Below are 449,104 nucleotides of genomic sequence, written 5' to 3' on the forward strand. Positions count from 1 at the left end.
TGCCAGGGCGAGCAGTGGCAGACGAATCTTCATGGATGAAAGCTCCTCGAAATACCGGCTCCGGCCGGACTGAGCCTTTAGACGTCGAATTCGCCTGTGGGTTGCAGTGGCCCCCTCGAACGTGGTCTGTTAGCAGCAGTACTCTCGGCAAGCAGGATGCGTATGGATTACCACAGCCCCTACTTTTTCGGTTACGTGCTCGGTCTGATTCACCTGCTCGGCCTGGCCGCCGCGCTGCATGCGGTGTTCACCGTGCGCACCGCTCAAGGTGCGATCGCCTGGGCCATGTCGCTGCTGTTCATCCCCTACCTCACCCTCATCCCCTACCTGGTTTTCGGCGCCCGCTCCTTCTATGCGTACATCCAGGCGCGGCGCCAGGCCAACCAGGAAATGCATGTGGCCATGGCCAACCTGAACTGGCGCCCATGGGTGGAGGAAGCGCTGACCGCCCGCGAGTCGGACAGTTATGCCGCCCTGCGCGCCATGCCCAAGCTCGGGCGCATGCCATGCCTGGCCAACAACGAAGTGAAACTGCTGATCGATGGCGCAGCCACATTCGAGGCGATCTTCTCGGCCATCCGCATGGCGCGGGATACCGTGCTGGTGCAGTTCTTCATCATCCACGACGATGCCCTGGGCAAGGAGCTGCAGCAGTTATTACTGCGCAAGGCCGCCGAAGGTGTCCGGGTTTTCGTGCTCTACGACCGCGTCGGCAGCCACGCGCTGCCGGCCAGTTACAGCCAGGTGCTGCGTGACGGCGGCGTGCAGATCGAAGCGTTCGCCACACGCCGTGGCTGGTTCAACCGTTTCCAGGTCAATTTTCGCAATCATCGCAAGATCGTGGTGGTCGATGGCTTGCAGGGTTTTCTCGGTGGGCACAACGTGGGCGACGAATACCTCGGGGCACACCCCAAGCTCTCGCCGTGGCGCGATACCCACGTGCAGATCAGCGGCCCGGTACTGGCCTGCCTGCAGGAGTCCTTCGCCGAGGACTGGTACTGGGCCACGCGCCAGCTACCACCGCTGATCCTGCCTGATGCCTACCCCGAGGATGGCGTGCTGTGCCAGGCGCTGGCCAGCGGCCCGGCCGATCCCCAGGAAACCTGCGCGCTGTTCTTCCTCGAAGCGATTCACTCGGCGAGCAGCCGGGTATGGATCACCAGCCCCTACTTCATTCCCGACGAAGCCATCTTCGCCGCCCTGCGCCTGGCGGTACTGAGGGGCGTCGATGTGCGCATCCTGATTCCCTCGCGCCCCGACCACCGCATCGTCTACGCCGCCTCCAGCCTGTTCGCCTTTGAAGCGGTGCGCGCCGGGGTGCGCATGTTCCGCTATCAGCCAGGGTTCCTGCACCAGAAAGTCGTGCTGGTGGACGACGAGGTCAGCGCCATCGGCAGCGCCAACCTCGACAATCGGTCGTTCCGGCTGAATTTCGAGATCACCTTGCTCACGGTGGATCGTGCCTTTGCCGATCAGGTCGAGCTCATGCTGGTGAATGATTTCGAGCAGGCCAGGGAGATCACCGCTGAAGACAGCCGCGACACCCATCGTCTGCAACAGCTGGGAATGCGCATCGCACGCCTGATTTCACCGATCCTGTAGCGCGCAGCGGCGTGCCGGACGAGCACGCCGCTGTACAGGTCAGCGATAAAGGTCCTCACGGGTCCATGGCAGGTCGTGGTGACCGTCGGCGTAAGGCTTCACTGCGAGAATCTGATGGAGGTTGATCCAGCCCTTGGTGAAGGCATAGGCACAACCGGCCAGGTACAGGCGCCAGATGCGCAAGGTCTTCTCCGGCACCAGCGCGGCGGCGCGATGCAGCTGGTTCTCGAGGTTCTCGCTCCAGTGGTTGAGGGTCTTGGCGTAGTGCAGGCGCAGGCTCTCGATGTCGACCACCTCCAGGCCCGCTTCGCAAATCCGTGCAGTGATCATCGAGATATGCGGCAGCTCGCCATGGGGGAACACGTAACGGTCGATGAAGTCGCCCGCACCTCGGCCGACGGGGCGGCCATCGACATGCTTGGCAGTGATGCCATGGTTCATCACCAGGCCACCTTCGCGCACGGCACCGAACAGCCGTTGGCAGTACAGCTCGAGGTTGGCGTGTCCGACATGCTCGAACATGCCTACGCTGACCACCTTGTCGAAGCGACCATCCTGGGGCAGGTCTCGGTAGTCGAGGATCTGCAGGTCGATCTTGTCAGCCAGGCCCTCCTCCTTGACCCGCTGGCGGCCCAGCTTCAGCTGCTCCTTGCTCAGGGTGATGCCAAACACCTTGGCACCATACTCACGGGCGGCGAAGCGCGCCAGCCCGCCCCAGCCACAACCGACATCCAGCAGGTAATCGCCAGCCTGCAGGCGCAGTTTGCGGCACAGGTGGTCGAACTTGTCCTGCTGAGCCTGGGCCAGGGTGTTGTCCGGCTCCTTGAAATAGGCACAGGAATAGACCATGTCCGGGTCGAGCCACAGTTGGTAGAACTCGTTGGACAGGTCGTAGTGATAGGAAATGGCTTCGGCATCGGTGGTCTTGTCATGGGCAGTGCGTGCCGGCAATACCTCATCTTCATCCTGCAGCAATGCATCGCTGAGTTCGTCGCAAACCCGGATGACTTCGCCTATATCGCCTTCCAGCTCCAGCTTGCCCTCGACGAAGGCCGATCCCAGCTCATTGAGGTTGGGATGGGTGAGCTGGGTAATGAGCTGGGGTTCCTTGACCACGATGGTGACTTGCGGGCTCGGCCCCAGATCGAACTGGTTGCCGTCCCACAGCTTGACGCGCAAAGGTAAGTGCAAGCTCTGCAACGCAGGTGGAAGTTGCGCAAGCATTCATGACCCTCCCTTTCGTTGATACGGGACGCCACGCTTAATGTGTCGGACGTCACCGCATCAGGGTAGTTCATTCGTACGAAGTTTCCGGTAATCACGACCATAGTCTAGAACTATCTGGCGCAGCCTATTCAGCGGATTGTATACAATCCTGCCCGCTCAGATTAACCTTGTGCCCTCTTCGCTTCCTCACACTCTCGGAGTAACGAAACCCATGAAATCCTATGACGTGGTGATCATCGGCGGCGGCCCCGGCGGCTACAACGCAGCGATCCGCGCGGGCCAGCTGGGCCTGAGCGTGGCCTGTGTCGAGGGTCGCTCGACCTTGGGCGGCACCTGCCTGAATGTCGGTTGCATGCCTTCCAAGGCATTGCTGCACGCTTCCGAGTTGTATGAGGCAGCCAGTGGCGATGAGTTCGCCCATCTGGGGATCGAGGTCAAGCCGACCCTCAACCTGGGCCAGATGATGAAGCAGAAAGATGAAAGCGTGACTGGCTTGACCAAGGGCATCGAATACCTGTTCCGCAAGAACAAGGTCGACTGGGTCAAGGGCTGGGGCCTCCTGGACGGGGTCGGCAAGGTAATCGTCAAGGCCGAGGACGGCAGCGAAACCACCTTGCAGGCCAAGGACATCGTCATCGCCACCGGCTCGGAGCCCACGCCGCTACCTGGCGTGACCATCGACAACCAGCGCATCATCGACTCCACCGGTGCCCTGTCGCTGCCCCAGGTTCCCAAGCACCTGATCGTCATCGGCGCCGGGGTGATCGGCCTGGAGCTGGGTTCGGTATGGCGTCGCCTGGGTGCCGAAGTGACGGTGATCGAATACCTGGACCGCATCTGCCCAGGCACCGACGAAGAAACCGCCAAGACCCTGCAGAAAGCCCTGGCCAAGCAAGGCATGACCTTCAAGCTGGGCAGCAAGGTGACCCAGGCCACGGCCGCGGCCGACGGCGTCACACTGACCCTGGAACCCGCCGCCGGTGGTACCGCCGAAACCCTGCAGGCCGACTACGTGCTGGTAGCCATCGGCCGCCGTCCTTATACCCAGGGCCTGAACCTGGAAAGCGTCGGGCTGCAAACCGACAAGCGCGGCATGCTCGCCAACGACCATCACCGCAGCGCGGTGCCAGGCATCTGGGTGATCGGCGACGTCACCTCCGGCCCGATGCTGGCGCACAAGGCCGAAGACGAGGCGGTGTCGTGCATCGAGCGCATCGCCGGCAAGGCCCATGAGGTCAACTACAACCTCATCCCGGGCGTCATCTATACCCGGCCGGAACTGGCCAGCGTCGGCAAGACCGAAGAGCAGCTCAAGGCCGAAGGCCGTGCCTACAAGGTCGGCAAGTTCCCCTTCACCGCCAACAGCCGCGCCAAGATCAACCATGAGACCGAGGGCTTCGCCAAGGTCATCGCCGATGCCGAGACCGATGAGGTGCTGGGCGTGCACCTGGTCGGCCCAAGCGTGAGCGAAATGATCGGCGAGTTCTGCGTGGCAATGGAGTTCTCGGCCTCGGCCGAGGACATCGCCCTCACCTGCCACCCGCACCCGACCCGCTCCGAAGCCCTGCGCCAAGCGGCGATGAATGTGCAAGGGATGGCGATGCAGATCTGACCGGACCTTTCAGCACCGCCCGTGGGAGCGGGCTTGCCCCGCGATTGCGTCATGCCTGCCAACGCGATCGCGGGGCAAAGCCCACTTAGCCATGGGCCCGCTGTTTATCCCCAGCGCTGTGAAAGCGCGACGCCAGGAATGGCGTGATATCCAGCGGCAGCGCCTCATTGTGGACAACCTTGTCCAGCAACACGCCAGTAATCGCCGAGGTCAGAATCCCGGTACGGAAATGTCCACAGGCGTTGAAATACCCTTGGACATTATCCACAGGCCCGAGAATCGGCAGCTCGTCCGGTGACCCAGGCCGCAGGCCGGCCCAGGTGCGCTTGAGGTTCACCTGCGCCAGCTGTGGCACGCAGCGAATCGCCCCCTGCACCAAGCCGTTGATCTCCGGGAAGGTATTGGTGACATCAAAGCCCTTCTCCTCGGTGGTGCTGCCGATCAGGATCTCGCCGTTATCCTTCTGCGCCATGTAGCAATCGCTGGTGGTGATGCAGCCATCGAGCAGCTTGGGCAGACGCTCGGTCAGCACGATCTGGCCTTTCACCGGCTTGACCGGAATGCTCTCCCCGGTCGCCCACTCGCTCAGTTCCGCCGCCCAGGCGCCAGCGGCATTGATCAATGTGCCGCAATGGAAGTCACCGGCCTCGGCAGTGCGCACGCCCTTGATCCGTGAGCCTTCATGCAGCACGCCGGTGATATTCACGTTCGGATACAGGTCGACGCCGTTCTGCCGCGCCGCCTCCATGAACGCATCGCCCAGGCGGAACGGGCTGACCTGGTGATCGCAGAGAAACTCCAACGCGCCATTGGCCTTGAGCGTCACCGCCGGCTCCGAAGCGCGCAGCGCGTCGCGGTCGAGCCAGCGCACCTGGTCGGCCAGGTGCGGGATCTGCTTGACGATGTGCTCGGCGTACAACTGGTCTTCTTCATCCTGGATGATGTACTTGAGCCCTGTGCGCTCGAACTTGAAGTCCATGCCGTGGCGTTCGATCAGTTCCTGGTGCAGCTGTGGATAAATCGCATTGGACTGCAAGGCGAAGTCGAAGAAGCATTCCGGCAGGATGTGCGGCGTGCTCGAATCGACCACCACCGCCGCGCCGTTGGCCTCGCGCTTGCTGCGCGAGGACATCATGCGAAAGAAGATTACCCCGCAGCCCAGACCCACCGATTCGCCGATGGCCCACAGGCCGCCGGCCGAGGCGCGGGTGGCATTGCCCGGGCGCTTGCAGTCGATCAAAGCGATCTTCAGGTTGCTGCGCTTGGACAGCTGGTAGGCGCAGGACGCGCCGATCACTCCACCACCGGCGATGATGATGTCGTAGTGCTTGTTCATGTTCAGGCCTCCGTGCCGAGTTGTTCGAATGCGGAAAACGGGATCGGGTCCACCGGGAAGCGCGGGCGCAGCCAACCCACGTCCTTGCGCCCGGTGGCGCTGCGCAGGCGGTCGCTGCAGTAACCGACGCACATGCGCCCCTGGCAGTCGCCCATGCTCACCCGGGTACGCATCTTCAGGCTGGCCATGTCTTGCACACCCTGCTCCAGGGCCAGATCGATCTGCTCGCGAGTCACGTGTTCGCAACGGCAGATCACCGTGTCGGCCTGTGGCAGTGCCACCTGTGCGGCGCCACGGGCGGTGTAGCGCTCAACCCCGGAACGGAAGCGCTTGATCGCCGCCAGCTTGCCCAGGTAGCGCTCACGGCGCTCGATCGCCTGCTCGGCGTCGAGCTTGCCCATCTGCTGGAGCATCGAAACCGCGGCGATGCGCCCGGTCAGCATGGCCGCCTCGCCACCGCGGATCCCGGCCATGTCGCCCGCCAGGTGAATATTCGGCTGGCTGCTTTGCTGCCACACGTTGCATTCGGCGCGCAGGTAGCCGTCCTCGCTGAAACCATGGGCCAGGCCCAGTTGCTGGCTGAGCTGGGTACGCGGGATGAAGCCATAGCCCACTGCCAGGGTGCGCACCTGCTCGCGCTGGACACGGCTCATGTCCGGTTGCCAGTCCTGGGTGTAGGGTGCGACCTCGACTTCCTGCAGCTCGCCTTCCCCCGTGGCGCCCACCACGCCCCAGCCATAGTGCATGGGGATGCCGTTGAGCTTCATGTAGGCGAGCATGCTCAGGCCATCGAGGAACAGCTGCGGCTTGTTCATCAGCGCCAGGCTTTCCTTGGCGATGCGGTTGAACGAGCAGGCCTCGTAAACCCCCGCCACCTTGGCACCGGCGGCGTGCAGCTGGCAGGCGACCAGTGGCAGCAAAGGCCCGGTACCAGCAATCAGGGTACTGCCCAGTGGCTTGACCACACCGCTCTTGATCTGCAGTTGCAAACCACCGAGCAGGATCACGCCCGGCAAGGTCCAGCCAGGGAACGGCACGTTGCGTTCATGGCAACCGGCGGCCAGCAGCAGGTGGGAATAGTCGATCTCGTGCAGGCGCTCGTCGCCATCGAGGACCATCAGCCGCTGCTCGTCACCGCCCACCACGCGATGGTTCAGACGCAGGTCGATGCGCTCGGCGCAGGCGGCGAAATCTTCGTGCAGCTTGGTCAGGGCCTTGGTGTAGCGCGGGCCCAGGTAGCCCAGGTCGACGCCGGCGCGCAACGGGCCACGATAGACCACGCCACCGGGGCGCGAGGCTTCGTCGAACAGCAGGCAATCCACGCCATGTTCGGCCAGCTCGATGGCCGCGCCCATGCCGGCCGAGCCGCCACCGACGATCACAGGACGAAGGCTCATGGATGGGCCTCCTCGTGCACGCGGTTGACCTCGGTCTCGATGTGCATGCCCGGTTTGACGATGGTCTGGCAGGCGCGACGCTTGGGACGACCGTCGATCTGCACCAGGCAGCAATGGCAGACGCCCATGCCGCAGTAGGCACCGCTGAGCTGGCCATGATCGTTACGCGCCAGCTGGCGCAGGCCAACGGCGTTGAGCACGCTGAGTACGGTTTCACCGGCACTGGCGACTGCGGGCAACCCATTGACCAGGAGGGTCATTTCATTGCCTTCCAATGGCTGGATATCGTGCTTTCGTTGCAGCGTCTGCATTTCCTGTCGTCCTTGATGACTGATGGGTCGGGGGACGTTAGGGCAAACCCGGAGATAAAACATTGATCCATGCCAGACGCTGGTTGTAGAAACGTCCTACAACGACGAACTGCTACGGATTTCACATTGCGCCGAAAATGCTTACCTGCAGAACTTAAAAGCCCCCGCGAGTGCAGGGGCCTTTTTGACTACAGCACTGAGACCTTAGCGTCAGAACGCCCAATCCAGGGTCAGGCCGACCCCGTGGCTCTTGTCGCGACTACCCAGCAGTCCGTTGTAGTCCAGGTTGACCCGGGCCTCGCGGCTCAGGGCAATCCCCACCCGTGCACCGACCACCGCCGCATCACGGTCCAGTGACAGCGCCTGAACCTTGTAGGTATCGCCCTGGCCCGCGAAGGCCAGGTGCTGGTCGGCCCCCGTGGAGCTCAGGTTGTGCTGCCAGCCCAGAGTGGCAGCAAGCTCAACCGCCTGGCCGCTGGACAACTGCAGTTGCTTGCCAGCGCGCATGCCCAAGGTCGAGAGCCAGGCATCGCGGTTATCCTGCCCCCCCTTGAGCGCGGCAGCGCCGCCATGCTCCCTGAAGCTGTCGCTGGCGATATGCACGTAGGCCAGATTGGCGAACGGCTCCAGCGCCACGCTCGGCAGTTCGACCTTCCAGGCCGCCTCGCCGAACACCTGGGTGCTCTGGGCATCACGCTTGCTCTTCTGACGATCGCTGACCTCGTTGTACTGCAGTTCGCGCTTGGTCTCGATACGGTGCCAGCTGTGGCTGGCGCCCACGCTCAGGCGCAGCTGCTCCAGTTCCTTGCCGGCATAGGCGCCCAAGTGGTAGCTGTCGACGCTGGCCGAGGAATGACGGCCATCGCCCATGCTCAGCGAGCTGTCGCTGTAGCCGGTGAAGACGCCGACACGGGTGTCCTCACTCATCTGCCCGTCGATCCCCAGCAGCATGCCGCCAATCGAACTGCTATAGCGCGCATGTCCGGAATCACCGTCGGCTTTGCCCCAGGCGCCGAGGGCCTTGACCCACAGGCCGTTGTCCTGACCTTCCACACCCTGCAGCCGGGTACGCTCGCCCACGGCGTCGCGCAACTGGCGACTGTCGTTGAGCAGCAAGTTACCGACCGCCGGGTGGATTTCGCCGGACAGCTGATCGAATGCCTGCTGGGCGCTGGCGGCATCGGCCGACAACAGCAGGCTCTCGTAGACCGGGTTGCCCGCGCCGAGCCGATCGGCCGCCGCGGCCACCGAACGCTGGTTGGCGGTCAGGCCGACACTGGCGAACGAGGTGGCATTACGCTGCACCGCCAGCCGCACCCCACTGCCGGTATACGCCAAGCCACCACCGAGGAACAACGCGTTGGACTGCACTTGGGCAAAACTGCCTTGCACGCCGCCTGCGGCATCCAGTATGTCGAACTGCCGCCCCACCAGGCTGGTGGCTTGCTGGGACTGCAGCGAAACGCCAGGGTTCTGCAGGTCCAGGGCCAGGTTCGCACCGCCCACGGCTATCTGGCCATCGCTGACCAGACGGTCGCTGCCAGTGCTATCTACCTCCACCGCATAGGTCGAGCCTGGCTGGAAGGTCACGTCATTACTGACGCGCAAGGTGCCGATGGAATTGCCAGGCGCCACCACGCCGCCGCGATTGACCACCAGCGCGCCGATCCGGCCATTGCCGCCCAGCACGCCACCGTCGTTGACCGTCACGGTCGATTGCAGCGAACCATTGACCGCCAGCCGCCCCTGGTTGACCAGCGTCGGACCGGCGTAAGTGTTGTTGCCGCTGAGCACCAGAGTGCCGATGCCCTGCTTGGTCAGGCCGCCATGGCCGGAGATATCGTTGCTCCACAGATCCAGCACGCAGCTCAGATCGTTGCAGCGCCTTTCGGTAGGCCTGCCAGCATCCACCAGAGCGCCGACACCCGGCAGATCAGCGACGAACTGGCTCGGGCCGTAGCCGCCGGCGATCCGCAACTCCTCGGGAATGTCCTGCTCGGTAACCAACATGCCGGGGCCGCGGATACCCTTGTCCAGGTTGATCATGCCCCAGCCATACAAGGAATCGATGCCGGGCGCGCCCATGTCGGTGGCAGTGGTGCGCAGCACGCTGGCGATCTGCGCGCCGCTCATGTAGGGGAAACGCTCCATCAGCACCGCCGCTGCGCCAGCGGCATGGGGCGCGGCCATGGAGGTACCGTTCTTGTTGGCGTAACCCTGGGTCAGGTCCTCCAGGCTGGTACCGCCAATCACCGCGCTGTAGATGCGGGTGCCGGGAGCCGATACGCAGAAGCTTGCGGTATAGCCGCAGCGCGAAGAGAACGTGCTGATCACGTACGGGTTGGCGCTGCTGGTGTCGGGGTTCTGCTGCAACGCCGCCACGGTCATCCAGTTGGGGGCGATCTCCGGTACGAAATAGCCCAGCCCGGCAATCGCATCGGGGTTGTTCAGGTTGTAGTCGTTGCCAGCGGCGAAGATCGTCAGGACCCCGCTGCGGGCGGCGGCGATGGCCCCGTCGTAGGCGCCACCGGGCAAGGTGCCCAGCAGCGGCTGGATCTGCGCGAACTGCGCCCGGGCATCATCCACGGTGAAATGCGGGAAGTCCGGATTGCGCCCGCCCTTGGCGAAGCGGTCGGTGATGCCGATGCCCCAACTGTTGTTGATGATCCGCGCGCCACTGGCCACCAGGCTGTCCCAGCCGGCCTTGTACACCGCCCCATCGTTGCCCAGGACGATGCCATCCTCGGGGCCGGGGTCGCCATTGTCGGCGCTGATGATCTGCGCATTGAAGGCCACGCCATGCATCTCCACGCCGTCACGGTTGCCGGCGGCGATCCCGCCGACGTGGGTGCCATGGGAGCCGAGCTTGCCATCCGAACCTACCGACGGGCTGCCGTCGTAGCGGAAGGCATCGCCGGCTTTTACCGGAATGTAGGGGTCGGTGTATTGGCGGATGCCGCTGGTGACCAAAGTCACGATCTTGTCCTTACCAGCGAACTCGGGGTGCGGGGCATACACAGGCTGGTCGAAGATCCCCAGCTTTACCCCCTTGCCGCTGTAGCCGGCGGCATAGGCGCTGTCGGCGTGAATCGCCCCAAGCCCCCAATCGGCCTTGAATTCGCTGCTGCGCCAGCTGCTGGCGTCGCCGAGGCGGCCACTCTCCACATAGGGCGCGGCCTGGGCCGTGCCCATCAACGCCGCCCAGCCCATCAATACCCGCCCCAGCGGCGCCAGGGCCCAGCCCTGCCCAAGTGCGCTGTCATCCTGTCTGACTCGCTTCACTACGACCTTCCTTAGTTGTATGGATTGAATACCGCGTTGGTCGAACTCCGTATTGCAACAACTGGCGCCACGACGCCTCAGAAACGCCATTGCAGGTTGAGCCCCGCGCCATGCTGTTGTTCACGACTGGCCAGACGCCCCTGGTAGTCCAGGCTCAGGTCCAGGTCGCGGGTCAGGCCCACCCGTGCCTGGAGCCCGACCAGCGCGGCATCGCGCAAGGCTGGCGCCGTCTCCACCCGGAACGGCAGGTCACTGCCGGCAAAGGCCAGGTGCTCGCGGTCCTGGGTTCCGCTCAGCCGGTGCTGCCAGCCCAGGCTTGCCGCCAGTTGCAGGTCCTGCTGCGGGCCCACTTGCCATTGCTGGCGCCCGCGCAGGCCCAAGGTGCTTAACCAGGCATCACGCTGCTCGTCGCCCGCCTGCAACGCTGCGGCATCGCCCTTCTCATGGAAGCCATCACGGTCCAGGTGCTGGTAGGTCAGGTTGGCGAACGGCTCCAACTGCACCGCCGGCAACGCCAGGCGATAGGCCGCCTCGGCAAACAGCTGCTGGCTGCGGGCATCGATCCGCGCGCGCTGGCGGCCGGACACCTCGGCATAGGCCAGGTCGCGACGAACTTCGGCGCGGTGCCAGCTGTAGCTGCCGCCCAGGCTCAAGCGCAGCTGGTCGACGTCGTGGCGGACATAGGCGCCCAGGTGGTAGCTGTCGACCGTGGCCCGGGAGTGGCTGCCGCCCATGCCCAGGGAGCTGTCGCTGTAGCCGGCAGCCAGGCCGGCGCGGGTCTGCTCGTCGAAGTCCCGGTCCAGGCCCAGCAGCATGCCGCCCAAGGAGCTGGTATAGGACTCGCTGCCCTGCGCGCCCTCGATGCGCCCCCAGCTGCCCAGGCCTTTGAGCCAGAGCTGGGTCGAGCCTGTCTCGGGCGCCGTCGTCCCAGGCGCATTGGCTGGCAGTGCGGCGCCTTGCACACGCTCGGCCAAGGCATCACGCAACACCGAGCCCTGGCTGAGCAGCATCGAGTCCAGCGCCGGATAGATCTCCCCGGCGAGCTGGCGCAGGCCGTCCCTGGCCTGGTCCGCCGAGGTCGAGAGCAGCAGGCTTTCATACACCGGATTGCCCGGCCCCAGACGCTCCACCGCGGCGCCGCTGGCGAGCTGGTTGGGCGTGGCCGCGACGCTGTCGAAGGTCGTGGCGCTGCGCGTCACGTCCAACTGCACGCCGTTGGCCGAATAGTCGAGCAAGGGCCCAAGGAACAGGTAGCCGGGCTGGACCTGGGCGAAGCGCCCATCGACGCCGCCTGCCGCCTGCAGGATGTCGAACTGGCGCCCCACCAGGCTGGTGACCGGGCCACCGGCCAGCAGGTTCGGCCGAGCCTGGGGCACCAGGCTGAGATTGGCGCCAGCGACGCTGGCCTGGCCATCCACCACAAGTCGATCACTGGCCGTGGGCGACAGCTCCACCTGATAGGTCGAACCCGGCTGCAAGTCCAGGTTGCCGGCGACATTCAAGGTACCGATGGAGTTACCCGGGGCCACCACGCCCCCAGCGTTGGCAATCAGGGCACCGACCCGGCCATTACCGCCCACTGTACCGCCAGCATTGACCGTCACCGCTGATTGCAGGCTGCCGTTAACCGCCAACAACCCGCCATCGACGCGGGTCCGGCCGCGGTAGCTGCTGTCACCCGAGAGCACCAGCCAACCGGCCCCGGACTTTACCAGGCTGCCCTGGTAAACCCGCTGCGCAGCCGCTGCGTCACGGGCCATGCCCAGGGCATAGTCGCTGCGGTCCTGCTGGCTGGCGCCAGCTGCCAGGCCATGCTCCCAGCCGCGATCCTTGAGGGTCTGCTGCCAGGCCTGACGTTCCGCGACGTCCTCGGCCTGACGCTGCACCAGCGCCTGGTCGGATATGCCGTTGCTCCAGCTATCGCCCTGCCCACGCTCCAGGTTGACGTTGAACTCCCCCAACAACTGCCCTGGGCCGTGCAAGGCCCGGCCCAGGTCCGGGACGCCCCAGCCAACCCGCTCGCTGGGCGCCTGGGTCGGCGAGCCATCGAGCTGGCGCGAAGTGGTCAGCAGCACTTGCAAGGCCTGCTGGTTGTTCAGGTAGGGATAACGCTCCATGACCAAGGCCAAAGCCCCGGTAGCATGGGGCGCGGCCATCGAAGTACCGTTGTAGGTGGCATAGCCGTCACCGGGCACGGTACTGGTGATTGCCGCCCCCGGGGTCGCCAGGCACCAGTACTTGGCGATGCCGCACTGGTTGTATTTCTGCTGGTTGTTCTTGTCCAGGCCCGACACCGCCAGCCAGTGGCCTTCCAGTTCCGGCTGGAAGTACGGCAGTGCCGAGCGCGCGCTGGCATTGGCATAACCGCTGTTGCCGGCGCTGAACACATTGATCACACCCCGACGCGCCACATCGCCAGCGGCATCGAGCCAGGTCGCCTGCTGGAAATGCTGGGCGTAGGCCGTGCGCAGGTCGCCGAGGGTCTGGTAGCTGACATCCTTGGGCTGGCTGCCCCAACTGTTGTTGATCGCCCTCGCCCCGGCATCCACCAGGGCGTCGTAGACCGCCTTGAAATACCGCGGATCGGGATCGGTGCCGAACAGGAACTTGTCATTCTTGTTGGTGTTGCCCACGTATACCTGGGCATTGAAGGCCACGCCGTGCATGCCCACGCCATCACGGGCCGCGCCCATGGTGCCGGTGACATGGGTACCATGGCTGTCGTTGGCGCCATTGAGCACCCCGGACACACTGAACGGAGTACCGTCCAGGTACTGGCCGGTGGCGGTGACCGCGTGGAAACGCCCGGGGCTGGCTTCGGGATGGGCGGGATCGAATCCCGAGTCCAGGGCGCCGATGCTGACCCCGGCACCGGTAAACCCGGCGGCATAGGCCTGGCTCGCCTGCATGCGCTCCAGGCCCCAGTCCTGCTGGTATTCGACCGAGCGCCAGCTGGCGGGGTCGCCCAGGCGGCCAGGGTCCTGATAGGCCGCCGCAGCCGACAGCGGCAGGCCGCTGGCAAACGCCAGGCACAGCGTGCCCGTCAGCGTCTTGAGCTGATCACATCTCACATCCATGTCGATGACTTCTCTTGTTCTTGTTGTCGGATCGCCCATCCTGGGTCGACCAGTGTGTCGCTGCATCGCCAGGCCGCAAGGCACGGCTTCATCGAGCAGCAGAAGGATATGACGTTTCTCGATTAAACGATGCGCCATCGCTGCATATCGAATATGCGTTTTTACCTGCTTGGACAGGTTGCAGGGGGAGGCTTTGAGAGGAAGGAAGACAACATAAAGGGAGGGCGCCTGTGCGGCGCCCTCCTGGTTTTTGAGAATTAAAACTGTCACAACGGGGCCCGAAATCCGCGGGCTCCAGCGTCATGTTGAGAAAGGGCAAAACTGTCGCAACCGCCCAAACAGTTGGTTCGGCTCGATACGCTAGAGAATTAAAACTGTCGCAGCCAGCACTGACGCGGCTTTGAGCAGTTTTTAACGCAGCTCTTGGCCTGATCGGGACTCCCACGTCGCAAGCAGAAACATTGCCATAGAGCCAGCTAGGTTTACGGCCAGTTCGGCATGCCGGGGTGCTGCCTTCGCACCATTTTTACCCTTTCCGTGCGCATCGCTAAGGCGATTTCTCAATGACCCCAGTCCTTCCACAACTGCAGTGCAACCTCCCAATATTTGCTTAAAAACCACCTCTTCATGCTGCGCCTTTGTCAGGTTGAGCAAAGAGGCTGTTTGCTTGTAGAGCTTGTTGAGATCAGGGTTTGCTTCATGCTCGCTGTCGCCCGCTTCTTCCAGGATATGCTTGCAGACGGATTCAAGAAGCGTCCGGGCCATGGTGATAGCCCCCTCTGGATCCGAAGCACGGCGTTCAATCGCTTTAGTCCAAGCACCACGTACATGCTCGGCGTCGAAGCGGTTCATCGCCTCAGAAACCACCGCATCAGACGGATGCGCATCGGCGGACTCTGCGTAATCAGCAAGTGCTCTGAACTCATCCCATATGAAGCTTCTACGCTCCGCGTACGACCCAAATTTTGGCTTTATGAAGCCCCAGAACTGATCTAGATTCCGCTGCCGCTTCACCCAAGCAGGAGCAAGCGAAGCAGCACGTGGGTCGTCCAAGATGCTTTGACGGTAAAGCGGATAGTCTCGCTCGTCGTCGTTGTTACCGAGTCCGGTCGCGCGGTTTACGTAAATAGCCTGTAAAGCATCAACTTCGTCGATCAGAGACACTGGCGTCTTACCTCCAATGTAAGCCCATACTGACAGCGATTCAGGAGCCGCTCCATCGTGCTTCATTCTGGAGCGTATTATAGAAAGGCACCTCTCCACAGTACGAAGATATCATTGGGCTAGGCGCTTGGTGGCAACCCTCGGGCGCCTAACCATTGATTTCGTCCTACTCTGGCCTGGTGCTTCCAGCTTTGCATCCGTACAAGGAGTCTCCATTGCTTTCATGGATTAAGCAGTTGATCGAGCAACCAGCCCACGACTACGAAGAACGATTTGACCAAGCCTTGAAGCGCAGCAAAAGCTGGGGCTTGGCACCCTCAGGTTTTAGGCGCACCGACGAGCGCTTTGTCAGCGGGCACAACCTCCAAATCTTTCAGCAAGTGACGTCAGCGCATCTATCCCATTTCCATGCTGAAGATGTTTCTCAGCAATGCTTCGCCGTAACCGCAATGCTAAAAACCCCATTAGAAGAAGCGCTGGGGGTGCCGCTTACGTTCACCCTAGGTTATGTGGAGTACCACGGGCGCAATGTTTTCCATAGCGAGACTCGTGAACTAAAGACGATGCTGAAAAACGGCGCACCGTCCTTAGCTCTGAATCTGCATGCATGGCTCACGCTGCCAAGCCATGAGGTAATTGACATGACATTTGGCACAACCTACGGGGTGGTCAATGAAGTGCCGGAGGTCATTGGCCGCATGTGTTTCCTGCATCCGGATGACATGCCCGCCGATATGCAGTATTACCCGCAGCTGATTGGGTGGGATTATCTGGAGCGTATCGGTGCTACGCACATCTTGCTAATGCCGTCTTGAGCATCAATCACGCCGTAAAGCCTGCTGATCATCGGAAAACGCTGGGCAGTACTCCTGACCTTGATATCAATGAACTCACGTCGAATCATGCTTCATCAAGCTTGAGTACACCGAGGAGGTCGCCATGCAAGACAAAGCCCATTGGGAACGCGTCTATACCGAGAAAAATGCTGACGCCGTCAGCTGGTATCAAGAGCATGCTGAGAGTTCCCTCGCGCTTATTCATCGCACGGGCATTGAGTCATCGGCAGCCATCATTGATGTTGGAGGTGGTGCATCGACGCTGGTCGACGATCTGTTGCAGGAAAATTTCTGCGATATCACCGTGCTCGACCTGAGCGCCGCATCCCTCCAGGTCGCTCGATCCAGATTAGGGCCGCGGTCAGACGCCATAAGCCATAAATTGGTTAGAGGCTGACATCACTCGCGCAGCACTGCCCACGCACCGCTTCGATCTTTGGCATGACCGGGCAGTTTTTCACGTTCTCACTGATCCCGCTGATCGAGACCGGTACCTTCAAACGGTAGAACACGCAGTCAAACCCGGCGGGTTCGTCATCGTCGGCACATTCGCCGAGGATGGTCCAGATCACTGCAGTGGGCTTCCTGTGCAGCGCTACAGTGCCCAGGCTTTGCACAACACCTTCGGTGTCCAGTACGAACTGCTAGGCCAGGCGAAAGAGGATCACCGCACCCCGTTTGGTACGGTGCAAAAGTTCATCTACTGCTACTGCCGTAAGGTGAACTGAAGGATCGCTCCACCCTATTTTTTCAGCAACCGCAGACCGTTGAGCACGACAAGCAAGCTCACGCCCACATCCGCGAATACCGCCATCCACAAGGTGGCGAAGCCGAACAGGGTAAGCAACAGAAACGCGGCCTTGATGCCCAGGGCGAAGAAGATGTTCTGCTTGAGGATGATGGACGTGTCGCGGGACAGCCGCACGAACGCGGGAATCTTGCGCAAGTCGTCATCCATCAGCGCCACATCTGCCGTCTCGATTGCCGTGCCCGTCCCTGCGGCACCCATGGCGAATCCGATCTGGGACTTGGCCAACGCCGGTGCGTCGTTGATGCCGTCGCCGACCATCCCCACCACGTGACCAGCGCCTTGCAGTTCACCGATCACGTTGAGCTTGTCGGCCGGCAACAGGTTTCCACGGGCCTGATCAATGCCCACCTGCCGGCCAATGGCCTCGGCCGTGTGCGGGTTGTCTCCTGATAGCATCGTGGTTTTGATGCCAAGCTCGTGCAACTCATCAATGGCCGCCTGACTCGACGGTTTGATCGTGTCGGCTACCCCGAAAATGGCCAGCACGGAGTTGGAAGCACACAGGGCCACCACGGTTTTGCCTTCACGCTCCAGCGTATCCATGGCATCTATAAGTTCTGGCGTACCCAACCCCAGCTCATCAAGCAAGCGCTGGTTGCCCAGGTAATGCATCTGATTGTCGATGCTGCCTTTGACACCGCGCCCCGGCAGGGCTTCGAAGCGCTCGACTTCGCTCAGCGTGAGCGACAACGCCGATGCGGCTTTGACAATAGCCTGGGAAACCGGATGGTCCGAACGTGCCGCGAGGCTGGCAGCGAGCACTTGCGGATCGTCGCCTGAGTGCGGAGCCCAGGCGCGGTAGTCGGTTTGCACCGGTTTGCCGTGGGTCAGTGTGCCGGTCTTGTCCAGTGCCACAAAACTCAGCTTCGCGCCCTGCTCCAGGTAAACGCCGCCCTTGACCAGAATACCTTTGCGCGTAGCGGCAGTCAGCCCACTAACGATGGAAACTGGGGTGGATATGACCAACGCACAGGGGCAAGCGACCACCAGCAGCACCAGCGCACGGTAGATCCACTCTGTCCACACACCGGCCATGAACAGAGGCGGCACCACGGCAATGGCCAAGGCAAGGAAGAACACGGCCGGGGTGTATATACGAGCGAACTGATCCACAAAGCGCTGCGTCGGTGCTCTTGAATTCTGCGCTTCTTCCACTGCATGGATGATCCGCGCCAGCGTCGTGTTGCCCGCCTTCGCCGTGACCCGATAATCGACCGAACCCGCCTCGTTGATAGTGCCTGCGTAGACAGCATCGCCCACGGTCTTGTCCACCGGCAGGCTCTCGCCGGTGATCGGTGCCTGGTTGATGGCAGAGTTACCGGCGATTACTTCGCCATCCAGCCCGATGCGCTCGCCGGGGCGCACTCGTACCACAGCGCCGAGTTCAACGCCCTTGACCGGGACCTCACGCCAGCTGCCATCGGCCTGCTGCACTGTAGCCCGCTCGGGGGTCAGGTCGATCAAACCCTTGATCGCATTGCGCGCGCGGTCCAGGGACCGCGCTTCGACGCGCTCGGCAAGGGTGAACAGCACCATCACCATCGCCGCTTCCGGCCATTGGCCGATGAGCGCTGCGCCGGTCACGGCAATGCTCATCAACGCATTGATGTTCAGATTCAGGTGCCGAAGGGAGATCCAGCCCTTCTTATAGGTCGACGGCCCGGCCAAGGCGATGGCCAGCAGCGCGACCAGCGCCACTACCCATTCGGGCGCAGCGGCGGTGAAGTGCAGCAACTCGGAAAATACGGCAGCCACCCCGGCCACGCCGATTGGCCACCAGCGCTGCGCATGGGCAGCAGGCGCAGCCGCCTGTATCTCGGTATTGCTGGCTGCCGTAGGTGCAAGCGGCACCGCCTCCATGCCCAAGGCACGCACAGCTGCCACGATCGGCTGAGGGTCCGGCAGCTCGTGCCAGACACCCATGGTCCGATTCATCATGTTGAATTCAAGGCCATGAATGCCTGCAAGCTTCTTCAGCTTGGCCTCAATCATGGTCTGCTCCGATGGGCAGCACATCTGAGCGATGCTGAACGTGTCGAGTTGCCCGCGCTGCTCGGCATTGATTGCACAGGTTGCTTCGACCTTGCCCGAGCAACAAGTTTCGGCGATCGGGCTTGTCGGTCGTGCGGTGGCAGAACCCGGCTCGGCCAAGGTGTAGAGCCCGCTGGGCTCAGTCACCTTTACGGACGATGAAGCAGCACAGCAACCGGCGGCACATCCATCACCGCCCTTCTCCAACGTGCCGGGGAGGGCTTTTGATGAACAGCACGCATCCGCATGCTCGGGCTCCTGGGACTGGCTTGCGCAACCTGCGGGTTCAGCCAGGCTGTACAAGCCGGTCGATGGCGCGGATGGCTTCGACTGGCTGCCCTGGCAACATGATGAAGCTCCATCTGCACTGGATGCCGTCGAAGGATCAAAAACCTCGACAACGCCCGTTCCAGTGGAGGGTTTATCCCCGCAGCAGCTTTTCATAGGTCTCTACCTAATTATCAATGCGCTTCAGTACACACCCTATAGCGGCTATAGGGTCAAGCCTGCACGGCCAGATTGTCGATCACGCTTAGCGCGACAGGTTGATTTCGCTTTTGATCAAGTCGTACAACGGCTGAGCACCGAACGATGGCAACGGTTTGCCATTGACGAAAAAGGTTGGGGTCCCTTTTACGCCCAAGGCTTGCGCATCCTCTGCATCCCGCTCGATGGCTGCGGTGATGTCTGGCGCCATTGCCTGCTCACGTGCCTTTTCCACATCAAGCCCAGCTTGGGCAGCGGCCTCCCACGCTGCAGCTGCCGTGGCGTCGTCATGCCATAGCGGTTGGGATTCCAGCACCGCTTCCAGCACAGGTACGAACACGCCTTGCTTGCGGGCTGCCTCCAGCAAACGGATGGCCTCTTCAGAGCCCACATGCAGGCGTTTGTACCGCAGGACAAGCCGCAAGTCCTCGGGGTGTTTGGCCATCATCTGTTTCACGATGGGATAGAACGCCCGACAGCTTTCACAGGAGGGGTCGAAAAACTCCACGATCGTGACCGGCGCCTTGGCGGGGCCAAAGCTCGGTGCGTTGAAACGCACGAGGGCGCTGTTGGCTTTGACCGGCGCAGCCACCTCCGGAACGGACTGGTTACCTTTATAAAGAAGAGCTGCCGCCACGAAGCCTGCGATGGCAAGAAGGCTGATGACGATGACTGCGGTGCGTTTGCTCATGGGCGGGCATTCCGGCGAGTGGTCAGAAGAAGGATGATCAGCAGCGTGAAGACGGCCAGCGAGAGGGATGGCAACGGCAGCGCGCCGAGCACGGTCATGTCCGCGCCGGAACATGATGGGCCCGCGCCACAGGGTTTGATCGCCTCGGGGATCACGGCGAAGTAGAGCAGGTTGTGGTACAGCGCCAGCAGCCAACCTGCGCCGGCCAGCGGCAAGGCATAGATCCAGACCGACGAATCCGACCGTGCGGCGGCAATCCCCAGGACAATCACTAGCGGAAACATGAACGCGCGCTGGTACCAGCACAGCAAACACGGCTCCTGCCCCATCACTTCGCCAACGAACAGGACGCTCAACGTCGAAACGAGAGTAAGCAACCAAGCAGCGAAAAGCGCCAAGCTAGCGGCAGGTGGAGAGGGTCGGTTCGCATCCACGGAAAGCAGCCTTCTATGGTTCATGGAATAGGCTCGGCAGTTGATCTGACGTCCCACAGCGGTCAGTTTCAAGCTTCTAGCTGCTATAAGGTCAAGTACGGTGTGTGGTCTGATCGGCACACTGCATATTCCAGTACGCCAAGAGTTGGCAGTAGAGCAGGCATAGGTAGATCAGCAACACGAGCAGCGCCGTCGGTAGAGGCCCAATCGACTCAGCGCTGCGCACCCAGTGCATGCTCTGGAATAGCTGGGCGCTGCCGCCCCCAGGGTGCACATAAATCATTAGATCTAAGGTGGTCACTACGGCACCTAACGCGCCTACCAACAGGGCGCGATACCCGGTAACCGGCATCTGTCTTAACAAGGCTTTGAAAGTCAGGAATAGCAACGGCAGCAAGGTTCCCAGTTGGGCGAGACACACAATTCCAGGCACCCGGTCCAGCCACAACTCCTGTCCCCATAGCATCAGGTTCAGCGTAAGGGCCATCAGCCAGGCGACTGCCAAGGGCACAGTGGAAGAGCCCGTGGCTTTCCATCGCCGGTCATGTTCCATGGTGCTCACTCGCAACAATCAATTTCGCGTAGACTCAGGGTTATAGCGACTATAAGGTCAAGCCCATGAGCGAACTGTCCCTGAGCATCGGCGAACTGGCCAAGACGACCCAGACCAAAGCCGTCACCATCCGCTACTACGAGCAACTGGGATTGCTGCCACCCAGCAGGCGCACCGCAGCAGGCTACAGGATCTATGGGGAAGCCGAACGTGATCGGCTGTTGTTCGTCCGCCGCAGCCGAGGCTTGGGTTTCAGCCTTGATGATGTCCGTGAGTTACTCGGCTTTGCCGACCATCGCGAGGCCTCTTGCGCGGCTGTGGATGAAAAGGTTGCCCTTCAACTGGAGCAGGTTCGGGGACGCATTCGCGATTTGCGAGCACTGGAGCGCGAATTGGAACGGCTACTCAATTGTTGCCAAGGCGGCGTCATCGAAGAATGCCGCATCATCGAGTCACTGAACCGTCCCGATGCCTCCTGACCTACTCAACAGCGAAAACGCAGGCAGACGCGTGTGCCTTGCGGCTCAAGGCTGATCAGCGATGCCTCTCCACCAAAGTGCTCCATGACCTGCCGCACCATGGCCAAGCCAATACCCAGCCCCCCCTGCTTGGTGGCGTAGAACGACTTGAACGCCGAAATTTCCTGTTGCCGGGAAAGACCGGAGCCAGTGTCATCAATCAACAACATCACTTCATTGCGGCTAACGCGCTCAAGCGCCAAATGCAACTCGCCACCGTCCGGCATCGCCTCAATCGCGTTGGCTAACACACTGTTCAGGATCTGGAGCAGCAACAGGCGGTGGCTGATGACCAAGGCCAACCCGCTCAGGCTCAAAGATGCTGTGATCTTCGACTGGCGAAGCTTTGGCTCGAAGGTGGTCACCGCCTCGCGCGTGACCGCTACCAGGTCAACAGCTTCAGCCTCACCCTTGAGAGGCCTAAGGTATTGCAACAGGTCACCCACCCAACCCGACATCCTGTCCACCTGAGCGATGATGTCGGTAATGTTGCGAACCGCAGGCTGTCCTTGCATCTCCTGGGCCAGTTCGGCACTGGTGCGTATGCTCGCCAAGGGGTTGCGCAGACTATGGGCGACTGCGGTGGACATTTCCACGAGGCCGCCATAGGTCTTGTTCGCCACCAATTGGTCTTGTTGCGCAGTGAGCAGCCGCGCAGCTCGCCAGACGATCCAGAACAATCCGAAGTAGATGAGCAGGCCGCCAAAAGAAGTGGCTATCCAGATGAGTCTGCGCCCCCGCTCCAATCGCTCGATGAGGTCGACTGGTTCCTTGTAAATTTCTACCATCGCCAGGACCTTGCCCTGGGCATCCAACAGCGGAATATAGTTCTCGACGAAGAACATCTTTGGGTCCCGGGTGAACTGCTGCTCCGGACGCCCCGGCTGAACCTCGTCATAGCGAGCACTGACCCGCCCGCCTGAGCTGAAGGCCCTTTCGAGTACATCGTCGTCATACAGCTGGCGTCCCACCAAGGCGGGATTGGTGGACCAGATGACCACTCGTTGTGGCGAAATGATGGTGGCCAATAGCAAGTCGGGAAGGTTGGACAGATGGTCCAGAAATTCCGACCGTGCTCGCTGGCGGTTTGCGCTGGTCTGGGAGGTGAGCATGCTGTAACGCACAGCAGAAAGGACATCACCCATTTCCATTCCTTCCAGATCATGGTGGCGTATTTCCCCCACCGCAATCGACTGGATGAACTGTGCGGACAGCAACGCGTCGCGCTCAAGGCTTTCATTCACCAAAAAGCGCGTTGAAAACCAGGCCAACCCGATCGCCACGGCACTGATAATGACAAAGCTCGTCAACGAGAACCGCCACATCAAGTTGAACGGTTGAGCAGGTGCCGTGAACAAGCCGGCAAGAAATCGCAGCCCTATCATGCCTGTTCGTGTTTGCATCGCGCCTCCGAGGGCTCAGGCGGGGCCTGAGTGCGCTACTGCGTACTAGGGTGGATACCAGACACTGTGGTAGTCACTACCTCTGACTCCCCAGTGTTGGGGAATAATTGCCATCGAGCTTGACCCTGAAAGGAGTCCTAACCGTACCCAAGGGCCAAAGGGCTCTGTTCGACTTCGCACAAAGTCCCCATATCGGTGAGAGAGCAAATTTGGTGCCTAAATCACTCATCGATTTTCCTAGATCTCTGAGCTGCATCATGGGGCTCAAAGCGTTGCGAATCGTTCCGCGCCGAACGTTCATGAGCGCTTGAACGAAGCAATTCATCGGGTTGGATTCGCAAGCGCATTTGGGCGGTGAACAGGCTCGGGTTGACGAGGATAAACGCAAGAAGGATCACCGCAGCGTAAATCACGCCTATCTGGAAGGCTCAGTAGCTGAGTGCACCAGATGCCTGCCTCAAGAATCACCGATCTTGAGTCTCTAATGTGGCGAGTTCCGCAGAGAGCCATTTTGTTTTCCCAGTGGCCGATGTTCCTACCTCCAACAAAAAGGTCAGCCCATCGAGTCCAGGTTGTGAAAAATCGATACCGTCATCCGCGGGAGAATAACGCCGCGAAGCCGATCTATGGGGACGGTATGCGGAGAGTAGATAGCGCCGCCCATCCGCAAGGGATGTGAAGTAGCATCCAAGACAGCCTGGAGCTGGTTTATCTGCCCAGACTTTAAAGTCGAGTTGAGCAGTCCAGGTTCCGGTAGGAACATCCCTCCAAGAGTAGGAATTAGGCTCAAAACCTGCGTCCACAGCCCCGTTGTAGCTCCATGCGCGTCGCGAGTCTGCGGCCGTGGATTTAATCGTTTCTTCCATTTCCTTCCCCTTAGATGGGTCATGCCCTGCCAGTTTTTGAGCCTGCTTACTCACCCACTCGCTTGTGAGCTTAAACCGCACCGGGAACGAGACCGGTGCGGCCTCATGTTGTCGCAACAGTAAACAGTGCTGTCAACGGCTGATCCCACGGGAGCGCAATGTCTGCGCAACCAACGCCTCTTCAGCCCGATGGAGCTTGGACAGGTTGCGGGGGAGGCTTTGAGAGGAGGGAAGACAACATAAAGGGAGGGCGCCTGTGCGGCGCCCTCCCTTTGCAACAACAGTAGCGTTACTCCACCGTCACCGACTTGGCCAGGTTGCGCGGCTGGTCGACGTCGGTGCCCTTGAGCACGGCGACGTAGTACGACAGCAGCTGCAGCGGGATGGTGTAGAGGATAGGTGCCAGCGCATCGTTGATGTGCGGCACGTTGATCACATGGGTGCCTTCGCCGTTGCTCATGCCGGCGTTCTCGTCGGCAAAGACCACCAGCTCACCACCACGGGCGCGAACTTCCTGCAGGTTCGACTTGAGCTTTTCCAGCAGCTCGTTGTTAGGAGCCACGGTCACCACGGGCATATCGTTGTCCACCAACGCCAGAGGACCATGCTTGAGCTCACCGGCCGGGTAGGCTTCGGCGTGGATATAGGAGATTTCCTTGAGCTTGAGCGCACCTTCCATGGCCACCGGGTACTGGGCACCGCGGCCAAGGAACAGGGTGTGGTGCTTGTCGGCGAACAGCTCGGCGATCTTCTCGACCACGCTATCCATCGCCAGCGCTTCGCTCAGGCGTGCCGGCAGGCGGCGCAGCTCGTCCACCAGTTCGGCTTCGACACCGGCCTCGAGGGTACCGCGCACCTGGCCGAGGGCCAGGGTCAGCAGCATCAGCGAGACCAGCTGGGTGGTGAAGGCTTTGGTCGAGGCGACGCCGATCTCCGGCCCGGCCAGGGTCAGCAGGGTCAGGTCGGATTCACGCACCAGCGAGCTGATGCCCTTGTTGCAGATGGCCAGGCTGCCGAGGAAGCCCAATTCCTTGGCATAGCGCAGGGCCGCCAGGGTGTCGGCGGTCTCGCCGGATTGCGAGATGGAGACGAACAGGGTGTCCGGCTGCACCACCACCTTGCGATAGCGGAATTCACTGGCGACTTCCACCTGGCAAGGGATGCCGGCGAGGCTTTCGAGCCAGTAACGGGCGACCATGCCGGCGTGGTAGCTGGTACCGCAGGCGACGATCTGCACATTGCGCACTTTGCCGAACAGCTCGGCGGCCTGGGGACCGAAGGCCTGCACCATCACATGGTCATTGCCCAGGCGACCTTCCAGCGTGCGCTGTACCACGCCGGGTTGCTCGTGGATCTCCTTGAGCATGAAGTGGCGGTAGTTGCCCTTCTCGGCGGCTTCCGCACCTTCGTGGTACTGCACCGTCTCCCGCTGGACCGGCTGACCGGCCTGGTCCCAGATCTGCACCTGAGTGCGACGAATCTCGGCGATATCGCCCTCTTCCAGGTACATGAAACGGTCGGTGACCTGGCGCAGGGCCAGTTGATCCGAGGCCAGGAAGTTTTCACCGAGGCCCAGGCCGATCACCAGGGGGCTACCACTGCGGGCAGCCACCAGACGATCGGGCTGGCTGGCGCTGATCACGGCAAGGCCGTAGGCGCCATGCAGGCGCTTGACCGCTGCCTTGAGCGCGTCGGTGAGGTCGGGGATGGTCTTGAGCAGATGGTGGATGAGGTGCACGATCACCTCGGTGTCGGTCTGCGAGACAAAGGTGTAGCCCAGGCCCTTGAGCTCTTCGCGCAGTTCCTCGTGATTCTCGATGATGCCGTTGTGCACCACCGCCACTTCATGGCCAGAGAAGTGCGGGTGGGCATTGTGCTCGGTAGGCGCGCCATGGGTGGCCCAACGGGTGTGGGCGATGCCCAGTTGGCCAGCCAGCGGGTCGGCGGCAACCGCGCCTTCCAGTTCGCTGACCTTGCCGATGCGGCGGCGACGCTCGAGCGCGCCTTGCTGGGTCAGGACGGCCAGGCCGGCGCTGTCATAACCACGGTACTCCAGACGCTTGAGGCCTTCGATGAGAATGGCTGTGATATTGCGCTCAGCAACGGCACCGACGATTCCACACATAAGATGTTGCTCCTAGCTGATAGCGGCGCAGATAAGGGTGATGCCGCGGGCTTGAATCCGGTCGCGTGCCTCGGCGGGCAGGCGATCATCAGTAATCAGGGTGTTCACGCTGCCCCAGGGCAGCTCGAGGTTGGGGATCTTGCGGCCGACCTTGTCCGACTCGACCATGACGATCACCTCGCGGGCCACTTCGGCCATGACCCGACTCAACCCCAGCAGTTCGTTGAAGGTCGTGGTGCCACGCTCCAGATCGATGCCGTCGGCACCGATGAACAGCTGGTCGAAGTCGTATGAGCGTAGTACCTGCTCGGCCACCTGGCCCTGGAAGGACTCCGAGTGCGGGTCCCAGGTACCACCGGTCATCAGCAGGACGGGTTCATGCTCTTGTTCGCTGATAGCCCGGGCCACATTGAGCGAGTTGGTCATCACCACGAGGCCTGGCTGGCGCCCGAGCTGCGGGATCATCGCCGCCGTGGTGCTGCCGCTGTCGATGATGATGCGCGCGTGTTCGCGGATGCGTTCCACCGCCGCACGGGCAATGGCCTGCTTGTAGAGGGACACCGGCTGGACCGTGTCGCCCAGCAGTTCCTGGGGCATGGTCACCGCGCCGCCGTAACGGCGCAGCAGCAGGCCGTTGGCCTCCAGGGCGTGCAGATCCTTGCGGATGGTCACTTCGGAGGTTTCGAAACGTTTGGCCAAGGCATCGACACTGACCTCGCCCTGCTCATTGAGCAAGGCCAGGATATTGTGGCGCCGTTGTGGTGTATTTCGTTTCGACATGTCGATTTAAGTTTCGATTCGAAAGATAAGTGTTGCAATCAAAACCTAAGTCGATCGATTCGTCAAGTCGGGCATTAACCGGCAAATAAAAAGGCCGACTTATTCACATAAGCCGGCCCTGTGCAAAAAGCGCTGTGGATAACTCAGCTCTTCTTGATTTTCTCCGGCCGCTTCCAGCCTTCGATATTGCGCTGGCGTGCACGCGCAACGCCCAACTGTCCGGCTTCAACCGTCTGGGTGATGGTCGAGCCCGCTGCGGTAGTGGCCCCGGCCTGGATTTCCACAGGGGCAACCAGGGAGTTGTTGGAGCCGATGAACACGTCCTCACCCATCACCGTGCGGAACTTGTTGGCACCGTCATAGTTGCAGGTGATGGTGCCGGCACCGATGTTGCTGCGGGCGCCGATCTCGGCGTCGCCCAGGTAGGTCAGGTGGCCGGCCTTGGCGCCCTCGCCCAGGTGGGCGTTCTTCAGCTCGACGAAGTTACCCACATGCGCCTTGGCCTCCAGCACGCTGCCTGGACGCAAGCGGGCGAACGGGCCGGCATCGCTGCCCTCGCCCATCACCGCGCCTTCGATATGACTGTTGGCCTTGATGACCACGCCTTTGCGCAGGGTGCTGTCCTTGATCACACAGTTCGGGCCGATCTGCACGTCGTCTTCGATGACTACCTGGCCTTCGAGAATGACGTTGATATCGATCAGCACATCGCGGCCGACGATCACTTCACCACGTACATCGAAGCGCGCCGGATCGCGCAGGGTGACGCCCTGGGCCATCAGGCGACGGCCTTCGCGCAGCTGGTAGTGACGCTCGAGTTCCGACAGCTGGCGGCGGTCGTTGGCGCCCTGCACTTCCATAGGGTCGTGGGGCTGCTCGGTGGCGACCACCAGGCCATCGTCCACGGCCATGGCGATCACGTCGGTGAGGTAGTACTCGCCCTGGGCATTGTTGTTGGACAGACGGCCCATCCAGTCGGCCAGGCGTGCGGCCGGCATGGCGAGGATACCGGTGTTGCCTTCCTTGATCGCCTTCTGCGCTTCGCTGGCGTCCTTGTGCTCGACGATCGCGGTTACTTTGCCTGCGGCGTCACGCACGATGCGACCGTAGCCGGTCGGATCTTGCAAGGTTACGGTCAGCAGGCCCAACTGTTGTTCGCTGACCTTGGCCAGCAAGCGCTGCAGGGTCTCGACCTCGATCAACGGCACATCGCCGTAAAGCACCAGCACGGTGTCGGCGGTAATCGCCGGCAACGCCTGGGCCACGGCATGGCCGGTGCCCAGTTGCTTGTCCTGTATGACGAAGTTCAGATCGTCGGCCGCCAGGCGTTCGCGCACCAGCTCCGCACCGTGGCCGATCACCACGTGAATACCTTTTGGCTGCAACTGGCGTGCGCTGTGGATAACGTGGCCGAGCATGGAGTTGCCGGCAACCGGGTGCAGCACCTTGGGCAGCGCGGAGCGCATGCGGGTGCCTTGGCCTGCGGCGAGAATGACGATATCGAGGGACATTGACTGGCTACCAATCCTGGGCGGTCAGGGACGTGACCAAAGGGGAAATTCAGAAAAGAAAAAGGGTAGCCGAGGCTACCCTTTAACTCAATCGCATTGGAAGTGACCGGCCAAAGCCAGGTTACTTGCCCTTGCGCAATTGCTGGACAGTACGCAGCTGAGCTGCAGCTTCGGCCAGACGTGCGGCAGCAGCACCGTAGTCGAAGTCCGAGCTTTTCGCGTTCAGCGCGTTCTCAGCAGCCTTGAGGGCTTCCTGAGCCTGAGCTTCGTCCAGGTCGGCAGCGCGCTGCACGGTGTCGGCAAGAACCTTGACCATGTTCGGCTGCACTTCGAGGAAGCCACCGGAGATGTAGAACACCTCACGATCGCCACCTTGCTTGGTCAGCGTGATCGGACCAGGCTTGAGATTGGTGATCAGCGGCGCGTGGCCTGGAGCGATACCCAGATCGCCCAGGTTGCCGTGCGCTACTACCATCTCGACCAGGCCGGAGAAGATCTCTCCTTCCGCGCTGACGATATCGCAATGGACTGTCATAGCCATCTGCTTGCCTCAACCTGATTAGCGCCCCTTGCGGGGCGCCGGGATTACAGTTTCTTGGCTTTCTCGATCGCTTCGTCGATGCTGCCGACCATGTAGAACGCTTGTTCTGGCAGGTGGTCGTAGTCACCTTTGAGGATGCCGCTGAAGCCAGCGATGGTGTCCTTGAGCGAAACGTACTTGCCTGGCGAGCCGGTGAAGACTTCGGCCACGAAGAACGGCTGCGACAGGAAGCGCTGGATCTTACGAGCGCGGGCAACCAGTTGCTTGTCGGCTTCGGACAGTTCGTCCATACCCAGGATCGCGATGATGTCCTTCAGCTCTTTGTAGCGCTGCAGAACATACTGAACGCCACGAGCGGTGTCGTAGTGCTCGGTGCCGATCACGTTCGGGTCCAGCTGACGCGAAGTCGAGTCCAGTGGGTCGACCGCTGGGTAGATACCCAGGGAAGCGATGTCACGGGACAGAACGACGGTGGCGTCCAAGTGGGCGAAGGTGGTCGCTGGCGACGGGTCGGTCAGGTCGTCCGCAGGTACGTATACGGCCTGGACGGAGGTGATCGAACCTTCCTTGGTCGAAGTGATACGCTCTTGCAGAACGCCCATCTCTTCGGCCAGGGTCGGCTGGTAACCTACTGCCGAAGGCATACGGCCCAGCAGTGCGGATACTTCGGTACCGGCCAGGGTGTAACGATAGATGTTGTCGACGAACAGCAGAACGTCGTTACCTTCGTCACGGAACTTCTCAGCCATGGTCAGGCCGGTCAGCGCTACGCGCAGACGGTTTCCTGGTGGCTCGTTCATCTGACCGTAGACCAGCGCTACCTTGTCGAGAACGTTGGAGTCCTTCATCTCGTGGTAGAAGTCGTTACCCTCACGAGTACGCTCACCCACACCAGCGAACACGGAGTAACCGCTGTGTTCCATGGCGATGTTACGGATCAGTTCCATCATGTTGACGGTCTTGCCGACGCCGGCACCACCGAACAGACCAACCTTACCACCCTTGGCGAACGGGCAGACCAGGTCGATAACCTTGATGCCGGTTTCCAGCAGGTCGTTGCCGCCTGCCTGGTCAGCGAACGAAGGCGCTGGCTGGTGGATACCGCGACGCTCTTCTTCGCCGATCGGGCCGGCTTCGTCGATCGGGTTGCCCAGGACGTCCATGATACGGCCCAGGGTTGCCTTGCCGACAGGTACCGAGATGGCAGCCTTGGTGTCGACGACATCCAGACCACGCTTCAGACCTTCGGTCGAGCCCATCGCAATGGTACGAACCACGCCGTCGCCCAGCTGCTGCTGAACTTCCAGGGTGGTTTCCGCGCCTTGTACTTTCAGCGCGTTGTAAACACTCGGCACGGCGTCACGTGGGAATTCCACGTCGATGACGGCGCCGATGATTTGAACGATACGTCCGCTACTCATAGCTGGATCCTCTGAATTTTTGAACCGTTAAACCGCGGCAGCGCCGCCGACGATTTCCGAGATCTCCTGGGTGATCGCAGCCTGACGCGCCTTGTTGTAGATCAACTGAAGCTCTTTGATCAAATCACCGGCGTTGTCTGTGGCGTTCTTCATGGCGATCATCCGGGCCGCTTGTTCAGCAGCGTTGTTCTCGACCACCGCCTGGTACACCTGCGACTCCACGTAACGCACCATCAAGCCGTCCAGCAGCTCTTTTGCGTCGGGTTCGTACAGGTAGTCCCAGTGGTGCTTGAGTTCCTGATCCGGGGTTGCCACCAACGGTACCAATTGCTCGACCGTCGGTTTTTGGGTCATGGTGTTGATGAACTTGTTCGAAACCACCGAGAGGCGATCGATACGGCCGTCGAGGTAGGCGTCCAGCATCACTTTGACGGAGCCGATCAGATCGTTGATCGATGGCTCTTCGCCCAGGTGGCTGATCGCGGCTACGACGTTGCCGCCAAAGATGCGGAAGAAAGTCGCACCCTTGCTGCCGATCACGCACAGGTCGATTTCAACGCCCTGTTCGCGGTTTTCGCCCATGTCCTTGACCAGGGCCTTGAACAGGTTGGTGTTCAAGCCACCGCACAGACCACGGTCACTGCTCACCACGATATAACCAGCGCGCTTTACAGGGCGCTCGATCATGAACGGGTGGCGGTATTCCGGGTTGGCGTTGGCCAGATGACCGATCACCTGGCGGATACGCTCCGCGTAAGGACGGCTAGCAGCCATGCGCATTTGTGCCTTGCGCATCTTGCTGACCGCCACTTTCTCCATGGCGCTGGTAATTTTTTGCGTGCTTTTGATGCTCGCAATCTTACTGCGAATCTCTTTTGCGCCTGCCATGTATCACCTATCAGGTTAGCAAGCGGGGGCCGGAGCCCCCGCTGCGGCTTACCAGGTCTGGGTGGCCTTGAACTTCTCGATACCGGCTTTCATGCCAGCGTCGATTTCGTCGTTGAAGTCACCCTTCACGTTGATCTTGGCCATCAGTTCGGCGTGATCACGGTTGAAGTAGGCAATCAGAGCTTGCTCGAAGCTGCCAACCTTGGAGACTTCTACGTCGGTCAGGAAACCACGCTCAGCGGCGTACAGCGACAGGGCCATGTCGGCGATCGACATTGGCGCGTACTGCTTCTGCTTCATCAGCTCGGTAACGCGCTGACCATGCTCCAGCTGCTTGCGGGTAGCCTCGTCCAGGTCCGAAGCGAACTGGGCGAAGGCCGCCAGTTCACGGTACTGGGCCAGGGCGGTACGGATACCACCGGACAGCTTCTTGATGATCTTGGTCTGGGCGGCACCACCAACACGGGATACCGACACACCGGCGTTAACGGCAGGACGGATGCCTGCGTTGAACATGGCCGATTCCAGGAAGATCTGACCGTCGGTGATCGAGATCACGTTGGTCGGAACGAACGCGGAAACGTCGCCAGCCTGGGTTTCGATGATCGGCAGAGCGGTCAGCGAGCCAGTCTTGCCAGTTACAGCACCGTTGGTGAACTTCTCGACGTACTCTTCGGAAACGCGCGATGCACGCTCCAGCAGACGGGAGTGGAGATAGAACACGTCGCCTGGGTACGCTTCACGTCCTGGTGGACGGCGCAGCAGCAGGGAGATCTGACGGTAGGCAACGGCCTGCTTGGACAGGTCATCGTAAACGATCAGGGCGTCTTCACCGCGGTCACGGAAGAACTCGCCCATGGTGCAGCCGGCGTAAGGCGCCAGGAACTGCAGTGCGGCGGATTCCGAAGCACTGGCAACGACCACGATGGTGTTGGCCAGGGCGCCGGCTTCTTCCAGCTTGCGAACGATGTTGGCAACGGTGGAACGCTTCTGGCCGACGGCAACATAAACACAGAAAATACCGGAGTCTTTCTGGTTGATGATAGCGTCGATGGCCATGGCGGTCTTGCCGATCTGACGGTCACCGATGATCAGCTCGCGCTGGCCACGGCCGACAGGGATCATGGCGTCGACGGACTTGTAGCCAGTCTGTACAGGCTGGTCTACCGACTTACGCCAGATCACGCCTGGAGCTACTTTCTCGACCGCGTCGGTCTGGGTATTGCCCAGAGGACCTTTGCCGTCGATCGGGTTACCCAGTGCGTCGACGACGCGACCCAGCAGTTCCTTACCAACCGGAACTTCCAGGATGCGGCCGGTGCACTTGGCGCTCATGCCTTCGGCGAGGGTGTCATAGGCACCCAGGATCACTGCACCTACGGAGTCTTGCTCCAGGTTCAGGGCCATGCCGAATACGCTGCCAGGGAACTCGATCATTTCGCCGTACATGACGTCGGCCAGACCGTGGATCCGCACGATGCCGTCGGAAACCGAAACGACGGTACCTTCGTTACGGGCTTGGGAGCCGACATCGAGGTTGTCGATGCGGCCCTTGATGATTTCACTAATTTCGGAAGGATTGAGTTGCTGCATTGCTCTGCTGCCCCTTCAAACTCAAGATTTCAAGGCTTCGGCCAGTTTCGCGATTTTCCCGCGAACCGAACCGTCGATTACCAGGTCGCCAGCGCGGATGACGACGCCGCCGATCAGGCTGGCATCCTCCGACGCGTGCAGGCGCACTTCCTGGCCTAACCGTGCACTGAGAACCTTGGCGAGTTTGTCTTGCTGTTCTTGGTTCAACGCAAAAGCACTGGTGACTTCCACGTCCACGGACTTCTCTTGCTCGGCCTTGTACAGGTCGAACAGAGTCGAAATCTCCGGCAGAAGCAGGAGACGTTCGTTTTCCGCGGCAACATGAATGAAATTCTGTGCCTTGGCGTCAAACTTGTCACCGCACACTTCAATGAATGCGGCGGCCTTTTCTGCGCTAGTCAGTTGCGGGGCCTTGAGCAGGCGCTGCATGGTGTCGTCTTGCGACACCGCAGCAGCCAGGCCGAGCATGGCTGACCAATTGGCCAGTTGCTGATGGGCCTGGGCATGCTCGAAGGCAGCCTTAGCGTAAGGTCGGGCCAACGTGGTCAGTTCTGCCATGATCGCCCTCGCTTAAATTTCAGCGGCCAGTTTGTTAACCAGCTCCGCATGCGCGTTTTGATCGATTGTGGCGCCAAGGATCTTTTCAGCACCGCCAACAGCCAGGGCACCCACTTGGGCACGCAGGGCGTCTTTGACGCTGTTCAGTTCCTGTTCGATCTCGGCTTGAGCCTGAGCCTTCACACGGTCAGCTTCGACGCGAGCCTGTTCACGGGCTTCCTCGACAAGCTGAGCAGCGCGTTTCTTGCTTTGCTCAATGATTTCGGCTGCCTGTGCCTTCGCTTCACGCAGTTGCTGACCCGCTTTCTCTTGGGCCAGCTCCAGGTCGCGAGCTGCGCGGTTGGCAGCGTCCAAGCCGTCGGCAATCTTCTTTTGGCGCTCTTGCAGGGCAGTGATGACCGGAGGCCATACGTACTTCATGCAGAAGAGTACAAAAATCAGAAAAGCAACGGATTGGCCAATCAGGGTTGCATTAATGTTCACGCCAACACCTCGCTCGGTCTTTGTCCATCACACCAATCAACTCGTAGGAACGAGTGATTAGCCGGCGATCTGACCAACGAAGGGGTTCGCGAAGGTGAAGAACAGAGCAATACCAACACCGATCATGGTTACGGCGTCGAGCAGACCGGCAACGATGAACATTTTGACCTGCAGCATTGGAACCATTTCTGGCTGGCGAGCAGCGCCTTCCAGGAACTTGCCGCCCAGCAGGCCGAAACCAATGGCGGTACCCAGAGCACCCAGGCCGATCAGCAGAGCAACAGCGATAGCGGTCAGACCAACTACAGTTTCCATCTTTCCTCCCGACTTTTACGTCGTATTGGTTAGGTTTTTAGTTTGAAGCGGTAAAACAAATCGTTTGGTACAGCATGCCCTTGCGGACTTTTTAAGCCCTCCCCCCAAACGGGCGGGGAAGGCTATCAGACACGCCAGGCGGTCTTAATGGTTATCTTCGTGAGCCATCGACAGGTAGACGATGGTCAGCATCATGAAGATGAAAGCTTGCAGGGTGATGATCAGGATGTGGAACACAGCCCACGCCCACTGCAGCACCACACCCAGGCCGCTGAGCCAGAGGATGCCGGCGCCGAACATCACCGCGATCAGGATGAACACCAGCTCGCCGGCGTACATGTTGCCGAACAGACGCAGTGCCAGCGAGATCGGCTTGGCGATCAGGGTGACGAACTCGAGCAGGAAGTTCACCGGGATCAGCAGGATCTGCACGAAGATATTCTTGCTACCGAACGGGTGCAGGGTGAGCTCGCCGATGAAGCCGCCGATACCCTTGACCTTGATGCTGTAGAAGATGATCAGCGCGAACACGCTCAGGGCCATGCCCAGGGTGGCGTTCGGGTCGGTGGTCGACACCGCGCGGAACGGAATGTGCGGATCACCGGAGATCAGGATGGCCAGCTGAGGAATCCAGTCGACCGGTACCAGGTCGATGGCGTTCATCAGGAATACCCAGACGAAGATGGTCAGCGCCAGCGGGGCGATCACCGGGCTGCGGCCGTGGAAGGAATCCTTCACGCTGCCGTGGACGAAGTCCACCAGCACTTCGACGAAGTTCTGCAGGGCGCCAGGCTGGCCGGAAGTGGCCTTTTTAGCCGCCATGCGGAAGATGAACAGGAAGATCAGACCCAGCGCAACGGACCAGCCCAGGGTGTCCAGGTGGAACGCCCAGAAGCCCATTGCCTTGGCTTCTGCAGCCGAATGGGCCAAGCCCCAGCTGCCGTCTGGTAGTTGACCGTAGGTCAGGTTCTGCAAGTGGTGCTGGATATAGCCCGAAGCGGTTTCTGCTGCCATGGTTGCCTCAAACGCCCTAAGGTCTCGAAAGTCTTTTATTCATCAGCAGGGGCGCGAACCAGCTGACCAAAAGGGTCAGCACGAAGACGCCGAATACTGCCAACGGCGCCAATGGCTTCACTCCTGCAAAGGTCAGTGCAAACAGCACTGCCGTCAAAATCATCTTGCCTGCCTCGCCCGCGTAAAACGACTTGACGATGGCCTGCGCCGCCCGGGCTCCGCTGAAGCGAAAAGCCTTCCAGGCGAAATACACATTGGGCAGCCAGGCAATCAAACCTCCGCAAAGGCCTGAATATCCACTGACCACCCCTTTCCACTGCCACAACACCAGCGTTGCCAGCAGCAGTACGACAAATTGAGCCAGCAGTACCGGAAAAACCGCCCAGCGATGGAAAGGCAGGCGGTTTGGCGTGCGGATTTCCATCACAACTGCTCCTCGAAAGTCGACCGCCTCGTCAACAATGACTTGGCATAATTTGTGCCGACAAAATGCGCGCAGAGTATAGGGGTGGATTAACCCCTATTCAACTCTTGGGTAGTGATTTCCGACTGCGCGCTACAACAGGAATTGTTTCAGCGGATGTGAGCAAGCACGCCTTGCAACTCGTCAAGGGAGTTGTAGCGAATAACCAACTGGCCTTTGCCCTTGTTGCCATGGCGAATTTGTACCGCCGAGCCCAGGCGCTCTGCCAGACGCTGTTCAAGACGCGTGATATCCGGATCAGGTTTGCTCGCCTCGACCGGCTCAGGTTTGCCACTGAGCCACTGACGCACCAGTGCCTCGGTCTGGCGCACGGTGAGGCCCCGTGCGACAACATGACGCGCCCCTTCTTCCTGCCGATCTTCCTCAAGGCCGAGCAAGGCGCGGGCGTGGCCCATCTCCAGGTCGCCATGGGCGAGCATGGTCTTGATCGCCTCAGGCAGCGAGATCAGCCGCAACAGGTTGGCCACGGTGACCCGCGACTTGCCGACGGCATCGGCCACCTGCTGCTGGGTCAGTTCGAACTCCTGCTGCAGACGCTGCAGGGCGAGCGCCTCTTCCAGCGGGTTGAGGTCCTCGCGCTGGATGTTCTCAATCAGCGCCATGGCGATGGCGGCTTCGTCGGGTACTTCGCGGACCATGGCCGGAACGGTATCCAGGCCAGCCTGCTGGGTGGCGCGCCAGCGGCGCTCACCAGCGATGATCTCGTAGCGGTTGTCACCGATCGGGCGAACCACGATCGGCTGCATGACGCCATGGGTACGGATCGAGTGCGCCAGTTCTTCCAGCGCCTCGGGATCCATGTCGCGACGCGGCTGGTACTTGCCGCGCTGGATCAGCTCGACCGGCAGGTGTTGCAGTTCCTTCTGGTCGATCTTGACAGCCTGCGCTTCGAGCGCGCTGACGGAAGGACCACTGAGCAGTGCATCCAACCCACGTCCGAGACCGCGTTTCTTGATGGCCATGCGGATTCCTTAAGTTGTTTGTGCAATGCGTGATGGGCGGCGCTGACGACGGACCAGTTCCCCGGCCAACGCCAGATACGCCAGCGCGCCACGGGATTGCTTGTCGTAGGCCAGTGCCGGCATGCCGAAGCTCGGCGCCTCCGCCAGGCGGATGTTGCGCGGAATCACCGTGTCGTACAGCTGCTCGCCAAAGTGCTCCTTGAGCTGCGCCGAAACATCGTTGTTCAGGCTCAGGCGCGGGTCGTACATGGTCCGCAGCAGGCCTTCGATCTTCAGCTCCGGGTTCAACCGGGCGGCGATACGCTTGATGTTATCCACAAGGTCGCTCAACCCTTCCAGCGCGTAGTACTCGCACTGCATGGGGATGATCACGCCATCGGAGGCGACCAACGCATTGAGCGTCAGCATCGATAGCGACGGCGGACAGTCGATGAGGATGTAGTCGTAGTTCTCGCGGATCGGCGCCAACGCGTTGCGCAGGCGGCTCTCCTTCATCTGCATTTCCAGCAGGACCACTTCGGCGGCGGTCAGGTCGCGGTTGGCCGGCAACAGCTGGTAACCACCGTGCTCGGAGTAGTGCATGGCCTGGGCCAGGTCGCATTCCCCGATCAGCAGGTCGTACACCGAATGCTCGAGCTCGTGCTTATCCACACCGCTGCCCATGGTGGCGTTGCCCTGTGGATCGAGGTCGATCAGCAGCACGCGACGCTTGGTCGCGGCCAGCGATGCGGCGAGATTGATGCAGGTGGTGGTCTTGCCCACACCACCCTTCTGGTTCGCGATTGCGAATACCTTAGCCATTGTTGCTCGTGTTCCCAGTCATGCCTTGCGGCGCAGTATCAGCAGATGGCGCTGGCCCTGGCAACCTGGAACGGTCAGGGCCTGCTCGCTTTCCACTGTGAAGTCTGCGGGCAATGCTACCAGTTCATCGGCAGGATGCAGCCCCTTCATTGCAAGCCATTGCGTGCGGCTGTCACCCAGGTGGCGGGTCCAGTTGGTGAAATTCTCCATGCTGCTGAAGGCCCGGGAGACGATCCCGCAGAACGGCTGCTCGGGCTGGACCTCTTCCACCCGGCTGTGGATAACCGTGAGGTTGTCCAGTTTCAGCTCCATCTTCACCTGGGTGAGGAAGCGCGTCTTCTTGCCGTTGCTGTCGAGCACCGTCACCTGCTTGTGCGGGTGCAGGATGGCCAGCGGAATACCCGGCATGCCGCCGCCGCTGCCGACATCCAGCCAACGCTGGGTGTCATTGTGGATAAACGGCATGACGCTGAGGCTGTCGAGCAAGTGACGCGAGACCATCTCGTCGGGGTCGCGCACGGCGGTCAGGTTGTAGGCCTTGTTCCATTTGATCAACAGGGCCAGGTAGCCCAGCAGCAGTTCGTGCTGCTGCGCGGTCAGCTCGACACCAAGCTGACGCGCACCTGTGGACAACTCTTCGGCATGTTGCGGGGTGACCGGGGAACTCAAGCGCTTTGCTCCAATTCGCGGCCTGCGCCGCGTTTTTTCAAGTGAATCAGCAACAGGGAAATCGCCGCCGGGGTGACGCCGGGAATACGCGAAGCCTGGCCCAGGGTCTCTGGCCGGGTGTCGCCGAGCTTGCCCTGGATCTCCTTGGACAGCCCGGAAATGGTCGTGTAGTCGATATCCACAGGCAGACGCGTGTCTTCGCTGGCGCGCAGGCGGGCAATCTCTTCCTGCTGGCGGTCGATGTAGCCGGCGTACTTGGTCCTGATCTCGACCTGTTCGGCGACCTGTGGATCGATGTTCTCGCCGCCGGTTGCCTCGATCAGGCCAGCGTAGTCGATTTCAGGGCGGGCAAGCAGGTTGAGCAGGCTGTACTCATGCGCCAATGGCGTGCCGAACTTATCCACAATGGCCTGGCCTTGCGGCGTGTTCGGCCGCACCCATGTGCTCTTCAGGCGCTGCTCTTCACGCTCGATGCCTTCGCGCTTGGCGCTGAACGCCGCCCAGCGCTCATCGTCGATCAAGCCGAGTTCGCGGCCCTTCTCGGTCAGGCGCAGGTCGGCGTTGTCTTCGCGCAGGATCAGCCGGTACTCGGCTCGCGAAGTGAACATGCGGTACGGCTCCTGGGTGCCGAGGGTGATCAGGTCGTCGACCAGCACGCCGATGTACGCCTCGTCGCGGCGCGGGCACCAGCTTTCACGGCCCTGGGCGCGCAGCGCCGCGTTGGTTCCGGCCAGCAGGCCTTGGGCACCGGCTTCTTCGTAGCCGGTGGTGCCGTTGATCTGGCCTGCGAAGAACAGGCCGCCGATGACCTTGGTCTCGAGGCTGTACTTCAGGTCGCGCGGATCGAAGTAGTCGTACTCGATGGCATAGCCTGGGCGCACGATGTGCGCGTTCTCCATGCCGCGGATCGAGCGGACGATCTCGAGCTGCACGTCGAACGGCAACGATGTGGAAATGCCGTTGGGATACAGCTCATGGGTGGTCAGGCCTTCCGGCTCGATGAACACCTGGTGGCTTTCCTTGTCGGCGAAGCGGTGGATCTTGTCCTCGATCGACGGGCAATAACGCGGGCCGATGCCTTCGATCACCCCCGAGTACATCGGCGAACGGTCGAGGTTCGAGGCAATGATCTCGTGGGTGCGGGCGTTGGTGTGGGTAATCCAGCAGCTCACCTGGCGCGGATGCATGTCGGCATTACCCATGAACGACATTACCGGGATCGGCGTATCGCCCGGTTGCTCGGTCATCACCGAGAAGTCCACCGAACGGCCATCGATGCGCGGCGGGGTACCGGTTTTCAGCCGGCCGACACGCAGCGGCAATTCACGCATGCGGTTGGCCAGGGCATTGGCGGGCGGATCACCCGCGCGGCCACCGGAATAGTTCTGCAAACCGATGTGGATAAGTCCACCGAGGAAAGTCCCGCTGGTCAGTACCACGGAGTCGGCGAAGAACCGCAGGCCCATTTGCGTGACCACGCCCTTGACCTGGTCCTGCTCGACGATCAGGTCATCGCACGACTGCTGGAATATCCACAGGTTGGGCTGGTTTTCCAGGATTTCACGTACCACGGCCTTGTAGATGGCGCGGTCCGCCTGTGCACGGGTGGCGCGTACCGCCGGGCCCTTGCGGTTGTTCAGAACGCGGAACTGGATGCCGCTCTTGTCGGTGGCCAGCGCCATTGCGCCGCCGAGCGCATCGATTTCCTTGACCAGGTGGCTCTTGCCAATGCCACCGATGGCCGGGTTGCAGCTCATGTGACCGAGGGTTTCCACGTTATGGGTCAGCAGCAGGGTTTTCACACCCATGCGTGCGGACGCAAGCGCAGCCTCGGTACCGGCATGGCCGCCGCCGATGACGATCACTTCAAAACGGGAAGGGAAATCCACCACGCACCTCGTGCCTGTTTTTGCGAATAGAGAAGGTAAGCGGACAAGTATAGGGACTTCCCGCCCTCCAAAGAAACCTTCTGAGCAAAATTTGACCAGGCTGTGGATGAGTGGCAGGTAAAAGAAAACAAAGAGGAAAAATTTAAAAAAGCTTTGTTTTTATGTTTATGTTTAGACACCCACCTGTCTGTGCATAAGTATCTACAGCCCATATATTTCAATGTGTACAGAGAATCATAACCCTGTGTCCAGGTGGCCCTGGGGGCTCTGGATACCGCTGTTTAACCTGTGGATGAATCGTGCTGTTACCCACAGACAGGTTTGTCCTCAGAAAAAAAGCCTGGTTATCAACGGAGCTGAGGTCGAGTTTTCCACAGAGCTTAGCCAGGCGTGCGGAACGCTGTTGATGAAATATTTTCCGCAGCGCTTGTCGTCCGTGGTGGCTGGCTTGCTTGCAATGACCCGTACCGACACGAATCGCAGGCAAAAAAAAGCCGCTCCAGAGAGCGGCTTTGTTGCGAATCGAACCCTGTGGGATCACTTGCCAATGCAGAAGCTGGAGAAGATCCGCCCCAGCAGGTCATCCGAGCTGAATGCTCCGGTAATTTCACCCAGCACTTGCTGTGCCTGGCGCAGGTCCTCTGCCAGCAGCTCACCGGCACCGGCGAGGGTCAGCTGCGCGCGGCCATGCTCGAGGTGGGCACTGGCTTGGCGTAGCGCCTCCAGGTGCCGGCGACGAGCGCTGAAGCTGCTTTCGGCGGTTTGTTCATAGCCCATACAGGCCTTGAGATGCTCACGCAGCAGATCCAGGCCCATGTCGTTGTCCCGGGCGCTGAGGGTGATGGTGACGTGCCCATCGTCGCTTTGCTCCAGGCCCACGACCTCGCCACTGAGATCCGCCTTGTTGCGAATGAGGGTGACCTTTGCCACGTCGGGGCGCTGATCGAGAAACTCTGGCCACAAGGCAAACGGATCAGTGGCTTCCGGTGCCGTCGAATCGACTACCAGGAGCACACGGTCGGCCTCTCCGATGGCCTTGAGCGCCCGTTCCACACCGATCTTTTCCACATGGTCATCGGTGTCGCGCAAGCCTGCGGTGTCGACCACATGCAGCGGCATGCCGTCGATGTGGATATGTTCGCGGAGGATATCCCGGGTGGTGCCGGCGATATCGGTGACGATTGCCGCTTCACGCCCGGCCAACTGGTTGAGCAGGCTAGACTTGCCGGCGTTCGGCCGACCTGCGATGACCACGGTCATGCCGTCGCGAAGCAATGCGCCTTGTCCTGCTTCGCGCTGAACTGTGGATAACGTGTCACGTACTTCATCGAGCATGCGCAGCACATGGCCATCGGCGAGAAAATCGATCTCTTCCTCTGGGAAGTCGATGGCGGCTTCGACATAGATGCGCAGGGCGATCAGAGCTTCGGTGAGGCCATGCACACGCTTGGAGAATGCCCCTTGCAGGGAACGCAGGGCATTGCGCGCAGCCTGTGTGGAGCTGGCTTCGATCAGGTCGGCGATTGCCTCGGCCTGGGCCAGGTCGAGCTTGTCGTTGAGGAACGCTCGCTCGCTGAATTCGCCTGGACGTGCCAGCCGGCAACCGAGCTGCAGGCAACGTTGCAGCAGCATGTCCATGACTACCGGGCCGCCGTGGCCCTGCAGCTCCAGCACATCTTCGCCTGTGAACGAGTTCGGCCCGGGGAAGAACAGCGCGATCCCTTCATCCAGCACCAGGCCATCGTCATCGCGGAACGGGCCGTAATGGGCATGCCGCGGGTTCAGCGTATTGCGCCCGGTGATGACTTGCCCGGCCTGGCGGGCCAGCGGGCCGGACAATCTGACGATGCCTACCCCGCCACGGCCCTGGGCGGTGGCGATGGCGGCAATGGTTTCACGCACTGTGTTCATGCTCGAACCTCTACAACGAATACGACAGATAGCAAAAACGCCCCAGGGGGGCGTTTTTGTTCACAGGCTAGCGTAGCAGCCCGTCAAGCGGCTGCGTTCTTGGTCGCAGCCTCGATACGACGAGTGATGTACCACTGCTGTCCGATCGACAGGCAGTTGTTCACAACCCAGTACAGCACCAGACCAGCCGGGAACCACAGGAAGAAGAAGGTGAAGATGATCGGCATCATTTTCATTACCTTCGCCTGCATCGGATCGGGCGGGGTCGGGTTCAGGCGCTGCTGGATGAACATGGTGGCGCCCATGATGATCGGCAGGATGAAGAACGGATCCTTGATCGACAGGTCGGTGATCCACAGCATCCACGGGGCCTGGCGCATCTCGACGCTTTCCAGGAGTACCCAGTACAGGGCCAGGAACACCGGCATCTGCACCAGGATCGGCAGGCAGCCGCCCAGCGGGTTGATCTTCTCTTTCTTGTACAGCTCCATCATCGCCTGGGACATCTTCTGGCGATCGTCACCGAAGCGTTCCTTGAGCTGGGCCAGTTTTGGCGCCACGGCACGCATGCGCGCCATCGAGCGGTAGCTGGCGGCCGACAGCGGGAAGAACAGGCCCTTGATCAACATGGTCAGGACGATGATCGACCAGCCCCAGTTGCCCAGCAGGCTGTGGATATGTTGCAGCAGCCAGAAGATCGGCTGGGCGATGAACCACAGGAAGCCGTAGTCGACGGTCAGTTCCAGGCCTGGGGACAACTCCTTGAGCTTGGACTGGATCTTCGGACCGGCATACAGCATGGCGCTGGTTTCGACCTTGCCGCCGGCAGGGACGTTAAGCGCCGGGCCGGTGTAGCCGATGATGTAGTTGCCCTGGCTGTCCTTGCGGGTCTGGACGGCGTTGTTGTCCGAGTGGGTCGGGATCCAGGCGGTCACGAAGTAGTGCTGCAGCCAGGCGACCCAGCCGCCGGTCACATTTTCTTTCAAACTACCTTTGTCGATGTCTTTCATCGACACTTTCTTGTACGGCTCGGAAGCTGTCCACAGGGCCGCGCCCAGGTAGGTGGCGGTACCGGTGGCGGTGCTCGACGACGGGTCGGAGCTGGCGTCACGCTTGAGCTGGGCAAACATGTTGCCGGTCCAGGCCTGGCTGCTCTGGTTGTCGATCAGGTAGCTGACGGTCAGGTCATACTCACCGCGCTTGAAACTGAAGCGCTTGATGTAGTTGACGCCGTTCTCGCTGAACTTCAGGTCGACCGACAGTTGGTCCTGGCCGTCGGCCAGCTGGAAGCTCTTCTGCTCTGCGGCGTACAGCGGGCGACCCGTGGAACGGGCGTCCGGACCGTTGGCGCCGGTCAGGCCACTCTGGGCCAGATACACACGTTCGCCACCGTTATCGAACAGCTGGAACGGAATATCCGGATGATCCTGGCGACGAGGGTACTTCGGCAGGGTCAGTTGGACGATGTCACCACCGACCGGGTCGATAGCCAGGTCCAGGACGTCGGTCTTGATCCGGATCAGGTCCTTGCTGAGCGCCACTGGCGCCAGTTCGGCTGGGCTGGATTCAGCATTGGCGCTCGGCACATCGGCACTTGCACCGGAGTTGCCGGCCGGCACGGTGTCCGGCAGGGCCGGGGCAGCATTGCTGGCAGCAGCATTCTGAGTCGGCAGGGCAGCCTGGCCGTAGTCCTGGTTCCACTTGAGGACCATGACATAGGACACGATTGCCAGGGCGACGATCAGGATCGTGCGTTTAATATCCATGATTACTCGGCTATCGAAGAAGTTCGGGAGGAAGGAGCAGGTGGAACGGGATCGAAACCGCCGTCGTTCCACGGATGACAACGCCCCAGGCGACGAACGGCCAGCCACCCACCACGCAAGAGGCCATGGTTTTCAATGGCTTCATAGGCGTAACAGGAACAGCTGGGATAGAAACGACAGTGACTGGCCATCAGTGGACTGATGGCGTAACGGTAAAACTGGATCGGAACGAGGGCCAGTTTACGCATTGTGACTGTCTACCCCTGCGGAATTGGCGACCGCTGGAGAGGGCCGACTGCGGACCAGTCGCTTCCAGAGCTTGCCAAAGTGTTGGTGCAATTCTGGGTTTTCCACTTCGCCCAACCCCTTGCGCGCGACGATCACGATGTCCAGGCCAGCCAACAGCTGCTGGTTCAGGCGAAACGAATCGCGCATCAGGCGTTTCAGGCGATTGCGTTGAACGGCGAGCTTGACGCTCTTCTTGCCGATCACCAGGCCTAGGCGCGGATGATCGAGGCCGTTCTCGCGGGCAAGGATAAGCAGGTTTTTCCCTGGAACCTTGCCGGTTGGGGAGTCGAAGACCGCTTTGAAATGCCGGGGTGTAAGCAGTCGCTTTTCCCGACTGAAGTCCTGACTCACCACCTGTGCCGAAAAATCAAATTGCCAGACGCTTACGGCCTTTGGCACGGCGACGCGACAGTACGGCACGGCCGTTCTTGGTAGCCATACGGGCACGGAAACCGTGGGTGCGGGCGCGCTTGATGGTGCTTGGTTGGAAAGTACGTTTCATGGCGTGTTACCTGGGTTGGTCGACAACGGGCCGGAAGGGCCCCCTTTTTAAGAGATCGGCGATTCTAGAGAAAGCAAGGCAATAGGTCAATTTCCAACCAGCCATTCCTTATGGAAGGTCGAATCAGGGTAGATCGAATCTCCCTCGAACGATGACCGTTAACCCGGGGACAAAACGCAGGCAAACAGAAAAAACAAAGAGGCATATAAAAAGCTTTTCTGAAGAACTTATAGATCTTAGCTGGACAACCTTCTGTGGATAAGCCTGCCAAAGCCACGTTTTACAAGCTGTACAGAGCTTCACAACCTTGTCGGTAAAGGGTGCTCTGTCTGTGCGGGCCATGAGGACAAGCTGTGGGCTGAATCGGTGTTTATCCACAGAGGTTTTATCCACAGATCTCAACCCAGGGTTGTGCATAGCCCACAGGTGCCGTTATCCACAGGGCTTATCAACACCGCTTGAGTGATGTAAACGTCAGTTTTTGGCAGTTTTACCGTGATCGCGGACGCCACCACGTGTGGATAACTGGCCGCCTGCCCGGTACAATGGCGGTTTGTTTTGCCTCATCCGGCTTTCAACTCAGGGGATATCCGTGTCAGTGGAACTTTGGCAGCAGTGCGTGGAGCTTCTGCGCGATGAACTGCCTGCCCAGCAATTCAACACCTGGATCCGTCCGCTACAGGTCGAAGCCGAAGGCGACGAGTTGCGCGTCTATGCGCCCAACCGCTTCGTGCTTGATTGGGTCAACGAGAAGTACCTTGGCCGCCTGCTCGAACTGCTGGGTGAACAGGGCAGCGGCATTGCCCCTGCGCTTTCCTTGTTGATCGGTAGCCGTCGCAGCTCCGCAGCGCGTGCCGCCCCCAACGCACCTGTCAGCGCTGCCGTTGCCGCGACCCTTGCGCAGCAGACGCAGGCGCAGCCGTCGGTGGCTGCGGTGCAGCATGCAAATGCTCCAGTGGCTGAGCCTGCGCAGGTCGCCGAGGTCGAAGAGCCTTCGAGCCGCGACAGCTTCGACAGCATGAGCGACACCACCACGGCGCCGAAGGTCAACGGGCGTACCGAGCAGCGCACGGTGCAGGTCGAAGGTGCCTTGAAGCACACCAGCTACCTGAACCGTACCTTTACCTTCGAGACCTTCGTCGAGGGTAAATCCAACCAGCTGGCCCGTGCCGCGGCCTGGCAGGTCGCCGACAACCCCAAGCATGGTTACAACCCGCTCTTCCTTTATGGGGGCGTGGGCCTGGGTAAGACCCACTTGATGCACGCTGTGGGTAACCACCTGCTGAAAAAGAATCCGAATGCCAAGGTGGTCTACCTGCATTCCGAGCGCTTCGTGGCCGACATGGTCAAGGCGCTGCAATTGAACGCGATCAATGAGTTCAAGCGTTTCTACCGCTCGGTCGATGCGCTGTTGATCGATGACATTCAATTCTTCGCCCGCAAGGAGCGCTCGCAGGAAGAGTTTTTCCACACCTTCAACGCCCTGCTCGAAGGTGGCCAGCAGGTGATCCTCACCAGTGACCGCTACCCGAAGGAAATCGAAGGCCTGGAAGAGCGCCTGAAGTCGCGTTTTGGCTGGGGGCTGACGGTCGCCGTCGAGCCGCCGGAGCTGGAAACTCGCGTGGCCATCCTTATGAAGAAGGCCGACCAGGCCAAGGTCGAGTTGCCGCACGATGCCGCCTTCTTCATCGCCCAGCGTATTCGCTCCAACGTGCGGGAACTGGAAGGCGCCCTGAAACGGGTGATTGCCCACTCGCACTTCATGGGCCGCGACATCACCATCGAGCTGATCCGCGAGTCGCTCAAGGACTTGTTGGCGCTGCAGGACAAGCTGGTCAGTGTGGATAACATCCAGCGCACGGTGGCCGAGTACTACAAGATCAAGATCTCCGATCTGTTGTCCAAGCGTCGCTCGCGCTCGGTGGCGCGGCCACGGCAGGTGGCGATGGCGTTGTCGAAAGAGTTGACCAACCACAGTCTGCCGGAGATCGGCGACATGTTCGGCGGCCGCGACCACACCACCGTGCTGCACGCTTGCCGCAAGATCAATGAATTGAAGGAATCCGACGCGGACATCCGCGAGGACTACAAGAACCTGCTGCGTACACTGACGACCTGATGGCCGTCTGCGCAGCTATTTGAAGGCAAGGGACTAGACCATGCATTTCACCATTCAACGCGAAGCCCTGTTGAAACCCCTGCAACTGGTCGCAGGCGTCGTCGAGCGCCGCCAGACCTTGCCGGTTCTGTCCAACGTCCTGCTGGTCGTGCAAGGCCAGCAGCTGTCGTTGACCGGTACCGACCTGGAAGTCGAACTGGTTGGCCGCGTACAGCTGGAAGAACCGGCTGAACCGGGCGAGATCACCGTCCCGGCGCGCAAGCTGATGGACATCTGCAAGAGCCTGCCCAGCGATGTGCTGATCGATATCAAGGTCGACGAGCAGAAGTTGCTGGTCAAGGCCGGTCGCAGCCGTTTCACCCTTTCCACTTTGCCGGCCAATGACTTCCCGACCGTGGAAGAAGGTCCAGGCTCGCTGACTTGTCAGCTTGAGCAGAGCAAACTGCGCCGCCTGATCGAGCGCACCAGCTTCGCCATGGCCCAACAGGACGTGCGCTACTACCTCAACGGCATGCTGCTGGAAGTATCCCCCGGTACCCTGCGTGCCGTGGCCACCGATGGCCATCGCCTGGCACTGTGCGCCATGCAGGCACCGATCGACCAAGCTGATCGTCATCAGGTCATCGTGCCGCGCAAAGGTATCCTGGAGCTGGCGCGCCTGCTGACAGACCCGGAGGGCATGGTCAGCATCGTTCTGGGCCAGCATCACATTCGTGCCACCACCGGTGAATTCACTTTCACCTCCAAGCTGGTGGACGGCAAGTTCCCGGACTACGAGCGCGTTCTGCCTAAAGGTGGCGACAAGCTGGTAATCGGCGACCGTCAGGCACTGCGCGAAGCGTTCAGCCGCACCGCGATCCTCTCCAACGAGAAGTACCGCGGCATTCGCCTGCAACTGGCCGCTGGCCAGCTGAAGATCCAGGCCAACAACCCGGAACAGGAAGAGGCGGAAGAAGAAATCAGCGTCGACTACAGCGGCAGCTCGTTGGAGATCGGTTTCAACGTCAGCTACCTGCTGGACGTGCTGGGTGTCATGACTACAGAGCAGGTGCGCCTGATTCTGTCGGACTCCAACAGCAGCGCCCTGTTGCAGGAAGCCGGCAATGACGACTCGTCCTACGTTGTCATGCCGATGCGTCTGTAACCCGTAGCAGGCGACATGTCCCTTCGACGTCTCTCGGTCACCGCGGTGCGCAACCTGCACCCGGTGACCCTCTCACCCTCCCCTCGCATCAACATCCTTTACGGCGCCAACGGCAGCGGCAAGACCAGCGTGCTCGAAGCTGTGCACCTGCTCGGTCTTGCGCGCTCGTTCCGCAGCACCCGGTTGAACCCGGTGATCCAGTACGATCAGCCGACCTGTACGGTGTTCGGCCAGGTCGAATTGGCTGAGGGCGGTATGAGCAACCTCGGTGTATCGCGGGAGCGCCAGGGGGATTTCACCATTCGCATCGATGGACAGAACGCACGCAGCGCCGCGCAACTGGCAGAGATGCTGCCTTTGCAGTTGATCAATCCGGACAGTTTCCGGCTGCTCGAAGGTGCGCCCAAAGTGCGCCGGCAGTTCCTCGATTGGGGCGTGTTCCACGTGGAACCCCGCTTCATGGCTACCTGGCAGCGCCTGCAGAAGGCCCTGCGGCAGCGGAACTCATGGCTCCGGCATGGTACACTGGACGCCGTTTCGCAAGCCGCCTGGGATCGAGAGTTATGTCTCGCCAGTGCGGAGATAGATGAATACCGTCGCAACTATATCAAGGCCTTGAAGCCTGTCTTCGAGCAGACCCTGAGCGAACTGGTCGAACTGGACGGGCTGACCCTGAGCTACTACCGAGGCTGGGACAAGGACCGGGAACTCAATGAAGTTCTCGCCACCTCCCTCCTTCGCGATCAGCAGATGGGCCACACCCAGGCCGGGCCACAGCGTGCTGATCTGCGCCTTCGATTGGGCGCGAACAATGCGGCCGACATTCTTTCGCGTGGGCAGCAGAAGTTGGTGGTCTGCGCCCTGCGCATTGCTCAGGGGCACCTAGTCAGCCAGGTTCGTCGCGGTCAGTGTATTTATCTGGTGGATGACTTGCCGTCCGAGCTGGACGAGCAGCACCGCCGCGCCCTGTGCCGCTTGCTTGAAGAATTGAACTGCCAGGTGTTCATCACCTGTGTAGACCACGAATTTCTGAGGGAAGGCTGGCAAACGGAAACGCCAGTTGCCTTGTTCCACGTGGAACAAGGCCGTATCACCCAGACCCACGACCATCGGGAGTGAAGGCATGAGCGAAAATCAAACGTACGACTCCTCCAGCATCAAAGTGCTGAAAGGGCTGGATGCCGTACGCAAACGTCCCGGCATGTACATTGGCGACACCGATGACGGCAGCGGCCTGCACCACATGGTATTCGAGGTGGTCGACAACTCGATCGACGAAGCCCTGGCCGGACACTGTGATGACATCACCGTCATCATTCACCCGGACGAATCCATCAGCGTCCGTGACAACGGCCGTGGTATTCCGGTCGATGTGCATAAAGAAGAAGGCGTTTCTGCGGCCGAGGTCATCATGACCGTGCTGCATGCCGGCGGTAAGTTCGATGATAACTCCTACAAGGTGTCCGGCGGTCTGCACGGTGTAGGTGTATCGGTAGTGAACGCACTGTCCGAACAGCTGGTGCTCACCGTTCGTCGTAGCGGCAAGATCTGGGAACAGACCTACGTCCATGGCGTGCCCCAAGCGCCGATGGCCGTAGTGGGTGACAGCGAAACCACTGGTACCCACATTCACTTCAAGCCTTCGGCTGAGACTTTCAAGAACATCCACTTCAGCTGGGATATCCTCGCCAAGCGTATCCGCGAGCTGTCGTTCCTGAACTCCGGTGTCGGTATCCTGCTGAAGGATGAGCGCAGCGGCAAGGAAGAGTTCTTCAAGTACGAGGGTGGCCTGCGTGCGTTCGTTGAGTACCTGAATACCAACAAGACTCCGGTCAACTCCCAGGTTTTCCACTTCAACGTCCAGCGTGAAGATGGCGTGGGTGTTGAGATTGCCCTGCAGTGGAACGACAGCTTCAACGAAAACCTGCTGTGCTTCACCAACAACATTCCCCAGCGCGACGGTGGTACCCACCTGGTTGGCTTCCGCTCCTCGCTTACCCGTAGCCTGAACAGCTACATCGAGCAGGAAGGCCTGGCGAAAAAGAACAAGGTTGCCACCACCGGTGACGACGCTCGTGAAGGCTTGACCGCGATCATTTCGGTCAAGGTGCCGGATCCGAAGTTCAGTTCGCAGACCAAGGACAAGCTGGTTTCCTCGGAGGTGAAGACCGCCGTGGAACAGGAGATGAACAAATACTTCGCCGACTTCCTGTTGGAAAACCCCAACGAAGCCAAGGCTGTGGTCGGCAAGATGATCGATGCCGCACGTGCCCGTGAAGCGGCGCGTAAAGCGCGCGAGATGACTCGTCGCAAAGGCGCCCTGGATATCGCTGGCTTGCCGGGCAAACTGGCCGACTGCCAGGAGAAGGACCCTGCCCTTTCCGAACTGTACCTGGTGGAGGGTGACTCTGCGGGTGGCTCGGCCAAGCAAGGCCGCAACCGTCGAACCCAGGCGATCCTGCCGCTGAAGGGTAAGATCCTCAACGTCGAGAAGGCGCGCTTCGACAAGATGATCTCCTCGCAGGAGGTCGGCACGCTGATCACCGCACTGGGCTGTGGCATCGGCCGCGAAGAGTACAACATCGACAAGCTGCGCTATCACAACATCATCATCATGACCGATGCTGACGTCGACGGTTCGCACATCCGTACCCTGCTGCTGACCTTCTTCTTCCGTCAGTTGCCGGAGCTGGTCGAGCGCGGCTACATCTACATTGCCCAGCCACCGCTGTACAAGGTGAAGAAAGGCAAGCAGGAGCAGTACATCAAGGACGACGAGGCCATGGAAGAATACATGACCCAATCGGCCCTGGAAGATGCCAGCCTGCACCTGGATGAAGCAGCGCCAGCGGTCTCTGGTGTTCAGCTACAAGCACTGGTAAACGAGTTCCGCGGTGTGATGAAAACGCTGAAGCGTCTGTCACGCCTGTATCCGGAAGAGCTGACCGAGAACTTCATCTACCTGCCCAAAGTTACTGTCGAGCAATTGGCTGACAAGGCGCAGATGGATGATTGGCTCAAGGCGTTCCAGCAGCGCCTGGACAACAGCCAGCGTTCTGGTTTGGCCTACAAGGCTGACTTGCACGAGGACAAGGAACGTAATATCTGGCTGCCAGTGGTGGAAACCACCTCCCACGGCTTGGCCAGCTACGTCACCTTCAACCGTGATTTCTTCGGCAGCAATGACTACCGCAGCGTTGTCGCCCTCGGCGAAAACCTCGGTACGTTGTTGGGTGACGGTGCCTACGTTCAGCGCGGTGAGCGCCGCAAGGCGGTCACCGAGTTCAAGGAAGCCCTCGACTGGCTGATGAACGAGAGCACCAAGCGCCACACCATCCAGCGATACAAAGGGCTGGGTGAGATGAACCCGGATCAGCTGTGGGAAACCACCATGGACCCAACCGTGCGCCGCATGCTCAAGGTAACCATCGAGGACGCTATCGCCGCCGACCAACTGTTCAACACCCTGATGGGTGATGCGGTCGAGCCACGTCGCGACTTCATCGAAAGCAACGCGTTGTCGGTGTCCAACCTGGACTTCTGATCAGTTGTCGTTCGGCACATCAAAGTGCCGTGAATGAAAACCCCGGCCTTCGTGCCGGGGTTTTTCTTTAGGTGTGCGTAGCTTTCTTGTGCGGTTCACGATCTGTATGAACAGCTTCAAGCCGCTTTCACTGGTTTGATCAGGCTTTCAGCTGGTATGCCGAACAGATCGTGCAGCTTCCAGATCATAGGGAGCGTCAGCGAGCGCTTTCTATTCAGTACCTCATAGACACGATTCGTCTTGCCAATGGCCGGTACAAGATCGGCTGCTGTAAGGCCTGATTGTTCCATTCGGAACTTGATGGCTTCTATCGGGTCTGGCAGGTCTACCGGAAAATTCTTTGCTTCGTAAGCTTCGATCAAGGTGATCATCACTTCAAAAGCGTCACCCTCGGCAGTTCCAGGCTGAGGCTCATTCTCGAACAGTGGAGCGAGCTCCTTGAGTGCTGCCCGGTATTCATGGTCGGTACGGATTGGGCGGATATTCATATTGGGTCACTCCATCTCCACAGTATTTGCGTCGATCTTGTCGTACGCCTTGTGGGTACCAATAAATTTAATGTAGACAGCGCCAAACTGATAGGCAATGGCTACCACTAGCCTGTAGTCATTGCCCTTGATATTGAACACGACCCGTCTGCTTTTCAGGATGCTCGCGTTTCGGTACTGAGTTTTGATCGTATCCGGGTTAACCCATGTAGCTTTCCGGGCTTCATCGACCCAGGCGCGCAATGGCTGTTCACAGTCCGGATGGATTTCCCAAAAGGATTTCAGTTGGCTAATGGCGATAATCTTCATGACTTTTAGTTTAGTCCCAAGGTGGGACCATGTGCAACGACGGTTTAGCGCCAGAATGTTTCACGTGGAACATTCACAGCCCGAGGGTTTTGAGTCGTCGATACAGCGTGCGCTCACTCATGCCCAGATGTGCTGCCAGCTCGTTACGTGATCCTTTGAAAGTCTCCAAGGCATGCGCCAGCTCGGCCATTTCATTACGTCCGCGACGGCCGAAATGACTCTGATCTGATACTGGATGGATGTCTTCGGGCAGATGTTCCGGACGAATGAAACCATCATCGGCAAACAGCCGGGCCCGTTCCAGGATGTTCCTGAGCTCGCGAATGTTGCCTGGGAAGGTATGCAGGTTGAGGCGCTCAAGGGCTTCGGCGGTAATCTTGGGCGCGTGCTTGCCGGCCATGCGTTGCAGCAGGCTCTCACAGAGCAACGGCAAATCCTCGACTCGCTCACGTAGTGACGGCAGGCGAATCGGAAATCCGCTGATGCGGTAATACAGGTCTTCGCGGAATGTTCCTTCGGCGGCCATCTCTTTCAATGGCTTGTGCGTTGCTGAGACCAGACGGAAATCTGAATGGACTGTGCGCGTGCTGCCGACCGGACGGAAGCTTCCGGACTCGATCAGACGTAGCAACTTCACCTGCATGGCCAGCGGCACCTCACCGATCTCGTCGAGGAACAAGGTTCCCCCGTGAGCCGCTTCTGCCAGGCCGATCTTGCGCTGGGTCGCGCCGGTGAAAGCACCCTTCTCATAACCGAACAGTTCACTTTCGAACAGCGACTCGGTCAGCCCGGTGCAGTCCACCACCACCAAGGGGCCATTGGCTCGGGGGCTACCCAGGTGCAATGCCCGGGCGAACAGCTCCTTGCCCGTCCCGGATTCACCCTGGAGCAAGACCGGGATCTGCGCGGGGGCGGCACGTTGCAGACTGGAAACGGCGCTCTTGAAGGACGGAGCCCGGCCAACCAAACCCTGTTGTTGAGGTTGTGCCGATGCCAGGGTGACGCTGGTCAGCCGCTCGACGAACGCCACCACCCTGCCCTCGTCGTCGAGGATCGGACGCAGCTCTACATCCACATGTTCCGGCCCGCGCGGAGTGTGATGGATGTGCAGCACACGCTCGGGCACCTTGCTGTCCAGCGACTTGCGCAGCGGGCAGTGCTCACCCGCCTGGTCGCAGGGAACGGCGTAGTGATGGGAAACTCGATGGCACTTATCGCCGATTGGCGCGTGCTCCTCATTGCCGAACTGGCGACGGTAGGCCGCGTTGGCGGCGAGGATGTTGTAGTCGGTGTCCAGCACGATGCTGGGCAGCACATCGTGTTCAAGGTATGACACCAGCGCGATGATCGCGGGATGGGAAGCGGCTAGCATGACAGCACCAGAGGAAGGACCTGGCGAGCGTAGCAAGGACTGCCAAACACTGCCATCGACTGACAGTCGACTGCCAGGAACTGTCACCTTTGGGTTGCTGGAATGAGGGCTGCTGCGCGCCCTTCGCGGCTCGAGACCGTTCCTACGGGGGTAAGGCGTCTATCTGAAAGGCTGGCATGCATCTTGATAAAGCACCTCCCACTGCCTATGCCTTCAAGGAGGCTTGGGACAACTGGAGAGTGCAATGATCATCGGCAACAACCTTCACGTCGAAGAGTTCTTCGACAAGGCGACCTGGACCATCAGCTACCTGGTCATGGATGGCGAGACGCGGCAATGCGCGCTGATCGACAGCGTGCTGGACTACGACCCCAAGTCCGGGCGTACCTGCACCGATTCGGCGGATAAGCTGATCGCCCGCGTCGAGGCGCTGGATGCCAAGGTGCAATGGATCCTGGATACCCATGTGCACGCCGACCATCTGTCCGCGGCGGCTTACCTCAAGGCCCGGCTGGGCGGCAGCATCGCGATCGGTGCGCAGATCACCCAGGTACAGAAAGTCTTCGGCACCCTGTTCAACGCTGAGCCGGGCTTTGCTCGCGACGGCAGCCAGTTCGACGTTCTGTTCGAAGATGAAGAAGGATTTCGCATCGGCAATCTGCATGCCCGTGCACTGCACACCCCTGGGCATACCCCAGCGTGCATGAGCTATATGATCGAGGATGCGGGTGAGACCGCCGTGTTCGTCGGCGACACCTTGTTCACTCCTGACTATGGCACCGCCCGTTGCGACTTCCCGGGCGCCAGCGCAAGAACCCTGTACAAGTCGATCCGTCGCCTGCTCGCCTTCCCGGACCAGACCCGGCTGTTCATGTGCCACGACTACCTGCCTGGTGGCCGTGAGCTGTGCTTCGTCACCACCGTGGCCGAGCAACGCGCCAACAACATCCATATTCATCAAGGGGTCAGCGAAGACAGCTTCGTGCAGATGCGCGAAGCCCGTGACAAGACCCTCGACATGCCCGTGCTGATCTTGCCGTCGGTGCAGATCAACATGCGCAGCGGGCAATTCCCCGAACCTGAAGAAAACGGTGTGAGCTATCTGAAGATCCCGCTGAACAAGCTGTAAGTCACGCCGTACCCATAACGAGATTTCCAAGGAACACCGCCATGCCTGCCCTGCCCCCTGCCGATTCCTCCCGTGCCGACCACCACAAGGTGGTGATCGTCGGCGCCGGTGCCGCCGGTATCGCCACCGCCTCCAGCCTGATCGCCCGTGATCCTTCGCTGGATATTGCCCTGATCGACCCCGCCGATGTGCACTACTACCAGCCCGGCTGGACCATGGTCGGTGCCGGTGTGTTCAAGGCGTCGAGTACCGCCCAGACCATGGCCGCCACCCTGCCCCGTGGTGTGCGCTGGATCAAGGCAAGGGTGGACGGCTTCGATCCCCAGGGCCAACTGGTGCTGCTCGAGGGTGGTCGCGCTGTCAGTTATGAACAGCTGGTGGTCTGCCCGGGCTTGAAGCTCGATTGGAATGCCATCGAAGGCTTGAGTGAGACCCTCGGGCGCAACGGCGTCACCTCCAACTACCGCTATGACCTGGCGCCCTATACCTGGCAACTGGTACAGAACCTCAAGCAGGGGCGCGCCCTTTTCACCCAGCCGCCGATGCCGATCAAGTGCGCCGGGGCGCCGCAGAAGGCGCTGTACCTGTCATGTGACCACTGGCTGCGCAGCGGCCACCTGGGCAACGTGAGGGCCAGTTTCTTCAATGCCGGCGCGGTGCTGTTCGGTGTGCCGGATTATGTGCCGGCGCTGATGAGCTACATCGACAAGTACGACATCGACCTGAACTATCAGCATCGTCTGACGGCGGTGGATGGCGCGAACAAGCGCGCTACGTTCGTGCGCACCCTCCCCGACGGCACTACCGAGACCCGCGTCGAAGCCTTCGACATGTTGCATGTGGTTCCGCCCCAGGTGGCGCCTGAATTCATCCGCCAGAGCCCGCTGGCCGACGCGGCGGGTTGGGTGGACGTCGACCCGCACACCTTGCGCCATCGCCAGTTTGGCAATATCCATGCCCTGGGCGACGTGGCCAATACCACCAACGCCAAGACCGCCGCCGCCGCCCGCAAGCAGGCACCGGTGGTCGCCAACAATGTGCTGGTGGCGCTTGGTCGGCTAGCGACCCTCGCGCAATACGATGGCTATGGCTCCTGCCCGCTGACAGTGGAGCGTGGCAAGATCGTCCTGGCCGAGTTCACCTACGGCGGCAAGCTGGCACCGAGCTTCCCGCGTTGGCTGCTCGATGGCCGCAAGCCAACCCGCCTGGCCTGGCTGCTCAAGGCGCAGATCCTGCCGCCGCTGTACTGGAAAGCCATGCTCAAGGGCCGCGAGTGGCTCGCCCGGCCGCAACCTCTGGTGGTCGAGGCGCAACAGTGATCGAGCACCAACTGCTGGGCGCCGGGCTTGGCGCGATCATTGGTGCGGTGTTGGCTTTGACCGGCGCCGGTGGCGGCATCCTCGCGGTGCCGCTGCTGGTGTTCGGCTTGGGGCTGAGCATGGTCGAGGCGGCTCCGATCGGCCTGCTGGCCGTGGGGTTGGCGGCGGCAGTCGGTGCGGTGCTCGGCCTTCGCCAGGGGCTGGTGCGTTATCGGGCGGCACTGTTCATCGCCCTGATCGGGATTGCCTGTGCGCCGTTCGGCTTGATGCTCGCTCACCGTGTGCCGAATATACCTTTGGCCTTGGTCTTCGCCGGGGTGCTGGTGTACGCCTGTTTGCGGATCTGGCGCAAGGCAGCACGTGAGCTGCGTGGCGAGTCACCCTGCGGCGAACGGGAGATCATGCCTTGCGTGCTCAACCCGTTGCAGGGGCGTTTGCGCTGGACCCTGCCCTGCGCCCGCGCGCTGGCGTTTACCGGAATGCTGTCGGGGTTGCTGTCTGGCCTGTTGGGCGTCGGTGGCGGCTTCGTGATCATTCCGGCCTTGAACCGCTACACCAACCTGAACATGCAAAGTATCGTCGCCACCTCACTGGCGGTAATCGCCCTGGTGTCCACTGGCAGTGTGGTCAGCGCCAGCGTGGCGGGTGTGATGCATTGGTGGGTCGGCGCACCGTTCGCCGCAGGGGCGGTGCTGGGTTTGCTGCTGGCGCGGCCGTTGGCTAGCAAACTTGCCGGTCCGCGCCTGCAGCAGCTGTTCGCCGTGGTGGGCTGCGGCGCTGCCGTGCTGCTCGCCGGCAAGGCGCTACTCGGCTAGCAACTCATCCTGTTCGGCGGCGCACAGCGCCAGCAGGTAGTCCCACACCACGCGCAGGCGCACCGACTTGTGCAGCTCGCGGCGAGTGCAGATCCAGTAGCTGCGCTGGATGGTCTCGCCGGGCAACACGCGTACCAGCTTCGGATCGTGGCGGGCCATATAGTTGGGCAGCACGGCGATACCCAGCCCGGCCTGGGCGGCGTGCTGCTGGGCGATCACGCTGGTGCTGCGGAACACCACGTTGGGCGCTCGGCAGAAGCTGTTGAGGAACAGCAGTTCCTGGCTGAACAGCAGGTCGTCGACATAACCGATCCAGTTGTGCCGGGCCAGATCTTCACGTGTGTCGAGCGGTGGCGCTTGATTCAGGTATTCCTGGCTGGCGTACAGGGCCAGGCGATAGTCGGTGAGCTTGCGGGTGATCAGCAGGTCGGCGTTGGGTCGTTCCAGGTGGATGCTGATCTCGGCTTCGCGGTTGAGGATACTCACGAACCGCGGCACCGCCACCAGTTCCACCTCCAGCCCCGGGTAACGCTGGAACAGTGCCTTCATGCGCGGAGTGAAGAACATGATGCCGATGCCTTCGGTCACGCCAAGACGGATCTTGCCCAGCGGCGTGATGGCCTGGGTGATCTCTTCCTGCGCCAGCAAGGCGACGTTCTCCATGGCTTCGGCATGCTTGAGCAGGGCCTGGCCCGAGGGGGTGAGCTCGTAGCCCTGAGCGTGCTGGACGAACAGCGCGGTGCCCAGGTGCTTCTCGATGCTCTCGATATGCCGGGCGACGGTGCTGTGGGTAGTGTTGAGGCGCTTGGCGGCGCTGAGCAGGCGGCCGCTGCGCTGCAACTCGAGGAAAAACCGCAGATCGTTCCAGTCGAACATGGGCGTCCTTGGATGTGCTGGCTGTCGAAGCCATCGCGGGGCAAGCCCGCTCCCACAATTGGTTAGTCGCTGTGCTAAAACGCACAACGGCTGCGCGAAATCTCGTGTTTCCTCCGCGAAATTAATCAATAAGATGGATCGGGACAAGAATAATAATCAGGCGCGAGGTTGCACATGCCATCAGCCGATTCTGTCTACGACTACGTGGTCGTGGGTGCCGGTCCCGCCGGTTGCCTGCTGGCCAATCGCTTGTCCGCCGATCCATCCTGCCGCGTGTTGCTGCTCGAGGCGGGTGGCCGTGACAACTATCCCTGGATTCATATCCCCGTCGGTTACCTCTACTGCATCGGCAATCCACGTACCGACTGGTGCATGAAGACCGAGGCCCAGCCTGGGCTGAACGGGCGTGCCCTGGGCTATCCGCGGGGCAAGGTGCTGGGTGGCTGTTCGTCCATCAACGGCATGATCTACATGCGCGGCCAAGCCGCCGACTATGACCGTTGGGCCGAGCAAGGCAACGAGGGCTGGGCATGGAAGGATGTGCTGCCGCTGTTCAAGGCCAGCGAGAGCCACTATGCCGGTGCCAGCGACAGCCATGGCGCCGACGGTGAGTGGCGGGTCGAGCAGCAGCGCTACAGCTGGCCGATCCTCGATGCCTTTCGCGATGCGGCCGAACAGAGCGGCATCGCCAGGATCGACGACTTCAATACGGGCGACAACGCCGGCTGTGGATATTTTCAGGTCAACCAGCGCAGCGGTGTGCGCTGGAACTCGGCCAAGGCATTTCTCAGGCCCATTCTCAAGCGCCCGAACCTGACCGTGCTAACCGGCGTGCAGGTCGACCAGGTGTTGCTCGGCAACACCCGCGCCCGGGCTGTAAGGGCGCTGTGGCAAGGTGCATGGCATGAGTTCGCGGCACGCCGCGAGATTGTTCTCTGTGCAGGTTCGGTCGGTTCGCCCGGGATCCTGCAGCGCTCGGGGATCGGCCCACGCAAACTGCTCGAAGGGTTGGGCATCGCTGTGCGTCACGATATGCCTGGTGTCGGCGGCAACCTGCAGGACCATCTGCAGCTGCGGTTGATCTACCAGATCCAGAACACGCGCACCCTCAACCAGATGGCCAACAGCCTGTGGGGCAAGCTGGGCATGGGCCTGCGCTATGCCTACGACCGCAGTGGACCACTGGCCATGGCGCCGAGTCAGTTGGGTGCTTTCGCCCGTTCGAGCCTCGAGCAAGAGACAGCCAATCTTCAGTATCACGTCCAGCCCTTGTCGCTGGAGCGCTTCGGCGAGCCGCTGCACCGGTTCCCGGCCTTCACCGCGTCGGTATGTAACCTGCGCCCGGCCAGTCGAGGTCGAATCGATATCCGCTCGGCGGACATGAACGCCGCGCCGCTGATAGACCCCAACTACCTCAGCGTCCCCGAGGACCTGCGCGTGGCCGCCGACGCCATCCGCCTTACCCGGCGCATCGTCCAGGCCCCTGCCCTGGCCGCCTTCGAACCCCGCGAGTACCTGCCAGGCCCTGCCCTGCAGAGCGAAGAAGACCTGCACCAGGCCGCCGGCCAGATCGGCACCACCATCTTCCACCCGGTAGGTACCTGCCGCATGGGCAGTGGTGCGCTCGATGTTGTGGATAACCAGCTGCGCGTGCACGGTATTCCGGGCCTGCGTGTGGCGGATGCCTCGATCATGCCGCAGATAGTCTCCGGCAATACCTGTTCACCCACGTTGATGATTGCCGAAAAGGCGGCACAACTGATCCTCAAGGGGGCCAACACCCAGACCAACCTCAGCGACAGCAACGCGATACCGACGCCCTGACCCGGGTGTGTGCAACAGCGGCAGCGCGGTCAGCGGCTGCCGGCAGTGGAACAACAAGAATAATCACTGTGGCCCCAAGGGCCGAGGACAGCAACGATGTCGGATTACATCCAGGAACAGGGTGCGGTGGCGAGCAGCCCGAGCCGCCGTGAGGAACGCAAGATCATTTTCGCGTCATCCCTCGGGACAGTGTTCGAGTGGTATGACTTCTTTCTCTATGGCGCCTTGGCGGCGGTGATCAGCAAGCAGTTCTTTGCAGGGGTCAACGACACCACCGCGTTCATCTTTGCCTTGATGGCCTTCGCCGCCGGTTTCCTGGTGCGCCCGTTCGGCGCTTTGGTGTTCGGCCGTCTGGGGGACATGATCGGGCGCAAGTACACCTTCCTGGTGACCATCGTACTGATGGGCCTCTCGACCTTCGCCGTCGGTCTGCTGCCCACCTATGCCAGCATCGGCATCGCCGCGCCGATCATCCTCGTGGTACTGCGCATGCTCCAGGGACTGGCGTTGGGCGGCGAGTACGGCGGTGCGGCCACTTACGTGGCCGAACACGCCCCGCCCGGCAAGCGCGGTTTCCACACCGGTTTCATTCAGTCCACCGCCACACTCGGTCTGCTGTTGTCGTTGATCGTGGTCCTGGCCAGTCGCTACATCAGCGGCGATGAGTTCGAGACCTGGGGCTGGCGCCTGCCGTTCCTGCTGTCGATCGTCCTGCTGGCGATCTCCACCTGGATCCGCATGAGCATGCACGAGTCGCCGGCGTTCGTGAAAATGAAAGCCCAGGGCAAGATAAGCAAGTCGCCGATCCGCGAATCGTTCACCTCCTGGCCGAACCTCAAGGTGGTTCTGACCGCGCTGTTCAGCATCAACGCCGGGCAAGCGGTGACCTTCTACACCGCACAGTTCTATGTGCTGTTCTTCATGACCCAGATGCTCAAGATGGACCCGGCCCAGGCCAATACCCTGTTGATCATCAGCGTGGTGATCGGCGCGCCGTTCTTCGTGTTCTTCGGCTGGCTGTCGGACCGTATCGGGCGCAAGCCAATCCTCATGGTCGGGCTGTTGCTGGCCACCGTTTGCTACTTCCCGATGTTCAAGGCGCTGAGTCATTACGCCAACCCGCAGATCGACGCCGCCAGCCGGGAAGCGCCCATCGTCGTCAGCGCCAACCCGCAAGGCTGCACCTTCCAGTTCGACCCGGTGGGCAAGGCCCGTTTCGACAGCCCCTGCGACAAGGTAAAGACCTTCTTGGTCAAACAGGGCCTGCCCTACAGCTCGGTCGAGGCTGCCGGCAGCGAAGTGCAGGTGAGCATCGGTGACAAGACCATCAACGGCTTCGACGAGGCGGCCATGCGCAGCGCCATCGAAGCGGCTGGCTATCCGGCCAAGGCCGACCCGGCGCATGTGAACCAGGTGATGGTGGTGGTGCTGATCGTTGCCATGATCCTGATCGCCACCATGACTTACGGGCCACTGGCGGCGGTCATGGTCGAACTGTTCCCGACGCGGATCCGCTATACCTCGATGTCCCTGCCCTACCACATCGGCAACGGCTGGTTCGGTGGTTTCCTGCCAACGGTGTCGTTCGCGTTGGTGGTGTACACCGGGGATATCTTCTATGGACTGTGGTATCCGGTGTTGATCACCGGGGTGAGCCTGGTGGTGGGGATCTTCTGCCTGAAAGAGACCAAGGACGTGGATATCGACAAGGTGTGAGGATTGCTCTCGGGCAAGCCCGCTCCCACGCGTCTGAGAAGGGCACAAAAAAACCGGCGTAAAAGCCGGTTTTTTTATAGCGCGAAAAAACTTATGCACGATTTTCGCAAAAACGTCATACATGGAAATAAACAGCTAATTCAATCACTTAGCATGTCTTCACGATCATCCATGCAAAACTTGCTAACAAGTTATCCACAGATCGTCAGGCTGGCTGCTGCTCCGGGTTTTCCGCCAGCGGCGGCAGCGAACCCATGGCTCGCTGGGTCGCTTCGTTCCAGGCCTGGGCGCGGTCGTTCAGCTCGGCGATGGCACGTGGGCCAGTACCCACTGCATACATCGGTTCACCGATCACCACCTCGATGGTGCCCGGGCGCTTGCCCCAGCCTTCACGCGGCCAGAACTTACCGGCGTTGTGGGCAATCGGCAGTACCGGCAGGCCGGCGTTGACCGCCAGGGCGGTACCACCGCGGGAGAACTTGCCGATCTGGCCATGGGGCACGCGGGTGCCTTCGGGGAAGATCAGCACCCAGGTGCCTTGCTTGAGCAGCTCGTCGCCCTGGCTGGCAACCTGGCGCAGCGCTTCCTTGGGATTCTTGCGATCGATGGCGATCGGCCGCAGCATGGCCATGGCCCAACCGAAGAACGGCACGTACAGCAGTTCGCGCTTGAGCACCTGGCTAAGCGGCGAGAAATACGCGGAGAGCAGGAAGGTTTCCCAGGTGCTCTGGTGGTTCGACAGGATCACGCAGGGTACTTTCGGCACGTTCTCGGCACCGGTGATCTTGTAGTCGATGCCCAGGACCGTGCGCACCAAAAACAACGCGCAGCGGCACCAGTACACGTTGATGAACTTGTAGCGCTTGGGGAACGGCAGGAAGGGCGCGACGAAGAAGCTCAGCGAGCACCACAGCAGCGAACTGGTGCCCAACAGCAGGTAAAAAAGAAAGATTCTGATCGCCTGCAGGATCGACATAGTGGCATGTACCGTTGCGGGGCGTGCCCGCCTAATGAAAAGTGCGCCGTTCCTGGCGCACTCATTTAAATAAGTTCTCTGGCGATGGCTGCCAGATCGTCGAAAATCAGTGTAGTTTGCGGGACGCCTTTTTCCAGGGTCCTTTCGCCCTTGCCGGTTTTTACCAGCACGGGTTGTGCATCGACGGCCAGGGCCGCCTCCAGGTCACCTTTGCTGTCGCCAACGAACCACACGCCGGTCAAGGGCACCTGGTAATGGTCGGCAATGGTCCGCAGCATGCCGGGCTTGGGCTTGCGGCATTCGCAGCCCTCGTCCGGGCCGTGCGGGCAATGCACGATCAGGCCGACCTCGCCGCCCTGCTCGGCCACCAGTGCGCGCAGGCGCGCATGCATGGCCTCGAGGGTTTCCAGCGGGTAGTAGCCGCGGGCAATGCCGGACTGGTTGGTGGCAATAGCCACCGTCCAGCCCGCCTTGCTCAACTGCGCGATGGCCTCGATCGAGCCGGGAATGGGGATCCACTCCTCCAGCGACTTGATGTAGGCGTCGGAGTCGTGGTTGATCACTCCGTCTCGATCAAGAATCAGCAGTTTCAACGACTTACCCCAGCAGCGAGATATCGGCCACGCCCAGGAACAGACCGCGCAGGCGGCTGAGCAGGGCATAACGGTTGGCGCGTACCTTGGCGTCCTCGGCATTGACCATCACCGCCTCGAAGAAGGCGTCGACCGGGTCACGCAGGGCGGCCAGGCGGGCCAGGGCTTCGCTGTACTGACGCGCGGCCGCCATCGGTTGCACGGCCTGGTCGGCCTGCTGGATGGCCGAGTACAGGGAGAACTCGTTGGCGTTGTCGAAGTACTTCGGCTCGACCTGATCGGCGATGGCGCCTTCGGCCTTGCCCAGCAGGTTCGAAACGCGCTTGTTCGCCGCCGCCAGAGCTTCGGCTTCCGGCAGCTTGCGGAAGGCCTGCACGGCCTGCACGCGCTGGTCGAAGTCCAGCGCCGAGCCCGGCTTCAGGGCACGCACCGACAGGTAGGTGGAGACGTCGATGCCTTCGTCCTCGTAGCGTGCGCGCAGGCGGTCGAAGACGAACTCCAGTACCTGCTCGGACAGGCCGGCGGCCTTGACCTTGGCACCGAACTGCTTGACCGCGAACTCGACTGCGACATTCAGGTCCAGGTCCAGCTGCTTCTCGATCAGGATACGCAGCACGCCGAGGGCGGCACGGCGCAGGGCGTATGGGTCCTTGCTGCCGGTGGGCAGCATGCCGATGCCGAAGATGCCGACCAGGGTGTCGAGCTTGTCGGCGATGGCCACGGCGGCACCGGTGAGGGTCTGCGGCAGCTCGGCGCCAGCGCCGCGCGGCATGTACTGCTCGTTCAGCGCCAGGGCGACGTCTTCCGGCTCGCCATCGTTGAGGGCGTAGTAGTAGCCGGCGATGCCTTGCATCTCCGGGAACTCACCGACCATTTCCGAGGCCAGGTCGCACTTCGACAGCAGGCCGGCACGACCAGCGTTGGCGGCGCTGCCACCGATGTACGGGGCAATGAAGGCGGCCAGCTTGGAGACGCGCTCGGCTTTTTCGAACACGGTACCCAGCTGAGCCTGGAACACCACGTTCTTCAGGCGCTCGTTGAAGCTTTCCAGGGGCTGCTTCTTGTCCTGCTTGAAGAAGAATTCGGCGTCGGTCAGGCGCGGGCGCACGACCTTCTCGTTACCCTGCACGATCTGCTTGGGATCACGGCTCTCGACGTTGGCCACGGTGATGAAGCGCGGCAGCAGCTTGCCTTCGCTGTCCAGCAGGCAGAAGTACTTCTGGTTGTCCTGCATGGTGGTGATCAGCGCTTCCTGCGGCACCTCGAGGAAACGTTCCTCGAACGAGCACACCAACGGCACCGGCCACTCGACCAGGGCGGTTACTTCGTCCAGCAGCGCCGGTGGCACGATGGCCGTGCCTTCCTGCTGCATGGCCAGCTCTGCGGTGCGCTTGCTGATCAGCTCGCGACGCTCAGCGAAGTCAGCCAGCACGTGGGCCTTGCGCAGGTCCTCGACGTAGTTGGCCGGGGTGGTGATGAGTACGTTTTCCGGGTGGTGGAAGCGGTGGCCACGGGATTCACGGCCGGCCTTCTGGGCCAGGATGGTGCAGTCCACGACCTGATCGCCCAGCAGCATCACCAGCCACTGGGTCGGGCGCACGAACTCTTCACGGCTGGCGCCCCAGTGCATGCGCTTGGGGATCGGCAGGTCGTTGAGCGAATCCTCGACGATGGTTGGCAGCAGGCTGGCCGTGGCCTTGCCCGGAATGTGCTGGGAGAAGCGTAGCTTCGGGCCGCTCTGGTCGATGTCCGACAGCTCGACGCCGCACTTCTTGGCAAAGCCCAGGGCGGCCTGGGTCGGCTGGCCTTCGGCGTTGAATGCGGCCTGCACGGGCGGGCCATCGATGTTGATGCTGCGGTCCGGCTGCTGCACATCCAGTTGGCGGATCAGCACGGCCAGGCGGCGCGGCGCGGCGTAGACCTGCTTGCCGCTGTAGTTCAGGCCGGCGGCCTGCAGGCCTTTCTCGATGCCGGCGAGGAAAGCGTCGCCCAGCGTGGCGAGGGCCTTGGGTGGCAGCTCTTCGGTGCCCAGTTCAACCAGGAAATCTTGAGCACTCATTGTGCAGCCTCCAGCTTAGCCAACACTTCGTCACGCAGTTCAGGGGTGGCCATCGGGAAGCCCAGGCGTGCGCGAGCTTGCAGATAGCTTTGCGCCACGTCCCGGGCCAGGGTACGTACGCGCAGGATGTAGCGCTGGCGCTCGGTCACCGAGATGGCGCGGCGGGCGTCCAGCAGGTTGAAGGTGTGCGAGGCCTTCAGGACCATTTCGTAGGTCGGCAGCGGCAGGTCCAGCTTGATCAGACGGTTCGCTTCGCTTTCGTAGAAATCGAACAGTTCGAACAGCTTCTCGACGTTGGCGTGCTCGAAGTTGTAGGTCGACTGCTCCACTTCGTTCTGGTGGAACACGTCGCCATAGGTGACCTTGCCGAACGGGCCGTCGGCCCACACCAGGTCGTAGACCGAGTCCACGCCCTGGATGTACATGGCCAGGCGCTCCAGGCCGTAGGTGATTTCACCAGTGACCGGGTAGCACTCGATACCGCCGACTTGCTGGAAGTAGGTGAACTGAGTCACCTCCATGCCGTTCAGCCAGATTTCCCAGCCCAGGCCCCAGGCGCCGAGGGTTGGCGATTCCCAGTTGTCTTCGACGAAGCGAATGTCGTGAACCAGCGGGTCGATGCCGATGGCCTTCAGCGAGCCGAGGTACAGCTCCTGGAAGTTCGCCGGGTTTGGCTTGAGCACCACCTGGAACTGATAGTAGTGCTGCAGGCGGTTGGGGTTTTCGCCATACCGCCCGTCGGCAGGGCGACGGCTGGGCTGCACATAGGCGGCGTTCCAGGTCTCCGGGCCCACGGCACGCAGGAAGGTAGCGGTGTGGAAAGTGCCGGCGCCTACTTCCATATCGTAGGGCTGAAGCACCACACAACCTTGAGCTGCCCAGTAGTTCTGCAGGGCGAGGATCAGGTCTTGGAAGGTACGCACGGCTGGCGTAGGCTGGCTCACGAAATTCACCTGTATCTGGGGATGCGGATGTAAAGAGCGGGAGTATACCCGATTCGCCTCGCCCTCTACGTTATTGGAGCCTTATGCCACGCTGCTTTTGGTGTTCCGACGATCCGTTGTATCAGGCCTATCACGACCACGAGTGGGGAACGCCGCAGCGCGACCCGGCGTTGCTCTTCGAGATGCTTTTGCTCGAAGGGTTCCAGGCGGGGTTGTCGTGGATCACGGTATTGAAGAAGCGCGAGCGCTATCGCGAGGTGCTGCACGGCTTCGATCCGCTGAAACTGTCGCAGCTCAGCGATGAACGCATCGAGGAGCTTATGCTGGATGCTGGCATCATCCGCAACCGCCTCAAGCTCAAGGCCGTGCGCCGCAACGCCCAGGCCTGGCTGGCTGTGGATAACCCCGCCGAGTGGCTATGGTCGTTCGTCGGCGGCGCGCCGAAGATCAACCATTTCCAGGGCCGTGGCGACGTGCCGGCGGTCACCGACGAGGCCAAGGCGATGAGCAAGGCCTTGCAGAAGGCTGGCTTCACTTTCGTCGGGCCGACCATCTGCTACGCCTTCATGCAGGCCACCGGCATGGTCATGGACCACACCACCGACTGCGATCGCTACGCCGCGCTGGTGCGCTGACGGGGTACAATGCGCGCCTTGCTGAAATAAGGAATTCGCCTGTGGAAAAGTTCAAGGGCGCCCTGATGGTCGGGGTGCTGCGCCTGTTTGCCAAGCTGCCCTGGGGCGCCGTGCAGCGCGTCGGCGCCGGTATCGGCTGGCTGATGTGGAAAATCCCCAACGGCTCGCGCAATGTCGTGCGCATCAACCTGGCCAAATGCTTCCCAGAGATGGACCCGGCCGAGCGTGAGCAACTGGTCGGTCGCGCGCTCAAGGACATCGGCAAGTCGTTCGTCGAAAGCGCCTGCGCCTGGATCTGGCCGCCGCAGCGCTCGCTCGACCTGGTCAAGGAGGTGCACGGCCTGGAAGTGCTGGAGCAGGCCCTGGCCTCGGGCAAGGGCGTGGTCGGCATCACCAGCCACCTGGGCAACTGGGAAGTGCTCAACCACTTCTATTGCAACCAGTGCAAACCGATCATCTTCTACCGCCCGCCCAAGTTGAAGGCGGTGGATGACCTGCTGCGTGAACAGCGGGTGCAGATGGGCAACCGCGTGGCGCCTTCGACCAAGGAAGGCATTCTCAGCGTGATCAAGGAAGTGCGTCGGGGTGGTCAGGTGGGGATTCCCGCCGACCCGGAGCCGGCCGAGTCGGCAGGGGTGTTCGTGCCGTTCCTGGGGACCCAGGCGCTGACCAGCAAGTTCGTGCCGAACATGCTCGCCGGCGGCAAGGCGGTCGGGGTGTTCCTGCACGCCCTGCGTCTGCCCGATGGTTCGGGCTTCAAGGTGTTCCTGGAGGCGGCGCCAGAGGCCATGTACAGCACCGATGTGAATGAATCGGCGGCAGCCATGAGCAAGGTTGTCGAGCGTTATGTGCGTGAGTACCCGAGCCAGTACATGTGGAGCATGAAGCGCTTCAAGAAGCGCCCGGCGGGTGAGGCGCGCTGGTATTGAGATTTTTGGGGGCGCTTTGCGCCCCGGCAATCTCAGACCTTGTTCAACTTCTTCAAGAACACCGTCATCTCCTTCTCGGCCTGCTTGTCGCCATGGGCCTGCGCCGCGACTATCCCCTCTTCCCAGGCCTTGCGCGCGCCAGCCAGATCTCCGCTGAGCTGATACGCCTTGCCCAGCAGCTTCCACGCCGCCGAATACTTGGGGTCCTGCTTCACGCAGCTGGCCAGGTGCACCGCTGCCTCTGCGCCATTGCCCTCGTCCAGCCAGGCCTTGCCCAAGCCAAAGCGCAGCAGCGGGTTATCCACACCCTTGGCCAGCATCTTCTCCAACGATTCACGCATGTCCTTCCCTCCTAGAAGAAACTCAGGCCCACGTGGAACAGCTTCTCCACGTCCCGAATATGCTTTTTATCCACAACGAACAGGATCACATGGTCGCCCGACTCGATCACCGTGTCGTCGTGGGCGATCATCACTTCGTCCTCGCGGATGATTGCGCCGATGGTGGTGCCCGGCGGCAGGTTGATGTCCTCGATGGCCTTGCCGACCACCTTGCTCGACTTCGAGTCGCCATGGGCCACGGCCTCTATGGCCTCGGCCGCGCCACGGCGCAGCGAATGCACGCTGACGATATCGCCACGCCGCACGTGGGCCAGCAGGGTACCGATGGTGGCCAGCTGCGGGCTGATGGCGATGTCGATGTCGCCGCCCTGCACCAGGTCGACATAGGCCGGGTTGTTGATGATGGTCATCACCTTGCGTGCGCCCAGGCGCTTGGCCAGCAGCGACGCCATGATGTTGGCCTCGTCGTCGTTGGTCAGGGCCAGGAAGATGTCGGCGTCGGCGATGTTCTCTTCGAGCATCAGGTCCTTGTCCGAGGCGCTGCCCTGCAGCACCACGGTGCTTTCCAGGGTGTCGGAGAGCTGGCGGCAACGGGCCGGGTTCATCTCGATGATCTTCACCTGGTAGCGGCTCTCGATGGCCTCGGCCAGGCGCTCGCCGATCTGCCCGCCACCGGCGATGACCACGCGCTTGTTGCTCTCGTCGATGCGGCGCAGTTCGCCCATCACCGCGCGGATGTCCTTTTTCGCGGCAATGAAGAACACTTCGTCGTCGGCTTCGATCACCGTGTCACCCTGTGGAGTGATCGGCCGGTCGCGGCGGAAGATGGCCGCCACGCGGGTGTCGACGTTGGGCATGTGGGCGCGGATCTGGCGCAGTTGTTGGCCGACCAGCGGCCCGCCGTAGTAGGCCCGGACCGCCACCAGCTGGGCCTTGCCCTCGGCGAAGTCGATCACCTGCAGGGAGCCGGGGTGTTCGATCAGGCGCTTGATGTAGTTGGTCACCACCTGCTCGGGGCTGATCAGTACATCCACCGGAATATGGTCGTTGTCGAACAGTTCTTCGCGGGTCAGGTAGGCCGACTCGCGCACCCGGGCGATCTTGGTCGGGGTGTGGAACAACGAGTACGCCACCTGGCAGGCGACCATGTTGGTCTCGTCGCTGTTGGTCACCGCCACCAGCATGTCGGCATCGTCGGCGCCGGCCTGGCGCAACACCGTCGGCAGCGAGGCGCGGCCTTGCACGGTGCGGATGTCGAGTCGGTCGCCGAGGTCGCGCAGGCGCTCGCCATCGGTATCGACCACGGTGATGTCATTGGCTTCGCTGGCCAGGTGTTCCGCCAGCGTGCCGCCCACCTGCCCTGCGCCGAGGATGATGATCTTCATCCACTACTCCCTACATTCTTGTGCTTACCGCGAGGCGGCGATCTTGATCAGCTTGGCATAGTAGAAGCCGTCGTGGCCGCCTTCCTGGGCCAGTAGCTGGCGCCCGTGGGGCTGGCGCAGACCGGCCTCGGTGGCCAGGTCCAGCTCGCGGGCACCGGGGGTGCGGGCGAGGAAGGCGTCGATCACTTCGGTATTCTCGGTCGGCAGGCTCGAGCAGGTGGCATAGAGCAGCATGCCGCCCACTTCCAGGGTCGGCCACAGGGCATCGAGTAGTTCACCTTGCAGCGCGGCCAGGACCGGGATGTCGTCGGCCTGGCGGGTCAGCTTGATGTCCGGGTGGCGGCGGATCACGCCAGTGGCCGAGCACGGGGCGTCGAGCAGGATGCGCTGGAACGGCTTGCCGTCCCACCAACTGGCGGTGTCGCGGGCGTCGCAGGCGATCAGCTCGGCATTGAGCTTGAGGCGGTCGAGGTTCTCGCGCACGCGGGTCAGGCGCTTGGCCTCGAGGTCGATGGCGACCATGTGCGCCAAGCCCGGTTCGGCTTCAAGCAGGTGGCAGGTCTTGCCGCCCGGGGCGCAGCAGGCGTCGAGCACGCGCTGGCCGGGGGCCAGTTCCAGCAGGTCGGCGGACAACTGCGCGGCTTCGTCCTGCACGCTCACCCAGCCGTCGGCGAAGCCTGGCAGGCCGCGCACGTCGCAAGCCTCGGCCAGGACGATGCCGTCACGGCTGTACTGGCAGGCGCTGGCGCCGATACCGGCCTCGGCCAGCAGCGCTAGATAAGCGTCGCGGCTGTGATGGCGGCGGTTGATGCGCAGGATCATCGGCGGGTGGGCGTTGTTGGCGGCGCAGATGGCCTCCCACTGCTCAGGCCAGAAGGCCTTGAGCGACTTCTGCAGCCAGCGCGGGTGGGCGGTGCGCACCACCGGGTCGCGCTCCATGTCGGCCAACAGTGCCTCCCCTTCACGCTGGGCGCGGCGCAGCACGGCGTTGAGCAGGCCCTTTGCCCAAGGCTTCTTGAGCTTGTCGGCACACCCGACGGTTTCGCCGATGGCGGCGTGGGCCGGGATGCGGCTGTAGAACAGCTGGTATAGACCGACCAGCAGCAGCGCCTGCACATCGGCGTCGGCGGCCTTGAACGGCTTCTGCAACAGTTGCGCGGCCAGCAGGTCCAGGCGCGGCTGCCAGCGGGCGGTGCCGAAGGCAAGGTCCTGCGTCAGGCCACGGTCGCGCTCATCGACCTTGTCCAGTTGCGCCGGCAGCGAGCTGTTCAGCGAAGCCTTGCCGCTGAGCACAGCGGCCAAGGCACGGGCGGCAGCCAGGCGTGGATTCATTGGCCGAGCACCTTGCCACTGGCGAATTTCTCGCGGCGGCTGTTGAACAGGTCGGCGAAGTTGAGGGCCTTGCCACCCGGCAGTTGCAGGCGGGTCAGGCTCAGGGCCTGGTCACCGCAGGCGACCACCAGGCCATCTTTGCTGGCCGACAGGATTTCGCCGGGGGCGCCCTGGGCTGTGGACAAGTTGGCGGCCAGTACCTTCACGCTTTCGCCGTCCAGGGTGCTGTGGCACACCGGCCAGGGGTTGAAGGCGCGGATCAGGCGCTCAAGCTCCACGGCCGGGCGGCTCCAGTCGATGCGCGCTTCGTCCTTGTTCAGCTTGTGGGCGTAGGTGGCCAGGGCATCGTCCTGCACTTCACCTTGCAGGCTGCCATCGGCCAGGCCGGCGATGGCCTGCACCACGGCGCCCGGGCCCATGGCGGCGAGGCGGTCGTGCAGGGTACCGCCGGTGTCCTCGGCGCTGATCGGGGTGACCACCTTGAGCAGCATCGGGCCGGTGTCCAGGCCCGCTTCCATGCGCATCACGGTCACACCGCTCTCGGCGTCACCGGCTTCAACGGCGCGCTGGATCGGCGCGGCGCCACGCCAGCGCGGCAGCAGCGAGGCGTGGCTGTTGATGCAGCCCAGGCGTGGGATATCCAGCACAGCTTGCGGCAGGATCAGGCCGTAGGCGACCACCACCATCAGGTCCGGCTTCAGTGCGGCGAGCTCGGCTTGGGCGTCGGCGTTGCGCAGGGTCTGCGGCTGGTACACCGGGATATCGTTGGCCACAGCCAGCGCCTTGACCGCGCTCGGCATCAGCTTCTGGCCGCGCCCGGCCGGGCGGTCGGGCTGGGTGTAGACGGCCACGATCTCGTACGGGCTGTCGAGCAGGGCCTTGAGGTGTTCGGCGGCAAACTCTGGAGTGCCTGCGAAGACGATGCGCATGGAGTTCTCGCTTCTTGAAAAAGAAAAAGGCTTGCCGGAGCAAGCCTTCTGGAAGGTGTGGATCAGGCTTGCTGGCGGTGCTGCTTTTCCAGCTTCTTCTTGATCCGGTCACGTTTGAGCTGCGACAGGTAGTCGACGAACAGCTTGCCGTTGAGGTGATCGAACTCGTGCTGCACGCACACCGCCAGCAGGCCCTCGCATTCCAGCTCGTATGGCTTGCCGTCGCGGTCCTGGGCCTTGACCCGGACGCGCAGCGGGCGGTCGACGTTTTCGTAGAAGCCCGGCACCGACAGGCAGCCTTCCTGGTACTGGCCCATGTCGTGGGTCAGCTCTTCGACGCTGGGGTTGATAAAGACGCGTGGTTCGCTGCGATCTTCGCTCAGGTCCATCACCACGACTTGCTGGTGCACGTTGACCTGAGTCGCCGCCAGGCCGATGCCCGGGGCCTCGTACATGGTTTCGAACATGTCGTCGATCAGCTGGCGCAAGGCGTCGTCAAACACCGTTACCGGTTTGGCAATGGTACGCAGGCGCGGATCGGGGAATTCGAGAATGTTCAAAATGGCCATGGCGGTCAGGCAGTCACTGTGCGGTCGGTTGAAAAGTCGGGTGGGAACCGGCCATTACTGGCCAGCTCCCCCCTAAGAACCGTACGTGCGCCTTTCAGCGCATACGGCTCAAGCCTTCACCAAGCTTCCAATGGAAGCCGGTTTGCTCACGTGCAGACCACGCGTGTGGAGCTGGTTGTGACAATTAGGATGCAAGAGTACCCGATTGGCCAAAGCGTCACCACCGTCTACGGCCCGGTGGATGATGTGGTGGTCGTGCCACCCTGTTTCCTTGGTGATCGGTTGTTTGCAAAGCAGGCACAGGCCGTTCTGGCTGGCGAATAAATTTCCGATTTGTTTCCGGTACTTCAGCTTATTCAGCATCCGGTCCATCCGGAGTTTCTCGCCCATGGCCTCCATGGCTGGATCGTAGGGGTTATATTCCCCACTCACCTTTCTGTGCCGCTCGATCGGAGTACTCGCAAGCGAGTACAACTCGAACTCCCGTTTCGTCCCATTTTCCTCCAATACTGTGGTCGCGAACACCCATTTCCTGTCCCCTGAGGCCCGAAAATACTTCTTCCTGACCCAGTCGAGGGACTTGTTTGGGTGCCGCCTCTTTGCCCATCGCCAGAGTTTGATAAACACTCTGTTGTCCATACGGCTGTACGCTTGTTTGGCAACTACTGGCTGGTGGTACAGAGCCCACCCTCTCAGCATCGGGTTTAGCATTCGGATCAAGTCGCCCTGCTTCACCGTCTTGTGAGAGTCGATCACCTCTCGAACCTTGCTATAGAACGCCTTAACGTTCTTCTTGCTCGGCTTGATCAGTAACGTTCCGTCGTATTTCCGGAAACTCCATCCAAGGAAGTCGAAGCCTTCGTCGATGTGAGCAACACGCGTTTTCTTGAGTGACAACCGCAGCCCTCGCGTCGCGAGGAACTGTTCTACCCAAGGTTTTACTTCGTTCTCAAGCACCTCCGAGGAGGTGCCAGTAATCACGAAGTCATCTGCGTATCGCACCACATTCACCTTCAGTTTCTTCGCCCTTGCCACTCCTAGGTATTGCTTGAGGAGTGTTTCCAGACCATCCAGTGCCAGATTTGCCAACACCGGGGAGATAATTCCCCCTTGTGGCGTGCCTGCGTCCGTTGCGTGCAACTGCCCCTTGTGGATGACTCCAGCCTTTAACCACTGCTGAAGCATCCGGGTATCCGTAGGGGCATTCCTTAGCAGCCATTCGTGGTTGATGTTGTCGAAGAACCCTTCGATGTCTGCGTCCAAAACCCAACAGGCGGAAGCCTGTTTGGAAAGACACAGGAAGAGCTGCGCCATCGCATCCGCCGTACAACGTTCGATCCTGAAGCCGTAGCTATTAGGATCGCCCTGGGTTTCGGCGATGGGAGACAGGGCCAGCATGTACAGCGCTTGCATAGCCCTATCCGTCATGGTCGGTATGCCCAATGGGCGTTCCCGTCCATCCGACTTCGGGATGTAGACTCGCCGTAGTGGCCGAGCCCGGTAACCCCGCGTCTTCAACTGACCAACCGCATTCCATTTCGCGTTGGGTGTGTCCCAGAGTTGCCTATCGACTCCCGCCGTGCGGCTTCCCTGATTTTCCGTGACTCTCCGTACGGCCAAGTATCTGGCCGACTTCGAGTGGGTAAGCATCCGTTGCAGGGATTTAACCTTGCGCCATTTGCCTACACGACAAGCCTTCGCAATTCGCACCTGCATTCCCCGGACATTCCGCTGAACTCGACGCCAATCGACGTCATGCCACTGCTGCGGAGTGCCGGAAAGCGCAGACTCACCTTGCTGGCTGAGCTCTTTCATGCTGCTTTCCTCTCAAAGTGATACCACCCGAGCGGAAGGCGCACGTACCCCTGAGGGGCGTATGCACCCCGTCAGGGTTGGATAATCAAGGGCCAATGAAGCCAGCCCTGAAGTTGATGAGACGGTCTAAGTCAGAGTCATTGCGACAGAAGACCACGCAGAAGTCTGCCCGGTTTCCCGTGGGGTGATGTTCCAACCCCTATCCAAGCCATTACAGCCTGGCGTTCGCTTTCTCTGCGATCCCATACCCGCACCGCCAACAGTGTTCCTTACGGTTCACCTGCCCAAAGGGCAGCGATACGGGCTTACCACGTTCCCTGTCTGTCACACGACTGGGTTAGGACCTACCTTTTTCACCGGTGATCTCGGAAGACGACGTATCCCCAGCTCAGACGGGAATAACCGATCACGTACCTTTTGGTTCAAGCCTGTCAGCAGCTTTGGCTTGGCTATGTTTACGGTGTTTATCAGTAGTTCACATATGTTGCCCATACCAGTCAGCCTAGCGCCTTAACCCGGCACTGCTCCGAGTCTCTGCACCCCTCCTCGCGGAGAGAATGCACCCGAGATGGGGGCTACATTGTCAGACGGGCTTCACACACCACCGTTGCCAGTAGTGCATGCCGTCGTAGGCTACCGTTGGTCGTACAACGAGTCCGCTACTGCTCCGTGTGGGCGGCAGTTGGACAATGACAGACAGAGCTTCCGCTCATGTCTCCTGAGGAAAAGCCGAGCCAAGACGGTAATGACCGTTGGTCGGTTATTTGTTACCTCCTGCAATGAAAACGAGCAGGAGGTGACCCCTGCGGGGATCTTCTCCCCCGCTTGGGTTGATGTGTAGAGAGCTCTCCAAAACCGGGGGTTACCGGTTCTGCGGTCGTGCTACCGAGAGCTGAACGACCTTGGGGTTTGCCATCCGCCGCAGCGGTAAGCCCTTGAAGGCAGTGGACTTCTGGGTTGGTTTTGTTTCTTGGGGATGGATACCCAAGTATTCGATTTCCTTGCAGAAATCCCATCAAGCTGGCCATACAGCTTGGTGGAGGAGACACGCTACGCGTGTCGCACCTGAGCACACATAATAAAGGGAAACGGTGGCCAAGGCACCTGTGAAAGCTCGGCTAGGGTCTTTATGGGCTTGATAGCTGCCATTTAATAGACAGCTTTTCAAAGTATTACCCACAAAGTTATCCACAGGCTGTGCCACGCCGATGGCCCCCTGTCGATCAAGGAGGATCACCCATGAGCACTCTCCGTTCGTCGCCTTGCTCGCCTGCCGAACTGGAGGCGCGGCTGCGTCTGCATCGCCTCCCCGACATCGGCCTGCGCCGCTTTCTTACCCTGATCGAAGCCTTTGGCAATGCCTCATCGGCACTCAGTGCGCCGGCCAGTGCCTGGCGTGCGCTGGGGTTGCCAGCCGCCAGTATCGATGCCCGTCGCAGCCCTGAGGTGCGCGACGGCGCATTGGCTGCAATGGCTTGGTTAGAGCGCCCGGGCCAGCATTTGCTGATGTGGGACGGGCCTGGCTACCCCGCATTGCTGAGTGAAATCGACGACCCGCCACCCCTGCTGTTCGTCGCCGGTGACCCCGCTTTGCTGGAGCATCCGCAGCTGGCGATTGTGGGTAGCAGGCGTGCTTCACCACCGGCGCTGGATACCGCGGCTGCGTTTTCGCGTTGCCTGGCGCAAGCCGGGTTCACCATCACCAGCGGGCTGGCGCTGGGCGTTGACGGTGCCGCTCATCGGGCCGCGCTGAAAGCCGGAGGGCAGACCATTGGAGTGCTCGGCACGGGGTTGCAAAAACTTTATCCACAGCGCCACCGTGACCTTGCCCGGGCGATGCTCGACAGTGGCAGCGCGCTGGTTTCCGAGTACCCGCTGGATGCCGGGCCGCTGGCCGGTAACTTCCCCAGGCGCAACCGCATCATCAGCGGGCTGTCGCTCGGCGTGCTGGTGGTCGAGGCGAGCATCGCCAGCGGCTCATTGATCACCGCGCGCCTTGCCGCGGAGCAAGGGCGCGAGGTGTATGCCATTCCGGGTTCGATCCACCACCCCGGCGCCAAGGGCTGCCACCAGCTGATTCGCGACGGCGCGCTGTTGGTGGAAAGCGTGGAACAGATCCTCGACAGCCTGCGAGGTTGGCAGAACCTGCCGGGCGCGCCTGTGGGCAAAGCCGACCATCCCCTGCTCGCCTTGCTCCACGCCGCACCCCACACCAGCGAGGGCCTGGCGCACAGCAGCGGTCAGCCGTTGGCCCAGGTATTGGCCAGCCTCACCGAGCTGGAGCTCGAGGGCCGGGTCAGCAATGAAGCCGGGCGTTGGTTTGCCCGTTCCGGCTAAGTACACTGCGCACACGGCGTTTATGCGGAGAGACGGAAATGGTGAGCAGTTGGCGTGTGCAACAAGCCGCGCGTGAGGTGAAGGCGGGTGCGGTGATCGCCTATCCGACGGAAGCGGTCTGGGGCCTGGGCTGCGACCCGTGGAACGAGGACGCGGTGTATCGCCTGCTGGCGCTCAAGTCGCGGCCTGTGGATAAAGGCCTGATCCTGGTCGCCGACAGCATCCACCAGTTCGATTTCCTGTTCGAAGACTTCCCCCAGGACTGGATCGACCGCATGGCCGCCACCTGGCCGGGGCCGAACACCTGGCTGGTGCCGCACCAGGACCTGCTGCCCGAGTGGGTGACCGGGCAGCATGACAGCGTGGCATTGCGGGTCAGCGATCACCCACAGGTGCGTGAGCTGTGCGCGCTGGTGGGCCCATTGATTTCCACGTCCTGCAACCCGGCCGGGCGCCCGGCGGCCAAGAGCCGGTTGCGGGTGGAGCAGTATTTCCACAAGCAGCTGGACATGGTGCTGGGTGGGGCGTTGGGGGGGCGGAAGAATCCAAGCCTGATTCGGGACCTGGCGACCGGCGAGGTTGTGCGCCCGGGTTGATACCGCTGGCGAGGGCTTCGCCCTCGTTTCGCGGCACAAGGCCGCTCCACAGGCAAGCGCGATCCCCTCTAGGAGCGGCCTTGTGCCACGAAAGGGCCGCAAAGCGGCCCCAGAAACCGCGCAGATTCTCCTGATTTTCTCTCAAATGGTTGCCCAGTAATCCAATTGGGAAACGTCCTACTACCCCCGTCCTAAGCCACCACCTTCACTACAGGAACCCCTACCTCTAGCTTGCTCGCCGTGCGTCGCAAATCGGCGGGAGCATCTAGAACAATGCCGCTATTCGAGAATGCCGAGTACCTGATAAGGGCGAATCTGGAGCAGCTAGCGTCCAATCATCGGGTCAGGGCGGTGGAGATAGGCAGATTTACCGCAGATCAGTTCGAAGCGATCAACAGGCAGAAAGCAGGGCAGGATTTACCCCAGCTTGAGGATCCGGGCATCGTCTTCATTGGCAGTCATGCCTACAGAAGCCGGGTGATACGCGACGGATACACCATTGATGACATGATTCTGCAAATCAAGGCAGCGCTGGCAGCGACATCGGTCTGGAAGAGTGCCACCCACATGACTGCCCTTCGCAGCACGATTGGCCTAAATGATGGCTATGGCAATGAAATCTATGATGAGGCGATTTTTGAACTGACGGTCCGCAAGCCCAAGGCGGAGCTCTATTCCATCGTGCCCAAAGGGGATAGAAACAAGCCCAAAAAATAATGGCCGCTTAAGCGGCCAAAGAGTAAGGATGCGCTCGCCCGGATAACTTGAAACTCAACCGGCGCACCAGCACAACCTCAGGGAGAAAGGCTACGCCTCAGAGCCGGCACGGTCAAGCGAGGCCCTGCCCCTCGCGTGTCGCTCCCACAGGGATTCTCTGCACCCTCAGGACTTTCTGATTTTTCCTCCCAAGGCTGCCCATCTCGAATTCAGAGAATTATCCTACGCAGTCTGTCGACTGCCATTACCTTCTCAGTGGGAACGCCTGCCTCTAGGCTCCAGACCGTCGCCGAATAACTTGGCGATCGGGTGTGGTAGCCCGGGTATTCGATTTCCCATGTCAGTCCATGGCGGCTGTGCGTGGGAGGCTTTCGAGCCTGCCTGGTTTGGGAATCGCCCGGGTCTACCACCTCGCGTACAGTCGCCACCCAATTCGCGTGGTAGCGGGGGCCGGTGGTTTCTTTAAGGAGCGAATTCCCATGAATAGAAAGCTTGTTCCCGATCCACCACTCCCCAATACCACAACCCACCCCTTCGGCCGCTGCGACGCCGGCCACCCACCGCTCTTCACCGTAAATCCCAACATCGAAGCCCACGATGCCCTGGTACACGTTGCGCTCTATCTGCGCTGCGCCTACGACACCGGCATCAAGGCCCTCGACCACCTGCGTGACGAGGGGCGCGGCATGTACTGGTCGAGCCTGCATTCGCTGGAAATGGCGGAGGGGTTGGTGGAGGCGATGCTTGAGGGCATTGAGTCAGCGTCTGTAGCCGAAAGGCCCGCTGGCTGAACTGACGCCATCGCCGACAAGCCGGCTCCCACAGGTACAGCGTCATCTAGGAGGTTTGCGCGGTCCCTGTGGGAGCTGGCTTGCCAGCGAATGGGCCGCAGAGCGGCCCCAGGATTTCAAGGCAGCAGAACAGTCGAGCCCACCGTCCGCCGCGCCGACAACTCACTCTGCGCCTTGGCCGCCTCACTCAACGGATACCGCTGCTGGATATCCACAACCAGCTTGCCACTGGCGATCATCGCGAACAGGTCATCGGCCATGACCTGGGTGTTCTCGGCATTGTTGGCGTAGCTCCCCAGCGTCGGCCGGGTGACATACAACGACCCCTTCTGCGACAGGATCCCCAAGTTGACCCCGCTTACCGCGCCGGAGGCATTGCCGAAACTCACCATCAACCCTCGCGGCCTCAGGCAATCCAGCGAGGTCAGCCAGGTATCGGCCCCCACGCCGTCATACACCACTGCGCACTTCTGACCGTCTGTCAGCTCCAGCACACGCTTGGCCACATCTTCATGGCTGTAGTCGATGGTCGCCCAGGCTCCGAGCGCCTTGGCCCGCTCAGCCTTCTCGGCGGAACTGACAGTACCGATCAGCTTCGCCCCCAGTGCCTTGGCCCACTGACAAGCCAGCGATCCGACACCACCGGCAGCAGCATGGAACAGCACGAAATCCCCAGGCTGCACGGCATAGGTCTGCTTGAGCAGGTACTGCGTGGTCAGCCCCTTGAGCATCACCGCCGCCGCCTGTTCGAAGCTGATCGCATCCGGCAGCTTGACCAGGTTGGCCTCCGGCAGTGTATGCACCTCGCTGTAGGCCCCCAGCGGCCCGCCGGCATAGGCCACACGGTCGCCGACCTTGATCCGGCTGACGCCCTCGCCCACGGCTTCGACCACCCCCGCCGCTTCGGTACCCAGCCCGGAAGGCAGCGACGGCGGCGCATACAGCCCGCCACGGAAATAGGTGTCGATGAAGTTCAGCCCGATCGCATGGTTGCGTACGCGCACTTGCTGCGGGCCGGGCGGGGCCGGGTCGAACTCCACCAACTGCAACACTTCCGGGCCGCCATGCTGGCTGAACTGGATACGCTTGGCCATCACACACTCCTGTTATTGGGGCTGCAAAGGCCTTCTATCGGACGCCTTTGCTTGATCGCCGTCAACTGCGGCGCGGGGTTTGCCGGTGGTATGCTACGCGGCGAATTTTCCCCGCTCCTTCCAGGTGACCCGATGACCAGCCGCACCGAGGCCGTGAAAGCCTACCTGCTCGACCTGCAAGACCGCATCTGCACTGCCCTCGAGACCGAAGACGGCGGCGCCCGCTTCGTCGAGGATGCCTGGGTGCGCGATGCCGGCGGCGGTGGTCGCACGCGGGTGATCGGTGACGGCAAGGTGATCGAGAAAGGCGGCGTGAACTTCTCCCACGTGTTCGGCAGCGGCCTGCCGCCGTCGGCCAGTGCCCACCGCCCGGAGCTGGCGGGCCGTGGTTTCGAGGCGCTGGGCGTGTCGCTGGTGATCCACCCGCACAACCCGCATGTGCCGACGTCCCACGCCAACGTGCGGTTCTTCATCGCCGAAAAAGAGGGCGAAGAGGCGGTGTGGTGGTTCGGTGGCGGCTTCGACCTGACCCCCTACTACGGCAATGAAGAAGACTGCGTGCACTGGCACCGCGTGGCCGAGCAGGCCTGCGCGCCGTTCGGCGCCGACGTGTACCCGCGCTACAAGGCCTGGTGCGACCGCTACTTCCACCTCAAGCACCGTGGCGAGCCACGCGGCATCGGCGGCCTGTTCTTCGATGACCTGAACGAGTGGGACTTCGATACCTGCTTCGCCTTCATCCGCGCCATCGGTGACGCCTACGTCGAGGCTTACTTGCCGATCGTCCAGCGCCGCAAGGACACCCCGTATACCCCCGCCCAGCGCGAATTCCAGGAATACCGTCGTGGGCGCTACGTCGAGTTCAACCTGGTCTACGACCGTGGCACCCTGTTCGGCCTGCAGTCCGGTGGCCGCACCGAATCGATCCTGATGTCGCTGCCACCGCAAGTGCGCTGGGGCTACGATTGGAAACCCGAACCAGGCAGCGAAGAAGCGCGCCTGACCGAGTACTTCCTGCAAGACCGCGACTGGCTCGCCCAGTAAGCCTGTGGAAACCCGAGGATCATCCATGGACCAGTACGTCGTTTTCGGTAACCCCATCGGCCACAGCAAATCGCCGCTGATCCACCGTCTGTTCGCCGACCAGACCGGCGAGGACCTGGAGTACGCCACCCTGCTGGCGCCGCTGGACGAGTTCAGCGACTGCGCCCGTGGCTTCTTCAAGCAAGGCAGCGGCGCCAACGTCACCGTGCCGTTCAAGGAAGAGGCCTATCGCCTGTGCGACAGCCTCACCCCGCGTGCCCGGCGTGCCGGCGCGGTGAACACCTTGAGCAAGCTGGCCGACGGTACGTTGCAAGGCGATAACACCGACGGCGCCGGGCTGGTGCGTGACCTCACCGTCAACGCCGGGGTCGAGCTGGCCGGCAAGCGCATCCTCATCCTTGGTGCCGGCGGCGCGGTACGTGGCGTGCTGGAGCCGATCCTGGCGCACAAGCCGCAGTCGCTGGTGATCGCCAACCGCACGGTGGAGAAGGCCGAGCAGCTGGCCCGTGAGTTCGATGAGCTGGGGCCGGTGGTGGCCAGCGGTTTTGCCTGGTTGCAGGAGCCGGTGGACGTGATCATCAACGCCACCTCGGCGAGCCTGGCTGGCGAGCTGCCGCCGATTGCCGAGAGCCTGGTCGAGGCGGGGCGTACCGTGTGCTACGACATGATGTATGGCAAGGAGCCGACACCGTTCTGCCAGTGGGCAAGCAAGCTGGGCGCGGCCAAGGTGCTGGATGGATTGGGGATGCTGGCGGAACAGGCGGCCGAGGCGTTCTTTATCTGGCGTGGGGTTCGGCCTGAGACCGGGCCGGTGCTGGATGAGCTGCGTCGGCAGCTAGCTCGCGGCTGAGTTCGAGATTTTGGGGCCGCTTTACGGCCTTTTCGCTGCGGTTCGTCGCACGACAAGCCAGCTCTCACAGGTACCGCACTAGTCTTGAGCAAAGCGCGGTCTATGTGGGAGCTGGCTTGTCGTGGCGACGAACCGCAGCGAAAAGGCTGCAAAGCAGCCCCTGGATTTCAAAGCTCATTCCTCAAATCGAATGGGGCACAGTTCAACCCCCTCCAGCTTCTGCAACTCCTCCATCACTTGCGGCCTTGCCCGCTGCAACGTCAGGCTCCCGCCACTGCGCATCAGCCGTCGCGCCTCGCGGTGCAACATATCCACACCCGAGTAATCGATGAAGTTCACCTGCCTTGCATCGATCACCACATGCGGCCCCTGGCAGCGCTGCAGGCGCACTTGCAGATAATGCGCCGCGCCGAAGAAGATCGACCCGCCCACCCGCAATACGTCCGCCTCCCCTTCCCGGCTTTGCTGCACCCGTGGCCTAGAGGTGCGCTTGAGGTAGAAGAACAGCGACGCCAGCACCCCGGCATAGATCGCCGTCTGCAACTCCAGCAGCAGCGTCGCCGCCGCCGTCAGCGCCATCACCAGGAACTCCGAGCGGCTGACCCGGAACAGCGCGCGAATGCCGCGATGGTCCACCAGTCCCCAGCAGATCAGAAGGATGCTCCCTGCCATCGCCGGGATCGGCAGGTGGGCGATCAGCCCGGCGCCGGTCACCGCGAACAGTGCGACCCACAGCGCTGAGAACACCCCGGCCAGTGGCGAGCGGGCGCCGGCATCGTAGCTCAGGCCCGAGCGAGTGAAGGAACCTGCGGACAGATAACCGGAGAAAAACGCGCCGCCGATATTAGACAGGCCCTGTGCACGGATTTCCTGGTCAGGGTCGATCAATTGCTCCGAACGTGCCGACAACGAGCGGGCAATCGACAGGCTGGTGACCAGCCCTAGCATGCCCACCGCCACAGCGCTGGGCAGCAGGCGCAGCATCAGTTCCACATCCAGCAGAGGCAGCGGGCTGAAGGGCGGGAGCTGTCCGGTGAACGCAGCCACTCTGGGCACATGGCCGAACACGCCGGGCAGTAGCCAGGCCACCAGGCTGACCAGCAGCAGGCTTATCAACAGGCTTGGCCAGCGCGGGCGCCATAGTTTCAGAGCTATGCCGATCACCAGCGTGGCCAGGCCCAGGGCCAGCGATGGCAGATCCACTTCGCCCATGTGCCCAGCCAGGTCCTGCACGGTCTTCAATGCAGTGGCCTGGCTCGGTAAGTCCATCCCCAGCAGGTTCGGCAGTTGCCCAAGGGCGATGACGATGGCGGCGCCGAGGGTGAAGCCCAGCACCACCGAGTGGGAAACGAAATTGACCAGCGCACCGAAGCGCAACAGCCCCAGCAGCAACTGGAAGACACCGCCGAGGAAGGTCAGCAGCAGTACCAGGGTCACATAGTCGGCGCTGCCGGCCACGGCCAGGGGGCTGATGCTGGCGTAGAGGACGATGGAGATGGCGGCCGTGGGCCCGCAGATCAGGTGCCAGGACGAGCCCCACAGGCAGGCGATCAGCACGGGGACGATGGCGGCGTACAGGCCGTACTCGGCGGGCAGCCCGGCGATCAGGGCGTAGGCGATGGACTGCGGCAGGGCGAGGATGGCGCCGCTCAGGCCCACCAGCAGGTCCTGGCGCAGGCTGCGACCCGATTGGCGGGGCAGCCAGGTGAGGAAGGGCAGCAGGTGGGTCAGGCGGGGCATGGGGCAACTCGCTCAGGGTCCGTTCTTGTACTGGCCTTGCTGGCCTCATCGCCGGCAAGCCGGCTCCCACGGGGATACCACAAGCCTAAAGGCTGTCGCTGTACCTGTGGGAGCTGCGGTTCGCCGCTGCGACTTGCCAGCGATGAGGCCGAGACTGGCAGCAAGGCTCTAGAGTCTGTCTTTTACGGCTTCTTGGGCGCTGCCACCGGCTTTGGTGGTCACTCCAGCCAACCACCCATCCAGCACCTGCGGATGCGCCTTCACCCAAGCCTTGGCCGCCTCATCAAAGCTCACCTTCTTATCCACAACCTCGGCCATGATGCTGTTCTCCATCTCCAGCGAGAACTTCAAGTTCCCCAGCAGCTTCGCCGCATTCGGGCAGGCTTGTGGATAACCTTTGCGGGTCAGGGTGTAGACATCGCCCTTGCTGCCGAACCATTTCTCCCCGCCCGTGAGGTAATGCATCTTCAGCTTCACGTTCATCGGATGCGGAGTCCAGCCAAGGAAGGTGATGAACTGCTGCTTCTTCACTGCCCGGTCCACTTGAGCGAGCATCGCCTGCTCGCTGGACTCGACCAGTTTCCACTGGCCAAGGTCGAACTCATTCTTGTCGATGATCTCTTTCAGCGACAAGTTGGCCGGCGCGCCGGAGCCGATGCCGTAGAGCTTCTTGTCGAACTGCGCAGCGTGCTTGTGCAGGTCGGCGAAGTCCTTCACGCCCGCGTTCCATACATAGTCGGGCACCGCCAGGGTGAACTCGGTGCCTTCCAGGTTCTTCGCCAGTTGCTGCACATCGCCATTGGCGATGAACTTGTCATGGAAGCCCTGCTGCGCCGGCATCCAATTGCCGAGGAAAGCATCCACTCGGCCATCTTTCAGGCCGCCGTAAATGATCGGCACGGCCAGGCTGTCGATCTTCACCTGGTACCCCAGGCTTTCCAGGAGCAGCCGGGCCACGGCGTTGGTGCTGGCGATATCGCTCCAGCTGGGGTCGGCCATCTTCACGGTGCTGCATTGCGCGTCGCTGTCGGCGGCGTGTGCCGTGCCCAGGCTCAGGGCCAGGGTGAGCACGGCGGTGGAGAACTTCTGCATGGCGGCCTCTCTTCTCAATCCAGGGGTGCGGGCTGTGGATAACGTGCCTTGCGCTCGAGGTCGTCGAGATCGATATGGTTGCGCATGTACTGTTGGCTGGCGTCCACCAACGGTTGGTGGTCCCAGCTTTTCAGCTTGCCGATGGCCAGTGCCTCGGCCACCAGGCGGCGGCGCCGTTGGCTGGCCAGCACCTGCTGGCGCAGGGCCGGGATATCCCAGCGCTGCCTGGCTTCATCGGCAAATGCCTGCAGCAGCGCCTGGTGGTCCGGGCTGCCGGTGAGGTTCTCCCGCTCGTGCGGGTCGCGGCTCAGGTCGTAGAGTAGCCATGGGTCGTCTTCGCTGTACACGAACTTGTAGGGGCCACGGCGGATCATCATCAGCGGGCCGACCGTGCCTTCGGCCATGTACTCGCCTATTACCTCGTCATGCCCGCCCTGCCCTTGCAGGTGGCCGAGCAGCGAGCGGCCATCCAGGTGCAGGTGGTTATCCACAGCGCCGCCGGCCAGTTCGACCAGGGTCGGCAGCAGGTCGCAGGTGGACACGCTGGCGCCGATTCGCGCCGGTGCGAAGCGCTTGGGCGCATGGATCAACAGCGGCACCCGCGCCGCCATCTCGAACCAGTGCATCTTGTACCAGAGCCCGCGCTCGCCAAGCATGTCGCCGTGATCGCCCGAGAACACGATCAGGGTGTCGTCGGCCAGGCCGCACTCCTCGAGGGTTTGCAGAAGCTTGCCGATGTTGTCGTCGATGTAGCTGCAGGCGCCGAAGTAGGCGCGGCGGGCGTCGCGGATCTTGTCCACAGGCAGCGGCTTGTTCCACAGGTCGTAGACCTTGAGCAGGCGTTGCGAGTGCGCGTCCTGCTCGCCCTGAGCGATCTCGTCCCGCGGCAGTGGGATATCCACAGCCTCGTACATGTCCCAGTAGGGCTTGGGAATGGTGTAGGGGTCATGGGGGTGGGTCATGGAGACGGTCAGACAGAACGGCCGGCCGTCGTCCTCGCGCACATGGTCATAGAGGTACTGGCGCGCCTTGAACACCACCTCTTCGTCGAAATCCAACTGGTTGGTGCGCACGCAGGGCCCGGCCTGCAACACCGAGGACATGTTGTGGTACCAGCTCGGGCGCACCTCCGGTTCATCCCAGTTCACCGCCCAACCGTAGTCGGCCGGGTAGATATCGCTGGTCAGGCGCTCTTCGTAGCCGTGCAGTTGGTCCGGGCCGCAGAAGTGCATCTTGCCCGATAGCGCCGTGCGGTAGCCGAGGCGGCGCAGGTAGTGGGCGTAGGTGGGTACGTCGGCGGGGAAATCGGCAGCGTTGTCGTAGGCGCCGATACGGCTGGGCAACTGGCCGCTGACCAGGGTGAAGCGCGACGGTGCACACAGAGGGCTGTTGCAGTAGGCACTGTCGAACACCACGGCCTGTTCGGCGAGGCGGGCCAGGTGGGGCATCTTGATCGGCGACGGGGTGTAGATCGGCAGCAAGGGCGCGGCCATCTGATCGGCCATGATGAACAGGATGTTGGGTCGCTTCATGGGTGCCTTCCATCGTCGAGGGTTATGGGTGCCACTTGCAATCCAGCATGCGGCTGTGGATAACAGGGGTAAAGCCCATGCCGGGCAATGACTGGGATTAGCCAAGCTTATGTTTGAGCACCTTGCCGACCTGCCCCTCGACACCTTGCGCGTGTTCGAGGTCGCCGCCCGCCTGCGCAGCTTCACCGCTGCCGCCGTGGAGCTGGGCACCACCCAGCCGGCGGTCAGCCAGCAGATGAAGCGCCTGGAGGCGCAGCTGGGCACGCGGTTGTTCGACCGGATCTACCGGGGCATCGAGCTGACCGAGGCGGGGTTGCTGTTGTTCGAGCAGGTGCATCAGGGCTTGCAGGCGATGGACGATGGCGTTGCCCAAGCCAGTGGGCGCGGCCAGCGCGAGGTGCTGCAGGTGGCTACCGACTTCGCCTTTGCGGCGTTCTGGCTGATGCCGCGCTTGCAGCGTTTCCACGAGGCTTATCCACAGGTGGACGTGAGCCTGGTGACCGGCGAGCGCAGCCAGGCGATGCTGCGCCCGGACATTGATGTGGCGGTGCTGTTCGGCGATGGGCGCTTCCATCAGGGCGAGAGTCGCTGGCTGTTCGACGAGGAAGTTTTCCCGGTGTGCAGCCCTCGGCTGATTCATGGCAAACCCTTGTCAGCCGTGGCTTTGCAACGATTGCCATTGCTGCATCTGAAGGGTGAGCAGGCCAGTCGCTGGTTCGATTGGGCGGGGGTTTTCCGTGGTCTTGGTGTGGACAGCCCTCCTCCGTCCGGTCAGCTGCGGTTCGACAACTACACTCTGCTGATTCAGGCCGCGATTGCCGGCCAGGGCGTGGCGATCGGCTGGGCGCACCTGGTGGATGGGCTGGTCGAGCAGGGGCTGCTGTGCAGGCCGCTGGAAGGCAGTTTGCGCTCGAAGCGGGGGTATTACGTGGTGCTGCCGCCACGCAAGCGCCGCGGAGCGTTGATCGAGCGGTTTGTGGATTGGCTGGAGCAGGAGCGCCTGTAATGAGATGGCGTAGACTTCAACATGTTCGCATTACTGCAATCAGGAGCCACCGTGCAAAGGATCAAGGGCTATCACGCCCACGTGTACTACGACGCATCGACCATGGAACAGGCCCGTGAACTATGCGAGGAGGCGACGCGGCTGTTCCCCGTGACCATGGGCCGCATGCACCAGAAACCGGTCGGGCCGCACCCAGACTGGAGCTGCCAGCTGGCGTTCGGACCGGAGGTGGTGGGGGTGGTGCTGCCGTGGCTGGCGCTGTATCGCAAGGGGCTGGTGGTGTTCCTGCATCCGGAAACCGGGGATGAACTGGCGGATCACCGCGATCATGCGATCTGGATGGGGGCCATCAGGCCGTTGGATCTGTCGATCTTTGACAAGTGAAAGGGCAGCAGCTCAGTGCTGCTGCCCACCGCGCCATCATTTCTTCTGTGAAAGGCTCAGTCCACCGCCTTTGGCATCTGTGTAGCGGCAGATGACAGAAGTCTCAGTGGTTTTCGAGTCCGAGAGTTTCAGTGTGGCAAGGTCTACTTCTTTAGTGCCTTTGTCGTCGGCATTCGGCGCGAAGCCTTTCCAGTTACCACTTGCAACAGAATAGACGTAACCGTCCAAACCATCTTCCGATCCGGCAACTTCCTTGAGGCTCTTTGTTTCTGGGCAAGTGGCGGCGAAGGCGTTGCCCACCATGAAAAGGCCAAGCAGTGCAGCGATTCCGATCTTACGCATGACAGCTATTCCTTCAGCAGATTTGGAAGCCCATCATGAAATTCGTCGGTGGTTTACGCTACTGGCAAAAATACTAGGTAAGGGCAAAAAAGGAGCGGGTTGCCCGCTCCTTCTGCCGCGAGATGATTCAAGTCCTTGCGGCGCGCACACCTTCAGCCAGTGCTGAGCACAGGCTCAGCACATCAGCCACGGCCTGCTCGGCACTCTTGGCCTGGGCGATCTTGTCGACCAGCGCCGAGCCCACCACCACGCCATCGGCCAGGCGGGCGATAGCCGCAGCCTGCTCCGGCGTACGAATGCCGAAACCAACGCTGATCGGCAGGTCGGTATGCCGACGCAGGCGCGCAATGGCCTCGGTCACATGCTCGGTGGTCGCCGAGCCCGCACCGGTCACCCCTGCCACCGACACGTAGTAGACGAACCCGGAGCTGCGCTCCAGCACGCGCGGCAGGCGCGCGTCGTCGGTGGTCGGGGTGGTCAGGCGGATGAAGTCGATACCGGCGGCCTGAGCCGGGGTGGCCAGCTCGGCGTCATGCTCGGGCGGCAGGTCGACGATGATCAGGCCATCGACGCCGGCTTGCTTGGCTTCGGCGACGAACTGCTCCACGCCGAAGCGATGGATCGGGTTGTAGTAACCCATCAGCACGATCGGGGTGGTTTGGTTATCCACACGGAATTCACGCACCATCTGCAAGGTCTTGGCCAGGGTCTGGCCGGCTTCCAGGGCGCGCAGGGTGGCGAGCTGGATCGCCACGCCATCGGCCATCGGGTCGGTGAACGGCATGCCCAGCTCGATCACGTCGGCACCGGCGGCCGGCAGGCCCTTGAGGATTTGCAGCGAGGCATCGTAGCCGGGGTCGCCTGCGGTAACGAAGGTGACCAGTGCCGAGCGGCCTTCGGCCTTGAGATCGGCGAAGCGTTGTTCGAGACGGCTCATGCCTGTTTCTCCTGGGCGGCCATGTGGTTCATCACGGTTTGCATGTCCTTGTCGCCGCGACCGGACAGGCAGATCACCATCAAGTGGTCCTTGGGCAGCGTCGGCGCGCGCTTGATCGCCTCGGCCAGGGCGTGGGAGCTTTCCAGCGCCGGGATGATGCCTTCCAGGCGGCAGCTGATGTGGAAGGCGTCCAGCGCTTCGTCGTCGGTGATGCTGACGTATTCCACGCGCTTCACTTCATGCAGGTAGGCGTGCTCCGGGCCGATGCCGGGGTAGTCCAGGCCTGCGGAAATCGAGTGGGCGTCGGTGATCTGGCCGTCGTCGTCCTGCAGCAGGTAGGTGCGGTTGCCGTGCAGCACGCCTGGTACGCCGCCGTTCAGGCTGGCCGCGTGCTTGTCGGTGTGCACGCCGTGGCCGCCGGCCTCGACGCCGATGATCTTGACGCTCGGCTCTTCGAGGAACTCGTGGAACAGGCCCATGGCGTTGGAGCCGCCGCCGACGCAGGCAATCAGGCTGTCGGGCAGGCGCCCTTCCTTCTCGTGCAGCTGGGCGCGGGTCTCTTTGCCGATGATCGACTGGAAGTCGCGGACCATCGCCGGGTACGGGTGGGGACCTGCCACGGTGCCGATCAGGTAGAAGGTGTCGTCGACGTTGGTGACCCAGTCGCGCAGGGCCTCGTTCATGGCGTCCTTGAGCGTGCCGGTGCCAGCGGTGACCGGGACGATCTCGGCGCCCAGCAGCTTCATGCGGAACACGTTGGCCTGCTGGCGCTCGATGTCGGTGGCGCCCATGTAGATCACGCAGGGCAGGCCGAAGCGCGCGGCGACGGTGGCCGTAGCCACACCGTGCATGCCGGCGCCGGTCTCGGCAATCAGGCGTTTCTTGCCCATGCGCTTGGCCAGCAGCACCTGGCCGATGCAGTTGTTCACCTTGTGCGCGCCGGTGTGGTTGAGTTCTTCACGCTTGAAGAAGATCTTGGCGCCGCCGCAGTGCTCGGTCAGGCGCTCGGCGAAGTACAGCGGGTTGGGCCGGCCAATGTAGTCGCGCTGGAAGTAGGCCAGCTCTTCGAGGAACTTGGGGTCGGCCTTGGCGGCTTCGTATTCGCGGGCAAGGTCGAGTACCAGCGGCATCAGGGTTTCGGCCACGTAGCGGCCGCCGAACGAGCCGAACAGGCCGTTGGCGTCGGGGCCGGGGCGGTATTGGGTCTGGGTCATGGGGCGCTCCGTAGGCGAAGTAGAGATTCGATGGGCTTTACTCTAACCACGACGTGGCCGGCTGAAAACCGATAAGATTGCGCAAACCTGTCAGGAAAACTCACAAGTAAGATGGCTCAGGACCTTCCTCCCCTCAATGCGTTGCGGGCGTTCGAGGCGACAGCCCGGCTGAACAGTGTCAGCCAGGCAGCAGAAGCGCTTCATGTCACCCATGGCGCGGTCAGCCGGCAGATCAAGGTGCTTGAGGAGCATCTGGGGGTAGCCTTGTTCGTCAAGGACGGGCGCGGCGTCAAACTCACAGATGCCGGTGTGCGTCTGCGCGATGCCAGCTTCGAGGCCTTCGACCGGCTGCGCGGTGTCTGCGCCGAGCTTTCCCGCGATGCCGACGAAGCGCCGTTCGTGCTCGGTTGCTCCGGCAGCTTGCTGGCGCGTTGGTTCATCCCCCGCCTGGGGCGCCTGAAAGCCGACCTGCCGGAGCTGCGCCTGCACCTGTCAGCGGGCGAAGGTGACCTTGATCCGCGACGCCCGGGGCTGGACGCACTGCTGGTCTACGCAGAGCCGCCGTGGCCTGCGGACATGCGGGTACACGTGCTCGCCGAGGAGCGCATCGGCCCGGTGATGAGCCCGCGCTTTGACGCCTTCGATCGTTTGAAAGCCTTGCCAGCCGTGGCTTTGCAGCATGTTGCCGTACTCCATACGACCTCGCGGCCGCAGGCTTGGCCTACCTGGGCGCGACGGCATGGGCTGGCGCCCGAGGCGCTGAGCTACGGGCAAGCCTTCGAGCATCTCTACTACTTGCTGGAAGCAGCAGTGGCCGGGCTGGGTGTGGCCATTGCCCCGCAACCGCTGGTGGCGGACGACCTGAAAGCCGGGCGGCTGGCCGCGCCCTGGGGCTTCTCCCCGACCAATGCGGCACTGGCCTTGTGGGTACCCCGGCGCGCCGCGGACGGGCGCGCCGAGCAACTGGCGCAATGGCTGCGCCAGGAGCTGCAGCGACAGACGGGTTAGTTGCGGCGGCACATCAGGTAGGCGGCCAGCAGGCCCAGGGCGCCCACCGCGACACCTGCGGTAGTCCAGGGGTGTTCCTGGGCATAGTCGCGGGTGGCTACGCTGGTTTCGCGGGTGCGGGTCTTCACTTCCTCGTAGGCATCGCTGAGCAGGCTGCGTGAGTGCTTGAGGGCGCTTTCGGCGTTGCCGCGCAGCGTCTTCATGGTCTTCTGCGTTTCTTCCGACGCATCGTGCTTGAGGCCTTCCAGAGTCTTGAGGAGGCTTTCGATCTCGGCTTCCATGCTTTCCAGTGAGGTTTTGCGCAACGCATTGCGTGCCATGTCGACTCTCCTTGCTGAGTGGGGATGTACAGGTTGCGACTGCGCAGCTGGGTGAAAGTGCGATCGAACTTTCCCCTGCGGCGATCGCTCGCAGGTAAACCGGGCCTGTGCTGCTAGGCTCAAGCCACTACCCACTCAAGGAGAGCGCTCATGTCGGATCATCACACCTACAAGAAGATCGAGCTGGTCGGGTCTTCGCCCACCAGCATCGAAGAAGCGATCAACAATGCCCTGGCCGAGGCCGGCAAGAGCATCAAGCACCTTGAATGGTTCGAAGTGATCGATACCCGCGGGCATATCCGTGACAACAAGGCCGCGCATTTCCAGGTGACGCTGAAGGTTGGGTTCCGCATCGCCAACAGCTGAAACCAAGCTGGGCTAGGCTTGCCCGGCGTGTTGGGGTATCAAGGTTGCAGGGCGCGTGCTTCGCGCCCTTTTTGTCTTTGATCTGTACAAGGAAAGCGATCGATGAAGAAATTGATTCTGGCCGTGGGGCTGATGGTGTTGGCTGGCGGCGCGATGGCGGCGGGCAAGCCGTGCGAGGAACTCAAGGCTGAGATTGCGGCGAAGCTGGATGCCAAGGGTGTGAAGGGCTACAAGCTTACGATCGCACCCAAAGGTGATCCTGCCGACAAGGTGGTGGGTACCTGTGAGGGCGGTACCAAGGTCATCGCCTATAGCCGCGATTAGTAGCTGTACCGCGGGGCAAGGCCGTTACCCACAAAGGCTCTGCTAGTCCTGTGGGAGTGGGCCTGCCCCGCGATTGATATCACTCGGCCTTGAGCGCCTGCGCCATCAGCTCATAGGACTTGATCCGGTCGGCATGCTCATACAGGTCACTGGTGAAAATCAGCTCGTCCGCCCCTGTCTGCTCCAGCAACACCTCGACCTTCGCCCGCACCTTCTGCGGGCTGCCGATCATCGCCAGGCCCAGGAAGCTGCTCACCGCATCACGTTCATGGGGCAGCCAAAGGCCATTCATGCTCTCGACCGGCGGACGCTGCATCAGGCTCTGGCCACGGATCAGCGCGAGGATGCGCTGGTACACCGAGGTGGCCAGGTATTCGGCCTTTTCGTCGGTTTCCGCCACCACCATCGGAATGCCCAGCATCACGTAAGGCTTGTCCAGCGTCGTCGACGGTTTGAAATGGTCGCGATAGATGCGGATCGCCTCGTGCATGTAGCGCGGCGCGAAATGCGAAGCAAAGGCGTAGGGCATGCCGCGCATGCCGGCGAGCTGGGCGCTGAACAGGCTGGAGCCGAGCAGCCACATGGGCACCTCGGTGTCGTGGCCGGGCACGGCGATGACCTTCTGGTCGTCGGTGCGCGGGCCCAGGTAGCGTGACAGCTCCTCGACATCGTCCGGAAAGTCGTCGGCGCTGCCGGAGCGCTCGCGGCGCAAGGCGCGGGCGGTCATCTGGTCGGAACCTGGGGCGCGGCCCAGGCCCAGGTCGATGCGGCCTGGGTACAGGCTGGCGAGAGTGCCGAACTGTTCGGCGATCACCAGCGGTGCGTGGTTGGGCAGCATCACTCCGCCAGAGCCGATGCGGATGGTCGAGGTACCCCCGGCGAGGTAACCGATCAGCACGGCGGTGGCCGAGCTGGCGATACCGTCCATGTTGTGGTGTTCGGCGACCCAGAAGCGGTTGTAGCCGAACCGCTCGACGTGTTGCGCCAGGTCCAGCGAATTGCGCAGCGATTGCGCCGGGCTGCCGTCGGCGCGCACGGGCACCAGGTCGAGGGTGGAAATCTTCAGGTCTCGCAGGTGCGTCATTGGAGCCTCCGCTACAGGTGGTTGGCCATGGGCCTTCTGGACTCTGTATGGGCACATTCGCTGGATTCAATGCCTTCTTGCAGATTGATCTGAACTTGGCGTGGGCCTGGTCCTCAGAACCTTAGACACCCCAACCCTGTGACAGGAGGCAGCATGAAGAAGACAGCATCGGCGGTCTGGCAAGGTGGCCTGAAGGATGGCAAGGGCCAGATCTCCACTGAAAGCGGCGCGCTCAAGCAAGCGCCCTACGGTTTCAACACCCGTTTCGAAGGCACGCCCGGGACCAACCCGGAGGAGCTGATCGGCGCTGCCCATGCCGGTTGCTTCTCCATGGCGTTGTCGATGATGTTGGGCGAGGCGGGATTCACGCCTGAACGGATCGACACTCACGCCGAGGTAAGCCTGGACAAGCAGGCTGATGGCTTTGCCATCACCGCCGTTCACCTGACCCTCAAGGCCACCGTGCCTGGGGCCAGCGAGGCGCAGTTCCAGGAGATCGCCAACAAGGCCAAGGCTGGCTGCCCGGTGTCCAAGGTGCTGAACGCAACTATCAGCCTTGATGCCACGCTGCTTTCCTAGGAGGCGCAACGGCGGCGGTTTCCTGTAGTCTAACCAGCGTTGGCAGCTCGTCTGCCCTGCCTCAGGAGCCGTTCCATGATCCGCGTAGCATTTGGTGTGCTGGCTTCCCTGCTGGCCACCGCCGCACTGGCCGCGCCCAAGCCGTGCGAGGAATTGAAGGCCGAGATCGAAGCGAAGATCCAGGCGAACAAGGTTTCCTCCTACACGCTGGAGATCGTGCCCAATGCCGAGGTCAGTGACCCCAACATGATCGTTGGCAGCTGCGATGGCGGCACGAAGAAGATCATCTACCAGAAGAATGATCGGTAAGGCTCGACAGTCGGGGCTGCGCAGCAGCCCCACCATCGATCAAGGAATACAGGTGACGTTGCTCGGTTCGTTCACCACCACCTTGCGGTTGGCGTCGTACAACAGCACCTGCGGCTGCATGGCCGGAGCCCGGGCCTCCAGGCGGTAACGCTCGCCTGCCTTGAAATCGTTGTAGCGCACGGTCAGGTAGCAGGTCCGCTCGGTCGGGTCGGTACTGAAGCCACCGGCGTAGATCTCGTAGTCGAAACGCACCACCAGTTCATGCCGGCCCGGCGTCACCTGAAAGTAGCGGCCATCGTCCAGGCGCTTGCCGTCCAGGCGGTCGGCCATGAGGGTGCGACCGGGGGTGATGGTATACATGTCGATCCAGGCCTTGCCGGGGTCGGCGGGGGGCAAGGGGCTGGCGCAAGCCCCCAAAGCACTGAGGGCCATCAGCATCATGGGCTGGCGCATGGTGAAACTCCCGCTCGCGGTTCACAGGCTACAAGCATAGCGCCGTTCGCGGTGTTCAGGTGCGCTGGCAGCCTGCCGGTTCGCCCTGGCCGATCAGCTTCTGGCGCTGGTCGTAGAGTTTGATCCACGGCCGGAAGCCGATGCTGCCGGCTTGCATCTGGTAGCGCTGGCCGGCAGTGAAGTCCTTGAAGGTGAGGTTGAGCTGGCAGTCGCGCCACAGCGGCTGCTCCACCGGGCCGATGTTGCTGGGCGTCACGGCGAACTGATAGCGCACGGTCAGTTCATGGTTGCCGGGTTGGACCTCGAAGTAGCGGCTGTCGGCCCAGTCGCGTTCATCCACTTGCAGGGCGTGCAGCGAATCGTTGTCACCCGGTGCCAGGTCTACCCAGGCCTGATTCGGGTCCGGGTCGGGCAAGGTGGAACACCCGGACAACAGCACGAGCGTGCCGACGGCAAACAGTGTACGCATGGCAAAGCTTCCCCTTGGCGAGATAGTCTTGGTCGCATTCGGCCGACGAGCGAGATAGACAGCCTCGATGTTTGGACTTTTTCTTTTCATGCGCTGCAGCCGTCGGGCTCTCGACCGCGTTTTCACCCGGTTTGTTCCCGTGACGCTGGCTGTCCTGCTGAGCGGTTGCTCCAGCGTGGGCTATTACGGTCAGCTGGCCGAGGGGCAATGGCAGCTGTTGCGGGCACGCCAGCCGCTGGATCGGGTGATTGCAGACCCGGGCACCAGCCCGGCTTTGCGTCAGCGCCTGCTGTTCGCCGAAAAAGCCCGGGCCTTTGCCAGCGCGCAACTGAAGTTGCCGGACAACGGCAGTTATCGGGTGTATGCCGATCTCGGCCGGCCATACGTGGTGTGGAACGTGTTCGCCACCCCAGAGCTGTCATTGCAGCCGGTGACCCATTGTTTCCCCATTGCTGGATGCGTGGCCTATCGCGGCTACTACCGCCAGGGTGCCGCCCGCGGAGCGGCGGCGCTGATGCGCCAGGAGGGGCTGGATGTCTATGTCGGGGGCGTGGAGGCCTACTCCACCCTGGGCTGGTTCGACGACCCGATTCTTTCGACCATGGTCGGTTGGGGCGAGGAGCGCCTGGCTACGGTGATTTTCCATGAGTTGGCGCATCAACGCTTTTACGTACAGGACGATACCGAGTTCAACGAATCGTTCGCGTCGTTCGTCGAGCAGGAAGGCACCCGGCAATGGCGCGCGGCGCGCGGGATGGAGGCAATCGAGGATGGCGGCGTGGCGCAGCGCGAGCAATTTACCCGCTTGGTGCTGGCCAGCCGCGAGCGACTGCAAGCGATCTATGCGGGACCCTTGGATGAGGCAGGCAAGCGTGCGGCCAAGCAGGCTGAGTTCGAGCGGTTGCGACGGGAATACCGGGAGGTGCGGGATCGGGATTGGGCGGGGGATCGGCGTTTCGATGCCTGGATGTACGGGCCGATGAACAATGCGAAGTTGTTGCCGTTTGGCCTGTATGACCAGTGGGTGCCGGCTTTTTCGCAGTTGTTCAAAGAGGTTGGTGGGGATTGGCTGCGGTTTTATGAGCGGGTGGAGGCGCTTGGGAGGTTGCCGATCGAGCAGCGCAAATTGGCGTTGGCAGCGCTGGCCTCATCGCGGGGCAAGCCCGCTGCCACGACAGCGCGTGGGGGCGGGCCTGATCCGCGATAAAGCGGGATCAGCGCACGAATGCCTGGTGCAACTCGGCCAGCGTCTCGAAGTGGAACGCCGGCGCCTCGGCCTCGAGTTCTTCCCGGCTGCCGAATCCATAGCCCACCGCGACTGCTTGCAAACCGTTGCTGCGCGCACCGATCAGGTCATGCTTGCGATCCCCGATCATCAAGGTCTGCGTCGGATCCAGCCCCTCCTCGTCCAGCAGGTGGCGAATCAGCTCGACCTTGTTGGTCCGCGTGCCATCGAGCTCGCTGCCGTAGATCACCTTGAAGTGATGGTCGAAGGCGAAATGCCGGGCGATTTCGCGGGCGAACTCCCAGGGTTTGGAGGTGGCGATGTACAGGGTGCGGCCCTGGCCATTGAGCGCTTGCAGCAACTCGGGCACGCCGTCGAACACCAGGTTTTCGTACAGCCCGGTTACCTTGAAGCGCTCACGGTAAAAGTTCACCGCGTCCCAGGCCTTGGCCTCGTCAAAGGCATAGAACTGCATGAACGCCTGCAGCAAGGGCGGGCCGATGAAGTGCTCGAGGCGGGTAAGGTCCGGCTCGTCGATGCCCAGCTTGGCCAGCGCGTACTGGATCGAGCGGGTGATGCCCAGGCGCGGGTCGGTCAGGGTGCCGTCGAGGTCGAAGAGGATGTTCTGCTGGTGCATGGTGTTCTCTGCAGTCGAATTCATTCCGAGAGGTCGTAGCCTTCGGCCAGGTGCTGGTCCTTGAGCTTGACGTAGTTGCCGGCGCTGTAGGGGAAGAACGCGTGTTCCTGCTCGCTCAGCAGGCGCACCTGCTTCACCGGGCTGCCCATGTACAGGTAGCCGCTGACCAGGCGCTTGCCGGGTGGCACCAGGCTGCCGGCGCCGATGATCACTTCGTCCTCGACGATGGCGCCGTCCATGATGGTGCTGCCCATGCCGACCAGGATGCGATTGCCCAGGGTACAGCCATGCAGCATGACTTTGTGACCGATGGTCACCTCGTCGCCTATGATCAGTGGGTAGCCATCGGGGTTGAAGGGCCCGGCGTGGGTGATGTGCAGCACGCTGCCGTCCTGCACGCTGGTGCGCGCGCCAATACGGATCCGGTGCATGTCGCCGCGTACTACGGTCAACGGCCAGATCGAGCTGTCCTCGCCGATCTCGACGTCGCCGATGACCACCGCCGAACGGTCGACGAAGGCCCGTGGTCCCACTTTCGGCGTGTGTTCCCGAAACGTGCGGATGGCCATGATAGTGTTCCTCTGCAATGCCGATAGGCAGGCTGCCTGCTGCGGTCGGCGTCGATTGTAATTAAGATGGTCCCGTGTTTCTCCTGCCAAGGTACCCGAACCGTGAGTGCGAACAACCCGCTGCTGCAGTCCCATGATCTGCCGCCCTTCTCGGCGATCCGCGCCGAGCATGTGCTGCCGGCGATCGAGCAGATCCTCGCCGACAACCGCAAGGCCATCGCCGAGATCCTCGAAAAGCAGGGCAAGATCCCGACCTGGGCCGGCCTGGTGCTGGCGATGGACGAACTCAACGACCGCCTGGGCGCCGCCTGGAGCCCGGTCAGCCACCTCAACGCGGTGTGCAACAGCCAGGAACTGCGCGAGGCCTACGAGTCGTGCCTGCCGGCCCTGAGCGCCTATTCCACCGAGCTGGGCCAGAACCGTGCCCTGTTCGAAGCTTATGAAGCCCTGGCCGCCAGCCCTGAAGCCGCCAGCTTCGACGTGGCGCAGAAGACCATCATCGACCACGCCCTGCGCGATTTCCGCCTGTCGGGCATCGACTTGCCGGCCGACAAGCAGCAGCGCTATGCCGAGGTGCAGAGCAAGCTCAGCGAGCTGGGCAGCCGCTTCTCCAACCAACTGCTCGACGCCACCCAGGCCTGGACCAAGCACGTCACCGACGAAGCCGCGCTGGCCGGCCTGACCGACTCGGCCAAGGTGCAGATGGCCGCCGCAGCGCAGGCCAAGGGCCTGGACGGCTGGCTGATCACCCTGGAGTTCCCCAGCTACTACGCAGTGATGACCTACGCCAGCGACCGCGCCCTGCGCGAAGAGCTGTATGCCGCCTACTGCACCCGTGCCTCCGACCAGGGCCCGAATGCCGGCCAGTTCGACAACGGCCCGGTGATGGAAGAGATCCTCGACCTGCGCCAGGAACTGGCCGGGCTGCTGGGTTACAAGAACTTCGCCGAACTGAGCCTGGCCACCAAGATGGCCGAATCCAGCGACCAGGTGCTGAGTTTCCTGCGCGACCTGGCCAAGCGTTCCAAGCCATTCGCCGCCCAGGACCTGGAGCAGCTCAAGGCCTATGCCGCCGAGCAAGGCACCCCCGAGCTGGCCAGCTGGGACGCCGGGTACTTCGGCGAGAAGCTGCGCGAGCAGCGCTACAGCGTGTCCCAGGAAGCGCTGCGCGCCTACTTCCCGATCGACAAGGTGCTGTCCGGCCTGTTCGTCATCGTGCAACGCCTGTACGGCATCGAGATCAACGAACTCAAGGGCTTCGACAGCTGGCACCCGGACGTGCGCCTGTTCGAGATCAAGGAAAACGGCCAGCACGTCGGCCGCTTCTTCTTCGACCTCTATGCCCGCGCCAACAAACGTGGCGGTGCCTGGATGGACGGCGCCCGCGACCATCGCCGCACCGCCAATGGCAGCTTGCAGAGCCCGGTGGCCAACCTGGTGTGCAACTTCACCCCGGCCACGCCCGGCAAACCCGCGCTGCTTACCCACGACGAAGTCACCACCCTGTTCCACGAGTTCGGGCACGGCCTGCACCACTTGCTGACCCGCATCGAGCATGCCGGCGTGTCCGGCATCAACGGCGTGGCCTGGGATGCGGTGGAGCTGCCGAGCCAGTTCATGGAGAACTGGTGCTGGGAGCCCGAGGGCCTGGCGCTGATCTCCGGCCACTACGAGACCGGTGAGGCATTGCCCCAGGACCTGCTGGACAAGATGCTCGCGGCGAAGAACTTCCAGTCCGGCATGATGATGGTGCGCCAGCTGGAGTTCTCGCTGTTCGACTTCGAGCTGCACGCCACCCATGGCGACGGCCGCAGCGTGCTGCAGGTGCTCGAGGGCGTGCGTGACGAGGTCTCGGTGATGCGTCCACCGGCCTATAATCGCTTCCCCAACAGCTTCGCGCACATCTTCGCCGGCGGTTATGCGGCGGGTTACTACAGCTACAAGTGGGCTGAAGTGCTGTCGGCCGACGCCTTCTCGCGCTTTGAGGAAGAAGGTGTGCTCAACGCCGAGACCGGCCGCGCCTTCCGCGAAGCCATCCTGGCCCGTGGCGGTTCCCGAGAGCCGATGGTGCTGTTCGTCGACTTCCGTGGCCGCGAGCCTTCCATCGATGCATTGTTGCGCCACAGCGGCCTCACCGAGGACGCGGCGGCATGAGTGAGGTAGCCGTGAGCAAGAGCAAGCGACGCTTCATTGCCGGGGCGGTTTGCCCGGCATGCAGCGAGATGGACAAGCTGATGATGTGGAACGAGGACGGCGTGCCGCACCGTGAGTGCGTGGCCTGCGGGTTCACTGACACCCTGAACGAACAAGGCCTGTCGGTACCCAGCGAGCTCGGCACCCGGGTCAACCACCTGGCGCCGAAAGCGCCGCCGGCCAAGGTGCAGACCGTGCAGTTCTTCCCCAATCCGAAGCTGAAGAAGCCTTCGGAATAACGACCTTTCGGGCGCCCTCGGGACGCTCTTTGGGCTCAGAGTAGATATTGCTGCCTGTCCCGCTTGGGTGGGTCACTAAGGTGTAGGTCCCTTGACCCGCACCGAGGTGCACGATGACCCACCCATTCGTTTTTCTTCCTGGCGGGCTGCTTGATTACGCGTCGTTGCGGCCCGAGCAGCTCGAACCGGCTGTTCGCCAGATTCATGATGCCAATCTGACAGCGCTTGAACGGATCGTTGCCGATCAGGCGCATGTTCCTGGATGGAATGACCTGGTCCTGGCAATCGAGCGGCTCGACCAGCGGCTGGAGGACACTTTTCACTCACTGGTCCCCCTCGCTTACGAGGGCGGGGATTGGGCCGATGCGGTGAGTGCCTGCCATGGTTTGCTCGGCGACTGGAAGCGGCGTAAACATGAATGCCCGGGGCTGTTGCAGGCCTATCAACGCATCGACGAGGCGACACTCGACACTGAGCAACGTGTGGTGCTGTCGAGGCTTCTCAGGGACTTTCGCCTGGGTGGCTTTCAGCTGGGGGGCGCTGAACGGGCCCAATTGCGCGCGACCGAAGCTGCCATTAGCGGGCTCGAACGGCAGTTCATGAGCAATCTGAGAGGCGCTCGAAGTGCCGGGGCACGTTTGTTGACCGATGAATCGCAATTGAGTGGTCTTGACCGACCGCAACGGCGACGCCTGCGTGACAACGCCCAGGAAGAGGAGCTGGATGGCTGGCTGATCGACCTGGGGGAAACGACCGTCGAGGCGATTCTCGAATCGGCTGATGATCGCTCGCTGCGTGCCTGGGTCTACCGTGCTTCCCGGTCGCTGGCGACGGACCCTGACCACGACAATGCCCAGGTAATGCAAGCGCTGTTGCGTTTGCGACACGAGCGGGCCCAACTGCTGGGCTTGGCCAACGCTGCCGAGGTCGGGCTCGAGCTGAAAGCCGCTCGTACCACAAGCGAGGTCGAAACATTCATCGACGGTCTGATCGAAGAGAACCGTCCCAGGCTGCAAGCTGACCTAAAGGAACTGCAGGAGCGGGCTGACCAGTTGGGTATGGGGACGCTTGAGCCTTGGGATATCGCTTATCTGACCAGGCAGCTCAGGGACGATGCTGTCGCCGGGTTGCAACTGCGTGATCGGTTCCCACTCGATACAGCCCTGACCGCTTTGCGCGAGCTGCACGAGCGATTGTTCGATATCCGCATGGTGCCGCGTGCCGTCGCGGTCTGGCACGCAGATGTGCAAGTGCTGGAGGTATGCGAGCAGGGTAGCGTGCTGGGGTACATCTACCTCGACCTTCACGCGCGTCCTGGCAAAGTGTCCTGGCCGTACTGCTACCCCATGCGTCAGCGCCATGTCGATGCCGACGGTGCGCTGACTTTGCCAACCACACTGCTGTCCTGCTCCTTCGCACACGGCCCCGATGGATCTACGTCGCGCCTTGGCCACAGCGATTTGTGCAAGCTTCATCATGAATTCGGCCATGCGCTGCACCAGATTCTCGTGACCCATCGTCATCGTCGCCTCAATCGCACCCTGCCGGCGATGCTCGGCCCGGACAGCTGCGAGTTCGTTGGCATCCTGTTCGAGCAATGGTGCTGGTCCGCACCTGCTCTGCAAGGCGTCACTGCCCTCATGGCGGATACTGCCCCGGTTCCCCTGGAAGCCTTGCGGCGCTGGCTGGCGAGCCGGCGGCGGCTACGGGGTGTGGCCGAGGCCGAGAAGTTGCGGCGTGCCTGGTTCGACTTCATTGCGCACCGTGATGGGGATGCACGTCTCGACCTGCAAGACCTGGCCCGCCAGGCCAGCCATCTGGTCGGGCTTCCTGCGGCATTCGCGCAGGAGCGCTTCGCCGAGTCATTCGATTACCTGGTGACGGGCTATGAGGCCGGGTACTACAGCTACAAATGGGCGCAGGCGCATGCCATCGATGCGTTCACCCGTTTCGAGGAACAAGGTGTCGACCAGCGGGAGGTCGCGCGGATCATGCGGCGGGAACTCATGACCAAAATTGCTTTGCGCGGGCTTTCCGCTTCATTCAGCGCATTCGTCGGCAGGGGGCTTTCCCTGGCGGCCTACCGTGACTGGCATCAGCCTGCCTGACGGTACTGGTTATCGATGACGACTCATTGTACTGTACAAAAATACAGTAAATGGGTTGTCGTCATGTCTACTTCTCCCATCCGCGGCCGCGGCACCGCCAGCAACCCGCACAACCGTTTCGCCCCGAGTCGTGCGGTGGCCGAGGATGACGGGTGGTACCAGGAGGTGCCGATAACCCAGGGCACCGAGGTACGGATCGAGGTGGCGAAGACCATCATCGCGCGCAACACTTCACCCGACCTGCCTTTCGACCGCTCGATCAACCCCTATCGCGGTTGCGAGCATGGCTGCATCTACTGTTACGCCCGTCCCAGCCACGCCTACTGGGACCTCTCCCCCGGCCTGGACTTCGAAACCAAGCTGATCGCCAAGACCAACGCCGCCGAGGTGCTCGAGCAGCAACTGAGCAAGCCCGGCTATGTCTGCGCGCCGATCAACCTGGGGTCCAACACCGACCCTTATCAGCCCATCGAGCGCGAACAACAGCTGACCCGGCGCCTGCTCGAAGTTCTGCTGCGCTACCGCCACCCAGTGACCATCGTCACCAAGGGCTCGCTGGTGCTGCGCGACCTTGACCTGCTGAGCGAGCTGGCCAGCCAGCGCCTGGCGCGGGTGATGATCAGCCTCACCACCCTGGACGATGAGCTCAAGCGCACCCTCGAGCCACGTGCGGCCGCTCCAAAGGCGCGCCTGCGCGCTATTCGCGTGCTGCGTGAGGCCGGTGTTCCGGTGGGCGTGCTGTGCTCGCCGATGATCCCGATGATCAATGACAGCGAACTGGAGCACCTGCTGGAGGCGGCGAAGGAGGCCGGCGCGCAGAGCGCGGCGTACATGATGCTGCGCTTGCCGCTGGAGGTGGCACCGTTGTTCGAGCAGTGGCTGCACGATCACTACCCGCAGCGGGCCACGCATGTGCTGAGCCTGATTCGTCAGAGCCGTGGCGGCGAACTGTACGACAGCCGCTTCGGTGCGCGGATGCGCGGTGAAGGGGTATTCGCTGACTTGCTGGCGCAGCGCTTTCGCAAGGCGGCCAGGCGGCTGGGGTTCGAAGGGCGGGAGGAGTTGGCGCTTGATTGCAGCGCCTTCTGTCCTCCCGGTGCACAGATGGCACTGTTCTAGCCGGCGGCTCGTTCAATCGGGAAGTCGAGTTCTATCAGTACAACTAAAGCAACCCAACAATTTCACTCATGAAGCTTGGCATCTGATGCTTTTTTGCTATTATCCAGTTCTCCCCTCTCCTATCCAGAACGCCCGTTCTAGAGCCTGCGCAATTAAGTTTCAGTTAAGTTTCCTACGCTAGCGTGAGTCATGAGTCAGCGGTGACTGTGATTATTTACCCGTGCGCGTCATCTAAATCCCCGCGTCACCCTGATCTTTCCCCGGTAACATGGAATTCACTTTCAAACCGTCCAGAGGATGAATCATGCCCGTCAAGGACCCATCCAAGGTTGTCCCGGCCGCACCCGCCGAAAGCGCCGATGCCGCCCTCAAGCATATCGTCGACGGCTTCCTGCGGTTCCACACCGAAGTCTTCCCCGAGCAGCAAGAGCTGTTCAAGAAACTGGCCACCGCGCAGAAGCCGCGGGCCATGTTCATCACCTGCGCCGATTCGCGCATCGTCCCTGAGCTGATCACCCAAAGTTCGCCGGGCGACCTGTTCGTCACCCGTAACGTCGGTAACGTCGTGCCGCCGTACGGGCAGATGAATGGCGGTGTGTCGAGCGCCATCGAGTACGCGGTGCTGGCCTTGGGCGTGCACCACATCATCGTCTGCGGTCACTCCGACTGCGGTGCCATGCGTGCGGTGCTCAATCCGCAATCGCTGGCCAAGATGCCGACCGTCTCCGCCTGGCTGCGCCATGCCGAAGTGGCGCGGACCGTGATCGAAGACAACTGCTCCTGCGGCAGCGAGCACGAAAGCATGCAGCTGCTGACCAAGGAAAACGTCATCGCCCAGCTGCACCACCTGCGCACCCATCCTTCGGTCGCCTCGCGCCTGGCGGCCGGCCAGTTGCACATCCATGGCTGGATCTACGACATCGAAACCAGCCAGATCGAAGCCTACGATGCCGCCAGCGACCGCTTCCTGCCGCTGACCGCGGGTGAGTCGATCCCTTCTGCCACACCGAGAGGCCGCTACTAAGCGACCCCAACACGCTGAACAAGCCTTGATTGCCGGCTGCACCCGATGGGTGCGGCGCGGCCTTCGCCTGCCTTGAATCTTCCTGAATGCCGTGCCGGCGGACCTGCTGGCGGCCCACGCCTGCGCGTCGTTCAGGCTTCCCCGTGCTAGCGGCCAGCGGAATGGCCGTGAATCTAGAAAGGAGCTACATGGTGAACATGACACAGATAAAGGCGGCCCTGCCGCGTGAGTTGCTGGCTTCGGTGGTGGTCTTCCTGGTGGCCCTGCCCTTGTGCATGGGCATCGCCATCGCCTCGGGCATGCCGCCCGCAAAGGGGCTGATCACCGGGATCATCGGTGGCATCGTCGTGGGTTTTCTCGCCGGTTCGCCGTTGCAGGTCAGCGGCCCGGCGGCGGGCCTGGCGGTGCTGGTGTTCGAGCTGGTGCGCCAGCATGGCGTGGCCATGCTCGGGCCTATCCTGCTGCTTGCCGGCCTGCTGCAACTGCTGGCCGGGCGCTTGCGCCTGGGCTGCTGGTTCCGGGTCACCGCGCCGGCGGTGGTGTACGGCATGCTTGCCGGGATCGGCGTGCTGATCGTGTTGTCCCAGGTGCACGTGATGTTCGACACGGCGCCCCAGCCATCGGGCGTGGACAACCTGCTGGGCTTCCCGGCGACGCTGGCCTCGGCCCTGCCGCTGGAAAGCGCAGGTGCCGGTTGGCAGGCCGGCGCGTTGGGCCTGGGCACCATTGCCATCATGTGGGGTTGGGAACGTTTACGTCCGCAACGCCTGCGCTTCATTCCCGGTGCCTTGCTCGGTGTGGCGGCAATGACCGCTGTCAGCTTGTGGCTGGCACTGCCGGTCAACCGCGTGCAGGTACCTGCGGACCTGTCCGAGGCCATTGACTGGCTGCGCCCCGACGACCTGCTCAAGCTGGCCGACCCGACCCTGCTGGTGGCGGCCTTCGCCCTGGCCTTCATCGCCAGCGCCGAGACCTTGTTGTCCGCGGCGGCAGTCGATCGCATGCACAGTGGCCAGCGCTCGGATTTCGACCGAGAGCTGTCGGCGCAGGGTATCGGCAACATGCTCTGCGGCGTGCTCGGCGCATTGCCGATGACCGGTGTGATCGTACGCAGCTCGGCCAATGTCCAGGCCGGTGCGCAGACCCGCGCCTCGGCGATCCTGCATGGCCTGTGGTTGTTGGCGTTCGTCGTGGCGCTGAGCAGTGTGCTGCAGCAGATCCCGGTGGCCAGCCTGGCCGGGGTGCTGGTCTATACCGGCGTGAAACTGGTGGACTTCAAGGCATTCCGTGGTCTTGGCCGCTACGGGCGGATGCCGATGTTCACCTATGCGGCGACGGCCCTGGCGATCATCTTTACCGACTTGCTGACCGGCGTGCTGCTGGGCTTTGCCCTGACCCTGCTGAAGCTGGCGTTGAAGGCGGCGCGGTTGAAGATCAACCTGGTGGCGCTGGACAAGCCGGGGCACATGGAGCTGCGCCTTGGCGGTGCGGCCACCTTCCTCAAGGTGCCGGCGCTGACCCAGGTGCTCGATACCGTGCCTGAGGGGACAACACTACACGTGCCCCTCGGCAACCTGAGCTATATCGACCATTCCTGCCTGGAACTGCTGGAGGACTGGGGCCGCAGCGGTGCGGCCAAGGGCTCGCGGCTGGTGCTGGAGCAGCGGCGTCTGAAGCGGCGGGTCGAGGGACGGTTGCGGACTACGGCGGGGGTTGGCGTCTAAGAGGGCCGCCTAGCGGCCCATCGCCGGCAAGCCGGCTCCCACAATGACGGCGCCGGTATCAAATCCTGCGTTGTACTTGTGGGAGCCGGCTTGCCGGCGATGAGGCCAGTCGAAACACTCTAGATTCAAGCTCAGGCCGACTGGCTCAACTCCACGCCCAGCTGGCGCGACAGGCATGGCCAGCGTTTCCAGGCCTCTCCGGTTTCCGGGTTCGACAGCTTGTCGCGATAGCGCTCCACTGACTCCACGGCGAAGCTCTCGTCATCAAGCATCTCGTCCACCGAGTGATGCACCACTTCATCCAACTGGTTGGCGAAGGTCTCGCCGATCAGCTGGTGGGCGATCAGGTTGGCGACCGTGGTATCCACCGGAATCAGCGGTTGCTGGAAATGGCGGATATACAGGTCGTTGACCTCCTCGACCAGGCGATGCGCCAGGTAGGCCTCGTCCAACAGGCAATCCAGCCCGACCTGCCCGGCCATCACGCTCGGTGGCTGCAGGAAATAGGCCTCGGCAATCTTCAGCACCGGCTTGATCTGCGATTCGATGCCGGCCTCGAGGGCCACGGTGTGCGCGGCTTCGAGCAGTTCTGGAACCTCGTTGATATAGGCGCCGACGAAGCGGGCCAAAGTACCCTGGGCGTCCTGCTGGGGTAGGTGGATCGAAGGGTGCAGGTGTGGCAGTTGCTTCTCGAGACGGTTTTTCAGTTGGCCTGTGCGGCTCTCATGTTGATGGGCGTTTTCGATCTGCTCGCGTACAGCAGCGATGTTCATGACAACTCCAGGGACAAGGCGTTACAAACGGAAGACACTAAGTTAGCTTGCTTACGAGAATCGCTAAGACGCATTTGTTATATCTCTTAGGCACGTGTAGGAAATTGGCTATATCAATGTGCCATTATTGTGTCCCGACCCAGTATCCATGCGCCTTTCAGCGCAAACGTTTGGTTGCGTGAAGATCATTTCGATCCCTGCGTTGCGCCCCATTCGTCGGTGTCTATACTCCGCTTGAAACGTGATTCGTTGATGAGGCCCGACTGCCTTAAGCAGGGGGCTCGGTCGTCGAAGCCAGGCAGTCTTGGCCACCGTTCCCCCCTTTGTCGTAGCAGGTCGTCCACGCCTCCGGGACTACAAGAACGATAAGGGGAACCCGCAATGATGCGACATCCACATGTCTGGATGGGCCTGTTGCTGTGGTCATTGTTTGGTCAGGCACAGGCAGCATGGACGGTGAACATGGCGCCCGGGGCGACGGAAGTCTCCCACGCAGTGTTCGACCTGCACATGACCATCTTCTGGATCTGCGTGATCATCGGCATCGTGGTGTTCGGCGCGATGTTCTGGTCGATGGTCGTCCACCGCCGTTCCACCGGGCAGCAGGCCGCGCACTTCCACGAGCACACCTGGGTCGAGATCCTCTGGACCGTCGTGCCCTTCCTGATCCTCGTGGCCATGGCCATCCCGGCCACCAAGACCCTGATCGACATCTACGACGCCAGCGACTCGGACATCGACATCCAGGTCACCGGTTACCAGTGGAAGTGGCACTACAAGTACCTGGGCCAGGACGTCGAGTTCTTCAGCAACCTGGCCACCCCCGCCGAGCAGATCCACAACAATTCACCGAAGGACGAGCACTACCTGCTCGAAGTCGACCAGCCGCTGGTGCTGCCGGTGGGCGCCAAGGTGCGCTTCCTGGTGACCGCCGCCGACGTCATCCATTCCTGGTGGGTGCCGGCCTTCGCGGTCAAGCGTGATGCCATCCCCGGCTTCGTCAACGAGGCCTGGACCCGGGTCGAGAAGCCCGGGATCTACCGTGGCCAGTGCACCGAACTGTGCGGCAAGGACCACGGCTTCATGCCGGTGGTGGTCGAGGTGAAATCCAAGGCCGACTACGACACCTGGCTGGGCGAGCGCAAGGCCGAGGCGGCCAAGCTCAAGGAACTGACCAGCAAGGAATGGACCCTCGAAGAGCTGGTGGCACGTGGCGACAAGGTCTACCACACCACCTGCGTGGCCTGTCACCAGGCCGAGGGCCAGGGGTTGCCGCCGATGTTCCCTGCCCTCAAGGGCTCGAAAATCGCCACCGGGCCCAAGGACGCGCACCTGGGCATCGTCTTCCACGGCAAGCCGGGCACCGCCATGGCGGCATTCGGCAAGCAGCTTTCGGAAGTCGATATCGCCGCGGTGGTCACCTACGAGCGCAACGCCTGGGGCAACAACAAGGGCGACATGGTCACGCCGAAGGACGTGCTGGCGCTCAAGCAGGCCGAAGCGCAATGAGCCGGGCTACCCGCGGCAGTCAGTGGATTGCAGGAGACAGGACATGAGTGCAGTGATCGACGACCACGCCCACGGTCATGAACATGCCCACGGCCCGGCCAAGGGCCTGATGCGCTGGGTGCTGACCACCAACCACAAGGACATCGGCACGATGTACCTGTGGTTCGCCTTCACCATGTTCCTGCTCGGCGGCTCGTTCGCCATGGTGATCCGCGCCGAGCTGTTCCAGCCCGGCCTGCAGATCGTGGAGCCTGCGTTCTTCAACCAGATGACCACCATGCACGGGCTGATCATGGTGTTCGGCGCGGTGATGCCGGCCTTCGTCGGCCTGGCCAACTGGATGATCCCGCTGATGATCGGCGCGCCGGACATGGCCCTGCCGCGGATGAACAACTTCAGCTTCTGGCTACTGCCGGCGGCGTTCCTGCTGCTGGTCTCGACCCTGTTCAGCCCCGGTGGCGGGCCGAACTTCGGCTGGACCTTCTATGCCCCGCTGTCGACCACCTACGCCCCGGCCAGCGTGACCTTCTTCATCTTCGCCATCCACTTGATGGGCATCAGCTCGATCATGGGCGCGATCAACGTGATCGCCACCATCCTCAACCTGCGCGCCCCCGGCATGACCTTGATGAAAATGCCGCTGTTCGTCTGGACCTGGCTGATCACCGCGTTCCTGCTGATTGCGGTGATGCCGGTACTGGCCGGCGTGGTGACCATGATGCTGATGGACATCCATTTCGGCACCAGCTTCTTCAGCGCCGCCGGCGGCGGTGACCCGGTGTTGTTCCAGCATGTGTTCTGGTTCTTCGGTCACCCCGAGGTGTACATCATGATCCTGCCGGCCTTCGGCGCGGTCAGCTCGATCATCCCGGCGTTTTCGCGCAAGCCGCTGTTCGGCTACACCTCGATGGTCTACGCCACCGGGGCGATCGCCTTCCTGTCGTTCATCGTCTGGGCCCACCACATGTTCGTGGTCGGCATCCCGGTGGTGGGCGAGCTGTTCTTCATGTACGCCACCATGCTGATCGCCGTGCCCACCGGGGTGAAGGTGTTCAACTGGGTCAGCACCATGTGGGAAGGCTCGCTGACCTTCGAGACGCCGATGCTGTTCGCCATCGCCTTCGTCATCCTGTTCACCATCGGCGGCTTCTCCGGGCTGATGCTGGCCATCGCGCCCGCGGACTTCCAGTACCACGACACCTACTTCGTGGTGGCGCACTTCCACTACGTGCTGGTGCCCGGGGCGATCTTCGGCATCTTTGCCTCGGCCTACTACTGGCTGCCGAAATGGACCGGGCACATGTACGACGAAACCTTGGGCAAGCTGCACTTCTGGCTGTCGTTCGTCGGCATGAACCTGGCCTTCTTCCCCATGCACTTCGTCGGTCTGGCCGGCATGCCCCGGCGCATCCCCGACTACAACCTGCAGTTCGCCGACTTCAACATGGTCTCGTCGATCGGCGCCTTCATGTTCGGCGCCACGCAGATCTTCTTCCTGTTCATCGTCATCAAGTGCATTCGCGGTGGCGCGCCGGCACCGGCCAAACCCTGGGACGGCGCCGAGGGGCTGGAGTGGTCGATCCCTTCACCAGCGCCTTATCACACCTTCCAGACACCGCCGGAAGTGAAGTAGGAGCCCGCCCATGGACGGCTTGTCGCTCAAGCGCCTGGTCAGCCGCCTGCTGATGCTGACCGTGGTGATGTTCGCCTTCGGCTTTGCCCTGGTGCCGATCTACGACGTGATGTGCAAGGCCTTCGGCATCAATGGCAAGACCGGCGGGCAGTACGCGGGCACCCAGGTGAGCGACCCGACCCGTTCGGTGCGGGTGCAGTTCATGTCGACCAATGCCGGCGACATGAGCTGGGAGTTCCACTCCACCGCCGACCAGATCGAAGTCAACCCGGGGGCGGTGAACCAGATGATCTTCGTGGCCCGCAACCCGACCAACCAGCCCATGAGCGCCCAGGCCATCCCCAGCATCACCCCCGCCGAGGCCGCGGCGTACTTCCACAAGACCGAGTGCTTCTGTTTCACCCAGCAGGTCCTGCAGCCGGGCGAGCGCATCGAGATGCCGGTGCGCTTCATCGTCGACCGCGACCTGCCGGAGTCGGTGAAACACCTGACCCTGGCCTACACCCTGTTCGACATCACCGCTCGCCACCCCCCGGTCGCCCACGCCGCGACCGAGGGCGCCCGCTGAGGGAAGGAGATACATCATGGCAAGCCACGAGCATTACTACGTACCGGCGCAGAGCAAGTGGCCGATCATTGCCACGATCGGCATGTTCATCACCGTGTTCGGGCTCGGCACCTGGTTCAACGACCTCAAGGCCGGCCACCCGGAGTCCCACGGGCCGCTGATCTTCTTCGTCGGCGCGCTGTTCCTGGCCTACATGCTGTTCGGCTGGTTCGGCGCGGTGGTCAAGGAAAGCCACGCCGGGCTCTACAGTGCGCAGATGGACCGCTCGTTCCGCTGGGGCATGAGCTGGTTCATCTTCTCCGAGGTGATGTTCTTCCTGGCCTTCTTCGGCGCGCTGTTCTACGTGCGGGTGCTGGCAGGGCCATGGCTGGGGGGCGATGGGGCCAAGGGCGTGACGCACATGCTCTGGCCCAACTTCGAGTTCGTCTGGCCGCTGCTGCACACACCGGACCCGAAACTGTTCCCACCGCCCAAGGAGGTTATCGATCCGTGGCACCTGCCGCTGATCAATACCATCCTGCTGGTGAGCTCCAGTGTGACCGTGACCATCGCCCACCACGCCCTGCGCAAGGGGCATCGTGGCGCGCTGAAACTGTGGCTGGGGCTGACCATCCTGCTGGGGATCGGGTTTCTCGTGCTGCAGGCCTACGAGTACCACGAGGCCTACAACAAACTCGGGCTGACCCTGGGCTCGGGCATCTACGGCGCGACGTTCTTCATGCTGACCGGGTTCCACGGCGCGCACGTGACCTTGGGCACGCTGATCCTGTTCGTGATGTTCTGCCGGGTGCTGCGCGGGCACTTCGAACCGGACAAGCACTTCGGTTTCGAGGCGGCGAGCTGGTACTGGCACTTCGTCGATGTGGTGTGGGTGGGGCTGTTCATCTTTGTGTATGTGCTTTGAACACGGTGGGAACACTTAGAAAGGTGCGTGCGACACCAGTTGCCCACTGATCAGGCCCCAGGCCACCAGGGCGATGGTCAGGGTGGCGAGGGCGACGCGCACGGTAAGGGCCTTGAGCAGGCGGGTCGACTGGTCGTCGTCCTTGACCAGGAACACCAGGCCACTGAACAGGCTGGCAATTGTGGCCAGCAGCATCAGGACAATTGCGGCCTTGAGCATGGCGAAACTCCGGGGGATGCGGTGATGGATACAAGTATAGCGCTCGACCTCACGAGGCCCTGGTGAAGCCGTTTCGCCCAGGCCTGGTACCGACCCTGGTGGTGCTTGCGCTGCTGCCGGGGTTGATCGCGCTCGGCTGCTGGCAACTGCGGCGCGCCGACGAAAAGCGTGACCTGCTGGCTACCTACACCGAGCGCCAGATCGAGGCGCCGGTCACTGCTGACCGGTTGCGCCAGCTGCCGGACCCGGCGTTCTACCCCGTGCACCTGTATGGCCGGTTCGATGCCGGTCACAGCCTGCTGCTGGACAATCAGATGCGTGACGGCAAGGCCGGCGTCGAGCTGCTGCAGCCCTTCCACGATCAGGCCAGCGGCCTGTGGTTGCTGGTCAATCGCGGCTGGCTGCCGTGGCCCGACCGTCGTGTGCCGGTGCGCTTCGACACGCCGAGCCAGGCGCTGGCGCTGGACGCCACGGTCTACGTGCCACCGGGCAAGACCTTCCAGCTGCACCCGGACAACCCCGACGGCCAGTGGCCGCAACTGCTGACGGCAATCGATCCGGCCGGGCTCTGGCAGCAGCTGGGCCGTGAGGGCTTTGCCCAGGAACTACGCCTGCAGCCAGGCCCTGCCGCCTACCGCCTGGACTGGCCGGTGGTCGCCATGGGCCCGGAAAAGCACCAGGGCTACGCCGTGCAGTGGTTCGCCCTGGCCAGCGCGCTGGTCCTGCTCTACCTGTATTTCGGCTGGCATCACAACGACAAGGAGAACCGCCATGGCCGCCGCCACGAGTCCACTGGACGTGCCTGACCGCCGCAAGCCCCGCGGGCGCCTGCAACTGCTGTTGATCCTGTTCGTCGTGCTCGGGCCGATGATCCTCGCCACCAGCATGTACAAGCTCAAGTTCTGGGTGCCGGACGGTCGCAGCTATCACGGTGTGATGATCGGCAATGGCGAGGGCCGGGCCGATATCGGCATCGATGCCCAGGACGAGCGTTGGCAGCTGTTGGTCAGCTCTCCGGGCGCCTGTGTCGAGGAGTGCCAGCAACTGGTGTACCTGGCCCGGCAGATCCAGGTCGGCCTGGGCCGCGATGCCAGCCGCGCCAGCCATGCCCTGGCGGCGGCCCAGCCACTGGCCGCCGACTACCAGGCGCTGCTGGGCCGTGAGTACCCGCAGTTGCAACGCTACCCGCTGGACGCCCAGCGCTATATCCAGAAGGTCGGCGACACTGCCCCGCAACTGTGGATCGTCGATCCTCACGGCAACCTGGTGCTGCGCTACGACGCCAAGGTCAAGGGCAAGCATGTGCTGGACGACCTGCGTCACCTGCTCAAGCTGTCCAACATCGGCTAGGAGGCTGCCATGGCCAGACCCGGATTCCGCCTTGCTGTGTTCGCCACGCTGCTGGCGCTGCTGGTCGTGCTGCTCGGCGCCTACACTCGCCTGACTCACGCCGGTCTTGGCTGCCCCGACTGGCCGGGGTGCTACGGCTTCATCAGCGTGCCCAAGACCGATGCCCAACTGGCCCATGCCGAGCTGCACTTCCCAGAACACCCGGTGGAAGAAGCCAAGGGCTGGGCGGAGATGGTCCATCGCTATTTCGCCGGCACCCTGGCGCTGGTGATCGCACTGCTTGCCTTCCAGGCTGTACGCCGACATGCCCATGACGGCCAGCCCTACCGCCTGCCAGTATTGCTGCTGGGGGTGGTGCTGGCCCAGGCGGCGTTCGGCATGTGGACCGTGACACTGAAACTGTGGCCCCAGGTGGTGACCGCGCACCTGCTTGGCGGGTTTACCACGGTAAGCCTGCTTTTCCTGCTATCCCTGCGTCTATCCCGGGCCTTTGCGCCCTTGCCGAAACTGCCGCTGAGCCTACGGCGGATCGCCGCGCTGGCGCTGCTGGTGGTGATCGGCCAGATCGCCCTGGGGGGGTGGGTCAGCGCCAACTACGCGGCGGTGGCCTGCATCGACCTGCCCACCTGCCATGGCCAGTGGTGGCCGGCGGCGGACTTCAGCAACGGCTTCCACCTGACCCAGCATGTCGGCCCCAATTACCTGGGCGGGCAACTGGACAGCGATGCGCGCACGGCGATCCATGTCAGCCACCGGCTCGGCGCAATGCTGGTGCTGGCGGTTCTATCGATGCTCGGCTGGAAGCTGCACCGCCATGGCCTGAGCGGCCTGGCGCGCCTGGTATTGCTTGCGCTGGCGCTGCAGTTGGGCCTGGGCATCAGCAATGTGTTGTTCCACCTGCCGCTGGGCGTGGCTGTTGCCCACAACGCCGGCGGTGTGCTGCTGCTGTTGACCATGGTGCTGGTGAACTACCGCATCCGCGTGGTCGACAAGGTTCGCGTGGGCCATGGCTGGCGCCTGACACCGGTGGTCGGGGGGCAACTCACTCATCACATGAGGAACGATTCGTGGCGACGGTTCTGAGCACGGAACGCCAGCGCGCCGGGTGGCGTGACTATCTGGAACTGACCAAGCCGAAGGTGGTGGTGCTGATGCTGATCACCTCGCTGGTGGGGATGTTTCTCGCCACCCGCGCGGGGGTGGCCTGGAACGTCCTGCTGTTCGGCAACCTGGGGATTGGCTTGTGCGCGGGTGCCGCGGCGGCGGTCAACCACGTGGTCGATCGCCGCGTCGATGCGCTGATGGCCCGGACCCACAAGCGCCCGCTGGCCCAGGGCCGGGTCGCGCCCTTGCCGGCACTGCTGTTCGCCCTGCTGCTGGCCGTGGCGGGGATGGTTTTGCTGCTGGCGTTCACCAACCCCCTCACCGCCTGGCTGACCCTGGCCTCGCTGCTAGGTTACGCGGTGCTCTACACCGGCTTTCTCAAGCGAGCCACGCCGCAGAACATCGTGATCGGCGGCCTCGCCGGGGCCGCGCCGCCATTGCTGGGCTGGGTGGCGGTCAGCGGGCACCTGGGCGCCGAGCCGCTGCTGCTGGTGCTGATCATCTTCGCCTGGACACCGCCGCACTTCTGGGCCCTTGCGATTCATCGCAAGGAGGAGTACGCAAAAGCTGATATTCCCATGCTCCCCGTTACCCATGGCGAGCGTTACACGGCCCTGCATATCCTGCTCTACACCTTGATATTGCTGGCCGTGAGCCTGTTGCCCTACGCCATTCACATGAGCGGCCCGCTGTACCTGGCCTGTGCCCTGGTGCTGGGCCTGCGCTTCCTGCACTGGGCCTGGGTGTTGTACCGTGGCACCCGGCCGCACGCGGCGATCAAGACGTTCAAGTACTCTATCGGCTACCTGTTCGCCCTGTTCATCGCGTTGCTCGTAGACCACTACCTGTTGCTGAACCTATGACCCGAACCCAGAAAACCGTCTTCATCCTCGTTGCCCTGGTCGCGCTGATCATGGGCCTGACCGTCAACAAGGTGCTCAACGACCGTGGTCAGTTGAACCCCACCGAACTGATCGATGCCGGCATCATCCTGCTGCCGCAGAGCCGTACCGTGCCGGACGTGACCATGACCGACCAGAACGGCCAGCCGCTGGTGCTGGACCAGCTCAAGGGCAAGTGGTCATTGCTGTTCTTCGGCTACACCTACTGCCCGGACATCTGCCCGACCACCCTGGCCCAGCTGCGCCAGGTGAAGAGCGAACTGCCCAAGGAGGCGCTGGAGCGTCTGCAGGTGGTGCTGGTGAGCGTCGACCCGAACCGCGACACGCCGAACCAGCTCAAGCAGTACCTGGGCTATTTCGACAAGGATTTCGTCGGGGTGGCGGGCTCGATCGAGGATACCCAGAAATTGGCCAACGCCTTGAGCATCCCGTTCATTCCGGCCGATACCAGCAAGCCAGGGTATACCGTGGATCACAGCGGCAACCTGGCGGTGGTCGGGCCTGACGGGCGTCAGCGCGGGTTCATCCGTGCGCCGTTCAACAACCAGAAGCTGGTGGCGCAGTTGCCAGGGCTGGTCAAGCGCGATTGAGAAGTTTGGGCCTGCTGCGCAGGCCTTTCGCCGGCAAGCCGGCTCCCACAATCGTGCAGTCTCTGTGGGAGCCGGCTTGCCGGCGATAGGGCCTCGAAGCGGCCCCAGGCTGCAGGCTTAGAACGCAGGAACCACAGCGCCCTTGTACTTCTCGGTGATGAACTGCTTCACCTCAGGCGAGTGCAGGGCCTGCACCAGCTTCTTCACCGCGTCCGCGTCCTTGTTGTCCTCGCGGGTCACCAGGATGTTCACGTACGGAGAGTCCTTGCCTTCGATGGCCAGGGCGTCTTTTTCCGGGTTGAGCTTGGCTTCCAGCGCGTAGTTGGTGTTGATCAGGGCGGCATCGACCTGGGTCAGCACACGCGGGATGGTCGCGGCTTCCAGCTCCCGGAACTTCAGGTTTTTCGGGTTCTCGGCGATGTCCTTGATGGTCGACAGGATGTTCGTGTTGTCCTTGAGCTTGATCACCCCGGCCTTGTCCAGCAGCAGCAGGGCGCGGCCGCCGTTGGTGGCGTCGTTGGGAATGACCACGGCGGCGCCGGAAGGCAGTTCGTCGAGCTTCTTGACCTTGGCCGAGTACACGCCCAGCGGCTCGATGTGCACGCCGGCGACGCTTACCAGGTGAGTGCCCTTGGCCTTGTTGAACTCATCCAGGTACGGCTGGTGCTGGAAGAAGTTGGCGTCCAGGCGCTTTTCCGACACCTGCACGTTCGGCTGGATGTAGTCGGTGAACTCCTTGACCTTCAGCTCCACGCCTTCCTTCGCCAGCAGTGGCTTGACCACCTCGAGGATCTCGCCGTGCGGCACCGGGGTGGCGGCGACCGTCAGGGTCTCGGCGTGGGCCGAGAAGGCCGCGACCGCGGCGACAACAGCAAGCAGCTTCTTCATTGATCACTCCTTGTGAGGGCCGCGACGGCCCCCGAACGGGTCGGCCGGGCCGACCCCATTGGGGTTACTTACGGGAAAAATGCACGACCAGCTTGTCGCCGATCATTTGCAGTACCTGGACCAGGATGACCAGCAGCACCACGGTGACGATCATCACGTCGGTCTGGAAGCGTTGGTAGCCGAAGCGGATCGACAGGTCACCCAGGCCACCGGCCCCGACCACGCCGGCCATGGCGGTGTAGGACACCAAGGTGATGGCGGTCACGGTGATGGCGGCGATGATGCCCGGCATCGCTTCAGGCAGCACGGCCTTGAAGATGATCTGGCGGGTGGTGGCGCCCATCGACTGGGTAGCCTCGATGATGCCGCGGTCCACTTCACGCAGGGCGGTTTCCACCAGCCGCGCGAAGAACGGCGTGGTCCCCACCACCAGCGGCGGGATGGCACCGGCAACGCCCAGCGAGGTGCCGGTGATCAGCACCGTGATCGGGATCATCACGATCAGCAGGATGATGAACGGCACCGAGCGCACGATGTTGACGATGGTCGCCAGCACGGCGTAGATCTTCTTGTGCTCGAACATCTGCCGGGGGCTGAACAGGAACAGCACGACGCCCAGTGGCAGGCCCAGCAGGATGATGAAGGCCAGCGAGATGAACAGCATGACCATGGTGTCGTTGGTCGCCTGCCAGATCTCGACCCAGTCGACGTTGGCGAAATAGCTGAGGATGTCCATCAACGCAGTACCTCCATATGTACGTCAGCTGCAGTGAAGCGGGCGAATGCCGCCTCCATGTCTCCACCGATCAGGGCAAGGGTCAGCTGGCCATAGGGAATGTCCTTGATGCGGTCGATGCGCCCGGCAAGGATGCTGTAGTCCACGCCGGTTTCGCGGGCCACGGTGCCCAGCAGCGGCGCGTAGGTGGCGCAGCCCTGGAAGGTCAGGCGCACGATGCGCCCCGGCACATGGGCGAAATCGTCGCGTTGCTCGTTCTCGTCGACCTGCTCGTCTTCCTGGACGAAACGCTTGGTGGTGGCGTGCTGCGGGTGCAGGAATACGTCGGCCACCGGACCCTGCTCGACGATCTGCCCGGCATCCATCACCGCCACGCGGTCGCAGACCCGGCGGATCACGTCCATCTCATGGGTGATCAGCACGATGGTCAGCTTCAGCTCGCGGTTGATCTCGGCCAGCAGTTGCAGCACCGAGGCGGTGGTCTGCGGGTCGAGGGCGCTGGTAGCTTCGTCGCACAGCAGGATCTTGGGGTTGGTGGACAGGGCGCGGGCGATGCCGACGCGCTGCTTCTGCCCACCCGACAGTTGCGCCGGGTACTTCTTCGCGTGCTCGGAAAGGCCGACACGGGCCAGCAGCTCGGTGACGCGCTTGTCGATCTCGCCACGCGACAGCTCGCCCGCCAGCACCAGCGGCAGGGCGACATTGTCGGCGACGGTCTTGGAAGCCAGCAGGTTGAAGTGCTGGAAGATCATGCCGACCTGCTGGCGGAAGCGCCGCAGCTGGTTCGAGTCGAAGGCGGTGACGTCTTCACCGTCGACCACGATCTTGCCGCCGGACGGCTCCTCGAGGCGGTTGATCAGGCGCAGCATGGTGCTCTTGCCGGCACCGGAGTGGCCGATCAGGCCGAACACCTGGCCATCTTCGATGGTCAGGCTGGTCGGGTTCAGGGCCGGGATATCCCTACCGGCGACGCGGTAGGTCTTGTGGACATTTTGAAACTCGATCACTGAGCGAACCTTGTGGGGCGCATGGAATTTGGGTCAGCGGTTAGCCGGGGCGCGCATTTTAGCCTTTTCCCCTGCGTGTTCTTAGCATTTATTTCGTCACGCTCCAATCCAATCGGCATAACGCGACGGTCGGCAATCCGATTGAACGCATCCGACGGCAGCCCAGTCACTAATTGAACAAGCCCGAACGGGCAGCCTGATGACTGATGAGGAGAGCCGAAGATGCCCAGCAAGAAGCCCCAGGCGCCACAGCCCAGCCCTGTCGCCGGCACCGACACCCCCGACAAGGCCAACACCAATGCCAAGCTGCAGAGCCTGGAAGCGTTTCGCAGCGACGCCAGCGGCCAGGCGCTGCGCACCAACCAGGGGGTGAAGGTTGCCGACAACCAGAACAGCCTCAAGGCCGGCGCCCGTGGGCCTTCGCTGCTCGAAGACTTCATCATGCGCGAGAAGATCACCCACTTCGACCATGAGCGCATACCCGAGCGCATCGTCCATGCCCGCGGGACCGGCGCCCATGGCTACTTCCAGAGCTACGGCTGCCATGCCGAACTGACCAAGGCTGGTTTCCTGCAAGATCCCGAGAAAATCACCCCGGTGTTCGTGCGCTTTTCCACCGTGCAGGGCCCACGTGGCTCGGGCGACACGGTGCGCGACGTGCGCGGCTTTGCGGTGAAGTTCTACACCGATGAAGGCAACTTCGATCTGGTCGGCAACAACATGCCGGTGTTCTTCATCCAGGACGCGATCAAGTTTCCCGACTTCGTCCACGCGGTCAAACCCGAACCGCACAACGAGATGCCCACCGGTGGCTCTGCCCACGATACCTTCTGGGACTTCGTATCGCTGGTGCCGGAGTCCGCGCACATGGTCATGTGGGCGATGTCCGACCGGGCCATTCCGCGCAGCCTGCGCATGATGGAAGGCTTTGGCGTGCATACCTTCCGCTTGATCAATGCCCAAGGCGTGGCCAGCTTCGTCAAGTTCCACTGGAAGCCGCGCCAGGGCGTGCACTCGGTGCTGTGGGACGAAGCCCAGAAGCTTGCCGGCAAGGACACCGATTACCACCGCCGCGACCTGTGGGAAGCGATCGAGACCGGTCATTACCCGGAATGGGAGCTGGGCGTGCAGATCGTGCCGGAGGCCGACGAGCACAAGTTCGACTTCGACCTGCTCGACCCGACCAAGATCATCCCCGAGGAGCTGGTGCCGGTGACGCCGCTGGGCAAGATGGTGCTCGACCGCAACCCGGACAACTTCTTCGCCGAAGTGGAGCAGATCGCCTTCTGCCCCGGGCATATCGTGCCGGGCATCGATTTCAGCAACGACCCGTTGCTGCAGGGCCGGCTGTTCTCCTACACCGACACCCAGATTAGCCGCCTGGGCGGGCCGAACTTCCACGAGATCCCGATCAACCGCCCCGTCGCGCCCAATCACAGCAGCCAGCGCGATGCCATGCACCGCATGACCATCGACAAGGGGCGGGCCTCCTACGAGCCCAACTCGATTGATGGCGGCTGGCCGAAGGAAACGCCGCCCGCCGCGCAGGATGGCGGTTTCGAGAGTTACCAGGAACGTATCGATGCGAACAAGATCCGCCAGCGCAGTGAGTCGTTCGGCGACCATTTCTCCCAGGCGCGGCTGTTCTTCCAGAGCATGAGCCCTACCGAGCAGCAGCACATCATCAAGGCCTACAGCTTTGAACTGGGCAAGGTCGAGCGCGAGGCGATCCGGGCGCGGGAGGTGAACGAGATCCTGGCCAACATCGATCTCAAGTTGGCGGCAGCGGTGGCAGCCAACCTCGGCCTGCCGGCGCCGAAGGCCGGCACGGTCAAGGTCAAGGGCAGCAAACCGGCGCAGTCAAAGGCCTTGAGCCAGATGAACCACCCCGGAAATATCGGCATCAGTGGGCGCAAGATCGCCATCCTGGTGGCTGATGGCGTGGATGACGCGAGTGTCGACAAGGTGGTCAAGGCGCTGGAGGCGCAAAGTGCGCGCCCCATGCTGCTGGGGCCGACTTCGGCACCAGTGAAGACTGCCGGTGGCAAGCAGCTGCCGGTGGATGCGTCGATGGAGGGCATGCCGTCGGTGATGTTCGACGGTGTGTGGGTGCCGGCGGGCAAGGCTTCGCTGGAGGCGTTGGAAAACAGCGGCGTGGCCAAGCACTTCCTGCTCGAGGCCTACAAGCATCTCAAGCCCATGGGCATAGCCAGTGAGGGCAAGCTGCTGCTGAATAAGCTGGGGCTCAAGGAAGATGCGGGGCTGTTGCTGGGCGATGACCAGAAGGCGCTCGAGGCCTTCTTCAAGGCAGTCGAGGGGCACCGGGTGTGGGCGCGGGAGGCGGCGGCCGAAGCTGTTCCTGCGTAATCGGGGGCTGCTTTGCAGCCCATCGCCACGGTTCGTCGCCACGACAAGCCGGCTCCCACAGATTGTAGGCGGTCCCTGTGGGTGCCGGCTTGCCGGCGATGAGGCCCTGACAGGTTTATTGCTGATGGGGAATCAACACCACCTGCGCCGGCAATGAACGCTGGATCTCATGCTTCTGCTTCAGCTCGAAGCCACTGTCGAGCTTGCGCACCCGCTTCTCCAGCAGGGTCTTGAGCCAAGGCGCATCCTCGGTGCGCGGCACCTGGAACACCACCTCGCACTGATAACTCACCACGTCCGCCGCGATATCGTCCAGTTGGCGACGCATTGCACGGCTATCGGTGGTTTTCAGCGCCACGACGGTGGTCGGCGCGGTCGGGTCGATCACCCGGGCCTTGGGCTTGGACTCGGCAGCCTTGAGCGCCGCTTCGGCCTTTTCCAGTTCGGCCTTGCGTGCCTGGGCCACGGCATCGCCGCCGGTCAGGGCCGGTGCTTGCGGCATCAGCGCGCGGGCGCGGGCCAATGCCGTGGCAGCGGCATTCACATCGCCCTTCTGCAGGACGATCTGGCTACGGCGCAGGTAGGCCTCGGCCAGCTGGCGCTGATGCGGTTCGAGGCGGGCATCATCCGGCGCCTGGGCCTGCAAGGCGGCCAGTTGATCCTCGGCGGTGGCCAGCTCGTTGCTGGCGATGCTTTGCTCGAGCTGCTGCCAGGCATCGGGCTGGGCAGGCGCCACCGGCTGTTCGGCCGGCTTGCTGGAGCAGGCAGCCAGGAACAGGGAAAACGCGGCAACAAGCAGATAACGTGAGGCGAACGGCTTCATTCCTGCGACTCTCTATTTGCGCAAAAAGCGAGCAAGTCTACACCCAGGTGCGCACGCTCGAAAACAGGTCTTCTCAGACTCGAAACCTGCGAAAAGGTTGCAGGATGCGCCTGTGCGCACCCTGAAAATTCAGCGTTTCGGCAACGCCAGGCTCAGCAAGAATAGCACTGCCGCACAGACCACGATCGAAGGCCCGGCCGGGGTGTCCTTGAACCAGGACAGCGCCAGGCCCCCGCAGACCGCGGCAACCCCCAGCAGACTGGCGCCCACGGCCATCTGCTCTGGTGAGCGGGCGTGACGCTGTGCCGCGGCGGCCGGGATGATCAGCAGCGAGGTGATCAGCAGCACACCGACGATCTTCATCGCCACCGCGATCACCACGGCGATCAGCAGCATCAGTGCCAGGCGCAGGCCGGTCACCGGCAAGCCTTCGACCATCGCCAGTTCCTCGTGCACGGTCACCGCCAGCAATGGTCGCCAGAACATCGCCAGCAGCACCAGCACCAAGGCGCTGCCGCCGAGGATCCAGGCAAGGTCGGTAGGGCTGATCGCCAGCAGGTCGCCGAACAGGTAGGCCATCAGGTCGATGCGCACATCGTGCATGAAGCTCAGCACCACCAGCCCCAGTGACAGCGTGCTGGGGGCGAGGATGCCGAGCAGGGTGTCCGAGGCCAGCGGCTGGCGCTGCTGAAGGGTCACCAGCAGGATCGCCAGCAGCAGGCAGCCGACGGTCACCGCCAGCGCCGGGCTGACATCCAGGGCGAAGCCCAGGGCCACGCCGAGCAGCGCGGCATGGGACAGGGTGTCGCCGAAATAGGCCATGCGCCGCCACACCACGAACGAGCCCAGGGGGCCGGCGACCAGCGCCAGCGATACACCGGCAAGCAGGGCGTAGAGAAGAAAATCAGCCATGCTTGCAGTGCTCTCCGTGAACATGGGCGCCGGGGGCGATCACCGACCCGTGCAGGTCGTGGCTGTGATCGTGATGGTGGTGATAGACGGCCAGGCTCGGGGCGTTCTGGCCGAACAGCTCGACGAAGGCCGGGTCGTTGCTGACCTGTTCCGGGTGGCCCGAGCAGCACACGTGGCGGTTGAGGCAGACCACCTGGTCGGTGGCGCTCATGACCAGGTGCAGGTCGTGGGAAACCATCAGCACGCCGCAGCCGTGGCGGTCGCGCAGGCGGGTGATCAGGTTGTACAGCTCGGTCTGGCCAACCACGTCGACCCCCTGCACCGGTTCGTCGAGTACCAGCAGCTCGGGCTCGCGCAGCAGCGCGCGGGCGAGCAGCACACGCTGCATCTCGCCGCCGGAGATGGTCTGGATCGGGCTGTCGATCACCTGCTCGGCGCCGACTTCCTGCAGCGCCGCCAAGGCTGCCGCACGGTCTACACCGGGCACCAGGCGCAGGAAGCGCAGCACCGACAAGGGCAATGTGGCGTCCACCTGGATCTTTTGCGGCATGTAGCCGATGCGCAGCCTGGGCTTGCGCCACACCTTGCCGCGATGCGGCTTGAGCAGGCCCAGCACGGCGCGCACCAGGGTGGTCTTGCCGGCGCCGTTGGGACCGATCAGGGTAACGATCTGCCCCGGCGCCACCGCCAGGTCGATGCTGTCGAGCACCGCTTCGCCAGCGAAGCTGACACCGACCTGCTCGAGGCGGATCAGGGCATCGCTCATGCCTTGCCCCGGCAGTTGCCGCACAGGCCGACCACTTCGACAGTTTGCGTCTCGACCGCGAAACCCACGGCATTGGCGCTGCTGACGATGGCGTCGCTGATGCTGTTCTGCTCCAGTTCGATGGCCACGTGACATTCGCGGCAGATCAGGAACTGCCCTTGGTGCGCGTGCTCGGGATGGCTGCAGCCGATAAAGGCATTGAGCGAGGCGATGCGGTGCACCAGGCCGTTTTCCAGAAGGAAGTCGAGGGCGCGATAGACGGTCGGTGGCGCGGCGCGGCGGCCGTCCTGCTCGCTGAGCACGGCGAGGATATCGTAGGCACCCAGCGGCTTGTGGCTCTGCCACACCAGCTCCAGCACGCGGCGGCGCAGGGCGGTCAGGCGCAGGCCCTGACGGTTGCACAGCGCGTCGGCCTCGGCCAGCGCACTGTGGACGCAATGGGAGTGATCGTGGGGACGGTGGGCCAGCGGCGTGATGGACATGGGCAGCGACGGTTCAGGATGGAGACGTTATTATGTTACCTGTTTCTGACGACCCGAGTATCCACCGTGTCCCGAATCCTTGCCCTCTTTGTCGCTTTCATCGCTTTTTCGGCGCACGCCGACGTGCGCGTGCTGACCAGCATCAAGCCCCTGCAACAGATCGCCGCCGCCGTTCAGGACGGTGTCGGCAGCCCCGATGTGCTGCTGCCGCCGGGCGCCTCCCCGCACAACTATGCGCTGCGCCCCTCCGACGTGCGCAAGGTCGCCGATGCCGACCTGCTGTACTGGATCGGCCCGGACATGGAAGGTTTCCTGCCCCGCGTGCTGAAGAGCCGCGCCAAGCCGACAGTGGCCGTGCAGTCGCTGTCGGGCATGCAGTTGCGTCATTTCGGCGAGGACAGCCACTCCCATGACGAGGAAGACCACGACGATCATGACCACGACCACCGTCCGGGCAGCCTCGATGCACACCTGTGGCTGTCGTCGCTGAATGCCCGGGTGATCGCGACGAAGATGGCCGGTGACCTGGCAGCGGCCGACCCGGCCAATGCCCCGCGCTACCAGGCCAACCTCAAGCAGTTTGTCGAGCGCCTGGATGCCCTGGATGCGCGCATCAAGCAGCGTGTGGCGGGGATTGCCGGTAAGCCTTACTTCGTGTTTCACGAGGCGTTCGACTACTTCGAGGCCGCCTATGGCCTGAAGCACACTGGCGTGTTCAGCGTGGCGTCCGAGGTGCAGTCGGGCGCGCAGCACGTCGCCGCCATGCGCAAGCGCTTGCAGGCGGTGGGCAAGACCTGCGTGTTCAGCGAGCCGCCGCTGAGGCCGCGCCTGGCCGAGACCCTGACGGCCGGGTTGCCGGTGCGGTTGGCCGAGTTGGATGCGCTGGGTGGCACCGACAAGGTGGATGGCAAGGGCTATGAGCGCTTGCTGGAGAAGCTCGGTGGCGATCTGGTCGGCTGTCTGGAACAGCTGTAGGAGCGGCTTCAGCCGCGAAACGGGCGCCACGCTGTGTGGCACCCGCTTCGCGGGTGATCGCGGCGTTATCGCCCTTTAGAGCGCGAACGGCAGCTTCAGCGCCACCTGCTGGCGTTGCGCCAGACGCACCTCGAACTCGCTCGGGTCATGGATCATCACGTCCATCCCGGCGAACGCCTGCGCCGCGATCAGGCGCGATAGCCAGAAGCGCACGCACGCCACCCGCAGCATCACCGGCCACAGCTCCGCTTCAGCGGCGGTGAACGGTCGCAGTGCCGCGTAGGCACCCAGCAATGCCTGGGCGCGCGGCAGGTCGATACCACCCTGCTCGTCCAGGCACCAGTCGTTCACGGTGATGGCGATGTCATACAGCATCGGCCCGGAGCAGGCGTTGTAGAAGTCGATCAGCCCGGTCAGGTGAGTGCCTTCGAACATCACGTTGTCACGGAACAGGTCGGCGTGCAGGTTGGCCTTGGGCAGGGCGAGGATCTGCGCCTTGTGCGCGGTGATTTCCGCCAGCGCCGGTTGCAGCAGCCCGGTTTGCGCCTGGTTCAGGCTCGGCAGCAGTTCGGCGCCCGATTCCAGCATCCAGTCCAGGCCCCGGTCGGTGCGGCGCTCGATGATGCGCTCGCGGGTGGCCAGGTGAATGTGCGCCAGCAGCTCGCCGACCTGGGCGCAGTGCTGGTTGTTCGGCAGCTTGATGTGCTTGCCCGACAGTCGCGGTTGCAGCAGCGCAGGCTTGCCGCACAGTTCGCGCAGGCCATGCCCTTCGCGGTCGCGCAGGGCATAGGGCACGGGCATGTCGGCATCGTGCAGCACGTCGAGCAGTTCGATGAAGAACGGCATGTCTTCAGCCGGCCCACGCTCGATCAGTGTGAGGACGAACTCCCCTTTTTCCAGGCTGACGAAGAAATTGCTGTTCTCGGTACCGGCGGCGATGCCCTGGAAGTCGAGCAGGCGGCCCAGCTCGTATGGCGCCAGAAAGGTTTCCAGCTCAGGCCGGGACACAGGGGTGAAGACTGACATGTTGAAGAATTGCCCATGCGGGCACTTCCGCCGGAAGTGCCTGGTTGATAAGAACGATACGCGTTACTAGCTTACCACTCGAAGATCTTCCAGGACGGAATCAGCATGTCCGGCTGGTCGGAACGAATGAAATTGCCTTCGGAGCCATCGGCGCGTACCAGGAAATAAGGCTTGCCGTTCTTCGGCGTGACCTTGATCGCATACAGGAAACCGTTCTGACGGTACTCCTGGATGGTTTTATCGCCTTCCGTGCGAATGGTTACATCGGGATCGGCCGATGGGGCTTCGTCCGCCGCCTGGGTGACGACTGGCATGGTGGCCAGCAGACCGAGCAGTAACAGGCGATTGAGTGTGCGCATGATAACCTAGTCCTTTTGTCGTCATTGATCCGGCTATTCTAGCGCCGGACCCGTCGAAAAGGTTGATTCTCCTCATGAGCCAAGCGCCCCTCGTCCTGGTGGACGGTTCGTCCTACCTCTACCGCGCCTTTCACGCGCTGCCGCCGCTGACCACCTCCAAAGGCATGCCTACCGGCGCGGTCAAGGGCGTACTGAACATGCTCAAGAGCCTGCGCAAGCAGTACCCGGACAGCCTGTTCGCAGTGGTCTTCGATGCCAAGGGCGGGACCTTCCGTGACGCCATGTTCGCCGAGTACAAGGCCAACCGCCCGAGCATGCCCGACGACCTGCGGGTGCAGGTCGAACCGCTACACGCCAGCGTCCGCGCCCTGGGCTACCCGCTGCTGTGCGTCGAAGGCGTGGAGGCCGACGACGTGATCGGCACCCTGGCGCGCAGCAGCGCCGCCGCCGGCCGCCCGGTGATCATCTCGACCGGCGACAAGGACATGGCCCAGCTGGTGGACGGCCACGTTACCCTCGTCAATACCATGACCGGTAGCGTGCTCGACGTCGCTGGCGTGCACGAGAAGTTCGGTGTGGGTCCTGAACACATCATCGATTTTCTCGCCCTGATGGGCGATAAGGTCGACAACATTCCCGGCGTGCCGGGCGTTGGCGAAAAGACCGCGGTCGGCTTGTTGACCGGTATCGGTGGTGGCCTGAGCGATGTGTACCAGAACTTGGACAAGGTGCCGGGCCTGGCCATTCGAGGCGCCAAGACCCTCGCCGCCAAGCTCGAGGAGCACCGCGATGCGGCCTTCCTCTCCTACGAGCTGGCCACCATCAAGTGCGATGTCGAGCTGGACGTCGAGGTGGACGCCCTGGTCTGCGGCGAGCCGGACCGTGAAGCGCTGCTGGCGCTGTACGCCGAGATGGAGTTCAAGAGCTGGGTCGCCGAAGTCCAGCGCAGCGTGCCCCAGGCCAGTGATGGCGCCGCTGCCGCCGAGGCTCCTGTGGCCGAGAAGGTCGAGCCGAAGTACGAAACCATCCTCGACCAGGCTCGCTTCGATGCCTGGCTGGAAAAGCTGCGTCAGGCGCCGCTGTTCGCCTTCGATACGGAAACCACTGGCCTGGACGCCCAGCAGGCGCAGATCGTCGGCCTGTCGTTCGCCGTCGAGCCCCATGAAGCCGCCTATGTGCCCCTGACCCACGACTACGAAGGCGCTCCGGCCCAGCTGGACCGCGAGCGCGTGCTGCTGGCGCTCAAGCCGCTGCTGGAGGACCCGGCCAAGGGCAAGATCGGCCAGAACGCCAAGTACGACATCAACATCCTGGCCAACGGCAGCCCGGCCATCCATATGCGCGGCGTGGCCTACGACACCATGCTCGAGTCCTATGTGCTCGACTCCACGGCCACCCGTCACGACATGGACAGCCTGGCGCAGAAGTACCTGGACCACACCACCATCGGCTTCGAGGACATCGCCGGCAAGGGCGCCAAGCAGCTGACCTTCAACCAGATCCCATTGGACAAGGCCGGCCCCTACGCCGCCGAGGATGCCGACATCACCTTGCGTCTGCACCATGCGCTGCAGGCACGGCTGGCCCAGACCCCCAGCGTGCTGCCGGTGCTGATGGATATCGAGATGCCGCTGGTGCCGGTGCTGGCGAAGATCGAGCGCCAGGGCGCGCTGGTCGACGCCAGGCTGCTCGGCGTGCAGAGCGGCGAGCTGGGGGCGAAGCTGGTCGAGCTGGAGCGTGAGGCGTATGCGCTGGCCGGCGAGGAATTCAACCTGGGCTCGCCCAAGCAGCTCGGCGCGATCCTCTACGACAAGCTGGGCATGCCGGTGCTGAGCAAGACCGCCAAGGGCCAGCCGTCCACCGCCGAGGCGGTCCTGGATGACCTGGCCGAGCAAGGCTACCCGCTGCCCAAGGTGCTGATGCAGTACCGCAGCCTGAGCAAGCTCAAGAGCACCTACACCGACAAGCTGCCGGGGCAGATCAACCCGCGTACCGGACGCATCCATACCTCGTATCAGCAGGCTGTGGCTGCCACCGGTCGCCTGTCGTCCAGCGACCCGAACCTGCAGAACATCCCGATCCGCACCGCCGAGGGCCGGCGCATTCGCCAGGCTTTCGTCGCCAGCCCCGGCTACAAATTGCTGGCGGCGGACTATTCGCAGATCGAGCTGCGCATCATGGCCCACCTGGCCAAGGACGAAGGGCTGCTGCACGCCTTCCGCAACGACTTGGACGTGCACCGCGCCACCGCCGCGGAAGTGTTCGGTGTCGCCCTCGAAGAGGTCACCACCGACCAGCGCCGCAGCGCCAAGGCGATCAACTTCGGCCTGATCTATGGCATGAGCGCTTTCGGCCTGGCCAAGCAGATCGGCGTCGATCGCAAGCAGTCGCAGGACTACATCGACCGCTATTTCGCCCGTTACCCAGGCGTGCTGGCCTATATGGAGCGCACCCGCGCCCAGGCCGCTGAAAAGGGCTTCGTCGAAACCCTGTTCGGGCGTCGCCTGTACCTGCCGGACATCAACGCCAAGAACCCGGCCTTGCGCAAAGGTGCCGAGCGCACCGCGATCAACGCGCCGATGCAGGGCACCGCGGCGGACATCATCAAGCGCGCCATGGTGGCGGTGGACAACTGGCTGACCGAGAGCGGGCTGGATGCGCGGGTGATCCTGCAGGTGCACGACGAACTGGTGCTCGAGGTGCGCGAAGACCTGGTCGAACAGGTGAAAGCCGAGATTCGCGTCCACATGAGCGGCGCGGCGCAACTGGATGTGCCGTTGCTGGTGGAAGCGGGCGTTGGCTCGAATTGGGACGAAGCTCACTAAACGCCGCGTGAAAGCTGTGTAGGATCTGCGGCGTAGTGTCGCGGATCCGGTGCAGGCCTCGGGCCTTAGATCGAGAGTTTCATGAAACTATCGCAAATAGTTTCCAGGGGCTCGGAACTAAACCGGTGAACCGCCACTCAGAGGTACTGAATGGCTGGTGAAGCCTTTCGATGCTCCTATGTTGTGTTAAGTGTTGGCAGATATCTGGACCCCGCCCTAGCGGTCCGGACTTGGACCCCGAACTTCCCCCTCCCCATACGAAGTCCGGGGTTTTTTTTGCCCGGAATTCGGCGTCATGTCTGCCGGAACCCGTGGGAACGTGCCCCGGCAGGCCGCGAAGTCAGGCCACCGGCTTGTCTTCCAGCTCCATCCAGTCCGCCAGCACGCGATAGGCCTCTTCCAGGCCCAGGCGCTTGGGCGCCGAGAACAGCTGGATGGTCGCGGTGTCGCCCCAGCCCTTGCGAATCTCCGACTGCACCTTGAGCAAGGTGTTCTTGCCCGCGCCGTGGGTCAGCTTGTCGGCCTTGGTCAGCAGGATGTGCATCGGCATGCCGCTGGCCTTGGCCCAGTCGAGCATCATCTTGTCGAAGTCGGTCATCGGATGGCGGGTGTCCATCATCAGGATGATCCCGCGCAGGCATTCGCGGCTGCCCAGGTAGGCTTCCAGGTGTTTCTGCCAGTGCTGCTTGAGCGGAATCGGCACTTTTGCATAACCGTAGCCCGGCAGGTCGACCAAACGCCGTTCATCGTCCAGACTGAAGAAATTCAGCAGCTGGGTGCGGCCGGGGGTCTTCGAGGTACGCGCCAGGCTGGCGTGGGTCAGGGTGTTGAGGGCACTGGATTTACCGGCGTTGGAACGGCCGGCGAAAGCCACCTCGTAACCCTGGTCTTCGGGGCATTGTTCGACCTTGGCGGCGCTGAGGGCGAATTTGGCTTTCTGGCAGAGGCCGAGGATGGGGTTCTTGACTTGCATGGGATTTCCGATGTGGGTGTTGCCCAGCGCTGGAGGCGTAGGACCAGGCCTGGCAAGCGGTGTCGTTTCCGTTTGGCTGGCGGAAGTATATAATGCCCCAGTTTTTGTGTGCTCATTCGCCCAGCGAAGGCAATTGAGCATGGGGTGTCGAACAATAGCTCGCGCAACAGAACGCAGCGCGGCCCCCAACCCTGTCAGGTCGTTTCGCATGGCGAAATGGCTGCTTGCTGTCGGTATGTTCCTGCCGTTTTTCAGCGCACAGGCTACACAGGATCCCGAGGCGTTGTACAACCGCACGTGCGCGGCCTGTCACGCCGGACAACTGCCCCAGGCACCCAGAAGCGGTGACCGGGCGGCCTGGGAGCCAAGGCTGGCGCAAGGCATGGCGCAACTGGTGGTGCATGTTACACAGGGTTTCAAGGCTATGCCGCCGCGTGGATTGTGCATGGACTGCAGTGCCGAGGACTACCGTTTGGTCATCCTTTGGATGAGCGGCAGTCCCGATACATAACATTTCACCCTTAGCCGTGTTGGATTAGCTGATGAACAAACTAGTCGTGAGTCTGCTGTTGACCATGGGGGTCGCAGGTGCGGCAACTGCTGCGGGACCCATCAAAGGCGATGCCGCCGCCGGTCAGGCCAAGACAGCTGTCTGTGGGGCCTGTCACAACCCGGACGGCAACAGCCTGGCACCGAACTTCCCGAAACTCGCCGGCCAAGGTGAGCCCTACCTGAACAAGCAGCTGCACGACATCAAGGACGGCAAGCGTACCGTGCTTGAGATGACCGGCATGCTGGCCAGTTTCAACGACCAGGACCTGGCCGACATCGCCGCTTACTTCGCCAGCCAGAAAGGCAGCGTGGGTGCCGCCGATCCGAAGCTCGTCGAGCGTGGTCGTGCCTTGTTCAACGGCGGCAACCTGGAGAAAGGCATGCCGGCCTGCACCGGTTGCCACTCCCCCAATGGTGCAGGCATCGCCCTGGCGAAGTTCCCGCACCTCAGTGGCCAGCACGCGCAGTACGTCAGCAAGCAGCTGACCGACTTCCGCGAAGGCAACCGCACCAACGACGGCGACGCAATGACCATGCGCACCATCGCCGGCAAGCTCAGCAACAAGGACATCGAAGCACTGTCCAGCTACATCCAGGGCCTGCACTGAATTACGCGTTAACACTCGGTTAATGCTTCAGCGCTAAAGATGAAAAGGGCAGCCCACGCTGCCCTTTTTTCTGTCCGTAGCCGTTACACTACAGAACTCGAGCCCTTCCCGACCTGTCCTACACAGGTCGCGTCGAGGCGACCAAAGACTGCTCAGGAGTAAAGCATGCGTAAACTGATTCTCAGCGCCGCGCTGGTCGCCGCCAGCGTATTCGGTATGGCCGCCGTACAGGCTGCGGAGCCTGTGGCCGGCAAGGAATATATCGAGCTGAGCAACCCCGTGCCGGTGTCGGTGCCAGGCAAGATCGAGGTCGTCGAGCTGTTCTGGTATGGCTGCCCGCACTGCTACCACTTCGAACCGACCATCAACCCTTGGGTCGACAAGCTGCCCAAGGACGTCAACTTCAAGCGCGTCCCTGCCATGTTCGGTGGCCCCTGGGATGCCCACGGCCAGATGTTCCTGACGCTTGAAGCCATGGGTGTTGAGCACAACGTTCACAACGCGGTGTTCGATGCCATCCAGAACAAGCGCATGCGTCTGACCAAACCTGAGGAGATGGCCGAGTTCCTGGCCACCCAGGGCGTGGACAAGGACAAGTTCCTCGCCACCTTCAACTCCTTCGCCATCAAGGGCCAGGTCAATCAGGCCAAAGAGCTGGCCAAGAAGTACGAAATCACCGGCGTACCGAGCCTGGTGGTCAACGGCAAGTACCGCTTCGACCTGGGTACCGCCGGTGGTCCGGAAGGCGTGCTGAACGTCGCCGACCAGCTGATCGCCAAGGAGCGCGCCGCTAAGTAAGCGGCGAATGCCATGGGCCGCTTTCGCTCAACCCGAAGCGTCGGCCTGCACCAGCCGCAGGTCAACGAACATCACCTGCCGGCCAGCGGCCTGCCGGCCGATGGTCGCCTGCGGCTGCTCAGTTTCAATATCCAGGTCGGTATCAGTACCGAGCGCTACCGCCACTATGTGACCCGCAGCTGGCAACACCTGCTGCCGCACAACGGGCGGGCCGGCAACCTGCAGAAGATCGGTGACCTGCTCAACGACTTCGACCTGGTGGCCTTGCAGGAAGCCGACGGCGGCAGCCTGCGCTCCGGCTTTGTCAACCAGGTGGAGCACCTCGCCCAGCTGGGGGCCTTCCCCTACTGGTACCAGCAGCTCAACCGCAACCTGGGGCGTTTCGCCCAGCACAGCAACGGCGTGCTCAGCCGTCTGAAGCCCCAGCACCTGGAAGACCATCCCCTGCCTGGCCCGTCCGGACGAGGGGCGATCCTGGTGCGTTTCGGCGAAGGTGCCGACGCCCTGATCGTGGTGATGATGCACCTGGCGCTCGGCTCCAAGACGCGCGCCCGGCAGCTGGCCTACATCCGCGAGCTGATCGGCGGCTATCGTCACCAGATCCTCATGGGGGATATGAACACCCACGCCAACGACCTGCTCGACCATTCGCCCTTGCGTGATCTCGGGCTTGTCGCGCCCCAGGTCGAGGCCACTTTTCCCAGCTGGCGTCCCCAGCGCTGCCTTGACCACATCCTGCTCAGCCCGAGCCTTACGCTGGAACGCGTCGAGGTGCTGGCACAGCCAATTTCCGATCACCTGCCCGTCGCCGTCGAGATCCGATTGCCTGATGCCCTGACTGTGGATACGCTGCCGGTCCTGAGTTAGTCCTGCCTGGGCGAATCCTGCACTCAAGTGTTGGGCTTTTCCGCCGAAATCCAGTGATTGCAGGACTAGATGCCACTACCCGTTGCGGATCCAGGCATGACCGAAGAAGCCGAGCGCTGGAAAGAAAAATACCTCAAGAGCATCGAGCAGCAGGAAAAGCTCGAGCGGCGCTGGGAAGCCCGCCTCGATCTGCTGCGTCGTGGCCTGGTGCGCAGCACCCTGGCGGCGGAGGGTAGCGACAAGATCGTCGACCAGTGCATGAAGGAAATGCGCGAGGTCATCCGCAGCGACAACATGGACGCCGGCCTCGCCGGGCTGATTCCGCGCCTGGAAAAAGCCGTGCTCGACTCCGAGCAGCGCCGCGAAACCCGCATGAACCAGGTCAGCGAGGCGCTGACCGCGCTGGTTACCCAGTTGCAGACCTTGCCGCTGCCGGGCGATGTGGCACGTCCGTTGAAAAAGCTGGCGAAGAAGCTCGACGGTGGCGTCAGCCAGTCCCGCGAGCTGCCGCCCTTGCTGGGCGAGCTCAGTGGTTTGCAGGGGCGCGCCCTGGATGCGGTGCAAAAGCCCGATGACGAGGCTCGCCCCGGGTTTCTGCAGCGCCTGTTCGGTGGCCGTGACGAGCCCCAAGGGGAATTGGCGACCGCACCTGTTGCCGTCGAGGCGACGTCGCCCGCACCGCAGCCAGCCGCTGCAACCCCGGTCATCGCACCTGAGCCACAGCCCAGGGATGCCGACGAACTGCACGCCCTGGCACCTGCGCCTCAAGCCTTGCCCGAGGCGGCACCGGCAGTGGATGAAACGGTGCCCGTCGAGCTGCCTGAAGCGCAAATTGAATTACCCGGCCCGGCGCTGGTTGAAACCACGCCATTGGTCGTTGCTGATCCGCACCCCGAAACCGAGCCATCGGTGGGCGCGGTTGCCGAACCCGTACCCGAGCCTTTGACCGTCATCGAGACGGAGCAAGCCGCAACGGATGAGCCGGACACAGCGGCGGAGCTGGCCCCCGTCGATGATGGCCCTTATGCCCTGCCCGATGCGGTCGAGCCGCCCTACAGCCAGGTTGCCGCCCATATCGAGCAGACGCTGATCGGCTTGCTCGATGACCTGAGCCTGCCCGAGCGCCACAAGGCCCAGGCCCTGGAGATGCGCGAGCGGGTTTCGCGGGGGCTGAACTGGTACGAGCTGATCCCGGTACTGGATGACCTGGCTGTGCTCATGCTGGCGATCACCGACAGCGGCCAGCATGAGTTCGAGGCTTACCTGCAGCAGCTCAACGAGCGCCTGGAAACCTTCCAGAGCCACTTGCACGAAGCCAGCGCCGGCCATGCCGACAACAGCTCCGCCGCACGAGAGCTCGACAGCCAGCTGCGCGAGCAGGTCGATGGCCTGCAGAGCAGTGTGCAGGGTGCTGCCGATGTCGACAGCCTCAAGCATATCCTGGAGAACCGCCTCGAAGGCCTGCTGGTGACCATGGATGATCACCAGCACGAGCGTGATCGCCGTGAGCATGAGCTGGCCAGCCGCCTGCAAGGCCTCGCCGAGCGCGTGGCGAGCATGGAGCAGGAGGCCCTGGGCTATCGCGAGCATCTCGAGGAGCAACGCCAGAAGGCCATGATCGATCCGCTCACCGGCCTGCCCAACCGGGCGGCCTGGAGCGAGCAGGTCGAGCGCGAGGTGCTCGACTGGCAGGAAAACGGCGGCCACCTGGCCATGGCCATCCTCGATCTCGATCATTTCAAGCGCATCAACGATGGCTATGGCCACCTGGCGGGCGACAAGGTGCTGAAGATCGTGGCCGATCAACTGCGCAAGCGCTTGCGCGGGCGCGATTTCATCGCCCGTTTTGGTGGCGAGGAATTCGTCCTGCTGCTGCCACAGACTTCGCCACCGGCGGCGGTCCAGGTAGCGGAGGCGTTACGTGCGGCCATCGAAGCCTGCCCCTTCCATTTCAAGGGTGAGCGGGTGGTGATCACCACGTCCATTGGCCTCAGCGCATTCCGCTCCGGTGAGCGTGGCGACCAGGTACTCAAGCGGGCCGACGAGGCGCTGTACCGGGCCAAGGACGGTGGCCGCAACCGTGTCGAGCAGGCATAGATAGTTAACGCCCCGCAGCCCCTGGATCAATCGACACTTTTGGCCAGCGCTGACTCTCCAGCGCACCGCCAACAGATCGATTGTGAAAGGAGTTGAAGGATGAATGTAACCAAATGGCTCATGCTGGCCGTGCTCGGCCTGGTCTTCCAGACCAGTGCCATGGCCAAGGACATGCTGCTCACCGCGCATGTGGGGGCAGACGGCAAGGTACTGCGCCAGTGGCCGGAGTGGATCAGCCAGGTGGAGCGCGAGGCGCAGGCCAACTACTTCACCCAGTACAAGCTGAAGCTCAATCCGCGCATCGTGCATCAGGACCCTGGTTTCTGCTCGGTGTCGCCGATCGATGCCAGCAGCTACGACCGGCAGATGCACGGCCAGGCCAAGGTGATCGGCAAACCAATGATCGAACGCCTGAGCGTGATGACCCAGCTGGTGGACATGAAAGGCGCCAGCGGCGACAACTCGCTGGAATTTCTGCTGATGTGCGTACGCTGAGCGTAACGTCGCCACAGGAGCACGTTATACTGTAGCGCTGTTGTCGCCTACTCAATGACGTGCTCCCCGCAATGAAAAGACTTTTCACCGCCCTGCTCCTGTTGGCCCTGGCAGGCTGTTCCAGTGGCCTGCGTATCGACCGCAGCCACCCCTCGGCCAATCAGGACAGCCGCATCCAGTTCGTCGTCGTGCATTACACCAACGCGTCGCTGGAGCGTTCCCTCGCCCTGCTGACCCATGGCGAGGTCAGCAGTCATTACCTCATCGGCGACGGCCCGGCCACGGTCTACCAGCTGGTGGACGAGAACCGCCGCGCCTGGCACGCCGGGGACAGCCAGTGGCAGGGCCGCACCTGGCTCAACTCCAGCTCCATCGGCATCGAGATTGTCAACGAGGGCTACACGGACACGCCGACCGGGCGCGTCTGGCACCCTTACAGCGAAGCCCAGGTGCAAGCGCTGATCGCCTTGCTCAAGGACATCGTCAAGCGCAACAACATCGACCCGCGCCACATCATCGGTCATAGCGACATCGCCCCGCTGCGCAAGCTCGACCCGGGCCCGTTGTTCCCCTGGAAGCGTCTGGCCGAGGCTGGCCTGGGTGTCTGGCCGGATGCGCCTTCGGTAGCGCGGCAGCAGGCCTATTTCGAGGTCAATCCGCCGACCATCAGCTGGTACCAGCAGCAGCTGGCGCGGTTTGGCTATGCCATCGACCAGACCGGTGAGCTGGACGTGGCCACCCGGCATGTGATCGCGGCCTTCCAGATGCGTTTCCGCCCGCGGCTATTCGATGGCACGCCGGATGCGCAGACCGCCGCGATGTTGCAGGTGCTTAACCGCAAGCGCTGACCCGAACTTTTCGGACGCTTGGCGCGCAAGCGGGCCAATTCACACGCCCAGCGGCTGCGCCAAGCTTTGATTCAGTTGCTATACCTTTGGTATTCAACTGGATGCCACGCATGCTTGCCCTCTTTACGACGGTGCGTCAAATTTTCCACCGCCCCTGGCTGTTGGCCGCGCTCGCGGCGTTGGCCAGCGCCGGGCTGTTGCTCGCGATCAGCGTCAACGTTGCCCTGCAGCAGATGAAACAAAGTGAAAGCGCGCAGATGAATGCCCAGGGCGAGCGTTTTCTCGAGCGCCTGGAGCAGGTGTTCGGCCAGTTGCGCGAGGCCGTGGACCAGCTTCAGGCGCAGCCACTGCGCGGCTGCGATCCATTGATGCTGATGCAACTGCAACAGGTGGCGCTGAAGTCGCGGTTCATCTACGAAGCATCCTATGTGGAGGGTACGCGGGCCTGTTCCAACCGCGGCGAGGAGCGGATCATCGAGCCCTTGCGCAGCCCGGATATCCAAGGGCCGACCTACAGCTACTGGCTCAATACCACCACCGAGCCCAACGAGAACCTCGCGGCCCTGATGCTGGGCCGTGGCCGCTTCGTCGTCTCCACCTCCCGTGGCCACCTCACCGACGTCGTCGACCTGCCGCCCGGTGGCAGTCTGCTGGTGGTGCTGGATCGCGGTACCCGGGCCATCCCCGTGCTGGGCCCGACGCAACCCTGGCCACCGACCAGCGAATGGCCGCCCGCGCAGGGCAAATCGTTGATCGAGCTGCCCGACCGCCTGGTCTATCGCATGTCCACCAAATCTCCGGACTACCAGTTGGTGCTGATCGCGCCCAGGGCGAGCCTGCCGTTGAAGCTCAATGGCCTGCTCTGGTTGCTGTTCCCTGGAAGCCTGGTATTGGCCGGTTGTATCGGCTGGTTGGTGCTGCAACTGATCCTGCAACGCCGCTCGATGAGCTCTGAGCTTCAGCATGCGCTACGCCGTGGCGAGCTACAGGTGCTGTACCAGCCGATCTTCGAACTGGACAGCCGCCGCTGCGTCGGTGCCGAGGCCCTGGTGCGCTGGCGCCGCCCGGACGGCAGCCTGACCAGCCCGGAGCTGTTTATTCCCCTGGCGGAGAACACCGGCCAGATTCGACAGATCACCGACTTCGTCCTGCAACGGGTGCTCGAACAGCTGGGGCAGTTGCTGCGGGCCAACCGCCAGCTCTATATCTCGGTCAACCTGGCGGCCTGCGACGTCATGGCGCCGCGTATAGGCCGGGTGGCGGCGCGGTTGCTGGCGCACCATCGTGTCGCTCCCAGCCAGATCGCTTTCGAGGTGACCGAGCGTGGCCTGATCGATGTGGTGGTGGCGCGGGACAACCTGCAGGCCCTGCGCGCCGTCGGGCACCAGGTGCTGATCGATGACTTCGGTACTGGCTATTGCAGCCTCGCCTACCTGCAGACCCTGCCGGTGGACTGCCTGAAGATCGACAAGTCGTTCATCGATGCCCTGGGCCATGACGCCGCCAGCAGCGGCGTGGCGCCGCACATCATCCGCATGGCCCACGACCTGCACCTGCGGGTAATCGCCGAAGGCATCGAGTGCGAGGACCAGGCGGTGCTGCTCAACAGCGAGGGGGTCAACTACGGGCAGGGCTGGCTGTTCGCCCATCCGCTGAATGCCCGTCAGTTTGCCGAGCTGATTACCCGCGGGCGGCGGGTGGCGGGGCGGCGGATCGATGATGAGCCTTGAGGTATGTTTCATTCTCATTCTGGCATTTCGAATGCGAGCGAACTGTTGCCGTGACCTTCTGCCTGCTCAGTATTAATGTTTTTTGTTACGAGCGTGGGTGCCAGTACCTGATAAAAATGCTAGTTGTGATGGTTTCTTTCTGGAAGTAGAGTCGGCTTGCGTTTTCGGGCTCTTTACTTTTCGAGGTGCTGCCATGAGCAAAGATAAGAAATTTATTGTTCCTAATGATCAGAAAGTGGAAGTTAAAAGTATCAGGGCGATGTATGCTTTCGACGATGGCAAGGATAGCATTTTGCAGATTTTCGTAATAGACCGCTCAGACAAAGAGTTCACTTTCAATTTGAGTTCACCAACCCTTCAGGCAGGGGCGTGGGCAGCATTCAATGCTTTGAGGTCCAGTAATCCGGTGCAAGTGGATCTTCGAATTCACGATGGGACTCATGAGGTTTACGCGATAGATGTGAAATAACTTACGTGCATTCCTACTTTGGCGCCCCTCACGAGGGATGTCGCATTTTCCACCATTTTACTTGTTGCCCATTGAGAGGCGTGCTGATTACTCACGCTTCTTATTTGGGGGTGGTTGAAAGTTTCCCTTTCCTCTTGAATTTCATCGCCCCAGTGGGTTTGCCATTAGTGGAAGTAAGGTTGGCGGTGCAGTAATCAAACAGGCAACGCCATATAGAACTGTGTCCCCTGCCCCGGCCGTGAGAACACGCCCATCCGCCCGCCATGCAGCTGCACGATTTCCTTGCACAGCGCCAGACCCAGCCCGGCCCCGCCCTTCTTGCGCCCTACCTGCACGAACGGCTCGAAGATCCGTCCTTGCTGGCCATAGGCGATGCCTTCGCCGTTGTCCTCGACGCTGATGATCACCCGCTCGGCATGCCGCCGGGCATGCAGGCGGATACGCCCTCCGGAGCCGGTGTGGCGAATGGCGTTGTGCAGCAGGTTGTCCAGCACCCGGTCGAGCTGCGCGACATCGGCCTGGATGCGTGGCAGTGGTGGTTCCAGCTCGCGGATGATCTCGATCTGCTTGCCCGAGGCTTGTTCGATGAAACGCGCCTGGGCGCGCTCGAACAGTTCCTCCAATGAACAGGGGGCCAGTTCCAGCTTCTGCAAGCCGCTTTGATAGCGGGAGAAGTTGAGCAGGTCGTTGATCAATTGGGTGAGGCGCTGCATTTCCTCGGCAATGGTTTCGAGCAGGTCGTTCTCCCGCGCTTCGGGCGGGAAGCTGACACGTTCGCGCAACAGCCCGAACGCCATGTGCATGCCCGTGACGGGTGTGCGCAGCTCATGGGAAGCACGCAGTACGAATTCGCTGCGTACCCGTTCGAACGCGCGTTGTTCGGTGACATCGTGCAGCACCATCACCGCGCCGAGAATGGGTCCTTCGGGGTGGCTGACCGGGGTCAGGCTATAGGTCAGCAGCCTGGTTTCTTCATCCACCTCCAGGCTCAGGTCCTCCGGCAGTCGGTCCAGGCTGCCGCCACGCAGCACCTGGCGCAGTTGTTGTTCCAGCTCGGGGCGTTGCAGGGCTTCGGCCAGGCTTGCGCCGAGGCGGCTGGGATCCCAGCCGAGCTGGCGCTGGGCCACCGGGTTGAGGTGCTCCAGGCGCCCTTGCCGGTCGATGATCAGCAGGCCATCGTCAATGCTGTCCAGTACCGCCTGCAGGCGCTGCTGGCCAGCCTGCAGCTCATCGACATTGGTGGCCTGGTGCTTGCGCAGGGCGTCGGCCATCAGGCCGAAGCGGCGGGTCAGCAGGCTGAGCTCGGTGGCCTGGGTCACCGGCAGGGTGACGTCGAAGTTGCCCTGGCCGACCTGGTCGGCGGCCTTGGCCAGCGCCTCGATCGGCTGGCCAAAGCGGCGCGCGATGTTGTGCGCGGTGATGAAGCCGAGGACCAGCACGACGAGGCCCATCAGGCCGAGCAGGCCACTGATAAGCAAGGCGTGGTCGCGCGATGCCTCCTCGCTGCGGGTGATGTGCTCCAGGGCCTGGCGGTGCGAGTCGAGCAGATCGGTGCGCACCTGGTTGAAGGCGGCGCCGAGGGGCTGGTCCACACCCATGCTGCGAGCGGGCGCCGGACTCTGCCGATAGGCCTGGACGAATGCCTGGTAGTTGCTGGCGGCCTTGCTGAAACCGGTACGCTCGCCGCCTTGTTCCAGCCCCTGCTTGAGCAGTGTCTGGAACTGATCCTGCAGGGTGACGAGGGTGCTTGGGGCGGTGTCCTCGTCGAGGATGAGGTTGAGCTGCTCACCCAGGTTCTGGCGCAGCTTCAGGGCCAGCTCCAGGGTCTGGGTGGTGTCCTGCACCACGCGCTGCTGCAGCGCTGCCATCTGCAGCACACTGAACAACCCCAGCAGCAAGCCCAGCAAGGCCACGGTGACCAGCGCCGAGATACTCAGGAACAGCCGCGTGCGCAGCTTCATCGGCCATTTCATAGGTTGTACTGCTTGCGCTTGCGGTACAGGGTGGAGGCGTCGATACCCAGGGTCTTGGCGGCCTGGTCGAGGGTGTCGCTGGTGGCCAGCACCGCGCCGATATGGGCACGTTCCAGCTCGTCCAGGCTCAGCGCCGCACCGACCCGCGGCGCGTTGCCGGCGGGTTGCTCAGCCATGCCTAGGTGGCTGATCTCCACACGTTCCTGTGGGCAGATGATGCTGGCGCGCTCGATCACGTTGCGCAGTTCGCGGATGTTGCCCGGCCAGCGGTAGTTCAGCAGCGCCACGCGCGCTTCGTCGCTGAAGCCACGGGCCGGGCGCGAGTACTCCTTGACGAAGCGCGCCAGGAAACGGTCGGCCAGGGTCAGGATGTCTTCACTGCGCTCGCGCAGGGGTGGCAGGTGCAAGGTGATCACGTTCAACCGGTACAACAAGTCTTCGCGGAAACGGTTCTCGCGCACCATCTCGTCGAGGTTGAGGTTGGTGGCCGCGAGGATCCGTACATCCGCCCGTCGTGTGACCGGGTCACCGACCCGCTCGTACTCTTTGTCCTGGATGAAACGCAGCAACTTTGGTTGCAAGGTGAGGGGAAAATCACCGATCTCGTCAAGGAACAGCGTGCCACCATCGGCCTGGCTGACCCGCCCCAGGGTACTTTCACTGGCACCGGTGAAGGCGCCACGGGTGTGGCCGAACAGCTCGCTTTCCATCAGCTCGGCATTCAACGACGGGCAGTTGATGGTCACGCAGGCCTTGCGTGCGCGCTTGCTCCAGCCATGGATGGCGCGTGCCAGTTCGCCCTTGCCGGTACCGGACTCACCGAGGATGAGAATGTTGGCATCGGTGGTCGCCACCTGGCGGGCGGTTTCCAGCACCGCCATCATCGCCGGGCTGTGGGAGTCCAGGCCGTCCTTGGGCTTGCGTACTTCACCCTCGAGGGCCTCCAGGCGCGCCGACAGCTGGCGCACTTCCAGCTGCTTGGCCGTGGCCAGGCGCAGTTGGTCGGGGCTGCAGGGCTTGACCAGGTAATCGGCGGCGCCGGCCTGGATGGCGTCCACCGCGGTATCGATGGCCGAGTGGGCAGTGACGATGACCACCCGCATCCATGGCGCCTGGATGCGCATTTGCGCCAATACGTCCAGGCCGTTGTCCTCGCCCAGGCGCAGGTCGAGGAAGCACAGGTCGAACACCTGGCGCTGCAGCAGGGTCTCAGCCTGGGCGGCGCTGTTGGCGGTCGCCACGCTGTAGCCCTCGTCCTCGAGGCAGTAGCGGAAGGTACGCAGGATGGCGGACTCGTCGTCCACCAGCAGAATGCGGCCTTGGTTGTCCTGGGCTGATTCCATTTCCTGCGCTCCTTTGGGATTGATCTCAATTAGTGTCGGAAAAATCGGGCAAGTTGCATGGTCGATTCTGATTGATTCTGTCCCATGCATGCTAGCCGCATGCCTTCATGATGGCTAAGTGGCTGATAAATCTAAAGTTGATTGTGGGCAAATAGCTGGCATGTCGGTTGCGAGAGTCATGGGTTGAGTGATGCGAAAGGAGGTTTTGTGATGTCTATTTACCCTCGAATGGCCGTGCTGGCGGCTTGTGTGTTGTCGATTGTCGCCCAGGCCCAGGCTGACCCGGTGCAGGACGCGCGCCTTGAAGGCGCCCTGCAGACGGCGCTGTCCCTTAACACCATGCTCAACGCCTTCCCTATAAAGGTAGAAGTCGAAGGCCAGCGGGCACGGCTTTCGGGCGAAGTGGAAAACCCGGTGGAACGCATGCTGGCCGAACAGGTGGCCCTGGCCACGCGCGGGATCGAGCAGGTGGATAACCAATTGCGGATCGACCCAGGCCTGGTGGACAGGCCCCTGGAATTGCGTGCCTACGCCCAGCGTCTGGAAGACGCCACCCTCGGCGCGGTGGTGCGCGCACGGCTGCTGTGGAGCCGGGTTACCGAGAAGGCCGCTATCGAGGTGGAAAGCCGCGAAGGCGTGGTGACCCTGCGCGGCAAGGTGGACAGCCCTGAGGCCAAGGAGCTTGCCGGGGTGCTGGCGCGTACTACCGATGGGGTACATCTGGTCAACAACCTGGTCAGCCTGGACAGCACGGCCCTGGCCAAGGCCCGGGAAAAGCCTGTCGATGCCCCGACAGGGCCGCAGCCCAGCGACAGCTGGATCGTCGACAAGATCCAGGCCAGCTACCGCTTCAGCCGCAACCTGGACGGGCTGAACATCAAGGTAGCCAGTGAAGAGGGCCTGGTCAGGTTATCCGGCGAGGTGGTCAGCAGCGAGCAGAAGGCCATAGCCGTGGACGTCGCCAGGCAGATCGTCGGGGTGCGCGGCGTAGACGCCGATCTGTTGAAGATCGCCACCAAGGTAGAGGGCTGATCGTGCAAATCGCACGAACCCTTGTAGGCGCATCGTGCAGGATACGTCCTTCACTGGTATGTGTATATTTAATAAGTAATTGATTTAAAAGGATTTATTTAGAGTTTCATGGCTGGCATGCAGGCTGCACTGATCTTCCCAAGAACGGATAACAAGTACTGCAGGAGGAGCCGGCATGAATCGCCCCAACGTCAACCGCACGCAGAGCGCTGTAGTACCCCTGCAGCAGCTGCTGTTCCTCGGCATGGCCCTGCTGCTGACCTTGGCGGTCGGCCTGTTCCATCACAGCTGGCAGACCGCCCGGCTGGCCGAGCAAGTGGCGGCGCAGACCGCGCTGTTGACGCAAATGCGGGCAACGACCCACGCCAGCACCTTGGTCAAGGCCGCCCAGCCACTGCCCAGTGCCGATACTGCCCCTGCCGTTCTCGACCGCGTCGAGCCCCAGCAACGTTGGGTGTTCTGACACTGCTGACCGATTTCGTACAAGAAAAGGAGAAACATCATGCTGAGTTGGGCTATCACCTTCCTGATCATCGCCATTATTGCCGCAGTCCTGGGCTTTGGTGGTATCGCCGGCGCTGCGACCGGTATCGCGAAGATCCTGTTCATCGTCTTCCTGGTGCTGTTCGTTGCCTCCTTCTTCTTCGGCCGCGGTAGAGGTTGACGATCATGAGCAGGATGCTCCCGAAAGCCTTGGCCGTCGCACTGCTGCTGGGCAGTGGTGCGTCGGCGCTGGCCGCCAATGACGGCCAGGTCCGGGTCAACCAGTTGCTTGGCTCGGACCCCGAATATCAGAAGACCTGGCAGAAGACGATAAAGAAAGAAGAGCGCTTGCCGGAATGGGTGATCAACCTCAGCGGCAGCTCGGCACAGCAGATGTCGGCGGTGACCGAGGACGGCGACCAGTATCTGGTTGGTCCGCTCTGCGAATCCGAGGGCAATTGCACCTACAAGCGCCTGGTCGTGGCCTTCAGCTGGGACAAGGATGAAGCCTACGGCATGCTCGTGGAAGTGCCGGAGGGCCTGCCCGCAGACAAGTCGCCGACCCGCCATGCGGACTACCGCTGGTTGGGCAAGCCGGACGAAGGCATGAAAGCTTTGCTGCAGGAGCAGCTCAAGCGTGACCCGAACTGGTACTGACCAGCGGTCGCGCACTGTAACGCTATAGAAGCTGAACCTTTTTATCTTTCAGGCTTCTATGATGCGCCGCCCCGAGGAGGGACGGCGCATGACCAGGGGGCCGGGCCGTTCTGACTGTTGCAGGGTCGGAGTGGCCTAGGGGTACAGGGAGTGCCTCCATCATGGGCCGGGTCAGGAGAGGGTGGCATCGGAAGTTGCAGGTCGATCGGGTCGGGTTGAGGACGTGACCGATCTGGCTTCCGAAGCGCCTGTAGGGATTTATCTATCCATACGAGCGACTTTTCACTTCAGACACATTTTGTCGCTACCGTATATCGAAATTTTTTTAGTTGTCCGACAGGTCAGCCGGTGTGGCATTTCAGCCATTCGGATTGTCGAACACGCCATCAAACCCACTTCTTTCATACCTGCAAATCTGCCGAAAAATGGCGCATTGGCCTTGTTCGGAAATCCGAACGTTGAAAATCAAGGCTTTGGCGATGCTCGATTTTGGCTTCTGGTCTCATGCTGATTCGGCATGGGGTAGTCGTTTCCGGCATTAGACTGCCCCTGCCCACGTCGCAATAGTTGCCGCCTTTTTCCTTGGCCCGAGCGCCAGAAATGCTCGCTCGCGGTGTCCTTACAGAGGGGCCCGGAACGGAACATGCAGCCGCCTAGAAGCTTTGAAGCGCTCTGGAACGCGACTTTCCGTCAGGTGCCCGTGACCACTACAACAAAGGGTAATGACATGAAGAAGGCAAAACTGAGCCTCGCCTGGCAGATCGTCATCGGTCTGTTGCTGGGCGTTGCAGTCGGCGCGCTACTGAATCATTTCAGTGCAGAAAAGGCATGGTGGATCAGCAACGTCCTCCAGCCAGCCGGCGATATCTTCATTCGCCTGATCAAGATGATCGTCGTCCCGATCGTGATTTCGTCGCTGATCGTGGGCATCGCCGGGGTAGGCGACGCGAAGAAACTGGGCAGTATCGGCCTGAAGACCATCATCTACTTCGAGGTGGTGACCACCATCGCCATCGTCGTCGGCCTGGTCCTGGCCAACGTGTTCCACCCGGGCGCCGGCATCGACATGAGCACCCTGGGCACCGTCGACATCTCCAAGTACCAGGCCACCGCGGCCGAGGTGCAGCATGAGCACGCGTTCATCGAGACCCTGCTCAACCTGATCCCGTCGAATATCTTCGCGGCGCTGATGCGTGGCGAGATGCTGCCGATCATCTTCTTCTCGGTGATGTTCGGCATGGGCTTGTCGAGCCTCAACGCCGATCTGCGCGAGCCGCTGGTGCGTACCTTCCAGGGCGTGTCGGAGACCATGTTCAAGGTCACCCACATGATCATGAACTACGCGCCGATCGGTGTGTTCGCCCTGATCGCCGTGACTGTCGCCAACTTCGGCTTCAGCTCGCTGCTGCCGCTGGCCAAGCTGGTGCTGCTGGTGTACTTCGCCATCGCCTTCTTCGCCTTCATGGTGCTGGGCCTGGTGGCTCGCCTGTTCGGCTTCTCGGTGATCAAGATCATGCGCATCATGAAAGATGAGCTGATCCTCGCCTACTCCACCTCCAGCTCCGAGACCGTGCTGCCGCGCGTGATCGAGAAGATGGAGAAGTACGGTGCGCCGAAGTCGATCTGCTCGTTCGTGGTCCCGACCGGCTACTCGTTCAACCTCGACGGTTCGACCCTGTACCAGAGCATCGCGGCGATCTTCATCGCCCAGCTGTATGGCATCGACCTGTCCTGGAGCCAGCAGCTGCTGCTGGTGCTGACCCTGATGGTCACCTCCAAGGGTATCGCCGGCGTGCCGGGTGTATCGTTCGTGGTACTGCTGGCCACCCTGGGCAGCGTGGGCATTCCGCTGGAAGGCCTGGCCTTCATCGCCGGTGTCGACCGCATCATGGACATGGCCCGTACCGCGCTGAACGTGGTCGGCAACGCCCTGGCCGCAGTGGTCATCGCCAAGTGGCAGGGCATGTACGACGCCGAGAAAGGCGAGGCGTACTACAAGTCGCTGGTGCTGGAAAAAGGCAAGAAAGAGGCCGTGGTGGCGGGCAAGACCGTCAACCAGTAAGCCGCTGAGCTGAACGAAGAGCCCCGACTTGTCGGGGCTTTTTGCTGTCTGAAAGTTGACCGCGGCCGTGTTACCCACACTGGCCCCATCGCCGGCAAGCCGGCTCCCACACGGGTATCGCAAATCCCTGTGGGAGCCGGCTTGCCGGCGATGGGGTGCGAAGAGCCCCCAACAGCGCGCACGTTGATTGCGCTATCATTCGGGCATTTTTCACGGGGGAACACACGGATGCTCAACGGCCTCTGGCTCGGCTTTTTCCTGATTGCGGCCATCAGCGCCCTGGGCCAATGGCTGGTGGGCGGCAATGCCGGCATCTTCGCCGCGATGGTCGAGAGCATCTTCGCCATGGCCAAGCTCTCGGTAGAGGTGATGGTCCTGCTGTTCGGCACCCTGACCCTGTGGCTGGGTTTTCTCAAGATTGCCGAGAAGGCCGGCATCGTCGAATGGCTGGCCAAGGTCCTCGGGCCGCTGTTCGCCCGGCTGATGCCGGAGGTACCGCCGGGCCACCCTGCCCTGGGCCTGATCACCATGAACTTCGCCGCCAACGGCCTGGGCCTGGACAACGCCGCCACGCCCATCGGCTTGAAGGCCATGCGCTCGCTGCAGGAGCTCAACCCCAGCAGCACCACGGCGAGCAACGCGCAGATCCTGTTCCTGGTGCTCAATGCCTCGTCGCTGACCCTGTTGCCGGTGACCATCTTCATGTACCGCGCCCAGCAAGGCGCGCCTGACCCGACCATGGTGTTCCTGCCGATCCTGCTGGCCACCAGTTGCTCGACCCTGGTCGGCCTGCTGTCGGTGGCGGTGATGCAGCGCCTGCGCCTGTGGGACCCGGTGGTGCTTGCCTACCTGATCCCTGGCGCGCTGTTGCTGGGTGGCTTCATGGCGTTTCTCGGCACGCTGTCGGCGGCCGCGCTGGCCAGCCTGTCCTCGATCCTGGGCAACCTGACGCTGTTCGGCGTGATCATCCTGTTCCTGGTGATCGGCGCGTTGCGGCGGGTGCAGGTGTACGAGGCCTTCGTCGAGGGCGCCAAGGAGGGTTTCGACGTGGCCAAGGGGCTGCTGCCCTACCTGGTGGCGATGCTGGTGGCCGTGGGCGTGTTGCGTGCCTCCGGCGCCCTGGAGCTGGCCCTGGACGGCATCCGCCACGCGGTGACCTGGATGGGCCTGGATACGCGCTTCGTCGAGGGCCTGCCCACGGCGCTGGTCAAGCCGTTCTCCGGCAGCGCGGCGCGGGCGATGCTGATCGAGACCATGCAGACCCAGGGCGTGGACAGCTTCCCGGCGCTGGTGGCGGCGACCATCCAGGGCAGCACCGAAACCACCTTCTACGTGCTGGCGGTGTACTTCGGCGCGGTGGGTATCCAGCGCGTGCGCCATGCGGTGGGCTGCGCGCTGCTGGCCGAGCTGTCCGGGGTGATCGCGGCGATCTTCGTCTGCTACTGGTTCTTTGCCTGAGCCTGGCTGACGGTCCAGTCGACCACCTGGCGCGCCAGCTGGTCGCTGGCCGTACCGAAGCCGGCGACCACCGCCGGCACTTGCTGGCTGCCTAGCGGCTGGCGTACCTCGAAGCGTTTGCTCGCGAGGATGCGCTGGCTGCGGCCCTGCACCAGCCGGGCATCGTAGCGGATCACCACCTCCACCGCCCCGCCTGGGCGGTACTCGCTCTGGAACGCCTGCAGTTCGCCACCCAGCTCGTAGTCCGCTTGCAGGTTGCTGTCGTCGGCACTCAGGCGCTGCACTCGGCCATCGCGCTGGAAGCCGTCGAGCAGGCGATTGCGCACCAGCATCGGCGTCGGGTCGCTCCAGCGGGCGCCCTTGTAGCTGCTGATCACATCCCCCTGGGGAATGACCGCTATACGTGGCCCGGCCAGGGCTTCGCTGGCCAGTGGCTTGTTCAGGCGCAGCGACCAGTCCAGCGGCGCGGCACTGCGGGCGGTCTGGCCCACCGGCAGGCGATAGATATCCACAGGCTCGGACTGTGGCAGGATCGAGCAGGCCGAAGCCAGGCTCAGGGCGGTAACGAGTGCGGCCAGGCGCAGCGACAGCTTCATGGCTGGAACTCCTTGTTGTTGTCGCGGCCCAGCAGGTAGCCGCTGGGGTCGGCTTCCAGGCGCCGGGAGATGCCCTTGAGCGAGTTGAGGGTCTCGCGCAGTTCGCGGATTGCCGGGGCGATCTGGTTCAGGCCCTGGGCACCGTCGTCCAGGGACTGGCGGTTGTCCTGCAACAGGCTGTTGATGGTCGCGGTGCTTTCGGCCAGCGACTGCATGGCCTGCTCGGCGCTGCCGATGGCCTGCTTGCCCTGGGTGCCCAGCAGGCCGTTGGCATTGCGCATCAGGGCCTGGGTCTCGGCCAGGGTGGCATTGGCTTGCTTGCCGACCTGAGCCAACTGTTCGATGGCCTCGGAAATCCCGCCCTTCTGGTTGGCGAAGGCGCCGGTGGTCTGCTCGAGGTTGGCCAAGGTATTGCTGAGGCGCTCGATATTGCTCGAGGAGAACATCTGGTTGGCGTTGTGCAGCAACAGGTTGATGTTGGTCACCAGGTCGCTGCTGTCGTTGAGCAGGCGCGAGATTGGTGAAGGTGAGGCGACGATCACCGGCAGCTTGCCATCCTTGCCCTTGAGTTCCGGGCTTTGCGGCGTGCCGCCGCTGAGCTGGATGAACGAGTTGCCGGTCACTCCCGCCAGGGTCAGCTTGGCCTGGGTGTCCTCCTTGACCGGCGTGTCGCCGCTCAGGCGCACGCGAGCCAGGACCCGGCGCGGGTCCTTCGGGTCCAGGCGCAGGCTGCTGACATCACCGACCTTGATGCCGTTGTACTGCACCGGGCTGCCGCGGGACAGGCCCGAGACCGCCTCGTTGAACACCACTTCGTAGTCCTTGAACGCGTCGTCGACACTGGACTTGGTCAGCCACAGGCCGAATAGCATGGCGCCCGCCACCACCAGCACGGTGACCAGGCCGATCAGGACATGATGAGCTCGGGTTTCCATCGTTCAGCGCTCCTGGCGGGCGCGCAGGGCGGCGTCTTCGGCCGCCCGGCCGCGCGGGCCGTGAAAGTATTCGTGAATCCAGGGATCAACTGTCTGCTCGACCTCGGCCAGGGGCCCGGCTACCAGCACCTTCTTCTGCGACAGCACCGCCACCCGGTCGGTAATGGTGTAGAGGGTGTCCAGGTCGTGGGTGATGAGGAACACCGACAGGCCCAGGGCGTCGCGCAGGGTAAGGATCAACTGGTCGAAGGCGGCGGCGCCGATCGGGTCGAGGCCGGCGGTGGGCTCGTCGAGGAACAGGATGTCCGGGTCCAGGGCCAGGGCGCGGGCCAGCGCGGCGCGCTTGATCATGCCGCCGGACAGAGAGGCCGGGTACTTGTCGGCAGCGCTGATCGGCAGCCCGGCCAACGCCAGCTTAACCCCGGCCAGGTGTTCGGCGTCGGCCCGTGACAGCCCGGCATGCTCGATCAGCGGCAGGGCGACGTTCTCGGTAACGGTCAGCGAGGAGAACAGTGCGCCCTTCTGGAACAGCACGCCGAAGCGGCGTTCGACCAGCGAGCGCTGGTTTTCGTCGAGCGTGGCCAGGTCCTGGCCGAACACCTTGACCGTACCTTCATTGGGCCGGCGCAGGCCGACGATGCTGCGCAGCAGCACCGACTTGCCGCTGCCCGAACCGCCGACCACGGCGAGGATCTCACCGCGGTACAGGTCCAGGTCGAGGTTCTCGTGCACGCTCTGGCTGCCGAAGCGGTTGCACAGGCCCCGGGCTTCGATCACGGCTTCAGTCACCAGCCCATCTCCATGAAGAACAGCGCGGCCACCGCGTCCAGCACGATGACCACGAAGATCGATTGCACCACGGCGGAGGTGGTGTGGGCACCCACCGACTCGGCGCTGCCGCTGACCTTGAAGCCTTCCAGGCAGCCGATGGCGGCGATCAGGAAAGCGAAGAACGGCGCCTTCGCCATGCCCACCAGGAAATGCTGCACGCCGATGTCACTCTGCAGCAGCGAGAGGAACATGGCCGGCGAGATATCCAGGGTCAGGGCGCAGACCACCGCGCCACCGATCATGCCGCAAAGCATCGCGACGAAGGTCAGCAATGGCAATGCGATCAACAGTGCCAGCACTCTGGGCACAACCAGCAGCTCGATCGGGTTGAGGCCCAGGGTGCGAATGGCGTCGATCTCTTCGTTGGCCTTCATCGAGCCGATCTGCGCGGTGAACGCGCTGGCGGTGCGCCCGGCCATGAGAATGGCGGTCAGCAGCACGGCGAACTCGCGCAGGAAGGAGAACGCCACCAGGTCGACGGTGAAGATCGTCGCGCCGAAGTCGGCCAGCACCGTGGCGCCCAGGAAGGCCACAACGGCGCCGACCAGAAAGGTCAGCAAGGCGACGATGGGCGCGGCGTCCAGGCCGGTCTGCTCGAGGTGCGCGACCACCGGGGTGACCCGCCAGCGATGCGGCTGGAACAGGCGCAGGAACAAGGTCTGCAGGATCAGGCCGATGAAACCCAGCACCTGGGTGGTGTCCTGCCACAGCTGGTCGACGGCGCGGCCGATGCGCGCCAGCAGGAGCAGCAGCACTGGCTGCTCCGGTTCCTTGACCGGGATGCAGTAGTCCTGCACCGAGCAGTAGACGTTCTTCAGCAAGGCGCGGCTGGCGTCGGGGAGTTCGTCGCTGCAACGCGACAGGCGTTCGGAGCCCAGCAGCTCGGCCAGCAGCGAGGCGCCGGCGGTGTCCAGGCGGCCCAGCTGGCTGAGGTCGACCTGGGTGTCATCGCCGTACTGGCTGCCCAGGCGCTCGCATTCGCGCTTGAGCTCGGCGTAGTGGGCCAGGGTCCAGTCGCCGACGATGCGCAGGCGGGTGGGCTGCTGCTGGGTGTCCAGGGTAGCGCTCGGGGCGGTCATAGGCTCCATGCATCTGACTGGGGAATCGGCGACTCAGATCATAGCCCATCACGGGGCAGGCCCGCTCCCACCAGAATCATGGCGTGGGAGCGGCGGTGCGCCGATGCGACTTGCACCGCGATCTTGTCAGGAGTCCACCACCTTGAACCGCAACACTCCGATCACCTGCCCGTCCTCGGTCAGCACCCTCACCTGCCACTTGCCCACCGGATTGGGCGGGAAGTTCTGCTTGTGGGTCCAGGCGCGGTAGCCCTCCTTGCGCCCGCCGTGGATGTCCAGGGCGATACGGTCGACCTCTTTGCCGTCGAGTTGCCACACATGGTAGATGCGCTCGTTCAGCCCGCGCGGCGCGTTGATTGCGGTGTAGGCATACAGCCCGCCACTGCGAATGCGGCTGGCCGCCACTTCCTCCAGCGACGCGCCCGGCTGACGGTTGAGCACCTCGGTGCTGATCGCCACGTCGGTCATCCACAGCGTGGCCGGCGGCACCCAGGAGCGCAGCAGCCAGCCGCCGCCGCCCACTGCCAGGGTCACCAGCACCAGGGCCACGCCGCGGCGCCAGTTGTTGATCGGGAAGCTGCTGGCCAGGCTCGGGAACGACAGCGCCATGGCGGCGATCAGTGCCAGCTTGAAGCTTTGCGCGGTGGTCAGGTGCAGGATGATCGGCAATGCCGTGAGCATGGCCGCGAACAGCGTCAGGGTGTGCAGCGCCAGGAACAGCCAGCGCCGCGGCGCCAGCCACTTGTGGTACAGCGGGTCGACGATCGAGATCAGCCCCGCGGCACCGAGCAGGCCGGTGAACACCAGCTGGCCGCTGTTCCAGGTGGTGGTGATGAAGAAGAACGGCAGGACGAAGAACAGGCTTTCCTGGTGGATCATCTGCGTCGCGAAGCGCAGCAGCGGTTGCGGGATCTCGCGCTTGAAGGTGCGGGCGAACAGCTCGGTGAGGGTGTTCTCCAGCATCAGCCAGACCCAGCTGACCAGCATCGCGATGGCGATCCACCGGGCAAGGCCGGCCTGGCGGTCGACCAGGATGAAGCTGCCGATCCCCGAGAGGAAACCGTAGAGCGCGATGATGCCGGGGTAGCGTTTGAGCAGCTCGATGATGCGCAGGATGAAGCTGGGGAGTGGGGGCATGGGTTTACAACAGGAAAAGGCGTGTTCGAGGCGTCGTGGGAGCGGGCTTGCCCCGCGATGACCATCGCGGGGCAAGCCCGCTCCCACGCAGACGCTGTTGGCCGACAGGATACCGCCGAATCAAGGCTCCCGTGTAGCACCACTGGGGCGATTGGCCACCACGCGGCGCCGGCGGACCAGCCCCGCGGCCAGGATCAACCCCAGCAACAACGCCACCAACCCATACAGCTCGTCATACCCCAGCAACGGCTTTTCGATGCGCAGGTACCCTGGCTCCTTGAGCAGCTCGCGCAGCGCCGCATCGGCCTGTTTCAGGCTGACCTGGCGAAGCTCTCGCACCGGGTCGGTGAAACGCCCGTCCTCGTAGGCGTTCAGCGCCCCCCAGTAGTAGTCGGCGAGCGCCGCGTTGCCCTGGGTGGTCCAGCTTTCCCGGGCAATCGTCGCCTCCTTGATGCGGGCGAAGGTGTCCGGGTCCAGGCCATGCTTGCGCAGGTGGTCGAACAACTGCTCGAGTACCTTGAGTGCCTTGTCGAGGTCCTGGCGCTCGAGGTCGGCATTCAGGCTGAGCAGCCCGCTGTCGCCAAAGCTCTCGCGTTGTGCCGACGGCCCGTAGGACAACCCGTGGCGCAGGCGCAACTGGTCGTACAGCGCCCAGTCGAGGTAGCGCGACAGCAGCTCGAGGGTCTGGTCATGCCCCTCCTCCAGGGTCGGCTCGATGAACAGCCAGTGCAACTTGACGCTGTCGCCCAGCCAGCCGCGGGTCAGGTCGCGGCGCTGCTCGGCCTGCTGGCTGATGCTTTCGAGGTTACGGCGTTCTTCGGGCTCGGTCGCCGGCAGCTCGCCAAAGGTGCGTTCCAGGTAGGCTGGCAGCAGGCGGTCGAGGCCGCCGACGACGATCAGCGACATGTTGTTGGCCACATACCAGTGCTCGCGCAACTGCTGGACCTGTTCCAGGGTCATGTCGTCGAGGTTGGAGCGCTCGGGGCATTTCAGGCCCAGCTCGGTAGCCAGCTGGTCACTGGCTGGGTGGCCGATGTCCTGGCGATCGAGCCAACGCTGCAGGCGGCCGTAATGGCCACCGTCCTCGCGTTCGATGATCTTTTTCGCGGTGGCTAGCGCCTTGGCGTCGATTTGGGTATCGCGGACCACCGCCAGCAGCAGGTCGAGCACCTTGCGCTGGTTGCGCGCCGGGGCTTCGATGACGAAGGTGGTGTCGGCGCTGCTGGTGAAGGCGTTCCACTCCCCGCCCAGGGCCTGGATACGCTCCTCCAGGCCGCCCTCGCCCGTCTCGTCGATACCGCTGAACAGCAGGTGCTCGAGCAGGTGTGGCAGCTCGCGCTGGTCACAGTCGAAGTCGTCCAGGCCCACGCCCACCACCAGGCGGATCGACACATGGTCGCGCTCATAGCCGGACTTGAGGATCACCTGCAAGCCGTTGGGCAACAGGTAGCCCTCGACCCGCGAGCGGTCGAGGGCGAGCGTGGGCAGGCTGCAGATCAGCAGGCAAACGAACAACAGGCAACGCATAGGCGAGCTTCGGTCTCCGGGGTGTCTTGGCTCAAGGCTGGCGGGCTTCGTCCGGCACGCTGTCGAGCATCAGCCCGCCGGTGTCGGTGCCGCCCAGTACCACATAGGCACTGCTGCAGAACAAAGAGTTCAAACGCTTCATGTCGGCAATGAGCTCCAAGTGTAGCGAACTGGTCTCGATACTCTGCACCACTTTACGTTGCAGGCGGCTGACATGGGCGTGGGCCAGGCGCCGCTCCTGGGCGCGGAAGCGACGTTTCTCGCGCAGCAACTGGTGCGCGCTCTGCGGGTCGGCGCTGAGGAAAACCGACAGGCCCAGGCGCAGGTTGGCCAGTAATTGTTCCTGCAGGCCGGTCAACTCCTCCAGGCCGACCTGGGAGAACTCCCGGCGCTGCGAGGTTTTCTGCTGCTGCACCTTGCGCAGCATGCGCTCGATCAGGTCGCTGGCCAGCTTGAGGTTGATCGCCACCTCGATGATTTCTGCCCAGCGCCGGTTGTCCTGCTCGGCGAGGTCCTCACGGGGCATCTGCGCCAGGTACAGCTTGATGGCGTTGTACAACGCCTCGGCATCCTCCCCGAGGGCCCGAACCTGTTGCGGCAAGGCTGTCTGGGTGCCGCGCAGGGCGCCAAGCATGGCCTCGAGCAGGTTGTCGACGATATCGCCCAGGCGCAGGGTCTCGCGCACGGCGTTGACCAGCGCCAGGCTGGGGGTGTTCAGCGCCGTCGGGTCCAGGTGGCGTGGCTGGTGGTGGCCATTGCCGTTGTCGCGTTCGGGCAGCAGGTAGCTGCACAGGCGGCCCATGGGTTTGACCGTTGGCAGCATCAGCAGGCAGCGCAAGGTGTTGTAGAGCAGGTGGAAGCCGATCACCAGCTCTTGCGGGCTGAAGCTCAGGCTGTCCATCCAGGCCACCAGCGGGTGCAGCACCGGGATGATCAGTAGCAGGCCGACTACCTTGTACAACAGGCTGCCCAGCGCCACCCGGCGCCCGGCGCTGTTCTGCAGGCTGGTGGTAAGGAAGGCCAGCAGGCCGCTGCCGATGTTGGCACCGATCACCAGGCCGATGGCCACCGGCAGGCTGATCACTTCGGCGCCCGCCAGGGTGGCGGTGAGCAGCACGGCGGCCAGGCTGGAGTAGGAAATCATGGCGAACAGCGCGCCGATCAGGGCGTCGAGGAGGATATCGCCGGTGAGCGAGGCGAACAGCACCTTCACCCCTTGGGCGTGGGTGATCGGCGCGGCGGCGTGGACGATCAGTTGCAGCGCCAGGATGATCAGGCCCAGGCCGATGCCGACGCGGCCCAGCTGGCCGGCGCGGGTCTGCTTGCGCGAGAGGAAGAAGATCACCCCGAGGAAGATCAGCAGCGGCGATAGCCAGGACAGGTCGAAGGTCAACACCCGCGCCATCAGCGCGGTCCCGACGTCGGCGCCGAGCATGATCGCCAGGGCCGGGGTCATGGCCATCAGGCCCTGGCCGACGAACGAGGTGACCAGCATGGCGGTGGCGTTGCTGCTCTGCACCATGGCGGTGACCAGGATCCCGGCGATGAAGGCCAGCGGGCGCTTGTTCATGTTCTGGCCGAGCACGCGGCGCAGGTTCGAGCCATAGACCCGCAGGATGCCGGTACGCACGATATGGGTGCCCCACACCAGCAACGCCACGGCGGAGAGCAGATTGAGCAGGGTCAGCATGGTCGGGCCCCCTTTTCTTCTATGCCCCTGGGCGGGGCCAATGGGTGCAGCGGTGAGCCTGGCCCGGGGGTGGGCTGTTTTTTCCAGTGCTCACTGAAGCTTTAGTTGTTTTGCCTGGCTGGCGCCAGCTTGGCATGGGTGAAACGTATTTGAAACATGCTCTGGCCTCAGCGTCGGCAACAAAAAAGGCCCCGAAGGGCCCTTTCGCTACCGCGCTTCCTGGGCTTATTGACCCGGGATGTCCTTGCGCAGTTTCACTGGATCGTGCTCCTTGCCCTTCTTGCGAGCCATCGCCGTGCGCATGCGGATGTTGATCGCCTCCACCGCCAGCGAGAAAGCCATGGCGAAGTAGACGTAGCCCTTGGGCACATGCACATCGAAAGATTCGGCGATCAGCACGGTACCAACGACGATCAGGAACGAAAGTGCAAGCATCTTCAGCGACGGGTGCTTGTCGATGAAGTCGCTGATGGTGCCGGCGCAGAGCATCATCACCAGTACCGCGACGATGATCGCGGCGATCATCACCGGCACGTGGGAGACCATGCCCACCGCAGTGATCACCGAGTCCAGGGAGAACACGATGTCGATGATGGCGATCTGGATGATGGTGTAGAAGAACTTGCCGCCCGCGCCTTTCGGCTCGTCGGGGTTCTCGTCCTCGCCTTCCAGGCCGTGATAGATCTCCTGGGAGCTTTTCCACAGGAGGAACAGGCCACCGAAGAACAGGATCAGGTCGCGCCCGGAGATACCCTCGCCCAGCACATGGAACAGGTCGTCGGTCAGGCGCATGACCCAGGTGATCGACAGCAGCAGCATGATCCGCGTGACCATGGCCAGGGCCAGGCCGAAGATCCGCGTGCGCGGTTGCATGTGCTTGGGCATGCGGCTGACCAGGATCGAGATCATGATGATGTTGTCGATCCCGAGCACGATCTCAAGCGCGGTGAGGGTGAAAAAGGCAACCCAGATTTCCGGGCTGGTCAGCCATTCCATGTGTATTCCTTCGAGCGGTAAAGGCAAAGCGCCCTGATGGAGGGCGCTTTGCGGTTGGATGAGGCGCTTGTATTACAGACTGCTGAACAGTGGGAAAGTCCCCAGTGCCAGTGCGCCGAACATTATGCACAGGCACACCAGCACTGCCCACTTGAGGGTGAAGCGCTGGTGATCGCCGAACTCGATGCCGGCCAGGGCCACCAGCAGGTAGGTGGAGGGTACCAGCGGGCTGAGCAGGTGTACCGGCTGCCCGACGATCGACGCGCGGGCCATTTCCACCGGGGTGACGCCGTAGTGGCTGGCGAACTCCGAGAGTACCGGCAGCACGCCGTAGTAGAAGGCGTCGTTGGACATGAAGAAGGTGAACGGCATGCTGACCAGTGCGGTGATCACCGCCATGTAGGGGCCGAACGCTTCCGGGATTACCGCCAGCAGGCTCTTGGACATGGCATCGACCATGCCGGTACCCGACAGGATGCCAGTGAAGATGCCGGCGGCGAAGATCAGCCCGCTCACGGCCAGCACGCTGGAGGCGTGGGCGGCGATGCGGTCCTTCTGCTGCTGCAGGCACGGGTAGTTGACGATCATGGCGATGCTGAAGGCGATCATGAACAGCACCGGCAGCGGCAGCACGCCGGCGATCAGCGCGACCATCAGCGCGGCGGTCAGGGCGCCGTTGAACCACAGCAGCTTGGGCCGGCGGGCTTCCGGGAACTGCGACACGCTGATTTCGCTGTGGTCGATGTCGTCGGTCGGCAGGTGCAGTTCACCGAGGCGGGCACGTTCACGCAGGCCGTACCAGTAGGCGATGGCGAGGATCGCCAGCACACCGAAGGCCATGGCCGGGATCATCGGCACGAAGATGTCCGAAGGGTCCACGTGCAGGGCGCTGGCGGCGCGCGCGGTAGGGCCGCCCCACGGCGTCATGTTCATCACCCCGCCGGCGAGGATGATCAGGCCGGCCATGATCCGCGGGCTCATGCCCAGGCGGCTGTACATCGGCAGCATGGCGGCGCAGCAGATCATGTAGGTGGTGGCGCCGTCCCCGTCCAGAGACACCACCAGGGCCAGCACCGCGGTGCCGACCGAAACTTTCAGCGGGTCGCCCTTGACCAGCTTGAGGATCTTGCGCACGGCCGGGTCGAACAGGCCGGAGTCGATCATCAGGGCGAAGTAGAGAATGGCGAACATCAGCATCACGCCAGTGGGCGCGAGCTTGCTGATGCCCTGCAGCATCATCGGGCCGATGTCGCTGTAGAAGCCGCCGAACAGGGCGAACAGGATCGGTACCAGGATCAGCGCGATCAAGGCCGACAGGCGCTTGGTCATGATCAGGTACATGAAGGTGATGACCATGGCGAAGCCGAGGAAGGTCAGCATGGCGGTACTCCAGGCGTGGCGCGGCGAAAGGAAGGACGATTCGGGCGGATCAGCGCGTCAGGCGCTGCGCGAGGAGCAGGCGGAGGGGGACTGCGAAAAGGCGGGCACAGGAAAACATCAGAATCACCATTGTTGTTGTTGATTGGGCCGGGGCGCGGAAGTTTCCGGGTGCCCTGGCTGGCCGGTCTGCTGCCGGTGGTGGCGCTATCCTATGTGGGCAAGCTTTCAGCCAGCTTTCGGCTGGTGCCAGGCGACGGGAGGTCGTTTCGATGGTGGATGTCGTAGAAGGCGGGTGCCATTGCGGTGCCCTGCGTTATCGCTTGTCGGGCGCCCTGGGCGATGTCGCCCATTGCCATTGCTCGATCTGCCGGCGGGTCAGCGGGGGCACTCTGGTGACCTGGGTCACTCTGCCCTTCGAGGCTTTCCAGTGGTTGGCGGGTTCACCGCAGCGCTACATGGCGCCGGAAACCTGTAGCCGGTATTTCTGTGGCAGTTGCGGGGCGCACGTGGCGCTGGTGACGACCCATAGCCCGGATTCGATCGATGTGACCGTGGCGACGCTGGATAACCCGGAGCGGGTGCCGGCCAATCGGCATATCTGGGTGGGGAGCCGGTTGCCGTGGTTGCAGGTGGATCAGGGGTTGCCGGAAGAGGACGAGGAAAACCTGTAGGGCATTGTGCCGCCTCTTCTGGCCCTATCGCCGGCAAGCCGGCTCCCACAGGGTTATGCGATCCCTGTGGGAGCCGGCTTGTCGGCGATAGAGGCTGACCTGCCATGTACTAGGGCAGCTGCAACCCCCCGGCTGCCTTGTGCAACGCCCTCAGGTGCTCGCCCACCTGCTTGATGTTGGCCTCCACCGCCTTGATTTCCCGGCCCCGCTCGGGCCCCAGCAGCGCCCTCACCTGCTGGTCGAGGTCGGTGCTCAGGCGCAGCAGCTGCGCCTGGCGCTCGCTGCTTACCTGCTCCAGTTGCTTGCGCTCGTCCGGCTGCGGCAGGCCATAGCCCCCTGCCCCGAGCAACTCCGCCGGGCGGCTGAGGAAGCCGCTGTTGGCCAGCATCGCCTGCAAGGTTTCGTTGGCCTTGTCGAAACTGCCGTCCTTGAGCGCCCGCCCGTTCAGGTAGCGTTGCTTGACCTCATCCTGGGCCAGCAGCAGCTGGCGCCGCAGCCCGGCCTGTTCGAGCAGCAGCAAGGCCGCGCTGGTGCGCAGGTCGGCGCGGTCGAACCACTGGCGGCGCTGCTCGGCGTCCAGCGCCAGCCAGTCTTCCACCGTCGTCTGTTTGATTGGCAGCTGCTTGCGTAACACCTCGAACATCGCCTGGTAGCGGTCGCGGTAAGAGTCGAAGCGATAGCCCAGGCGCAGCGCTTCGCGTGGATCGTCGAGCACGCTGGTATCAGCCAGTCCCCTGCCCTTCATGACTTCGAGCAGGCCGTTGGGCATGATGCTGTCCAGGTCGTTCAGGCGTGGATTGCCAGTGCCGCTGCGCAGCAGCTTGAGCGACTCCACCGCGCAGTTGTTGGACAGGAAGTAGTAGTTGCCGTCGTAGCTCCAGTGCATCTCGGCGGCCTGGCGCACCAGGTTTTCGATCTCGTCGCGGCTGAGCTTGAGCGGCACCGAGGCCAGGCTGCGCAGCTCGGTCTTGGTGTACTCGTCGATCACCTGCCCCAGCGGCAGCACGAACAGCCGCGACGGGTAGGCGCCGACCAGGCCGTCCCAGCTGGACAGCTGCACATCGTTGACGAAGGCGCGGTATGACAGCACCAGGCTCTGGTCGAGGTCCAGGCGACAGGCCGGCCCGCGTGGGCGACCCGGGGCGCAGATCACCAGGCGCAGCATGCTGTGGCCCCAGCGGCTGACCCAGTTCTGGTTGGCTTCGGCCAGCAGGTAGTCGACCTCGTAGACCCGCTCCGGGTCGATCTCGCCCAAGGGTTGGCGGGCGAAGTCGTTGCCGGCGTTGAGGAACGGCAGGCCCTTGGCGCAGGCGTCTTGTTGTGGCGCCCAGTCGAAGTGGTCGCGCAGGTACTGGTTCAGCGCCGGGCGGCGACAGGCGTAGCTCGGGTCGAGGAGGAAGTACTCCATGTTGACCGCGACGAACTCCTTCGGGCTGCTCAGTTCGTAGGGATCCGGGCTGCGCACCAGCTGGCCGTTGTGCTGCTCGCGCTCGCCGCGCCGGCCGACGTACTGCGGCCAGCCGGCCAGGTCCAGCAGGCGCGGGTCGTCGCTCAAGGTGAAGCGGCGCTCGGCCTGGCCGCGACAGTCCTGCGGCAGGCCGACCTTGCCAAGCGCGCCCTGCTGGCGCTTGCAGCGGCTGATCAGCTGGCGCTCGGCCTGCGGCCACAGGCGGGCGCGGTCATAGATATGGGTCAGCTCGTGGAGCACGGTGGCGAGCAGTTCTTCGCGGACCGTGCCATGGGGGCGGTTGGTCTTCTCGCGGGCGGCGCTGCCGTCTACGAGGCCCGGCAGCAGGCGCCGGTTGAGATCCAGGCTGGCGACCGGCGAGGCCTGCCCATAGGCATCCTCGGGCATGCGCGAGGTCCAGTTGACCAGGATCTGCCGGTCGAGCTGCTGCTTGAAGCGCGGTGGCAGCTTGGCCATGGCTTCGTCGAGCAGCAGTTGGCTGGCCTGCCGTTGCGAAGGGTCGAGGCCGTCGGTCTGCAGCACCAGCTGCAGATCGGCCAGGGCGGGCGTGCCAAGCAGCGTCAGGGCGCAGCCCAGCAGCCAGGCACGCATGCGCTTCACAGGGCGAGGATGGCTTCGGCCAGCACCTGGTCGCTGGCGTCGCGGGCTTCGGGCACGCGGGCGCGCAAGGTGTCGAAGGCGGCTTCGAGCTGCGCGCCGCGGATGTCGCCATTGCTGGCGACGAAGCTGGCGGCGTCGTCGTGGGCTTCACGCACCACTTTCGAGTCGCGGATCGAGGTGGTGGTGTCGGAGGTGAAGTCGATCGATCGGCCAAAGGCGCGGACGATGATGTTGCTGGTGGCCACCAGGGTGTGTGCCTGGGCCAGGTCGGCGAGCAGCAGCATGCCGAGGGTGGCGGCGATCAGCGGTTTACGCATGGAGCATCTCCGGAAATGCAAGGGAGCGGGTGTAGTTATTGGACGAGAATCGCCTCGGCCAGTTCACGGTCGCCGACAGAGTGCCGGGCGCAGTCTTGGCGCAGGGCGTCGAACGCTGCCTCCAGGCGGGCGCCACGGATCAGGCCGTCGCTGGCGACGAACATGGCGGCATCGTCACGGGCCGCGACGATCCGTTTGCGGTCGAAGGGGGCGGCAGTCACCTGGCTGGTGACGTAGCCCGTGATGACCAGGCTCTGGGTGGTGGCATCCATCGCCTGGGCGCTGTTCATGCAGGCCAGGGCGACAAAAGAAAGTAATGGGTAACGCATGGGCTTTGAAGTGGCGATTGTCTCGGGCTGCGAAGGCTACCCCGGATTCATGGCTCGGGGCCAGTGAATCCGGGGCAAGGGCAGGGTCAGATGGCGAGGATGGCGCGGGCCAGCTGCGCATCGCTGGCTTGCAGGGCCGGCAACTGCTGGCGGATGTGCACGAATGCGCTTTCCAGCTTGGCGCCGCGGATGGCGCCATCGCTGCCGACGAAGCTGGCGGCATCGTCACGGGCGGCCTTGACGATCTTGTCGTCGCGGAACGAGGAGGAGATATCGGACGTGGCGTCGGTCGAGGCGGCTACGGCGCCGACGACGGCGTCGGTGGTGACGACGAAGCTGGTGGCGTTGGCGGCACCGGCGAGGGACAGCAGCAAGGCGGCGCCAATCAGGTGATAACGGGACATGTTGGTGGACTCCTGCACAGGGTCAAGGGTGGTTCTGGTTATCGGACGCTCGCTTGGCTCGTCACGGTACTTCATATGCCAGGCGCGTAAGACAAGCGTAACACGCGGCGGTTCTGATGCCTGGGCGCGAAAAACCAATCAAATCGTAACTGTATCTATAGAATTTTAGATTTATAAAACTGTTACTGTTTCCTGCGCAAGTGCTCTACTGCGCGGCTTAAAACAAAAAACCCGCCGCAGTTGCCTGCGACGGGTTCTTGAGAATTCACGGTGCCGGCCTGGGCCGGCGGCCGGCGCTTAGCGCCAGAAAGGCTTGCTCAGCTCTTCGTAGCGCTGCGACTCGCTGATACCGGCGTCGGCCAGCAGGCGGGAGTCCAGGCGCGCCAGCTGGCGGCGGCTGGCCATGCGGCGCTGCCACAGTACCAGGGTGGACAGGACGCGCAGCGGCAGGGCGGCGTTGGAAGCTTGGGCGTTTTCGAAAACCAGGTCGGAACTGAGGGTACGTTCCATGATGTGTCATCCTTCCGCTTGTGGCGGCATTAGGGAGTGATTTAACTGGTGCCCATCTTCCTCCTCTCTCGTCCAGAACAGTAGGTACAGTTCAGGTGTATTGTGATGGGCCAGTTAACTGTTGAAAGCGACTGTTGCACCGGTTATTGAGGGAACTGTACCGGTGCGCACTTTTTTGGTGCGGTTTTGTGGTGTTGGCAGGGAAATGGTCGGCAGGAAGTGAGGTATATAGCAGTACAGTAGTACAGTTTTAGATGGATGCTGGCTTCAAAGTGTTCAGCGATACAGTTGCGGCGCTTGTGAAATCGAGCGCCGCCCGCGCGGCGATGGCGCGCGCAGCGGCTCCGGGGGTCTCAGACCGACAATGCTGCCCGCCGTGCACGCTCAGCCTTGCCCAGCAGCCGCTTCATCCGCCATTCGAAGCCGAACGTCAGCGCCACCGCTGCGCAGGCCAGACCCAGGGCCAGTCCCCACCAGATACCCTGTGCACCGCCACCGAAGGTGAAGGCGAACAGCCAGGCACTTGGCGCACCCACAAGCCAGTAGCACACCAGGCCGATCAGGAAGGTGGTCTTGGCGTCCTTCAGGCCGCGGATCGAGCCCATGGCAATGGTCTGCACGCCATCGAACAGTTCGAACCACGCCGCCACCATCACCAGTTGCACCGCGAGCATGAAGATCGCGGCGAAGGCCGGGTCGTTGCGGTCGATGAACAGCCCGACCAGGGCATCCGGCAGCAACCAGAACAGTGCGGCGAAGGCGAACATCAGCGATGCGCCAAAACCAATGCCCACGCGCCCGGCGCTACGGGCCGCCAGCAAGTTGCCGGCGCCGTAATAAAGGCCGACGCGCATGGTCACCGCATAGGAAAGGCCCGTCGGCACCATGAACGCGGTGGAGACGATCTGCAGGGCGATCTGGTGCGCCGCCAGTTCCGTGCTACCGAGCACGCCCATGCACAGGGCGGCAAAGGCGAACAAGCCCACTTCGACCATATAGGTGCCGCCGATCGGCAGGCCCAGCCGCCACAGCTCGCGCAGTGCCGGCAGGGAAGGGCGCAGCAGGCCCTTGCGCAGCGGGTAGGCGGCATAGGCCTTGTGCCAGCGGATATACAGTGCGAGCGCGATAGCCATGCCCAAGGTCACCACCGCCGTGACCAGGCCGATCCCCATTAGGCCCAGCTTGGGCAGGCCGAACATGCCCTCGATCAGGGCGTGGTTGAACAGGTAGTTGAACACCGTGCCCACCAGGCTGATGACCATCACCGGTGTGGAGTGGCCCAGGGCGCTGGTAAAACCGCGCAGGGCCATGAACGTCATGTAGCCGGGCAGGGCGAGCGGCAGCAGGGTCAGCAACTGCATCGCCGAGTCGACGTTCTCCGGTTTCTGGCCGAACAGCAGCAGCACCGGCTTGAGGTTCCACATCACCAGCGCCGAGACCAGCGCCAGGCCCCAGGCCAGCCACAGGCCGCTCTGCGCCAGGCGGGTGACGCCCTCGATGTCGTTGGCGCCCTTGCGGATGGCCACCAGCGTGCCCACCGCGGCGATCACGCCCAGGCAGAAGATCGACACGAACGAATAGCTTGCCGCGCCCAGGCCGCCACCAGCCAGGGCCTGCGGGCTGATGCGGGCCATCATCAGGGTGTCGGTGAGCACCATCAGCATGTGCGCCAACTGCGAGGCGATCAGCGGCCCGGCCAGGCGCAGCAAAGCCTTGAGTTCGGTGGTGGGCGCGACATGCATGGGGGCGGTCCTTGTTGATGATTCTGGAAGCGAGCCGTCGATTCTGAGGCTTCGGTCAGCTTTGCACAAAAGGATAAATGCGATCAGTGTCATGAGTATGACTCATGCCTGTATGATCCTCCGCACCGACCCAGCTCCCGTATGACAGGTGCATCATGATCCGCCAACTGCCTCCGCTCTATGCGCTGCGCGCATTCGAAGCTGCCGCTCGGCTGAGCTCGTTCACCCGTGCAGGCGAAGAGTTGGCGATTACCCAAAGCGCGGTCAGCCGGCATATCCGCACCCTGGAGGAGCATTTCGCCTGCCGCCTGTTCGTGCGCAATGGCCGCAGCCTGCAGCTGACCGAAGCCGCACGCATGTTGCTGCCCGGTGTGCGTGATGGTTTCGCCTCGCTGGAGCGGGCCTGCGAAACCTTGCGCGGTGAAGATGACATCCTGCGCATGAAGGCCCCCTCGACCCTGACCATGCGCTGGCTGCTGGCACGCCTGAGTCGCTTCCGCCATCTGCAGCCGGGCAACGAGGTGCAACTGACCAGCGCCTGGATGGATGTCGACCATGTCGACTTCAACCAGGAGCCGTTCGACTGTGCGGTGCTGCTCAGCGATGGCAGCTTCCCGGCGGACTGGGAAGTGCGCCGGCTGTTCTCCGAGTTGCTGATTCCGGTGGGGGCACCGGACCTGCTTGATGACGCGCCCTGGGACGAGCGGCGCCTGGCCGGCATCGAGCTGCTGCACCCCACGCCGGACAAGCGCGACTGGCGGGCCTGGCTGGCGCGCATGGGCCTGACCGACAAGGTTTCGCTCAAGGGCGGGCAGGTGTTCGACACCTTGGAGCTGGGTATGATTGCCGCCGCGCGGGGCTACGGAATCTCCATGGGCGACCTGCTGATGGTGGCCGAGGATGTGGCGCAGCGGCGGTTGAGCCTGCCCTGGCCGACCGCGGTGGCCAGCGGCATGGACTACTATCTGGTGTGGCCACGGACCCGGCCAGGCGGGGAGCGGTTGCGCAGGCTCAGCGTGTTCCTGCAGGAGGAGGCGGAGGCGATGGATTTGCCGGCTGTGCAGATCCTTTCGGCGCAGGGCTAGCAACGTTCGAAAGGCCACGGAAAGAAAACGTTTGCGAATATCCCGGTCCCGTACTCAAGTATTTCCTACAGACGCCGATCAACTTGCACCAGCGTCCCGGAAGAGGACGCGATTCCCCGTTGATAGGAAGCGGGCGGTCAGCGTGATCAGGACGATCCCGGCCTCTTGCCAGGAGCCTTGCCATGTCTCAACCGCGTGCCCGAATCGCCTCGCAACTCGGGATCGCCCTCGCCATCGTGCTGGCGCTGGTGATCACCGGTAGCACCCTGTTCGCCCTGCGTTCGCTGGACGACGCCAACCTCACCACCCGCCAGGCGCACCTGGCCAGCGAGGCGCGGCTGCTGGCCGACCAGCTCGACACCTTCCACGGTTCGCTCAAGGACAACACCCAGCGCCTGAGCGGCCTGTTCGAGCGCCGATTCGCCACCGGCCTGGCGCTGCACGCGGGGGAAACGGTCAACGTCGCAGGCGCCGCGACGCCCGCGTTGTACCTGGGTGATCACCTGCTGAACAACGATTTCCACCAGGTCGACGAGTTCCAGCAGATGACCGCCGGCGTCGCGACCCTGTTCGTGCGCAGCGGCGACGACTTCGTGCGCATCAGCACCAGCCTGACCAAGCAGGACGGCAGCCGCGCCATCGGCACCCAGCTCGACCGCCAGCACCCGGCCTATCCGAAACTGATGGCCGGGCAGACCTATGTAGGCCGCGCCGTGTTGTTCGACCGGAACTACATGACCCGCTATGTGCCGGTGCGTGATGGCAGTGGCCGGGTGATCGCGGTGCTGTTCGTCGGCTTCGACTACACCGATGCGCAGAATGCGCAGTTCGCCAACCTCAAGCGTTTCCGCATTGGCCAGACAGGCTCTCTGGCGTTGCTGGACGAGCAGGGCAAGTGGCTGGTGCCACCGGCCGAGGTGCGTGATGGCGAGGCGGCGGCCCAGGCGATCAAGGCGATCAAGCCGGGGGCAGGGCGGTTCTGGAGCAGTGCCGGCGAGCAGCTGTTCAGTGTCACCGAGCCGTTCGCCGAAGGCCCTTGGACCGTGGTGGCAAGCATGCCCGAGGGCGAAATCCGCGAAGTGACCTGGAGCGTCGGGCTGCGCCTGGCCATTGGCAGCCTGCTGGCGATGCTGCTGGCCGTGGCCGCGACCCTCTGGCTGCTGCGCCGCAAGTTGCGCCCGCTCGGTGACCTGGTGCGCCAGGCCGAGGCACTGGGTGCCGGCGACCTCAACGCCCGCCTGAGCGTCACCAGTCATGACGAGATCGGCCAGCTCGCCCGCAGCTTCAACCAGATGGGCGATGCGCTGGCGACCATGGTCGAGCATATCCGCACCGCCTCCGACCAGGTCAGTGGCCGCGCTCGCTCGCTGTCGGGCCTGTCGTCCGGCGCCTGCGAGGGCATGGACCAGCAGTCCGGCGAGATCACCAGCATGGCCGGCGCGGTGGAGGAGTTCAGCGCCACCTCGATGAACATTGCCGACAACATGGCCGGGACCGAGCGCATGGCCCGCGACAACGCCCAGCAGACCCGTATCGGTCGCAGCGCCATGGACGAAGCCTCGGTTTCCCTGCGGCAGATCGCCGAAGCACTGGGCGGTACCGCCAGTGTGATGGACACCTTGGGCGCCCGCTCGCAGGAGATCGGCGGCATTGTCGGCGTGATCACCTCGATTGCCGAGCAGACCAACCTGCTGGCGCTCAATGCCGCCATCGAAGCGGCCAGGGCTGGCGAGCAGGGCCGTGGTTTCGCCGTGGTCGCCGACGAGGTCCGTGGCCTGGCCGCGCGCACCCGCCAGGCCACCGACGAGATCTCGGGCATGATCGCCAGCATCCAACAGCAGACCGGCCATGCCATCAGCACGCTGGAGCAGGGTAACCAGCTGATGCAGGAAGGCCTGGCGCGCAACGACAAGGTGGCCGAAGCCCTGGCGCGCATCGATGAGCAGAGCCGGGTGGCGGGCGAGCAGTTTGCCGTGATCAGCACCGCGACCCAGGAGCAGAGCAGCACCGCGACGGTGCTCAGCCGCAACCTGCAGAGCATCGCCCAGGCCAACAGCGAGCAGCGAGATGTGGCCAATGAGCTGGCCACGACGGCCCGCGAACTGGAAGGACTGGCGGGGCAGTTGCGCCAGGAAGTGGATCGGTTCCGCACCCACCGGTAGCGCATTGGGGCTGCGTTTGCAGCCCTTTCGCTGCGGTTCGTCGCCACGACAAGCCGGCTCCCACAAAGGCTACACAGATCCCCTGTGGGAGCCGGCTTGCCGGCGAAAGGGCCGCAGAGCGGCCCCGGCTTTGCGAAGTCCTACATCGTGCTCAGACCCAACGCCTGCGCACACGCTTGCAACGACCTACGCTCGCTCTGCGCATACAGCGCCAATTCATCCTGCACCTTCAGCCCCAGCGCCTGCTCGAAGGCCTCGCGGTTGGCATTGCTGCCGTAGTCGGCCTGGCCATCATCCCCCAGGTTGGACTGGAAGATCCCCGCCGCACTCACCGGCAGGAAGTCTTCGTACACCAGCGCCTCGTAATGCACATGCCCGGCATCGATCAGCCCTTGCAGGGTAGTGGGGCGGCCGGGCTGCCCGCGCGCCGCTAGCCCCTTGTCGGTGGCGAAATAGCGGAAGTAGGCCAGCCCTTGTTCGCGCATCTGGCCCAGGTCGTCCGGAAATTCGGCGAAATGCTCGGCGAGCAGGGTCATGTAGCGTTCGGCATTGGCCTCGGCCGGCACGCCGCCCAGGGCCGCGCGGGTCGCGTCCAGCAGGCGGTCGTACAGCTGGCGCCCCTTGGGCGTCAGCGCCGCGCCGCGTTGTTCGATCTCGCCGAAGCGCGCCGTGTGGCTGCCTTGGGAATCGCTGAAAGCAACCTTTTCCTGCAGCGCCTTGAAGCTGGTCTGGCGCAGCAGGATCGGCTGGCGCCGGGTGGGCGGCCCCTCGACCACGGCCTTGGGTGGGATGCCCTTGGCCGGCATGCCGAGCTGGATGGCGTCGATGTCCAGGGTGCGTGGTGTCAGGTGGTTGATGTGGGGGCCTTTGAACGCCACCACATCAGCGATCAGGCGGTGCTGGTCGTGCAGTTGCTGGTACTGCTCGGCAGTGACGGTGGCGTCCTGGTGCCAGCGGAAGGTGTGCAGCGCTTCCTGGACGAAGGTCTCGGCATCGCTCGCGTTCAGGCCACCATCGCGTTCGCATTGGACGATCAGTTCCAGCACACGGGCGGTGAAGATCTGCCGCTTGTCGAGAATGCCCTGGGCCAGTTTGCGCAGTTGCGGGTTGTGGATAAGTTCCAGGCGCAGCAGCGAAGTGAACACCCGAAACGGGCTGACATGCAGCGACTGCTCGTGCACGGCGCGGAACGCGGTGGAATGTACCGGTACCCCGGCCGAGCTCAGGTCGTAGTAGCCGACGGGTGCCATGCCCATGACCGCGAACAGGCGGGCGATGGTGGCGAGCTCCTCGGCGGTGCCCACGCGGATGGCGCCATGGCGCTCCTGGTCGAGGCGTTCGATCTCGCCGGTCCAGCGCAGGGCCTCGGCCACCTTGGGCTGCGCGGCCATGACCTGCCGGTTGGTTTCGCTCACCAGTTCAAGCAGCGTGCCGTACAGGGGGACTTCCTGCTTGTACATGAGCGACATGGCGGCAGAGAACTGCGCACGGATGCTGTCGGGGCTGACGAAATCGTGGGCGGGCATCGCAAGCTTCCTGGGTGAGTGGAGGACACTTACATGAAAGCTGGGAATGGAGATGCCGTACAAGCGAAAAAAAGTGCGGGTTTCATTCCTTTTTTGATCGACCTTGACGACCCCATAGCGGAGCAAGCCCGCTCTCACGATGGCGTCAGTGGTCGCGCCGCTGGATCTGCTCGGCAACCCACTCCACCAACGCCCGCACCTTGGGCACCTCCGCCGCATGCTCGGCATACGCCAGGTAATGCGCGCCATTGCTTTTCATCGCGTGGTCCCAGGCCAGCACCAGGCTGCCCTCGGCCAGCTCTTTGGCCACCAGGTAACTGGGCACCAATGCCACCCCGCATCCGGCCTGCGCCGCGCTCAAGGCCATGTAGAAGGTATCGAAGCGCGGCCCATGGTAGCTGTTGTCGGTATGCAGCCCTTGCTCCAGGAACCATTCGTGCCATGCCTGCGGTCGCGAGGTGCTCTGCAGCAGCACCAGCTCCGCCACCGCGCCGGCGTCAGGCAGCGTGCGCCCTTGCAACAGCTCCGGCGCGCACACCGGCACCACTTCTTCGCCGAACAGCTCGATGCAGGTGGCCCCGGGCCAGGTGCCCTGGCCATAGAAGAACACCACGTCGGCCGAGCCCTGCAGCAGGGCGAACGGCTCCATCTCGTTGCGGATGTCCAGGTGCAGGTTGGGGTGGCGCTTGCCGAAGCCCTTGAGGTGCGGGATCAGCCAGCGCACGCCGAAACTCGGTTGAGTGGCTACCTTCAATACTTCGGTCTGCGAGCCGTAGCTCAGGACATAGCGGCTGGACATGTCCACCTGGGTGAGGATCTTGTTCACCTCGGCCAGGTACAGGCTGCCGGCCGGCGTCAGTTGCAGGCGGCGGCGGATGCGCAGGAACAGGTGATGGCGCAGCATCTCCTCGAGTTGCGCCACTTGCTTGCTCACCGCGCTCTGCGTCAGGTGCAGTTCCTCGGCGGCGCGGGTGAAGCTCAGGTGACGGGCTGCGGCCTCGAAGCACTGCAGGGCGGTCATGGACGGTACCAGGCGTTTGGACATAAGCGGTCTCGGCGGCTGAAATCATTACCTGACGGAATGATATGCGGAATAAAGGTCGTTTGTTGCACCCGAGTAATCGGATTAATACTGACCCACGACATTTTCAACCCCTTCACCCGATGTAAGGAGAAGCACGATGGTTGCTGGATTGCTCGAGCGCCTTGGCGTTGCCGCCGCGGCTCACACCCAGGGTGATTACCCTGTCCATACCCCCATCGACGGCAGCCAGATCGCCTCGGTGAAGTTGCTCGGCAAGGCCGACACGGTTGCCCGCATCGACCAGGCGCAACAGGCCTTCGAAGCCTGGCGCAGCGTGCCGGCCCCTCGTCGTGGCGAGTTGGTGCGCCTGTTCGGCGAGGTGCTGCGCGAGCACAAGGCCGACCTCGGCGAGCTGGTGTCCATCGAAGCAGGCAAGATCACCCAGGAAGGCCTGGGCGAAGTGCAGGAAATGATCGATATCTGCGACTTCGCCGTCGGCCTGTCGCGCCAGCTGTACGGCCTGACCATCGCCTCCGAACGTCCGGGCCACCATATGCGTGAAACCTGGCACCCGCTGGGCGTGGTCGGGGTGATCAGCGCCTTCAACTTCCCGGTGGCGGTGTGGGCGTGGAATACCGCGCTGGCGCTGGTGGCGGGTAACGCGGTGGTGTGGAAGCCGTCCGAGAAGACCCCGCTCACCGCGTTGGCCTGCCAGGCGTTGTTCGACAAAGCCCTGAAAGCCTTCGGCGACGCCCCTGCAGGTGTAGCGCAACTGGTGATCGGTGGCCGTGACGCAGGCGAAGCACTGGTCGACGATTCGCGCGTGGCGTTGGTCAGTGCCACCGGCAGCACCCGCATGGGCCGCGAAGTGGGCCCCCGTGTGGCGGCGCGCTTCGGCCGCAGCATCCTCGAACTGGGTGGCAACAACGCCATGATCCTGGCCCCGAGCGCCGACCTCGACCTGGCCGTGCGCGGCATCCTGTTCTCTGCCGTGGGCACCGCCGGCCAACGCTGCACCACCCTGCGCCGGCTGATCGTGCACCGTTCGATCAAGGACGACGTGGTCGCCCGTGTCAAAGCCGCCTACGGCAAGGTGCGCATCGGTGACCCGCGCAAGGACAACCTGGTCGGCCCGCTGATCGACAAGCAGTCGTTCGATGCCATGCAGGGCGCGCTGGCCAAGGCCCGCGACGAAGGTGGGCAAGTATTCGGTGGCGAGCGCCAGCTGGCCGAGCAGTACCCGAACGCCTACTACGTGTCGCCGGCCATTGCCGAGATGCCGGCCCAGAGCGAGGTGGTGCGCCACGAGACCTTCGCGCCGATCCTCTACGTGCTGGCCTACGACGACTTCGAAGAGGCCCTGCGCCTGAACAACGAAGTGCCGCAAGGCCTGTCGTCGTGCATCTTCACCACCGACCTGCGCGAGGCCGAACGTTTCCAGAGCGCTGCGGGCAGCGACTGCGGCATCGCCAACGTCAACATCGGCACCAGCGGCGCGGAGATCGGCGGGGCGTTCGGTGGCGAGAAGGAAACCGGCGGTGGCCGTGAGTCTGGTTCGGATGCCTGGAAAGGTTACATGCGTCGTCAGACCAACACCGTGAACTACTCTCGCGAATTGCCGCTGGCGCAAGGGATCGTGTTCGACTGATGATCGTCGCGGGGGCTTTGCCCCCGTTTCGCCGGCAAGCCGGCTCCCACAGCGACCGCGTCGATCTCTGTGGGAGCCGGCTTGTCGTGGCGACGAACCGCGACGATGGGCCGCAACAAGAATAAAATCTGCTGGAGCCGGTCATGTCCGAACTGCGTCAAGAATGCTTGTGGGAACACCTAACCCAGCCGACCGTTGCCGCCCAGGCCCTGGCCGGCGAGCACAAGGCCGATGTCTGCGTGATCGGCGGCGGCATCACCGGCCTGTCGGCGGCTATCCATCTGCTGGAGCAGGGCAAGACGGTGATCCTGCTGGAGGCCTGGAAGATCGGCCATGGCGGCTCCGGGCGCAACGTCGGCCTGGTCAACGCCGGCACCTGGATCCGCCCCGACGACGTCGAGGCCACCCTCGGGCACAAGCAGGGCGGGCGCCTGAACAAGGTGCTCGGCGAGGCGCCGGGCGAAGTGTTCGCCATGATCGAGCGCCTGGGTATCGACTGCCAGGCCCGGCACCAGGGCACGCTGCACATGGCACACAATGCCACCGGCATCGCCGACCTCGAAGCCCGCCACCAGCAGTGGACCCGGCGCGGCGCCGACGTCGAGCTGCTGACCGGCGCGCAATGCCAGGAATATTGCGGTACCGACAAGATTTCCGCCGCGCTGCTCGACCGCCGCGCCGGCACCATCAACCCCATGGGTTACACCCAGGGCCTGGCCGCTGCCGTGACCCGGCTGGGCGGCAAGCTGTTCCAGCAATCTGCGGTCGAAGGTCTGGAGCGCGATGGCGATGCCTGGCGGGTGAAAACGGCGCGCGGCGCAGTGCGTGCCGACAAGGTGGTGATCTCCACCGGTGCCTACACCGAAGGCGATTGGAGCAACCTGCAGAAGCACTTCTTCCGCGGCTACTACTATCAGGTCGCTTCCAAGCCGTTGCACGGCGCCGCCGCCGACCAGGTCCTGCCCCATGGCCAGGGCTCGTGGGACACCCGCACCGTGCTCAGCAGTATTCGCCGCGACGAACAGGGCCGGCTGCTGCTCGGCAGCCTTGGCCGGGTCGACAACAAGCCCGCGTGGTTCGTGCGCAGCTGGGCCGACCGCATCCAGAGCCACTACTACCCGGCGCTGGGCAAGGTCGAATGGGAGATGCACTGGACCGGCTGCATCGACTTCACTCCAGACCACCTGATGCGCCTGTTCGAACCGGCGCCGGGGCTGGTGGCGGTCACCGGCTACAACGGGCGGGGCAACACCACCGGCACGGTGATCGGCCGGGCCTTTGCGGAGTTTCTGCTCAAGGACGACCCGGACAGCCTGCCGATTCCGTTCTCGCCGATGAAGCCGGTGAGCGCGCCATCGTTGCGCACGGCGTTCTACGAGTCGGGGTTCTCGCTGTATCACGCCGGGCAGTGCCTGCGGGTGGTGCTGTAATCGCCATCGCGGCGGCCCGACTTGCGCCGCGACAGGCTCACTTATGCAGCCAGCTCAGGAACCCGCCTTTCTTCACCACCGCCGGCTTCTGCAACAACAGCGACTCGCGCTTCTGCCGCCGGAACCGCTGCAGTTTGGTCAGTGCCGACTTCACATCGCCGCTTTCGGCCAGACACCCACGCACCTGTTCCTTGTCGATGCGATACAGCATGCAGCCACTCAAGGCGCGAAACTCGACAGGCGAGGCTTCGTCATCCACCAGGCCCTCGAGCCCGAGCACCTCGCCGGGCCCCATGCGGCCACCCTCGATAAGCCGCTCGCCATCGCGAACCGACGCCAGCACCACGCCGCGGCTGATCAGCAGCACATGCTCCGAGCGCTCGCCGATGTCGAGGATCACCTGGTCAGCGAGGTATTCCACCGTGGTCATGCGCTGGCTCAGGGCGTCGCGCTCTTCGTTGCTCAGCGAGCGGAACACCCGCACTTCGTCCAGCAGCTCGCGCTGGCGGCTGCGCACCGGGGCGCCCAGCTCGGTGTTCCAGGTCACGCCGCTGGCTTCCAGGTGGCGGTGAGCGAGGTCGAACAACTGGTTGCGCACTTCGGTCTTGCGCGACATCTCGGCGATGAAGCCGCTGGCCTCGTACTCCACTGACTCCAGTGTCGAAGCCTTTACCGTGACCTTGGGCGCCGGCTTGTCCAGTAGGATGCTGGTGCCTTGCAGGGTCTTCTCCAGTGCATCGAACACCCGTTGCGGGCGCACCTTGGCCGGCACCACCACGCTGATCGACACCCCGTGCACCTCGGCCGGGCGGCTGAAGTTGAGGATCTTGGCCTTGGCCGCCACCGAGTTGGGGATCACCGCCAGGCTGCTGTTGCCAGTGATCAGTCGGGTGGCCCGCCAGTCGATATCGACCACCTTGCCCTCGGTGCCGTCGATCGAGATCGCGTCGCCGATCTGGTAGGGCCGCGTGGTGTTCAGCACGATCCCCGAGAACACGTCGGCCAGGGTGCTCTGCAGCGCCAGGCCGATGACGATGGCCATGACCCCTGAGGTGGCCAGCAGCCCCTTGACCGGCAGCTGCATCACATAGGCCGCCGCAGCCACCACCGCGGCGAGGAAGATCAACGCCCCCAGCACATCCTGCAGCAGGCGCCCACCGTGGCTGCCGCGGGCCACCAGCAACTGGCCGAACACCACGGTCACCGTGCGCGCGCCGAACAGCCACCAGCCGATCGCCAGCACCGTGGCCATCAGGTTGCGTGACACGTCGTCGGCCCAGGGTGGCGGTTGCAGCGGGCTCATACCGGCCGTCAGCAACACCGCGCTGAACAACAGGAAGATCACCAGCCGCGTGGCGATGCGCCAGACCCTGTGCTGCAGCGGGATCAACTGCCAGAGCAACAAGTCGAGGAAGATCAGCAAGGTGCCGAGCAACAGCGGGTACGACTGGATGAACGCCAGCATGGTGGTCTCGGTGCAGGGGAGGGCTGTGGGTAGTAATAGAGCAGGTTGGGGTGGCGGGCAATGACTGGATGCGACTTGCCCCGCGATAAGGCCAGAACAGGCAATGCCAATCTATCGTTCGTAAAACAGAACGCTAAAGCCAAATTTCACTATCTACCGCCGAAAAGGTCCTGGTTTTAATCTTCTCCCATCAACGCGAAACACCCAACCCACTGAAGATCGAAACCCAAGGAGCACCGGCAATGAACAACTTCAAATACAACCGCCTGAACAAAGACGACGCCGCCGTACTGCTGGTCGACCACCAGGCCGGGCTGCTGTCCCTGGTCCGCGACATCGAGCCGGACCGCTTCAAGAACAACGTGCTGGCCCTGGCCGACCTGGCCAAGTACTTCAACCTGCCGACCATCCTCACCACCAGCTTCGAGCAAGGCCCCAACGGCCCGCTGGTGCCGGAGCTCAAAGAGCTGTTCCCGGATGCCCCTTACATCGCCCGCCCCGGCCAGATCAACGCCTGGGACAACGAAGACTTCGTCAAGGCAGTGAAGGCTACCGGCAAGAAGCAGCTGATCATCGCCGGCGTGGTGACCGAAGTATGCGTGGCCTTCCCGGCCCTGGCGGCCCTTGAAGAAGAGTTCGATGTGTTCGTGGTCACCGACGCCTCCGGCACCTTCAACGAAATGACCCGCGACGCTGCCCACGACCGCATGAGCCAGGCCGGTGCCCAGCTGATGACCTGGTTCGGCGTGGCCTGTGAGCTGCACCGCGACTGGCGCAACGACGTCGAAGGGTTGGCGGCGCTGTTCTCCAACCACATCCCTGATTACCGCAACCTGATCACCAGCTACAACGCCCTGACTGCCGGCAAGTAAGCCGCCCCGCCAGGCACCGGCCCGGTGCCTGGCCCCACCCCTTTCAGGTACGCCGCGATGAACGACAGCACCGTGGTCACGCTGGTCATCCAGCACAAGGTCCGCGCCGAAGCCCTGGCACGCTATGAAACCTGGCTGCGCCACACCGTCGGCGTGGCCCGTCGGCAACCGGGCCATCTGGACGTCAACGTGATTCGCCCTGACGACGGTGGTCGCCAGTTCACCACCGTGGTGCGCTTTGCCGAAGCTAGCCAGCTGCAGGCCTGGGTCGACTCCACCGAGCGCCAAGCGCTGGTGGCCGAAGTGCTGCCGCTGCTGGAGGAGGGCGACCAGACCCAGGTGCATGATGATCCGGAGTTCTGGTTCACCCCAAGCGCCACAGGCGCTTCGCAGCCACCGCGTTGGAAGCAGGCTGTGCTCACTTACCTGGTGATCTGCCCGATGACCCTGGTCATTCCGCAATTACTGGCGCCGCTGTTTGCCCGCTATCCGCTGTTGGGTGGCCAGATCACCGGCAACTTGATCACCAACCTGTTCGTCATCCTGCCCGTGGTGTTCTACATCATGCCCTGGGTGACGCGCCGCTGTGCCGGCTGGCTGCGCCGCTGAGCGCCCGCCGTGATCCATTGCTAGCCTTCAACCGCCTGCCGATCACCCACCCGGACGGAGAGCACCATGAGCCAGGACCCTACCGACCAGAGCCGCCGCAAGTTCCTCGCCACCAGCACCGTGCTCGGTGCCGCTGGCGCCTTGTGGAGCGCATTGCCGTTCACCGATTCAGCCCATGCCGCCCTTTCAGGAGATCCCATGTCCGCCGACCTCATCTTGTTCAATGGCAAGCTGCACACCGTTGACCGCGAGAAGCCCACCGCCAGTGCCGTTGCCATCAAGGACGGCAAGTTTCTCGCCGTGGGCAGCGATGCCGAAGCCATGGCCCACAAGGTCGCCGCCACACAGATCATCGACCTCAAACAGCGCACCGTCATTCCAGGCCTGAACGACTCACACCTGCACCTGATCCGTGGCGGCCTGAACTACAACCTCGAACTGCGCTGGGAAGGCGTACCGTCGCTGGCCGACGCCCTGCGCATGCTCAAGGACCAGGCCGAGCGCACGCCGAGCCCGCAGTGGGTGCGCGTGGTCGGCGGCTGGAACGAATTCCAGTTCGCCGAAAAGCGCATGCCCACCTTGCAAGAGATCAACCAGGCCGCGCCGGACACCCCGGTATTCCTGCTGCACCTGTACGATCGCGCCTTGCTCAACCGCGCCGCGCTCAAGGCCGTGGGCTACACCAAGGACACGCCGAATCCGCCGGGTGGCGAGATCCAGCGTGACAAGTTCGGCAACCCCACCGGCATGCTCATCGCAAGGCCCAATGCCACGATCCTCTACGCCACCCTGGCCAAGGGACCGAAGCTGCCATTGGAGTACCAGGTCAACTCCACCCGCCAGTTCATGCGCGAGCTCAACCGCCTCGGCCTGACCAGCGCCATCGATGCCGGCGGCGGCTACCAGAACTACCCGGACGACTACCAGGTGATCCAGGAACTGGCCGACAACGACCAGCTGACCGTGCGCATTGCCTACAACCTGTTCACCCAGAAGCCCAAGGAAGAGCTCACCGACTTCAAGAACTGGACGCAGAAGGTCAAGCCGGGCGACGGCAACGACTTCTTCCGCCACAACGGTGCCGGCGAGATGCTGGTGTTCTCCGCCGCCGACTTCGAGGACTTCCTCGAACCGCGTCCGGACCTGCCGCACACCATGGAGCAGGAGCTGGAGCCGGTGGTGCGCCACCTGGTCGAGCAGCGCTGGCCGTTCCGCCTGCACGCCACCTACGATGAGTCGATCTCGCGCATGCTCGACGTGTTCGAGAAGGTCAACCGCGACATTCCGTTCAATGGCCTGCCATGGTTCTTCGACCATGCCGAGACCATCACCCCGCAGAACATCGAGCGGGTGCGGGCGCTGGGCGGCGGTATCGCCATCCAGGACCGCATGGCCTTCCAGGGTGAATACTTCGTCGACCGCTACGGCGCCAAGGCCGCCGAGCACACCCCCCCGATCAAACGCATGCTCGACATGGGCGTGCCGGTGGGAGCCGGTACCGACGCGACCCGGGTGTCCAGCTACAACCCGTGGACGTCGCTGTACTGGATGGTCAGCGGCAAGACTGTCGGTGGCCTGGAGCTGTACCCGGAGGGTTTGAGCCGCGAGACCGCGCTGCAGCTGTTCACCCACGGCAGCGCCTGGTTCTCCAGCGAGCAGGGCAAGAAGGGGCAGATCAAGGTCGGTCAGCTGGCGGACCTGGCGGCATTGTCGCTGGACTTCTTCAGCGTCGATGAAGAGGCGATCAAGGGCATCGAGTCGGTGCTGACCGTTGTCGACGGCAAGGTGGTGTACGGCGCCGCCGAGTTCGACAAGCTGGGCCCGGCGCAGGTGCCGGTGTTGCCCGAGTGGTCGCCGGTGGCCAAGGTGCCGGGGCACTGGCGCGCCGGTGCGCCGATGGCGGCGGCGCTGCACCAGTGCGTCGGGCCGTGCGGGGTGCATGCCCACAGCCATGAGAAGGCGCGGCATTCCAGTGTGCCGGTGAGTGATTACCAGGGCTTCTGGGGTGCGTTGGGGTGTTCCTGCTTCGCGTTCTGATGGCCTGATCGCGGGGCAAGTCGGGCCGCGATGGCGTACTACGCCATGTCGCTGATGGCGAACTCCTCCGCCAGATGATCGATCAACGACCGCACCGACGGCAGCAACCCGCGCCGCGACGGGAAGATCGCATGCACGATGCCGCAACGCGGGTGCCAGGCCGGCAGCATCTCCACCAGGCGCCCCGCCGCCAGGTCCTCGCGCACCGCCACCCGAGGCAAGTGCGCGATCCCCACACCCGCCACCACGAAGTGTCGCAAGGCGAACAGATCATCGGTGACCATCCGCGGCGTGTGCGGGATCACCAGCCTTTCGCTCATGTCCTCGCCCTGGAACAGCTCCCACTGGTACTCACGCTGGGCGCTGCCCCAATGGACGCTGGGCAGCTCACTGAGCTGCTGCGGGTCGAAGCCTTCGGCAAGCTGTTCGAGAAACGACGGATGCCCGACCAGGCACTGGGTGCTGTTGCTCAGCACCTTCATCACCATGTCGGTGTTCTCCAGCGGCGGGAAGCGCACCCGCAGCGCCACGTCGAAGCCCTCGTGCAGCAGGTCGACGCGGCGGTTGGTGCTCTCGATGAACAGCTCTACCTGCGGGTACTTGAGCATGTAGCGGGTGAGCATCGGCCCGACCCAGGAGTTGAGCAGAGTGGTCGGGCAACTGATGCGCACCAGCCCCCTCGGTTCGCTGCGGTTGCGCTCGATGATCTCGGCAGCGCCCTCGGCCTCGACGCGCATGGCCAGGCAGCGGTTGTAGTAGGCCTGGCCGATCTCGGTCAGCGAGCAATGCCGGCTGGTGCGGTGCAGCAGGCGCACGCCGAGGCGCTCCTCGAGGTCGGCGATACGCCGGCTGAGCTTGGACTTGGGCATGTCCAGCGCCCGCCCGGCCGGGGCAAAGCCACCGTGCTCGACCACCTGGGTGAAGTAGTAGAGGGAGTTGAGGTCTTCCAAGGGGCGATCTCCACAGCGCGCCGGGGTAGTGGGGCGCAGTCTACCGGGCGGTGATGGCCTTCATCCAACTCCCTTGAAGGCAATGTCGCTCAGGGCGACTCGATACCCTCCAGCATCGCCTCGGTCAGGCCCTCGGCCATCTCGATCCCATGCAGGCTGGCCCACAGCAGGCTCCTGCCGGTTTCATCCATATGGTCCAGAGCCTTGTAGCCAACGTTGTAGGCGCTGCGCAGGTACTCGGCGACATGCACCAGGGCGTCGTGGGCGTTGATATTGGGGTTGACCGCGAACAGCGGTGGGTGGCCGGCGTCGCATTTGCCGAAGGGGTGGTGACGGGTGTCGGGAAGGGGTGGGTCGGGGACGATTTTTTTCATGGTCAAGCTCCGATAGAAATTGACCGGCACCGTCCGTTTCCACGCGAAGGGTGGCGGCTGTACACGGGGTGGAAAACCAGGTCATCGGAGAACCCCGGCAGGCCTTGCGGCCTCCCGCGTACAGCTGCCGTCACGACAGATAATCCGATAACCAACCAGCCGGGTTTCCACGCCCGATCGCTGAACCGACAGCGACCCGGTCAGCCTAGAGGGCATGATTTCCCCGGACAATCAGAAGGGTATCGACAGACCTTGTAGGGTATTTCTTGGGCGGTAGGCTGCCCAGTGGGAAAGGTTTTCAGCTCACGTAGGACATGGATGAGTTCGGCAGATTCGAGCGTTTTTAGAACATGTTCCTTCAAGCTTGTCGGAGGCTTCTCGGTTGATCTTCTCTCTCGCTGTTGTATGGTTTCAGGCGAGCGCGAAACCAGTTGCTATCCAGTGGCGAGAACTGGCGTAGGAACCCCGTTGGTGGCTGGATCATCAGCGTAGGGTGAGACCTCGATCTGCTGTTTGAACTGGGGCCGCAAAGCGGCCCCAGATTTCAATAACGAAGTGACAATCATGCACAAACCTCCCCACCCAGGCGAAGCCCTGCGCGAAGACGTCCTGCCCGCCATTGGCATGAACGTCTCCTCCCTGGCCCGCCACCTGGGCTACTCACGTGGTCAGTTATCCACAGTGCTCAACGGCCACGCAGCCATTTCAGCAGACCTGGCCTATCGCCTCGAACTGGCCGGTCTCGGCAGTGCCCGTCAGTACCTGGCCGAACAGGCGGCCTACGACCTGTGGCAGGCCGCGCACCGCGAGCATCCACCTATCGAGCGGCTGGCGTTCGCCTGAGCCTTAATCCTCATCCGACGCAAACAACCGCTCCAGCTCCACCCGCGCTTCCTTGGCCGTCTGCATCACCTTGGCCCGGTCGTCGCGTACCTGCCCCTGGGCTTCCAGCACCTGTTCGTCATGCTCGGTGAACCGGGCGATGCGGTCTGTCGCCTGTGCTTCGGTGAGCCCCAGCCCGACCAGCGCGCGGCGGCTCATCTCCAGGCTGGAATAGAACGTCTCGCGGATCGGGTCGGCGCCCACGTCCATCAGCTTGTGCACATGCTGACGGTTACGTGCCCGGGCGATCACCTTCAGGTGCGGGTACAGGCGCTTGGCCCGCTCCGCGGTGTGAATGGCCACTTCGGGGTCGTCGATGGTGATGATGAAATACTCGGCCTCGCCAACCTTGGCCGCGTGCAGCACTTCGGGGCGCAGTGGGTCGCCATAGAACACCGGCACCTGTTCGAACATGCGGGTCATCTCGATGGCGTCCACCGAGGTCTCCAGGGCTATGAACGGGATCTTCTGTGCCCGCAGGATGCGCGCGACGATCTGGCCCATGCGGCCCATGCCGGCGATCACCACGCGCGGTGTACCAGCGTCGATGGCCTTGTACTGCTCGGGCACCTCGCGGGCGGGCTGCGGGCGCTTCAAGGCGCGGGCGCAGCCAAGCATCAGCAGCGGCGTTAGCGCCATCGACAGGGTGATGGTCATCAGCAGCAGGTCGTAGGTCTGGGTGTCGAACAGGCCCTGGTCCTTGCCCAGCTTGAACACCACGAAGGCGAACTCGCCGCCGGCAGCCAGCACCATTCCCAGACGCAGGGCGCTGGCGCTGTTCAGGCCGCCGGCCAGACGGCCGACGCCGATCAGCAACGCAAGCTTCACGCCGATCAACAGCAGGGTCAGGCCCAGCAGCACCAGCGGCATTTCCAGCAGCAGGCGCAGGTTGGCGCCCATGCCGACACTGATGAAGAACAGGCCCAGCAGCAGGCCCTTGAACGGCTCGATCTGCGATTCCAGCTCATGGCGGTATTCGGAGTCGGCCAGCAGCAGGCCGGCGAGGAAGGCGCCCAGGGCCATGGACACGCCGGCCTCCTCCATCAACCAGGCGGTGCCGATCACCACCAGCAGCGCGGTGGCGGTGGACACTTCTGGCAAACCGGTGCGGGCCACGATACGGAACAACGGGCGCAGCAGATAGCGGCCGCCGACAATGACGATGGCGATGCTGGCGAACACCTTCAGGCCATGCTCGAGGCTGTCGCCGTGGCTGGTGTCGGGGCCGCTGGCGGCCAGCAGCGGTACCAGGGCGATCAACGGGATGGCGGCGATGTCCTGGAACAGCAGGATGGCGAAGGCCAGCCGACCGTGCGGCGCATTGAGCTGCTTGCTTTCGGCCAGGCTCTGCAGGCCCAGCGCGGTGGACGACAGGGCCAGACCAAGGCCGAGCACGATGGCCGCGGGCAGCGTCTGGCTGAAGCCGAACAGGGCGATGGCGCCCAGTACCGCGCCGGTCAGGACCACCTGGGCGGTGCCGACGCCGAACACCGATTTGCGCATCAGCCACAAGCGTCGTGGGGAAAGCTCCAGGCCGATGATGAATAGCAGCAACACCACGCCCAGCTCGGAGATGTGCGCAACACTCTCGGTGTCGCGGATCAGCCCCAGGGCCTGCGGGCCGATGGCCACGCCGGCCAGCAGGTAGCCGAGCACGGCGCCCAGTTGCAGGCGCTTGGCCAGCGGCACGGCGACCACGGCGGCGAGGAGGAAGATGACGGCGGTTTGTAGAAGGCTGCCTTCGTGTGGCATTGCTCGGACTCCTTGAACTGCGTGCGGCAGCGTTTGATGCAACAGCTTATGCCATCGATGAAAGAGGCGGGCATTTTCGGGGGACAAGGGATACAGGACAATCCTGGGGTTACAGGAAGCAGCGTTCTGAAAGCAGGACCTTTGCTGAATCAATCGCGGGGCAAGTCGGGCCGCCGCATCGCCGCTCCCACGAAGGTCTGATACCTGCGTAGGAGCGGGCGATCAACTGCTTACTGCAGATGGGCTTTCAGCGCCTGTGCCGCCTGGTCCATGGCACTGCGTACACCGGGCACGGTGCTCAGCACATTCAGCAGGCCGTAGTCATGGATCATGCCGTTGTAGCGCACGGCGGTCACCGGCACCCCGGCAGCGTCCAGCTTGCGGGCGTAAGCCTCGCCTTCGTCACGCAGCACGTCCATTTCGGCGGTTTGCACCAGGGCCGGTGGCAGGCCTTTCAGCTGCTCGAGGCTGGCGCGCAGTGGCGAGGCGTGGATGTCGTCGCGCTGGCGCGGATCGGTGGTGTAGCTGTCCCAGAACCACTGCATCATGTTACGGGTCAGGAAGTGGCCTTCGGCGAACTGGTTGTAGGACGCGTTGTTGAAGTTGGCGTCGGTCACCGGCCACAGCAGGGCCTGGAAGCGCAGCTTCGGCGTGCCGGCCTCCTTGGCCTTCAGTGCCACCACCGCGGCCATGTTGCCGCCGACGCTGTTGCCGGCTACCGCCAGGCGGCTACCGTCAACACCGATCTCCTTGCCGTGCTCGGCGACCCAGCGGGTGGCGGCGTAGGCCTGGTTGATCGCGGTGGGGAACTTCGCTTCCGGTGACGGCGTGTAGTCGACGTAGACCGCCGCAGCGCCGGAGCCCACCACCAGGTCACGGATCAGGCGTTCGTGGGTGGGGTAGTCGCCCAGCACCCAGCCGCCGCCGTGGAAGAACATGAACACTGGCAGCTCGCCCTTGGATCCTTCGGGCCGCACCACGCGGATCTCCAGCGGCTGGCCGTCGGCCTGGATGGTCCGGCGTTCGACGCGGATTCCCGACACATCGACCTTCACCCCGGCCTGGGCACCGCTCAGCACCGCACGAGCATCCTTGGGCGCGAGGGTCTCCAGCGGCTTGCCGCCACCGGCGGCCAGGGCGTCGAGGAAGCCTTGAGTGGTGTGCTCGACGCCGGGGCTGCCAGCGGCGAAGGCGCTGTTCACGGCAAGGGCCAGCAGGCCGGCGGTCAGGGTGTGGGACAGTTTCATGTTCTAACTCCTTTGGCGGGCGAGCCGCGGCTCAGTTCTGGTTGGCGAGGACGGTGGGTTGCACGTAGCTCACGGCGCGCAGCTGGCCGCTGCTGTCGCGGTAGGTCAGGGTGGCGGTGCTGGTCTGGCCTTGGGTGCTGACGGGGGCATCGACGCTGACGACCTTGGCGATGTCCAGGTCCATGCCATAGCGGTACGGGGTGGCTTCGCTGGCGAAGCTGCTGACGCTGGTGCCGAGGGCCAGGGTGGTGACGGTGACGGTGACGGCGAAGGCTTTGCGAAGGGTCATGATCGTTCTCCGGGTTCTGCTGAGTGGGGTTGGCGACTGCTTGCTGCTTGAGATGAATAATGCGCGCAAATATTTAGCGCGCAAAATATATTCCCGCTATGACGCTGATTGAGTGGGTCTGTCGAAGGGGCTCAGCCTTGATGCAGCGGGTGATTGCGCGGAAACCGCCGTAAAAGATCAGGCGCTGGGCCGGTACTGCAGTGCCTCCGCCAGGTGCGACCTGGCGATGGACTGCGCGCCCTCCAGGTCCGCCAGGGTGCGGGCCACCTTCAGCAACCGGTGCGCTGCCCGCAACGAGAGCGTCAGCCGTTCGCAGGCCTGCTCCAGCCAGGCCTGGTCGACCGGCTCCAGCGGGCAGTGCCGGCGCAGCCCCTTGAGGTCGAGGAAGGCATTGGCGCAGCCCTGCCGGCGCTGCTGCAGCTCCCGTGCCTCGGCCACCCGCTGGCCAACACTGGCGCTGGTCTCGCCGCTGGGCTGGTGGGTCAGCACGGTGCTTTCCCGGGCCACCGTCAGGTGCAGGTCGATGCGGTCGAGCAGGGGGCCGGACAACTTGTTGCGGTAGCGCTGGATCTGCTCGCTACTGCACCGGCAACGACCGGTGGGGTCGCCCAGGTAGCCGCAGGGACAGGGGTTCATGGCCGCCACCAGTTGAAAGCGCGCCGGGAAGCGCACCCGGTCCTTGGCCCGGGCCACCACGATCTCGCCGGACTCCAGCGGCTCGCGCAGCACCTCCAGCACGCGCCGTTCAAATTCGGGCAGTTCATCGAGGAACAGCACGCCATGGTGCGCCAGGGTGATCTCGCCGGGTTGCGGCCGGCTGCCACCCCCCACCAGCGCCGGGCCTGAGGCTGAGTGGTGGGGGTGGCGGAACGGCCGCTGTGGCCAGCAATCGAGCGGGGCATGGCCGCTGACCGAGCGGATCGCCGCCACCTCCAGTGCCTCGCGCTCGTCCAGCGGCGGCAGCAGCCCGGGCAGGCGGCTGGCGAGCAGGGTCTTGCCGGTGCCCGGCGGGCCGGAGAACAACAGGTTGTGCGCGCCAGCTGCGGCGACCAGCAGCGCCCGCTTGGCAGCGATCTGGCCTTGTACTTCGCTGAGGTCCGGGTAGGGGCGTTGCTCAAGCAACAGGCCATTCGCGGCGTAGGGTGACAATGCCGGTTGCGCATTCAGGTGGGCTACCAGTTCCCGCAGGTGCCCCACCGCGTATACCACCAGGCCGCTGGCCAGGCTCGCCTCTTCGGCGTTTTCCTTGGGTACTACCAGCGCCCGACCCGCGTCTCGCGCCGCCAGTGCCGCAGGCAGTACGCCCTGTACCGGACGCAACGTACCCGACAGCGCCAGCTCACCCAGGCATTCGATGCCGTCGAGGGCGGCAACCGGTACCTGGCCGTTGGCGGCCAGGATGCCCAGGGCGATGGCCAGGTCGTAGCGGCCACCGTCCTTGGGCAGGTCGGCCGGGGCGAGGCTCTGGGTGATGCGCCGGGCCGGGTAGTCCAGCCCGGAGTTGACGATGGCGCTGCGTACCCGGTCCTTGCTCTCCTTGACCGTGGTCTCCGGCAGACCGACCAGGGTGAGCGTGGGCAGGCCGTTGGCCAGATGGGTTTCGACGCTGACGGCGGGTGCTTGCACCCCCACCTGGGCGCGGCTGTGGACGAGGGCGAGGGACATTAGGGCTCCGTGTTTGCAGGTGATTGGCCGCCTCCTGCGGCCCGGCAAAGCTTAGTGGTCCTCCTGTGCAGGTGGACGAGAAGAGTGCGTCGAGGTTTTTCCGGGTGAGCCCGATTTTCTGACGGCTGTATCTGGACGGGGCCACATTGAGGTCTAGAATGTGGTCACAACGTAGCTACAAAGTGTTTGAGGTGGATCCATGGCCCATACCGAAGTCGTTCGCACACGCATCGATAGTGAATTGAAGACCAACGCGACAAGAATCCTGGAGGAAATGGGCATCACCGTTTCCCAAGCCATCCGCATGATGCTGGTCCAGGTTGTACAGACCAAGGCGTTGCCTTTCGAAGTGAAGGCCTTGACGTTGAATGAGCGAGCCCGCCAGGTAATGGAAGTCCAGGACCGTGAGCGTACGGTGCAGGTGCATGACAACGCTGAGGCGTTGTTCAAGGAATTGGGTATCTGAACCAAGGGTCTATTCGAACAGGTAGCTGTGCGGGCCGGTCTGTTCCAAGGTGATGGTTCCGGCCTCGATGTCGCATCGGTAGATCAGCCACCAGTCATGACTGAGGAGGCAGCACCAGCGACCGGGCGCCCCCACCAGTTGGCCATCGCAGTGCCTGGATGGCAGCGGGAGCTGCTTTTCCAGGCGTCGCACGACATCCTTGAAGGCGGCAAGGTCTGCTCCTCTGTTCAGTTGCCACCGGAAGTCGGCGCGAAATTGCTCGGTGGTCTGGATTTTGAACACTGGGGCCTCCCGCCGGTTTGCGACGGGAGTATTGGCAGGGGCTGGTACTCCGGATTCGCTTGAAAGCCGCAGCCTGCGGCCAGCCAGAGCTTAGTGGTGTTCCCTGCCTGTTGGCCGCAAAGAGTGCGTCGAATTTTGTCCGGCCTAGCCCTCGGGACTGTGGGCGCTCGCCGTCCGTGGCTGCCTGCCGCAGATCACCGGAATCCCCGAACCCCGCGCCCGTGCCAGCAGCTCCTCGGTATCGTCGCCGCCCGGCAACGCCAGCACCAGGTCGGGCCGGCTGTCGCGCAGCATGAAGACGTTGCGCAGGCGCTCGGCCAGCTTGCCGTGCAACTGCCAGTTGGGCGGATAGCGCACGATGTCGGCGCCCTGTTCGCGGGCCCAACCTTCGATTTCGCCGCCCAGGTGCTGGCTGCCGCCGTGGATCAGCACCCGGATCGGTTGCTGGCGCTGGAGGGCGTCCAGCGCCTGGCGGCAGCGTTGGTTGTCGGCGTAGTTGCGCCCTGCGCAGATCAGTACGCGCATGCCCACCCCCTCAGAACCACTGGCCGAAGCGGCGGATGTACAGGGTCTTCATGCCCTGGGCCACCAGGCAGTAGCCGAGCAGGGTAGCGGCCAGCCATGGGAAGTATTCCCACGGCAGCGGCACCAGCCCGACCATCGCCCCCAGTGGCGAGAACGGGATGTAGATGCCCAGGCACATCACCAGGCCGGTGGCCAGGATCACCGGCAGCGCTGCGGTGCTCTGGAAGAACGGCACCTTGCGGGTGCGCAGCATGTGCACCACCAGGGTTTGCGACAGCAACCCCTCGATGAACCAGCCGGACTGGAACAACGCCTGCATTTCCACGCTGTTGGCGGCGAACACGTACCACATCAGGGCAAAGGTGGTGATGTCGAAGATCGACGAGGTTGGGCCGATCCATAGCATGAAGCGACCGATGTTGCGGGCATCCCACTTGCGTGGCTCGCGCAGGAATTCCTTGTCCATGCGATCCCACGGCAGCGACAGCTGGGAGAAGTCGTACATCAGGTTCTGCAGCAGCAGGTGGATCGCCAGCATCGGCATGAACGGGATGAACGCGCTGGCCACCAGCACCGAGAACACGTTGCCGAAGTTCGAGCTGGCGGTCATGCACAGGTACTTCATGATGTTGCCGAAGGTTTCGCGGCCCTTGAGCACGCCTTCCTCCAGCACCATCAGGCTCTTTTCCAGGAGGATGATGTCGGCCGATTCCTTGGCGATGTCGGTGCCGCTGTCCACCGAGATGCCCACGTCGGCATCGCGCAACGCCGGGGCGTCGTTGATCCCGTCACCGAGGAAGCCCACGGTGTGGCCGTTGGCTTGCAGCGCCTTGAGTACCCGCGACTTCTGCAGCGGAGTGAGCTTGGCGAACACCGTGCGCTCTTCGACCAGCCCCTTGAGCTGGATATCGTCCAGGCGTTCGATATCCTGCCCGAGCAGCGGCTGGCCGGGCTCCAGGCCCACTTCGCGGCAGACCTTGCAGGTGACCACCGGGTTGTCGCCGGTCAGCACCTTCACCTTCACGCCCATCTCGCGCAGGGCAGCGATGGCCGGGCCGGCGGTTTCCTTGGGCGGGTCGAGGAAGGTCAGGAAGCCACGGATCACCAGCTCGCGTTCGTCATCGGTGTGGTACTGAGGCTTGCCGTCGGCGGCCGGGATGTCACGGGTGCCGACCAGCAGCACGCGGAAACCTTCCTGGTTGTAGGTGCTGGCGGTGGCCAGCAGTTGCTGGCGTCGCCCGGCATCCAGAGCGATCCGCTGGCCGCCTTCTTCCACATGGGTGGCGATGGCCAGCATTTCCTCGACGGCGCCCTTGCTCACCAGCAGGTGGTCGCCCAAGGCATCCTTGACGATCACCGACAGGCGGCGGCGGATGAAGTCGAAGGGCAGTTCGTCGACCTTGGCGTAGGCATAGGGTGGCTGGAAGCCCTGGTCTTCGCCGGCAAAGCGCAGCACGGCCTGGTCCATCAGGTTTTTCACGCCGCTCTGGTGGTGGCTGTTGAGCCAGGCCAGCTCCAGCAGGCGCGGGTCCTTGTGGCCGCTGGGGTCGACGTGGTGTTCGAGGATGATGCGGTCCTGGGTCAGGGTACCGGTCTTGTCGGTGCACAGGACATCCATCGAGCCGAAGTTCTGAATGGCGTTCAGGCGCTTGACCACCACCTTGCGCCGGGCCATGGCCACGGCACCTTTGGCCAGGTTGGCGCTGACGATCATTGGCAGCATCTCCGGGGTCAGGCCCACGGCAACGGCCAGGGCGAACAGGAAGGCATCGCTCCAGTCGCCCTTGACCACGCCGTTGAGCATGAACACCACCGGCACCATCACCAGCATGAAGCGGATCAACAGGCGGCTGACGCTGTTCACGCCACGGTCGAAGGCGGTCTGGCTGCGCGAGCCGACGATGGCCTTGGCCAGCGAACCGAAGTAGGTGCGCTTGCCGGTGGCCACCACCACGGCGCGGGCGCGGCCGCTGACCACGTTGGTGCCCATGAAGCCGATGTTGGGCAGGTCGAGCAGGCCGCTTTCATCGCTTGCGCTGCCTCCGGCGGACTTCTGCGCGACGTGGCCGAGGGTGTCGTACTTTTCCACCGGCAGTGCTTCACCGGTCAGTACCGCCTGGCTGATGAAAAGGTCGCGGGACTCGATCAGGCGGATATCGGCGGGGATCATGTCGCCGGCCGCCAGTTGCACGATATCGCCGGCCACCAGCTCGTTCATCGGCACTTCGCGCAAGCGCGCCGGCTGGTCGTGGCGCTCGCGGCGCAGCACGGTGGCGGTGGTGCGGACCATGGCCTTGAGGGCGTCGGCGGCCTTGCCCGAACGGTACTCCTGCCAGAAGCGCAGCAGGCTGCTGAGGCTGACCATGGTCATGATGATGATGACCTTGGTCAGGTCCGCTTCTTCCATGTCGCCTGCGCGTACCGGCAGCCAGTAGTCGGTGACGAAGCTGATGCCGGCGAGGGTGAGCAGCACGTAGATGAAGGGGTTGTGCAAGGCCTTGAGCAATTGCACCAGGGCCGGTTGCGGCTTGTCATGGGCGACTTGGTTGGCGCCGTCGCGCTGCAGGCGCTTGGCGGCTTCGTGCTCGGTCAGGCCCAGTTCGCTGGCATCGAGGTTGGCCAGGGTCACGGCCAGGCCGTTGCGTGCCTCGCGGGCGGCGCGCATGGACAGGCGGGTGTCTTCGCCAGCTTTGCTGCGGGTGTTGCGGTCTTTTACGGTCATTTGGCTGTGCTCCTGCCGCAGGAGGCGGCACGACACACAGTCGACTCACGGTGGGGAAGGTGAGTGAACGTGTCCCGTGTCGCAATGATTCAAACAATGAAAAACGTGGTTTTTCCGACGTTTACGTGTTCGCTGGCGAATGCCGGAAATAAGATCGGCAGCGAACTTTCTACTGGCTGATTCCATGGTCGGTTAATTCCATTTGTTAAGTGGCGGGCAATAGAAATCCAACGAACTTTAATTACTTAAAGTTCGGAAGTTTCTGACGATTTAAATGGCGTCAGTTCAGCGAACGGACAGCATCGCGCGCGTCACTGCAGGCAGCAACGGGCGCGCTATCGACTGGGCGGTTTCAGGGGCGAGGACAAGCCCCAGCCGCGAACAGGACGGTACGGGGCCTTGTGCGCAAAGGCGCGCAGGCGAGGGGTAGCGATATCGAGGTTCATGAGCTTGCCTCCGACCGGGCGGGCACCCGAGGCGGCAAGCTACGGCGGAGCATCAGGCTCTGGCGCGGCTTGCCCGACCTAGGGGCGGGCCCGGAGTTCCGGTTCAAGTGCCTGGCGGCCAAGAGCTGCCAGACAGCGACTAGATACTGTGTCCATTGAATTCTTCGTGAGTTGAAATAAAGGCCCGCTTTTCGGGGCGGGTGAACTTTATGCAAAGCATAGCGGGGAAGTCAACCGGGAAGGCGTAACTTAAACAAGTTTCATCTGCTGGGAGGGGAATTAATCCAATGTGCCGCGCGATTAGCATCGCGGTGCAATCCCGCTTCTACCTGGACAAGGTAGAAGCGGGCATTCGATCAGGGCTTGGCACCCAGGATGATGTGCGAGGCCTTGATCAGCGCGGTGGCCTTCACACCCGGCTTCAGGCCAAGTTCCTGCACCGCTTCACGGGTGACGATGGCATACACCTCGGTGCCGCCGGACAGCTTCAGCACCACCTCGGCATTCACCGCGCCGTCGCCGACCCGCAGCACTTCGCCTTCGAGGCTGTTGCGCGCCGACAGCCTGTAGCCAGCGGCATCGGTCATCAGCACCACCCACGGTGCCTTGACCAGCGCCACGGCCTGCTTGCCGACGTTGATGTTGAGGTTGTGCAGGCTGGCCATGGTGACCACCGCCACCAGTTTCTCGCCGCCGCCGAGGGTCAGCTCGACCTCTGCATTCACCGCGCCAGGCTGGACGGCGCTGACGGTACCTTCGAAGACATTGCGGGCACTGACTTTCATGGGGAAGCACTCCGTGTGATCAATCACCACGCCCGAGGCATTCAGGCGCGTACGTAAACCCAGGCGGTCAGCCCCGAGGCGAGGCCGACGGCGATACGCTTGTAGTCCGACACTTCGTAGCGGTCGGCGGCGGCCAGCTCTTGTTCGCTGATCTGGAAGACCATGCCAGCGACGCTGTCTTCGGCCCGCTCACTGGGGGAGACGATGGGGTGGTGGCTCTTGCCGCTGGTGGCCAGCACTTCGGGATCGGTGATCTGCACCCAGTCCTGGCGATAGCCCGGCATACGGTCGGCCTGGCCGGCCAGTTCACGGCCGAAGTTGGCCAGTTGCACGGCCTTGTCCTGCAAGGTGCCGTAGGAGAACAGCAATACCGGGTAATCGCTGGACGGTTGCATGGCTTATTCCTGAGCGGGTGGGGCGATCCGTGCTTCCAGCTCGGCGAATTGCTGCTCGAGGGCTTCGAGACGGGCGCGGGTGCGGGCCAGCACCACCATCTGGCTGTCGAACTCCTCGCGGCTGACCAGGTCGAGCTTGCTGAAGGCACCCTGCATCAGCACCTTGAACTGGCTTTCCAGTTCGGCGCGGGGCGCGGCGGTGTCGCCGCTGAACAGGCGCGAGGCCTGGTCGCTCAGGGCATCGAGGAAGGCTTTGGGCGCAAGCATGTCTGGTATCCGCTGATCACTGAAAGGGCAGCAGTGTAGCACGGGGCTTTTGCCCGCTTGCCCTGCACGCTTTTCGCGCAGGGCGGCCAAAGGTCGCGCACCGATTTTGTGCACTTTTTCGCTGCTGGCAACTGGCCAATCCCCACCGATTCACGCAACTCACTGTTTTCTAGCTCGTTGTATGAACTGGCAAGGTTTCTGCAAAGACCCGAGTGAGCCATGCACTGATGCAGTCCCTTGTGACCAGGCAGTGCGCAGGCGAAGCCGCAAGGTCCTTCGTCACAGGCGGATCGTGTGTCGGCGGGGAGAATGGAGCCGACGACGCGTTACAAAGCCAGGCGCTGCGCTTAGACTTGAGACGGGTTTGTTTTCCTGGGGCAAGTCCATCAAATCGGGAGAGAGTTTCATGAAGCTAGTCACTGCCATCATCAAGCCGTTCAAGCTGGACGACGTGCGCGAGTCGCTGTCGGAAATCGGCGTGCAGGGCATCACCGTGACCGAGGTCAAAGGCTTCGGCCGGCAGAAGGGTCACACCGAGCTGTATCGCGGCGCTGAATACGTGGTCGATTTCCTGCCCAAGGTGAAGATCGATGTCGCCATCGACGACAAGGACCTCGATCGGGTGATCGAAGCCATCACCAAGGCAGCCAACACCGGCAAGATCGGCGACGGCAAGATCTTCGTGGTCAATCTGGAGCAGGCGATCCGCATCCGTACCGGCGAAACCGATACCGACGCGATCTAAGCGCCAAGCAAAGCCTCACCAAACCCAACGCCCCAGGAGAAAACAACATGACTCTGCGCAAGATCGCAGGGCTAGGAGCCCTATTGTCCCTCGTAATGCCAGGGCTGGCCCTGGCCGAGGAAACTGCCGCCCCCGTGCTGAACTCCGGCGACACCGCCTGGATGCTCACCGCGACGGCACTGGTCCTGTTCATGACCATCCCGGGCCTGGCCCTGTTCTACGGCGGCATGGTGCGCTCGAAGAACGTGCTGTCGGTGATGATGCAGTGCTTCGCCATCACCGGCCTGATCAGCATCCTCTGGGTCATCTACGGCTACAGCCTGGCTTTCGATACCGCCGGTATGGAAAAGGGCGTGCTCAACTTCAATTCCTTCATCGGTGGCTTCTCCAAGGCCTTCCTCAGCGGCGTCACGCCGTCGGGCCTGACCTCGGGCACCGCGCTGTTCCCCGAGGCAGTGTTCATCACCTTCCAGATGACCTTCGCCATCATCACCCCGGCGCTGATCGTCGGTGCCTTCGCCGAACGCATGAAGTTCTCGGCGATGCTGATCTTCATGGGCGTGTGGTTCACCCTGGTCTATGCGCCGATCGCGCACATGGTCTGGAGCGGTGACGGCGCGCTGATGTGGGACTGGGGCGTGCTGGACTTCGCCGGCGGCACCGTGGTGCACATCAACGCCGGTATCGCCGGCCTGGTCTGCTGCCTGGTGCTGGGCAAGCGCAAGGGCTACCCGACCACGCCGATGGCCCCGCACAACCTGGGCTACACCCTGATGGGCGCGGCCATGCTGTGGATCGGCTGGTTCGGCTTCAACGCAGGTTCCGCCGCCGCCGCCAACGGCACTGCCGGGATGGCCATGCTGGTGACCCAGATCGCCACCGCCGCCGCGGCCTTGGGCTGGATGTTCGCCGAGTGGATCTTCCACGGCAAGCCAAGCGCACTGGGCATCGCCTCGGGCGTAGTCGCCGGTCTGGTCGCCATCACCCCTGCCGCGGGTACCGTCGGCCCGATGGGCGCCCTGGTGATCGGCCTGGTGTCCGGCGTGGTCTGCTACTTCTGCGCCACCAGCCTCAAGCGCAAGCTGGGCTATGACGACTCCCTCGACGCCTTCGGCGTGCACGGTATCGGCGGGATCATCGGCGCCCTGCTCACCGGTGTGTTCGCGGCGCCTGCCCTGGGCGGCTTCGGTGCGGTAACCGACATCGCCGCACAGTTCTGGATCCAGGCCAAGGGTGTGATCTTCACCGTGGTCTACACCGCCATCGTCACCTACGTGATCCTCAAGGTCCTGGACCTGGTGATGGGTCTGCGGGTCAGCGAAGAAGAAGAGTCGGTCGGCCTCGACCTGGCTCAGCACAACGAGCGCGGCTATAACCTGTAACCGCCATGCTGGAAAACTTGCCCGGTTCGCCGGGCATTTTTTTGCCTGTAGTTTGCCGATTCGCGCCGGGCAAACGGTTTCTCTGTCCTGATCGCGACGTAGGTAGAAAACTTACAAGTCATTGGGCGTTTCTGGTGCTTTGCTTTTTCTGCGAGCGCGCTAGAATGCGCGCCGAAGGGGCCGGACGAGTAGTCCACACACTTCGCTACCCTTTGCTAGGCTTGCCAATAGCCTGTGGCCAGCAAGGGTTCAAAGGATTTTGTCAGGCCTTGCCAGGAGCAAGGCCTGCAGGGTGCCAGGCCCCCCATGAGGGGGTGGACACCCAGGGCAGTGGCCAATCCACGGCCAGTTGAATTTTCACTGGTGGCTGCCGGTCTACGGCTGCACCGGTCTATAACTAACCTGCTTTTCGCAAGTCATGAGGTAGAACATGAGCGACGACGATCTGGAAAATGATGACCTCGAAGTAGGCGACGAAGACGAGGCTGATGATGGCCTGGAAGCTGCGGCCGACGATGGCGCGGAAGATGCCGGCGATGACGACAGCAGCCCGGCACCCGCTGCCAAGGGCAAGTCCAAGGCGGCTGTCTCGGTAGACGAGATGCCGAGCATGGAAGCCAAGCAGAAAGAGCGCGACGCGCTGGCCAAGGCGATGGAAGAGTTCCTTTCGCGCGGCGGCAAGGTGCAGGAAGTGGAGGCCAACGTGGTCGCCGATCCGCCCAAGAAGCCGGACAACAAGTACGGCAGCCGCCCTATCTGAGTGGCTGAACGCAAAGAAGCCCGCCGTCGCTGCGGGCTTTTTTGTGGGCGCCGACTGTCAGTCAGCGCCAGCGCGCGAGCACGTCTGGCAACTGCGACAAACGCTGGATCTCCGCATCCGGCGCCTGTTCGCCGCTCCAAGGCTTGTGCTGCGGGTTGAACCACACCGCCCGCAGCCCGGCGCGCTGGGCGCCGGCGATGTCATCACCCGGATGGTCGCCGACGTGCACCGCCGCCCCTGCGTCCACCTCGCCGCGCTTCAGCGCTTCGAGGAACGGTGCCGGGTCCGGCTTGCCGATACCCAGGTCCTCTGCGCACAGGGCGAAGCGGAAGTAGTCCGCCAGGCCGAGCCTGCGCACGTCGGCATTGCCGTTGGTGACCACGCCGAGGGTGTAGTGATGGCGCAGGATCTCCAGCACCGGCTGCACCTCTGGGAACACCTCGACCTGGTGCCGCGCATGCAGGAACACCTCGAAACCTTCGTTGGCGAGTTCCTGGGCGTGTTTCTCGCTGTAGCCGACCTCTTCCAGGGCGTGGAACAGCACCCTCCGGCGCAGGGCGCTGATACGGTGCTTGAGGCCCGGCTCGGCCTGTACCAGGCGCTCGCGGATGGCGAACAGGTGCTCGACCGGCACGCCACCGAGAATCGGCGCGTTGGCTTCGAGCCAGTCGCGCAGGACGACTTCGGCGCTGGCGATGACCGGTGCGGTATCCCAGAGGGTGTCGTCGAGGTCGAAGGTGATCAGCTTGATGCTCATGAGTCCGTGTCCTTGCTGCGTTTGGCCCGGGGGTGGGCGCTGTCGTACACCGTGGCCAGGTGCTGGAAGTCCAGGTGGGTGTAGATCTGCGTAGTGCTGATGTCGGCGTGGCCGAGCATCTCCTGCACCGCGCGCAGGTCCTGGGACGACTCCAGCAGGTGGCTGGCGAAGGAATGGCGAAGCATGTGCGGGTGCAGGTGCTGGCCGAGCTCGCGCTCGCCGGCGGCCTTGACGCGCAGCTGGATGGCCCGGGGGCCGAGGCGCTTGCCCTGGCGGCTGAGGAACACCGCAGAGTCCCGCGGGCCGGCGATGCCGCGCAGCTTGAGCCACGCCTGCATCGCCTCGCGAGCCTTGCGGCCGACCGGCAATACGCGGCTCTTGCCGCCCTTGCCTTGCACCTGAACCAGCCCGGCGGTCAGGTCCAGCTGTTCGAGGTCGAGCCCGGTCAGCTCCGAAAGGCGCAGGCCGGACGAGTAGAACAGTTCGAGGATCGCCTGGTCACGGCGGGCAATGAATTCGTCGTCGACGCCGCCATCGAGCAGCTGCAGGGCGCGGTCGGTGTCCAGCACCTTGGGCAGGCGCCGCTCACCCTTGGGTGGCGCCAGGCCATTGGCCGGGTCGTGCTGGCAATGGCCTTCGCGGTTGAGGTAGCGGTACAGCCCGCGCACCGCCGAGAGCAGGCGCGCCAGGCTGCGCGAGGACTGGCCGTGATGGTGCTGGCGGGCAACGAGCTGACGCAGTTGCTGGACCTGCAGGGCCGCCCAGCCGGTGATGCCCTGGGCGTTGCAGAATTCGATGACCTTCTCGAGGTCACGGCGGTAGGCCAGCAGGGTGTGCTCGGACACCTGGCGCTCATTGCGCAGGTGTGCGCAATAAGCCTCCAGCTGGCGTTCCATCAGCGCACCGAGCGTAGTGTCTGGGTGAAGCGCGGCACCACACGGCCGAGCACTTCGGCGATGTAGCTGAGGAACAGGGTGCCGACGCTGCTTTTGTAGTGCTGCGGGTCGCGGCTGCCGATTGCCAGCACGCCATGCAGGCCCTGGTACTCCAGGGTGGCCACGGCGCTGGAGCCGACTTCCTTGTGCTGATCGTTGCCGAACAGGAACGCCAGCTCGTGCTCGCGCAGGCTGCCGCTGATGGTCTTGCCGCCGCCGATCAGGCCGCCGATGGCCTGCTGCGCCTCGGCCCCGGAAACCCAACGCCCCACGGGCGCCGCGTTCTCGCCGAACAGGATCAGGCTGACGAAGGGCACCTGGAACTCCTGGCGCAGGCTGTCCTCGACCGCCATCACCACCTCTTCCAGGGTACTGGCGTCGAGCAGGTCGAGGATCAGCCGGCGGGTCTTGTCGAACAGCCGGTCGTTGTCGCGGGCCACGTCCATCAGTTGCGACAGGCGATGGCGCATCTCGATGTTGCGGTCGCGCAGCAGCTTGAGCTGGCGCTCCACCAGCGACACGCTGTCGCCGCGCTGGTGAGGAATGCGCTGTTCGACCAGCAGTTCGTCATGCTCGGCGAAAAAGGTCGGATGGGCGCGCAGGTAGGCGACCACCGCTTCGGCATCGAGCTCACTGGCCTGCGGGGATGCAACGTTAGGCTGATCGGTCATGGCGGATACTCGCTTAGAGACGAACTTGTCCTTCGAACACACGAACGGCAGGGCCGGTCATCAGTACCGGCTTGCCGGGGCCGGCCCACTCGATGCTCAGGCGCCCGCCCGGCAGGTCGATGGTTACCGGTGAGTCCATCCAGCCTTGGCTGATCGCCGCCACGGCGGCGGCGCAGGCGCCTGTGCCGCAGGCCTGGGTCTCGCCCGCGCCACGCTCCCATACGCGCAGGTTGGCGCGGTGGCGGTCGACTACCTGGATGAAGCCGGCATTGACCCGCTGCGGAAAGCGCGGGTGATGCTCGATCTTCGGGCCCAGCTCATGGACCGGCGCGCTGCGCACATCGTCCACGCGCAGCACCGAATGCGGGTTGCCCATGGACACCGCAGCGATCTGGTGCACCTGGCCGTCGACTTCGAGTGCATAGCTGGTCGCCTGCTCATCGGCGATGAACGGGACCTCGGCCGGCGTGAAGCGTGGCGGGCCCATGTCGACGCAGATCTGCCCGTCGTTGCGCACATCGAGGACGATGATGCCGCCCTTGGTCTCGACGCGAATGCGCTTCTTCGCGGTCAGGCGCTTGTCCAGGACGAAACGGGCGAAGCAGCGCGCGCCGTTGCCGCACTGTTCGACCTCGGAGCCGTCGGCGTTGAAGATACGGTAGCGGAAGTCGACATCCGGATTGTTCGGCGCCTCGACGATCAGCAACTGGTCGAAGCCGATGCCGGTGTTGCGGTCACCCCATTGCTTGGCGTGCTTGGGTTGGATGTGTGCGTGCTGGCTGACCAGGTCGAGGACCATGAAGTCGTTGCCCAGCCCGTGCATCTTGGTAAAGCGCAGCAGCATGGGTTCACTCCGGCAGCAGGCTTTCGCCGGCGAACAGTTCGGTGACGGTCTCGCGGCGACGCACTTCGAAGGCCTGGTCGCCATCGACCAGCACCTCGGCGCAGCGGCCACGGGTGTTGTAGTTGGAGCTCATGACGAAACCATAGGCGCCCGCGGAGCGCACGGCCAGCAGGTCGCCCTCGGTCAGGTCCAGCACGCGGTCCTTGCCCAGGAAGTCGCCGGTCTCGCAGATCGGGCCGACCAGGTCGTAGGCCCGACCTTCGCCTTCGCGGGGCTTGACCGCGCTGACGTCCATCCAGGCCTGGTACAGGGCCGGGCGAATCAGGTCGTTCATCGCCGCGTCGATGATGGCGAAGTCCTTGTGCTCGGTGTGCTTGAGGTACTCCACGCGGGTCAGCAGCACACCGCCGTTGGCGACGATGTAGCGGCCCGGCTCGAACACCAGGGCCAGGTCGCGGCTGCCGACGCGCTCGCGGATGGCCTTGATGTAGTCGGCCAGCTCCGGGGGCTGCTCGTCGCGATAGCGCACGCCGACACCGCCACCCAGGTCGAGGTGACGCAGGTGGATGCCGCACTCGGCCAGGCGGTCGACCAACACCAGCAGGCGGTCGAGGGCATCGAGGAACGGCTCTACGGTGGTCAGCTGCGAGCCGATATGGCAGTCGACGCCGACCACGTCGAGGTTCGGTAACTGCGCGGCGCGCACGTAGATGGCCTCGGCGTTGGCAATGGCGATGCCGAACTTGTTTTCCTTGAGGCCCGTGGAGATGTACGGGTGGGTACCGGCGTCGACGTCCGGGTTCACGCGCAGCGACACCGGCGCGACCTTGCCCATCTCGGCGGCCACCACCTGCAGGCGCTCGAGCTCGTCGGTGGACTCGACGTTGAAGCAGTGCACGCCCACTTCCAGGGCGCGGCGCATGTCTTCACGGGTCTTGCCGACCCCGGAGAACACCACGCGATCGGCGCGGCCGCCGGCGGCCAGCACGCGTTCCAGTTCACCACCGGAGACGATGTCGAAGCCCGCGCCCAGGCGCGCCAGCAGGTTCAGCACGCCCAGGTTGGAGTTGGCCTTGACCGCGAAGCAGACCAAGTGATCCACCCCGTGCAAGGCATCGGTGTAGCTGCGGTACTGCGCCTCGATATGGGCACGCGAGTACACGTAGGTGGGCGTGCCGAAGCGTTCGGCGATCGCCGACAGGGCCACCCCTTCCGCGAACAGCTCACCGCCGCGGTAGTTGAATGCATCCATGGGATTTCCTTACTGCACGGGCGACTCTTCAGGCTGCTCTTGCTGCTGCTCCAGCACCGGCTGAGGCTGGACAGGCTTGGCATGCTGGTGCGACTTGCGCGGGCCTTTGCCGTCCTTGCCGTCTTCCGGCAGGTACAGGGGGCCTTTCTGACCGCAGGCCGAAACCAGGCAAGCAACCGCGACCACTGCCGCGAGGGAGGAAATCAGGCGTTTCATGGGTGAAATCCTTGGAAATATGCAGTATTGCGGCCGAGTATACCGAGCGACCACCTGATTGCCTATGCAAGGGGCGCCCCCGCTCGGCGGGCGTAGGCGACCGAAGGACATGCGGCTTTTTCTTACAGCTATTAGCTTGTAGCTTGAAGCTTTCGCCCTTATCGTGCCCGGCTTGCGTGTGTACAGCCATTTTTCGAGGTCCCTGCAATGAGTTTGAGCGAAGCGCGTTTCCACGACCTGGTCGACGCGACCCAACAGGCCCTGGAAGACCTGTTCGATGAAAGCGGCATGGACCTGGACATGGAAAATTCCGCCGGCGTCCTGACCATCAAGTTCGACAACGGCAGCCAGCTGATCTTCAGCCGCCAGGAGCCCCTGCGCCAACTGTGGCTGGCGGACAAGTCCGGTGGTTTCCACTTCGACTATGACCAAGAGAGCGGCAAGTGGGTGTGCGAGAAGAGCGAAGAGCTGCTCGGCGAGATGCTCGAGCGCATCGTCTGGGAGCGGGCCGGCGAGAAGCTGGACTTCGACGAGATCTGAAATGAGCGAACAGCCCAGGCCGCCCAAGCCGCTCTACAGCAATGTAAGTCCGGCGGTGCCGTCACCTTGTATCAGCATATGTCGGCTGGATGAGCGCAAGGTGTGCACCGGTTGCCACCGCCACGTCGAGCATATCCGTGAGTGGCGTGCGGCCGATGACGAACGGCGCCGGCAGATCTGCCGCGAGGCGCTGGCCCTGAAAGCAGGGGCCCAGGCATAGCCACAACGGCGGTGTGGGCTTGAGTATTTGCCCCGCTGTGGTAGTGTCAGGGTCTGCGTCGGTGACGCCAAGCATTTCACAAACCCCGCCCTTGGGCGGGGTTTTGCTTTATCTGCCTTTAGTAAATTGCCTGTTCAAAGGAGTCTGACTGGATCATGAGCACCAAGCCTTCCCTCATCCTCACCCGACTGGACGTGCAGCGTCTCGAGCGCCTGCTCGACAGCCTCGATGAAAGCACCCCGGGTGTGCTCGCCCTGCAGGACGAGCTGGACCGCGCCGAGAACGTGGTGGGTCACGAGGAAGTCCCGGCCGGCGTGGTGACCATGAACTCCCGCGTGCACTGCCGCGAGATCGCCAGTGGCAAGGATTACCACCTGACCCTGGTGTATCCGAAGGACGCGGGTCCTGAAGGCAACGTCTCGATCCTCGCGCCGATCGGCTGCGCACTGCTCGGCCTGTCGGTGGGTGACCAGATCGACTGGCCGGCGCCGGGCGGCAAGACGCTCAAGCTCGAGCTGCTGGCAGTCGAGTACCAGCCGGAAGCGGCAGGGGACTTCGATCTCTGAGTTGATCAGGGTTCCAGCCGCGCCTGCAGCTGTTGCAGCCCATCGTTGAGTGCCTGTTCGAGCTCGCGCTTGTAGCGCAGGCAGAGGCTGGTGGACCCCTGCTCGTCCTCCAGCAGTTCGGACAGGTCGAGGTCGGTGATGTAGCAGCGGTAATTGCCGCTGCCGCGACGCTGGCGCAGGATCTGTCGCGCGACCACGGCATACAGCTGGTCGCCATGCTCCAGTTCGGAAAACTCTTGCTGGTCGCAGTAAAGGGTGACGTGCACCTCATCGCCCGTGCCGGCTTGGAGGATCGCCTGGACTTCGAAACAGGCCTGGTTCTGGCTGTCTGCGGGTGCCGGCCTGGGTTCCAGGCTGCGCGCCTTGCCTGGGCCGGATGGCAGCAACTGGTAGTAGAGGATGTCCAGTGATGCTTGTTGCAGGCTGTCCAAGGGCAGCAGGGCGTCGCGGCGCATCACCATCGCTTGCAGGAAGCGCTGTAACGGCAGCAGCAGGTGCGGCTCGTCCTGTTGCGGCAGCCGCTGCTGCCAGAGCGCATTGTGCTCGTCGAGCACGTACAGGTCGGCCCAGCCTTCGAGCAGACGGTAGAACACCTGGATGCAGCCGGGTTGGCCCTGGGCCAGGACCAGTGGCAGGTCGTGGTCCTGCAGGGCGTGGGTGTCCAGGTGCAATGGGCTGTAGCTGCTGCGCTCCTCGCCGAGCGCCGCCAGCACGGTGTCGTGGTCGGCGAGGCTGGCCAGGGTGACCTGCCCGGGCTGCAAGTCGAGGATGTGGGTGTGCTGGGCCACCTGTAGCAAATAACGGTGATTCAGGCCTTGATCGAGCAGCAGTTGCACGGTGTCGAAGATTTCCTCGACCCGCTGGCTGATGGCTTGGGCGCGGTTGTGGCAATAGCAGCGCACCCGCACCCGCGGGCGATGGCTGCGCTGGCCCAGGCTGTTGAGGAAGTCGCGCAGGCAGCGCACCAGCGCATGCTCGCCGTCGTAGCGCTGGACCAGTACCTCGTTCCAGCTGTTGAGGGTGATCTGGTCGAGGGTCAGTACCAGGTTCTCGCGCACCCCGGCGTAGCTCAGCGAGTCGGTGCGCTCGGTGGTCATCAGGATGTTCAGGTCGCGGTGATGACGCAGCGGGTCGACGCCGACATTCACCAGCAGCAGGATCTCGTCGGCCACGCTCGGCTGCAGCAGGCGCACCTCGCTGACTGTCTCCAGAGGCAGGGGAATACTCTGCTGCAGGCTGCCGATCAGGTTGAACAGCTCGAACTCGCTCAGGTCGCTGGCGCCCGGGTGCAAGGCCAGGCGCGTGCTGCTGTCGATCACGCCATTGCGGTGGGCCCAGGTGAGCAGTTCGAGCAGTTCGCGGCAGCGCTTGATCGGGCTGAAGTGCTCCCACTCGTGTACGCCCAGGTTGCCGTTGTACAGCCCCCAGTGGTGTGTGCCCGGTTCCTTGCGGTTGGGTGATTGCACCAAGGTGAGGGTGTCCTCGGCCAGGTCCGGGGCGATGCCCGGGTTGATCACCTCGATCTTGCCGGCACGGCGCTCGAAGGCGGCGTAGAGGCGGCGGCCAAGCACATTGAGGTCACGCTGGTCGGCCCGGCTGTTGGCGTTCTGCTGGCGGGCAAACTGGGTCAGGAAGCGATAGCTGTGGTTCAGCTCGGCCACCAGTTCGCGGCGCTCGACGGCCACCTGGCGTACTTTCCACTGGCTGCGGCTATCGAGCAGCGCCAGTTGGCGCTCGTCCCAGCCCCATTCCTCGGTCAGGCGCCCCAGCAACTGGCGCTGCCAGCCCCCGCTGCGGCTGCGACCCAGGTCGCCGAGTTTCTTGTTCACCTTCAGATACAGGCTGCGCCGCACCAGTTCCAGGCGTGCCGGCTCGTCACGCAGGAGCAGGTAGCGCTCGATGCGGCGGTAGACCATCACATAGGGGTCGAGCTCATCCAGGTCCAGCTGGTTGGCGAACACGGCCTGCTTGTAGTCCAGGCTCAGGCAGCGCACCTGCGGGTGTTCGCTGGCGTAGGCCTCGGTGAGCAGCAGCTTGAGCAGCGACTTGTAGGGTGAGTCGATGCCCTTGAACAGCTGCCACAGCCCGGCGCCGACGAACTCGCCCGACGGGATATGCGCCAGGTGGCCGAGGTCGAGGTCGTCCTGGGCACGGATGAAGCGCTTGGACAGCAGGGTCTGGGTGTAGTCGCGGTAGTTGTGCTCCTGGTAGACCGGCACCAGCCACCACAGTGGCGTGCGCCCGGCCAGCCAGATGGCGGTGCGGTAGAACTCGTCGAGCAGCAGGTAATGCTGGGTGGTGCCGCAGTCGTCGGAGCTTAGCTGGCTGTCGCGCTCGCCCTGGACGAAGCCCCGGGGTTCGATCAGGAAGAAATGGGCTTCGGCGCCCTGGCTGGCCGCCCAGGTTTCGAGCAACTGGCACTTGCGTCGCAGGTCGGCCACGGCCTGTTCGTCCAGGTCCGGTGCATGGCACACCCACAGGTCCATGTCGCTCTGTTCGGCCTGGGCCAGCGTGCCGAGGCTGCCCATCAGGAACAGGCCGTGGATCGGCTGCGGCGGCTTGCCGTGGCGTGGCTTGTAGGTGAACGAGCGGGTCAGACGCTGGGCTTCGGCGAGCAGCTCGTCGTCGGGCTCGAAACCGGAGACACCGGCAGGGGTGGTGCCGGAAACATAGCCTGGTAGCAGCGGATGATTGACGTGGAAGAACAGCGGCAGCAGCGTGAGAACCTGCTGCTGGCGTGTGGATAACCCTTCCATCGCCCGTGCCAGACGGCCCTGGTTGATCTTCAGGAAGCGCGCGCGCAGCTTGGCCAGCTCCTTGCGGTCGATGCCTTGTTCCAGGTCGGGGCGGATTTCGTGGGGGTGGTTCATTGCGCGCTCAGGCAGGCCGGGGGAAGCACTGGCGAGTTTAGCCTGAGTGGCGCGGTCGGATAAGAGGCTGATGGGTTTTTGGCGCCAGATTGCTACCTCGAGCGTGGGTCATCGCGGAGCACATTGCAGCGGCGTGCCCCGCGAAGCAAATTCAGGCCGATTGCGCCGATTTCGATAGGAGGATGGTCAGCAGTTGCTGCACGTTTTCGGCAGCATCATTGCCGAGGCTGGTGAGATAACCGCCATCGGGCTGGTCGGTGAGTTCTTTCTCATACAGGCGCTTGGCGGCGGCGATCAGCGCGGGGGACGCGTTGCTGCCAACCTTGATGCCTTCCTGATGGTTGCCCAGGTTGAACAGGGCGAGCACTTCCAGTTCGGCGATCAGTTCGGGGGTGAAGGACATAGGGCAACTCCTGACTTCGAGACAAGGATGGAAGTCAGGAGTGTAGTCACGCTTATTCGATGTCGCCTTGATCCGCCTCAGGTGGCAGCTCCGGCAGGGCGCGCAGGGCGGTTTCGTACCACTCGGTATCGAACGGGCGATCTTCGTCGAGCATGGCGTCGATCTCGATGGCCAGCACGTGGGCCATGAGGTTGAGGATGTCCTCACGCTCGTAGCCGACCAGGGTCAGCTTGTTGAAGGTGGCCTTGGCGGCTGGCGGCTCGCCGCTTTCGATCTGGTTCTCGATCGCCTGGGTCAGGGTGGCCTCGGCGAAGTCTTCTTCATCATTGCTGTCGATGTCTTGGGGTTCGCTCATGGCGGTGCTCCTGTGGTGAGGCGCACAGTGTGCCACGCCTGCGCTGGCAATGCCCGGCCATCAGCGCCGGGCATGGCACTGGCCAAGGGTGGGCAAGGGAGCTATAACAGCCGGGCCAACCCCATACGGCCTTGGAGGCTGTCTCAATGCTCAAGCTTCATGGATTCGCGGTCAGCAACTACTACAACATGGTCAAGCTGGCCTTGCTGGAGAAAGGCGTGCCCTTCGAAGAGGTGCCGTTCTTCGGCGGCCAGTTGCCTCAAGCTCTGGCCATCAGCCCCCGTGGCAAGGTGCCGGTGCTGCAGACCGAGCAGGGTTTCATCAGCGAGACCGGGGTCATCCTCGACTACATCGAGCAGACCCAGCCGGGCAAGGCGCTGCTGCCGGCCGATGCCTTCGGGCAGGCCAAGGTGCGCGAGTTGCTGCGGGAGGTCGAGCTGTATATCGAGTTGCCGGCGCGTACCTGCTACGCCGAGGCGTTCTTCGGCGCGGCGGTCGAGCCACTGATCAAGGAGCGGGCGCGGGCCGACCTGCTGGCGGGTTTTGCCACCCTCAAGCGCAATGGCAAGTTCGCGCCTTATGTGGCCGGTGAGCAGCTGACCATCGCCGACCTGATGTTCTGTTTCTCGGTCGACCTGGCCTGCGCGGTGGGCAAGAAGGTGCTGAACATCGACTTCCTGGCGGATTTCCCGGAAGCGAAGGCGCTGTTGCAGTTACTGGGCAAGAACCCGCACATGGTGCGGATCGTGGAGGACAAGGATGCGGCGATGCCGGCGTTCCTCGACATGATCAAGAACAAGCGCTGACTGGAATAAGGGCTGCTGCGTTTCGTCGCCACGACAAGCCAGCTCCCACAAGAACAGCGTAAGACTTGAGGTGTGCGCAGTCGCTGTGGGAGCCGGCTTGTCGTGGCGACGAACCGCGGCGAAAGGGCCGCAAAGCGGCCCCAGATTGCTTAGCGCGAAGCCAGCAGTGCCTGGCCGCGAGCCACTGCCGCGCGCACCTGCGCCGGCGCGGTGCCGCCGATATGGTTGCGGGCGTTGACCGAACCTTCCAGGGTCAGCACGGCAAACACGTCCTGCTCGATCTGGTCGCTGAACTGGCGCAGCTCTTCCAGGCTCATCTCGGCCAGGTCCTTGCCAGTGTCGACGCCATGTTTCACCGCGTGGCCGACGATTTCGTGGCAGTCACGGAACGGCAGGCCGCGGCGCACCAGGTAGTCGGCCAGGTCGGTGGCGGTGGAGAAGCCGCGCAGGGCCGCCTCGCGCATGATTGCGTGCTTGGGCTTGATCGCCGGGATCATGTCGGCGAAGGCGCGCAGCGAGTCGCGCAGGGTGTCGGCGGCGTCGAACAGCGGCTCTTTATCTTCCTGGTTGTCCTTGTTGTAGGCCAGCGGCTGGCCTTTCATCAGGGTCAGCAGGCCGGTCAGGGCGCCGAACACGCGGCCGCTCTTGCCACGCACCAGCTCCGGTACGTCGGGGTTCTTCTTCTGCGGCATGATCGAGCTGCCGGTGCAGAAGCGATCAGGCAAGTCGATGAACTGGAATTGCGCGCTGGTCCACAGCACCAGCTCTTCGGAGAAGCGCGACAGGTGCATCATGGCGATGCTGGCGGCGGCGCAGAATTCGATGGCGAAGTCGCGGTCCGAGACGCCGTCCAGCGAGTTACCGGCCACGGCCTCGAAGCCCAGCAGCTTGCAGGTCAGCTCGCGGTCGATCGGGTAGGTGGTGCCGGCCAGCGCGGCGCTGCCCAGGGGCATGCGGTTGGCGCGCTTGCGGCAGTCGACCAGGCGCTCGTAGTCGCGGCTGAGCATTTCGAACCAGGCCAGCAGGTGGTGGCCGAAGGTCACCGGCTGTGCGGTCTGCAGGTGGGTGAAGCCGGGCATGATGGTCTCGGCTTCACGCTCGGCCTGTTCCAGCAGGCCCTTTTGCAGGCGGGTGATCTCGGCCAGGATCAGGTCGATCTCGTCACGCAGCCACAGGCGGATGTCGGTGGCCACCTGGTCGTTGCGGCTACGACCGGTGTGCAGCTTCTTGCCGGTGATGCCGATGCGGTCGGTCAGACGCGCCTCGATGTTCATGTGCACGTCTTCCAGGTCGACGCGCCAGTCGAAGGTACCGGCCTCGATCTCACCCTGGATGGTCTTCAGGCCATCGATGATGGTGTCGCGCTCGGCGTCGCTGAGTACGCCGACCTGCGCCAGCATGGTGGCGTGGGCGATCGAACCCATGATGTCGTGGCGGTACAGGCGCTTGTCGAAATCGACCGAGGCGGTGAAGCGGGCGACGAAGGCGTCGACGGGCTCACTGAAGCGGCCGCCCCAGGACTGATTGGTCTTGTCGGTGCTCATGGATTCACTCGTTGAAGGCGTGAACGGAAAAGTGGCGCCGATCATAGCAGGGTTGCGCCCGCCGCCGCAGGGCGCTGGTCGCGAGAATCGTCCGGTAACAAGGGGGTGCGGCATATTCAACGATTGAACGGCAGTGTTCCACGGAGCGTCTACAGTTGGACAAAGGACTGGCGGTGAATCTGCCAGGCCAGTGAATCTTTGGCCTTCGCACCGGTCTGTAGCGTGACCGCGTTTCGGTCGCCCCACACTTGTCTACGCTATACCCGTGCGAGACTCACTCAGGAATCCAGCGCAATTATGAATGTCCTGATCGTTGATGATGAACCCCAGGCCCGCGAGCGCCTGAGCCGGCTGCTTGGCGAGCTGGAGGGTTACACCGTGATGGAGCCCAGCGCCACCAACGGCGAGGAGGCCCTGACCCTGATCGAAAGCCTCAAGCCCGACGTGGTGGTGCTGGACATCGGCATGCCGGGCCTCGATGGCCTGCAGGTCGCCGCCCGGCTGTGCGAGCGTGAATCGCCGCCGGCGGTGGTGTTCTGCACCGGCGACGACGAATACGGCAGCGAAGCGTTCAGGGACAGTACCCTGAGCCATGTCGAGAAACCCATCCAGCCCCCGGCGCTGCGCGATGCCCTACGGCGCGCCGAAAAGCCCAATCGCGCCCAGCTGGCGGCGCTGACCCGCCCCGCAGGCGACACCGGCGGTAGCCCGCGTAGCCATATCAGTGCCCGTACGCGCAAGGGCATCGAGTTGATCCCCATTCCCCAGGTCATCTATTTCATCGCCGACCACAAGTACGTCACCTTGCGCCACGAGGCAGGCGAAGTGCTGCTCGATGAACCGCTCAAGGCCCTGGAAGACGAGTTCGGCGAGCGTTTCGTGCGTATTCACCGCAACGCGCTGGTTGCCCGTGAGCGCATCGAACGGCTGCAGCGCACGCCGCTGGGGCATTTCCAGCTCTACCTGAAGGGGCTCGAGGGCGATGCCCTGACCGTCAGCCGGCGGCATGTGGCCGGAGTGCGCAAGATGATGCAGTCCTTGCACTGAATACACGTTGGCAGTACGGGAACGGGCTTGACCCGCGATGAGGTGTAGCGCCTGCCATCGCAATCGCGGGTCAAGTCGGGTCGCCGCATCGCCGCTCCCGCGTGGCGCTTTGCTGATCTGAATCTGCGGGCACACCCGGAGGAGCTGTTATCATCGGCGGCATTTCTCTGGTTCGGGGCGTTTCATGTCCACTCGCGAAATCCGCATTGCCACCCGTAAAAGTGCCTTGGCCCTGTGGCAGGCCGAATACGTCAAAGCCCGCCTGGAACAGGCGCACCCAGGCCTCGTCGTGACCCTGGTGCCCATGGTCAGCCGTGGCGACAAGCTGCTCGACGCGCCGCTGGCGAAGATCGGCGGCAAGGGCCTGTTCGTCAAGGAGCTGGAAACCGCCCTGCTCGACAACGAAGCCGACATTGCCGTGCATTCGATGAAGGACGTGCCCATGGACTTCCCCGAAGGCCTGGGCCTGTACTGCATCTGTGAACGTGAAGACCCGCGCGATGCCTTTGTTTCCAACACCTTCGCAAGCCTCGAAGCCCTGCCGGCCGGCAGTGTCGTCGGCACTTCGAGCCTGCGTCGCCAGGCGCAATTGCTGGCGCGTCGGCCCGATCTTCAGATCCGCTTCCTGCGCGGCAACGTCAATACCCGCCTGGCCAAGCTCGATGCCGGCGAATACGACGCCATCATCCTCGCCGCCGCCGGCCTGATCCGCCTCGGCTTCGAGGACCGCATTACCGCCTCCATCAGTGTCGATGACAGCCTGCCGGCTGGTGGCCAGGGCGCGGTGGGGATCGAATGCCGTAGCGCTGATACCGAGATTCATGCCTTGCTGGCGCCGCTGCACCATGCCGACACCGCTGACCGGGTGGTGGCCGAGCGTGCCCTGAACAAGCGCCTCAATGGTGGCTGCCAGGTGCCGATCGCCTGCTACGCGGTGCTTGAAGGCGAACAGCTGTGGCTGCGTGGCCTGGTCGGTCAGCCCTCCGGTGGCACCTTGCTGGTGGCCGAAGCCCGCGCTGCGCGCGTGGATGCCGAGGCCCTGGGCGTACAGGTCGCCGAAGACCTGCTGGGGCAGGGCGCCGAGGCGATCCTCAAGGAAGTCTACGGCGAGGCCGGCCACCCGTGAGCCCCTGGCGCCTGCTGCTGACTCGCCCTGAAGAGGACTGTGCGGCACTGGCGCAGACGCTGGCCGACGCGGGTATCGCCAGCGTCAGCCTGCCGTTGCTGGTGATCGAGGCGCTCGCGCCGGACCCGTTGCAGACGCAGCACCTGCGGACGATCGCCGAGGCTCAGGCCATCATCGTGGTCAGCAAGCCGGCGGCCCGCCTGCTGCTGGAGCAGCTCGCCCAGGCGGGAGTGAAGCCGCCTTGCGCAGGTTGGTTCACGGTAGGTGAGGCGACGGCGCGAATTCTTCAGGACCATGGGCTGCAAGTGGCCTTTCCAGTGGCCGGTGACGACAGCGAGGCCTTGCTCGAGCTGCCCGCCTTGCGCGAGGCTATTGCCGCGTCAGCGAGGCCTCGCGTCCTGATCGTGCGCGGCGTCGGAGGTCGTGAACTGTTGGCAGAGCGTCTTGCCGAGCAAGGTGCTAGTGTCGATTATCTGGAATTGTATCGCCGCTGCCTGCCCGACTACCCTACCGGAACCCTCGCCCGACGCATCGATGGGGAACGCCTCAATGGCCTGGTGGTCAGCAGTGGGCAGGGTCTGGAACACTTGCATCGTCTCGCGGGTGCGGACTGGCCGCGGTTTTCCCGATTGCCGCTGTTCGTGCCCAGCCCGCGGGTAGCCGAACAGGCCCGGGCACTCGGGGCGCTGGATATTGTGGATTGCCGTGGCGCCAGCGCCGCGGCCTTGCTGGCAGCCGTGCAGCGAACCGCTGCGCCTGCCCCTTAAGGCGCTAAGCTAGAGAGCGATGCGCCACCATGCAAAGGATGGATACGTGAGCGAAACTGTCTTGTCCAACACCGAACAGCCCTCGGCGCCCGAAGCGCCGGAACCCACCTCCGCCAAGCCCGCCCGACGCTCCGGCAACGGCTTGGCGCTGCTGGCCCTGCTGCTGGGCGCCGCAGGCGTCGCGGTCGGCGGCTGGGGCGTCTGGCAGGTTCGCCAGCTGCAAGGCAGCGAGCAAGGCCAGGGCGAACACCTGCAAGCCCTCAACCAGCGCGCCGACGCGCTGCAGCAGCGCGAGCAGCAGCTCAGCGCGCAGCTGGCCAGCCTGCCGGCAGCCAATGAACTGGAAGACCGCCGTCGCCTTGTGGCGCAACTGCAGGGCGACCAGCAGCGCCTGAGCCAGCGCCTGGAGACCGTACTGGGCGAAAGCCGCAAGGAATGGCGCCTGGCCGAGGCCGAGCACTTGCTGCGCCTGGCCACCCTGCGCCTGTCGGCGTTGCAGGACATCACCAGTGCCAAGGCGTTGGTCGAGGGCGCCGATGAAATTCTTCGTGAGCAGAGCGACCCGGGCGCCTTCGCCGCCCGCGAGCAGTTGGCACGCAGCCTGGCGACGCTTTCCAGCACCCAGCAGCCGGACCGTACCGGCCTGTTCCTCAAGCTCGCCGCGCAGCGCGAGCTGGTCCAGCAGCTCAGCGCCCAGTCGCCCGAGTTCGACAGCCAGGCCGACGCCATGGGCGCGCTGACCGCCGATGGCGACGGCGCCAGCCGTTGGTCTCAGTGGTGGGCGGAAATCTCCAAGTACTTCCAGATCGAGTTCAATGCCGACGATAACGTCCGCCCGCTGCTGTCCGGCCAGTCGCTCAACCAGCTGCGCCTGGCGCTGAGCCTGACCATCGAACAGGCGCAGTGGGCGGCGCTCAATGGCGAAGCCAAGGTCTACACCCAGGCCCTGGACGATGCGCGCAGCGTGTTGCTGGCCAACTTCAACCCGGACAATCCGCAGAGCAAGGCGATGCTCGACAACCTCAACCAGCTGGCCGACCAGCCGGTGTCGGTGGTCACGCCTGACCTGAGCGAGAGCCTGGCTGCAGTGCAGGCCTATATCCAGCGTCGCCACCTGCCGGCCAACGCCGAAGGGGCCAAGCCATGAAGCGCGTCTACCTGCTGGCAGTGCTGGCGATCGTCATTGCCGCGGCGCTGGGCATCGCGATCGCCAAGCACAGCGGTTACGTGCTGATCGCCTACGGCGGCTTCCGCTACCAGTCGGGGCTGTGGGCGGCACTGGGCGCGCTGGTCGGGATCGTCCTGCTGTTGCTGCTGGTGCGTTACCTGATCGGGCTGGTGCTGACGTCCTCCGGGGTGGTCAACCCTTGGTCGCGGCGCAACCGCAGCCGGCGCAAGCGCATCGCCGTCGAGCAGGGGCAGCTGGACCTGGCCGAGGGGCGCTGGGCGAGTGCCCAGCGCCACCTGCAGCGCGCCGCCGAATCCGATCGCCAGCCACTGCTTTACTACCTCGGCGCCGCCCGTGCCGCCAACGAACTGGGCCGGGTCGAGGAGCGTGACCAGTTGCTCGAGCGCGCCCTGGAGCGCCAGCCCCAGGCAGAGCTTGCTGTGGCCCTGACCCATGCCCAGTTGCAGATGGACCGCGGCGAAGGCGACGGGGCGCTGGAGGCCCTGCAGGCCATGCAGGAGCGTCATCCGCATAATGCGCAGGTGCTGCGCCTGCTGCACCGTCTGCACCTCGAGCGCGGCGACTGGCCGGCGCTTATCCGCCTGCTGCCTGACCTGCGCAAGCACAAGGTGCTGCCAGCGGCCGAACTGGCCGATCTGGAGCAGCGTGCCTGGGGCCAGAACCTGGGCCTGGCGGCGACCCGTGACGAGGACCCGCAGGCGGCGCGCCAGGCGCTCGAGCGCGCCTGGCAGCAGTTGACCAACGCCCAGCGCCAGGAGCCTCAGCTGGTGTCGGCTTATGCCGAGCAGCTGCGCCAGGTCGGCGCCCAGGGCGAGGCCGAGCAGGTGTTGCGCGGCGCGCTCAAGCGCGGCTACGAAAGCCATCTGGCCCGTTTGTACGGGCTGGTGCGCGGTGAAGATCCTGCGCGCCAGTTGCAGACGGCCGAGGGCTGGCTGAAGGAGCACCCGCAGGACCCTAGCCTGTTGCTTACCCTGGGCCGCCTGAGCCTGCAGAATCGCCTGTGGGGCAAGGCCCGTGACTACCTGGAGAGCAGCCTGCGCATGGAGCGCAATCCAGAGGCTTGCGCGGAGCTGGCGCGGCTGCTGGCCGGGCTTGGCGAGACCGAGCGCAGCAACCAGCTGTTCCAGGAAGGCTTGGGGCTTTTGGATGAACGTCTGCTGGCGTTGCCGCTGCCGGAGGGAGTTCGGGCCTGAAGGGGCCTGGATTCGCCCCACGCAGAGCTCATTGCCCTCGTGGGCCGGTGCTTGGCACCGGCTTTTGCGAGTGATCGCGGGCAAGCCCGCTCCAGCAGGGGCGGGGCGTTGCCCTGGGATGTGCAGGTCAAGGCGCTGAATTTTCCTTCGCTCGTGTCGGAATGTTCCCACTTCCCGTGAAAATGATTCCCTATCCATTCAGCGACTTGTCTGTGCTGTAGCGACTTGATACAAAGCGCCCCTTTCCTCTACCGTTTCAAACCACATCTCTTCTTTTCGGATCACCTTCGCCCATGTCGCTGGCCTGCCTGCGCAGCTTTTTCTTTCCCGCCTTCCTGGCCGCCGTCGCTGTGCTGGTGGCGTCGTTTCGCCTCGAGAACGTGGTCGGCCTCGACCCTTGCGCGCTGTGCTTCAGCCAGCGGCTGATGCTGGGGCTCTATGCACTGGCTTGCCTGGCCGCGGTCATCCACGCCGGTCAGCAGCGCTTGCATGCCTGGTTGGCCTTGGGGTTCTCGGTCGCCGGCGCATTGCTGGCCGGTCGGCATGTCTGGTTGCAGGCCGAGCCGTTGCCTGTCAGCGGTTGCCATCTGCCGCTGGCGCACCTGATGGAGCGCCCATGGGGCGAGATCCTGCGAACCTTCCTGCTGGGCAGCCCGGACTGCGTGTCGATCAACTGGAGCTTTCTCGACCTGACCCTGCCCGAATGGAGCCTGCTGGCGTTTCTGTTGCTGGCCGCGCAACCGCTGTCGTGGCTGGTGGTGTATCGATTGCGCCACGGCGCGGTGGCTTGATCCAGCGCAACGAGCCGGGCATTGCGCGACCAGTGGTGGCCGGCAGAGGGATTAAACGCTTGTATGAACTTAGTCTGCTGCGTACCTTGATGGGCAGGTCGCGCGGGAATAATCTCCCAGCACGCATACCGAAAATACAACTGCTCGATGCCGTTTGCTGATGTCACCTTTGTGCCACGGTGTTGTGTCGCGAGGTGCAGCGGCATCTACCCAGAAGGGAAGAGATCGCCATGCTCGATAGTTGCCAGAACGCCCAGGAACGCTGGGGCGGTGTTCACAAGCTGATCGATCGTTGGCTGGAGGAGCGCCAGGAGCTGGTGCAAGCCTTCCGCGCCCTGCGCGATGCCAAGCCGGCGTTTGCCGACAAAGAGAAGAATCGCGATTTCTGCGCGGTGCTGGTGGACTATGTCTCGGCCTGGCATTTCGAAGTCAGCGAGCAATTGGTCAGTGAAGCCAAGGCATTTGGTGATACCGGTGCGTTGGAACTGGCAAAGCAGATCAACCCACGCATCGATGACAGCACCCAGATCGCCCTGGCTTTCAATGACCATTGCGAGAAAGGCGAGTGCAGGGATACCGAGCGTTTTGCCGAGAAGCTGGCCAAGCTCGGCGGCCTGCTGCACGAGCGCTTCGAGCTGGAAGATTGCCTGATCGAGGTGTTGCACAACGCCCACAAGCAAGAAGACGCGGTGCAGGCCTGATTCAGTCGGCCACGTCCAGCAGTTCGATCTCGAACACCAGTGGGGTATAGGGTGCGATCAGGTCACCCGCACCGTCGGCGCCGTAGGCTTGCGCCGACGGGATCACCAGGCGCCATTTGGCCCCCGCTTTCATTCGTGGCAGCGCCACCTGCCAGCCCTCGATCACCGAGTCCAGCTTGAACCACTGCGGTTGCAGGTTCTGGTCGAACACCGTGCCATCCGGCAGCTTGCCCACATACCGTACTTGCACGCGTCCATTGGTCTTGGGCTGCGCACCGCTGCCGCTGGCCAGTTCGCTGTAGAGAACGCCCTCGGGCAACTCACGTACTCCGGCCTTGGCCCGCTCACCCGCGATAAAGCGTTTTTCGGCCTCCACCAGCTTGTCCACCTGGGCCTGCTCGGCGGCGGCGTTGGCTTGTGTTTCGTGCTGTTCGAGGATGGCCTGCATGCGTGACTTGGCAATCCGTGGCGGCTCGCCCTGGTAGGCCTGGCGCAGCCCTTCGACCAGGGCGTCGAGCTGCAGGCCGGGTACTTCCTGACGCAGCCGTTCACCGAGGCTGGCGCCCAGGCTATAGGCCAGGTCGCTGTCGTTGGCGGGGTCGGTCTCGGCATTGGCCAGGGAGAGCGGCGTCACCAGGCACAGGCCGAGAATCAGATAACGAGGCATGGAGGTCTCCTGCGGCAATGAGCGCGAAGTATGCCAGCGTTGTTGGCCCCAGATGTGTAAATATCGGCACTGCACTAATGGGCAACTACACTTGTTTCCAGCTGCAAGACAACAACTTTGCCCAGGCATGCAACGCGGCGCTACTGAGACTGTCAACATGCCCTAGCGGCGGTAGCAGCAGAAGCATAGTATGAGCCGCACTCTCGTCAGCCAGGAGGTAAACCATGTCGGCCAAAAAGAAGCCAGTAAGTACGCCGTTGCACCTGCTCCAGCAACTTTCGGGCAGCCTGCTCGAACATTTGGAAGATGCCTGCTCCCAAGCGCTGGCGGATGCCGAGAAACTCTTGGCCAAGTTGGAAAAACAACGTGGCAAGGCCCAGGAGAAATTGCACAACGCCCGCCTGAAGTTGCAGGACGCCGCCAAGGCCGGTAAAGCCAAGGCACAAGGCAAGGCACAAAAAGCCGCGGGTGAACTTGAACACTTGCTCGATTCGCTCAAGGATCGCCAGGCGCAGACCCGTACTTACATCCAGCAACTCAAGCGTGATGCCCAGGAAAGCCTGAAACTGGCCCAGGGTGTCGGCAAGGTGCGCGAGGCGGCCGCCAAGGCCTTGGACTCGCGTACTGCGGCACCGAAAGCCGCCGCGAAACCTGCAGCCAAACCAGCGGCCAAACCTGCTGCCGCCAAGGCACCGGCGAAGACCGCCGCCGCGAAACCTGCCGCCAAGCCAGCGGCCAAACCTGCTGCCGCCAAGGCACCGGCGAAGACTGCCGCCGCGAAGCCTGCTGCCAAGCCAGCAGCCAAACCGGCTGCCGCCAAGGCACCGGTGAAGACTGCAGCTGCGAAGCCTGCCGCCAAGCCAGCGGCCAAACCTGCTGCCGCCAAGGCACCAGCGAAGACTGCCGCCGCGAAACCTGCTGCCAAGCCAGCGGCTAAACCGGTTGCCGCCAAGGCACCAGCGAAAGCCGCCGCCGCGAAGCCGGCAGCCAAACCGGCTGCTGCCAAGGCACCCGTGAAGACCGCTGCCGCCAAACCAGCGGCAAAACCAGCGGCCAAGCCTGCTGCCGCCAAGGCTCCGGCCAAGCCCGCAGCAACCCGGCCCGCCGCGAAACCGGCAGTCAAGCCAGCAGCCAAACCAGCCGCTGCCAAAGCTCCAGCCAAGCCCGCCGAAAGCAAGCCAGCCACTCCGACCGCCAACGCCACCCCGGCGCCTGCGACCGGCGCGACCACGCCTGCGGCCACCGGCACCCCGGCTCAGTCGCCGACTTCGGCGTCCTGAAGCCCACGGGCCGCGACGCGCAGCTGATGCAGCGCGTCGTGGTTCCTGGCCGGCTCTGGCACTAGCCAGGCCAGCCAGTCCGGCGTCGCGTCCGCTTGCGCCGGCCACTCTCGCGCCAACGCCTCCAGGCGCTCCAGCAAGGTGCGTTCAGCCTGCAGTTCCAGAGCTTTCACCTGCTCACGCATCACGCTCAGTTGCGGGTCGGCCAGCGCGTGTTCGCGCCATTGCCGGCGCAGGGCGCGTAACGGCATCACAACGTCGCGCTGCCAGGGCCGGGACAGCGCCAGCAGGGTGGCAATCCGTTGTTCGTCGGGGGCAATGCCGCGGGCCTGCAGCCAGGTGCCGCAAAGCAGCAGGCAGACATCGCCGCCCAGTTCCTGGAGGGCCAGACAGGCCGCCTCGACACCCGGCCGGGCATAGAGGGCCAGGGCATGATTCCACAGGTCGGTGTGCATGGTTTCACTCGCGCCAGTGATCGGGGAAGCTGGTAGACTCCGCGACCATCATGATCAGACTATCGAACCTCACTTTACAGCGTGGTCCCCAGCGCCTGCTAGAAGGCGCCGAGATGACCCTGCACACCGGCCACAAGGCCGGCCTGATCGGTGCCAACGGTGCCGGCAAATCCAGCCTGTTCGCCTTGCTGCGCGGCGAGCTGTCGCCCGATGCCGGTGACTGCCAGCTGCCCGGCGACTGGCGTATCGCCCATATGCGCCAGGAGGTCGATACCCTCGACCGTATCGCCGTGGACTATGTCCTCGATGGCGACGTGCGCCTGCGCAAGGTCCAGGCCGAACTGGCCGCCGCCGAACTGGCTCACGATGGCACTGCCCTGGCGCGCCTGCACAGTGAACTGGACAGTGCCGACGGCTATACCGCCGATGCCCGCGCCCGCAAGCTGCTGGCCGGCCTTGGCTTCAGCAACGAGCAGATGGACCGCCGCGTCGGCGACTTCTCAGGTGGCTGGCGGATGCGTCTGAACCTGGCCCAGGCCCTGATGTGCCCGTCCGACCTGCTGCTGCTCGACGAGCCGACCAACCACCTGGATCTCGACGCCATCCTCTGGCTGGAGGATTGGCTCAAGGGCTACCCGGGCACGCTGCTGTTGATCTCCCACGACCGCGACTTCCTCGATGCCGTGGTCGACCATGTGCTGCACGTCGAGCAGCGCAAGCTCAATCTCTACAAGGGCGGCTATAGCGCTTTCGAGCGGACTCGCGCCGAACGTCTGGCGCAACAGCAGCAGGCCTACGAGAAGCAGCAGGCGCAGCGCGCGCACATGGAAAAGTACATCGCCCGCTTCAAGGCCCAGGCCACCAAGGCCCGCCAGGCGCAGAGCCGGATCAAGGCCCTGGAGCGCATGGAGGAGCTGTCGGCGGCCCACGTCGACTCGCCTTTCGACTTCGTCTTCCGTGAGTCGGAGAAGATCTCCAGCCCCCTGCTCGACCTGTCCGAAGGCCGTCTGGGCTATGGCGACAAGGCCATCCTCGAGAAGGTCAAGCTGCAGCTGGCGCCGGGTGCGCGCATCGGCCTGCTCGGCCCCAACGGCGCGGGCAAGTCGACCCTGATCAAGAACCTCGCCGGTGAGCTGCAGCCATTGTCCGGGCGCCTGGTGCGTGGTGAAAACCTCGCCGTCGGCTACTTCGCCCAGCATCAGCTCGACTCGCTGGACGACAAGGCCAGCCCGTTGCTGCACCTGCAACGCATCGCACCGGGCGAGCGTGAGCAGACCCTGCGTGACTTCCTCGGCGGCTTCGACTTCCACGGCAACCGGGTCGACGAGCCGGTGGTGAACTTCTCCGGTGGCGAGAAGGCCCGCCTGGCCCTGGCGCTGATTGCCTGGGAGCGGCCGAACCTGCTGCTGCTCGACGAACCGACCAACCACCTGGACCTCGAGATGCGCCTGGCGCTGACCATGGCGCTGCAGGAGTTCGCGGGTGCCGTGGTGGTGGTCTCCCACGACCGTCACCTGCTCAAGAGCACCACCAACGACTTCCTGCTGGTGGCCGACGGCAAGGTCGACACCTTCGATGGCGACCTGGACGACTACAGCCGCTGGCTGGTCGAGTTCCGCCAGCGCAACGCGCCGGTGAGCAGCACACCGGCCAACCCGGACAAGACCGACAAGAAAGCCCAGCGCCAGGCGGCCGCGGCCCTGCGCCAGCAGTTGGCGCCGCACAAGAAGGCGGCCGACAAGCTGGAGACCGAGCTCAACCAGGTGCACAAGGACCTGGCCGAGGTCGAGACCGCCCTGGGCGACGGTGGCGTGTACGAGGCCGCGCGCAAGGACGAACTGCGCGACCTGCTGGCCCGCCAGACCAAGCTCAAGCAACGCGAAGGCGAGCTTGAGGAGGCCTGGATGGAAGCCCTGGAAACCCTCGAAAGCATGCAGGCCGAACTCGAGGCGCTGTCCTGATGGAGGAACTGCGCTCGCTGTTGCCGGGGCAGTGGATGGACTCGATGTGGCTGGGGTTGCAGATTCTGCTGATCCTGATCGCCGCGTTCGTCCTGCAGCGCATGGTCGCTCGCGGGTTGAGAAGCCTGGGCGAGCGCTACCCGTTGCCACACGAACTGATGGTGCCGGTGCGCGGCGCCTTGCGCTGGCTGATCATGGGCAGCGCGCTGCTGTTCGTGCTCGAGCGCCTGGGTGTATCGGCCACGGTGCTGTGGACCGCGCTGTCGGGCTTCGTCGCGGTGGCGGCGGTAGCGTTCTTCGCTATCTGGAGCGTGCTGTCCAACCTGCTGTGCGCGGTGCTGATCTTTACCGTCGGGCCGTTTCGTATCGGCGATGTGGTCGAGCTGGTCGACACCCTCGACAAACCGGGGGTGAAGGGCCGGGTGATCGCCATCAACCTGCTGTACACCACGCTGATGGAAACGCCGGAAGCGGGTGGCGCTTTGGTGCAGGTGCCCAACAGCCAGTTCTTCCAGAAAGCCGTGCGCCGTTGGCGTGGCGCCGACGCCACCACTGCGGTCAAGCCGGAATCTATCGAAACCGATTGAAGCCGCAGAATTTACTGGTCATTTTTTCGCCAGCACCGTAGCTTAACGCTTTGCAACAATGTTCGAGCGAGGTGTGCGATGTCGATGGAAACGTGGTTGGCCTTCTTTGCCGCGTGCTGGGTGATCAGCCTGTCGCCGGGTGCCGGGGCGATCGCCTCGATGTCCAGCGGGCTGCAATACGGTTTCTGGCGTGGTTACTGGAACGCCCTGGGCCTGCAACTGGGCCTGATCGTGCAGATCGCCGTCATCGCCGCCGGTGTCGGTGCCATCCTCGCCGCTTCCGCCACGGCCTTCCAGGTCATCAAATGGTTCGGTGTCGCCTACCTGGTCTACCTTGCCTACAAGCAATGGCAAGCCCTGCCGATGGACATGAGCGACGAGTCCGGCGTGCGGCCTATCGGCAAGCCGCTGAGCCTGGTATTCCGTGGCTTCCTGGTCAACGTCAGCAACCCCAAGGCGCTGGTGTTCATGCTTGCGGTGCTGCCGCAGTTCATCAACCCGCACGAGGCGTTGCTGCCCCAGTACGTGGCGATCACCGTGACCATGATCAGCGTCGACATGCTGGTGATGGCGGGTTACACCGGCCTGGCTTCGCGGGTGCTGCGCCTGTTGCGTACGCCGAAGCAGCAGAAGCGCCTGAATCGTACCTTTGCCGGGCTGTTCATCGGTGCGGCGACATTCCTAGCCACTCTGCGCCGGGCGCCGCTCTGATTTCGAACGTCCGATGATCATCGCGGTGCGCCGATGCGACTGGCCCCGCGATTGTTTTCAGCGCTGCTTGTCCACCAGCCCCTTGAGCAGATCCATCGGCATCGGAAACACGATGGTCGAGCTCTTGTCCCCGGCAATCGAGCCCAGCGTCTGCATGTAGCGCAGTTGCATAGCCCCCGGCTCCTTGCCCAGCATCTGCGCCGCCTGCATGAGTTTCTCCGACGCCTGCAACTCACCTTCGGCATGGATCACCTTGGCCCGTCGTTCACGCTCGGCCTCGGCCTGGCGGGCGATGGCGCGGATCATCGATTCGTTCAGGTCGACGTGCTTGATCTCGACGTTGGCCACCTTGATGCCCCAGGCGTCGGTCTGTGCGTCCAGCACTTCGCGGATATCCGAGTTCAACTGTTCGCGCTCGGCCAGCAGTTCGTCCAGCTCGTGCTTGCCGAGCACCGCCCGCAAGGTGGTCTGGGCCAGTTGGCTGGTGGCGGCGAGAAAGTCCTCGACCTGGATGATTGCCTTCTGCGGGTCGAGCACGCGGAAGTACAGCACGGCGTTGACCTTGACCGAGACGTTGTCGCGGGTGATCACGTCCTGGGGCGGCACATCGAGCACCACGGTGCGCAGATCGACGCGCACCATCTGCTGGATCCCCGGAATCAGGATGATCAGGCCCGGGCCCTTGACCTGCCAGAAGCGCCCGAGCTGGAACACCACGCCGCGCTCGTACTCGCGCAGGATGCGCAGCGCCGACAGCAGCAGTATGGCCAGCAGCACCAGCACGGCGCTGAAACCGAATTGCATGAACATCGCTACTCTCCTTGCGCCGTGGGCGCAGTGGCGCTGACCTCCAGGGTCACGCCATGACGGGCCGTCACCCGCACGTGCTGGCCAGGTTGCAGCGGTGTCGCGCACTGCACCTGCCATTGTTCGCCCTGGGCCTGTACCGAGCCGCAGAACGGGTTGTCGGTGCGCACCTGCGTCACCGTGACCAGGCTGCCCACCAGCCCGGCATCGCCGCTGACCAGGGCGCGCCGGCGCGCTTTCAGCGCCATGCCCAGCACGCCGCCGAGCAACAGTGCCGAGAGCACCGCCAGGCTGATGATCAGCGCCAGCGGGATGCCGAAGCCGGGGGCATCGGTGTCCATCAGGATCACCGCCCCGACGACGAAGGCGACGATGCCGCCGAAGCCGACCACGCCGAAGCTGGGCAGGAACGCCTCGGCGACCATGAACGCCACCCCGAGCAGGATCAACGCCACCCCGGCATGGCTCACCGGCAACAGTTGCAGGGCATACAGCGCCAGCAACAGGCAGATGCCGCCGACCACGCCGCCGACCCCGGAGCCCGGGTTCATGAATTCGAACAGCAGGCCGTACACGCCGATCATGATCAGGATCAGCGCCACGCTGGGGTTGGTGATCACTGCGAGCAGGCGGGTGCGCCAGTCCGGCAGGTGTTCGGTCACATTGGCCTCATGGGTGCGCAGTTGCACAGTCTGGCCTGCGACGAGCAGTGACTTGCCATCGAGCTGGCGCAGCAGGTCGGGGAGGTCGTTGGCAATCAGGTCGATTACCTGCAAGCGCTGAGCTTCGCTGGCCGACAGGCTGACGGCCTCGCGCACCGCCTTCTCCGCCCAGTCCGCGTTGCGCCCGCGCAGCTGGGCCAGGCCACGGATGTAGGCCGCAGCGTCATTGACCTGTTTGCGTGCCAATGCGCCTTCTTCGCTGTTCGTGGCGGGTTGTTCAGCTTTGCCGGGAGCGCCGATCTGCACTGGGGTCGCGGCGCCGAGGTTGGTCCCCGGGGCCATGGCCGCGATATGGCTGGAGTAGAGGATGTAAGTGCCGGCGCTGGCTGCCCTGGCGCCACCCGGGGCTACGTAGGTGGCCACCGGCACGGGGCTTGCCAGGATGGCCTTGATGATCTGGCGCATGGCGCTGTCCAGCCCACCGGGGGTATCGAGGCGGATCACCACCAGTTGCGCGCCTTGTGCCTGCGCCTGGTCCAGTCCACGCAGCAGATAGTCGGCGCTGGCCGGGCCGATGGCATCATCGACGCTCAACAGCCATACATTTGCGCCAGGCGCGCTCTGGCTGCTCGGCACGAAGCCGAGGATCAACAGCAACAGCAGCATGCGCCAGCGCTGGGCGATCACCTGTCGTCACCTCATGCAGACCTGTCCTTGAAGTTTAGCCTTGGCTGCCGGGCCACGGCCTAAACTTGAGGATGGGGGCAAAACCGGAGGTGCATCATGCGTATGGCCAAGACCCTTCAGCAGCGCCTGGACCAGGCCAACTGCGACTACGACATCATTCCCCATCCCCATTCGGCCACCAGCCTGGAGTCGGCGCGCACGGCCGGCGTACCCGCCGAGCGGGTCGCCAAGTCAGTGATGCTCGATGACCGCCATGGCAACTTCATCATGGCTGTGCTGCCGGCCAACCGGCATCTGGACATGACCGAGGTGCGCATGACCGGCGCCTGGCAACTGACCCGCGAGAGTAACCTGCCGAGCCTGTTCGGCGATTGCGAGCGCGGCGCCATCCCGGCCCTGGGCGACGCCTACAACATTCCCATGCTGCTCGACCGGAGTCTTACCCGCCAGGGCGATGTCTACCTCGAGGCAGGTGACCACGATCATCTGATCCACATGAGCATGGAGCAATACTTGAAGCTGGTGCCGCACGCCGAAGTGCGCGAATTGAGCTGATGCTCGCAACCAACGCCGGGTTGGCGTCGTGGACGACCCGCCCGGCCCGAGGAGGAATCATGGAAGCACCGAACCATCCATTTGCCGACCTGTTCAAGCAATTGGGGCTGGCGGACGATGCCACCAGCATCGACCAGTTCATCACCACTCATTCGCCGTTGAAGAACGAGATCAAGCTGGTGGACGCACCGTTCTGGACCGAGGCGCAAAGAACCTTTTTGAAGGAAAGCATCATAGAGGACGCCGATTGGGCGGTACCCTTCGACCAACTCAACGAAGCACTGCGTCGCCCCCGCAAATAAAGCGCCGAGCGGCACCTGATGGGTGATCGGGCCGTTGCTATGCTCAGGTAAAACAAGAGGGGATGGCGCAATGAAAGATCCCTACGCACCAGGATTCTGGTGCACCGTGACGATCCTGGGCACCCTGACCGCCGGCTACTTCTACGGTATCCGGCACACCCACCAGATGAACCAGGCCGTGCAGTTTCTCTATGCCGCCGCCGCCGTTACCGCGGCGGTGGCGCTCTGCGGCCTGGCCTGGATCGCCTGGCAGCATTTGCACCTGAACAAGCGTGAGGTGGCCCAGGGGCGAACGTTGCTGACCATCTGGAACACCAAGGTCGCCCTGCGCCGGGTCGAGACGGTGTTCGACCGCTACTTCTGGGGCAGCTACTGGCACTCCGGGCGCACCTTCGAGGAGGTGATGGGTGAGCTCAAGGGCACACCGTTGGAGCAAAGCCTCGACGCCCTCAAGCGCCAGTGCCGGGAACTCGACCGTGAGGTGCACGACCACCACCATCACTGGCTGGCCAATGCCCGCGACCTGTCCAGCGTGGCCACGGCGATGGCCCGCGAGCGCTATCAGCTGGACCTGTGCGATGCCCCGGTGCGCGACGGCGGCAATACCGCCGTGCTCAATCGCGATCTGGAAGTGCTGGTGTACACCTGGTCGGCGCGCCTGCGCAGCTTCGACCATCAGCTGGACGAACTGGAGCGCGCTTACCACTAGGCGGGATCATTCGCCGCGGATGTATTGCTCGAGCTGCAGGATCAGGTTGGCCTGCTCGGCGATGGTTTCCTTCACCAGGTCGCCAATCGACAACAGCCCCAGCAGCTTACCGTTATCCACTACGGGCAGGTGGCGCAGATGGCGGTTGGTCATCAGGTTCATGCAGTACTCGAGGTTCTGCTTGGGCTCAACGGTGACTACCGGCGAACTCATGATTTCCCGTACCGGCGTGGCAGCCGATGAGCGTCCCTTGAGCACCAGTTTGCGGGCATAGTCGCGCTCGCTGACGATACCTACGACCTGGTCGTTTTCCATCACCGGCAATGCACCGACGTTCTTCTCCGCCAGCAGCTTCAAGGCATCCAGCACCGAGTCATCAGGGCTGATGGTGTAGACGGTCTGGTGCTGGGACTTGGCTTTGAGGATTTGTTCGACGTTCTTCATACGGGCCTCGGTGGGTGAAAAAGCGCGGTGTCGGAGTAAATAAAGCATCCGGCACGGCGCTCTGCACGGCAATGCAGGAAACGGCATCGAGGTGATTGAAAAACGTCATCGTGGCAAAGGGCCGCAATGCGGCCCCGGGTGAATCATCAAAGCTTCGGCATCTGCCCGATCCGCGCCACCATCTCGCTGACGATCTGCAGGTCGAGCATGAACTGCTCCACGGTCTTGAACTCGTTGTCGTTGTGCCCGGTGTACTTCACATCCGGCATGGCCAGGCCGAACTGCACGCCGTTGGGCAGGTCGTGCACCGAGGTGGCGCCGGCGGAGGTGCCGTACTCGTGCTTCATGCCCAGGTTCTCGCTGGCCACGGCCAGCAGGGCCTTGACCCACTCGCCCTCGGGGTTGCGGTACATCGGCTCGTCCATGCTGTAGTCGAAGGCCACCTTGGTCTGGCTCTTGGCAACCCAGCTGTCGAGCTTGCCGGAAATCTCACCTTTGAGGGTGTCGAGCGACTTGCCTTTGGGAATGCGCAGGTTCACCGCCAGCTTCAGCGCCTTGTCATCCAGGCCGACGAAGGTCAGCGAGGTGGTCAGCGGGCCCATGAAGTCGTCCTTGAAGCCCACGCCAAGCTTGTTGCCCAGGTAGTCCAGGCCCCAGTTGTCGGCGGCGTAGCGGGCGGCGTCGGTGATGTGGTTGTGCTTGAGCGGCACGTCCTTGCCCAGGCCGTTGAGGAAGTCGAGCATGCGCGCCACCGGGTTGACCCCGGACTCGGGCTCGGAGGAGTGCGCCGACACGCCGGTCACGGTCAGCAGCACCTGCTTGCCGTCGACCTTGGCGTCGATGCTGAAGTCGCCGCCATGGCGTTTGGCGTAGGTCGCGCCGGCCTTGTTCAGCGCCTTGGCCAGGTCGGCCGGCTTGTCGCCGGTCAATGTCGCCACCGAGCTGCCGGGGATCTGGTTGGTGGCCAGGCCGCCGGTGAGGTTGATCACCTCGGCGCCTTTGCCATCACCGGCACGCTTGGCGAAGGTAGCCATGACGGTGCCATAGCCCTTCTCGGCGATCACTACCGGGTAGCCGCCGTCCAGCGCCAGGTTGTAGTCGGGGGTGGCGTTGCGTTCGAAGTAGTAGGGGATGGCATCACCGGTGGTTTCCTCGGTGGTGTCCACCAGCAGCTTGAACTGGCGCGCCAGCGGCAGCTTTTCGTCCTTGGCTACTTTCAGCGCGTAGAGCGCGACGACGATGCCGTTCTTGTCGTCCTCGGTGCCGCGGCCGTACATGCGGTCGCCCACCAGGGTGACCTTGAACGGGTCGAGCTTGGTGCCGTCCTTGAGCTTCCAGTTTTCCGGGGTGACCGGCACCACGTCGGCATGGGCGTGGATACCGATGACTTCCTTGCCCTCGCCGAGGGTGATCTCGTAGACGCGGTTGTCGATATTACGGAACTGCAGGCCGAAGCCCTCGGCCAGGGCCTTGATCTTGTCGGCGATCTTGAGGAACTCCGGGTTCTCGTGCTGCGGCACACCTTCTTTGCGAACGGTCGGGATCTCTACCAGCTCGCGCAGGGTCTCCTTGGCGGCCTTGCCGTACTTGATGCGGGTGTACAGGCCCAGCAGGCGGTTGATCTCGTCCTGCTGCTCGGCCGCCAGCGGCTTGCCGGCCAGGTACAGCTTGAGGGTGTCGTCGAGCTTGTCGGCCTTGGCCAGGTCGCTGCCGGCCAGCTTGCCGAGGAACTGCTTGAAGTCGGCCGGATCGCTGCCGTCGTAGGCCTTGATGATGGCGGCGGACTGCTGCTGGGAGAGGTTGGCCTGGGCCGGGATCGAGAACATGGCCACGCTGGCCAGCAGGAGCGATGCGGCGGATAGCTTGGTAAATGGCATGGGTGTGCGCATTCCTTTGCAAGGGGGGAGGGTGACCGTTTACGCAAACGGAAGATGCCCACGCTATCACCAATGACTACTGGCGCGGGAGAGGTGGCAATGTGTATTTCCGCACAAATGTGCAAGCTTTCATCTACGGCGCGGCCTGCAGCTTTATGACAAAAATGCGTATCATTAGCGTTTTTTGTAATAACCCGTTTTACGAGAGAAGGATCCTCATGTTCACGTCTTACCTTGCACCCCTGGCCGGGGTGCTGGCCTTCACCCTTGCCTTCATCACGCCCGCCCAGGCCCGGGACGATGGCACCGACCACTCTGTCACCCTGGAAAAGGTCGTGCAGACCTTCACCGTGCAGACCGACGGCAGCTTCCAGGTGGCGGTCGAGTCGGTCTCGCGCATCAACGAAGAGCGGGCCATCCAGGCCAAGGCCCAGCAGCCGCTGAGCTACAACCGCTCTTACGAAACCCTGGAGGTCGACGAAGCCTTCACCCAGAAGCCCGACGGGCGCAAGGTGATGGTCGATGCCTCGCAGATCAAGGAGCAGCAGGAGCAGGCGTCCACCTACGCGCCGATGTTCCAGGACTCCCGGGTCAAGGTGGTGATCTTCCCCGAAGTGGCCGTCGGCGATCGCCTGGTGCTGCGTTACAAGCGCCATCGCAACACTGCGTTGTTCCCCGGCCACTTCGAGGACCTCACCGGCCCGGATTTCCACCCCGTGGAGCAGTTCTCGCTGATCTACGACCTGCCGGCGGATCTGCCGCTGTACGCTGATGCCCGTGGCTTCAAGGCGTCCTCGCCCAAGGCCGGCAAGGGTCGCAAGGTCTACCGCTGGGACTTCGTGCCCGCCGACAGAGCCAGGATCGAGGCGAGCGCCGTGTCCTACCTGGACTACGGCCAGTACCTCGCGGTGTCGACCTTCAAGGATTACGCAGGGCTTGCCGCCAGCTACCAGGCGCGCGCAGGCGTGGAAGTGACGCCCGCCATCGCCGCACTGGCCGAGCAGTTGACGGCTAACCTGCCCGATGCTCGGGCCAAGGCGCTCAAGCTCAGCGACTGGGTACGTGAGAACATCCGCTACGTAGCGGTCTATGTCGGTGCCGGCGGGGTGGTTCCGCATTCGGCGCAGAGCGTGCTGGACAACCGCTATGGCGACTGCAAGGACCATGTCGCCCTGCTCGAGGCATTGCTCAAGGCTGCGGCCATTGAAAGCTCGCCTGCCCTGATCAACCTCGGTAATGCCTACCACCTGCCCAAGGTGCCGACGCTGGGCGTGCTCAACCATGTGCTGACCTACGTACCGAGCCTGGACCTGTACCTGGACTCGACCGATCCGTCTGTGGCCGCTGGCTACCTGCCGCTTATGGACCTGGACAAGACCACGCTGCTGACCGCCTCGGGCGAATTCGGCAAGACCCCGGCTTCCCAGTTCGGCAAGCAGGTCGGTGAGATGCTGTTCAAGGTCAAGGGCACGGGCGCCGCGGACTTCACCGGTGCTTCGACGATCGAGGGTTGGGCCAGCGAGGTCAACCGCTATGGCGCCAAGTCGATGAAACCGGCCGACCTCGATCGCATGGTCGAGCAGGTGCTCAATGCCTACGGCCAGCGGGGCAGCGGCAAGATCCTGATCCAGCCATCGGTGGCGCCGGAGCACTTCCACAGCCAGGTCGAGGGTCATACCGAGAACCTGGTGAACCTGCCAGGCCCAGTGGGGCTTCCGGCACTGAGCAGCCTGGTCGGCGGTATCTCGCAGATGGTCTATGGCTTTGCCGCCGAAAACGAACGCACCCAGGGCTTCGTCTGCATTTCCAACGAAACGGTGGAGAAGGCGCGCTTCGAGTTCCCTGCCGAAGTCACTGTCCTGGCGACGCCCAAGGCCGTTGCCGTGAAGGAAGGCAGCTTCGACTACAGCGCCCTTTACACTCGCGATGGCAATGCCGTGGTGGTCGAGCGGCGCATGCAGTTCAAGCATCCGAAGGCGGTGTGCACGCCTGAAGAGTTCAAGGCGATGAAGCCGGTCATTGAAACCATGGTCAGGGACCTGCAAGGCCAGATCATCGTGCAGGGCTGAGGTCCGGAAACGCAAAAGCCCCGCCAGAGTGATCTGAGCGGGGCTTTTGTTTGCCGCCATCGGTGAAAACACACGGGTGGCAGCGCGAAGTCATGGCGCACTCGGCGGGATTCGAACCCACGACCCCTGCCTTCGGAGGGCAGTACTCTATCCAGCTGAGCTACGAGTGCAACGGGGCGCATGATACCCATCTGCGTTGGTGGCGTCCATCGCCTTGATATGAGGGTGTTTTTCCAGGGGCGAACGGCATTGCCAAAACCTTCCCAGGATGTCGAAATGCCAGCGATGTACCTGCGCCAACTCTATGAGTGGGCTGAGATTTGACCGAGTGAGGAGGGGTAGCAATGAAACGCGGGGCGGGAGCAATATCAGCTAGTGTGCTCTGGATTTTCAGCAGCATGGCCCTGGCGGGTAGCTCATCGGCGGAGGCTTTGGACAAGTTGGCGCTGAGCATTCTCCAGAATCTGGAGGTGAACTCCTTCGACAACTCGTTGCGACCAGCGCACTACCCGAAAGGCACAACACTGGATCAGACGCCTTACCGTATTTATGAAAGGGCATCTGGGAGTCCAGGGGCGTACCTGGCCAGGGATACGGAAGGGAGCTGGCTCTACGGCGTCACCGTGCTCGTGGTGAGTGATGACAGCACCACGGTCTGCTTTGTGGATCAGAATCTGCAGGGTAGCTATTTGGCAGCATCGCATCTGCAGGTCAGGCGCAACCAGTCGGGTCATTACGTTGTGATAAATACGCTGCCAGCCTCGCCAGCCTGCACTGTATCCAAGGGTTGAGGCCTGCACCGTGGGTTAGCCAAGGTGCAGGCTGGTTTTCAGCGCAACAAACCCAGGTCGATATCCTGTTGGATCAGTTGGGCCTCGGACTTGCGGCGGGACGGATAGGCGTCGCCGAAATTGTTCAACTCCTGGATCAACCCTGTCCAGTTCCCGTCGAGCATCATTTGCCAGGCCTTCGGTGTGCGGGCTGGCAGGTTGTCACTGTACTGGAACGACAAGTCGATGATGGCCGTCCGCGTGTTGTAGGAAATGTTGCGGAACTTGTCGGCCCCGGCCGCGTTGTTGAAGCGTCGTTCCACTGCCGACGACAATTTGTCGAAGTACACGTCGCTCAGTTCCTTGGCCTGGGTTTCGGTGATTGTCAGTGGCTTGTTCTTCAACTTGCTCACCGCCTGTTGGCCGCGCAGCCCGGTGTACTCTCCCAGAATTGCCACCAGGCTCGGAGGAACACCATCGGCCAGCAAGGAGTCGCTGGTCTTGCTTCCGAGGTCCACGCCAGTTCCCAGGGTTACACCCGAGGTGCCCGCCGGTTTGCCAGCAACCATTGGCACATAGCCGCTCGTCTGCAGGCCACCTTCCTTGTCACTCAGGAAGTCTCGGTCGAACAGCGGCTGTCGTGCCAGTTCACGCGCTTTCTCCTGATTGGACAACCTTGCCAGCCACTTGGCCTGGGCAAGGGCCTGCTGCATGCTGCGAGCATCCGCCAATCGGGCGTTCTGTTCGGCGAGGGAATCGCGAATTGCCATGTCGTTGGCGGTTTGGCAAGCGTCGCGGAATCCGGCCAGTTCCTGGTCGAGGGCGGAGGGCGCACCGTCTTCGCCGATACGCTTCAGGTCCGCCATGATGTCGTTGATAGAGCGCTCCAGATAGTCCCTGGCAGGGTTCTCCATAAGTTTGGCGACACTCGCAGCAAGCGCGTCTTCCCACTGCGAGAGCTTGTTCTGGACAAATTTGAGCGACCGATTGATGAGGTCGATGCTTGAGTCCGACACACCTGCGGCGTCCATCTCTGCTTTCAGCGAGTTGAGTTGTTGATTGCGTTTGCGATCAAACGTGCCGGCCATCTCCCGGCGGGTTTCGTAGAGCTGGTACGGGACCGTGCCCCAGAAATCCATGCCCAGGTCGGGGTAGGCATCGTATGGAAGCCAGCCTCGGCCTTCACCCAAGGACTCCTCCAATGCACTTTGCATCAGATAGAAAGGGTTCTGCGCGACTGCTTGACTGGAGCCCACGGGGGCACCGTCTACGGTGACTGTGGCGGAGAGACCAGCACCGGCGCCTCTGGTCATGTCGAGGTTATAGCTGCGGTTGTTCCAGCCGTTTCCAAAGTGCGATGCACCACTGCTGCTGCCTGGTGGAATACCGCGGTTAACGAGGATGTTCTTTTCTGCCATGAAAACCTTTTCCTTGATGAAAATTACCAGAAGGGTTCGCCCGGTCAAAAGTGGCGGGAAATCTCCTTCAGCAACACAACTGTATATGCATACAGCTATATGATCAAGGAAAATAATGCATAAATGCATATCGATGCATTTTCGGTTCTGCTGTTACTTCAGAGGGCGATCAACTCAGGCCTCAAACCCTCCATCCGTTGGCCATGGCAGGGCAGGACGCCTGTGTGGCCAGTGATCTGCTGCAGTACTTTCTCCCGCAGCCCATGCAAGGCTACGCCGGTACGCGGGCGCGGGTGCGGCAGGTCGATTTCCACCACCGCCTTGATCCGCCCCGGCCTCGGCTCCAGCACCACCACGCGGTCGGCCAGGTAGGTCGCCTCCTCGGCATCGTGGGTGACCAGCAGGATGGTGATCCCCGAACGCTCGCGAATCGCCAGCAGTTCGTCTTGCAGTTGTTGGCGAGTCAGCGCGTCGAGGGCGCCGAAGGGTTCGTCCAGTAGCAGGATCCGTGGGCTGGCCACCAGGCCGCGGGCGATGGCCACGCGCTGGGCCATGCCGCCGGACAGCTGGTGCGGGTAGGCCGATTCGAAACCGACCAGCCCCACCAAGTGCACGAATTCATGCACCCGACGGGCGCGCTCGCCCTGGGTGAGCTTTTCATTGACCAACCCCAGGCCGATGTTCTGCGCCACCGTCAGCCAGGGAAACAGGCGGTGCTCCTGGAACACGATGCCGCGTTCACCGCCGATGCCGTTGACCGGCTGGCCATCGACGCGGATCTGGCCGCTGTAGTCGTTGTCCAGGCCCACCAGCAGGCGCAGCAGGGTGGACTTGCCGCAGCCAGACGAGCCGACGATGGCGATGAATTCGCCCTGTTCGATCGACAGGTCGAAGTCGCGAATGGCTTCGAACGGCTGGCCGTCGACGCTGAAGGTCTTGCCGACTTTCTCGAAGCTGACCAGCGGCGGTGTGGCATCAGCTTGGTTGGCCGCGTGCAGGGCCGGGGTGATGAAGGCATTCATACGGATCTCCAGCGCGTGGCGCGCGATTCGAGGCGTTGGCCGAGGTGGCCGAGCAGGGCGCCGACCAGGCCGATCAGGACCATGGCGGCCATCACCTGGTCCATGCGAAATAATTGCTGGGCGCCGATCATCAGGCTGGCGATGCCGCCGTCCGAAGGCATGAAGTACTCGGCGCCGATGGTGCCGAGCCAGGCGTAGATCAGTGCCAGGCGCAGCCCGGCGAAGATCGCCGGGGCGGCGCCGGGCAACACCAGCAGACGCAGCCGGTGCGGCAGGTCCAGGCGCAGGGCCTGCGCCGCCTCGCCCAGCTGTGGCGGGAGGCTGGCGATGCCGCGTTGGGTGGCGATCAGCAGCGGGAAGAACGCCGCCAGCGCGACGAACACCAGCTTGGCGCCTTCACCCAGGCCGAACCAGGCGGTCAGCAGCGGCACCCAGGCGAACAGCGCCACCTGGCGCAACGCCGACAGGCTTGGGCCGAGCAGGCGCTCGGCGTTGGCTGACAGGCCCAGCAGCAGGCCCAAGGCGAACCCCGCGCCACCGCCGATCAACAGACCGGCCAGGGTGCGTTGCAGGCTCAGGCGCAGGGCCTCGGGTAACGAACCGTCGAGCAGGCCTGCGTACAGGCTGCGCAGCACATCCAGCGGTGAAGAGAGGATGTTGGCATCGACCCAGCCAAGGCTGTTGGCGGCCTGCCACAGCAGCAACAGCCCCGCTGGCAGCAGCAGGCTTTGCCAGCCGTGTGGCACCTGGCCGCGCAACTGCTCGCCAGTGGCCGGTTGTGGCCAGTGCAACAGGCTGCGTTCCAGGCGCGAGAAGCCGCGATCCATCAGTGCGCCGACCAGGCCGATCAGCAGAATGCAGAGGAACACCAGGTCGAGCATGAACAACTGCCGCCCCCAGACCATCAGGTAGCCGATGCCTTCGCTGGAGGCCAGCAGTTCCACAGCCAGCAGCGAGGTCCAGCCAGTGGCCAGGGCCAGTCGCACACCGGCGAGAAACGCCGGCAGCGCGGCGGGCAGCAACAGGCGCAGGAACAGCAGGTGAGGAGGCAGGCGCAGGACGGCGGCGGCCTCGCGCAGTTTGGGTTGGGCGTCGCGCACGCCGACCAGGGTGTGCAGCGTGACCGGCACCACCACCGCCTTGACCAGCACCACCAGCTTAAGCAGCTCGCCGATGCCGAAGAACAGCATGAACAGCGGGATCCAGGCCAAGGTCGGGATTTGCGCCAGGGCGACGAAGGTGGGCAGCACCAGCGTCTGCGCCCGTCGCGATCCGCCCAGCCAGGTGCCCAACAGCAGGCCGCTGGCGATCCCTGCCAGCAGCCCCCAGATCAGGCGTTGCAGACTTATCCACAGGTGGACCCAGAGTTCGCCGGAGCCGAACTCCAGCGTACTCTGCCAGACCAGCGCGGGGGCGGGCAGGATCTGTTCGCTCATCCAGTGCTCACGGTTGGCGACGACCCACAAGGCCGCCACCGCCAATGGCACGATCCACGGCAGGTAGAAGCGGCCTTGCGTCGCGAAAGGGCTGCGTAGCGGCACCCACAGGCGCCGCAGACTTGCGCTCAAGACTTCGCTCATCGGGGCATCTCCCAAACCGTTCCTTGTTTATTCGTTTATGGAATTAAAAATTCACATAAATTGCATTCAAGAGATAAGAGCATGCGGCCGGTGCATGCGAAAGCCCCGTCCCGTTGCGTTTTCCTCATATTTTCCATGCGTTTCCTGCAAGCCCGTCGCAGGCCCGCATGGCGTCTGGTTTATGTCTTCTGGTTACTAAAAAATGAAGTTTTGATCTTTGTAGGTTCTAACCGGACCTGCCTAGCTTCTGGCCCATAGCGCCGGCCATCGCCGGTGGCAGCCTGCCAAGGAGCCTTGCCATGAGAACCACCTTCCGCCACCTGCTCAGCCCGTTGCTCGCCGCCTTGTTGAGTGCCGTGCCCGTGGCAGCGCATGCCGCCCAGCCGGATGTGATCCGTATCGCCGTGCCCGACCTCAGCGCCGGCAGCAAGCCCAGCGCCGGCGGCGTGGTGGACGTGCTGCGCGACCAGCAACTGCTGGAGAAAGAGTTTGCCAAGGACGGCATCCGCATCGACTGGCGCTTCTTCAAGGGCGCAGGCCCCGTGGTCAACGAAGCCCTGGCCAACGGCCAGGCGGACTTCGCCTACCTGGGCGACCTGGCCGCGATCATCGGCAAGGCCAGCGGCCTCGACACCCGCGTGCTGTCGGCAGGGGTGCGCGGTGTGAAGAGCTACCTCGGCGTAGTCCCGGGCTCGGGCATCCACAGCCTGCAGGATCTCAAGGGCAAGCGCGTGGCAGTGTTCCGCGGCACCGCTAACCAGCTGTCGTTCGCCAGTGCCCTGGCCAGCCAGGGGCTGTCCGAGCGTGAACTGAAAGTGATCAACCTCGACTTCAACGCTGCCAATGCCGCCCTGGCCGCCAAGCAGATCGACGCCACCTGGGGCCTGTCCAACCTGTTGTCGCTGCGCGAGCGGGGCTTGGTCGAGTTGCCGGTCAACTCACGCAACCTGCAAGGGGCCGGCAGTACTCAAGCGGTGTTGCTCGGCACCGGCGCGTTCATTCGCCAGCACCCTGACCTGGTGCAGCGCCTGGTCAATGCCCAGGAACAGGCGGCGAAGTGGCTGCGCGATGAGCGTAACCGCGAGGCCTATGTGGACCTCGTGGCCAATACCGCCAACTGGCCGAAGTCGATCCTGCGCGACGACCTGGCCGAGGAAAACCTTGCCGAATACTTCGACCCACGCCTGGACGCCGGCTTCGTCGGCCTGCTGCAACAGGGCGTCGACCTGGCCGCCAAGGAGCGCCTGATCCGCCGTGGTTTCCAGGTGGCCGACTGGGTCGAACCACGCTTCATCAATCACGCCCTGCAACAGGACCAGGCCATCCAGGCCGCCCGCTGACCCGACAACAACCCTGAGGAGCACGACCATGAGCAACGCCGCACTGGCCACCGCGCCGCAAACCCTCGAACTCGATATCCACCCCGTTGCCGGGCGCATCGGCGCCGAGATTCGCGGTATCAAGCTGTCCGCCGACCTTGATCCGGCCACTGTCGACGCCATCCAGGCGGCGCTGGTGCAGCACAAGGTGATCTTCTTCCGTGGCCAGGAGCATCTGGACGACGTCGGCCAGGAAGCCTTCGCCCAACGGCTCGGCGACCCCATCGCCCACCCCACGGTGCCTGTGGTCGACGGCACCAGCTACCTGCTCCAGCTCGATGGCGCCGAGGGGCAGCGGGCCAACTCCTGGCACACCGACGTGACCTTCGTCGATGCCTACCCCAAGGCCTCGATCCTGCGCAGCGTGGTGGCCCCGGCCTCCGGTGGCGACACGGTGTGGGCCAACACCGCTGCGGCCTACCAGGAACTGCCCGAACCGCTGCGTGCCCTGGCCGACCAGCTGTGGGCGGTGCACAGCAACGAGTACGACTACGCCAGCGTGAAACCGGATGTCGATCCGGCCAAGCTGGAGCGCTATCGCAAGGTGTTCACTTCGACGGTGTACGAGACCGAGCACCCGGTGGTGCGCGTGCATCCGGTCAGTGGCGAGCGCGTGCTGCAACTGGGGCATTTCGTCAAACGCATCAAGGGCTATTCGCTGGCCGACTCACAGCATCTGTTCGCGGTACTGCAGGGGCATGTGACACGCCTGGAAAATACCGTGCGCTGGCGTTGGCAAGCCGGGGACGTGGCGATCTGGGACAACCGTGCAACGCAGCACTATGCGGTGGATGACTACGGTACGCAGCCGCGCATCGTGCGCCGCGTGACCCTGGCTGGCGAGGTGCCGGTGGGGGTGGATGGGCAACTGAGCCGGACCACGCGCAAGGGCTGAGACCGCTGGGGCCGCAAAGCGGCCCCTGTTTGCTACAACTCGGCGTCACAGGCCACCAACTGCCTCACCAATCCCTGCGCCAGCGCCGACAAGCCATACCCCACCCGGCTCACCACCCCATAGCGGGTGTAGAACGCCTCTTCCTGTTCCGGTGCCAGGTCCGCCAGCTTGAGCGCCACCAGCCCTTCGTACGGACGCAGGTTCGCGCTGCAGGCAATGCCGATGGTGTCCGAGTGCAGCACCACATTGAGCAGCGCATAGCCATGCTCGCATTCCACGCTGGGCAGGAAGTCTTGCCGCCCACTGAGGTCGCTGAGGATCTTGCGGATATTCGGCGGGCGGAAGGTGGTCGCCAGCGGATAGTCGAACAGGTCCTGCGCCCGCACTTCGCCACGCACGGTCAGCGGATGCCCGGCGCGGCAGCAGAAATGCCAGCGTTGTGGCGTGAGCTTGTGCACCTGGTAATCCGGGTCGGCTTCGAACTGGCGGGTGTCGGCGACGAAGAACTCGATCTCCTCGGCGATCAGCCGGCGGTTCAAGGCCTGCCAATTGTCCACCTGGAAGCAGGTGCGCGCTGCCGGGTACTCGGCGACGAAGCGTGCAACCGCCCGCGGCACCAGCCCGCCGGCTGGCGCCGGCCCCGAACCAAAGCGCACCACGCCGGTGGTGGCGCCGTTGAACTGGTTGATCTCGTTGACCAGGTTGTGCGCCCCATGCACCAGGCGCCGCGAATGCTCCAGCACCAGCAGGCCCTGGCGGGTCGGCGCCAGTTCCTTGCTGGCGCGGTCGACCAGGCGGCAGCCGACGTTGTGCTCCAGCGTCTGGATGCTGCGGCTGAAAGCCGATTGCGAAAGGTTCACCGCAGCCGCCGCGGCGACGAAGCTGCGGTGCTCGACAAGGGCGATGAAGTGGCGGAGCTGGCGCAGGTCGATATGCATTTTCTACATGGAAACTTTCGGTGGAATGCAATTGCTGGGAAGGGTTGGGAACCTTATAAAGGGAGTCTCTTATTCCACAAAATATGAATTACAAATATTTATATCTCTTAAAAGAATATAAGCCAGCCTGACCGCGATTCGGTTCCGCCAACGGAAATGCTCGCCTGGGCCCTTGCCTCAAGGAGCATCTGCATGTCCCGACTTTCCCGTTGGCCCGCGCGCGCCTCGTTGTTCGCCCTGCAACCCCTGGCGGCTGGAGTGCTGTTGGCCGCTTCCGGCAGCAGCTTCGCCGATGAGCCCAACGCCGCCCCAGCCGTGACGCAGGAAGCCCAGCTCGGCACGGTCACCGTCAATGCCCGGCGACGCGAAGAGAGCGCGCAGAGCGTGCCCACGCCGATCAGCGTGCTGGGCAGCGAAACCCTCGAGACCCAGCGCATCTACCGCGTGCAGGACTTGCAGCAACTGGTGCCGAGCACCAACGTCGCCTATGTGCACGCCCGCCAATCGAGCATCTCCATCCGCGGCCTAGGCAACAACCCGGCCAGCGATGGCCTGGAAGGCAGCGTCGGGATCTACCTCGACAACGTCTACCTCGGCCGCCCGGGCATGGCGGTGTTCGACCTGCTCGATGTCGAGCAACTGGAAGTGCTGCGCGGTCCGCAGGGGACGCTGTTCGGCAAGAACACCACTGCCGGGGTGCTCAACATCACCACGCGCAAGCCAACCTTCCACCAGGAGGGCAGCGTGCAGTCATCGCTGGGCGAGGATGGCTACTGGCAGACCCAGGGCAGTTTCTCCGGCCCTTTGACCGACACCCTCGCCGGGCGCATCAGCGCTTATCACACCGAGGACGACGGCTATGTGAAGAACGTCTACAACGGCCACGATCTCAACGGCGGCAAGCGCCAGGGCTTTCGCACCCAGTTGCTGTTCAAGCCCAGCGAAACCTTCAATCTGCGCTGGATCGGCGAATACAACGAAGAGAACTCCGACAACGGCATCCTCAGCCTGTACAGCACCGGGCCGACCATCAATGGCGTGAACCGCTATGAGAGCCTGGCCGCCCAGGCCGGCGCGACCCTGGTGTCGGGCAAGGATCGCAAGGTCAACTTCGACGCCGACCAGATGGTCAAGGTGTTCCAGGGCGGTACTTCGGTGGAAGCCAACTGGACCCTGCCCAACGACTTCACCCTCACCTCGATCACCGCCTACCGCTGGTGGGACTTCACGCCGCGCAACGACGACGGCCTCAACGTGCCGGTGTTCCACAGCGCCGGGGTTTCGGTGCGGGACAAGCAGTACTCCCAGGAAATCCGCCTGGCTTCGCCCACCGGCGGCTTCTTCGACTATGTACTCGGGGCCTACTACTTCAAGCAGGACCTGGACAACAAATCGTTCACCTACAACGGACCGCAAGCCGACATCTGGAACCTGACCCCGGCTGGCGCCCTGGCCAACGTCACCACAATCGGCAACGGCCACATCGATACCGACAGCTACGCGTTGTTCGCCCAGGGCACTTGGCACCTGACCGAGCGCCTGGATTTCACCGCCGGGGTGCGTGGCACCTACGAAGAGAAAAGCGCCTGGGTGACCCGCGACGCGCCGTCCGGCGGCGCGGCCGTTACCGGTGCGGCGGCCGTGGCTCGCCAGGGCAGGGTGGGGGCCTACGATTCAGGTGACCTCAACCAGTACAGCTTCGCCCCTTCCGGGCTGCTCAGCCTGAGCTACCGCTTCAGCGACGCGGTGCTGGGTTATGCCAGCCTGTCCCACGGCGAGAAGTCCGGCGGCGTCAACCTCACCGTCGGCGCCGCACCAAGGCTGGGCACAGACTCGCTGCTGGTGGGTACCGAACGCGCCAACAACGCCGAACTCGGCATCAAGAGCACGCTGCTGGACAACCGCCTGCAGCTCAACACCAACCTGTTCTGGACCGAAGTGCACGGCTACCAGGCCAACGTCTATGACGAGGCCAACCGCGTGCAGTACCTGGCCAACGCCGGCAGCGTGCGCTCGCGGGGCCTGGAGTTCGAGGCCACGGCCCTGCCGGTCCGCGGGCTGACCGTGAATTTCAATGGCTCGTGGAACGACGTGCGCTACACCGAGTACGACGACGCACCGTGCCCGCCGGAGGTGAGCCTGGCCAATGCCGCCGCCACTTGCGATCTGTCCGGCCACCAGGTCGTCGGCGCCTCCAAGTACATCGCCAACCTCAACGGCCAGTACAAGTGGCAGCTGACCGAGCGTATCGAGCCCTACGTCACTGCCAGCTACGCCTTCCGCTCCAGGGCCGTCGGCACCATCGACGACTCCGACTACGGCCAGATCCCCAGCTACGCCATCGTCAACCTGTCCACCGGCGTGCGCCTGGACCAGGGCGACGGCGTGCTCGACCTGTCGCTGTGGGTGAAGAACGCCGGCGACAAGACCTACTTCACCAGCCTGTGGAACTCCGCCAACGGCGGCTATGCCGGCGTGCTGGGCACCCCGCGCACCGTGGGCGCCACCGCCCGTTACGACTTCTGAGCACAAGGAGCTTTGCCATGAACGCCAAGACCCAACCCCACGACCTGCCTGAGGGCGCCTGCCTCACCGCCAAGGTGCCCGACCGTGACGAAGCCCTGCTCGGCGACGTGGTGGTCAACCCATACCGTCTGGCGCCGCTGACCGCGATCATCCGTGATGGCGGGCGCACCCTGAGCGCCGCCCATGTGCGGGTGCTGGGACGCGGCGAGCGCGGTATCGATATTGTCTACGACGTGTCCGACCGCTCGCTGTGGACCTACGGCGGCATTCCGGTGTTCGGCCTGTACCCCGACCACGTCAACCAGATCGAGGTGAGCTACAAGCTCGATGGCGAACGCATCCGCGAGCGTTACGAGATCTACGCCCCGGCAGTGCGCCTGCCGGTGGTGGCGAAGCAGACGGCGGCGCTGCCCGAGGTCGAACCGGTCAAGGTCGCGCCCGGTTTCGAGCAGCGGCTGTACCTGTTCAACCACCTGCTGGCCGAAATCCCCGGCGGGCGTGCCTTCAAGTGGAACGGCCTGGGCGGCGCCGCCGAGTGGGACTCGGTGGGCAACAACTGGATCGCCGACAGCAACGGCGATGTGCGCTGGTACATAGATATCGAGCAGATCCACGATTCCAACCATCGCGACGGCCTGGGCGGAACCATGGGCTTCCACCAGACCCGCGACGGCAAGCTGATCTGGGGCCAGGGCCAGACCTACTCCAAGTACGACCTGCTTGGCCGGCGTATCTGGCAGCGCAACCTGCCGGACAAGTTCGCCGACTTCTCCCACGAGATCCGCGAGACGCCCAACGGCACCTACCTGTTGCGGGTCGGCACCAGCGACTACCGCCGCCCGGATGGCAAGCGCGTGCGCTCGATCCGCGACCATATCATCGAGGTCAACGAGGCCGGCGACGTGCTCGACTTCTGGGACCTGAACCAGATCCTCGACCCGTACCGCGGCGAGTTGCTGGAAACCCTGGGCAAGGCGGCCATCCAGCTGCCGGACGGCGTGCAGAAACAGGACGAGCGGCTGGCCAACGAGCTGGCCGAGGGCGACCTGCCGTTCGGCGACACTCCCGGCGTCGGTACCGGACGCAACTGGGCCCACGTCAACGCCATCGACTACGACGCCGATGACGACAGCATCATCGTTTCAGCACGGCACCAGGGCGTGGTAAAGATCGGTCGCGACAAGCAGGTGAAGTGGGTTCTTGCCGCGCCCCAGGGCTGGCCGGCGCGCCTGCAGGACAAGGTGCTCAAGCCCGTGGGCGAGGGCTTCGAGTGGTCCTGGACCCAGCACACCGCCTGGCTGACCGGGCGCGGCACGCTGACCGTGTTCGACAACGGCTGGGGCCGGGACTTCGGCCCGACCAAGCTGGCGGGCAACTACAGCCGGGCGGTGGAGTACAAGATCGACGAGGCCAAGGGCACGGTCGAGCAGCTCTGGCAGTATGGCAAGGAGCGTGGTGACGAGTGGTACAGCCCGATCACCTCGGTGGTGGCGTATCGGGCCGATACCGATACCCAGTTCATCTATTCGGCTTCGGTGAACTTCCTCACGCCCCAGAAGCTGACGACCAGCGTGCTCAATGAAGTGCGTCGCGGCACCCAGGAGGTGGCGGTGGAGCTGAAAGTGCACAGTCGCCAGCCGGGCAGCGTGGGCTACCGGGCGCTGGTGATCGACCTCGACAAGGCGTTCTGATGGACTAACCTCCCAAGGCCCTATCGCGGGGCAAGTCGCATCGGCGCACCGATACGACTTGCCCCGCGATGCATTTCCACTGATCTGAATTCCGACCACTCGTTCTTTTTTTCGAACAGCCTATTGTCCAACCCCCCAGCGCCCGCTTAGCATTCCGTTTGAGATTTCAAACGCTCGGCACCCAGGCGTCGAACACCCTGGTGCACGAATTCCTGACGGCCGCCCCCGCATCGAGGGCGCCTTTTCAACAATCAAAATTCGCAGTAAAGGGAAGCCGACATGCAGCTCAAAGACGCTCAGTTGTTCCGCCAGCAGGCCTTCATCAACGGTGAATGGCTGGATGCGGACAGCGGTCAGACCATCAAGGTGACCAACCCGGCCACCGGTGAAGTCATCGGCAGCGTGCCGAAGATGGGCGCCGCCGAGACCCGCCGCGCCATCGAGGCCGCCGACAAGGCGCTGCCGGCCTGGCGCGCACTGACCGCCAAGGAGCGTGCTGGCAAGCTGCGCCGCTGGTTCGAGCTGATGATCGAGCACCAGGACGACCTGGCTCGCCTGATGACCACCGAGCAGGGCAAGCCGCTGGCCGAAGCCAAGGGCGAGATCGCCTACGCCGCCTCGTTCATCGAGTGGTTCGCCGAAGAAGCCAAGCGCGTCTACGGTGACGTCATCCCTGGCCACCAGCCGGACAAGCGCCTGATCGTCATCAAGCAGCCGATCGGTGTCACCGCCGCCATCACCCCGTGGAACTTCCCGGCCGCGATGATCACCCGTAAAGCCGGCCCGGCCCTGGCCGCCGGTTGCACCATGGTGCTCAAGCCCGCTTCGCAGACCCCGTACTCCGCCCTGGCCCTGGTCGAGCTGGCCACCCGTGCCGGCATCCCGGCTGGCGTGCTGAGCGTCATCACCGGCAGCGCCGGCGAAGTCGGCTCCGAGCTGACCGGCAACTCCCTGGTGCGCAAGCTGTCCTTCACCGGCTCGACCGAAATCGGTCGCCAGCTGATGGAAGAGTGCGCCAAGGACATCAAGAAAGTTTCCCTGGAGCTGGGCGGCAACGCGCCGTTCATCGTGTTCGACGACGCCGACCTGGACAAGGCGGTCGAGGGCGCGATCATCTCCAAGTACCGCAACAACGGCCAGACCTGCGTCTGCGCCAACCGTATCTACGTGCAGGACGGTGTCTACGACGCCTTCGCCGAGAAGCTCAAAGCCGCCGTGGCCAAGCTGAAGATCGGCAACGGCCTGGAAGAAGGCACCACCACTGGCCCGCTGATCGACGGCAAGGCTGTCGCCAAGGTCCAGGAGCACATCGAGGACGCCGTCGCCAAGGGCGCCAAGGTGCTGTCCGGTGGCAAGCTCATCGAAGGCAACTTCTTCGAGCCGACCATCCTGGTCGACGTGCCGAAAACTGCCGCCGTCGCCAAGGAAGAGACCTTTGGCCCGCTGGCGCCGCTGTTCCGCTTCAAGGACGAGGCCGAAGTCATCGCCATGTCCAACGACACCGAGTTCGGCCTGGCCTCGTACTTCTACGCCCGTGACATGAGCCGCGTGTTCCGCGTCGCCGAGGCACTGGAATACGGCATGGTCGGCATCAACACCGGCCTGATCTCCAACGAAGTCGCGCCGTTCGGTGGCATCAAGGCCTCGGGCCTGGGCCGCGAAGGTTCCAAATACGGTATCGAGGACTACCTCGAGATCAAGTACCTGTGCATCAGCGTCTGATCACCAGGTAAGCGGTTTTACCTCTGCCAGCGGGGCGCGAGAGCGACGTCTCGCTGGCCTTTTTGACATAGCGGTACCCGGTGGCCAGGGCATGCGTGACAGTCGATCAACGAATACTGTGCACGCCTGCGTCCAGCCACCCCCGAATAAAAGCGCCGCAGAACCGGCGCAATTGAGGGCACTATGAGCAAGACCAACGAATCCCTGATGCAACGTCGTGTCGCCGCCGTCCCACGTGGCGTTGGCCAGATCCACCCGATCTTCGTCGATACCGCGAAGAACTCGACAGTGATCGACGTTGAAGGCCGCGAACTGATCGACTTCGCCGGCGGCATCGCCGTACTGAACACCGGCCACCTGCACCCGAAAGTGGTCGCGGCCGTGCAAGAGCAGCTGACCAAGGTCAGCCACACCTGCTTCCAGGTGCTGGCCTACGAGCCCTATGTCGAGCTGTGCGAGAAGATCAACAAGCTGGTACCAGGCAACTTCGACAAGAAGACCCTGCTGGTTACCACCGGCTCCGAAGCCGTTGAAAACGCCGTGAAGATCGCCCGTGCCGCCACTGGCCGTGCCGGCGTGATCGCCTTCACCGGCGGTTACCACGGCCGCACCATGATGACCCTGGGCCTGACCGGCAAGGTCGTGCCGTACTCCGCCGGCATGGGCCTGATGCCAGGCGGCATCTTCCGTGCCCTGTTCCCGAGCGAGCTGCACGGTGTCAGCGTTGACGACGCCATCGCCTCGGTCGAGCGCATCTTCAAGAACGACGCCGAGCCACGTGACATCGCCGCGATCATCCTCGAGCCGGTACAAGGCGAAGGCGGCTTCCTGCCTGCGCCGAAAGAACTGATGCAACGCCTGCGCGCCCTGTGCGACCAGCACGGCATCCTGCTGATCGCTGACGAAGTGCAGACCGGCGCTGGCCGTACCGGCACCTTCTTCGCCATGGAGCAGATGGGCGTCGCGCCTGACCTGACCACCTTCGCCAAGTCCATCGCCGGCGGCTTCCCGCTGGCCGGTGTGTGCGGCAAGGCCGAGTACATGGACGCCATCGCTCCGGGCGGCCTGGGCGGCACCTACGCCGGTTCGCCGATCGCTTGCGCCGCAGCCCTGGCGGTGATCGAAGTGTTCGAGGAAGAGAAACTGCTGGATCGCAGCAAGGCCGTTGGCGAGCGCCTGACCGCCGGCCTGCGTGAAATCCAGAAGAAGCACTCGATCATTGGCGATGTCCGTGGCTTGGGCTCGATGATTGCCGTGGAAGTCTTCGAGAAGGGCACCCACACCCCGAACGCCGCCGCCGTTGCCCAGGTGGTCGCCAAGGCGCGTGACAAAGGCCTGATCCTGCTGTCCTGCGGCACCTACGGCAACGTCCTGCGTATCCTGGTTCCGCTGACCGCCGAAGACGCCCTGCTGGACAAGGGCCTGGCCATCATCGAAGAGTGCTTCGCCGAACTGGCCTGAAATATGTGACACGTTTCAGAAAAAAACCCGCCTCGGCGGGTTTTTTTGTGCCGTTCGTAGGCATCAGGCGCTAAGGTTGTACGAGGAATCCGTGGAAGCTGCGATGGATCGCGCGTCATTTTCTGGAGACTCGCTCATGAGCGCTGCCGACCCCCTACCCCCTTGCGTGCTGATTGCCGAGGGTGACCCCTGGGTACGCGACATGCTTAGCGAAATGCTGCTCAGCGTGCGCTGCGATGCGCGCTTGCAGGTTTGCGCCGATGGCTCGCAGGCGCTGAGCGCGCTGGCCAGCAAGCCAGACCTGATCATTGCCGCCCGCGAACTCGCCGGCCTCGATGGCCTCGACCTGCTGCGCAAGGTGCGCGCCAAGGGCGACAGGCCTGGATTGCCATTTATCCTCATGAGCGATCGCACTGACAGCGCCAGCGTGCGCGAGGCCGTGCCACTGCAGCCCACTGCGTACCTCAGCAAGCCGCTCGACCTGGACAACCTGCGCAAGCGCCTGGAAAACCTGCTGCTGGAGGTGGGCGAGCAGATTGCCTGCCCGGTGCCGCCGCTGCAGCCCGGCGTGCAACTGCCGGCCTACCTCGAGCAACGCCGCGCCAGCGCCGATGGCGGCCCGCTGTTCGCCGATGTGCAGGTGGCGATCAAGCGTGCCCTCAACCCCCATGGCCTCAACCTCAAGGTGCTCGAGGAAGAGGTACGCAACGACCCGCAGATCACCGGCGTGCTGATCGCTGCCGCCAACAGCGCCGCCCTGCACCGCGAAGCGCCGGTGCAGACCTTGCTGCAGGCGCTGAACAAGCTTGGCAGCACCCAGAGCATGAACCTGATCCTCGGGCTCACGCTCAAGCGCAGCGCGAGGTTGAGTGACCCTCTGTTGGCGCGGCATGCCGCGCACTACTGGAACCTTTCGCTGCATGCCGCCGACTACGCACGCACCCTGGCGCGTATGCTCGAAGTGGACGAAGGACGCTGTTACTGCGCGGGTTTGTTGCATTGCCTGGGCGACCTGGCGGTACTGCGCACCTTGCAGGAGTGGCGACTGGCCGGTGGCGAGCTGGACGAGGACCAGGTGGAGTTGTCGCTCAACGAGTTCGGCGCACCATTCGGATCGGCCCTGCGCACCCGATGGCGCTTGCCGCTCGACCTGCGCGAGCTGATCGCTGCGGTGTATCAGCTGGGTGGCGGTGTCTACTCCCGGGAGATCCTGGCGATGAACCTGGCCGGGCAACTGTCGCGACTCAGGCCTAGCGAGGGGCTGGAGAAGATCGCCAGCAGCAAGACGGCGCGGTTGCTCAAGCTGGGATTGCCGGAGTTGTCGCGGCTGCGCAAGGTGGATCAGGAGGCGCTGGCGCGGGAGGAGGCTGAGCGTCTGGTGGCGGAAGCTTCTGCGGGCGAACCAAAGGTTGCCCCGATCATGGCGCCGGCTGCCGATGCAGGCCCGGCCGAGGGCGAGGAGCGCCAGGCCTGATTGGCGTATCGCCGGGGTTGTATTCAGGCTTGGGACCCTTCCTACAGATATTGCGGACGGCTGTTCGTATCCAGAGAAATCCTTCAGGCGTAGCTTTCCCTCCACTCCATCAACGGAATGGCAGGAAGGTTGCGGCTGAAGATGAGCACGTACAGACACCGTGGTCTGCGCTATCAGGTCTATCGATCGCAAGCGCGGAAGCTCGCCCAGGAAGCATTCTGCAGGAGCCAACGTCTGCTCAGTTCTGGGCTTGACGTCGACAAGGTGTGTTTCGAGCCCTTAGGTCATAGGGCCGTCGAGGCTTTTCAGCGCTGGGGCGAGCAGACTCACCACTTTCCTTGGGAGGAGGTGCCGCGATGGACGGACTGCGATCTCAAAGGTTTCGACCTGTCGTTGTGGTCAGCGCGAGAGCTCTGCGGTCTTTGCTATGCCAGCCCCCGGCAAAGCAGGCGCTGCATCAAGATCATCCTGCTGGAGGGCAATCCAGGCCCGGGGAACCCATTGAGGGGGCTAGTGGCGTCACTGTCGCTGCTGGCAGTTGCGGAGTACGCAAGGATGCTCAAGTTCTCGCGAATAGAAGTTCAACAGCCCGACCCGGGGGCTGAACCCTTGTATTTGTCGCTTGGCTTCGCTCGCGATCCGACCGGGAGTCTCGTGATGCCCGTTGCGGCTATGAGTCAGCAACGTACTTTCCACATATCGGAGGTGCCTATGAGCTATTCGAAAGATTCCAGAAAGGCTGCGTTGATCAAACGCTACACAGAGCAAGCCATCGCTCTGGCGGGGGAAATCACCGATCAGCAATGGCATTTTCTCGAAGTCGGCTTCAAGGAGGGTCTGGAAAAAGAGCCTGCGGGGAAATTGGCTGGGCCACGTAGCGGGCCGATCGATTATGAGTGGAGTACCGCAGCTGCGAAGTGACCCACTTCAGCCTTTCACGATCTGGTTCTTGCCCTGGCGCTTGGCACGGTACATGGCCGCATCCGCCCGGGCGAACAGGCTGTCGAGCGTTTCATCCTCATCTCGCAGCCCGGTCAGCCCTTGGCTTACGGTGACCCCGTAGGTTTGCTCGCCATGGCTGAAACTCAACCGCTGGATTTCCCGCTGCAGCCGCTCGGCAATCTGTTCGGCCACCTGGGCGGTGCAGCCGGGGAATACGGCGGCGAATTCCTCTCCCCCTATGCGTCCGAACTGATCGCCCCGACGTAGCACGGCCTTGCCGCTGTCGGCGATGCGCTGCAGTACCTGGTCACCTTCCTGGTGACCATAGCTGTCGTTGATGTGCTTGAAATCGTCGATGTCCAGCAGCAGGAAGGCCATCGGCGTGCCGTCCTCGCGGGCGCTGTCGAAGGCCTGCTGGGCGCACTCGAAGAAATGCCTGCGGTTGCTGCTCTGGGTGAGCACGTCGGTGGTGGCCAGACGCTGCAACTCACCTTCGAGCTGCTTTTTCTCGGTGATGTCCTCGGCAATGCCGACAATGATCACCCGCTGGTCGCCCTCGCGCTGCTGGTTGATATAGCACTTGTCGCTGAGCCAGCGCACCTCGCCGGCGGCGTTGAGGATGCGGTATTCGCGGTCCTCGACGGTGCCCTTGACCAGCACCTGGGCCAGGCTGCGCTCGGCGTACTCCAGGTCGTCCGGGTAGATGGCGTCGCGCCATTCGTTGTAGTCGGCCAGCACCAGGCTGGCCGGGCGACCGAAGATGCGTTCGTAGGCGGGGCTGACGTAGAGCACCTGGCGGGTTTCCCAGTCAAAGGCCCAGAGCACGGCGTTGACGCTGTCGAGCAGCGAGCTGTACAGCTGTTCGCGTTCGCTCAGGCGGGCCACTTCGCCTTGAGCGTGCAACAGGGCGAGCAGGGTTTGAGCAGCTTCGGGGCGCGGGGTGCCGGTAGAAGTGGGTGGGAGATCTTTGGCCATGAGCACGGAACGGTTCTCGACGATGGGCGTGCGGCCACGGTCCGGCCCGCCACGCGGGCGATATGCCGGATTTGAGTCGATTGCAGGGGGGTAAGTTCCGGTCGGCACGCCCCGCTGCGGGGCATGCCGATCAACGGTGGCTCAGACGCCGTTGGGGCGCAGCGAGTAGGTCTTGAGCTGGGCGGCAAAGTCACGCAGCGACTGGATGCCACTGGCCTCGGCCTCGTGTACCCAGTCCTTCATGGCGGCGAGCATGTCGTGGCCGTTGGCGCTGGTGCGCGCCCAGATCTGCTGCAGCGCCAGGCGCTTTTCGTAGATGGTCTTGAGTGCCTGGCTGTGGGCCAGCAGCGACTCGATGCGCACGTGGTGGCGATCCTGCAGCAGGCTGGTTTCCCGCGAGAGCAGGCGCTTGGCACGGCGGAAGCGGTGGCGTACCGAAGTATCGACCTTGTCCAGCTCTTGTTTGACCAGCGGGCCGATCACCAGCTTGCGGTACTGGGCCATGATCTGGAAGCGGTTGTTGAGGATGGCCATGGCGGTGTCCATGTCCAGCGATGCCTTGCCCTCCACTCGGTGGGCAATGGGCGCCACGCGTTGCACCTTGGCCAGGCGCAGCATGCTCAGCAGGCGGATCCACATCCAGCCCATGTCGAATTCCCAGCGGCGGACCGAGAGCTTCGCCGAGTTGGGATAGGTGTGGTGGTTATTGTGCAGCTCCTCGCCGCCAATGATGATGCCCCACGGCACCAGATTGGTGGCGGCGTCGCGGCATTCAAAGTTGCGATAGCCCACGGCATGGCCCAGGCCATTGACCACGCCGGCGGCCCAGAACGGGATCCACATCATCTGGATCGCCCAGATGGTGATGCCGATGGTGCCGAACAGCAGCAGGTCGATGACGGCCATCAGCGCGATGCCGCCGAGCTTGTAGCGGGTGTAGAGGTTGCGCTCGATCCAGTCGTCCGGGCAGTTCTTGCCGTAGATGCGCAGCGTCTCCTCGTTGCGCGCTTCTTCCCGGTACAGCTCGGCGCCCTTGCGCAGCACGGTGCCCAGGCCCTTGTGCACCGGGCTGTGCGGGTCGTCGGGGGTTTCGCACTTGGCGTGGTGCTTGCGGTGGATGGCAGTCCACTCGCGGGTGTTCTGCGCCGTGGTGAGCCACAGCCAGAAGCGGAAGAAATGCTTGAGGCCCGCGTTCAGCTCCAGGGCGCGGTGGGCCGAGTAGCGGTGCAGGTAAATGGTGACGCTGACGATGGTCACATGGGTCATCAGCAGGGTGACGGCGACCAGTTGCCAGGCCGACAAGTCGAGCAGACCGTAATACCACATAACGGGAAATACCCTCGGAAAACAGGCGGAACAACGCTGGCATTATCCTTTGGCGGGGAAATAAAACCAGTCGCGCTTTTGGATAGGAAGTCACAGGGTGTTTCAGCCCCTATAATGCCCCTTCTTTTTTCATGGGCTCATCCACCCGACATGTCTGTTTCCGTTCGCGACGCCTTGCGCATGGCCGGGCTTTACGTGTTGCTTTCGATTCTCTGGCTGGCGCTGTCCGAGCTGGTCCTGCACGGCATGACCGAGGACCCGCTGGCCCTGGCCGTGGGGCGACAGATCAATGTCGTGCTCTGGGTCTTGCTCAGTGCCGCGCTGATCTTCGTTTCCCGCGCGCGCCTGCTCGATTTCATCGGCATCGGCGCCCGCCTGCGCAGCGAGGACCGCGAACGCCTGCGCATGGCCGCGGCGGTGTTCGACAGCACCCTGGAAGGGGTGCTGGTGACCGATCGCAACGGCCTGATCGTGCACGTCAACCGGGCGTTCATGCGTATTACTGGCTACCAGCAGGAAGAAGTCATCGGTCAGCGTCCGAGCAAGTTCAAGTCCGGGCGGCATGGCGCGCCGTTCTACCAGCAGATCTATGCCGCGCTGGCGGAGCAGGGCGAATGGAGCGGAGAAATCTGGAACCGCCGTAAAAGCGGGGAGATCTACCCGCAATGGCAGACGATCTGTGCCATTCGTGACGACAGTGGTGAACTTAGCCATTACGTCGCGGTGTTCAGCGACATCAGCGTGATCAAGCACACCGAGCAAGAGCTGGCCTACCTTGTCCATCACGACCCGCTCACCGGCCTGCCCAACCGCCTGCTGTTCAATGATCGCGCCATGCAGGCGATGGCCGCGGCGCAGGCCAACAAGCGTGGCTGCGCCTTGCTGCTGCTCGACCTCGACCACTTCCAGAGCATCAACGATGGCCTCGGCCACACCATTGGCGACCAACTGCTCAAGCTGGTTGGCGAACGCCTGCGCGAGGTGCTGGGCAACGGCGTGACCCTGGCGCGCCTGGGGGGCGACGAGTTCGGCGTGCTGGCCGAGAGCTGCCAGCAGGTCGGCCAGGCCGGCAAGTTGGCGCAATCGATCATCGAACGCTTGAAAGAACCGTTCTGCTTCGAGGGCAACCGCCTGTTCATCAGTGCCAGCATCGGCATCAGCCTGTTCCCCAACGATGCACTGAGCGCCGAGCAGCTGCTGCGCAACGCCGATTCGGCGCTGTTCAAGGCCAAGAGCAATGGCCGCGCCTGCTATGCGCTTTACACCGAGGAGCTTACCGCCCATGCCCAGCAGCGGGTCGAGACCGCCGGTGAATTGCGCCGGGCGCTCGAACAGCAGGAGCTGCGGGTGTTCTTCCAGCCGGTGCACGACCTGTTCACCGCGCGGATGATCGGCGTTGAGGCGCTGGTGCGCTGGCAGCACCCTGTGCGTGGCCTGGTTCCTCCAGGGGAGTTCATCCCCATCGCCGAGCGTACCGGGCTGATTGCCGAAATCGACGCCTGGGTGTTGCGCCAGGCGTGTACGCAGATGATGCAGTGGCAGGCCGAAGGGCGGCAGCTGGCGTTCGTGGCGGTGAACATCTCCAGTCGCCTGTTCAGCCAGCGTGACCTGTACCGCCAGGTGGCCGATGCACTGCACGATACCGGGCTGGATCCGTCGCTGCTCGAGCTCGAAGTGACAGAGAGCGCGGTGATGGAAGACCCCGAGGTCGCCCTGGAACAGCTGCATCGCCTGCGCGAGCTGGGCGTGACCTTGGCCATCGACGATTTCGGCACGGGTTACTCGTCATTGCTGCGACTCAAGCGCATGCCCGTGCAGAAGCTGAAGATCGACCAGGGTTTCGTCGCGGGTTTGCCCCATGACGAAGACGACATCGCCATCGTGCGGGTGATCATCGCCCTGGCGCGGAGCATGGGCATGCAGGTGCACGCCGAGGGCGTCGAGCAGGCCGAGCAGGCGCGGTTCCTGCTGGAGCAGCAGTGCCAGCTGGGGCAGGGGTATTGGTTCGGGCGGCCGGTGCCGGCGGCGGAGCTGCACTGGGGCTGAGATCGTATCGCAGGGCAAGCTCGCTTCCACTGGTCTTGGGAGCGGGCTTGCCCCGCGGTAGGCTCAACGCTTGTTCAACCCTTTGGCCAAACGGTCCCCACCCAGCTGGATCACCGCCACCAGCGCCACCAGCATCACGATCACGGTCAGCATGATCTGGCTGTCGAAGCGCTGGTAGCCGTAGCGATAGGCGATATCCCCCAGGCCTCCGGCACCGATCGCCCCGGCCATGGCCGAGGAGTTGATCAGCGTCACCAGGGTGATGGTGAAACCGCCAACGATCCCCGGCAACGCCTCGGGCAGCAGCACGTGCCAGACGATGTGCCAGCGCCGGCAGCCCATGGCCTGTGCCGCTTCGATCAGGCCGTGGTCCACCTCGCGCAGGCTGACCTCGGCGATGCGCGCGAAGAACGGCGTGGCGGCGATGGTCAGCGGCACCACGGCGGCCCACACGCCATAGGTGGTGCCGACCACCAGGCGGGTGAAGGGGATCAGCGCGACCATCAGGATCAGGAACGGGATCGAGCGGAACAAGTTGACGATGGCGCCCAGCACCCGGTTCAGCGCGGCGGCCTCGAAGATCCCGCCCTTGTCGCTGGTGACCAGCAGCACTGCCATCGGTACCCCGACGACCAGCGCGACCAGCGAGGACACGCCGACCATCAGCAGGGTGTCGAGCAAGCCTTGCAGCAGGCGATCAATCCACATGGCCGAGTACCTCCACATCCGCGGCCCAGCGACGGGCGCGTTCGAGCAACTGGTGGGTGTCCAGCGGCGAGCCGCGCACGGCCAGGATCAGTTGCCCCAAGGCATGCTCGCCGATGGTCTCGACGCCGCCCTGGAGCAGCCGCACGCGTCCGCCCAGATCGCTGAACAGGGCGCTCAGTTCCGGCTCGCCCACCAGGTCGAGCTTGAGCACCACAGCCGCGTCGCGGCTGATCGGCTGGGCACGCAGACTGGCTTGCAAGGCGGCCGACAGCTTGGTCTGCAGCGGTGCGAGCAGGGTACGGGTGACGTCGTGGCGCGGTGTGCCGAACACTTGCCAGACCTCGCCCTGTTCGACGATCTCGCCCTGCTCGAGCACCACCACGCGCTGGCAGATATCGCGGATCACCGCCATCTCGTGGGTGATCAGCACCACGGTCAGGCCCAGGCGTTGGTTGATGTCGCGCAGCAGCTCGAGGATCGAGGCAGTGGTTTCCGGGTCCAGCGCGGAGGTGGCTTCGTCGCACAGCAGGATCTCGGGGTCATGTACCAGCGCCCGGGCGATGCCGACGCGCTGCTTCTGCCCGCCCGACAGTTGCGCGGGGTAGACATGGTGCTTTTCCGCCAGGCCGACGAGTTCCAGCAGCTCGCGGACCTTGCTCTGGCGCTCGGCCTTGGCCACGCCGGCCACCTTCAACGGCAGCTCGACGTTCTGCCACACGGTCTTGGCCGACATCAGGTTGAAGTGCTGGAAGATCATGCCGATGCGCCGGCGCAAGGCGACCAGGCGGTTCTCGTCGAACGGCGCGATATCCACCTGGTCGATCAGCACCCGGCCCTGGCTGGGCTGTTCCAGGCGGTTGATGGTGCGCAGCAGCGAAGACTTGCCGGCACCGCTGCGGCCGATGATGCCGAATATTTCGCCGCGGCGGATGTTCAAGTCGATGCCCTGCAACGCCGGCTGGACCTGGCCCGGATAGGTCTTGCCCAGGCCGATGAAGCGGATGTGCGCCTGGTTCACTTCCGGGCGCAGGGCCGTTTCCTCGGCCTTGAACGGTTCGGCGGGCGGGATGGGCGCCCTCAGGGCGCTGGCCTGGGCCATGTCAGCCTTCCCAGCCGGCCTGGTAGAGCTTGCCATGGGCCTTGTCGAGGGCGGCGCGCACGACCGGCGAGTGTTGGTAGATATCGACGAACTTGGCCAGGCGCGGGTCGTTTTTCTCCTGTGGGCGGATAACGAACTGGATCACGTACTCCTTGTTCTCCAGGCCGTCGAACAGCAGCGCCGACGTAGCGTCAAAGGTGTTGGCCAGGCGGATATAGGCCGGGTAGCCCTGCACCAGGTCGGCGTCGTCATAGGCGCGCACCAGCTGCACCGCTTCTACCTGGAGAATTTTGATCTTCTTCGGGTTGGCGATGATGTCGTCCTCGGTGGCCTTGTAGCCCACGCCCTGCTTGAGGGTGATCAGGCCGGCCTTGGCCAGCAGTTGCAGGCCGCGGCCGCTGTTGATCGGGTCGTTGGCGATGGCCACGCTGGCGCCTTCGGGCAGCTCGGCAAAGCTTTTGTACTTTTTCGAGTACAGCCCGACGTTGTTGATGATCCCCGGTGCATAGGGGACCAGGTTGAAGCCGGCGGCGGCCTTGGCGTTTTCCAGGAAGGGGATGTGCTGGAAGTAGTTCACGTCGATGTCGCCGCTGTTGAGGCTGACATTCGGCGCGATCCAGTCGCTGAATTCGATCAGCTTCACTTCCAGGCCTTGTTTTTGGGCTTCTGCCACCGCGGCTTCCAACGGGATGGCGAAGGCGGCGGTGGTGCCGATCTTCAGTGGCTCCGCGGCGAAGGCAGCGGCGGACAGGCCGAGGCCTAGGGCGATGGCCGCGACGGGCCGGAACAGTTTTTCAAGCATGGTGCAGGGCTCCAGTCGGGGCAGGGGTGGGGGTGTTGCGGTAGGAGGATCCGGGATGGTCGGCGGGCAAGTGCGGATGGTCGCTGGCGAACAGCTTCTCGCGCAGGGTGCCTTCGGCGTAGTCAGTCTTGTAGCGGCCACGGCGTTGCAGTTCAGGTATTACCAGGTCGATGAAGGCCTCGAAGCTTTCCGGGGTGACGGTGCGGGTCAGGTTGAAGCCGTCCAGGCCGGTGTCGTCGAGCCAGCCGATCAGTTGCTCGGCCACCTGCCCGGGGTCGCCGACCAGGGTCACGTAGCGGCCGCCCAAGGCGTGCTGCTCCAGCAGGCGGCGGCGGGTCCAGGCGCTGTCCTGCAATTGGCGGGTGGCGGACTGGATGGCATTGCCCTTGGCGAAACCGATGGGTTCGTCCAGTTCGTAGCGTGAGAAATCGATACCGGTGGAGCTGGCGAAATGCGCAACGCCTGCCTCGGCGCTGGCGTAATGCAGGTACTCGGCGTGCAGGCCGCGGGCTTGGTCTTCAGTTGCGGCAACGATCACGGTGATGCCCATGAATACCTTGACCGCCTGCGGGTCGCGACCAGCGGCTTGCGCCGCTGCGCGCACCTTGTCGACCTGGGCGCGGGTGGCGGCCTTTTCCTGGCCGCTGATGAACACGCACTCGGCATGGTTGCCGGCAAAGGCCAAACCGCGTGCCGAACTGCCGGCCTGGAACAGTACCGGTGTGCGCTGCGGCGAAGGCTCGCACAGGTGATAGCCCTCGACCTTGTAGAACTCGCCATGGTGCTCGACCTTGCGCACCCTGTCCGGCCGCGCATACACACGCTGCGCGCGGTCGGCGACCACGGCATCGTCGGCCCAGCTGCCTTCGAGCAGCTTGTACAGCACCTGCAGGTATTCGTCGGCCTGGTCGTAGCGGCGGTCGTGCTCGGGTTGCTGTTCCAGCCCCATGGCCCGGGCGGCACTGTCGAGGTAGCCGGTGACGATGTTCCAGCCGACCCGGCCGTTGCTCAGGTGGTCGAGGGTGGAGAGGCGCCGGGCGAACAGGTAAGGCGCTTCATAGGTCAGGTTGGCGGTGAGGCCGAAGCCCAGATGCCTGGTAACGGCGGCCATGGCCGAGACCAGCAGCAGCGGGTCGTTGACCGGCAGCTGGATCGACTCCTTGAGCGTTACGTCCAGCGACTGGCCATAGACGTCGTAGGTGCCGACGATATCGGCGATGAACAGCCCGTCGAACAGCCCCCGCTCCAGCAGGCGGGCGAGGTCGGTCCAGTAGTCGAGGGTCTTGTACTGGGTCGAAGTGTCCCGCGGGTGGGTCCACAAACCGTGGTTGATGTGCCCGATGCAGTTCATGTTGAAGGCATTGAGCAGGATCTGCTTGGCCATCAGATGGTCCCTCGGCGCGGCGGCTTCTCGTCGTTGAGGTAGTAGTTGCCGATGGCGTGGTACTTCCAGCGCACCGGGTCGTGCAGCGTGTGCACCCGGGCGTTGCGCCAGTGGCGGTCGAGGTTGTGCTCGGCCAGGGTGGCCTGGCTGCCGGCCAGCTCGAACAGGGTGGTGCCGGCGGCCAGGGAGATCTCGGTGCTGATTGCCCGGGCCTCGGCGACGGCAATCGAGGCGGCGGCCAGGGTCTCGGCGTTGCTGTCGGCCTGGGCGGTGTCGAGGATTTCACCCGCGCGTTCGAGCAGGGCCTCGGTGGCATGCAGGCGGATTGCCAGGTGACCGAAGCTCTTCAAGGTGAGCGGATCGTCGCTGGCCTTGTCGAGGCCGGAGTCGATCCAGGGTCGGCTGCGGGTACGCACGAAGTGCAGGGCGTCCTCGTAGGCGGCGCGGGCGATACCGGTGTCGATCGCGGCATGGAGGATCTGCGCCAGCGGGCCGACCGTGGTCGGGCGCTCGAAGGCGCTCTGGAACGGCACCACGTCTTCGGCGCGGACCGGCACATGGTTGAACACCACCGAGCCGCTGCCGGTGGTGCGCTGGCCGAAGCCGCTCCAGTCGTCGATCACCTCGATGCCCTGGCTGTCGGCGGGCACGAAGGCCAGGTGCGATACGCCCTGCTCGTCGATCACCAGGGTCGGGATGCGCTGGGCGTAGATCGCGCCGGTGCAGTAGAACTTGCGGCCATCGATGCGGTAATGGTTGCCGTCGCGGCTCAGGCGGGTGGTGCGCTCGTGGGCGTTCTTCGTGCCGAGCTCGGCCAGGGCGTTGCCGAAGCGGCGGCCGGCGAGGACTTCGGCGTAGAGGCGTTGCTGTTGTTCGGGGCTGCCGTTCACCCGCAGCACTTCCAGGGCGTAGAAATGGTTCTGCGGGATCTGCCCGAGCGAGGCGTCGGCCTGGGCGATGCGGGCGATGACCTTGGCCAGGGTGGCGCTGGACACGCCGGCGCCGCCAAAGGCCTTGGGCACGCTGATGCCCCACAGGCCGGACTGCACGAAACGTTCGAGTTCGGCATGCGGCAGGCGGCGCTCGCGGTCGCGCAGGGCGCTGTCTTCGCGCAGGTAGTGGGCGAGTTCGTCGGCGACGGCCAGGGCCTGGGCGTCGGTGGTGATGATGGATGCAGTCATTGTGCTCTCCGGGCACTTGGGGCCGCTGTGCGGCCCTTTCGCCGGCAAGCCGGCTCCCACAGTGAGACTTCACAGAAATCCTTGTGGGAGCCGGCCTGCCGGCGAAAGGGCTGCACCACAGCCCCTGGGCCGTGAATCAGATCCAGGAATGGCGGGCAGGCAGGGTGCCGTTGAGGTGGTAGGCGCCGACGGCGTGGTACTTCCAGCGCACCGGGTCGTGCAGGGTGTGCACGCGGGCGTTGCGCCAGTGCCGGTCGAGATTGAACTCGGCCAGGCTGGCGCGGCTGCCGGCCAGCTCGAACAGCTTCTCGCTGGCCTGCAGCGAGATCTCGGTGGTGAGCACCTTGGCTTCGGCCACGGCAATCGAGGCACGGGCCGCGGCGGCGGCATCGATCACACCGGCGTTCACTTCGTCGAGGACCCTGGCGGCCTTGCGCATCAGGGCCTCGGCGGCGTGCAGTTCGAGCTTCAGGCGGCCGATGTCGGCGATCACATAGGGATCGTCACTGTTGCGTTCGACCTTGGCCTCGATCCAGGGCCGGGACTTCTCCCGCACGAACTGGATCGTGTCCTCGATGGCCGCTTCGGCGATGCCGGCGTCGATGGCCGCCTGGATCAGCTGCGAGGCGGCGCCCTGGATGCTGGGCTCTTCACGCAGGCGCCAGTTGTCCACCACCAGGTCGGCGTCCACCGGCACCTGGTCGAGCAGCACGGTGCCGCTGGCGGTGGTGCGCTGGCCGAAGCCGGACCAGTCGTCGACGATGCGCAGCCCCGGGCTGCCGCGACGAACGAAGGCCAGGCGTTGCCGGCCGTCATCGTCCAGGGCTTTTACCGCTACCCAGTGGGCGTACAGGGCACCGGTGGAATAGAACTTTTCGCCACTGATGCGATAGCCGTCGCCTTCGCGGGTAATGCGCGCCTTGAGCGTCAGGGTGTCCTTGGTCCCGCGCTCGGGGCCGGCATTGCCGATGCGCCAGCCGTCGAGCACGGCGCGGAAGATCGCTTCCTGCTGCGCCTGGGTGGCGGTAAGGCGCACCAGTTGCAGGATGCCGAACTGGTTCTGCGGAATCTGCCCCAGCGCCGGGTCGGCGGCACTGATCAGGCGGAACACTTCGGCGATGGTTTCGAACGACACCTCGGGACCGCCGAAGGCCTTGGGCACGCTGATGCTGCCCAGGCCGCTGCGGGTGAACTGCTCAATCTCGGCCCATGGCAGCTTGCGCTGCTGGTCACGTTTGGCGGCCTGCTGGCGGGCCACCTCGGCCAGTTCGCGGGCGGCCTGCAGGGCCTCTTCGTCGTTGCGCAGCACCTTGGCCGGCAGCAGCAGCGGCGAGCTGTCGTGATCGCTGTGGAATCGGGTAGTTGGTTGGCTGGACATCAGTACCGCTCCTTGGCTGCACTCAATGCCCTGGCGTTATGCACTGGGGTGATTGTGATCCTGACCATTCCTAACCTCACAAAGTTGAAAGCGTCGCCTCAGCTGATGGCGACAGACGTTTGCTGGTCCGGTGGTCCGGTCGATATACCCTATTCGTTTAGAAAAAGTTTATGAACTACCGTTTAGGAATATGAATAGAAGAACTGCGGGGTCTGCCCTGTCACTGTGAGCCAGTGACAGGGCAGAAAGGTCAGCGCTGAACCGTTACCACCAGCTTGCCCGCTGCCTGGCGTTGCGCCAGACGTTCGATCGCGGCGCCGCCCTCGACCAGCGCGTAGGTCTGCGACACCAGCGGTTTCAGCTTGCCCTCGGCATGCCAGGCGAACAGCTGGCGGAAGTTGGCGGCGTTGTCCTCCGGCTGGCGCTGGGCAAAGGCGCCCCAGAACACTCCGACCACCGCCGCGCCCTTGAGCAGCGCCAGGTTCACCGGCAACTGCGGGATCGTCCCGCTGGCGAACCCCACCACCAGCAACCGGCCGTTCCACGCCAGCCCCCGCACAGCCTGGTCGAACAACTCGCCACCGACCGGATCGTAGATCACATCCACGCCCTGGCCGCCGGTCAGGCGCTTGATCTCGTCCTTGAGGCTGGCCTGGCTGTAGTCGACCAGCTCGTCGGCCCCGGCCGCCTTGGCGATCGCCAGCTTCTCGGCACTGCTGGCCGCCGCAATCACCCGTGCCCCGAGGGCCTTGCCGATTTCCACCGCCGCCAGGCCGACGCCACCCGAGGCACCGAGCACCAGCAGGGTTTCACCGGCCTTGAGCTGGCCGCGCTGGGTGAGTGCGTGCATCGAGGTGCCGTAGGTCATGCCGAACGCGGCGGCAGTGGTGAAGTCCATGCCCGCCGGGATCGGCAGCACGTTGTAGAACGGCACCGCCACTTGCTCGGCGAAAGCGCCCCAGCCGGTCAGGGCCATGACCCGGTCGCCGACCTTGAACGCGCCGGCCTTCTCGCCGACCGCGACCACCACGCCGGCGGCTTCCGCCCCCGGCGAGAACGGCAACGGTGGCTTGAACTGGTACTTGCCCTCGATGATCAGGGTGTCGGGGAAGTTGACCCCTGCGGCGTGCACGTCGAGGAGGATCTCGTTCTTCTTCGGCACGGGGCTGGCGACCTCTTCCAGGACCAGGTCCCGCGCCGGGCCCAGGGCTTTGCACAACAAGGCTTTCATCAGGGCTATTCCTTTGCGTGTGGTGGCCGATAAGTGTAGGAGGGCCACCCCGAGGGTCAACGAGCATGGTCGGCCCTGATGAGCTGGCATAAGCCCGGGCTTGGGTTTGGCCGGCGCGCTGGGTAAGCTGGCGGCAACTGTATTGAGGAGCGAATTCGTGAAAGCGTGGATCTTGATGGTGCTGGCCCTGATGCTGCCGGCGGCGGCCATGGCCGAGGAAAAGGAAGGCGAGCCCAAGGTCGCCTATATCAGCCTCAGCCCGCCCTTCGTTGGCAACTACGCCCTCGACGGCGGCCCCAAGCTGCGCGTGTACAAGGCCGACGTCGCCCTGCGTGTGACCGGGGATGCCGCCGCCACGGCGGTCAAGCATCACGAACCGCTGATCCGCAACCAGTTGGTGGCGCTGTTCACCCAGCAGGGCGTGGACAACATGAGCAACGTCGAGGCCAAGGAAAAGCTGCGCCAGGAAGCCCTGAAACAGGTGCAGCAGGTGATGGAGTCCGAAGAGGGCAAGCCGATCGTCGAGGACCTGCTGTTCAACAACCTGATCGTGCAGTGATCAGGCGGCGAGGCTGCGGCGAAAGCGCGCCAGGGCCACGCCGAAGAACACCAGGCCGATCGCGGCCAGCGCCGCGACGTCCGGCCACACCACGCTCAGCCCGGCGTCGCGGAACAGGATCGCCGCGCCGAGGCTGACGAAGTGGGTCGAAGGCGAGCCCTGCATGACCCACTGCAGCCACTGCGGCATGCTGTCCAGCGGCGTGCTGCCCCCCGACAGCAGCAGCATCGGGATGATCACCGGGATCGCCAGCAGGCCGAATTGCGGTGTCGAGCGCGCCAGGGTGGCGAGGAAGATGCCCAGTGCCGTGCTGGCGAACAGGTACAGCGCAGTCACCCCCAGGAACAGCCCCATCGAGCCCGCCAGCGGCACGCCCAGGGCGCCCTTGACCACCACTTCCAGCGATATCCAGGTACAGGCCACCACCACCAGGGCGTTGCTGGCGATCTTCGCCAGCATGATTTCCAGTGCCGTCAGCGGCAGCACCAGCAGGTGGTCTAGGGTGCCGTGCTCGCGTTCGCGCAGCAATGCGGTGCCGGTGAGGATGATGGCCAGGATGGTGATGTTGTTGACGATCTGGATCACCGCCAGGAACCAGCCGCCTTCGAGGTTGGGGTTGAACAGCGCCTTGGGGTTGAGCAGTGCCGGGCTGCTGGTGCTGCGGCCTGCGTATTCGAGCAGCTCGCGTTCGAAGATCCGCCCGATGTAGCCCGCGCCCATGAAGGCCTGGCTCATGGCCGTGGCATCGACGTTGACCTGCAGCTCCGGTGAGCGCCCGGCCAGCAGGTCGGCCTGGAAGTTCACCGGCACGTTGATCACGAAGGTGTACTGGCCGCTGTCCATGGCCTGGTCCAGGCGATCCGCCGGCAGTGCCACGGCGGGCTGGAATTCGGGCGGTTGCAGCGACTCGGCAAGCTTGCGCGAGATGGCGCCGTGGTCTTCGTCGACCACTGCGACACTGGCGTTGTGCACGCCTATCACCGAGCCTGCGGCGGGCATGTAGATCGCCACGCTGAAGGCGTACAGCAGGAACAGCAGCAATACGCTGTCATGGCGCAGGCTGGTGAGTTCCTTCAGGCCCAGGCGCAAGGTGTGGGAGAGCCGGCTCATCTCAGGCCTCCTGCTTTTTCAGCATGATCAGGCTCAGCCCGGTGAAGGCGGCGAAGAAGCCCAGCAACGCCAGGCACTGCGGCCACAGCTCGCGCAGGCCCAGGGCCTTGGTGAAGGTGCCGACGGCGATGTCGAGGAAGTAGCCGGCCGGGAACAGCTGGCCCATCAGCGCCGCCGCGCCCTCCAGCGACGAGCGCGGCACGATCAGCCCCGAGAACTGGATGGTCGGCAGGCTGGTGATGATCAGGGTGCCGAGGATCGCCGCGATCTGCGTGCGGGTGAACGCCGAGATCAGCAGGCCCAGGCTGGTGGTCGCCAGCAGGTAGGCCAGGCCGCCGCAGGCCAGGGCCAGCGGGCTGCCCTTGAGCGGCACGCCGAACAGCCAGCGGTTCATCGCCACCAGCAGCGCCAGGTTGACCAGGCTCACCGCGAGGTACGGCGCCTGCTTGCCGAGCAGGAACTCCAGGCGGGTCAGGGGCGTTGCGTAGAAGTTGGTGATCGAGCCCAGCTCCTTTTCCCGCACGATGCCCAGCGCGGTAAGCATGGCCGGGATGAAGGCCAGGATCAGCGCCATGACGCCGGGGCCGATGGCGTTCACGCTGACCACGTCCTGGTTGTAGCGAAAGCGCGTTTCCAGGCGCACCGGCTGCTGGCGCGAGACTGGGTTCGGGCCGAGGGCCGCGAGCTGTTCAAGGTTGGCCTGGTGCACGGCCTCGACATAGTTGCGGCTGGTCTCGGCGCGAAACGGCATGCCACCGTCAAGCCAGGCCGCAACCACCGGCTGGCGCCCGGCATGCAGGTCGCGGCCAAAGCCCGGAGGGATCTCCAGGGCCAGCTTGATCTCCGAGCGCTGCAAGCGCTGGTGCAGCTGGCGGGCATCGCGGATCGGCGGCCGCTCGGCGAAATAGCGCGAGCCACGGAAGGCCTCCAGGTAGGCGCGGCTCTGCGGGCTCTGGTCCTGGTCATAGACGGCGAAGGCGAGGTTTTCCACATCCAGCGAGATGCCATAGCCGAAGATCACCATCATGAACAATGCCCCTGCCAGGGCAAAGGCCAGGCGCACCTTGTCGCGCAGCAGCTCTTTGCCTTCGCGGCTGGCGACGGCCAGCAGGCGGCGCAGACTGAAGGCCTGGCGCAGAGCGGGCGCTGGGGCAGCGGCCTGCTCCAGCGTGGCGTCGGCTTGGGTCTGGGTGGGCGCGTCCTGGGCCTGTTCGAGGCAACGCACGAAAGCGTCTTCCAGGGTGTCGCCGCCGAACTGGATTTGCAGGGCCTGCGGTGTATCGCAGGCCAGCACCCGGCCGGCGTGCATCAGCGAGATACGGTCGCAGCGCAGGGCTTCGTTCATGAAGTGGGTGGACAGGAAGATGGTCACGCCCTGCTCGCGGGACAACTCCACCAGCAGGCGCCAGAAGTCGTCGCGGGCCGCCGGATCGACGCCCGAGGTCGGTTCATCGAGGATCAGCACTTCCGGGCGGTGCAGCACCGCCACGGCCAGCGACAGGCGTTGGCGCAGGCCCAGGGGCAGGGCGCCGGAAGGCTGGTCGGCGATGGCGCCAAGGTCGAAGCGCTTGATGAGTTCGGCGATGCGCGGCGCGCTGTCGGCCTTGGCCAGGTCGAACAGGCGAGCATGCAGCTCGAGGTTCTGCCGGGCGCTCAGCTCGCCGTACAGGGAATAACTCTGGGACATGAAGCCGACCCGCTTGCGCGTGGCCAGGTCGCCGGCATCCACCGGGCGGCCAAGCAGGCTGGCGCTGCCTTCGCTGGCCGGCATCAGCCCGGTGAGCACCTTCATGGTGGTGGTCTTGCCGCAGCCGTTGGAACCGAGGAAACCGAAAATCTCGCCGCGGCCGATGGCGAAGCTGACCTTGTTCACGGCAGTGAAGTCGCCGAAGCGCAAGGTCAGGTCGTGGGCCTCGATGGCGATCGGCCCATCATCGACCTGGCGTGGCGGAATCCGCAGCGGCTCGGGTTGCTCGCGGCCGGCCCCCTGAAAGTGGGTGAAGGCATCGTCGAGCTTGCCACTGGGCGTGGCCGCAGCCAGCTCACGGCTCAGGCCTGCAGCCAGCAAGCGACCGGCATCAAGCATCAGGCAGTGCTCGAACTGCTCTGCTTCCTCCATGTAGGCGGTGGCCACCAGCAGGGTCAGTTGCGGGCGCTGGGCGCGCACCTGCTCGACCAGTTCCCAGAAGCGCCGCCGTGACAGCGGGTCGACGCCGGTGGTCGGCTCGTCGAGGATCAGCAGGTCCGGCTCGTGGATCAGCGCGCAGCACAACCCCAGCTTCTGCTTCATGCCGCCCGACAGCTTGCCGGCCGGGCGCTCGCCGAAACGTTCGAGGTCGGTGGCGCGCAGCAGGCTGGCCATGCGTTGCTCGCACTCAGCGCGGCCGAGGCCGAACAGGGTGGCAAAGAAGCGGATGTTCTCGCGGATGGACAGCTCCGGGTACAGGTTGTTGCCCAGGCCCTGGGGCATGAACGCGACCTTGGGGTACAGTGCGGTGCGGTGGCGGCGTTGGCGGATCGAGCCACCCAGCACCTGCAACTCACCCTGCTGCAGGCGCTTGACCCCGGCAATCAGCCCGAGCAGGGTCGACTTGCCGGCGCCGTCCGGGCCGATCAGGCCGCAGCGGGTGCCGGCCGGCAGGCTGAACGCGAGGGGATGCAGGGCCTGCAGATCGCCATAGCGGTGGCTGACGCCGTCGGCCTGCAGCGCTGTCGCCGCGTTCATTGCAGGTTGGCCGGCCAGCCCACGTCGGCGGTGCGCACATAACCGGCGCCGGGCATGCCCGGCTTGGCCTGGGGCACGGCGCTCGGTTCGGTCAGGCGCAGCTTGACCCGGAACACCAGCTTTTGCCGTTCGTCACGGGTCTCGACCTGTTTCGGGGTGAACTGCGCCTTGGCCGCGACAAAGGCGATCTTCGCCGGCAGGGCCTGCTCGGGCAGGGCGTCGAGCACGATCCGCGCCTGGTCGCCCACGGTCAGCCGGCCGGTGGTGGCGGCGGGCAGGTAGAGATTCATGTACTGGTCGCTGGGGTCGATCAGCATCAGCACCCGGCCACCGGCACCGAGCACCTCGCCAGGCTCGGCCAGGCGCAGCTGGATGATGCCGTCGATGGGGGCACGCAGGCTGCTGTCGTCGATTTCGCTGGTGAGCTGGGCGACCTGGGCCTCGGCGGCGCCAATGGCCGCCTTGATCGCCGCCAGCTGGGCGCGGGCGGCGACCACGGCAGAGGTGGCGGTGTCGTAGCGAGCCTGCTGCTGGTCGAGCAGTTGCTGGCTGGCGAACTTGCGCTGGTAGATTTCGCGCACCCGCTTGAGCTCCTGGCTGGCCAGCAGCAGTTCGCTCTGGCGCAGTTGCACGCTGGCCTGGGCGGCGGCGTAGTTCTCGCGGGCGCGCAGCACTTCGGCCTCGGCCTGGCTGCGCTGGGCCTCCATGGTGCGGGTGTCGATACGCGCTAGCAGTTGGCCGCGGGTGACCTTGTCGCCTTCATCGACCAGCACCTCGGCCAGGCGCCCGGGGATCTTGCTGGCGATCTGCACTTCGGTGGATTCGAGGCGCCCGTTACCCATGCTCAGGCCTTCGGGCAGGCGGTCGTGAAGGGACTTCCAGTAACCCAGCCCGCCGGCCGCCAATAGCAGCAACACCAAGGCGGAGGCGAAGATTCTGGGGGCTTTTCGATTCATCGGTCTGCATCCTGCGGCTTGCACGCCTTATCCTGGCGCGACGCGCATCCTGGCGCGTTGATATTGGTCAAACCCCTGACAATAGACGCACAATCAGCTCAGTGCGAGGATCGCCGTCCATTGTTCTGCGGTCACCGGCATCACCGACAGGCGGCTGCCCTTTTGCACCAGTGGCAGTTCCTCCAGTGCCGCCTGCTGCTTGAGCAGGCCCAGGCCGAGTACCTGGCGGAAGGTCCGCACATGCTCGACATCCACCGCGCTCCACGGGTTCTTCTCGGCGCTGGCCTTGGCATCGTGGTAGTGGCTTTGCGGGTCGAGGGCGGTCGGGTCCGGGTAGGCCGCGGCGCTGATCCGGGCAATGCCGGCGATCCCTGGTTGCGGGCAGCTGGAGTGGTAGAAGAAGAACTCGTCGCCTACGCTCATGGCCCGCAGGAAATTGCGCGCCTGGTAGTTGCGTACCCCGTCCCAACGGGCACTGCCCAGGCGTGCCAAGGCTTCGATGGAGAGCTCGTCGGGCTCGGATTTCATCAGCCAGTAGGCCATGGATGCTGCTCCTGAAAGAGTTTGAAATAACTCGTTGCATGAAACCGACAGTCGGTTGGCGTCAACGTTTGCCTAGCGACTCATGTTGTCGGAAAATGCGCCGATTTTAAGCTATACGCTCCGGCAGCCATCAAGAAAGCCGCCGAGCCTGGACAGTTGTTCTTGGGGGGCAATCAATGAAACAACGTAAACCGGACCTGCTCTGGATCCTGGCCTTCATCTTCGGCCTGGGCGTGGTCACCACCGGTTACGCGCAAGGTTTGTGGGAGCGCAAGCTCGATGCCGCCTATCAGCAGGCGCCCGTCGATCCGGCGCAGCAACAGCACCGCTGATCGCGGGTTCATTTCGCCGCCAGGTACTTACCACGGTCTGACACCGTGCCTTGCAACGGTACATCCCAGCTTGCCTGGTTGAGCCGCTCCACCTTCTGGCATTCATGCGCCAGCCCCAGCAGCAATGGTTTTTTCCAGGCCTTGCGCCGGCCCTGATAGGCCAGGCTGCGGTCATAGAAGCCCCCGCCCATGCCCAGGCGACCCCCCATCTCATCGAAACCGACCAGCGGCAGCAGGATCAGGTCCAGCGCCCAGATCGGCCTTTGGCGTTTGCGCTCGACTACAGGTTCGGCGATGCCGAAGCGGTTGGGCCGCAGCCTTTCACCTGGCTCGAAACGCTGGAACACCATGCGTGTGGCGGGCCAGGCGTGCAACACGGGCAGGTAGACGTGCTTGCCGCGCCTGTGCGCCTCGCGCAGCAGCAGGCGCGGGTCGATCTCGCCATCATTGGGCAGGTACAGGGCGATATGCCGGGCGCGGCGGAACAGTGGATGCTGCGCCAGCTGGCGATAGAGGCCTTCGGCGGCCTGGCGTTGCTGGGCGGGTGTGAGGGCGCGGCGGGCATTGCGCAGGAGGCGGCGAAGCTGGGGGCGGGTAAGCGGCGCGGTGTCGGTCATGGCACGGGCGATCCCTGAAGAAACGAAAAGCCCGCCGTGGAAGGCGGGCAGTTCTGAAAGCAGGCTCCCCGACAAGACCGCTATCGGTGTAGCCCTTGAACCCGAAAGTTCAAGGTGGAGATTGCAGGGGGCGTTAAGGCTTTCCGTCGGGCGGACATGCACACCTGCCCCAGCGTGCAACCCCCGTGGTTGTGCGTATCGGCTCAGGGACATAACCGACTGGCGCATCCCCCAGGGAGTGGCGCCAGTATACCAATCTCAGTCGTTTTTGCTAACCGGATCGTCGGAGAGGGCCTGGTCGACCCGTTCCAGCAGGTCACGCACCTGTTCGCGGGTGGTGCCGCCGCTGGCCACTTCGGGGCGCTCCTGGCGGTGCAGCAGCTCGTGGGTGATGTTCAGCGCGGCCATCACGGCGATACGATCGGCTCCGATCACCTTGCCGCTGCTGCGGATCTCGCGCATCTTGCCATCCAGGTAGCGGGCGGCGCCGACCAGGTTGTTGCGCTCCTCGGGCGGGCAGATGATCGAGTATTCCTTGTCGAGGATCTGGACGGTGACGCTATTGCTTGAACTCATGAGTCTTGCTCCAGGGCCTTGAGGCGCAGGATCATCGATTCGATCTTGCGTTTGGCGATCTCGTTCTTTTCGATCAGGTGGGCGCGCTCCTCGCGCCAGGATCGTTCCTGAGCTACTAAGAGTGCGTTTTGCCGCTTTAGTTGCTCGACCCGTTCGATCAGCAACTCGAACCGGCTCATCAGCGCTTGCAGGTCGTTCTCTTGCATGGATTGCACTCGATTCCTTGACTCGCCTGGCGATCATGCCTGCCCCAAGGGCGCGACGGCCAGTGCCGATGGTCTTGGCGCGCCTGCCGGTGCTAGGATACAAGGTCTCCATTCTAGTCATTGCGCCGTCTGGCGCCTAGCTGCCCATGCCCAATACCCAATCGCCCTACATCGCCTTCGCCATGTTGCTTTCGAGCAATGGCCACCCAGTCACCCCCGCCGAGCTGCACGGCCTGCTGATCGGCCGCAGCTGCGCCGGCGCCGGCTTCGATGCCGATGCCTGGCTGGCCGACGCCGCCCAACTGCTCGAGACCGAGCCCGGTGACACTGTCCGCAACGCCCTGGTCGGCCTGCAAGAGATGGTCAAGGCCGAGCTGACCGGCGACGACGTCGCCATCGTCCTGCTGCTGCCTTCCGATGATGCCGCACTCAGCGACCGCGCCACCGCGCTGGGCCAGTGGTGCCAGGGCTTCATCACCGGTTTCGGCCTGAACGCCGGTGGCAAGGACTTGTCCACCGATGCCAAGGAAGTGCTCCAGGACCTGGTGGCCATCTCGCAGGTCCAGGAAGCGCTGGAAGAATCCGAGGACGGCGAAAGCGACTACATGGAAGTCATGGAGTACCTGCGCGTCGCCCCGCTGCTGCTGTACACCGAGCTGGCCAAGCCCGAAGCGCCCGCGCCAAAGCCATCGCTGCACTGATCTGATCGGGGTCGTTTGCCCATGAGCCACATACCCAAGGCGGAGTACGCCCGTCGGCGCAAGGCGCTGATGGCGCAGATGGTCCCCAACAGCATCGCCATCCTGCCCGCCGCCGCAGTTGCCATCCGCAACCGCGACGTCGAGCATGTCTATCGTCAGGACAGCGATTTCCAGTACCTGAGCGGCTTCCCCGAGCCCGAGGCGGTGATCGCGCTGATCCCGGGCCGCGAGCATGGCGAGTACGTGCTGTTCTGCCGCGAGCGCAATCCCGAGCGCGAGCAGTGGGATGGCCTGCGGGCCGGCCAGGAAGGCGCGGTGAGTGATTTCGGCGCCGACGATGCCTTCCCCATCAGCGATATCGACGAGATCCTGCCGGGCCTGATCGAGGGCCGCGAGCGGGTCTACAGCAACATGGGCGGCAACCCCGAATTCGACCGCCGGCTGATGGAGTGGATCAATGTGATCCGCTCCAAGGCCCGCCTGGGCGCCCAGCCGCCGAACGAGTTCGTTGCCCTGGATCATCTGCTGCACGACATGCGCCTGTATAAATCGGCGGCGGAAGTGAAGGTCATGCGCGAGGCCGCGGCGATCTCCGCCCGTGCCCATGTGCGCGCCATGCAGGCCTGTCGCGCCGGGCTGCACGAGTACAGCCTGGAAGCCGAGCTGGACTACGAGTTCCGCAAGGGCGGGGCGAAGATGCCGGCCTACGGCTCGATCGTCGCCGCCGGGCGCAATGGCTGCATCCTGCACTATCAGCAGAACGACGCGCCGCTCAAGGACGGTGACCTGGTTTTGATCGATGCCGGTTGCGAGATCGACTGCTACGCCAGCGACATCACCCGCACCTTCCCGGTCAGCGGGCGCTTCTCGCCCGAGCAGAAGGCCATCTACGAGCTGGTGCTCGCAGCCCAGGCCGCGGCGTTCGCCGAGATCGCCCCGGGCAAGCACTGGAACCATGCCCACGAGGCGACCGTGCGGGTGATCACCGAAGGGCTGGTGGCGCTGGGCCTGCTCAAGGGCGAGGTGCAGGCGCTGATCGACAGCGAGGCCTACCGTGCCTTCTACATGCACCGCGCCGGGCACTGGCTGGGCATGGACGTGCACGACGTGGGCGAATACAAGGTCGGTGGCCAGTGGCGCGTGCTCGAGCCGGGCATGGCGTTGACCGTCGAACCGGGCATCTATATCGCGGCCGACAACCAGGCCGTGGCGAAGAAATGGCGCGGCATCGGCGTAAGGATCGAGGACGACGTGGTGGTAACCAGACAAGGCTGTGAAATCCTCACTTCAGGCGTGCCGCGCACGGTCGCCGAGATCGAGGCGCTGATGCACGAAGCCCGCAAGGACGCCGCATGAACCGGGTCAACCTGGCGATCATCGGTGGCGGCCTGGTGGGCGCTAGCCTGGCCCTGACGCTGCAGGCCGCAGCCAAGGCGCGTGGCTGGACGATCCTGCTGATCGAGCCGTTCGCCCCGGGCGACAGCTTCCAGCCCAGCTACGACGCGCGTTCTTCGGCGCTGTCCTACGGCACCCGGCAGATCTACGAGCGACTGGGGCTGTGGCAGGCCATCAGCCGCCGCGCCGAGCCGATCCGGCAGATCCAGGTGTCCGACCGTGGCCGCTTCGGCGCCACGCGCCTGGATGCCCTGGAGGAAGGCGTGCCGGCACTCGGCTATGTGGTGGAGAACGCCTGGCTCGGCCAGTGCCTGTGGCAGGCCATCGACAACGAGGTGGTCAGCTGGCGCTGCCCGGCGCAAGTGCAGGCGATGCAGGCCATCGCCGGTGGCTATCGGTTGCAGCTGGACGACGACACCGTGTTGGAGTGCGACCTGGCGGTGCTGGCCGATGGTGGCCGTTCGGGCCTGCGCGAGCAGTTGGGCATCCATGTGCGCCACACACCGTATGACCAGAGCGCGCTGATCGCCAACATCACCCCAGGCGAGGCCCATGCCGGGCAGGCGTTCGAGCGCTTCACCGAGCAAGGGCCGATGGCCCTGCTGCCGCTGGCGGACAACCGCTGCGCGCTGGTCTGGACCCGCCAGGGCATGGATGCCAAACGCCTGGCCGAACTCGACGAGCGCAGCTTCCTGCGCGAACTGCAGGAGGCCTTCGGCTACCGCCTCGGCGCCCTGCGCCAGGTCGGTGCCCGTCATCTCTATCCGCTGTCGCTGGTGGAGGCCGAGGAGCAGGTGCGCCCGCACCTGGTGGTGCTGGGCAATGCCGCCCACAGCCTGCACCCGATCGCAGGCCAAGGCTTCAACCTGTCGCTGCGCGATGTGCAGTCGCTGGCGGACGCCTTGCTGGCCGGCCCGGCGCTGCCGGGCGATCTGCCCACGCTACAGGGCTATCACCAGCGCCAGCGCCTCGACCAGGCCTTGACCATCGGCTTCTCCGACCAGGTCACCCGTGTGTTCGGCAGCAGCCAGCCGCTGCTGGCGGCCGGGCGCAACATCGGCCTGCTCGGGCTGGACCTGCTGCCGCCGGCGAAAAGCTGGTTCGCCCGCCAGGCCATGGGCCTCGGCACTCGCCCCGACCCGCGGGGCCGCCCATGAGCGCTGCGCGCCGGCTCGCACGGCGAGCGCGGATGCTGCGCTGGTTGCTGAACCTCTACCCGCCCTACCTGGGCGCCGGCATCCACATCCAGGAAATCAGCCCGGACATGCGCAGCGTCAAGGTGCGCATGAAGCTGACGCGGTGGAATCGCAACTACGTCGGCACCCAGTTCGGTGGCAGCCTGTACGCGATGGTCGACCCGTTCTACATGCTGCTGCTGATCGAGCAGTTGGGGCGCGAGTACATCGTCTGGGACAAGGCCGCCTCCATCGATTTCATCTCGCCGGGCAAGGGCCCGGTGTATGCCGAATTCCACGTCGACGACGCGCTGCTGGACGAGATCCGCCAGCAGACCGCCAGCGGCAAGAAGTACCTGCCGCGGTTGCAGGTGGAGATCCGCGATGGCGCCGGCGAGCTGGTGGCGCGGGTCGACAAAACTTTATACGTGCGGCTCAAGCCGCAAGCGAGGCAGGCGTAAGGCATGGAAATGCGCGCAGATCTGTTGATTGTCGGTGCCGGCATGGTCGGCAGCGCCCTGGCCCTGGCCTTGCGCCACAGTGGCCTGGAGGTGCTCCTGCTCGACGGTGGGCCGTTGTCGGTCAAGCCGTTTGACGGCGAGGCGCCTTTCGAACCAAGGGTCAGTGCCCTGTCGGCGGCCAGCCAGCGCATTCTCGAGCGCCTGGGGGCCTGGGAGGGCATCGCCCGGCGCCGTGTCTCGCCGTACTCGGACATGCACGTCTGGGATGGCAGCGGCACCGGCGAGATTCATTTTTCCGCGGCCAGCGTGCATGCCGAGGTGCTGGGGCATATCGTCGAGAACCGTGTGGTCCAGGACGGCCTGCTGGAGCGCCTGCACGACAGCGATGTCGGGCTGCTGGCCAATGCCCGCCTGGAACAGTTGCGCCGCTCCGGCGACGAATGGTTGGTGACCTTGGCCGATGGTCGCAAGCTGCGCGCGCCGCTGGTGGTCGCCGCTGACGGCGCCAATTCGGCCGTACGTCGCCTGGCCGGTTGCCAGACCCGCGAATGGGATTACCTGCATCACGCCATCGTCACCAGTGTGCGTTGCAGTGAGGCGCATCGCGCCACCGCCTGGCAACGCTTCACCGATGAAGGTCCGCTGGCGTTCCTGCCGCTGTCGCGTGATGGCCGCCAGGACTGGTGCTCGATCGTCTGGTCGACCACGCCGGAGCAGGCCGAGCAGGCCATGGCGCTGGACGACGTGGCGTTCCGCAAGGCGCTTGAGCGTGCCTTCGAAGGCCGTCTGGGTGACGTGCTCGAGGCTGATCCGCGGGTCTGCGTGCCGCTGCGCCAGCGCCATGCCAAGCGTTATGTCGATGAAGGGCTGGCGCTGATCGGTGACGCCGCCCACACCATCCATCCTCTGGCGGGGCAGGGAGTCAACCTGGGCTTCCTCGATGCCGCCGTGCTGGCCGAAGAGCTGGTACGTGCCAGCGAGCGCGGCGAGCGCCTGGCCGATGTGAAGGTGCTGAGCCGCTTCGAACGGCGGCGCATGCCGCACAACCTGGCGCTGATGGCGGCGATGGAGGGTTTCGAGCGGTTGTTCCAGGCCAACCCGTTGCCGCTGCGCTGGTTGCGCAACAGTGGGCTGAAGCTGGTGGAGCAGATGCCGGAGGCCAAGGCGCTGTTCGTGCGCCAGGCGTTGGGGTTGTCCGGGGACCTGCCGGAGTTGGCCAAGGCCTGAAGGTCGCTGGGGCCGCCTTGCGGCCCAATCGCCGGCAAGCCGGCTCCCACAAAGGCCTGCGTTGTCACTGTGGGAGCCGGCTTGCCGGCGATTGGGCTGCGCAGCAGCCCCTTGCAACATTCGGTAACGGCTAAGCAGATGAGCGGGAAAATGGGATTCACTACCATTTGCACCTCTCAACCCAGCGAGGAGTACCCCCAATGTTGCCCCGCAAGCCCCTACTGGCCGCCCTGGCCCTCACTCTGTTCGGCGGCACCGCCCAGGCGGCGGAAGAAGTGGTGGTGTACTCCTCGCGCATCGACGAGCTGATCAAGCCGGTGTTCGACGCCTATACCGCCAAGACTGGCGTCAAGATCAAGTTCATCACCGACAAGGAAGCGCCCTTGATGCAGCGCATCAAGGCCGAGGGCGAGAACGGCGTGGCCGACCTGCTGCTCACCGTCGATGCCGGCAACCTCTGGCAAGCCGAGCAGATGGGCATCCTGCAACCGATCAAGTCGGCCACCATCGACCAGAACATTCCGCCGCAGTACCGCGCCTCGTCCCACGACTGGACTGGCCTGAGCCTGCGCGCACGGACCATCGCCTACTCCACCGACCGGGTCAAACCCACCGAGCTGACCACCTACGAGGCCCTGGCCGACAAGCACTGGGAAGGCCGCCTGTGCCTGCGCACGGCGAAGAAGGTCTACAACCAGTCGCTGACCGCCACCCTGATCGAGAACCACGGCGAGGCCGAGACCGAGAAACTGATCAAGGGCTGGGTCAACAACCTGTCGACCGACGTGTTCTCCGACGACACCGCGGTGCTTCAGGCCATTGCCGCCGGCCAGTGCGACGTGGGCATCGTCAACACCTATTACTACGGGCGCCTGCACAAGGAAAAGCCCGATCTGCCGGTGAAGCTGTTCTGGCCCAACCAGGGTGACCGCGGTGTGCACGTCAACCTGTCGGGTATCGGCCTGACCAAGCATGCGCCACATCCGGAAGCGGCAAAGAAACTGGTGGAGTGGATGACCGGCGAAGAGGCGCAGAAGCTGTTTGCCGACATCAACCAGGAGTTCCCGGCCAACCCGAAGGTGAAGCCATCGGCGGAAGTGGCGGCCTGGGGTAGCTTCAAGGCCGACAGCATTCCGGTGGAAGTCGCTGGCAAGCGCCAGGCCGAAGCCATTCGCTTGATGGATCGGGCTGGCTGGAACTGAGTCCACCCCCTTATCCTTGAGAACCGATCGCGGGGCAAGTCGGGTCGCCGCATCGCCGCTCCCACAATGTGCGTGGGAGCGGCGATGCGGCGCCCGACTTGCCCCGCGATGCTATCGCACAGCCATCGAGATTTTCGATTTGCCCCATTCTCCCCAACGCCGCTGGTACCTGCCGGTCTTTCTGGTCGCCGCCCTGGTCTTGCTGCCGCTCAGCGTCTTGCTGTTGTCATGGCAGTCGGTTGACACCCAGATCTGGTCGCACCTGCTCGACACCCAGATGAGTCGCCTGCTGGGCAATACCCTGACCCTGGTGCTGGGCGTTGGTATCGGCGTGACCGTGCTGGGGGTGAGCCTGGCGTGGCTCACCAGCCTCTGCGAATTCCCCGGCCGGCGTTGGCTGGATTGGGCGCTGATGCTGCCGTTCGCCATCCCGGCCTATGTGCTGGCGTTCGTCTTCGTCGGCCTGCTCGATTTTGCAGGCCCCGTGCAGACCGCGCTGCGCGAGGTGTTCGGGCCCATGCGCCTGCCCAGGGTGCGCTCCACAGGTGGCGTGATCACGGTATTGGTGCTGGTGTTCTACCCCTACGTCTACCTGCTGGCGCGCACGGCCTTCCTTGCCCAGGGCAAGGGCTTGATGGAGGCGGCGCGGGTGTTGGGGCTGTCACCGCTGCAGGCCTTCTGGCGGGTGGCCTTGCCCATGGCGCGGCCGGCCATCGGCGCCGGCATCGCCCTGGCACTGATGGAGACCCTGGCCGATTTCGGCGCGGTGGCGGTATTCAATTTCGACACCTTTACCACAGCCATCTACAAGACCTGGTACGGCTTCTTCAGCCTCTCCAGTGCGGCGCAACTGGCCAGCCTGCTGCTGCTGGCGGTGATGCTGGTGCTGTATGGCGAGCGCCGGGCCCGAGGCGCCAGCCGCAGTGGCAACGAACGCCCGAGGGCGCAGGCGCTTTATCACTTGCGGGGTATCAAGGCGTTGGCTGCCAGTGGCTGGTGCCTGCTGGTGTTCGCTTGTGCCTTCGTCATCCCGATGCTGCAGTTGCTGGCGTGGTTCTGGCAGCGGGGGCGGCACGACCTCGACGAGCGCTATGTCGGCCTGGTCATGCACACCCTGTACCTGGGGGCCATGGCGGCGCTGATCACGGTCAGCGTGGCCATGCTTCTGGCGTTCGCCAGGCGGCAGGCCCCGACTGCCGGTATCCGTGCCGGGGTCGGGCTGGCCAACCTGGGCTATGCGTTACCCGGCTCGGTGCTGGCCGTGTCGATCATGCTGGCGTTCAGCTACCTGGACAACCAGCTGGTAGTGCCGCTGTCCCAGTGGTTGGGCGGGGCGGGCAAGCCGTTGTTGCTGGGCAGCTTGTCGGCGTTGTTGCTCGCCTATCTGGTGCGGTTCATCGCCGTAGCCTATGGGCCGCTGGAGAGTAGCCTTGAGCGGATCCGCCCATCGCTTCCGGAAGCGTCGCGCAGCCTCGGGGTCGGTGGCCCAGGATTGTTTTTCAAGGTGTATCTGCCGTTGCTGGTGCCCGGCGCCCTCAGTGCCGCCCTGCTGGTGTTCGTCGATGTACTCAAAGAGATGCCGGCGACTTTGCTGATGCGCCCGTTCGGCTGGGACACCCTGGCCGTGCGCGTGTTCGAGATGACCAGCGAGGGCGAATGGGCGCGTGCTTCGCTGCCAGCGTTGACCCTGGTACTGGTCGGCCTGCTGCCGGTGATCGGCCTGATCCGCCGCTCGGCCCATCGTCCGGGGCATCCGCGCTGAGGGTGTCACGCAGCGCCCTTGCGGCTACAATGCGCGGCATTCGCAGCGACGGGTCCTACAAGAACAGGTGATGATTGAACATCGCCGACCGCCGCCGCCTCGCCACGCCCGGAAGGAGAAACCCATGGGACAGCGTACGCCTCTGTATGACCTGCACCTGGCGCTCGGCGCCAAGACGGTCGATTTCGGCGGATGGGACATGCCCCTGCACTACGGCTCGCAAGTCGAGGAGCACCACCAGGTGCGCAGTGACTGCGGGGTGTTCGATGTTTCCCACATGACGGTCATCGATATCGATGGCTGCGCCGCCACACCCTGGCTGCAACACCTGCTGGCCAACGACGTGACGCGCCTGGAAAGCCCCGGCAAGGCCCTCTACAGCCCGCTGCTCAATGCCGAGGGCGGGGTCATTGACGATCTCATTGCCTACCGCACCGAAGACGGTTATCGCCTGGTGGCCAATGCCGCCACCCGCGACAAGGTGCTGGCCTGGCTGCAGACCCGCAGCGAAGGCTTCAAGGTGAATTTCAAGGCACGGCCTGAACTGGCCATTCTCGCCATCCAGGGGCCTCACGCCCGAGAAAAGGTCGCTGCCCTGCTCAGCGCCTCGCGGGCCGCGCTGATCCGCGAGCTGCGCCCCTTCGAAGGCCTCGCCGACGGTGACTGGTTCATCGCCCGCACCGGCTATACCGGGGAAGACGGGCTGGAAATCATTCTTCCGGGCGAACAGGCCCCGGCGTTCTACAACGACCTGGTCGGCGCCGGTATCGCCCCGAGCGGCCTGGGCGCCCGCGATACGCTGCGCCTGGAAGCCGGCATGAACCTGTATGGCCAGGATATCGATGAAGCCCATACCCCGTTGACCTCCAACCTGGGCTGGAGCGTCGCCTGGGAGCCGGTGGGCCGCGAGTTCATCGGCCGTGCGGGTCTGCTGGCGGAAATCGAGCAGGGCGTGAAGGAAAAACTGGTCGGCCTGGTGCTCGAGGAGCGTGGCGTATTGCGCGCGCATCAGGTGGTCCGTGTATCCGGGATTGGCGAAGGGGAGATCACCAGTGGTAGTTTCTCGCCTACGCTGAGCAAATCCATTGCCCTGGCCCGCGTGCCCATGGCCACCGGTGACCGGGCCGAGGTGGAAATCCGCGGCAAGTGGTACCCGGTGCGAGTGGTAAAGCCGACCTTCGTGCGCCATGGCAAGATCCTGATCTGAACATTAACGGCGGGCCGTCCGCTGACCCATTACGAGGAATACAAGACAATGAGCCAAATCCCCGCCGACCTGCGTTTTGCCGAAAGCCACGAGTGGGCTCGCCTGGAAGCCGATGGCACGGTGACCGTGGGTATCAGTGACCACGCCCAGCAAGCACTGGGCGACGTGGTGTTCGTCGAGCTGGCCGAAGTCGGCAAGGTGTTCGCCGCCGGCGACGCTGCTGGCGTGGTCGAGTCGGTCAAGGCCGCCTCGGATATCTATGCGCCGGTGGGTGGTGAAGTCATCGCGGTCAACGAAGATCTGGCTGACAGCCCGGAGCTGCTCAACGAAGAGCCTTACGAGTCGTGGATCTTCAAGCTGAAACCGAGCGACAAGTCCGAACTGGACAAGCTGCTGGACGCAGCAGGCTATGCAAAGCTGATCGGCGAGTAACAGGGCCGCCCTCATCGCGGGGCATGCCCGTTCCCATAGTGTGTTCCTTGTGGGAGCGGGCTTGTCCCGCGATAAGGGCTGCACGGCAAACGCAATAATCCCCGCATATTCGGCAATCCTTCCTAGACTTGTAAGTCTCCATGAGAGCTGGTCCAGGAAGAGATCGTCGCCATGTCCCAGTCACCATCGCTGAGCCAACTGCAAGAGCCCAACCCTTTCCTGCGTCGCCACCTGGGGCCCGATGCCCAGGAGCAGCAGGCCATGCTCGACGCCCTCGGCGTCGCCAGCCGCAGTGAACTGATCGAGCAGACGGTGCCGCCGGGCATCCGCTTCAATCGCCCACTCGACCTGCCTCCGGCCCTCGATGAGCAGGCCGCACTGGCCAAACTTGCGGGCTACGCTGCGCAGAACCAGCTGTGGACCAGCCTGATCGGCATGGGCTACCACGCCACCATCACCCCCACGGTCATCCTGCGCAACGTGCTGGAGAACCCTGGCTGGTACACCGCCTACACGCCTTACCAACCAGAAATCGCCCAAGGCCGGCTGGAGGCGCTGCTGAACTTCCAGCAAATGGTCATCGACCTTGCCGGCCTGCCCCTGGCCAATGCTTCGCTGCTTGACGAGGCCACCGCTGCCGCCGAGGCGATGGCCCTGGCCAAGCGCGTGGCGCGCAGCAAGAGCAACGCCTTCTTCGCCGACGAGCACTGCCACCCGCAAACCCTGTCGGTACTCAAGACCCGCGCCGAGGGGTTCGGCTTTGAGCTGATCGTCGATTCGGTGGATAACCTGGGCCAGCACCAAGTGTTCGGCGCGCTGTTGCAGTACCCCGACACCCACGGCGAGGTGCGCGACCTGCGCCCGCTGATCGACCAGTTGCATGGCCAGCAGGCCTTGGCCTGCGTCGCAGCCGACATCCTCAGCCTGGTGGTGCTGACGCCGCCCGGCGAACTGGGTGCCGACGTGGTGCTCGGCTCGACCCAGCGCTTTGGCGTGCCCATGGGCTATGGCGGGCCGCACGCGGCCTATTTCGCCTGCCGCGACGACTACAAGCGGGCGATGCCCGGGCGCATTATCGGCGTATCACGTGATGCCCGTGGCAACACCGCGCTGCGCATGGCCCTGCAGACCCGCGAGCAGCACATTCGTCGCGAGAAGGCCAACTCCAACATCTGCACGGCTCAGGTGCTGCTGGCCAACATCGCCGGCTTCTACGCCGTCTACCATGGCCCTGAGGGCTTGCAGCGCATCGCCCAGCGCGTGCATCGGCTGACGTTCATCCTCGCCGCCGGCCTCGAAGCCAAAGGCATCAAGCGCCTCAACCAGCATTTCTTCGACACCCTGACGCTGGACGTCGGCGGCACCCAGGCGGCGATTATCGAAAGCGCCGAGGACGCCCGCGTTAACCTGCGCATTCTCGGTCGCGGGCACCTGGGGCTGAGCCTGGACGAGACCTGCGACGAAGCCACGGTGCTGAAGCTGTTCGATATTTTCCTTGGCGTCGACCACGGCCTGGACATTGCCACCCTCGACCAGCAGGCCCTGCCCGAAGGCATCCCCGGCGCGCTGGTGCGGCGCACACCGATCCTGCAGCACCCGGTGTTCAACCTGCACCACAGCGAGACCGAGATGCTGCGCTACCTCAAACAGCTGGAGAACAAGGACCTGGCACTCAACCAGTCGATGATCCCGCTGGGCTCGTGCACCATGAAGCTCAATGCCACCAGCGAGATGATCCCCATCACCTGGCCTGAATTCGCCCAGCCGCATCCGTTCGCCCCGGCCGCGCAGGTGCAAGGATACAAGGCGATGATCGATGAGCTCGAAGCCTGGTTGTGTGCCATTACCGGCTTCGATGCCATCTGCATGCAGCCCAACTCGGGCGCCCAGGGCGAGTACGCCGGGCTGATGGCGATCACTCGTTATCACCAGAGCCGTCACCAGGCCGGGCGCACGATCTGCCTGATCCCGTCCTCGGCCCATGGCACCAATCCGGCGTCGGCGCAGATGGCCGGCATGGAAGTGGTGATCGTCGAGTGCGACGAGGACGGCAACGTCGACCTCGACGATCTCAAGGCCAAGGCGCGCCAGGCCGGCGAGCGGCTGTCGTGCCTGATGGTGACCTACCCGTCCACCCACGGGGTGTACGAGGAGGGCATCCGCGAGATCTGCGAGGTGGTGCACCAGCTTGGCGGGCAGGTCTACATGGACGGCGCCAACCTCAATGCCCAGGTGGGGCTGACGCGACCGGCGGACATCGGTGCCGATGTCTCGCACATGAACCTGCACAAGACCTTCTGCATCCCCCATGGCGGCGGTGGCCCGGGCATGGGGCCCATTGGCATCCGCGCGCATCTCAAGCCGTTCGTGGCCAGCCACCCGGTGGTGCCGGTGCCGGGGCTGGACCCGAACAACAGCGCGGTGAGCGCGGCGCCGTGGGGCAGCGCCAGCATCCTGCCGATCAGCTGGATGTACATCGCCATGATGGGGCCGCAGCTGGCCGATGCCAGCGAGGTGGCGATCCTGTCCGCCAACTACCTGGCCAGCCAGCTGCGCGATGCCTTCCCGGTGTTGTACCGCGGGCGCAACCAGCGCGTGGCCCATGAATGCATCTTCGATCTGCGCCCGCTCAAGGCGCTGACCGGCATTACCGAGGAGGACGTGGCCAAGCGCCTGATGGACTATGGCTTCCATGCCCCGACCATGTCGTTCCCGGTACCGGGCACGTTGATGGTCGAGCCCACCGAGAGCGAGTCGAAGGCCGAGCTGGATCGCTTCGTCGAAGCGATGCTGGCGATCAGGGCAGAGATTGCCGAAGTCGAGGAAGGCAACTGGCCGGCCGAGGACAACCCGCTCAGGCACGCGCCGCATACCCTGGCCGATGTACTGGCGCCGTGGAGCCGGCCATACAGTCTCGAGCAGGGCATCGCCCCCAGCGCTCACGCCCGCCAGCACAAGTACTGGCCGGCAGTGAACCGGGTCGACAACGTGTATGGGGACAGGAATCTGTTCTGCGCGTGCGTGCCGGTGGAAGCGTATCGCTGAGCTAGCGATCCACCTCCACTGCAGGAATGGACTTACTCGGCCACGGCGTTCTTGGCCAGGATCGCGTTGGCCAGTTCCATGTCACTGGCCTGCACGCCCGGGTTGTCCGCGCGCACCTGGCGGATCGCTGCTTCCAGGAACGGCCCGCGAATGGCGCCATCACTGGCAACGAAGCTGCCGGCGTCGTCCTGGGCGGCGACGATCAGTTTGTGGTCCTTGAAGGTCAGGTAGGTCGAGGCGGTGGTCGCGCCGGAGGAGATGATATTGCGCCAGAACGTGTCGGCCATGGCGGAGCCAAGGGGCAGCGAGAACAGGACGGTGGCTGCGATGGCTGTTTTGAGACGCATGATGAATCACCTTGGTGTATGAGGGCGGTTGAGATGCCGATTTGATCGTTGCCCATGGCCCCAAGTTCCCGGCCACAAAGGAGATTTCTTGGTTATCCACAGACCCGCAGGACCTCTTCGGTAGAGGTCCTGCCCTGGGCGACCCGGTCACCACCGTGCTGTCGAAGGTCACGCAGCCCGTCTACCTCAGCCTGTTGCCGCAGGGCGGCGAGGTCGCTGGCGGGGGTGATCCGTTCGCGCAATGCGGTGCTGACCTGGAGCAGTTCGAACAGCCCGGTACGCCCATGGAAACCCGTACCCCTGCATTGCGGGCAGGCCTGGCGATCCTGCGGGCGCAGGCCCAGACAAGCGCGACATAGCGTGCGCACCAGGCGCTGGGCCATGACCCCGAGCAGAGTCGCCCTGATCAGGTAGTCGGCGACGCCAAGCTCCAGCAGACGGGTGATCGCGCCGCAGGCGTCCTGGGTATGCAGGGTCGACAGCACCAGATGCCCGGTGAGGGCCGCCTGCACGGCTACCTGGGCGGTTTCCCGGTCGCGGATTTCGCCGATCATGATGATGTCCGGATCCTGGCGCAGCAGGGCGCGAGCACCGCTGGCGAAGTCCAGCTCCAGGCTGGGTTGGACCTGCAACTGGTTGATCATCGGTTCAAGGCGCTCGATCGGGTCCTCGATGCTGCACAGGTTGACCTGGGGGCTGGCCAGGTGCCGGAGGCTGGCGTACAGGGTGCTGGTCTTGCCCGAGCCGGTCGGCCCCGTCACCAGCAGGATGCCCTGGCGTTGTTGCAGCAAGGCCAGCCACTGTTCCAGCAACGCGCCCTCCAGGCCGAGAGTTTCGAGGCTGTCGTGCAATTGCTGAGGGTCGGACAGGCGCAGCACCAGCTTCTCGCCGAACGGGGTGGGCAGGGTGGACAGACGCAGCTCCACCTCGGCACCGCTGGGCAGGCGGGTTTTCAGGCGGCCGTCCTGTGGTCGGCGTTTCTCGGCGACGTTCATGCGGCCCAGGTGCTTCAGCCGGCTGACCATCGCCAGGGTGACGCTGGCCGGGAAGGCATACACCGCGTGCAGCAGGCCATCGATGCGCAGGCGCAGATGGCCTTGTTCACGGCGGGGTTCCAGGTGGATATCGCTGGCGCGCTGCTCAATGGCGTACTGCAGCATCCAGTCGACGATGTGCACGATATGGGCATCGTCCGCGCTGGCCTGGGTTTGCCTGGCACCCAGTTCGAGCAGTTGCTCCAGCTCGCCGAGGCGGGGCAACTGGACCAGACCCGCGCCGCGCACGGAGTGGGCCAGGCCCAGGAAGGTCGGGCGCAGTTGGCGCAGCTGTCGCGGACTGGCCAGCACCCGGCGCACTGCCTTGCCCAGGCTGCGGCTCAGGTCTGCCTCCCATTCGTGTTGATAAGGCTGGGCGCTGGCCACCGTGACACTGTGTTCATCCACGGCCACGGCGAGGATGCCATGGCGCTGGGCGAAGGCGGCGGACATCAGCCCGGCCACGCGCACCAGGTCGACCTGCAAGGGGTCGATTGCCAGAAATGGCTGGCCAACCCGGTCTGCCAGCCAACGGCACAGGGCATCCAGCCCCAGCGGGTGGCCGATGGCGGCGATCAGCTCCAGGGGATGTTCGCCAGGGTGGGCCTTGGCGCGCTCGAGAGCCGCGAGCGCGGCTTCGGGGGCGATCCGCTGCTCCGCCAGCAAAGCGTCCAGCAGGCGATTGAGGTCAAGATCAAGGTGGTCGTTGGCGAGCATGCAAGCGTCCTTGCCGGGCTTCAGAGGCGTGGGCAAGGCTAGTCGTGCAGGGCGCTCGGCGTCGGTGCAAAGGGTTTCCGGACATTGCCTACCGGTTTCAACGGCGGGCTACCTCCGCAAGCTGTGGCAGGTTCGCCAGGCACACTTCGCTGACGCAGACCAGGTTGCGCAGTTTCTGCGCGATCACCTCGGCCCGATGCCAGCTCAGGCCGCCGACGCCGATCGCCACGTCCAGCAGATCGTCGCACTGGCTCACGTTGACGCTGTGCGGGGTGAGGAACTGCAGGGCGAACAGATTGAGCACGCGGCACAGGCTGTCCGGTTCGGCGTCGGCCTGCAGGCGGTAGTGCACAGTGCAGTGGACAGTGTTGGCGGCCCAGGCGTCGAGGCGGGGCAAGGTGAGGGGCCGTTCGAGTGCGTTCATGCTGGGTCTCCGCGAAAGTGGAGAAATTCTTGCACGTCAGACGGGGCATTTTTTCGCTATGATTCGCCAATATCGCGCCACTGCGAATTTTTTAATTCGCAAAAATGCAAATTGGAGAATTGTTAATGCTTGGCGAATTGGACGCTTACGACCGGCGCATTCTTGAACTGCTGCAAGACGACGCCTCGCTGTCCAGCGCGCAGATCGCCGAGCGTGTGGGCCTGTCGCAGTCACCTTGCTGGCGGCGCATTCAGCGCCTGAGAGAGGAGGGGGTGATTCGTGGCCAGGTGACGCTGCTGGACCGCAAGAAGGTAGGGCTGAACACACAGATCTTCGCCGAAGTGAAGCTCAACGCCCACGGCCGTTCGAACTTCGCCGAGTTCACCGAGGCGATCCGCGGTTTTCCCGAAGTGCTGGAATGTTATGTGCTGATGGGGGCGGTGGACTTCCTGCTGCGTATCGTCACCTCGGATATCGAGGCTTACGAGCGGTTCTTCTTCGAAAAGCTGTCGAACGTGCCGGGTATTCAGGAAGTTAACTCGATCGTGGCGTTGTCGGAGATCAAGTCGACCACGAGCCTGCCGCTGAGGCCCTGAAGAGCCAATCGCGGGCAAGCCCGCTCCCACGAGTGCAGGAGCAGGCGGTGCGGACTCAGGCCTTGAGCAGGTGCTTCCAGGCGCGGTTCTGCTCGATGGCGCGAGCCTGCTCGATGCGGGCTTCGAGCAGTTCGCCCTTGTCTTCCTCCAGCAGCGGCAGTTCGGCCAGCTCGTGCAGCTTGTTCAGCTCGCCGTAGAGGCGGTCCTGCTGTGGCAGGTCGAGCACTTGGCGGGCGTGGTGCAGCCAGGTTTGCACGGTCTCGATGCGCGGCAGCTGCTCGGCCAGGTCCTCTGGACGCTGCACATACAGCGGCAGTTTCAGGGCGCGGGCTTCCTCGCCCAGCAAGTGCTGCAGCCAGCTGGCCAGCTGCGCCTTGCCCTGGCGCTCGCCACGGCCCTTGCGCTCGACGGTCCAGGCGCGGGCGGTCAGCCAGCGTGCGGTCTCCAGGGAGAACTGGCCCCAGCGCGGATCTTCCAGCTCTTCGGCGAACTGCTCGGGGGCGGCGCGACGGATGTCCTCGTCGTCATTGCCGGCCAATACCAGTGGGCGCCAGTCTTCCAGCAACGCATCGAGGCTGGCGCGCAGGGCGCGGGTGGTCGGGCGCGGTGCCGCCTGGCCGAGGCTGGCGGTGAGGGCGCGCAGCTCGGCCAGGCAGCGAACCCAGTCCTGCAGCAGGCGCCAGTGGCCATTGTGGCGATACTGCTCGGCCAGGCGCTGGCTGCTGCCCAGCAGTTGCCAGGCCAGGGCGGCGTAGGCGTCGTCCATCGGCATCTCGGCGTGCAGCTCGGTCACCGGCAGGCCCAGCTCGTAGCTGTCTGGATCGAGCAGGCGGTAGCCGCGCTCGGCCTTGCTGATGTCGCAAGGCATCAGGGCGAGGCTGGCGGACAGCTCGGCGGCCAGTTCCAGCAGCGCCTCTGGGGCACCTTCACGCAGCTCCAGCTCCAGCTCGCAGATTTCTTCCTTGCGCTTGCCGGCGATTACGAAGCCCTGGTCGATGGCCGCTTCGATCACTACCTTGGCCTTGCCGCGGCCCCAGGCGATCTCGGCGTACTCGCGGGTGAAATCGGTGGTGAACAGCGGCTTGATGGCCTTCTTGTCCAGCCCGGCCAGTTGCTCGGGCCAGCAGGTGCCATCGAGTTTCTTCAGGTCGAGCTTTACCTTGTCCAGGTGCCATTCGAACTCGTTGCGCTCGGACAGGCCGGCCACGCTCTGGCCGCGGCATTTGAGGGTCTGGATGATGACCTCTCCGTCGCGGCGCAGGCGCAGGGCGACACGGGCGGCGGACAGGTCGCGCTCCGGGGTGTCGAAGTACTGGTTGAGCAGTTCGCGGGTCTGCCAGCCGGACTTGTTGCGCTTTTTCAGCAGCGGGTGCTCGCGCAGGGCGGCAAGGGTCTCGCGACTGGCGCGGAGTTTGAGTTCGGTTTCTGTGTGCATCGCGGGCTCGGAAGGAGGGGCATCGTGATTGGGCAGTCTACAGCACTTGCGGCTTGAATCCTTGCTTGTGGGCGCGCGCTTGCCTTGCGGGTCTTTTGCATTGTTATGATGCCCCTTACGCCTCCGAGGAATCCGCGCATGCCTTTGCCATCGCTGAAAGACCAGTTTGCCGCCCTGATCGCCGCACCTTCGGTCAGTTGCACACAGGCTGCGCTGGACCAGTCCAACCGAGCCGTCATCGACTTGCTGGCCGGCTGGTTGGGTGACCTGGGTTTCACCTGCGAGATCCAACAGGTCAGCCCTGGCAAGTTCAACCTGCTGGCCAGCCGCGGCACCGGCCCGGGCGGCCTGGTGCTGGCCGGGCACAGCGACACGGTCCCCTTCGACCCGCAACTGTGGAGCAGCGACCCGCTCAAGCTCACCGAGGTCGATGGCCGTTGGGTCGGCCTGGGCAGTTGCGACATGAAGGGTTTCTTCGCCCTGGTCATCGAGGCGGTGATCCCGCTGCTCGAGCACGATTTCAAGCAGCCGCTGCTGATCCTCGCCACCTGCGACGAAGAAAGCTCCATGTCCGGGGCCCGGGCCCTGGCCGAGGCCGGCCAGCCCCTCGGGCGGGCGGCGGTGATCGGCGAGCCCACCGGGCTCAAGCCGATCCGCATGCACAAGGGCATCCTCATGGACCGCATCGACATTCTCGGGCGCAGTGGCCATTCGTCGGATCCGAACCTGGGCCGCAGCGCCCTGGAGGCCATGCATGCGGTGATGGGCGAGCTGATGGCGCTGCGCCGCAGCTGGCAGGAGCAGTACCGCAACCCCCAGTTCACGGTGCCTGCCCCGACCCTGAACTTCGGCTGCATCCATGGCGGCGACAACCCCAACCGCATCTGTGGCCAGTGCGCCCTGGAGTTCGACCTGCGCCCGTTGCCGGGCATGGATGTGGAGCAACTGCGCGCAGCGATCCGCGGCAAGCTCACCCCGCTGGCCGAACGTCATGACGTGCGTATCGACTATGCGCCGCTGTTCCCGGAAGTGCCGCCGTTCGAGCAGGCCGCCGACAGCGAGCTGGTGCGCCTGGCCGAGCGCCTGACCGGCCATCGCGCCGAAGCAGTGGCCTTTGGTACCGAAGCGCCTTATCTTCAGCAGCTCGGTTGCCAGACCATCGTGCTGGGGCCCGGTGACATCGCCTGTGCCCATCAGCCCGGCGAGTACCTTGAAATGTCACGTATCGAGCCTACCGTGCGTCTATTGCGTGACCTGATCCGGCACTATTGCCTGAACCATTGATCTTTCCTGAAACAGAGGAGACCGCGCGTGACCGCAAGCCTGTTCCGACGATGACTTTCGAACGTTGTGCGCCTTTTCGTTCTCCGTTCACTTATCCACAGGCCCTGTCATGCCCGATTACGTCAACTGGTTGCGCCATGCTTCTCCCTACATCAACGCCCACCGCGATTGCACCTTCGTGGTCATGCTCCCCGGTGATGGCGTCGAGCACCCGAACTTCGGCAACATCGTCCACGACCTGGTGCTGCTGCACAGCCTGGGCGTGCGCCTGGTGCTGGTCCACGGTTCACGTCCGCAGATCGAGAGCCGCCTGGCCGCACGTGGCCTGACCCCGCACTATCACCATGGCATGCGCATCACCGACGCGGCGACGCTGGACTGCGTGATCGACGCCGTCGGCGCCCTGCGCCTGGCCATTGAAGCGCGCCTGTCGATGGACATGGCGGCCTCGCCCATGCAGGGCTCGCGCCTGCGGGTGGCCTCCGGCAACCTGGTCACGGCACGGCCGATCGGGGTGCTTGAAGGGGTCGACTATCACCATACCGGTGAAGTGCGCCGGGTCGACCGCAAGGGCATCAATCGCCTGCTCGATGAGCGTTCCATCGTGTTGCTGTCGCCGCTGGGCTATTCGCCGACCGGCGAGATCTTCAACCTTGCCTGCGAGGATGTGGCCACCCGCGCCGCCATCGAGCTGGGTGCCGACAAGCTGCTGCTGTTCGGGGCCGAGCCGGGCCTGCTGGACGAGCGTGGGCAATTGGTGCGCGAGCTGCGCCCGCAGCATATCGCGCCGCACCTGCAGCGGCTGGGCAGTGACTACCAGGCCGAGCTGCTGGATGCCGCCGCCGAGGCCTGCAAAGGCGGTGTGGCACGCAGTCATATCGTCAGTTATGCCGAGGACGGCGCGCTGCTGACCGAGCTGTTCACCCGTGGTGGCGGTGGCACGCTGGTGTCCCAGGAGCAGTTCGAGGTGGTGCGCGAGGCGACCATCGAGGATGTCGGCGGCCTGCTGGAGCTGATCAGCCCGCTGGAAGAGCAGGGCATCCTGGTGCGCCGTTCACGGGAGGTGCTGGAGCGGGAGATCGAACAGTTCAGCGTGGTCGAGCGCGAGGGCATGATCATCGCCTGCGCGGCGCTTTACCCGATTGCCGATTCCGAGGCGGGGGAGCTGGCGTGCCTGGCGGTGAACCCGGAGTACCGGCATGGCGGGCGTGGTGACGAACTGCTCGAGCGCATCGAGGAGCGGGCGCGCACGCTGGGGCTCAATACCTTGTTCGTGCTGACGACCCGGACCGCACACTGGTTCCGTGAGCGCGGGTTTGCGCCCAGTGGCGTGGAACGGCTGCCGGCGGCGCGGGCTTCGCTGTACAACTACCAGCGTAATTCGAAGATCTTCGAGAAACCGCTCTGACACCGAGGCAATGAAAAACGCCGCCCCTGAGGGCGGCGTTTTCGTTTACACGGTGTGCAGGTACCAGTTGTACTCGAGGTCGGAGATCGAGTGCTCGAACTCCTCCAACTCGCTTTCCTTGCACGCGACGAAGATGTCGATGTACTTCGGATCGATGTACTTGTTGAGGATCTCGCTGTCGTCCAGCTCGCGCAGGGCATCGCGCAGGTTGTTCGGCAGGCTCTGCTCCAGCTGCTCGTACGAGTTGCCTTCGATCGGCTCGCCCGGTTCGACCTTGTTGGTCAGGCCATGGTGCACGCCGGCCAGTACCGCAGCCATCATCAGGTACGGGTTGGCGTCGGCGCCGGCCACGCGGTGCTCGATGCGCACGGCATCCGGCGAGCCGGTCGGCACGCGCAGCGCCACGGTACGGTTGTCCAGGCCCCAGCTCGGTGCGTTCGGCACATAGAACTGCGCGCCGAAACGGCGGTACGAGTTGACGTTCGGGCAAAGGAACGCCATCGAGGCGGGCAGGGTCTCGAGCACACCGCCGACAGCGTGACGTAGCGCGGCGTTCTGCTCGGGATCCTCGCTGGTGAAGATGTTGTTGCCATCCTTGTCCAGCACGGAGATGTGTACATGCAGGCCGTTGCCTGCCTGGCCCGGGTAGGGCTTGGCCATGAAGGTGGTGTCCATTTCATGGTCGTAGGCGATGTTCTTGATCAGGCGCTTGAGCAGCACCGCATAGTCACAGGCCTTGAGCGGGTCGGCGACGTGGTGCAGGTTGACTTCGAACTGCGCCGGGGCGCTTTCCTTGACGATGGCGTCGGCAGGAATGCCTTGCTCCTTCGCGCCTTCGAGGATGTCCTGCAGGCAGTCGGCGTATTCGTCGAGGTCGTCGATCAGGTACACCTGGGTCGACTGCGGGCGCTTGCCCGAAATCGGCGAGCGTGGCGGCTGCGGGCGGCCGTTCACGTTCTCCTGGTCGATCAGGTAGAACTCCAGCTCGAACGCGGCGCAGATGGTCAGGCCCAGGTCGGTGAACTTGCTCACCACCTGGCGCAGTACTTCACGCGGGTCGGCGAAGAACGGCTCGCCTTCGATCTCGTGCATGGTCATCAGCAGCTGCGCGGTCGGGCGCTTCTGCCAAGGCTCGTTGCAGAGAGTGTCGGGGATCGGGTAGCAGATACGGTCGGCATCGCCGATGTCCAGGCCCAGGCCTGTGCTTTCGACGGTCGAACCGTTGATATCCAGGGCGAAGAGGGAGGCCGGCAGGTTGATGCCTTTCTCGTAAACCTTGTGGAGGCTGGTGCGCTCTATGCGCTTGCCGCGCACCACACCATTCATATCTGCAATCAGAAGGTCAACGTAGAGAACCTCAGGATGTTCCTTAAGGAACGCGTTCGCTTCGTTAAGCTGAACGGCACGCGGGGGTACCGACATGATGCAACACCTTTGTTGTTAAAAATATCAATCAAGGGGGGCTTGCAACCCCAGTCAATCGGAAAGACCAGGTTAAGTCAAGCCAGCACCCTGATGCCCTTAAATGGCACATCTACGGCAGATTTGCTGCATCTCGGGGCGTGCCATTATCCGCTATTTTCGACTTGAAGGGTTATCCCGAGCGGGGCGTGTTTTATTTTTTACGGGGGAGTTGTGTAAAAAAATGAACGAGGCTAAGCTCGGCATCAACCCAGAACACAATAATACGAGGGTCACATGGTCCGCCTGTCGAGACCTGCCAGCGCCGCATGCACGGTGCGTTCAGGTACATCTCCCGGTTGCCGTCCGGTCACTGCACGCCTGCTTCGAAGGGGCGCCGCGCTGGCCGCAATAATTGACGGTTCGCTTGAAAAAGCCATGCCTCGTAACGCTTTAGCGCAACACCTCCTTTCCTTCTGCCCTTCGCTTTCTGTCCGGACGCGCGCCCATGGCGTGTATCCATTGTCGTCCTGCGCGAGGGTTTTTGCTTTAGCCATGCACAGCATCCAGAATCAAGGCGCGGGCCTGTCCAGGCCCCTCGGCGCGCTGCGCGCCGACTTTGTCCGACGCCTGGCGTCAGTGGCCGCCGGTTGCCGCCAACCGCGCCACATTACCTCCTGAGGTATTTATGAGTAACAACCTCGACCAGCTCACCGATTGGTTGAAAGAGCACAAGATCACCGAAGTGGAGTGCCTGATCAGCGACCTGACCGGCATCACCCGCGGCAAGATCTCGCCCACCAACAAATTCATCGCCGAAAAGGGCATGCGCCTGCCCGAGAGCGTGCTGCTGCAGACCGTGACCGGCGATTACGTCGACGATGACATCTATTACGAACTGCTCGACCCGGCCGATATCGACATGATCTGCCGTCCCGACGAGAACGCGGTGTTTCTCGTGCCTTGGGCCATCGAGCCGACCGCCCAGGTGATCCACGACACCTACGACAAGAAGGGCAACCCGGTCGAGCTGTCGCCGCGCAACGTGTTGAAGAAGGTCCTGAAACTCTACGCCGACAAGGGCTGGCAGCCGATCGTCGCGCCCGAAATGGAGTTCTACCTGACCAAGCGTAGCGAAGACCCCGACTTTCCGCTGCAGCCGCCGGTGGGCCGTTCCGGCCGCCCGGAAACCGGCCGACAGTCGTTCTCCATCGAGGCGGCCAACGAATTCGACCCGCTGTTCGAGGACGTCTACGACTGGTGCGAGCTGCAGCAGCTGGACCTCGACACGCTGATCCACGAGGACGGCACCGCGCAGATGGAAATCAACTTCCGTCATGGCGACGCCCTGCACCTGGCCGACCAGATCCTGGTGTTCAAACGCACCATGCGCGAGGCGGCGCTCAAGCACAACGTGGCCGCCACCTTCATGGCCAAGCCGATGACCGGCGAGCCGGGCAGCGCCATGCACCTGCACCAGAGCGTGGTCGATGCCGTCACCGGCAAGAACATCTTCTCCAACGCCGACGGCAGCATGAGCGAGTTGTTCCTCAACCACATCGGCGGCCTGCAGAAGTTCATCCCCGAGGCGCTGCCGCTGTTCGCCCCCAACGTCAACTCGTTCCGCCGCTTCCTGCCGGACACCTCCGCGCCGGTGAACGTCGAGTGGGGCGAAGAGAACCGCACCGTCGGCTTGCGCGTACCGGATGCCGGGCCGCAGAACCGCCGGGTCGAGAACCGCCTGCCGGGCGCCGACGCCAACCCGTACCTGGCCATCGCCGCCAGCCTGCTGTGCGGCTATATCGGCATGGTCGAAGGCATCGAGGCCAGCGCGCCAGTTCAGGGCCGCGGCTACGAGCGCCGTAACCTGCGCCTGCCGCTGACCATCGAGGACGCCCTCGAGCGCATGGAAATCAGCCGCGCGCTGGAGCAGTACCTGGGCAAGAAATTCATCACCGGCTACGTCGCCACCAAGCGCGCCGAGCACGAGAACTTCAAGCGCGTCATCAGCTCCTGGGAGCGAGAGTTCCTGCTGTTTGCTGTGTGATCAACCCTGAGGCCGCCAGGGCGCGGCCACCGGACCATGGAGAAGCACATGAGCGTCAACAACCCGCAAACCCGTGAATGGCAAACCCTGAGCGGCGAGCACCACCTTGCACCTTTCAGCGACTACAAACAGCTGAAGGAAAAGGGGCCGCGCATCATCACCAAGGCGCAGGGTGTGCATTTGTGGGACAGCGAGGGGCACAAGATCCTCGACGGCATGGCCGGCCTGTGGTGCGTGGCGGTCGGCTATGGCCGTGAAGAGCTGGTGCGGGCGGCAGAGCAGCAGATGCGCGAGCTGCCGTACTACAACCTGTTCTTCCAGACCGCCCACCCGCCGGCGCTGGAGCTGGCCAAGGCGATTACCGACGTGGCGCCTGCCGGCATGACCCATGTGTTCTTCACCGGCTCCGGCTCCGAGGGCAACGACACCGTGCTGCGCATGGTCCGCCACTACTGGGCGCTCAAGGGCAAGCCGAGCAAGCAGACCATCATCGGTCGCATCAACGGCTACCACGGTTCCACCGTCGCCGGTGCGAGCCTGGGCGGCATGAGCGGCATGCACGAGCAGGGCGGCCTGCCGATCCCGGGCATCGTGCATATCCCGCAGCCGTACTGGTTCGGCGAGGGTGGCGACATGACCCCGGATGAGTTCGGCGTGTGGGCCGCCGAGCAGCTGGAGAAGAAGATTCTCGAAGTCGGCGAGGACAATGTCGCCGCCTTCATCGCCGAGCCGATCCAGGGCGCCGGCGGGGTGATCATCCCGCCAGACACCTACTGGCCGAAGATCAAGGAAATCCTCGCCAGGTACGACATCCTCTTCGTCGCCGACGAAGTGATCTGCGGTTTCGGCCGTACAGGCGAGTGGTTCGGCTCCGATTACTACGGCCTCGAACCCGACCTGATGACCATCGCCAAGGGCCTGACCTCCGGTTACATCCCCATGGGCGGTGTGATCGTGCGTGACACCGTGGCCAAGGTGATCAGCGAAGGTGGTGATTTCAACCATGGCTTCACCTACTCCGGCCACCCGGTGGCGGCGGCGGTGGGCCTGGAAAACCTGCGCATCCTGCGTGACGAGCAGATCGTCGCGAAGGCCCGCGATGAAGTGGCACCCTACTTGCAAAAACGACTGCGTGAGCTGCAGGACCACCCACTGGTGGGCGAGGTGCGCGGCCTGGGCCTGCTCGGCGCGATCGAGCTGGTCAAGGACAAGGCCACCCGCAGCCGTTACGAGGGCAAGGGCGTGGGCATGGTCTGCCGCAACTTCTGCTTCGACAACGGCCTGATCATGCGCGCCGTTGGCGACACCATGATCATCGCGCCGCCGCTGGTGATCAGCCGCGAAGAAGTGGACGAGCTGGTGGAAAAGGCGCGCAAGTGCCTGGATTTGACGTACGAAGCGATTAAATGACGGTCTGCTAGGCTGGCGAGGTGACATTAAGTCCGTTACAGGCGCTGCTTTTGTTGAAACAGCGCCTTGTAACTTGCCAGACTAACGGCTGTTTCAGTCGCCCAGCGCGTGACCCGTGGGACCTGGCTGCTGAACAGATGGCTTGATAATAAATTCTGGAGCATTACGCATGAAGAAATTGGGCAAGACGCTGCTGGCCGCCGCCCTGATGGGTGCCATGGCCACCGCTGTTCAGGCTGACGACAAGGTGCTGCACGTCTACAACTGGTCGGACTATATCGCCCCGGACACCGTGGCCAACTTCGAGAAAGAGACCGGCATCAAGGTCGTCTACGACGTCTTCGACAGCAACGAGACCCTCGAAGCCAAGCTGCTGGCGGGCAAGTCGGGCTACGACATCGTCGTGCCGTCCAACAACTTCCTGGCCAAGCAGATCAAGGCCGGCGTCTACCAGGAGCTGGACCGCTCCAAGCTGCCGAGCTGGAAAAACCTCGACCCGGCCCTGCTCAAGGCGGTCGGCGATGCCAGCGACCCGGGCAACAAGTTCGCCTTCCCCTACATGTGGGGCTCCATCGGCATCGGCTACAACCCGGAGAAGGTCAAGGCCGCGCTGGGCATCGACAAGATCGACTCGTGGGACGTGGTATTCAAGCCAGAGAACATCGCCAAGCTCAAGAGCTGCGGCGTGAGCTTCCTCGATGCGCCGACAGAGATGATCCCGGCCGCGCTGCACTACCTGGGCAAGCCGAGCGACAGCACCAAGAAGGAAGACCTGAAGGCGGCCGAGGACCTGTTCCTGAAAATCCGCCCTTCGATCACCTACTTCCACTCTTCCAAGTACATCTCGGACCTGGCCAACGGCAACATCTGCGTGGCCGTGGGCTACTCGGGTGACCTGGAGCAGTCCAAGGCCCGTGCCCACGAGGCCGGCGACAAGGTCAAGCTGAGCTATGTCATTCCGAAGGAAGGTGCCGGCACCTTCTATGACATGGTCGCCATCCCGAAAGATGCCGAGAACGTCGACGCCGCCTACAAGTTCATGGAATACCTGCTGCAGCCGAAAGTGATGGCCGGTATTACCAACGCCGTGCGTTTCCCGAACGGTAACAAGGCAGCCACCGAGTTCGTCGACAAGGACATTACCAGCGATGCGGCGATCTACCCTTCCGAGGAAGTGAAAGCGCAGCTCTACGCGATCAAGGCGCCAGAGAAGACCGCCCAGCGCGAGATCACCCGTAGCTGGACCAAGATCAAGTCGGGCAAGTAAGCCCGATGCGGCAACCTCTGGGCCGGGCTTTTCCGGCCCAGAGGCCAGTAAAGGCAAATAAGTTTGCGGCATCCACGCCGTGAAGGTAAGTTGCGCGCCGGTTTTGCGTGTGCGGCCGAGGTTTACTGCCCGCAAAGGCACTGATTGTGAGGACCACCCACTTGTCTATTTCTGTTTTTCGCCAGGCCTTGATGGCCGGAGCGGGTCTGACGCTGGCTTGCAGCGTCCAAGCGGCGCCCACGGTGCACATCTACAACTGGTCAGACTATGTCGGCCCCACCACGCTCGCCGATTTCCAGAAGGAAACCGGGATCGAGCCCAAATACGATGTCTTCGACAGCAACGAGACGCTGGAAGGCAAGCTGCTGGCCGGGCGCACCGGCTATGACGTGGTCGTGCCGTCCAACCATTTCCTCGGCAAGCAGATCAAGGCGGGCGCGTTCCAGAAGCTCGACCGCGACCTGCTGCCCAATTATGCGAACCTCGACCCGGCGCTGATGAAGCGCCTAGAGAAGAATGACCCGGGCAACCAGTACGCCGTCCCCTACCTGTGGGGCACCAATGGCATCGGCTACAACGTCGAGAAGGTCAAGGCGGCGCTGGGCACCGACAAGATCGATTCCTGGGCGGTGCTGTTCGAACCCGAGAACATGAAGAAACTCAGCAAGTGCGGCGTGGCCTTCCTCGACTCCGCCGACGAGATGCTGCCGGCGGTGCTCAACTACATGGGCCGCGACCCCAACAGCAGCAACCCCAAGGACTACGCCGATGCAGAGAAGAAACTGCTGGCTGTGCGTCCCTACGTGACTTACTTCCATTCCTCGAAATACATCACTGATCTCGCCAACGGCGACATCTGCGTGGCCGCCGGTTTCTCCGGCGACGTGTTCCAGGCCAAGGCCCGCGCTGAAGAGGCGAAGAAGGGCGTGAAGCTGGCCTACGCCATTCCCAAGGAAGGCGGCAACCTCTGGTTCGATGTGCTGGCGATTCCCAAGGACGCCAGCAACGTCAAGGAGGCCCATGCCTTCATCAACTATTTGCTGAAACCTGAGGTTATCGCCCAGGTCAGTGATTACGTCGGTTACGCCAACCCGAACCCCAAGGCTGGCGACCTGATGGACCAGGCCGTGAGGACTGACGCCGCGGTTTACCCACCGCAGGAAGTGCTGGACAAGATGTTCGTCAACGCCGAGTTGCCACCCAAGGTGCAACGTTTGATGACCCGCAGCTGGACCAAGGTCAAGTCGGGCAAGTAACAATCCAGGCCCGCCAGCGCAGCGGCGGGCACACAAATCTTGTTGGGAGTTTCACTCATGGCAGTTGCCTCCGGTGCCTATAAGAAAGCCCTCGAGGGTGGCCAGCAACCCAAGCAGGTGCTGGTCAAGATCGACCGGGTCACGAAAAAGTTCGACGAAACGGTAGCCGTGGACGATGTGTCCCTGGAAATCCGCAAGGGCGAGATCTTCGCCCTGCTGGGCGGCTCCGGTTCCGGCAAGTCCACCTTGCTGCGCATGCTGGCCGGTTTCGAGCGTCCGACCGAAGGGCGGATTTTCCTCGATGGCGTCGACATCACCGACATGCCGCCCTACGAGCGGCCGATCAACATGATGTTCCAGTCCTACGCGCTGTTCCCGCACATGACCGTGGCGCAGAACATCGCCTTCGGCCTGCAGCAGGACAAGATGCCCAAGGCCGAGATCGAGGCCCGCGTGGCCGAGATGCTCAAGCTGGTGCACATGACCCAGTACGCCAAGCGCAAGCCGCACCAGCTTTCCGGTGGCCAGCGCCAGCGCGTGGCCCTGGCCCGTTCGCTGGCCAAGCGTCCCAAGCTGCTGCTGCTCGACGAGCCGATGGGCGCGCTGGACAAGAAACTGCGCTCGCAGATGCAACTGGAGCTGGTGGAGATCATCGAGCGCGTGGGCGTGACCTGCGTGATGGTGACCCACGACCAGGAAGAGGCCATGACCATGGCCCAGCGCATCGCCATCATGCACCTGGGCTGGATCGCCCAGATCGGCAGCCCGATCGATATCTACGAAACCCCGACCAGCCGCCTGGTCTGCGAGTTCATCGGCAACGTCAACCTGTTCGAAGGCGAAGTGGTCGACGATGCCGAAGGCCATGCGGTCATCGCCAGCCCGGAGCTGGAGCGCAAGATCTACGTCGGCCACGGTGTCACCACTTCGGTCGAGGACAAGCACATCACCTACGCCTTGCGCCCCGAGAAGCTGCTGGTCACCACCGAGCAGCCGACCTGCGAGCACAACTGGTCGCGCGGCAAGGTCCACGACATCGCCTACCTCGGCGGCCACTCGGTGTTCTACGTCGAGCTGCCCAGCGGCAAGATCGTCCAGTCGTTCGTCGCCAACGCCGAGCGCCAGGGCACCCGCCCGACCTGGGACGACGAAGTCTACGTGTGGTGGGAAGACGACAGCGGCGTGGTACTGCGGTCATGAAAATCCGCAAGCTCAAGCGAGCCTTCCAGCGCCTTGTCCCGGAGGGGCGGCATCTGGTGATCGGCGTGCCGTTCATCTGGCTGTTCCTGTTCTTCATGCTGCCGTTCTTCATCGTCCTGAAGATCAGCTTTGCCGAAGCCGATGTGGCCATCCCGCCGTACACCGAGATCTACACCTACCTGGAAGGCAAGGTCCAGCTGGTGCTGAACCTGGCCAACTATGGCCTGCTGACCGAGGACGAGCTGTACATCGCGGCCTACCTCGGCTCGCTCAAGGTGGCCTTCTTCAGCACCTTGCTCTGCCTGCTGATCGGCTACCCGATGGCCTATGCCATCTCCAAGGCCAGGAAAGAGTCACAGACCGTCCTGCTGCTGCTGATCATGATGCCGACCTGGACTGCGATCCTGATCCGCGTCTACGCCTGGATGGGCATCCTCAGCAACAACGGCCTGCTCAACAGCTTCCTGCTGTGGCTGGGGCTGATCGACCAACCGCTGCAGATCCTCAACACCAACCTGGCGGTGTATATCGGCGTGGTCTATTCGTACCTGCCGTTCATGATCCTGCCGCTGTACGCCAACCTGGTTAAGCATGACGAAAGCCTGCTGGAAGCTGCATCGGACCTCGGTTCGAGCACCTTCAACAGCTTCTGGAAGATCACCGTGCCGCTGTCGAAGAACGGCATCATCGCCGGCTGCATGCTGGTGTTCATCCCGGTGGTGGGCGAGTTCGTGATTCCTGAACTGCTCGGCGGCCCGGAAACCCTGATGATCGGTAAAGTGCTGTGGCAAGAGTTCTTCAACAACCGTGACTGGCCGGTGGCATCCGCGCTGGCGGTAGTGATGCTGGCGATCCTGATCGTACCGATCCTGCTGTTCAACCGCAGCCAGGCCAAAGAGATGGAGGGCCGCGCATGAAACGCTTCAGTTTCTCCAAGCTGATGCTGGTGCTCGGCTTGCTGTTCATCTACCTGCCGATGCTGATCCTGGTGATCTACTCGTTCAACGCCTCCAAGCTGGTGACGGTATGGGGCGGCTGGTCGGTGAAGTGGTACGTCGGCCTGCTCGACAACACCCAGCTGATGGGTTCGGTGATGCGCTCGCTGGAGATCGCCTGCTACACGGCGGTCGCCGCGGTGGCGCTGGGCACCCTGGCGGCCTTCGTGCTGACCCGGGTCACCCGCTTCAAGGGCCGCACGCTGTTCGGTGGCCTGGTCACCGCGCCGCTGGTGATGCCCGAGGTGATCACCGGTCTGTCGCTGTTGCTGCTGTTCGTGGCCATGGCGCAGATGATCGGCTGGCCGCAGGAGCGCGGCATCGTCACCATCTGGATCGCCCACACCACGTTCTGCGCCGCCTATGTGGCGGTGGTGGTGTCGGCGCGCCTGCGCGAGCTGGACCTGTCCATCGAGGAGGCGGCCATGGACCTGGGCGCCAAGCCGTGGAAGGTGTTCTTCCTGATCACCATCCCGATGATCGCACCGTCGTTGGCAGCGGGCGGCATGATGTCCTTCGCCCTGTCGCTGGATGACCTGGTGCTGGCCAGCTTCGTCTCCGGCCCTGGCTCGACCACCCTGCCGATGGAAGTGTTCTCGGCCGTGCGCCTGGGCGTGAAGCCGGAGATCAACGCCGTGGCCAGCCTGATCCTGCTGTCGGTGTCGCTGGTGACCTTCATGGTCTGGTACTTCAGCCGCCAGGCCGAGGAGCGTCGTCGTCGGGCGATCCAGCAGGCCATCGAGGAGGGCGCCGCGGCGAACGTCTCGCAGCCGCAGGTACGTCGTCCAGCCCAGGCCGCCGCGCAGGCCTGAGCCAACGCATCGCGGGGCAAGTCGCATCGCCGGTGTGCCGATGCGCCTTGCCCCGCGGTCTTTTCAGCCCTGGTCCGGCCAGTTCCAGGCCGGTTCATCCAGCATGCCCTGCCCGACGATACCGGTCTGCCCCAAGGTCTTCTCCAGGTGGATCGAGTTACACTCGGCATCCTCCTCCAGGGCCGCCACCAGCCGCGGCGCGTGCGACACCACCCATACCTGACATTCTCGCGCCGCGCGGCGGATCAGGCGTGCCAGTGCCGGCAACAAGTCCGGGTGCAGGCTGGTCTCCGGCTCGTTGAGCACCATCATGCTCGGAGGGCGCGGCGTGAGCAGGGCAGCCACCAGCAACAGGTAGCGCAAGGTCCCGTCGGACAGCTCGGCAGCGCTCAGCGGCCGCAGCAGCCCGGCCTGGTGGAAGCGCAGGCCGAACAGGCCGCCTGGCTGGGCGTCGACCGCAAGCCGGGCGCCGGGAAAAGCGTCGCTCACTGCATCCTGCAGGGCCTGCAGATCACCGATCTCGTCGATGGTCTGCAGGGCGGCGGCGAGGTCGCGGCCATCGTGATGCAGCACCGGCGTGCGCGTTCCCAGCCGCGATTGTCGGGCGGGCGCTTCGGCATCGGTACGGAAATGGTCGTAGAAGCGCCAGCTGCGGATCTGCTCGCGCAGGTGCGGCACCTCGGGGGAACCCTGGAGACTGCCGATCTGGTCGAACAGGCTGTCGAACTCGGTCATGTGCTGGTGCAGCACCTGCCATTGGCGCCCGTCGCGGGCCTTGACCATCCCCGCGTTGCGCTGCACCAGCTGGCTGGCGGGTCGGCACAGGGGGCCGGCCCAGATCGTCTCCTGCTTGATCTGCGGATCCAGGGCGAACTGCGACCGGCTGGGTTCGGGCAGGCCGAGGCTGATCGCGTAGCCGAAGTCTTCGCCGGCAAAGCCCATCTTCAGCCGCCGGGCTTGCTGGCGTGGCCCGCCTTCCACTGGCACCTCGCCGTTGAGCATGCGCCGGGTGAGCTTCTCGGGGCCGGCCCAGAAGGTCGATTCCAGCCCGCCCTCGGCAGCCAGCGCATTGACCACGCCGCCGCGCGCGGTCTCTGCCAGCAGGCGCAAGGCCTTGTACAGGTTGGACTTGCCACTGCCATTGGCACCGGTAATCACGTTCAGCCGCCCCAGCGGCAGCACCAGCTGGTTGATCGAGCGGTAGTTGGCAATGGCCAGGGTGGTGAGCATAGGCGGCATCCTTGAGCGGTCGGACGGCAGTATCGCCGATCCCGCCTCGCTTTGTTGAACCCTGGCCAATGCCGTTTGTCGATCCCTGATCTACGCTTTCAAACGCATCCCTTTCACCTGAGAGAAGCAAGGAGCCTGCATGACGCTAGAGCGTGCGCCGCTGGTCGTTTGCCTGGGGCTGCTGTTCATGCTTTCGGGCTGTGGCAAGGAGGAGGTTGGCCAGGTGTTGCCCCGGGTCGCGGTGCAACAGGTGCAGCCCACCGATTTTGCCGCCCGGGTCACCCTGACCGGTGACGTGCAGGCGCGGGTGCAGACCGACTTGTCGTTCCGCGTGGGCGGCAAGATCATCGCCCGCAGCGTCGATGTCGGTGACCATGTAAAAGCCAATCAGGTACTGGCGCGCCTGGACCCCAAGGACCTGCAGAACAACGTCGACTCGGCCAAGGCCGAAGTGTTCGCCGAACAGGCCCGGGTCACCCAGACCAGCGCCGCGTTCGTGCGCCAGCAGAAACTCCTGCCCAAGGGCTACACCAGCCAGAGCGAGTACGACTCCGCCGAAGCCGCGCTGCGCAGCAGCCAGAGCGCGCTCAAGGCCGCCCAGGCGCAGCTGGCCAACGCCAACGAGCAATTGAGCTACACGGCATTGGTGTCCGAGGCCGACGGCGTGATCACTGCGCGCCAGGCCGAGGTCGGCCAGGTGGTGCAGGCGACCATGCCGATCTTCAGCCTGGCCGTCGATGGCGACCGCGACGCGGTGTTCAATGTCTACGAATCGCTGCTGGTGGCGCCCAGCAGCGAGAGGGACTTGACGGTCAGCATGATCGACAACCCCGCCATCACCGCCCAGGGGCATGTGCGCGAGATCACCCCGACGGTCTCGGCGCAGAGCGGCACGGTGCAGGTCAAGGTGGCCCTGCGCGATGTGCCCAAGGGCATGGCCCTGGGCGCGCCGGTGACCGTTTCGGCCAGCGCACACGGCAAACCCAGCGTCGAGCTGCCCTGGTCTGCCCTGACCAAGGCGCTGAGCGAGCCCGCCGTGTGGGTGGTTAGCGAGGGTGACAAGGCGCAACTGCGCAAGGTCCAGGTGGCGCGCTACCTGACCGGCAAAGTGGTGATCAGCGAGGGTCTCGAGGCCGGTGAGGTGGTGGTGGTCAGTGGTGGCCAGCTGTTGAACCCAGGAATTCAGGTCGAGAAGGTCGACGCCAGAAGCGGGGGAGTCGCGCCATGAGGCCGTTGCTGCCGGTATTGTCTGCCTGTCTGTTGCTGGCTGCCTGTGGTGGTGAGGACGTCCAGCCCGAACCCGTGCGCCCGGTGCTGTCGACCGTGGTCGAGCCCCAGGTGCAAGCGCAGCTTGGGCGTTTTGCCGGCAACATCCAGGCACGCTTCGAGAGCACCTTGGGCTTCCGCGTGTCTGGCCGCATCGCCCGGCGCTGGCTGGATGTCGGGGCCCAGGTCAAGCCGGGCGACACTTTGGCCACCCTCGATCCGACCGACCAGCAGAACCAGCTGCGTGCCGCCGAAGGCGACCTCGCGCGGGTCCAGGCGCAGTGGATCAATGCCCAGGCCGATGCCCGTCGCCAGCAACAGCTGTATGACCGCGGAGTCGGCGCCCAAGCCCAGCTGGACATCGCCCAGACCAACCTGAAGACCACCGGCGCGTCGCTGGAGCAGGCGCGCTCGGCGCTCAGCCAGGCCCGCGACCAGCTCGACTACAGCACCTTGCGTAGCGACCATGCTGCGGTGATCACCGCCTGGCAGGCCGAGGCCGGGCAGACCGTCAGCGCCGGCCAGGCTGTGGTCACCCTGGCGCGCCCGGACGTGAAGGAAGCGGTGATCGACCTGCCGATCGCCTTGGCCGAGCAACTGCGCCGCGACCTCACCTTCACCGTCGCCTCGCAGCTCGACCCGAGCATCAACACCACCGCCACCTTGCGCGAGCTGGAGCCCCAGGCCGATGCCACTACCCGTACACGTCGCGCCCGCCTGACCCTGGCCAGCACCCCGGACGCGTTCCACCTGGGGACCGCGATCAGCGTCACCCTGACCTCGGCGCTGACGCCGCGCAGCCAGTTGCCGCTTTCCGCGCTGCTCGAGCGCGATGGCAAGACCCAGGTCTGGGTGGTCGACCCGCAGGGCAAGACCGTGGCCACCCGTGACGTCACCCTGGCAGAGCGTGGCCCTGACAGCATCATCCTGTCCTCCGGTGTGCAACCCGGCGAGCGCGTCGTCACCGCCGGCGTGAACAGCCTCAAGCCTGGCCAGAAGGTCATCTTCGACGAGGACGCACGATGAAAGGAAGCTTCAACCTCTCCGAATGGGCGCTCAAGCACCAGTCCTTCGTCTGGTACCTGATGTTCGTCGGCCTGCTGATGGGGATCTTTTCCTACTTCAACCTGGGTCGAGAGGAGGATCCGTCCTTCACCATCAAGACCATGGTGATCCAGACCCGCTGGCCCGGCGCGACCCAGGACGAGACGCTGTACCAGATCACCGACCGGATCGAGAAGAAGCTCGAGGAGCTCGACTCGCTCGACTACGTGAAAAGCTATACCCGCCCCGGCGAATCGACGGTCTACGTGTACCTGCTCGATACCACCAAGGCCAAGGACATCCCGGACATCTGGTACCAGGTGCGCAAGAAGATCCAGGACATCCGCGGCCAGTTCCCGCAGGGCGTGCAGGGGCCCGGCTTCAACGACGAGTTCGGCGATGTATTCGGCTCGATCTACGCCTTCACCTCCGATGGCCTGAACCTGCGCCAGCTGCGCGACTATGTGGAACAGGCCCGCGCCGAGGTGCGCGAGGTGCACAACATCGGCAAGATCGAGTTGATCGGCACCCAGGACGAAGTGCTCTACCTGAACTTCTCCACCCGCAAGCTGGCGGCCCTGGGCATTGACCAGCGGCAGGTCATGGAGGCACTGAAATCGCAGAACGCGGTGACCCCGGCGGGGGTGATCGAAGCCGGCCCCGAGCGTATCTCGGTGCGCACCACCGGGCAGTTCGCCTCGGAGAAAGACCTGGAGACGGTCAACCTGCGCATCAACGACCGCTTCTTCCGCCTGGCCGATATCGCCGACATCGAGCGCGGCTATGTCGACCCACCGTCGCCGATCTTCCGCTACAACGGCCAGCCGGCCATCGGCCTGGCCATCGGCATGAAGGCCGGCGGCAACATCGAGGTGTTCGGCGCTGCGCTGAAGAAGAAGATGGACAGCATCGTCAGCGAACTGCCGGTCGGGGTCGGCGTGCACACCGTGTCCGACCAGGCGGTAGTGGTCAAGCAGGCGGTTGGCGGCTTCACCAGTGCCTTGTTCGAAGCCGTGGTGATCGTGCTGGTGGTGAGCTTCGTCAGCCTGGGCGTGCGTGCCGGGCTGGTGGTGGCCTGCTCGATCCCGCTGGTGCTGGCCATGGTGTTCGTGTTCATGGAGTACAGCGACATCACCATGCAGCGGATTTCACTGGGTGCGCTGATCATTGCCCTGGGCCTGCTGGTGGATGACGCGATGATCACCGTGGAGGTGATGGTCACGCGCCTGGAAATGGGCGAGACGAAAGAGCAGGCGGCGACCTTCGCCTACACCTCGACGGCCTTCCCCATGCTGACCGGCACCCTGGTGACCGTGGCCGGTTTCGTGCCGATCGGCCTCAATGCCAGTTCGGCCGGTGAATACACCTATACCTTGTTCGCGGTGATCGCCGTGGCGCTGCTGGTGTCGTGGGTGGTGGCGGTGTTCTTCGCCCCGGTGCTGGGCGTGCACATCCTCAGCAGCGAAAAGCTCAAGCCCCACGAGGCCGAACCTGGGCGGGTGGGCCGGGCGTTCGAACATGGCCTGCTGTGGTGCATGCGCCACCGCTGGGTGACGGTGATCGGCACCATCGTGCTGTTCGCACTGTCGGTGGTGGGCATGCGCTTCGTGCAGAACCAGTTCTTCCCATCCTCGGACCGCCCGGAGATCCTGGTCGATCTCGACCTGCCGCAGAACGCCTCGATCGAGGAAACGCGCAAGGTGGTGGATCGCCTGGAGGCGAAGATCAAGGACGACCCCGACCTGGTGCGCTGGAGCACTTACATCGGCCAGGGCGCGATCCGCTTCTACCTGCCCCTCGACCAGCAATTGCAGAACCCCTATTACGCCCAGCTGGTGATCGTCAGCAAGGGCTTCGAAGAGCGCCAGGGCATGATCGAGCGCCTGCAGAAACTGCTGCGCGAGGACTTCGTCGGCATCGGCAGCAACGTGCAGTCGCTGGAGATGGGCCCGCCGGTGGGCCGGCCGATCCAGTACCGGGTCAGCGGCAAGGACATCGACCAGGTGCGCCGCTATGCCATCGAACTGGCCACGGTGCTCGACAGCAACGAGCATATCGGCGACATGATGTACGACTGGAACGAGCCCGGTAAGGTGCTGCGCATCGAGATTGCCCAGGACAAGGCGCGTCAGCTGGGGCTTTCGTCCGAAGACGTGGCCAATGTAATGAACAGCATCGTCAGCGGCGTGCCGGTCACCCAGGTCAACGACAACATCTACCTGGTCGACGTCATCGCCCGCGCCGAGGACAGCGAGCGGGGCTCGCCCGACACCCTGCAGAACCTACAGATCGTCAGCCCCAGTGGTGTGTCCATCCCTCTGCTGGCGTTCGCCACCGTGCGCTACGAGCTGGAGCAGCCATTGGTGTGGCGGCGCGACCGCAAGCCGACCATCACCATCAAGGCCTCGGTGGTCGGCGATATCCAGCCGACCAACCTGGTGGCGCAGCTCAAGCCGAAGATCGACGAGTTCGCCGGCAAGCTGCCGCCCGGTTACGGCGTGGCCACCGGCGGTACGGTGGAGGAGAGCGGCAAGGCCCAGGGGCCGATCGCCGATGTCATTCCGTTGATGCTGTTCCTCATGGCGACCTTCCTGATGATCCAGCTGCACAGCGTGCAGAAGCTGTTCCTGGTGGTCAGCGTCGCGCCGCTGGGGCTGATCGGCGTGGTCCTGGCCCTGGTGCCCACGGGCACGCCCATGGGCTTCGTGGCGATCCTCGGCATCCTCGCCCTGGCCGGGATCATCATCCGCAACTCGGTGATCCTGGTGACCCAGATCGACGAATTCGAGGAGCAGGGCTACACCCCCTGGGACGCCGTGGTGGAGGCGACCAACCACCGCCGCCGGCCGATCCTGCTGACAGCGGCGGCGGCAAGCCTGGGCATGATCCCGATTGCCCGGGAAGTGTTCTGGGGGCCGATGGCCTACGCCATGATCGGCGGCATCATCAGCGCAACGCTGCTGACGCTGTTGTTCCTGCCGGCGCTGTACGTGGCCTGGTACAAGATCCGCGAGCCGGAAAAGACTTCCTGAGAACCACGCGCACCCTGTGGGAGCTGGCAAGCCAGCTCCCACAGGGCTCAGGGTTCGCGCTAATGGTTATATAAACATTCTTAAACAGTATTTTTAAGAATATCCGCGCCTCTCTAATATTGCCCTCAAGCCAGGCGCAAATCCCCTTCAAAACCTCTGCCCGGCTCCCTTACTCACAGGAGAACGAGCATGAGTGCATCTCTGCGCAGCATCGACGGTCAGGACGAAGCCACCATTCTGCGTGAAATCCAGAGTGCCCTGCGCGACCTGCGCTTTGGCGCGGTGGAGATCACCGTGCATAACGCCCAGGTGGTGCAGATCGAACGCAAGGAGAAGTTCCGCCTGCAGCAGCCCGGCAACAAGACCGGCTGACACCGCACCCCTTCAAAACTAGAAAAATGCCAATCGGGAGCTTCACCATGTCCATCCGCCGTTATGCGCTTGCCGCCCTGGCCAGTGCCGTTTTTGCCGGTTCCGCGATCGCCAAGGACTACGAATTGCTGAACGTGTCCTATGACCCGACCCGCGAGCTGTACCAGCAGTACAACGCCGAGTTCATCAAGCATTGGCAAGCCGCCAACCCCGGCGACAAGGTGAAGATCCAGCAGTCCCACGGTGGTTCGGGCAAGCAGGGCCGCGCGGTCATCGACGGCCTGCGCGCCGACGTGGTGACCCTGGCCCTGGCCGGCGACATCGACGAGATCGCCAAGCTCGGCAAGACCCTGCCGGAGGACTGGCAGAAGCGCCTGCCGGACGCCAGCACGCCGTACACCTCGACCATCGTGTTCCTGGTGCGCAAGGGCAACCCGAAAGGCATCAAGGACTGGGGCGACCTGATCAAGAAAGACGTCTCGGTGATCACGCCCAATCCAAAGACCTCCGGCGGCGCCCGCTGGAACTTCCTCGCCGCCTGGGCCTACGGCTTGAAGACCGGCGGCAGTGAAGACAAGGCCAAGGCCTACGTGCAGGAGCTGTTCAAGCACGTGCCGGTGCTCGATACCGGCGCGCGTGGCTCGACCATCACCTTCGTCAACAACGGCCAGGGCGATGTGTTGCTGGCGTGGGAAAACGAAGCCTTCCTGGCGCTGAAGGAAGACGGTGGCAGCGACAAGTTCGAGATCGTCGTCCCATCGCTGTCGATCCTGGCCGAGCCACCGGTGGCGGTGGTCGACAAGAACGCCGAGAAGAAGGGCAACGAGAAGATCGCCGAGGAATACCTCAAGCATCTGTACAGCCCGGCTGGCCAGAAGATCGCCGCGGAAAACTTCTACCGTCCGCGTGACGCGAAGGTCGCCGCCGAATTCGGCAAGCAGTTCCCGAAACTGGACCTGGTGACCATCGACAAGGACTTCGGTGGCTGGAAGACTGCGCAGCCGAAGTTCTTCAACGATGGCGGTGTGTTCGACCAGATTTATCAGGCACAGTGATCGGCAATGAACAATCGGGGCCGCTTCGCGCCCCTTTCGCCGGCAAGCCGGCTCCCACAGGAAGCGGGAATGTACCGCCATTGTGGGAGCTGGCTTGCCAGCGAAAGGGCTGCGCAGCAGCCCCACAAACAAAACCCTTCAGTAGCCTGCACCGGCCCGGGATGACTCCCGGGCTTCGTGCGTTCAACCAGGGACCTTTATGTCACGTCGCATTTCCCCCGTCATACCCGGCTTCGGGCTGACGCTGGGCTACACCTTGGTGTACCTCAGCCTGATCGTGCTGATACCGCTGGCGGCCATGTTCATCCATGCCTCGCAGCTCACCTGGGAGCAGTTCTGGAACATCGTCAGCGCGCCGCGGGTCATCGCCGCGCTGAAGCTGAGTTTCGGCACCGCCCTGTTCGCCGCCATCATCAACGGCGTGATCGGCACCCTGCTGGCCTGGGTGCTGGTGCGCTACACCTTCCCCGGGCGCAAGGTCATCGACGCGATGATCGACCTGCCGTTCGCCCTGCCCACCGCCGTGGCCGGCATCGCCTTGACCGCCTTGTACGCCCCTGCGGGCTGGGTCGGCCAGTTCGCCACGGATCTTGGCTTCAAGATCGCCTACACCCCACTGGGCATCACCCTGGCGCTGACGTTCGTCACCCTGCCGTTCGTGGTGCGCACGGTGCAGCCAGTGCTGGCTGACATCCCGCGTGAGGTGGAAGAGGCCGCTGCCTGCCTGGGCGCGAAACCTTTGCAGGTGTTCCGCCATGTGCTGGCGCCGGCGTTGCTGCCGGCGTGGCTGACCGGCTTCGCCCTGGCCTTTGCCCGTGGCGTTGGCGAGTATGGCTCGGTGATCTTCATCGCCGGCAACATGCCGATGAAGACCGAGATCCTGCCGTTGCTGATCATGGTCAAGCTCGACCAGTACGACTACACCGGCGCCACCGCCATCGGCGTGTTGATGCTGGTGGTTTCCTTCATCCTGCTGCTGCTGATCAACTTGCTGCAGCGGCGCATCGAAACCCCTTGAAGGAGGCCCGCTAATGTCTTCATCAACCCTTGGCGCGACCGCCGCCGCCAACGCCGCCCGGCGTGGCAGTGCCACTTCGCGCCGCGTGCTGATCACCCTGGCCTGGATCGTCTTTGCGCTGTTCCTGGCCCTGCCGCTGGTGATCGTGGTGTCCCAAGCCCTGAAAAACGGCTTCGGCACCTTCTTCGAGGCGATCTTCGAGGCCGATGCGTTGTCTGCGCTCAAACTGACCCTGCTGGCGGTGGTCATTTCGGTGCCGCTGAACCTGCTGTTCGGGGTCAGTGCCGCCTGGTGCGTGAGCAAGTACAGCTTCCGTGGCAAAAGTATCCTGGTGACCCTGATCGACCTGCCGTTCTCGGTGTCACCGGTGATCGCCGGCTTGGTCTACGTGCTGATGTTCGGCGCCCAGGGCCTGTTCGGCCCGTGGCTGCAGGATCACGACATCCAGATCGTCTTCGCCCTGCCGGGCATCGTTCTGGCGACCATCTTCGTCACCGTGCCGTTCGTCGCCCGTGAACTGATCCCGCTGATGCAGGAGCAGGGCACTCAGGAAGAGGAGGCCGCGCGCCTGCTCGGGGCCAATGGCTGGCAGATGTTCTGGCACGTCACGCTGCCGAACATCAAATGGGGCCTGATCTACGGCGTGGTGCTGTGCACCGCACGGGCCATGGGCGAGTTCGGCGCGGTATCAGTGGTCTCTGGGCATATCCGTGGCGTCACCAACACCTTGCCGCTGCACGTGGAGATCCTCTACAACGAGTACAACCATGTCGCGGCCTTCAGCGTGGCCAGCCTGCTGCTGATCCTGGCGCTCTTCATCCTGCTGCTCAAGCAGTGGAGCGAGAACCGTATTAACCGCCTGCGCCACAGCGCCGCGGAGGAATGATTCATGTCGATCGAAGTTCGTAACGTCAGCAAGCGCTTCAACAGCTTCCAGGCCCTGGACAACATCAACCTGGACATCCACAGCGGCGAGCTGGTTGCCCTGCTGGGCCCGTCGGGCTGCGGCAAGACCACCCTGCTGCGCATCATCGCCGGCCTGGAAACCCCGGATGACGGCAGCATCGTGTTCCATGGTGAAGATGTGTCGGGCCACGACGTGCGTGATCGCAACGTCGGCTTCGTGTTCCAGCACTACGCGCTGTTCCGCCATATGAGCGTGTTCGACAACGTCGCCTTCGGCCTGCGCATGAAACCCAAGGGCGAGCGCCCGAGCGAGAGCAAGATCGCCGAGAAGGTCCACGAGCTGCTGAACATGGTGCAGCTCGACTGGTTGTCCGATCGCTACCCCGAGCAGCTGTCCGGCGGCCAGCGCCAGCGTATCGCCCTGGCCCGTGCCCTGGCGGTGGAGCCCAAGGTATTGCTGCTCGACGAGCCGTTCGGGGCGCTGGATGCCAAGGTGCGCAAGGAGCTGCGCCGCTGGTTGGCGCGCCTGCACGAAGACATCAACCTGACCTCGGTATTCGTTACCCACGACCAGGAAGAGGCCATGGAAGTCGCCGACCGCATCGTGGTGATGAACAAGGGCGTGATCGAGCAGATCGGCTCGCCGGGTGAGGTGTACGAGAAACCGGCCAACGACTTCGTCTACCACTTCCTGGGTGACTCCAACCGCCTGGCGCTCAGCGAAGGCCACCATGTGCTGTTCCGTCCGCACGAGGTGTCGCTGTCGCGCCATGAGACCGAAGGCCACCATGCCGCCGAGGTCCGTGATATCCGCCCGTTGGGCGCGACCACCCGGGTCACCTTGAAGGTGGAAGGGCAGAGCGAGCTGATCGAGGCCGAGGTGGTCAAGGATCATGACAGCCTGACCGGGTTGGCGCGGGGGGAGACGTTGTTCTTCCGGCCGAAGGTGTGGCAGAAGGTGGCGGATATCTGAGCTGCAGGCATGAAATGAAAAGCCCGGGCATGGTCCCGGGTTTTTTATGTGCTGGCGGATAGTCGGGGCTGCGCTGCAGCCCATCGCCGGCAAGCCGGCTCCCACTGTACAGGGTTTGCTGCAATGACTTGTGGGATCTGGCTTGCCAGCGATCGAGGGCGGAGCCCTCGCAGCGGATTGATGCCTTGAACGAATATTTTGAATGCTGATAAGGCATCGTTCGCAAGCTGTTCTGCGGCAGGCCGCGAACGACGCGGGTTGTGGACAGACCATCGAAATAATTATTCCATTTTGGTCTAGTTTTACGTTTAAACATTTCTTTATGAGCTAAGCCCCTAGGCCCGATGATTCAGCCACACACCTGAATCAACACCCCAGGAGTTTCTAGCAATGGGTAATGTCCAGACGGCCGTCAGGGCCTTTGAGCAGCCATGGCACCCGGCATCGGGCGACCTGGTAGAGCTCGGACGCACGCTACGCCTGCCGCTTGGCCAGTTACGCCTGCAACGCACGCCGCTGAGCGGCCTCAAACGACGCGACAAGCTGGCGTTGGTGCTGCTGGTGCTGGCCCTGCACGGTGCCGTCGCCTACTGGATCAACCAGGCACCGACCCCGGCGTTGCCCATCGTACCGCCGCAGATTCCGCCCATGACCATCGAGTTCGCCGCGCCCGCGCCGCCAGTCGTCGAGCCGCCGCCGCCAGTCCCGGCAGCGCCTGTGGTCGAACCGCCACCGCCGGTGGTCGACGAGTTGGCTGCCAAGCCAAAGCCCAAGCCGAAAGTCGTGCCCAAGCCTGTGGCCAAGCCACAGCCAAAACCGCAGCCGAAACCGGTCGAAGCGCCGCCACCCGCGCCTACGCCCGTGGCCGCGCCGGCTCCGCCTGCACCTGCGCCACCCGCCCCGGCCCCGGTGACGCCAGCCTCGGCCAACGCCGCGTACCTCAAGAACCCGGCGCCGGAATATCCGCAGATGGCCCAGCGCCGTGGCTGGGAGGGCACCGTGCTGCTGCGCGTCGAGGTGCTGCCCAGTGGCAAGCCGGGGCAGATCCAGCTCCAGAAAAGCAGTGGTCGCGACGCCCTGGACGCCGCCGCGCTGGCCGCGGTGAAACGCTGGAGCTTCGTCCCGGCCAAGCAGGGCGAGGTGGCCCAGGTGGGTTGGGTCAGCGTACCGATCGATTTCAAGCTTCGTTAACTTGCGAGCGCACACAGGAAGGACTTCATCATGAGCTTGTTGGCATCTCCCCTCGAATCCGTTGAAGGCGCAGTCATCTGGCTGCTGGTCGGCTTCTCCGTCGCCACCTGGGCGCTGGCCCTGGTCAAGGTCGTGCAGTTCGTGCGCCTGAAGAACCAGGACAAGCGCTTCCACCAGCAGTTCTGGGCTGCGTCCAGCCTCGACTCCGCCGCCGAGCCGGCCCACGATCTGCCAGGCCCGGCCGCCCGTGTCGCCCAGGCGGGCTTTGCGGCGATCGCGGTTGGCGAGCCTGGTCACGCTAACGATTTGAGCCAGGCCATCAACCACCAGGACCGTCTGGAGCGAGCCCTGCGCCAGCAGATCGTCCGCGAGCGTCGTTCGCTGGAAACCGGCCTGGCGGTAGTGGCCAGTATCGGCAGTACTTCGCCCTTCATCGGGCTGTTCGGCACGGTGTGGGGCATCATGGAGGCGCTCAAGGGCATCAGCGCGGCGGGCTCGGCGAGCCTGGAGACCGTGGCCGGGCCTATCGGTGCGGCGTTGGTGGCCACCGGCGTGGGTATCGCCGTCGCGGTGCCGGCGGTGCTGGTCTACAACTACTTCCTTCGTCGCCTCAAGCTGACCGCCGCCGACCTCGACGACTTCGCCCACGACTTCTACAGCCTGGCGCAGAAGAGTGCCTTCCGCGTGCTGGTGCATCCGGCGGTGCAGCGCCAGCAAACCGGCTTCAGCCAACCTGTGAAGGAGGCGTCCTGACATGGCCTTCTCGACCCAGGACAGCGATGAAGTGTTGAGTGAAATCAACGTCACGCCGTTGGTGGACGTCATGCTGGTGCTGTTGGTGGTGTTCATCGTCACCGCGCCGTTGCTGACCAACGCCATCCCTATCAACCTGCCCAAGACCGAGGCCGTGGCCCCGGTGGAGCAGAAGGACCCGCTGGTGGTGAGCATCGACGGCAGCGGCAAGCTGTTCATCAACAAGGATGAGATCCAGCCCGACCTGCTGGAGACCAACCTCAAGGCTGCCAAGGACAAGGACGCCGAGCTGCGTGTGCAGTTGCAGGCCGACGATGGTGTGAACTACGGCGAGGTCGCCCGGGCGATGGCGGCGATCGAGCGTGCCGGGATCAGCAAGCTGGCGGTGATCACCGCGCGCTGAACGGCGATACCTTCTTCAGGCAAGTGCTTAGGGGCCATTTTCCTTGGCAGGGGATGGCCCTTTTTTTATTGCTCGAAACCAAGCCTCTTTCATTTTGGTATTTTGGTTATTAATAAATAGCTTCTTATTCCTTTACGAATATAACCCCCTCCCTATACTTGCACCCAAGCACGCAAACTTCCGGAGGCGTCCCCATGCGCAATGAGTCGATTCGTTACCTGATTGTGCCGGGCTGGCAAGGATCGCCAGACAACCATTGGCAAAGTCACTGGCAGCGCAGCCTGCCCAACAGCGCCCGGGTCGAGCAGAGCGACTGGCTCACGCCACAACGGCGCGATTGGGTACAGGCGCTGGAGCAAGCGATTGCCGCCGAGCGCTCGCCGGTGATTCTCATCGCGCACAGCCTCGGCTGCATCACGGTCGCTCACTGGGCCGCCCAGGCCAGCCCTGATCTGCAGCAAAGAGTTCGCGGCGCGCTGCTGGTGGCACCGGCGGATGTCGAGCGGCCGAATTGCGCGCCAGCCCTGCGCAATTTCGCGCCGATTCCCCTGCAGGCCCTGCCGTTCCCCAGCCAGGTGGTCAGCTCCGACAACGACCCGGCGGTGAGCGTGCCGCGCGCGTTGTACCTGGCGCAGGCCTGGGGCGCCGAAGCCGGGCTGCTGGCCAACGCCGGGCATATCAACGTCAAGTCCGGGCACCAACGCTGGGAGCAAGGCTTTGCCTATCTCTACCGGCTACAGGCCCGTGTCGACCAGCGCGCCCTGCGCCGCGCCTGATCCACAGGTTTTCATCGACTGAGCTGAGTCCCTCGACCGCTTGCGGCCGGGGCGGGAGTATTCCATGACATTTCACACCCCATTCGGTCAGCCGCTGCTGACCTTCCCCGAACTGGACAAGAGCCCGCTGAGCATCCGCGCCAAGGCGCTGGTGTTCGTCGATCCGCGCTCCCAGGCGCTGCGCCAGGCTCTGGAGCGGCTGGCGCCACAACCGTTGCCGGTGCTGATCCGCGGCGAGACCGGCACCGGCAAGGAGCTGCTGGCCCGACAGATTCATCGCGCCAGCGATCGGGGCGGGTTGTTCGTGTCGGTCAACTGCGCGGCCATCAGCCCGACCTATGCCGATGCCGAGCTGTTCGGCTACAGCGCTGGTAGCCAGGGCGGTACTGCCAGCAGTCGCGCCGGATGGTTCGGCTCGGCCAATGGCGGCACGTTGTATCTGGACGAGATCGCCGACCTGCCCCTGGCGATCCAGGGCAAGCTGTTGGCCGCCCTGGAGAATCGCGAGGTGATCCGGGTCGGCGCCACGCAGCCGCAGGCGGTCGATGTGCGGCTGGTGGCCGCTTCCAGCATCGACCTGGCGCTGGCAGTGCGCGCGGGGCGTTTCAACGAGCGGCTCTACCATTACCTGCACGAAGGCGAGCTGGAGTTGCCGGCGCTGCGTGATCGGGTCGGCGATATCCTGCCGTTGGCCGAGTACTTCGTGGGGATCTACAGCGTGCGCCTGGATCGGCCGGTTCCCCTGATCAGCGAGGCGGCACAACAGGCGCTCGAAGCGCATGCCTGGCCGGGCAATACCCGCGAGCTGGAGAACGTCATTCACTTCGCCCTGCTGGTCAGCGATGGCGCGGAAATCCTCCCTGCGCATCTCGACCTGCCCGATACCGCTCCCCTCGCCAGCCTGGCCCGCCAGCTCCTGCAGCTAGGCAGCAGCCGCGAGGCGGATACCGTGGCCGAACTGCGCGATCTGCTCGGCGCGGCGCTGGCACGACTGGGGAAAACCGCGCCATAGAGCAGTCTGGCGCTGTTCATAAGCAAAGGGCGTGATGGCCATTTGTTTTTGGCATAAGCAGCTAATCAAAAGATATTGTTCCGGAATAAAAAATCTCGGTATTGTCCGCTGCACGCCCACCCGAACGGATGGGCACCCGACTCGCCATCTGCGATGGCCCAGCTATAGAACAAGGATCACCATGAAAAAGACCCTGCTGACCACCGCCCTGGCCGCCGCACTGTCGTTCGCTGGCCTCGCCAACGCCGCTGAAAAACTGGTGGTCGCCGCCACGCCCGTGCCGCACGCGGAAATCCTCGAACTGATCAAGCCGACCCTGGCCAAGGAAGGCGTGGACCTGGAGATCAAGGTCTTCACCGACTACGTCCAGCCCAACGTGCAGGTCGACCAGAAGCGCCTGGACGCCAACTACTTCCAGACCCTGCCGTACCTGAAGAACTTCAACGAAGGCAAGGGCACCCACCTGGAGACCGTGATCGGCGTGCACGTCGAACCGTTCGGTGGCTACTCGAAGAAGGTCAAGAGCCTGGCCGAGCTGAAGGACGGCGCGACCGTGGCCATCCCCAACGAAGGCAGCAACAGTGGCCGTGCCCTGCTGCTGCTGCAGAAGGCCGGGCTGATTACCCTGAAGGATCCGAAGAACGCACTGGCAACGCCGAAGGACATCGCCGAGAACCCGAAGAAGCTCAAGTTCAAGGAGCTTGAATCGGCCATGCTCCCGCGTGTGCTGGATCAGGTCGACCTGGACATGATCAACACCAACTATGCGCTTGAAGCCGGCCTGAACCCGGCCAAGGACGCCCTGGTGATCGAAGGCAGCGATTCGCCGTACGTGAACTTCCTGGTTGCCCGCCCGGACAACAAGGATAGCGCGGCCATCCAGAAGCTGGCCAAGGCGCTGACCAGCCCGGAAGTGAAGGCATTCATCGAGAAGAAATACAGCGGTGCGGTACTGCCGGCGTTCTGATACGCGATCTGGTACGAAAAACGCCGACGCATTTTGCGTCGGCGTTTTTGTTTGTGCTGGCCTGATGGCGGGCTGGCCGGTCTCGAGTAGTGCAGCGCAAGACTCAGCGCTGAGTCGCCAGGGCCCGGCGCAGCGCCAGGAGCCACAGCAGTTGTTCGTTTGAAGCAGGCAAGCAGGGGCTGTTCATCGTTGTCTTCCTTGTTGAATGTGATGGGCCGTGCAAGTCACAGTTTGAAATCCCTTGGAGGGGAAAATCCTCGGAAAGATCCGCGTCTAGTGAAGGAAATTTCCGAGCGTCACGGGGTGGTGATATAGATATGCAATAAAGATATTTATAAAAATATTTTTATGCCTTTAGAGTCTAGGGATCGTGCTTACCGGCACAGCGCCACTATTCGTGAAATGACGCCGAGCTACCCTCGTGCCGACCCTGGACCTTCCCATGCCGTACCTTCGTGACACCGTGCCGAGGCCCCTTCCATGAGCTTCGACTCCGCTTTCATGCTTAGCACACTGCCGGCCTTCTTCAAGGCCGTTGGCGTGACCCTGCAAGTCGGGGCGATCGCAATCGCCACCTCGTTGCTGGTAGCGCTGCTCAACGCGACGATCCTGGTGTTGCGCACGCCGTACCTGTGGCGCCTGGTCAAGGGCTACGTGGAGCTGGCGCGCAACACTCCGTTGCTGATCCAGCTGTTCTTCGTCTACTTCGCCTTGCCGAGCCTGGGGGTGAAGGTATCCGGCTTCGCTGCCGCGATCATCACCCTGACGTTCATGGGCGGCGCCTACCTCACCGAGGTACTGCGCGCCGGGGTCGAGGCCGTGCCGCGGGCGCAACTGGAATCCGGGCGCTCCATCGGGCTTTCCGAGGGCCAGCTGCTGCGCCATGTGATCCTGCCCCAGGCCGGCATCCTAAGCCTGCCGGCGCTGTTCGCCAATTTCGTCTTCCTGCTCAAGGAAACCACCGTGGTTTCGGCGGTGGCGGTGCCGGAGATTCTCTACACCACCAAGAACTACATCGCCCTGTACTACAAGACCTACGAAATGCTCGCCGTGCTGACCCTGCTCTGCGTGCTGATTTTCCTGCCGCTGTCGCTGCTGCTGCGCTACCTGGAACGGAGGCTGCAACATGGCCAGTTCGGGCATTGAGCTGCTGCTGGTTTCGCTGCCGCAACTGGCCATGGGCGCCGGGCAGACCCTGGCGATCTCGGCCCTGGGCATCCTGTTCGCCACCTTGGGCGGCGTGCTCTACGGCGTGCTGGCGACCCTAGGCCGCCGTTGGTTGAACATCCTGCTGCAGGTGTACCTGGAACTGTTCCGGGCGATTCCGGTGCTGGTCTGGCTGTACCTGGTGTTCTTCGGCTTGCCGATCTTCTTCGGCCTGAGCATCCCCAGCTTCTGGTGCGCGGTGCTGGTGCTGGGCCTGTGGGGCGCCAGCGAGGTCGGCGAGGTGGTGCGCGGCGCCTTGCAGTCGCTGCCACGCGGGCAACGCGAGGCGGGGTTGTCGATCGGCCTGGGCGGCTGGCAGCTGTATGCCTATGTGCTGCTGCCCCAGGCGCTAAAGCGCATGACCCCGCCGACCATCAATATCTACACGCGGATCATCAAGACCAGCTCGCTGGCGGTGCTGATCGGCGTGGTCGAAGTGATCAAGGCGGGGCAGCAGATCATCGAACGTACCTACGAGTCGGTGCTGATCTACGGCGCGCTGTTCCTGTTCTTCTTTCTTGTCTGCTATCCGCTGTCGGCCGCCTCCCGCGTGCTGGAGCGGCGCTGGGCCCACGCATGAATCCATTGATCGAATTCCAAGGTTTCAACAAGTTCTTCGGCCAGCACCAGGTGCTGGCAGACATCGACCTCAAGGTCGAGGCCGGCGAGGTGGTGGTGATCCTCGGCCCCAGCGGCTGCGGCAAGAGCACCCTGCTGCGCTGCCTCAACGGCCTGGAAGAGGCCCAGGGCGGCAGCCTGCGCCTCGACGGCCAGGAGTTGCTCGGTCCCGACACCGACTGGCGCCAGGTGCGCCAGCGGGTCGGCATGGTGTTCCAGAGCTACCACCTGTTCGGCCACATGAGCGTGATCGACAACTTGCTGCTGGGGCCCCTGAAGGTGCAGAAGCGCGAACGCCACGAGGCCCAGGCCCAGGCCGAGGCTTTGCTGGCCCGGGTAGGGCTGCTGGACAAGCGTGACGCGTTCCCGCGCCAGCTCTCCGGTGGCCAGCAGCAACGCATCGCCATTGTCCGTTCGTTATGCATGAACCCACAGGTGATGCTCTTCGATGAGGTCACCGCCGCCCTCGACCCGGAGATGGTCAAGGAGGTGCTGCAGGTGATCCAGGGTCTGGCCCGCGAAGGCATGACCCTGCTCATCGTCACCCACGAAATGGCCTTCGCCCGCGCGGTGGCCGACCGCATCGTGTTCATGGAGGCCGGCAGGATCCTTGAACAGAACCACCCTGAGCGCTTCTTCACTCAACCGCAGACCGCACGCGCGCAGCAGTTCCTGGAGAAATTCTCGTTCGTCGAAAGCCTGCCCAAGACACTGTCTAAGCCACTGCACAAGGAACTGTCATGAAGACTGCCCCGTTCGCCAAACTGCTCGCGCCATTGCTGGGCCTGGCCCTGCTGGCCGGCTGCAACAAATCCGAAGACCCGGCCAAGCCCGCCGCCGCCTCGCCGGCCAGCAGCTACCTGGAAACCATCAAGGCCCGCGACAAGCTGATCGTCGGCGTGTTCACCGACAAGCCACCGTTCGGCTTCGTCGATGAAAGCGGCCGCTACGTGGGCTTCGACACCGACATCGGCCGGCGCTTCGCCAAGGACCTGCTGGGCGACGAGAACAAGGTCGAGTTCGTCGCGGTCGAGCCTGCCAGCCGCATCCCGTTCCTGCAGAGCGACAAGGTCGACCTGATCCTCGCCAACATGACCGTCACCCCGGAACGCAAGGAGGCCGTGGACTTCACCAACCCCAACCTGCGCGTGGCGGTGCAGGCCATCGTCGCCGACGGCAGTTCGGTGCAGAAGCTCGACGACCTGGCCGACAAGACCATCATCGTCACTACCGGCACTACCGCCGACATCTGGCTGACCAAGACCCACCCGGACTGGAAACTGCTCAAGTTCGAGAAGAACACCGAGTCGCTGGCCGCGTTGGCCAACGGTCGGGGTGATGCCTATGCCCAGGACAACCTGATCCTGTTCAGCTGGGCCAAGCAGAACCCGGGCTACCGCGTGCTGCCACAGCTGCTGGGTGACGAAGCACCGATCGCCCCGGCGGTGAAGAAGGGCAATACCGAGTTGCGCGATTGGGTGAATGCCGAACTGGCCAAGCTCGGCGAGGAGAAGTTCCTGCTCAAGCTGTACGACCAGTACGTGCGCAAGGAACTGAGCGACGATACCAAGCCTGAGAGCGTGATTGTCGAGGGCGGCAAGTGGCAGGGTTGATCATCTGAACGGGGCCGCACAGCGGCCCCCTCCGGTCTCAGCAATTGCGCGGTAACCAGTTCAACAGGAAATCATTCACCACCTGCGGATTCTCCAGGCTGGAGATATGCCCGGCGAATGGAATCTGTGCCGCCAAGCATCCAATCAACTGCGCCATCTCGGCGGACTCCGCCGGAGGCCTTGGGATGTCCTGGTCGCCAAAGAGCACGATGGTCCGCTCTCCCGGCAGTTCACCGAGTCGCGCCAGCAGGTCTGGCCGGCCGAAGATCACCCGGCCCATCGGGTCGAGGCTTTCGCGGATGGTTTCGGCGCTGCTTGCCTTGAGGTCCGCACGGAAGCACTCGCGCACCTCGGGCACCGTCTGTCCACCGGCATGGAAGAAGATCGGCACCACGACGTCCAGCAACGGATCGATGAAGGCTCCCGCTTTGCTTGCCGCATCCAGCAAACCGAAATACTTCAGCCGCGTCGCCTCGGGCTCGGCGCCCAGGTAGGTGTCCATCAGCACCAGGCGGTCGACTCGTTCAGGGTGGTCGATGGCCAGCTGCGCGCCCCACATGCCGCCAACCGACAGCCCGACCAGGTGGCACTTCTGGATATCCAGGGCATCGAGCAACGCCAGGTGCTGGCGAGCCAGGGCGGCCATGTCGACGGTAGTGGCGGGCGGGGCTGCGGAATCGCCGTGGCCCCACAGCTCAGGCACGATGACCCGGAAGTGCCGTGACAGGGCGTCGATCTGCGGTTGCCACATGGCGGACGACCACAGGTAGCTGTGGCCCAGCAGTACTGGGAAGCCCTGGCCCTGGTCGACATAGCTCATGCGTGCTCCGTCGATCTCGATGAAGTGTTTCTGCATTGCGTGACCTCATGGATTGCGAGAGGGCCGCTGTGCGGCCCCGGTTTCTATCTGGGCACCAGCCGCAGCGTGCTTTGCGCCGGAATCACCCCCATCCGCGCCTTGTGATAGCGCCCCTCGATGTAGTCCTCGGCCTGGTCGCCATAGTGCCGGTCGAACGGCACGCCACTCTGCCCGACCGGGTTGATGGTCAGCGCGGCGCCGGCGTCGGCGAAGTCGATCAGGCGGCGGGTGGATGGCCCGTAGGTGACCGGCCAGGGCGCCGGGCCGATCTTCGCCGACAGGTTGTTCGGCACCTCGTGGGTCCCCGGCGCGGCGTAGGGCCCGACATTGAACAACAGGTTCAGCGGCTTCTTCACGCCCAGCGGATGGTTGTGGGTGAGGGTATGGGCCTTGCCCCACTGCCAGCTGGCCGGATCCTTGCCGAAGGTCTCGCGCAGGTGCTTGAGGCTGCGCTGCCAGGCCAAGCGGACGATGGCGTTGCGATCGGTGTGTTCGTTGCTTCCGCGCAGGTTCCACCACGGCGATTGAGGGTCGCCAGCCAGGCGAGGCAGCGCGGCGTCGATGGCACGGGTACTGATCAGCACCGGGAACCAGGTGTCGCCCAGTTCGTCGTGCAGGGCGGCGAACGCCAGCTCGTAAAGGAACTGGTTGAACAGCGTGGCGCTGGTGGAGTCCAGCGGGTAGTCGCCGCGCCAGGCCGCCAGTTGCTCGACCAGTTCCTTTTCTTCGTCGCCCTGGGCGACGTTGCGCAAGGTGCCGAGCAGCGGTGCCAGGGTACGCGGGCCATAGTCGGTGCTGGTGTCCAGCTGCAAGGCCTGGCTGTTCTGGGTGTCCCACTTGATGTCCGGGTCGCGTAACAGGCGATCGAGCTGGCGTCCTCGGTCGGCCAGGTTGTAGTAGCCGGGCACGGGCAGTGCGCCCGGTGGTTGGTAATTGGCCGAGACGATGTAGCCGCTGGCCGGGTTCTCCTGCTGTGGATTGGCACTGAACGGGTAGAACCCCGGCTTGGCGGCCTGGCCGCTGCCGCCGTCGAGGATGAACGCCGGGTTGACGCCATCCGGGCGGATCGGCAGGCGCGCCGCCGCCCACCAGCCGATGTCGCCACGGGCATTGGCCCATACCAGGTTCAATCCTGGCGCCTGGATCTTGCTTGCCGCCTCGCGCATCTTGTCCAGGGTGTCGGCGCGGTTGATCTGGTAGAAGCCCTCGAGTATCGGGTTCTCGGCTTCCAGGAAGGCCCACCACATGGCGATGGGCGTCGGGCCGGCTGTGTCGCCGAGCACGCTGTTGACGATCGGACCGTGCGGCGAGCGGCGCAAGGTGATGTTGGCCGGCTGCGCATCCTTGACCGCGATTTTCTGCTCGGTCTTTTCCAGCGACTGCCAGCGGCCATCGACCATCACCTGCTCGGGGTTCTGCGGATTGGTCCGCTCCGCGATCAGGTCGACGTCGTCGTTCTGGAACATGGTCAGGCTCCAACCGAAGTCGCGGTTGTGGCCGAGCAGGGCGAACGGGTTGAGCGCCTGGAAGTAGCCATACAAGTTGAAGCCTGGCGCCGACAACTCGGCTTCGTACCAGATCGCTGGCACCGCGAAGCTGATGTGCGGGTCACCCGCCAGCAGTGGCCGGCCGCTGCGGGTATGGCTGCCGGCCACGGCCCAGGCGTTGCTGCCCTCGAACTGCGGAATGCCGGCATCGCCCAGGGCCTCGTGGCTGAGCCGCGCCAACTGCTCCAGGCTGCGCCAGTCGGCGGCGGCCAGCGGCGTGGCCACGGCGCCGTCGGGCTGCCAGTCGAGATCGAAGATCTTCAGGTACTCGGGGCCGAGCTGATCGCGAATGTAGGTCAGTGCCGGGTCGGTGCGGAACGCGGCGGCGAAGCTGTAGGCGAGGTAGCCGGCAATGCTCAGGGTGTCCTCGGCGGTGAAGGGGCGCGGCGTGATGCCGAGCAGGTCGAACTCCATCGGCTTGGGGTGGCTGGCCTGCCACTGGTTGATGCCGTCCAGGTACGCCTGCAGCGCCTGCCAGGCCGGTGACTGGCGGTCCTGGCGCTGCACCATCAAGGCTGCCTGGTCGCGAATGCGCAGGCTGCGGAACAGGGTATCGGTGGGCAGCAACTTCTCGCCCAGCACCTCGGCCAGCTCGCCGCGCGCCAGGCGGCGCATGATCTCCATCTGGAACAGACGGTCCTGTGCTTGCACGTAGCCGAGGGCGCGGTACAGGTCCTGCTCGTTCTGCGCCTGCAGGTGCGGCACGCCACGGGCATCGAAGCGCACGCTGACCGGCGCCTGCAAGCCGTTGATGGCCGCGTCGCCATCACGCTGGGGCTGCTTGCCCTGCACGTACCAGTAACCGCCGCCCGCGGCGGCCACGGCGATCACCACCGCCAGCAAGGTCAGGCTGCGCTTCATCGAGACTCCTTGTGCACTCGAGCGAAAGAATGTGGTCCGATCATCGGCGGATTCGCGAACTGAGCATAGCCCCCTGAAAGGAGTTTCCATGTCCCTCAGCGAAAAACAGAAAATGCTGGCAGGCCAGCTCTACCATGCCGGCTGCCCCGAGCTGCAAGCCGAGCAGGCGGCCAACCGGCAGTGGATGCACCGCTACAACGGCAGCGTCGAGCAACCCAACGAGGCGCGCCTTGATTTGTTGAAGACGCATTTCGCCAGCGTGGGCGAAGGCGTGGTGATCCGTCCGCCGTTCCACTGCGACTACGGCTACAACATCAGCGTGGGCGCCAACACCTTCATGAACTTCAACTGCGTGATCCTCGACGTGCTGCCGGTGCGCATCGGCGCCGACTGCCAGATCGCCCCGGCGGTGCAGATCTACACCGCCGACCACCCGCTGGACCCGGCGCTGCGCCGCAGTGGCTTGGAAAGCGGGCGCCCGGTGATCATTGGCGACAACGTCTGGATCGGCGGCGGGGCGATCATCCTGCCGGGGGTGACCATCGGTGATAACGCCGTGGTCGGCGCCGGCAGCGTGGTGACCCGGGATGTGCCGGCGGGAGCGGTGGTGGTGGGTAATCCGGCGCGGGTGCGTGGCTGAAGTGCAAGGCCCTGCGGGGTTGGTCGCAGGGCTTTTGGTCAGGCGGGCTTGAAGCCGGGTTTGCCGTTGGCTGCGCGCCACTGTTTGACGCGGTCGAGGACGCCTTGAGGGCTATCCTCTGCGCCTTCACCTGGGTAACAAATGAGATCAGATCCCTGTGGATTTTCAATGATCGTCTCGAATCTTTGCATCAGCTGATCCTGATACTCAATGAATCTGGCACCTTTGAGATCCGTGCGATTGACAAAAAAATCTTGCAGAAACTCCAAGAATTCACTTTCCGTGTATTCAGTGATGCTCTTGTTATTGGTCATTGCCTTTGCCTTTTTCACTGTGGTGGTCAATATGTTGTCGAGGTGTCATGACTGCCAAGTTGTCGAGGTTATAAACTGCGCCGCCATTTTTGACTTCTTCAATATGGTGAATCTCGAAGCTTTTTCGCTTTCCGACCCACTCTGTCCCGTGTGCCAGTGGCGCGCCGCCGTCCGTCATTCGTATCAAGTTGTTCCTGGTGAAGTGTTTGTTGAGTAGGGGATCGGCTGCCACTTCCTTCCAAAACGCCTCGCGCAGCCTATCGAAGCTACTGAACCTGCGTCTGCTCAACTTATCCGCAATTCTCGAAGGAATCGGCGCGCCCTCTGGTGTGACTGCGGCTTCAAGGAAGCGATCCGGCGTCAGCTGTCCGTTACCGCTGGTCACCCCCGCAATCTGCCGGGGGTCGCGGAACATCACGTAGATCGGTGACAGCCCCGAGTCGGCGGGGAAGACAATGACGTAGTCGTCTATATGTGGGTCCGGCAGTGCGGGGAAGACGTTGATGTCCGGCTGGCGCTTCGAACTGATCGTGCCCGGGTAGTGCTTTTGCAGGTCTTCGACGATCGGCAGTGCGGGAGTGGTGCTGCCGGTCACCGGGTCTCGGGTGCCCAGGCTGCTCGGTGGCGTGGCCGGATGCCAGAGCAGCGTCGCACCGCCTGGGCCATCGGCGGTGAAGCTGTAACTACCCAGGGCAGAGTCCCAAGTGGCTTGGCGTACGCGGACATCGCGCAGAAGGCTGCTGCCATCGGTGCTGGCCAGGTATACCTCGGTCTGTTCACCCACTGGAACGGCGTTCATCCGCAGCGCCAGCTCAAGCGTCTGCCCGGCCCTGCGGTTGGCTTCAGCGGTCAGGTCCGCGCCGGGAGTCATGTAGGCCAACGGCACACTGACGCCCATGCGCTCTCCATTGCCGAGGCGGGCCGAGTAGAGCATCAGGGACGCATACCGAACGGCGCCGGTCGCGGCGTGCGCCAGCAAGCGTGTTGCGGCTGACTGCAGCGCCTTTCCCAGCCGTTCCCAGAACGCCTCGAAGTACGCGATGGCACCGCTTGAGCTCGCCAGAACCACTGCGTGGCGAGTGCTGGCGACCCAGGCGTGGAAGGTGACGGCGGTGTTGCTCGGCGTCTGTCCGCTGAGCATGGAGAGGTGTGTCTGCTCATCGAATGCGGCGTGGATGGCGTCATGGGCCCTCAAGTGCAGAGGGTTGTCGGCAGCCCGTCCCCATTGCGCATCGATGCCATAGCCGGTGCGCTCGCGCTCGACCCTGTCGCGCAATTGCTGCAGCTCCGGATTGCGCTGGGCGTGTGGCTTGCGGTTCTGCTCGGTAATCACGGTTTGGAGCTGACTGGCGTCGAACTCGAGTGAAAGGTTGTCCTTTCGAGCGGCCGCAGAATGTTTATGGAGTGAATTCTGTGCGCGGATCAGCTCGGAGGTTTCCCGTTCCAGCTCGCGAGCATGCTCGGCTGCGGCCTGCGCTGCGATGTCGTCATGCTGGTGGCGCTGGAATGTGTTCAATGCGCCCTCGAGCGAGGCGCGCGCGAGCGCATGCTCGAGCTTGCTGACGGAGAAGCGGGCGAGATTCGTTTCCAGCCGATGGACCAACTGAACCACACGATCGCGTTGCGCCGCCTTGTACCTGCTATCGGTCAGCGCCCATTGCAGGCGAGCCTGACGACGGCGAAGTTCATTGAGCTGGCGCTCCAGGCGCTTGGCCTCGAAGGCCGCGCGGTATGCTGTCAGCCAGGCTTGACGAGGCGCGTGAGGGGCGTTCGGCTGGCGGACGACAGCAAGAAAATCTTTGAGTGGGCGATGCTCCGGGTCTGTGCCAAAGAAGCTGTTGGCTTGCTGGCGAGCCTGTTGCAACTGAGTCTGGTAGGTCGCGGTGAGCTGCCCGACGGCAACGATCTGGCGCTCCAGACGCGCGGTTTCGCTGAGGCTTGTCAGTGGGCCGGCGCTGGTCGCGATAGCCTGGTCAAGTTGTTCGTCCTGGGTAGCCTGCAGGCGCGCGTGGTCGGTGTGAACCTGTTGCTTGTCCGATTCGATCTGGCGGACCAGGTCAATTACCAGGTGGCCAGGGCGGAACGTCGATACCAGTTGCAGCGGATGGACCCGTTGATGTCCCCAGAAAATCGGTGGGGTTGAACGGAACTGTTCTTCGTAGCGGTCTCTGACGTTGGTAGGGGTAAGCTCGGTGTAGCCTTCGCGTGACATACAGTCTCCTTGTTCTGTATGTCGCTACCCTAGGGAGCCTCTGGGGTGAGGCTGCGGTAGTGGGTTATTGGCCTGGCCCACTGCTCCAGGGGCAATAGCAGCCGACCGCCAAGGTGTTGGAGGCCTGCACCCGACGCCCTTCCTCCAGCGCCTTGAGGATCGGCTCGATGAAACTGTTGCTCGAGTTGCATACCGCGCCTTCGCTGTAGGGGCCGAAGTAGGCGAGGTTGCCGTCGTGGTCCCAGATCGCCACGGCGGGGCTGGCGGGCAGGTGCTCGCTGCCGGGCAGGCTGGCCAGGGGCTTCAGTGTTCCCAGGTTGGCCGGCAGTTGGCCGTGGCTGCCAGGCTTTTGCACGACATGGAAGCTGACCCCGAGCGGTGCGAAGTGCTCGACCAGCTCGCCCAGGTGTTGCTGGTTGCCGACATTGCACGGGCAGGCCGGGTCCCAGAAATGCACCACGCGGATCGGGCCCGGGCCGGCCAGCTCGGCTGGAAGGCGCAGTTGGCTGCCGTCGAAGAGGGTGGCCTGGTTGTCGAACGGACGCAGGTAGCGGGACTGGAAGCTGTCGTAGGCCCACCAGGCGGTGGCAGCGCAGAGCAGCAGTGCAAGGAATATCAGAAGTCGCTTCGCCATAGGGGCCCGGTCGCGGTATCGGCAGGAGCGGGCTTGTCCCGCGATGGTTGCGGTGAAGCCAGCATCGCTATCGCGGGGCAAGCCCGCTCCCACGAGGTCGCGTGTGTCGTTGAGAAAGGCAGCAAGCTTGCCATGACGCGGCCCAGAGCTGAATATCGCAGATCAATACTTGCTTCACTCTGGATGTACCGATGCCCGCCAGTTTCCACCCCGACCTGCTGCGCGCCAGCCTGTCGCCCCTTGCCGATCGCCACCTGCTGTCCACCCAGGGCCAGGCCTACCAGGGCTTCTACGGACTGGGCCTGTCCGCGCACAGTTGGCTGGGCGGCTTCCAGGTGGCGTGCTTCGACCTGGTCGGCCAGGTCTGGCTGCCCGAGCGGCCACAGGCGACGTTGTTCCTGCTGCATGGCTACTACGATCACATGGGCCTGTACCGCCACGTGATCGAATGGGCCCTGGGGCGCGGCTACGCCGTGATCGGCTGCGACCTGCCAGGGCATGGCCTGTCCAGTGGCGAGCGGGCCAGCATCGATGATTTCGGCATCTACCAGCAGGTGCTCGAGGCGCTGTTCGAACAGGCCCGGCTGCTCGACCTGCCAAGACCCTGGCATCTCTGCGGCCAAAGCACCGGTGGGGCGATCGTGGTCGACCATCTGTTGCACCAGGGCGAAAGCAGCCCTGTCGACGGTGAGACAATCCTGTTGGCCCCCCTGGTGCGCCCGCGGGCCTGGGGGTGGTCGAAGCTGAGCTACCGGGTACTGCGCCACTTCGTCAACGGCATCGAGCGGCGCTTCAGCGAGAACACCAACGACCCGGCTTTCCTGCCTTTTCTAGAAGCCGACCCGCTACAACCACGGCGTCTGCCGACCGCCTGGGTCGGTGCGCTGATGGAGTGGGTCCGGCGCATCGAAGCCGCGCCCCGGAGTACGCGGCGGCCACTGATCGTGCAGGGCGAAGCGGACGGCACGGTGGATTGGCCGTACAACCTCAAGGTGCTCAAGGCCAAGTTCGCCGAGCCGCAGATCCTCATGCTGCCCGAGGCGCGGCATCACCTGGCCAACGAGCTGCCCGGCATCCGCCAGCGCTACTTCGAGTTCATCGGCCAGCGCCTGGGCTGACTTACTTCAGGTTGGCGGCGTTCTGGCCCACGGCCAGGGCGGCGCGAATCGCGGCCACCGCGGCCTTGTAGTAGGCCTGGCCGTCCGTCGATTCGGCGAAGGTGGCGAACTGCTCGAGCTCGGCGTCCGACAGGTCGCGATAGACGTACAACAACGTGTTGTTCAGGTCCTCGCCCACCTGGTTCATCAAACGCTGGCGCTGGCCATCGAGCAGGTTCTGGGCCTGGCCGCCGCCGAACAGGCCGGGCAGCATCGAGCTCAGGCTGTCGGCCGCCACGCCGGCGATCGCCAGGCTGACCTCGGCGCCGGCCTCGCGGGCGGGCAGGGCCTGGGCCAGGTGGCCGACGATCAGCACGCGGTTGTCGCTGGCCTGGATCTTCGGCAGGCCCTTGGCGTGTTTGGCCAGCTGGTCCTTGCGTGTGGCAAGCAGTTCGGCGGCCACGACCTTGCGCCCCAGCGGCGACTGGAAGAAAGCCAGGGCCGGCGAGGGGTTGGGCAGGTTGGCGCGCAGTTGCGCCTGGGCCCGTTGGTCCATGGCCTGGGCCTGGAACCGTTGGTTGCTGTTGTTGACCAGCGCCTGGTAAACCGCAGGCGGCAAGCTGTTGCGGTAGCGCTGCTGGGCGGCGCTCACGGCATCGTTGAAATGGGCGCGCTGGTCGGGCCAGCCAGCGACCTTGTACAGCTGATCGAGGGTGTCTGCCCAGACAGGCATGGTGCAGATCATCAGCAGAAGCAGGGAAAACAGACGGCGCATTCAGGACTCCTGTCGGCAGGCCGCTATTGTCCTTGGCGTGGCGGGGCTTTGTCGAGTCGCCAGCGGCGCTTCCTGACCAAGTGGCGCTGTGCGAGCGATGGCCGAATGGCTATGATGCGCCATGCACATTCCTTCCGAACATCCGCTGCTGTCGACCATTGTCGATGACCTGGCCACCCGTGGCTGGTCGCAGCAATCTCTTTTCCTGCCCGACGAACTGTCGCGCGCGCTGGCGGCCGAATGCCGTCGTCGCTACGCCGAGGGTGAGCTGAACCCCGCCGGCATAGGGCGTGGCGCCGCGCAGGAGATCCGCGAGGCGATCCGTGGCGACCAGATCCAGTGGATCGACCCCGGTGAATCGGAGGTCTGTGACCGCTACCTGGGGGCGATGGACAGCCTCCGTCAAGCCATCAACCAGGGATTGTTCCTGGGGCTCGAGGACTTCGAGTGCCACTTTGCCCTGTACCCTCCGGGCGCCTTCTACAAGCGCCATCTCGACCGCTTCCGCGACGATGACCGGCGCATGGTGTCGGCCGTGCTGTACCTCAACGAGGGCTGGCAGCCGCAGGACGGTGGACAATTGCGCATGTTCCTGAAGGGCGATGTCGAGCACGACGTGGCGCCATTGGCTGGCAGCCTGGTGGTGTTCCTGTCGGGTGAGGTCCCGCACGAGGTACTGCCGGCAGGGCGTGAACGCCTGTCGTTGACCGGTTGGTTCCGGCGCCGTGGCAATGAGCCGTTCTGAGCTGCCGAAGGTACTGGTCAGTGCCTGCCTGCTGGGCCAGCCGGTGCGCTACGACGGCCGTGCCAGTGGCCATCCCGATGTATTGCAGCGTTGGCAGGCCGAAGGCAGGGTGGTGCCACTGTGCCCGGAGGTTGCCGGTGGCTTGCCGACACCACGACCGCCTGCGGAGATACCCGGTGGGCAGGGCGGGGCGGTGCTGGATGGGCAGGCACAGGTGCTGACGGTGACCGGCGACGATGTCAGCGACGCCTTTCTCGCCGGGGCCCGTCTGGCGCTGGAACTGGTGCGCCGGCATGGCATCCGTGTGGCGGTGCTCAAGTCGGGCAGCCCCTCGTGTGGCAATCTGCAGACCTACGACGGCAGTTTCAGCGGTGTGAAGGTGGCGGGTGAGGGCGTGACCACGGCCTTGTTGCGGCGCGAAGGGGTGCTCGTGTTCAGCGAGCTGGAGCTGGAAGACGCGCAGCGAGCGTTGAGCCAGATCTGATCGCGGGACAAGCCCGCTCCCACGCGATGCTGATCATGACGGCATTGCGTGGGAGCAGGCTTGCCCCGCGATGCGGTGTTACTGTCCGGCGCTCGCCTGCTTGGTGCCCTTGAGCCATTTGCTTTCCAGGTCAGCCAGGCGGCCATCGTCCTTGATCCGTTGCAGGGCATTGTTCACAGCCGTCTCGAAGGCTGGATTGTCCTTCAGGTACGGAATCACCAGTTTCTGGCTGGCCAGGGTCCGAATGGTGTCGAGTTGGTCGCTCGGTTCGACGTCTTGCTTGTTGAAGGCCATGTCGAACTTGCCGCTCTCCACCCCGGGCAGCACCTCCTCGGCCGCGGTCTCGACGAACTCGGCCCGCACATCCAGCTCCTTGGCCAGGGCCTGGCCCAACTCGATCTCGAAACCGGTCAGGTGTTCGTCTTCCTTGAACGCATAAGGTGGTGAATCGCTCAGCACGGCAATGCGCAGTTCGCCACGGTCGTTGATTTCGTCGATCAGTTCGGCTTGGGCCAGTGGGCTGAACAATACCGCCAACAGAATGCCAATGGTCAAACGCATGAGTGCCCCTTTCTTGTTCGGCAGGTGAATGTCATTCGCCGAGGCTTTCTTTTCTGCCACGGTCGAACGCAGCCTATGACCGTGTAGCCGCGTTAATGTTTACGCCGGTCTGAAATATTTCTGCCCCTGTTTTTGAACCTCTGCCTGGCTGGTTGGACTATGGTGAAGTACCGCTGTGCTTCGTTTAAGTGATAGCGGTCAATTGAAGTGAATCACAGGAGAAGTGAATGAAAAGCCTATTTTCGCGTGCTGCCGTCGCCGGTCTGCTGATGGGGGCGTCGGTGTTCGCCAGTGCCGCGGATGCGCTGAAGAGCCAGCAGCCACCGGAGGGCGCCAAGGTCTTCATCGTTTCCCCCGCCGACGGGGCCACGGTCGACAAGACCTTCACCGTCAAGTTCGGTATCGAGGGCATGGGCCTCAAGCCAGCGGGTGACCAAACCCCGCACACCGGGCATCACCACCTGCTGGTGGATGTGGACAAGGCTCCTCTGGCCGACCAGCCGCTGCCCACCAGCCTGATGCCTGAGAACAACGCACCGCTGCCGGCCGGCCCGCAAGTGCTGCACTTCGGCAAGGCGCAAACCGAGGCGACCATCACCCTCACCCCGGGCAAGCACACCCTGCAACTGGTGCTGGGCGACATGTACCACGTGCCGTTCAAACCGAGCGTCGAATCGCAGAAGATCACCGTCAACGTCAAATGACGCTTGCTCTGTAGACGCGCGCAACGAAAAAGGGAGGCCACCAGGGCCTCCCTTCTTCATGCAGCCGGCAAACTTAGAACAGTACGCGCGAGCGAATAGTGCCCTTCACGTGCTGCAGTTTCTCCTGGGCCAGGTCGGAGTACTCGGCATCGACGTCGATGACCACGTAACCCACTTTCTCGTCGGTCTGCAGGAACTGACCGGAGATGTTGATACCGTTCTCGGCGAACACTTTGTTGATCTCGCTGAGCACGCCCGGGATGTTTTCGTGGATGTGCAGCAGGCGGTGCTTGCCCGGGTGCGCCGGCAAGGCCACTTCCGGGAAGTTGACCGACGAAACCGAGGTACCGTTGTCGCTGTACTTGACCAGCTTCTCGGCCACTTCCAGGCCGATGTTGGCCTGGGCTTCGGCGGTGGAGCCACCGATGTGCGGGGTCAGGATCACGTTGTCCAGGCCACGCAGCGGGCTTTCGAACTCTTCGTCGTTGGAGCGTGGCTCGACCGGGAACACATCGATGGCGGCGCCGATCAGGTGCTTGTCCTTGATCGCGGCGGCCAGGTGGTCCAGCTCGACCACGGTGCCACGGGCGGCGTTGATCAGGATCGCGCCCTTCTTCATCGCACGGATTTCCTTCTCGCCGATCATCCACTGGGTGGACGGCAGCTCGGGCACGTGCAGCGAGACGATGTCGGCCAGGCCCAGCAGCTCGTTCAGGCTGGTGACCTGGGTGGCGTTGCCCAGCGGCAGCTTGGTCAGCGGGTCGTAGAAGTAGACCTGCATGCCCAGGCCCTCGGCCAGCACCGACAGCTGGGTACCGATCGAGCCGTAGCCGACGATGCCCAGTTTCTTGCCACGGATCTCGAAGGAGTTGGCCGCGCTCTTGATCCAGCCACCGCGGTGGCAGGAGGCGTTCTTCTCGGGGATGCCGCGCAGCAACAGGATGGCTTCGGCCAGCACCAGTTCGGCCACCGAACGGGTGTTGGAGTACGGTGCGTTGAACACCGCGATGCCGCGGTTGCGGGCCGCGCTCAGGTCGACCTGGTTGGTGCCGATGCAGAAACAGCCGACCGCAACCAGTTTCTTCGCACAGTCGAAGACCTCTTCGGTCAGCTGGGTGCGCGAGCGGATGCCGATGAAGTGGGCATCGGCGATCTTTTCCTTCAGCTCTGCATCCGGCAGCGAGCCAGTGAGGTACTCGATGTTGCTGTACCCGGCAGCCTTGAGGATATCCACCGCATTCTGGTGGACGCCTTCAAGAAGAAGGAACCTGATCTTGCTCTTGTCGAGAGAAGTCTTGCTCATCTGCGTAAACCTGTATCCCGGAGAAAAATGGCGAGGGGGGTGAAGCGGCGCGGCGTCGGCCTTAGCACGAACAGCGGGAGGGCTATGCTAGCATACGCGACACAATCTGAGCCCATCCCGACAGGTGAAGCGTGCTCAGGGTGACTATGAATAAGTCGAGAGTTCCAGCGATGACCCAGTCCGTGGTAATTGATGAACTGATGACCCTGGTCGACCCTGGCAAGGTCCTCACCGACCCAGCCTCGCTCGACGCCTACGGCAAGGACTGGACCAAGCACTACCCGCCTGCGCCAAGCGCGATCGTCTTCCCCAAGACCATCGACCAAGTCCAGGCCATCGTGCGCTGGGCCAACCGGCACAAGGTCGCCTTGGTGCCATCGGGCGGGCGTACAGGATTGTCGGGCGCTGCCGTGGCCGCCCATGGCGAGGTGGTGGTCGCCTTCGACTACATGAACCAGATCCTCGCCTTCAATGAGTTCGATAGAACCGTCGTGTGCCAGCCGGGCGTGGTAACCCGTCAGCTTCAGCAGTTCGCCGAGGATCAGGGGCTGTACTATCCGGTGGACTTCGCCTCCTCCGGGTCCAGCCAGGTCGGCGGCAATATCGGTACCAATGCCGGCGGGATCAAGGTGATTCGCTACGGCATGACCCGCAACTGGGTGGCCGGGCTGAAGGTGGTCACCGGCAAGGGCGAGCTGCTCGAGCTGAACAAGGACCTGATCAAGAACGCCACCGGCTACGACCTGCGCCAACTGTTCATCGGCGCCGAAGGCACCCTGGGGTTCGTGGTGGAGGCGACCATGCGCCTGGACCGTGCGCCGCGCAACCTCACGGCGATGGTGCTGGGCACGCCTGACTTCGACGCGATCATGCCAGTGCTGCACGCTTTCCAGGGCAAGCTCGACCTCACCGCCTTCGAGTTCTTTTCCGACAAGGGCCTGGCCAAGATCCTCGCCCGGGGCGATGTGCCCGCGCCATTCGAAACCGACTGCCCGTTCTATGCCCTGCTGGAGTTCGAAGCCAGCACCGAGGAGGTGGCCAACGAGGCGCTCGCCACCTTCGAGCACTGCGTCGAGCAGGGCTGGGTGCTGGACGGGGTGATGAGCCAGAGCGACACCCAGCTGAAGAACCTGTGGAAGCTGCGCGAGTACCTGTCCGAGACCATCTCCCACTGGACGCCGTACAAGAACGACATCTCTGTCACCGTCTCGAAGGTGCCGGCGTTCCTGCGCGACATCGACGCCATCGTCGGCGAGCATTATCCCGACTACGAGGTGGTCTGGTACGGCCATATCGGCGACGGCAACCTGCACCTGAACATCCTCAAGCCCGACCACATGAGCAAGGACGACTTCTTCGCCTCCTGCGCCAAGGTCAACAAGTGGGTGTTCGAGATCGTCGAGCGTTACAACGGCTCGATCTCCGCCGAGCACGGCGTGGGCATGACCAAGCGCGATTACCTGGGCTACAGCCGCTCACCGGGAGAAATCGCCTGCATGAAGGCGATCAAGGCGGTGTTCGACCCGAACGGCATCATGAATCCGGGTAAGATCTTCGCTCCCGAATAAAAAGCAGTGTTCACAGGAGTCGGCCATGAGTTACCAGCACCAGTACGTAGACGGCACGCGCATCCACTTCCCGCTGGGCAAGGTGGTGTGCATCGGCCGCAACTACGCCGAGCATGCCAAGGAACTGGACAACCCCATCCCCAGCGAGCCGCTGCTGTTCATCAAGCCCGGCAGTTGCGTGGTGCCCCTGGAAGGTGGTTTCAAGATTCCGACCGAGCGTGGCTCGGTGCACTACGAGGCGGAAATCGCGGTGTTGCTGGGCAAGCCGTTGTCGACCAAGCCGACCGAGGAAGAGGTGCTCGACGCCATTTCCGGCTATGCCCCGGCTTTGGACCTCACCCTGCGTGACCTGCAGAGCAAGCTGAAGGAAAAGGGCCTGCCGTGGGAGCTGTGCAAAAGCTTCGATGGTGCTTGCGTGCTGCCGCCTTTTGTCTCGGCAGGCGTCTTCGAGGACGTGAAGGACATCGGTATACGCCTGACCATCAACGGCGAAGTGCGCCAGGACGGCAACAGCGCGATGATGCTCAACCCCATCGTGCCGATGATCCAGCATATGGCCGCGTGCTTCTCGTTGCAGGCGGGTGATGTGATCCTCACCGGCACCCCGGCGGGCGTGGGGCCATTCGAGGTTGGTGACGAGCTGGTGCTGGAGCTTCCAGGCGCCAGCCGATTCGAGAGCCGGGTGCTCTGACCCGAAGGTTCGCGCCTTTCCTGCAAAAAGTGCAGAGACGTTTACCGTTTTTTCACACCCTTTGCGGATAATGCGCGAACCTACGCCTACCCTCAGGACCCTTGCATGCCCTCTCCCTCCCGCGCCTCCGTGTCCCCCAAGCGCCCTTTCTACCGGCGCTGGCCGTTCGGCCTGGCAGCAGCAGCGGTTATCGGCTATGGCGTCATCTCGGCCATGCACTGGGACGACCGCGGCCTGCTGTGGATAAAGGAAGGTTTCGAAAGCCAGGCTGAACGCCAGGAAAGCATCTGGCTGCCCAGCTACGTGGTCGACATCGACGCCAAGCCGTTGCCCGGCATGGAGCGTGACGAGGCGTCGGACCTCGCGTTCAACCCGCACACCCGGTCGTTGTTCGCGGTCATGGGCAAGCACCCGTTCCTGGTCGAGCTCACCCTTGATGGCGATGTGCTGCGCAAGATCCCCCTGGTGGGTTGGTCCAATCCGGAAGGTGTGGCGGTGCTCGAGGATGGCCAGATCGCCATCGTCGACGAGCGCAACCATGACCTGACGCTGGTCAAGGTGGATGCCGCCACCACCTCGCTGAATCGTGCCGACTACCAGTCCCATGACCTGGGTGAAACGGAGGATGGCAACAAGGGCTTCGAAGCCATTGCCTGGGACCTGATGCGCCAGCGCCTGATCATCGGCGCCGAGCGGCCGCCCAAAATGTTCACGTGGGGCACTGATGGCCGTAGCCCGCTCAAGGGCGAGAAGCAGCCGCTGGCCAGCGACGAACTGGATCTGCGCAACTTGTCCGCGCTGGGTATCGACCCGCGTACAGGGCATCTGCTGGCATTGTCGGCAGACTCCAACATGCTGCTCGAGCTTGACGAGAAAGGTGAGCAGGTCAGCTTCATGACCCTGCTGGGCGGCTTCAATGGCCTGGCTGACACCATTCCCCGGGCCGAGGGAGTGGCAATGGACGACCAGGGCAACCTGTACATGGTCAGCGAGCCGAATCTGTTCTATCGCTTCAAAAAGAACTGACCGATCAGACATTTCTGATGGTGGCATTAAGCTTTGCTTCAGTTGATAGTGGTTAGCTACGCGCTCCTATTGCCGAGTCCGCCCGCATGCGCCGCCACGTTCGCCTGATCTTCGCCTTCTTCGTGTTTGTCTGCCTGCTAGTGCTGGGGGCTGCCGGGCATGAGTTCCGCTTGTTCGAGCGGGGCTGGTTCAACCTCAAGACCTGGTGGCAGCCGGCCGAGCAGAGCATCGGCCTGGATCGTTACCAGGTGGTACTCGAGGCCAGGCCTATCGAGGGCCTGGACGACGACATCTCGGCGTTGACCTATGATCCCGACCGCAAGAGCCTGTTCACCGTCACCAATGCCCGGTCTGAGCTGATCGAGTTGTCGCTGGATGGCCGTATCCTGCGCCGTGTTCCGCTGACCGGTTTCGGCGACCCTGAGGCGGTGGAGTACGTCGGGCCCAACAGCTACGTGATCACCGATGAGCGCCAGCAGCGGCTGATTCGTGTGCGCCTGGACGATGACACCCTGTTTCTCGATGCCGCCGACGCCGAGCAGTTGTCCCTGGGTATCGGCCTGAACGGCAACAAGGGGTTCGAGGGGCTGGCCTACGACTCGGCAGGCAAACGCCTGTTCGTGGCCAAGGAACGGGATCCGATGATGATCTACGAGGTGCATGGATTTCCCCATGACAATCCCGACAAACCCTACGCCGTGCATGTGGTGCAGGATCGCAAGCGTGACCGGCGATTGTTCGTGAGGGATCTGTCGAGCCTGCAGTTCGACGAACGCAGCGGGCACCTGCTGGCGCTGTCCGACGAATCACGGCTGGTGCTGGAGCTTGATGTGAAGGGGCGGCCGCTGAGCACCCTGTCATTGCGCAAGGGGTTCCAGGGGTTGAAGCAGACCGTGCCACAAGCCGAGGGGATTGCGATGGACGACGCCGGGACCATCTACCTGGTCAGTGAGCCGAACCTGTTCTATGTGTTCAAGCAGCCTTGATGGGTTGAGGATGGCACCGGCTTCGCCGGTGTTCGCTGGCAAGCCAGCTCCCACAGGGTAGCGCGGACCCTGTGGGAGCTGGCTTGCAGCGATTCGAGGGCGCGGCCCTCGCTGGCGATTACTCGGCCTTCAGGCTCTTCACGCCTTCAGCGGTACCCAACAACAGCACATCCGCCGGGCGCGCCGCGAACAGGCCATTGGTGACCACGCCGACGATCGCGTTGATCTGGCTTTCCAGTTCCACCGGGTTGGTGATCTGCAGGTTGTGCACGTCGAGGATGACATTGCCGTTGTCGGTCACCACGCCTTCGCGGTAGACCGGGTCGCCGCCCAGTTTGACCAGCTGGCGCGCCACGTGGCTGCGAGCCATCGGAATGACCTCGACCGGCAGCGGGAAGGCACCCAGCACCGGCACCAGCTTGCTGGTGTCGGCGATGCAGATGAAGGTCTTGGCCACTGCCGCGACGATCTTCTCGCGGGTCAGGGCCGCGCCGCCGCCCTTGATCAGGTTGAGGTGGGCATCGCTCTCGTCGGCGCCGTCCACGTAGAACTCCAGCTCGCTGACGCTGTTCAGCTCGTACACCGGGATGCCATGGCCCTTCAGGCGCTGGGCGGTGGCCTCGGAGCTGGCGACGGCGCCGTCGAAGGCGGTCTTGTGCTGGGCCAGGGCGTCGATGAAGAAGTTGGCGGTCGAGCCTGTGCCGACGCCGATGACGCTTTTTTCATCCAGCTTCGGCAGGATGAGGTCGACGGCGGCCTGGGCGACGGCCTGTTTGAGTTGGTCCTGGGTCATGCGGGCTCCGGGAGGGGCAGGGCGGATATCGAAAGTTGCCTAGTATAACGGCTCCGGCGGCTTTGCTGTGGTCGCCCGACGTGGCGCTGCGGTAGACTCCCAGCCCTTGTCCCGCGGCCCAGTGATGCTTTCCGATGCTCGAACAGTACGTCAAGAAGATCCTCACCTCGCGCGTCTACGACGTTGCTGTCGAAACCCCGCTGCACACTGCCGGGCAACTGAGCAAGCGCCTGGGCAACACGGTGCTGCTCAAGCGCGAGGACCTGCAGCCTGTGTTCTCGTTCAAGATCCGCGGGGCCTACAACAAGCTGGCGCAACTGAGCGCCGAGGAGCTGGCCCGTGGCGTGGTCACCGCCTCGGCCGGCAACCATGCCCAGGGCCTGGCACTGGCGGCGCGGGAGCTGGGTATCAAGGCGACCATCGTCATGCCCAAGACCACCCCGGAGATCAAGATCGAAGGCGTGCGCTCGCGTGGTGGCAAGGTGTTGTTGCATGGCGACAGCTTCCCCGAGGCGCTGGCCTACTCGCTGAAGCTGGTGGAGGAGAAAGGTTTCGTCTACATCCACCCTTACGACGACCCACACACCATTGCCGGGCAAGGCACGGTGGCCATGGAGATCCTGCGCCAGCACCCGGGCCAGCTGGACGCGATCTTCGTGCCGGTCGGCGGCGGCGGTCTGATCGCCGGTATCGCTGCCTACGTGAAATACCTGCGCCCGGAAATCAAGGTCATCGGCGTCGAGCCGGACGATTCCAACTGCCTGCAAGCTGCCATGGCCGCCGGCGAGCGCGTGGTGCTGCCGCAGGTCGGGCTGTTCGCCGACGGTGTGGCGGTGGCGCAGATCGGCCAGCACACCTTCGATATCTGTCGTCATCATGTGGATGAAGTGATCACCGTCAGCACCGACGAGATCTGCGCCGCAATCAAGGATATCTACGACGATACCCGCTCGATCACCGAACCTGCCGGTGCCCTCGGCGTTGCCGGGATCAAGAAGTACGTCGAGCTCAAGGGTGTGGCCGGGCAGACCCTGGTGGCCATCGACTCGGGCGCCAACGTCAACTTCGACCGCCTGCGGCATGTGGCCGAGCGCGCCGAGCTGGGCGAGAAGCGCGAAGCGATAATCGCCGTGACCATTCCCGAGCGCCCAGGCAGCTTCAAGGCCTTTTGCGAGGCCATCGGCAAGCGCCAGATCACCGAATTCAACTACCGCAAGCACACCTCGGACGAGGCGCACATCTTCGTCGGCGTGCAGACTCACCCGGAAACCGACCCGCGTGCGGCCTTGGTACAGCAGCTGACGGAGCAAGGTTTCCCCGTCACCGACCTGACCGACAATGAACTGGCCAAGCTGCATATCCGTCACATGGTGGGTGGCCACTCGGCCGGGGCCAGCGATGAGATGGTGCTGCGTTTCGAGTTCCCGGAGCGGCCCGGTGCCCTGTTCAACTTCCTCAACAAGCTGGGCGGGCGTTGGAACATCTCGATGTTCCACTACCGCAACCACGGCGCCGCCGACGGGCGCGTGGTCGCGGGCCTGCAGGTGCCTGAAGAGGAGCGTCACCTGGTGCCGGCGGCCCTGGCCAAGATCGGCTATCCATACTGGGACGAGACCGAGAACCCGGCTTACCGGCTATTCTTGGGCTGAACACGCTTCACCTCGCGGGAGCGGGCTTGCCCCGCGATGAGGCCGATAGCGAAAAAGCCTGCTGAAGGATGATTTTCACATGGAACACCTGACCACCCTCAAGACCCTGCACATCCTCGCCACGGCCCTGTTGCTGCTTGGCGCCCTGGGCCTGGCGGTCTGGACCTGGCATGCCCGGCGCAAGGGCGACGCCGAGGCCTACGGCAAGTTGTTGCGCCGGCCGCTGGTGTTCGTCTGGCTGCTGATGGGACTGTGCCTGCTGAGCATGCCGTTCACTGGCTGGTGGCTGGTGCACCTGGTCGGCTGGCCGCTGGGGCAGACCTGGGTGCTGGCCTCCAGCGTCATCTATACCCTTGGCGCGTTCGCCGTGTGGTGGCTGGTGGCGCGCCTGAACCGGCTGCGCAAGGCCGAAGTCGTAGGCTTGAAGTTCACCCTGGCGCTGGCGGTGTTCAGCGGTGTGTGCTTCCTGTCCATCGCCGGCCTGATGGGCGCCAAACCGGTCTGATGACCCTCGTCAGCCCGCTCCCATTGGCAAACTCCGGGAGCGGGCTGGCCCCGCGAGGGGCTGACGCAGTCGCGTCACCTTGCCTTCACGCAAACCCGGTATACCAGTGCCACGCCCGGTGTGGCGACGCTCGCTCAATACGCAGTCTTCACCTCGCCGCAGATAAGCTTGGCGGGCGCGTTGCTGCGCGCTCAGGCTTTGTGGAACAATGCGGCGACATGCGTTTGCGAGGTTGCTGCCGTGATCGACCCGGATGGTTTTCGCCCCAATGTCGGGATCATTCTCACGAATGATGCCGGGCAGGTGCTATGGGCTCGGCGGATCAACCAGGATGCCTGGCAGTTTCCCCAGGGTGGCATCAACCCTGATGAAACGCCGGAAGATGCCCTGTACCGCGAGCTGAACGAAGAAGTAGGCCTGGAACGCCAGGATGTGGAAATACTTGCCTGCACCCGTGGCTGGTTGCGTTATCGTTTACCCCAGCGCCTGGTGCGCACCCACAGCCAGCCGCTGTGCATAGGCCAGAAACAGAAGTGGTTCCTGCTGCGCCTGGTGAGCAATGAGCAACGGGTGCGCATGGACCTGACCGGCAAGCCGGAATTCGATGGCTGGCGCTGGGTCAGCTACTGGTATCCGCTGGGCCAGGTGGTGACATTCAAGCGCGAGGTGTACCGCCGCGCCCTGAAAGAGCTAGCCCCGCGCCTGCTGACGCGCGACTGACGACGGAGTCCGACCCCGAGCCATGCTCAATACGCTGCGCAAGATCGTCCAGGAAGTGAACTCCGCCAAAGATCTCAAGACGGCGTTGGGTATCATTGTCTTGCGCGTCAAGGAGGCGATGGGCAGCCAGGTCTGCTCTGTCTACCTGCTCGACCCGGACACCAACCGCTTCGTGCTGATGGCCACCGAGGGCTTGAACAAGCGCTCCATCGGCAAGGTCAGCATGGCCCCCAATGAAGGCCTGGTCGGCCTGGTCGGTACCCGCGAGGAGCCACTGAACCTCGAGAACGCCGCCGACCACCCCCGCTACCGCTACTTCGCCGAAACCGGCGAAGAGAAATTCGCCTCCTTCCTCGGTGCACCGATCATCCACCATCGTCGCGTGGTCGGCGTGCTGGTCATCCAGCAGAAGGAACGCCGCCAGTTCGACGAAGGCGAAGAGGCCTTCCTGGTCACCATGAGCGCGCAGCTCGCCGGGGTTATCGCCCACGCCGAGGCGACGGGTTCGATCCGTGGCCTGGGCCGTCAGGGCAAGGGCATCCAGGAAGCCCGCTTCGTCGGGGTGCCGGGTTCGCCGGGCGCCGCAGTCGGTCGATCGGTGGTGATGCTGCCGCCCGCCGACCTGGAGGTTGTGCCTGACCGCACCGTCGAGGACATCGACAACGAACTCAAGCTGTTCAACAACGCCCTCGAGGGCGTGCGCGAGGACATGCGCAAGCTGTCGGCCAAGCTTGCCACCCAGTTGCGCCCCGAAGAGCGTGCGCTGTTCGACGTGTACCTGATGATGCTCGAGGACGCCGCCCTCGGGGGCGAGGTGGTCGAAGTCATCAAGACTGGCCAATGGGCCCAGGGCGCCTTGCGCCAGGTGGTCGGCGAACACGTCAATCGCTTCGAGCTGATGGATGACGACTACCTGCGCGAGCGGGCATCGGACGTCAAGGACCTGGGTCGGCGCCTGCTGGCGTACCTGCAGGAGGCCCGTTCGCAGTCGCTGGTCTACCAGGACAACACCATTCTGGTCAGTGAAGAACTGACCCCCGCCATGCTCGGCGAGGTGCCGGAGGGCAAGCTGGTGGGCCTGGTCTCGGTACTCGGCTCGGGTAACTCCCACGTGGCGATCCTGGCCCGGGCCATGGGTATCCCCACGGTCATGGGGGTGGTCGACCTGCCTTACTCGAAGGCCGACGGCATCGAGATGATCGTCGACGGCTACAAGGGCGAGGTCTTCACCAACCCCGGCGAAGTGCTGCGCAAGCAGTACAGCGACGTGGTCGAGGAAGAGCGCCAGCTGGCCAAGGGGCTCGATGCCCTGCGCGAGCTGCCGTGCATCACCCCGGACGGCCACCGCATGCCGCTGTGGGTCAACACCGGCCTGCTCGCCGATGTGGCCCGCGCCCAGCAGCGCGGCGCCGAAGGCGTGGGCCTGTACCGCACCGAAGTGCCGTTCATGATCAACCAGCGCTTCCCCAGCGAAAAGGAACAGCTGGCGATCTACCGCGAGCAGCTGCAGGCGTTCCATCCGCTGCCGGTGACCATGCGCAGCCTCGACATCGGCGGCGACAAGTCGCTGTCGTATTTCCCGATCAAGGAAGAGAACCCGTTCCTCGGCTGGCGCGGTATCCGCGTTACCCTCGACCATCCGGAAATCTTCCTGGTGCAGACCCGCGCCATGCTCAAGGCCAGCGAGGGCCTGAACAACCTGCGCATCCTGCTGCCGATGATTTCCGGCATCCATGAGCTCGAAGAAGCCCAGCACCTGATCCACCGTGCCTGGGGCGAAGTGCGCGACGAAGGCACCGATGTGCCGATGCCGCCAGTGGGGGTGATGGTGGAGATCCCTGCCGCGGTGTACCAGACCCGCGAACTGGCGCGTCAGGTCGATTTCCTTTCGGTCGGCTCCAACGACCTCACCCAGTACCTGCTGGCCGTGGACCGCAACAACCCACGGGTCGCCGATCTTTACGACTACTTGCACCCGGCGGTGTTGCAGGCCTTGCAGACCGTGGTCAGCGTGGCCCACGAGGAAGGCAAGCCGGTCAGTATCTGCGGCGAGATGGCCGGTGACCCGGCGGCGGCGATCCTGCTGATGGCCATGGGCTTCGACAGCCTGTCGATGAACGCCACCAACTTGCCGAAGGTGAAGTGGATGCTGCGCCAGATCAACCTGAGCAAGGCCAGGGAGCTGCTGGCCGACGCCATGAGCCATGACAACCCGCAGGTTATCCACAGCTCGTTGCAGCTGGCGCTGAAGAACCTGGGGCTGGCGCGGATGATCGGGCCTGGGGCCAATAAAACCCTTTGAATTTGAAGTTGCCTGTACCGGCCTCATCGCCGGCAAGCCGGCTCCCACAGGTTTGGTGTGATCCTTGTGGGAGCCGGCTTGCCGGCGATGAGGCCGGTACAGGCTGCAATCAAACCTTCAGGCTGACCTCGCCCAGATGCCCACCAAACGGTCCGAAACTGCGCTCGATCATGCACCGCCGGCCTTGGTCATCGACAATCAGCACCGTACTCGCTCGCGTCCCATAGTTCTGACTGGCGATGAACACGCTCGACAGCAGCCGCTCGGTGGCCAGCCCCACGCCGGTCTCGGGCAGTTCGCCGTCCGGTGCGGGCTGCGCATCGCCCAGCAGCGTCAGTAGCTGCTGTGGGTCAGCGTTCTCGAGCAATCCCTCAAGCCCGCTGCGAGCCTTCAGCAGCTTCGGCCACGGCGTATCCAGTCCGGCATTCGACAGCCCGTACACCCCCGGTTCAAGCAGGCGTGGTGCCGGCTCACGGGCATGCAGGTAGCCCAATCGCTTGTCATCGCCGACCAGCAGGTTGAACCCCGAATACTGGCCACTGCGGCTGGCCACTCGGTCCAGATAGGCTTCGACCCCCAGTTCGCCCTGCAGATAGGCCGCCACCAGTTCGCCGCGGGATCGCGGCCCCAACGGCTGGCGTGGATCACGGATATTGGTCAGCGCCGCAAAGCGCCCGTTCGGCCCGACACCCAGCCAGGTGCCACCGGCTTCCAGGTCACGCCCGGCGTGCACGCCAGGCGCGTCCTCCCAGGCCCCCAAGGCCTGGGTCGGCCGCGCATAGAACTCATCGCGGTTGGCCGCGACGATCAGTGGCCGGGCTGTCCCCGGCCGCCAGGCGAATACGATCAGGCACATAGGTTGTCCCCTGCGTTTTCGGCCACTCTACCCGCGCCGCCGGCCGCTATCCATCATCTGACACAGAGTTCACTAGAGCGCCGGGCGTGGCTTCCGTTACCATGCCGGATTGTTTTCCACTGGGGCCACGAATGGAATTCGCTCTCTATCTGCTGTTGGGCGCCTGCGCCGGCGTGCTGGCCGGGCTGTTCGGCGTCGGTGGCGGCATCATCATCGTGCCGGTGCTGGTGTTCAGCTTCACCTTGCAGGGCTTCGACCCTTCGGTGCTGACCCACCTGGCGGTCGGTACTTCGCTGGCAACCATCGTCTTCACCTCGATCAATGCCGTGCGCGAGCACCAGCGCAAGGGCGCGGTGCAATGGCCGATCTTCGCCTGGATGACCGTGGGCATCCTGCTCGGCGCGCTGGTCGGGGCCAAGACCGCCTCGCTGATACAGGGCCCGATGCTGCAGAAGATCATCGGCGTGTTCGCCCTGGTGATCGCCGCGCAGATGGCCCTGGACCTCAAGCCCAAGGCCAGCCGCGGCATTCCCGGCAAGCCCGGATTGACCGCCGCCGGCGGTGTGATCGGCTGGGCCTCGGCCATTTTCGGGATCGGCGGCGGATCACTGACCGTACCGTTCCTCACCTGGCGCAGCCTGCCCATGCAGCAGGCCGTGGCGACTTCGTCGGCCTGCGGCCTGCCGATCGCCCTGGCCAGTGCCCTGGGCTTCATGTGGCTGGGTTGGCACGAGGAACACCTTCCGGCCCACAGCCTGGGCTATGTCTATCTTCCGGCGCTGGTCGGCATCGCCGCCACCAGCATGTTCTTCGCCCGCTACGGCGCGCGTCTGGCGCACAAACTGTCGCCGCGCGTGCTCAAGCGTCTGTTCGCCGCGCTGCTGTTCTGCGTCGGACTCAGCTTCCTTATCTGAACCTAGAGGAAAGACAATGCTGCCTTACCCGCAGATCGACCCGGTGGCCGTGGCCCTCGGTCCACTGAAAATCCACTGGTACGGCCTGATGTACCTGATCGGCATCGGCGGCGCCTGGCTGCTGGCATCGCGCCGGTTGAACCGCTTCGACCCCACCTGGAGCCGCGAGAAACTCTCCGACCTGGTGTTCTGGCTGTCGATGGGCGTGATCGTCGGCGGGCGCCTGGGTTACGTGCTGTTCTACGACCTGCACCAGTACCTGGCCAACCCGACGCTGATCTTCGAGGTATGGAAGGGCGGCATGTCGTTCCACGGTGGCTTCATCGGCGTGATGCTCGCCGCCTTGTGGTTCGGCAAGCGCAACAACAAGTCGTTCTTCGAGCTGATGGACTTCGTCGCGCCGCTGGTGCCGATCGGCCTTGGCGCCGGACGTATCGGCAACTTCATCAATGCCGAACTGTGGGGCAAGGCCACCGACGTGCCGTGGGCAATGATCTTTCCGCCGTTCAGCGACCCGGCGCAATTGCCGCGTCACCCGTCGCAGCTGTACCAGTTCGCCCTCGAAGGTGTGGCATTATTCGTCATCCTTTGGCTGTACTCGCGCAAGCCGCGCCCGACCATGGCCGTTTCCGGCATGTTCGCGCTGTTCTATGGCATCTTCCGCTTCATCGTGGAGTTCGTGCGCGTACCCGACGCCCAGCTCGGCTACATCGCCTTCGGCTGGTTGACCATGGGTCAGTTGCTCTGCGTGCCGATGATTCTCGGCGGCATCTTCCTGATCTGGTGGGCCTACAACCGCAAACCGTCGGCCAAGGCCACCGTCTGATTACCACGGCAGGGGCGCTCCCCCTGCCGTTCTTGTTACAGGTAAGCCATGAAACAGTATCTAGATCTGGTCCGTGACGTCATCGACAACGGCACGCTGCAGGAAAACCGCACCGGTATCCGCACCATCAGCCTGCCGGGCGCCATGCTGCGTTTCGACCTGCAGAAGGGCTTCCCGGCCATCACCACGCGCAAGCTGGCGTTCAAGTCGGCGATCGGCGAGATGGTGGGCTTTTTGCGCGGCGTGAAGAACGCCGGCGAGTTCCGCGAGCTGGGCTGCAAGGTCTGGGACCAGAACGCCAACGAAAACGCCCAGTGGCTGGCCAACCCGTTCCGCCAGGGGCATGACGACCTCGGCGAAATCTACGGCGTGCAATGGCGCCAGTGGCCCGGCTACAAGCGCATCCCGCTGAGCAACCCGGCCGCTATCGAGATGGCCGAGAAGGCCGGCTTCCGCCGTATCGCCCAGGACGAGGAGGACGGCCAGGCGTTCGTCATCCTCTACAAGGCCATCGACCAGGTGCGCCAGTGCCTGGACACCATCGCCAACGACCCGGGCAGCCGCCGCATCCTGTTCCACGGCTGGAACTGCGCCCAGCTCGACGAGATGGCCCTGCCACCGTGCCACTTGCTGTACCAGTTCCACCCGAATGTCGAGACCCGGGAAATTTCCCTGACCCTCTACATCCGCTCCAATGACCTGGGCCTGGGCACGCCGTTCAACCTCACCGAGGGCGCGGCGCTGCTGTCGCTGTTCGGCCGCCTGACCGGCTACACCCCGCGCTGGTTCACTTACTTCATCGGCGATGCCCATGTGTACGAGAACCACCTGGATATGCTGGGCGAGCAGATGAAGCGTGAACCGCTGGCGGCACCGAAGCTGGTGATCAGCGACCGCGTGCCGGCGTTCGCCGAGACCGGCAAGTACGAGCCGGAGTGGCTGGAGAAGATCGAGCCGAGCGACTTCTGGCTGGAAGGCTACGAGCACCATGCGCCGATGACGGCGCCGATGGCGGTCTAACTCAAGGAAGTCGGGGGCTGCTTCGCAGCCCATCGCCGGCAAGCCGGCTCCCACAGGGGGACGCGTGACTCTGTGGGAGCCGGCTTGCCGGCGATGGGCCGCAAAGCGGCCCCAAGTCTCTAATGCCCGTGGCTCCGCCCCACGTGGGAATGCTCCACCTCTGGCATGGTTACCGCCCCATTCGTCTCCAACTGCTGCAGGATCGCGCACTCCGCCCCCTGCGCATTGCACTGCTGCCGCAGTTCCACCAGCTGCGCCTGCAGTGCCACCAGCCCATCGATCCTCGCCTGCACATGCTCGATATGCTCGTCGATCAACGCGTTGACGCTGCCGCATGAGCCGTCGGGGCTGTCGCGCAGGTTCAACAGGCTGCGGATCTCGTCCAGGGTCATGTCCAGGGTGCGGCAGTTGCGGATGAAGGTCAGGCGCTCGACGTGGGCCTGGGTGTAGAGCCGGTAGTTACCGTCGCTGCGGGCAGGTTCCGGCAGCAGCTGTTCGCGCTCGTAGTAGCGGATGGTCTCCACGGCGCAGTCGGTGGCCTTGGCCAGTTCTCCGATCTTCATGGCAAATCTCCTGCAAAGGGCTTGACCCTATAGTGGCTACAGGGTGTTCACTTGGCAACAACCCACTCTGTGGATCTCTACAGAGGCCAGCGCTCAGTTAAGGATGATTCCATGAACCAGCCTGTCAGCCCCGACCACAAGCATGATCACGCCCATGACCTCGATCATGGCCACGCGCCCCACGCCCACGGCTGCTGCGCCAGCAAGGCCGCCCCGGCCCTGGTGCAACTGACCGAAAAGGCCAGCGGCCAGGCGCAGCTCAGCCGCTTCCGCATCGAGGCCATGGACTGCCCTACCGAGCAGACCCTGATCCAGGACAAGCTGGGCAAGCTGGCCGGTGTCGAGCAGCTGGAATTCAACCTGATCAACCGTGTGCTCGGCGTGCGCCATACCCTCGAGGGTACCGCCGAGATCGAGCGGGCCATCGATAGCCTGGGCATGAAGGCCGAACCCTTGGCCGCCGAGGATGATGGTGCCGCCAGTGCGCCCCAGGCCAGCAAGACTCGCTGGTGGCCGCTGGCGCTGTCCGGTGTTGCGGCGATCGCCGCCGAAATCGTGCACTTCTCTGGCAAGGCACCGGAATGGGTGGTCGCCGCGCTGGCCCTGGCGGCCATCCTCGGCTGCGGCCTCGGTACCTACAAGAAGGGCTGGATTGCCCTGAAAAACCGCAACCTCAATATCAATGCGCTGATGAGTATTGCCGTGACCGGCGCCGTGCTGATCGGCCAGTGGCCGGAAGCGGCCATGGTCATGGTGCTGTTCACCGTTGCCGAACTGATCGAAGCCCGTTCCCTGGACCGCGCGCGCAATGCCATCGGCGGGCTGATGCAGCTGGCTCCGGACATGGCCACCGTGCAACAGGCCGATGGCCAGTGGCGCGAGGTCGAGGTGCGCGAGGTGGCAATCGGCGCACGGGTGCGGGTGCGCCCGGGCGAGCGCATCGGCCTGGACGGCGAGGTGGTCAGTGGCCAGTCCAGTGTCGACCAGGCGCCGATCACCGGGGAAAGCCTTCCGGTCGAGAAGGCGATCGGCGACAAGCTGTTCGCCGGCACCATCAACCAGGCCGGCGCGATGGAATACCGCGTCACGGCCGCCGCCGGTCAATCAACCCTGGCCCGCATCATCAAGGCCGTCGAAGAAGCCCAGGGCGCCCGAGCGCCGACCCAGCGCTTCGTCGACCAGTTCTCGCGCATCTACACCCCGGTGGTGTTCGCAGTAGCGCTTGCCGTGGCGGTCATCCCGCCGCTGTTCATGGCCGGTGCCTGGTTCGACTGGATCTACCGTGCCCTGGTGCTGCTGGTGGTGGCCTGCCCGTGCGCGCTGGTGATCTCCACCCCGGTGACCATCGTCAGCGGCCTGGCCGCGGCGGCACGCAAAGGCATCCTGATCAAGGGCGGTGTGTACCTGGAGGGCGGGCGCAAGCTGGACTTCCTGGCCCTGGACAAGACCGGCACCATCACCCACGGCAAGCCGGTGCAGACCGACAGCAAGGTGCTCGACCCACTGTTCGAAGGCCGCGCCCAGGCCCTGGCCGCGAGCCTGGCCGCCCGTTCCGACCACCCGGTGTCGGGCGCCATAGCCCTGTTCGCCAAGGGCCAGGATCTGGTTCTGAGCGAAGTCACCGAGTTCGCCGCCCTGGCCGGTCGCGGTGTGCGCGGTGATGTCGAGGGCCAGATCTACCACCTGGGCAACCATCGCCTGGTGGAAGAGCTCGGCCTGTGCTCCCCAGAGCTGGAAGCGCAACTGGATGTGCTGGAGCGCCAGGGCAAGACCGTTGTACTGCTGCTCGACCGCTCCGGCCCGCTGGCGTTGTTCGCCGTGGCCGACACGGTCAAGGACAGCAGCCGCCAGGCGATTGCCGAGCTGCACGAGCTGGGTATCAAGACGGTCATGTTGACCGGCGACAATCCCCACACCGCCCAGGCCATTGCGGCCCAGGTGGGGATCGACCGCGCCGAGGGCAACCTGCTGCCCGCGGACAAGCTCGCCAGCATCGAGAACCTGTACGCCCAGGGGCATCGTGTCGGCATGGTCGGCGATGGCATCAACGACGCACCGGCCCTGGCCCGCGCCGAGATCGGCTTTGCCATGGCCGCCGCCGGCACCGACACCGCCATCGAGACCGCCGATGTGGCGCTGATGGACGACGACTTGCGCAAGATCCCGGCCTTCGTCAGGCTGTCGCGCCAAAGCGCGGCGATCCTCACCCAGAACATCGTGTTGGCCCTGGGGATCAAGGCAATCTTCCTGGCAATCACCTTCGCCGGCATGGCCACCATGTGGATGGCGGTATTCGCCGACATGGGCGTGAGCCTGCTGGTGGTGTTCAACGGTCTGCGCCTGTTGCGCAAATAACGCCTGTGGCGTGAAAAAGAGGTCCTGCCAATGCTGAGCGCCGAGCTCAAAGCCTTCTACATGGTGGCCCGCCTGGGCAGCATCACCCTGGCGGCGAAGAAGCTCGGGCTCAGCCAGCCCACGGTGACCACGCAGATCCGCAACCTCGAGGGCCAGTACAACGTCGAGCTGTTCTACCGCGGCGGCCGGCGCCTGGTGTTGAGCGAGGAGGGCGTGCGCCTGCTGCCGATGGTCAAGGCGCTGCTGCAGCAGGAAGCCGACATCGAGTTCGAGTTGCGCAACAGCGGCCAGGCCCAGGGCAGCCTGCGCATCGCCGCCACCGCGCCGTACTACATCCTCGACCTGGTGAAGATCTTCCGCGAGCGCCTGCCGCGGGTGGAGGTGGCGGTGGAGATCGGCAACTCGCAGCAGGTGCTGGAAATGCTCGAGGACTACCGGGTGGATATCGCTGCCTCATCGCAATTGCTCGAAGACGCACGCCTGGTGCGCCGGGTGCTGGGCACCGACCCGCTGGTACTGGCGGTGCACCGCAATCATCCCTTGGCGCAACGCCAGGCGGTGTCGATCGAGGTGGTGGCCGGGCATTGCCTGCTGATGCGCGAAAAGGGCTCGACCACCCGCAAGCTCACCGAGCAGATGATGCAGGACGCCGGGGTGAAGGCCGGGGCGCTGCTGGAGATCGGCAGCCGCGAGTCGATCCGCGAGGCGGTGCTGCGCAACATTGGCATCAGCATCATTGCCCGCCATGAGGTGCCGCATAACCCCGAGCTGCGGGTGCTGGCGCTGGACGACGCGCCGGTGATGCACGAGTACCTGTACTGCCTGAAGGAGCGGCGCCAGGCGCGGTTGCCGGCGGCGTTCCTGGGGGTGGCGCAGGAGGTGGTGGGTTCGCAATTCTGACAGTTCTCTACTGGTTGCAACGGCCTCATCGCCGGCAAGCCGGCTCCCACAGGGTTGGCGCCGACTTGCTTTTGTGGGAGCTGGCTTGCCAGCGATAGGGCCCTCAAGGCCACTACAAAATCTGCCTATACCACTATCACCGGCTTTTGCCCCGACGCCACAGAACCTTCGCACAGCCTGCCTAGCATGGCCCCCATCGCTTCGATGAGGACCTGCCATGAACCACGTCACCCCGGGCGCACAGATGAAAGTGCGCGGCATCCACAAACGCTTCGGCGCTTTCACCGCGCTCAACGACGTGTCCCTCGATATCGCCGCTGGCGAGCTGGTGTGTCTGCTCGGTCCCTCGGGTTGCGGCAAGACCACCCTGCTGCGTTGCATCGCCGGCCTTGAGCGCCAGGACCGAGGCACGCTGTACATCGGCGACCGCGATATCTCCGAGCTGCCGCCCCAGGCCCGTGACTACGGCATCCTGTTCCAGTCCTACGCGCTGTTCCCCAACCTCACCGTCGAAGCCAACATCGCCTATGGCCTGACCGGCAGCAATCGCGAGGCCTCGCGCCAGCGGGTGAGCGAGATGCTCGAGCTGGTGGGCCTGGCCGGCAGTGAGAAGAAATACCCCGGCCAGCTCTCCGGCGGCCAGCAGCAGCGCGTGGCCCTGGCCCGCGCCTTGGCGCCGTCGCCCTCGCTGCTGCTGCTCGACGAACCCATGTCGGCCCTCGACGCCCGTGTTCGCGAGCACCTGTGCACCGAGCTGCGCCAGCTGCAACGCCAGCTGGGCATCACCACGCTGATGGTCACCCACAACCAGGACGAAGCCATGCTGATGGCCGACCGCATCGCCGTGATGAACAACGGCCAGGTCGAGCAGTACGCCACGCCCCAGGAAATCTACGACCAGCCGGCCACGCCATTCGTCGCGGAGTTCGTCGGCCAGGGCAACTGGCTGCCGTTCCAGCGCAGCAGCAATAGCCACGCCCAGGTCGGCGGCATGCACATGCGCCTGGCCGACAACGCCAGCGCCGTCAGCAGCGGCCGACTGTTCTGCCGGCCCGAGGCGATCACCGTCAACCCGGTGGTGCACGAGGAGAACCTGTTCCCGGCCAAGGTTCGGGAAGTCACCTTCCTCGGCAATCGCTGCCGCATGAGCTTCGAGCTCGAAGCCCTGCCGGGCCATGCGCTGCTCGCGGAGCTTGCGCCCGAAGCCATGCCGCGCCTGGGTTCGCAGGACATCTGGGTGGCCCTGCCGCCGCAGAGCCTGCAGGTGTTCGCCTGAGATGGCCGCGCCCATGACCCTGCCGCTCACTCACGGCAACGACAGGCCACGCAACGGTGTCGCCTTGGGGGATCGACTGTTCGTCGTCGGTGGCAAGAGCCTGTTGCTGGGCCTGCTGGTGCTGGCGGTGCTGCTGCCGTTGCTGGCGATCTTCTGGCGTGGCTTCAGCGCTGAAGCCGGGCAGGGCGGGGGGCTGCTGGCCGCCCGCGAACTGTTTGCCAGCGCGAACTTCCACTGGCTGCTCGGCAACAGCCTGTCGGTAGCCCTTACGGTTGCCGTCATCGTCGTGCCGCTGGCCTACCTGTTCGCTTATGCCCTGCAACGCACGCTGATCCCGGCCAAGGGGTTGTGGCGCGGCATTTCGCTGCTGCCGTTGCTGGCGCCTTCAATGCTGCCGGCGATCGCGCTGGTCTATCTGTTTGGTAACCAGGGCCTGCTGCGCGGCCTGCTCAGCGACAACATCTACGGCTTCTGGGGCATCGTGCTTGGCGAGGCCATCTACACCTTCCCCCATGCGTTGATGATCCTGCTCTCGGCGCTGTCACTGGCCGACGCACGGCTGTTCGATGCCGCTTCGAGCATGGGCGCGGGGCCTGCCCGGGCATTCTTCAGCATCACCTGGCCGGCCACGCGTCAGGCGGTGTTCGCGGCGTTCTGCCTGGTGTTCACCCTTACCATCACCGACTTCGGCGTGCCGGTAGTGGTCGGTGGTGATTACCAGGTGCTGGCGCTGGAAGCCTACAAGGCAGTGGTCGGCCAGCAGCAGTTCGGCCGCGGTGCGCTGATCGGCATGGTGCTGCTGGTGCCGGCGCTGCTCAGTTTTGCCGTGGATGCCTGGCTGCGCCGCCGCCAGGGCGAGGCCATGAGCGGCCGCGCCCAGGTGTTCGAGCCCAAGCCTTCGAAGCTGCGTGATGGCTGTTACCTGGCCATCGTGTTGCTGGTCTGCGCGGCGCTGCTGGTGGTGATCGGCATGGCGGTGTACTCGTCGCTGGTCAAGTTCTGGCCGTACAACCTGTCGCTGTCGCTCAAGCACTACATGTTCGAAGACACCGCTGGCGGCGGCTGGCTGGCCTATCGCAACAGCGTGACCATGGCCATCGGCACCGCGCTGATCGGCAGCGTGGTGATCTTCACCGGTGCCTACCTGATGGAGAAAACCCAAGGCCAGCGCCTGCTCAATCAACTGCTGCGCCTGCTCAGCTTCATCCCCATGGCGGTGCCCGGCCTGGTGCTGGGCCTGGGCTACGTGTTCTTCTTCAACCTCAACGGCAACCCGTTGCACGTGTTCTACGGCAGCATGGCGCTGCTGGTGGTGTGCACCATCGCCCACTACCTGACCACCGCGCAGATGACCGCCACCACCGCCCTGCGTCAGCTCGACGGTGAGTTCGAAGCCGCCGCGCTGTCGCTCAAGGCGCCGCTGTACAAGCACTTCGTGCGGGTCACCGTGCCGATCTGCCTGCCGGCGCTGCTGGACATCATCCGCTACCTGTTCGTCTCGGCGATGACCACGGTGTCGGCGGCGATCTTCCTCTACAGCCCCGACACCATCCTCGCCGCCGTTGCCGTGCTGAACATGGATGACGCCGGCAACGTTGGCGGCGCCGCTGCCATGTCGACCCTGATCCTCTTGACCAGCGCCGCCGCCTCCCTGCTGCTGGCCGGCGCTTCGCGCGGCCTGCTGCGCCGCTCCCAGGCCTGGCGCCAACGCGCCCCCGGCCATTGACCGACTGCCCACACCGATAGGAACCGCATCATGTTCAAGCCCCTCGCACTTGCCGCTGCCGTATCCGCCGTGTTCAGCCTGCAGGCTTCGGCCGCGACCCAGCTGACCGTCTACACCGCCCTGGAGGCCGAGCAGCTCAAGAGCTACAAGCAGGCCTTCGAGAAGGCCAACCCGGACATCGAGATCAAATGGGTGCGCGACTCCACCGGCATCATCACCGCCAAGCTGCTGGCCGAAAAAGAGCGCCCACAGGCTGACGCCGTGTGGGGCCTGGCGGCCTCCAGCCTGGCCATCCTCGACCAGAACGGCATGCTCGAAGCCTATGCGCCGAAGGACCTGGGCAAGATCTCGCCCAACTACCGCGACGCCGCCAATCCGCCGGCCTGGGTGGGCATGGACGTGTGGGCCGCGACGATCTGCTTCAACACCGTCGAGGCCGAGAAGCAGGGCCTGAGCAAGCCGGTGAGCTGGCAGGACCTGACCAAGCCTGAGTACAAGGGCAAGATCGTCATGCCCAACCCGGCCTCGTCCGGTACGGGCTTCCTCGATGTGAGCGCCTGGCTGCAGACCTACGGCGAGCCTCAGGGCTGGGCCTACATGGACGCACTGCACCAGAACATCGGCCAGTACGTTCATTCCGGCTCCAAGCCATGCAAGCTGGCGGCGGCAGGTGAGTTCCCGATCGGCATCTCGTTCGAGTACCCGGCCGTGCAGCTCAAGCGCCAGGGCGCACCGCTGGACATCGTCCTGCCCAAGGAGGGCCTGGGCTGGGAAATCGAGGCCACGGCGGTGATCAAGGGCTCGCCGAAAGCCGATGCCGCCAAGCGCCTGGCCGACTTCTCCGCCAGCCCTGCCGCCATGGAGCTGTACAAGGAGAACTTCGCCGTGCTCGCCGCCCCTGGCATCGCCAAGCCGCAGACCGAACTGCCGGCCGACTATGAGCAGCGCCTGATCAAGAACGACTTCGCCTGGGCCTCGAAGAACCGCGACCAGATTCTCGCTGAGTGGCGCAAACGCTACGACGGCAAGTCGGAGAAAGTCGCCCAGCAGTAAGGCCCTCATCGCGGGGCAAGCCGGCTTCTATACTCAAGCTGCCCCGCGATGGCGTCAGACCAGGCAACGCAGGAGCCCACGCAATGCCAACTTCTTCCAGGATCATCGACGACACCTTCGCCCTGTACGAGCGTCATGGCAGCGCCGACTATATCGGCGAGGCCATCACCCAGCTCGAGCACATGTCCCAGGCAGCCCAACTCGCCATGGCCGAAGGCTACGACGACGAAGTGATCCTGGCCGCCTTCTTCCATGACATCGGCCACCTGTGCGAGGGCGAGGACATGGGCGGTTATGGCGTCGTCAGCCATGAGCGCATTGGTGCCGAGTATTTGCGCCGGTGTGGTTTCAGCGAGCGGCTGGCCAGGCTGGTGCAGTACCACGTCGAGGCCAAGCGCTACCTGACCTTGCGCCAGCCCGGATACTACGACCGTTTGAGTGAAGCCAGCCGACGCACCTTGGCGTACCAGGGTGGGATGATGAACGATGCCGAAGCCGATGCGTTCGAGGCCGACCCGTTGTTCGGGGTCAGCCTGCGCCTGCGCGAGTGGGACGAGATGGCCAAGCGGGTCGGGGTGCCGGTGATTGATCTGCAAGTGCTGAAGGCAAAGGCATTGGCCGTGCTCTGAACTATCTGGCGATTCTCCCTGCTGCAAGATCCCGCATCACTTCTCCCGGTGCTTGCTCCGTTCCTCTCCCCATACTTCTCCTCCTGGCAGCCCGCTTGTCGCTATGGTGGGTATGGTGTTGATAATTGTCTGTCGGTGGTTATACTAACCACCGATCGGCCGGCCCAAGGAATGGGTGAATGAACAGCCGTGAAATGATTGCTGTGATCGAGGCGGGCGGCTGGTATCTGGTGCGCTCCAAAGGCAGCCACCATCATTTCAAGCATCCTGAAAAAGCCGGGCTGGTCACAATCCCGCATCCCAAGAAAGACCTGCTGCCCGCGACTGCGGCCAGCATTCTGCGCCAGGCACGCATCAGCTACGCCAGCTGACGAGGAGACCATCACCATGTTGTTCCCTATCGCGATCCTCCCCGGTGACGACCAGCACGCCTGGGGCGTGGAAGTCCCGGATATCCCCGGCTGCTTTTCGGCGGGCGAAGACCTCGACAACGCCATCGCCATGGCGCGTGAAGCGATCGAAGGCCACCTCGAACTGCTGGCCCAGGACCAGCAGGAAATCCCCAGGGCCAGCAAGGTCGGCGTGCATGCGGCCAATCCCGCCTATGCCGGCTGCACCTGGGCATTGATCGATATCGACATCACCCGCTACCTGGGCAAGGCCGAGAAGCTCAACATCACCTTGCCGGCGTACCTGCTCACCCGCATCGACAGCTACGTACAGAACCACCCAGAGCACAAGAGCCGTTCGGGCTTCCTGGCCGAAGCGGCGCTGAGGATCCTGCAGGGTGACGGCAAATGATCAGGCGATTTTGCCCTTGGGCAATCGCACGCTGACCCGCAACCCGCCCCCTTGCCGATTCATCAGCTTCAGTTCGCCGCCATGGCTGGCAACGATGCGCTGGGCGATGCTCAGCCCCAGCCCATAGCCGCCAGAGGCCTGGTTGCGTGAGCCCTCGCCGCGCACGAAAGGCTCGGTGACAGTCGCCAGCAAGCCCGGGTCGATGCCCGGGCCGCGATCGTCGATGTGGATGTACCCATCGGTTGGCGTGCTTTCCAGCACCACCGCGACCTCCCTGGCATAGCGCAGGGCATTGACCAGTAGGTTTTGCAGGCACCGTTGCAGCAGCAGGGCGTCTACCTGGGCCAGGCCCACCTGGCCATGGATCGGCAAGGGCTCTTCGGCGTTGGCCAAATCCGCGCATTGGCGTGCCACCAGGCGGTCGAGGTCGACCGCTTGCAGGTTCTGCTGCTCGCCCGCCCGCAGGTAGTCGAGCACCTGGCCGATCATGCCGTCCATCTGCGCGATGTTCTGGCGCAGGCGTTCCTTGTGCTCGCTGTCCTCCAGCCGTTCCAGGCGCAGGCGCATGCGCGTCAGCGGCGTACGCAGGTCATGGGACACGGCGGCGAGGAAGTAGGCCTTGTCGTTGACCATGCGGATCAGCCGTTGCTGCATGGCATTGAAGGCCTGGGCGGCGTGCCGCACTTCCTCGGGGCCGTCCAGCGGCAACGGTGCCTGTCCCAGATTGCCACCCAGGCCACGGGCGGCATCGGCCAGGCGGCGCAGCGGGCGCAGGCACAAGCGTACCGCCACCAGGCACACCACCAGCACGGCGGCGATGCGCAGGGCATAGACCCGCAGCAGGTAGTCGCTGATCAGCACCCACGCCGACTCGCCGCTCCAGCCCTGCAACTCCTGGCCATCGATGACCAGCCAGTGGCCATCGGCGAGGGGCACGGCAAACTCGATATGCGCCTGGGCGGTGCGCAAGCCGAACAGGCTGCGCCAGAGGATGGGTTGGCCCAGCTCGTCGGTGAGCCGGACCTTGAGCAACCTCGGCCGCACATCGCCCCCCAGTTCGTAGGCCAGTGCCTGATGCAGCAACAGCTCGATGCGCCGCCAGCCTCGCCGTTGGTCATGCTCACCCTCGGGCGGCGCTTCGGCGCAACGCAGCTGGTAATGCTTCGGTACCTGGCGTGCCGCGCCATGGCACTCGGCCTGGGCGATCAGGGGCGCGCTGCGCGCTGCGATCAACCGCACCGGCGCTTCCAGCACCTGGGCGAAGCGTACGTCGAACCAGATGCTGCTGGACATCAACTGGATCACCAGGGTGCCGCTGATCATGATCAGCAGCAGTTGGCCGAACAGCGTGCGCGGCCACAGTCGGCGAAGCAGTCGCACCTCAGGCGCCCAACGCTTCGCGGGCCAGGCTCAGCAGATAGCCTTCGTTGCGGATGGTGAGGATCTGCGCGCCTTGGCCTGGCGCCCGGCGCAGTTGCTGGCGCAGGCGGCTGATGCACATGTCCACCGAGCGGTCGTCGGGCAGATGGTCGCGGCCGAACGCGCTACGTGTCAGGTGGTCCCTCGAGACCACGCGGTTGTTGGCGTCCAGCAGTTCACGCAGCACGCGGTAGTCGGAGCGTGGCAGGTTGAAGGCTTGGCCGTCCGGGTGAACGAGCAACCGTTTGACGTGATCGAGACGCAAGCCTGCAAACAGTTGTGCCTCGCTGGCCGACGTTTCGGGCTCTGCCTCCAGGCGCTGGGGGCGGCGCAGCACAGCCTTGATCCGGGCGACCAGCTCGCGTGGCTCGAAGGGTTTGGCCAGGTAATCATCGGCGCCAACTTCCAGGCCGATGATGCGGTCCAGGGTGCTGCCCCTGGCCGACAGCATCACCACCGCCAAGCCCGGCTGCGCCTGCAACTGCCGGCACAGGCTCAGGCCGTCCTCGCCGGGCAGCATCAGGTCGAGTACCACCAGGTCGACCTTGTGCCGGGCCAGTTGTTCGCGCATCTGCTCGCCGTTGGCGGCAGCACATACCTCGTAGCCGGCTTGCGCCAGGTAATCGCAGAGAAGTTCGCGGATCTCGTCGTCATCGTCGACGACCAGCAAGGTCGTGCTCATGGTTTGGGGTACCTGTGCAAAGGGGAACCGTGAGGCTCATTACGTTCGATTACATCCCCGTACATGCCGTCCATGGAGCCGAAGGGGCAGATGCCTAGAATCGTAACAAAAAATCATCTGCGAATACGAAACCTTCCCAAATGGTATGCAAGAGCATCATGACTGACACAACCCCCTTGGTCCGAGGCGGCAGTCGCCTCTCCCCGCTTGCCTTCTTCGTGGCCCTCGGGCTTAGCGGCACCGCCTTCGCTGATGGCCCGGTGCTGGAACTGGGCGCCACCAACATCGACAGCAGTGCGCTGCCTCTGGCCGACGACAGCGGCCAGATCGGCTACACCGTGCAGAACACACGCAGCTCCACGGGCTTGCAGCTGACACCCCGGCAGACGCCACAGTCGGTCACCAGCATTACCCGCCAGCAAATGGAAGACCGTGATATCCACACCCTCGAGCAGGCCCTGGACACCACGCCGGGCGTGAGCATGAGCAAGATGGAAGTGGGCGGGCGCACCGACTTCCGCGCCCGCGGCTACTCGATCAGCAACTGGAAGATCGACGGCTTGCAGTTCCCCGGCGGTTCGGACTTCAGTGGCGGCGGCAACGCGCTGAACATGGACCTGTACGAACGCATCGACATCGTCCGTGGCGCCAACGGCTTGCTCGGTGGCACCGGCGATCCTTCGGCCACCGTCAACCTGATCCGCAAAGCGCCGACCCGGACCTTCGGCGGCAGCGCTTACGCCACCTACGGCAGCTGGGACAAGCGCCGCCTGGGTGCCGACCTGAACCTGCCGCTGTCCGAGGACGGCCGCCTGCGTTCGCGCCTGGTCATGACCCAGCAGGACGCCGGCTCGTTCCGCGACAACCAGTCCGAACGCTCCCGCGCGGCCCTGGCCAACTTCGAATTCGACCTGGACGATGCCACCACCCTTGGTGCCGGCTACCAGTACGAGTACAGCAAAGTGGTCGGCGGCGGCTGGGGCGCCAACATCCCGATCTGGTACGGCGACGGCAGCAAGACCGACCTGCCGCGCAGCACCAACGTGGTACCCAGCTGGAGCTTTGGCGAGTACATCACCCGCACCGCCTTCGGCTCGCTGGCGCACCGTTTCGACAACGACTGGAGCCTGGACCTGAAGGTTGCCCAGAGCAGCGGCGAGGCGCTCAACCACCGTGGCCTGGCCAAGGTCAACTCGTCCGGCCGCGGCGTCTACGGCGGCTACTGGAACCAGGACGGCAGCGGCGCGGTGCTCAACGGCCTGCACAGCTCCACCGACACCACCCAGCAATCGGCGCAGATCGACCTGTCCGGCCCATTCCAGCTGTTCGGGCGCACCCATCAGGCGATGGTCGGCTACAACGACAGCCGCACCGTGGCCTGGTCACCGCAGTACACCTGCAGCATGGTAGGCGGCGGCAAGGCAGTGAACAGCGGCGTGGGTTGCCAGTTCCGGGCGAACAATGGCCTGGGGCTGGGCAACTGGCTCGACGGCGTGGACGACGACTACGCCATGCTGGCCTCGAAAACCGGCCTGCACAGCAAGACCACCACTCGTTTGCAGGGCATGTATGCCGCCACCCGCCTGAGCGTCACCGACCCCCTGTCGCTCATCCTCGGTGTGCGCAGCACCGACTATTCGGCCACTACCGTCAGCGTCAACGGTACGCGCAGCAACCAGCAGAACAACGGCATCGTCACCCCTTACCTGGGCGCGGTGTACGACCTCGACGACAACTACTCGCTGTACGCCAGCTACACCGACATCTTCAACCCGCAGACCGAAGAGAGCGCCAGCGGCACCAAGGTCGAGCCGATCCGTGGCCAGAGCTACGAAACCGGGATCAAGGGTGAATGGTTCGATGGTCGCCTGAACGCGTCCGCGGCCTACTTCCGCACCAGGCAGGAAAACAAGGCGGTGATGGACGGCGACCTACTGACGCCGACCGGCGCCACTGCCTACAAGGCCGGTTCCGGCCAGGAAACCGACGGTATCGACCTGGAAGTCGCCGGCGCCCTGACCCCGAACTGGAACGTCTATGCCGGCTACACCTACCTGCACTTCCGCCGCCTGGACAGCGACGGGCGCAGCGACCCTTCGCACTTGTTCAAGGCCTCGACCACCTATCGCCTGTCCGGCCCGCTGGACCGCCTGACCCTGGGCGCTGGCGTGACCGCGCAAAGCAACATCCGCGCGGTGTCCACCCCTGCCGGGCAGCCGAGCAACGGGGTCAGCCGCAGCGCAACCGACGTCAACTGGTCGGGCTATGCGATCTGGAACGCCATGGCCAAGTACCAGCTGACCGACGACACCAGCGTCAGCCTCAACGCCAACAACCTGTTCGACAAGCACTACTACACCCGTTACGGGTTCTATGCCGGGGCAATCTATGGCGACCCGCGCAACCTGGCGGTGACGGTGAGCACGGCGTTCTGATGTCTGCGATGAGGCTGGAGCAGGAAGTCCAACCCTGTGGGAGCGGGCTTGTCCGCGAAGGGCTGCATGAGCAGCCCTGGTTGGCAATCAAGCAACTACGTAGGTTCAGGCCAGTGGATAGATGAGGCAGTAACGGACAAGCGCCTGCTCGATGCTTTGCTTCTGCCTCACCACCAGTTCCACGGCCACCACGCGCCCGTCCTCCACGATCTCGTAGAACACGCGATACCCTTCGAGATTGAGTTCTCGGTAATGGATTACGCCTAGCTCGCTGGCCTGAGGGCTGATGGGGTAGGCGATGGGCGCCATCGAGAGCTTTCGCTCAATGGCATCGATCAGCCGTGTGATCGTTTCGAGTGCTGCAGGGGTGCCGTTATAGATAGCCAGATGATGAATCTGGTCCTCAAGGCTTTGGGACGCGGAGTCGGTGAATCGAATACTTGGCTTGACCATGCGCTGTCGCTTAGTCCTCGGCGAACTTCCTGGAAAGACGCGCCTTGAGATCGCCCGCAGAGCTGTGTTTGCCTTGCGCGTACTCGTGTGATCCCATGGCCAGGAGCTTGATCAGGGCGATGGCTTCGTCGCGACGCTTGCGATCAGCATAGGACTCGATCACATAGGCAGGGGTGCCATTCTGGGTAACCACCATGGGCTCTTCCAGATCGAGATCTGCAGCGTGGCGCTTGAGGTAGCTGATGGTTTCGACTCTCATCTGAGTGTCCTCGAATGCAATGACATGCATCGTAGTCCAAATTCAGACTGAATCAAGACCGTGCGTCAGCGCGCTTCGAGTCACTACTGCTTGTCTTGCTGTAGATCCTGGCGATCCGATATGGGCTGACCCAGCCGATCTTCGAGCTGTTCCCAACCCTCGCCGAAGAGCTCCACCGGGTGCATGGTCCGATCCGCGCCATTGCCGCAGGCCAGCGCCTTGGCCGGGCAGTACAGGTCGCAGCCCCAGCAGATCCGTTCGGGATGGCTGGGGTTCGTGGGAAATCGCTTGGCCATGGTCTCCCTCCATGAAGTGGATGCCTGCGCTCAGGCTATGCCGCGCATGGCCAAGGGGCTTGATCCGGATCAATACCGCTAGCGGATCGGCCCGGGCGCCTGCACCTGTTTCATCAGGTCGTCATTCCACTGTCCCTCCACCTGCACATGCGCGGCGGCGCCGAGCATCACCGCCTCGATCAGGTTGTGGTTGAGGTAGGTGTACAGGCCGGGCTGGCGGAAGGTGTACAACGCCGCCCCCGCCGCACCGCCGGGGATGAACCAGGTCTCCAGGTTACGCTGCGGCGGGTTGGCGAACTTGCCCGAGGCCCAGACGTAGTCGCCGTGGCCGCCGATCAGGTGCGGGCGGGTATCACGGTTGGCCTGGGAATGGACGATCAGCACGGTCTCGCCCACCTTGGCGGTGAGCGCCTGCTTGCCGGTCAGGGCGCCGACGCTGCCGTTGAACACCACATGGCTGGGCACCAGCCCCTTCATCAGCTGGCTCATGTCGCCAAAGCTGGCCATGGGGTTGGCGTAGCGCTTGTACTTGCCGTCCTTGTCGCGGGGGATGTAGTAGTCCTGCTCGCCGATATACCAGGCCTTGTCGTACTGCAACGGGCGGCCCTCGGGGTCTTTCAGGCCGTCACGGGGCAGCACCATGATCGCGCCGTTCATGCCACACACCACATGCCAGGGAATCATCGCCCCGCCCGGCGCGCAGTGATACACGAACACCCCGGCACGGTCGGCCTTGAAGCGCAGCACCACCTGCTCGCCCGGCTTCACATGGGTCAGCTCACCGCCGCCGAGGGCGCCGGTGGAGGCGTGGAAGTCGATGTTGTGCATCATGCTGTTGCTGGCCGGGTTGACCAGCGTGAGCTCCACGTAGTCGCCCTCGTGCACCACCATCAGCGGGCCGGGCACCGAGCCGTTGAAGGTCATGGCGTGGATATAGGCGCCGGCGCTGTCGACAGCCAGTTCCTTCTCCTCGATGACCATGCGGAACTCGACAATGCGCGGCTTGCCGGGAGCGCGCTGGCTGTGGGGGTGCACCTGTGGCGGTGCCACCAGTTCGACGCTTACCCGCTCCAGTTTCGCCAGGTCAGGCATCGGGCCGGCGGCGGGCGAAGCGGTCGCGGCCTGGGCCAGGCCACTGCCAAGCGCCGAGGCACCGACGCCCAGCAACACAGTGCCGGCCAGCATGCCACGCCGGGTCAGGGACACGCCTTCTTGCTCGTTCATGGGACTTCTCCTTAAGTCGACGAAAGTCGTCGGGCACAGGAATAGCCGCTTTGAAAGTAGGGTTTATTGAGCGAAAACAAGAAGTGGAGAGGGTGGACAATGTGTCGCAGGAGCGCAAACGAAAAAGCCCCGACATTCGTCGAGGGTTTTGAGGCGACAGCTCTTGCGACTCCCGGCCTACGCTTGTGGACAATATTCGTCAAGCAGCGGGATATCAGGGATTTAGCTCCTGTGGATAAAACTACCCCCCCCCCCCCCCCGGTGGACATCAATGGTTTTCCATATACGTAAGCTGTGCCAGCAGTTTTTTTCTTGGGTATGGTCACGGGGCGGCTTTGCAGCCCCGTTTGAAAGGACCCGCGCGGAGGAGCATCACGCGGTCCTGTGGGGAACTTCACAGCGAATTGAGGTGGTGCGGCGGGCTACTCGGTTGGCACTGCGAAGGCGCGTGACGTTCTCGCCCGTCTGCTTGGCAAACTCGTGCGGTATCACATGGTCGTCGCGGTTCGCCTCCAGCAACCGGCTCCACCAGGTCTTGATCATCCGGCGCTCTTCGAGGAACTCGTCCCTTTGGGTACAGGCGGCGCGCTCGTTGTTGCGCTTCTTGTGGCTCACCTGCCGTTCGATAGCCGTTTCTGACCATAGCTCGGACGCCATGGCGGCAGATGTTCGCCTTGGTGTTACAGCCCATTGCTCCGAGCAACGCGATTGCCGCCCGCCATCTCCTGCGACGCCTCAGGCCAGTTCAAGCCGTGCAGGTGAATGAAACACCCTATTTCAAGCTGATATCCCGAAACACTTCTACCCCCGCCCAGAGCAATCGACTGCGCTAAATTCCACGTTCTCCGGCATGCATGCCGTCCACGATTCCAGCATTTCGTTTGTAGGTAGGCCGTTGAGAAAGTTTGCGTTTGTGAGTGCAGCTGCTGAGCGTGAGTACAAGGATCTTCCGCAGGATGTTCAGGACGATTTCGGCAAAGACCTGCGTCGTATTCAGTATGGCCAGGACCCTGAGCGGCCGATCAAGGCGCTGACGGAGTCGGTGGGGGCGGGCGCGATAGAGCTCATCATCAACGGCAGCCCTGCATTCCGCTGCGTGTATGTGGCCAAATTTGCGGACATGGTCGTTGTGTTGCATTCGTTCGTGAAAACGACCAACAGGTCCGACCGGCATGCGATGCAGGTCGCTGAAGACCGCATGAAGGAGTTCAAGCACGAACTGCGGAAGATGGGGTACAGGGTTTAGCTGTCGGGCGTTTGAGTGATCACGATCTGCGCAGGCGAATCGGCATCGTTCGAAGGGAGGGTCAGGCTCGTTCTAAAGCCGAGCTTGTCGAGCATGTCCATCATGGCGTCCAGCGTGAATTTCTCGATCTTGCCATTGGCCAGCTCGGATACCCGGGACTGTGTCACGTTCAGCCTGGCTGCGGCTTCGTGCTGTTTGAGGCCCATTTTTTTGATGCAATGCGTGATGAAGATAGACAGGTCCATCTTCAAGGCCATTTTGCTGGCCGTCTCTGCATCGTGGGTGGCGTGGAAAGGGCTTTCGTGGAATTGAAGCGCCATGGGTTGTCTCAGCCGGAATATCTAAAATTTAAGATAAAATCGTAGCTGGGCTCGATTGGCAAGTCAAAGCGTTTGTGTTTGGAGGCGTGTCTTGCTGGGTGGGGAGGGGGTGTTGTCAGAGATTGCCGGGGCCGCTGTAGGGCCCATCGCAGGTAAGCCCGCTCATTGATCGAGTTGGCTTTGAGGGATTTGTTTCGGCTGAGGGACATGAAAACAAAAAAGGCCCACCTTTCGGTGAGCCTATTTTGATACTGAGTATGGTGCCGGCACCAGGAATCGAACCCGGGACCTACTGATTACAAGTCAGTTGCTCTACCATCTGAGCTATACCGGCACAGGGGCGTCATTATAGCGATGGATTCGGCGCTGTAAACCACTTCGTTGCATCCAGCGCACAAAACCCTAAGTCACCGAACTGAAAGGAGAATTTTCCTACCAGCCGCGGTGGATGGAGTTGACGCTTGGCTCGGGTTGGCCGGGGTTGAAGAACAGCTTGCCGTTGTCGCAGCCGCGCTTGCGGCAGCTGCCGTCGGCGTTGTGCAGGGGCAGGCCGCGGTCACCGCCCAGCTGCATGCCGGGCATGTTCCAGTTCAACGGGGCCGGCTTGCTGCTTGGCAGGCTGTTGGCGCAGCCGGTCATGGCCAGGGCGAGGGTCAGCAGGGCGAAAGGCTTGGTGTGTTTCACGATGTTCGAGTCCGTTCCGGGATCAGTCTTTGTTCAGGATGCGCTGGATGGTGCCGCCGCAGGCCATGTAGCAGGAGTCGTAATCATTGCCGCAACTGTAGCTGCTCCCTGTGTTGAAGGGGTAGCTCGGGTAGTGGCAACTGTGACGCGCTTCCTTCTTGCTCTTGCCGTTCTGGCAGTACTGGTAGGCTCTCATCTCGGCCTGGTACAGCGCACGTTCGCTGTTGTCCTGCAGGCGGGCCATCTGCTGGCAGTGGTTGCGCTCCGTCGAACAGCTGTTGATGCAGTTCATGCCATGCGCGCTGGGCGGTGGCGAATATCTATAGGTGTAGCTCGGGCCGCAGCCGGTCAGGGCCAAGGCCAGGCAGGCCAGCACGAGGGCGGCCAGGCCATTGTGGAAAAGTGCCATGGGTGTTGCAGTCCTTGATCATTCGTCGCTGAACTCCAGCAAATCGCCGGGCTGGCAGTTCAGGGCGCGACACAGCTTCTCCAGGGTCTCGATCTTGAAACCCTTGATCTTGCCGTTCTTCAGCAGCGACAGGTTCGCTTCCGTGATACCGATGATTTCCGCCAGGTCCTTGGAACGCATCTTGTTCCGGGCCATGACGACGTCGAGGCGGATGATTATCGGCATAGGAAGCAGTCAGACATAACAGTTGTGTTCATCGCTGATGGTCTTGGCGTCACGCATGAGCAGCGAGAAGGCACACAGCAGGATGCCTTTCATGATCTCGTAGACAGCCTGCGATGATACACCGATCGAGAAGCTGAAGCTCCTTTCCCCGGCCGGCAGGTCGATGGCCAGGGCCAGGCCTTGCAAGGTGTAGGTCACCGGCCACAGCAACGGGGTGAAGATGCACAGCAGGCCGACCCACCACAGCAATTTGATATTGGCCGAGGTCCAGGTCTGTCCACGCGAGAGGCGGTGGAAGAACAGGCCGGTCAGGCCGAGGGCCACAACGGAAATCAGCGTGGGAATCATGTCCACCGCCAGTACCAGGCCGACGGCCAGGGGGGATGCCTGGTAGCCGGGTTCGAGCAGCAGCGGCATCTGGTCGCCGTAGGCTTGCAGGTAGCCGTTGAAAATCTCGGGGAAGTCGAAGATGAAGAGCAAGGGTGTGATGGTCAGCTCGACGACCGCGGTTGTCCAGGCCAGGTAGGCGGCGAATGCGCCGATGGTGCGTAGGCGCGAACGCGCATAGGCCACGGATCTACTGTTCATGGGGTGCCTCCGTACAGTGATGAACGGAGCGGATTATTCTTGAATAATTATCGTAAAACAATAATTAATTTTTAGTTTGCCTCTATGGCGACGGTTTGTCGCAGGGGTGGCCTTGCTGGTGATCGCGGGGCAAGCCGGCTCCTGCAAAGACAGCGTGGGGATTATAATTTACGAAGCTTTCAGCAAGCTTTACGGGGGTTTTTCTTGAGAAGTCCATTTTTCTCGAGAAATAATTAGACTCAACCTATCATTTTGACTAAATCGATCAGCTAAGCTAATCTTGTGTTCATTATGTTGAACAGTAAAGCTTTCAAGCTCCTCTCCTCTTCCCGCCTGGTCTCCCGTGAACGTCACTGGACCGGCGACCTCTAGCGCCACCCTCCCTCTACAGCCGTAAACGTCTCTGTCTGGCGCCGATGCCTGTGCGCTCGGCCGCTGTCGCCCATGGGAGGGCACCATGCGTTCCTGGATCTACCTGATCGTCGCCATTACCTTCGAGGTGATCGGCACGGCGTCGATGAAACTCGCCGCCACTCATTTCCCCTTGATGGGGCATGCCGTCATGTACGTCATGATCTGTCTGTCGTATTTCTTCCTGGCCCTGGCGGTCAAGCGCGTGCCGGTGGGTGTTGCCTACGCGCTGTGGGAAGGGTTCGGTATCGTGCTGATCACCTTGATCAGCGTGCTCTGGCTTGGCGAAAGCCTGGGCTGGACCAAGGGCCTGGGCCTGGCGGTGATGATCGCCGGCATCCTGCTGGTCAAGGCCGGTACCCGCGCCAAGCCCGTCGAGCGTGAAGGGGAGGCCGTACCATGCTGATTCCATTTGCCTGGCTGGGCCTGGCCATCGTGCTGGAGGTATTGGCCAACCTGCTGCTCAAGTACTCCGACGGTTTCCGCCGCAAAGGCCTGGGCCTGGCCTCGATCCTCTGCGTGCTGGCGGCGTTCACCGCGCTGGCGCAGGCGGTGAAGGACATCGACCTGTCGCTGGCCTACGCCATCTGGGGTGGTTTTGGCATCCTTGCCACCGTGGCCATGGGCTGGGCCTTGTTCGGTCAGCGTCTGGCCGGGCGTGGTTGGTTGGGTCTTGCGTTGCTGCTGGTAGGCATGGGTTTGCTCAAACTGGCTTGACAACTGCCCTGCCAAAGCGCTTGGCAAAATTGCTTATGCACAAGTGGCATTGGCCGCTTGCGCGAAAGGCATGCCGACAGGCGCTACCACCGGTCTTTGCGCAAAGGCCCGTTTTTATTGGCTTTTAGGCGCATGACGGAATAAGCAAAGCAGCGCAAATAGCCCATGGATCCAAGATTTCGTGATTTTCATCACAAGCTTGTACACAGAGTTATCCACAGGCTGTCAACCGTGCTGCGGCGTGGCGTCGCGTTCACCCAGCAACAACAGGTTGCGCGGGGTCAGCGGGTAATCGCAGAACACGCCCAGGCGTACCGTATAGCCTTGCTCCTGCAGGAACAGGGCGCGATCGAGCACCAGCCACATCTCCAGGGGGCGGCGGAACAGGTTGCGTACCTGTTCGAGGTTGCGTACCTCGGCCAGGCGTTGCTGGCCGGCTGCCTCCAGGGCAACCCAGTCGGGTTGGCCGTTGATCGTCAGTTGCTTGAGTTCGGCCAGGTCGCGACAGTAGTGCTCGAAAGGCTTTGCCAGCCAGCTGACCGGCAGCGAAGGGGTGGGCAGGTATTCGTCCACGTCCCGTTGCTGGCGCTGCAGCAGGTCGAACCCGAGGCGGCGGGCCATGGACTGGTCGCGCTGGCGGCGGGTGCGCTGGCTGGAGGTGACTGCTTCGCTCAGCGGCAGGCCCAGGTCGTCCTGGGTCAATGCCAGGGCCGAGGCCTGGGCGGCGCCGGAGAGCGGCTGATAGCGCTTGCCCTGGATGCGGTTGTAGCAGCAGGGCGCGACCGCGATCTGTCGGCACCCCTGCTGGCTTGCCAGTTGCAGCAGCCGCACATGCAGGTCGCCGCAGGCGTGCAGGGCGACCGCGCTTTTGTCGCCATCCAGATGCCGGGCGCTGTCCATGGCCATGACGTCCTGCTGGACATGGGAGGCAGCCAGGTGGTGATGCTCGCTCAGGGCCTTGCCGGCACTGACCAGCTCGGCGTCGTACTCCAGGCAGGTCAGCTGCTGGCCGGGTTGCAGCAGGCGTCTGCCCAGGTGGCCTTTGCCGGAGCACCAGTCGAGCCAGTGCCGCGCAGGCTGGCTGAACGCCAGGCGGCGGCTGAAGGCTTCGATCTGCTGCCACTTGCGGCCGGGGACGTTGACGTCGAGCCGGTGCGCGGCGGGGTGCAAGCCGGCATCGGGCAGCTCGCCGACGACGGACAGTGCCTGCGCCTGTGCGGCCAGTTTTGCAAATGGGGCCGGGGCCGCAGGTTGCTCGTGTGCTTCGGCTTGCTCAAGGGTACGTTGGCGCAGCCATAGGGACAGCTCGGCGTGCTCGTCTTCCCAATCCAGGCGCAAGTGGTTGAACGGGCGCGGGCGCCACAGCTGCTGGTGCTGCAGCAGGAAGTGATCGAGGGCCTGGAAGCGCTCGAGCAGGTGCTGGTCGTGGAGGTAAGGCGTGGTCGGCATGCAGGCACCGCAGCGCTATCGACAGGGGCCGCCAAGCGGCCCCGATGGTGTTTACTGCCTCAACGCCCTTGGCAGGCATCCACGCGCAGCCAGCGCTCCAGCAGCTTGAAACCCTGCACCAGCACGAACGAGATCAGCAGGTAGAACACCCCGGCGGCAAAGAAGATCTCCACCGGCAGGTAGGTGCGGGCAATGATGGTCCGTGCCATGCCGGTCAATTCCAGCAAGGTCACGGTACTGGCCAGGGCACTGGCCTTGAGCATCAGGATCACTTCGTTGCTGTAGGCCGGCAGGCCGATGCGCGCGGCGCGCGGCAGCATGATGTAGAGCAGCGTCTTGCCCCGCGACATGCCCAGTGCTCGGGCAGCTTCGATCTCGCCCTTGGGGATCGCCTGCAAAGCACCGCGCAGGATCTCGGCGATGTAGGCGGCGGTGTGCAGGGTCATGGTCAGCACCGTGCACCAGAATGGATCGCGCAGGTACGGCCACAGCGAGCTGTTGCGCACCACGTCGAACTGGGCCAGGCCGTAGTACACCAGGAACAGCTGCACCAGCAGCGGCGTGCCGCGGAAGAAGAAGATGTAACCGAAGGGCAGGGCGCGCACATACCAGTGTCGCGACGAGCGCGCCACGCCCAGTGGAATGGCCAGGATCAGGCCGGCGATGACCGCGATGGCCACCAGCTCCAGGGTCAGGGTCGCACCCTGGGCCAGGCGTGGCAGCCACTTGATGATGACTTCCCAGTTCATTTATTCGGCCCTCATGAAGCCGCGAGCGGCGCGCTTTTCCAGGAAGTGCATGCCGGTCATGGCAATCACGGTCAGGCCCAGGTAGATGCAGGCGGCCACGGCGTAGAAGGTGAACGGCTCCTTGGTGACGGTCACGCCGATCTGCGCGTGGCGCATGATCTCTTCCAGGCCGATCACCGACACCAGCGCAGTGTCCTTCATCAGGATCATGAACAGGTTGCCCAGGCCCGGCAGGGCGATGCGCCACATCTGCGGGAGGATGATCCGCGACAGGATGCGGCCCTTGGACAGGCCCAGGGCAAGGCCCGCTTCACGATGCCCCTTGGGGATGGCCAGGATCGCGCCGCGGAATACTTCCGTGGCGTAGGCGCCGAAGCACAGGCCGAGGGCGATCACGCCAGCGGTGAAGGCACTGAGCTCCAGGCCAGGCATGTTCAGCAGTTCGCCAAGGCTGTTCATCAGCCCGACGGTGCCGAAGTAGATGAGCAGCACCCAGAGCAGTTCGGGAACGCCGCGCACCAGTGTGGAATAAGTGCCGCCAAGCCATTGCAAGGGCTTGACCGGCGAGGTCTTGGCCAGGGCGCCAAGCAGGCCCAGGACCAGTCCCAGCAGCAAGGCGCAGAGCGCCAGTTTTACGGTCATCAGGGTACCGGCCATCATGGCCGGGCCGAATCCGTGCAGGTCGATATTCATGGGTAAGTTTGTTCAAGGGACAGGCACCGCCAAGGCGGCGATGCCTGTCGGGGCGAATCAATAGATGCTGAACGGGAAGTACTTGTCGTTGATCTTCTTGTAGGTACCGTCGGCGACGATTTCCTTCAGTGCGGCATTGAGCTTGTTGCGCAGCTCGTTGTCGCCTTTGCGTACTGCGATGCCGACCTTGTCGCTTTCGTTCACCGGGTCGCCCTTGAACTCGTAGTTCTTGCCAGCGTCGGACTTCAACCAGTCGTAGTTGGCGTACTTGTCGGCGAGGATGGCATCGACGCGGCCGGAGGTCAGGTCCAGGTAGGCGTTTTCCTGGTTGTCGTACAGGCTGACCTTGAACTCGCCGTCCATGCCGCCGTTGTCGTCCAGCCAGGTCGCGGCCTGGGTGGCGCGCTGGGTGCCGATGGTCTTGCCCTTGAGCGAGGCGCGGTCAGTCTTGAAGTCGGCGCCTTTCTTGGCGATGAACTGCTGCTTGTTCGAGTAGTACGGGTCGGTGAAGTCCACCGCCTGCTTGCGCTCATCGGTGATCGACAGCGACGAGATGATGAAGTCGAACTTCTTCGCGTTCAGCGACGGGATGATGCCGTCCCAGTCGGAGGTGACCACTTCGCATTCGACCTTCATCTTGGCGCACAGGGCGTCACCGATGTCCTTGTCGAAGCCGACGACCTGGCCGCTGGCATCCTTGTTGTTGAACGGTGGGTAGGCAGCTTCGATACCCATGCGCAGTTTTTCCGCGGCCATGGCGTTGGCCGACATCACCAGCGTGGCAGCAGCTGCCAGGAGGAACTTCTTGTAGGTCTGCATGTATTGCTCCGTTAGCGGTGGCTGGACATGAATTGCTTGCAACGCGCCGAGGTCGGGTTCTCGAAGACCTGCTGCGGCGATCCTTGCTCTTCGACCAGGCCCTGGTGCAGGAAGACCACTTCACTGGACACCTGGCGGGCAAAGTTCATCTCGTGCGTCACCAGCAGCATGGTACGGCCTTCTTCGGCCAGGGCGCGGATGACGTTAAGCACTTCCTGGACCATTTCCGGATCGAGCGCCGAGGTTGGCTCGTCGAACAGGATGACCTTGGGTTTCATGGCCAGGGTACGGGCGATGGCGGCACGCTGTTGCTGGCCACCGGAAAGCTGGGCAGGGTAGCTGTGGCGCTTGTCGAAGATGCCGACCTTGTTCAGCAGCGCCTCGGCATGCTCGATGGCCTCGGCCTTGCTCTGGCCGAGCACGCGGCGCGGCGCCTCGATGATGTTGTCGAGGATCGACATGTGCGGCCACAGGTTGAAATTCTGGAAGACAAAGCCGATCTCGCTGCGCAGGCGGTTGATCTGGCGGTTGTCGGCGGCGATCAGGTCGCCGTTTTTCTGCGCCTTGAGCTTGAGGGCTTCACCGGCGACGAGGATCTCGCCCTGGTGCGGGTTCTCCAGCAGGTTGATGCAGCGCAGCAGGGTGGACTTGCCAGAGCCGGACGAGCCGAGGATGGAGATCACGTCACCGTCGCGCGCGGTCAGCGAAATGCCCTTGAGAATTTCCTGCTCGCCATAGCGTTTGTGCAGGTTGCGGATTTCCAGCGCGGGCGTGGCCTGAGCCATTTGCGGTCCTCATGTGTTCGGGTGCGTTCCCAGCTGTTGGCGGCCTTCCTGGCGAGCGCCACGCTAGCATAGCGGCGCAACGGCGGCCAACCGGGTCGCGGGGTGCTCGGGTCGCTGGTGGGACAGTTTGTCGCATCGCTGCAGTGGACTGTCGCCAGGATGTCCGCAATAGCGTTTTGCCCAGCACCGGAGCCTTGATGAAAAAAGGCGCGATGGTGCCAGCTTTGGCCCGGTCTGGGAAGCCGTTTTTAGCCGGGTGGCACTGTGTCGCGGGCTTGACGGGGGCAAGGTTGCGCCTGTTGGTTGCGCTTTCTGTTGCGCAGAATTCGTGCACAGGTGTTACCGAGGAGCACCTTTGGTGCGTTTGTAAGTGGGTATTTCCGTAATCCAGACTTGGCATGGGGTTTTGGTGGCCTTTCGGTCAAAGCTTGGCACAATGCCCTGCAAGCCGCGCCGTTATTGGTGGCAGAAACATTTCAGACGAAAGTCATTCTCAGGTGGCCCGCTTATTGCCCTCTGGAAACCACTGAATGCGGCGACGCCTATCCACACCCCGGCGCGCTGGCCAGTCATTCGTGTAGTCCACCTCCTTACAAAGGTAGTTTTATGAGCGGTAACAATTCCAATGACCTCGCTCAGGGGCTCAAGCAACGGCATGTGACCATGCTGTCCATCGCCGGCGTGATCGGCGCAGGGCTGTTCGTCGGCTCCGGCCACGCCATCGCCGCCGCCGGCCCTGCCGTGCTGCTGGCCTACGCCGCGGCCGGTACCCTGGTCGTGCTGGTGATGCGCATGCTCGGCGAAATGGCCGTCGCCTCGCCTGACACCGGTTCCTTCTCCACCTACGCCGACCGCGCCATCGGGCGCTGGGCCGGTTTCACCATCGGCTGGCTGTACTGGTGGTTCTGGGTGCTGGTGATTCCGCTGGAGGCCAACGCCGCCGCCGCCATCCTGCATGCCTGGTTCCCCTCGGTGGACCTGTGGGCGTTCTCGTTGATCATTACCCTGGCGCTGACCATCACCAACCTGTTCAGCGTGAAGAACTACGGTGAGTTCGAGTTCTGGTTCGCCCTGCTCAAGGTGCTGGCGATCATCGGCTTCATCGTCGTCGGTTGCGCGGCCATGTTCGGCATGGTGCCGAGCAGCCAGATCAGCGGCGTCAGCCACCTGTTCGACACCCAGGGCTTCATGCCCAATGGCCTGGGCGCCGTGCTGGCCGCCATGCTGACTACCATGTTCTCCTTCATGGGGACCGAGATCGTCACTATCGCCGCCGCCGAATCGAAGGATCCGGGCAAGCAGATCAGCCGCGCCACCAACTCGGTGATCTGGCGTATCTGCCTGTTCTACCTGGTATCGATCTTCCTGGTCGTGGCCATGGTGCCGTGGAACGATCCGACCCTGGCCGAGAAAGGCTCCTACCAGACTGTCCTCAGCCTGATCGGCGTGCCGAACGCCAAGCTGATCGTCGACATCGTCGTGCTGATCGCCGTGACCAGCTGCCTGAACTCGGCGCTGTACACCTCTTCGCGCATGCTCTTCTCCCTGAGCAAGCGTGGCGACGCCCCGGCGGTTGCCCAGCGCACCACCAAGGCCGGCACCCCGCACTGGGCTGTGCTGTTGTCCACCGCCGCAGCCTTCCTGTGTGTGTTCGCCAACTTCCTGGCCCCGGCCGCGGTGTTCGAGTTCCTGCTGGCCAGCTCCGGCGCCATCGCCCTGCTGGTTTACCTGGTAATTGCCGTGTCGCAACTGCGCATGCGCAGCCAGCGTGAAGCCAGTGGCGAGAAGATCTCGTTCAAGATGTGGCTGTTCCCGGGCCTGACCTGGGCGACCATCGCCTTCATCGTTGCCATTCTGGTGGTGATGGGGCTGCGCGAAGATCACCGTGCCGAGATCATCGCCACGGCAATCCTGAGCATTGGTGTGGTGGCAGCTGGTCTGCTGGTGCACCGCAAGCGTGGCGCTGCTGCGCGTGTGGCGTTGGATAGCTGATCCACAAGTGAAATGAAAAGGCCGCGTCCTGTGAAGGGCGCGGCCTTTTTTGTCTGCACGGGTTGTGGAAGCGGGGGCGGTTCGACTCAGCCGAACTGCTTCTGCTGTTGCTGCTGCTTGGCCACGACCTCCGAGGCGGTGACATAGGCGTCCTGGAACTCGTCGCTCTCCAGCCAGGCCATGGTCGCGTCCTCGTCGGCGCCGTCCAGCCATTTGCGGTAGGCGGTGAACACCATGACGATGTAGTCGGTGGCGTGCTCTTCCTTGTGGCCCTTGAGCACCAGCGCCAGCAGCGGGTCGACAAGGAACACCGAGATCATCGGCACCAGGCCGTTTTCCTGGGCTTCCTTCATTTTTTCGAACAGGCTGTCGTAGCTGCCCGACTCCATGGCCTTGTTGAACACCTGCTCGACACTGGCACTGTCGCCAGTGCTGGCCTTGACCGCCTGGCCGCTGCGCACCATGCGGTTCTGCTTGGCCTTGGTGGCGGCGCGCTTGGCGCGTTTCTGTTGCTTGGTGTTGGTGGCCATGGTGGATCCTTGGGCTGACTGGTAAAGGCGCGTATTGAAGCGTAGTTGCGCGAGAAACCCAAGAGGCCGCCTAGCGGCCCCAAAGTGTTCAGCTCACCAGCGCCGCCGGCTCATCTTCCTCAAACCCCCGCGAAGCCCGCCCGACCAGTAACGGATCCGGCGCATGCGCCACGCTGTGGTCCTTGCCTGGATAATCCAGCGAGTGCAGGAAGTGCCGAATGCAGTTGATCCGCGCGCGCTTCTTGTCGTCCGACTTGATCACCGTCCATGGTGCATCGGCCGTGTCGGTATGGAAGAACATCGCTTCCTTGGCAGCGGTGTAGTCCTCCCACTTGTCCAGCGACTTGATGTCGATGGGCGAGAGTTTCCAGTGCTTGAGCGGGTCGTCGCGACGGGAGATGAAGCGGCGCAACTGCTCCTCGCGGTTCACCGAGAACCAGAACTTGAACAGCAGGATGCCACTGTTGCACAGCATGCGTTCGAGGTCAGGTGCCTGGCGCATGAACTCCAGGTATTGCAGGGGCGAGCAGAAATCCATCACCTTCTCGACCCCGGCGCGGTTGTACCAGGAGCGATCGAAGAACACCATTTCACCCGCGGTGGGCAGGTGCTGCACATAGCGCTGGAAGTACCACTGGCCCTTTTCCTGCTCGGAAGGCTTCTCCAGTGCCACGATCCGCGCACCGCGCGGGTTCAGGTGTTCCATGAAGCGTTTGATGGTGCCGCCCTTGCCCGCAGCATCACGGCCCTCGAACAGCACGACGATGCGCTGGCCGGTTTCCTTCACCCAGTTCTGTACCTTGAGCAGCTCGATCTGCAGGTCGTGCTTGGCCTTCTCGTAGTCCTGGCGGCGCATGCGCGTGCGGTACGGGTAGCTGGCCGGCAGGCGTGCCGAGGTGCTGTCCTCGCTGCTGCCCTTGCGCGCGTTGGCCACTTCCAGGGCGGCAGGCTGCTGGCTGACCTGGGTAATGGTCTCTGGCGCGGCGGCGCTGGCGGCAGGCTTGCGCTGGCGCGGGCGACGGGTGCGAGGGGTGGGCTTGGCGCTGCTGCCGGCCTCGGCAGGCGATGGCAGGAGGAGGGTGGCGGATTCTTCGCTCATGGAGGTCCTTGCGGGGTCGTTCGAATGTCCACCTTCCATCCTATGAGCGCTGAACGGGTGGCTTTTTGATATTGGTCAAGTGGTAGAGCGATGCCGCAGGTCTGATGAACAGTTTGAAACAGATGCGGTTTGATGTAGTGTGAACTGCGGTTTACATTTTTCCCATGCACACGCTCATACAGACCGATAGATACAAGAAGTGGTTTGCTGCCTTGCGGGATGCTCGCGCGCAGGCCCGCATCAACGTGCGGCTGCGGCGTATCGAGCTTGGCGTGCTGGGGGATTGCAAGCCAGTGGGCGAGGGCGTCCTGGAGTTGAGAGTCGACTACGGGCCTGGCTATCGAGTCTATCTGGCCCGGCGCGGCTATGAGGTGATACTTCTCCTTGCCGGGGGAGATAAAACCACTCAAGCCCGCGACATCAAATCTGCACTCAAGCTGGCGCGTGATATCTAGGAGGCCACCATGGCAGACCTCAAACTTACCAAGTGGGACGCCGCCGATCACTTGAAGACCGAGCAAGACGTTGTCCTCTACCTGGAGGCGTGTCTTGAGGAAAATGATCCGGTGCTGCTTGCTGCCGCATTGGGAGACATAGCGCGTGCCCGTGGAATGGCGCAGCTGGCTCGTGATACCGGCTTGACCCGGGAAGGGCTGTACAAGGCGCTGTCTGCGGAGGGGAACCCTAGCCTGGCGACCATCATGAAGGTAATGGCAGCCCTTGGCGTGAGGTTGCATGCCGGGGCAGTGCCCCCTCAGGTAGCGGGGTAGTCCTAGACAGTTCAACCTGCGTCACAGTAAAAAATCGCAGGCAACAAAAAACCCGCACTAGGCGGGTTTCTTGTGTCGCTTCGGGTAACTTTGCAACCACCAGAAGCTGAAGGTGGTGCCCAGAGACGGAGTCGAACCGCCGACACGAGGATTTTCAATCCTCTGCTCTACCGACTGAGCTATCTGGGCGACGGGGTGAATTAAATAGATTTTCTCAGAGGCCGTCAACGACTTTTTCAAAAAAATTTAAATTAATTCCGTCGCTTACGATTTTCGGGGTCAATTCGAGGGTGGAACATAGCCTTCGGCCTGGGCGTAGTCTTCACCGGCGAAGAACTTGTCCATCTCGGCCTGGATGAATTTGCGGTCCTCGGCATTCATCATGTTCAGGCGCTTCTCGTTGATCAGCATGGTCTGGTGGTCCTGCCACTCCTTCCAGGCCTTCTGCGAGATGTGCTCGAAGATGTCCTGGCCCTTGGCGCCCGGGTAGGGGGGGCGGTCGAGGCCTGGGAGTTCTTCGTTGTACTTGCGGCACTTCACGGTGCGGGTCATCGCTTCTCTCCTGCAATCAGTTCGTCGGCCGCGCGTTGCAGCAGCTTCTTGACCGGGGCGGCGAGGCCCAGGCGCGGCGGGGTGGCGAGGTTATACCAGAGCCAGTCGGGCTCGGCCACGTGCGCGCCGACGGGGTCGACACGCACCAGCCATGGCTCGATGGCCAGCTGGAAATGGCTGAAGGTGTGGGTCAGGCCTGCCAGGGCCTGGCTGCCGGCCAGGCGCAGGCCGTGCTGGTAGGCGAGGTCTTCGAGCTGCTCGAGGCTGTCCAGCTCCGGCAGGCTCCACAGGCCGCCCCAGAGGCCGGTGGAGGGCCGACGATAGAGCAGGATCGCGCCTTCGTGGTTGGTCAGCAGCGGCATCAGGGTCTTGCGCTGGGGCAGGGCCTTGCGCGGCTTGGGCTCGGGGTAGCGGGTCTCTTCGCCGTGCAGATGGGCTTCGCAACCGCGCTGCAACGGGCAGATCAGGCAGCTGGGCTTGCTGCGCGTGCACAGCGTCGCGCCCATGTCCATCATCGCCTGGGTGTAGTGGTTGGCCCGGGTCATCGGCGTGAAGCGCTCGGCGCTGGCCCACAGCTGGTTGGCTACCTTCGGCTCGCCCGGGTAGCCGGCTTGGGCGGTGAAGCGGGCCAGTACGCGCTTGACGTTGCCGTCGAGGATCGGCGCGCGGATGCCCATGCTGATGCTGGCGATGGCCCCGGCGGTGGAGCGGCCGATACCGGGCAGCTCGGTGAGCTGCTCGACGCTGCGCGGAAACTCGCCGCCATGTTGCTCGACGACGATCTTCGCGGCCTTTTGCAGGTTACGGGCACGGGTGTAGTAGCCCAGGCCCGTCCACAGGTGCAGCACCTCGTCCTCCGGCGCCTCGGCCAGCGCCTGCACGGTGGGCAGGGCCTGCATGAAGCGGTCGAAGTAGTTGAGCACGGTGCTGACCTGGGTCTGCTGCAACATGATTTCCGACACCCACACCCGATACGGGGTGATGCCCTGTTGCCAGGGCAGGTCATGCCTGCCGTGCTGGTCGTACCAGTCCAGCACGGCGCTGGAGAACTGCTGGGGTGTCATCGCTTGAACAGCCCCTTCAATGCATCTTTGAGTTCAGGGCTCACCTTGTCTCCGAGTTTCTCTTCGAGCTTTTCATCGATCTTGTCTTTCAGGCGGTTGCCGGCCAGCTTCGCGGCCACCTTGCCCAGGCCGTCCTGGTCCAGGCGGCAGGCCTTGGCGCCCAGCTCCAGCGGGCCGCGGCAGCGCAGTGGCACTTCGACGCCGACATAGCGCTCGTTGACCTGGCAGGCCGGGTCGGGCATGGCGCGCTGGTCGCCTTCGACGACCACGCCGACGTTGTAGTCCATGCCCAGCACGCGCAGGTCGAGGTCGCCGTGGCCGTTGACGGTCAGGCCTGGGATCCGCACCTTGAGGTCCGGGTTGCTGGCCACGCCGTTACGCATTACCAGGCTGCCGCGCAGCTCCTGGAACGGCGTGTCCTTGCCACGGGGTTCGCCGCTGAGTTGCTTGCGGTTGAGGGTGGCGATGGCCTGGCACAGTTGCTGTTCCAGGTTGGCGTTGACCAGCACGCCGTCGTTGATGGTGAAGCTGGCATTGCCATTGAGCGTATCGACCAGCGCCTTCTGGCTGTTGCCGGTGGCGGTGAGGTCGCTGTTCAGGGTCAGCAGGCCCTTGACCGGCGGCGCCTGCTCAGGGGATTCACGCTTGATGAAGTGTTCCACTGGCACGCGGTTGATCTTGGTGTTGACGCCGATCTGCGGCACGGCAGGGCGTACATCAACGGTGCCCTTGGCCTCGAAGGTGCCGTTGTACAGGGCGCCGCGCAGGGTTTGCAGGGTGATCAGGCCGCCTTGGCCGCTGGCGGTCAGCTGCGCGTCGCTGATCGGCAGCTTGTCCAGCGTCAGGGCGCCGAACGACAGGTCGGCCTGCAGATCGAGGGCGCGCAGGCGATCGACCGGCAGCAGCTTGTCGCTGCTCCAGGCAACTTGCGTCGGTGCGTCGGGTAGCGGTGTGGAGCCGGCGCCGGCGACGGCGCTGGCTTCCTGCTGCTTGACCTCGGCCTGGCGCGCTGCGGTGGCACCCTTGGCTTCCTCGCTCTTGGCCGGCAGGTAGCGGTCGGCGTCGAACTTGTCGCCCTTGAGGCGCACGCGCAGGGCCTGCTTGGCGAAGTCTTCCACGGCGACCCGGCCGGTGAAGGTACTGTCGTCCAGCTTTACCGCCAGGTCTTCGAGGGCGAGGCTGTTCGGCGTGCCTTGCAGGCGGGTGACCAGCTCCAGCTTCTTGAACGCTGCCGCGTCGGCGGTGGCGGGCAGCGGGTGGCCGATACCGTCGAGGAAGGTGCGCAGGTCGAACTGGGCGATGGACAGGCCGCCGCTGACCTGCGGCGTCTTGTCGAGGTCGCGCACGTTCAGCTCGCCCAGGGCGCGCAGCTGGTTGGCCGAGACCTTCAGGCCGCTCCAGGAGGCGACATTGGCCGCCAGGTCGACCAGCACCTGGCCTTGGGCGGCGAAGGTCATGGTCTTGCCGGCCAGTGGCTCGCCCGAGGTTTCGCCAGACAGACGCATGTCCTCGAGGTTGTAGCGCTTGAGACGGCGGTCGAAGCGCAGTTCGCCGGTCAGCTCGGTGCGCGCCTTCAGGTTCGGCTGGCTGGCGCTGAGGAAGGCGCTGGCCTTGAGCGGGATGTTCACGCCTTCGTGCACGGGGCCGGTGCTCAACTGAATGCTTTCGGCGCCGTAGGTCTGGCCGGCTTTCTCGTCGGTATAAAGCACGCGGGCGTTGTTGACGGTCAGGCTGTCGATATCGAGCTTGACCGAGCGCTCGCCACTTTCCGGCTTGGCAGGTTCCGTCGCTGCGCTTGCATCGGGCGTGCTCGCCGGTGCGTTGGCGATCGCCGGGTCCGGCAATGGCTTGCCGATGTCTTCCCAGTTGCCATGGCCGTTGGCATCGCGGGTCAGCGTCAGGTTCAGACCTTCGACCCGCACGTCGCTCATCTGCACTTCACGGCGCAGCAGCGGCAGCACGCGCACCGACAGGCCGAGCATCTGCAGGTCGGCGAAAGGCACCTTGGGGTTGTTCAGCGTGGCGACGCTGGCTTCGTGCAGCTCAAGGCCCAGCCACGGGAACAGGCTCCAGCCGATGTCGCCGTTGAGGGTCAGTTCCACGTGGGCCTTGTCGCGGGCCAGCTGGCGGATTTCTTCTTTGTAGTCGTTGGGATCGAAGAGGTGGGTCAGGGCGAAGCCCAGCGCCACGATGATCAGCAACAACCCGAGAAGCCCCAGCCCCAGGATTTTGCCGAACGCTTTCATGGGCGAGTCCTTGTAGTCCGATTATGAATTTCAGCGGCGAGTATAGCGCCGTGGCACTTGGCTCTGCGTATCCGACATTTCGACAGTGGCAATGGCGGCAGTTCATTTATTGCTTGTCCGGGCCTCATCGCCGGCAAGCCGTCTCCCACAGCGACCGCGCAGGCCTCAAGACTTGCGCGGTCGCTGTGGGAGACGGCTTGCCGGCGATGCAGGCGCCACCGATAGCGGATTGATCGTTTCAGTTGACGAAAAAAACACGATATCAGATTGCTTTCATGTCACCCGCTGCTGGTAATCTTGCGCCCGCCCGTGGAGCCCCGCGACCCATTGTCGCGGTTGATGCCTGAAGCGGCCGGGCTGCCTTGCGTGCAGCCATACAGAGCCGTCCACGCGCACAGCCCACCTACAAAAGGATCAATCCATGAACAGCAGTATCACGGCGGGAGCGGCGGCAAGCACGCCGGGCTTCCTGTCGAAGGAGCGCATCATCGCCCGCCCGGGCTTCAACCGCTGGCTGGTGCCGCCGGCGGCCCTGGCCATTCACCTGTGCATCGGCATGGCCTATGGCTTCTCGGTGTTCTGGCTGCCGCTGTCCCAGGCCCTGGGTGTCAGCGCGCCAGTGGCCTGCGCCGCCGACATGGGCTTCGTCGCCCGCCTGTTCAGCGCCGAGTGCGACTGGCCGATCTCCATGCTCAGCTGGATCTACACCCTGTTCTTCGTGTTCCTCGGCTGCTCGGCCGCGGTGCTCGGTGGGTGGCTGGAGCACGCCGGCCCGCGCAAGGCCGGCCTGGTCTCGGCACTGTGCTGGTGCGGCGGCCTGCTGATCTCGGCGATCGGCGTGAAGACCCACCAGCTGTGGCTGATGTGGCTGGGTTCGGGGGTGATTGGCGGGATCGGCCTGGGCCTGGGCTACATTTCGCCGGTCTCGACCCTGATCAAGTGGTTCCCGGACAAGCGCGGCATGGCAACCGGCATGGCGATCATGGGCTTTGGTGGAGGTGCCATGGTGGGCGCTCCTCTGGCCACCGCGCTCATGGGCCACTTCGGCAGCGCGACCGAGGTGGGCGTCTGGCAGAGCTTTGTCGCCATGGCCGCGATCTACTTCGTGTTCATGACCGCGGGTGCCCTGGCCTACCGCGTGCCGCCGACCGGCTGGAAGCCCGAAGGCTGGACACCGCCGGCGAAGAAAGCCAACGCCATGGTCACCGACCGTCACGTGCACGTCAGCGTGGCCTGGAAAACCCCGCAGTTCGCCCTGGTGTGGCTGGTGCTGTGCCTGAACGTCTCGGCCGGTATCGGCATTCTCGGCATGGCTTCGCCACTGCTGCAGGAAGTGTTCGCCGGCAAGCTGCTGGGCAACGAGCTGACCTTCAGTGAGCTGAATGCCGCGCAGTTGGCGCAGATTGCCGCGATCGCCGCTGGTTTCACCGGTCTGCTGAGCCTGTTCAACATCGGCGGGCGCTTCTTCTGGGCGTCGTTCTCCGACTACATCGGCCGCAAGAACACCTACTTTGCCTTCTTCGCCCTGGGCGTGGGCCTCTACAGCCTGGTGCCGAACATGGGCCACATCGGCAACGTGGCGCTGTTCGTGGCGGCGTTCTGCATCATCCTGTCGATGTACGGCGGCGGCTTCGCCACCGTGCCGGCGTACCTGGCCGACCTGTTCGGCACGCAGATGGTCGGTGCCATCCATGGTCGCCTGCTGACTGCCTGGGCGGCGGCCGGCGTGCTCGGCCCGGTGCTGATCACTTACTTGCGCGAGGCGCAGCTGGCGGCGGGCGTGGAGCGGGCCGCGGCCTACGACATGACCCTGTACATCCTGGCCGGCCTGCTGGTGCTGGGGTTCATCTGCAACATGCTGGTACGCCCGGTGGCGGACAAGTACTTCATGACCGACGCCGAACTGGCGGCCGAGCGCGCGCTGAGCCATGACAAGGGCGCCGATTCCGCGCGTTCGCTGGAGTGGCACGCGGCGCCGGGCAGCCTGCCTCTGGTGCTGGTGGCCTGGGCGGTGGTGGTGATTCCGCTGGCCTGGGGGGTGTGGATCACCCTGCAGAAGACGGCCGTTCTGTTCCATTGATGTAGCTGTACTGGCTTCATCGCCGGCAAGCCGGCTCCCACAGGTATTGCACTGCCGCGATCTCTGTGGGGGGCGGCCTGCCAGCGAAAGGCTGCAAAGCAGCCCCAACTACACGCTTGTATAGACCTGTAAGCCTGTTATCCCCCCGCAATTGCTTGCCCTGCCATATGTCATCCGCGTTTCAAGCTGGCGCGTTCTGGGCCTATAATGGAGCCCTTTTCGCCCAATGATTTTGCGGAGCTGGTGATGGTCGAACGTAAGGCTTCCGTCGAGCGCAATACCCTGGAAACCCAGGTCAAGTGCTCGATCAACCTCGATGGCAGCGGCAAGGCCCGATTTGAAATCGGCGTGCCTTTCCTTGAACACATGCTCGACCAGATCGCCCGGCATGGGCTGATCGACCTGGACATCGAGTGCAAGGGCGACCTGCATATCGACGACCACCATACCGTCGAGGACGTCGGCATCACCCTGGGCATGGCGTTCGCCCAGGCCATCGGCGACAAGAAAGGCATCTTCCGCTATGGCCATGCCTATGTGCCGCTGGATGAGGCCCTGTCGCGCGTGGTCATCGACTTCTCCGGGCGTCCGGGCTTGCAGATGCACGTGCCGTATACCCGCGCCACCGTGGGCGGCTTCGATGTCGACCTGTTCCAGGAGTTCTTCCAGGGCTTCGTCAACCATGCCCTGGTGACCCTGCATATCGACAACCTGCGTGGCCACAACACCCACCACCAGATCGAGACCGTGTTCAAGGCGTTCGGCCGCGCGCTACGCATGGCCGTTACCCTCGACGAGCGCATGGCCGGGCAGATGCCATCCACCAAAGGATGCCTGTAAATGCAGACGGTAGCCGTAATCGACTATGGCATGGGCAACCTGCACTCGGTGGCCAAGGCCCTGGAGCATGTGGGCGCCGGCAAGGTGCTGGTGACCAGCGACGCCGCGGTGATTCGTGAAGCCGACCGCGTGGTGTTCCCGGGCGTCGGCGCGATCCGCGACTGCATGGCCGAGATCCGCCGCCTGGGCTTCGACAGCCTGGTGCGCGAAGTCAGCCAGGACCGCCCGTTCCTCGGCATCTGCGTAGGCATGCAGGCGCTGCTCGAGCGCAGCGAGGAAAACGACGGTGTCGACTGCATCGGCCTGTTCCTCGGCCAGGTACGCTTCTTCGGTAAAGACCTGAAGGAAGACGGCGAGCACCTGAAGGTGCCGCACATGGGTTGGAACGAAGTCGGCCAGACCATCGACCACCCGCTGTGGCATGACATCCCCGACCGTGCGCGTTTCTACTTCGTGCACAGCTATTTCATCGAGGCCGGCAAGCCGGGCCAGGTGGTCGGTCGCGGCCACTACGGCGTCGATTTCGCCGCTGCGCTGGCCGAAGGTTCGCGCTTCGCCGTGCAGTTCCACCCGGAGAAGAGCCATACCCATGGCCTGCAGCTGCTGCAGAACTTCGTCGCCTGGGACGGGCGCTGGTAAATGAGCCGATCGAAGACCAAGGCCCCGATCATCACCCTGACCCCGGAGCAGGAGCGCGAGGCGCTCGACACGCTCAAGCGCTTTCTCGAAGACCGCTTCGAGCTGGAGTTGGGGTCATTCGAGGTGGCCGAGGTCCTCGAGCTGTTCAGCAAAGAGATTGCACCCCATTACTACAACAGGGCGATTGCCGATGTTCAGCTGCACCTCAAGGAGCGGTTCGAGAGCATCGAAAGCGACCTGTGGGCGCTCGAGAAGCCCTGAATTCCAACGATTAGACAGGTTCCTCACATGCTGATTATCCCCGCTATCGATCTCAAGGACGGTGCCTGCGTACGCCTGCGCCAAGGCCGCATGGAAGACTCCACGGTATTTTCCGACGACCCGGTGAGCATGGCCGCCAAATGGGTCGAGGGTGGTTGCCGCCGCCTGCACTTGGTCGACCTCAACGGCGCTTTCGAAGGCCAGCCGGTCAACGGTGAAGTGGTCACGGCTATCGCCAAGCGCTATCCGACCCTGCCGATCCAGATCGGCGGTGGCATCCGCTCGCTGGAAACCATCGAGCACTACGTCAAGGCTGGTGTCAGCTACGTGATCATCGGCACCAAGGCGGTCAAGCAGCCTGAGTTCGTCGCCGAAGCATGCAAGGCGTTCCCTGGCAAGGTCATCGTCGGCCTGGACGCCAAGGACGGCTTCGTCGCCACCGACGGCTGGGCCGAAGTGAGCAGCGTGCAGGTCATCGACCTGGCCAAGCGTTTCGAGGCCGATGGCGTCTCGGCAATCGTCTACACCGACATCGCCAAGGACGGCATGATGCAGGGCTGCAACGTGCCCTTCACCAAGGCCCTGGCCGAAGCCACGCGCATCCCGGTGATCGCCTCGGGCGGCATCCACAACCTGGGCGACATCAAGGCCCTGCTGGACGCCAAGGCACCAGGCATCATCGGCGCCATCACCGGCCGTGCCATCTACGAAGGCACCCTCGACGTCGCCGAGGCCCAGGCCTTCTGCGACAACTACCAAGGCTGAGGAGCGACCATGGCACTGGCCAAGCGCATCATCCCTTGCCTGGACGTGGACAACGGCCGGGTGGTCAAGGGCGTCAAGTTCGAGAACATCCGCGATGCCGGCGACCCGGTGGAGATCGCCCGGCGCTACGACGAGCAGGGCGCCGACGAGATCACCTTCCTCGACATCACCGCCAGCGTCGATGGCCGTGACACCACCCTGCATACCGTCGAGCGCATGGCCAGCCAGGTGTTCATCCCGCTGACCGTGGGTGGTGGCGTGCGCACCGTGCAGGACATCCGCAACCTGCTCAACGCCGGTGCCGACAAGGTGTCGATCAACACCGCCGCGGTGTTCAACCCGGAGTTCGTGGGCGAGGCGGCGGACCGTTTCGGTTCGCAGTGCATCGTCGTTGCCATCGACGCCAAGAAAGTCTCCGGCCCGGGCGAAACCCCGCGCTGGGAGATCTTTACCCACGGCGGGCGCAAGCCTACCGGGCTGGATGCGGTGGAGTGGGCGAAGAAGATGGAAGGCCTGGGGGCTGGCGAGATCCTGCTGACCAGCATGGACCAGGATGGCATGAAGAATGGCTTCGACCTGGGCGTGACCCGCGCCATCAGCGATGCGCTGGGGATTCCGGTGATTGCTTCCGGTGGCGTGGGTAACCTGCAGCACCTGGCCGACGGCATCCTGGAAGGGCATGCCAGCGCGGTGCTGGCGGCGAGCATCTTCCACTTTGGCGAGTACACGGTACCGGAAGCCAAGGCCTACATGGCTTCGCGTGGGATTGTCGTACGCTGAACCACTGATTGGGGCTGCGTTGCAGCCCATCGCGGCTGAAGCCGCTCCTACAAGGATCACACGTCTCCTGTAGGAGCGGCTTCAGCCGCGATGGGCCGCAAGGCGGCCCCAATTGAATCACCCGTGATTCTTGCCGAGCAACGCGTGATACAACTCGGTATCCCCGAGTATCCCCACCACCTTGTCGTTATCCTGCAGCACCAGCTTGTTGCCGGTCTGATAACGAATCTGCAGCGCCTCGCGCATGCCGATATCGGCGTGCACCACGGTCGGCCTGCGTTCCAGCAAGCCGACATCCTGCCCCGGCGCCCAGTTCTGCATGTCCAGGCCATTCTGGCCCTGGCGTGCGCGCTTGAGCGAGCCGCCTTCGCCAAGGTCCAGCCATGAGTCGATGCCAGGGTCCAGGCACACCGAACCGTTGACCCGCCGGCAATTGTCCAGGCTGCGCATCAGGCTGCGGCCGCACAGCACGTTGAGCGGGTTGGTATGGGCGACGAAGGTGCGCACGTATTCGTCGGCTGGGTTGAGCACGATCTCTTCTGGCTTGCTGTACTGGATGATGCGCCCGTCCTTCATGATGGCGATGCGACTGCCCAGTTTCAGCGCCTCGTCCAGGTCGTGGCTGACGAACACGATGGTCTTGCTCAGCTTGCTCTGCAGGGCCAGCAATTCGTCCTGCAGGCCCTGGCGGATCAGCGGGTCGAGGGCCGAGAACGGCTCGTCCATCAGCAGGATGTCAGCGTCCATCGCCAGCGCCCGGGCCAGGCCCACGCGCTGCTGCATGCCACCGGAGAGTTCGTCCGGTTTCTTGTTGCGCCACTGGGTCAGGCCCACCAGCTCGAGCTTTTCATCCACCAGCTTGCGCCGTTCCTTCTCCGGCCGGCCCTGCATTTCCAGGCCGAAGCTGATGTTCTCGCGCACCGTCAGCCAGGGCATCAGGGCGAACTTCTGGAACACCATGGCGATGCGCTTGGTGCGCATCATTTTCAGCTCTGCCGGGGTGCAGTGGGCGATATCGATGTGCTTGCCTTCGTGCTCGACGAACAGTTTGCCGCGGCTCACGGTGTTGAGGCCATTGATGCAGCGCAGCAGGCTGGACTTGCCCGAGCCGGACAGCCCCATGAGCACGCAGATCTCGCCCTTGTTGATGTCCAGGTTGGCCTTTTCGACGCCGACCACCAGGCCCGTCTGCTTGAGGATCTGCTCACGGGTCTTGCCCTGGTCGAGCAGGGCCAGCGCCTCGCGCGGCTTGCTGGAGAAGATGACGTCGACGTCTTCGAAACGAATGATGCTCATGCCTCACCCCTTACCGGCAGCTCCGGTTGCTTGCAGATACGGTCGAGCATGATCGCCAGCAGCACGATGGCCAGGCCCGCTTCGAAGCCCAGGGAGATATCGGCGGTGTTCAGTGCGTTGACCACGGGTTTGCCCAGGCCGTCGGCACCGACCAGGGCGGCGATCACCACCATCGACAGCGACAGCATGATGCATTGCGTCACCCCGGCGGCGATGCTCGGCATGGCGTGCGGCAGTTCGATGCGGGTCAGCAACTGGCGGCGCGAGCAGCCGAAGGCCTTGCCGGCGTCCATCAGCTCCTGCGGCACGTCGCAGATGCCCAGATAAGTCAGGCGGATGGGCGCGGCGATGGCGAACACCACGGTGGATATGAGTCCTGGCACCACGCCCAGGCCGAACAGGGTCAGTGTCGGGATCAGGTAGACGAAGGTGGGCACGGTCTGCATCAGGTCCAGCACCGGGCGCATGGCGGTGTAGAACATCGGTTTATGCGCGGCGGCGATGCCCAGCGGCACGCCGATGACCACGCAGACCACCGTGGCGAAGGTGACCTGCGCCAGGGTTTCCATGGTCTCCTGCCAGTAGCCCAGGTTGAGGATCAGCAGGAACGACAGGGCGACGAAGACGGTGAGCGCCCATTTGCGCTGGATCAGGTGCGCGAGGCCGGCGAACAGGGCGATTAGCACGAACGGGTTGAACCAGGTCAGGGCGCTGGTGACCCCATGGATCATGAATTCCAGGCCTGCGGCGATGGCGTCGAAGTAGCTGGCGCCATTCTGGGTCAACCATTCGACGAATGAGGCGATGTACTGCCCCAGGGGTATTTTCTGATCGATAAGCATGATAGCGAGCTTCCACCTGCAAAGATTGAAATCAGTCCGGGGTGGGCACGGTCCCACCCCGCGGTGTTGCCATGGCGTCTTGCGTTATTGCGTCAGTTTGGCCTTGGCCGCCTCAAGGCCGGGTTTGCCGTCCACGGTGGTCACGCCGGCGAGCCAGGCGTCGAGCTTGCCGGGGTTGTCCTTCAGCCATTTTTTCGCGGCCGCCTCGGGCTTCATCTTGTCGTCCAGGACATAGCCCATCATGGTGCTTTCATCCTTGAGCTCGAACGACAGGTTCTTCAACAGCTGGCCAACGTTGCCGCATTCCTGTGCGTAGCCCTTGCGGGTGTTGGTCAGCACGGTGGCCTTGCCGAAGTCGGGACCGAAGAACTCGTCCCCGCCGGTCAGGTACTGCATCTTGAAGCGGGTGTTCATCGGGTGCGGTTCCCAGCCCAGGAACACCACCGCCTCGTCGCGTTTCTGCGCCCGGTCGACCTGCGACAGCATGCCGGCCTCGCTGGACTGCACGATCTTGAAGCCGGCGTCCTTCAGGCCGAAGGCATTCTTGTCGATCATGCTCTGGATGGTGCGGTTGCCGTCGTTACCTGGTTCGATGCCGTAGATCTTGCCGTCCAGTTCCTTCTTGAACTTCGGGATGTCCGAGAAGTCCTTCAGGCCCTTGTCATACAAGGCCTGGGGCACGGCCAGGGTGTACTTGGCGTTTTCCAGGTTGGCGCGCACGGTCTCGACGGTGCCGGCATCGCGGTACTGCTTGATGTCGTTCTCCATGGTCGGCATCCAGTTGCCGAGAAACACGTCCAGGTCCTTGCCGGTGGCCAGCGACTTGTAGGTCACCGGTACCGAGATCATGGTGGTGTGGGTCTTGTAGCCCAGGGCTTCGAGCACGACGCTGGTGGTCGCGGTGGTGACCGTGATGTCGGTCCAGCCGACATCGGAGAAACGCACCGTTTGACACTGCTCGGGTTCGGCGGCCTGGGCCAGCAGCGGAGCGGACAGCAACGCGACCAGCAACAGCTTGGGTGAACCTTTCATGGATGGACTCCTGTGATTTTATCTTCGGGTTCGCGTGGGCCGCCGGGCGTTCTCAGGGCTCCGGTCGACCAGGCCTGCAGAGGGCAGGATGCGAGGCCGTGCAATACGAGTCGCTTTCGATAATCCTCCAGCGTTCGGCAATCGCCTACTGGTGGCGTCGTATCCAGTACAGGACGGGTCGTATCCAGTACGGACGATGTCGCAACTGGATTTTTCCACCCCCATACCTCGGTTTTTGCGTCGTCCCGCCGCTGGAAAACGGCGCACGAAAGGCCCGTGCAGCGGCGGCGCTGCTGGACAAAAGTACGTCGGTTGCAGACGGCGAAGGGCTGGGCAAAAGCCCGATGATGCGAGCATTCAAGGCGGCTCGACTGTTTCAGCCTAGCAGTTGCTCCGCCCTGCGCCTGGCGCGCAGAGACAAGCCCAGCAAGAGGTGATTCGACAATGGCCATCAGCGTGTTCGACCTGTTCAAGATCGGTGTCGGGCCTTCCAGCTCGCACACCGTCGGCCCCATGCGCGCCGGTGCGCTGTTCGTCCAGGGGCTGCGTGAGCGCGGCGAGCTGGAGCAGGTGCGGCGTATCGAAGTGAGGCTGTATGGCTCGCTGTCGGCCACCGGCGTCGGCCACGGCACCGACAACGCCACGATCATGGGCCTGATGGGCGAATGGCCGGACGCGATCGACCCCAACCAGATCACCCCACGCATCGCCGACCTGCGCGAAACCAACGTGCTCAAGCTCGACAATCGCCTGCCCATCGAGTTCGTCTGGGCCCGCGACATGCTGCTGCTGGACGAGAACCTGCCGTACCACCCCAATGCCATGACCCTGATTGCCGAAGGCGAGGCGGGCGAGCTGCACCGCGACACCTACTACTCGGTGGGCGGCGGTTTCGTGGTCGATGCCGCCCAGGCCGCCAGCGGCGTGCTGGACGCCGACCAGACCGTGCTGCCCTACGACTTCGACAGCGCCGCCGAACTGCTGCGCCTGTGCAAGCAAAACGACCTGCGCGTGTCGCAATTGATGCTGGAGAACGAAAAGGTCTGGCGCAGCGAAGCCGAGATCCGCGCCGGCCTGCTCAAGCTCTGGCAAGCCATGCAGGAGTGTGTGAACAACGGCCTCAAACATGAAGGCATCCTGCCCGGCGGGCTCAATGTGCGTCGCCGCGCCGCCCGCCTGCACCGCAGCCTGCAGGAGCTGGGCAAGCCCAACGTGATCGGCTCGACCATGAGCGCCATGGAGTGGGTCAACCTGTTCGCCCTGGCCGTCAACGAAGAGAACGCCGCCGGCGGGCGCATGGTCACCGCGCCCACCAACGGCGCGGCGGGCATCATCCCGGCGGTGTTGCACTACTACATGCGTTTCTCCGATGCGGTGGATGAGTCCAACGTTGTGGACTTCTTCCTCGGCGCGGCTGCCGTGGGCATCCTGTGCAAGAAGAACGCCTCGATCTCCGGCGCCGAGGTTGGTTGCCAGGGCGAGGTCGGTTCGGCCTGCGCCATGGCTGCCGCAGGCTTGGCCGACGTGCTGGGCGCCACCCCGGCGCAGTTGGAGAACGCCGCCGAGATCGCCCTGGAGCACAACCTCGGCCTGACCTGCGACCCGGTCGGTGGCCTGGTGCAGGTCCCGTGCATCGAGCGCAACGCCATCGCCGCGGTGAAGGCGATCAATGCCGTGCAGATGGCCTTGCGCGGTGATGGCGAACACTTCATCTCGTTGGACCAGGTGATCCGCACCATGCGCGACACCGGCGCCGACATGCACGACAAGTACAAGGAAACCTCCCGTGGGGGGCTGGCGGTCAGCGTCATCGAGTGCTGATGCGCCGTTCTGGCCCACACGTGACCGATGCGCCACATTCTGGCGCAACGGTTGTCATCTACCGGCCGTCGCCTGTCGTTACCAGCAGGTTGGTTGTCGGTGACACTTAAGTCTGTCGCATCTGGGCAACCTTCCCACAAGTGCTACCGAATTGCTCAGGGGTGACGCGCAGAGGCGCTGGCGCGCCTGTTTGCGTTTGACCTGACGCTCATCACCCAGGCCGCTGGAAGGCGCATGCCGACGTCGCTTTTGGGTTTTATTGGATGGGCGTTCAAATTCAGGCATGCCATTTGCGTTGAGATTGGCAAAGCCCCTGCATACGAAACGGGGCCATTACAAGAACAGTGCTCGCCTGAGGCACACCCTGCATTGTGTGAGGAGAAATCGCGATGACGTCGTACACCTCCGGGACCCCAACCCAGAACCGCACAGCACCCCAGTCCATCGGCTTTCTCCTGCTGGACAACTTCACCCTCATTTCCCTGGCGTCGGCGGTCGAGCCGCTGCGCATGGCCAACCAGCTGTCCGGTCGCGAGTTGTACCGCTGGCATACACTGACTGTCGATGGTGGGCAGGTCTGGGCCAGCGACGGCCTGCAGATCACTCCCGACGCGGCCATGCACAGTGCCCCACCGATCGACACCGTGATCGTCTGCGGTGGCGTCGGCATCCAGCGCACCGTCACACGTGAGCACGTCACCTGGCTGCAAGCCCAGGCCCGTCAGTCACGCCGCCTTGGCGCGGTGTGCACCGGCAGTTGGGCGCTGGCCTGCGCCGGCCTGCTTGACGGCTTCGATTGCAGCGTGCACTGGGAATGCCTGGCGGCGATGCAGGAAGCCTACCCGCGGGTGAACATGAGCACCCGCCTGTTCACCCTCGACCGTAACCGCTTCACCAGCTCTGGCGGCACCGCGCCGTTGGACATGATGCTGCACCTGATCAGCCGCGACCACGGCCGCGAGCTGTCGGCGGCGATCTCCGAGATGTTCGTCTACGAGCGCATCCGCAACGAGCAGGATCACCAGCGCGTGCCGCTCAAGCATATGCTTGGCACCAACCAACCGAAGCTGCAGGAAATCGTCGCGTTGATGGAGGCCAACCTAGAGGAGCCGATCGACCTCGACGAGCTGGCAGTCTATGTGGCGGTGTCGCGGCGCCAGCTCGAGCGCCTGTTCCAGAAGTACCTGCACTGCTCGCCGTCGCGCTACTACCTCAAGCTGCGGCTGATCCGCGCCCGGCAACTGCTCAAGCAGACGCCGATGTCGATCATCGAGGTGGCATCGGTGTGCGGGTTCGTCTCCACGCCGCACTTCTCCAAGTGCTATCGCGAATACTTCGGCATTCCGCCGCGTGACGAGCGGGTGGGCTCGAACACCACCCAGCAGGTGGCAATGATGCCGATCCCGCAGGCAATGGCGCTGTCGCCCCACAGTGGGCCGATGGCGGCGCTGAGCCAGGCGCGCAATGAGTCGACCTTTGCCAGCGTGCGCCTCTAGACGCGGGCGGATTTGACGAGCTTGTGGGAGATTCTATGGTTTGCAGCAAGCCAGTTTTCCGCCTTTAGTGACATATTCGTCCTGGTTTTTCATCAGGGCGAATGCCACTCGTGCAAGCTTTCTAGCCAGGATTACCAGCGCCTGTGTCGTTGCTTTACCCGCTTTCCGATATTGTTCGTAGACGTCTTTCCAAGCAGCCGATCGGCTCGCCGCCATGGCGGCGTTATGCAATAGACGCCTGATCTCCGAGCAGCCTCTTTTCGTCAGGCGGCGGCGTCCATTTTTCTGTCCTGAATCACTGACTCGTAGATCCATTCCCAGGAATGCAATGTACGAGTCACTGCTTTTGAACTCGCCCCGCATAAAGGCCATCACCAATGCCGTAGCGGTGAGAAAACCAATGCCCTCTATCGCTTGGCAGCGGGCAACTTGTTCGTGCAGGCCAGCTTCTCGCAGCACTTCCTTAATCTTTTTTTGGATCAGTAGATCCAGCCTGTCTATGGATTTTACAAAGGTTTTGAAGGCGACTTTCAACAAGGCTTCATTAGCCCAGCTCTGCATCATTGCAGTGCGAGCAGTCACCAAGGCCGATCTGCGTCGAAGAAGGCTCTGTAGCTTGCCGTAGACGGCGGGAGGAGGAGTCCAAGGGCGAAGGTCTTCCCCCTCGTTTTTCAAAAACCGGGACAGCAGCCGAGCATCAGAAGGATCCGTTTTCACTCGTCCACCCACGCTTTTCCGGTAGTTGCTCAGCTGGAACCCATCAATGACATACACCTCGAAGCCTAGGCTGTGAGCCAGTTCAACCAGATCGAGGTGATAAACATTAGTCGCCTCAACAGCAATAGCCGTGTTGAGAGGCTGCTGTTTCAGCCATCTTTTGATTTCGAGTTTGGCGTTTTTCAGCCTGATGACCTCATCGCGATCATCGTGATGAATCACCAGTTCAGCTTTCGCGACATCCGCACCCACGATCAGCTTGCCAACCTGCATTGCCATGGGCGCTTCCTCACGTTATGGTTTTTTGGCTTGAAGGGGTTTCACCAAGAGGCGCTGGCTTGCTTCTATCGTCGCTTGCAAACGATGCATTCTTTATCGGCGCTTTGGTGGAAGGGGTGGGGCGATGTCTCCCACGGTCTGTACTGATGCGAACAGTCAGAATCGGGCATTTAGTCCCACCACCCCTTCAAGTCTAACCATACAAGCGGGCTTGCCCGGCGATGGTTCAATCGCGGGGCAAGCCCACTCCCACAAATCTCGCGCCCACTTTTTCCGATGCCCTCAAGCGCGCGTGTTGTACTGCGCCAACGCCGGTAACAGCTGCTTGTCGATGGCCTGGCGCACCGCTGGCAGGATCGTCGCGCTGCCGGTGTACATCTGCTCGACCATGCCCTTGAGCGCCCGCGCATTGGGCTCGGTCAGCCCCCGCACCACCACCTCGCAGGCCTGCTCGGCACTGGCGCCTGCCGGAATGTCGAAACCCCGCGAGCGCAGTTGACCCAGCAGGTCGTCCTGGTCGATCAAGTCTGCATGCATCATGACTGTCAATCCTTCGCCGATGTTGTCTGCCATTGATTCTGTGGTCAGCGCGAGCAGGGGGCAAGAACAGAATGCCGCGATGGCCGCATTGGCTAAGAACAGGTCGTTTACGGCTAAATCGGCAGGGAGGGAAGGCACCACACTTAAGTCATTCACGGCACGAGGGTTTGGTCACCCTCACTTCATGCACAGTGGATGCTACTTGCTTTTAGCCCCGGATGCTCACGGCTTTCCGGGGCTTTTTTACTCACCTGATATTTTTGCCAGTTGCTGACCTGCAATTTCGTACCGCTTAATGAACTCTCTTCCAGCTGAGAGTCCATGTCATGGATGATTCACTATCAAACTATCTGAAAAAATGTTTGGCCATTATGTTGTCGTTGCTGTTGCATGGCTGCGCGGTCGCGTCGAATGCACCTCGTCTAGCCGAGCGGGGTCTGCCGATGGAGCGAGAGGCACTGGAGCAACTTCAGGCAAGCGGTAAGTATCACCTGAAGGTGCTGCTTGATAATTCTGAAGGTGAACAAATACAGTTAATAGTGGCCCATCCATCGGTCGTGAACGAGAACAGCCTGCGGTTGTCCGTGCCCTTGGGAGAGCAGGTGTTGGAATTCCAACGTTATGAGTACAAAACTCCGGCGCTACCGCAGTTCGACAGCCAGGACAGTGTTGGGGAGGGTGTTCGGCCAGCGGCCTATTGGTTTGGTTACAAGTTGTCTGATCGTAAAGCCAGTTTTTCCAGCGCCTCGGGTGCTGAATTCGATCCCACCAATTTTATTTTCTTGGCTCGCCGTGGTGATTCGCTTCGTGGCAAGATGGTCGTCGACGGTAAACTTTATCTGCTAGAAGATGTAGGAAACGGCCAGCATGCCTTCATGGAGGTCGCTTTAGAAAAAGAGTTGCCTTGCCTTGTGGTAGAGGATGAAGTGGTTGATGCGAAAATCGCCTCGGCGGTGAGTGCCAAATCCTCGCACGCTGACGGGCAATCAGTTATCAAGGTGCTTCTTGTGAACACCTTTTCAGGCGGTTTTATCAAGAATCCGCCTGCTATGAGTATTATGATTGATGAGTTGGAGTATCTCAACAGTATAAATCAAGTTTACGCGATTCCTTTCGCTTATCAGATCGTTCAGGTTATGAGTTCAAGCGCAAGGGATGATATTGGCCACTCGGGGAAGGATATTCTCAGAGACTTTCGATTCGCCGAGAGTGCGGGAACAGAAGAAGTCGCACAAGCGCGTGAGAAATTTGGGGCAGACGTGGTAATAATCGGGGCTGTTACTGTCTATTCGAAAGGCGTATCTTATCAAAATGCCAGAAAGCAAACGGCGTATTATGTATTTAATCTATTGAATCCGGTGGGCTTCACCCATCAGTTTGGTCACTTGTTAGGGATAGAGCATGGGTGGAGCCCGGGTGATCCTGAGTTCGATCCTACGTATCAGCATGGTTTTATGTTCAAGTATAAGGGCAATGACTATCCATCGATTGGATATGATAAAGAAAATTGCAGGTCTGACGATAGTTGCAAGTACATTTTGTATTATTCAGACCCTGGTAATACATGGGAGGAAAACCCACTCGGCACCCATGACCGCAACAATGAAGTTCGTCGTTTGACCGAGCGAGCGTCGGTCATCGAGGCATTCTATCCATAGTCAGGAAGTTTTCACCCCGGCAATGGCTTTAGCTTGGGGCCCTGGGAATCGGTAGGTGTCCCAGGGCTGCAGCGCTGTTTTCACCGTTTGAAAGCCTATCCCGGTAGTCGAATGATCCGCCCTGCCAACGCTGGTCGTGCCAAATCCTGTTGCGTGCCCTTCAGCTCATGCAACAGTGCCGAGCTGTGGTTACTGAAGGGTGTCGACGTGGGGCCCGCCAAGTTCACATGCAGCAACATCTGCTCACTGGCCGCCAGCGCCACATCTGACCCGTCGCGATGCAAGGTGTGATACAGGTGCAGCCGCTTCCTGTCGAAGCCGATGATCTGCGTCTGCACCCACACCTCGGTATCGAGTTTCACCTCATGCAGGTAGTTGATGTGTGCCTCCAGGGTGAACAACGAATGCCCGCTCTGGCCCCGTGCGTCCGCATCCAGGCCGATGCGCTCCATCAACGCATCGGTGGCATAGCTGAAGATCAGCAGGTAATAGGCATCGCGCAGGTGGCCGTTGTAGTCGACCCAGTCCGGCAGTACCGCGGTGCGGTAGGTAATCAGTGCGGGCATCGTCTTTTCTCCTAGTCCCCGAAGGCCATGCCATGGCTGGCCTTGCTGTTCTTCACCGCCTCCAGAACAGCCAGCAGCGTGTCGTCACGGTAGCGCTCCAGCGCGGCGATGCTGCGTTCGCCCAATTGCTCCGAGGTACCTTCCACCACATCGTCAATCAGCTTGTCCGTCAGATCCGGCGCTGGCAGATACGTCCAGGGCAGCTTCAGCGCCGGGCCGAACTGGGCCATGAAGTGGCGCATGCCGGCATCGCCTCCAGCCAGAGTGTAGGTGAGGAACGTACCCATGAACGACCAGCGCAGCCCGGCGCCAAAGCGAATCGCGTCGTCGATCTCGCCGGTGCTGGCGACACCGTCGTTGACCAGGTGCAGGGCTTCGCGCCACAGCGCTTCGAGCAGTCGATCAGCGATAAAACCGGGGACCTCCTTGCGCACATGCAGCGGGCGCATGCCCAGGCTGGTGTAGATGCTTTTCGCAGCTTCGATGGCTTCAGGGCTGGTCTTGCGACCGCCGACGATTTCCACCAGTGGCAGCAGGTAGACCGGGTTGAACGGGTGCCCCACCACGCAGCGTTCGGGGTGGGTCGCCGACTCGTAGAACTCGCTGGGCAGCAGGCCCGAGGTGCTGGAGCCGATGATTGCGTCGGGCTTGGCGGCGGCGCTGATCTTCGCGTGCAGGTCGAGCTTGAGGTCCAGACGTTCGGGGGCGCTTTCCTGGATGAAGTCGGCATCGCCCACGCATTCCTCGATGGTGGCCACGAACGTCAGGCGATCCTGCGATGCGCCGGGTGCCAAGCCTTGTTTTTGCAGCGCCGGCCAGGCGTTGGCGATGCGCTTGCGCAGCGTGGCCTCGGCACCAGGGGCCGGGTCCCAGGCAACCACGTCGAGGCCGTGGGCCAGGGCGCGGGCGACCCAGCCGCTGCCGATCACGCCGCTACCCAGCGCGGCGAAAGTCTTGATGTCGGTGATGAAAGGCATATCTGGCTCCTGCGGGGATATTAGCGACGCTTGAGGTTCATCTTTTCCCGGCCTTCGGCCGGGGTGAGCACACGGCCACCCATGCGGGTGATGATCTCGGCGGCCCGCTCGACCAGCTGGCCGTTGCTGGCCAGCACGCCACGGTCCAGGTACAGGTTGTCTTCCAGCCCGACCCGCACGTTGCCGCCAAGCAGCACCGCCTGGGCTGCCATCGGCATCTGCATGCGACCAATGCCGAAACCGGCCCAGGTAACGTCGGCAGGCAGGTTGTCGACCATGGCCTTCATGGTGGTGGTGTCGGCCGGGGCGCCCCATGGGATGCCCAGGCACAGCTGGAACAGCGGGTCTTGCAGCAGGCCTTCCTTGATCATCTGTTTGGCGAACCACAGGTGGCCGGTGTCGAAGATCTCCAGCTCCGCCTTCACGCCTAGCTCAGTGATGCGCTTGGCGCCGGCACGCAGTTGGGCGGGGGTAGAGACATAGATGGCGTTGCCATCACCGAAGTTGAGGGTGCCGCAGTCCAGGGTGCAGATCTCCGGCAGCAGCGCTTCGACATGGGCCAGGCGCTCCAGCGGGCCGATCAGGTCGGTGCCCGGGCCGAACTCCATGGGCGATTCGCCGGGACCGATCTCCAGGTCGCCGCCCATGCCTGCGGTGAGGTTGACGATGATGTCCACGTCAGCCTCGCGGATGCGTTCCATCACCTCGCGGTAGAGGTTGACGTCGCGGCTGAAACGGCCGGTCTGCGGGTCGCGGACGTGGCAGTGGACCACCGTGGCGCCGGCCTTGGCGGCTTCGACGGCGGCCTCGGCGATCTGTTTCGGCGTGACCGGGACCAGGTGGCTCTTGGCGACCGTGTCGCCGGCACCGGTGAGGGCGCAGGTGATGATGACGTCGTGGTTCATTGATCAGTTCCTCGTGGTGTCTTTGCTGGCCCTATCGCCGGCAAGCCGGCTCCCACAGGGTTGGCGATGAACCCTGGCCGTGTGGACGTCCTGTGGGAGCTGGCTTGCCAGCGATGAGGCGGTGTCAGTTGGCGGTGAGCTTGAGGTTGTCCGCGGCCGGTTTGCCGTCGAAGGTGGTCACCCCGTCAAGCCAGCGGGCCTTGTCCTCGGGGTGGTCCTTGAGCCACTGGCGCGCGGATTCCAGCGCGTCCTTGTGGTCGAGCAGCGGCTGCATCATCCGGCTCTCGTCCTCGGCGCTGAAGCTGAGGTTGGCCAGCAGGCGATGGGCGTTGGGGCAGCGCTGGGCATAGTCCGGCGCGGTCACCGTCCACACCGTGGCGCGGCCCTCGTCCGGGCCGAGGGCGTCCTGGCTGTCGCCGAGGTAGACCATGTCGATGTTCACGTTCATCGGGTGCGGTGCCCAGCCGAAGAACACCACCGCCTCATTGCGCCGCACGGCGCGGTCGACGGCGGCGAGCATGCCGGCCTCGCTGGACTCGACCAACTGGAACTTGCCGAGGTCGAACTGGTTCTTGCTGATCATCGCCTTGATCTGGGTATTGGCGCCGGAACCGGGCTCGATGCCGTAGAGCTTGCCGCCCAGCTCCTTGTGGAACTTGTGGATGTCGGCAAACGTCTTCAGGCCCTTGTCGGCCAGGTATTTCGGCACGGCGAGGGTGGCGCGGGCATCTTCCAGGCTGGGCTTGTCGAGCACCTTCACCTGGCCGGCCTGGACGAACGGGGTGATGGTCTGGGTCATGATCGGGTTCCAGTACCCGAGGAACATGTCCAGGCGCTTGTCGCGGATGCCAGCGAAGATGATCTGCTGCGAGGCGCTGGTCTGCTTGGTCTGGTAGCCCAGGCCGTCGAGCAGCACCTGGGCCATGGCGCTGGTGGCGATCACATCGGTCCAGTTGACCACGCCCAGGCGCACATCCTTGCAGGCGGCGGGTTCGGCGGCGAAAAGCGGAGTAGCTACGGTAGTGCTGAGCGCGAGGGACAACAGGCTGCGGCGGATAAAGCGATGCATGGTGGCTCTCCATCGGCAGTGCGTATTGTTATCGGATCCGGCCTCTGCGGGCCGTGAGAACACGCTACGCTGGCAGCAGGGTGGAAAATCGCACCCTGGCGACCAACACTTGCACGGAGGCGACCACCTTTGCCGCGGAGCCCGCGATGCCGCAAACCATAGACTTCCTGTTGCTGCCAGGCTTCTCCGCCATGGGCTTCATCAGCGCCATCGAGCCGCTGCGCGTGGCCAACCGCTTTCGTGGCCCGCTGTACCGTTGGCGTGTGCTCAGCCTGGACGGCGGTGCGGTGCAGGCCAGCAATGGCATGTCGGTGAATGCCGACGGTGCGCTGGGGGAGGGTGAACCCGGGCGCCTGCTGTTGCTGGTGGCCGGTTTCGAGCCACTGGCGTGCTATGGGTTGAAGTTGCAGCACATGCTGCGTCGTCTCGACCACGAGGGCGTGGTGCTGGGCGGGATCGACACGGGCGCGATGGTACTGGCCGAGGCCGGCCTGCTCGATGGTCACCGGGCCACCCTGCATTGGGAAGCACTGGAGGCGTTCAAGGAACGTTATCCACGTCTGCAGGCGACCCAGGAGCTGTTCGAGATCGACCGCCGACGCATCACCTGCGCCGGCGGCACGGCCTCCATCGACCTGATGCTCGACTTGATCGCCCAGGCCCACGGCAGCGAACTGGCGGTGCAGGTGTCCGAGCAGTTCGTGCTCGGGCGCATCCGCCCGCGCCAGGATCACCAGCGCATGGAAATCGCCACGCGCTATGGGTTGCGCAACAAGAAGCTGGTGAAGGTGATCGGCGAGATGGAGCGCAATACCGAGCTGCCACTCAACACTCAGGTGCTGGCCGATGGCGTGCAGGTGACCCGGCGGCAGCTGGAGCGGCTGTTTCGCCTGCACCTGGATGATACGCCCAGTGGCTTCTATCTGCGGCTGAGGCTGGACAAGGCCCGGCAGTTGCTGCGCCAGACCGACATGAGCGTGCTGGAGGTGGGGGTCGCGTGCGGATTCGAATCGGCGTCGTACTTCACCCGCTGTTATCGGGCACGGTTCGAGCGCTGTCCCAGAGAGGATCGACGGCTGGCGCTGCCGTCATGACGCCTGGAGCGGGTCAAGCCTGGGGCAAGCAGGCTTCCACAGGTGCCGCGCAGCGCGAAACCTGTGGAAGCCGGTAACGCTTAGCTGTTGGGCAGCAAGCGGCAGGTGATGCTCTTGATGTAGCGTGTCTCGGCGATGGCCGGGTGCACAGGGTGGTCTGGGCCCTGGCCGCCGCGCTCGAGCAGTTGCAGGTTGCGGTCCAGGTGGCGGGCGCTGGTCAGCAGGATGTTGTGCAGGTCGTCCTCGGGCAGGTGCATCGAGCACGAGGCGCTGACCAGGATGCCGTCCTTGGTGAGCATGCGCATGGCCTGTTCGTTGAGGCGGCGGTAGGCGGCCTCGCCGTTCTTCAGGTCTTTCTTGCGTTTGATGAAGGCGGGCGGGTCGGCGATGATCACGTCGAAGCGCTCTTCGGCGGCTTTCAGCTCGCGCAGGGCTTCGAACACATCGCCTTCGATGCAGGTCAGCTTCTCGCCGATGCCGTTGAGCGCGGCATTGCGCTCGACGCCATCCAGGGCGAAGCCCGAGGCGTCCACGCAGAATACTTCGCTGGCGCCGAACGCGCCGGCCTGCACGCCCCAGCCGCCGATGTAGCTGAACAGGTCGAGCACGCGCTTGCCTTTGACATAGGGGGCCAGGCGGGCGCGGTTCATGCGGTGGTCGTAGAACCAGCCGGTCTTCTGGCCTTCACGTACCGGGGCTTCGAACTTGACGCCGTTCTCTTCCAGCGCGACCCAGTCCGGCACTTCGCCGTAGACGGTCTCGACATAACGTTCCAGGCCTTCGGCGTCGCGGGCGGCGGAATCGTTCTTGAACAGGATGCCGCTGGGCTTGAGCACCTGCACCAGCGCGGCGATCACCTCGTCCTTGTGCGCTTCCATGGTGGCCGAGGCCAACTGGACCACGAGGATGTCGAAGAAACGGTCGACCACCAGGCCCGGCAGCAGGTCGGAGTCGCCATACACCAGGCGGTAGCATGGCTTGTCGAACAGGCGCTCGCGCAGCGACAGGGCCACGTTCAGGCGGTGCACCAGCAGCGACTTGTCCAGCGGCAGCTTGGCATCGCGCGACAGCAGGCGGGCGCAGATCAGGTTGTTCGGGCTCATGGCCACCACGCCCAGCGGCTTGCCGTTGGCGGCTTCGAGGATGGCCTGCTGGCCGGCCTTCAGGCCTTGCAGCGGGGTCGCGGCAACATCGACTTCATTGCTGTAGACCCACAGGTGGCCGGCGCGCAGGCGGCGATCGGCATTGGCTTTGAGGCGAAGGCTGGGCAGGGACATGACGTCGCTCCGGGAAAAAAGAGCGGGAGTATACCGTGTTGGCCCCAGGTTCGCTGGTGGGTGCGACCAACTGGTCCGCGCCCACGGCTAAAGAAATTCTTGGATCCAACGATTCACTGATAGTCACCCTGCCGGCGTACAGGGTTAGAATCCCCCGTCCCCAGCGAGAATGCACGAATGTCCCAGGAACTCACCGCCGAACAGATCCAGCAAGCCCTGCAGGGCATCACCATCCCTCCACAGCCGCAGATCATGGTCGACCTGCAGTTCGAGCAGTACATGCCCGACCCGGACCTGGAGACCATCGCCAAGCTGATCGCGCAGGACCCGGGCCTGTCCGGCGCCCTGCTCAAACTGGTCAACTCGGCGCAGTTCGGCCTGGCGAACAAGATCGGCTCGATCCAGCGCGCGGTAAACCTGCTGGGTAGCCGTTCGATCATCAACCTGATCAACGCGCAATCGATCAGGGGCGAGATGAGCGACGAGACCATCGTCACCCTCAACCCGTTCTGGGACACCGCCCAGGACGTGGCCATGACCTGCCTGACCCTGGCCAAGCGCACCGGTATCCAGGCGGTGGACGAGGCCTACACCCTGGGCCTGTTCCACGATTGCGGCGTGCCGCTGATGCACAAGCGCTTCCCCAACTACATGGAAGTGCTGGAGGAATCCTACGCCAAGGCCAATGACGAGGTCCGCGTGGTGGACACCGAGAACCGCGTGTTCAACACCAACCATTCGGTGGTCGGCTACTTCACCGCCAAGTCCTGGCGTCTGCCCGAGCACATCAGTGCGGCCATCGCCAACCACCACAACGCCCTGGCGGTGTTCCGCGACGAATCCTCGCGCAACACCCAGACCCAGCTGAAGAACCTGCTGGCGGTACTGAAGATGTCCGAGCACATCTGCGCTTCGTACCGTGTGCTGGGCAACCAGAGCGTCGATCACGAGTGGAACATGGTGGGGCCGCTGGTGCTGGACTACATCGGCCTGACCGAATACGACTTCGAGCAGCTCAAGCAGAACATCCGCGAAATGGGCGGGCACTGAGCCATGCCGGAGCTGCCAGAGGTCGAGACCACGCGGCGCGGTATCGCGCCCCATCTGCAAGGCCAGCGGGTCACTCGCGTGGTGGTGCGTGACCGGCGCCTGCGCTGGCCGATCCCGGAAGACCTGGACGTGCGCCTGTCGGGGCAGCGCATCGTCAGTGTCGAGCGCCGCGCCAAGTACCTGTTGATCAACGCCGAGGTCGGCACCCTGATCAGCCACCTGGGCATGTCGGGCAACCTGCGCCTGGTCGAGCTGGGCTTGCCGGCGGCCAGGCACGAACATGTGGATATCGAGCTCGAGTCGGGGCTGATGCTGCGTTACACCGATCCGCGCCGATTCGGGGCGATGCTGTGGAGCCTCGATCCGCTCAACCATGAGCTGCTGATTCGCCTGGGGCCTGAGCCGCTGACCGACCTGTTCGACGGTGAGCGCCTGTTCCAGTTGTCCCGGGGGCGATCGATGGCAGTCAAGCCGTTCATCATGGACAACGCGGTGGTGGTTGGCGTGGGCAACATCTACGCCACCGAAGCCTTGTTCGCGGCCGGGATCGATCCGCGCCGCGAAGCTGGCGGGATTTCGCGGGCGCGCTATCTGAAGCTGGCGATCGAGATCAAACGAGTGTTGGCGGCGGCCATCGAACAGGGCGGGACCACCTTGCGTGACTTCATCGGTGGCGATGGCCAGCCGGGCTACTTCCAGCAGGAGCTTTTCGTGTATGGGCGTCGTGGGCAGCCATGCAAACTGTGCGGCACCGAGCTGCGCGAAGTGAAGCTGGGCCAGCGGGCGAGCGTGTTCTGCCCGAAATGCCAGCGTTGAGTTCCGAGGCCGCGTTGTGGCCCATCGCCGGCAAGCCGGCTCCCACAAGTTGAAAACATGCGCGACCCCTGTGGGAGCCGGCTTGCCGGCGATAGGGCCGGTACAGGCGAGAGCGGATCAGTCGACGATCGCCGCCCGCCCCACGCCCCGCGGATCACTGGCCGCCTCCACAGTCCCGCCAGCCCTGTCCCAATAAAGCACCTGCTGATTGCCGTACTGGCGCCCGACATCCTTCAACCGATACCCACGCCCTTCAAGCTCGGCCTTCTGCCGCTCACTGAACGTCCCCGGCTCATGCTCCACCACGTCCGGCAGGTACTGGTGGTGATAGCGTGGTGTCGCCGGCCACTCGGCCACCGGTCGGCCCTCGAGGAACCCCAGCACCGACAGCAGCACCATGCTGGGTATGCGGCTGCCGCCCGGCGTGCCGAAAGTGGCGAGCTGGCTGGGGCTTTCGATGAAGGTCGGGCTCATGCTCGACAAGGGGCGCTTGCCCGCCGCCACCGCATTGGCCTGGCTGCCGGCCAGGCCATAGCTGTTGCTGCCGCCAGGGTCGGCGGCGAAATCGTCCATCTCGTTGTTCAGCACCACCCCGGTCCCCGGCACGCTGAACGCCGCGCCAAACGGCAGGTTGACCGACAGCGTGGCGGACACGGCGTTGCCGTCGCCATCGATCACCGCGAAATGGGTGGTGTGGTCGCCTTCACGCCAGGCGGGTGAGGGCGGCAGCGCGCTGCTGGGGGTGGCCTGGTGGACATCGATACTGTCGGCCAGCCCTGTCAGGTAATGACGCGCCAGTAGCCGGTTGATCGGGTTGCTCACATAGTCCGGATCGCCGAGCAGGCCGCGGTCGCGGTAGGCGCGGCGCAGTACTTCGATGACATAGTGGCTGCGTTGCACGGGCTCGGCGCTCTGCCAGGGCAGGCGCTGCAGCATGGCCAGGCTTTGTGCCAGGGCCACGCCGCCGGCCGAAGGCGGCGGGCTGCTGATCAGTTCACGCTGGTCGGCCAGTGGATAACGCAGCGGTTCACGCCACGCCGTACGGTAGCCGGCGAGGTCGTCGAGGGTCCAGATACCGCCGGCCTGGCGCACGCCTTCGACCAGGCGGCGGGCCATCGGGCCACGGTAGAAGCCGTCGCGGCCCTGCTCGGCCATGGCTTGCAGGGTGGCGGCCAATTCGGGTTGGCGGATCACCGTGCCCAGGGCTGGTACTTCATTGCCACTGAGGAACAGCCGTGCGCTTTCGGCATCGTCGCGCAGGGCACTCAGGCGCATGGTGGCGCGATCGCGATAGATGCGGTCGACGGCGAAGCCCTGGTTGGCCAGGCGGATGGCCGGGGCCAGGCTGTCCTTGAGCGGCAGCTTGCCGTGGGTGCTGGCGAGGTCGGCCAGGGCCTGGGGCAGGCCGGGGATTGCGGCGGCCAGCGGCCCGTTGATCGACAGGCCGGGCTGCACCTTGCCGTCCTTCAGGTACATGTCCGCACTGGCCGCGACCGGAGCGCGTTCGCGCGCATCGAGGAAGGTATACCGTGGCGTGGCGCCGCTTTCGCGCAACAGGAAGAAGCCGCCGCCACCCAGGCCCGAGCCATAGGGCTCGACCACGGCCAGCGTGGCGCTGATGGCCACGGCGGCGTCGAAGGCGTTGCCGCCTTGTTGCAGGATCTGTTGCGCCGCCGAGGTCGCCTCGCTGTGCGGGCTGGCGATGGCCGCACGCCCGGGGCCTTGCGCCTGGGCGGCGCAGGCCAGCAGGGCCAGGCAGGCGCCGAGGGCTGCGCGCTGTAACGCCGCGATGAACGGCATCAGGCCTTGCCGGTGATCCGGCGGTACTTGGCCATCAGCTCGTCTTCGGTTTCCGGGTGGGCTTCATCCAGAGGGATGCAGTCTACCGGGCAAACCTGCTGGCACTGTGGCTCGTCGTAGTGGCCCACGCACTGGGTGCACAGGTTCGGGTCGATCACGTAGATCTCTTCGCCTTGCGAGATGGCGGCGTTCGGGCACTCGGGTTCGCAGACGTCGCAGTTGATGCAATCGTCGGTGATGATCAGGGACATGGGGACTCCGGCCTGGGCATCGGGCCCGGGCATGTTTCAAAGCGATGGGCGCAATTGTGCCGGATTCGCGCCCGCAGTGCACGCGGGCGCGACATCGTGACCGCGAGGGTTACTTGCGGAAGCGCTCGGTCAGTGCGTCGGCCACGGCCGGGTGCACGAACTTGCTGATATCACCGCCCAACGCGGCGATTTCCCGGACCAGCGTCGAGGAAATGAACGAATAGCGCTCCGACGGCGTGAGGAACAGGCTCTCGACGTCTGGCGCGAGCTGGCGGTTCATGTTGGCCAGTTGGAACTCGTATTCGAAGTCGGACACGGCACGCAGGCCGCGCAGGAACACATTGGCGCCTTTTTCCTTGGCGAAATGCGCCAGCAGCGAGGAGAAGCCGATGACTTCGACATTGGGCAGGTGCTTGGTGACCTCGCGGGCCAGCTCGACCCGCTGTTCCAGGGGGAACAAGGGGTTTTTCTTCGGGCTGGCCGCCACGGCGATGATCACATGGTCGAACAGGCGCGAGGCGCGCTCGACCAGGTCGCCATGGCCTTTGGTAATGGGGTCGAAAGTACCCGGGTACAACACTCGGTTCATCGCGTCATCCTGGCTGGAGTGCGTTGGGGAGTCGGATGGTAGCGCAGCGATTGCGCCCGGCCAAGTCGCGTGGCCGGCTGATGGCACTATAGACAGCGCGGCCATTGGCTGTCATGTGCCGCGTGCCAGGCGGCCGACCAGCGCTTCGCTGAGCAGGGCGGCCAGGGCGTAGACCGACAGCTGCGGGTTGGCGCCGATACTGGTGGGGAACAGCGAACCGTCGTGGATCGACAGGTTTTCCAGCTGGTGATGCCGGCCCAGGCTGTCGCACACGGCCTGACGCGGATCCTCGCCCAGGGCGCAGCCGCCCATGACGTGGGCGCTGCCCAGGCGCATGCGCAGCAGCTCCAGGGGCAGGCCGTCGATCAGTGCCTGGGCTTGTGCCGGGGCGCTGACATAGCGCGCATCGCCATGCACCGGCATCACCTGGCGGGCACCGGCGGCGAACTGGATCTGCGCCATGCTGTGCCAGGCTCGGCGCAGGCCATCGCGCAGGTAGTCGGTGACGGGGTAGTCGAGCACTGGTGAGCCATCGCCACGCAGCTCCACCTGGCCGCCGGGGCTGTCGGGGTGGAAGCCGTCGCGCAGCAGCGCCAGCATCACATGGGTGTGGGGCAGTTCGGCCATGCGCTGGGCGTTGTCCTGGCCATGGCCGCCGAGCAGGGTGCTGGCCAGGGCCGGGTGCAACGGTGGTACTTCGAGTTTGTAGCCCACCGGGCCGGTGACACCGTCCTGCCACTGGAACTGGTCGCTGTAGATCGATTGCGGTGCCCCGTAGTACGGGTCGATCTTCGCTTCGAACTGTGCTGCGCTGAAGTTGACCAGGTGCAGGAAGGTGCGCTTGCCCAGGCGCTGGTGCGGGTCAGGCGCGTCTGAGCGCAGCAGCAGTGCCGGGCTGTTGATACCGCCGCCGGCAAGTACATAGTGACGGGCGCGTACGCGAATCTGGCGGCCTGTGGGCTGAATACCCCGGGCGTCCAGGGCCTGGCATTGCAAATGTTCGATGCGCTGGCCGTCATGACTGAACCGCTCGGCACGGGCCAGGTAGAGCAGCTCGCCGCCGTGCTCCAGGGTGGCCGGGATGCTGGTGACCAGCATCGACTGCTTGGCGTTGACCGGACAGCCCATGCCGCAGTAACCCAGGTTCCAGCAGCCGCGCACGTTGCGCGGAATCACCGCCCAGCGGTGACCAAGCGCCTCGCAGCCGCGACGCAACACGTCGTTGTTGGCATTGGGCGGCATCGCCCAGGGGCTGATGCCCAGATGCTGCTCCATGCGCTCGAACCACGGCTTCAGGGTGTCGCTGTCCAGGTCCTTGACCCCATGCTCGCGGGCCCAGTGTTCCAGGGTCTGTGGCGGTGTGCGAAAGCTCGATGTCCAATTGACCAGCGTGGTGCCGCCCACCGCCCGGCCCTGCAGAATGGTAATGGCGCCGTCTTTGCTCAGACGGCCCAGGCCCTCCTGGTAGAGGTCGGCGTAGGCTTCGTGCTCGAGCAGGTGGAAGTCGCTGCTGGTCTTCAGCGGCCCCTCTTCGATCAGCAGCACCTTCAAGCCGGCTGCGCTGAGCCGTTCGGCGGTGGTGGCGCCGCCCGCGCCGCTGCCGATGACGGCGACGTCGGCTGCGAGGGTCAGGTCCTGTTCCAGGCGCGAGCCGTCGTGGGTGATCCAGCCTCGTTCGAGGCCTAGGCGGAATGGGTCGGGGACGGGCATTTGGCGGTGCTCTTGTCTGGTGTTCAGATCTTTGGTGGGCCGGGGTAGCCGCACGCCGCCCAGGCTTCGGGGCGTTCGTACCAGGCCATCAGCAGCAGTTGCAGCAACGAGGCGTGGCCCTGGCGCAGCAGGTTCAACGAGCTGTCGCGCCAGCGTTCGAGGAAGCGTTCAATTTCGGCGTCGGTGGCCTCTGCCCAGCTGCCCCAGACCCCGGTCAGCGGGCCGCGGGTGAGGGGCAGGGTGAGCAGGTCGAACAGTTGTCGGGTCAGCTTGAGCATGGCAGGCGACAGTGCCGCCAGCTTGTGGTCGAGGCTTTGCAGCACCTGCTCCGTGGAGGCTTGGGTGCCGGCCAGCACGACGGGGATCAGGGCCTGCAACAACGGCAGGTCGTCGTTGCGCAGCGCCTGGTAACCCGTCGACGGCGTCTGCTCGCTGCACCCGACCAGGCTTGCCGCCCCCAGAAACAGGCTGGCGCCCAGGCCGAAGCGCAGCAGGTCGCGGCGCTGCATCAGCGGATAAACAGCTTGTAGACCAGGCGCTGCAAGGCCTTGCCATAGGGCGGATAGATCACCTTGGCGGCATTGATGCGTTGCTTGGCCAGCACGGCCTTGGCCTTGCTGAAGGTCAGGAAGCCTTCGTGGCCGTGGTAGTGGCCCATGCCCGAAGGACCGATGCCGCCGAATGGCAGGTCATCCTGGGCCACATGCAGCAGGGTGTCATTCAGGCAGACACCGCCGGAGTGGGTGTCGCGCAGCACCCGGGCCTGCTCGTCACGGTCATAGCCGAAGTAGTAGAGCGCCAGGGGGCGAGGTCGCTGGTTGATGTAGGCGAGGGCGTCGTCCAGGCGGTCGTAGGGCACCACGGGCAGCAATGGACCGAAAATCTCGTCCTGCATCACCTGCATGCTGTCGTTCACGTCCAGCAGCAGGTGTGGGGGCAACCGGCGCCCCTGGCGCGGCTCGTCGGGATAGAGGTCGATCACCTGGGCACCCTGCTCACGGGCATCGTCCAGCAGCCGGTTCAGGCGGCCAAGCTGGCGCTCGTTGATGATCGCGCTGTAGTCGGGGTTGCCAGCGAGCCGCGGATAGAGGCGACGCACGGCATGCCGGTAGGCCTCGGCGAAGGCGTCCAGGCGCTCGCGGGGCACCAGCACGTAGTCGGGGGCGACGCAGGTCTGGCCGGCGTTGAGGGTCTTGCCGAAGGCGATGCGTTCGGCGGCGGTGTCCAGCGGTACGTCGGCCGAGACGATGGCCGGCGACTTGCCGCCCAGTTCCAGGGTCACCGGCGTGAGGTTCTGCGCGGCGGCCAGCATCACATGGCGGCCGACGCTGGTGGCGCCGGTGAACAGCAGATGATCGAAGGGCAGGCGGGCAAAAGCCTGGCCGACTTCAACCTCGCCCAGCACCACGCTGACCAGATCATTGGGGAACACGCGCTCGAGCAGGTTCTTGAGGGCTTGGCCACTGGCCGGGGTCGACTCGCTGAGCTTGAGCATCACCCGGTTGCCGGCGGCCAGGGCACCGGTCAGCGGACCGATGGCGAGAAACAGCGGGTAGTTCCACGGCACGATGATCCCCACCACGCCCAGTGGCTGGTATTGCACCCGGGCGCTGGCTGGTTGGAAGGCCAGGCCGACCTTGCGCCGCGATGGGCGCATCCAGCGGCCCAGCTGTTTCTCCGCATCGCGCAGGCCCATGACCGACGGCATCAGTTCGGCGAGCAGGGTTTCGTCACGGCTGCGGCCACTGAAGTCGGCATCGATGCTTGTGATCAAGGCCTCCTGGTCCGCCAGCAGCGCCTCGCGCAGGCTTTTCAACCACTGCCGGCGTTGCGTGGCCGGGGGCATCGGGTTGCCGGCGAACGCCTGTCGCTGGGCGTCGAACGTCGCTTGCAGGTCGAGGTCGGATTGCACGGGGGGAAGTACGGCAGGCGAGGTCATGGCAGCTCCGGGGCTGACGAGTGAATAGAGCATATACTCTAATTGGTACCATGGTGCACCATTTTTCACTTGGCCGGCGGTGCACCCGACGGGCTGGAGGCCGTAAGATGGGTCCGATCATTACACGATGGAGACTGGAGCTGAGCATGGCCCCGCGCATGAAGACCCGAGAGCGCATCGTGCAGAGCAGCCTGGAGCTGTTCAACCAGCAGGGCGAGCGTTGCGTCAGCACCAACCACATTGCCGCGCACATGGAAATCTCGCCCGGCAACCTGTACTACCACTTCCCCAACAAGCAGGCGATCATCGCCGTGCTGTTCAATCAGTACGAAGAACTGGTCGACAGTTTCCTGCGCCCGCCCCAGGGCCGCAGCGCCACCGTCGAAGACAAGCGCTTCTACCTCAAGGCGCTGCTGGCGGCGATGTGGAACTACCGCTTCCTGCACCGCGACCTCGAGCACCTGCTCGACAGCGACCCGGAACTGGCGGCCCGCTACCGGCGTTTCTCGCAGCGCTGCCTGCAGCAGGGGCAGGCCATCTACCGCGGTTTCGTCGAGGCCGGCATCCTGAACATGGACGCCGCGCAGGTCGAGTCGCTGACCATCAACGCCTGGATCGTGCTGACTTCCTGGGTGCGTTTTCTCAGCACCACCCGCGAGCATTCCGCGCACCTGGGTGAAGAAGCGTTCAAGCGCGGCGTCTATCAGGTGGTGGTGCTGGAGCTGGGGTATGTCACCCCGACCGCGCGTGCCGCGGTGCAGGCGTTGTGCGCTGAGTTCCATGTTCCGTTCAACCAGGCCCTGGAGCAGTGATCCGGGGTTTCGAGCCATTCATCAGGAGATTGTCATGCCCCTCGCGCAATTGATCACCCCGCAACAGCTGGCCGAACGCCTGGATGCGCCCGGCCTGGTGATCCTCGACTGCCGCTTTGCCCTGGAAGATGTCGACTACGGTCAACGCAGCTATGCCGAGGGGCATATTGCCGGGGCGCACTTCGCCGATCTCGAACGCGACCTGAGCGGGCCGGTGCTCAAAGGCAGCACAGGCCGCCATCCACTGCCCGACCCGCAGCGGCTGGTGGAGCGCCTGCGCGAGTGGGGCGTGGACAACGACAGCCAGGTGGTGCTCTACGACGATGGCCCCGGCGCCTTTGCCGCCCGTGCCTGGTGGCTCCTGGCCTGGCTGGGCAAACGCGACGCGGTGTTCATTCTCGATGGCGGCCTGAAGGCCTGGCACGCCGCTCACCTGCCGTTGAGCCTGGACCCGCCGGTACGCCGCGAAGGCAATTTCAGCGGTGAGCCGGACAGGGCGCTGTTGATCGATGCCGCCCACCTCGCCAAGCGCCTGGACGACCCCGCGATGACCTTGATCGACGCTCGTGGCCTGCCGCGTTTCCGTGGTGAGGTCGAGCCGATTGACCCAGTGGCCGGGCATATCCCTGGCGCCCAGTGCGCGGCGTTCACCGACAACCTTGGCGCGGACGGGCGGTTCCTGCCGGGCGACCAACTGAAGCAGCGTTTTGCCGAAAAACTAGGCGACCGGCGGCCGCAGGATCTGGTGGCCTATTGCGGCTCTGGCGTGACGGCGTGCCACAACCTGTTTGCCCTTTCGCTGGCGGGATATCCGCTGGGGCGGTTGTATGCAGGGTCGTGGAGTGAGTGGATCAATGATCCACAGCGCGGCATAGCCACTGGCGAGTAATTCGTGGGAGCGGGCTTGCCCCGCGATGGTCCGGTGATGCTATCGAGGGCAAGCCCGCTCCCACAAATCCCCTCTTTCACCATCTTCCTGGATGGGGGCCTATCGCCCTTCCATCAGCCACTGTGGAATCCTTCGTTCCAGGTAATACCCCGGATTGCGCAGGCTGCCCTCGACAAACCCCACATGGCCACCCCGGCTGTGCAGTTCGAACTGCGTCTGCGCCGCCAGCTCACTGGCATCGGGCAGGCTGTGGCCAAACACGAACGGATCATCGTTGGCGTGGATGATCAGCGTCGGTGTGCGGTTCTCGCCCAGGTAATAGCGGCTGGAGGCGCGCCGGTAGTAGTCATGGGCATCGCTGAAGCCATTGAGGGGCGCGGTCACCTTGCCATCGAAGTCCCAGAACGTGCGCAGGTTGCGCAGCGAGCCCAGGCCTTCGAGGGTGGCCAGCCCTTCATGATGGCCCTTGTCGCGGAAGTGCCGTTGCTTGTCCTGCACGTAGGCCAGCATCTCGCGCATGAAATGCGCCTGGTAGACCTTCGAGAAACCCAGGCCGATACGGTCGGCGCACTGGTCCAGGCGAAACGGCACCGACACCGCCACCGCTGCCTCCAGCTGGCTGGCCGCGCCGCTTTCCCCCAGGTACTTGAGCAGCACATTGCCGCCCAGCGAGTAGCCCACGGCATACAGCGGTGCCAGCGGCCGCTGCGCCCGCAGGTGACGGATGGTTTCGGCCAGGTCTTCGCTGGCCCCTGAATGGTAGCTGCGCGCCAACAGGTTGGGTTCGCCCGAGCAGCCGCGCCAGTTCAGCGCGACACTGGCCCAGCCGCGTGTCTGCAAGGCCAGTTGCAGGCCTTTGACATACGGCGAATTGGACGACCCGGTCAGGCCGTGAAGTACCAGCACCAAGGGCACATCGGCCTGGTGCGGGCCGTGCCAGTCGAGGTCGAGGAAGTCGCCGTCGGCCAGCCACAGGCGTTCGCGGGTGCGCTCAAGTGCGGGGAGTTTGCGCCACAGCGGCCCCCACAACGTCTGCAAGTGAGGGTTGGACAGGCCGGAGGCCGGGCGGAAGGTGGCGGTGAGGCTGGTCATGCTGGGCGACTCGTGATGTACCCGCTTAGAGTGCCATGAAACACCGCCGCCGCGCCTGTGCTATTGGTCGCCAGCCGCACGCTGCCACAGGGCGTAATGCACCTGGCCGGTCTTCTTCTCGCGGTGCAGGCGCCAGTTGCCCGGCATTGGAAGCGAGGAGGGCACGGCTTCGCTTTCGGTGTAGATCCACGCCTGCTCGCGCAGCCACTGGCCCTGCTCCAGCAGGTTGCAGGTATTGGCCAGCAAGTCCTGGTGGAACGGCGGGTCGAGGAACACCACGTCGAATTGCTGCTTGGCCGGGCCTTGCAGGTAGCGCAGGGCGTCGGTCTGCAGGATCTGCCCACGCGGGCAGCGCAACACTTCGAGGTTGTCCTTGAGGTTGCTGGTGGCCGCAGGGTTGCTGTCCAGCGCCACGGCATCCTTCGCGCCACGGGACAGCGCTTCGAGCACCAGGGCGCCGCTGCCGGTGAAGGCATCGAGCACCAGGGCGCCCTCGATGTAGGGCGCCAGCCAGTTGAACAGGGTTTCGCGCACGCGATCAGGGGTCGGGCGCAGCCCTTCGCCTTCCGGCACGGCCAGGCGACGGCTGCGCCATTCTCCGGCGATGATGCGCAACTGGCCGGGGCCCTTGCTGGCGCCCGGGGCCGGGCGCGCGGGAGTGTTGGGTCTTGCCATTAGTGCTCCGGTACGCCGAGCGGCTGCTCGGCGGGTTTGTCAGTTGGGGCCGGCAGCGGTTGCTGCGCCACCTTCGGGCCGACGGTGACGATCACCAGCTTGTCCGCCGCGAGATGCTTGTTCATGGCGGCCTTGACCTGCTCGACGCTCAGCGCCTGGGACTGCTGCATGAAGTCCTCCAGCCAGCTCAGCGGCAGGTTGTAGAAGCCGATCGCGCCCAGCTGCCCGACAATGCTGGCGTTGCTGGCATTGGACAGCGGGAAGCTCCCGGCCAGCTCGCGCTTGGCATCGTCCAGTTCCTGCTGGGTCGGGCCGTTCTTCAGGTAGTCGGCCAGGATATCCTGGACCAGCTTGAGCGTGCCCTCGCTGAGTTCGGCGCGGGTCTGCAGGTTGATCATGAACGGGCCGCGCACCTGCATCGGGCTGAATACCGAGTACACGCCGTAGGTCAGGCCGCGTTTCTCACGGACCTCGCTCATCAGGCGGGTGCCGAAGGCACCGCCGCCGAGGATCTGGTTGCCCAGCGACAGCGCCGGCCAGTCCGCATCGTTGCGGTCGATGCCCAGCTCGGCCAGCATCAGGTGGGTCTGCTTGGACGGGAAGTCGATATGCGTGGTCCCCGGCTTGGGCTCGACAGGTTGCTCCGGCTTGGCCAGTGCCGCGCCCTTGGGCAGGCCGGCGGAGACCTGCGCGGCGATGGCCTCGGCCTCGCCGCGGCTGAGGTCGCCGACCAGGGCGATCACCGCGTTGCCGGCGGCGTAGGCCTTGCCGTGGAAAGTGCGCAGCTGCGCCAGGGTGATGCCCGGGATGGACTCGGCGGTACCGTCGCTGGGGCTGGCATAGGGGTGCTGGCCATAGAGGTTGGCGAACAACGTCTTGCCGGCGATCTTGCCGGGGTTCTGTTTCTCGTACTCGAAACCTGCCAGCAACTGGTTCTTGATGCGCTTGAGGGCGTCCTCGGGGAAGGTCGGCTGGCCCACCACCTCGGTGAACAGCTTCAGCGCCGGTTCGCGCTTGTCCGAGGCGCTGAGGCTGCGCAGCGAGGCCACGGCCATGTCGCGGTAGGAGCCATTGCCGAAGTCGGCACCCAGGCCTTCGAAGCCTTCAGCGATGGCGGTGACGTCCTTGCCGGCCACGCCCTCGTTGAGCATGGCGTTGGTCAGGGTGGCCAGGCCCGGGGTACCGCCGTCCTGGCTGCTGCCGGCGGCGAAGGTCACGCGCAGGTCGAACATCGGCAGCTCGCGGGCCTCGACGAACAGTACGCGGGCGCCTTCGGCGGTGGTCCAGTGCTGGATGTTCAGCTGGCGCCGGCTGGGGGCCTTGCCGTCCAGTTCGGCCAGCGATTGCAGGGTGTTGGCCGGGCGGGCCGCAGTGTCCGCCTTGCCTTGGCTGTCGGACTGGGCAGGGCGCGCCAGCAGCGCGGCGATGGCCACCACCAGCACGATGATCGCCAGGCCGAACAGGGTGTAGCGCGGTGCGCTGCGATCACTCATGAGCGGACTCCTCGGGCAGTACATGGGCAACGCTCAGGCGTTCGCGGGTGAAATAGGTGCGGGCGGCAGCCTGGATGTCCTCCGGGGTCACGCGCTTGAGGTCGTCGAGCTCGCTGTCGATCAGCTTCCAGGACAGGCCGACCGTTTCCAGTTGCCCGATGGTGGTGGCCTGGCTGCTGATCGAGTCGCGGTCGTAGACCAGGCCGGCGATCACCTGGGCGCGTACGCGCTCGAGCTCTTCGGCGGTGGGGGGCGTGGTCTTGAGCTCGTCGAGCAGCTGCCAGATGCCTTTCTCCACTTCGGCCAGGGTCTTTTGTTTCTGCACGTTGGGCGTGGCCGAGATCATGAACAGGCTGTCGCCGCGGGTGAAGGCGTTGTAGCTGGACGAGGCACCGGCCACGAGCTCCTGGCCGCGCTCCAGGCGCGCCGGCATGCGGGCGCTGTAGCCGCCGTCGAGCAGGGCCGAGATCAGCCGCAGGGCGTTGACGCTGCGCGGGTCCTTGGCGGTGGCCAGGGCCGGGACATTGAAGCCATAGATCAGGCTGGGCAATTGCGTGCGCAGGTGCAGGGTGAGCAGGCGCTGGCCCGGCTCGGCCAGTTCCAGCGGCAGTTTGCTCGGCGGCACGGCGCGTTTGGGGATGGGGCCGAAGTACTTCTGCGCCAAGGCCTTGACCTCGTCCGGCTTGACGTCGCCGACCACCACCAGGGTGGCGTTGTTCGGGGCGTACCAGGACTCGTACCAATGACGCAGCTCCTCGACTTTCATGCGCTCGAGGTCGGCCATCCAGCCGATGGTCGGCGTGTGGTAGCCGCTGGCCGGGTAGGCCATGGCGCGGAACAGCTCGAAGGCCTTGGCATTGGGCTGGTCGTCGGTGCGCAGGCGGCGCTCTTCCTTGATCACCTCGATCTCGCGGCTGAACTCGTCGGCCGGCAGGCGCAGGCTGGCCAAGCGGTCGGCTTCGAGCTCCAGGGCCACCGGCAGGCGGTCGCGGGCCAGCACCTGGTAGTAGGCGGTGTAGTCGTCGCTGGTGAAGGCGTTCTCCTCGGCGCCGAGATCGCGCAGGATGCGCGAGGCCTCGCCGGGGCCGATCTTGGCGCTGCCCTTGAACATCATGTGTTCCAGGGCATGGGACAGGCCGGTCTGGCCCGGCGTCTCGTAGCTGGAGCCGACCTTGTACCAGATCTGCGAAACCACCACTGGCGCCCGGTGGTCCTCGCGCACGACAACTTTCAGGCCGTTGTCGAGGATGAATTCGTGGGTGGGTTGCACATCGGCGGCGAAAGCCGCCAGCGGCAGGCACAGTGTGCCGAGCAACAGGCCAGCGGCGCGGCGGGCTAGAGCATTCATACGGTGTTCAACCTGTTCGGCGGCCCGCTTGGGTTTAGCGTCGGCGGGCCAGGAGGTGCTAGGATACTGATCCGGTTGCCTGGCGACCATGCCTGTCGCCGTTCTGGCCTGCAGGCCCTTACGACAAAACGTTGCGCATGAACCCGCTGGCTTCACAGTAGTCTGTTCTGCGTGAGTTAAGAATTCCCGATGCGCCGCTGCTGGCCCATCGCTACCCTGAGATAGCCGTCTTCCATGTTTGGTTCCAACGACGACAAAAAAGCGCCGGCCGCGGCTGGCGAGAAGAAAGGCCTGTTCAGCTGGTTCCGCAAGAAGCCGGAACAACCTGCCGCCGAACAGCCGCAAGCCCCTGCACCGCAAGCGCCCGTCGAGCAGACCGCACCGGCTGCCGAGCCGCTGCAGGCGCCTGTCTCTGAGCCGGTGGCTGCCGCGCCGCAGCCGGAGCCCGTGCCAGAGCCGTTGGTTGTACCGCCGCAGCCGGAGCCTGTGCCAGAGCCGGTGGTTGTAGCGCCGCAGCCGGAGCCCGTGCCAGAGCCGGTGGTTGTAGCGCCGCAGCCGGAGCCCGTGCCAGAACCGGTGGTTGTAGCGCCGCAGCCGGAGCCCGTACCTGAGCCGGTGGTTGCTGCACCGCAGCCGGAACCCGCGCCAGAGCCGGTGGTTGCAACGCTGCAACCGGTCGAGGTCGAAGTAACTGCGGCCCCGGTCAGCAACCTGGTCCTGCCTGTCGCCGAAGAGCCGGTGGCCCTGGTCGAGGACCTGGAACCCAAGGCGCCGCCCGTCATCCCTGCCCGATCGCCTGTCGAAACAGTAGCCACTGCCATTACCGCTCCAGCACCGGTTGTCGAAGCCGCGTCGGTCGTTGTGCCGGCTCCAGTCGACCCTGAGCCTGTCGTGGTGACTGCCGCCGAGCCGGCCAAACCTGGCTTCTTCGCCCGCCTCAAGCAGGGCCTGTCGAAGACCAGCGCCAGCATCGGCGAGGGCATGGCCAGCCTGTTCCTCGGCAAGAAGGTCATCGACGATGACCTGCTCGACGAAATCGAGACCCGACTGCTGACCGCCGACGTCGGCGTCGAAGCGACCTCGACCATCGTCCAGAACCTGACCCAGAAAGTTGCCCGCAAGCAGTTGGCCGACGCCGACGCGCTGTACAAGTCGCTGCAGGAAGAGCTGGCCGCGCTGCTGCGACCGGTCGAGCAGCCGCTGAAGATCGAGGCGCAGAACAAGCCCTACGTGATCCTGGTGGTTGGCGTGAACGGCGCCGGCAAGACCACCACCATCGGCAAACTGGCGAAGAAGCTGCAGCTCGAAGGCAAGAAAGTCATGCTCGCGGCCGGCGACACCTTCCGCGCCGCCGCGGTGGAGCAGTTGCAGGTGTGGGGCGAGCGCAACCAGATCCCGGTGATCGCCCAGCACACCGGCGCCGACTCGGCTTCGGTGATCTTCGACGCGGTGCAGGCCGCCAAGGCCCGTAACGTCGATGTGCTGATCGCCGACACCGCCGGTCGTCTGCACACCAAGGACAACCTGATGGAAGAGCTGAAGAAGGTCCGTCGGGTCATGGGCAAGCTTGATGTCGAGGCGCCGCACGAGGTGCTGCTGGTGCTCGACGCCGGTACCGGGCAGAACGCCATCAGCCAGGCCAAGTACTTCAACCAGAGCGTCGAGCTGACCGGCCTGGCCCTGACCAAGCTGGATGGTACCGCCAAGGGCGGCGTGATCTTCGCCCTGGCCAAGCAGTTCAACATTCCGATCCGCTTCATCGGTGTGGGCGAAGGTATCGACGACCTGCGCACCTTCGAAGCCGAACCTTTCGTCAAGGCGCTGTTCGCCGAGCGTGAACCTTCATGATCCGATTCGAACAGGTAGCCAAGCGCTATCCCAACGGCCATGTCGGCCTGCACGAACTGAGCTTCCGGGCGCGTCGTGGCGAGTTCCTGTTCGTCACCGGCCATTCCGGCGCCGGCAAGAGCACCCTGCTGCGGCTGCTGCTGGCCATGGAGCGTCCGACCAGCGGCAAGCTGCTGCTGGCCGGGCAGGACCTGGGCCAGATCAGCAATGCGCAGATTCCGTTCCTGCGCCGGCAGATCGGCGTGGTGTTCCAGAACCACCAGTTGCTGTTCGACCGCACGGTGTTCAACAACATCGCGCTGCCGTTGCAGATCCTCGGGCTGTCCAAGGCCGAGATCGCCAAACGCGTCGATTCGGCGCTGGAGCGCGTGTCGCTGAGCGACAAGGGCGAGCTGTTCCCGGCCGACCTGTCCACCGGCCAGCAACAACGGGTCGGCATTGCCCGGGCCATCGTGCATCAGCCGGCCCTGCTGCTGGCGGACGAGCCCACCGGTAACCTCGACCCGCGTCTGGCCGCCGAGATCATGGGCGTGTTCGAGGACATCAACCGCTTGGGCACCACGGTACTGATCGCCAGTCACGACCTGGCGCTGATCGCGCGCATGCGCCACCGCATGCTGACGCTGCAACGCGGCCGCTTGATCGGCGATGGGGAGGCCGGGCAATGAGCACCACACGTACACCAAAGGTTTCCGAGCGCGTCGCGCCGAAAGCCGCCGACCCGCAGCCGTCGAAGAAAAAGCGTGGCGATCACGATGACGATGGCCCGGACTTCCGCAGCCTCCTGCACGCCTGGCTGGAAAGCCACCGTGCCAGCCTGGCCGACAGCTTGCGCCGCCTGGGCAAGCAGCCAATCGGCAGTTTCTTCACCTGCCTGGTAATGGCGGTGGCGCTGAGCATGCCCATGGGCCTGTCGTTGTTGCTCAAGAACGTCGAGAAACTCGGCGGTTCCTGGCAGCGCGCGGCGCAGATCTCGCTGTATCTCAAACTAGATGCCAGCAGCCGCGATGGCGAGGCCCTGCGTGACGAGATCAAGGGCATGCCCGGCGTCGCCGAGGCGCAGTACGTCAGCCGCGAGCAGGCGCTGGAAGAGTTCCAGCAACAGTCGGGCCTGGGCGAGGCGCTGCGCGAACTGCCGGACAACCCACTGCCTGGCGTGGTGGTGGTGACCCCGACCGAGGTCGACAAGCCTGCCCTGGAAGCCTTGCGTCAGCGCCTCTCCGAGCTACCTCGCGTGGAAGCGGCGCAGCTGGACCTGGTGTGGGTCGAGCGCCTGGCGGCGATTCTCAAGCTGGGTGACCGGTTCGTCTTCGGCCTGGCGGTGATGCTGATTTCCGCGCTGCTGTTAGTAATCGGTAACACAATTCGTCTACATATCGAAAACCGCCGGGTCGAGATCGAAGTGATCAAGCTCGTCGGTGGCACCGACAGCTACGTGCGCCGGCCTTTCCTGTACATGGGCGCCCTGTATGGACTGGGTGCGGGCGTGCTGGCCTGGGGCATCCTGGCGTTCGGCCTGAACTGGCTGAACGACGCGGTGGTCGGGCTTTCCGGCCTGTATGGCAGTGATTTCGCCCTGGGTGGCGTACCGGCCTCGGATGGCCTTTCACTCTTGATCGGGGCGGTGCTGTTGGGGTATATCGGTGCATGGATCGCAGTCGCTCGTCACCTGAACGAGCTTGCACCGCGATAAATGTTTCATGGCCAGTATTGACAAATTTTTCATCCTGGAACTTGTACAACGGTTCCTTGTCTATGCTGGCAGTGCCCAAAAGGCACGAGTCTGTAAGCCGGAGGTACTTGAATGACCAATTCGTTGCAACCTGCCTATGCCCTGGTTCCCGGTGCAAACCTGGAAGCCTATGTGCACACGGTCAACAGCATCCCCTTGCTGACGCCGGAGCAGGAGCGTGAACTGGCCGAGCGTCTCTATTACGAGCAGGATCTCGAGGCCGCTCGGCAAATGGTGATGGCCCACCTGCGTTTCGTCGTACACATCGCGCGTAGCTATGCGGGCTACGGGCTGGCCCAGGCCGACCTGATCCAGGAAGGCAACGTTGGCCTGATGAAGGCGGTAAAGCGCTTCAACCCGGAAATGGGCGTGCGTCTGGTGTCCTTCGCCGTGCACTGGATCAAGGCCGAGATCCACGAGTTCATCCTGCGCAACTGGCGCATCGTCAAGGTGGCCACCACCAAGGCCCAGCGCAAGCTGTTCTTCAACCTGCGCAGCCAGAAGAAGCGCCTGGCCTGGTTGAACAATGACGAAGTCCATCGCGTGGCCGAGAGCCTGGGTGTCGAGCCGCGTGAAGTACGTGAGATGGAAAGCCGCCTGAGTGGTCAGGACATGGCCTTTGACCCGGCGGCGGAAGCCGACGATGACAGCGCCTTCCAGTCGCCTGCGCATTACCTGGAAGACCACCGCTACAACCCGGCCGTGCAGCTGGAGGACGCTGACTGGAGCGACAACTCCACCAGCAACCTGCATGAAGCGCTGCAGGGCCTGGATGATCGCAGCCGCGACATCCTCTACCAGCGTTGGCTGGCCGAAGAAAAGGCCACTCTGCATGAGCTGGCAGAGAAGTACAGCGTGTCAGCCGAGCGTATTCGCCAGCTGGAGAAGAACGCGATGAACAAGGTCAAGGCACTGATCACGATCTGATCGGCGCCCTGGCTGGATTGAAAAGCCGCTGCTCTCGGAAGAGGCAGCGGCTTTTTTGTGTGTTGAAGCTGACTGGGGCCTGGGAGCGAGCCTTAAAGCCTGCGCGAAGCATCCAGTTGCATCAGGTAGCTCGGCCCGCCCAACTGGCTCATCTGCCGGCGGATCCACCCCGCACGGCTTGCCACATAGGCGCTGGGGCGGCTGGCACTCCACTTGATCGGGCTTGGCAGCACGGCCGCAAGCTGTGCGGCCTGTTGTCGCGTCAGGCGGCTGGCATCCACGCCGAAGTGATAACGCGCCGCCGCCTGGGCACCGAACACGCCCTTGCCCCATTCGGCACTGTTCAGATACACCTCGAGTATCCGTTCCTTCGACCAGAACAGCTCGATCAGGGCGGTGAACCAGGCTTCCAGCCCCTTGCGCAGCCAGCTGCGGCCAGACCACAGGAACAGGTTCTTGGCCACCTGCTGGGTCAGTGTGCTGGCGCCGCGTACCTTGCCGCCACGCTCGTTGTAGGCCAGCGCCGCCTGGATCGCGGGGATATCGAAGCCCCAGTGGCTGGCGAACTTCTGGTCCTCGCCGGCGATGACCGCCACCTTGAGCTCGTCGGAGATTTCCTCCCACGGCGTCCAGTCACGTTGCAGGTCGATCGGCTCGCCGCTGGCCCATGACTGCACCTTGCGCTCGACCATCAGCGCGGTGCCGGGCGGCGGCACCCAGCGCAACACCAGGACCACGGCGATGCTGCCAGCAGCGAACCAGAGCAGGGCGCGGGAAAGGCGGCGAAGAAGGGATGACAGCATGGTGATGGCTTGGCCGGACCGTTGGAACGGGCCATTATACAGACCCCTCCCGAGGAGTCGTCCCATGCTTCGCAGCTTCCTGATGCTCGCCGCGTTCTTCGGCTTTACCGGCGTCGCCCTCGGCGCTTTCGCCGCCCATGGCTTGAAAAACCGCCTCAGCGCCGACTACCTGGCGATCTTCCATACCGGTGTCACCTACCAACTGGTGCATGCCCTGGCGATCCTTGGCGTGGCGGTGCTGTCGGCGCACTTGCCCGGGCGCCTGGTCGGCTGGGCCGGTGGCTTGTTCGCCGTGGGTATCCTGCTGTTCTCCGGTAGCCTCTACGCCCTCACGCTCAGCGGTCTGGGCAAGCTCGGCATGATCACCCCGCTGGGCGGCCTGTGCTTCCTTGCTGGCTGGCTTTGCCTGGGGCTGGCCGCCTGGCGGCTGGGCTGACCGGTCGGTCCACAATCACGACTAATGGCGTGTGTCGCCCTTGGGTTGCAGGGCGGATCGGGGCTAGAATGCGGGCCCCCAAAGAACAATGGTGGCCGTGCGCATGCGCATTCAATTGAACGGTGAACCTTACGAACTGCCCGCGGGCGAGAGCGTCGCGGCGCTGCTGGGCCGGCTGGAGCTGGCCGGCCGCCGGGTGGCGGTGGAACTGAACCTGGACATCGTGCCGCGCAGCCAGCACGAGAGCACGCAGCTCAAGGACGGCGACCAGGTCGAGGTGGTCCACGCCATCGGTGGCGGCTAACCGCCCCTGAAGCCTCGCCAGCAAAGTCCCGCAATCTTTCCTGAGGAACAACGATGAGCAACGTTCGCAGCGACAAGCCCTTCATCCTGGCCGGGCGCACTTTCCAGTCGCGCCTGCTGGTAGGCACCGGCAAGTACCGTGACATGGAAGAAACCCGTCTGGCCACCGAGGCCTCGGGTGCCGAGATCGTCACCGTCGCCGTGCGCCGTACCAACCTGGGCCAGAACGCGGGCGAGCCGAACCTGCTCGACGTGCTGTCGCCAGACAAGTACACCATCCTGCCGAACACTGCCGGTTGCTTTGACGCGGTAGAAGCCGTGCGCACCTGCCGCCTGGCCCGTGAACTGCTCGATGGCCGCAAGTCCCATGAATCCAGGACGCTGGTGAAGCTGGAAGTGCTGGCCGACCAGAAAACCCTGTTCCCCAATGTGATCGAAACCCTCAAGGCCGCCGAAGTGCTGGTCAGGGAAGGTTTCGACGTGATGGTCTATACCAGCGATGACCCGATCATCGCCCGCCAGCTGGCCGAAGCCGGCTGCATCGCCGTCATGCCGCTGGCCGGCCTGATTGGCACCGGCCTTGGCATCTGCAACCCGTACAACCTGCAGATCATCCTGGAGGAATCCAAGGTGCCGGTGCTGGTCGATGCCGGCGTGGGTACCGCCTCCGACGCCACCATCGCCATGGAAATGGGTTGCGAAGCGGTGCTGATGAACTCGGCCATCGCCCATGCCCAGCAGCCCGTACTGATGGCCGAAGCCATGAAACACGCCATCGTTGCCGGTCGCATGGCCTACCTGGCCGGTCGCATGCCGAAAAAACTCTACGCCAGCGCCTCTTCGCCGCTGGATGGTCTGATCAAGTAAGAGCTCCTGATGACTGAATCGCAAGAAACGCCGATCTCCGAAGACGGCGAAACCCGTCCGCACCGCCGTATCAAGAGCTTCGTGATGCGCGCCGGGCGCATGACCGAAGGCCAGCAGCGCGGCCTGGACCAGGGCGGCCCCCTGTTTATTCTGCCGCTGACCGACAGTCCGGTGGACTACGACCAGGTGTTCGGCCGTTCGGCGCCGCGTACCCTGGAGATCGGCTTCGGCATGGGGCACTCGCTGCTGGAAATGGCCGCCGCTTCGCCCGAGCTGGACTTCATCGGTGTCGAAGTGCACCGCCCGGGTGTCGGCGCGCTGCTCAATGGCGTGCTGACACAGGGGCTGAAGAACCTGCGGGTGTACGATTGTGATGCCATCGAAGTGCTCAACCGCTGCGTGGCGGACAACAGCCTTGACCGTCTGATGCTGTTCTTCCCCGATCCGTGGCACAAGGCGCGTCACCACAAGCGCCGGATCGTTCAGCTGGAGTTCGCCGAGCTGGTGCGCCGCAAACTCAAGCCCAGTGGCGTGTTCCACATGGCGACCGACTGGGAGCCCTATGCCGAGTACATGCTGGAAGTGATGAGCGCAGCGCCCGGCTATCGCAACCAGGCGGCTGATGGTACCTACGTGCCACGCCCGGAAGAGCGGCCGATCACCAAGTTCGAGCGTCGCGGTGAGCGCCTTGGGCATGGGGTGTGGGATCTGAAGTTCGAGAAGGTGAGCTGAGCCGGGTTCGTTCGGTGCAGTCCTTCAAACCTGCGAAATTGCAGGTACAAAAAAACCGCCTTGAGAAGGGCGGTTTTTTTATGTGGGCGTCGGGTTACGAAGCCTAGCCCACGAACATCACTGGAGACAGTCACAACTGGATCTTAGGATGGCCTCGAATACAGGTCAACCAAGGAAATATCCGGCATTACGTGTGACAGGACAGGTAACAGTTCTGGTAAAGAGGTTCACGTAAGATCGATTTGCTCGCATGTGATTCATCCGGTGACGGGCCGGGAACCCAAACGCTTTCTCGGCCCCTTCGACGTGACCTACGACTCGCGCCGGTGATATTTATCGAAGGGCCACCAACCTGGCCGCTTCACTGGAGGCAGTCACATGCTCTCCGAAGGTGTCGAAGTGCCGGTTAGACGCTGGAAGAATGGCCCAGCCAACACGGAGGCCAAGGCATATGAAGCGTTTGCTGAATACGCTGAGCCGCGTCTGGAAGCTCATTCGGATCCTGATCATTTTCAGGACCGTCAGGGACTTCCTGCGTGATCACTTCGACGATGCCCGTTAAGAGGTTAGTCGGGTGAAAAGCCGCCCTGGCCCGCCAGGGCGGCTTTTAGCGGACGCTCACCCCCGCCGATCAGCGACCACGCCGATCAAAACCAGCACCACCAGCAGCACCGGCGCCAGCGCATAGTTGTTGAACTGCCCCAGCCCCTTGACGATCCACGGCGTCGCATAGATCAGCGCCGCACCGCTGCCGATCATCACCAGCAGTGCCATGAACGGCACGCGCAGGGCGCCGGCCAGGCCGCCCAGGCGCCCCTCGACCCAGCCTTTGATATCGGTGCCGAACAGCACCAGCAGGCAGCCCACCAAGGCCAGCGAAATCTCCGAGAGGTTGCTGCGGCTCCAGCGGGAAACGGTCGAGAGCAGGTCAAGTACCAGGTCCATGGGTCATCCTTAATTCAAGAAGTACTGCAGCAGGTCATTGAGGAACAGCTGGCCACGCGGTGTGGCTGCCAGCCGATCCGGTTCGACCCGCAAAAGGCCTTTTTGTTCGGCTTCACGGCGGGCTTCGGCCAGTTGTGCAAGGGGCAGGCCGGTACGCAGGTTGAACAGCTCGGCCTCCACGCCGTCGGTGAGGCGCAGCGCGTTCATCAGGAACTCGAAGGGTAGCTCATCGTTCGGCAACAGCTTCTCGCCGGCCTTGAACGGCTTGGACGGGTTCAGGTAGTCCTTGGGCAGGCGGGTCTTCCAGGTGCGCAGGATGCGCCCGTCCGGGAACGACAGCTTGCCATGGGCACCGGCACCGATGCCGATGAAGTCGCCGAAGCGCCAGTAGTTCAGGTTGTGCCGCGCGGCACGACCGGCTTGGGCGTAGGCCGAGACTTCATACTGGCGGTAACCGTGGTCGGCCATCAACGCCTGCCCGGCCTCCTGGATATCCCAGAGGATGTCGTCCTCGGGCAGCTCAGGTGGCTGGTTCCAGAACACTGTGTTGGGTTCTACCGTCAGCTGGTACCAGGACAGGTGCGTCGGCGCCAGTTCGATGGCCTGGCGCAGGTCACTTAGGGCGTCGTCGAGCGACTGGTCCGGCAAGCCGTGCATCAGGTCCATGTTGAAGTTGTCGAAGCCCGCGGCGCGGGCCATATCGGCTGCGCGCACCGCTTCGTCACCGTTGTGGATGCGCCCGAGCTTCTCCAGCTTGGCTGGCTGGAAGCTCTGCACGCCGATGGACAGCCGGTTGATGCCCGTCTGGCGGTAGGCCTTGAACTTCTCCTGCTCGAAGGTACCCGGGTTGGCCTCGAGGGTGATCTCGATGTCCGGAGCGAACGGAATGCGTTGCTCGATACCGCGCAGCAGGCGCCCAAGCGCGTCGGCGCTGAACAGGCTCGGGGTGCCGCCGCCGAAGAAGATCGTGCTGATCGGACGGCCCTGCACGGCATGCATTTCCTGGTCGAGGTCGGCGAGCAGGGCGTCGATGTACTCGGCTTCCGGCAGGGTCGGGCCCGCCTGGTGCGAGTTGAAGTCGCAGTACGGGCATTTGCGCACGCACCAGGGAATATGGATATAGAGCGACAGCGGCGGGAGTTCGGGAAGGATCAGGCCCGCCGGCTGTACCAACAGCTTTTCGCTCATGCCAGGCCCAGACGCTGACGCAGCAGGGCCATGGCGCGGGCCCGGTGGCTGAGCTGGTTCTTGTCGACAGGGGCCAGGTCGGCGCTGGAGCACTTGCGCTCCGGCACCCAGAACAGCGGGTCGTAGCCGAAACCGTGTTCGCCGCTGGCCTCGAACAGGATGCTGCCGTGCCACAGGCCTTCGCAGAGGATCGGCAGCGGGTCGTCGGCATGCCGCACCAGGGCCAGAACGCAGACGAACTGCGCGCCGCGCTGGTCTTCAGGCACGTCCTTGAGCGCATCGAGCAGCTTGGCGTTGTTCGCCGCGTCGCCCTTGCCGTCGGCATAGCGCGCCGAGTAGATACCCGGCGCGCCGCCGAGGAAGTCCACCGCCAGGCCCGAGTCGTCGGCCAGGGCCGGCAGGCCGGAGATACGCGCGGCATTGCGCGCCTTGAGGATGGCGTTCTCGACGAACGACAGGCCGGTCTCCTCCGGCTCAACCTGGCTGAATTCACCAATCGAGCGCAGGTTCACGGACTCGCCGAGCATGGCCTGCAGTTCCTTGAGTTTGCCGGCGTTATGGCTGGCCAATACGAGTTGCTGGAAATTCATCATTCGCCTGGGAACACTTCCTGGTTGAAGCTGAGTTTATTGCTGACGCCGCCGGTCTCGACGTTGAGGTCGAAGGTGACGGTCTCGGCCTGGTCGATCTTGAACTGTGCGATGTAGTACACCGCACCCTGATCGGTAATCTGCTTGAACGACAACCGACTGCTGCGCCCGGTGAGATCTTTCACTGTGCCGCTGACTACCGCCATCGCGGGTTTGCCGGCCTTGAGCACGGCGATGTTGAGCACGCCCTGGTTCTTGCTGCGGGTCAGGCCCGTGGCGGCAGCGATGTCGGGTTGCAGCATGCTTGAGGTGAAGGCGCTGTAGTGGACCGTCACATCACCGAACACTTCCTTGCGCTCGGGCCTGGCGGCATCGGCAGCCAGTACCGGCAAGGCCAGGCACAGGCTGATCAGAAACAGTGCTAGTCGACGCATGATGCCATTCCTCCGTTGAGGGTCAGACCGCGAGCTGATGCTCCTGCAGGCCCGGGCTGCTGACCCGATAGATACCGATCTCACCTAGAAGATTAGGCCAAAGCCGTCCACCCAACCCGTTACGGTGCAGGTGGTCGACGGCGAGGCGGTCGAGGACCTTGGCCTTGCGCTCATGGCACAGGTTCTCGAAGTCCTCGAAGGTGCAGAAGTGGATGTTCGGTGTGTTGTACCAGGTATACGGCATGAAGTCCGAGACCGGCATGCGACCCTTGGTCGCCAGGTACCAGCGGCAGCGCCAGTGGCCGAAGTTGGGGAAGGTGATGATGCACTGGCGGCCCACCCGCAGCATTTCGTCGAGGATCCGGTCAGGGTATTCCACGGCCTGCAGGGCCTGGGTCATGACCACCACGTCGAAGCTGTTGCTGGCGAAGTTGCCCAGGCCCTTGTCCAGGTCCTGCTCGATCACGTTGACGCCCTTGGCCACGCAGGCGGCGATGTTGTCGGCGTCGATCTCCAGGCCGTAGCCGGTGACGTTCTTGCGCTCGCGCAGCGAGGCCAGCAGTTCGCCGTTGCCGCAGCCCAGGTCGAGTACCCGGCTGCCGGCGGGGATCCAGTCTTGGATGATTTCCAGGTCGGCTCTCATGGGGTCCTCAAACGGCGATGCGGTTCATGTAGTTGGCGAAACCCTGCATGTAGCGGGGGGTCGGGATGAGGAAGGCGTCGTGGCCGTAAGGCGAGTCGATGTCCAGGTAGCAGACGTTCTTGCGCGCGGCCATCAGGGCGTCGACGATCTCCCGCGAACGGGCCGGCGAGAAGCGCCAGTCGGTGGTGAACGACATGATGCAGTAGTCCGCCGTCACATGGGCCAGGGTCGCCGCCAGGTCACCGCCATGGGCGGCGGCCGGGTCGTAATAGTCCAGGGCCTTGGTCATCAGCAGGTAGGTGTTGGCGTCGAAGCGCCCGGAGAACTCCTCGCCCTGGTAGCGCAGGTAGCTCTCGACCTGGAATTCGACGCTGTGGAAGTCGTAGTTGAGCTTGTCGCTCTTGAGCTCGCGGCCGAATTTCTCGCCCATCGAGTCGTCGGACAGGTAGGTGATGTGGCCGACCATGCGCGCCAGCATCAGGCCGCGCTTGGGGATCACGCCCTGGTCCTGGAACGAACCACCGTGGAACTCGGGGTCAGTGAGGATGGCCTGGCGCGCCACTTCGTTGAAGGCGATGTTCTGCGCCGACAGCTTGGGCGCCGAGGCGATGTCCACGCAGTGGCGGACCCGGTCCGGGTAGGTGATGGTCCATTGCAGCGCCTGCATGCCGCCCAGGCTGCCGCCGACGATGGCGGCCCAGGTGTGGATCCCCAGGCGATCGGCCAAGCGCGCCTGGCTGTGCACCCAGTCTTCCACGGTCAGTACCGGGAAATCGGCACCGTAGGGTTTGCCGGTGGCCGGATTGAGGCTGCTTGGGCCGGTGCTGCCATTGCAACCGCCGAGGTTGTTCAGGCTGACCACGAAGAAACGGTTGGTGTCGATGGGCTTGCCGGGGCCGATGCAGCTGTCCCACCAGCCCGGCTTGCGGTCGGTGGCGGCATGGTAGCCAGCGGCATGATGGTGGCCGGACAACGCATGGCAGATCAGCACGGCATTGCTGGCGCTGCTGTTGAGGGTGCCATAGGTTTCGTAGATCAGCTCGTACGAGGCCAGGGCGCGGCCACAGGCCAGGGCCAGCGGTTCATCGAACCGGGCGATCTGCGGTGTTACCAGACCGACGGAATCTTCGGGAAGGACAGTGGACATCGACCCTGCTCACGCTTGACGGAGGCGTAAGTCTAAAGAGCGCTACCCCCAGCGGCAAGCAAAGGCTTGCCGCTGGATGCAGGGTGGGTCAGATCATCCGCCACAGCTCTTGCGGCATGCCGGCGTAGGCTGCCAGCTGGGGCATGAGGAACGACTGGATCACCTGGATGGCGATGAAGGCGAAGATCGGCGAGATGTCCATGCCTCCAAGGTTCGGCACCAGGCGACGGAACGGCGCCAGCACCGGTTCGCTGATCTGGTAGGCCAGTTCTGCAGCCGGATTATGGCTGTTCGGCGCGACCCAGGAGACGATCACCATGACGATCATTGCCACCCAGAAGATCTTCAGGAACAGCGAGGTGATGCCCAGGATCGACCACATCAGCAGGTGCAGGACGTCACCGAAGGTGCCGTAGGTGACCATCAGCACGAAGGCCATCAACAGCGCCTGGATGATGATCGACAGCAGCAGCGAAGAGGTATCCAGGCCAGCGATGCTGGGGACCACGCGGCGCAGCGGCTTGAGCAGTGGCTGGGTGGCGCGCACGGCGAACTGGCTCAGCGGGTTGTAGAAGTCGGCCTTGACCAGCTGCAGCACGAAGCGCAGCAGGACGATCACCAGGTACAGGCTGACCAGGGTTTGCACCACGAAGATCGCGGCGCCGGACAGTGCATTCATCAAAAGCTCCTTATTTGCCCAGTTTCTCGGCCAGCTCGGCCGAGCGTTTCGCCGCGGCTTGCAGGGCCTGTTCGACGATGCCCTCGAAGCCGTTGGCCTGGAACGATTTGATCGCCGCTTCCGTGGTGCCGGCCGGCGAGGTCACGCGGCGACGCAGCTCGGCGGCGTCGACGTCGCTGGAAACTGCCATGCGGGCGGCGCCCAGTGCGGTCTGCAGGGTCAGTTGCGAGGCAGTCTCGCGCGGCAGGCCGAGTTTTTCGCCGGCAGCGGTCATGGCCTCGATCAGCAGGAAGAAGTACGCCGGGCCGCTTCCGGAAACAGCGGTCACGGCGTCCAGCTGCTGTTCTTCATCAAGCCACAGGGCGGTGCCCACGGCCGACAGCAGTTGTTCGGCCTGGCGGCGTTGTTCCATGGATACTTCCCGGGTCGCATACAAGCCGCTGACGCCTTGGCGCAGCAGCGCCGGGGTGTTCGGCATGCAGCGCACCAGGGGGATCGCGCCCAGCCAGGCCTGCAGGCTGGCGCAGGTGATGCCGGCGGCAATGGAAACCACCAGCTGGCCCGGTTTCAGGTTCGGCTTAAGTGTTTCGCAGACCGCTTTCATGACTTGCGGTTTGACTGCCAGGACTATCACGTCCACGCCATCGATGGCCCGGGCGTTGTCTTCGAAGGCTTCGATGCCGTGCTCGGCAGTGATCCGTGCGCGGGTTTCGGCACCCGGGTCGCTGGCGCGGATCAGCGCGGTGTCCAGGCCCTGGGCGCGCAGGCCGCCAATCAGGCTGGCGGCCATGTTGCCGGCGCCGATAAAGGCAATACGAGTCTTGCTCATGTCGGGTCCTTGTGGGGGAAGAGTGAGTTAAGCATGGATTCAGGCCTGACCGTAGTCGCGGGCGCCGAACAAGGCGGTACCGATGCGGACCCAGGTCGCGCCTTGGGCGATGGCGGCTTCCAGGTCATGGCTCATGCCCATGGACAGGGTATCCAGGCCGAGGCCGAGCTGGGCCTGCAGTTCACGCAGCGTGGCGAAAGCGGCTTCTTGCTCGGCGCGGTCCTCGGTTGGTTCCGGGATCGCCATCAGCCCGCGCAGGCGCAGGCCGGGAAGGGCGTTCACGGCCTGGGCCAGGGCTGGCAGTTCGGCGGGCGAGCAACCGGACTTGCTGGCCTCGCCGCTGACATTCACCTGCAGGCAGATGTTCAGCGGTGGCAGCTCGGCGGGGCGCTGCTCCGAGAGGCGTTGGGCGATCTTCAGGCGGTCCACGGAATGTACCCAGTCGAAGTGCTCGGCGATGGCCTTGGTCTTGTTCGACTGAATGGGGCCGATGAAGTGCCAGATCAAGGGCAGGTCGGAAAGCGCCTGTTGTTTTGTCAGGGCTTCCTGAAGGTAGTTCTCACCCATGTGGCGCAGGCCGGCAGCATGAGCTTCGCGGATGGCGCTGGCGGGCTTGGTCTTGCTCACTGCCAGCAGCTGCACGCTGGCCGGATCACGCCCGGCGGCCCGGGCCGCGCTGTCGATGCGGCGGGCAATGACGGAAATATTGTCTGCTAGGGTGGACATGGTTCGTCGCCGACGGCTTTGGGGTCTGCGGCATTCTACCTGCTTGATCGCCGTTGGGGAGTCTCATGGATGTGACCGACCTGCTGGGCCGGGCCGTGGCTGCGGGCGCCAGCGACCTGCACCTGGCCGTGGGCGAGCCGCCGTTGCTGCGCCTGGATGGCGAGTTGCAGCGCATGGCGGTGCCGGTGCTGACCTGCGCAGCTCTGGAACAGGGAGTGGCCGACCTGCTCGATGACGGGCAGCGGCGGCAATGGCTGAGCGGTGATGAACTGGACCTGGCGCTGAGCTTGCCCGGCGTGGGGCGCCTGCGCTTGAACCTGTTCCGCCAGCGCAATGGGTTGGGCGCAAGCGCGCGCCTTATCCCGGCGCGGGTCCCGAGCCTCGATGAGCTTGATCTGAACGATGTGTATCAAGCCGTTGCGCAATGCCGGGATGGCCTGGTGCTGGTGGGCGGGCCGACGGGTAGCGGCAAGTCCAGCACCCTGGCGGCGCTGCTCGATCAGATCAATCGCGAACGCGCGTTACAGGTCATCACTCTTGAAGACCCTATCGAATTTATCCACAGCGGCCAGGGTTGCCTGGTCAATCAGCGGGAGATCGGCGTGCACAGCCGTGACTTCGCCCAAGGATTGCGCAGTGCCCTGCGCCAGGATCCGGATGTGATCATGGTGGGTGAGTTGCGTGATCTGGAGAGTATCCGCCTGGCATTGCGCGCGGCAGAAACCGGGCATCTGGTGTTGGCAACGGTGCACACCCGCTCGGCGGTGAACAGCATCGACCGGCTGGTCGAGGTGTTCGCGGCCGAGGAGAAGCCGCTGGTGCGCATGATGCTGGCCGAATCATTGCGCCTGGTGCTGGCTCAGGTGCTCGTCAGGCGGGTGGGCGGCGGCAGGGTCGCCGCAAGGGAGGTGCTGATAGCGACGCCGGCGGTGCGCAATTTGATTCGCGAGGGGCGCATGGCACAGGTGCAGTCGGTGATGCAGGCGGGGGCGGCATTGGGGATGCAGACGATGGAGGGGGCGATGCAGGCACTCAGGCAGAAAGGCCTGGTCGATTAGCATTGCTGCCTGCTGGGGCAGTCGCGGGGCAAGCCCGCGATTGAGGGCTTAGCGCTTGGCCAGGGCCAGCGCCTGCTGGTTCTTGGGCAGGACGCGCTTGGCCACCACGTAGTGCTTTTGCCAATAGGGTTTTTCCAGGCTGTCGATGCTCACCCGTTTGCCGGTGCGTGGCGCGTGGATGAAGCGATCGTTGCCCAGGTAGATGGCTACGTGATTGACCCGGCGACTCTTGATGTTGAAGAAGATCAGGTCGCCCGGCTTGAGATCGCTCTTGGCCACCTTGACGCCCTGGCCCTGAGCCATTGCGTTGGAGGTGCGCGGCAGGTCGACATCGGCCACATCGTTGAACGCGTACTTGACCAGGCCGCTGCAATCGAAGCCCTTCTTCGGGCTGCTGCCGCCCCAGCGATAGGGCGTACCTAGTACGTTCACGGCGCGGCTGAGCACTTCGCTGCTCTGCTTGGGTGACATGGCCACGGCCTGCATGCCCACAGCTTGTTGCTGCTTGGCGGCGTTGGCCGGGCGAGCGCGCACGGAACTGCTGCGATACTGGATCGGGGTGCGTTTCACCGTGGCGTCGGCGTTGGTCGTATAGCCGGTGAATCCGCTGGGAAGTCGTTGCTCACGGTTGGTGGCGTGGGCGGCCAGGGGTAACAAAAGGCAGAGGGTCAGCCATGTCTTGATAAAAGGTGGCATAGATGAAGCTCTTATAAGTGTTGGCGCGCAACTTTATAACAGCTTTTTGATCAAATTCTGATCCGTTGGTCGCTCAAGCACGTACCATATGTCGGGTCAAAACGAAAAAGTCACATTTTTCCTTAGAAAATTTTCGGCTATCCCACGAGGGCTTCGAATGAATGGTTATCAACAGGGTGCTCCCTCGCACGACACCCATAGCAAGGTTCTCGGCTACCTGCTGTGGATCTTCGGCTTTACCGGCTCGCACCGCTTCTACTACGGCAAGCCGATCACCGGAACCATCTGGTTCTTCACCCTGGGCCTGCTGGGCATCGGCTGGCTGATCGACCTGTTCCTGATCCCGTCGATGGACCGTGAGGCAGACATGCGTTTCGAGTCGGGCGGCGTGGACTACAACCTGGCGTGGATACTCCTGACCTTCCTCGGCATCTTCGGCGTGCATCGGCTGTATCAGGGCAAGTGGATCAGCGCGCTGATCTACCTGTTCACCGGCGGGTTGTTCCTGTTGGGCGTGCTGTATGACTTCTGGACGCTCAACAGCCAGATTTCCCAGGTCAACGCCGAGCGTCGCCGGGTATGAAAAAAGGCCTTGTCGCTGCGAGCGGCAAGGCCTTTTTCGTTACTGACGCCGCTGTTGCAGCAGCAGGTTGCTGAAACCTGCCCCGGCCAGTTGTTTCTGCGCCACGGTCAGCTGTTCGCGGTTGCTGAACGGGCCGACCATCACGCGGTACCAGGTCTCTTCCTTGACCGTGCCCGACTCAACCTTGACCGCCTGGCCAAGCAGGATGATCTGCGCACGGACCTTGTCGGCATCGGCCTGCTTGCGGAACGAGCCGGCCTGCAGGAAGAACTGGGTCGTGGCCGCTGGCTTGATCACCGGTGGTGCCGGTGGCGGTGTCTGGCCCAGCAGGGCGGCCTGGGCGCGAGCCGTGTCGATCTTCGCCGCTTCCGCAGGGGTGACCGGAGTACTTGGCACGGGCGGTTGCGCCGGCACCGGCGGGGTTTTCTCCGGCACGGCCTCGGGCGGCACGATCACTTCCGACTCCGGCAGCAGGGTGTAGAAGTCATACTTCGGCTTCACCGGTTGCTGTGGCGTCGGCGTGGTGGTCTTGCTCGCTTCGGCGACCTTCTCCTGCTTATGTTGCTCGGGCTTGGTGCGCTTGATATCAGCGCCACCGGGTTCGAGCTTCATCAGGAAGACGATGAACGCCCCCACGGTCAGGCCGACCGCCAGCCACACCCAGCCCGGAATCGGCTGCTTGCTGGCAGGCGGCTGGGAGCGGCTGGCGCCGCGCTTGGGTGCGGGTTTCTTCTTTGCAGCCAACTTACATGCGCTCCAGGGTTTCCAGGCCGAGCAGTTCCAGGCCCTGCTTGAGGGTGTGGCCGGTCAGGGCAGCCAGGCGCAGGCGGCTCTGCTGTTGTTCGGCGGTTTCGGCGGAAAGGATCGGGCAGTTCTCGTAGAAGCTGGAGAACAGGCCGGCGAGGTCGTACAGGTAGGTGCACAGCACGTGAGGCGTGCCTTTTTCGGCGACGTTGTTGAGGATCTCGCCGAACTGCGCCAGGCGCGCGGCCAGGTCCTGCTCGTGCGCTGCCTGCAGGACGATGCTGCCGTCGACTTCGTCGAAGCCCTTGCCGAGCTTGCGGAACACGCCGGCCACGCGGGTGTAGGCGTACAGCAGGTACGGCGCGGTGTTGCCCTCGAAGTTCAACATCAGTTCGAAGTTGAAGCTGTAGTCGCTGGTGCGGTGCTTCGACAGGTCGGCGTACTTGACCGCGCCGATGCCGACCACTTCACCGATGTGGCGCAGCTCGTCCTCGGCCAGCGACGGGTTCTTCTCCTTGACCAGCGCATAGGCGCGGTCCTTGGCCTCGGTGAGCAGGTCGATCAGCTTGACGGTGCCGCCATCGCGGGTCTTGAACGGGCGGCCATCGGCGCCGTTCATGGTGCCGAAGCCCATGTGCTCCATCTTCATCGGGTGGCCGACAAAACCTGCGCGGCGGGCCACTTCGAACACCTGGTTGAAGTGCAGGGCCTGGCGCTGGTCAACGAAGTACAGGGCACGGTCGGCCTGCAGCTTGTTGCTGCGGTAGCGCACGGCGGCCAGGTCGGTGGTGGCGTACAGGTAGCCGCCGTCGGCCTTCTGCACGATCACCGGCAGCGGCTCGCCCTCGGCGTTCTTGAATTCCTCGAGGAACACGCACTGGGCGCCCTGGTCCTCGACCAGCAGGCCCTTGGCCTTGAGGTCGGCGACCACATTGGCCAGGTCGTCGTTGTAGGCGCTCTCGCCCATCACGTCGGCCATGGTCAGCTTGACGTTGAGCAGTTCGTAGGTCTTCTGGCAGTGGGACAGCGAGATGTCCTTGAAGCGCGTCCACAGCGCCAGGCACTCGGGATCACCGGCCTGCAGCTTGACCACCAGCCCGCGGGCGCGGGTGGCGAACTCTTCGGACTCGTCGAAGCGTTTCTTCGCGGCGCGGTAGAAGTTCTCCAGATCCGACAGCTCGTCACTGGTGATCGGGTTTTCCTGGAGGTAGGCCATCAGCATGCCGAACTGGGTACCCCAGTCACCCACGTGGTTCTGGCGGATGACGTCGTCACCGAGGAACTCCAGTACCCGGGCAACGCTGTCGCCGATGATGGTCGAGCGCAGGTGGCCGACGTGCATCTCCTTCGCCAGGTTCGGTGCCGACATGTCGATCACCACCTTTTCTGCCGGGCCGGCCTTGCGCACGCCCAGGTGGCCATCGGCCAGGGCGGCGTCGAGGCGGCCTGCCAGCGCTTCGGTGTTCTGGAAGAAGTTGAGGAAGCCGGGGCCGGCGATCTCGGCCTTGGTGATGTCGGCACTGGCCGGCAGGGCGGCGATGATCTTCTCGGCCAGGTCGCGCGGCTTCATGCCCGCTGGCTTGGCCAGCATCATGGCAATGTTGCTGGCGAAGTCGCCGTGGGTCTTGTCCCGGGCGTTTTCCACCTGGATCGCCGGCGTCAGCCCTTCAGGCAGCACACCGTCGGCGACGAGTTGGGTGAGGGCTTGCTGGATCAGCTGGCGAATGGTGTCTTTCATGAGGGTCTCTTTTCGACCGCAAGCGCGGTGGAGCGCTTCGATGCGCAGGTGGAAAAACTGGGCATTATCCGTTGCCGGGGGCGGGTTGCCAACCTTTTGGGGCACAGTCCACTGTTGGCGTGGGAGCGGGCTTGCCCCGCGATGACGCCATCGCGGGGCAAGCCCGCTCCCACGCCAACCCTCAAACAGTCAGTAAAGGTCGACCGGATCGACATCCAGCGACCAGCGCACCTGGCGCCCCGACGGCATCTGCTCCAACACTAGCAACCAGGCACTGATCAGTCGATGCAGGGGTGCCCGGGCATTGGCCTGGAGCAATAGTTGCGCACGGAACCTGCCCGCCCGTCGCTCCATGGGGGCCGGTACCGGGCCGAGCAACTCGATGCCATGCAGGCCCTGCTCGGCAACTATGCGCTCGGCGGCGGCGCAGGCTTCGTCAAGGAAGCCTTCCGCCTGGCCCGGCTTGTGCGCGTCGGCGCGTAGCAGCGCCAGGTGGGCGAACGGCGGCAGCCCGGCCGCACGGCGCTCGCTCAAGGCCTGTTCGGCAAAGGCGAAGTAGCCCTGCTCGGTCAATTGCACCAGCAGTGGGTGATCGGCCAGGTGGGTCTGCACGATGACCTTGCCCGGTTCCTCGGCGCGCCCGGCGCGGCCGGCCACCTGGACGATCAGCTGGGCCATGCGTTCGCTGGCGCGGAAGTCGCCGGAGAACAGCCCGCCGTCGGCATCGAGGATCGCGACCAGGGTTACGCGGGGGAAATGGTGCCCCTTGGCCAGCATCTGGGTGCCGACCAGGATGCTCGGCTGGCCACGCTGGATAGTGGCGAACAGGTTGTGCATGGCGTCCTTGCGCGAGGTGCTGTCGCGGTCTACGCGCAGGATCGGGTAGTCCGGGAACAGCACTTTCAGGCGCTCCTCGGCACGCTCGGTACCGGCGCCCACCGGGCGCAGGTCGACATGGGCGCATTGCGGGCACTGCAGCGGCAGGCGCTCGTCGTAGCCGCAATGGTGGCAGCGCAGCACGGCGGAGCGCTGGTGCACGGTCATGCGCGCATCGCAGCGCGGGCATTCGGAGAGCCAGCCGCAGTCGTGGCACAGCAATGTGGGGGCGAAGCCGCGGCGGTTGAGGAACACCAATACCTGCTGGCCGGCCTCAAGCGTCTGGCGGATGGCCTGCTGCAATGGGCCGCTGATGCCGCTGTCCAGTGGCAGACTGCGTACGTCCAGGCGCAGGAAGCGGGGCGCCTTGGCGCCGCCGGCGCGGTGGTTCATGCGCAGCAGGCCGTAGCGGCCACTGTGGGCGTTGTGCAGGCTTTCCAGCGACGGTGTGGCCGAGCCCAGCAGGATCGGGATGTTCTCCTGGTGCGCACGCACTACGGCCAGGTCGCGGGCGTGGTAGCGCAGGCCTTCCTGCTGTTTATAGGAGCCGTCGTGTTCTTCGTCGATGATGATCAGGCCCGGGTTCTTCATCGGGGTGAACAGTGCCGAACGGGTGCCGATGATGATGTCCGCATCGCCATCGCGTGCCGCCAGCCAGGCGTCCAGGCGCTCGCGATCGCTCACCGCCGAATGCAGCAGGGCGATGCGCGCGTTGAAGCGTTGCTCGAAGCGTTGCAGGGTCTGCGGGCCGAGGTTGATCTCGGGGATCAGGATCAGAGCCTGCTTGCCGGCTTCGAGGGTTTCGCGGATCAGTTGCAGGTAGACCTCGGTCTTGCCGCTGCCGGTGACGCCGGCCAGCAGGTAGGCGTGGAAGGCGCCGAAGCCCGAGCGCACGGCCTCGAAGGCAGCGCGCTGTTCCTCGTTGAGCGGCAGTTCCGGTTGGGCGAGCCAGTGCTCGTGGCGTGCGGCCGGCAGATGGCGGCGTACTTCGACTTCCACCAGCTCCTTGGCCAGCAGCAGGTCGAGGCTGTCCTTGTTCAGACCAAGCTTGCTCAACAGGCTGTGGGCCACGCCGTGGGGGTGCTGCGACAGGGTCTTGAGGGCGTCGCGCTGGCGTGGGGCGCGGGCGATGCGCGGGTCTTCCAGGCGCGCACCGGGCGCGACATGCCAGAAGCGCTCCTGGCGCGCCTCGGCCGGCTCGCCCTGGCGCAGCAGCGTCGGCAGGGCCCAGTTGAGGGTGTCGCCCAGGCTGTGCTGGTAGTACTGGGCCGTCCACAGGCACAGCTTGAACAATGCCGGCGGCAGGGGTGAGACCGGGTCGAGCAGAGCGCTGGCCGGCTTGAGCTTGTCGGCGGGCACCTCGCTGTGCTCGGCGACTTCCACCAGCACCCCGATCATCTCGCGGCGGCCGAACGGCACGCGGATGCGCATGCCGGGCGTCAATGCCTGGCGTGCCATGCTCGCGGGCGCCCGGTAGTCGAACAGGCGACGCAGGGGCGAGGGCAGGGCAAGGCGCAGAATGACGTCGGACACGCGGAAGGTCTCTGGAGGGCGTTTCACAAATCAGGCGAGCCTAGCAGACGACGGTCGGTGCAAGCGACAACTTGCGCTACGGCTGCTCTCTGGTATTATTCGCCGCCTAATTACGTGCGGTATTCAACAATAGGTGTTGGGTGGCGGCACGCAGCTCGAGGAAGTGACCATGAAAGCAGATATTCATCCGAACTACGAAGTAGTTGCAGTCACCTGCAGCTGCGGCAACAAGTTTGAAACTCGTTCGACCATGGGCAGCGTCCTGGCGATCGACGTTTGCAACCTGTGCCACCCGTTCTACACCGGTAAGCAGAAAGTCCTGGACACCGGCGGCCGCGTACAGAAGTTCGCCGATCGCTTCGGCATGTTCGGTGCCAAGAAGTAATCATGCACATGGCGAAGCCTTCGGGGTTCGCGCTGTTGCAAAAGAAGGCGCCCCTTGTGGGCGCCTTTTTTGTGGGCGCGATCTGGCACTTCCCGGCGCTGGCCTTCTGTCCATTGCCCGACAGCGCGCAGTCGGTGGCGGTGCGTCAGGTGGTCGATGGCGACACCTTGCGCCTGAGCGATGGGCGCAGCGTGCGGCTGATCGGTATCAACGCCCCCGAGATCGGCCGCAAGGGGCGCCCCAGCGAACCTTATGCCGAGGCTGCCAAGAAGCGCCTGCAGGCGCTGGTGAAGGCCAGTGATGGCCGTGTCGGGCTGGTTCCGGGCGTCGAACCCAAGGACAAGTACGGCCGTATCCTGGCGCATATCTATGGCCGCACTGGCAACAATCTGGAAGCACAACTGCTCAGCGAGGGCCTGGGCTACCAGGTAGCGATTGCACCCAACGTGCAGCTGTCGGGCTGCCAGCAGCAGGCCGAGCAGCAGGCGCGCAAGGCCAGGGCAGGGCTGTGGCGACAATCGCCGGTCACGCGTGGGCGCGATGTGCGGCAATCCGGATTCGCGGTGATCGGCGGCAGGATCAATGGAATCGAGCGCAATCGCGGCGGCGTCTGGCTGGAGCTTGACGAGGGCGTGGTCCTGCAGGTTCCCGCTCGTCTGCAGCGCCACTTCCCCGCCAGCTTCTTCGCTAACCTCAAGGGACGCCAGGTCGAGGCGCGTGGCTGGGTGCTGGATCGTTCCCGCAAGGGCGGGCTCAAGCCTGGGCAGCGACGCTGGCTGTTGCCATTGACCGATCCGAGCATGTTGGCGCTTGTTTCTGGCTAAATAGTTGTAGACATTTTGCTATTGGATTGTACACACTGGCTCCCGTAAGCCCCGTGGGTTATAGCGTAAAGTCGTAGGCCAAAGGCCTTGACACATAGTGACCGGGCAGTCTTGTCGCCCCCCGGCTCTTTGCGTATCCTCGGCGGTCCGTCAGAACAGTAAATAGCGGAATGCCCATCATGTCAGACCTGAAAACCGCCGCTCTCGAATACCACGCTCAGCCTCGTCCGGGGAAACTGAGCGTCGAGCTCTCCAAGCCAACCGCCACTGCCCGTGACCTCGCCCTGGCCTACAGCCCGGGTGTCGCCGAGCCTGTGCGCGAGATCGGCCGTGATCCGGAGCTGGCCTACAAGTACACCGGCAAGGGCAACCTGGTTGCGGTGATCTCCGATGGCACCGCCATCCTCGGTCTGGGTGACCTCGGCCCACTGGCCTCCAAGCCGGTCATGGAAGGCAAGGGTGTTCTGTTCAAGCGTTTCGCCGGTATCGACGTGTTCGATATCGAAGTCGAGTCGGAGAGCCCGCAAGCCTTCATCGACACCGTTCGCCGCATCTCCATCACCTTCGGCGGCATCAACCTGGAAGACATCAAGGCTCCCGAGTGCTTCGAGATCGAGCGCACACTGATCGAGCAGTGCGACATTCCCGTCTTCCACGATGACCAGCACGGCACCGCGATCGTTACCGCGGCCGGCATGATCAACGCCCTGGAAATCGCCGGCAAGAAGCTCGAAGACGCGAAGATCGTCTGCCTGGGCGCCGGTGCCGCAGCCATCTCCTGCATGAAACTGCTGGTGAGCATGGGTGCCAAGGTCGAGAACATCTTCATGATCGACCGCAGCGGCGTGATCCACGCTGGCCGCGACGACCTGAACCAGTACAAGGCCCAGTTCGCCCACGCCACCGACAAGCGCACCCTGGCTGACGCCCTGGACGGCGCAGACGTGTTCGTCGGCTTGTCCGGCCCGAACCTGCTGAGCGCCGAAGGCCTGAAGTCGATGGCCGCCAACCCGATCGTGTTCGCCTGCTCGAACCCGGACCCGGAAATCGCCCCGGAGCTGGCTCACGCCACCCGCAGCGACGTGATCATGGCCACCGGTCGTTCCGACTACCCGAACCAGGTCAACAACGTACTGGGCTTCCCGTTCATCTTCCGTGGTGCCCTGGACGTTCGCGCCAAGCGCATCAACGAAGAGATGAAGATCGCTGCCGCCATCGCCCTGAAGGACCTGGCCAAGCTGCCGGTGCCGAAGGAAGTCTGCGAAGCCTATGGCGTGCAAGCCTTGGAGTTCGGCCGTGAGTACATCATTCCGAAGCCGCTGGATGCTCGCCTGATCACCGTGGTTTCCGATGCCGTGGCCAAGGCCGCCATCGAGTCCGGTGTGGCCACCCTGCCGTATCCGAAGCACTACCCGCTCAAGAGCGTGGATGACGTGTTCAACGGCTGATCAAGTCGTAGCGTCATGAAAAAGCCCCGGCTCGCAAGAGTCGGGGCTTTTTGTTGGGCGTGGAAAACATCGCGGGGTCGATGGATCAGAACAGATCCATCGGTGCTGCTTCATCTGCCGGCAGCGGGCTGCCCGGTGCTGCGCCGTTGCCCAGTTCGTCCGCCGACGGTGGCGAGTCCTCGGCCTTGAACAGTTCGAAGTAGGCGTTCGGCGTGCTCGGCGTGGCGGCGCGGCCGCTGATCGGGTCGACGCGCAGACTGAGGATGCCCTCGGGTTCGGCTGGCGGGTGCTCGGGCATGCCCTTGAGCGCGGCGCCCATGAAGCTCATCCAGATCGGCAGGGCCACGGTGCCACCGTATTCGCGGCGCCCCAGGGTTTCCGGCTGGTCAAAGCCGACCCACACGGTGGTGACGTAGTCGGCGTTGTAGCCGGAGAACCAGGCATCCTTGGATTCGTTGGTGGTGCCGGTCTTGCCCGCCAGGTCCGAACGGCCGAGGGCCAGGGCGCGACGGCCGGTACCACGCTTGATCACGTCCTGCAGCATGGTGGTGAGAATGTACGAGGTGCGCCCGTCTATGATCTGCTCGGCCACGGCGGGGACCTGGGGTACTTGGGGAGCCGGGGTGATCTGGCCTGCGGCCAACGGCGCCTCGCCTGGCATCGGGGCGGCGCTGATGGGTGCCTCAGGTGCGGCGAGGCCGGCCTGGTCCTGGCTGCCCTGCGGCACGCGTGGCGGGTTGGCGGTGAACAGGGTTTCGCCGTTGCGGCTCTCGACACGCTCGATCAGGTACGGGCTGATCTTGTAGCCGCCGTTGGCGAAGGTGCTCCAGCCGGTGGCGATTTCCATCGGCGTGAGCGTCGCGGTGCCCAGTGCCAGCGACAGGTTGCGTGGCAGGTCCTGCTTGTTGAAACCGAACTTGGCGATGTAGTCGATGGTGCGATCCACGCCCATGGCCTGCAGCAGGCGGATCGATACGAGGTTGCGCGACTTGTACAACGCCTCGCGCATGCGGATCGGGCCGAGGAAGGTATTGGTGTCGTTCTTCGGGCGCCAGACCTTGTCCAGGTACTCGTCGACGAACACGATCGGGGCGTCGTTGACCAGGCTGGCGGCGGTGTAGCCGTTGTCCAGGGCGGCGCTGTAGACGAATGGCTTGAAGCTCGAGCCTGGCTGGCGCTTGGCCTGCACGGCGCGGTTGTAGTTGCTCTGCTCGAAGGAGAAACCGCCGACCAAGGCGCGGATGGCACCGTTGTAAGGGTCGAGGGTGACCAGTGCGCTCTGGGCGCCGGGCACCTGGCTGAACTTGAGCTTGCCATCTTCCAGGCGTTGCAGGCGCACCAGGTCGCCGACCTGGGCCACATCGGCCGCTGATTGCGGCGAGCGCCCCTGCGAGTTGCTGTTGAGGTACGGGCGGGCCCACTTCATGGTGTCCCAGGCGACGCTATCCTCCAGGCCGCCCCGGGTCATCACCTTCAGCCCGGTCTTCTCGACCTGGGTGACGATGGCGGGCTCCAGGCCCCCCAGGGTGCGCTGCTTGCTCAGCTCCTGCAGCCATGCCGCACGCGTCTTGCCAGGGAAGCGCGCCTCGGGGCCGCGATAGCCATGGCGTTCGTCGTACTCGCTGAGGCCGTTGAGGACCGCGCTGTTGGCCATCTGCTGCATGTCGCTCGGCACTGTGGTGGTGACCCGGAAGCCTTCGGTATAGGCGTCGCTGCCGTAGCGGCCAACCATCTCGGCGCGGGCCATCTCGGCGACGTACGGCGCATTCACTTCCGGGGTCGGCACATGGTAGCTGGCATTCAGCGGTTCACCCAGGGCGGCCTGGTAGCTGGCCTCGTCGATCTTGCCGAGCTTGTACATGCGCCCGAGGATCCAGTCGCGGCGCTCCTTGGCGCGTACCGGGTTGGCCAGCGGGTTGAAGCGCGAGGGTGCCTTGGGCAGGCCGGCGATCATGGCCATCTGCGCCAGGCTGACGTCGCGAATCGACTTGCCGTAGTACACCTGCGCCGCGGCGTCGATACCGTAGGCACGGTTGCCCAGGTAGATCTTGTTGACGTACAGCTCGAGGATTTCGTCCTTGGTCAGTTCCCGCTCGATCTGCAAGGCCAGGAGAATCTCGTTGGTCTTGCGCGAGAAGCTGCGTTCGCTGGTGAGGAAGAAGTTCTTCGCCACCTGCATGGTGATGGTGCTGCCGCCGCTCTGGATATGCCCGGACTTGACCAGCTGCGAGGCCGCACGCATCAGGCTGCTGGGGTCGACGCCATAGTGATTGAGGAAATTGTCGTCCTCGGCGGACAGAAGCGCCTGGATGAACTGTGGGGGAATTTCCTGGAACTTGATCGGCGAGCGCCGCATCTCGCCGAACTCGGCGATCAGCTTGCCGTCGCTGCTGTAGACCCTCAGGGGGATTTGCAACTGGACGCTTCTGAGCGCGTCGACCGAGGGCAGGCTGGGACTAAGATACAGAAACGCACCGCTCACACCGAGTACGAGCGCGCAGATGACGGCGACGAGAGACCACCAGAAGAACTTCAGCAGGCGTATCAAGGCTTTTGGGTGTCCAGGTTGAGAGTGGATTGCGCGCAGGGCCGGCGGACAGGAAAAACGCTGGCCATTATAAGCATTTTTCGTCCCGCCGGGTGACCGCCCGGGGAGAGCGACGACCGCCTGCGCCGCAAGGGTTCGGGCAGCCAATGACCAGGAAGGAACAGCCATGCTTGGACGCTTTGGCAGGGGTACCGGTTCACTGCTGGGGGTGGAAATAGCCTCCGATGCCATACGAATGCTGCACCTGCGCCGCCAACGTGGCGGTTGTCGGGTGGTGGGCTGGGCGCAGGAACGCCTTGGGGCAGCACCAGGTAGCTCATTGGGGGGTGACCAGGTGGAATGCCTGGTCGCGGGTTTGCGGCAGGCCCATGCCCGCTGTCGAGCTTCGCAGTGCCGGGTCGCCCTGGCGTTGCCTGCATCGCAGGTCATCTGCAAGGTTTGCCGCCTGCCTGCCGGGTTGCCCGGCCATGGCGTCGAAGCTGCCTTGCTTGCGCAGGCCGAGCAGCTGTTTCCCTTTCCTGTGGAGGACCTTGCCCTGGATTTTCAGGTGCATGGCCCGTGCGCGGAGGATGTCGGGCAGGTCGAGGTGTTGGTGGTGGCCTGTAGGCAAAGTCAGCTCGACCCACTGGAGCGAGTGTTCGCGCAAGCCGGCCTGCAGTTGGTGGCCGTGGAGGTGGACAGTTTCGCGTTGCGGCGGGCGCTGGTGCCTGAGCCGCAGGCAGGCGACATGGCGCTGCTGCAGTTGGAGCCGGACGAGGTGATCCTGCACCGTTGGCAGGGAGGCCGCGTGCCGCATCGGCAGCGCATTGCCTTGCCTTCTCTGGAGCGCTGGGCCGAGGCTGTCGATGGGCTCTGGCAGGCGGATATCCTGGGCGCGTTTGAGCAGGTTGTGTTGTTCGGGGCCGCCGCCGATGAGGCTCGGGCGGCAGACTTGTCGGAGCGTCTGGGCGTGAAATGCCATGTCGGTCGCCCGGGCCCTCTGGTCAGCGGTTTCGATGAAACCAGCGTGCCCGCTGCTGCCATGGCTCTTGCCTGTGGTTTGGCAATGGGAGGCCCGGTATGAAAGGGCGACTGAACCTGATGCCCTGGCGCGAACAGCGCAGGGCAAGCGCTGTGCGGCGATTCCAGATCACCCTGGTCGGCACGCTTGTGGTGGCGCTGTGCGGGGTGATGTTGCTTGATCGAATGGCGCGGTCGCGTCTGGCCAGGCAGGCGCAGGTCGTCGCCACGCAGCAGGCGGCTGTTGAGCGGTTGGACGCTTCGCTGCGGCAGATCGATAAGTTGCGTGAAGCACGGGATGCGTTGTTGGCCCAGCAAGCGACGGTGTCTGCGCTGAGCGCCGGACGGGCGCAGTTGCCTGGGCTGTTTCTCGCACTGGAGCAGGCAATGCCCGAAGGGGCGCGCTTGATCGAGGTGGGCGTGGAGGACGGGCGTCTGCGCCTTGCCGGGTTGGCAGCCTCTGCTTCAGTGGTGGCCAGGCTTATGCGCAGCCTGGAACAAGTAAAGATGGTGCGGGACCTGGAGCTTGTTCACTTGCGACGTCATGGCCAGGGCGATGAATTCCTGCTGGCGGCGCGCTTGTTGGCGGGTGAGTCATGAACCGCCTATGGACCCAGGATTGGCAGGGCCTGGCGGCTCGATCTTGGTTGTTCCGGTGGATGGTGGCAGCAGGGCTGCTGTTTCTGGTGGCTTTCGCGGGTTACTTCGCCCGCCTGCGTGAGCCGCTCAATAGCCATGCCGAGGCAGTCCAGAGGCAGTTGCAGCTACAAATTGTTCTGGCGGATGGGGCGGGAAAACCTGTCGAGCTGGAGCGAGCGCAGCAGGCTCTGGAGCAAGCCAGGACTGGGTTGCAAGCGTTGCGCTGGCGACTGGCCGCGGGAGAGGGCATGAGTGAACTGCTCGACCAGCTGGCCCTGTCGGGCCATGAGCATGGCCTGTCGTTCGAACGCATCGAAGTAAACGAAGCGCAGCAGGCTGCAGGGTACCGCTTGCAGCCTCTGGAGATCAGCGTGCACGGGCGCTACCCGGCGTTGCGCTTGTGGCTTGAGCAGTGGTTGCAGCAGTTGCGTTTGTTGAGCGTGCCCCAGCTCAGGCTGGCCTTGCAGGAAGAAGGCTCAGGAGTGGTTGGCGCACGGTTGCTGATACATGCCTACCACCCAGGGGAAGAGCTTCCCGTGCCGGCTGCCTTGGCGGATGAACCTGCCCAGGATGCCCTGTCGAAGGCCACGTTCGACCCATTTCAGGCCTGGTTGCCCGCCACACAGGGTAAAGAGCTGCGGCATATTCCCTTGGCGCGGCTGGAAATGGTCGGAAGCCTGTCCCAGTCAGGGCGCCGGCAGGCATTGTTGCGTTCGGCGGGGCACTTGTATCGGGTCGGGCAAGGCGATCGGCTCGGTTTGAATGAGGGGGTCGTGGTGGCAATCGATGCCGATCGGCTGGAGGTCCGCGAACGGATCTACATCGGCGGGCACTGGCAGGCGCGTCCCAGATATCTGGTGCTTGTAAAACGTGAGCAAGGGGAGGTCAAGGATGAGACCGAAGCGATGGTTGAGCGGCGTGGGGTTGATGTTGAGCATCCTGGCGGTGCAGGCAGCGGAGCTTCAGGGTGAGCCGATGTCGCTCGACTTCCAGGATGTCGAGCTGCGCTCGGTGCTTCAGGTCATGGCCGAGCACGCCGGCGTCAACCTGGTTGCCAGTGACTCGGTGCAGGGGCGGATAACCCTGCGCCTGGAGGAGGTACCCTGGGGCCAGGCCCTCGACCTGGTGCTGCGCAGCAAGGGGCTGGGCAGGCGCCAGGAGGGCAATGTGCTGCTGATCGCCCCCGTTGCGGAGCTGGCCGGGCGGGCTGGGGGCATGGGCGAGGAGGTGTTGCTGGAACCCTTGCGGCGTGAGCTGATCCCGGTCTTTCATGCCAAGGCCGCCGAGCTGGCGGAACTGTTGCTGGCGAGCCTGGCCGATGACGGCATTCTGACCGGGCGTGGCAGCCTCGGTGTGGATGCGCGGACCAACACGCTGGTGGTCACCTTGCCTGGCGAACGGCTTGCCGAGCTGCGCAGGCTGGTGGCGCAGCTGGATGTGCCGGTGCGCCAGGTCATGATCGAGGCGCGTATCGTCGAGGCCAGCGTCGATTACGAGAAGGCCCTGGGCGTGCGATGGGGTGGCCCGTTGTATGGGGTGGACAGTCGGCTGGGCAGCGATCTGTTCGTCGACCTTGGGGTCGAGCGGGCCAATGCCGGGCTAGGCGTGGGGTTGTTGCGCAGCGACATTCTGCTGGACCTGGAACTCAGCGCCATGGAGAAGAGCGGCAATGGCGAGATCATCTCCCAGCCCAAGGTGGTCACGGCCGACAAGGAAACCGCGCGCATACTCAAGGGCACCGAAGTGCCGTATCAGGAGACCACGCGCAGTGGCGCCACTTCCATTTCCTTTCGCGAGGCCTCCCTGTCGCTGGAGGTGACGCCGCAGATCACCCCGGATGGCAAGGTAGTGATGGATGTGCGTGTGACCAAGGACGAGCCCGACTTCATCAATGCGCTGAACGATGTGCCGCCGATCCGCAAGAACGAGGTCACGGCAAAGGTCCGGGTGGCCGATGGGCAGACCATTGTGATTGGCGGCGTGTACTCGACGTCGCAGAACAAAGTGGTCGACAAGGTGCCATTTTTCGGCGATCTGCCGTATGTTGGGCGGCTGTTTCGACGCGATGCATTACAAGAGAAAAAATCCGAGCTGCTGGTCTTCCTGACTCCGCGTATCATGAGTGACCAGGCGATTGCTGTGAGTCGTTGATTCTGTGCGAAATTTGATACTTGTAGGGCCCATGGGCGCTGGAAAAAGCACCATCGGGCGCCTGTTGGCCAAAGAGCTGCGCCTGCTGTTCAAGGATTCCGACAAGGAAATCGAGCTGCGAACCGGCGCCAACATCCCGTGGATCTTCGACAAGGAAGGCGAGCCGGGCTTTCGCGACCGCGAGCAGGCGATGATCGCCGAACTCTGCGCGCTCGATGGCGTGGTCCTGGCGACCGGTGGCGGCGCGGTGATGCGCGATGCCAACCGTGCCGCGCTGCATGCCGGTGGCCGGGTGATCTACCTGCATGCCTCGGTGGAGCAGCAGGTGGGGCGTACCTCCCGTGACCGCAACCGACCGCTGCTGCGTACCGCCAACCCGGAAGCCACCTTGCGTGCCCTGCTTGAAACACGCGACCCGCTCTATCGCGAGATTGCCGACCTGGTGGTGGAAACCGACGAACGGCCACCGCGCATGGTCGTGCTCGACATTCTCGAGCGTCTGCAGAAGTTGCCGCCCCGCTGAGCGGGGTCTATCCTCGGCGACCAACGCCGAGACGGGGTTGAACGTCACCGCGTGGGGCCATAGCGCCACCGCGCCCAAGTACATTGTGGGGATACATGCAGACACTTAAGGTCGACCTGGGCGAGCGTAGCTACCCGATCTACATTGGCGAAGGCCTGCTTGACCAGCCCGAGCTGCTGGCGCCGCACATTGCCGGCCGGCAGGTCGCCATCGTCTCCAACGAGACCGTCGCGCCCCTGTACCTCGAACGCCTGAGCAAGACCCTGGGTGCCTACTCGGTGCTGCCGGTGGTGTTGCCCGACGGCGAGGCCCACAAGAACTGGGAAACCCTGCAACTGATCTTCGATGCCCTGCTGACCGCGCGTCATGACCGGCGCACCACCGTGGTCGCCCTCGGTGGCGGCGTGATCGGTGACATGGCCGGCTTTGCCGCAGCCTGCTACCAGCGTGGGGTCGATTTCATCCAGGTGCCGACCACGCTGCTGTCCCAGGTGGACTCCTCGGTGGGCGGCAAGACTGGCATCAACCACCCGCTGGGCAAGAACATGGTCGGTGCCTTCTACCAGCCCAACGCGGTGCTGATCGACACCACCAGCCTGAAAACCTTGCCCGCGCGTGAGCTGTCCGCCGGTCTGGCCGAGGTCATCAAGTACGGCCTGATCTGCGACAAGCCATTCCTTGCCTGGCTCGAAGACAATATGCAGGCGCTGCGTGCCCTGGACTCCGTCGCCCTGACCGAGGCCATCCGTCGCTCCTGCGCGGCCAAGGCCGCCGTGGTTGGCGCTGATGAGCGCGAATCGGGCGTGCGTGCCACGCTCAACCTTGGCCACACATTCGGCCATGCCATCGAAACACACATGGGTTATGGCGTCTGGCTGCACGGCGAAGCCGTGGCGGCCGGCACGGTCATGGCCCTGGAAATGTCCATGCGCCTGGGCTGGATCGACCAGCCGGCGCGTGATCGCGGAATTCGCCTGCTGCAGGACGCAGGATTGCCGGTGGTGCCACCACAGGAAATGACCCCGGCGCATTTCATGGAGCACATGGCGGTCGACAAGAAAGTGCTCGACGGGCGCCTGCGCCTGGTGCTGCTGCGCCAGCTGGGCGAGGCCGTCGTCACCGACGACTATTCGACAGAGATTCTTCAGGCCACGCTGGCGGCGGATTACCGCGCGATCGTGGCCCAGCTTTGAGGTTGTGACAACGCAATGACCAGTCTGCATGCCGATGAGGCGTTTCTCGATCATTACCAGCTGAGCCACGATCCGTTCGCACCCCGGGTGCCCGGTTTCAAGTTCTTCCCCGCCCAGCGCAAACCAGTGCTTGGCCAGCTGCATCACCTGGCGCGCTACAGCCAGCTGATGCTGGCGGTCACCGGCCCTGTGGGTAGCGGCAAGACCCTGCTGCGCCAGGCACTGGTGGCCAGCACCAACAAGCAGTCGGTGCAAAGCGTGGTGGTATCCGCCCGTGGCGCCAGCGACGCGGCCAGCGTGCTCGGCCAGGTGGCACAGTCGCTGGGCGTGGCGCAGCCGGAAGTGCAGGCGATCCTGTCGCAGGTGGTGCAACTGGCGCTGACCGGCCAGGAAGTCTATCTGCTGGTGGACGATGCGGAACAACTGGACGAGTCGGCACTCCAAGCGTTGCTGGAGTTGGCGGCAGGCGTAGCTGAAGGGCGCCCGCACGTGTTCCTGTTCGGCGAGCCTTCGCTGATCGCCGGGTTGGATGAGCTCAATGCCGATGGCGAGCGATTCCACGTCATTGAACTGGCCCCGTACAGCGAGGAAGAAACCCGCGAGTACCTGGAGCAGCGCCTGGAGGGTGCTGGCCGGGGCATCGAGGTGTTCACCGCCGAGCAGATCGTCGACATCCACGAAAACTCCGACGGCTGGCCTGGGAACATCAACCAGGTCGCCCGCGATACCTTGATCGAAGCCATGATCGCCAGCCGTACCACGGTCAAGCGACCATCCATGGGGTTCAAAATGCCTAAGAAACACGTGCTCGCGTTGTCCGCAGTGGTCGTGGTCGCCGTTGGCGCTGCGGTCCTGATGCCCAAGAAAGGCGACAAGGCCCCGGCCGACGCGCCCCCCGCTGCCCAGGCCCAACTGCCCTTGGGCCAGGGCGGCAACGGCGGCGCGCCCGCCATCGAGTTCTCCGGCTCCTCGCAGCCGATGCCGTTGCCGCTGGTCGGTCAGTCGCAGCCGGTGATGCGCGAACCGCTGGCCCAGGCCGCTGGCATGGGTGAAGGTGAAGACGGCGGGCCGGCCGACAACACTGCGCTGCAGCCAGCCACGCCATCGGCTGCCGTGCCGCCGACCGTGACCACCATCGCGCCGCCGCAAGGTGCCACCGCCAGCCCTGCGCCGGCCCCGGCCCAGCCGGTGACCAGCGCTCCGGTACAGCCGGTTGCGCCTGCGACAAAACCTGTAGCAACCCAACCGGCAAAACCGGTTGCACCTGCCAAGCCAGTCCCGGCCCCGACCCAGGTCGCGAGCGCCAAGCCCGCAGCCAAACCTGCCGAGAAACCGGCTGCCGGCGGCGCCGGCAACAGCAGCTGGTACGCGGGCCAGAAGCCCGGTAACTACGTGGTGCAGATCTTCGGCACCAGTTCCGAGGCGTCGGCGCAGTCGTTCGTCAAGGCGCAGGGTGGCGACTATCGCTACTTCAGGAAAAACCTGCAGGGCAAGCCGTTGTATGTGGTGACCTACGGCAACTTCGCCAGCCGCGACGCCGCCGCTGCGGCAATCAAGAACTTGCCAGCCAAGGTCCAGGCTGGTAAACCTTGGCCACGTACCGTGGGCAGCGTCCAACAAGAGCTGGCCACGGCCCGCTGATACCTTCCGGGCGGCATCACCCCGCCGCCCAGTTGCTGAGCGACTTTCTAGCTTTCAACTAGCCTGCTGCGCCCGAGCGCGGCAGGCTTTTCTGTCCCAGACTGCCGGCCACAAGCCCTTTCTTGCAGTCCTGGCTGAAACGCTTCAGACTCCAGTCAAGCCGCTATCACGGCGCACGACTTAAAAACATTCAAAATTGCGACATAAATTTTCAATGGTGAGACATGAAAATTTGTGGCCGTCGCTGTCGCTGTGCAACAATGGTTTTCCATGGCCACCGCAAAAAAGCTGGCATTTGATCGGCGTGGATGGTAAGTGGTTGTTAAAAAAGAGATTTGCCTCCGGTTGAGAGGTGAACCTGGTGAGAAAGTGTCTATGAAAACAGGTCTGTACCATCCCGAAGAATTCAAGGACAACTGTGGTTTCGGCCTGATCGCCCATATGACGGGCGAGCCGAGTCACCACCTTCTGCAAACCGCCATGCAGGCGCTGACCTGCATGACCCACCGCGGCGGCATCAACGCCGACGGCAAGACCGGCGACGGTTGCGGTCTGCTCATGCAGAAGCCCGATCAATTCCTGCGCGCCGTGGCCCAGGAGCACTTCGCCGTCGAGCTGCCCAGGCAGTACGCCGTCGGCATGGTGTTCTTCAACCAGGACCCGGTCAAAGCCGAAGCTGCCCGCGCCAACATGGATCGCGAGATCGTCAACGCCGGCCTCAAGCTGGTGGGTTGGCGCAAGGTGCCGATCGATACCAGCGTCCTTGGCCGCCTGGCACTGGAGCGCCTGCCGCAGATCGAGCAGGTGTTCATCGGCGGCGAAGGCCTGAGCGATCAGGAATTCGCCATCAAGCTGTTCAGTGCCCGTCGCCGTTCGTCCGTGGCCAACGCCCACGACGCCGACCACTACATCTGCAGCTTCTCGCACAAGACCATCATCTACAAAGGCCTGATGATGCCGCGCGATCTCGCGGCGTTCTATCCGGACCTGGGTGACGAGCGTCTGCAGACCGCAATCTGCGTGTTCCACCAGCGCTTTTCCACCAACACCCTGCCGAAGTGGCCGTTGGCGCAGCCCTTCCGCTTCCTCGCCCACAACGGCGAGATCAACACCATCACCGGCAACCGCAACTGGGCCATGGCCCGTCGCACCAAGTTCGCCAACGACCTGATCCCCGACCTCGAAGAGCTCGGCCCGCTGGTCAACCGCGTCGGTTCCGACTCATCCAGCATGGACAACATGCTCGAGCTGATGGTCACTGGTGGCATCGACCTGTTCCGCGGCGTGCGCATGCTGGTACCGCCAGCCTGGCAGAACGTCGAGACCATGGACGCCGACCTGCGCGCCTTCTACGAATACAACTCCATGCACATGGAACCGTGGGATGGCCCGGCCGGTATCGTCATGACCGAAGGCCGCCACGCGGTGTGCCTGCTCGACCGCAACGGCCTGCGCCCGGCGCGCTGGGTGACCACCACCAATGGCTACATCACCATCGCCTCGGAAATCGGCGTGTGGGGCTATCAGCCTGAGGAAGTCCTGGCCAAGGGCCGTGTTGGCCCAGGTCAGATCCTGGCTGTCGATACCGAGACCGGTCAGATCCTCGACACCGACGCCATCGACAACCGCCTGAAGTCGCGTCACCCTTACAAGCGCTGGTTGCGCCAGCACGCCACGCGCATCCAGGCGACCCTGAGCGACGACCAGGGCGTGGCCAGCTACGACGCTGACCAGCTCAAGCAGTACATGAAGATGTTCCAGGTCACCTTCGAGGAGCGTGACCAGGTGCTGCGCCCGCTCGGCGAGCAGGGCCAGGAAGCGGTCGGTTCGATGGGCGACGACACGCCGATGGCCGTGCTGTCCCAGCGCGTGCGTTCGCCGTACGATTTCTTCCGCCAGCAGTTCGCCCAGGTGACCAACCCGCCGATCGACCCGCTGCGCGAAGCGATCGTGATGTCCCTGGAAATCTGCCTGGGCGCCGAGCGCAACATCTTCCAGGAGTCCCCCGAGCATGCCTCGCGGGTGATCCTCAGCTCGCCGGTCATCTCGCCCGCCAAGTGGCGTTCGCTGATGAACCTGGAGCGCGAAGGCTTCGACCGCCAGCTGATCGACCTCAACTATGAGCAAAGCCTCGGCCTTGAAGCGGCCATCCGCAATATCGCCGACCAGGCCGAAGAAGCGGTGCGCGGCGGCAAGACCCAACTGGTGCTCAGCGACCGCTACATTGCCCCGGGCAAGCTGCCGGTACACGCCTCGCTGGCCGTAGGCGCAGTACACCATCGTCTGACCGAACAAGGGCTGCGCTGCGACAGCAACATCCTGGTCGAGACCGCCACTGCCCGCGACCCGCACCACTTCGCCGTGCTGCTGGGCTTCGGTGCTTCGGCTGTCTATCCGTACCTGGCCTACGAAGTGCTGGCCGACCTGATCCGCACCGGCGAAGTGCTGGGTGATCTGGACGAAGTGTTCAAGTACTACCGCAAGGGCATCTCCAAGGGCCTGCTGAAGATCCTGTCGAAGATGGGCATCTCCACCATCACCTCTTACCGTGGCGCGCAGCTGTTCGAAGCCATCGGCCTGTCCGAGGAAGTGGTTGGCCTGAGCTTCAAGGGTGTGTCGAGCCGCATCAAGGGTGCGCGTTTCGAAGACCTGGAGAGCGACCAGAAGCTGCTCGCCGCCGAAGCCTGGAGCGCGCGCAAGCCGATCCAGCAAGGTGGGCTGCTCAAGTTCGTCCATGGTGGCGAATACCATGCCTACAACCCGGACGTGGTCAACACCCTGCAGGCCGCCGTGCAGCAGGGCGACTACGCCAAGTTCAAGGAGTACACCACGCTGGTCGACCAGCGTCCGGTGTCGATGATCCGCGACCTGCTGAAAGTGAAGGTGGCCGACCAGGCCCTGCCGTTGGATGAAATCGAGCCACTGGACGCGATCCTCAAGCGCTTCGACTCCGCTGGTATCTCCCTGGGTGCACTGTCGCCAGAGGCGCACGAAGCCTTGGCCGAGGCGATGAACCGCCTGGGTGCGCGCTCCAACTCCGGCGAGGGCGGTGAAGACCCGGCCCGCTATGGCACCGTCAAAAGCTCGAAGATCAAGCAGGTGGCCACCGGCCGCTTTGGCGTGACCCCGGAATACCTGGTCAATGCCGAAGTGCTGCAGATCAAGGTCGCTCAGGGCGCCAAACCCGGCGAGGGCGGCCAGCTGCCGGGCGGCAAGGTCAACGGCCTGATCGCCAGGCTGCGCTACGCGGTACCGGGCGTGACCCTGATTTCGCCACCGCCGCACCACGACATCTACTCGATCGAAGACCTGGCCCAGCTGATCTACGACCTCAAGCAGGTCAACCCGCAGGCCCTGGTTTCGGTCAAGCTGGTTGCCGAAGCCGGCGTGGGTACCATCGCCGCCGGCGTGGCCAAGGCCTATGCCGACCTGATCACCATTTCCGGCTACGACGGCGGCACCGGCGCTTCGCCGCTGACCTCGATCAAGTACGCCGGCGCTCCGTGGGAACTGGGCCTGGCCGAAACCCACCAGACCCTGCGCGGCAACGACCTGCGCGGCAAGGTACGGGTGCAGACCGACGGCGGCCTTAAAACCGGCCTGGACGTGATCAAGGCCGCGATCCTCGGCGCCGAGAGCTTCGGCTTCGGCACCGCGCCGATGATCGCCCTGGGCTGCAAGTACCTGCGCATCTGCCACCTGAACAACTGCGCCACCGGCGTGGCCACCCAGAACGACAAGCTGCGCAAGGACCACTACATCGGCACCGTCGACATGGTGATCAACTTCTTCACCTTCGTCGCTGAAGAGACCCGCGAGTGGCTGGCCAAGCTGGGCGTGCGCAGCCTGGGCGAGCTGATCGGCCGTACCGACCTGCTCGACGTGTTGCCGGGCGACACCGAGCGCCAGGGCCACCTCGACCTGACGCCGCTGCTGGGCAGCTCGCACATCCCGGCCGACAAGCCGCAGTTCTGCCAAGTGGACAAGAACCCGCCGTTCGACCAGGGTGAACTGGCCGAGAAGATGGTCGCCATGGCCCTGCCGGCGATCCGCGACATGGCTGGTGGCGAATTCGCCATGGACATCTGCAACTGCGACCGTTCCATCGGTGCGCGCATCTCTGGCGAAATCGCCAGGCTGCACGGCAACCAGGGCATGGCCGCCGCGCCGATCACCTTCCGCTTCAAGGGCACTGCGGGCCAGAGCTTTGGCGTGTGGAACGCCGGCGGCTTGAACCTGCACCTGGAAGGCGACGCCAACGACTACGTCGGCAAGGGCATGACCGGGGGCAAGGTGACCATCGTGCCACCGGCCGGAAGCCCGTTCGAAACCCAGCACAGCGCCATCGTCGGCAACACCTGCCTGTATGGCGCCACCGGCGGCAAGCTGTTCGCCGCAGGCACCGCGGGCGAGCGCTTCGCTGTACGTAACTCCGGCGCCCACGCTGTGGTCGAGGGCACCGGCGATCACTGCTGTGAATACATGACCGGCGGCTTTGTCTGCGTGCTGGGCAAGACCGGTTACAACTTCGGTTCTGGCATGACTGGCGGCTTTGCCTACGTGCTCGACATGGACAACAGCTTCTTCGACAAACTCAACCACGAGCTGGTGGAAATCCAGCGTATCAGTGGTGAGGCGATGGAAGCCTACCGCAGCCACCTGGCGCGGGTCCTGGGCGAGTACGTGGAAGAGACCGGCAGCGAGTGGGGGCGTGAGCTCTCGGAGAACCTGGACGACTATGTGCGGCGCTTCTGGCTGGTCAAGCCGAAGGCGGCCAACCTCAAGCACCTGTTGTCCAGCACCCGTGCCAACCCGCAGTAAGAACAGCTGCAAGTGGCAAGCCTCAAGCTGCAAGTAAATGCGCTTCGAGGTTTGCCCGGCTTAAGTGATCGTCTTGCGGCTTGCAGCTTGTAGCTTGCAGCTGCTGTTAAGAGGTTTTGAAAAATGGCTGAACGTCTGAGCAACGACTTCCAGTTCATCGAAGTGGGGCGCAAAGACCCCAAGAAAAAGCTGCTGCGCCAGCGCAAGAAGGAGTTCGTCGAGATCTACGAACCCTTCAAGCCGCAGCAGTCCGTGGAGCAGGCGCACCGCTGCCTGGGCTGCGGTAACCCGTATTGCGAGTGGAAGTGCCCGGTACATAACTTCATTCCCAACTGGTTGAAGCTGGTTTCCGAGGGCAACATCCTTGCTGCGGCAGAGCTGTCGCACCAGACCAACACCCTGCCGGAAGTCTGTGGCCGCGTGTGCCCGCAGGACCGCCTGTGCGAGGGTGCCTGCACCTTGAACGACGGCTTCGGCGCGGTAACCATCGGCTCGGTGGAGAAGTACATCACCGACACCGCCTTCGCCATGGGCTGGCGCCCGGACATGTCCAAGGTCAAACCGACCGGCAAGCGTGTCGCCATCATCGGCGCCGGCCCGGCCGGCCTGGGCTGCGCCGATGTGCTGGTACGTGCCGGCGTGACCCCGGTGGTGTTCGACCGCAACCCCGAGATTGGTGGTCTGCTGACTTTCGGCATCCCCGAGTTCAAGCTGGAAAAGACCGTGCTGAGCAATCGCCGCGAAGTCTTCACCGGCATGGGCATCGAGTTCCGCCTGAACACTGAGGTGGGCCGCGACATCACCATGGAGCAACTGCTCGCCGAGTACGACGCAGTGTTCATGGGCATGGGCACCTATACCTACATGAAGGGCGGCTTCCCCGGCGAGGACTTGCCGGGCGTGCATGACGCGCTGGACTTCCTTATCGCCAACGTCAACCGCAACCTGGGCTTTGAAAAGTCGCCGGAAGACTTCGTCGACATGCAGGGCAAGAAGGTCGTGGTACTTGGCGGTGGCGACACCGCGATGGACTGCAACCGCACCTCGATCCGCCAGGGCGCCAAGTCGGTGACCTGTGCCTATCGCCGTGACGAGGCCAACATGCCGGGTTCGCGCAAAGAGGTGAAGAACGCCAAGGAAGAGGGCGTGAAGTTCCTCTACAACCGCCAGCCCATCGCCATCGTCGGCGAGGACAAGGTCGAGGGCGTGAAGGTGGTCGAGACCCGTCTCGGCGAGCCGGATGCCCGTGGTCGCCGCAGCCCCGAGCCAATCCCGGGCTCCGAGGAGATCCTGCCGGCCGACGCCGTGGTGATCGCCTTCGGCTTCCGCCCGAGCCCGGCGCCGTGGTTCGAGCAGTTCGGTATCCAGATGGACAGCCAGGGTCGCGTGGTGGCCCCGGAGAAGGGCAAGTTCAAGCACCAGACCAGCAACCCGAAAGTGTTTGCCGGTGGCGACATGGTGCGGGGTTCGGATCTGGTGGTGACGGCGATCTTCGAAGGGCGTACCGCAGCCGAAGGCATTCTGGATTACCTCGAAGTCTGATGTTGCCTGAACCGGCCTCATCGCCGGCAAGCCGGCTCCCACAAAGGCAGTGCCTTACCCTGTGGGAGCCGGGTTGCCGGCGATGAGGCCATCAGATGCAACCCCAGGACCTCGTTTTGTATACAAAAATGCTTGATCCATGGCACCTGATAGACAAAACGCATGGCCATGGCCGTGCCTTTTGCGTCCGCGTCTGAGAAAATGCCCGCACTTTTTTTCCGGATGCCGACATGACTGCCCTGAAGAACGATCGTTTCCTGCGTGCACTGCTCAAGCAACCTGTAGATGTCACCCCGGTATGGATGATGCGCCAGGCCGGCCGCTACCTCCCGGAGTATCGCGCCAGCCGCGCCAAGGCCGGCGACTTCATGAGCCTGTGCATGAACCCGCAGTTCGCCTGCGAGGTCACCCTGCAGCCGCTGGACCGCTACCCGCTGGACGCGGCGATCCTGTTCTCGGACATCCTCACCATCCCTGACGCCATGGGCCAGGGCCTGTACTTCGAGACCGGCGAAGGCCCGCGCTTCAAGAAAGTCATCAGCACCCTGGCCGACATCGAAGCGTTGCCGATCCCCGACCCGCAGAAGGACCTGGGCTACGTGATGGACGCGGTCAGCACCATCCGCCGCGAGCTCAACGGCCGCGTGCCGCTGATCGGCTTCTCCGGCAGCCCATGGACCCTGGCCACCTACATGGTGGAAGGTGGTTCGTCCAAGGACTTCCGCAAGATCAAGGCCATGGCCTATGACAACCCGCAGGCCCTGCACCTGCTGCTGGACAAGCTGGCGCAGTCGGTCACCAGCTATCTCAACGGGCAGATCCAGGCGGGCGCCCAGGCGGTGCAGATCTTCGATACCTGGGGTGGCAACCTGTCGGCGGCGGCCTACCAGGAGTTCTCCCTGGCCTACATGCGCAAGATCGTCAGCGGCCTGATCCGCGAGCATGAAGGGCGCAAGGTGCCCGTCATCCTGTTCACCAAGAACGGCGGCCTGTGGCTGGAAAGCATCGCCGATGCCGGTGCCGACGCCCTGGGCCTGGACTGGACCTGCGAAATCGGCGACGCCCGCCGCCGCGTCGGTGACAAGGTCGCGTTGCAGGGCAACATGGACCCGACCGTGCTGTATGCCAACCCTGCGGCCATCCGCAAGGAAGTCGCGCGCATCCTGGCCAGCTACGGCAAGGGCAGCGGCCACGTGTTCAACCTGGGCCATGGCATCA

At 63.8% G+C, this 449,104-nt stretch carries 430 protein-coding genes, 3 tRNA genes, 1 other RNA gene and 1 pseudogene (2 of these 435 only partly in view); 216 read left to right on the forward strand and 219 right to left on the reverse strand.

Translation table 11 applies throughout. The features are described 5' to 3' along the window. Positions 1-33, reverse strand: partial view of a DUF3617 domain-containing protein gene (locus tag AAHK21_RS13420; RefSeq protein WP_046857632.1) — the 5' portion only. It extends 495 nt beyond the left edge of the window; 33 of the gene's 528 nt are visible here — the first part of the coding sequence; the start codon lies at positions 31-33; the stop codon falls past the left edge of the window. 129 nt (positions 34-162) lie between these two features. Between AAHK21_RS13420 and cls the strand changes: the two genes are divergently transcribed. Then, entirely contained in the window at positions 163-1,602 is a 1,440-nt protein-coding gene (gene cls, locus AAHK21_RS13425) for a cardiolipin synthase (RefSeq protein ID WP_046857633.1), read from the forward strand. A 39-nt stretch (positions 1,603-1,641) separates the two neighbouring features. Here cls and cfaB read toward each other — a convergent pair whose 3' ends face one another. Beyond that, positions 1,642-2,826: a C17 cyclopropane fatty acid synthase CfaB gene (gene cfaB, locus AAHK21_RS13430; RefSeq protein WP_367857481.1), complete on the reverse strand. Its 1,185-nt coding sequence runs from the start codon at positions 2,824-2,826 to the stop codon at positions 1,642-1,644. 214 nt (positions 2,827-3,040) lie between these two features. Here cfaB and lpdA point away from each other — a divergent pair, with 214 nt between their 5' ends. After that, complete coding sequence (gene lpdA / locus AAHK21_RS13435) at positions 3,041-4,441, forward strand: dihydrolipoyl dehydrogenase (RefSeq protein WP_367857482.1); 1,401 nt, start codon at positions 3,041-3,043, stop codon at positions 4,439-4,441. Between the two features lie 85 nt (positions 4,442-4,526). Here the strand turns inward: lpdA and hcnC are convergent, their stop codons facing one another. From hcnC to AAHK21_RS13465, 6 genes are all read right to left on the reverse strand, one after another. Beyond that, positions 4,527-5,777: a cyanide-forming glycine dehydrogenase subunit HcnC gene (gene hcnC / locus AAHK21_RS13440; protein WP_367857483.1), complete on the reverse strand. Its 1,251-nt coding sequence runs from the start codon at positions 5,775-5,777 to the stop codon at positions 4,527-4,529. Positions 5,778-5,779: 2 nt separating this feature from the next. Then, positions 5,780-7,174, reverse strand: a complete 1,395-nt coding sequence (hcnB, locus tag AAHK21_RS13445) for a cyanide-forming glycine dehydrogenase subunit HcnB (protein WP_367857484.1) — start codon at positions 7,172-7,174, stop codon at positions 5,780-5,782. After that, positions 7,171-7,485 carry a cyanide-forming glycine dehydrogenase subunit HcnA gene (gene hcnA / locus AAHK21_RS13450; RefSeq protein ID WP_023629670.1) on the reverse strand — a complete coding sequence of 105 codons (315 nt, stop codon included), beginning with the start codon at positions 7,483-7,485 and terminating at the stop codon, positions 7,171-7,173. Before hcnA ends, hcnB begins: the two co-directional genes overlap by 4 nt. A gap of 210 nt (positions 7,486-7,695) precedes the next feature. After that, positions 7,696-10,695: an autotransporter domain-containing protein gene (locus tag AAHK21_RS13455; RefSeq protein ID WP_367858987.1), complete on the reverse strand. Its 3,000-nt coding sequence runs from the start codon at positions 10,693-10,695 to the stop codon at positions 7,696-7,698. A 149-nt stretch (positions 10,696-10,844) separates the two neighbouring features. Further along, the gene (locus AAHK21_RS13460; RefSeq protein ID WP_367857485.1) at positions 10,845-13,844 is read right to left on the reverse strand and encodes an autotransporter domain-containing protein; all 3,000 of its coding nucleotides are present in this window, start codon (positions 13,842-13,844) and stop codon (positions 10,845-10,847) included. A gap of 411 nt (positions 13,845-14,255) precedes the next feature. Further along, positions 14,256-15,008 carry an abortive infection family protein gene (locus tag AAHK21_RS13465; RefSeq protein ID WP_367857486.1) on the reverse strand — a complete coding sequence of 251 codons (753 nt, stop codon included), beginning with the start codon at positions 15,006-15,008 and terminating at the stop codon, positions 14,256-14,258. Between the two features lie 215 nt (positions 15,009-15,223). On the opposite strand from AAHK21_RS13465, the gene AAHK21_RS13470 reads away from it, so the two are divergent. From AAHK21_RS13470 to AAHK21_RS13480, 3 genes are all read left to right on the forward strand, one after another. Then, entirely contained in the window at positions 15,224-15,823 is a 600-nt protein-coding gene (locus AAHK21_RS13470; RefSeq protein WP_367857487.1) for a hypothetical protein, read from the forward strand. A gap of 124 nt (positions 15,824-15,947) precedes the next feature. Continuing rightward, entirely contained in the window at positions 15,948-16,241 is a 294-nt protein-coding gene (locus tag AAHK21_RS13475) for a hypothetical protein (RefSeq protein ID WP_367857488.1), read from the forward strand. Between the two features lie 16 nt (positions 16,242-16,257). Further along, positions 16,258-16,572, forward strand: coding sequence for a hypothetical protein (locus AAHK21_RS13480; RefSeq protein ID WP_367858988.1), 315 nt, complete (start codon positions 16,258-16,260; stop codon positions 16,570-16,572). A 14-nt stretch (positions 16,573-16,586) separates the two neighbouring features. Here AAHK21_RS13480 and AAHK21_RS13485 read toward each other — a convergent pair whose 3' ends face one another. The 4 genes from AAHK21_RS13485 to AAHK21_RS13500 all read right to left on the reverse strand — a co-directional run bounded on the left by AAHK21_RS13485 (position 16,587) and on the right by AAHK21_RS13500 (position 20,850). Next, positions 16,587-18,719 (reverse strand): heavy metal translocating P-type ATPase, encoded by a 2,133-nt coding sequence (locus tag AAHK21_RS13485; protein WP_367858989.1) that lies wholly within the window; start codon positions 18,717-18,719, stop codon positions 16,587-16,589. Between the two features lie 499 nt (positions 18,720-19,218). Further along, a complete protein-coding gene (locus tag AAHK21_RS13490) occupies positions 19,219-19,863 on the reverse strand; it encodes a DsbA family protein (protein WP_367857489.1) in 645 nt (214 codons plus the stop codon). Then, complete coding sequence (locus AAHK21_RS13495; protein ID WP_367858990.1) at positions 19,860-20,321, reverse strand: disulfide bond formation protein B; 462 nt, start codon at positions 20,319-20,321, stop codon at positions 19,860-19,862. Before AAHK21_RS13495 ends, AAHK21_RS13490 begins: the two co-directional genes overlap by 4 nt. 67 nt (positions 20,322-20,388) lie before the next feature. After that, positions 20,389-20,850 carry a hypothetical protein gene (locus tag AAHK21_RS13500; protein WP_367857490.1) on the reverse strand — a complete coding sequence of 154 codons (462 nt, stop codon included), beginning with the start codon at positions 20,848-20,850 and terminating at the stop codon, positions 20,389-20,391. Between the two features lie 65 nt (positions 20,851-20,915). Here AAHK21_RS13500 and AAHK21_RS13505 point away from each other — a divergent pair, with 65 nt between their 5' ends. Next, positions 20,916-21,329, forward strand: a complete 414-nt coding sequence (locus tag AAHK21_RS13505; protein WP_367857491.1) for a helix-turn-helix domain-containing protein — start codon at positions 20,916-20,918, stop codon at positions 21,327-21,329. A gap of 5 nt (positions 21,330-21,334) precedes the next feature. On the opposite strand, the gene AAHK21_RS13510 is transcribed toward AAHK21_RS13505, so the two are convergent. The 22 genes from AAHK21_RS13510 to rpmH form a co-directional block, all read right to left on the reverse strand. Next, positions 21,335-22,771 (reverse strand): sensor histidine kinase, encoded by a 1,437-nt coding sequence (locus tag AAHK21_RS13510; RefSeq protein ID WP_367857492.1) that lies wholly within the window; start codon positions 22,769-22,771, stop codon positions 21,335-21,337. A 1,155-nt stretch (positions 22,772-23,926) separates the two neighbouring features. Beyond that, positions 23,927-25,762, reverse strand: a complete 1,836-nt coding sequence (gene glmS / locus AAHK21_RS13515) for a glutamine--fructose-6-phosphate transaminase (isomerizing) (RefSeq protein ID WP_367857493.1) — start codon at positions 25,760-25,762, stop codon at positions 23,927-23,929. Between the two features lie 12 nt (positions 25,763-25,774). Further along, positions 25,775-26,542, reverse strand: coding sequence for a DeoR/GlpR family DNA-binding transcription regulator (locus AAHK21_RS13520; RefSeq protein ID WP_046857650.1), 768 nt, complete (start codon positions 26,540-26,542; stop codon positions 25,775-25,777). A 143-nt stretch (positions 26,543-26,685) separates the two neighbouring features. Then, on the reverse strand, positions 26,686-28,053 hold the full coding sequence (gene glmU / locus AAHK21_RS13525) for a bifunctional UDP-N-acetylglucosamine diphosphorylase/glucosamine-1-phosphate N-acetyltransferase GlmU (protein WP_367857494.1): 1,368 nt from the start codon (positions 28,051-28,053) through the stop codon (positions 26,686-26,688). 121 nt (positions 28,054-28,174) lie between these two features. Then, positions 28,175-28,594, reverse strand: a complete 420-nt coding sequence (locus tag AAHK21_RS13530; RefSeq protein ID WP_011536500.1) for a F0F1 ATP synthase subunit epsilon — start codon at positions 28,592-28,594, stop codon at positions 28,175-28,177. 44 nt (positions 28,595-28,638) lie between these two features. Next, positions 28,639-30,015: a F0F1 ATP synthase subunit beta gene (gene atpD, locus AAHK21_RS13535; RefSeq protein ID WP_023628563.1), complete on the reverse strand. Its 1,377-nt coding sequence runs from the start codon at positions 30,013-30,015 to the stop codon at positions 28,639-28,641. A 27-nt stretch (positions 30,016-30,042) separates the two neighbouring features. Further along, the gene (gene atpG, locus AAHK21_RS13540) at positions 30,043-30,903 is read right to left on the reverse strand and encodes a F0F1 ATP synthase subunit gamma (protein WP_023628562.1); all 861 of its coding nucleotides are present in this window, start codon (positions 30,901-30,903) and stop codon (positions 30,043-30,045) included. Positions 30,904-30,951: 48 nt separating this feature from the next. Beyond that, complete coding sequence (atpA, locus tag AAHK21_RS13545) at positions 30,952-32,496, reverse strand: F0F1 ATP synthase subunit alpha (RefSeq protein WP_038707082.1); 1,545 nt, start codon at positions 32,494-32,496, stop codon at positions 30,952-30,954. Positions 32,497-32,517: 21 nt separating this feature from the next. Further along, entirely contained in the window at positions 32,518-33,054 is a 537-nt protein-coding gene (locus tag AAHK21_RS13550; RefSeq protein ID WP_023628561.1) for a F0F1 ATP synthase subunit delta, read from the reverse strand. A 12-nt stretch (positions 33,055-33,066) separates the two neighbouring features. Beyond that, positions 33,067-33,537: a F0F1 ATP synthase subunit B gene (locus tag AAHK21_RS13555; protein WP_023383136.1), complete on the reverse strand. Its 471-nt coding sequence runs from the start codon at positions 33,535-33,537 to the stop codon at positions 33,067-33,069. Positions 33,538-33,594: 57 nt separating this feature from the next. Next, positions 33,595-33,852 carry a F0F1 ATP synthase subunit C gene (gene atpE, locus AAHK21_RS13560; RefSeq protein ID WP_003097235.1) on the reverse strand — a complete coding sequence of 86 codons (258 nt, stop codon included), beginning with the start codon at positions 33,850-33,852 and terminating at the stop codon, positions 33,595-33,597. Between the two features lie 144 nt (positions 33,853-33,996). Beyond that, complete coding sequence (gene atpB / locus AAHK21_RS13565; RefSeq protein WP_023628560.1) at positions 33,997-34,866, reverse strand: F0F1 ATP synthase subunit A; 870 nt, start codon at positions 34,864-34,866, stop codon at positions 33,997-33,999. 16 nt (positions 34,867-34,882) lie between these two features. Further along, complete coding sequence (locus tag AAHK21_RS13570; RefSeq protein WP_011536507.1) at positions 34,883-35,290, reverse strand: F0F1 ATP synthase subunit I; 408 nt, start codon at positions 35,288-35,290, stop codon at positions 34,883-34,885. Positions 35,291-35,439: 149 nt separating this feature from the next. Beyond that, the gene (locus tag AAHK21_RS13575; protein ID WP_023628559.1) at positions 35,440-36,312 is read right to left on the reverse strand and encodes a ParB/RepB/Spo0J family partition protein; all 873 of its coding nucleotides are present in this window, start codon (positions 36,310-36,312) and stop codon (positions 35,440-35,442) included. Positions 36,313-36,321: 9 nt separating this feature from the next. Then, the gene (locus AAHK21_RS13580) at positions 36,322-37,113 is read right to left on the reverse strand and encodes a ParA family protein (protein ID WP_023628558.1); all 792 of its coding nucleotides are present in this window, start codon (positions 37,111-37,113) and stop codon (positions 36,322-36,324) included. Between the two features lie 18 nt (positions 37,114-37,131). Continuing rightward, on the reverse strand, positions 37,132-37,782 hold the full coding sequence (rsmG, locus tag AAHK21_RS13585) for a 16S rRNA (guanine(527)-N(7))-methyltransferase RsmG (protein ID WP_102683387.1): 651 nt from the start codon (positions 37,780-37,782) through the stop codon (positions 37,132-37,134). After that, the gene (gene mnmG, locus AAHK21_RS13590; protein WP_102683386.1) at positions 37,779-39,671 is read right to left on the reverse strand and encodes a tRNA uridine-5-carboxymethylaminomethyl(34) synthesis enzyme MnmG; all 1,893 of its coding nucleotides are present in this window, start codon (positions 39,669-39,671) and stop codon (positions 37,779-37,781) included. Before mnmG ends, rsmG begins: the two co-directional genes overlap by 4 nt. Positions 39,672-40,208: 537 nt before the next feature. Further along, positions 40,209-41,582 (reverse strand): tRNA uridine-5-carboxymethylaminomethyl(34) synthesis GTPase MnmE, encoded by a 1,374-nt coding sequence (gene mnmE, locus AAHK21_RS13595; protein WP_367857495.1) that lies wholly within the window; start codon positions 41,580-41,582, stop codon positions 40,209-40,211. A gap of 83 nt (positions 41,583-41,665) precedes the next feature. Next, a complete protein-coding gene (yidC, locus tag AAHK21_RS13600) occupies positions 41,666-43,348 on the reverse strand; it encodes a membrane protein insertase YidC (RefSeq protein ID WP_038707083.1) in 1,683 nt (560 codons plus the stop codon). 2 nt (positions 43,349-43,350) lie between these two features. Then, positions 43,351-43,596 (reverse strand): membrane protein insertion efficiency factor YidD, encoded by a 246-nt coding sequence (yidD, locus tag AAHK21_RS13605; RefSeq protein WP_011536514.1) that lies wholly within the window; start codon positions 43,594-43,596, stop codon positions 43,351-43,353. Next, complete coding sequence (gene rnpA, locus AAHK21_RS13610; RefSeq protein WP_031314399.1) at positions 43,589-43,990, reverse strand: ribonuclease P protein component; 402 nt, start codon at positions 43,988-43,990, stop codon at positions 43,589-43,591. The genes yidD and rnpA overlap by 8 nt, the downstream gene beginning before the upstream one ends. A 13-nt stretch (positions 43,991-44,003) precedes the next feature. Continuing rightward, positions 44,004-44,138 carry a 50S ribosomal protein L34 gene (gene rpmH, locus AAHK21_RS13615; RefSeq protein ID WP_003253163.1) on the reverse strand — a complete coding sequence of 45 codons (135 nt, stop codon included), beginning with the start codon at positions 44,136-44,138 and terminating at the stop codon, positions 44,004-44,006. 592 nt (positions 44,139-44,730) lie between these two features. On the opposite strand from rpmH, the gene dnaA reads away from it, so the two are divergent. Genes dnaA through gyrB form a run of 4 tightly spaced genes read left to right on the forward strand, consistent with a single transcriptional unit; the run spans position 44,731 to position 50,945 of the window. After that, positions 44,731-46,257, forward strand: coding sequence for a chromosomal replication initiator protein DnaA (dnaA, locus tag AAHK21_RS13620; RefSeq protein WP_367857496.1), 1,527 nt, complete (start codon positions 44,731-44,733; stop codon positions 46,255-46,257). A gap of 40 nt (positions 46,258-46,297) precedes the next feature. Next, positions 46,298-47,401, forward strand: coding sequence for a DNA polymerase III subunit beta (gene dnaN, locus AAHK21_RS13625; protein WP_046853565.1), 1,104 nt, complete (start codon positions 46,298-46,300; stop codon positions 47,399-47,401). 15 nt (positions 47,402-47,416) lie between these two features. After that, positions 47,417-48,520, forward strand: a complete 1,104-nt coding sequence (gene recF / locus AAHK21_RS13630; protein ID WP_367857497.1) for a DNA replication/repair protein RecF — start codon at positions 47,417-47,419, stop codon at positions 48,518-48,520. Positions 48,521-48,524: 4 nt separating this feature from the next. Next, positions 48,525-50,945 (forward strand): DNA topoisomerase (ATP-hydrolyzing) subunit B, encoded by a 2,421-nt coding sequence (gene gyrB / locus AAHK21_RS13635; RefSeq protein ID WP_367857498.1) that lies wholly within the window; start codon positions 48,525-48,527, stop codon positions 50,943-50,945. 116 nt (positions 50,946-51,061) lie between these two features. Here gyrB and AAHK21_RS13640 read toward each other — a convergent pair whose 3' ends face one another. The 3 genes from AAHK21_RS13640 to AAHK21_RS13650 all read right to left on the reverse strand — a co-directional run bounded on the left by AAHK21_RS13640 (position 51,062) and on the right by AAHK21_RS13650 (position 53,114). Then, on the reverse strand, positions 51,062-51,433 hold the full coding sequence (locus tag AAHK21_RS13640) for a type II toxin-antitoxin system HigA family antitoxin (RefSeq protein ID WP_046853568.1): 372 nt from the start codon (positions 51,431-51,433) through the stop codon (positions 51,062-51,064). Between the two features lie 6 nt (positions 51,434-51,439). Continuing rightward, entirely contained in the window at positions 51,440-51,742 is a 303-nt protein-coding gene (locus AAHK21_RS13645) for a type II toxin-antitoxin system HigB family toxin (RefSeq protein WP_046853569.1), read from the reverse strand. 73 nt (positions 51,743-51,815) lie between these two features. Next, positions 51,816-53,114 (reverse strand): sigma-54 interaction domain-containing protein, encoded by a 1,299-nt coding sequence (locus AAHK21_RS13650; protein WP_367857499.1) that lies wholly within the window; start codon positions 53,112-53,114, stop codon positions 51,816-51,818. Between the two features lie 244 nt (positions 53,115-53,358). Between AAHK21_RS13650 and AAHK21_RS13655 the strand changes: the two genes are divergently transcribed. From AAHK21_RS13655 to AAHK21_RS13665, 3 genes are read left to right on the forward strand one after another with little or no spacing between them, the layout of a single operon-like run. Next, positions 53,359-54,243 (forward strand): MBL fold metallo-hydrolase, encoded by an 885-nt coding sequence (locus tag AAHK21_RS13655; RefSeq protein WP_367857500.1) that lies wholly within the window; start codon positions 53,359-53,361, stop codon positions 54,241-54,243. Between the two features lie 41 nt (positions 54,244-54,284). Next, entirely contained in the window at positions 54,285-55,562 is a 1,278-nt protein-coding gene (locus tag AAHK21_RS13660) for an FAD/NAD(P)-binding oxidoreductase (RefSeq protein ID WP_367857501.1), read from the forward strand. Beyond that, positions 55,559-56,377 (forward strand): sulfite exporter TauE/SafE family protein, encoded by an 819-nt coding sequence (locus tag AAHK21_RS13665; protein WP_367857502.1) that lies wholly within the window; start codon positions 55,559-55,561, stop codon positions 56,375-56,377. The genes AAHK21_RS13660 and AAHK21_RS13665 overlap by 4 nt, the downstream gene beginning before the upstream one ends. On the opposite strand, the gene AAHK21_RS13670 is transcribed toward AAHK21_RS13665, so the two are convergent. Next, positions 56,366-57,253 carry a LysR family transcriptional regulator gene (locus tag AAHK21_RS13670; protein WP_046857656.1) on the reverse strand — a complete coding sequence of 296 codons (888 nt, stop codon included), beginning with the start codon at positions 57,251-57,253 and terminating at the stop codon, positions 56,366-56,368. The genes AAHK21_RS13665 and AAHK21_RS13670 overlap by 12 nt on opposite strands. A 174-nt stretch (positions 57,254-57,427) precedes the next feature. On the opposite strand from AAHK21_RS13670, the gene AAHK21_RS13675 reads away from it, so the two are divergent. Together AAHK21_RS13675 and AAHK21_RS13680 are read left to right on the forward strand one after the other, a co-directional pair. Beyond that, positions 57,428-59,077 (forward strand): GMC family oxidoreductase, encoded by a 1,650-nt coding sequence (locus tag AAHK21_RS13675; protein ID WP_367857503.1) that lies wholly within the window; start codon positions 57,428-57,430, stop codon positions 59,075-59,077. Between the two features lie 96 nt (positions 59,078-59,173). Then, the gene (locus AAHK21_RS13680) at positions 59,174-60,793 is read left to right on the forward strand and encodes an MFS transporter (RefSeq protein WP_367857504.1); all 1,620 of its coding nucleotides are present in this window, start codon (positions 59,174-59,176) and stop codon (positions 60,791-60,793) included. 205 nt (positions 60,794-60,998) lie between these two features. Here AAHK21_RS13680 and AAHK21_RS13685 read toward each other — a convergent pair whose 3' ends face one another. The 4 genes from AAHK21_RS13685 to glyQ all read right to left on the reverse strand — a co-directional run bounded on the left by AAHK21_RS13685 (position 60,999) and on the right by glyQ (position 65,365). Continuing rightward, complete coding sequence (locus tag AAHK21_RS13685) at positions 60,999-61,769, reverse strand: 1-acyl-sn-glycerol-3-phosphate acyltransferase (protein ID WP_102683373.1); 771 nt, start codon at positions 61,767-61,769, stop codon at positions 60,999-61,001. Between the two features lie 65 nt (positions 61,770-61,834). Then, on the reverse strand, positions 61,835-62,362 hold the full coding sequence (gmhB, locus tag AAHK21_RS13690) for a D-glycero-beta-D-manno-heptose 1,7-bisphosphate 7-phosphatase (protein ID WP_367857505.1): 528 nt from the start codon (positions 62,360-62,362) through the stop codon (positions 61,835-61,837). A 4-nt stretch (positions 62,363-62,366) separates the two neighbouring features. After that, a complete protein-coding gene (gene glyS / locus AAHK21_RS13695; protein WP_367857506.1) occupies positions 62,367-64,421 on the reverse strand; it encodes a glycine--tRNA ligase subunit beta in 2,055 nt (684 codons plus the stop codon). Then, positions 64,418-65,365 carry a glycine--tRNA ligase subunit alpha gene (gene glyQ / locus AAHK21_RS13700; protein WP_023629852.1) on the reverse strand — a complete coding sequence of 316 codons (948 nt, stop codon included), beginning with the start codon at positions 65,363-65,365 and terminating at the stop codon, positions 64,418-64,420. Before glyQ ends, glyS begins: the two co-directional genes overlap by 4 nt. A gap of 83 nt (positions 65,366-65,448) precedes the next feature. Here glyQ and AAHK21_RS13705 point away from each other — a divergent pair, with 83 nt between their 5' ends. Both AAHK21_RS13705 and AAHK21_RS13710 read left to right on the forward strand, forming a co-directional pair. Continuing rightward, positions 65,449-66,000, forward strand: a complete 552-nt coding sequence (locus AAHK21_RS13705; RefSeq protein WP_046853579.1) for a DNA-3-methyladenine glycosylase I — start codon at positions 65,449-65,451, stop codon at positions 65,998-66,000. 41 nt (positions 66,001-66,041) lie between these two features. Continuing rightward, positions 66,042-66,929 carry a lysophospholipid acyltransferase gene (locus tag AAHK21_RS13710; RefSeq protein ID WP_023629851.1) on the forward strand — a complete coding sequence of 296 codons (888 nt, stop codon included), beginning with the start codon at positions 66,042-66,044 and terminating at the stop codon, positions 66,927-66,929. Between the two features lie 32 nt (positions 66,930-66,961). Here AAHK21_RS13710 and AAHK21_RS13715 read toward each other — a convergent pair whose 3' ends face one another. From AAHK21_RS13715 to ltrA, 6 genes are all read right to left on the reverse strand, one after another. Further along, positions 66,962-67,270: a tetratricopeptide repeat protein gene (locus AAHK21_RS13715; protein ID WP_367857507.1), complete on the reverse strand. Its 309-nt coding sequence runs from the start codon at positions 67,268-67,270 to the stop codon at positions 66,962-66,964. A gap of 11 nt (positions 67,271-67,281) precedes the next feature. Continuing rightward, positions 67,282-68,655, reverse strand: coding sequence for a Trk system potassium transporter TrkA (trkA, locus tag AAHK21_RS13720; protein ID WP_023629849.1), 1,374 nt, complete (start codon positions 68,653-68,655; stop codon positions 67,282-67,284). 24 nt (positions 68,656-68,679) lie between these two features. Then, a complete protein-coding gene (gene rsmB / locus AAHK21_RS13725) occupies positions 68,680-69,987 on the reverse strand; it encodes a 16S rRNA (cytosine(967)-C(5))-methyltransferase RsmB (RefSeq protein ID WP_367857508.1) in 1,308 nt (435 codons plus the stop codon). Continuing rightward, the gene (fmt, locus tag AAHK21_RS13730) at positions 69,984-70,916 is read right to left on the reverse strand and encodes a methionyl-tRNA formyltransferase (RefSeq protein WP_367857509.1); all 933 of its coding nucleotides are present in this window, start codon (positions 70,914-70,916) and stop codon (positions 69,984-69,986) included. The genes rsmB and fmt overlap by 4 nt, the downstream gene beginning before the upstream one ends. Before the next feature lie 62 nt (positions 70,917-70,978). Then, complete coding sequence (def, locus tag AAHK21_RS13735) at positions 70,979-71,485, reverse strand: peptide deformylase (RefSeq protein ID WP_038707094.1); 507 nt, start codon at positions 71,483-71,485, stop codon at positions 70,979-70,981. Between the two features lie 108 nt (positions 71,486-71,593). Continuing rightward, the gene (gene ltrA, locus AAHK21_RS13740) at positions 71,594-73,300 is read right to left on the reverse strand and encodes a group II intron reverse transcriptase/maturase (RefSeq protein WP_367857510.1); all 1,707 of its coding nucleotides are present in this window, start codon (positions 73,298-73,300) and stop codon (positions 71,594-71,596) included. Between the two features lie 1,239 nt (positions 73,301-74,539). On the opposite strand from ltrA, the gene dprA reads away from it, so the two are divergent. The 4 genes from dprA (at position 74,540) to AAHK21_RS13760 (ending at position 77,741) form a co-directional block, all read left to right on the forward strand. Beyond that, entirely contained in the window at positions 74,540-75,637 is a 1,098-nt protein-coding gene (gene dprA, locus AAHK21_RS13745) for a DNA-processing protein DprA (RefSeq protein ID WP_367857511.1), read from the forward strand. Between the two features lie 38 nt (positions 75,638-75,675). Next, on the forward strand, positions 75,676-76,233 hold the full coding sequence (locus AAHK21_RS13750) for an L-threonylcarbamoyladenylate synthase (protein ID WP_038707096.1): 558 nt from the start codon (positions 75,676-75,678) through the stop codon (positions 76,231-76,233). Between the two features lie 273 nt (positions 76,234-76,506). Next, positions 76,507-76,950, forward strand: coding sequence for a hypothetical protein (locus tag AAHK21_RS13755; protein WP_367857512.1), 444 nt, complete (start codon positions 76,507-76,509; stop codon positions 76,948-76,950). Positions 76,951-77,429: 479 nt separating this feature from the next. Further along, a complete protein-coding gene (locus AAHK21_RS13760) occupies positions 77,430-77,741 on the forward strand; it encodes a hypothetical protein (protein ID WP_367857513.1) in 312 nt (103 codons plus the stop codon). Positions 77,742-77,857: 116 nt separating this feature from the next. Here the strand turns inward: AAHK21_RS13760 and AAHK21_RS13765 are convergent, their stop codons facing one another. Further along, complete coding sequence (locus tag AAHK21_RS13765) at positions 77,858-78,835, reverse strand: NADPH:quinone reductase (protein WP_367857514.1); 978 nt, start codon at positions 78,833-78,835, stop codon at positions 77,858-77,860. Positions 78,836-78,967: 132 nt separating this feature from the next. Between AAHK21_RS13765 and hemF the strand changes: the two genes are divergently transcribed. Continuing rightward, complete coding sequence (gene hemF, locus AAHK21_RS13770) at positions 78,968-79,879, forward strand: oxygen-dependent coproporphyrinogen oxidase (RefSeq protein WP_367857515.1); 912 nt, start codon at positions 78,968-78,970, stop codon at positions 79,877-79,879. A 25-nt stretch (positions 79,880-79,904) separates the two neighbouring features. Continuing rightward, positions 79,905-80,729 (forward strand): shikimate dehydrogenase, encoded by an 825-nt coding sequence (aroE, locus tag AAHK21_RS13775; RefSeq protein ID WP_367857516.1) that lies wholly within the window; start codon positions 79,905-79,907, stop codon positions 80,727-80,729. A 174-nt stretch (positions 80,730-80,903) separates the two neighbouring features. Here the strand turns inward: aroE and AAHK21_RS13780 are convergent, their stop codons facing one another. The 3 genes from AAHK21_RS13780 to betC all read right to left on the reverse strand — a co-directional run bounded on the left by AAHK21_RS13780 (position 80,904) and on the right by betC (position 85,093). Then, complete coding sequence (locus AAHK21_RS13780; RefSeq protein ID WP_367857517.1) at positions 80,904-82,469, reverse strand: SulP family inorganic anion transporter; 1,566 nt, start codon at positions 82,467-82,469, stop codon at positions 80,904-80,906. Between the two features lie 168 nt (positions 82,470-82,637). Further along, complete coding sequence (gene choX / locus AAHK21_RS13785) at positions 82,638-83,561, reverse strand: choline ABC transporter substrate-binding protein (protein ID WP_367857518.1); 924 nt, start codon at positions 83,559-83,561, stop codon at positions 82,638-82,640. A gap of 14 nt (positions 83,562-83,575) precedes the next feature. Beyond that, on the reverse strand, positions 83,576-85,093 hold the full coding sequence (gene betC, locus AAHK21_RS13790; protein WP_367857519.1) for a choline-sulfatase: 1,518 nt from the start codon (positions 85,091-85,093) through the stop codon (positions 83,576-83,578). A gap of 109 nt (positions 85,094-85,202) precedes the next feature. Here betC and AAHK21_RS13795 point away from each other — a divergent pair, with 109 nt between their 5' ends. Together AAHK21_RS13795 and AAHK21_RS13800 are read left to right on the forward strand one after the other, a co-directional pair. After that, on the forward strand, positions 85,203-86,099 hold the full coding sequence (locus AAHK21_RS13795; protein WP_367857520.1) for a LysR family transcriptional regulator: 897 nt from the start codon (positions 85,203-85,205) through the stop codon (positions 86,097-86,099). A gap of 51 nt (positions 86,100-86,150) precedes the next feature. Then, on the forward strand, positions 86,151-86,483 hold the full coding sequence (locus tag AAHK21_RS13800) for a DOPA 4,5-dioxygenase family protein (protein WP_367858991.1): 333 nt from the start codon (positions 86,151-86,153) through the stop codon (positions 86,481-86,483). A 36-nt stretch (positions 86,484-86,519) separates the two neighbouring features. On the opposite strand, the gene AAHK21_RS13805 is transcribed toward AAHK21_RS13800, so the two are convergent. From AAHK21_RS13805 to trpB, 3 genes are all read right to left on the reverse strand, one after another. Next, positions 86,520-86,825 (reverse strand): hypothetical protein, encoded by a 306-nt coding sequence (locus tag AAHK21_RS13805; protein ID WP_367857521.1) that lies wholly within the window; start codon positions 86,823-86,825, stop codon positions 86,520-86,522. Positions 86,826-86,952: 127 nt separating this feature from the next. Next, complete coding sequence (gene trpA, locus AAHK21_RS13810; protein ID WP_367857522.1) at positions 86,953-87,762, reverse strand: tryptophan synthase subunit alpha; 810 nt, start codon at positions 87,760-87,762, stop codon at positions 86,953-86,955. Beyond that, entirely contained in the window at positions 87,759-88,976 is a 1,218-nt protein-coding gene (gene trpB, locus AAHK21_RS13815) for a tryptophan synthase subunit beta (protein ID WP_367857523.1), read from the reverse strand. Before trpB ends, trpA begins: the two co-directional genes overlap by 4 nt. A 111-nt stretch (positions 88,977-89,087) precedes the next feature. Here trpB and AAHK21_RS13820 point away from each other — a divergent pair, with 111 nt between their 5' ends. Further along, positions 89,088-89,984: a LysR family transcriptional regulator gene (locus tag AAHK21_RS13820; RefSeq protein WP_367857524.1), complete on the forward strand. Its 897-nt coding sequence runs from the start codon at positions 89,088-89,090 to the stop codon at positions 89,982-89,984. On the opposite strand, the gene AAHK21_RS13825 is transcribed toward AAHK21_RS13820, so the two are convergent. After that, on the reverse strand, positions 89,981-90,304 hold the full coding sequence (locus tag AAHK21_RS13825) for a YqjD family protein (protein ID WP_367857525.1): 324 nt from the start codon (positions 90,302-90,304) through the stop codon (positions 89,981-89,983). The two genes, AAHK21_RS13820 and AAHK21_RS13825, sit on opposite strands and share 4 nt — an antisense overlap. Positions 90,305-90,454: 150 nt before the next feature. On the opposite strand from AAHK21_RS13825, the gene AAHK21_RS13830 reads away from it, so the two are divergent. After that, positions 90,455-90,670, forward strand: coding sequence for a dodecin (locus AAHK21_RS13830; RefSeq protein ID WP_023632599.1), 216 nt, complete (start codon positions 90,455-90,457; stop codon positions 90,668-90,670). A 102-nt stretch (positions 90,671-90,772) separates the two neighbouring features. Then, entirely contained in the window at positions 90,773-90,994 is a 222-nt protein-coding gene (locus AAHK21_RS13835; protein ID WP_102682988.1) for a DUF1161 domain-containing protein, read from the forward strand. Between the two features lie 79 nt (positions 90,995-91,073). Here AAHK21_RS13835 and AAHK21_RS13840 read toward each other — a convergent pair whose 3' ends face one another. Further along, positions 91,074-92,078: an LLM class flavin-dependent oxidoreductase gene (locus tag AAHK21_RS13840; protein ID WP_367857526.1), complete on the reverse strand. Its 1,005-nt coding sequence runs from the start codon at positions 92,076-92,078 to the stop codon at positions 91,074-91,076. 153 nt (positions 92,079-92,231) lie between these two features. On the opposite strand from AAHK21_RS13840, the gene AAHK21_RS13845 reads away from it, so the two are divergent. Together AAHK21_RS13845 and AAHK21_RS13850 are read left to right on the forward strand one after the other, a co-directional pair. Then, positions 92,232-92,657, forward strand: a complete 426-nt coding sequence (locus tag AAHK21_RS13845) for an OsmC family protein (RefSeq protein ID WP_028688713.1) — start codon at positions 92,232-92,234, stop codon at positions 92,655-92,657. Between the two features lie 75 nt (positions 92,658-92,732). After that, on the forward strand, positions 92,733-92,966 hold the full coding sequence (locus AAHK21_RS13850; RefSeq protein WP_046853596.1) for a DUF1161 domain-containing protein: 234 nt from the start codon (positions 92,733-92,735) through the stop codon (positions 92,964-92,966). A gap of 39 nt (positions 92,967-93,005) precedes the next feature. On the opposite strand, the gene AAHK21_RS13855 is transcribed toward AAHK21_RS13850, so the two are convergent. Both AAHK21_RS13855 and AAHK21_RS13860 read right to left on the reverse strand, forming a co-directional pair. Next, entirely contained in the window at positions 93,006-93,419 is a 414-nt protein-coding gene (locus AAHK21_RS13855; protein ID WP_367857527.1) for a hypothetical protein, read from the reverse strand. 55 nt (positions 93,420-93,474) lie between these two features. Beyond that, positions 93,475-93,888 carry a hypothetical protein gene (locus tag AAHK21_RS13860; protein ID WP_094010805.1) on the reverse strand — a complete coding sequence of 138 codons (414 nt, stop codon included), beginning with the start codon at positions 93,886-93,888 and terminating at the stop codon, positions 93,475-93,477. Between the two features lie 88 nt (positions 93,889-93,976). On the opposite strand from AAHK21_RS13860, the gene AAHK21_RS13865 reads away from it, so the two are divergent. Next, positions 93,977-95,095 carry an aminopeptidase gene (locus AAHK21_RS13865; protein ID WP_367858992.1) on the forward strand — a complete coding sequence of 373 codons (1,119 nt, stop codon included), beginning with the start codon at positions 93,977-93,979 and terminating at the stop codon, positions 95,093-95,095. Positions 95,096-95,102: 7 nt separating this feature from the next. Here the strand turns inward: AAHK21_RS13865 and AAHK21_RS13870 are convergent, their stop codons facing one another. Continuing rightward, a complete protein-coding gene (locus tag AAHK21_RS13870) occupies positions 95,103-95,750 on the reverse strand; it encodes an HAD family hydrolase (RefSeq protein WP_094011055.1) in 648 nt (215 codons plus the stop codon). Between the two features lie 20 nt (positions 95,751-95,770). Next, the gene (locus tag AAHK21_RS13875) at positions 95,771-96,319 is read right to left on the reverse strand and encodes a gamma carbonic anhydrase family protein (RefSeq protein WP_367857528.1); all 549 of its coding nucleotides are present in this window, start codon (positions 96,317-96,319) and stop codon (positions 95,771-95,773) included. A gap of 66 nt (positions 96,320-96,385) precedes the next feature. Here AAHK21_RS13875 and prlC point away from each other — a divergent pair, with 66 nt between their 5' ends. From prlC to AAHK21_RS13905, 6 genes are all read left to right on the forward strand, one after another. Further along, the gene (gene prlC / locus AAHK21_RS13880; RefSeq protein WP_367857529.1) at positions 96,386-98,473 is read left to right on the forward strand and encodes an oligopeptidase A; all 2,088 of its coding nucleotides are present in this window, start codon (positions 96,386-96,388) and stop codon (positions 98,471-98,473) included. Further along, the gene (locus tag AAHK21_RS13885; protein WP_046853600.1) at positions 98,470-98,751 is read left to right on the forward strand and encodes a YheV family putative zinc ribbon protein; all 282 of its coding nucleotides are present in this window, start codon (positions 98,470-98,472) and stop codon (positions 98,749-98,751) included. Before prlC ends, AAHK21_RS13885 begins: the two co-directional genes overlap by 4 nt. 113 nt (positions 98,752-98,864) lie before the next feature. After that, a complete protein-coding gene (locus tag AAHK21_RS13890; RefSeq protein ID WP_367857530.1) occupies positions 98,865-100,859 on the forward strand; it encodes a M3 family metallopeptidase in 1,995 nt (664 codons plus the stop codon). Between the two features lie 15 nt (positions 100,860-100,874). Then, entirely contained in the window at positions 100,875-101,978 is a 1,104-nt protein-coding gene (locus tag AAHK21_RS13895) for a PA0069 family radical SAM protein (protein ID WP_156177491.1), read from the forward strand. 304 nt (positions 101,979-102,282) lie between these two features. Continuing rightward, the gene (locus AAHK21_RS13900; RefSeq protein ID WP_023628961.1) at positions 102,283-103,002 is read left to right on the forward strand and encodes a carbonic anhydrase; all 720 of its coding nucleotides are present in this window, start codon (positions 102,283-102,285) and stop codon (positions 103,000-103,002) included. 191 nt (positions 103,003-103,193) lie between these two features. Beyond that, entirely contained in the window at positions 103,194-104,726 is a 1,533-nt protein-coding gene (locus tag AAHK21_RS13905; protein WP_367857531.1) for a SulP family inorganic anion transporter, read from the forward strand. A 131-nt stretch (positions 104,727-104,857) separates the two neighbouring features. Here AAHK21_RS13905 and AAHK21_RS13910 read toward each other — a convergent pair whose 3' ends face one another. Then, positions 104,858-105,499, reverse strand: coding sequence for a hypothetical protein (locus AAHK21_RS13910; RefSeq protein ID WP_102682998.1), 642 nt, complete (start codon positions 105,497-105,499; stop codon positions 104,858-104,860). A 381-nt stretch (positions 105,500-105,880) separates the two neighbouring features. On the opposite strand from AAHK21_RS13910, the gene coxB reads away from it, so the two are divergent. The 4 genes from coxB to AAHK21_RS13930 are packed head-to-tail and all read left to right on the forward strand — an operon-like array spanning position 105,881 to position 110,113. Further along, the gene (gene coxB, locus AAHK21_RS13915) at positions 105,881-107,008 is read left to right on the forward strand and encodes a cytochrome c oxidase subunit II (RefSeq protein WP_367857532.1); all 1,128 of its coding nucleotides are present in this window, start codon (positions 105,881-105,883) and stop codon (positions 107,006-107,008) included. A 43-nt stretch (positions 107,009-107,051) separates the two neighbouring features. Then, complete coding sequence (ctaD, locus tag AAHK21_RS13920; protein WP_023628965.1) at positions 107,052-108,641, forward strand: cytochrome c oxidase subunit I; 1,590 nt, start codon at positions 107,052-107,054, stop codon at positions 108,639-108,641. Positions 108,642-108,651: 10 nt separating this feature from the next. Continuing rightward, a complete protein-coding gene (locus tag AAHK21_RS13925) occupies positions 108,652-109,209 on the forward strand; it encodes a cytochrome c oxidase assembly protein (RefSeq protein ID WP_038707108.1) in 558 nt (185 codons plus the stop codon). 16 nt (positions 109,210-109,225) lie between these two features. Further along, positions 109,226-110,113 carry a cytochrome c oxidase subunit 3 gene (locus AAHK21_RS13930; protein WP_367857533.1) on the forward strand — a complete coding sequence of 296 codons (888 nt, stop codon included), beginning with the start codon at positions 109,226-109,228 and terminating at the stop codon, positions 110,111-110,113. A gap of 15 nt (positions 110,114-110,128) precedes the next feature. Here AAHK21_RS13930 and AAHK21_RS13935 read toward each other — a convergent pair whose 3' ends face one another. Next, positions 110,129-110,332, reverse strand: coding sequence for a twin transmembrane helix small protein (locus AAHK21_RS13935; RefSeq protein WP_023628968.1), 204 nt, complete (start codon positions 110,330-110,332; stop codon positions 110,129-110,131). A 62-nt stretch (positions 110,333-110,394) separates the two neighbouring features. Here AAHK21_RS13935 and AAHK21_RS13940 point away from each other — a divergent pair, with 62 nt between their 5' ends. The 5 genes from AAHK21_RS13940 to AAHK21_RS13960 are packed head-to-tail and all read left to right on the forward strand — an operon-like array spanning position 110,395 to position 114,278. Next, on the forward strand, positions 110,395-111,138 hold the full coding sequence (locus AAHK21_RS13940; RefSeq protein WP_263159661.1) for an SURF1 family protein: 744 nt from the start codon (positions 110,395-110,397) through the stop codon (positions 111,136-111,138). Continuing rightward, positions 111,104-111,682: a hypothetical protein gene (locus AAHK21_RS13945; protein WP_367857534.1), complete on the forward strand. Its 579-nt coding sequence runs from the start codon at positions 111,104-111,106 to the stop codon at positions 111,680-111,682. Before AAHK21_RS13940 ends, AAHK21_RS13945 begins: the two co-directional genes overlap by 35 nt. A gap of 9 nt (positions 111,683-111,691) precedes the next feature. Next, positions 111,692-112,765 carry a heme A synthase gene (locus AAHK21_RS13950; protein WP_217867798.1) on the forward strand — a complete coding sequence of 358 codons (1,074 nt, stop codon included), beginning with the start codon at positions 111,692-111,694 and terminating at the stop codon, positions 112,763-112,765. Further along, positions 112,750-113,649 carry a heme o synthase gene (gene cyoE / locus AAHK21_RS13955; protein ID WP_367857535.1) on the forward strand — a complete coding sequence of 300 codons (900 nt, stop codon included), beginning with the start codon at positions 112,750-112,752 and terminating at the stop codon, positions 113,647-113,649. Before AAHK21_RS13950 ends, cyoE begins: the two co-directional genes overlap by 16 nt. After that, positions 113,646-114,278 carry an SCO family protein gene (locus AAHK21_RS13960; protein ID WP_028688687.1) on the forward strand — a complete coding sequence of 211 codons (633 nt, stop codon included), beginning with the start codon at positions 113,646-113,648 and terminating at the stop codon, positions 114,276-114,278. The genes cyoE and AAHK21_RS13960 overlap by 4 nt, the downstream gene beginning before the upstream one ends. 117 nt (positions 114,279-114,395) lie before the next feature. On the opposite strand, the gene AAHK21_RS13965 is transcribed toward AAHK21_RS13960, so the two are convergent. From AAHK21_RS13965 to AAHK21_RS13975, 3 genes are all read right to left on the reverse strand, one after another. Then, positions 114,396-115,166 (reverse strand): MetQ/NlpA family ABC transporter substrate-binding protein, encoded by a 771-nt coding sequence (locus AAHK21_RS13965; protein ID WP_367857536.1) that lies wholly within the window; start codon positions 115,164-115,166, stop codon positions 114,396-114,398. A 64-nt stretch (positions 115,167-115,230) separates the two neighbouring features. Further along, entirely contained in the window at positions 115,231-115,902 is a 672-nt protein-coding gene (locus AAHK21_RS13970) for a methionine ABC transporter permease (RefSeq protein WP_028688685.1), read from the reverse strand. Further along, positions 115,902-116,909, reverse strand: a complete 1,008-nt coding sequence (locus AAHK21_RS13975) for a methionine ABC transporter ATP-binding protein (protein ID WP_110696963.1) — start codon at positions 116,907-116,909, stop codon at positions 115,902-115,904. Before AAHK21_RS13975 ends, AAHK21_RS13970 begins: the two co-directional genes overlap by 1 nt. 222 nt (positions 116,910-117,131) lie before the next feature. On the opposite strand from AAHK21_RS13975, the gene katE reads away from it, so the two are divergent. Next, on the forward strand, positions 117,132-119,276 hold the full coding sequence (katE, locus tag AAHK21_RS13980; RefSeq protein ID WP_367857537.1) for a catalase HPII: 2,145 nt from the start codon (positions 117,132-117,134) through the stop codon (positions 119,274-119,276). Positions 119,277-119,391: 115 nt separating this feature from the next. Here katE and AAHK21_RS13985 read toward each other — a convergent pair whose 3' ends face one another. The 4 genes from AAHK21_RS13985 to zur all read right to left on the reverse strand — a co-directional run bounded on the left by AAHK21_RS13985 (position 119,392) and on the right by zur (position 122,259). Continuing rightward, positions 119,392-120,099 carry a PA5502 family lipoprotein gene (locus AAHK21_RS13985; RefSeq protein WP_046853613.1) on the reverse strand — a complete coding sequence of 236 codons (708 nt, stop codon included), beginning with the start codon at positions 120,097-120,099 and terminating at the stop codon, positions 119,392-119,394. Positions 120,100-120,228: 129 nt separating this feature from the next. Further along, the gene (gene znuB / locus AAHK21_RS13990) at positions 120,229-121,011 is read right to left on the reverse strand and encodes a zinc ABC transporter permease subunit ZnuB (RefSeq protein WP_046853614.1); all 783 of its coding nucleotides are present in this window, start codon (positions 121,009-121,011) and stop codon (positions 120,229-120,231) included. Further along, entirely contained in the window at positions 121,004-121,777 is a 774-nt protein-coding gene (znuC, locus tag AAHK21_RS13995) for a zinc ABC transporter ATP-binding protein ZnuC (RefSeq protein ID WP_367857538.1), read from the reverse strand. Before znuC ends, znuB begins: the two co-directional genes overlap by 8 nt. Then, a complete protein-coding gene (zur, locus tag AAHK21_RS14000; protein ID WP_046853615.1) occupies positions 121,774-122,259 on the reverse strand; it encodes a zinc uptake transcriptional repressor Zur in 486 nt (161 codons plus the stop codon). Before zur ends, znuC begins: the two co-directional genes overlap by 4 nt. An 18-nt stretch (positions 122,260-122,277) precedes the next feature. Here zur and AAHK21_RS14005 point away from each other — a divergent pair, with 18 nt between their 5' ends. After that, entirely contained in the window at positions 122,278-123,234 is a 957-nt protein-coding gene (locus tag AAHK21_RS14005) for a zinc ABC transporter substrate-binding protein (protein ID WP_367857539.1), read from the forward strand. A gap of 75 nt (positions 123,235-123,309) precedes the next feature. Here AAHK21_RS14005 and AAHK21_RS14010 read toward each other — a convergent pair whose 3' ends face one another. Together AAHK21_RS14010 and AAHK21_RS14015 are read right to left on the reverse strand one after the other, a co-directional pair. After that, a complete protein-coding gene (locus AAHK21_RS14010) occupies positions 123,310-124,260 on the reverse strand; it encodes a homoserine kinase (RefSeq protein WP_367857540.1) in 951 nt (316 codons plus the stop codon). A 71-nt stretch (positions 124,261-124,331) separates the two neighbouring features. Further along, the gene (locus AAHK21_RS14015) at positions 124,332-124,619 is read right to left on the reverse strand and encodes a DUF2782 domain-containing protein (RefSeq protein WP_046853618.1); all 288 of its coding nucleotides are present in this window, start codon (positions 124,617-124,619) and stop codon (positions 124,332-124,334) included. Positions 124,620-124,693: 74 nt separating this feature from the next. Here AAHK21_RS14015 and polA point away from each other — a divergent pair, with 74 nt between their 5' ends. Continuing rightward, positions 124,694-127,444, forward strand: coding sequence for a DNA polymerase I (polA, locus tag AAHK21_RS14020; RefSeq protein ID WP_046853619.1), 2,751 nt, complete (start codon positions 124,694-124,696; stop codon positions 127,442-127,444). Between the two features lie 340 nt (positions 127,445-127,784). Here the strand turns inward: polA and yihA are convergent, their stop codons facing one another. Next, entirely contained in the window at positions 127,785-128,417 is a 633-nt protein-coding gene (gene yihA, locus AAHK21_RS14025) for a ribosome biogenesis GTP-binding protein YihA/YsxC (RefSeq protein WP_046853620.1), read from the reverse strand. Positions 128,418-128,625: 208 nt separating this feature from the next. Between yihA and AAHK21_RS14030 the strand changes: the two genes are divergently transcribed. From AAHK21_RS14030 to AAHK21_RS14070, 9 genes are all read left to right on the forward strand, one after another. Beyond that, a complete protein-coding gene (locus tag AAHK21_RS14030) occupies positions 128,626-128,928 on the forward strand; it encodes a cytochrome c5 family protein (RefSeq protein WP_031314666.1) in 303 nt (100 codons plus the stop codon). 31 nt (positions 128,929-128,959) lie between these two features. Continuing rightward, complete coding sequence (locus AAHK21_RS14035) at positions 128,960-129,577, forward strand: cytochrome c (RefSeq protein ID WP_046853621.1); 618 nt, start codon at positions 128,960-128,962, stop codon at positions 129,575-129,577. A 165-nt stretch (positions 129,578-129,742) separates the two neighbouring features. Next, entirely contained in the window at positions 129,743-130,375 is a 633-nt protein-coding gene (gene dsbA / locus AAHK21_RS14040; RefSeq protein ID WP_110696977.1) for a thiol:disulfide interchange protein DsbA, read from the forward strand. Positions 130,376-130,387: 12 nt separating this feature from the next. Beyond that, a complete protein-coding gene (locus AAHK21_RS14045) occupies positions 130,388-131,242 on the forward strand; it encodes an endonuclease/exonuclease/phosphatase family protein (protein ID WP_367857541.1) in 855 nt (284 codons plus the stop codon). A gap of 96 nt (positions 131,243-131,338) precedes the next feature. Beyond that, the gene (locus AAHK21_RS14050; RefSeq protein WP_367857542.1) at positions 131,339-133,339 is read left to right on the forward strand and encodes a diguanylate cyclase; all 2,001 of its coding nucleotides are present in this window, start codon (positions 131,339-131,341) and stop codon (positions 133,337-133,339) included. 99 nt (positions 133,340-133,438) lie between these two features. Further along, positions 133,439-133,834: a hypothetical protein gene (locus AAHK21_RS14055; RefSeq protein WP_367857543.1), complete on the forward strand. Its 396-nt coding sequence runs from the start codon at positions 133,439-133,441 to the stop codon at positions 133,832-133,834. Positions 133,835-133,893: 59 nt separating this feature from the next. Further along, positions 133,894-134,682 (forward strand): N-acetylmuramoyl-L-alanine amidase, encoded by a 789-nt coding sequence (locus AAHK21_RS14060; protein WP_367857544.1) that lies wholly within the window; start codon positions 133,894-133,896, stop codon positions 134,680-134,682. Positions 134,683-134,783: 101 nt separating this feature from the next. Beyond that, positions 134,784-136,412 (forward strand): EAL domain-containing protein, encoded by a 1,629-nt coding sequence (locus AAHK21_RS14065; protein ID WP_367857545.1) that lies wholly within the window; start codon positions 134,784-134,786, stop codon positions 136,410-136,412. A gap of 193 nt (positions 136,413-136,605) precedes the next feature. Further along, positions 136,606-136,881 carry a hypothetical protein gene (locus AAHK21_RS14070; RefSeq protein ID WP_367857546.1) on the forward strand — a complete coding sequence of 92 codons (276 nt, stop codon included), beginning with the start codon at positions 136,606-136,608 and terminating at the stop codon, positions 136,879-136,881. 194 nt (positions 136,882-137,075) lie between these two features. On the opposite strand, the gene AAHK21_RS14075 is transcribed toward AAHK21_RS14070, so the two are convergent. Together AAHK21_RS14075 and algB are read right to left on the reverse strand one after the other, a co-directional pair. After that, positions 137,076-138,854, reverse strand: coding sequence for a KinB sensor domain-containing domain (locus AAHK21_RS14075; protein WP_367857547.1), 1,779 nt, complete (start codon positions 138,852-138,854; stop codon positions 137,076-137,078). Beyond that, the gene (gene algB, locus AAHK21_RS14080; protein ID WP_367857548.1) at positions 138,851-140,197 is read right to left on the reverse strand and encodes a sigma-54-dependent response regulator transcription factor AlgB; all 1,347 of its coding nucleotides are present in this window, start codon (positions 140,195-140,197) and stop codon (positions 138,851-138,853) included. Before algB ends, AAHK21_RS14075 begins: the two co-directional genes overlap by 4 nt. A 210-nt stretch (positions 140,198-140,407) precedes the next feature. On the opposite strand from algB, the gene AAHK21_RS14085 reads away from it, so the two are divergent. The 7 genes from AAHK21_RS14085 (at position 140,408) to AAHK21_RS14115 (ending at position 145,889) form a co-directional block, all read left to right on the forward strand. Next, positions 140,408-141,229 (forward strand): BON domain-containing protein, encoded by an 822-nt coding sequence (locus AAHK21_RS14085; RefSeq protein WP_367857549.1) that lies wholly within the window; start codon positions 140,408-140,410, stop codon positions 141,227-141,229. Positions 141,230-141,404: 175 nt separating this feature from the next. Next, the gene (locus AAHK21_RS14090) at positions 141,405-141,692 is read left to right on the forward strand and encodes a hypothetical protein (protein ID WP_367857550.1); all 288 of its coding nucleotides are present in this window, start codon (positions 141,405-141,407) and stop codon (positions 141,690-141,692) included. 39 nt (positions 141,693-141,731) lie between these two features. Continuing rightward, a complete protein-coding gene (locus AAHK21_RS14095) occupies positions 141,732-141,893 on the forward strand; it encodes a DUF1328 domain-containing protein (protein WP_008092060.1) in 162 nt (53 codons plus the stop codon). Between the two features lie 5 nt (positions 141,894-141,898). Beyond that, positions 141,899-142,369, forward strand: coding sequence for an inhibitor of vertebrate lysozyme family protein (locus AAHK21_RS14100; protein WP_031314662.1), 471 nt, complete (start codon positions 141,899-141,901; stop codon positions 142,367-142,369). Between the two features lie 223 nt (positions 142,370-142,592). Further along, positions 142,593-142,880, forward strand: a complete 288-nt coding sequence (locus AAHK21_RS14105; RefSeq protein ID WP_367857551.1) for a hypothetical protein — start codon at positions 142,593-142,595, stop codon at positions 142,878-142,880. 216 nt (positions 142,881-143,096) lie between these two features. Continuing rightward, positions 143,097-144,431, forward strand: coding sequence for a glutamate/aspartate:proton symporter GltP (gltP, locus tag AAHK21_RS14110; protein ID WP_023629390.1), 1,335 nt, complete (start codon positions 143,097-143,099; stop codon positions 144,429-144,431). A 228-nt stretch (positions 144,432-144,659) separates the two neighbouring features. Beyond that, complete coding sequence (locus tag AAHK21_RS14115) at positions 144,660-145,889, forward strand: nucleoside recognition domain-containing protein (RefSeq protein ID WP_046853634.1); 1,230 nt, start codon at positions 144,660-144,662, stop codon at positions 145,887-145,889. On the opposite strand, the gene AAHK21_RS14120 is transcribed toward AAHK21_RS14115, so the two are convergent. The 9 genes from AAHK21_RS14120 to AAHK21_RS14160 all read right to left on the reverse strand — a co-directional run bounded on the left by AAHK21_RS14120 (position 145,871) and on the right by AAHK21_RS14160 (position 156,060). Then, positions 145,871-146,485 carry an ABC-type transport auxiliary lipoprotein family protein gene (locus tag AAHK21_RS14120; RefSeq protein WP_367857552.1) on the reverse strand — a complete coding sequence of 205 codons (615 nt, stop codon included), beginning with the start codon at positions 146,483-146,485 and terminating at the stop codon, positions 145,871-145,873. The two genes, AAHK21_RS14115 and AAHK21_RS14120, sit on opposite strands and share 19 nt — an antisense overlap. Further along, complete coding sequence (locus AAHK21_RS14125) at positions 146,482-147,420, reverse strand: MlaD family protein (protein WP_046853636.1); 939 nt, start codon at positions 147,418-147,420, stop codon at positions 146,482-146,484. Before AAHK21_RS14125 ends, AAHK21_RS14120 begins: the two co-directional genes overlap by 4 nt. Positions 147,421-147,423: 3 nt before the next feature. Continuing rightward, on the reverse strand, positions 147,424-148,209 hold the full coding sequence (locus AAHK21_RS14130) for an ABC transporter ATP-binding protein (RefSeq protein ID WP_046853637.1): 786 nt from the start codon (positions 148,207-148,209) through the stop codon (positions 147,424-147,426). Next, positions 148,206-149,339, reverse strand: a complete 1,134-nt coding sequence (locus AAHK21_RS14135; RefSeq protein WP_367857553.1) for an ABC transporter permease — start codon at positions 149,337-149,339, stop codon at positions 148,206-148,208. The genes AAHK21_RS14130 and AAHK21_RS14135 overlap by 4 nt, the downstream gene beginning before the upstream one ends. Before the next feature lie 117 nt (positions 149,340-149,456). Further along, entirely contained in the window at positions 149,457-150,467 is a 1,011-nt protein-coding gene (locus AAHK21_RS14140; RefSeq protein ID WP_367857554.1) for a DUF5924 family protein, read from the reverse strand. A gap of 120 nt (positions 150,468-150,587) precedes the next feature. Next, the gene (locus AAHK21_RS14145) at positions 150,588-151,994 is read right to left on the reverse strand and encodes a M16 family metallopeptidase (RefSeq protein ID WP_367857555.1); all 1,407 of its coding nucleotides are present in this window, start codon (positions 151,992-151,994) and stop codon (positions 150,588-150,590) included. 31 nt (positions 151,995-152,025) lie between these two features. Next, complete coding sequence (locus tag AAHK21_RS14150; RefSeq protein WP_367857556.1) at positions 152,026-153,684, reverse strand: Na/Pi cotransporter family protein; 1,659 nt, start codon at positions 153,682-153,684, stop codon at positions 152,026-152,028. Positions 153,685-153,909: 225 nt separating this feature from the next. Further along, positions 153,910-154,680, reverse strand: a complete 771-nt coding sequence (locus tag AAHK21_RS14155) for a TerC family protein (RefSeq protein WP_023629725.1) — start codon at positions 154,678-154,680, stop codon at positions 153,910-153,912. A 72-nt stretch (positions 154,681-154,752) separates the two neighbouring features. Then, positions 154,753-156,060, reverse strand: a complete 1,308-nt coding sequence (locus AAHK21_RS14160) for a CitMHS family transporter (RefSeq protein ID WP_046853643.1) — start codon at positions 156,058-156,060, stop codon at positions 154,753-154,755. Between the two features lie 269 nt (positions 156,061-156,329). On the opposite strand from AAHK21_RS14160, the gene AAHK21_RS14165 reads away from it, so the two are divergent. Further along, entirely contained in the window at positions 156,330-156,731 is a 402-nt protein-coding gene (locus AAHK21_RS14165) for a GFA family protein (protein WP_367857557.1), read from the forward strand. A gap of 109 nt (positions 156,732-156,840) precedes the next feature. On the opposite strand, the gene AAHK21_RS14170 is transcribed toward AAHK21_RS14165, so the two are convergent. The 6 genes from AAHK21_RS14170 to AAHK21_RS14195 all read right to left on the reverse strand — a co-directional run bounded on the left by AAHK21_RS14170 (position 156,841) and on the right by AAHK21_RS14195 (position 162,101). Beyond that, positions 156,841-158,799 carry a DUF4105 domain-containing protein gene (locus tag AAHK21_RS14170; protein ID WP_367857558.1) on the reverse strand — a complete coding sequence of 653 codons (1,959 nt, stop codon included), beginning with the start codon at positions 158,797-158,799 and terminating at the stop codon, positions 156,841-156,843. Continuing rightward, positions 158,796-159,116, reverse strand: coding sequence for a DUF2388 domain-containing protein (locus tag AAHK21_RS14175; protein WP_011531558.1), 321 nt, complete (start codon positions 159,114-159,116; stop codon positions 158,796-158,798). Before AAHK21_RS14175 ends, AAHK21_RS14170 begins: the two co-directional genes overlap by 4 nt. A gap of 35 nt (positions 159,117-159,151) precedes the next feature. Next, positions 159,152-159,445: a DUF2388 domain-containing protein gene (locus AAHK21_RS14180; protein ID WP_367857559.1), complete on the reverse strand. Its 294-nt coding sequence runs from the start codon at positions 159,443-159,445 to the stop codon at positions 159,152-159,154. Between the two features lie 86 nt (positions 159,446-159,531). Then, positions 159,532-159,849, reverse strand: coding sequence for a DUF2388 domain-containing protein (locus tag AAHK21_RS14185; protein ID WP_046853647.1), 318 nt, complete (start codon positions 159,847-159,849; stop codon positions 159,532-159,534). 297 nt (positions 159,850-160,146) lie between these two features. Further along, positions 160,147-160,359, reverse strand: coding sequence for a DUF1127 domain-containing protein (locus AAHK21_RS14190; protein ID WP_011531561.1), 213 nt, complete (start codon positions 160,357-160,359; stop codon positions 160,147-160,149). A 353-nt stretch (positions 160,360-160,712) separates the two neighbouring features. Continuing rightward, positions 160,713-162,101, reverse strand: a complete 1,389-nt coding sequence (locus AAHK21_RS14195) for a NorM family multidrug efflux MATE transporter (RefSeq protein WP_038707124.1) — start codon at positions 162,099-162,101, stop codon at positions 160,713-160,715. A 155-nt stretch (positions 162,102-162,256) separates the two neighbouring features. Between AAHK21_RS14195 and AAHK21_RS14200 the strand changes: the two genes are divergently transcribed. Both AAHK21_RS14200 and AAHK21_RS14205 read left to right on the forward strand, forming a co-directional pair. After that, positions 162,257-163,186, forward strand: coding sequence for a LysR substrate-binding domain-containing protein (locus tag AAHK21_RS14200; protein ID WP_046853649.1), 930 nt, complete (start codon positions 162,257-162,259; stop codon positions 163,184-163,186). Between the two features lie 182 nt (positions 163,187-163,368). Then, the gene (locus tag AAHK21_RS14205; protein ID WP_367857560.1) at positions 163,369-165,348 is read left to right on the forward strand and encodes a methyl-accepting chemotaxis protein; all 1,980 of its coding nucleotides are present in this window, start codon (positions 163,369-163,371) and stop codon (positions 165,346-165,348) included. 140 nt (positions 165,349-165,488) lie between these two features. Here AAHK21_RS14205 and AAHK21_RS14210 read toward each other — a convergent pair whose 3' ends face one another. Continuing rightward, positions 165,489-166,874 (reverse strand): VOC family protein, encoded by a 1,386-nt coding sequence (locus AAHK21_RS14210; RefSeq protein ID WP_367857561.1) that lies wholly within the window; start codon positions 166,872-166,874, stop codon positions 165,489-165,491. Between the two features lie 145 nt (positions 166,875-167,019). Further along, complete coding sequence (locus tag AAHK21_RS14215) at positions 167,020-167,919, reverse strand: LysR family transcriptional regulator (protein WP_367857562.1); 900 nt, start codon at positions 167,917-167,919, stop codon at positions 167,020-167,022. A gap of 136 nt (positions 167,920-168,055) precedes the next feature. On the opposite strand from AAHK21_RS14215, the gene AAHK21_RS14220 reads away from it, so the two are divergent. Then, positions 168,056-169,546 (forward strand): aldehyde dehydrogenase family protein, encoded by a 1,491-nt coding sequence (locus AAHK21_RS14220; RefSeq protein ID WP_110697014.1) that lies wholly within the window; start codon positions 168,056-168,058, stop codon positions 169,544-169,546. A gap of 143 nt (positions 169,547-169,689) precedes the next feature. Beyond that, on the forward strand, positions 169,690-170,976 hold the full coding sequence (locus AAHK21_RS14225) for an NAD(P)/FAD-dependent oxidoreductase (RefSeq protein ID WP_367857563.1): 1,287 nt from the start codon (positions 169,690-169,692) through the stop codon (positions 170,974-170,976). 37 nt (positions 170,977-171,013) lie between these two features. On the opposite strand, the gene AAHK21_RS14230 is transcribed toward AAHK21_RS14225, so the two are convergent. Further along, positions 171,014-172,441 (reverse strand): mechanosensitive ion channel domain-containing protein, encoded by a 1,428-nt coding sequence (locus tag AAHK21_RS14230; protein WP_046853655.1) that lies wholly within the window; start codon positions 172,439-172,441, stop codon positions 171,014-171,016. Between the two features lie 242 nt (positions 172,442-172,683). On the opposite strand from AAHK21_RS14230, the gene ycaC reads away from it, so the two are divergent. The 3 genes from ycaC to AAHK21_RS14245 all read left to right on the forward strand — a co-directional run bounded on the left by ycaC (position 172,684) and on the right by AAHK21_RS14245 (position 175,959). Beyond that, entirely contained in the window at positions 172,684-173,313 is a 630-nt protein-coding gene (ycaC, locus tag AAHK21_RS14235) for an isochorismate family cysteine hydrolase YcaC (RefSeq protein ID WP_046853656.1), read from the forward strand. Between the two features lie 57 nt (positions 173,314-173,370). After that, entirely contained in the window at positions 173,371-173,922 is a 552-nt protein-coding gene (locus AAHK21_RS14240; protein WP_038707131.1) for an antibiotic biosynthesis monooxygenase, read from the forward strand. 66 nt (positions 173,923-173,988) lie between these two features. Further along, the gene (locus AAHK21_RS14245; protein WP_367857564.1) at positions 173,989-175,959 is read left to right on the forward strand and encodes an amidohydrolase; all 1,971 of its coding nucleotides are present in this window, start codon (positions 173,989-173,991) and stop codon (positions 175,957-175,959) included. 38 nt (positions 175,960-175,997) lie between these two features. Here AAHK21_RS14245 and AAHK21_RS14250 read toward each other — a convergent pair whose 3' ends face one another. Together AAHK21_RS14250 and AAHK21_RS14255 are read right to left on the reverse strand one after the other, a co-directional pair. Next, positions 175,998-176,909: a LysR substrate-binding domain-containing protein gene (locus tag AAHK21_RS14250; protein WP_367857565.1), complete on the reverse strand. Its 912-nt coding sequence runs from the start codon at positions 176,907-176,909 to the stop codon at positions 175,998-176,000. 89 nt (positions 176,910-176,998) lie between these two features. Beyond that, positions 176,999-177,283 (reverse strand): DUF3077 domain-containing protein, encoded by a 285-nt coding sequence (locus tag AAHK21_RS14255; protein ID WP_367857566.1) that lies wholly within the window; start codon positions 177,281-177,283, stop codon positions 176,999-177,001. Between the two features lie 564 nt (positions 177,284-177,847). Here AAHK21_RS14255 and AAHK21_RS14260 point away from each other — a divergent pair. Next, positions 177,848-178,126 carry a HigA family addiction module antitoxin gene (locus AAHK21_RS14260; protein WP_367857567.1) on the forward strand — a complete coding sequence of 93 codons (279 nt, stop codon included), beginning with the start codon at positions 177,848-177,850 and terminating at the stop codon, positions 178,124-178,126. Positions 178,127-178,129: 3 nt separating this feature from the next. On the opposite strand, the gene AAHK21_RS14265 is transcribed toward AAHK21_RS14260, so the two are convergent. The 4 genes from AAHK21_RS14265 to AAHK21_RS14280 all read right to left on the reverse strand — a co-directional run bounded on the left by AAHK21_RS14265 (position 178,130) and on the right by AAHK21_RS14280 (position 183,118). Then, positions 178,130-179,917, reverse strand: coding sequence for a monovalent cation:proton antiporter-2 (CPA2) family protein (locus AAHK21_RS14265; protein WP_217867839.1), 1,788 nt, complete (start codon positions 179,915-179,917; stop codon positions 178,130-178,132). Positions 179,918-180,147: 230 nt separating this feature from the next. Then, the gene (locus AAHK21_RS14270; RefSeq protein ID WP_367857568.1) at positions 180,148-181,164 is read right to left on the reverse strand and encodes an alpha/beta hydrolase fold domain-containing protein; all 1,017 of its coding nucleotides are present in this window, start codon (positions 181,162-181,164) and stop codon (positions 180,148-180,150) included. A 31-nt stretch (positions 181,165-181,195) separates the two neighbouring features. After that, entirely contained in the window at positions 181,196-181,453 is a 258-nt protein-coding gene (locus AAHK21_RS14275; RefSeq protein ID WP_367857569.1) for a DUF2790 domain-containing protein, read from the reverse strand. 177 nt (positions 181,454-181,630) lie between these two features. Continuing rightward, the gene (locus tag AAHK21_RS14280; protein ID WP_367857570.1) at positions 181,631-183,118 is read right to left on the reverse strand and encodes a YifB family Mg chelatase-like AAA ATPase; all 1,488 of its coding nucleotides are present in this window, start codon (positions 183,116-183,118) and stop codon (positions 181,631-181,633) included. A 199-nt stretch (positions 183,119-183,317) separates the two neighbouring features. On the opposite strand from AAHK21_RS14280, the gene AAHK21_RS14285 reads away from it, so the two are divergent. Beyond that, the gene (locus tag AAHK21_RS14285) at positions 183,318-183,584 is read left to right on the forward strand and encodes a type II toxin-antitoxin system RelB/DinJ family antitoxin (RefSeq protein ID WP_046853667.1); all 267 of its coding nucleotides are present in this window, start codon (positions 183,318-183,320) and stop codon (positions 183,582-183,584) included. A 9-nt stretch (positions 183,585-183,593) separates the two neighbouring features. Here the strand turns inward: AAHK21_RS14285 and AAHK21_RS14290 are convergent, their stop codons facing one another. From AAHK21_RS14290 to AAHK21_RS14315, 6 genes are all read right to left on the reverse strand, one after another. Continuing rightward, positions 183,594-183,866, reverse strand: a complete 273-nt coding sequence (locus tag AAHK21_RS14290; protein ID WP_367857571.1) for a type II toxin-antitoxin system YafQ family toxin — start codon at positions 183,864-183,866, stop codon at positions 183,594-183,596. A gap of 144 nt (positions 183,867-184,010) precedes the next feature. Then, positions 184,011-184,391: a DUF2493 domain-containing protein gene (locus tag AAHK21_RS14295; RefSeq protein ID WP_367857572.1), complete on the reverse strand. Its 381-nt coding sequence runs from the start codon at positions 184,389-184,391 to the stop codon at positions 184,011-184,013. 10 nt (positions 184,392-184,401) lie between these two features. Further along, entirely contained in the window at positions 184,402-187,113 is a 2,712-nt protein-coding gene (gene mgtA / locus AAHK21_RS14300) for a magnesium-translocating P-type ATPase (RefSeq protein WP_367857573.1), read from the reverse strand. 802 nt (positions 187,114-187,915) lie between these two features. Next, entirely contained in the window at positions 187,916-188,344 is a 429-nt protein-coding gene (locus AAHK21_RS14305; protein WP_031316465.1) for a molybdopterin-binding protein, read from the reverse strand. 41 nt (positions 188,345-188,385) lie between these two features. Then, entirely contained in the window at positions 188,386-188,739 is a 354-nt protein-coding gene (locus AAHK21_RS14310) for a gamma-glutamylcyclotransferase family protein (RefSeq protein WP_367857574.1), read from the reverse strand. Positions 188,740-188,742: 3 nt separating this feature from the next. Continuing rightward, entirely contained in the window at positions 188,743-189,006 is a 264-nt protein-coding gene (locus tag AAHK21_RS14315; RefSeq protein ID WP_217867848.1) for an accessory factor UbiK family protein, read from the reverse strand. A gap of 406 nt (positions 189,007-189,412) precedes the next feature. On the opposite strand from AAHK21_RS14315, the gene glnK reads away from it, so the two are divergent. The 3 genes from glnK (at position 189,413) to sutA (ending at position 191,893) form a co-directional block, all read left to right on the forward strand. After that, a complete protein-coding gene (glnK, locus tag AAHK21_RS14320; RefSeq protein WP_002555808.1) occupies positions 189,413-189,751 on the forward strand; it encodes a P-II family nitrogen regulator in 339 nt (112 codons plus the stop codon). Positions 189,752-189,798: 47 nt separating this feature from the next. After that, positions 189,799-191,133: an ammonium transporter gene (locus AAHK21_RS14325; RefSeq protein ID WP_367857575.1), complete on the forward strand. Its 1,335-nt coding sequence runs from the start codon at positions 189,799-189,801 to the stop codon at positions 191,131-191,133. A 430-nt stretch (positions 191,134-191,563) separates the two neighbouring features. Continuing rightward, positions 191,564-191,893, forward strand: a complete 330-nt coding sequence (gene sutA / locus AAHK21_RS14330; RefSeq protein WP_023632536.1) for a transcriptional regulator SutA — start codon at positions 191,564-191,566, stop codon at positions 191,891-191,893. A 61-nt stretch (positions 191,894-191,954) separates the two neighbouring features. Here the strand turns inward: sutA and AAHK21_RS14335 are convergent, their stop codons facing one another. Genes AAHK21_RS14335 through AAHK21_RS14360 form a run of 6 tightly spaced genes read right to left on the reverse strand, consistent with a single transcriptional unit; the run spans position 191,955 to position 196,568 of the window. After that, the gene (locus tag AAHK21_RS14335; RefSeq protein WP_046853674.1) at positions 191,955-192,650 is read right to left on the reverse strand and encodes an HAD family hydrolase; all 696 of its coding nucleotides are present in this window, start codon (positions 192,648-192,650) and stop codon (positions 191,955-191,957) included. Beyond that, the gene (xerC, locus tag AAHK21_RS14340; protein WP_367857576.1) at positions 192,647-193,546 is read right to left on the reverse strand and encodes a tyrosine recombinase XerC; all 900 of its coding nucleotides are present in this window, start codon (positions 193,544-193,546) and stop codon (positions 192,647-192,649) included. Before xerC ends, AAHK21_RS14335 begins: the two co-directional genes overlap by 4 nt. Then, positions 193,546-194,256: a DUF484 family protein gene (locus AAHK21_RS14345; protein ID WP_046853676.1), complete on the reverse strand. Its 711-nt coding sequence runs from the start codon at positions 194,254-194,256 to the stop codon at positions 193,546-193,548. Before AAHK21_RS14345 ends, xerC begins: the two co-directional genes overlap by 1 nt. Before the next feature lie 13 nt (positions 194,257-194,269). After that, positions 194,270-195,100, reverse strand: coding sequence for a diaminopimelate epimerase (dapF, locus tag AAHK21_RS14350; RefSeq protein ID WP_023632258.1), 831 nt, complete (start codon positions 195,098-195,100; stop codon positions 194,270-194,272). Positions 195,101-195,104: 4 nt separating this feature from the next. After that, the gene (lysA, locus tag AAHK21_RS14355; protein WP_367857577.1) at positions 195,105-196,352 is read right to left on the reverse strand and encodes a diaminopimelate decarboxylase; all 1,248 of its coding nucleotides are present in this window, start codon (positions 196,350-196,352) and stop codon (positions 195,105-195,107) included. Positions 196,353-196,361: 9 nt separating this feature from the next. Next, complete coding sequence (locus AAHK21_RS14360; protein ID WP_367857578.1) at positions 196,362-196,568, reverse strand: lipoprotein; 207 nt, start codon at positions 196,566-196,568, stop codon at positions 196,362-196,364. A gap of 207 nt (positions 196,569-196,775) precedes the next feature. On the opposite strand from AAHK21_RS14360, the gene cyaY reads away from it, so the two are divergent. From cyaY to rnk, 3 genes are all read left to right on the forward strand, one after another. Then, on the forward strand, positions 196,776-197,108 hold the full coding sequence (cyaY, locus tag AAHK21_RS14365; RefSeq protein WP_023630903.1) for an iron donor protein CyaY: 333 nt from the start codon (positions 196,776-196,778) through the stop codon (positions 197,106-197,108). 1 nt (position 197,109) lies between these two features. Next, positions 197,110-197,328, forward strand: a complete 219-nt coding sequence (locus AAHK21_RS14370) for a DUF1289 domain-containing protein (protein ID WP_046853678.1) — start codon at positions 197,110-197,112, stop codon at positions 197,326-197,328. Between the two features lie 155 nt (positions 197,329-197,483). After that, on the forward strand, positions 197,484-197,894 hold the full coding sequence (gene rnk / locus AAHK21_RS14375; RefSeq protein ID WP_046853679.1) for a nucleoside diphosphate kinase regulator: 411 nt from the start codon (positions 197,484-197,486) through the stop codon (positions 197,892-197,894). Positions 197,895-197,899: 5 nt separating this feature from the next. On the opposite strand, the gene AAHK21_RS14380 is transcribed toward rnk, so the two are convergent. The 3 genes from AAHK21_RS14380 to AAHK21_RS14390 form a co-directional block, all read right to left on the reverse strand. After that, positions 197,900-200,764 carry a class I adenylate cyclase gene (locus AAHK21_RS14380; protein ID WP_367857579.1) on the reverse strand — a complete coding sequence of 955 codons (2,865 nt, stop codon included), beginning with the start codon at positions 200,762-200,764 and terminating at the stop codon, positions 197,900-197,902. A 151-nt stretch (positions 200,765-200,915) separates the two neighbouring features. Continuing rightward, complete coding sequence (locus tag AAHK21_RS14385; RefSeq protein ID WP_367857580.1) at positions 200,916-201,167, reverse strand: TIGR02647 family protein; 252 nt, start codon at positions 201,165-201,167, stop codon at positions 200,916-200,918. 52 nt (positions 201,168-201,219) lie between these two features. Beyond that, complete coding sequence (locus AAHK21_RS14390; RefSeq protein ID WP_046853681.1) at positions 201,220-201,522, reverse strand: hypothetical protein; 303 nt, start codon at positions 201,520-201,522, stop codon at positions 201,220-201,222. Between the two features lie 146 nt (positions 201,523-201,668). On the opposite strand from AAHK21_RS14390, the gene AAHK21_RS14395 reads away from it, so the two are divergent. Further along, entirely contained in the window at positions 201,669-202,328 is a 660-nt protein-coding gene (locus tag AAHK21_RS14395; protein WP_367857581.1) for a glutathione S-transferase, read from the forward strand. Between the two features lie 149 nt (positions 202,329-202,477). Here AAHK21_RS14395 and argH read toward each other — a convergent pair whose 3' ends face one another. Next, on the reverse strand, positions 202,478-203,872 hold the full coding sequence (gene argH, locus AAHK21_RS14400) for an argininosuccinate lyase (RefSeq protein WP_102683522.1): 1,395 nt from the start codon (positions 203,870-203,872) through the stop codon (positions 202,478-202,480). A 297-nt stretch (positions 203,873-204,169) separates the two neighbouring features. On the opposite strand from argH, the gene AAHK21_RS14405 reads away from it, so the two are divergent. From AAHK21_RS14405 to AAHK21_RS14435, 7 genes are all read left to right on the forward strand, one after another. Then, positions 204,170-204,919 carry a LytR/AlgR family response regulator transcription factor gene (locus AAHK21_RS14405; protein WP_367857582.1) on the forward strand — a complete coding sequence of 250 codons (750 nt, stop codon included), beginning with the start codon at positions 204,170-204,172 and terminating at the stop codon, positions 204,917-204,919. Positions 204,920-205,103: 184 nt separating this feature from the next. Beyond that, positions 205,104-206,045, forward strand: a complete 942-nt coding sequence (hemC, locus tag AAHK21_RS14410; RefSeq protein WP_046853685.1) for a hydroxymethylbilane synthase — start codon at positions 205,104-205,106, stop codon at positions 206,043-206,045. Next, positions 206,042-206,812: a uroporphyrinogen-III synthase gene (locus tag AAHK21_RS14415; protein WP_367857583.1), complete on the forward strand. Its 771-nt coding sequence runs from the start codon at positions 206,042-206,044 to the stop codon at positions 206,810-206,812. The genes hemC and AAHK21_RS14415 overlap by 4 nt, the downstream gene beginning before the upstream one ends. 46 nt (positions 206,813-206,858) lie before the next feature. Next, the gene (locus AAHK21_RS14420; protein WP_367857584.1) at positions 206,859-207,959 is read left to right on the forward strand and encodes a uroporphyrinogen-III C-methyltransferase; all 1,101 of its coding nucleotides are present in this window, start codon (positions 206,859-206,861) and stop codon (positions 207,957-207,959) included. After that, a complete protein-coding gene (locus tag AAHK21_RS14425; protein WP_367857585.1) occupies positions 207,956-209,194 on the forward strand; it encodes a heme biosynthesis HemY N-terminal domain-containing protein in 1,239 nt (412 codons plus the stop codon). The genes AAHK21_RS14420 and AAHK21_RS14425 overlap by 4 nt, the downstream gene beginning before the upstream one ends. A 293-nt stretch (positions 209,195-209,487) precedes the next feature. Continuing rightward, positions 209,488-209,985 (forward strand): disulfide bond formation protein B, encoded by a 498-nt coding sequence (locus tag AAHK21_RS14430; RefSeq protein WP_046853689.1) that lies wholly within the window; start codon positions 209,488-209,490, stop codon positions 209,983-209,985. Between the two features lie 230 nt (positions 209,986-210,215). Then, the gene (locus AAHK21_RS14435) at positions 210,216-210,686 is read left to right on the forward strand and encodes an Rsd/AlgQ family anti-sigma factor (RefSeq protein ID WP_046853690.1); all 471 of its coding nucleotides are present in this window, start codon (positions 210,216-210,218) and stop codon (positions 210,684-210,686) included. A 1-nt stretch (position 210,687) separates the two neighbouring features. Here the strand turns inward: AAHK21_RS14435 and AAHK21_RS14440 are convergent, their stop codons facing one another. Further along, positions 210,688-211,353 carry an FKBP-type peptidyl-prolyl cis-trans isomerase gene (locus tag AAHK21_RS14440; protein ID WP_367857586.1) on the reverse strand — a complete coding sequence of 222 codons (666 nt, stop codon included), beginning with the start codon at positions 211,351-211,353 and terminating at the stop codon, positions 210,688-210,690. 224 nt (positions 211,354-211,577) lie between these two features. On the opposite strand from AAHK21_RS14440, the gene AAHK21_RS14445 reads away from it, so the two are divergent. Continuing rightward, entirely contained in the window at positions 211,578-212,633 is a 1,056-nt protein-coding gene (locus AAHK21_RS14445; protein WP_367857587.1) for an AlgP family protein, read from the forward strand. Here the strand turns inward: AAHK21_RS14445 and AAHK21_RS14450 are convergent. Beyond that, complete coding sequence (locus AAHK21_RS14450; RefSeq protein WP_367857588.1) at positions 212,609-213,088, reverse strand: TIGR02444 family protein; 480 nt, start codon at positions 213,086-213,088, stop codon at positions 212,609-212,611. The genes AAHK21_RS14445 and AAHK21_RS14450 overlap by 25 nt on opposite strands. A 50-nt stretch (positions 213,089-213,138) precedes the next feature. Here AAHK21_RS14450 and AAHK21_RS14455 point away from each other — a divergent pair, with 50 nt between their 5' ends. From AAHK21_RS14455 to AAHK21_RS14465, 3 genes are all read left to right on the forward strand, one after another. Continuing rightward, positions 213,139-215,049, forward strand: a complete 1,911-nt coding sequence (locus AAHK21_RS14455) for an ATP-binding cassette domain-containing protein (protein WP_367857589.1) — start codon at positions 213,139-213,141, stop codon at positions 215,047-215,049. Next, on the forward strand, positions 215,049-215,636 hold the full coding sequence (locus AAHK21_RS14460; RefSeq protein ID WP_367857590.1) for a mechanosensitive ion channel domain-containing protein: 588 nt from the start codon (positions 215,049-215,051) through the stop codon (positions 215,634-215,636). Before AAHK21_RS14455 ends, AAHK21_RS14460 begins: the two co-directional genes overlap by 1 nt. Before the next feature lie 78 nt (positions 215,637-215,714). Then, the gene (locus AAHK21_RS14465) at positions 215,715-216,347 is read left to right on the forward strand and encodes a LysE family transporter (protein ID WP_367857591.1); all 633 of its coding nucleotides are present in this window, start codon (positions 215,715-215,717) and stop codon (positions 216,345-216,347) included. Positions 216,348-216,404: 57 nt separating this feature from the next. On the opposite strand, the gene AAHK21_RS14470 is transcribed toward AAHK21_RS14465, so the two are convergent. Then, entirely contained in the window at positions 216,405-217,157 is a 753-nt protein-coding gene (locus AAHK21_RS14470; RefSeq protein WP_046853696.1) for a slipin family protein, read from the reverse strand. A gap of 2 nt (positions 217,158-217,159) precedes the next feature. Further along, positions 217,160-218,503: a nodulation protein NfeD gene (locus tag AAHK21_RS14475; RefSeq protein WP_367857592.1), complete on the reverse strand. Its 1,344-nt coding sequence runs from the start codon at positions 218,501-218,503 to the stop codon at positions 217,160-217,162. A 96-nt stretch (positions 218,504-218,599) separates the two neighbouring features. On the opposite strand from AAHK21_RS14475, the gene AAHK21_RS14480 reads away from it, so the two are divergent. The 3 genes from AAHK21_RS14480 to AAHK21_RS14490 all read left to right on the forward strand — a co-directional run bounded on the left by AAHK21_RS14480 (position 218,600) and on the right by AAHK21_RS14490 (position 220,069). Next, positions 218,600-219,058: an aminoacyl-tRNA deacylase gene (locus AAHK21_RS14480; RefSeq protein ID WP_023629227.1), complete on the forward strand. Its 459-nt coding sequence runs from the start codon at positions 218,600-218,602 to the stop codon at positions 219,056-219,058. Between the two features lie 59 nt (positions 219,059-219,117). After that, entirely contained in the window at positions 219,118-219,360 is a 243-nt protein-coding gene (locus tag AAHK21_RS14485) for a DUF2789 domain-containing protein (protein ID WP_023629226.1), read from the forward strand. A gap of 70 nt (positions 219,361-219,430) precedes the next feature. Then, positions 219,431-220,069: a hypothetical protein gene (locus AAHK21_RS14490; RefSeq protein WP_023629225.1), complete on the forward strand. Its 639-nt coding sequence runs from the start codon at positions 219,431-219,433 to the stop codon at positions 220,067-220,069. Between the two features lie 6 nt (positions 220,070-220,075). On the opposite strand, the gene AAHK21_RS14495 is transcribed toward AAHK21_RS14490, so the two are convergent. After that, positions 220,076-220,513, reverse strand: a complete 438-nt coding sequence (locus AAHK21_RS14495; protein WP_023629224.1) for a CBS domain-containing protein — start codon at positions 220,511-220,513, stop codon at positions 220,076-220,078. A gap of 146 nt (positions 220,514-220,659) precedes the next feature. Then, positions 220,660-222,390, reverse strand: coding sequence for a dipeptidase (locus tag AAHK21_RS14500; protein ID WP_367857593.1), 1,731 nt, complete (start codon positions 222,388-222,390; stop codon positions 220,660-220,662). Between the two features lie 218 nt (positions 222,391-222,608). On the opposite strand from AAHK21_RS14500, the gene AAHK21_RS14505 reads away from it, so the two are divergent. Next, a complete protein-coding gene (locus AAHK21_RS14505; protein WP_367857594.1) occupies positions 222,609-224,459 on the forward strand; it encodes a DUF3857 domain-containing transglutaminase family protein in 1,851 nt (616 codons plus the stop codon). Positions 224,460-224,552: 93 nt separating this feature from the next. On the opposite strand, the gene AAHK21_RS14510 is transcribed toward AAHK21_RS14505, so the two are convergent. Next, positions 224,553-224,629, reverse strand: a tRNA-Arg gene (locus tag AAHK21_RS14510). Between the two features lie 174 nt (positions 224,630-224,803). Between AAHK21_RS14510 and AAHK21_RS14515 the strand changes: the two genes are divergently transcribed. Beyond that, positions 224,804-225,250, forward strand: a complete 447-nt coding sequence (locus AAHK21_RS14515) for a hypothetical protein (protein ID WP_367857595.1) — start codon at positions 224,804-224,806, stop codon at positions 225,248-225,250. 38 nt (positions 225,251-225,288) lie between these two features. On the opposite strand, the gene AAHK21_RS14520 is transcribed toward AAHK21_RS14515, so the two are convergent. From AAHK21_RS14520 to AAHK21_RS14530, 3 genes are all read right to left on the reverse strand, one after another. After that, positions 225,289-226,647, reverse strand: a complete 1,359-nt coding sequence (locus tag AAHK21_RS14520) for a pesticin C-terminus-like muramidase (RefSeq protein ID WP_367857596.1) — start codon at positions 226,645-226,647, stop codon at positions 225,289-225,291. A gap of 158 nt (positions 226,648-226,805) precedes the next feature. Then, positions 226,806-227,669, reverse strand: coding sequence for an ABC transporter ATP-binding protein (locus tag AAHK21_RS14525; RefSeq protein WP_367857597.1), 864 nt, complete (start codon positions 227,667-227,669; stop codon positions 226,806-226,808). After that, positions 227,666-229,249 (reverse strand): ABC transporter permease, encoded by a 1,584-nt coding sequence (locus tag AAHK21_RS14530; protein ID WP_367857598.1) that lies wholly within the window; start codon positions 229,247-229,249, stop codon positions 227,666-227,668. Before AAHK21_RS14530 ends, AAHK21_RS14525 begins: the two co-directional genes overlap by 4 nt. Positions 229,250-229,548: 299 nt before the next feature. Between AAHK21_RS14530 and AAHK21_RS14535 the strand changes: the two genes are divergently transcribed. Both AAHK21_RS14535 and AAHK21_RS14540 read left to right on the forward strand, forming a co-directional pair. After that, the gene (locus AAHK21_RS14535; protein ID WP_367857599.1) at positions 229,549-230,589 is read left to right on the forward strand and encodes an ABC transporter substrate-binding protein; all 1,041 of its coding nucleotides are present in this window, start codon (positions 229,549-229,551) and stop codon (positions 230,587-230,589) included. A gap of 28 nt (positions 230,590-230,617) precedes the next feature. Continuing rightward, positions 230,618-231,523, forward strand: a complete 906-nt coding sequence (locus AAHK21_RS14540) for a TauD/TfdA dioxygenase family protein (protein WP_367857600.1) — start codon at positions 230,618-230,620, stop codon at positions 231,521-231,523. A gap of 32 nt (positions 231,524-231,555) precedes the next feature. Here the strand turns inward: AAHK21_RS14540 and AAHK21_RS14545 are convergent, their stop codons facing one another. Continuing rightward, complete coding sequence (locus tag AAHK21_RS14545; RefSeq protein WP_367857601.1) at positions 231,556-232,461, reverse strand: LysR family transcriptional regulator; 906 nt, start codon at positions 232,459-232,461, stop codon at positions 231,556-231,558. A 192-nt stretch (positions 232,462-232,653) separates the two neighbouring features. Between AAHK21_RS14545 and AAHK21_RS14550 the strand changes: the two genes are divergently transcribed. The 6 genes from AAHK21_RS14550 to AAHK21_RS14575 all read left to right on the forward strand — a co-directional run bounded on the left by AAHK21_RS14550 (position 232,654) and on the right by AAHK21_RS14575 (position 242,256). Further along, a complete protein-coding gene (locus tag AAHK21_RS14550; protein WP_367857602.1) occupies positions 232,654-234,987 on the forward strand; it encodes a TonB-dependent receptor in 2,334 nt (777 codons plus the stop codon). Positions 234,988-235,004: 17 nt separating this feature from the next. Continuing rightward, positions 235,005-236,678 (forward strand): aryl-sulfate sulfotransferase, encoded by a 1,674-nt coding sequence (locus tag AAHK21_RS14555; protein ID WP_367857603.1) that lies wholly within the window; start codon positions 235,005-235,007, stop codon positions 236,676-236,678. Positions 236,679-236,957: 279 nt separating this feature from the next. After that, the gene (gene gabD, locus AAHK21_RS14560) at positions 236,958-238,400 is read left to right on the forward strand and encodes an NADP-dependent succinate-semialdehyde dehydrogenase (RefSeq protein WP_046853707.1); all 1,443 of its coding nucleotides are present in this window, start codon (positions 236,958-236,960) and stop codon (positions 238,398-238,400) included. A gap of 183 nt (positions 238,401-238,583) precedes the next feature. Next, positions 238,584-239,861: a 4-aminobutyrate--2-oxoglutarate transaminase gene (gene gabT / locus AAHK21_RS14565; protein ID WP_094010935.1), complete on the forward strand. Its 1,278-nt coding sequence runs from the start codon at positions 238,584-238,586 to the stop codon at positions 239,859-239,861. A 136-nt stretch (positions 239,862-239,997) separates the two neighbouring features. Next, positions 239,998-241,335, forward strand: a complete 1,338-nt coding sequence (locus AAHK21_RS14570; RefSeq protein WP_367857604.1) for an HDOD domain-containing protein — start codon at positions 239,998-240,000, stop codon at positions 241,333-241,335. 141 nt (positions 241,336-241,476) lie between these two features. Then, positions 241,477-242,256 carry a hypothetical protein gene (locus AAHK21_RS14575; protein WP_367857605.1) on the forward strand — a complete coding sequence of 260 codons (780 nt, stop codon included), beginning with the start codon at positions 241,477-241,479 and terminating at the stop codon, positions 242,254-242,256. A 6-nt stretch (positions 242,257-242,262) separates the two neighbouring features. Here the strand turns inward: AAHK21_RS14575 and AAHK21_RS14580 are convergent, their stop codons facing one another. Beyond that, on the reverse strand, positions 242,263-243,252 hold the full coding sequence (locus tag AAHK21_RS14580) for a GGDEF domain-containing protein (RefSeq protein ID WP_367857606.1): 990 nt from the start codon (positions 243,250-243,252) through the stop codon (positions 242,263-242,265). 141 nt (positions 243,253-243,393) lie between these two features. Beyond that, positions 243,394-244,578: a delta-9 fatty acid desaturase DesA gene (gene desA, locus AAHK21_RS14585; RefSeq protein ID WP_367857607.1), complete on the reverse strand. Its 1,185-nt coding sequence runs from the start codon at positions 244,576-244,578 to the stop codon at positions 243,394-243,396. Positions 244,579-244,728: 150 nt separating this feature from the next. On the opposite strand from desA, the gene dibA reads away from it, so the two are divergent. Continuing rightward, complete coding sequence (gene dibA, locus AAHK21_RS14590; protein ID WP_367857608.1) at positions 244,729-246,624, forward strand: phosphodiesterase DibA; 1,896 nt, start codon at positions 244,729-244,731, stop codon at positions 246,622-246,624. 63 nt (positions 246,625-246,687) lie between these two features. Here dibA and AAHK21_RS14595 read toward each other — a convergent pair whose 3' ends face one another. From AAHK21_RS14595 to AAHK21_RS14625, 7 genes are all read right to left on the reverse strand, one after another. Then, positions 246,688-247,332 (reverse strand): methionine ABC transporter permease, encoded by a 645-nt coding sequence (locus AAHK21_RS14595; protein ID WP_023632119.1) that lies wholly within the window; start codon positions 247,330-247,332, stop codon positions 246,688-246,690. Beyond that, entirely contained in the window at positions 247,322-248,431 is a 1,110-nt protein-coding gene (locus AAHK21_RS14600; protein ID WP_367857609.1) for a methionine ABC transporter ATP-binding protein, read from the reverse strand. The genes AAHK21_RS14595 and AAHK21_RS14600 overlap by 11 nt, the downstream gene beginning before the upstream one ends. A 1-nt stretch (position 248,432) precedes the next feature. Then, complete coding sequence (locus AAHK21_RS14605; RefSeq protein ID WP_046853713.1) at positions 248,433-249,233, reverse strand: MetQ/NlpA family ABC transporter substrate-binding protein; 801 nt, start codon at positions 249,231-249,233, stop codon at positions 248,433-248,435. Continuing rightward, the gene (locus AAHK21_RS14610; RefSeq protein ID WP_367857610.1) at positions 249,226-250,617 is read right to left on the reverse strand and encodes an LLM class flavin-dependent oxidoreductase; all 1,392 of its coding nucleotides are present in this window, start codon (positions 250,615-250,617) and stop codon (positions 249,226-249,228) included. The genes AAHK21_RS14605 and AAHK21_RS14610 overlap by 8 nt, the downstream gene beginning before the upstream one ends. Continuing rightward, the gene (locus tag AAHK21_RS14615) at positions 250,617-251,798 is read right to left on the reverse strand and encodes an SfnB family sulfur acquisition oxidoreductase (protein WP_367857611.1); all 1,182 of its coding nucleotides are present in this window, start codon (positions 251,796-251,798) and stop codon (positions 250,617-250,619) included. Before AAHK21_RS14615 ends, AAHK21_RS14610 begins: the two co-directional genes overlap by 1 nt. Positions 251,799-251,934: 136 nt before the next feature. Further along, positions 251,935-253,176, reverse strand: coding sequence for an SfnB family sulfur acquisition oxidoreductase (locus tag AAHK21_RS14620; RefSeq protein WP_367857612.1), 1,242 nt, complete (start codon positions 253,174-253,176; stop codon positions 251,935-251,937). A gap of 250 nt (positions 253,177-253,426) precedes the next feature. Further along, a complete protein-coding gene (locus AAHK21_RS14625) occupies positions 253,427-254,407 on the reverse strand; it encodes an NADPH:quinone oxidoreductase family protein (protein ID WP_367857613.1) in 981 nt (326 codons plus the stop codon). A 157-nt stretch (positions 254,408-254,564) separates the two neighbouring features. On the opposite strand from AAHK21_RS14625, the gene AAHK21_RS14630 reads away from it, so the two are divergent. Continuing rightward, positions 254,565-254,966: a flagellar basal body-associated protein FliL gene (locus AAHK21_RS14630; protein WP_046853718.1), complete on the forward strand. Its 402-nt coding sequence runs from the start codon at positions 254,565-254,567 to the stop codon at positions 254,964-254,966. On the opposite strand, the gene AAHK21_RS14635 is transcribed toward AAHK21_RS14630, so the two are convergent. The 4 genes from AAHK21_RS14635 to AAHK21_RS14650 all read right to left on the reverse strand — a co-directional run bounded on the left by AAHK21_RS14635 (position 254,967) and on the right by AAHK21_RS14650 (position 260,300). Continuing rightward, a complete protein-coding gene (locus tag AAHK21_RS14635) occupies positions 254,967-256,076 on the reverse strand; it encodes an ABC transporter permease (protein WP_038707028.1) in 1,110 nt (369 codons plus the stop codon). A gap of 1 nt (position 256,077) precedes the next feature. After that, complete coding sequence (rbbA, locus tag AAHK21_RS14640) at positions 256,078-258,801, reverse strand: ribosome-associated ATPase/putative transporter RbbA (protein ID WP_367857614.1); 2,724 nt, start codon at positions 258,799-258,801, stop codon at positions 256,078-256,080. Further along, positions 258,798-259,757 carry an HlyD family secretion protein gene (locus AAHK21_RS14645; RefSeq protein WP_367857615.1) on the reverse strand — a complete coding sequence of 320 codons (960 nt, stop codon included), beginning with the start codon at positions 259,755-259,757 and terminating at the stop codon, positions 258,798-258,800. Before AAHK21_RS14645 ends, rbbA begins: the two co-directional genes overlap by 4 nt. Before the next feature lie 93 nt (positions 259,758-259,850). Continuing rightward, on the reverse strand, positions 259,851-260,300 hold the full coding sequence (locus tag AAHK21_RS14650; RefSeq protein WP_367857616.1) for an EVE domain-containing protein: 450 nt from the start codon (positions 260,298-260,300) through the stop codon (positions 259,851-259,853). Positions 260,301-260,476: 176 nt separating this feature from the next. Between AAHK21_RS14650 and AAHK21_RS14655 the strand changes: the two genes are divergently transcribed. Continuing rightward, entirely contained in the window at positions 260,477-260,632 is a 156-nt protein-coding gene (locus tag AAHK21_RS14655; RefSeq protein ID WP_011536298.1) for a hypothetical protein, read from the forward strand. Positions 260,633-260,640: 8 nt separating this feature from the next. On the opposite strand, the gene AAHK21_RS14660 is transcribed toward AAHK21_RS14655, so the two are convergent. From AAHK21_RS14660 to AAHK21_RS14675, 4 genes are all read right to left on the reverse strand, one after another. Continuing rightward, positions 260,641-261,249: a 5-formyltetrahydrofolate cyclo-ligase gene (locus AAHK21_RS14660; protein ID WP_367857617.1), complete on the reverse strand. Its 609-nt coding sequence runs from the start codon at positions 261,247-261,249 to the stop codon at positions 260,641-260,643. A 61-nt stretch (positions 261,250-261,310) separates the two neighbouring features. Continuing rightward, positions 261,311-261,490, reverse strand: a non-coding RNA gene (gene ssrS, locus AAHK21_RS14665) — 6S RNA. Positions 261,491-261,507: 17 nt separating this feature from the next. After that, positions 261,508-261,825 carry a cell division protein ZapA gene (locus AAHK21_RS14670; protein WP_046853724.1) on the reverse strand — a complete coding sequence of 106 codons (318 nt, stop codon included), beginning with the start codon at positions 261,823-261,825 and terminating at the stop codon, positions 261,508-261,510. After that, positions 261,822-262,031 carry a TIGR02449 family protein gene (locus tag AAHK21_RS14675; RefSeq protein WP_023631616.1) on the reverse strand — a complete coding sequence of 70 codons (210 nt, stop codon included), beginning with the start codon at positions 262,029-262,031 and terminating at the stop codon, positions 261,822-261,824. The genes AAHK21_RS14670 and AAHK21_RS14675 overlap by 4 nt, the downstream gene beginning before the upstream one ends. A 146-nt stretch (positions 262,032-262,177) precedes the next feature. On the opposite strand from AAHK21_RS14675, the gene AAHK21_RS14680 reads away from it, so the two are divergent. The 10 genes from AAHK21_RS14680 to gcvP all read left to right on the forward strand — a co-directional run bounded on the left by AAHK21_RS14680 (position 262,178) and on the right by gcvP (position 274,638). After that, positions 262,178-262,732 carry a YecA family protein gene (locus AAHK21_RS14680; RefSeq protein ID WP_038707024.1) on the forward strand — a complete coding sequence of 185 codons (555 nt, stop codon included), beginning with the start codon at positions 262,178-262,180 and terminating at the stop codon, positions 262,730-262,732. 21 nt (positions 262,733-262,753) lie between these two features. Next, the gene (gene pepP / locus AAHK21_RS14685) at positions 262,754-264,088 is read left to right on the forward strand and encodes a Xaa-Pro aminopeptidase (RefSeq protein WP_102685065.1); all 1,335 of its coding nucleotides are present in this window, start codon (positions 262,754-262,756) and stop codon (positions 264,086-264,088) included. Beyond that, entirely contained in the window at positions 264,085-265,284 is a 1,200-nt protein-coding gene (gene ubiH / locus AAHK21_RS14690; protein ID WP_038707023.1) for a 2-octaprenyl-6-methoxyphenyl hydroxylase, read from the forward strand. Before pepP ends, ubiH begins: the two co-directional genes overlap by 4 nt. After that, a complete protein-coding gene (locus AAHK21_RS14695; protein ID WP_367857618.1) occupies positions 265,281-265,763 on the forward strand; it encodes a DUF4442 domain-containing protein in 483 nt (160 codons plus the stop codon). The genes ubiH and AAHK21_RS14695 overlap by 4 nt, the downstream gene beginning before the upstream one ends. 9 nt (positions 265,764-265,772) lie before the next feature. Beyond that, positions 265,773-266,990 (forward strand): 2-octaprenyl-3-methyl-6-methoxy-1,4-benzoquinol hydroxylase, encoded by a 1,218-nt coding sequence (locus AAHK21_RS14700; RefSeq protein WP_277505517.1) that lies wholly within the window; start codon positions 265,773-265,775, stop codon positions 266,988-266,990. Between the two features lie 200 nt (positions 266,991-267,190). Continuing rightward, complete coding sequence (locus tag AAHK21_RS14705) at positions 267,191-268,192, forward strand: extracellular solute-binding protein (protein ID WP_110697168.1); 1,002 nt, start codon at positions 267,191-267,193, stop codon at positions 268,190-268,192. Between the two features lie 139 nt (positions 268,193-268,331). After that, complete coding sequence (locus tag AAHK21_RS14710; RefSeq protein WP_367857619.1) at positions 268,332-269,954, forward strand: ABC transporter permease; 1,623 nt, start codon at positions 268,332-268,334, stop codon at positions 269,952-269,954. Between the two features lie 124 nt (positions 269,955-270,078). Further along, a complete protein-coding gene (gene gcvT, locus AAHK21_RS14715) occupies positions 270,079-271,161 on the forward strand; it encodes a glycine cleavage system aminomethyltransferase GcvT (RefSeq protein WP_046853731.1) in 1,083 nt (360 codons plus the stop codon). 48 nt (positions 271,162-271,209) lie between these two features. Then, entirely contained in the window at positions 271,210-271,593 is a 384-nt protein-coding gene (gcvH, locus tag AAHK21_RS14720; RefSeq protein WP_367857620.1) for a glycine cleavage system protein GcvH, read from the forward strand. 171 nt (positions 271,594-271,764) lie between these two features. After that, positions 271,765-274,638, forward strand: a complete 2,874-nt coding sequence (gcvP, locus tag AAHK21_RS14725) for an aminomethyl-transferring glycine dehydrogenase (RefSeq protein WP_367857621.1) — start codon at positions 271,765-271,767, stop codon at positions 274,636-274,638. Positions 274,639-274,670: 32 nt separating this feature from the next. Here gcvP and AAHK21_RS14730 read toward each other — a convergent pair whose 3' ends face one another. The 3 genes from AAHK21_RS14730 to AAHK21_RS14740 all read right to left on the reverse strand — a co-directional run bounded on the left by AAHK21_RS14730 (position 274,671) and on the right by AAHK21_RS14740 (position 277,160). Next, positions 274,671-274,985, reverse strand: coding sequence for a DUF2388 domain-containing protein (locus AAHK21_RS14730; RefSeq protein WP_046853734.1), 315 nt, complete (start codon positions 274,983-274,985; stop codon positions 274,671-274,673). 92 nt (positions 274,986-275,077) lie between these two features. Further along, on the reverse strand, positions 275,078-276,736 hold the full coding sequence (locus AAHK21_RS14735; protein WP_367857622.1) for a GspE/PulE family protein: 1,659 nt from the start codon (positions 276,734-276,736) through the stop codon (positions 275,078-275,080). A 97-nt stretch (positions 276,737-276,833) separates the two neighbouring features. Beyond that, a complete protein-coding gene (locus tag AAHK21_RS14740) occupies positions 276,834-277,160 on the reverse strand; it encodes a hypothetical protein (RefSeq protein ID WP_046853736.1) in 327 nt (108 codons plus the stop codon). Between the two features lie 125 nt (positions 277,161-277,285). Here AAHK21_RS14740 and AAHK21_RS14745 point away from each other — a divergent pair, with 125 nt between their 5' ends. Further along, complete coding sequence (locus AAHK21_RS14745; protein ID WP_023631494.1) at positions 277,286-277,756, forward strand: Lrp/AsnC family transcriptional regulator; 471 nt, start codon at positions 277,286-277,288, stop codon at positions 277,754-277,756. 55 nt (positions 277,757-277,811) lie between these two features. On the opposite strand, the gene AAHK21_RS14750 is transcribed toward AAHK21_RS14745, so the two are convergent. Next, positions 277,812-279,191, reverse strand: a complete 1,380-nt coding sequence (locus tag AAHK21_RS14750) for an inorganic triphosphatase (protein ID WP_038707017.1) — start codon at positions 279,189-279,191, stop codon at positions 277,812-277,814. Positions 279,192-279,329: 138 nt separating this feature from the next. Here AAHK21_RS14750 and argE point away from each other — a divergent pair, with 138 nt between their 5' ends. Both argE and argA read left to right on the forward strand, forming a co-directional pair. Continuing rightward, entirely contained in the window at positions 279,330-280,475 is a 1,146-nt protein-coding gene (argE, locus tag AAHK21_RS14755; RefSeq protein ID WP_367857623.1) for an acetylornithine deacetylase, read from the forward strand. Between the two features lie 109 nt (positions 280,476-280,584). Continuing rightward, entirely contained in the window at positions 280,585-281,883 is a 1,299-nt protein-coding gene (gene argA, locus AAHK21_RS14760) for an amino-acid N-acetyltransferase (protein ID WP_367857624.1), read from the forward strand. 45 nt (positions 281,884-281,928) lie between these two features. Here the strand turns inward: argA and AAHK21_RS14765 are convergent, their stop codons facing one another. Beyond that, positions 281,929-283,305: a glutamine synthetase family protein gene (locus AAHK21_RS14765; protein ID WP_038707015.1), complete on the reverse strand. Its 1,377-nt coding sequence runs from the start codon at positions 283,303-283,305 to the stop codon at positions 281,929-281,931. Positions 283,306-283,972: 667 nt separating this feature from the next. Here AAHK21_RS14765 and AAHK21_RS14770 point away from each other — a divergent pair. The 7 genes from AAHK21_RS14770 (at position 283,973) to AAHK21_RS14800 (ending at position 292,271) form a co-directional block, all read left to right on the forward strand. After that, entirely contained in the window at positions 283,973-285,331 is a 1,359-nt protein-coding gene (locus AAHK21_RS14770) for a glutamine synthetase family protein (protein ID WP_038707014.1), read from the forward strand. 48 nt (positions 285,332-285,379) lie between these two features. Beyond that, a complete protein-coding gene (locus tag AAHK21_RS14775; RefSeq protein ID WP_367857625.1) occupies positions 285,380-286,741 on the forward strand; it encodes an aspartate aminotransferase family protein in 1,362 nt (453 codons plus the stop codon). Between the two features lie 169 nt (positions 286,742-286,910). Then, the gene (locus AAHK21_RS14780; protein ID WP_046853738.1) at positions 286,911-288,008 is read left to right on the forward strand and encodes a polyamine ABC transporter substrate-binding protein; all 1,098 of its coding nucleotides are present in this window, start codon (positions 286,911-286,913) and stop codon (positions 288,006-288,008) included. Positions 288,009-288,169: 161 nt separating this feature from the next. Beyond that, positions 288,170-289,264: a polyamine ABC transporter substrate-binding protein gene (locus tag AAHK21_RS14785; RefSeq protein ID WP_046853739.1), complete on the forward strand. Its 1,095-nt coding sequence runs from the start codon at positions 288,170-288,172 to the stop codon at positions 289,262-289,264. Between the two features lie 57 nt (positions 289,265-289,321). Then, positions 289,322-290,464: a polyamine ABC transporter ATP-binding protein gene (gene potA, locus AAHK21_RS14790; RefSeq protein WP_367857626.1), complete on the forward strand. Its 1,143-nt coding sequence runs from the start codon at positions 289,322-289,324 to the stop codon at positions 290,462-290,464. Beyond that, positions 290,461-291,381, forward strand: coding sequence for an ABC transporter permease subunit (locus AAHK21_RS14795; protein ID WP_023630467.1), 921 nt, complete (start codon positions 290,461-290,463; stop codon positions 291,379-291,381). Before potA ends, AAHK21_RS14795 begins: the two co-directional genes overlap by 4 nt. After that, positions 291,378-292,271, forward strand: a complete 894-nt coding sequence (locus AAHK21_RS14800; RefSeq protein WP_038707013.1) for an ABC transporter permease subunit — start codon at positions 291,378-291,380, stop codon at positions 292,269-292,271. Before AAHK21_RS14795 ends, AAHK21_RS14800 begins: the two co-directional genes overlap by 4 nt. Before the next feature lie 63 nt (positions 292,272-292,334). Here the strand turns inward: AAHK21_RS14800 and AAHK21_RS14805 are convergent, their stop codons facing one another. Beyond that, positions 292,335-293,501, reverse strand: a complete 1,167-nt coding sequence (locus AAHK21_RS14805) for an AAA family ATPase (RefSeq protein ID WP_046853741.1) — start codon at positions 293,499-293,501, stop codon at positions 292,335-292,337. 139 nt (positions 293,502-293,640) lie between these two features. Between AAHK21_RS14805 and AAHK21_RS14810 the strand changes: the two genes are divergently transcribed. From AAHK21_RS14810 to AAHK21_RS14895, 18 genes are all read left to right on the forward strand, one after another. Further along, on the forward strand, positions 293,641-294,729 hold the full coding sequence (locus tag AAHK21_RS14810; protein WP_367857627.1) for an efflux RND transporter periplasmic adaptor subunit: 1,089 nt from the start codon (positions 293,641-293,643) through the stop codon (positions 294,727-294,729). Next, on the forward strand, positions 294,726-295,793 hold the full coding sequence (locus AAHK21_RS14815; protein ID WP_046853743.1) for an efflux RND transporter periplasmic adaptor subunit: 1,068 nt from the start codon (positions 294,726-294,728) through the stop codon (positions 295,791-295,793). Before AAHK21_RS14810 ends, AAHK21_RS14815 begins: the two co-directional genes overlap by 4 nt. After that, positions 295,790-298,843 (forward strand): efflux RND transporter permease subunit, encoded by a 3,054-nt coding sequence (locus tag AAHK21_RS14820; protein ID WP_367857628.1) that lies wholly within the window; start codon positions 295,790-295,792, stop codon positions 298,841-298,843. The genes AAHK21_RS14815 and AAHK21_RS14820 overlap by 4 nt, the downstream gene beginning before the upstream one ends. Before the next feature lie 189 nt (positions 298,844-299,032). Continuing rightward, on the forward strand, positions 299,033-299,215 hold the full coding sequence (oscA, locus tag AAHK21_RS14825; RefSeq protein WP_003258557.1) for a sulfur starvation response protein OscA: 183 nt from the start codon (positions 299,033-299,035) through the stop codon (positions 299,213-299,215). A 47-nt stretch (positions 299,216-299,262) separates the two neighbouring features. Continuing rightward, positions 299,263-300,270 (forward strand): sulfate ABC transporter substrate-binding protein, encoded by a 1,008-nt coding sequence (locus tag AAHK21_RS14830; RefSeq protein WP_046853745.1) that lies wholly within the window; start codon positions 299,263-299,265, stop codon positions 300,268-300,270. A 199-nt stretch (positions 300,271-300,469) separates the two neighbouring features. Beyond that, positions 300,470-301,288, forward strand: coding sequence for a sulfate ABC transporter permease subunit CysT (cysT, locus tag AAHK21_RS14835; RefSeq protein ID WP_023629656.1), 819 nt, complete (start codon positions 300,470-300,472; stop codon positions 301,286-301,288). A gap of 13 nt (positions 301,289-301,301) precedes the next feature. Continuing rightward, positions 301,302-302,174, forward strand: a complete 873-nt coding sequence (cysW, locus tag AAHK21_RS14840) for a sulfate ABC transporter permease subunit CysW (protein ID WP_367857629.1) — start codon at positions 301,302-301,304, stop codon at positions 302,172-302,174. A gap of 3 nt (positions 302,175-302,177) precedes the next feature. Beyond that, positions 302,178-303,167 carry a sulfate/molybdate ABC transporter ATP-binding protein gene (locus AAHK21_RS14845; RefSeq protein WP_008093195.1) on the forward strand — a complete coding sequence of 330 codons (990 nt, stop codon included), beginning with the start codon at positions 302,178-302,180 and terminating at the stop codon, positions 303,165-303,167. Positions 303,168-303,557: 390 nt separating this feature from the next. Next, a complete protein-coding gene (locus AAHK21_RS14850; RefSeq protein ID WP_367857630.1) occupies positions 303,558-304,358 on the forward strand; it encodes an energy transducer TonB in 801 nt (266 codons plus the stop codon). Between the two features lie 30 nt (positions 304,359-304,388). Then, positions 304,389-305,111: a MotA/TolQ/ExbB proton channel family protein gene (locus tag AAHK21_RS14855; protein WP_367857631.1), complete on the forward strand. Its 723-nt coding sequence runs from the start codon at positions 304,389-304,391 to the stop codon at positions 305,109-305,111. Position 305,112: 1 nt separating this feature from the next. Beyond that, on the forward strand, positions 305,113-305,514 hold the full coding sequence (locus AAHK21_RS14860; RefSeq protein ID WP_028688526.1) for a biopolymer transporter ExbD: 402 nt from the start codon (positions 305,113-305,115) through the stop codon (positions 305,512-305,514). A 194-nt stretch (positions 305,515-305,708) separates the two neighbouring features. Beyond that, positions 305,709-306,290 (forward strand): alpha/beta hydrolase, encoded by a 582-nt coding sequence (locus AAHK21_RS14865; RefSeq protein ID WP_046853749.1) that lies wholly within the window; start codon positions 305,709-305,711, stop codon positions 306,288-306,290. A gap of 64 nt (positions 306,291-306,354) precedes the next feature. Then, positions 306,355-307,302: a sigma 54-interacting transcriptional regulator gene (locus tag AAHK21_RS14870; protein ID WP_367857632.1), complete on the forward strand. Its 948-nt coding sequence runs from the start codon at positions 306,355-306,357 to the stop codon at positions 307,300-307,302. A 181-nt stretch (positions 307,303-307,483) separates the two neighbouring features. Next, a complete protein-coding gene (locus tag AAHK21_RS14875; RefSeq protein ID WP_094010961.1) occupies positions 307,484-308,269 on the forward strand; it encodes a MetQ/NlpA family ABC transporter substrate-binding protein in 786 nt (261 codons plus the stop codon). Positions 308,270-308,749: 480 nt separating this feature from the next. Continuing rightward, positions 308,750-309,415, forward strand: coding sequence for an amino acid ABC transporter permease (locus tag AAHK21_RS14880; RefSeq protein WP_367857633.1), 666 nt, complete (start codon positions 308,750-308,752; stop codon positions 309,413-309,415). Then, a complete protein-coding gene (locus tag AAHK21_RS14885) occupies positions 309,396-310,055 on the forward strand; it encodes an amino acid ABC transporter permease (RefSeq protein WP_367857634.1) in 660 nt (219 codons plus the stop codon). Before AAHK21_RS14880 ends, AAHK21_RS14885 begins: the two co-directional genes overlap by 20 nt. Then, positions 310,052-310,837 carry an amino acid ABC transporter ATP-binding protein gene (locus tag AAHK21_RS14890; RefSeq protein ID WP_023631066.1) on the forward strand — a complete coding sequence of 262 codons (786 nt, stop codon included), beginning with the start codon at positions 310,052-310,054 and terminating at the stop codon, positions 310,835-310,837. The genes AAHK21_RS14885 and AAHK21_RS14890 overlap by 4 nt, the downstream gene beginning before the upstream one ends. Next, positions 310,834-311,706 carry a transporter substrate-binding domain-containing protein gene (locus AAHK21_RS14895; RefSeq protein ID WP_367857635.1) on the forward strand — a complete coding sequence of 291 codons (873 nt, stop codon included), beginning with the start codon at positions 310,834-310,836 and terminating at the stop codon, positions 311,704-311,706. The genes AAHK21_RS14890 and AAHK21_RS14895 overlap by 4 nt, the downstream gene beginning before the upstream one ends. Before the next feature lie 37 nt (positions 311,707-311,743). Here AAHK21_RS14895 and AAHK21_RS14900 read toward each other — a convergent pair whose 3' ends face one another. Next, positions 311,744-312,562 (reverse strand): alpha/beta fold hydrolase, encoded by an 819-nt coding sequence (locus tag AAHK21_RS14900; protein WP_367857636.1) that lies wholly within the window; start codon positions 312,560-312,562, stop codon positions 311,744-311,746. Between the two features lie 47 nt (positions 312,563-312,609). Then, positions 312,610-314,973: a penicillin acylase family protein gene (locus AAHK21_RS14905; RefSeq protein ID WP_367857637.1), complete on the reverse strand. Its 2,364-nt coding sequence runs from the start codon at positions 314,971-314,973 to the stop codon at positions 312,610-312,612. 88 nt (positions 314,974-315,061) lie between these two features. Between AAHK21_RS14905 and AAHK21_RS14910 the strand changes: the two genes are divergently transcribed. Then, the gene (locus tag AAHK21_RS14910; protein ID WP_367857638.1) at positions 315,062-315,613 is read left to right on the forward strand and encodes a sugar O-acetyltransferase; all 552 of its coding nucleotides are present in this window, start codon (positions 315,062-315,064) and stop codon (positions 315,611-315,613) included. A 38-nt stretch (positions 315,614-315,651) separates the two neighbouring features. Here the strand turns inward: AAHK21_RS14910 and AAHK21_RS14915 are convergent, their stop codons facing one another. From AAHK21_RS14915 to AAHK21_RS14925, 3 genes are all read right to left on the reverse strand, one after another. Further along, positions 315,652-315,927 (reverse strand): bacteriocin immunity protein, encoded by a 276-nt coding sequence (locus AAHK21_RS14915; protein WP_367857639.1) that lies wholly within the window; start codon positions 315,925-315,927, stop codon positions 315,652-315,654. Then, positions 315,917-318,139, reverse strand: a complete 2,223-nt coding sequence (locus AAHK21_RS14920) for an S-type pyocin domain-containing protein (protein ID WP_367857640.1) — start codon at positions 318,137-318,139, stop codon at positions 315,917-315,919. The genes AAHK21_RS14915 and AAHK21_RS14920 overlap by 11 nt, the downstream gene beginning before the upstream one ends. A gap of 64 nt (positions 318,140-318,203) precedes the next feature. Beyond that, positions 318,204-318,773 (reverse strand): DUF6436 domain-containing protein, encoded by a 570-nt coding sequence (locus tag AAHK21_RS14925; RefSeq protein WP_367857641.1) that lies wholly within the window; start codon positions 318,771-318,773, stop codon positions 318,204-318,206. Between the two features lie 191 nt (positions 318,774-318,964). Here AAHK21_RS14925 and AAHK21_RS14930 point away from each other — a divergent pair, with 191 nt between their 5' ends. After that, positions 318,965-319,891, forward strand: a complete 927-nt coding sequence (locus AAHK21_RS14930; RefSeq protein ID WP_367857642.1) for an alpha/beta hydrolase — start codon at positions 318,965-318,967, stop codon at positions 319,889-319,891. 1 nt (position 319,892) lies between these two features. Here the strand turns inward: AAHK21_RS14930 and AAHK21_RS14935 are convergent, their stop codons facing one another. After that, entirely contained in the window at positions 319,893-320,645 is a 753-nt protein-coding gene (locus tag AAHK21_RS14935) for a DUF2059 domain-containing protein (protein ID WP_038707001.1), read from the reverse strand. Between the two features lie 121 nt (positions 320,646-320,766). Between AAHK21_RS14935 and AAHK21_RS14940 the strand changes: the two genes are divergently transcribed. Further along, entirely contained in the window at positions 320,767-321,390 is a 624-nt protein-coding gene (locus AAHK21_RS14940; protein WP_046853760.1) for a 2OG-Fe(II) oxygenase, read from the forward strand. Next, positions 321,377-321,874 (forward strand): DUF523 domain-containing protein, encoded by a 498-nt coding sequence (locus AAHK21_RS14945; protein ID WP_367857643.1) that lies wholly within the window; start codon positions 321,377-321,379, stop codon positions 321,872-321,874. The genes AAHK21_RS14940 and AAHK21_RS14945 overlap by 14 nt, the downstream gene beginning before the upstream one ends. 78 nt (positions 321,875-321,952) lie before the next feature. Here AAHK21_RS14945 and AAHK21_RS14950 read toward each other — a convergent pair whose 3' ends face one another. After that, positions 321,953-322,435: a transporter substrate-binding domain-containing protein gene (locus AAHK21_RS14950; protein WP_102684736.1), complete on the reverse strand. Its 483-nt coding sequence runs from the start codon at positions 322,433-322,435 to the stop codon at positions 321,953-321,955. 227 nt (positions 322,436-322,662) lie between these two features. On the opposite strand from AAHK21_RS14950, the gene AAHK21_RS14955 reads away from it, so the two are divergent. After that, positions 322,663-323,139, forward strand: coding sequence for a DUF4399 domain-containing protein (locus AAHK21_RS14955; RefSeq protein WP_367857644.1), 477 nt, complete (start codon positions 322,663-322,665; stop codon positions 323,137-323,139). A gap of 73 nt (positions 323,140-323,212) precedes the next feature. Here AAHK21_RS14955 and serA read toward each other — a convergent pair whose 3' ends face one another. After that, complete coding sequence (gene serA, locus AAHK21_RS14960; RefSeq protein WP_023629826.1) at positions 323,213-324,442, reverse strand: phosphoglycerate dehydrogenase; 1,230 nt, start codon at positions 324,440-324,442, stop codon at positions 323,213-323,215. 170 nt (positions 324,443-324,612) lie between these two features. Here serA and AAHK21_RS14965 point away from each other — a divergent pair, with 170 nt between their 5' ends. The 4 genes from AAHK21_RS14965 to AAHK21_RS14980 all read left to right on the forward strand — a co-directional run bounded on the left by AAHK21_RS14965 (position 324,613) and on the right by AAHK21_RS14980 (position 328,713). Continuing rightward, positions 324,613-326,010, forward strand: coding sequence for an FAD-binding oxidoreductase (locus tag AAHK21_RS14965; RefSeq protein WP_367857645.1), 1,398 nt, complete (start codon positions 324,613-324,615; stop codon positions 326,008-326,010). Between the two features lie 25 nt (positions 326,011-326,035). Continuing rightward, positions 326,036-326,701 (forward strand): fumarylacetoacetate hydrolase family protein, encoded by a 666-nt coding sequence (locus AAHK21_RS14970; RefSeq protein WP_367857646.1) that lies wholly within the window; start codon positions 326,036-326,038, stop codon positions 326,699-326,701. A 105-nt stretch (positions 326,702-326,806) separates the two neighbouring features. Further along, complete coding sequence (locus AAHK21_RS14975) at positions 326,807-327,727, forward strand: SdiA-regulated domain-containing protein (RefSeq protein ID WP_367857647.1); 921 nt, start codon at positions 326,807-326,809, stop codon at positions 327,725-327,727. Between the two features lie 86 nt (positions 327,728-327,813). Next, complete coding sequence (locus AAHK21_RS14980; RefSeq protein ID WP_367857648.1) at positions 327,814-328,713, forward strand: SdiA-regulated domain-containing protein; 900 nt, start codon at positions 327,814-327,816, stop codon at positions 328,711-328,713. Between the two features lie 118 nt (positions 328,714-328,831). Here the strand turns inward: AAHK21_RS14980 and rpiA are convergent, their stop codons facing one another. Then, entirely contained in the window at positions 328,832-329,506 is a 675-nt protein-coding gene (gene rpiA, locus AAHK21_RS14985; protein ID WP_367857649.1) for a ribose-5-phosphate isomerase RpiA, read from the reverse strand. A 134-nt stretch (positions 329,507-329,640) separates the two neighbouring features. Here rpiA and ilvA point away from each other — a divergent pair, with 134 nt between their 5' ends. From ilvA to ptsP, 4 genes are all read left to right on the forward strand, one after another. Then, positions 329,641-331,155: a threonine ammonia-lyase, biosynthetic gene (gene ilvA / locus AAHK21_RS14990; protein ID WP_038706999.1), complete on the forward strand. Its 1,515-nt coding sequence runs from the start codon at positions 329,641-329,643 to the stop codon at positions 331,153-331,155. A 79-nt stretch (positions 331,156-331,234) separates the two neighbouring features. Then, the gene (locus AAHK21_RS14995) at positions 331,235-331,660 is read left to right on the forward strand and encodes a DUF2269 family protein (protein ID WP_367857650.1); all 426 of its coding nucleotides are present in this window, start codon (positions 331,235-331,237) and stop codon (positions 331,658-331,660) included. 240 nt (positions 331,661-331,900) lie between these two features. Next, positions 331,901-332,380, forward strand: a complete 480-nt coding sequence (locus tag AAHK21_RS15000; protein WP_028688498.1) for an RNA pyrophosphohydrolase — start codon at positions 331,901-331,903, stop codon at positions 332,378-332,380. A gap of 22 nt (positions 332,381-332,402) precedes the next feature. Then, positions 332,403-334,682, forward strand: coding sequence for a phosphoenolpyruvate--protein phosphotransferase (ptsP, locus tag AAHK21_RS15005; RefSeq protein WP_217867945.1), 2,280 nt, complete (start codon positions 332,403-332,405; stop codon positions 334,680-334,682). A gap of 109 nt (positions 334,683-334,791) precedes the next feature. On the opposite strand, the gene AAHK21_RS15010 is transcribed toward ptsP, so the two are convergent. After that, a complete protein-coding gene (locus tag AAHK21_RS15010; protein WP_367857651.1) occupies positions 334,792-335,538 on the reverse strand; it encodes an NRDE family protein in 747 nt (248 codons plus the stop codon). A gap of 131 nt (positions 335,539-335,669) precedes the next feature. Between AAHK21_RS15010 and AAHK21_RS15015 the strand changes: the two genes are divergently transcribed. Genes AAHK21_RS15015 through AAHK21_RS15025 form a run of 3 tightly spaced genes read left to right on the forward strand, consistent with a single transcriptional unit; the run spans position 335,670 to position 338,298 of the window. Continuing rightward, positions 335,670-336,452: a sulfite exporter TauE/SafE family protein gene (locus tag AAHK21_RS15015; protein WP_028688501.1), complete on the forward strand. Its 783-nt coding sequence runs from the start codon at positions 335,670-335,672 to the stop codon at positions 336,450-336,452. Between the two features lie 16 nt (positions 336,453-336,468). Beyond that, positions 336,469-337,278 (forward strand): prolipoprotein diacylglyceryl transferase, encoded by an 810-nt coding sequence (lgt, locus tag AAHK21_RS15020; RefSeq protein WP_023630701.1) that lies wholly within the window; start codon positions 336,469-336,471, stop codon positions 337,276-337,278. Positions 337,279-337,326: 48 nt separating this feature from the next. Further along, on the forward strand, positions 337,327-338,298 hold the full coding sequence (locus AAHK21_RS15025; protein ID WP_046853772.1) for a thymidylate synthase: 972 nt from the start codon (positions 337,327-337,329) through the stop codon (positions 338,296-338,298). 119 nt (positions 338,299-338,417) lie between these two features. Here AAHK21_RS15025 and cadR read toward each other — a convergent pair whose 3' ends face one another. Further along, positions 338,418-338,861 carry a cadmium resistance transcriptional regulator CadR gene (gene cadR, locus AAHK21_RS15030; protein ID WP_046853773.1) on the reverse strand — a complete coding sequence of 148 codons (444 nt, stop codon included), beginning with the start codon at positions 338,859-338,861 and terminating at the stop codon, positions 338,418-338,420. Between the two features lie 111 nt (positions 338,862-338,972). On the opposite strand from cadR, the gene AAHK21_RS15035 reads away from it, so the two are divergent. The 8 genes from AAHK21_RS15035 (at position 338,973) to AAHK21_RS15070 (ending at position 347,601) form a co-directional block, all read left to right on the forward strand. Further along, entirely contained in the window at positions 338,973-341,216 is a 2,244-nt protein-coding gene (locus AAHK21_RS15035) for a heavy metal translocating P-type ATPase (protein ID WP_367857652.1), read from the forward strand. Positions 341,217-341,246: 30 nt separating this feature from the next. Beyond that, positions 341,247-342,116: a LysR family transcriptional regulator gene (locus AAHK21_RS15040; protein ID WP_367857653.1), complete on the forward strand. Its 870-nt coding sequence runs from the start codon at positions 341,247-341,249 to the stop codon at positions 342,114-342,116. Between the two features lie 217 nt (positions 342,117-342,333). Next, positions 342,334-343,392: a putative 2-aminoethylphosphonate ABC transporter ATP-binding protein gene (locus AAHK21_RS15045; RefSeq protein WP_367857654.1), complete on the forward strand. Its 1,059-nt coding sequence runs from the start codon at positions 342,334-342,336 to the stop codon at positions 343,390-343,392. A 1-nt stretch (position 343,393) separates the two neighbouring features. Continuing rightward, the gene (locus AAHK21_RS15050; RefSeq protein ID WP_367857655.1) at positions 343,394-345,118 is read left to right on the forward strand and encodes a putative 2-aminoethylphosphonate ABC transporter permease subunit; all 1,725 of its coding nucleotides are present in this window, start codon (positions 343,394-343,396) and stop codon (positions 345,116-345,118) included. A gap of 30 nt (positions 345,119-345,148) precedes the next feature. After that, the gene (locus AAHK21_RS15055) at positions 345,149-346,171 is read left to right on the forward strand and encodes a putative 2-aminoethylphosphonate ABC transporter substrate-binding protein (RefSeq protein ID WP_046853778.1); all 1,023 of its coding nucleotides are present in this window, start codon (positions 345,149-345,151) and stop codon (positions 346,169-346,171) included. Positions 346,172-346,254: 83 nt separating this feature from the next. Beyond that, complete coding sequence (locus tag AAHK21_RS15060) at positions 346,255-346,800, forward strand: phosphonate degradation HD-domain oxygenase (protein WP_367857656.1); 546 nt, start codon at positions 346,255-346,257, stop codon at positions 346,798-346,800. 179 nt (positions 346,801-346,979) lie between these two features. Then, positions 346,980-347,171 carry a type II toxin-antitoxin system HicA family toxin gene (locus tag AAHK21_RS15065; protein ID WP_367857657.1) on the forward strand — a complete coding sequence of 64 codons (192 nt, stop codon included), beginning with the start codon at positions 346,980-346,982 and terminating at the stop codon, positions 347,169-347,171. Positions 347,172-347,187: 16 nt separating this feature from the next. Next, positions 347,188-347,601 carry a type II toxin-antitoxin system HicB family antitoxin gene (locus AAHK21_RS15070; protein ID WP_094010983.1) on the forward strand — a complete coding sequence of 138 codons (414 nt, stop codon included), beginning with the start codon at positions 347,188-347,190 and terminating at the stop codon, positions 347,599-347,601. Here AAHK21_RS15070 and AAHK21_RS15075 read toward each other — a convergent pair whose 3' ends face one another. Together AAHK21_RS15075 and AAHK21_RS15080 are read right to left on the reverse strand one after the other, a co-directional pair. Continuing rightward, a complete protein-coding gene (locus AAHK21_RS15075) occupies positions 347,602-348,981 on the reverse strand; it encodes an ATP-binding protein (RefSeq protein WP_367857658.1) in 1,380 nt (459 codons plus the stop codon). 1 nt (position 348,982) lies between these two features. Next, positions 348,983-349,702 carry a response regulator gene (locus AAHK21_RS15080; protein WP_367857659.1) on the reverse strand — a complete coding sequence of 240 codons (720 nt, stop codon included), beginning with the start codon at positions 349,700-349,702 and terminating at the stop codon, positions 348,983-348,985. Between the two features lie 140 nt (positions 349,703-349,842). Between AAHK21_RS15080 and AAHK21_RS15085 the strand changes: the two genes are divergently transcribed. Beyond that, positions 349,843-352,137 carry a TonB-dependent siderophore receptor gene (locus AAHK21_RS15085; protein ID WP_367857660.1) on the forward strand — a complete coding sequence of 765 codons (2,295 nt, stop codon included), beginning with the start codon at positions 349,843-349,845 and terminating at the stop codon, positions 352,135-352,137. A gap of 105 nt (positions 352,138-352,242) precedes the next feature. Here the strand turns inward: AAHK21_RS15085 and AAHK21_RS15090 are convergent, their stop codons facing one another. The 5 genes and pseudogenes from AAHK21_RS15090 to AAHK21_RS15110 all read right to left on the reverse strand — a co-directional run. Further along, positions 352,243-352,590 (reverse strand): type II toxin-antitoxin system RelE/ParE family toxin, encoded by a 348-nt coding sequence (locus AAHK21_RS15090; protein WP_367857661.1) that lies wholly within the window; start codon positions 352,588-352,590, stop codon positions 352,243-352,245. A gap of 10 nt (positions 352,591-352,600) precedes the next feature. Continuing rightward, entirely contained in the window at positions 352,601-352,849 is a 249-nt protein-coding gene (locus AAHK21_RS15095; RefSeq protein ID WP_367857662.1) for a type II toxin-antitoxin system Phd/YefM family antitoxin, read from the reverse strand. An 83-nt stretch (positions 352,850-352,932) separates the two neighbouring features. Then, positions 352,933-353,145, reverse strand: coding sequence for a DUF3079 domain-containing protein (locus tag AAHK21_RS15100; RefSeq protein WP_367857663.1), 213 nt, complete (start codon positions 353,143-353,145; stop codon positions 352,933-352,935). A gap of 78 nt (positions 353,146-353,223) precedes the next feature. Beyond that, on the reverse strand, positions 353,224-354,237 hold the full coding sequence (gene nirK / locus AAHK21_RS15105; protein WP_367858993.1) for a copper-containing nitrite reductase: 1,014 nt from the start codon (positions 354,235-354,237) through the stop codon (positions 353,224-353,226). A gap of 504 nt (positions 354,238-354,741) precedes the next feature. Then, positions 354,742-355,035 (reverse strand): annotated as a pseudogene (locus AAHK21_RS15110) (hypothetical protein); the annotation flags it as partial. A 229-nt stretch (positions 355,036-355,264) separates the two neighbouring features. On the opposite strand from AAHK21_RS15110, the gene AAHK21_RS15115 reads away from it, so the two are divergent. Next, a complete protein-coding gene (locus tag AAHK21_RS15115) occupies positions 355,265-355,615 on the forward strand; it encodes a type II toxin-antitoxin system RelE/ParE family toxin (RefSeq protein ID WP_046857666.1) in 351 nt (116 codons plus the stop codon). Here AAHK21_RS15115 and AAHK21_RS15120 read toward each other — a convergent pair. The 6 genes from AAHK21_RS15120 to AAHK21_RS15145 form a co-directional block, all read right to left on the reverse strand. Then, positions 355,612-355,935 (reverse strand): helix-turn-helix domain-containing protein, encoded by a 324-nt coding sequence (locus AAHK21_RS15120; RefSeq protein WP_367857664.1) that lies wholly within the window; start codon positions 355,933-355,935, stop codon positions 355,612-355,614. The two genes, AAHK21_RS15115 and AAHK21_RS15120, sit on opposite strands and share 4 nt — an antisense overlap. Before the next feature lie 258 nt (positions 355,936-356,193). Then, positions 356,194-356,269, reverse strand: a tRNA-Thr gene (locus AAHK21_RS15125). A 98-nt stretch (positions 356,270-356,367) separates the two neighbouring features. Next, positions 356,368-356,574, reverse strand: coding sequence for a hypothetical protein (locus AAHK21_RS15130; RefSeq protein ID WP_046857670.1), 207 nt, complete (start codon positions 356,572-356,574; stop codon positions 356,368-356,370). A 67-nt stretch (positions 356,575-356,641) separates the two neighbouring features. Continuing rightward, on the reverse strand, positions 356,642-357,028 hold the full coding sequence (locus tag AAHK21_RS15135; protein ID WP_046853791.1) for a hypothetical protein: 387 nt from the start codon (positions 357,026-357,028) through the stop codon (positions 356,642-356,644). Between the two features lie 18 nt (positions 357,029-357,046). Then, positions 357,047-357,253, reverse strand: a complete 207-nt coding sequence (locus AAHK21_RS15140) for a helix-turn-helix transcriptional regulator (RefSeq protein ID WP_023629980.1) — start codon at positions 357,251-357,253, stop codon at positions 357,047-357,049. 9 nt (positions 357,254-357,262) lie between these two features. After that, positions 357,263-357,841: a hypothetical protein gene (locus AAHK21_RS15145; RefSeq protein ID WP_038706991.1), complete on the reverse strand. Its 579-nt coding sequence runs from the start codon at positions 357,839-357,841 to the stop codon at positions 357,263-357,265. Between the two features lie 457 nt (positions 357,842-358,298). On the opposite strand from AAHK21_RS15145, the gene AAHK21_RS15150 reads away from it, so the two are divergent. Both AAHK21_RS15150 and mdtI read left to right on the forward strand, forming a co-directional pair. Next, positions 358,299-358,658 carry an SMR family transporter gene (locus AAHK21_RS15150; RefSeq protein WP_367857665.1) on the forward strand — a complete coding sequence of 120 codons (360 nt, stop codon included), beginning with the start codon at positions 358,299-358,301 and terminating at the stop codon, positions 358,656-358,658. Next, a complete protein-coding gene (gene mdtI / locus AAHK21_RS15155; protein ID WP_023629978.1) occupies positions 358,652-358,969 on the forward strand; it encodes a multidrug/spermidine efflux SMR transporter subunit MdtI in 318 nt (105 codons plus the stop codon). The genes AAHK21_RS15150 and mdtI overlap by 7 nt, the downstream gene beginning before the upstream one ends. A 225-nt stretch (positions 358,970-359,194) precedes the next feature. On the opposite strand, the gene AAHK21_RS15160 is transcribed toward mdtI, so the two are convergent. The 5 genes from AAHK21_RS15160 to AAHK21_RS15180 are packed head-to-tail and all read right to left on the reverse strand — an operon-like array spanning position 359,195 to position 363,464. Next, a complete protein-coding gene (locus tag AAHK21_RS15160; RefSeq protein ID WP_367857666.1) occupies positions 359,195-360,418 on the reverse strand; it encodes a methyltransferase in 1,224 nt (407 codons plus the stop codon). Positions 360,419-360,477: 59 nt separating this feature from the next. Then, positions 360,478-361,167 carry an ABC transporter permease gene (locus AAHK21_RS15165; RefSeq protein WP_023630847.1) on the reverse strand — a complete coding sequence of 230 codons (690 nt, stop codon included), beginning with the start codon at positions 361,165-361,167 and terminating at the stop codon, positions 360,478-360,480. After that, a complete protein-coding gene (locus tag AAHK21_RS15170; protein WP_094010996.1) occupies positions 361,168-361,860 on the reverse strand; it encodes an ABC transporter permease in 693 nt (230 codons plus the stop codon). Between the two features lie 57 nt (positions 361,861-361,917). Beyond that, positions 361,918-362,679: an ABC transporter substrate-binding protein gene (locus AAHK21_RS15175; protein WP_367857667.1), complete on the reverse strand. Its 762-nt coding sequence runs from the start codon at positions 362,677-362,679 to the stop codon at positions 361,918-361,920. A gap of 11 nt (positions 362,680-362,690) precedes the next feature. Beyond that, the gene (locus AAHK21_RS15180) at positions 362,691-363,464 is read right to left on the reverse strand and encodes an ABC transporter ATP-binding protein (RefSeq protein ID WP_046853793.1); all 774 of its coding nucleotides are present in this window, start codon (positions 363,462-363,464) and stop codon (positions 362,691-362,693) included. Between the two features lie 606 nt (positions 363,465-364,070). Between AAHK21_RS15180 and gabP the strand changes: the two genes are divergently transcribed. After that, the gene (gene gabP / locus AAHK21_RS15185; RefSeq protein WP_367857668.1) at positions 364,071-365,456 is read left to right on the forward strand and encodes a GABA permease; all 1,386 of its coding nucleotides are present in this window, start codon (positions 364,071-364,073) and stop codon (positions 365,454-365,456) included. An 86-nt stretch (positions 365,457-365,542) separates the two neighbouring features. Here the strand turns inward: gabP and AAHK21_RS15190 are convergent, their stop codons facing one another. Together AAHK21_RS15190 and ppk2 are read right to left on the reverse strand one after the other, a co-directional pair. After that, on the reverse strand, positions 365,543-365,986 hold the full coding sequence (locus AAHK21_RS15190; protein WP_367857669.1) for a hypothetical protein: 444 nt from the start codon (positions 365,984-365,986) through the stop codon (positions 365,543-365,545). An 88-nt stretch (positions 365,987-366,074) separates the two neighbouring features. Further along, complete coding sequence (ppk2, locus tag AAHK21_RS15195; RefSeq protein WP_046853796.1) at positions 366,075-367,085, reverse strand: polyphosphate kinase 2; 1,011 nt, start codon at positions 367,083-367,085, stop codon at positions 366,075-366,077. Between the two features lie 164 nt (positions 367,086-367,249). Between ppk2 and AAHK21_RS15200 the strand changes: the two genes are divergently transcribed. Then, complete coding sequence (locus tag AAHK21_RS15200) at positions 367,250-367,540, forward strand: type II toxin-antitoxin system RelE/ParE family toxin (protein WP_367857670.1); 291 nt, start codon at positions 367,250-367,252, stop codon at positions 367,538-367,540. 9 nt (positions 367,541-367,549) lie between these two features. Further along, entirely contained in the window at positions 367,550-367,855 is a 306-nt protein-coding gene (locus AAHK21_RS15205) for an addiction module antidote protein (protein WP_046853798.1), read from the forward strand. Positions 367,856-367,968: 113 nt separating this feature from the next. On the opposite strand, the gene AAHK21_RS15210 is transcribed toward AAHK21_RS15205, so the two are convergent. The 4 genes from AAHK21_RS15210 to AAHK21_RS15225 form a co-directional block, all read right to left on the reverse strand. Next, positions 367,969-368,044: transfer RNA gene (locus tag AAHK21_RS15210), tRNA-Phe, on the reverse strand. Between the two features lie 90 nt (positions 368,045-368,134). Then, positions 368,135-368,407 (reverse strand): oxidative damage protection protein, encoded by a 273-nt coding sequence (locus tag AAHK21_RS15215; protein ID WP_011536185.1) that lies wholly within the window; start codon positions 368,405-368,407, stop codon positions 368,135-368,137. Then, entirely contained in the window at positions 368,404-369,471 is a 1,068-nt protein-coding gene (gene mutY / locus AAHK21_RS15220; protein WP_217867970.1) for an A/G-specific adenine glycosylase, read from the reverse strand. The genes AAHK21_RS15215 and mutY overlap by 4 nt, the downstream gene beginning before the upstream one ends. After that, positions 369,468-371,717, reverse strand: a complete 2,250-nt coding sequence (locus AAHK21_RS15225; protein WP_367857671.1) for an AsmA family protein — start codon at positions 371,715-371,717, stop codon at positions 369,468-369,470. Before AAHK21_RS15225 ends, mutY begins: the two co-directional genes overlap by 4 nt. A 421-nt stretch (positions 371,718-372,138) precedes the next feature. Here AAHK21_RS15225 and AAHK21_RS15230 point away from each other — a divergent pair, with 421 nt between their 5' ends. From AAHK21_RS15230 to hisF, 6 genes are all read left to right on the forward strand, one after another. Further along, positions 372,139-373,797 carry an OFA family MFS transporter gene (locus AAHK21_RS15230; protein WP_046853801.1) on the forward strand — a complete coding sequence of 553 codons (1,659 nt, stop codon included), beginning with the start codon at positions 372,139-372,141 and terminating at the stop codon, positions 373,795-373,797. 246 nt (positions 373,798-374,043) lie between these two features. Continuing rightward, on the forward strand, positions 374,044-374,637 hold the full coding sequence (gene hisB, locus AAHK21_RS15235; protein ID WP_028688464.1) for an imidazoleglycerol-phosphate dehydratase HisB: 594 nt from the start codon (positions 374,044-374,046) through the stop codon (positions 374,635-374,637). After that, a complete protein-coding gene (gene hisH, locus AAHK21_RS15240; RefSeq protein ID WP_367857672.1) occupies positions 374,638-375,276 on the forward strand; it encodes an imidazole glycerol phosphate synthase subunit HisH in 639 nt (212 codons plus the stop codon). Further along, positions 375,277-375,537 (forward strand): DUF2164 domain-containing protein, encoded by a 261-nt coding sequence (locus tag AAHK21_RS15245; RefSeq protein WP_023629859.1) that lies wholly within the window; start codon positions 375,277-375,279, stop codon positions 375,535-375,537. It begins immediately after the preceding gene. Positions 375,538-375,564: 27 nt separating this feature from the next. Continuing rightward, the gene (hisA, locus tag AAHK21_RS15250; RefSeq protein WP_046853804.1) at positions 375,565-376,302 is read left to right on the forward strand and encodes a 1-(5-phosphoribosyl)-5-[(5-phosphoribosylamino)methylideneamino]imidazole-4-carboxamide isomerase; all 738 of its coding nucleotides are present in this window, start codon (positions 375,565-375,567) and stop codon (positions 376,300-376,302) included. Between the two features lie 9 nt (positions 376,303-376,311). Further along, entirely contained in the window at positions 376,312-377,082 is a 771-nt protein-coding gene (gene hisF, locus AAHK21_RS15255) for an imidazole glycerol phosphate synthase subunit HisF (protein ID WP_023629858.1), read from the forward strand. Positions 377,083-377,199: 117 nt separating this feature from the next. On the opposite strand, the gene choV is transcribed toward hisF, so the two are convergent. The 3 genes from choV to AAHK21_RS15270 form a co-directional block, all read right to left on the reverse strand. Then, complete coding sequence (gene choV / locus AAHK21_RS15260; RefSeq protein WP_023629857.1) at positions 377,200-378,378, reverse strand: choline ABC transporter ATP-binding protein; 1,179 nt, start codon at positions 378,376-378,378, stop codon at positions 377,200-377,202. Beyond that, the gene (gene choW / locus AAHK21_RS15265) at positions 378,375-379,223 is read right to left on the reverse strand and encodes a choline ABC transporter permease subunit (RefSeq protein ID WP_172670914.1); all 849 of its coding nucleotides are present in this window, start codon (positions 379,221-379,223) and stop codon (positions 378,375-378,377) included. Before choW ends, choV begins: the two co-directional genes overlap by 4 nt. A gap of 81 nt (positions 379,224-379,304) precedes the next feature. Then, positions 379,305-380,252, reverse strand: coding sequence for a choline ABC transporter substrate-binding protein (locus AAHK21_RS15270; protein ID WP_367857673.1), 948 nt, complete (start codon positions 380,250-380,252; stop codon positions 379,305-379,307). Positions 380,253-380,696: 444 nt separating this feature from the next. Here AAHK21_RS15270 and AAHK21_RS15275 point away from each other — a divergent pair, with 444 nt between their 5' ends. Both AAHK21_RS15275 and AAHK21_RS15280 read left to right on the forward strand, forming a co-directional pair. After that, positions 380,697-382,073 carry an L-serine ammonia-lyase gene (locus AAHK21_RS15275; RefSeq protein ID WP_367857674.1) on the forward strand — a complete coding sequence of 459 codons (1,377 nt, stop codon included), beginning with the start codon at positions 380,697-380,699 and terminating at the stop codon, positions 382,071-382,073. Positions 382,074-382,462: 389 nt separating this feature from the next. Next, positions 382,463-383,569 (forward strand): GlxA family transcriptional regulator, encoded by a 1,107-nt coding sequence (locus AAHK21_RS15280; protein ID WP_028688457.1) that lies wholly within the window; start codon positions 382,463-382,465, stop codon positions 383,567-383,569. A 33-nt stretch (positions 383,570-383,602) separates the two neighbouring features. On the opposite strand, the gene AAHK21_RS15285 is transcribed toward AAHK21_RS15280, so the two are convergent. After that, positions 383,603-384,565: an IS110 family transposase gene (locus tag AAHK21_RS15285; RefSeq protein WP_367856008.1), complete on the reverse strand. Its 963-nt coding sequence runs from the start codon at positions 384,563-384,565 to the stop codon at positions 383,603-383,605. 282 nt (positions 384,566-384,847) lie between these two features. Next, positions 384,848-385,105 carry a hypothetical protein gene (locus AAHK21_RS15290; protein ID WP_031315015.1) on the reverse strand — a complete coding sequence of 86 codons (258 nt, stop codon included), beginning with the start codon at positions 385,103-385,105 and terminating at the stop codon, positions 384,848-384,850. Between the two features lie 326 nt (positions 385,106-385,431). Between AAHK21_RS15290 and AAHK21_RS15295 the strand changes: the two genes are divergently transcribed. Further along, positions 385,432-386,763, forward strand: a complete 1,332-nt coding sequence (locus AAHK21_RS15295; protein ID WP_367857675.1) for a hypothetical protein — start codon at positions 385,432-385,434, stop codon at positions 386,761-386,763. 95 nt (positions 386,764-386,858) lie between these two features. On the opposite strand, the gene AAHK21_RS15300 is transcribed toward AAHK21_RS15295, so the two are convergent. The 4 genes from AAHK21_RS15300 to choX (AAHK21_RS15315) all read right to left on the reverse strand — a co-directional run bounded on the left by AAHK21_RS15300 (position 386,859) and on the right by choX (AAHK21_RS15315) (position 390,280). Further along, positions 386,859-387,329 carry a thioesterase family protein gene (locus AAHK21_RS15300; RefSeq protein ID WP_367857676.1) on the reverse strand — a complete coding sequence of 157 codons (471 nt, stop codon included), beginning with the start codon at positions 387,327-387,329 and terminating at the stop codon, positions 386,859-386,861. 11 nt (positions 387,330-387,340) lie between these two features. Next, entirely contained in the window at positions 387,341-388,306 is a 966-nt protein-coding gene (locus AAHK21_RS15305) for an L-carnitine dehydrogenase (RefSeq protein WP_367857677.1), read from the reverse strand. 20 nt (positions 388,307-388,326) lie between these two features. Beyond that, positions 388,327-389,211 (reverse strand): 3-keto-5-aminohexanoate cleavage protein, encoded by an 885-nt coding sequence (locus AAHK21_RS15310; protein WP_367857678.1) that lies wholly within the window; start codon positions 389,209-389,211, stop codon positions 388,327-388,329. A gap of 124 nt (positions 389,212-389,335) precedes the next feature. Then, entirely contained in the window at positions 389,336-390,280 is a 945-nt protein-coding gene (choX, locus tag AAHK21_RS15315; RefSeq protein ID WP_367857679.1) for a choline ABC transporter substrate-binding protein, read from the reverse strand. A 146-nt stretch (positions 390,281-390,426) separates the two neighbouring features. Here choX (AAHK21_RS15315) and AAHK21_RS15320 point away from each other — a divergent pair, with 146 nt between their 5' ends. Beyond that, a complete protein-coding gene (locus tag AAHK21_RS15320; RefSeq protein WP_367857680.1) occupies positions 390,427-391,374 on the forward strand; it encodes a GlxA family transcriptional regulator in 948 nt (315 codons plus the stop codon). An 80-nt stretch (positions 391,375-391,454) separates the two neighbouring features. Here the strand turns inward: AAHK21_RS15320 and AAHK21_RS15325 are convergent, their stop codons facing one another. Continuing rightward, positions 391,455-392,651, reverse strand: a complete 1,197-nt coding sequence (locus AAHK21_RS15325; protein ID WP_046853814.1) for a class I SAM-dependent rRNA methyltransferase — start codon at positions 392,649-392,651, stop codon at positions 391,455-391,457. Positions 392,652-392,882: 231 nt separating this feature from the next. On the opposite strand from AAHK21_RS15325, the gene AAHK21_RS15330 reads away from it, so the two are divergent. Further along, complete coding sequence (locus tag AAHK21_RS15330; protein ID WP_172670915.1) at positions 392,883-393,701, forward strand: HDOD domain-containing protein; 819 nt, start codon at positions 392,883-392,885, stop codon at positions 393,699-393,701. 3 nt (positions 393,702-393,704) lie between these two features. Beyond that, positions 393,705-394,517: a bifunctional DNA-formamidopyrimidine glycosylase/DNA-(apurinic or apyrimidinic site) lyase gene (gene mutM, locus AAHK21_RS15335; protein WP_367857681.1), complete on the forward strand. Its 813-nt coding sequence runs from the start codon at positions 393,705-393,707 to the stop codon at positions 394,515-394,517. A 117-nt stretch (positions 394,518-394,634) separates the two neighbouring features. On the opposite strand, the gene ggt is transcribed toward mutM, so the two are convergent. From ggt to AAHK21_RS15365, 6 genes are all read right to left on the reverse strand, one after another. Continuing rightward, positions 394,635-396,317, reverse strand: a complete 1,683-nt coding sequence (ggt, locus tag AAHK21_RS15340; RefSeq protein ID WP_367857682.1) for a gamma-glutamyltransferase — start codon at positions 396,315-396,317, stop codon at positions 394,635-394,637. After that, positions 396,317-396,568, reverse strand: coding sequence for a YfhL family 4Fe-4S dicluster ferredoxin (locus AAHK21_RS15345; RefSeq protein ID WP_011531711.1), 252 nt, complete (start codon positions 396,566-396,568; stop codon positions 396,317-396,319). The genes ggt and AAHK21_RS15345 overlap by 1 nt, the downstream gene beginning before the upstream one ends. A 109-nt stretch (positions 396,569-396,677) precedes the next feature. Then, entirely contained in the window at positions 396,678-397,157 is a 480-nt protein-coding gene (gene coaD / locus AAHK21_RS15350; protein ID WP_023631729.1) for a pantetheine-phosphate adenylyltransferase, read from the reverse strand. A 111-nt stretch (positions 397,158-397,268) separates the two neighbouring features. Next, positions 397,269-398,867 carry a GMC family oxidoreductase N-terminal domain-containing protein gene (locus AAHK21_RS15355; RefSeq protein ID WP_367857683.1) on the reverse strand — a complete coding sequence of 533 codons (1,599 nt, stop codon included), beginning with the start codon at positions 398,865-398,867 and terminating at the stop codon, positions 397,269-397,271. 23 nt (positions 398,868-398,890) lie between these two features. Further along, positions 398,891-399,376: a twin-arginine translocation pathway signal protein gene (locus AAHK21_RS15360; RefSeq protein ID WP_367857684.1), complete on the reverse strand. Its 486-nt coding sequence runs from the start codon at positions 399,374-399,376 to the stop codon at positions 398,891-398,893. Continuing rightward, positions 399,376-400,806: a coniferyl aldehyde dehydrogenase gene (locus AAHK21_RS15365; RefSeq protein WP_367857685.1), complete on the reverse strand. Its 1,431-nt coding sequence runs from the start codon at positions 400,804-400,806 to the stop codon at positions 399,376-399,378. The genes AAHK21_RS15360 and AAHK21_RS15365 overlap by 1 nt, the downstream gene beginning before the upstream one ends. A gap of 146 nt (positions 400,807-400,952) precedes the next feature. On the opposite strand from AAHK21_RS15365, the gene AAHK21_RS15370 reads away from it, so the two are divergent. Next, a complete protein-coding gene (locus tag AAHK21_RS15370; protein ID WP_046853819.1) occupies positions 400,953-401,618 on the forward strand; it encodes a TetR/AcrR family transcriptional regulator in 666 nt (221 codons plus the stop codon). Positions 401,619-401,652: 34 nt separating this feature from the next. Beyond that, complete coding sequence (locus tag AAHK21_RS15375; RefSeq protein WP_367857686.1) at positions 401,653-402,507, forward strand: sulfurtransferase; 855 nt, start codon at positions 401,653-401,655, stop codon at positions 402,505-402,507. A gap of 99 nt (positions 402,508-402,606) precedes the next feature. On the opposite strand, the gene AAHK21_RS15380 is transcribed toward AAHK21_RS15375, so the two are convergent. Genes AAHK21_RS15380 through AAHK21_RS15395 form a run of 4 tightly spaced genes read right to left on the reverse strand, consistent with a single transcriptional unit; the run spans position 402,607 to position 407,115 of the window. Beyond that, positions 402,607-403,599 (reverse strand): hydrolase, encoded by a 993-nt coding sequence (locus AAHK21_RS15380; protein WP_367857687.1) that lies wholly within the window; start codon positions 403,597-403,599, stop codon positions 402,607-402,609. Between the two features lie 60 nt (positions 403,600-403,659). After that, positions 403,660-404,274 (reverse strand): 16S rRNA (guanine(966)-N(2))-methyltransferase RsmD, encoded by a 615-nt coding sequence (rsmD, locus tag AAHK21_RS15385; RefSeq protein WP_038706977.1) that lies wholly within the window; start codon positions 404,272-404,274, stop codon positions 403,660-403,662. Next, positions 404,274-405,767: a pitrilysin family protein gene (locus AAHK21_RS15390; protein WP_038706976.1), complete on the reverse strand. Its 1,494-nt coding sequence runs from the start codon at positions 405,765-405,767 to the stop codon at positions 404,274-404,276. The genes rsmD and AAHK21_RS15390 overlap by 1 nt, the downstream gene beginning before the upstream one ends. Then, on the reverse strand, positions 405,760-407,115 hold the full coding sequence (locus AAHK21_RS15395) for a pitrilysin family protein (protein ID WP_046853823.1): 1,356 nt from the start codon (positions 407,113-407,115) through the stop codon (positions 405,760-405,762). The genes AAHK21_RS15390 and AAHK21_RS15395 overlap by 8 nt, the downstream gene beginning before the upstream one ends. Positions 407,116-407,349: 234 nt before the next feature. Here AAHK21_RS15395 and ftsY point away from each other — a divergent pair, with 234 nt between their 5' ends. From ftsY to rpoH, 4 genes are all read left to right on the forward strand, one after another. Continuing rightward, positions 407,350-408,963: a signal recognition particle-docking protein FtsY gene (ftsY, locus tag AAHK21_RS15400; RefSeq protein WP_367857688.1), complete on the forward strand. Its 1,614-nt coding sequence runs from the start codon at positions 407,350-407,352 to the stop codon at positions 408,961-408,963. Then, complete coding sequence (ftsE, locus tag AAHK21_RS15405; RefSeq protein ID WP_011531723.1) at positions 408,960-409,631, forward strand: cell division ATP-binding protein FtsE; 672 nt, start codon at positions 408,960-408,962, stop codon at positions 409,629-409,631. The genes ftsY and ftsE overlap by 4 nt, the downstream gene beginning before the upstream one ends. Beyond that, positions 409,628-410,656 carry a permease-like cell division protein FtsX gene (gene ftsX, locus AAHK21_RS15410; RefSeq protein WP_046853825.1) on the forward strand — a complete coding sequence of 343 codons (1,029 nt, stop codon included), beginning with the start codon at positions 409,628-409,630 and terminating at the stop codon, positions 410,654-410,656. Before ftsE ends, ftsX begins: the two co-directional genes overlap by 4 nt. Positions 410,657-410,767: 111 nt before the next feature. Continuing rightward, the gene (gene rpoH / locus AAHK21_RS15415; RefSeq protein WP_023630664.1) at positions 410,768-411,622 is read left to right on the forward strand and encodes an RNA polymerase sigma factor RpoH; all 855 of its coding nucleotides are present in this window, start codon (positions 410,768-410,770) and stop codon (positions 411,620-411,622) included. Between the two features lie 92 nt (positions 411,623-411,714). On the opposite strand, the gene mtgA is transcribed toward rpoH, so the two are convergent. Then, positions 411,715-412,425 (reverse strand): monofunctional biosynthetic peptidoglycan transglycosylase, encoded by a 711-nt coding sequence (mtgA, locus tag AAHK21_RS15420; RefSeq protein ID WP_367857689.1) that lies wholly within the window; start codon positions 412,423-412,425, stop codon positions 411,715-411,717. 64 nt (positions 412,426-412,489) lie between these two features. Here mtgA and AAHK21_RS15425 point away from each other — a divergent pair, with 64 nt between their 5' ends. The 5 genes from AAHK21_RS15425 to AAHK21_RS15445 all read left to right on the forward strand — a co-directional run bounded on the left by AAHK21_RS15425 (position 412,490) and on the right by AAHK21_RS15445 (position 415,303). Further along, positions 412,490-412,861, forward strand: a complete 372-nt coding sequence (locus AAHK21_RS15425; protein ID WP_094011016.1) for a DUF423 domain-containing protein — start codon at positions 412,490-412,492, stop codon at positions 412,859-412,861. A gap of 103 nt (positions 412,862-412,964) precedes the next feature. Beyond that, on the forward strand, positions 412,965-413,165 hold the full coding sequence (gene thiS / locus AAHK21_RS15430) for a sulfur carrier protein ThiS (RefSeq protein ID WP_038707614.1): 201 nt from the start codon (positions 412,965-412,967) through the stop codon (positions 413,163-413,165). 53 nt (positions 413,166-413,218) lie between these two features. Continuing rightward, entirely contained in the window at positions 413,219-414,031 is an 813-nt protein-coding gene (locus AAHK21_RS15435; protein WP_367857690.1) for a thiazole synthase, read from the forward strand. Positions 414,032-414,040: 9 nt separating this feature from the next. Continuing rightward, complete coding sequence (gene trmB / locus AAHK21_RS15440; protein WP_367857691.1) at positions 414,041-414,763, forward strand: tRNA (guanosine(46)-N7)-methyltransferase TrmB; 723 nt, start codon at positions 414,041-414,043, stop codon at positions 414,761-414,763. 378 nt (positions 414,764-415,141) lie between these two features. Next, a complete protein-coding gene (locus tag AAHK21_RS15445; protein ID WP_267302567.1) occupies positions 415,142-415,303 on the forward strand; it encodes a hypothetical protein in 162 nt (53 codons plus the stop codon). 78 nt (positions 415,304-415,381) lie between these two features. On the opposite strand, the gene AAHK21_RS15450 is transcribed toward AAHK21_RS15445, so the two are convergent. The 9 genes from AAHK21_RS15450 to AAHK21_RS15490 form a co-directional block, all read right to left on the reverse strand. Next, positions 415,382-415,708, reverse strand: coding sequence for a DUF3392 family protein (locus AAHK21_RS15450; protein ID WP_011531731.1), 327 nt, complete (start codon positions 415,706-415,708; stop codon positions 415,382-415,384). A gap of 9 nt (positions 415,709-415,717) precedes the next feature. Beyond that, positions 415,718-416,896 (reverse strand): radical SAM family heme chaperone HemW, encoded by a 1,179-nt coding sequence (gene hemW / locus AAHK21_RS15455; protein ID WP_367857692.1) that lies wholly within the window; start codon positions 416,894-416,896, stop codon positions 415,718-415,720. Next, positions 416,893-417,489 (reverse strand): RdgB/HAM1 family non-canonical purine NTP pyrophosphatase, encoded by a 597-nt coding sequence (rdgB, locus tag AAHK21_RS15460; RefSeq protein ID WP_367857693.1) that lies wholly within the window; start codon positions 417,487-417,489, stop codon positions 416,893-416,895. Before rdgB ends, hemW begins: the two co-directional genes overlap by 4 nt. Further along, positions 417,486-417,920 carry a DUF4426 domain-containing protein gene (locus AAHK21_RS15465; RefSeq protein ID WP_367857694.1) on the reverse strand — a complete coding sequence of 145 codons (435 nt, stop codon included), beginning with the start codon at positions 417,918-417,920 and terminating at the stop codon, positions 417,486-417,488. The genes rdgB and AAHK21_RS15465 overlap by 4 nt, the downstream gene beginning before the upstream one ends. A 22-nt stretch (positions 417,921-417,942) precedes the next feature. Continuing rightward, positions 417,943-418,563 (reverse strand): methionine biosynthesis protein MetW, encoded by a 621-nt coding sequence (gene metW, locus AAHK21_RS15470; protein WP_110697353.1) that lies wholly within the window; start codon positions 418,561-418,563, stop codon positions 417,943-417,945. Between the two features lie 7 nt (positions 418,564-418,570). Further along, positions 418,571-419,710, reverse strand: a complete 1,140-nt coding sequence (locus tag AAHK21_RS15475; protein WP_094011022.1) for a homoserine O-acetyltransferase — start codon at positions 419,708-419,710, stop codon at positions 418,571-418,573. A gap of 88 nt (positions 419,711-419,798) precedes the next feature. Further along, positions 419,799-420,389 (reverse strand): YggT family protein, encoded by a 591-nt coding sequence (locus AAHK21_RS15480; RefSeq protein WP_023630880.1) that lies wholly within the window; start codon positions 420,387-420,389, stop codon positions 419,799-419,801. 10 nt (positions 420,390-420,399) lie between these two features. Continuing rightward, positions 420,400-421,218 (reverse strand): pyrroline-5-carboxylate reductase, encoded by an 819-nt coding sequence (proC, locus tag AAHK21_RS15485; protein WP_367857695.1) that lies wholly within the window; start codon positions 421,216-421,218, stop codon positions 420,400-420,402. A 39-nt stretch (positions 421,219-421,257) separates the two neighbouring features. After that, positions 421,258-421,944: a YggS family pyridoxal phosphate-dependent enzyme gene (locus AAHK21_RS15490; protein WP_367857696.1), complete on the reverse strand. Its 687-nt coding sequence runs from the start codon at positions 421,942-421,944 to the stop codon at positions 421,258-421,260. 65 nt (positions 421,945-422,009) lie between these two features. Here AAHK21_RS15490 and AAHK21_RS15495 point away from each other — a divergent pair, with 65 nt between their 5' ends. Then, a complete protein-coding gene (locus AAHK21_RS15495) occupies positions 422,010-423,002 on the forward strand; it encodes a type IV pilus twitching motility protein PilT (RefSeq protein WP_367857697.1) in 993 nt (330 codons plus the stop codon). A gap of 48 nt (positions 423,003-423,050) precedes the next feature. Here AAHK21_RS15495 and AAHK21_RS15500 read toward each other — a convergent pair whose 3' ends face one another. Then, on the reverse strand, positions 423,051-423,698 hold the full coding sequence (locus AAHK21_RS15500; protein WP_046853837.1) for a C40 family peptidase: 648 nt from the start codon (positions 423,696-423,698) through the stop codon (positions 423,051-423,053). A gap of 157 nt (positions 423,699-423,855) precedes the next feature. On the opposite strand from AAHK21_RS15500, the gene AAHK21_RS15505 reads away from it, so the two are divergent. After that, on the forward strand, positions 423,856-424,281 hold the full coding sequence (locus AAHK21_RS15505) for a TM2 domain-containing protein (RefSeq protein ID WP_023630210.1): 426 nt from the start codon (positions 423,856-423,858) through the stop codon (positions 424,279-424,281). Positions 424,282-424,320: 39 nt separating this feature from the next. Here AAHK21_RS15505 and AAHK21_RS15510 read toward each other — a convergent pair whose 3' ends face one another. From AAHK21_RS15510 to AAHK21_RS15520, 3 genes are all read right to left on the reverse strand, one after another. After that, positions 424,321-425,025 carry an SPOR domain-containing protein gene (locus AAHK21_RS15510; protein WP_023630209.1) on the reverse strand — a complete coding sequence of 235 codons (705 nt, stop codon included), beginning with the start codon at positions 425,023-425,025 and terminating at the stop codon, positions 424,321-424,323. A gap of 1 nt (position 425,026) precedes the next feature. Next, positions 425,027-426,763, reverse strand: coding sequence for an arginine--tRNA ligase (gene argS / locus AAHK21_RS15515; RefSeq protein WP_367857698.1), 1,737 nt, complete (start codon positions 426,761-426,763; stop codon positions 425,027-425,029). 189 nt (positions 426,764-426,952) lie between these two features. Further along, the gene (locus tag AAHK21_RS15520) at positions 426,953-429,172 is read right to left on the reverse strand and encodes a primosomal protein N' (RefSeq protein WP_367857699.1); all 2,220 of its coding nucleotides are present in this window, start codon (positions 429,170-429,172) and stop codon (positions 426,953-426,955) included. Positions 429,173-429,341: 169 nt separating this feature from the next. Between AAHK21_RS15520 and rpmE the strand changes: the two genes are divergently transcribed. The 3 genes from rpmE to AAHK21_RS15535 all read left to right on the forward strand — a co-directional run bounded on the left by rpmE (position 429,342) and on the right by AAHK21_RS15535 (position 431,829). Further along, entirely contained in the window at positions 429,342-429,557 is a 216-nt protein-coding gene (gene rpmE, locus AAHK21_RS15525) for a 50S ribosomal protein L31 (protein WP_031315083.1), read from the forward strand. A 2-nt stretch (positions 429,558-429,559) separates the two neighbouring features. Further along, positions 429,560-430,381 (forward strand): thermonuclease family protein, encoded by an 822-nt coding sequence (locus AAHK21_RS15530; protein ID WP_367857700.1) that lies wholly within the window; start codon positions 429,560-429,562, stop codon positions 430,379-430,381. A gap of 179 nt (positions 430,382-430,560) precedes the next feature. Then, positions 430,561-431,829: a malic enzyme-like NAD(P)-binding protein gene (locus AAHK21_RS15535; protein WP_046853841.1), complete on the forward strand. Its 1,269-nt coding sequence runs from the start codon at positions 430,561-430,563 to the stop codon at positions 431,827-431,829. A gap of 85 nt (positions 431,830-431,914) precedes the next feature. Here the strand turns inward: AAHK21_RS15535 and AAHK21_RS15540 are convergent, their stop codons facing one another. Further along, on the reverse strand, positions 431,915-434,377 hold the full coding sequence (locus tag AAHK21_RS15540; protein ID WP_046853842.1) for a penicillin-binding protein 1A: 2,463 nt from the start codon (positions 434,375-434,377) through the stop codon (positions 431,915-431,917). Between the two features lie 166 nt (positions 434,378-434,543). On the opposite strand from AAHK21_RS15540, the gene pilM reads away from it, so the two are divergent. From pilM to hemE, 10 genes are all read left to right on the forward strand, one after another. Then, positions 434,544-435,440 (forward strand): type IV pilus biogenesis protein PilM, encoded by an 897-nt coding sequence (gene pilM / locus AAHK21_RS15545; RefSeq protein WP_367857701.1) that lies wholly within the window; start codon positions 434,544-434,546, stop codon positions 435,438-435,440. After that, positions 435,437-435,976 (forward strand): PilN domain-containing protein, encoded by a 540-nt coding sequence (locus tag AAHK21_RS15550; protein WP_367857702.1) that lies wholly within the window; start codon positions 435,437-435,439, stop codon positions 435,974-435,976. Before pilM ends, AAHK21_RS15550 begins: the two co-directional genes overlap by 4 nt. Further along, entirely contained in the window at positions 435,973-436,986 is a 1,014-nt protein-coding gene (locus tag AAHK21_RS15555) for a pilus assembly protein PilP (RefSeq protein ID WP_367857703.1), read from the forward strand. The genes AAHK21_RS15550 and AAHK21_RS15555 overlap by 4 nt, the downstream gene beginning before the upstream one ends. Then, positions 436,943-438,166, forward strand: a complete 1,224-nt coding sequence (locus AAHK21_RS15560) for a type IV pilus secretin PilQ (protein WP_367858994.1) — start codon at positions 436,943-436,945, stop codon at positions 438,164-438,166. The genes AAHK21_RS15555 and AAHK21_RS15560 overlap by 44 nt, the downstream gene beginning before the upstream one ends. A gap of 4 nt (positions 438,167-438,170) precedes the next feature. After that, complete coding sequence (aroK, locus tag AAHK21_RS15565; RefSeq protein WP_038706967.1) at positions 438,171-438,689, forward strand: shikimate kinase AroK; 519 nt, start codon at positions 438,171-438,173, stop codon at positions 438,687-438,689. Positions 438,690-438,784: 95 nt separating this feature from the next. Continuing rightward, positions 438,785-439,882 (forward strand): 3-dehydroquinate synthase, encoded by a 1,098-nt coding sequence (gene aroB / locus AAHK21_RS15570; RefSeq protein ID WP_023631794.1) that lies wholly within the window; start codon positions 438,785-438,787, stop codon positions 439,880-439,882. A gap of 15 nt (positions 439,883-439,897) precedes the next feature. Beyond that, positions 439,898-441,523, forward strand: coding sequence for an AAA family ATPase (locus AAHK21_RS15575; RefSeq protein WP_367857704.1), 1,626 nt, complete (start codon positions 439,898-439,900; stop codon positions 441,521-441,523). A gap of 375 nt (positions 441,524-441,898) precedes the next feature. Continuing rightward, the gene (gene gltB / locus AAHK21_RS15580) at positions 441,899-446,344 is read left to right on the forward strand and encodes a glutamate synthase large subunit (protein WP_367857705.1); all 4,446 of its coding nucleotides are present in this window, start codon (positions 441,899-441,901) and stop codon (positions 446,342-446,344) included. A gap of 123 nt (positions 446,345-446,467) precedes the next feature. Beyond that, on the forward strand, positions 446,468-447,886 hold the full coding sequence (locus AAHK21_RS15585; RefSeq protein ID WP_046853848.1) for an FAD-dependent oxidoreductase: 1,419 nt from the start codon (positions 446,468-446,470) through the stop codon (positions 447,884-447,886). Positions 447,887-448,116: 230 nt separating this feature from the next. Then, on the forward strand, positions 448,117-449,104 hold the 5' portion of the coding sequence (gene hemE, locus AAHK21_RS15590; RefSeq protein ID WP_367857706.1) for a uroporphyrinogen decarboxylase. 77 nt of this gene lie beyond the right edge of the window; only the first 988 of its 1,065 coding nucleotides appear in the window; it begins with the start codon at positions 448,117-448,119; the stop codon falls past the right edge of the window.

The sequence above is a fragment of the Pseudomonas sp. TE50-2 genome (assembly GCF_040813665.1).
GTDB lineage: Bacteria > Pseudomonadota > Gammaproteobacteria > Pseudomonadales > Pseudomonadaceae > Aquipseudomonas > Aquipseudomonas soli.

Bases quoted from the DNA above. Each gene is read 5' to 3' on its own strand.
- cls (WP_046857633.1), top strand. From the start codon at position 163: ATGGATTACCACAGCCCCTACTTTTTCGGTTACGTGCTCGGTCTGATT.
- cfaB (WP_367857481.1), bottom strand. From the start codon at position 2,826: ATGCTTGCGCAACTTCCACCTGCGTTGCAGAGCTTGCACTTACCTTTG.
- lpdA (WP_367857482.1), top strand. From the start codon at position 3,041: ATGAAATCCTATGACGTGGTGATCATCGGCGGCGGCCCCGGCGGCTAC.
- hcnC (WP_367857483.1), bottom strand. From the start codon at position 5,777: ATGAACAAGCACTACGACATCATCATCGCCGGTGGTGGAGTGATCGGC.
- hcnB (WP_367857484.1), bottom strand. From the start codon at position 7,174: ATGAGCCTTCGTCCTGTGATCGTCGGTGGCGGCTCGGCCGGCATGGGC.
- hcnA (WP_023629670.1), bottom strand. From the start codon at position 7,485: ATGCAGACGCTGCAACGAAAGCACGATATCCAGCCATTGGAAGGCAAT.
- AAHK21_RS13455 (WP_367858987.1), bottom strand. From the start codon at position 10,695: ATGGGCTGGGCGGCGTTGATGGGCACGGCCCAGGCCGCGCCCTATGTG.
- AAHK21_RS13460 (WP_367857485.1), bottom strand. From the start codon at position 13,844: ATGGATGTGAGATGTGATCAGCTCAAGACGCTGACGGGCACGCTGTGC.
- AAHK21_RS13475 (WP_367857488.1), top strand. From the start codon at position 15,948: ATGCAAGACAAAGCCCATTGGGAACGCGTCTATACCGAGAAAAATGCT.
- AAHK21_RS13490 (WP_367857489.1), bottom strand. From the start codon at position 19,863: ATGAGCAAACGCACCGCAGTCATCGTCATCAGCCTTCTTGCCATCGCA.
- AAHK21_RS13495 (WP_367858990.1), bottom strand. From the start codon at position 20,321: ATGAACCATAGAAGGCTGCTTTCCGTGGATGCGAACCGACCCTCTCCA.
- AAHK21_RS13500 (WP_367857490.1), bottom strand. From the start codon at position 20,850: ATGGAACATGACCGGCGATGGAAAGCCACGGGCTCTTCCACTGTGCCC.
- AAHK21_RS13505 (WP_367857491.1), top strand. From the start codon at position 20,916: ATGAGCGAACTGTCCCTGAGCATCGGCGAACTGGCCAAGACGACCCAG.
- AAHK21_RS13510 (WP_367857492.1), bottom strand. From the start codon at position 22,771: ATGCAAACACGAACAGGCATGATAGGGCTGCGATTTCTTGCCGGCTTG.
- glmS (WP_367857493.1), bottom strand. From the start codon at position 25,762: ATGTGTGGAATCGTCGGTGCCGTTGCTGAGCGCAATATCACAGCCATT.
- AAHK21_RS13520 (WP_046857650.1), bottom strand. From the start codon at position 26,542: ATGTCGAAACGAAATACACCACAACGGCGCCACAATATCCTGGCCTTG.
- glmU (WP_367857494.1), bottom strand. From the start codon at position 28,053: ATGTCCCTCGATATCGTCATTCTCGCCGCAGGCCAAGGCACCCGCATG.
- AAHK21_RS13530 (WP_011536500.1), bottom strand. From the start codon at position 28,594: ATGGCTATGACAGTCCATTGCGATATCGTCAGCGCGGAAGGAGAGATC.
- atpD (WP_023628563.1), bottom strand. From the start codon at position 30,015: ATGAGTAGCGGACGTATCGTTCAAATCATCGGCGCCGTCATCGACGTG.
- atpG (WP_023628562.1), bottom strand. From the start codon at position 30,903: ATGGCAGGCGCAAAAGAGATTCGCAGTAAGATTGCGAGCATCAAAAGC.
- atpA (WP_038707082.1), bottom strand. From the start codon at position 32,496: ATGCAGCAACTCAATCCTTCCGAAATTAGTGAAATCATCAAGGGCCGC.
- AAHK21_RS13550 (WP_023628561.1), bottom strand. From the start codon at position 33,054: ATGGCAGAACTGACCACGTTGGCCCGACCTTACGCTAAGGCTGCCTTC.
- atpE (WP_003097235.1), bottom strand. From the start codon at position 33,852: ATGGAAACTGTAGTTGGTCTGACCGCTATCGCTGTTGCTCTGCTGATC.
- atpB (WP_023628560.1), bottom strand. From the start codon at position 34,866: ATGGCAGCAGAAACCGCTTCGGGCTATATCCAGCACCACTTGCAGAAC.
- AAHK21_RS13570 (WP_011536507.1), bottom strand. From the start codon at position 35,290: ATGGAAATCCGCACGCCAAACCGCCTGCCTTTCCATCGCTGGGCGGTT.
- AAHK21_RS13575 (WP_023628559.1), bottom strand. From the start codon at position 36,312: ATGGCCATCAAGAAACGCGGTCTCGGACGTGGGTTGGATGCACTGCTC.
- AAHK21_RS13580 (WP_023628558.1), bottom strand. From the start codon at position 37,113: ATGGCTAAGGTATTCGCAATCGCGAACCAGAAGGGTGGTGTGGGCAAG.
- mnmE (WP_367857495.1), bottom strand. From the start codon at position 41,582: ATGAACACAGTGCGTGAAACCATTGCCGCCATCGCCACCGCCCAGGGC.
- yidC (WP_038707083.1), bottom strand. From the start codon at position 43,348: ATGGATATTAAACGCACGATCCTGATCGTCGCCCTGGCAATCGTGTCC.
- yidD (WP_011536514.1), bottom strand. From the start codon at position 43,596: ATGCGTAAACTGGCCCTCGTTCCGATCCAGTTTTACCGTTACGCCATC.
- rpmH (WP_003253163.1), bottom strand. From the start codon at position 44,138: ATGAAACGTACTTTCCAACCAAGCACCATCAAGCGCGCCCGCACCCAC.
- dnaN (WP_046853565.1), top strand. From the start codon at position 46,298: ATGCATTTCACCATTCAACGCGAAGCCCTGTTGAAACCCCTGCAACTG.
- recF (WP_367857497.1), top strand. From the start codon at position 47,417: ATGTCCCTTCGACGTCTCTCGGTCACCGCGGTGCGCAACCTGCACCCG.
- gyrB (WP_367857498.1), top strand. From the start codon at position 48,525: ATGAGCGAAAATCAAACGTACGACTCCTCCAGCATCAAAGTGCTGAAA.
- AAHK21_RS13640 (WP_046853568.1), bottom strand. From the start codon at position 51,433: ATGAATATCCGCCCAATCCGTACCGACCATGAATACCGGGCAGCACTC.
- AAHK21_RS13645 (WP_046853569.1), bottom strand. From the start codon at position 51,742: ATGAAGATTATCGCCATTAGCCAACTGAAATCCTTTTGGGAAATCCAT.
- AAHK21_RS13650 (WP_367857499.1), bottom strand. From the start codon at position 53,114: ATGCTAGCCGCTTCCCATCCCGCGATCATCGCGCTGGTGTCATACCTT.
- AAHK21_RS13655 (WP_367857500.1), top strand. From the start codon at position 53,359: ATGATCATCGGCAACAACCTTCACGTCGAAGAGTTCTTCGACAAGGCG.
- AAHK21_RS13660 (WP_367857501.1), top strand. From the start codon at position 54,285: ATGCCTGCCCTGCCCCCTGCCGATTCCTCCCGTGCCGACCACCACAAG.
- AAHK21_RS13670 (WP_046857656.1), bottom strand. From the start codon at position 57,253: ATGTTCGACTGGAACGATCTGCGGTTTTTCCTCGAGTTGCAGCGCAGC.
- AAHK21_RS13675 (WP_367857503.1), top strand. From the start codon at position 57,428: ATGCCATCAGCCGATTCTGTCTACGACTACGTGGTCGTGGGTGCCGGT.
- AAHK21_RS13680 (WP_367857504.1), top strand. From the start codon at position 59,174: ATGTCGGATTACATCCAGGAACAGGGTGCGGTGGCGAGCAGCCCGAGC.
- AAHK21_RS13685 (WP_102683373.1), bottom strand. From the start codon at position 61,769: ATGTCGATCCTGCAGGCGATCAGAATCTTTCTTTTTTACCTGCTGTTG.
- glyS (WP_367857506.1), bottom strand. From the start codon at position 64,421: ATGAGTGCTCAAGATTTCCTGGTTGAACTGGGCACCGAAGAGCTGCCA.
- AAHK21_RS13705 (WP_046853579.1), top strand. From the start codon at position 65,449: ATGCCACGCTGCTTTTGGTGTTCCGACGATCCGTTGTATCAGGCCTAT.
- AAHK21_RS13715 (WP_367857507.1), bottom strand. From the start codon at position 67,270: ATGCGTGAATCGTTGGAGAAGATGCTGGCCAAGGGTGTGGATAACCCG.
- trkA (WP_023629849.1), bottom strand. From the start codon at position 68,655: ATGAAGATCATCATCCTCGGCGCAGGGCAGGTGGGCGGCACGCTGGCG.
- rsmB (WP_367857508.1), bottom strand. From the start codon at position 69,987: ATGAATCCACGCCTGGCTGCCGCCCGTGCCTTGGCCGCTGTGCTCAGC.
- fmt (WP_367857509.1), bottom strand. From the start codon at position 70,916: ATGCGCATCGTCTTCGCAGGCACTCCAGAGTTTGCCGCCGAACACCTC.
- def (WP_038707094.1), bottom strand. From the start codon at position 71,485: ATGGCCATTTTGAACATTCTCGAATTCCCCGATCCGCGCCTGCGTACC.
- ltrA (WP_367857510.1), bottom strand. From the start codon at position 73,300: ATGAAAGAGCTCAGCCAGCAAGGTGAGTCTGCGCTTTCCGGCACTCCG.
- dprA (WP_367857511.1), top strand. From the start codon at position 74,540: ATGAGCACTCTCCGTTCGTCGCCTTGCTCGCCTGCCGAACTGGAGGCG.
- AAHK21_RS13750 (WP_038707096.1), top strand. From the start codon at position 75,676: ATGGTGAGCAGTTGGCGTGTGCAACAAGCCGCGCGTGAGGTGAAGGCG.
- AAHK21_RS13755 (WP_367857512.1), top strand. From the start codon at position 76,507: ATGCCGCTATTCGAGAATGCCGAGTACCTGATAAGGGCGAATCTGGAG.
- AAHK21_RS13760 (WP_367857513.1), top strand. From the start codon at position 77,430: ATGAATAGAAAGCTTGTTCCCGATCCACCACTCCCCAATACCACAACC.
- AAHK21_RS13765 (WP_367857514.1), bottom strand. From the start codon at position 78,835: ATGGCCAAGCGTATCCAGTTCAGCCAGCATGGCGGCCCGGAAGTGTTG.
- hemF (WP_367857515.1), top strand. From the start codon at position 78,968: ATGACCAGCCGCACCGAGGCCGTGAAAGCCTACCTGCTCGACCTGCAA.
- aroE (WP_367857516.1), top strand. From the start codon at position 79,905: ATGGACCAGTACGTCGTTTTCGGTAACCCCATCGGCCACAGCAAATCG.
- AAHK21_RS13780 (WP_367857517.1), bottom strand. From the start codon at position 82,469: ATGCCCCGCCTGACCCACCTGCTGCCCTTCCTCACCTGGCTGCCCCGC.
- choX (WP_367857518.1), bottom strand. From the start codon at position 83,561: ATGCAGAAGTTCTCCACCGCCGTGCTCACCCTGGCCCTGAGCCTGGGC.
- betC (WP_367857519.1), bottom strand. From the start codon at position 85,093: ATGAAGCGACCCAACATCCTGTTCATCATGGCCGATCAGATGGCCGCG.
- AAHK21_RS13795 (WP_367857520.1), top strand. From the start codon at position 85,203: ATGTTTGAGCACCTTGCCGACCTGCCCCTCGACACCTTGCGCGTGTTC.
- AAHK21_RS13805 (WP_367857521.1), bottom strand. From the start codon at position 86,825: ATGCGTAAGATCGGAATCGCTGCACTGCTTGGCCTTTTCATGGTGGGC.
- trpA (WP_367857522.1), bottom strand. From the start codon at position 87,762: ATGAGCCGTCTCGAACAACGCTTCGCCGATCTCAAGGCCGAAGGCCGC.
- trpB (WP_367857523.1), bottom strand. From the start codon at position 88,976: ATGACCCAGACCCAATACCGCCCCGGCCCCGACGCCAACGGCCTGTTC.
- AAHK21_RS13820 (WP_367857524.1), top strand. From the start codon at position 89,088: ATGGCTCAGGACCTTCCTCCCCTCAATGCGTTGCGGGCGTTCGAGGCG.
- AAHK21_RS13825 (WP_367857525.1), bottom strand. From the start codon at position 90,304: ATGGCACGCAATGCGTTGCGCAAAACCTCACTGGAAAGCATGGAAGCC.
- AAHK21_RS13830 (WP_023632599.1), top strand. From the start codon at position 90,455: ATGTCGGATCATCACACCTACAAGAAGATCGAGCTGGTCGGGTCTTCG.
- AAHK21_RS13835 (WP_102682988.1), top strand. From the start codon at position 90,773: ATGAAGAAATTGATTCTGGCCGTGGGGCTGATGGTGTTGGCTGGCGGC.
- AAHK21_RS13840 (WP_367857526.1), bottom strand. From the start codon at position 92,078: ATGACGCACCTGCGAGACCTGAAGATTTCCACCCTCGACCTGGTGCCC.
- AAHK21_RS13845 (WP_028688713.1), top strand. From the start codon at position 92,232: ATGAAGAAGACAGCATCGGCGGTCTGGCAAGGTGGCCTGAAGGATGGC.
- AAHK21_RS13850 (WP_046853596.1), top strand. From the start codon at position 92,733: ATGATCCGCGTAGCATTTGGTGTGCTGGCTTCCCTGCTGGCCACCGCC.
- AAHK21_RS13855 (WP_367857527.1), bottom strand. From the start codon at position 93,419: ATGCGCCAGCCCATGATGCTGATGGCCCTCAGTGCTTTGGGGGCTTGC.
- AAHK21_RS13860 (WP_094010805.1), bottom strand. From the start codon at position 93,888: ATGCGTACACTGTTTGCCGTCGGCACGCTCGTGCTGTTGTCCGGGTGT.
- AAHK21_RS13865 (WP_367858992.1), top strand. From the start codon at position 93,977: ATGCGCTGCAGCCGTCGGGCTCTCGACCGCGTTTTCACCCGGTTTGTT.
- AAHK21_RS13870 (WP_094011055.1), bottom strand. From the start codon at position 95,750: ATGCACCAGCAGAACATCCTCTTCGACCTCGACGGCACCCTGACCGAC.
- AAHK21_RS13875 (WP_367857528.1), bottom strand. From the start codon at position 96,319: ATGGCCATCCGCACGTTTCGGGAACACACGCCGAAAGTGGGACCACGG.
- prlC (WP_367857529.1), top strand. From the start codon at position 96,386: ATGGTCCCGTGTTTCTCCTGCCAAGGTACCCGAACCGTGAGTGCGAAC.
- AAHK21_RS13885 (WP_046853600.1), top strand. From the start codon at position 98,470: ATGAGTGAGGTAGCCGTGAGCAAGAGCAAGCGACGCTTCATTGCCGGG.
- AAHK21_RS13890 (WP_367857530.1), top strand. From the start codon at position 98,865: ATGACCCACCCATTCGTTTTTCTTCCTGGCGGGCTGCTTGATTACGCG.
- AAHK21_RS13895 (WP_156177491.1), top strand. From the start codon at position 100,875: ATGACGACTCATTGTACTGTACAAAAATACAGTAAATGGGTTGTCGTC.
- AAHK21_RS13900 (WP_023628961.1), top strand. From the start codon at position 102,283: ATGCCCGTCAAGGACCCATCCAAGGTTGTCCCGGCCGCACCCGCCGAA.
- AAHK21_RS13910 (WP_102682998.1), bottom strand. From the start codon at position 105,499: ATGAACATCGCTGCTGTACGCGAGCAGATCGAAAACGCCCATCAACAT.
- coxB (WP_367857532.1), top strand. From the start codon at position 105,881: ATGATGCGACATCCACATGTCTGGATGGGCCTGTTGCTGTGGTCATTG.
- ctaD (WP_023628965.1), top strand. From the start codon at position 107,052: ATGAGTGCAGTGATCGACGACCACGCCCACGGTCATGAACATGCCCAC.
- AAHK21_RS13925 (WP_038707108.1), top strand. From the start codon at position 108,652: ATGGACGGCTTGTCGCTCAAGCGCCTGGTCAGCCGCCTGCTGATGCTG.
- AAHK21_RS13930 (WP_367857533.1), top strand. From the start codon at position 109,226: ATGGCAAGCCACGAGCATTACTACGTACCGGCGCAGAGCAAGTGGCCG.
- AAHK21_RS13935 (WP_023628968.1), bottom strand. From the start codon at position 110,332: ATGCTCAAGGCCGCAATTGTCCTGATGCTGCTGGCCACAATTGCCAGC.
- AAHK21_RS13945 (WP_367857534.1), top strand. From the start codon at position 111,104: ATGGCCGCCGCCACGAGTCCACTGGACGTGCCTGACCGCCGCAAGCCC.
- AAHK21_RS13950 (WP_217867798.1), top strand. From the start codon at position 111,692: ATGGCCAGACCCGGATTCCGCCTTGCTGTGTTCGCCACGCTGCTGGCG.
- AAHK21_RS13960 (WP_028688687.1), top strand. From the start codon at position 113,646: ATGACCCGAACCCAGAAAACCGTCTTCATCCTCGTTGCCCTGGTCGCG.
- AAHK21_RS13965 (WP_367857536.1), bottom strand. From the start codon at position 115,166: ATGAAGAAGCTGCTTGCTGTTGTCGCCGCGGTCGCGGCCTTCTCGGCC.
- AAHK21_RS13970 (WP_028688685.1), bottom strand. From the start codon at position 115,902: ATGGACATCCTCAGCTATTTCGCCAACGTCGACTGGGTCGAGATCTGG.
- katE (WP_367857537.1), top strand. From the start codon at position 117,132: ATGCCCAGCAAGAAGCCCCAGGCGCCACAGCCCAGCCCTGTCGCCGGC.
- AAHK21_RS13985 (WP_046853613.1), bottom strand. From the start codon at position 120,099: ATGAAGCCGTTCGCCTCACGTTATCTGCTTGTTGCCGCGTTTTCCCTG.
- znuB (WP_046853614.1), bottom strand. From the start codon at position 121,011: ATGGCTGATTTTCTTCTCTACGCCCTGCTTGCCGGTGTATCGCTGGCG.
- znuC (WP_367857538.1), bottom strand. From the start codon at position 121,777: ATGAGCGATGCCCTGATCCGCCTCGAGCAGGTCGGTGTCAGCTTCGCT.
- zur (WP_046853615.1), bottom strand. From the start codon at position 122,259: ATGTCCATCACGCCGCTGGCCCACCGTCCCCACGATCACTCCCATTGC.
- AAHK21_RS14005 (WP_367857539.1), top strand. From the start codon at position 122,278: ATGGAGACGTTATTATGTTACCTGTTTCTGACGACCCGAGTATCCACC.
- AAHK21_RS14010 (WP_367857540.1), bottom strand. From the start codon at position 124,260: ATGTCAGTCTTCACCCCTGTGTCCCGGCCTGAGCTGGAAACCTTTCTG.
- AAHK21_RS14015 (WP_046853618.1), bottom strand. From the start codon at position 124,619: ATGCGCACACTCAATCGCCTGTTACTGCTCGGTCTGCTGGCCACCATG.
- polA (WP_046853619.1), top strand. From the start codon at position 124,694: ATGAGCCAAGCGCCCCTCGTCCTGGTGGACGGTTCGTCCTACCTCTAC.
- yihA (WP_046853620.1), bottom strand. From the start codon at position 128,417: ATGCAAGTCAAGAACCCCATCCTCGGCCTCTGCCAGAAAGCCAAATTC.
- AAHK21_RS14030 (WP_031314666.1), top strand. From the start codon at position 128,626: ATGGCGAAATGGCTGCTTGCTGTCGGTATGTTCCTGCCGTTTTTCAGC.
- AAHK21_RS14035 (WP_046853621.1), top strand. From the start codon at position 128,960: ATGAACAAACTAGTCGTGAGTCTGCTGTTGACCATGGGGGTCGCAGGT.
- dsbA (WP_110696977.1), top strand. From the start codon at position 129,743: ATGCGTAAACTGATTCTCAGCGCCGCGCTGGTCGCCGCCAGCGTATTC.
- AAHK21_RS14045 (WP_367857541.1), top strand. From the start codon at position 130,388: ATGGGCCGCTTTCGCTCAACCCGAAGCGTCGGCCTGCACCAGCCGCAG.
- AAHK21_RS14050 (WP_367857542.1), top strand. From the start codon at position 131,339: ATGACCGAAGAAGCCGAGCGCTGGAAAGAAAAATACCTCAAGAGCATC.
- AAHK21_RS14055 (WP_367857543.1), top strand. From the start codon at position 133,439: ATGAATGTAACCAAATGGCTCATGCTGGCCGTGCTCGGCCTGGTCTTC.
- AAHK21_RS14065 (WP_367857545.1), top strand. From the start codon at position 134,784: ATGCCACGCATGCTTGCCCTCTTTACGACGGTGCGTCAAATTTTCCAC.
- AAHK21_RS14070 (WP_367857546.1), top strand. From the start codon at position 136,606: ATGAGCAAAGATAAGAAATTTATTGTTCCTAATGATCAGAAAGTGGAA.
- AAHK21_RS14075 (WP_367857547.1), bottom strand. From the start codon at position 138,854: ATGAAATGGCCGATGAAGCTGCGCACGCGGCTGTTCCTGAGTATCTCG.
- algB (WP_367857548.1), bottom strand. From the start codon at position 140,197: ATGGAATCAGCCCAGGACAACCAAGGCCGCATTCTGCTGGTGGACGAC.
- AAHK21_RS14085 (WP_367857549.1), top strand. From the start codon at position 140,408: ATGTCTATTTACCCTCGAATGGCCGTGCTGGCGGCTTGTGTGTTGTCG.
- AAHK21_RS14090 (WP_367857550.1), top strand. From the start codon at position 141,405: ATGAATCGCCCCAACGTCAACCGCACGCAGAGCGCTGTAGTACCCCTG.
- AAHK21_RS14095 (WP_008092060.1), top strand. From the start codon at position 141,732: ATGCTGAGTTGGGCTATCACCTTCCTGATCATCGCCATTATTGCCGCA.
- AAHK21_RS14100 (WP_031314662.1), top strand. From the start codon at position 141,899: ATGAGCAGGATGCTCCCGAAAGCCTTGGCCGTCGCACTGCTGCTGGGC.
- gltP (WP_023629390.1), top strand. From the start codon at position 143,097: ATGAAGAAGGCAAAACTGAGCCTCGCCTGGCAGATCGTCATCGGTCTG.
- AAHK21_RS14115 (WP_046853634.1), top strand. From the start codon at position 144,660: ATGCTCAACGGCCTCTGGCTCGGCTTTTTCCTGATTGCGGCCATCAGC.
- AAHK21_RS14120 (WP_367857552.1), bottom strand. From the start codon at position 146,485: ATGAAGCTGTCGCTGCGCCTGGCCGCACTCGTTACCGCCCTGAGCCTG.
- AAHK21_RS14125 (WP_046853636.1), bottom strand. From the start codon at position 147,420: ATGGAAACCCGAGCTCATCATGTCCTGATCGGCCTGGTCACCGTGCTG.
- AAHK21_RS14135 (WP_367857553.1), bottom strand. From the start codon at position 149,339: ATGGAGCCTATGACCGCCCCGAGCGCTACCCTGGACACCCAGCAGCAG.
- AAHK21_RS14140 (WP_367857554.1), bottom strand. From the start codon at position 150,467: ATGCCCCCACTCCCCAGCTTCATCCTGCGCATCATCGAGCTGCTCAAA.
- AAHK21_RS14145 (WP_367857555.1), bottom strand. From the start codon at position 151,994: ATGCGTTGCCTGTTGTTCGTTTGCCTGCTGATCTGCAGCCTGCCCACG.
- AAHK21_RS14150 (WP_367857556.1), bottom strand. From the start codon at position 153,684: ATGCTGACCCTGCTCAATCTGCTCTCCGCCGTGGCGTTGCTGGTGTGG.
- AAHK21_RS14155 (WP_023629725.1), bottom strand. From the start codon at position 154,680: ATGGAATGGCTGACCAGCCCGGAAATCTGGGTTGCCTTTTTCACCCTC.
- AAHK21_RS14160 (WP_046853643.1), bottom strand. From the start codon at position 156,060: ATGCTGACCTTCCTCGGCTTCGCCATGGTCATCACCTTCATGTACCTG.
- AAHK21_RS14165 (WP_367857557.1), top strand. From the start codon at position 156,330: ATGGTGGATGTCGTAGAAGGCGGGTGCCATTGCGGTGCCCTGCGTTAT.
- AAHK21_RS14175 (WP_011531558.1), bottom strand. From the start codon at position 159,116: ATGCGTAAACCGCTGATCGCCGCCACCCTCGGCATGCTGCTGCTCGCC.
- AAHK21_RS14180 (WP_367857559.1), bottom strand. From the start codon at position 159,445: ATGCGTTACCCATTACTTTCTTTTGTCGCCCTGGCCTGCATGAACAGC.
- AAHK21_RS14185 (WP_046853647.1), bottom strand. From the start codon at position 159,849: ATGTCCCGTTATCACCTGATTGGCGCCGCCTTGCTGCTGTCCCTCGCC.
- AAHK21_RS14190 (WP_011531561.1), bottom strand. From the start codon at position 160,359: ATGGAACGTACCCTCAGTTCCGACCTGGTTTTCGAAAACGCCCAAGCT.
- AAHK21_RS14195 (WP_038707124.1), bottom strand. From the start codon at position 162,101: ATGCATGTCGCGCCCACCACCGAACTCAAGGCTTTGCTGCGCCTGGCC.
- AAHK21_RS14200 (WP_046853649.1), top strand. From the start codon at position 162,257: ATGATCCGCCAACTGCCTCCGCTCTATGCGCTGCGCGCATTCGAAGCT.
- AAHK21_RS14205 (WP_367857560.1), top strand. From the start codon at position 163,369: ATGTCTCAACCGCGTGCCCGAATCGCCTCGCAACTCGGGATCGCCCTC.
- AAHK21_RS14210 (WP_367857561.1), bottom strand. From the start codon at position 166,874: ATGCCCGCCCACGATTTCGTCAGCCCCGACAGCATCCGTGCGCAGTTC.
- AAHK21_RS14215 (WP_367857562.1), bottom strand. From the start codon at position 167,919: ATGTCCAAACGCCTGGTACCGTCCATGACCGCCCTGCAGTGCTTCGAG.
- AAHK21_RS14220 (WP_110697014.1), top strand. From the start codon at position 168,056: ATGGTTGCTGGATTGCTCGAGCGCCTTGGCGTTGCCGCCGCGGCTCAC.
- AAHK21_RS14225 (WP_367857563.1), top strand. From the start codon at position 169,690: ATGTCCGAACTGCGTCAAGAATGCTTGTGGGAACACCTAACCCAGCCG.
- AAHK21_RS14230 (WP_046853655.1), bottom strand. From the start codon at position 172,441: ATGCTGGCGTTCATCCAGTCGTACCCGCTGTTGCTCGGCACCTTGCTG.
- ycaC (WP_046853656.1), top strand. From the start codon at position 172,684: ATGAACAACTTCAAATACAACCGCCTGAACAAAGACGACGCCGCCGTA.
- AAHK21_RS14240 (WP_038707131.1), top strand. From the start codon at position 173,371: ATGAACGACAGCACCGTGGTCACGCTGGTCATCCAGCACAAGGTCCGC.
- AAHK21_RS14245 (WP_367857564.1), top strand. From the start codon at position 173,989: ATGAGCCAGGACCCTACCGACCAGAGCCGCCGCAAGTTCCTCGCCACC.
- AAHK21_RS14255 (WP_367857566.1), bottom strand. From the start codon at position 177,283: ATGAAAAAAATCGTCCCCGACCCACCCCTTCCCGACACCCGTCACCAC.
- AAHK21_RS14260 (WP_367857567.1), top strand. From the start codon at position 177,848: ATGCACAAACCTCCCCACCCAGGCGAAGCCCTGCGCGAAGACGTCCTG.
- AAHK21_RS14265 (WP_217867839.1), bottom strand. From the start codon at position 179,917: ATGCCACACGAAGGCAGCCTTCTACAAACCGCCGTCATCTTCCTCCTC.
- AAHK21_RS14270 (WP_367857568.1), bottom strand. From the start codon at position 181,164: ATGAAACTGTCCCACACCCTGACCGCCGGCCTGCTGGCCCTTGCCGTG.
- AAHK21_RS14275 (WP_367857569.1), bottom strand. From the start codon at position 181,453: ATGACCCTTCGCAAAGCCTTCGCCGTCACCGTCACCGTCACCACCCTG.
- AAHK21_RS14280 (WP_367857570.1), bottom strand. From the start codon at position 183,118: ATGTCCCTCGCCCTCGTCCACAGCCGCGCCCAGGTGGGGGTGCAAGCA.
- AAHK21_RS14285 (WP_046853667.1), top strand. From the start codon at position 183,318: ATGGCCCATACCGAAGTCGTTCGCACACGCATCGATAGTGAATTGAAG.
- AAHK21_RS14295 (WP_367857572.1), bottom strand. From the start codon at position 184,391: ATGCGCGTACTGATCTGCGCAGGGCGCAACTACGCCGACAACCAACGC.
- mgtA (WP_367857573.1), bottom strand. From the start codon at position 187,113: ATGACCGTAAAAGACCGCAACACCCGCAGCAAAGCTGGCGAAGACACC.
- AAHK21_RS14305 (WP_031316465.1), bottom strand. From the start codon at position 188,344: ATGAAAGTCAGTGCCCGCAATGTCTTCGAAGGTACCGTCAGCGCCGTC.
- AAHK21_RS14310 (WP_367857574.1), bottom strand. From the start codon at position 188,739: ATGCAACCGTCCAGCGATTACCCGGTATTGCTGTTCTCCTACGGCACC.
- AAHK21_RS14315 (WP_217867848.1), bottom strand. From the start codon at position 189,006: ATGCTTGCGCCCAAAGCCTTCCTCGATGCCCTGAGCGACCAGGCCTCG.
- glnK (WP_002555808.1), top strand. From the start codon at position 189,413: ATGAAGCTAGTCACTGCCATCATCAAGCCGTTCAAGCTGGACGACGTG.
- AAHK21_RS14325 (WP_367857575.1), top strand. From the start codon at position 189,799: ATGACTCTGCGCAAGATCGCAGGGCTAGGAGCCCTATTGTCCCTCGTA.
- sutA (WP_023632536.1), top strand. From the start codon at position 191,564: ATGAGCGACGACGATCTGGAAAATGATGACCTCGAAGTAGGCGACGAA.
- AAHK21_RS14335 (WP_046853674.1), bottom strand. From the start codon at position 192,650: ATGAGCATCAAGCTGATCACCTTCGACCTCGACGACACCCTCTGGGAT.
- xerC (WP_367857576.1), bottom strand. From the start codon at position 193,546: ATGGAACGCCAGCTGGAGGCTTATTGCGCACACCTGCGCAATGAGCGC.
- AAHK21_RS14345 (WP_046853676.1), bottom strand. From the start codon at position 194,256: ATGACCGATCAGCCTAACGTTGCATCCCCGCAGGCCAGTGAGCTCGAT.
- dapF (WP_023632258.1), bottom strand. From the start codon at position 195,100: ATGCTGCTGCGCTTTACCAAGATGCACGGGCTGGGCAACGACTTCATG.
- lysA (WP_367857577.1), bottom strand. From the start codon at position 196,352: ATGGATGCATTCAACTACCGCGGCGGTGAGCTGTTCGCGGAAGGGGTG.
- AAHK21_RS14360 (WP_367857578.1), bottom strand. From the start codon at position 196,568: ATGAAACGCCTGATTTCCTCCCTCGCGGCAGTGGTCGCGGTTGCTTGC.
- cyaY (WP_023630903.1), top strand. From the start codon at position 196,776: ATGAGTTTGAGCGAAGCGCGTTTCCACGACCTGGTCGACGCGACCCAA.
- AAHK21_RS14370 (WP_046853678.1), top strand. From the start codon at position 197,110: ATGAGCGAACAGCCCAGGCCGCCCAAGCCGCTCTACAGCAATGTAAGT.
- rnk (WP_046853679.1), top strand. From the start codon at position 197,484: ATGAGCACCAAGCCTTCCCTCATCCTCACCCGACTGGACGTGCAGCGT.
- AAHK21_RS14380 (WP_367857579.1), bottom strand. From the start codon at position 200,764: ATGAACCACCCCCACGAAATCCGCCCCGACCTGGAACAAGGCATCGAC.
- AAHK21_RS14385 (WP_367857580.1), bottom strand. From the start codon at position 201,167: ATGTCCTTCACCCCCGAACTGATCGCCGAACTGGAAGTGCTCGCCCTG.
- AAHK21_RS14390 (WP_046853681.1), bottom strand. From the start codon at position 201,522: ATGAGCGAACCCCAAGACATCGACAGCAATGATGAAGAAGACTTCGCC.
- AAHK21_RS14395 (WP_367857581.1), top strand. From the start codon at position 201,669: ATGCTCAAGCTTCATGGATTCGCGGTCAGCAACTACTACAACATGGTC.
- argH (WP_102683522.1), bottom strand. From the start codon at position 203,872: ATGAGCACCGACAAGACCAATCAGTCCTGGGGCGGCCGCTTCAGTGAG.
- AAHK21_RS14405 (WP_367857582.1), top strand. From the start codon at position 204,170: ATGAATGTCCTGATCGTTGATGATGAACCCCAGGCCCGCGAGCGCCTG.
- hemC (WP_046853685.1), top strand. From the start codon at position 205,104: ATGTCCACTCGCGAAATCCGCATTGCCACCCGTAAAAGTGCCTTGGCC.
- AAHK21_RS14425 (WP_367857585.1), top strand. From the start codon at position 207,956: ATGAAGCGCGTCTACCTGCTGGCAGTGCTGGCGATCGTCATTGCCGCG.
- AAHK21_RS14430 (WP_046853689.1), top strand. From the start codon at position 209,488: ATGTCGCTGGCCTGCCTGCGCAGCTTTTTCTTTCCCGCCTTCCTGGCC.
- AAHK21_RS14435 (WP_046853690.1), top strand. From the start codon at position 210,216: ATGCTCGATAGTTGCCAGAACGCCCAGGAACGCTGGGGCGGTGTTCAC.
- AAHK21_RS14440 (WP_367857586.1), bottom strand. From the start codon at position 211,353: ATGCCTCGTTATCTGATTCTCGGCCTGTGCCTGGTGACGCCGCTCTCC.
- AAHK21_RS14445 (WP_367857587.1), top strand. From the start codon at position 211,578: ATGTCGGCCAAAAAGAAGCCAGTAAGTACGCCGTTGCACCTGCTCCAG.
- AAHK21_RS14450 (WP_367857588.1), bottom strand. From the start codon at position 213,088: ATGCACACCGACCTGTGGAATCATGCCCTGGCCCTCTATGCCCGGCCG.
- AAHK21_RS14455 (WP_367857589.1), top strand. From the start codon at position 213,139: ATGATCAGACTATCGAACCTCACTTTACAGCGTGGTCCCCAGCGCCTG.
- AAHK21_RS14460 (WP_367857590.1), top strand. From the start codon at position 215,049: ATGGAGGAACTGCGCTCGCTGTTGCCGGGGCAGTGGATGGACTCGATG.
- AAHK21_RS14465 (WP_367857591.1), top strand. From the start codon at position 215,715: ATGTCGATGGAAACGTGGTTGGCCTTCTTTGCCGCGTGCTGGGTGATC.
- AAHK21_RS14470 (WP_046853696.1), bottom strand. From the start codon at position 217,157: ATGTTCATGCAATTCGGTTTCAGCGCCGTGCTGGTGCTGCTGGCCATA.
- AAHK21_RS14480 (WP_023629227.1), top strand. From the start codon at position 218,600: ATGCGTATGGCCAAGACCCTTCAGCAGCGCCTGGACCAGGCCAACTGC.
- AAHK21_RS14485 (WP_023629226.1), top strand. From the start codon at position 219,118: ATGGAAGCACCGAACCATCCATTTGCCGACCTGTTCAAGCAATTGGGG.
- AAHK21_RS14490 (WP_023629225.1), top strand. From the start codon at position 219,431: ATGAAAGATCCCTACGCACCAGGATTCTGGTGCACCGTGACGATCCTG.
- AAHK21_RS14495 (WP_023629224.1), bottom strand. From the start codon at position 220,513: ATGAAGAACGTCGAACAAATCCTCAAAGCCAAGTCCCAGCACCAGACC.
- AAHK21_RS14500 (WP_367857593.1), bottom strand. From the start codon at position 222,390: ATGCCATTTACCAAGCTATCCGCCGCATCGCTCCTGCTGGCCAGCGTG.
- AAHK21_RS14505 (WP_367857594.1), top strand. From the start codon at position 222,609: ATGTTCACGTCTTACCTTGCACCCCTGGCCGGGGTGCTGGCCTTCACC.
- AAHK21_RS14515 (WP_367857595.1), top strand. From the start codon at position 224,804: ATGAAACGCGGGGCGGGAGCAATATCAGCTAGTGTGCTCTGGATTTTC.
- AAHK21_RS14520 (WP_367857596.1), bottom strand. From the start codon at position 226,647: ATGGCAGAAAAGAACATCCTCGTTAACCGCGGTATTCCACCAGGCAGC.
- AAHK21_RS14525 (WP_367857597.1), bottom strand. From the start codon at position 227,669: ATGAATGCCTTCATCACCCCGGCCCTGCACGCGGCCAACCAAGCTGAT.
- AAHK21_RS14530 (WP_367857598.1), bottom strand. From the start codon at position 229,249: ATGAGCGAAGTCTTGAGCGCAAGTCTGCGGCGCCTGTGGGTGCCGCTA.
- AAHK21_RS14535 (WP_367857599.1), top strand. From the start codon at position 229,549: ATGAGAACCACCTTCCGCCACCTGCTCAGCCCGTTGCTCGCCGCCTTG.
- AAHK21_RS14540 (WP_367857600.1), top strand. From the start codon at position 230,618: ATGAGCAACGCCGCACTGGCCACCGCGCCGCAAACCCTCGAACTCGAT.
- AAHK21_RS14545 (WP_367857601.1), bottom strand. From the start codon at position 232,461: ATGCATATCGACCTGCGCCAGCTCCGCCACTTCATCGCCCTTGTCGAG.
- AAHK21_RS14550 (WP_367857602.1), top strand. From the start codon at position 232,654: ATGTCCCGACTTTCCCGTTGGCCCGCGCGCGCCTCGTTGTTCGCCCTG.
- AAHK21_RS14555 (WP_367857603.1), top strand. From the start codon at position 235,005: ATGAACGCCAAGACCCAACCCCACGACCTGCCTGAGGGCGCCTGCCTC.
- gabD (WP_046853707.1), top strand. From the start codon at position 236,958: ATGCAGCTCAAAGACGCTCAGTTGTTCCGCCAGCAGGCCTTCATCAAC.
- gabT (WP_094010935.1), top strand. From the start codon at position 238,584: ATGAGCAAGACCAACGAATCCCTGATGCAACGTCGTGTCGCCGCCGTC.
- AAHK21_RS14570 (WP_367857604.1), top strand. From the start codon at position 239,998: ATGAGCGCTGCCGACCCCCTACCCCCTTGCGTGCTGATTGCCGAGGGT.
- AAHK21_RS14575 (WP_367857605.1), top strand. From the start codon at position 241,477: ATGAGCACGTACAGACACCGTGGTCTGCGCTATCAGGTCTATCGATCG.
- AAHK21_RS14580 (WP_367857606.1), bottom strand. From the start codon at position 243,252: ATGGCCAAAGATCTCCCACCCACTTCTACCGGCACCCCGCGCCCCGAA.
- desA (WP_367857607.1), bottom strand. From the start codon at position 244,578: ATGTGGTATTACGGTCTGCTCGACTTGTCGGCCTGGCAACTGGTCGCC.
- dibA (WP_367857608.1), top strand. From the start codon at position 244,729: ATGTCTGTTTCCGTTCGCGACGCCTTGCGCATGGCCGGGCTTTACGTG.
- AAHK21_RS14595 (WP_023632119.1), bottom strand. From the start codon at position 247,332: ATGTGGATTGATCGCCTGCTGCAAGGCTTGCTCGACACCCTGCTGATG.
- AAHK21_RS14600 (WP_367857609.1), bottom strand. From the start codon at position 248,431: ATGGCCCAGGCCAGCGCCCTGAGGGCGCCCATCCCGCCCGCCGAACCG.
- AAHK21_RS14605 (WP_046853713.1), bottom strand. From the start codon at position 249,233: ATGCTTGAAAAACTGTTCCGGCCCGTCGCGGCCATCGCCCTAGGCCTC.
- AAHK21_RS14610 (WP_367857610.1), bottom strand. From the start codon at position 250,617: ATGGCCAAGCAGATCCTGCTCAATGCCTTCAACATGAACTGCATCGGG.
- AAHK21_RS14615 (WP_367857611.1), bottom strand. From the start codon at position 251,798: ATGACTGCATCCATCATCACCACCGACGCCCAGGCCCTGGCCGTCGCC.
- AAHK21_RS14620 (WP_367857612.1), bottom strand. From the start codon at position 253,176: ATGTCCAGCCAACCAACTACCCGATTCCACAGCGATCACGACAGCTCG.
- AAHK21_RS14625 (WP_367857613.1), bottom strand. From the start codon at position 254,407: ATGAAAGCCTTGTTGTGCAAAGCCCTGGGCCCGGCGCGGGACCTGGTC.
- AAHK21_RS14635 (WP_038707028.1), bottom strand. From the start codon at position 256,076: ATGAGCCGGCTCTCCCACACCTTGCGCCTGGGCCTGAAGGAACTCACC.
- rbbA (WP_367857614.1), bottom strand. From the start codon at position 258,801: ATGAACGCGGCGACAGCGCTGCAGGCCGACGGCGTCAGCCACCGCTAT.
- AAHK21_RS14645 (WP_367857615.1), bottom strand. From the start codon at position 259,757: ATGAATCGAAAAGCCCCCAGAATCTTCGCCTCCGCCTTGGTGTTGCTG.
- AAHK21_RS14650 (WP_367857616.1), bottom strand. From the start codon at position 260,300: ATGGCCTACTGGCTGATGAAATCCGAGCCCGACGAGCTCTCCATCGAA.
- AAHK21_RS14655 (WP_011536298.1), top strand. From the start codon at position 260,477: ATGAAACAACGTAAACCGGACCTGCTCTGGATCCTGGCCTTCATCTTC.
- AAHK21_RS14660 (WP_367857617.1), bottom strand. From the start codon at position 261,249: ATGACCGACACCGCGCCGCTTACCCGCCCCCAGCTTCGCCGCCTCCTG.
- AAHK21_RS14670 (WP_046853724.1), bottom strand. From the start codon at position 261,825: ATGAGTTCAAGCAATAGCGTCACCGTCCAGATCCTCGACAAGGAATAC.
- AAHK21_RS14675 (WP_023631616.1), bottom strand. From the start codon at position 262,031: ATGCAAGAGAACGACCTGCAAGCGCTGATGAGCCGGTTCGAGTTGCTG.
- AAHK21_RS14680 (WP_038707024.1), top strand. From the start codon at position 262,178: ATGCCCAATACCCAATCGCCCTACATCGCCTTCGCCATGTTGCTTTCG.
- pepP (WP_102685065.1), top strand. From the start codon at position 262,754: ATGAGCCACATACCCAAGGCGGAGTACGCCCGTCGGCGCAAGGCGCTG.
- ubiH (WP_038707023.1), top strand. From the start codon at position 264,085: ATGAACCGGGTCAACCTGGCGATCATCGGTGGCGGCCTGGTGGGCGCT.
- AAHK21_RS14695 (WP_367857618.1), top strand. From the start codon at position 265,281: ATGAGCGCTGCGCGCCGGCTCGCACGGCGAGCGCGGATGCTGCGCTGG.
- AAHK21_RS14700 (WP_277505517.1), top strand. From the start codon at position 265,773: ATGCGCGCAGATCTGTTGATTGTCGGTGCCGGCATGGTCGGCAGCGCC.
- AAHK21_RS14705 (WP_110697168.1), top strand. From the start codon at position 267,191: ATGTTGCCCCGCAAGCCCCTACTGGCCGCCCTGGCCCTCACTCTGTTC.
- gcvT (WP_046853731.1), top strand. From the start codon at position 270,079: ATGGGACAGCGTACGCCTCTGTATGACCTGCACCTGGCGCTCGGCGCC.
- gcvH (WP_367857620.1), top strand. From the start codon at position 271,210: ATGAGCCAAATCCCCGCCGACCTGCGTTTTGCCGAAAGCCACGAGTGG.
- gcvP (WP_367857621.1), top strand. From the start codon at position 271,765: ATGTCCCAGTCACCATCGCTGAGCCAACTGCAAGAGCCCAACCCTTTC.
- AAHK21_RS14730 (WP_046853734.1), bottom strand. From the start codon at position 274,985: ATGCGTCTCAAAACAGCCATCGCAGCCACCGTCCTGTTCTCGCTGCCC.
- AAHK21_RS14735 (WP_367857622.1), bottom strand. From the start codon at position 276,736: ATGCTCGCCAACGACCACCTTGATCTTGACCTCAATCGCCTGCTGGAC.
- AAHK21_RS14740 (WP_046853736.1), bottom strand. From the start codon at position 277,160: ATGAACGCACTCGAACGGCCCCTCACCTTGCCCCGCCTCGACGCCTGG.
- AAHK21_RS14745 (WP_023631494.1), top strand. From the start codon at position 277,286: ATGCTTGGCGAATTGGACGCTTACGACCGGCGCATTCTTGAACTGCTG.
- AAHK21_RS14750 (WP_038707017.1), bottom strand. From the start codon at position 279,191: ATGCACACAGAAACCGAACTCAAACTCCGCGCCAGTCGCGAGACCCTT.
- argE (WP_367857623.1), top strand. From the start codon at position 279,330: ATGCCTTTGCCATCGCTGAAAGACCAGTTTGCCGCCCTGATCGCCGCA.
- argA (WP_367857624.1), top strand. From the start codon at position 280,585: ATGCCCGATTACGTCAACTGGTTGCGCCATGCTTCTCCCTACATCAAC.
- AAHK21_RS14765 (WP_038707015.1), bottom strand. From the start codon at position 283,305: ATGTCGGTACCCCCGCGTGCCGTTCAGCTTAACGAAGCGAACGCGTTC.
- AAHK21_RS14770 (WP_038707014.1), top strand. From the start codon at position 283,973: ATGAGTAACAACCTCGACCAGCTCACCGATTGGTTGAAAGAGCACAAG.
- AAHK21_RS14775 (WP_367857625.1), top strand. From the start codon at position 285,380: ATGAGCGTCAACAACCCGCAAACCCGTGAATGGCAAACCCTGAGCGGC.
- AAHK21_RS14780 (WP_046853738.1), top strand. From the start codon at position 286,911: ATGAAGAAATTGGGCAAGACGCTGCTGGCCGCCGCCCTGATGGGTGCC.
- potA (WP_367857626.1), top strand. From the start codon at position 289,322: ATGGCAGTTGCCTCCGGTGCCTATAAGAAAGCCCTCGAGGGTGGCCAG.
- AAHK21_RS14795 (WP_023630467.1), top strand. From the start codon at position 290,461: ATGAAAATCCGCAAGCTCAAGCGAGCCTTCCAGCGCCTTGTCCCGGAG.
- AAHK21_RS14800 (WP_038707013.1), top strand. From the start codon at position 291,378: ATGAAACGCTTCAGTTTCTCCAAGCTGATGCTGGTGCTCGGCTTGCTG.
- AAHK21_RS14805 (WP_046853741.1), bottom strand. From the start codon at position 293,501: ATGCTCACCACCCTGGCCATTGCCAACTACCGCTCGATCAACCAGCTG.
- AAHK21_RS14810 (WP_367857627.1), top strand. From the start codon at position 293,641: ATGACGCTAGAGCGTGCGCCGCTGGTCGTTTGCCTGGGGCTGCTGTTC.
- AAHK21_RS14815 (WP_046853743.1), top strand. From the start codon at position 294,726: ATGAGGCCGTTGCTGCCGGTATTGTCTGCCTGTCTGTTGCTGGCTGCC.
- AAHK21_RS14820 (WP_367857628.1), top strand. From the start codon at position 295,790: ATGAAAGGAAGCTTCAACCTCTCCGAATGGGCGCTCAAGCACCAGTCC.
- oscA (WP_003258557.1), top strand. From the start codon at position 299,033: ATGAGTGCATCTCTGCGCAGCATCGACGGTCAGGACGAAGCCACCATT.
- AAHK21_RS14830 (WP_046853745.1), top strand. From the start codon at position 299,263: ATGTCCATCCGCCGTTATGCGCTTGCCGCCCTGGCCAGTGCCGTTTTT.
- cysT (WP_023629656.1), top strand. From the start codon at position 300,470: ATGTCACGTCGCATTTCCCCCGTCATACCCGGCTTCGGGCTGACGCTG.
- cysW (WP_367857629.1), top strand. From the start codon at position 301,302: ATGTCTTCATCAACCCTTGGCGCGACCGCCGCCGCCAACGCCGCCCGG.
- AAHK21_RS14845 (WP_008093195.1), top strand. From the start codon at position 302,178: ATGTCGATCGAAGTTCGTAACGTCAGCAAGCGCTTCAACAGCTTCCAG.
- AAHK21_RS14850 (WP_367857630.1), top strand. From the start codon at position 303,558: ATGGGTAATGTCCAGACGGCCGTCAGGGCCTTTGAGCAGCCATGGCAC.
- AAHK21_RS14855 (WP_367857631.1), top strand. From the start codon at position 304,389: ATGAGCTTGTTGGCATCTCCCCTCGAATCCGTTGAAGGCGCAGTCATC.
- AAHK21_RS14860 (WP_028688526.1), top strand. From the start codon at position 305,113: ATGGCCTTCTCGACCCAGGACAGCGATGAAGTGTTGAGTGAAATCAAC.
- AAHK21_RS14865 (WP_046853749.1), top strand. From the start codon at position 305,709: ATGCGCAATGAGTCGATTCGTTACCTGATTGTGCCGGGCTGGCAAGGA.
- AAHK21_RS14870 (WP_367857632.1), top strand. From the start codon at position 306,355: ATGACATTTCACACCCCATTCGGTCAGCCGCTGCTGACCTTCCCCGAA.
- AAHK21_RS14875 (WP_094010961.1), top strand. From the start codon at position 307,484: ATGAAAAAGACCCTGCTGACCACCGCCCTGGCCGCCGCACTGTCGTTC.
- AAHK21_RS14880 (WP_367857633.1), top strand. From the start codon at position 308,750: ATGAGCTTCGACTCCGCTTTCATGCTTAGCACACTGCCGGCCTTCTTC.
- AAHK21_RS14885 (WP_367857634.1), top strand. From the start codon at position 309,396: ATGGCCAGTTCGGGCATTGAGCTGCTGCTGGTTTCGCTGCCGCAACTG.
- AAHK21_RS14890 (WP_023631066.1), top strand. From the start codon at position 310,052: ATGAATCCATTGATCGAATTCCAAGGTTTCAACAAGTTCTTCGGCCAG.
- AAHK21_RS14895 (WP_367857635.1), top strand. From the start codon at position 310,834: ATGAAGACTGCCCCGTTCGCCAAACTGCTCGCGCCATTGCTGGGCCTG.
- AAHK21_RS14900 (WP_367857636.1), bottom strand. From the start codon at position 312,562: ATGCAGAAACACTTCATCGAGATCGACGGAGCACGCATGAGCTATGTC.
- AAHK21_RS14905 (WP_367857637.1), bottom strand. From the start codon at position 314,973: ATGAAGCGCAGCCTGACCTTGCTGGCGGTGGTGATCGCCGTGGCCGCC.
- AAHK21_RS14910 (WP_367857638.1), top strand. From the start codon at position 315,062: ATGTCCCTCAGCGAAAAACAGAAAATGCTGGCAGGCCAGCTCTACCAT.
- AAHK21_RS14915 (WP_367857639.1), bottom strand. From the start codon at position 315,927: ATGACCAATAACAAGAGCATCACTGAATACACGGAAAGTGAATTCTTG.
- AAHK21_RS14920 (WP_367857640.1), bottom strand. From the start codon at position 318,139: ATGTCACGCGAAGGCTACACCGAGCTTACCCCTACCAACGTCAGAGAC.
- AAHK21_RS14925 (WP_367857641.1), bottom strand. From the start codon at position 318,773: ATGGCGAAGCGACTTCTGATATTCCTTGCACTGCTGCTCTGCGCTGCC.
- AAHK21_RS14930 (WP_367857642.1), top strand. From the start codon at position 318,965: ATGCCCGCCAGTTTCCACCCCGACCTGCTGCGCGCCAGCCTGTCGCCC.
- AAHK21_RS14935 (WP_038707001.1), bottom strand. From the start codon at position 320,645: ATGCGCCGTCTGTTTTCCCTGCTTCTGCTGATGATCTGCACCATGCCT.
- AAHK21_RS14940 (WP_046853760.1), top strand. From the start codon at position 320,767: ATGCACATTCCTTCCGAACATCCGCTGCTGTCGACCATTGTCGATGAC.
- AAHK21_RS14945 (WP_367857643.1), top strand. From the start codon at position 321,377: ATGAGCCGTTCTGAGCTGCCGAAGGTACTGGTCAGTGCCTGCCTGCTG.
- AAHK21_RS14950 (WP_102684736.1), bottom strand. From the start codon at position 322,435: ATGCGTTTGACCATTGGCATTCTGTTGGCGGTATTGTTCAGCCCACTG.
- AAHK21_RS14955 (WP_367857644.1), top strand. From the start codon at position 322,663: ATGAAAAGCCTATTTTCGCGTGCTGCCGTCGCCGGTCTGCTGATGGGG.
- serA (WP_023629826.1), bottom strand. From the start codon at position 324,442: ATGAGCAAGACTTCTCTCGACAAGAGCAAGATCAGGTTCCTTCTTCTT.
- AAHK21_RS14965 (WP_367857645.1), top strand. From the start codon at position 324,613: ATGACCCAGTCCGTGGTAATTGATGAACTGATGACCCTGGTCGACCCT.
- AAHK21_RS14970 (WP_367857646.1), top strand. From the start codon at position 326,036: ATGAGTTACCAGCACCAGTACGTAGACGGCACGCGCATCCACTTCCCG.
- AAHK21_RS14975 (WP_367857647.1), top strand. From the start codon at position 326,807: ATGCCCTCTCCCTCCCGCGCCTCCGTGTCCCCCAAGCGCCCTTTCTAC.
- AAHK21_RS14980 (WP_367857648.1), top strand. From the start codon at position 327,814: ATGCGCCGCCACGTTCGCCTGATCTTCGCCTTCTTCGTGTTTGTCTGC.
- rpiA (WP_367857649.1), bottom strand. From the start codon at position 329,506: ATGACCCAGGACCAACTCAAACAGGCCGTCGCCCAGGCCGCCGTCGAC.
- ilvA (WP_038706999.1), top strand. From the start codon at position 329,641: ATGCTCGAACAGTACGTCAAGAAGATCCTCACCTCGCGCGTCTACGAC.
- AAHK21_RS14995 (WP_367857650.1), top strand. From the start codon at position 331,235: ATGGAACACCTGACCACCCTCAAGACCCTGCACATCCTCGCCACGGCC.
- ptsP (WP_217867945.1), top strand. From the start codon at position 332,403: ATGCTCAATACGCTGCGCAAGATCGTCCAGGAAGTGAACTCCGCCAAA.
- AAHK21_RS15010 (WP_367857651.1), bottom strand. From the start codon at position 335,538: ATGTGCCTGATCGTATTCGCCTGGCGGCCGGGGACAGCCCGGCCACTG.
- AAHK21_RS15015 (WP_028688501.1), top strand. From the start codon at position 335,670: ATGGAATTCGCTCTCTATCTGCTGTTGGGCGCCTGCGCCGGCGTGCTG.
- lgt (WP_023630701.1), top strand. From the start codon at position 336,469: ATGCTGCCTTACCCGCAGATCGACCCGGTGGCCGTGGCCCTCGGTCCA.
- AAHK21_RS15025 (WP_046853772.1), top strand. From the start codon at position 337,327: ATGAAACAGTATCTAGATCTGGTCCGTGACGTCATCGACAACGGCACG.
- cadR (WP_046853773.1), bottom strand. From the start codon at position 338,861: ATGAAGATCGGAGAACTGGCCAAGGCCACCGACTGCGCCGTGGAGACC.
- AAHK21_RS15035 (WP_367857652.1), top strand. From the start codon at position 338,973: ATGAACCAGCCTGTCAGCCCCGACCACAAGCATGATCACGCCCATGAC.
- AAHK21_RS15040 (WP_367857653.1), top strand. From the start codon at position 341,247: ATGCTGAGCGCCGAGCTCAAAGCCTTCTACATGGTGGCCCGCCTGGGC.
- AAHK21_RS15045 (WP_367857654.1), top strand. From the start codon at position 342,334: ATGAACCACGTCACCCCGGGCGCACAGATGAAAGTGCGCGGCATCCAC.
- AAHK21_RS15050 (WP_367857655.1), top strand. From the start codon at position 343,394: ATGGCCGCGCCCATGACCCTGCCGCTCACTCACGGCAACGACAGGCCA.
- AAHK21_RS15055 (WP_046853778.1), top strand. From the start codon at position 345,149: ATGTTCAAGCCCCTCGCACTTGCCGCTGCCGTATCCGCCGTGTTCAGC.
- AAHK21_RS15060 (WP_367857656.1), top strand. From the start codon at position 346,255: ATGCCAACTTCTTCCAGGATCATCGACGACACCTTCGCCCTGTACGAG.
- AAHK21_RS15065 (WP_367857657.1), top strand. From the start codon at position 346,980: ATGAACAGCCGTGAAATGATTGCTGTGATCGAGGCGGGCGGCTGGTAT.
- AAHK21_RS15070 (WP_094010983.1), top strand. From the start codon at position 347,188: ATGTTGTTCCCTATCGCGATCCTCCCCGGTGACGACCAGCACGCCTGG.
- AAHK21_RS15080 (WP_367857659.1), bottom strand. From the start codon at position 349,702: ATGAGCACGACCTTGCTGGTCGTCGACGATGACGACGAGATCCGCGAA.
- AAHK21_RS15085 (WP_367857660.1), top strand. From the start codon at position 349,843: ATGGTATGCAAGAGCATCATGACTGACACAACCCCCTTGGTCCGAGGC.
- AAHK21_RS15090 (WP_367857661.1), bottom strand. From the start codon at position 352,590: ATGGTCAAGCCAAGTATTCGATTCACCGACTCCGCGTCCCAAAGCCTT.
- AAHK21_RS15095 (WP_367857662.1), bottom strand. From the start codon at position 352,849: ATGAGAGTCGAAACCATCAGCTACCTCAAGCGCCACGCTGCAGATCTC.
- AAHK21_RS15100 (WP_367857663.1), bottom strand. From the start codon at position 353,145: ATGGCCAAGCGATTTCCCACGAACCCCAGCCATCCCGAACGGATCTGC.
- nirK (WP_367858993.1), bottom strand. From the start codon at position 354,237: ATGCCTGACCTGGCGAAACTGGAGCGGGTAAGCGTCGAACTGGTGGCA.
- AAHK21_RS15120 (WP_367857664.1), bottom strand. From the start codon at position 355,935: ATGGCGCTTCAATTCCACGAAAGCCCTTTCCACGCCACCCACGATGCA.
- AAHK21_RS15130 (WP_046857670.1), bottom strand. From the start codon at position 356,574: ATGACCGGCTGCGCCAACAGCCTGCCAAGCAGCAAGCCGGCCCCGTTG.
- AAHK21_RS15135 (WP_046853791.1), bottom strand. From the start codon at position 357,028: ATGGCACTTTTCCACAATGGCCTGGCCGCCCTCGTGCTGGCCTGCCTG.
- AAHK21_RS15140 (WP_023629980.1), bottom strand. From the start codon at position 357,253: ATGCCGATAATCATCCGCCTCGACGTCGTCATGGCCCGGAACAAGATG.
- AAHK21_RS15145 (WP_038706991.1), bottom strand. From the start codon at position 357,841: ATGAACAGTAGATCCGTGGCCTATGCGCGTTCGCGCCTACGCACCATC.
- AAHK21_RS15150 (WP_367857665.1), top strand. From the start codon at position 358,299: ATGCGTTCCTGGATCTACCTGATCGTCGCCATTACCTTCGAGGTGATC.
- mdtI (WP_023629978.1), top strand. From the start codon at position 358,652: ATGCTGATTCCATTTGCCTGGCTGGGCCTGGCCATCGTGCTGGAGGTA.
- AAHK21_RS15160 (WP_367857666.1), bottom strand. From the start codon at position 360,418: ATGCCGACCACGCCTTACCTCCACGACCAGCACCTGCTCGAGCGCTTC.
- AAHK21_RS15165 (WP_023630847.1), bottom strand. From the start codon at position 361,167: ATGAACTGGGAAGTCATCATCAAGTGGCTGCCACGCCTGGCCCAGGGT.
- AAHK21_RS15170 (WP_094010996.1), bottom strand. From the start codon at position 361,860: ATGAATATCGACCTGCACGGATTCGGCCCGGCCATGATGGCCGGTACC.
- AAHK21_RS15175 (WP_367857667.1), bottom strand. From the start codon at position 362,679: ATGCAGACCTACAAGAAGTTCCTCCTGGCAGCTGCTGCCACGCTGGTG.
- AAHK21_RS15180 (WP_046853793.1), bottom strand. From the start codon at position 363,464: ATGGCTCAGGCCACGCCCGCGCTGGAAATCCGCAACCTGCACAAACGC.
- gabP (WP_367857668.1), top strand. From the start codon at position 364,071: ATGAGCGGTAACAATTCCAATGACCTCGCTCAGGGGCTCAAGCAACGG.
- AAHK21_RS15190 (WP_367857669.1), bottom strand. From the start codon at position 365,986: ATGGCCACCAACACCAAGCAACAGAAACGCGCCAAGCGCGCCGCCACC.
- ppk2 (WP_046853796.1), bottom strand. From the start codon at position 367,085: ATGAGCGAAGAATCCGCCACCCTCCTCCTGCCATCGCCTGCCGAGGCC.
- AAHK21_RS15200 (WP_367857670.1), top strand. From the start codon at position 367,250: ATGCACACGCTCATACAGACCGATAGATACAAGAAGTGGTTTGCTGCC.
- AAHK21_RS15205 (WP_046853798.1), top strand. From the start codon at position 367,550: ATGGCAGACCTCAAACTTACCAAGTGGGACGCCGCCGATCACTTGAAG.
- AAHK21_RS15215 (WP_011536185.1), bottom strand. From the start codon at position 368,407: ATGACCCGCACCGTGAAGTGCCGCAAGTACAACGAAGAACTCCCAGGC.
- mutY (WP_217867970.1), bottom strand. From the start codon at position 369,471: ATGACACCCCAGCAGTTCTCCAGCGCCGTGCTGGACTGGTACGACCAG.
- AAHK21_RS15225 (WP_367857671.1), bottom strand. From the start codon at position 371,717: ATGAAAGCGTTCGGCAAAATCCTGGGGCTGGGGCTTCTCGGGTTGTTG.
- AAHK21_RS15230 (WP_046853801.1), top strand. From the start codon at position 372,139: ATGAACAGCAGTATCACGGCGGGAGCGGCGGCAAGCACGCCGGGCTTC.
- hisB (WP_028688464.1), top strand. From the start codon at position 374,044: ATGGTCGAACGTAAGGCTTCCGTCGAGCGCAATACCCTGGAAACCCAG.
- hisH (WP_367857672.1), top strand. From the start codon at position 374,638: ATGCAGACGGTAGCCGTAATCGACTATGGCATGGGCAACCTGCACTCG.
- AAHK21_RS15245 (WP_023629859.1), top strand. From the start codon at position 375,277: ATGAGCCGATCGAAGACCAAGGCCCCGATCATCACCCTGACCCCGGAG.
- hisA (WP_046853804.1), top strand. From the start codon at position 375,565: ATGCTGATTATCCCCGCTATCGATCTCAAGGACGGTGCCTGCGTACGC.
- hisF (WP_023629858.1), top strand. From the start codon at position 376,312: ATGGCACTGGCCAAGCGCATCATCCCTTGCCTGGACGTGGACAACGGC.
- choV (WP_023629857.1), bottom strand. From the start codon at position 378,378: ATGAGCATCATTCGTTTCGAAGACGTCGACGTCATCTTCTCCAGCAAG.
- AAHK21_RS15270 (WP_367857673.1), bottom strand. From the start codon at position 380,252: ATGAAAGGTTCACCCAAGCTGTTGCTGGTCGCGTTGCTGTCCGCTCCG.
- AAHK21_RS15275 (WP_367857674.1), top strand. From the start codon at position 380,697: ATGGCCATCAGCGTGTTCGACCTGTTCAAGATCGGTGTCGGGCCTTCC.
- AAHK21_RS15280 (WP_028688457.1), top strand. From the start codon at position 382,463: ATGACGTCGTACACCTCCGGGACCCCAACCCAGAACCGCACAGCACCC.
- AAHK21_RS15285 (WP_367856008.1), bottom strand. From the start codon at position 384,565: ATGGCAATGCAGGTTGGCAAGCTGATCGTGGGTGCGGATGTCGCGAAA.
- AAHK21_RS15290 (WP_031315015.1), bottom strand. From the start codon at position 385,105: ATGATGCATGCAGACTTGATCGACCAGGACGACCTGCTGGGTCAACTG.
- AAHK21_RS15295 (WP_367857675.1), top strand. From the start codon at position 385,432: ATGGATGATTCACTATCAAACTATCTGAAAAAATGTTTGGCCATTATG.
- AAHK21_RS15300 (WP_367857676.1), bottom strand. From the start codon at position 387,329: ATGCCCGCACTGATTACCTACCGCACCGCGGTACTGCCGGACTGGGTC.
- AAHK21_RS15305 (WP_367857677.1), bottom strand. From the start codon at position 388,306: ATGCCTTTCATCACCGACATCAAGACTTTCGCCGCGCTGGGTAGCGGC.
- AAHK21_RS15310 (WP_367857678.1), bottom strand. From the start codon at position 389,211: ATGAACCACGACGTCATCATCACCTGCGCCCTCACCGGTGCCGGCGAC.
- choX (WP_367857679.1), bottom strand. From the start codon at position 390,280: ATGCATCGCTTTATCCGCCGCAGCCTGTTGTCCCTCGCGCTCAGCACT.
- AAHK21_RS15320 (WP_367857680.1), top strand. From the start codon at position 390,427: ATGCCGCAAACCATAGACTTCCTGTTGCTGCCAGGCTTCTCCGCCATG.
- AAHK21_RS15325 (WP_046853814.1), bottom strand. From the start codon at position 392,651: ATGTCCCTGCCCAGCCTTCGCCTCAAAGCCAATGCCGATCGCCGCCTG.
- mutM (WP_367857681.1), top strand. From the start codon at position 393,705: ATGCCGGAGCTGCCAGAGGTCGAGACCACGCGGCGCGGTATCGCGCCC.
- ggt (WP_367857682.1), bottom strand. From the start codon at position 396,317: ATGCCGTTCATCGCGGCGTTACAGCGCGCAGCCCTCGGCGCCTGCCTG.
- AAHK21_RS15345 (WP_011531711.1), bottom strand. From the start codon at position 396,568: ATGTCCCTGATCATCACCGACGATTGCATCAACTGCGACGTCTGCGAA.
- coaD (WP_023631729.1), bottom strand. From the start codon at position 397,157: ATGAACCGAGTGTTGTACCCGGGTACTTTCGACCCCATTACCAAAGGC.
- AAHK21_RS15355 (WP_367857683.1), bottom strand. From the start codon at position 398,867: ATGCCCGTCCCCGACCCATTCCGCCTAGGCCTCGAACGAGGCTGGATC.
- AAHK21_RS15360 (WP_367857684.1), bottom strand. From the start codon at position 399,376: ATGCAGCGCCGCGACCTGCTGCGCTTCGGCCTGGGCGCCAGCCTGTTT.
- AAHK21_RS15365 (WP_367857685.1), bottom strand. From the start codon at position 400,806: ATGACCTCGCCTGCCGTACTTCCCCCCGTGCAATCCGACCTCGACCTG.
- AAHK21_RS15370 (WP_046853819.1), top strand. From the start codon at position 400,953: ATGGCCCCGCGCATGAAGACCCGAGAGCGCATCGTGCAGAGCAGCCTG.
- AAHK21_RS15375 (WP_367857686.1), top strand. From the start codon at position 401,653: ATGCCCCTCGCGCAATTGATCACCCCGCAACAGCTGGCCGAACGCCTG.
- AAHK21_RS15380 (WP_367857687.1), bottom strand. From the start codon at position 403,599: ATGACCAGCCTCACCGCCACCTTCCGCCCGGCCTCCGGCCTGTCCAAC.
- rsmD (WP_038706977.1), bottom strand. From the start codon at position 404,274: ATGGCAAGACCCAACACTCCCGCGCGCCCGGCCCCGGGCGCCAGCAAG.
- AAHK21_RS15390 (WP_038706976.1), bottom strand. From the start codon at position 405,767: ATGAGTGATCGCAGCGCACCGCGCTACACCCTGTTCGGCCTGGCGATC.
- AAHK21_RS15395 (WP_046853823.1), bottom strand. From the start codon at position 407,115: ATGAATGCTCTAGCCCGCCGCGCCGCTGGCCTGTTGCTCGGCACACTG.
- ftsY (WP_367857688.1), top strand. From the start codon at position 407,350: ATGTTTGGTTCCAACGACGACAAAAAAGCGCCGGCCGCGGCTGGCGAG.
- ftsE (WP_011531723.1), top strand. From the start codon at position 408,960: ATGATCCGATTCGAACAGGTAGCCAAGCGCTATCCCAACGGCCATGTC.
- ftsX (WP_046853825.1), top strand. From the start codon at position 409,628: ATGAGCACCACACGTACACCAAAGGTTTCCGAGCGCGTCGCGCCGAAA.
- rpoH (WP_023630664.1), top strand. From the start codon at position 410,768: ATGACCAATTCGTTGCAACCTGCCTATGCCCTGGTTCCCGGTGCAAAC.
- mtgA (WP_367857689.1), bottom strand. From the start codon at position 412,425: ATGCTGTCATCCCTTCTTCGCCGCCTTTCCCGCGCCCTGCTCTGGTTC.
- AAHK21_RS15425 (WP_094011016.1), top strand. From the start codon at position 412,490: ATGCTTCGCAGCTTCCTGATGCTCGCCGCGTTCTTCGGCTTTACCGGC.
- thiS (WP_038707614.1), top strand. From the start codon at position 412,965: ATGCGCATTCAATTGAACGGTGAACCTTACGAACTGCCCGCGGGCGAG.
- AAHK21_RS15435 (WP_367857690.1), top strand. From the start codon at position 413,219: ATGAGCAACGTTCGCAGCGACAAGCCCTTCATCCTGGCCGGGCGCACT.
- trmB (WP_367857691.1), top strand. From the start codon at position 414,041: ATGACTGAATCGCAAGAAACGCCGATCTCCGAAGACGGCGAAACCCGT.
- AAHK21_RS15445 (WP_267302567.1), top strand. From the start codon at position 415,142: ATGCTCTCCGAAGGTGTCGAAGTGCCGGTTAGACGCTGGAAGAATGGC.
- AAHK21_RS15450 (WP_011531731.1), bottom strand. From the start codon at position 415,708: ATGGACCTGGTACTTGACCTGCTCTCGACCGTTTCCCGCTGGAGCCGC.
- hemW (WP_367857692.1), bottom strand. From the start codon at position 416,896: ATGAGCGAAAAGCTGTTGGTACAGCCGGCGGGCCTGATCCTTCCCGAA.
- rdgB (WP_367857693.1), bottom strand. From the start codon at position 417,489: ATGATGAATTTCCAGCAACTCGTATTGGCCAGCCATAACGCCGGCAAA.
- AAHK21_RS15465 (WP_367857694.1), bottom strand. From the start codon at position 417,920: ATGCGTCGACTAGCACTGTTTCTGATCAGCCTGTGCCTGGCCTTGCCG.
- metW (WP_110697353.1), bottom strand. From the start codon at position 418,563: ATGAGAGCCGACCTGGAAATCATCCAAGACTGGATCCCCGCCGGCAGC.
- AAHK21_RS15475 (WP_094011022.1), bottom strand. From the start codon at position 419,710: ATGTCCACTGTCCTTCCCGAAGATTCCGTCGGTCTGGTAACACCGCAG.
- AAHK21_RS15480 (WP_023630880.1), bottom strand. From the start codon at position 420,389: ATGAATGCACTGTCCGGCGCCGCGATCTTCGTGGTGCAAACCCTGGTC.
- proC (WP_367857695.1), bottom strand. From the start codon at position 421,218: ATGAGCAAGACTCGTATTGCCTTTATCGGCGCCGGCAACATGGCCGCC.
- AAHK21_RS15490 (WP_367857696.1), bottom strand. From the start codon at position 421,944: ATGTCCACCCTAGCAGACAATATTTCCGTCATTGCCCGCCGCATCGAC.
- AAHK21_RS15495 (WP_367857697.1), top strand. From the start codon at position 422,010: ATGGATGTGACCGACCTGCTGGGCCGGGCCGTGGCTGCGGGCGCCAGC.
- AAHK21_RS15500 (WP_046853837.1), bottom strand. From the start codon at position 423,698: ATGCCACCTTTTATCAAGACATGGCTGACCCTCTGCCTTTTGTTACCC.
- AAHK21_RS15505 (WP_023630210.1), top strand. From the start codon at position 423,856: ATGAATGGTTATCAACAGGGTGCTCCCTCGCACGACACCCATAGCAAG.
- argS (WP_367857698.1), bottom strand. From the start codon at position 426,763: ATGAAAGACACCATTCGCCAGCTGATCCAGCAAGCCCTCACCCAACTC.
- rpmE (WP_031315083.1), top strand. From the start codon at position 429,342: ATGAAAGCAGATATTCATCCGAACTACGAAGTAGTTGCAGTCACCTGC.
- AAHK21_RS15530 (WP_367857700.1), top strand. From the start codon at position 429,560: ATGCACATGGCGAAGCCTTCGGGGTTCGCGCTGTTGCAAAAGAAGGCG.
- AAHK21_RS15535 (WP_046853841.1), top strand. From the start codon at position 430,561: ATGTCAGACCTGAAAACCGCCGCTCTCGAATACCACGCTCAGCCTCGT.
- pilM (WP_367857701.1), top strand. From the start codon at position 434,544: ATGCTTGGACGCTTTGGCAGGGGTACCGGTTCACTGCTGGGGGTGGAA.
- AAHK21_RS15550 (WP_367857702.1), top strand. From the start codon at position 435,437: ATGAAAGGGCGACTGAACCTGATGCCCTGGCGCGAACAGCGCAGGGCA.
- AAHK21_RS15555 (WP_367857703.1), top strand. From the start codon at position 435,973: ATGAACCGCCTATGGACCCAGGATTGGCAGGGCCTGGCGGCTCGATCT.
- AAHK21_RS15560 (WP_367858994.1), top strand. From the start codon at position 436,943: ATGTTGAGCATCCTGGCGGTGCAGGCAGCGGAGCTTCAGGGTGAGCCG.
- aroB (WP_023631794.1), top strand. From the start codon at position 438,785: ATGCAGACACTTAAGGTCGACCTGGGCGAGCGTAGCTACCCGATCTAC.
- AAHK21_RS15575 (WP_367857704.1), top strand. From the start codon at position 439,898: ATGACCAGTCTGCATGCCGATGAGGCGTTTCTCGATCATTACCAGCTG.
- gltB (WP_367857705.1), top strand. From the start codon at position 441,899: ATGAAAACAGGTCTGTACCATCCCGAAGAATTCAAGGACAACTGTGGT.
- AAHK21_RS15585 (WP_046853848.1), top strand. From the start codon at position 446,468: ATGGCTGAACGTCTGAGCAACGACTTCCAGTTCATCGAAGTGGGGCGC.